Annotated in this window: 412 protein-coding genes, 8 tRNA genes, 3 rRNA genes, 3 pseudogenes and 4 riboswitches (2 of these 430 only partly in view); of the genes and pseudogenes, 259 read left to right on the top strand and 167 right to left on the bottom strand. The window is 62.0% G+C overall.

Translation table 11 applies throughout. The features are described from left to right. The 7 genes from B0G80_RS16425 to def form a co-directional block, all read right to left on the bottom strand. On the bottom strand, nucleotides 1-1054 hold the start of the coding sequence (locus tag B0G80_RS16425) for a PAS domain-containing sensor histidine kinase (RefSeq protein ID WP_106283955.1). It extends 1361 nt beyond the left edge of the window; the window shows 1054 of its 2415 coding nt (coding positions 1-1054); it begins with the start codon at nucleotides 1052-1054; its stop codon lies off the left edge, out of view. Further along, a complete protein-coding gene (locus B0G80_RS16420) occupies nucleotides 1044-1643 on the bottom strand; it encodes a DUF4390 domain-containing protein (protein WP_106283956.1) in 600 nt (199 codons plus the stop codon). Before B0G80_RS16420 ends, B0G80_RS16425 begins: the two co-directional genes overlap by 11 nt. Then, nucleotides 1640-3079 carry a 16S rRNA (cytosine(967)-C(5))-methyltransferase RsmB gene (gene rsmB / locus B0G80_RS16415; RefSeq protein ID WP_116118657.1) on the bottom strand — a complete coding sequence of 480 codons (1440 nt, stop codon included), beginning with the start codon at nucleotides 3077-3079 and terminating at the stop codon, nucleotides 1640-1642. Before rsmB ends, B0G80_RS16420 begins: the two co-directional genes overlap by 4 nt. Nucleotides 3080-3496: 417 nt before the next feature. After that, complete coding sequence (gene htpX, locus B0G80_RS16410) at nucleotides 3497-4354, bottom strand: zinc metalloprotease HtpX (protein ID WP_012431382.1); 858 nt, start codon at nucleotides 4352-4354, stop codon at nucleotides 3497-3499. Between the two features lie 103 nt (nucleotides 4355-4457). After that, nucleotides 4458-5102 carry a LysE family translocator gene (locus tag B0G80_RS16405; RefSeq protein ID WP_116118656.1) on the bottom strand — a complete coding sequence of 215 codons (645 nt, stop codon included), beginning with the start codon at nucleotides 5100-5102 and terminating at the stop codon, nucleotides 4458-4460. Between the two features lie 114 nt (nucleotides 5103-5216). Next, nucleotides 5217-6206: a methionyl-tRNA formyltransferase gene (gene fmt, locus B0G80_RS16400; RefSeq protein WP_116118655.1), complete on the bottom strand. Its 990-nt coding sequence runs from the start codon at nucleotides 6204-6206 to the stop codon at nucleotides 5217-5219. Between the two features lie 31 nt (nucleotides 6207-6237). Further along, complete coding sequence (gene def / locus B0G80_RS16395) at nucleotides 6238-6741, bottom strand: peptide deformylase (RefSeq protein ID WP_116119693.1); 504 nt, start codon at nucleotides 6739-6741, stop codon at nucleotides 6238-6240. Nucleotides 6742-6982: 241 nt separating this feature from the next. On the opposite strand from def, the gene dprA reads away from it, so the two are divergent. From dprA to B0G80_RS16380, 3 genes are all read left to right on the top strand, one after another. Continuing rightward, nucleotides 6983-8278, top strand: a complete 1296-nt coding sequence (dprA, locus tag B0G80_RS16390; RefSeq protein WP_116118654.1) for a DNA-processing protein DprA — start codon at nucleotides 6983-6985, stop codon at nucleotides 8276-8278. A gap of 68 nt (nucleotides 8279-8346) precedes the next feature. Then, on the top strand, nucleotides 8347-8724 hold the full coding sequence (locus B0G80_RS16385) for a thioredoxin family protein (protein WP_106283961.1): 378 nt from the start codon (nucleotides 8347-8349) through the stop codon (nucleotides 8722-8724). A 250-nt stretch (nucleotides 8725-8974) separates the two neighbouring features. After that, nucleotides 8975-11644: a DNA topoisomerase III gene (locus B0G80_RS16380; protein WP_106283962.1), complete on the top strand. Its 2670-nt coding sequence runs from the start codon at nucleotides 8975-8977 to the stop codon at nucleotides 11642-11644. Nucleotides 11645-11802: 158 nt separating this feature from the next. Here B0G80_RS16380 and B0G80_RS16375 read toward each other — a convergent pair whose 3' ends face one another. Further along, nucleotides 11803-12906 carry a LysR family transcriptional regulator gene (locus B0G80_RS16375; protein ID WP_106283963.1) on the bottom strand — a complete coding sequence of 368 codons (1104 nt, stop codon included), beginning with the start codon at nucleotides 12904-12906 and terminating at the stop codon, nucleotides 11803-11805. A gap of 59 nt (nucleotides 12907-12965) precedes the next feature. Between B0G80_RS16375 and B0G80_RS46395 the strand changes: the two genes are divergently transcribed. Continuing rightward, the gene (locus tag B0G80_RS46395; protein ID WP_147309866.1) at nucleotides 12966-13196 is read left to right on the top strand and encodes a hypothetical protein; all 231 of its coding nucleotides are present in this window, start codon (nucleotides 12966-12968) and stop codon (nucleotides 13194-13196) included. Nucleotides 13197-13241: 45 nt separating this feature from the next. Here B0G80_RS46395 and B0G80_RS16370 read toward each other — a convergent pair whose 3' ends face one another. Next, nucleotides 13242-15098 carry a phosphoenolpyruvate carboxykinase (GTP) gene (locus tag B0G80_RS16370; protein ID WP_116118653.1) on the bottom strand — a complete coding sequence of 619 codons (1857 nt, stop codon included), beginning with the start codon at nucleotides 15096-15098 and terminating at the stop codon, nucleotides 13242-13244. A 376-nt stretch (nucleotides 15099-15474) separates the two neighbouring features. On the opposite strand from B0G80_RS16370, the gene B0G80_RS16365 reads away from it, so the two are divergent. Then, entirely contained in the window at nucleotides 15475-16488 is a 1014-nt protein-coding gene (locus tag B0G80_RS16365) for a D-2-hydroxyacid dehydrogenase family protein (RefSeq protein ID WP_106283965.1), read from the top strand. A gap of 94 nt (nucleotides 16489-16582) precedes the next feature. On the opposite strand, the gene B0G80_RS16360 is transcribed toward B0G80_RS16365, so the two are convergent. Together B0G80_RS16360 and B0G80_RS16355 are read right to left on the bottom strand one after the other, a co-directional pair. Next, on the bottom strand, nucleotides 16583-17461 hold the full coding sequence (locus tag B0G80_RS16360) for a patatin-like phospholipase family protein (protein WP_116118652.1): 879 nt from the start codon (nucleotides 17459-17461) through the stop codon (nucleotides 16583-16585). Between the two features lie 36 nt (nucleotides 17462-17497). Beyond that, nucleotides 17498-17902 (bottom strand): PaaI family thioesterase, encoded by a 405-nt coding sequence (locus tag B0G80_RS16355; RefSeq protein WP_116118651.1) that lies wholly within the window; start codon nucleotides 17900-17902, stop codon nucleotides 17498-17500. Nucleotides 17903-18105: 203 nt separating this feature from the next. Between B0G80_RS16355 and B0G80_RS16350 the strand changes: the two genes are divergently transcribed. Further along, nucleotides 18106-18181: transfer RNA gene (locus B0G80_RS16350), tRNA-Lys, on the top strand. Between the two features lie 121 nt (nucleotides 18182-18302). Here B0G80_RS16350 and B0G80_RS16345 read toward each other — a convergent pair. From B0G80_RS16345 to cadR, 5 genes are all read right to left on the bottom strand, one after another. Further along, nucleotides 18303-19091 carry an ABC transporter substrate-binding protein gene (locus B0G80_RS16345; protein WP_116119691.1) on the bottom strand — a complete coding sequence of 263 codons (789 nt, stop codon included), beginning with the start codon at nucleotides 19089-19091 and terminating at the stop codon, nucleotides 18303-18305. A gap of 125 nt (nucleotides 19092-19216) precedes the next feature. Further along, entirely contained in the window at nucleotides 19217-20371 is a 1155-nt protein-coding gene (locus B0G80_RS16340; protein ID WP_116118650.1) for a pyridoxal phosphate-dependent aminotransferase, read from the bottom strand. 302 nt (nucleotides 20372-20673) lie between these two features. Continuing rightward, nucleotides 20674-22077: an ATP-dependent RNA helicase DbpA gene (gene dbpA, locus B0G80_RS16335; RefSeq protein ID WP_116118649.1), complete on the bottom strand. Its 1404-nt coding sequence runs from the start codon at nucleotides 22075-22077 to the stop codon at nucleotides 20674-20676. 44 nt (nucleotides 22078-22121) lie between these two features. Further along, entirely contained in the window at nucleotides 22122-22322 is a 201-nt protein-coding gene (locus B0G80_RS16330) for a hypothetical protein (protein ID WP_012431140.1), read from the bottom strand. 115 nt (nucleotides 22323-22437) lie between these two features. Next, nucleotides 22438-22869: a Cd(II)/Pb(II)-responsive transcriptional regulator gene (cadR, locus tag B0G80_RS16325; RefSeq protein ID WP_012431139.1), complete on the bottom strand. Its 432-nt coding sequence runs from the start codon at nucleotides 22867-22869 to the stop codon at nucleotides 22438-22440. 79 nt (nucleotides 22870-22948) lie between these two features. Here cadR and B0G80_RS16320 point away from each other — a divergent pair, with 79 nt between their 5' ends. After that, entirely contained in the window at nucleotides 22949-25300 is a 2352-nt protein-coding gene (locus B0G80_RS16320; RefSeq protein WP_408967706.1) for a heavy metal translocating P-type ATPase, read from the top strand. A 42-nt stretch (nucleotides 25301-25342) separates the two neighbouring features. Then, nucleotides 25343-25663 (top strand): zinc ribbon domain-containing protein, encoded by a 321-nt coding sequence (locus B0G80_RS47810; RefSeq protein WP_116118648.1) that lies wholly within the window; start codon nucleotides 25343-25345, stop codon nucleotides 25661-25663. Nucleotides 25664-25708: 45 nt separating this feature from the next. Here B0G80_RS47810 and B0G80_RS16310 read toward each other — a convergent pair whose 3' ends face one another. Beyond that, entirely contained in the window at nucleotides 25709-26743 is a 1035-nt protein-coding gene (locus B0G80_RS16310) for a helix-turn-helix domain-containing protein (RefSeq protein ID WP_116118647.1), read from the bottom strand. A gap of 334 nt (nucleotides 26744-27077) precedes the next feature. Between B0G80_RS16310 and adh the strand changes: the two genes are divergently transcribed. Further along, nucleotides 27078-28598: an aldehyde dehydrogenase gene (gene adh, locus B0G80_RS16305; protein WP_116118646.1), complete on the top strand. Its 1521-nt coding sequence runs from the start codon at nucleotides 27078-27080 to the stop codon at nucleotides 28596-28598. A gap of 64 nt (nucleotides 28599-28662) precedes the next feature. After that, complete coding sequence (locus tag B0G80_RS16300; protein ID WP_116118645.1) at nucleotides 28663-29058, top strand: DUF779 domain-containing protein; 396 nt, start codon at nucleotides 28663-28665, stop codon at nucleotides 29056-29058. A gap of 5 nt (nucleotides 29059-29063) precedes the next feature. Here the strand turns inward: B0G80_RS16300 and eutC are convergent, their stop codons facing one another. Genes eutC through eat form a run of 3 tightly spaced genes read right to left on the bottom strand, consistent with a single transcriptional unit; the run spans nucleotide 29064 to nucleotide 32699 of the window. Next, on the bottom strand, nucleotides 29064-29861 hold the full coding sequence (gene eutC / locus B0G80_RS16295) for an ethanolamine ammonia-lyase subunit EutC (protein WP_116118644.1): 798 nt from the start codon (nucleotides 29859-29861) through the stop codon (nucleotides 29064-29066). Next, a complete protein-coding gene (locus B0G80_RS16290; RefSeq protein WP_116118643.1) occupies nucleotides 29858-31252 on the bottom strand; it encodes an ethanolamine ammonia-lyase subunit EutB in 1395 nt (464 codons plus the stop codon). The genes eutC and B0G80_RS16290 overlap by 4 nt, the downstream gene beginning before the upstream one ends. A 43-nt stretch (nucleotides 31253-31295) precedes the next feature. Further along, the gene (gene eat, locus B0G80_RS16285; protein ID WP_106283980.1) at nucleotides 31296-32699 is read right to left on the bottom strand and encodes an ethanolamine permease; all 1404 of its coding nucleotides are present in this window, start codon (nucleotides 32697-32699) and stop codon (nucleotides 31296-31298) included. A gap of 307 nt (nucleotides 32700-33006) precedes the next feature. Between eat and B0G80_RS16280 the strand changes: the two genes are divergently transcribed. The 6 genes and pseudogenes from B0G80_RS16280 (at nucleotide 33007) to B0G80_RS16255 (ending at nucleotide 42427) form a co-directional block, all read left to right on the top strand. Next, nucleotides 33007-33489: a GyrI-like domain-containing protein gene (locus B0G80_RS16280; RefSeq protein ID WP_116118642.1), complete on the top strand. Its 483-nt coding sequence runs from the start codon at nucleotides 33007-33009 to the stop codon at nucleotides 33487-33489. Nucleotides 33490-34466: 977 nt separating this feature from the next. Then, entirely contained in the window at nucleotides 34467-35525 is a 1059-nt protein-coding gene (locus B0G80_RS16275) for a reverse transcriptase family protein (protein ID WP_258878894.1), read from the top strand. A 245-nt stretch (nucleotides 35526-35770) separates the two neighbouring features. Then, nucleotides 35771-37225 (top strand): DUF3375 domain-containing protein, encoded by a 1455-nt coding sequence (locus B0G80_RS16270; protein ID WP_116119687.1) that lies wholly within the window; start codon nucleotides 35771-35773, stop codon nucleotides 37223-37225. A 4-nt stretch (nucleotides 37226-37229) separates the two neighbouring features. Continuing rightward, the gene (locus B0G80_RS16265; RefSeq protein WP_116118640.1) at nucleotides 37230-37877 is read left to right on the top strand and encodes a DUF4194 domain-containing protein; all 648 of its coding nucleotides are present in this window, start codon (nucleotides 37230-37232) and stop codon (nucleotides 37875-37877) included. Next, nucleotides 37870-41246: pseudogene (locus B0G80_RS16260) on the top strand (ATP-binding protein). The gene B0G80_RS16265 and the pseudogene B0G80_RS16260 overlap by 8 nt, the downstream one beginning before the upstream one ends. Then, nucleotides 41243-42427: a Wadjet anti-phage system protein JetD domain-containing protein gene (locus B0G80_RS16255; RefSeq protein WP_116118639.1), complete on the top strand. Its 1185-nt coding sequence runs from the start codon at nucleotides 41243-41245 to the stop codon at nucleotides 42425-42427. Before B0G80_RS16260 ends, B0G80_RS16255 begins: the two are co-directional and overlap by 4 nt. Before the next feature lie 170 nt (nucleotides 42428-42597). On the opposite strand, the gene B0G80_RS16250 is transcribed toward B0G80_RS16255, so the two are convergent. Both B0G80_RS16250 and B0G80_RS16245 read right to left on the bottom strand, forming a co-directional pair. Further along, nucleotides 42598-43023: a hypothetical protein gene (locus B0G80_RS16250; RefSeq protein WP_116118638.1), complete on the bottom strand. Its 426-nt coding sequence runs from the start codon at nucleotides 43021-43023 to the stop codon at nucleotides 42598-42600. Continuing rightward, a complete protein-coding gene (locus tag B0G80_RS16245) occupies nucleotides 43007-43585 on the bottom strand; it encodes a lysozyme (RefSeq protein WP_116118637.1) in 579 nt (192 codons plus the stop codon). The genes B0G80_RS16250 and B0G80_RS16245 overlap by 17 nt, the downstream gene beginning before the upstream one ends. A 313-nt stretch (nucleotides 43586-43898) precedes the next feature. Between B0G80_RS16245 and B0G80_RS16240 the strand changes: the two genes are divergently transcribed. Further along, nucleotides 43899-45170, top strand: coding sequence for an IS256 family transposase (locus B0G80_RS16240; RefSeq protein WP_408967704.1), 1272 nt, complete (start codon nucleotides 43899-43901; stop codon nucleotides 45168-45170). A 561-nt stretch (nucleotides 45171-45731) separates the two neighbouring features. Here B0G80_RS16240 and B0G80_RS16230 read toward each other — a convergent pair. The 7 genes from B0G80_RS16230 to B0G80_RS16200 all read right to left on the bottom strand — a co-directional run bounded on the left by B0G80_RS16230 (nucleotide 45732) and on the right by B0G80_RS16200 (nucleotide 54507). After that, nucleotides 45732-46244, bottom strand: coding sequence for a hypothetical protein (locus B0G80_RS16230; RefSeq protein WP_116118635.1), 513 nt, complete (start codon nucleotides 46242-46244; stop codon nucleotides 45732-45734). Beyond that, entirely contained in the window at nucleotides 46244-46792 is a 549-nt protein-coding gene (locus B0G80_RS16225) for a lysozyme (RefSeq protein ID WP_116118634.1), read from the bottom strand. The genes B0G80_RS16230 and B0G80_RS16225 overlap by 1 nt, the downstream gene beginning before the upstream one ends. After that, nucleotides 46789-47313, bottom strand: coding sequence for a PAAR domain-containing protein (locus B0G80_RS16220; protein ID WP_181919964.1), 525 nt, complete (start codon nucleotides 47311-47313; stop codon nucleotides 46789-46791). Before B0G80_RS16220 ends, B0G80_RS16225 begins: the two co-directional genes overlap by 4 nt. 180 nt (nucleotides 47314-47493) lie before the next feature. Then, on the bottom strand, nucleotides 47494-48567 hold the full coding sequence (locus tag B0G80_RS16215) for a DUF6708 domain-containing protein (RefSeq protein ID WP_116118632.1): 1074 nt from the start codon (nucleotides 48565-48567) through the stop codon (nucleotides 47494-47496). Between the two features lie 3 nt (nucleotides 48568-48570). Then, nucleotides 48571-51126, bottom strand: coding sequence for a T6SS effector BTH_I2691 family protein (locus B0G80_RS16210; RefSeq protein ID WP_116118631.1), 2556 nt, complete (start codon nucleotides 51124-51126; stop codon nucleotides 48571-48573). 10 nt (nucleotides 51127-51136) lie between these two features. Beyond that, nucleotides 51137-52015 (bottom strand): DUF4123 domain-containing protein, encoded by an 879-nt coding sequence (locus B0G80_RS16205; protein WP_116118630.1) that lies wholly within the window; start codon nucleotides 52013-52015, stop codon nucleotides 51137-51139. A 17-nt stretch (nucleotides 52016-52032) separates the two neighbouring features. After that, nucleotides 52033-54507: a type VI secretion system Vgr family protein gene (locus tag B0G80_RS16200; protein ID WP_116118629.1), complete on the bottom strand. Its 2475-nt coding sequence runs from the start codon at nucleotides 54505-54507 to the stop codon at nucleotides 52033-52035. 338 nt (nucleotides 54508-54845) lie between these two features. On the opposite strand from B0G80_RS16200, the gene B0G80_RS16195 reads away from it, so the two are divergent. After that, nucleotides 54846-55682, top strand: a complete 837-nt coding sequence (locus B0G80_RS16195) for a hypothetical protein (protein ID WP_116118628.1) — start codon at nucleotides 54846-54848, stop codon at nucleotides 55680-55682. A gap of 686 nt (nucleotides 55683-56368) precedes the next feature. Further along, complete coding sequence (locus B0G80_RS46835) at nucleotides 56369-56488, top strand: SymE family type I addiction module toxin (RefSeq protein ID WP_309568772.1); 120 nt, start codon at nucleotides 56369-56371, stop codon at nucleotides 56486-56488. A 205-nt stretch (nucleotides 56489-56693) separates the two neighbouring features. Here B0G80_RS46835 and B0G80_RS16185 read toward each other — a convergent pair whose 3' ends face one another. The 7 genes from B0G80_RS16185 to dnaA all read right to left on the bottom strand — a co-directional run bounded on the left by B0G80_RS16185 (nucleotide 56694) and on the right by dnaA (nucleotide 64630). Next, nucleotides 56694-56963 carry a M48 family metallopeptidase gene (locus tag B0G80_RS16185; RefSeq protein ID WP_258878893.1) on the bottom strand — a complete coding sequence of 90 codons (270 nt, stop codon included), beginning with the start codon at nucleotides 56961-56963 and terminating at the stop codon, nucleotides 56694-56696. Nucleotides 56964-56970: 7 nt separating this feature from the next. Then, nucleotides 56971-57195 (bottom strand): hypothetical protein, encoded by a 225-nt coding sequence (locus tag B0G80_RS45860; protein WP_181919963.1) that lies wholly within the window; start codon nucleotides 57193-57195, stop codon nucleotides 56971-56973. Nucleotides 57196-57299: 104 nt separating this feature from the next. Then, nucleotides 57300-57821, bottom strand: a complete 522-nt coding sequence (locus B0G80_RS45855; RefSeq protein WP_181919962.1) for a hypothetical protein — start codon at nucleotides 57819-57821, stop codon at nucleotides 57300-57302. A gap of 192 nt (nucleotides 57822-58013) precedes the next feature. After that, nucleotides 58014-58889 carry a restriction endonuclease gene (locus B0G80_RS16175; protein WP_116118626.1) on the bottom strand — a complete coding sequence of 292 codons (876 nt, stop codon included), beginning with the start codon at nucleotides 58887-58889 and terminating at the stop codon, nucleotides 58014-58016. Nucleotides 58890-59080: 191 nt separating this feature from the next. Beyond that, the gene (gene gyrB, locus B0G80_RS16170) at nucleotides 59081-61552 is read right to left on the bottom strand and encodes a DNA topoisomerase (ATP-hydrolyzing) subunit B (protein ID WP_116118625.1); all 2472 of its coding nucleotides are present in this window, start codon (nucleotides 61550-61552) and stop codon (nucleotides 59081-59083) included. A gap of 114 nt (nucleotides 61553-61666) precedes the next feature. Then, nucleotides 61667-62770: a DNA polymerase III subunit beta gene (gene dnaN / locus B0G80_RS16165; protein WP_116118624.1), complete on the bottom strand. Its 1104-nt coding sequence runs from the start codon at nucleotides 62768-62770 to the stop codon at nucleotides 61667-61669. Between the two features lie 219 nt (nucleotides 62771-62989). Further along, nucleotides 62990-64630, bottom strand: coding sequence for a chromosomal replication initiator protein DnaA (dnaA, locus tag B0G80_RS16160; protein ID WP_220377459.1), 1641 nt, complete (start codon nucleotides 64628-64630; stop codon nucleotides 62990-62992). Nucleotides 64631-65022: 392 nt separating this feature from the next. Here dnaA and rpmH point away from each other — a divergent pair, with 392 nt between their 5' ends. The 4 genes from rpmH (at nucleotide 65023) to yidC (ending at nucleotide 67692) form a co-directional block, all read left to right on the top strand. Next, nucleotides 65023-65157, top strand: a complete 135-nt coding sequence (rpmH, locus tag B0G80_RS16155; protein ID WP_004198824.1) for a 50S ribosomal protein L34 — start codon at nucleotides 65023-65025, stop codon at nucleotides 65155-65157. Nucleotides 65158-65180: 23 nt separating this feature from the next. Further along, entirely contained in the window at nucleotides 65181-65666 is a 486-nt protein-coding gene (locus B0G80_RS16150; RefSeq protein WP_116118622.1) for a ribonuclease P protein component, read from the top strand. Between the two features lie 106 nt (nucleotides 65667-65772). After that, on the top strand, nucleotides 65773-66003 hold the full coding sequence (yidD, locus tag B0G80_RS16145; protein WP_007180115.1) for a membrane protein insertion efficiency factor YidD: 231 nt from the start codon (nucleotides 65773-65775) through the stop codon (nucleotides 66001-66003). A gap of 30 nt (nucleotides 66004-66033) precedes the next feature. Beyond that, nucleotides 66034-67692, top strand: coding sequence for a membrane protein insertase YidC (yidC, locus tag B0G80_RS16140; protein WP_116118621.1), 1659 nt, complete (start codon nucleotides 66034-66036; stop codon nucleotides 67690-67692). 135 nt (nucleotides 67693-67827) lie between these two features. Here the strand turns inward: yidC and B0G80_RS16135 are convergent, their stop codons facing one another. Beyond that, on the bottom strand, nucleotides 67828-68241 hold the full coding sequence (locus B0G80_RS16135; protein WP_116118620.1) for an XRE family transcriptional regulator: 414 nt from the start codon (nucleotides 68239-68241) through the stop codon (nucleotides 67828-67830). A 368-nt stretch (nucleotides 68242-68609) separates the two neighbouring features. On the opposite strand from B0G80_RS16135, the gene mnmE reads away from it, so the two are divergent. The 3 genes from mnmE to B0G80_RS45850 all read left to right on the top strand — a co-directional run bounded on the left by mnmE (nucleotide 68610) and on the right by B0G80_RS45850 (nucleotide 71789). After that, nucleotides 68610-70004, top strand: coding sequence for a tRNA uridine-5-carboxymethylaminomethyl(34) synthesis GTPase MnmE (gene mnmE / locus B0G80_RS16130; protein WP_116118619.1), 1395 nt, complete (start codon nucleotides 68610-68612; stop codon nucleotides 70002-70004). A 176-nt stretch (nucleotides 70005-70180) separates the two neighbouring features. After that, nucleotides 70181-71395 (top strand): integrase arm-type DNA-binding domain-containing protein, encoded by a 1215-nt coding sequence (locus tag B0G80_RS16125; protein ID WP_116118618.1) that lies wholly within the window; start codon nucleotides 70181-70183, stop codon nucleotides 71393-71395. A gap of 232 nt (nucleotides 71396-71627) precedes the next feature. Further along, nucleotides 71628-71789 carry a hypothetical protein gene (locus B0G80_RS45850; protein ID WP_012434883.1) on the top strand — a complete coding sequence of 54 codons (162 nt, stop codon included), beginning with the start codon at nucleotides 71628-71630 and terminating at the stop codon, nucleotides 71787-71789. Between the two features lie 88 nt (nucleotides 71790-71877). Here the strand turns inward: B0G80_RS45850 and B0G80_RS16120 are convergent, their stop codons facing one another. Then, nucleotides 71878-72204 carry an ecotin precursor gene (locus B0G80_RS16120; RefSeq protein WP_116118617.1) on the bottom strand — a complete coding sequence of 109 codons (327 nt, stop codon included), beginning with the start codon at nucleotides 72202-72204 and terminating at the stop codon, nucleotides 71878-71880. Nucleotides 72205-72501: 297 nt separating this feature from the next. On the opposite strand from B0G80_RS16120, the gene dinD reads away from it, so the two are divergent. From dinD to B0G80_RS16080, 8 genes are all read left to right on the top strand, one after another. Continuing rightward, entirely contained in the window at nucleotides 72502-73317 is an 816-nt protein-coding gene (gene dinD, locus B0G80_RS16115) for a DNA damage-inducible protein D (RefSeq protein ID WP_116118616.1), read from the top strand. Between the two features lie 200 nt (nucleotides 73318-73517). Continuing rightward, nucleotides 73518-75143 carry a methyl-accepting chemotaxis protein gene (locus B0G80_RS16110; protein ID WP_116119685.1) on the top strand — a complete coding sequence of 542 codons (1626 nt, stop codon included), beginning with the start codon at nucleotides 73518-73520 and terminating at the stop codon, nucleotides 75141-75143. A gap of 64 nt (nucleotides 75144-75207) precedes the next feature. Next, nucleotides 75208-75672 (top strand): chemotaxis protein CheW, encoded by a 465-nt coding sequence (locus B0G80_RS16105; protein ID WP_116118615.1) that lies wholly within the window; start codon nucleotides 75208-75210, stop codon nucleotides 75670-75672. Continuing rightward, nucleotides 75669-77093, top strand: coding sequence for a protein-glutamate O-methyltransferase CheR (locus B0G80_RS16100; protein WP_116118614.1), 1425 nt, complete (start codon nucleotides 75669-75671; stop codon nucleotides 77091-77093). The genes B0G80_RS16105 and B0G80_RS16100 overlap by 4 nt, the downstream gene beginning before the upstream one ends. Further along, complete coding sequence (locus tag B0G80_RS16095) at nucleotides 77086-77766, top strand: chemotaxis protein CheW (protein WP_116118613.1); 681 nt, start codon at nucleotides 77086-77088, stop codon at nucleotides 77764-77766. The genes B0G80_RS16100 and B0G80_RS16095 overlap by 8 nt, the downstream gene beginning before the upstream one ends. Beyond that, entirely contained in the window at nucleotides 77763-80255 is a 2493-nt protein-coding gene (locus B0G80_RS16090; protein WP_116118612.1) for a hybrid sensor histidine kinase/response regulator, read from the top strand. Before B0G80_RS16095 ends, B0G80_RS16090 begins: the two co-directional genes overlap by 4 nt. Nucleotides 80256-80271: 16 nt before the next feature. Next, nucleotides 80272-81288, top strand: a complete 1017-nt coding sequence (locus B0G80_RS16085) for a chemotaxis response regulator protein-glutamate methylesterase (protein ID WP_116118611.1) — start codon at nucleotides 80272-80274, stop codon at nucleotides 81286-81288. Between the two features lie 60 nt (nucleotides 81289-81348). Beyond that, entirely contained in the window at nucleotides 81349-82437 is a 1089-nt protein-coding gene (locus tag B0G80_RS16080) for a diguanylate cyclase (protein ID WP_116118610.1), read from the top strand. Between the two features lie 141 nt (nucleotides 82438-82578). On the opposite strand, the gene mdeB is transcribed toward B0G80_RS16080, so the two are convergent. After that, nucleotides 82579-85326, bottom strand: a complete 2748-nt coding sequence (gene mdeB / locus B0G80_RS16075; protein WP_116118609.1) for an alpha-ketoglutarate dehydrogenase — start codon at nucleotides 85324-85326, stop codon at nucleotides 82579-82581. A gap of 152 nt (nucleotides 85327-85478) precedes the next feature. On the opposite strand from mdeB, the gene B0G80_RS16070 reads away from it, so the two are divergent. Then, nucleotides 85479-86006, top strand: coding sequence for an Lrp/AsnC family transcriptional regulator (locus B0G80_RS16070; protein ID WP_116118608.1), 528 nt, complete (start codon nucleotides 85479-85481; stop codon nucleotides 86004-86006). A 23-nt stretch (nucleotides 86007-86029) separates the two neighbouring features. On the opposite strand, the gene B0G80_RS16065 is transcribed toward B0G80_RS16070, so the two are convergent. Then, nucleotides 86030-86866, bottom strand: coding sequence for an SDR family oxidoreductase (locus tag B0G80_RS16065; RefSeq protein WP_116118607.1), 837 nt, complete (start codon nucleotides 86864-86866; stop codon nucleotides 86030-86032). A gap of 181 nt (nucleotides 86867-87047) precedes the next feature. Here B0G80_RS16065 and B0G80_RS16060 point away from each other — a divergent pair, with 181 nt between their 5' ends. Together B0G80_RS16060 and B0G80_RS16055 are read left to right on the top strand one after the other, a co-directional pair. Then, entirely contained in the window at nucleotides 87048-87989 is a 942-nt protein-coding gene (locus B0G80_RS16060) for a GlxA family transcriptional regulator (protein WP_116118606.1), read from the top strand. A gap of 68 nt (nucleotides 87990-88057) precedes the next feature. Beyond that, complete coding sequence (locus B0G80_RS16055; protein WP_106284957.1) at nucleotides 88058-88483, top strand: HIT family protein; 426 nt, start codon at nucleotides 88058-88060, stop codon at nucleotides 88481-88483. Between the two features lie 72 nt (nucleotides 88484-88555). Here B0G80_RS16055 and B0G80_RS16050 read toward each other — a convergent pair whose 3' ends face one another. After that, nucleotides 88556-88831 carry a hypothetical protein gene (locus tag B0G80_RS16050; protein ID WP_258878892.1) on the bottom strand — a complete coding sequence of 92 codons (276 nt, stop codon included), beginning with the start codon at nucleotides 88829-88831 and terminating at the stop codon, nucleotides 88556-88558. Nucleotides 88832-88987: 156 nt separating this feature from the next. Between B0G80_RS16050 and speG the strand changes: the two genes are divergently transcribed. Together speG and sap1 are read left to right on the top strand one after the other, a co-directional pair. Then, a complete protein-coding gene (gene speG, locus B0G80_RS16045; RefSeq protein WP_116118605.1) occupies nucleotides 88988-89530 on the top strand; it encodes a spermidine N1-acetyltransferase in 543 nt (180 codons plus the stop codon). Nucleotides 89531-89983: 453 nt separating this feature from the next. Further along, nucleotides 89984-90322: a surface attachment protein Sap1 gene (sap1, locus tag B0G80_RS16040; RefSeq protein WP_012434866.1), complete on the top strand. Its 339-nt coding sequence runs from the start codon at nucleotides 89984-89986 to the stop codon at nucleotides 90320-90322. Between the two features lie 260 nt (nucleotides 90323-90582). On the opposite strand, the gene B0G80_RS16035 is transcribed toward sap1, so the two are convergent. The 5 genes and pseudogenes from B0G80_RS16035 to B0G80_RS16015 form a co-directional block, all read right to left on the bottom strand. After that, nucleotides 90583-92316, bottom strand: a complete 1734-nt coding sequence (locus tag B0G80_RS16035; RefSeq protein WP_116118604.1) for an IlvD/Edd family dehydratase — start codon at nucleotides 92314-92316, stop codon at nucleotides 90583-90585. 39 nt (nucleotides 92317-92355) lie between these two features. Continuing rightward, nucleotides 92356-93360 carry an L-arabinose ABC transporter permease AraH gene (araH, locus tag B0G80_RS16030; protein WP_106284922.1) on the bottom strand — a complete coding sequence of 335 codons (1005 nt, stop codon included), beginning with the start codon at nucleotides 93358-93360 and terminating at the stop codon, nucleotides 92356-92358. 71 nt (nucleotides 93361-93431) lie between these two features. Continuing rightward, a complete protein-coding gene (araG, locus tag B0G80_RS16025) occupies nucleotides 93432-94979 on the bottom strand; it encodes an L-arabinose ABC transporter ATP-binding protein AraG (RefSeq protein ID WP_116118603.1) in 1548 nt (515 codons plus the stop codon). A gap of 85 nt (nucleotides 94980-95064) precedes the next feature. After that, nucleotides 95065-96069, bottom strand: a complete 1005-nt coding sequence (locus B0G80_RS16020; protein ID WP_116118602.1) for an arabinose ABC transporter substrate-binding protein — start codon at nucleotides 96067-96069, stop codon at nucleotides 95065-95067. Between the two features lie 126 nt (nucleotides 96070-96195). Next, nucleotides 96196-97643: pseudogene (locus tag B0G80_RS16015) on the bottom strand (aldehyde dehydrogenase family protein). A 189-nt stretch (nucleotides 97644-97832) separates the two neighbouring features. Here B0G80_RS16015 and B0G80_RS16010 point away from each other — a divergent pair. Continuing rightward, nucleotides 97833-98810: a LysR family transcriptional regulator gene (locus B0G80_RS16010; RefSeq protein ID WP_116118601.1), complete on the top strand. Its 978-nt coding sequence runs from the start codon at nucleotides 97833-97835 to the stop codon at nucleotides 98808-98810. Nucleotides 98811-98952: 142 nt separating this feature from the next. After that, nucleotides 98953-99507 carry a YaeQ family protein gene (locus tag B0G80_RS16005; protein WP_116119683.1) on the top strand — a complete coding sequence of 185 codons (555 nt, stop codon included), beginning with the start codon at nucleotides 98953-98955 and terminating at the stop codon, nucleotides 99505-99507. A 32-nt stretch (nucleotides 99508-99539) separates the two neighbouring features. Here the strand turns inward: B0G80_RS16005 and B0G80_RS16000 are convergent, their stop codons facing one another. Next, nucleotides 99540-99965, bottom strand: a complete 426-nt coding sequence (locus B0G80_RS16000; protein ID WP_116118600.1) for a VOC family protein — start codon at nucleotides 99963-99965, stop codon at nucleotides 99540-99542. Nucleotides 99966-100359: 394 nt separating this feature from the next. On the opposite strand from B0G80_RS16000, the gene ada reads away from it, so the two are divergent. The 4 genes from ada (at nucleotide 100360) to B0G80_RS15980 (ending at nucleotide 105129) form a co-directional block, all read left to right on the top strand. Continuing rightward, nucleotides 100360-101538, top strand: a complete 1179-nt coding sequence (gene ada, locus B0G80_RS15995; protein WP_116118599.1) for a bifunctional DNA-binding transcriptional regulator/O6-methylguanine-DNA methyltransferase Ada — start codon at nucleotides 100360-100362, stop codon at nucleotides 101536-101538. After that, complete coding sequence (locus B0G80_RS15990) at nucleotides 101535-102452, top strand: DNA-3-methyladenine glycosylase (RefSeq protein WP_116118598.1); 918 nt, start codon at nucleotides 101535-101537, stop codon at nucleotides 102450-102452. The genes ada and B0G80_RS15990 overlap by 4 nt, the downstream gene beginning before the upstream one ends. A 347-nt stretch (nucleotides 102453-102799) precedes the next feature. Then, the gene (gene gshA, locus B0G80_RS15985; RefSeq protein WP_106284954.1) at nucleotides 102800-104416 is read left to right on the top strand and encodes a glutamate--cysteine ligase; all 1617 of its coding nucleotides are present in this window, start codon (nucleotides 102800-102802) and stop codon (nucleotides 104414-104416) included. A gap of 212 nt (nucleotides 104417-104628) precedes the next feature. Beyond that, the gene (locus tag B0G80_RS15980) at nucleotides 104629-105129 is read left to right on the top strand and encodes a hypothetical protein (protein ID WP_181919961.1); all 501 of its coding nucleotides are present in this window, start codon (nucleotides 104629-104631) and stop codon (nucleotides 105127-105129) included. A gap of 79 nt (nucleotides 105130-105208) precedes the next feature. Here B0G80_RS15980 and B0G80_RS15975 read toward each other — a convergent pair whose 3' ends face one another. Next, nucleotides 105209-106771 carry a DHA2 family efflux MFS transporter permease subunit gene (locus tag B0G80_RS15975; RefSeq protein ID WP_116118597.1) on the bottom strand — a complete coding sequence of 521 codons (1563 nt, stop codon included), beginning with the start codon at nucleotides 106769-106771 and terminating at the stop codon, nucleotides 105209-105211. Nucleotides 106772-106906: 135 nt separating this feature from the next. After that, entirely contained in the window at nucleotides 106907-107449 is a 543-nt protein-coding gene (locus B0G80_RS15970) for a MarR family winged helix-turn-helix transcriptional regulator (RefSeq protein WP_116118596.1), read from the bottom strand. 253 nt (nucleotides 107450-107702) lie between these two features. On the opposite strand from B0G80_RS15970, the gene B0G80_RS15965 reads away from it, so the two are divergent. After that, nucleotides 107703-108074 carry a hypothetical protein gene (locus B0G80_RS15965; RefSeq protein WP_116118595.1) on the top strand — a complete coding sequence of 124 codons (372 nt, stop codon included), beginning with the start codon at nucleotides 107703-107705 and terminating at the stop codon, nucleotides 108072-108074. A 187-nt stretch (nucleotides 108075-108261) separates the two neighbouring features. Next, on the top strand, nucleotides 108262-109833 hold the full coding sequence (locus B0G80_RS15960) for an efflux transporter outer membrane subunit (RefSeq protein ID WP_116118594.1): 1572 nt from the start codon (nucleotides 108262-108264) through the stop codon (nucleotides 109831-109833). A 210-nt stretch (nucleotides 109834-110043) separates the two neighbouring features. Here B0G80_RS15960 and B0G80_RS15955 read toward each other — a convergent pair whose 3' ends face one another. From B0G80_RS15955 to gspG, 8 genes are all read right to left on the bottom strand, one after another. Beyond that, nucleotides 110044-110823 (bottom strand): type II secretion system protein N, encoded by a 780-nt coding sequence (locus B0G80_RS15955; protein ID WP_116118593.1) that lies wholly within the window; start codon nucleotides 110821-110823, stop codon nucleotides 110044-110046. A 34-nt stretch (nucleotides 110824-110857) separates the two neighbouring features. Next, nucleotides 110858-111361, bottom strand: a complete 504-nt coding sequence (locus tag B0G80_RS15950; protein WP_116118592.1) for a type II secretion system protein M — start codon at nucleotides 111359-111361, stop codon at nucleotides 110858-110860. Next, a complete protein-coding gene (gspL, locus tag B0G80_RS15945) occupies nucleotides 111358-112785 on the bottom strand; it encodes a type II secretion system protein GspL (protein ID WP_116118591.1) in 1428 nt (475 codons plus the stop codon). Before gspL ends, B0G80_RS15950 begins: the two co-directional genes overlap by 4 nt. Before the next feature lie 28 nt (nucleotides 112786-112813). Next, nucleotides 112814-114082, bottom strand: coding sequence for a type II secretion system minor pseudopilin GspK (gspK, locus tag B0G80_RS15940; RefSeq protein WP_181919960.1), 1269 nt, complete (start codon nucleotides 114080-114082; stop codon nucleotides 112814-112816). Nucleotides 114083-114569: 487 nt separating this feature from the next. Next, nucleotides 114570-115256: a type II secretion system protein J gene (locus tag B0G80_RS15935; RefSeq protein ID WP_116118590.1), complete on the bottom strand. Its 687-nt coding sequence runs from the start codon at nucleotides 115254-115256 to the stop codon at nucleotides 114570-114572. After that, nucleotides 115234-115650 (bottom strand): type II secretion system minor pseudopilin GspI, encoded by a 417-nt coding sequence (gene gspI, locus B0G80_RS15930; RefSeq protein ID WP_106284906.1) that lies wholly within the window; start codon nucleotides 115648-115650, stop codon nucleotides 115234-115236. The genes B0G80_RS15935 and gspI overlap by 23 nt, the downstream gene beginning before the upstream one ends. Nucleotide 115651: 1 nt before the next feature. Continuing rightward, nucleotides 115652-116233, bottom strand: coding sequence for a GspH/FimT family pseudopilin (locus B0G80_RS15925; RefSeq protein WP_116118589.1), 582 nt, complete (start codon nucleotides 116231-116233; stop codon nucleotides 115652-115654). A gap of 106 nt (nucleotides 116234-116339) precedes the next feature. Further along, the gene (gene gspG, locus B0G80_RS15920; protein ID WP_106284905.1) at nucleotides 116340-116804 is read right to left on the bottom strand and encodes a type II secretion system major pseudopilin GspG; all 465 of its coding nucleotides are present in this window, start codon (nucleotides 116802-116804) and stop codon (nucleotides 116340-116342) included. 173 nt (nucleotides 116805-116977) lie between these two features. Between gspG and B0G80_RS15915 the strand changes: the two genes are divergently transcribed. After that, the gene (locus tag B0G80_RS15915) at nucleotides 116978-117391 is read left to right on the top strand and encodes a general secretion pathway protein GspC (protein WP_106284950.1); all 414 of its coding nucleotides are present in this window, start codon (nucleotides 116978-116980) and stop codon (nucleotides 117389-117391) included. A gap of 75 nt (nucleotides 117392-117466) precedes the next feature. On the opposite strand, the gene gspF is transcribed toward B0G80_RS15915, so the two are convergent. Genes gspF through gspD form a run of 3 tightly spaced genes read right to left on the bottom strand, consistent with a single transcriptional unit; the run spans nucleotide 117467 to nucleotide 122602 of the window. Further along, on the bottom strand, nucleotides 117467-118684 hold the full coding sequence (gene gspF, locus B0G80_RS15910; protein WP_106284904.1) for a type II secretion system inner membrane protein GspF: 1218 nt from the start codon (nucleotides 118682-118684) through the stop codon (nucleotides 117467-117469). Between the two features lie 4 nt (nucleotides 118685-118688). Then, nucleotides 118689-120245, bottom strand: coding sequence for a type II secretion system ATPase GspE (gene gspE, locus B0G80_RS15905; protein WP_116118588.1), 1557 nt, complete (start codon nucleotides 120243-120245; stop codon nucleotides 118689-118691). Further along, nucleotides 120242-122602 carry a type II secretion system secretin GspD gene (gene gspD / locus B0G80_RS15900; protein ID WP_116118587.1) on the bottom strand — a complete coding sequence of 787 codons (2361 nt, stop codon included), beginning with the start codon at nucleotides 122600-122602 and terminating at the stop codon, nucleotides 120242-120244. Before gspD ends, gspE begins: the two co-directional genes overlap by 4 nt. A gap of 514 nt (nucleotides 122603-123116) precedes the next feature. Here gspD and B0G80_RS15895 point away from each other — a divergent pair. Together B0G80_RS15895 and B0G80_RS15890 are read left to right on the top strand one after the other, a co-directional pair. Then, nucleotides 123117-123563, top strand: coding sequence for a lytic transglycosylase domain-containing protein (locus B0G80_RS15895; RefSeq protein ID WP_116118586.1), 447 nt, complete (start codon nucleotides 123117-123119; stop codon nucleotides 123561-123563). Nucleotides 123564-123706: 143 nt separating this feature from the next. Beyond that, nucleotides 123707-125029: a GTP-binding protein gene (locus B0G80_RS15890; RefSeq protein ID WP_116118585.1), complete on the top strand. Its 1323-nt coding sequence runs from the start codon at nucleotides 123707-123709 to the stop codon at nucleotides 125027-125029. Nucleotides 125030-125153: 124 nt separating this feature from the next. Here B0G80_RS15890 and B0G80_RS15885 read toward each other — a convergent pair whose 3' ends face one another. Beyond that, nucleotides 125154-125432, bottom strand: coding sequence for an HU family DNA-binding protein (locus B0G80_RS15885; RefSeq protein ID WP_006050811.1), 279 nt, complete (start codon nucleotides 125430-125432; stop codon nucleotides 125154-125156). 494 nt (nucleotides 125433-125926) lie between these two features. Between B0G80_RS15885 and mnmC the strand changes: the two genes are divergently transcribed. The 7 genes from mnmC to B0G80_RS15850 all read left to right on the top strand — a co-directional run bounded on the left by mnmC (nucleotide 125927) and on the right by B0G80_RS15850 (nucleotide 135137). After that, entirely contained in the window at nucleotides 125927-127897 is a 1971-nt protein-coding gene (gene mnmC, locus B0G80_RS15880) for a bifunctional tRNA (5-methylaminomethyl-2-thiouridine)(34)-methyltransferase MnmD/FAD-dependent 5-carboxymethylaminomethyl-2-thiouridine(34) oxidoreductase MnmC (protein WP_116118584.1), read from the top strand. An 847-nt stretch (nucleotides 127898-128744) separates the two neighbouring features. After that, nucleotides 128745-129947, top strand: coding sequence for a cation:proton antiporter (locus B0G80_RS15875; RefSeq protein WP_116118583.1), 1203 nt, complete (start codon nucleotides 128745-128747; stop codon nucleotides 129945-129947). A gap of 130 nt (nucleotides 129948-130077) precedes the next feature. Next, nucleotides 130078-131193, top strand: a complete 1116-nt coding sequence (locus B0G80_RS15870; RefSeq protein WP_106284897.1) for a YbdK family carboxylate-amine ligase — start codon at nucleotides 130078-130080, stop codon at nucleotides 131191-131193. Nucleotides 131194-131733: 540 nt separating this feature from the next. Further along, nucleotides 131734-132372: a MarR family winged helix-turn-helix transcriptional regulator gene (locus tag B0G80_RS15865; RefSeq protein ID WP_012434832.1), complete on the top strand. Its 639-nt coding sequence runs from the start codon at nucleotides 131734-131736 to the stop codon at nucleotides 132370-132372. Nucleotides 132373-132499: 127 nt separating this feature from the next. Beyond that, a complete protein-coding gene (locus B0G80_RS15860; RefSeq protein ID WP_116118582.1) occupies nucleotides 132500-133213 on the top strand; it encodes a glutamine amidotransferase in 714 nt (237 codons plus the stop codon). Between the two features lie 74 nt (nucleotides 133214-133287). Next, entirely contained in the window at nucleotides 133288-134400 is a 1113-nt protein-coding gene (locus tag B0G80_RS15855; protein ID WP_116118581.1) for an NADH:flavin oxidoreductase/NADH oxidase, read from the top strand. Between the two features lie 218 nt (nucleotides 134401-134618). After that, nucleotides 134619-135137 carry an SET domain-containing protein gene (locus tag B0G80_RS15850; RefSeq protein ID WP_106284893.1) on the top strand — a complete coding sequence of 173 codons (519 nt, stop codon included), beginning with the start codon at nucleotides 134619-134621 and terminating at the stop codon, nucleotides 135135-135137. A gap of 64 nt (nucleotides 135138-135201) precedes the next feature. Here the strand turns inward: B0G80_RS15850 and B0G80_RS15845 are convergent, their stop codons facing one another. Together B0G80_RS15845 and B0G80_RS15840 are read right to left on the bottom strand one after the other, a co-directional pair. Then, nucleotides 135202-136707: a sensor histidine kinase gene (locus tag B0G80_RS15845; protein WP_116119677.1), complete on the bottom strand. Its 1506-nt coding sequence runs from the start codon at nucleotides 136705-136707 to the stop codon at nucleotides 135202-135204. A 134-nt stretch (nucleotides 136708-136841) separates the two neighbouring features. Continuing rightward, on the bottom strand, nucleotides 136842-137528 hold the full coding sequence (locus tag B0G80_RS15840) for a response regulator transcription factor (protein ID WP_013590077.1): 687 nt from the start codon (nucleotides 137526-137528) through the stop codon (nucleotides 136842-136844). 239 nt (nucleotides 137529-137767) lie between these two features. Between B0G80_RS15840 and B0G80_RS15835 the strand changes: the two genes are divergently transcribed. Then, on the top strand, nucleotides 137768-137992 hold the full coding sequence (locus tag B0G80_RS15835; RefSeq protein WP_116118580.1) for a DUF3717 domain-containing protein: 225 nt from the start codon (nucleotides 137768-137770) through the stop codon (nucleotides 137990-137992). A gap of 105 nt (nucleotides 137993-138097) precedes the next feature. Here the strand turns inward: B0G80_RS15835 and B0G80_RS15830 are convergent, their stop codons facing one another. Beyond that, the gene (locus tag B0G80_RS15830; RefSeq protein WP_116118579.1) at nucleotides 138098-138388 is read right to left on the bottom strand and encodes a 4a-hydroxytetrahydrobiopterin dehydratase; all 291 of its coding nucleotides are present in this window, start codon (nucleotides 138386-138388) and stop codon (nucleotides 138098-138100) included. A gap of 93 nt (nucleotides 138389-138481) precedes the next feature. After that, nucleotides 138482-139372 (bottom strand): phenylalanine 4-monooxygenase, encoded by an 891-nt coding sequence (gene phhA / locus B0G80_RS15825; RefSeq protein WP_116118578.1) that lies wholly within the window; start codon nucleotides 139370-139372, stop codon nucleotides 138482-138484. A 145-nt stretch (nucleotides 139373-139517) separates the two neighbouring features. On the opposite strand from phhA, the gene B0G80_RS15820 reads away from it, so the two are divergent. Next, on the top strand, nucleotides 139518-140009 hold the full coding sequence (locus tag B0G80_RS15820) for an Lrp/AsnC family transcriptional regulator (protein WP_012434824.1): 492 nt from the start codon (nucleotides 139518-139520) through the stop codon (nucleotides 140007-140009). A gap of 50 nt (nucleotides 140010-140059) precedes the next feature. Here the strand turns inward: B0G80_RS15820 and B0G80_RS15815 are convergent, their stop codons facing one another. Together B0G80_RS15815 and B0G80_RS15810 are read right to left on the bottom strand one after the other, a co-directional pair. Continuing rightward, a complete protein-coding gene (locus B0G80_RS15815; protein ID WP_106284889.1) occupies nucleotides 140060-140596 on the bottom strand; it encodes a class IV adenylate cyclase in 537 nt (178 codons plus the stop codon). Between the two features lie 348 nt (nucleotides 140597-140944). Further along, a complete protein-coding gene (locus tag B0G80_RS15810; RefSeq protein ID WP_116118577.1) occupies nucleotides 140945-141844 on the bottom strand; it encodes a LysR family transcriptional regulator in 900 nt (299 codons plus the stop codon). A 145-nt stretch (nucleotides 141845-141989) separates the two neighbouring features. Here B0G80_RS15810 and B0G80_RS15805 point away from each other — a divergent pair, with 145 nt between their 5' ends. The 26 genes from B0G80_RS15805 to B0G80_RS15680 all read left to right on the top strand — a co-directional run bounded on the left by B0G80_RS15805 (nucleotide 141990) and on the right by B0G80_RS15680 (nucleotide 172623). Then, the gene (locus tag B0G80_RS15805) at nucleotides 141990-143528 is read left to right on the top strand and encodes a CoA-acylating methylmalonate-semialdehyde dehydrogenase (RefSeq protein WP_116118576.1); all 1539 of its coding nucleotides are present in this window, start codon (nucleotides 141990-141992) and stop codon (nucleotides 143526-143528) included. 132 nt (nucleotides 143529-143660) lie between these two features. Next, the gene (locus B0G80_RS15800) at nucleotides 143661-145373 is read left to right on the top strand and encodes a GMC family oxidoreductase (RefSeq protein ID WP_116118575.1); all 1713 of its coding nucleotides are present in this window, start codon (nucleotides 143661-143663) and stop codon (nucleotides 145371-145373) included. 293 nt (nucleotides 145374-145666) lie between these two features. Continuing rightward, a complete protein-coding gene (locus tag B0G80_RS15795) occupies nucleotides 145667-146446 on the top strand; it encodes an ABC transporter ATP-binding protein (protein WP_007180049.1) in 780 nt (259 codons plus the stop codon). Next, nucleotides 146443-147201: an ABC transporter ATP-binding protein gene (locus tag B0G80_RS15790; protein WP_116118574.1), complete on the top strand. Its 759-nt coding sequence runs from the start codon at nucleotides 146443-146445 to the stop codon at nucleotides 147199-147201. The genes B0G80_RS15795 and B0G80_RS15790 overlap by 4 nt, the downstream gene beginning before the upstream one ends. 51 nt (nucleotides 147202-147252) lie before the next feature. Then, nucleotides 147253-148467: an ABC transporter substrate-binding protein gene (locus tag B0G80_RS15785; protein WP_116118573.1), complete on the top strand. Its 1215-nt coding sequence runs from the start codon at nucleotides 147253-147255 to the stop codon at nucleotides 148465-148467. Nucleotides 148468-148654: 187 nt separating this feature from the next. After that, nucleotides 148655-149539, top strand: a complete 885-nt coding sequence (locus B0G80_RS15780; protein WP_106284883.1) for a branched-chain amino acid ABC transporter permease — start codon at nucleotides 148655-148657, stop codon at nucleotides 149537-149539. Beyond that, nucleotides 149539-150510, top strand: a complete 972-nt coding sequence (locus B0G80_RS15775; protein WP_166679150.1) for a branched-chain amino acid ABC transporter permease — start codon at nucleotides 149539-149541, stop codon at nucleotides 150508-150510. The genes B0G80_RS15780 and B0G80_RS15775 overlap by 1 nt, the downstream gene beginning before the upstream one ends. A gap of 517 nt (nucleotides 150511-151027) precedes the next feature. After that, nucleotides 151028-152194 (top strand): ABC transporter substrate-binding protein, encoded by a 1167-nt coding sequence (locus B0G80_RS15770; RefSeq protein ID WP_116118571.1) that lies wholly within the window; start codon nucleotides 151028-151030, stop codon nucleotides 152192-152194. A gap of 369 nt (nucleotides 152195-152563) precedes the next feature. Next, complete coding sequence (locus tag B0G80_RS15765) at nucleotides 152564-153724, top strand: ABC transporter substrate-binding protein (RefSeq protein ID WP_106284880.1); 1161 nt, start codon at nucleotides 152564-152566, stop codon at nucleotides 153722-153724. A gap of 206 nt (nucleotides 153725-153930) precedes the next feature. Next, nucleotides 153931-154986: a branched-chain amino acid ABC transporter permease gene (locus B0G80_RS15760; RefSeq protein WP_116118570.1), complete on the top strand. Its 1056-nt coding sequence runs from the start codon at nucleotides 153931-153933 to the stop codon at nucleotides 154984-154986. A 4-nt stretch (nucleotides 154987-154990) separates the two neighbouring features. Continuing rightward, nucleotides 154991-156775 (top strand): ABC transporter permease subunit, encoded by a 1785-nt coding sequence (locus B0G80_RS15755; RefSeq protein ID WP_116118569.1) that lies wholly within the window; start codon nucleotides 154991-154993, stop codon nucleotides 156773-156775. Nucleotides 156776-156786: 11 nt separating this feature from the next. Next, nucleotides 156787-157539 carry an ABC transporter ATP-binding protein gene (locus B0G80_RS15750; RefSeq protein WP_181919959.1) on the top strand — a complete coding sequence of 251 codons (753 nt, stop codon included), beginning with the start codon at nucleotides 156787-156789 and terminating at the stop codon, nucleotides 157537-157539. Between the two features lie 175 nt (nucleotides 157540-157714). Further along, nucleotides 157715-159673, top strand: a complete 1959-nt coding sequence (gene mnmG, locus B0G80_RS15745) for a tRNA uridine-5-carboxymethylaminomethyl(34) synthesis enzyme MnmG (RefSeq protein ID WP_116118567.1) — start codon at nucleotides 157715-157717, stop codon at nucleotides 159671-159673. Continuing rightward, nucleotides 159670-160353 carry a 16S rRNA (guanine(527)-N(7))-methyltransferase RsmG gene (rsmG, locus tag B0G80_RS15740; RefSeq protein WP_116118566.1) on the top strand — a complete coding sequence of 228 codons (684 nt, stop codon included), beginning with the start codon at nucleotides 159670-159672 and terminating at the stop codon, nucleotides 160351-160353. Before mnmG ends, rsmG begins: the two co-directional genes overlap by 4 nt. Nucleotides 160354-160446: 93 nt before the next feature. Beyond that, on the top strand, nucleotides 160447-161238 hold the full coding sequence (locus B0G80_RS15735; protein WP_116118565.1) for a ParA family protein: 792 nt from the start codon (nucleotides 160447-160449) through the stop codon (nucleotides 161236-161238). Nucleotides 161239-161256: 18 nt separating this feature from the next. Beyond that, nucleotides 161257-162144 (top strand): ParB/RepB/Spo0J family partition protein, encoded by an 888-nt coding sequence (locus tag B0G80_RS15730; protein WP_116118564.1) that lies wholly within the window; start codon nucleotides 161257-161259, stop codon nucleotides 162142-162144. An 829-nt stretch (nucleotides 162145-162973) separates the two neighbouring features. Next, a complete protein-coding gene (locus tag B0G80_RS15725) occupies nucleotides 162974-163519 on the top strand; it encodes an ATP synthase subunit I (protein WP_116118563.1) in 546 nt (181 codons plus the stop codon). 163 nt (nucleotides 163520-163682) lie between these two features. After that, the gene (atpB, locus tag B0G80_RS15720; RefSeq protein ID WP_106284871.1) at nucleotides 163683-164534 is read left to right on the top strand and encodes a F0F1 ATP synthase subunit A; all 852 of its coding nucleotides are present in this window, start codon (nucleotides 163683-163685) and stop codon (nucleotides 164532-164534) included. A gap of 88 nt (nucleotides 164535-164622) precedes the next feature. Continuing rightward, a complete protein-coding gene (gene atpE / locus B0G80_RS15715; RefSeq protein WP_007180033.1) occupies nucleotides 164623-164892 on the top strand; it encodes a F0F1 ATP synthase subunit C in 270 nt (89 codons plus the stop codon). 136 nt (nucleotides 164893-165028) lie between these two features. Further along, complete coding sequence (locus B0G80_RS15710; protein WP_106284870.1) at nucleotides 165029-165499, top strand: F0F1 ATP synthase subunit B; 471 nt, start codon at nucleotides 165029-165031, stop codon at nucleotides 165497-165499. 2 nt (nucleotides 165500-165501) lie between these two features. Then, on the top strand, nucleotides 165502-166041 hold the full coding sequence (locus tag B0G80_RS15705; protein WP_006050846.1) for a F0F1 ATP synthase subunit delta: 540 nt from the start codon (nucleotides 165502-165504) through the stop codon (nucleotides 166039-166041). 58 nt (nucleotides 166042-166099) lie between these two features. Then, nucleotides 166100-167641, top strand: a complete 1542-nt coding sequence (gene atpA / locus B0G80_RS15700) for a F0F1 ATP synthase subunit alpha (protein WP_116118562.1) — start codon at nucleotides 166100-166102, stop codon at nucleotides 167639-167641. 139 nt (nucleotides 167642-167780) lie between these two features. Continuing rightward, the gene (atpG, locus tag B0G80_RS15695; protein WP_106284868.1) at nucleotides 167781-168665 is read left to right on the top strand and encodes a F0F1 ATP synthase subunit gamma; all 885 of its coding nucleotides are present in this window, start codon (nucleotides 167781-167783) and stop codon (nucleotides 168663-168665) included. A 102-nt stretch (nucleotides 168666-168767) separates the two neighbouring features. Beyond that, entirely contained in the window at nucleotides 168768-170162 is a 1395-nt protein-coding gene (gene atpD, locus B0G80_RS15690; RefSeq protein ID WP_116118561.1) for a F0F1 ATP synthase subunit beta, read from the top strand. A 69-nt stretch (nucleotides 170163-170231) separates the two neighbouring features. Continuing rightward, a complete protein-coding gene (locus B0G80_RS15685; protein WP_012434800.1) occupies nucleotides 170232-170657 on the top strand; it encodes a F0F1 ATP synthase subunit epsilon in 426 nt (141 codons plus the stop codon). Nucleotides 170658-170892: 235 nt separating this feature from the next. After that, nucleotides 170893-172623 carry an AMP-binding protein gene (locus tag B0G80_RS15680; protein ID WP_116118560.1) on the top strand — a complete coding sequence of 577 codons (1731 nt, stop codon included), beginning with the start codon at nucleotides 170893-170895 and terminating at the stop codon, nucleotides 172621-172623. Nucleotides 172624-173511: 888 nt separating this feature from the next. On the opposite strand, the gene B0G80_RS15675 is transcribed toward B0G80_RS15680, so the two are convergent. Then, nucleotides 173512-174309 carry a transporter substrate-binding domain-containing protein gene (locus B0G80_RS15675; protein WP_116118559.1) on the bottom strand — a complete coding sequence of 266 codons (798 nt, stop codon included), beginning with the start codon at nucleotides 174307-174309 and terminating at the stop codon, nucleotides 173512-173514. Between the two features lie 218 nt (nucleotides 174310-174527). Between B0G80_RS15675 and hemE the strand changes: the two genes are divergently transcribed. The 4 genes from hemE (at nucleotide 174528) to B0G80_RS15655 (ending at nucleotide 180177) form a co-directional block, all read left to right on the top strand. Then, nucleotides 174528-175628, top strand: a complete 1101-nt coding sequence (hemE, locus tag B0G80_RS15670; RefSeq protein WP_116118558.1) for a uroporphyrinogen decarboxylase — start codon at nucleotides 174528-174530, stop codon at nucleotides 175626-175628. Nucleotides 175629-176093: 465 nt separating this feature from the next. Continuing rightward, nucleotides 176094-178340, top strand: coding sequence for a primosomal protein N' (locus B0G80_RS15665; protein WP_181919958.1), 2247 nt, complete (start codon nucleotides 176094-176096; stop codon nucleotides 178338-178340). Nucleotides 178341-178510: 170 nt separating this feature from the next. Next, the gene (locus tag B0G80_RS15660; RefSeq protein WP_116119673.1) at nucleotides 178511-179932 is read left to right on the top strand and encodes a YeiH family protein; all 1422 of its coding nucleotides are present in this window, start codon (nucleotides 178511-178513) and stop codon (nucleotides 179930-179932) included. Then, complete coding sequence (locus B0G80_RS15655; protein WP_258878891.1) at nucleotides 179929-180177, top strand: hypothetical protein; 249 nt, start codon at nucleotides 179929-179931, stop codon at nucleotides 180175-180177. The genes B0G80_RS15660 and B0G80_RS15655 overlap by 4 nt, the downstream gene beginning before the upstream one ends. Nucleotides 180178-180301: 124 nt before the next feature. Here the strand turns inward: B0G80_RS15655 and B0G80_RS45845 are convergent, their stop codons facing one another. Next, entirely contained in the window at nucleotides 180302-180472 is a 171-nt protein-coding gene (locus tag B0G80_RS45845; RefSeq protein ID WP_181916799.1) for a hypothetical protein, read from the bottom strand. A gap of 324 nt (nucleotides 180473-180796) precedes the next feature. Between B0G80_RS45845 and putA the strand changes: the two genes are divergently transcribed. From putA to B0G80_RS15635, 4 genes are all read left to right on the top strand, one after another. Continuing rightward, on the top strand, nucleotides 180797-184726 hold the full coding sequence (gene putA, locus B0G80_RS15650; RefSeq protein ID WP_116118556.1) for a trifunctional transcriptional regulator/proline dehydrogenase/L-glutamate gamma-semialdehyde dehydrogenase: 3930 nt from the start codon (nucleotides 180797-180799) through the stop codon (nucleotides 184724-184726). An 87-nt stretch (nucleotides 184727-184813) separates the two neighbouring features. Then, the gene (locus B0G80_RS15645) at nucleotides 184814-185962 is read left to right on the top strand and encodes a branched-chain amino acid ABC transporter substrate-binding protein (protein ID WP_116118555.1); all 1149 of its coding nucleotides are present in this window, start codon (nucleotides 184814-184816) and stop codon (nucleotides 185960-185962) included. A gap of 197 nt (nucleotides 185963-186159) precedes the next feature. Next, entirely contained in the window at nucleotides 186160-186459 is a 300-nt protein-coding gene (locus B0G80_RS15640; protein ID WP_106284861.1) for a hypothetical protein, read from the top strand. Nucleotides 186460-186467: 8 nt separating this feature from the next. Beyond that, nucleotides 186468-187088 (top strand): hypothetical protein, encoded by a 621-nt coding sequence (locus tag B0G80_RS15635; protein ID WP_116118554.1) that lies wholly within the window; start codon nucleotides 186468-186470, stop codon nucleotides 187086-187088. A 106-nt stretch (nucleotides 187089-187194) separates the two neighbouring features. On the opposite strand, the gene B0G80_RS15630 is transcribed toward B0G80_RS15635, so the two are convergent. The 8 genes from B0G80_RS15630 to B0G80_RS15595 all read right to left on the bottom strand — a co-directional run bounded on the left by B0G80_RS15630 (nucleotide 187195) and on the right by B0G80_RS15595 (nucleotide 198616). Continuing rightward, the gene (locus tag B0G80_RS15630) at nucleotides 187195-188919 is read right to left on the bottom strand and encodes a thiamine pyrophosphate-binding protein (protein WP_116118553.1); all 1725 of its coding nucleotides are present in this window, start codon (nucleotides 188917-188919) and stop codon (nucleotides 187195-187197) included. Between the two features lie 300 nt (nucleotides 188920-189219). Beyond that, nucleotides 189220-190608 carry an L-serine ammonia-lyase gene (locus B0G80_RS15625; RefSeq protein WP_116118552.1) on the bottom strand — a complete coding sequence of 463 codons (1389 nt, stop codon included), beginning with the start codon at nucleotides 190606-190608 and terminating at the stop codon, nucleotides 189220-189222. 30 nt (nucleotides 190609-190638) lie between these two features. Continuing rightward, nucleotides 190639-191769, bottom strand: coding sequence for an alginate lyase family protein (locus tag B0G80_RS15620; protein WP_116118551.1), 1131 nt, complete (start codon nucleotides 191767-191769; stop codon nucleotides 190639-190641). Between the two features lie 141 nt (nucleotides 191770-191910). Further along, a complete protein-coding gene (gene gcvP / locus B0G80_RS15615; protein ID WP_116118550.1) occupies nucleotides 191911-194847 on the bottom strand; it encodes an aminomethyl-transferring glycine dehydrogenase in 2937 nt (978 codons plus the stop codon). A gap of 79 nt (nucleotides 194848-194926) precedes the next feature. Then, nucleotides 194927-195307 carry a glycine cleavage system protein GcvH gene (gcvH, locus tag B0G80_RS15610; RefSeq protein ID WP_116118549.1) on the bottom strand — a complete coding sequence of 127 codons (381 nt, stop codon included), beginning with the start codon at nucleotides 195305-195307 and terminating at the stop codon, nucleotides 194927-194929. A gap of 63 nt (nucleotides 195308-195370) precedes the next feature. Next, complete coding sequence (gene gcvT / locus B0G80_RS15605; RefSeq protein ID WP_116118548.1) at nucleotides 195371-196489, bottom strand: glycine cleavage system aminomethyltransferase GcvT; 1119 nt, start codon at nucleotides 196487-196489, stop codon at nucleotides 195371-195373. Nucleotides 196490-196569: 80 nt separating this feature from the next. Further along, nucleotides 196570-196729: riboswitch (glycine riboswitch) on the bottom strand. A 32-nt stretch (nucleotides 196730-196761) separates the two neighbouring features. Then, nucleotides 196762-196863: riboswitch (glycine riboswitch) on the bottom strand. 154 nt (nucleotides 196864-197017) lie between these two features. After that, entirely contained in the window at nucleotides 197018-197368 is a 351-nt protein-coding gene (locus B0G80_RS15600; RefSeq protein ID WP_106284746.1) for a hypothetical protein, read from the bottom strand. A gap of 198 nt (nucleotides 197369-197566) precedes the next feature. Further along, a complete protein-coding gene (locus tag B0G80_RS15595; RefSeq protein ID WP_116118547.1) occupies nucleotides 197567-198616 on the bottom strand; it encodes an oxidoreductase in 1050 nt (349 codons plus the stop codon). Nucleotides 198617-198925: 309 nt separating this feature from the next. Here B0G80_RS15595 and B0G80_RS15590 point away from each other — a divergent pair, with 309 nt between their 5' ends. Then, nucleotides 198926-201016, top strand: a complete 2091-nt coding sequence (locus B0G80_RS15590; protein ID WP_116118546.1) for a UvrD-helicase domain-containing protein — start codon at nucleotides 198926-198928, stop codon at nucleotides 201014-201016. Between the two features lie 121 nt (nucleotides 201017-201137). On the opposite strand, the gene B0G80_RS15585 is transcribed toward B0G80_RS15590, so the two are convergent. Beyond that, nucleotides 201138-202040 carry a cytochrome c5 family protein gene (locus tag B0G80_RS15585; protein ID WP_116119671.1) on the bottom strand — a complete coding sequence of 301 codons (903 nt, stop codon included), beginning with the start codon at nucleotides 202038-202040 and terminating at the stop codon, nucleotides 201138-201140. A 274-nt stretch (nucleotides 202041-202314) separates the two neighbouring features. Here B0G80_RS15585 and B0G80_RS15580 point away from each other — a divergent pair. The 3 genes from B0G80_RS15580 to B0G80_RS15570 all read left to right on the top strand — a co-directional run bounded on the left by B0G80_RS15580 (nucleotide 202315) and on the right by B0G80_RS15570 (nucleotide 204685). Continuing rightward, nucleotides 202315-202390 (top strand) — tRNA-Arg (locus B0G80_RS15580). Nucleotides 202391-202742: 352 nt separating this feature from the next. Then, nucleotides 202743-203306, top strand: a complete 564-nt coding sequence (locus B0G80_RS15575; protein ID WP_258878890.1) for a porin family protein — start codon at nucleotides 202743-202745, stop codon at nucleotides 203304-203306. A 95-nt stretch (nucleotides 203307-203401) separates the two neighbouring features. Next, nucleotides 203402-203578: riboswitch (yybP-ykoY riboswitch) on the top strand. Nucleotides 203579-203674: 96 nt separating this feature from the next. After that, nucleotides 203675-204685: a sodium:calcium antiporter gene (locus B0G80_RS15570; protein ID WP_116118544.1), complete on the top strand. Its 1011-nt coding sequence runs from the start codon at nucleotides 203675-203677 to the stop codon at nucleotides 204683-204685. Nucleotides 204686-204754: 69 nt separating this feature from the next. Here B0G80_RS15570 and B0G80_RS15565 read toward each other — a convergent pair whose 3' ends face one another. Then, complete coding sequence (locus B0G80_RS15565; RefSeq protein WP_116118543.1) at nucleotides 204755-205822, bottom strand: HAD family phosphatase; 1068 nt, start codon at nucleotides 205820-205822, stop codon at nucleotides 204755-204757. Nucleotides 205823-206776: 954 nt separating this feature from the next. Here B0G80_RS15565 and B0G80_RS15560 point away from each other — a divergent pair. After that, nucleotides 206777-207751: a transporter gene (locus B0G80_RS15560; RefSeq protein ID WP_243856581.1), complete on the top strand. Its 975-nt coding sequence runs from the start codon at nucleotides 206777-206779 to the stop codon at nucleotides 207749-207751. Between the two features lie 168 nt (nucleotides 207752-207919). Here B0G80_RS15560 and B0G80_RS15555 read toward each other — a convergent pair whose 3' ends face one another. From B0G80_RS15555 to B0G80_RS15510, 10 genes are all read right to left on the bottom strand, one after another. Further along, on the bottom strand, nucleotides 207920-208657 hold the full coding sequence (locus B0G80_RS15555; protein ID WP_116118541.1) for a bifunctional 2-polyprenyl-6-hydroxyphenol methylase/3-demethylubiquinol 3-O-methyltransferase UbiG: 738 nt from the start codon (nucleotides 208655-208657) through the stop codon (nucleotides 207920-207922). A gap of 5 nt (nucleotides 208658-208662) precedes the next feature. Further along, nucleotides 208663-209448, bottom strand: a complete 786-nt coding sequence (locus tag B0G80_RS15550; RefSeq protein ID WP_116118540.1) for a phytanoyl-CoA dioxygenase family protein — start codon at nucleotides 209446-209448, stop codon at nucleotides 208663-208665. A 33-nt stretch (nucleotides 209449-209481) separates the two neighbouring features. Beyond that, nucleotides 209482-210006: a GNAT family N-acetyltransferase gene (locus B0G80_RS15545; protein ID WP_116118539.1), complete on the bottom strand. Its 525-nt coding sequence runs from the start codon at nucleotides 210004-210006 to the stop codon at nucleotides 209482-209484. Next, nucleotides 210003-210980, bottom strand: a complete 978-nt coding sequence (locus tag B0G80_RS15540) for a hypothetical protein (RefSeq protein WP_116118538.1) — start codon at nucleotides 210978-210980, stop codon at nucleotides 210003-210005. The genes B0G80_RS15545 and B0G80_RS15540 overlap by 4 nt, the downstream gene beginning before the upstream one ends. Beyond that, nucleotides 210977-211675 (bottom strand): WbqC family protein, encoded by a 699-nt coding sequence (locus B0G80_RS15535; RefSeq protein ID WP_116118537.1) that lies wholly within the window; start codon nucleotides 211673-211675, stop codon nucleotides 210977-210979. The genes B0G80_RS15540 and B0G80_RS15535 overlap by 4 nt, the downstream gene beginning before the upstream one ends. A gap of 5 nt (nucleotides 211676-211680) precedes the next feature. Continuing rightward, nucleotides 211681-212826, bottom strand: a complete 1146-nt coding sequence (vioA, locus tag B0G80_RS15530; protein ID WP_116118536.1) for a dTDP-4-amino-4,6-dideoxy-D-glucose aminotransferase VioA — start codon at nucleotides 212824-212826, stop codon at nucleotides 211681-211683. Further along, complete coding sequence (locus B0G80_RS15525) at nucleotides 212823-215210, bottom strand: tetratricopeptide repeat protein (RefSeq protein WP_116118535.1); 2388 nt, start codon at nucleotides 215208-215210, stop codon at nucleotides 212823-212825. Before B0G80_RS15525 ends, vioA begins: the two co-directional genes overlap by 4 nt. A 263-nt stretch (nucleotides 215211-215473) precedes the next feature. Beyond that, nucleotides 215474-215788 carry a flagellar protein FliT gene (locus tag B0G80_RS15520; RefSeq protein ID WP_116118534.1) on the bottom strand — a complete coding sequence of 105 codons (315 nt, stop codon included), beginning with the start codon at nucleotides 215786-215788 and terminating at the stop codon, nucleotides 215474-215476. A gap of 3 nt (nucleotides 215789-215791) precedes the next feature. Then, nucleotides 215792-217309, bottom strand: a complete 1518-nt coding sequence (gene fliD / locus B0G80_RS15515; protein WP_116118533.1) for a flagellar filament capping protein FliD — start codon at nucleotides 217307-217309, stop codon at nucleotides 215792-215794. A 157-nt stretch (nucleotides 217310-217466) separates the two neighbouring features. Then, nucleotides 217467-218612 carry a flagellin gene (locus B0G80_RS15510; RefSeq protein ID WP_116118532.1) on the bottom strand — a complete coding sequence of 382 codons (1146 nt, stop codon included), beginning with the start codon at nucleotides 218610-218612 and terminating at the stop codon, nucleotides 217467-217469. Between the two features lie 267 nt (nucleotides 218613-218879). Between B0G80_RS15510 and B0G80_RS15505 the strand changes: the two genes are divergently transcribed. Together B0G80_RS15505 and rpsU are read left to right on the top strand one after the other, a co-directional pair. Continuing rightward, a complete protein-coding gene (locus B0G80_RS15505) occupies nucleotides 218880-219821 on the top strand; it encodes an aldo/keto reductase (protein ID WP_116118531.1) in 942 nt (313 codons plus the stop codon). Nucleotides 219822-220182: 361 nt separating this feature from the next. Continuing rightward, nucleotides 220183-220395, top strand: coding sequence for a 30S ribosomal protein S21 (gene rpsU / locus B0G80_RS15500; protein WP_006050883.1), 213 nt, complete (start codon nucleotides 220183-220185; stop codon nucleotides 220393-220395). 210 nt (nucleotides 220396-220605) lie between these two features. Here rpsU and B0G80_RS15495 read toward each other — a convergent pair whose 3' ends face one another. Together B0G80_RS15495 and B0G80_RS15490 are read right to left on the bottom strand one after the other, a co-directional pair. Continuing rightward, the gene (locus tag B0G80_RS15495) at nucleotides 220606-221031 is read right to left on the bottom strand and encodes a hypothetical protein (RefSeq protein WP_106284769.1); all 426 of its coding nucleotides are present in this window, start codon (nucleotides 221029-221031) and stop codon (nucleotides 220606-220608) included. 402 nt (nucleotides 221032-221433) lie between these two features. After that, nucleotides 221434-222030 (bottom strand): DNA-3-methyladenine glycosylase I, encoded by a 597-nt coding sequence (locus B0G80_RS15490; protein ID WP_166679058.1) that lies wholly within the window; start codon nucleotides 222028-222030, stop codon nucleotides 221434-221436. Nucleotides 222031-222170: 140 nt separating this feature from the next. Here B0G80_RS15490 and B0G80_RS15485 point away from each other — a divergent pair, with 140 nt between their 5' ends. Beyond that, nucleotides 222171-223052, top strand: coding sequence for a BadF/BadG/BcrA/BcrD ATPase family protein (locus B0G80_RS15485; RefSeq protein WP_116118530.1), 882 nt, complete (start codon nucleotides 222171-222173; stop codon nucleotides 223050-223052). A 132-nt stretch (nucleotides 223053-223184) separates the two neighbouring features. After that, nucleotides 223185-224006 carry a Cof-type HAD-IIB family hydrolase gene (locus B0G80_RS15480; RefSeq protein WP_116118529.1) on the top strand — a complete coding sequence of 274 codons (822 nt, stop codon included), beginning with the start codon at nucleotides 223185-223187 and terminating at the stop codon, nucleotides 224004-224006. A 162-nt stretch (nucleotides 224007-224168) separates the two neighbouring features. On the opposite strand, the gene B0G80_RS15475 is transcribed toward B0G80_RS15480, so the two are convergent. From B0G80_RS15475 to aqpZ, 3 genes are all read right to left on the bottom strand, one after another. Next, nucleotides 224169-224480, bottom strand: a complete 312-nt coding sequence (locus tag B0G80_RS15475; protein ID WP_106284773.1) for a PXPV repeat protein — start codon at nucleotides 224478-224480, stop codon at nucleotides 224169-224171. A gap of 286 nt (nucleotides 224481-224766) precedes the next feature. Then, nucleotides 224767-225462 carry a histidine phosphatase family protein gene (locus tag B0G80_RS15470; protein ID WP_116118528.1) on the bottom strand — a complete coding sequence of 232 codons (696 nt, stop codon included), beginning with the start codon at nucleotides 225460-225462 and terminating at the stop codon, nucleotides 224767-224769. A gap of 152 nt (nucleotides 225463-225614) precedes the next feature. Further along, nucleotides 225615-226355 (bottom strand): aquaporin Z, encoded by a 741-nt coding sequence (gene aqpZ / locus B0G80_RS15465; protein WP_106284775.1) that lies wholly within the window; start codon nucleotides 226353-226355, stop codon nucleotides 225615-225617. A 290-nt stretch (nucleotides 226356-226645) separates the two neighbouring features. Here aqpZ and B0G80_RS15460 point away from each other — a divergent pair, with 290 nt between their 5' ends. Further along, nucleotides 226646-226948 (top strand): H-NS family nucleoid-associated regulatory protein, encoded by a 303-nt coding sequence (locus B0G80_RS15460; RefSeq protein WP_007179981.1) that lies wholly within the window; start codon nucleotides 226646-226648, stop codon nucleotides 226946-226948. A 292-nt stretch (nucleotides 226949-227240) separates the two neighbouring features. Here B0G80_RS15460 and B0G80_RS15455 read toward each other — a convergent pair whose 3' ends face one another. Further along, nucleotides 227241-228305, bottom strand: a complete 1065-nt coding sequence (locus tag B0G80_RS15455; protein ID WP_116118527.1) for a glycosyltransferase family 4 protein — start codon at nucleotides 228303-228305, stop codon at nucleotides 227241-227243. A gap of 706 nt (nucleotides 228306-229011) precedes the next feature. On the opposite strand from B0G80_RS15455, the gene flhD reads away from it, so the two are divergent. The 21 genes from flhD to B0G80_RS15345 all read left to right on the top strand — a co-directional run bounded on the left by flhD (nucleotide 229012) and on the right by B0G80_RS15345 (nucleotide 251209). After that, a complete protein-coding gene (gene flhD, locus B0G80_RS46830) occupies nucleotides 229012-229332 on the top strand; it encodes a flagellar transcriptional regulator FlhD (RefSeq protein WP_168795559.1) in 321 nt (106 codons plus the stop codon). A gap of 51 nt (nucleotides 229333-229383) precedes the next feature. After that, nucleotides 229384-229944 carry a flagellar transcriptional regulator FlhC gene (gene flhC, locus B0G80_RS15445; protein WP_106284778.1) on the top strand — a complete coding sequence of 187 codons (561 nt, stop codon included), beginning with the start codon at nucleotides 229384-229386 and terminating at the stop codon, nucleotides 229942-229944. Nucleotides 229945-230157: 213 nt separating this feature from the next. Beyond that, nucleotides 230158-231018 carry a flagellar motor stator protein MotA gene (gene motA, locus B0G80_RS15440; RefSeq protein ID WP_006050895.1) on the top strand — a complete coding sequence of 287 codons (861 nt, stop codon included), beginning with the start codon at nucleotides 230158-230160 and terminating at the stop codon, nucleotides 231016-231018. Nucleotides 231019-231039: 21 nt separating this feature from the next. Beyond that, the gene (gene motB, locus B0G80_RS15435; RefSeq protein WP_116118525.1) at nucleotides 231040-232047 is read left to right on the top strand and encodes a flagellar motor protein MotB; all 1008 of its coding nucleotides are present in this window, start codon (nucleotides 231040-231042) and stop codon (nucleotides 232045-232047) included. Between the two features lie 84 nt (nucleotides 232048-232131). Continuing rightward, on the top strand, nucleotides 232132-232509 hold the full coding sequence (locus B0G80_RS15430) for a response regulator (RefSeq protein WP_007179975.1): 378 nt from the start codon (nucleotides 232132-232134) through the stop codon (nucleotides 232507-232509). 88 nt (nucleotides 232510-232597) lie between these two features. Continuing rightward, a complete protein-coding gene (gene cheA / locus B0G80_RS15425) occupies nucleotides 232598-234892 on the top strand; it encodes a chemotaxis protein CheA (protein ID WP_116118524.1) in 2295 nt (764 codons plus the stop codon). Between the two features lie 69 nt (nucleotides 234893-234961). Then, on the top strand, nucleotides 234962-235498 hold the full coding sequence (locus B0G80_RS15420; protein ID WP_106284782.1) for a chemotaxis protein CheW: 537 nt from the start codon (nucleotides 234962-234964) through the stop codon (nucleotides 235496-235498). Nucleotides 235499-235541: 43 nt separating this feature from the next. Then, complete coding sequence (locus tag B0G80_RS15415) at nucleotides 235542-237404, top strand: methyl-accepting chemotaxis protein (protein WP_116118523.1); 1863 nt, start codon at nucleotides 235542-235544, stop codon at nucleotides 237402-237404. A gap of 16 nt (nucleotides 237405-237420) precedes the next feature. Further along, a complete protein-coding gene (locus tag B0G80_RS15410) occupies nucleotides 237421-237612 on the top strand; it encodes a hypothetical protein (RefSeq protein WP_116118522.1) in 192 nt (63 codons plus the stop codon). After that, complete coding sequence (locus tag B0G80_RS15405; protein ID WP_116118521.1) at nucleotides 237609-238565, top strand: CheR family methyltransferase; 957 nt, start codon at nucleotides 237609-237611, stop codon at nucleotides 238563-238565. Before B0G80_RS15410 ends, B0G80_RS15405 begins: the two co-directional genes overlap by 4 nt. Beyond that, entirely contained in the window at nucleotides 238562-239350 is a 789-nt protein-coding gene (gene cheD, locus B0G80_RS15400; RefSeq protein ID WP_116118520.1) for a chemoreceptor glutamine deamidase CheD, read from the top strand. The genes B0G80_RS15405 and cheD overlap by 4 nt, the downstream gene beginning before the upstream one ends. Nucleotides 239351-239355: 5 nt before the next feature. Continuing rightward, nucleotides 239356-240444, top strand: coding sequence for a chemotaxis response regulator protein-glutamate methylesterase (locus tag B0G80_RS15395; protein WP_166679057.1), 1089 nt, complete (start codon nucleotides 239356-239358; stop codon nucleotides 240442-240444). 86 nt (nucleotides 240445-240530) lie between these two features. After that, nucleotides 240531-240926, top strand: coding sequence for a chemotaxis response regulator CheY (gene cheY, locus B0G80_RS15390; protein ID WP_095417937.1), 396 nt, complete (start codon nucleotides 240531-240533; stop codon nucleotides 240924-240926). Nucleotide 240927: 1 nt separating this feature from the next. Next, complete coding sequence (gene cheZ, locus B0G80_RS15385) at nucleotides 240928-241638, top strand: protein phosphatase CheZ (protein ID WP_106284788.1); 711 nt, start codon at nucleotides 240928-240930, stop codon at nucleotides 241636-241638. Between the two features lie 287 nt (nucleotides 241639-241925). Further along, nucleotides 241926-242471, top strand: coding sequence for a DUF2844 domain-containing protein (locus B0G80_RS15380; RefSeq protein WP_116118519.1), 546 nt, complete (start codon nucleotides 241926-241928; stop codon nucleotides 242469-242471). Between the two features lie 15 nt (nucleotides 242472-242486). Continuing rightward, nucleotides 242487-243782 (top strand): DUF3443 domain-containing protein, encoded by a 1296-nt coding sequence (locus B0G80_RS15375; RefSeq protein ID WP_116118518.1) that lies wholly within the window; start codon nucleotides 242487-242489, stop codon nucleotides 243780-243782. A gap of 249 nt (nucleotides 243783-244031) precedes the next feature. Continuing rightward, nucleotides 244032-245243, top strand: a complete 1212-nt coding sequence (gene flhB, locus B0G80_RS15370; RefSeq protein ID WP_106284791.1) for a flagellar biosynthesis protein FlhB — start codon at nucleotides 244032-244034, stop codon at nucleotides 245241-245243. Then, the gene (gene flhA, locus B0G80_RS15365) at nucleotides 245240-247342 is read left to right on the top strand and encodes a flagellar biosynthesis protein FlhA (protein WP_116118517.1); all 2103 of its coding nucleotides are present in this window, start codon (nucleotides 245240-245242) and stop codon (nucleotides 247340-247342) included. The genes flhB and flhA overlap by 4 nt, the downstream gene beginning before the upstream one ends. A 328-nt stretch (nucleotides 247343-247670) precedes the next feature. Continuing rightward, entirely contained in the window at nucleotides 247671-249584 is a 1914-nt protein-coding gene (flhF, locus tag B0G80_RS15355) for a flagellar biosynthesis protein FlhF (RefSeq protein ID WP_116118515.1), read from the top strand. Next, nucleotides 249577-250446: an AAA family ATPase gene (locus B0G80_RS15350; protein ID WP_106284795.1), complete on the top strand. Its 870-nt coding sequence runs from the start codon at nucleotides 249577-249579 to the stop codon at nucleotides 250444-250446. Before flhF ends, B0G80_RS15350 begins: the two co-directional genes overlap by 8 nt. Before the next feature lie 28 nt (nucleotides 250447-250474). After that, nucleotides 250475-251209 carry an RNA polymerase sigma factor FliA gene (locus B0G80_RS15345; RefSeq protein WP_012434714.1) on the top strand — a complete coding sequence of 245 codons (735 nt, stop codon included), beginning with the start codon at nucleotides 250475-250477 and terminating at the stop codon, nucleotides 251207-251209. A 60-nt stretch (nucleotides 251210-251269) separates the two neighbouring features. Here the strand turns inward: B0G80_RS15345 and B0G80_RS15340 are convergent, their stop codons facing one another. From B0G80_RS15340 to flgA, 5 genes are all read right to left on the bottom strand, one after another. Beyond that, nucleotides 251270-251680 (bottom strand): type II toxin-antitoxin system HicB family antitoxin, encoded by a 411-nt coding sequence (locus B0G80_RS15340; protein WP_106284796.1) that lies wholly within the window; start codon nucleotides 251678-251680, stop codon nucleotides 251270-251272. Continuing rightward, on the bottom strand, nucleotides 251677-251859 hold the full coding sequence (locus B0G80_RS15335) for a type II toxin-antitoxin system HicA family toxin (protein ID WP_106284797.1): 183 nt from the start codon (nucleotides 251857-251859) through the stop codon (nucleotides 251677-251679). Before B0G80_RS15335 ends, B0G80_RS15340 begins: the two co-directional genes overlap by 4 nt. 309 nt (nucleotides 251860-252168) lie before the next feature. Continuing rightward, nucleotides 252169-252615 (bottom strand): flagella synthesis protein FlgN, encoded by a 447-nt coding sequence (locus B0G80_RS15330; RefSeq protein ID WP_106284798.1) that lies wholly within the window; start codon nucleotides 252613-252615, stop codon nucleotides 252169-252171. Between the two features lie 94 nt (nucleotides 252616-252709). Beyond that, on the bottom strand, nucleotides 252710-253063 hold the full coding sequence (flgM, locus tag B0G80_RS15325; RefSeq protein WP_116118514.1) for a flagellar biosynthesis anti-sigma factor FlgM: 354 nt from the start codon (nucleotides 253061-253063) through the stop codon (nucleotides 252710-252712). A gap of 198 nt (nucleotides 253064-253261) precedes the next feature. Next, nucleotides 253262-254782, bottom strand: a complete 1521-nt coding sequence (gene flgA, locus B0G80_RS15320; RefSeq protein WP_116118513.1) for a flagellar basal body P-ring formation chaperone FlgA — start codon at nucleotides 254780-254782, stop codon at nucleotides 253262-253264. 217 nt (nucleotides 254783-254999) lie between these two features. Here flgA and flgB point away from each other — a divergent pair, with 217 nt between their 5' ends. The 12 genes from flgB to flgL all read left to right on the top strand — a co-directional run bounded on the left by flgB (nucleotide 255000) and on the right by flgL (nucleotide 267268). Next, complete coding sequence (gene flgB / locus B0G80_RS15315) at nucleotides 255000-255494, top strand: flagellar basal body rod protein FlgB (protein ID WP_116118512.1); 495 nt, start codon at nucleotides 255000-255002, stop codon at nucleotides 255492-255494. Nucleotides 255495-255586: 92 nt separating this feature from the next. Continuing rightward, nucleotides 255587-256012: a flagellar basal body rod protein FlgC gene (gene flgC / locus B0G80_RS15310; RefSeq protein WP_012434707.1), complete on the top strand. Its 426-nt coding sequence runs from the start codon at nucleotides 255587-255589 to the stop codon at nucleotides 256010-256012. A gap of 10 nt (nucleotides 256013-256022) precedes the next feature. Continuing rightward, on the top strand, nucleotides 256023-256745 hold the full coding sequence (gene flgD / locus B0G80_RS15305; protein ID WP_106284802.1) for a flagellar hook assembly protein FlgD: 723 nt from the start codon (nucleotides 256023-256025) through the stop codon (nucleotides 256743-256745). A gap of 43 nt (nucleotides 256746-256788) precedes the next feature. Next, nucleotides 256789-258300 carry a flagellar hook protein FlgE gene (locus tag B0G80_RS15300; protein ID WP_116118511.1) on the top strand — a complete coding sequence of 504 codons (1512 nt, stop codon included), beginning with the start codon at nucleotides 256789-256791 and terminating at the stop codon, nucleotides 258298-258300. 20 nt (nucleotides 258301-258320) lie between these two features. After that, nucleotides 258321-259079 (top strand): flagellar basal-body rod protein FlgF, encoded by a 759-nt coding sequence (flgF, locus tag B0G80_RS15295; RefSeq protein WP_106284804.1) that lies wholly within the window; start codon nucleotides 258321-258323, stop codon nucleotides 259077-259079. Between the two features lie 30 nt (nucleotides 259080-259109). Then, the gene (gene flgG, locus B0G80_RS15290) at nucleotides 259110-259898 is read left to right on the top strand and encodes a flagellar basal-body rod protein FlgG (protein WP_012434703.1); all 789 of its coding nucleotides are present in this window, start codon (nucleotides 259110-259112) and stop codon (nucleotides 259896-259898) included. A 39-nt stretch (nucleotides 259899-259937) separates the two neighbouring features. After that, the gene (gene flgH, locus B0G80_RS15285; protein WP_116118510.1) at nucleotides 259938-260636 is read left to right on the top strand and encodes a flagellar basal body L-ring protein FlgH; all 699 of its coding nucleotides are present in this window, start codon (nucleotides 259938-259940) and stop codon (nucleotides 260634-260636) included. Between the two features lie 2 nt (nucleotides 260637-260638). Then, the gene (locus B0G80_RS15280; protein ID WP_106284806.1) at nucleotides 260639-261823 is read left to right on the top strand and encodes a flagellar basal body P-ring protein FlgI; all 1185 of its coding nucleotides are present in this window, start codon (nucleotides 260639-260641) and stop codon (nucleotides 261821-261823) included. Nucleotides 261824-261835: 12 nt separating this feature from the next. Continuing rightward, nucleotides 261836-262843, top strand: a complete 1008-nt coding sequence (flgJ, locus tag B0G80_RS15275; RefSeq protein ID WP_116118509.1) for a flagellar assembly peptidoglycan hydrolase FlgJ — start codon at nucleotides 261836-261838, stop codon at nucleotides 262841-262843. A 335-nt stretch (nucleotides 262844-263178) separates the two neighbouring features. Further along, nucleotides 263179-263952, top strand: coding sequence for a flagellar brake protein (locus tag B0G80_RS15270; protein WP_116118508.1), 774 nt, complete (start codon nucleotides 263179-263181; stop codon nucleotides 263950-263952). Nucleotides 263953-264060: 108 nt separating this feature from the next. Continuing rightward, entirely contained in the window at nucleotides 264061-266034 is a 1974-nt protein-coding gene (gene flgK / locus B0G80_RS15265; RefSeq protein ID WP_116118507.1) for a flagellar hook-associated protein FlgK, read from the top strand. Nucleotides 266035-266044: 10 nt separating this feature from the next. Next, a complete protein-coding gene (gene flgL / locus B0G80_RS15260) occupies nucleotides 266045-267268 on the top strand; it encodes a flagellar hook-associated protein FlgL (RefSeq protein WP_116118506.1) in 1224 nt (407 codons plus the stop codon). Nucleotides 267269-267788: 520 nt separating this feature from the next. On the opposite strand, the gene B0G80_RS15255 is transcribed toward flgL, so the two are convergent. The 15 genes from B0G80_RS15255 to fliF all read right to left on the bottom strand — a co-directional run bounded on the left by B0G80_RS15255 (nucleotide 267789) and on the right by fliF (nucleotide 281618). Then, entirely contained in the window at nucleotides 267789-268418 is a 630-nt protein-coding gene (locus tag B0G80_RS15255; RefSeq protein ID WP_116118505.1) for a type VI secretion system amidase effector protein Tae4, read from the bottom strand. Nucleotides 268419-268421: 3 nt separating this feature from the next. Then, nucleotides 268422-268967, bottom strand: coding sequence for a PAAR domain-containing protein (locus B0G80_RS15250; RefSeq protein ID WP_116118504.1), 546 nt, complete (start codon nucleotides 268965-268967; stop codon nucleotides 268422-268424). Nucleotides 268968-269454: 487 nt separating this feature from the next. After that, nucleotides 269455-270237: a flagellar biosynthetic protein FliR gene (gene fliR / locus B0G80_RS15245; RefSeq protein ID WP_116118503.1), complete on the bottom strand. Its 783-nt coding sequence runs from the start codon at nucleotides 270235-270237 to the stop codon at nucleotides 269455-269457. A gap of 46 nt (nucleotides 270238-270283) precedes the next feature. Further along, the gene (fliQ, locus tag B0G80_RS15240; RefSeq protein ID WP_116118502.1) at nucleotides 270284-270553 is read right to left on the bottom strand and encodes a flagellar biosynthesis protein FliQ; all 270 of its coding nucleotides are present in this window, start codon (nucleotides 270551-270553) and stop codon (nucleotides 270284-270286) included. Between the two features lie 49 nt (nucleotides 270554-270602). Beyond that, a complete protein-coding gene (gene fliP / locus B0G80_RS15235; protein WP_116119669.1) occupies nucleotides 270603-271391 on the bottom strand; it encodes a flagellar type III secretion system pore protein FliP in 789 nt (262 codons plus the stop codon). Between the two features lie 44 nt (nucleotides 271392-271435). After that, nucleotides 271436-272050, bottom strand: a complete 615-nt coding sequence (fliO, locus tag B0G80_RS15230; RefSeq protein ID WP_116118501.1) for a flagellar biosynthetic protein FliO — start codon at nucleotides 272048-272050, stop codon at nucleotides 271436-271438. Beyond that, a complete protein-coding gene (fliN, locus tag B0G80_RS15225) occupies nucleotides 272047-272511 on the bottom strand; it encodes a flagellar motor switch protein FliN (protein WP_106284816.1) in 465 nt (154 codons plus the stop codon). Before fliN ends, fliO begins: the two co-directional genes overlap by 4 nt. After that, nucleotides 272504-273502, bottom strand: coding sequence for a flagellar motor switch protein FliM (fliM, locus tag B0G80_RS15220; RefSeq protein WP_106284817.1), 999 nt, complete (start codon nucleotides 273500-273502; stop codon nucleotides 272504-272506). Before fliM ends, fliN begins: the two co-directional genes overlap by 8 nt. A gap of 65 nt (nucleotides 273503-273567) precedes the next feature. Then, complete coding sequence (fliL, locus tag B0G80_RS15215) at nucleotides 273568-274068, bottom strand: flagellar basal body-associated protein FliL (RefSeq protein WP_116118500.1); 501 nt, start codon at nucleotides 274066-274068, stop codon at nucleotides 273568-273570. 436 nt (nucleotides 274069-274504) lie between these two features. Then, nucleotides 274505-275995, bottom strand: a complete 1491-nt coding sequence (locus tag B0G80_RS15210; protein ID WP_116118499.1) for a flagellar hook-length control protein FliK — start codon at nucleotides 275993-275995, stop codon at nucleotides 274505-274507. Nucleotides 275996-276065: 70 nt separating this feature from the next. Further along, nucleotides 276066-276515 carry a flagellar export protein FliJ gene (fliJ, locus tag B0G80_RS15205; RefSeq protein ID WP_106284820.1) on the bottom strand — a complete coding sequence of 150 codons (450 nt, stop codon included), beginning with the start codon at nucleotides 276513-276515 and terminating at the stop codon, nucleotides 276066-276068. A 2-nt stretch (nucleotides 276516-276517) separates the two neighbouring features. Further along, nucleotides 276518-278164, bottom strand: a complete 1647-nt coding sequence (fliI, locus tag B0G80_RS15200; RefSeq protein WP_116118498.1) for a flagellar protein export ATPase FliI — start codon at nucleotides 278162-278164, stop codon at nucleotides 276518-276520. Continuing rightward, nucleotides 278158-278841, bottom strand: a complete 684-nt coding sequence (fliH, locus tag B0G80_RS15195) for a flagellar assembly protein FliH (RefSeq protein ID WP_181196671.1) — start codon at nucleotides 278839-278841, stop codon at nucleotides 278158-278160. The genes fliI and fliH overlap by 7 nt, the downstream gene beginning before the upstream one ends. Beyond that, nucleotides 278828-279823, bottom strand: a complete 996-nt coding sequence (gene fliG, locus B0G80_RS15190) for a flagellar motor switch protein FliG (protein ID WP_007179928.1) — start codon at nucleotides 279821-279823, stop codon at nucleotides 278828-278830. The genes fliH and fliG overlap by 14 nt, the downstream gene beginning before the upstream one ends. Further along, the gene (fliF, locus tag B0G80_RS15185; RefSeq protein ID WP_116118497.1) at nucleotides 279813-281618 is read right to left on the bottom strand and encodes a flagellar basal-body MS-ring/collar protein FliF; all 1806 of its coding nucleotides are present in this window, start codon (nucleotides 281616-281618) and stop codon (nucleotides 279813-279815) included. The genes fliG and fliF overlap by 11 nt, the downstream gene beginning before the upstream one ends. Before the next feature lie 235 nt (nucleotides 281619-281853). Here fliF and fliE point away from each other — a divergent pair, with 235 nt between their 5' ends. From fliE to B0G80_RS15160, 5 genes are all read left to right on the top strand, one after another. Then, a complete protein-coding gene (fliE, locus tag B0G80_RS15180; protein WP_106284823.1) occupies nucleotides 281854-282189 on the top strand; it encodes a flagellar hook-basal body complex protein FliE in 336 nt (111 codons plus the stop codon). A gap of 216 nt (nucleotides 282190-282405) precedes the next feature. Further along, nucleotides 282406-282840 (top strand): flagellar export chaperone FliS, encoded by a 435-nt coding sequence (gene fliS / locus B0G80_RS15175; RefSeq protein WP_106284824.1) that lies wholly within the window; start codon nucleotides 282406-282408, stop codon nucleotides 282838-282840. Continuing rightward, entirely contained in the window at nucleotides 282837-283163 is a 327-nt protein-coding gene (locus B0G80_RS15170) for a flagellar protein FliT (protein WP_116118496.1), read from the top strand. The genes fliS and B0G80_RS15170 overlap by 4 nt, the downstream gene beginning before the upstream one ends. 91 nt (nucleotides 283164-283254) lie before the next feature. Further along, the gene (locus tag B0G80_RS15165) at nucleotides 283255-284688 is read left to right on the top strand and encodes a flagellar hook-length control protein FliK (RefSeq protein WP_116118495.1); all 1434 of its coding nucleotides are present in this window, start codon (nucleotides 283255-283257) and stop codon (nucleotides 284686-284688) included. After that, entirely contained in the window at nucleotides 284688-285047 is a 360-nt protein-coding gene (locus B0G80_RS15160) for an EscU/YscU/HrcU family type III secretion system export apparatus switch protein (protein ID WP_116118494.1), read from the top strand. The genes B0G80_RS15165 and B0G80_RS15160 overlap by 1 nt, the downstream gene beginning before the upstream one ends. A 3-nt stretch (nucleotides 285048-285050) precedes the next feature. On the opposite strand, the gene B0G80_RS15155 is transcribed toward B0G80_RS15160, so the two are convergent. Together B0G80_RS15155 and B0G80_RS15150 are read right to left on the bottom strand one after the other, a co-directional pair. Then, nucleotides 285051-286469, bottom strand: a complete 1419-nt coding sequence (locus B0G80_RS15155; protein WP_116118493.1) for a coniferyl aldehyde dehydrogenase — start codon at nucleotides 286467-286469, stop codon at nucleotides 285051-285053. 104 nt (nucleotides 286470-286573) lie between these two features. Continuing rightward, nucleotides 286574-288259 (bottom strand): isovaleryl-CoA dehydrogenase, encoded by a 1686-nt coding sequence (locus B0G80_RS15150; RefSeq protein ID WP_116118492.1) that lies wholly within the window; start codon nucleotides 288257-288259, stop codon nucleotides 286574-286576. Nucleotides 288260-288565: 306 nt separating this feature from the next. Between B0G80_RS15150 and B0G80_RS15145 the strand changes: the two genes are divergently transcribed. Both B0G80_RS15145 and B0G80_RS15140 read left to right on the top strand, forming a co-directional pair. Beyond that, the gene (locus B0G80_RS15145; protein ID WP_116118491.1) at nucleotides 288566-290197 is read left to right on the top strand and encodes a GMC family oxidoreductase; all 1632 of its coding nucleotides are present in this window, start codon (nucleotides 288566-288568) and stop codon (nucleotides 290195-290197) included. Between the two features lie 199 nt (nucleotides 290198-290396). After that, nucleotides 290397-292151 carry an OmpA family protein gene (locus B0G80_RS15140; protein ID WP_116118490.1) on the top strand — a complete coding sequence of 585 codons (1755 nt, stop codon included), beginning with the start codon at nucleotides 290397-290399 and terminating at the stop codon, nucleotides 292149-292151. Nucleotides 292152-292210: 59 nt separating this feature from the next. On the opposite strand, the gene B0G80_RS15135 is transcribed toward B0G80_RS15140, so the two are convergent. Continuing rightward, nucleotides 292211-293173 (bottom strand): LysR family transcriptional regulator, encoded by a 963-nt coding sequence (locus tag B0G80_RS15135; protein ID WP_116118489.1) that lies wholly within the window; start codon nucleotides 293171-293173, stop codon nucleotides 292211-292213. 174 nt (nucleotides 293174-293347) lie between these two features. Between B0G80_RS15135 and B0G80_RS15130 the strand changes: the two genes are divergently transcribed. From B0G80_RS15130 to B0G80_RS15065, 13 genes are all read left to right on the top strand, one after another. After that, nucleotides 293348-294121: a glycosyltransferase family A protein gene (locus B0G80_RS15130; protein ID WP_116119667.1), complete on the top strand. Its 774-nt coding sequence runs from the start codon at nucleotides 293348-293350 to the stop codon at nucleotides 294119-294121. Between the two features lie 129 nt (nucleotides 294122-294250). Next, nucleotides 294251-294387: riboswitch (S-adenosyl-L-homocysteine riboswitch) on the top strand. Between the two features lie 32 nt (nucleotides 294388-294419). Next, nucleotides 294420-295841: an adenosylhomocysteinase gene (gene ahcY, locus B0G80_RS15125; protein ID WP_116118488.1), complete on the top strand. Its 1422-nt coding sequence runs from the start codon at nucleotides 294420-294422 to the stop codon at nucleotides 295839-295841. Between the two features lie 129 nt (nucleotides 295842-295970). Next, nucleotides 295971-296324: a phage holin family protein gene (locus B0G80_RS15120; RefSeq protein WP_106284835.1), complete on the top strand. Its 354-nt coding sequence runs from the start codon at nucleotides 295971-295973 to the stop codon at nucleotides 296322-296324. An 11-nt stretch (nucleotides 296325-296335) separates the two neighbouring features. Next, nucleotides 296336-297166, top strand: a complete 831-nt coding sequence (metF, locus tag B0G80_RS15115; RefSeq protein WP_116118487.1) for a methylenetetrahydrofolate reductase [NAD(P)H] — start codon at nucleotides 296336-296338, stop codon at nucleotides 297164-297166. 320 nt (nucleotides 297167-297486) lie between these two features. Continuing rightward, nucleotides 297487-299130: an ABC transporter substrate-binding protein gene (locus B0G80_RS15105; RefSeq protein ID WP_106284837.1), complete on the top strand. Its 1644-nt coding sequence runs from the start codon at nucleotides 297487-297489 to the stop codon at nucleotides 299128-299130. A 240-nt stretch (nucleotides 299131-299370) separates the two neighbouring features. Further along, the gene (locus B0G80_RS15100; RefSeq protein ID WP_116118485.1) at nucleotides 299371-300999 is read left to right on the top strand and encodes an ABC transporter substrate-binding protein; all 1629 of its coding nucleotides are present in this window, start codon (nucleotides 299371-299373) and stop codon (nucleotides 300997-300999) included. Between the two features lie 138 nt (nucleotides 301000-301137). After that, complete coding sequence (locus tag B0G80_RS15095; protein ID WP_091798153.1) at nucleotides 301138-302148, top strand: ABC transporter permease subunit; 1011 nt, start codon at nucleotides 301138-301140, stop codon at nucleotides 302146-302148. Nucleotides 302149-302154: 6 nt separating this feature from the next. Then, a complete protein-coding gene (locus B0G80_RS15090) occupies nucleotides 302155-303072 on the top strand; it encodes an ABC transporter permease subunit (protein ID WP_106284839.1) in 918 nt (305 codons plus the stop codon). Further along, a complete protein-coding gene (locus tag B0G80_RS15085) occupies nucleotides 303073-304077 on the top strand; it encodes an ABC transporter ATP-binding protein (RefSeq protein WP_116118484.1) in 1005 nt (334 codons plus the stop codon). Continuing rightward, entirely contained in the window at nucleotides 304074-305093 is a 1020-nt protein-coding gene (locus tag B0G80_RS15080; RefSeq protein WP_106284841.1) for a peptide ABC transporter ATP-binding protein, read from the top strand. The genes B0G80_RS15085 and B0G80_RS15080 overlap by 4 nt, the downstream gene beginning before the upstream one ends. Then, nucleotides 305086-306249, top strand: coding sequence for a TraB/GumN family protein (locus B0G80_RS15075; protein WP_116118483.1), 1164 nt, complete (start codon nucleotides 305086-305088; stop codon nucleotides 306247-306249). Before B0G80_RS15080 ends, B0G80_RS15075 begins: the two co-directional genes overlap by 8 nt. A 172-nt stretch (nucleotides 306250-306421) precedes the next feature. Next, complete coding sequence (locus B0G80_RS15070; RefSeq protein ID WP_243856579.1) at nucleotides 306422-306727, top strand: BrnT family toxin; 306 nt, start codon at nucleotides 306422-306424, stop codon at nucleotides 306725-306727. Between the two features lie 21 nt (nucleotides 306728-306748). Continuing rightward, complete coding sequence (locus tag B0G80_RS15065) at nucleotides 306749-307024, top strand: BrnA antitoxin family protein (protein ID WP_408967705.1); 276 nt, start codon at nucleotides 306749-306751, stop codon at nucleotides 307022-307024. 70 nt (nucleotides 307025-307094) lie between these two features. Here B0G80_RS15065 and B0G80_RS15060 read toward each other — a convergent pair whose 3' ends face one another. The 6 genes from B0G80_RS15060 to pxpB all read right to left on the bottom strand — a co-directional run bounded on the left by B0G80_RS15060 (nucleotide 307095) and on the right by pxpB (nucleotide 313658). Beyond that, a complete protein-coding gene (locus B0G80_RS15060) occupies nucleotides 307095-308900 on the bottom strand; it encodes a tetratricopeptide repeat protein (RefSeq protein ID WP_116118482.1) in 1806 nt (601 codons plus the stop codon). Between the two features lie 215 nt (nucleotides 308901-309115). Next, complete coding sequence (locus tag B0G80_RS15055) at nucleotides 309116-310072, bottom strand: DUF979 domain-containing protein (RefSeq protein ID WP_116118481.1); 957 nt, start codon at nucleotides 310070-310072, stop codon at nucleotides 309116-309118. Further along, nucleotides 310069-310818, bottom strand: a complete 750-nt coding sequence (locus B0G80_RS15050) for a DUF969 domain-containing protein (protein ID WP_116118480.1) — start codon at nucleotides 310816-310818, stop codon at nucleotides 310069-310071. Before B0G80_RS15050 ends, B0G80_RS15055 begins: the two co-directional genes overlap by 4 nt. Before the next feature lie 288 nt (nucleotides 310819-311106). Continuing rightward, nucleotides 311107-311859, bottom strand: coding sequence for a 5-oxoprolinase subunit PxpA (gene pxpA / locus B0G80_RS15045; RefSeq protein ID WP_116118479.1), 753 nt, complete (start codon nucleotides 311857-311859; stop codon nucleotides 311107-311109). Nucleotides 311860-311955: 96 nt separating this feature from the next. Then, on the bottom strand, nucleotides 311956-313008 hold the full coding sequence (locus B0G80_RS15040; protein WP_116118478.1) for a biotin-dependent carboxyltransferase family protein: 1053 nt from the start codon (nucleotides 313006-313008) through the stop codon (nucleotides 311956-311958). Then, the gene (pxpB, locus tag B0G80_RS15035; protein ID WP_116118477.1) at nucleotides 313005-313658 is read right to left on the bottom strand and encodes a 5-oxoprolinase subunit PxpB; all 654 of its coding nucleotides are present in this window, start codon (nucleotides 313656-313658) and stop codon (nucleotides 313005-313007) included. Before pxpB ends, B0G80_RS15040 begins: the two co-directional genes overlap by 4 nt. 208 nt (nucleotides 313659-313866) lie before the next feature. On the opposite strand from pxpB, the gene B0G80_RS15030 reads away from it, so the two are divergent. Beyond that, nucleotides 313867-314379 carry a winged helix DNA-binding protein gene (locus B0G80_RS15030; protein ID WP_106284849.1) on the top strand — a complete coding sequence of 171 codons (513 nt, stop codon included), beginning with the start codon at nucleotides 313867-313869 and terminating at the stop codon, nucleotides 314377-314379. A gap of 43 nt (nucleotides 314380-314422) precedes the next feature. Here the strand turns inward: B0G80_RS15030 and B0G80_RS15025 are convergent, their stop codons facing one another. Beyond that, nucleotides 314423-314965 carry a 5-formyltetrahydrofolate cyclo-ligase gene (locus B0G80_RS15025; RefSeq protein WP_258878889.1) on the bottom strand — a complete coding sequence of 181 codons (543 nt, stop codon included), beginning with the start codon at nucleotides 314963-314965 and terminating at the stop codon, nucleotides 314423-314425. Nucleotides 314966-315042: 77 nt separating this feature from the next. Between B0G80_RS15025 and B0G80_RS15020 the strand changes: the two genes are divergently transcribed. From B0G80_RS15020 to B0G80_RS15005, 4 genes are all read left to right on the top strand, one after another. After that, nucleotides 315043-317010, top strand: coding sequence for a lytic transglycosylase domain-containing protein (locus B0G80_RS15020; RefSeq protein WP_116118476.1), 1968 nt, complete (start codon nucleotides 315043-315045; stop codon nucleotides 317008-317010). A gap of 82 nt (nucleotides 317011-317092) precedes the next feature. Then, nucleotides 317093-318046 (top strand): complex I NDUFA9 subunit family protein, encoded by a 954-nt coding sequence (locus tag B0G80_RS15015; RefSeq protein WP_106284851.1) that lies wholly within the window; start codon nucleotides 317093-317095, stop codon nucleotides 318044-318046. Between the two features lie 26 nt (nucleotides 318047-318072). Then, complete coding sequence (locus tag B0G80_RS15010; protein WP_116118475.1) at nucleotides 318073-318726, top strand: glutathione S-transferase family protein; 654 nt, start codon at nucleotides 318073-318075, stop codon at nucleotides 318724-318726. Continuing rightward, nucleotides 318723-319955, top strand: coding sequence for a multifunctional CCA addition/repair protein (locus B0G80_RS15005; RefSeq protein WP_116118474.1), 1233 nt, complete (start codon nucleotides 318723-318725; stop codon nucleotides 319953-319955). Before B0G80_RS15010 ends, B0G80_RS15005 begins: the two co-directional genes overlap by 4 nt. Nucleotides 319956-320411: 456 nt before the next feature. On the opposite strand, the gene B0G80_RS15000 is transcribed toward B0G80_RS15005, so the two are convergent. The 4 genes from B0G80_RS15000 to B0G80_RS14985 all read right to left on the bottom strand — a co-directional run bounded on the left by B0G80_RS15000 (nucleotide 320412) and on the right by B0G80_RS14985 (nucleotide 324806). Beyond that, nucleotides 320412-321683, bottom strand: coding sequence for an IS256 family transposase (locus B0G80_RS15000; RefSeq protein WP_408967704.1), 1272 nt, complete (start codon nucleotides 321681-321683; stop codon nucleotides 320412-320414). A 262-nt stretch (nucleotides 321684-321945) separates the two neighbouring features. Then, nucleotides 321946-323142, bottom strand: coding sequence for an IS4 family transposase (locus tag B0G80_RS14995; protein ID WP_116117835.1), 1197 nt, complete (start codon nucleotides 323140-323142; stop codon nucleotides 321946-321948). 253 nt (nucleotides 323143-323395) lie between these two features. Continuing rightward, nucleotides 323396-323590 (bottom strand): DUF2905 domain-containing protein, encoded by a 195-nt coding sequence (locus tag B0G80_RS14990; RefSeq protein WP_012434650.1) that lies wholly within the window; start codon nucleotides 323588-323590, stop codon nucleotides 323396-323398. A gap of 22 nt (nucleotides 323591-323612) precedes the next feature. Continuing rightward, on the bottom strand, nucleotides 323613-324806 hold the full coding sequence (locus tag B0G80_RS14985) for a class I SAM-dependent methyltransferase (protein WP_116118473.1): 1194 nt from the start codon (nucleotides 324804-324806) through the stop codon (nucleotides 323613-323615). 13 nt (nucleotides 324807-324819) lie between these two features. Between B0G80_RS14985 and B0G80_RS14980 the strand changes: the two genes are divergently transcribed. From B0G80_RS14980 to B0G80_RS14950, 6 genes are all read left to right on the top strand, one after another. Further along, nucleotides 324820-325638 (top strand): SDR family oxidoreductase, encoded by an 819-nt coding sequence (locus B0G80_RS14980; protein WP_116118472.1) that lies wholly within the window; start codon nucleotides 324820-324822, stop codon nucleotides 325636-325638. Between the two features lie 94 nt (nucleotides 325639-325732). Beyond that, nucleotides 325733-326128, top strand: a complete 396-nt coding sequence (locus B0G80_RS14975) for a dihydroneopterin aldolase (protein ID WP_012434647.1) — start codon at nucleotides 325733-325735, stop codon at nucleotides 326126-326128. A 3-nt stretch (nucleotides 326129-326131) separates the two neighbouring features. Then, on the top strand, nucleotides 326132-327151 hold the full coding sequence (ttcA, locus tag B0G80_RS14970; protein ID WP_116118471.1) for a tRNA 2-thiocytidine(32) synthetase TtcA: 1020 nt from the start codon (nucleotides 326132-326134) through the stop codon (nucleotides 327149-327151). 126 nt (nucleotides 327152-327277) lie between these two features. Then, nucleotides 327278-328639, top strand: coding sequence for a bifunctional UDP-N-acetylglucosamine diphosphorylase/glucosamine-1-phosphate N-acetyltransferase GlmU (gene glmU, locus B0G80_RS14965; protein WP_116118470.1), 1362 nt, complete (start codon nucleotides 327278-327280; stop codon nucleotides 328637-328639). Between the two features lie 69 nt (nucleotides 328640-328708). Continuing rightward, nucleotides 328709-330526, top strand: a complete 1818-nt coding sequence (gene glmS / locus B0G80_RS14960; RefSeq protein ID WP_116118469.1) for a glutamine--fructose-6-phosphate transaminase (isomerizing) — start codon at nucleotides 328709-328711, stop codon at nucleotides 330524-330526. Between the two features lie 352 nt (nucleotides 330527-330878). Further along, on the top strand, nucleotides 330879-331256 hold the full coding sequence (locus tag B0G80_RS14950) for a two-component system response regulator (RefSeq protein WP_116119664.1): 378 nt from the start codon (nucleotides 330879-330881) through the stop codon (nucleotides 331254-331256). A gap of 3 nt (nucleotides 331257-331259) precedes the next feature. On the opposite strand, the gene B0G80_RS14945 is transcribed toward B0G80_RS14950, so the two are convergent. The 3 genes from B0G80_RS14945 to B0G80_RS14935 all read right to left on the bottom strand — a co-directional run bounded on the left by B0G80_RS14945 (nucleotide 331260) and on the right by B0G80_RS14935 (nucleotide 333009). Beyond that, nucleotides 331260-331862, bottom strand: a complete 603-nt coding sequence (locus B0G80_RS14945) for a copper-binding protein (protein WP_116118468.1) — start codon at nucleotides 331860-331862, stop codon at nucleotides 331260-331262. Nucleotides 331863-331921: 59 nt separating this feature from the next. After that, nucleotides 331922-332182, bottom strand: a complete 261-nt coding sequence (locus tag B0G80_RS14940; protein ID WP_116119662.1) for a DUF6723 family protein — start codon at nucleotides 332180-332182, stop codon at nucleotides 331922-331924. A 179-nt stretch (nucleotides 332183-332361) separates the two neighbouring features. Then, on the bottom strand, nucleotides 332362-333009 hold the full coding sequence (locus tag B0G80_RS14935) for a glutathione S-transferase family protein (RefSeq protein ID WP_116118467.1): 648 nt from the start codon (nucleotides 333007-333009) through the stop codon (nucleotides 332362-332364). Nucleotides 333010-333123: 114 nt separating this feature from the next. Between B0G80_RS14935 and B0G80_RS14930 the strand changes: the two genes are divergently transcribed. The 6 genes from B0G80_RS14930 to B0G80_RS14900 all read left to right on the top strand — a co-directional run bounded on the left by B0G80_RS14930 (nucleotide 333124) and on the right by B0G80_RS14900 (nucleotide 339386). Further along, nucleotides 333124-334107, top strand: a complete 984-nt coding sequence (locus B0G80_RS14930; protein WP_258878888.1) for a YafY family protein — start codon at nucleotides 333124-333126, stop codon at nucleotides 334105-334107. A gap of 137 nt (nucleotides 334108-334244) precedes the next feature. Next, a complete protein-coding gene (locus B0G80_RS14925) occupies nucleotides 334245-335474 on the top strand; it encodes an alkaline phosphatase family protein (protein ID WP_116118465.1) in 1230 nt (409 codons plus the stop codon). Between the two features lie 8 nt (nucleotides 335475-335482). Beyond that, on the top strand, nucleotides 335483-336736 hold the full coding sequence (locus tag B0G80_RS14920) for a cytochrome-c peroxidase (RefSeq protein WP_116118464.1): 1254 nt from the start codon (nucleotides 335483-335485) through the stop codon (nucleotides 336734-336736). 113 nt (nucleotides 336737-336849) lie between these two features. Further along, on the top strand, nucleotides 336850-337503 hold the full coding sequence (locus B0G80_RS14915) for a lytic transglycosylase domain-containing protein (RefSeq protein ID WP_116118463.1): 654 nt from the start codon (nucleotides 336850-336852) through the stop codon (nucleotides 337501-337503). A gap of 155 nt (nucleotides 337504-337658) precedes the next feature. After that, nucleotides 337659-338345, top strand: a complete 687-nt coding sequence (locus B0G80_RS14910) for a DUF2242 domain-containing protein (protein WP_116119660.1) — start codon at nucleotides 337659-337661, stop codon at nucleotides 338343-338345. 789 nt (nucleotides 338346-339134) lie between these two features. Continuing rightward, nucleotides 339135-339386 carry a hypothetical protein gene (locus B0G80_RS14900; RefSeq protein ID WP_106286061.1) on the top strand — a complete coding sequence of 84 codons (252 nt, stop codon included), beginning with the start codon at nucleotides 339135-339137 and terminating at the stop codon, nucleotides 339384-339386. A gap of 84 nt (nucleotides 339387-339470) precedes the next feature. On the opposite strand, the gene B0G80_RS14895 is transcribed toward B0G80_RS14900, so the two are convergent. Continuing rightward, nucleotides 339471-340403, bottom strand: a complete 933-nt coding sequence (locus tag B0G80_RS14895) for a DMT family transporter (protein WP_116118462.1) — start codon at nucleotides 340401-340403, stop codon at nucleotides 339471-339473. A gap of 370 nt (nucleotides 340404-340773) precedes the next feature. Here B0G80_RS14895 and B0G80_RS14890 point away from each other — a divergent pair, with 370 nt between their 5' ends. Continuing rightward, nucleotides 340774-340983 (top strand): hypothetical protein, encoded by a 210-nt coding sequence (locus B0G80_RS14890; protein WP_106286059.1) that lies wholly within the window; start codon nucleotides 340774-340776, stop codon nucleotides 340981-340983. A gap of 154 nt (nucleotides 340984-341137) precedes the next feature. Here the strand turns inward: B0G80_RS14890 and B0G80_RS14885 are convergent, their stop codons facing one another. Together B0G80_RS14885 and B0G80_RS14880 are read right to left on the bottom strand one after the other, a co-directional pair. Next, complete coding sequence (locus B0G80_RS14885; RefSeq protein WP_106286058.1) at nucleotides 341138-341416, bottom strand: hypothetical protein; 279 nt, start codon at nucleotides 341414-341416, stop codon at nucleotides 341138-341140. A gap of 135 nt (nucleotides 341417-341551) precedes the next feature. Beyond that, a complete protein-coding gene (locus tag B0G80_RS14880; protein WP_106286057.1) occupies nucleotides 341552-342307 on the bottom strand; it encodes a Mut7-C RNAse domain-containing protein in 756 nt (251 codons plus the stop codon). Between the two features lie 94 nt (nucleotides 342308-342401). Between B0G80_RS14880 and B0G80_RS14875 the strand changes: the two genes are divergently transcribed. Both B0G80_RS14875 and B0G80_RS14870 read left to right on the top strand, forming a co-directional pair. Beyond that, complete coding sequence (locus tag B0G80_RS14875; protein WP_106286056.1) at nucleotides 342402-343271, top strand: NAD(P)-dependent oxidoreductase; 870 nt, start codon at nucleotides 342402-342404, stop codon at nucleotides 343269-343271. 82 nt (nucleotides 343272-343353) lie between these two features. Continuing rightward, nucleotides 343354-343989: a LysE family translocator gene (locus tag B0G80_RS14870; RefSeq protein ID WP_116118461.1), complete on the top strand. Its 636-nt coding sequence runs from the start codon at nucleotides 343354-343356 to the stop codon at nucleotides 343987-343989. 266 nt (nucleotides 343990-344255) lie between these two features. Here the strand turns inward: B0G80_RS14870 and B0G80_RS14865 are convergent, their stop codons facing one another. The 6 genes from B0G80_RS14865 to B0G80_RS14840 form a co-directional block, all read right to left on the bottom strand. After that, a complete protein-coding gene (locus tag B0G80_RS14865) occupies nucleotides 344256-345080 on the bottom strand; it encodes an OmpW family protein (RefSeq protein ID WP_116119658.1) in 825 nt (274 codons plus the stop codon). A 172-nt stretch (nucleotides 345081-345252) separates the two neighbouring features. Then, entirely contained in the window at nucleotides 345253-346497 is a 1245-nt protein-coding gene (locus tag B0G80_RS14860) for a DUF2957 domain-containing protein (RefSeq protein ID WP_116118460.1), read from the bottom strand. 125 nt (nucleotides 346498-346622) lie between these two features. Further along, nucleotides 346623-348053 carry a DUF2957 domain-containing protein gene (locus B0G80_RS14855; protein WP_116118459.1) on the bottom strand — a complete coding sequence of 477 codons (1431 nt, stop codon included), beginning with the start codon at nucleotides 348051-348053 and terminating at the stop codon, nucleotides 346623-346625. Between the two features lie 491 nt (nucleotides 348054-348544). Next, a complete protein-coding gene (gene argC, locus B0G80_RS14850) occupies nucleotides 348545-349492 on the bottom strand; it encodes an N-acetyl-gamma-glutamyl-phosphate reductase (protein ID WP_116118458.1) in 948 nt (315 codons plus the stop codon). 185 nt (nucleotides 349493-349677) lie between these two features. Then, nucleotides 349678-350250, bottom strand: coding sequence for a flavodoxin family protein (locus B0G80_RS14845; RefSeq protein WP_116118457.1), 573 nt, complete (start codon nucleotides 350248-350250; stop codon nucleotides 349678-349680). A 203-nt stretch (nucleotides 350251-350453) separates the two neighbouring features. Further along, on the bottom strand, nucleotides 350454-351056 hold the full coding sequence (locus tag B0G80_RS14840) for a YbhB/YbcL family Raf kinase inhibitor-like protein (protein WP_116118456.1): 603 nt from the start codon (nucleotides 351054-351056) through the stop codon (nucleotides 350454-350456). Between the two features lie 266 nt (nucleotides 351057-351322). On the opposite strand from B0G80_RS14840, the gene B0G80_RS14835 reads away from it, so the two are divergent. Continuing rightward, nucleotides 351323-352012, top strand: a complete 690-nt coding sequence (locus B0G80_RS14835; protein ID WP_106286050.1) for a response regulator — start codon at nucleotides 351323-351325, stop codon at nucleotides 352010-352012. A gap of 104 nt (nucleotides 352013-352116) precedes the next feature. Further along, nucleotides 352117-353483, top strand: a protein-coding gene (locus B0G80_RS14830) for an IS3 family transposase (RefSeq protein ID WP_116119473.1) whose coding sequence is annotated in 2 segments (ribosomal slippage) — nucleotides 352117-352582 and nucleotides 352582-353483 — 1368 coding nt in all. Because the reading frame shifts where the segments join, the coding sequence is not laid out codon by codon here. 75 nt (nucleotides 353484-353558) lie between these two features. Here the strand turns inward: B0G80_RS14830 and B0G80_RS14825 are convergent. Then, nucleotides 353559-354245 carry an orotate phosphoribosyltransferase gene (locus B0G80_RS14825; RefSeq protein WP_007179868.1) on the bottom strand — a complete coding sequence of 229 codons (687 nt, stop codon included), beginning with the start codon at nucleotides 354243-354245 and terminating at the stop codon, nucleotides 353559-353561. A 375-nt stretch (nucleotides 354246-354620) separates the two neighbouring features. Here B0G80_RS14825 and B0G80_RS14820 point away from each other — a divergent pair, with 375 nt between their 5' ends. Next, the gene (locus B0G80_RS14820) at nucleotides 354621-355853 is read left to right on the top strand and encodes an MFS transporter (RefSeq protein ID WP_116118455.1); all 1233 of its coding nucleotides are present in this window, start codon (nucleotides 354621-354623) and stop codon (nucleotides 355851-355853) included. Nucleotides 355854-356166: 313 nt separating this feature from the next. After that, nucleotides 356167-358449: an NADP-dependent malic enzyme gene (locus B0G80_RS14815; RefSeq protein WP_106286048.1), complete on the top strand. Its 2283-nt coding sequence runs from the start codon at nucleotides 356167-356169 to the stop codon at nucleotides 358447-358449. 220 nt (nucleotides 358450-358669) lie between these two features. Here the strand turns inward: B0G80_RS14815 and B0G80_RS14810 are convergent, their stop codons facing one another. Continuing rightward, nucleotides 358670-362269, bottom strand: coding sequence for an indolepyruvate ferredoxin oxidoreductase family protein (locus tag B0G80_RS14810; RefSeq protein ID WP_116118454.1), 3600 nt, complete (start codon nucleotides 362267-362269; stop codon nucleotides 358670-358672). Nucleotides 362270-362627: 358 nt separating this feature from the next. On the opposite strand from B0G80_RS14810, the gene B0G80_RS14805 reads away from it, so the two are divergent. Then, nucleotides 362628-362828 carry a hypothetical protein gene (locus B0G80_RS14805; protein ID WP_106286046.1) on the top strand — a complete coding sequence of 67 codons (201 nt, stop codon included), beginning with the start codon at nucleotides 362628-362630 and terminating at the stop codon, nucleotides 362826-362828. 171 nt (nucleotides 362829-362999) lie between these two features. Here the strand turns inward: B0G80_RS14805 and hppD are convergent, their stop codons facing one another. After that, the gene (hppD, locus tag B0G80_RS14800) at nucleotides 363000-364097 is read right to left on the bottom strand and encodes a 4-hydroxyphenylpyruvate dioxygenase (RefSeq protein ID WP_116118453.1); all 1098 of its coding nucleotides are present in this window, start codon (nucleotides 364095-364097) and stop codon (nucleotides 363000-363002) included. A gap of 155 nt (nucleotides 364098-364252) precedes the next feature. On the opposite strand from hppD, the gene B0G80_RS14795 reads away from it, so the two are divergent. Further along, the gene (locus tag B0G80_RS14795; RefSeq protein ID WP_116118452.1) at nucleotides 364253-364750 is read left to right on the top strand and encodes an Lrp/AsnC family transcriptional regulator; all 498 of its coding nucleotides are present in this window, start codon (nucleotides 364253-364255) and stop codon (nucleotides 364748-364750) included. Nucleotides 364751-364839: 89 nt separating this feature from the next. Here the strand turns inward: B0G80_RS14795 and B0G80_RS14790 are convergent, their stop codons facing one another. The 8 genes from B0G80_RS14790 to paaA all read right to left on the bottom strand — a co-directional run bounded on the left by B0G80_RS14790 (nucleotide 364840) and on the right by paaA (nucleotide 371116). Next, nucleotides 364840-365508, bottom strand: a complete 669-nt coding sequence (locus B0G80_RS14790; protein ID WP_106286043.1) for a GNAT family N-acetyltransferase — start codon at nucleotides 365506-365508, stop codon at nucleotides 364840-364842. A gap of 242 nt (nucleotides 365509-365750) precedes the next feature. Next, the gene (locus B0G80_RS14785; protein ID WP_116118451.1) at nucleotides 365751-366359 is read right to left on the bottom strand and encodes a TetR/AcrR family transcriptional regulator; all 609 of its coding nucleotides are present in this window, start codon (nucleotides 366357-366359) and stop codon (nucleotides 365751-365753) included. Between the two features lie 14 nt (nucleotides 366360-366373). Next, entirely contained in the window at nucleotides 366374-367186 is an 813-nt protein-coding gene (locus B0G80_RS14780; RefSeq protein ID WP_106286041.1) for a DUF1835 domain-containing protein, read from the bottom strand. Nucleotides 367187-367333: 147 nt separating this feature from the next. Continuing rightward, nucleotides 367334-368422, bottom strand: a complete 1089-nt coding sequence (gene paaE, locus B0G80_RS14775) for a 1,2-phenylacetyl-CoA epoxidase subunit PaaE (protein ID WP_116118450.1) — start codon at nucleotides 368420-368422, stop codon at nucleotides 367334-367336. Nucleotide 368423: 1 nt separating this feature from the next. Beyond that, complete coding sequence (gene paaD, locus B0G80_RS14770; protein ID WP_116118449.1) at nucleotides 368424-368975, bottom strand: 1,2-phenylacetyl-CoA epoxidase subunit PaaD; 552 nt, start codon at nucleotides 368973-368975, stop codon at nucleotides 368424-368426. A 7-nt stretch (nucleotides 368976-368982) separates the two neighbouring features. Continuing rightward, a complete protein-coding gene (paaC, locus tag B0G80_RS14765) occupies nucleotides 368983-369786 on the bottom strand; it encodes a 1,2-phenylacetyl-CoA epoxidase subunit PaaC (protein ID WP_106286038.1) in 804 nt (267 codons plus the stop codon). Nucleotides 369787-369794: 8 nt separating this feature from the next. Then, complete coding sequence (gene paaB, locus B0G80_RS14760) at nucleotides 369795-370079, bottom strand: 1,2-phenylacetyl-CoA epoxidase subunit PaaB (protein ID WP_007179854.1); 285 nt, start codon at nucleotides 370077-370079, stop codon at nucleotides 369795-369797. A 38-nt stretch (nucleotides 370080-370117) separates the two neighbouring features. Beyond that, the gene (gene paaA / locus B0G80_RS14755; protein ID WP_116118448.1) at nucleotides 370118-371116 is read right to left on the bottom strand and encodes a 1,2-phenylacetyl-CoA epoxidase subunit PaaA; all 999 of its coding nucleotides are present in this window, start codon (nucleotides 371114-371116) and stop codon (nucleotides 370118-370120) included. Between the two features lie 216 nt (nucleotides 371117-371332). On the opposite strand from paaA, the gene B0G80_RS14750 reads away from it, so the two are divergent. The 56 genes from B0G80_RS14750 (at nucleotide 371333) to dsbD (ending at nucleotide 418184) form a co-directional block, all read left to right on the top strand. Then, entirely contained in the window at nucleotides 371333-372955 is a 1623-nt protein-coding gene (locus tag B0G80_RS14750) for an NAD(P)/FAD-dependent oxidoreductase (RefSeq protein ID WP_116118447.1), read from the top strand. 89 nt (nucleotides 372956-373044) lie between these two features. After that, nucleotides 373045-374313, top strand: a complete 1269-nt coding sequence (locus B0G80_RS14745) for an SGNH/GDSL hydrolase family protein (RefSeq protein ID WP_116118446.1) — start codon at nucleotides 373045-373047, stop codon at nucleotides 374311-374313. A 482-nt stretch (nucleotides 374314-374795) separates the two neighbouring features. Continuing rightward, nucleotides 374796-376326, top strand: a 16S ribosomal RNA gene (locus B0G80_RS14740). Nucleotides 376327-376406: 80 nt separating this feature from the next. Then, nucleotides 376407-376483: transfer RNA gene (locus B0G80_RS14735), tRNA-Ile, on the top strand. A gap of 53 nt (nucleotides 376484-376536) precedes the next feature. After that, nucleotides 376537-376612, top strand: a tRNA-Ala gene (locus B0G80_RS14730). A 318-nt stretch (nucleotides 376613-376930) separates the two neighbouring features. Beyond that, nucleotides 376931-379812 (top strand): 23S ribosomal RNA (locus B0G80_RS14725). Nucleotides 379813-380019: 207 nt separating this feature from the next. Then, nucleotides 380020-380133, top strand: a 5S ribosomal RNA gene (gene rrf / locus B0G80_RS14720). The 16S, 23S and 5S rRNA genes sit together here with 5 tRNA genes alongside, the layout of an rRNA operon. 156 nt (nucleotides 380134-380289) lie before the next feature. Then, nucleotides 380290-380375: transfer RNA gene (locus tag B0G80_RS14715), tRNA-Tyr, on the top strand. A gap of 41 nt (nucleotides 380376-380416) precedes the next feature. Next, a tRNA-Gly gene (locus tag B0G80_RS14710) sits at nucleotides 380417-380490 on the top strand. Nucleotides 380491-380506: 16 nt separating this feature from the next. Beyond that, a tRNA-Thr gene (locus B0G80_RS14705) sits at nucleotides 380507-380581 on the top strand. 63 nt (nucleotides 380582-380644) lie between these two features. Continuing rightward, nucleotides 380645-381835, top strand: a complete 1191-nt coding sequence (gene tuf, locus B0G80_RS14700) for an elongation factor Tu (RefSeq protein WP_012434572.1) — start codon at nucleotides 380645-380647, stop codon at nucleotides 381833-381835. A gap of 65 nt (nucleotides 381836-381900) precedes the next feature. Beyond that, nucleotides 381901-381976: transfer RNA gene (locus tag B0G80_RS14695), tRNA-Trp, on the top strand. Between the two features lie 36 nt (nucleotides 381977-382012). Further along, entirely contained in the window at nucleotides 382013-382393 is a 381-nt protein-coding gene (gene secE / locus B0G80_RS14690; protein ID WP_106284136.1) for a preprotein translocase subunit SecE, read from the top strand. Nucleotide 382394: 1 nt separating this feature from the next. Then, nucleotides 382395-382952, top strand: coding sequence for a transcription termination/antitermination protein NusG (gene nusG, locus B0G80_RS14685; protein WP_007180147.1), 558 nt, complete (start codon nucleotides 382395-382397; stop codon nucleotides 382950-382952). A gap of 165 nt (nucleotides 382953-383117) precedes the next feature. Continuing rightward, nucleotides 383118-383549, top strand: a complete 432-nt coding sequence (rplK, locus tag B0G80_RS14680; RefSeq protein ID WP_012434578.1) for a 50S ribosomal protein L11 — start codon at nucleotides 383118-383120, stop codon at nucleotides 383547-383549. Then, on the top strand, nucleotides 383550-384248 hold the full coding sequence (gene rplA / locus B0G80_RS14675; protein WP_007180145.1) for a 50S ribosomal protein L1: 699 nt from the start codon (nucleotides 383550-383552) through the stop codon (nucleotides 384246-384248). Nucleotides 384249-384549: 301 nt separating this feature from the next. Further along, nucleotides 384550-385053, top strand: a complete 504-nt coding sequence (rplJ, locus tag B0G80_RS14670) for a 50S ribosomal protein L10 (RefSeq protein ID WP_007180144.1) — start codon at nucleotides 384550-384552, stop codon at nucleotides 385051-385053. Nucleotides 385054-385116: 63 nt separating this feature from the next. Continuing rightward, the gene (gene rplL, locus B0G80_RS14665) at nucleotides 385117-385491 is read left to right on the top strand and encodes a 50S ribosomal protein L7/L12 (RefSeq protein WP_011490060.1); all 375 of its coding nucleotides are present in this window, start codon (nucleotides 385117-385119) and stop codon (nucleotides 385489-385491) included. 370 nt (nucleotides 385492-385861) lie between these two features. Continuing rightward, on the top strand, nucleotides 385862-389968 hold the full coding sequence (gene rpoB, locus B0G80_RS14660) for a DNA-directed RNA polymerase subunit beta (protein ID WP_106284137.1): 4107 nt from the start codon (nucleotides 385862-385864) through the stop codon (nucleotides 389966-389968). Between the two features lie 21 nt (nucleotides 389969-389989). Further along, entirely contained in the window at nucleotides 389990-394228 is a 4239-nt protein-coding gene (gene rpoC / locus B0G80_RS14655) for a DNA-directed RNA polymerase subunit beta' (protein WP_106284138.1), read from the top strand. 218 nt (nucleotides 394229-394446) lie between these two features. Beyond that, nucleotides 394447-396294 carry a DNA helicase RecQ gene (recQ, locus tag B0G80_RS14650; RefSeq protein WP_116118445.1) on the top strand — a complete coding sequence of 616 codons (1848 nt, stop codon included), beginning with the start codon at nucleotides 394447-394449 and terminating at the stop codon, nucleotides 396292-396294. Nucleotides 396295-396516: 222 nt separating this feature from the next. Further along, nucleotides 396517-396897: a 30S ribosomal protein S12 gene (gene rpsL / locus B0G80_RS14645; protein ID WP_012434574.1), complete on the top strand. Its 381-nt coding sequence runs from the start codon at nucleotides 396517-396519 to the stop codon at nucleotides 396895-396897. A 179-nt stretch (nucleotides 396898-397076) separates the two neighbouring features. After that, nucleotides 397077-397547: a 30S ribosomal protein S7 gene (gene rpsG / locus B0G80_RS14640; protein WP_006053291.1), complete on the top strand. Its 471-nt coding sequence runs from the start codon at nucleotides 397077-397079 to the stop codon at nucleotides 397545-397547. Nucleotides 397548-397681: 134 nt separating this feature from the next. Next, nucleotides 397682-399784 (top strand): elongation factor G, encoded by a 2103-nt coding sequence (gene fusA / locus B0G80_RS14635; RefSeq protein ID WP_012434573.1) that lies wholly within the window; start codon nucleotides 397682-397684, stop codon nucleotides 399782-399784. A gap of 48 nt (nucleotides 399785-399832) precedes the next feature. Further along, nucleotides 399833-401023, top strand: a complete 1191-nt coding sequence (gene tuf, locus B0G80_RS14630) for an elongation factor Tu (protein WP_012434572.1) — start codon at nucleotides 399833-399835, stop codon at nucleotides 401021-401023. Nucleotides 401024-401153: 130 nt separating this feature from the next. After that, the gene (rpsJ, locus tag B0G80_RS14625) at nucleotides 401154-401465 is read left to right on the top strand and encodes a 30S ribosomal protein S10 (protein WP_006998489.1); all 312 of its coding nucleotides are present in this window, start codon (nucleotides 401154-401156) and stop codon (nucleotides 401463-401465) included. 201 nt (nucleotides 401466-401666) lie between these two features. After that, nucleotides 401667-402326, top strand: coding sequence for a 50S ribosomal protein L3 (rplC, locus tag B0G80_RS14620; protein WP_073431863.1), 660 nt, complete (start codon nucleotides 401667-401669; stop codon nucleotides 402324-402326). Continuing rightward, entirely contained in the window at nucleotides 402326-402946 is a 621-nt protein-coding gene (rplD, locus tag B0G80_RS14615) for a 50S ribosomal protein L4 (protein WP_106284140.1), read from the top strand. Before rplC ends, rplD begins: the two co-directional genes overlap by 1 nt. After that, a complete protein-coding gene (gene rplW / locus B0G80_RS14610) occupies nucleotides 402943-403257 on the top strand; it encodes a 50S ribosomal protein L23 (RefSeq protein ID WP_007180135.1) in 315 nt (104 codons plus the stop codon). The genes rplD and rplW overlap by 4 nt, the downstream gene beginning before the upstream one ends. A 2-nt stretch (nucleotides 403258-403259) precedes the next feature. Then, entirely contained in the window at nucleotides 403260-404087 is an 828-nt protein-coding gene (rplB, locus tag B0G80_RS14605; protein WP_106284141.1) for a 50S ribosomal protein L2, read from the top strand. A gap of 10 nt (nucleotides 404088-404097) precedes the next feature. Beyond that, nucleotides 404098-404373, top strand: a complete 276-nt coding sequence (gene rpsS, locus B0G80_RS14600; RefSeq protein ID WP_004199273.1) for a 30S ribosomal protein S19 — start codon at nucleotides 404098-404100, stop codon at nucleotides 404371-404373. 7 nt (nucleotides 404374-404380) lie between these two features. Next, nucleotides 404381-404713 carry a 50S ribosomal protein L22 gene (gene rplV, locus B0G80_RS14595; protein WP_007180133.1) on the top strand — a complete coding sequence of 111 codons (333 nt, stop codon included), beginning with the start codon at nucleotides 404381-404383 and terminating at the stop codon, nucleotides 404711-404713. 11 nt (nucleotides 404714-404724) lie between these two features. Next, the gene (rpsC, locus tag B0G80_RS14590; RefSeq protein WP_007180132.1) at nucleotides 404725-405531 is read left to right on the top strand and encodes a 30S ribosomal protein S3; all 807 of its coding nucleotides are present in this window, start codon (nucleotides 404725-404727) and stop codon (nucleotides 405529-405531) included. Between the two features lie 2 nt (nucleotides 405532-405533). Further along, nucleotides 405534-405950 (top strand): 50S ribosomal protein L16, encoded by a 417-nt coding sequence (gene rplP, locus B0G80_RS14585; protein ID WP_007180131.1) that lies wholly within the window; start codon nucleotides 405534-405536, stop codon nucleotides 405948-405950. Nucleotides 405951-405960: 10 nt separating this feature from the next. Beyond that, nucleotides 405961-406155 (top strand): 50S ribosomal protein L29, encoded by a 195-nt coding sequence (gene rpmC, locus B0G80_RS14580; RefSeq protein WP_007180130.1) that lies wholly within the window; start codon nucleotides 405961-405963, stop codon nucleotides 406153-406155. Continuing rightward, entirely contained in the window at nucleotides 406152-406424 is a 273-nt protein-coding gene (gene rpsQ / locus B0G80_RS14575; RefSeq protein ID WP_007180129.1) for a 30S ribosomal protein S17, read from the top strand. The genes rpmC and rpsQ overlap by 4 nt, the downstream gene beginning before the upstream one ends. Nucleotides 406425-406714: 290 nt before the next feature. Continuing rightward, a complete protein-coding gene (rplN, locus tag B0G80_RS14570) occupies nucleotides 406715-407083 on the top strand; it encodes a 50S ribosomal protein L14 (protein ID WP_006052212.1) in 369 nt (122 codons plus the stop codon). A gap of 9 nt (nucleotides 407084-407092) precedes the next feature. Then, on the top strand, nucleotides 407093-407401 hold the full coding sequence (rplX, locus tag B0G80_RS14565; RefSeq protein ID WP_006052213.1) for a 50S ribosomal protein L24: 309 nt from the start codon (nucleotides 407093-407095) through the stop codon (nucleotides 407399-407401). Between the two features lie 17 nt (nucleotides 407402-407418). After that, the gene (gene rplE / locus B0G80_RS14560) at nucleotides 407419-407958 is read left to right on the top strand and encodes a 50S ribosomal protein L5 (RefSeq protein ID WP_006052214.1); all 540 of its coding nucleotides are present in this window, start codon (nucleotides 407419-407421) and stop codon (nucleotides 407956-407958) included. Between the two features lie 7 nt (nucleotides 407959-407965). Then, a complete protein-coding gene (gene rpsN, locus B0G80_RS14555) occupies nucleotides 407966-408271 on the top strand; it encodes a 30S ribosomal protein S14 (protein ID WP_006052215.1) in 306 nt (101 codons plus the stop codon). Between the two features lie 14 nt (nucleotides 408272-408285). Continuing rightward, nucleotides 408286-408681: a 30S ribosomal protein S8 gene (rpsH, locus tag B0G80_RS14550; protein ID WP_006052216.1), complete on the top strand. Its 396-nt coding sequence runs from the start codon at nucleotides 408286-408288 to the stop codon at nucleotides 408679-408681. Between the two features lie 18 nt (nucleotides 408682-408699). Beyond that, nucleotides 408700-409230, top strand: coding sequence for a 50S ribosomal protein L6 (gene rplF / locus B0G80_RS14545; RefSeq protein ID WP_106284143.1), 531 nt, complete (start codon nucleotides 408700-408702; stop codon nucleotides 409228-409230). Between the two features lie 12 nt (nucleotides 409231-409242). Then, nucleotides 409243-409608, top strand: coding sequence for a 50S ribosomal protein L18 (gene rplR / locus B0G80_RS14540; protein ID WP_012434568.1), 366 nt, complete (start codon nucleotides 409243-409245; stop codon nucleotides 409606-409608). 14 nt (nucleotides 409609-409622) lie between these two features. Continuing rightward, complete coding sequence (rpsE, locus tag B0G80_RS14535; RefSeq protein ID WP_007180127.1) at nucleotides 409623-410141, top strand: 30S ribosomal protein S5; 519 nt, start codon at nucleotides 409623-409625, stop codon at nucleotides 410139-410141. A gap of 10 nt (nucleotides 410142-410151) precedes the next feature. Then, nucleotides 410152-410334 (top strand): 50S ribosomal protein L30, encoded by a 183-nt coding sequence (rpmD, locus tag B0G80_RS14530; RefSeq protein ID WP_007180126.1) that lies wholly within the window; start codon nucleotides 410152-410154, stop codon nucleotides 410332-410334. A gap of 29 nt (nucleotides 410335-410363) precedes the next feature. After that, on the top strand, nucleotides 410364-410798 hold the full coding sequence (gene rplO / locus B0G80_RS14525; RefSeq protein ID WP_106284144.1) for a 50S ribosomal protein L15: 435 nt from the start codon (nucleotides 410364-410366) through the stop codon (nucleotides 410796-410798). 46 nt (nucleotides 410799-410844) lie between these two features. Continuing rightward, nucleotides 410845-412191 (top strand): preprotein translocase subunit SecY, encoded by a 1347-nt coding sequence (secY, locus tag B0G80_RS14520; RefSeq protein WP_116118444.1) that lies wholly within the window; start codon nucleotides 410845-410847, stop codon nucleotides 412189-412191. A gap of 8 nt (nucleotides 412192-412199) precedes the next feature. After that, a complete protein-coding gene (gene infA, locus B0G80_RS14515; protein WP_004521905.1) occupies nucleotides 412200-412418 on the top strand; it encodes a translation initiation factor IF-1 in 219 nt (72 codons plus the stop codon). A gap of 20 nt (nucleotides 412419-412438) precedes the next feature. Then, a complete protein-coding gene (gene rpmJ, locus B0G80_RS14510; protein WP_004199844.1) occupies nucleotides 412439-412555 on the top strand; it encodes a 50S ribosomal protein L36 in 117 nt (38 codons plus the stop codon). 40 nt (nucleotides 412556-412595) lie between these two features. Continuing rightward, a complete protein-coding gene (gene rpsM, locus B0G80_RS14505; protein WP_012434566.1) occupies nucleotides 412596-412961 on the top strand; it encodes a 30S ribosomal protein S13 in 366 nt (121 codons plus the stop codon). A 28-nt stretch (nucleotides 412962-412989) separates the two neighbouring features. Then, complete coding sequence (gene rpsK / locus B0G80_RS14500; protein ID WP_006052224.1) at nucleotides 412990-413394, top strand: 30S ribosomal protein S11; 405 nt, start codon at nucleotides 412990-412992, stop codon at nucleotides 413392-413394. A 147-nt stretch (nucleotides 413395-413541) separates the two neighbouring features. Then, the gene (gene rpsD, locus B0G80_RS14495; protein WP_106284146.1) at nucleotides 413542-414165 is read left to right on the top strand and encodes a 30S ribosomal protein S4; all 624 of its coding nucleotides are present in this window, start codon (nucleotides 413542-413544) and stop codon (nucleotides 414163-414165) included. Nucleotides 414166-414289: 124 nt separating this feature from the next. Beyond that, the gene (locus tag B0G80_RS14490) at nucleotides 414290-415267 is read left to right on the top strand and encodes a DNA-directed RNA polymerase subunit alpha (protein WP_006052226.1); all 978 of its coding nucleotides are present in this window, start codon (nucleotides 414290-414292) and stop codon (nucleotides 415265-415267) included. Between the two features lie 169 nt (nucleotides 415268-415436). Then, on the top strand, nucleotides 415437-415829 hold the full coding sequence (gene rplQ / locus B0G80_RS14485; protein ID WP_006052227.1) for a 50S ribosomal protein L17: 393 nt from the start codon (nucleotides 415437-415439) through the stop codon (nucleotides 415827-415829). A 167-nt stretch (nucleotides 415830-415996) separates the two neighbouring features. Beyond that, on the top strand, nucleotides 415997-416329 hold the full coding sequence (gene cutA, locus B0G80_RS14480; RefSeq protein WP_116118443.1) for a divalent-cation tolerance protein CutA: 333 nt from the start codon (nucleotides 415997-415999) through the stop codon (nucleotides 416327-416329). Beyond that, nucleotides 416322-418184 (top strand): protein-disulfide reductase DsbD, encoded by a 1863-nt coding sequence (gene dsbD / locus B0G80_RS14475; RefSeq protein WP_116118442.1) that lies wholly within the window; start codon nucleotides 416322-416324, stop codon nucleotides 418182-418184. The genes cutA and dsbD overlap by 8 nt, the downstream gene beginning before the upstream one ends. A gap of 307 nt (nucleotides 418185-418491) precedes the next feature. On the opposite strand, the gene hemB is transcribed toward dsbD, so the two are convergent. Together hemB and yihA are read right to left on the bottom strand one after the other, a co-directional pair. Then, complete coding sequence (hemB, locus tag B0G80_RS14470; protein WP_116118441.1) at nucleotides 418492-419490, bottom strand: porphobilinogen synthase; 999 nt, start codon at nucleotides 419488-419490, stop codon at nucleotides 418492-418494. Between the two features lie 248 nt (nucleotides 419491-419738). After that, a complete protein-coding gene (yihA, locus tag B0G80_RS14465) occupies nucleotides 419739-420392 on the bottom strand; it encodes a ribosome biogenesis GTP-binding protein YihA/YsxC (RefSeq protein WP_116118440.1) in 654 nt (217 codons plus the stop codon). 264 nt (nucleotides 420393-420656) lie between these two features. On the opposite strand from yihA, the gene B0G80_RS14460 reads away from it, so the two are divergent. The 5 genes from B0G80_RS14460 (at nucleotide 420657) to msrQ (ending at nucleotide 426767) form a co-directional block, all read left to right on the top strand. After that, nucleotides 420657-421310 carry a cytochrome c gene (locus B0G80_RS14460; protein WP_116118439.1) on the top strand — a complete coding sequence of 218 codons (654 nt, stop codon included), beginning with the start codon at nucleotides 420657-420659 and terminating at the stop codon, nucleotides 421308-421310. 123 nt (nucleotides 421311-421433) lie between these two features. Next, entirely contained in the window at nucleotides 421434-423656 is a 2223-nt protein-coding gene (locus B0G80_RS14455) for a cytochrome c biogenesis protein ResB (protein ID WP_116118438.1), read from the top strand. 4 nt (nucleotides 423657-423660) lie between these two features. After that, entirely contained in the window at nucleotides 423661-424866 is a 1206-nt protein-coding gene (gene ccsB / locus B0G80_RS14450; RefSeq protein WP_116118437.1) for a c-type cytochrome biogenesis protein CcsB, read from the top strand. Between the two features lie 189 nt (nucleotides 424867-425055). Further along, nucleotides 425056-426051, top strand: a complete 996-nt coding sequence (gene msrP, locus B0G80_RS14445) for a protein-methionine-sulfoxide reductase catalytic subunit MsrP (RefSeq protein WP_116118436.1) — start codon at nucleotides 425056-425058, stop codon at nucleotides 426049-426051. Nucleotides 426052-426062: 11 nt separating this feature from the next. Beyond that, on the top strand, nucleotides 426063-426767 hold the full coding sequence (gene msrQ / locus B0G80_RS14440) for a protein-methionine-sulfoxide reductase heme-binding subunit MsrQ (RefSeq protein ID WP_116118435.1): 705 nt from the start codon (nucleotides 426063-426065) through the stop codon (nucleotides 426765-426767). A gap of 88 nt (nucleotides 426768-426855) precedes the next feature. On the opposite strand, the gene lysA is transcribed toward msrQ, so the two are convergent. Together lysA and lptM are read right to left on the bottom strand one after the other, a co-directional pair. Further along, entirely contained in the window at nucleotides 426856-428118 is a 1263-nt protein-coding gene (gene lysA / locus B0G80_RS14435; protein WP_116118434.1) for a diaminopimelate decarboxylase, read from the bottom strand. Nucleotides 428119-428127: 9 nt separating this feature from the next. After that, nucleotides 428128-428466 (bottom strand): LPS translocon maturation chaperone LptM, encoded by a 339-nt coding sequence (lptM, locus tag B0G80_RS14430; protein ID WP_116118433.1) that lies wholly within the window; start codon nucleotides 428464-428466, stop codon nucleotides 428128-428130. Between the two features lie 35 nt (nucleotides 428467-428501). Between lptM and cyaY the strand changes: the two genes are divergently transcribed. Next, complete coding sequence (gene cyaY / locus B0G80_RS14425) at nucleotides 428502-428819, top strand: iron donor protein CyaY (protein ID WP_011490036.1); 318 nt, start codon at nucleotides 428502-428504, stop codon at nucleotides 428817-428819. Nucleotides 428820-428944: 125 nt separating this feature from the next. On the opposite strand, the gene B0G80_RS14420 is transcribed toward cyaY, so the two are convergent. Continuing rightward, nucleotides 428945-431344 (bottom strand): penicillin-binding protein 1A, encoded by a 2400-nt coding sequence (locus B0G80_RS14420; protein WP_116118432.1) that lies wholly within the window; start codon nucleotides 431342-431344, stop codon nucleotides 428945-428947. 254 nt (nucleotides 431345-431598) lie between these two features. On the opposite strand from B0G80_RS14420, the gene pilM reads away from it, so the two are divergent. The 7 genes and pseudogenes from pilM to B0G80_RS14385 all read left to right on the top strand — a co-directional run bounded on the left by pilM (nucleotide 431599) and on the right by B0G80_RS14385 (nucleotide 439113). Then, nucleotides 431599-432591: a type IV pilus biogenesis protein PilM gene (gene pilM, locus B0G80_RS14415; protein WP_116118431.1), complete on the top strand. Its 993-nt coding sequence runs from the start codon at nucleotides 431599-431601 to the stop codon at nucleotides 432589-432591. Beyond that, nucleotides 432588-433307 carry a fimbrial assembly protein gene (locus tag B0G80_RS14410; protein WP_116118430.1) on the top strand — a complete coding sequence of 240 codons (720 nt, stop codon included), beginning with the start codon at nucleotides 432588-432590 and terminating at the stop codon, nucleotides 433305-433307. The genes pilM and B0G80_RS14410 overlap by 4 nt, the downstream gene beginning before the upstream one ends. Then, on the top strand, nucleotides 433304-434239 hold the full coding sequence (locus tag B0G80_RS14405) for a hypothetical protein (protein ID WP_116118429.1): 936 nt from the start codon (nucleotides 433304-433306) through the stop codon (nucleotides 434237-434239). Before B0G80_RS14410 ends, B0G80_RS14405 begins: the two co-directional genes overlap by 4 nt. Then, nucleotides 434239-436005 (top strand): type IV pilus secretin PilQ, encoded by a 1767-nt coding sequence (locus B0G80_RS14400; protein ID WP_116118428.1) that lies wholly within the window; start codon nucleotides 434239-434241, stop codon nucleotides 436003-436005. Before B0G80_RS14405 ends, B0G80_RS14400 begins: the two co-directional genes overlap by 1 nt. A gap of 238 nt (nucleotides 436006-436243) precedes the next feature. Continuing rightward, nucleotides 436244-436751, top strand: a pseudogene (locus B0G80_RS14395) (shikimate kinase). Further along, nucleotides 436751-437836 (top strand): 3-dehydroquinate synthase, encoded by a 1086-nt coding sequence (gene aroB / locus B0G80_RS14390; protein WP_116118427.1) that lies wholly within the window; start codon nucleotides 436751-436753, stop codon nucleotides 437834-437836. Before B0G80_RS14395 ends, aroB begins: the two are co-directional and overlap by 1 nt. Nucleotides 437837-437907: 71 nt before the next feature. After that, nucleotides 437908-439113, top strand: coding sequence for a deoxyguanosinetriphosphate triphosphohydrolase (locus B0G80_RS14385; protein WP_116118426.1), 1206 nt, complete (start codon nucleotides 437908-437910; stop codon nucleotides 439111-439113). Nucleotides 439114-439281: 168 nt separating this feature from the next. Here the strand turns inward: B0G80_RS14385 and B0G80_RS14380 are convergent, their stop codons facing one another. Further along, a complete protein-coding gene (locus B0G80_RS14380) occupies nucleotides 439282-439662 on the bottom strand; it encodes a YqjD family protein (RefSeq protein WP_012434543.1) in 381 nt (126 codons plus the stop codon). 349 nt (nucleotides 439663-440011) lie between these two features. Then, nucleotides 440012-440737, bottom strand: coding sequence for an OmpW family protein (locus B0G80_RS14375; protein WP_106284164.1), 726 nt, complete (start codon nucleotides 440735-440737; stop codon nucleotides 440012-440014). A 187-nt stretch (nucleotides 440738-440924) separates the two neighbouring features. On the opposite strand from B0G80_RS14375, the gene B0G80_RS14370 reads away from it, so the two are divergent. From B0G80_RS14370 to B0G80_RS14360, 3 genes are all read left to right on the top strand, one after another. Next, on the top strand, nucleotides 440925-441632 hold the full coding sequence (locus tag B0G80_RS14370; RefSeq protein WP_012434540.1) for a transposase: 708 nt from the start codon (nucleotides 440925-440927) through the stop codon (nucleotides 441630-441632). Between the two features lie 294 nt (nucleotides 441633-441926). Next, on the top strand, nucleotides 441927-446630 hold the full coding sequence (locus B0G80_RS14365) for a glutamate synthase-related protein (protein WP_106284165.1): 4704 nt from the start codon (nucleotides 441927-441929) through the stop codon (nucleotides 446628-446630). A 121-nt stretch (nucleotides 446631-446751) separates the two neighbouring features. Then, nucleotides 446752-448221, top strand: a complete 1470-nt coding sequence (locus B0G80_RS14360) for a glutamate synthase subunit beta (RefSeq protein WP_116118425.1) — start codon at nucleotides 446752-446754, stop codon at nucleotides 448219-448221. Nucleotides 448222-448386: 165 nt separating this feature from the next. Here B0G80_RS14360 and B0G80_RS14355 read toward each other — a convergent pair whose 3' ends face one another. The 3 genes from B0G80_RS14355 to B0G80_RS46825 form a co-directional block, all read right to left on the bottom strand. Then, nucleotides 448387-449661, bottom strand: coding sequence for a D-amino acid dehydrogenase (locus B0G80_RS14355; RefSeq protein WP_116118424.1), 1275 nt, complete (start codon nucleotides 449659-449661; stop codon nucleotides 448387-448389). Between the two features lie 16 nt (nucleotides 449662-449677). Continuing rightward, nucleotides 449678-450937, bottom strand: coding sequence for an MFS transporter (locus B0G80_RS14350; protein WP_116118423.1), 1260 nt, complete (start codon nucleotides 450935-450937; stop codon nucleotides 449678-449680). A 271-nt stretch (nucleotides 450938-451208) separates the two neighbouring features. Next, on the bottom strand, nucleotides 451209-451418 hold the full coding sequence (locus tag B0G80_RS46825; protein ID WP_258878887.1) for a hypothetical protein: 210 nt from the start codon (nucleotides 451416-451418) through the stop codon (nucleotides 451209-451211). On the opposite strand from B0G80_RS46825, the gene B0G80_RS14345 reads away from it, so the two are divergent. Further along, nucleotides 451417-452223 (top strand): tyrosine-protein phosphatase, encoded by an 807-nt coding sequence (locus B0G80_RS14345; RefSeq protein ID WP_408967703.1) that lies wholly within the window; start codon nucleotides 451417-451419, stop codon nucleotides 452221-452223. The two genes, B0G80_RS46825 and B0G80_RS14345, sit on opposite strands and share 2 nt — an antisense overlap. Nucleotides 452224-452411: 188 nt before the next feature. On the opposite strand, the gene B0G80_RS14340 is transcribed toward B0G80_RS14345, so the two are convergent. Beyond that, a complete protein-coding gene (locus B0G80_RS14340; RefSeq protein WP_116118421.1) occupies nucleotides 452412-453683 on the bottom strand; it encodes an ATP-binding protein in 1272 nt (423 codons plus the stop codon). Further along, a complete protein-coding gene (locus tag B0G80_RS14335; RefSeq protein ID WP_106284171.1) occupies nucleotides 453680-454420 on the bottom strand; it encodes a response regulator in 741 nt (246 codons plus the stop codon). The genes B0G80_RS14340 and B0G80_RS14335 overlap by 4 nt, the downstream gene beginning before the upstream one ends. 419 nt (nucleotides 454421-454839) lie before the next feature. Here B0G80_RS14335 and B0G80_RS46390 point away from each other — a divergent pair, with 419 nt between their 5' ends. From B0G80_RS46390 to B0G80_RS14315, 4 genes are read left to right on the top strand one after another with little or no spacing between them, the layout of a single operon-like run. Further along, nucleotides 454840-455022, top strand: coding sequence for a hypothetical protein (locus B0G80_RS46390; protein WP_116118419.1), 183 nt, complete (start codon nucleotides 454840-454842; stop codon nucleotides 455020-455022). Between the two features lie 45 nt (nucleotides 455023-455067). Further along, on the top strand, nucleotides 455068-455235 hold the full coding sequence (locus tag B0G80_RS45270; protein WP_308706150.1) for a DUF6726 family protein: 168 nt from the start codon (nucleotides 455068-455070) through the stop codon (nucleotides 455233-455235). Nucleotides 455236-455238: 3 nt separating this feature from the next. Then, nucleotides 455239-455952, top strand: a complete 714-nt coding sequence (locus tag B0G80_RS14320; RefSeq protein WP_116118418.1) for a hypothetical protein — start codon at nucleotides 455239-455241, stop codon at nucleotides 455950-455952. Nucleotides 455953-456002: 50 nt separating this feature from the next. Further along, entirely contained in the window at nucleotides 456003-456674 is a 672-nt protein-coding gene (locus B0G80_RS14315; RefSeq protein ID WP_116118417.1) for a flagellar basal body L-ring protein FlgH, read from the top strand. 73 nt (nucleotides 456675-456747) lie between these two features. On the opposite strand, the gene B0G80_RS14310 is transcribed toward B0G80_RS14315, so the two are convergent. The 3 genes from B0G80_RS14310 to B0G80_RS14300 all read right to left on the bottom strand — a co-directional run. Beyond that, nucleotides 456748-457476, bottom strand: coding sequence for a response regulator (locus B0G80_RS14310; RefSeq protein ID WP_116118416.1), 729 nt, complete (start codon nucleotides 457474-457476; stop codon nucleotides 456748-456750). A 91-nt stretch (nucleotides 457477-457567) separates the two neighbouring features. Then, a complete protein-coding gene (locus B0G80_RS14305) occupies nucleotides 457568-458209 on the bottom strand; it encodes a hypothetical protein (RefSeq protein WP_106284177.1) in 642 nt (213 codons plus the stop codon). A gap of 78 nt (nucleotides 458210-458287) precedes the next feature. Further along, nucleotides 458288-458676: the 3' portion of a hypothetical protein gene (locus tag B0G80_RS14300; RefSeq protein ID WP_116118415.1), read on the bottom strand. The gene runs 82 nt beyond the window's last position; 389 of the gene's 471 nt are visible here — the last part of the coding sequence; its start codon lies off the right edge, out of view; the stop codon is at nucleotides 458288-458290.

The raw sequence follows: 458676 nt of genomic DNA, 5'->3' as shown, positions 1-458676 counted from the left end.
TGATTTCCTTGGTGCCTTGCGCCAGCAGGAACAATGGCCGTGCGAGCTGATTGCCGAGCGCGAGTGCGAGCATCATCGCGATGAAGGTGGCAAGGAACAGCGCGAGCGTCAGCGTGCCGATATACATCTTGCGCAGACCCGTACGGCCGAGCGCCTTCTCCTGGTACTCGCGATAGGCGCGCTGCACCGCGTCGGCATTGCGCGCGAGCGTGGGCGAAACCGGCTGCGTGAGTTGCAGGAAGCGTTCGGTGGGCTGCAACAGCGCGGCGTTCGAATCGGGGATGCGTTGCACCACCCGCAGCCGCAACACGCCCTTGCTGCCATGCGCGTGAGGATCGCCGTCCACTTCGCCTTCGATCGCCGCATAGCCACGGCCGCGCGCCTGTTCGATCATCAACGGCGTGGGCAAATCGTTCGGCACCAGCGTCGCGTAGTTGCCGGAGGCCTGCGCGACCACGTGCATGTCGGGCGTCGCGCCTGACATGCTGCGCGTAGGTTCGACGATCGTCGCATCCTGCACGCCGAACTGGTCGCGCAGACGCAGCAGCGTGAGCGTGGTGCCGGCGGCGTCCGCGCTCGCCAACTGTTCCGACATCAAGCGGCCCTTGGTTTGCAGATCGGACAGCGACGCGTCGAGCATGCCGCGCCCGAGATTCAAACCGGACGTGAGCGCTGTCTCGACATTCACATCGAACCACGACTCGATACTGCGCGACACGAACTGATACGACACGACGTAGATGATGCCGCCCGGCACCACGCCGACCAGCGCCATGAAGAACGCGAGTTTCGCCAATAGCCGCGTGCCGAACTTACCCTTTCTCAGCCGCGCGATGATGATGATGACGAGCGTCGCCACCACCAGCAAAAATATCATCGCGACCACGAGGTTGGCGGCGTAGAGCCACTGGTAATAGCGGTCGAAGAATTCGGTGTTCGCGCTGGCCGCGGCGAGCAGCACGAGCAGCAGCACGGCCGTCACGGCGACCGTCGACACCAGCACGCGCACGACGATGCTGCTGACACTGGTAGCGGAGCGCACTTTATTTAGCACGTTCGGTCACCGTGAAGGTAAAGCGCTTCCATTCGGAAGCGAGATTCCAGTCGCGGTTGTTCACCGCGTCGATCTGAAACGGCTTGGGCATCAGCGCGATGTCGAGTTGCATCCGCACCGACGCGTTATACGTCTCGCCGACACGCACTTCATTGCGTTCGATCACGTGCCACGACGTGATGTGCTTGATCACCGCGAGCGCATCCTTGAGCGTGGTGAAGCCGAGCTGCAAACCGCCGGACGACACGCTCGACACGCGGTACTCGCGCGTGAGCGGCTGGAACGACAGGCGAATGCTTTGCGACACGCTCACCGGCTGCTCGTCGAACCAGTACCAGCGCGGCCGGCTCAGTTCGAAGTCGGTCGTGAAATACAGCGGAATGCCTTTATTGACCGCGTCTTCGAGGTTGCTGTTCAGATCGAAGTCGAAGCGTGCGTCGAGATTCCAACCCGTGTTGTCGGCTTGCAGCGATGCACGCTGCACCGCGATCGAATCAGCGTGCGCCACGCCGGGCGCCGCCAGCCATACGGCCAGCGCGATCCAGAGCACGGCAGCGAGCCGAAGCGGGAAGAAGCGTTTGATGGTCACCGTTTCTGAAAGCGCGCGTAGAAGAATCCGTCGTGGTCTGAGTTCGCGCCGGCGCTGTCTTCAGCGGGTTGTCCGGCATGAGAACCGGCCGATGTGTCGGCGGGCGCGCGAGCGACTGAAGGCAACAGTTGCCCCGGCGCGTCCAATCGTACCGCATCCTGATACTTGTTTCCAAACCACTGCGCCTGCAACTCGCCTTCTTCGGGAAAGATCGAACAGGTAACGTAGAGCAACTCGCCGCCTGGTTTCACGAGCGGCCAGAGCGCGTCGAGAATGCGGCGCTGCTCGGCGACCAGCGCGGGAATGTCGGATGCGCGGCGCAGCCAGCGGATATCCGGATGACGCCGCACGATGCCCGACGCCGAACACGGCACGTCGGCCAGAATGCGATCGAACGGCGGGTCGATGTCGTCGTGCCATTTTGCGGGCGCGCCCGCGTCGCCGATCCGCACTTCCGCTTCGAGCTTGAGTCGCTGCAAATTTTCGCCGATACGGCGCGCGCGCGACGCGTCGCTTTCGAGCGCGACGAGCTGAAGGTTGGCCAGTTCGAGCAGATGGCCGGTCTTGCCGCCGGGCGCCGCGCACGCGTCGAGCACACGCATGCCGTCGCGCACGCCAAGTAGCGGCGCGGCGAGCTGCGCGCCGGCGTCCTGCACCGAGACGACGCCGTCGCTAAAGCCCGGAATGCGGTCGACCGGCATCGGCGTGGCGAGCTTGATGGCGTACTCGCCGGCCCTGCTCGCCGCAATGTGATGGTTTTGCAGCAATTGCAGATAGGCGTCGACCGTCGATTGACGCGCATTCACGCGCAGCGTCAGCGGGCCTTGTGTGTTGCCGGCGGCTAGCACCGACTGCCATGCGTCGGGCCACGCGCGCTTCACGGCATTGATCCACCATGCCGGATAGTTCCAGCGCGCGACTTCGTCGGCTTGCGCGGCGCTCAATAGCGTTTCGCGTTCGCGCAGGAAACCGCGCAGCACGGCGTTGACGAGGCCCTTCGCAAAGGCGAATTCACGGCGCGCGCCGATCGCGCTCACTGCCTGATCGACGACCGTGAACGGTGCGTACGCAGCATTCGCTTCGTCGTCGACGAGCAGCGCCAGCGAGCACGCGAGCACATGGCCGACGTGCGGCGGCGGCGCCTTTTTCACCAGCTTCGCGATCAGCCACTCGGCAATCGCGAGACGTCGCATGGTCCGGTAGGCGATGTCCTGCACCGCGCCACGCGCCGCGGCAGCGCTGGCCTCGGGGGCGGACACGAAGACGGATTGCAGCGCGGCCGGCAACGCTGCGCCGAGACGCACGGCGCCGACCGCCTGGCCCGCGCAGTCGAGCGCGAAGCCGAGCGATTCGGGCGCGAGATGCAGCATCGACAAACGTGATTCGCGCGGGCGCACCGATGAGGAAGCGGTACGCGAAGAAGGCTTTGTAGTCATCAAGAAGGCTATGGCGGGCCGCGCGGGGGCGCGCGACGCAATCAACACGCATTGTAGCGTGGCGCGCGACGCAGGCCGGCGGGCGGTCTGTGAGCGTGGTGATCGCGGATCCGAGGCGAGCGGGACGGAGTGGGACTGAAGCGCAGGTTGGATATATCGGCGCGGACGTAGCGTAACGCGGCGCACGAGTCCGCGGGCAGCCTGCGAGCGTAGCGATTGCAAATCCTCGGTGGCCACGAAGGCCGAGGGGCCGAGGCGCAGTTCAACGATGCGGTGCGGGCCCTCAGGCGCCCCGCGAACAGAGTGAATTTTCTCGTGATAACGCCGCGCATCAGCCGCTCACGCCCTTGCACCGAAATAAAAAGGCGAGCCCGCGGACTCGCCTTTTTCCTCACACCGCGCAAGGAATGCGCAGCGTTATTCGAAGCGCCCCGTGCGCGCCATTTCCATCAAACGCGCGATGCGTTCCTCGGTGGCCGGGTGCGTAGAGAACAGATTCGCGATGCCGCCGCCCGACAGCGGATTCATGATCATCATCTGCGCGGTGGCCGGATGTTGCTCGGCTGTCGGAAACGGAATTCCGCTCGCGTAACGGTGGATCTTGTCGAGCGCCGAAGCGAGCGCCTGCGGGTCGCCGGAAATCTGCGCGCCGCCGCGATCGGCTTCGAATTCACGTGCGCGCGAAATCGCCATCTGGATCAGCGCACCGGCAATCGGCGCCAGCAGCGCGACGGCGATGCCCGCGATCGGGTTCGTGGAACGGCCGTTTTCGTCGCGGCTGCCGAAGAACATCGCGAAGTTCGCCAGCGCGGAAATCGCGCCGGCCATGGTGGCCGAAATGGTCGAGATCAAAATGTCGCGATGCTTCACGTGCGAGAGTTCGTGCGCCATGACCCCGCGCATTTCGCGCTCGGACAGCACGCGCAGAATGCCGGTGGTGGCGGCGACCGCCGCATGTTCCGGATTGCGGCCGGTGGCGAACGCATTCGGCGCGTCTTCGTTGATCAGGTACACGCGCGGCATGGGCAGGCCGGCGCGTGTGGAAAGTTCGCGCACCATGCGATAGAACTGCGGCGCACTGGTTTCGTCGACTTCCTGCGCGTTGTACATGCGCAGGACCATCTTGTCCGAGAACCAGTACGAAAAGAAATTCATCCCAAGGGCGATCACGAGCGCGATCGTCATGCCGCGCGACCCGCCGATCATCCCGCCGATCACGATGAAAAGGGCCGTGATCGCGGCCATCAACATCGCGGTTTTGACCCAATTGAACATGTCTGCAACTCCTTCCCCTAACGCGGGTTCATATCTGCGCCGCGTGATCGCGGCGCCCGATTGTAAGCTAAATGTTAGATATGGGCGCGTCAGGAAAATTCAATCATCTTGACGCGGTGGCGAGCTTGATACCCAAGCCGACAAAAGCGCTGCCGACTCCGCGATCCAACCACTTCTTCACCGCCGCCCGGCCAGAGAAACGCCGCGTCACACTGCCCGCGATCCACGCGACAAAACTGTTCCAGATCATGCTCATCATGACGAACACCGCACCCAGTGTGAGGAAAGCGAGCGCTTTGTGATTGCTGCCGGTCGTCACGAATTGCGGGAAGAACGACACGAAAAACAGCACGACCTTCGGGTTCAGCACGTTAGTCCAGAAGCCTTGCAGGAAAAGCTGGCGCAGCGACCTGGGCGCGCCGGCCGCGCGCGCTTCGCCCGCAGCGTCATCGGCGGCAGCCGGTTTGGCAAAGAGCAAACGCACGCCGAGATACATCAGATAAATAGCGCCGACGAACTTGATGACCGTAAAAGCTGTGGCCGATGCAGCCAGCAACGCGGTCAAGCCGAACGCGCAGGCCAGCGAGTGAACGCAGCAGCCGGCGGAGATGCCGAGCGCCGACATGAGACCCGCGCCGCGGCCTTGAGCGACGCTGCGCCCGACGATATAAGCCGTATCGGGACCGGGCGTCACATTTAGAAGAAAGACCGCGACGACGAAAAACTCGAAATGGGTAATGCCGAACATGTGAATCCTCAAAATCCGGGGCCGTTGCATGAAGGATTCTACGCGCGGCAGGCCTGTCCTGCGGGGTCTCGAACATCGGCCGAATGGACGATGTTCAGGGCATAAGCAGCGGTGTTACTTTGCTTCGGGAAGTTGAAAGCGCTGCCCCACAGCCAGCGTCGAGCCAGCCAGAAATTCGCGCACCGGCAGGCGTTTGCCACCGGGTTTCTGCAATTGCGTGAGACGCAGCGCGCCTTCGCCACAGGCTACGACTACGCCTTCGGGGGAGACGTCGGTGATCGTGCCGGGCGCGTGGCTGGCGGCTGCGCCGTCAGTTGCAACAGCGGCCCAGATTTTGATGGACGAGCCGTCTTCAAGCGTGGCCACACCGCCAGGGAACGGATCGAACGCACGCACCTGGCGCGCGAGCACTCTCGCCGGGCGGCGCCAGTCGAGCGCGGCTTCGTGTTTGCCGATCTTTTCCGCGTAGGTCACGCCTTCCGCGGGTTGCGGCGTTGCCGCCAGTTTGCCGGTGCGCTCGAGTTCGATCAGCGCCTCGACGATCAGCTTCGCGCCGTCCTGTGCGAGACGGTCGTGCAACGTGGCCGTGGTGTCGTCGGCGGAAATCGCGGTGCGTGCTTCGGAGATCATCGCGCCCGTGTCGAGGCCGACATCCATCTGCATCAGCGTGATGCCGGTTTCGGCGTCGCCCGCTTCGATCGCGCGATGAATCGGCGCCGCGCCGCGCCAGCGCGGCAACAACGACGCATGAATGTTGATGCAGCCGAGTGGAGGAATATCGAGCACTTCCTGCGGCAGGATCAGGCCGTATGCGGCGACCACCATGACATCGTGCGGCGTAGCGCGTAGTTGGTCGATCGCGGCGGCGGCTTCAGCCGGATATTTGCCGGCGCGGCGCAGCGAAGGCGGCTGGGCGACGGCCAGTCCGTGCTCCTGCGCGTAGCGCTTGACCGGGCTTGCCTGCAACTTCATGCCGCGCCCGGCGGGCCGGTCCGGCTGGGTCAACACGAGCGGCACCTGGAACCCGGCGCGGTGAATCGCGGCCAGCGCGGCCGCGGCGAACTCCGGCGTACCGGCAAAGATGACGCGCAACGAATGACTCATGAACGGGGGCGGTAGGCGAGGTGAACGCGCATTACATGGCGTGGGCGAGCTTCTTCATCTTGCTCTTGATGCGCGTCTGCTTCAGCGACGACAGGTACTCGACGAACACGCGGCCCATCAGGTGATCCATTTCGTGCTGGATGCACACCGCAAGCAGGCCTTCACAGTCCATCTCGAAGGTTTCGCCCTTCTCGTTGAGCGCCCGCACGCGCACTTTCTCCGCGCGCTCGACGTTGTCGTAAATGCCCGGCACCGAGAGGCAGCCCTCTTCGGACAGCTTTCTTTCGTCGCTCGACCAGATGATTTCGGGGTTGATGAAGGCGAGCAGTTCGTTGTGGTCGTCCGACACGTCGATCGTGATCACGCGCTCGTGCACGTCCACCTGGGTCGCGGCAAGGCCGACGCCCGGCGCGGCGTACATGGTTTCGGCCATGTCCTTGACGAGGCGGCGGATGCGGTCGTTGACCACTTCGACCGGCTTGGCGACCTTGTGCAGCCGTTTGTCCGGGTAATTGAGGATGTTGAGTAAAGCCATGATCTTGAGTGTGATTTTCGCGCGCCGCCGACCCGTTGACGGTTCGTTGGCCTTTCGGCCAGGTTGTGAGCACGTCGCGTTGCGCAGAGGATAGATGGTGTCGAACCGGTTCGGTTCAACGCGCCACGGCGCCAGACGACGAGCCCGCGCGGGTGGGCGCGGCGCTGCGGTTATTTCGGATGATGAAAATTTTAGCATGGCGCCCGCCTGCCCGCTGGCCCTGCAGGAGGATCGACCCGCAATGCACACTTTGCCTGCAACCCATATTGAACTTGCCGCCTGGCTGCGGCTTGCGCTCGCGCCGGGTCTGAAACCCGCAGCGCTGCGCTTATTGCTCGGCGCTTTCGGGTTGCCTGAAGCGATATTCGAGCAAGCACCCGGGGCGCTCGCCGAAATTGCCGGCGAGGCCGCGGCACGCGCAGCGCTGGCGCCGACAGGCCCCGATTTCGAAGCCCAGCTGGACGCGGTCATCGCGTGGCGCGAGCAACCCGGCAATCAGGTCGTGACACTCGACGACCCGGCTTATCCGCCGGCGCTGCTGACCATGCCCGATCCGCCGCCGCTGCTATATATAAAGGGCCGGTTGAACCTGCTGCACACGCGAGCGGTCGCCCTTGTCGGGAGCCGCAGCGCGACGCCGCAGGGCGTCGAAGACGCGGAGCGATTCGCGCGCGAGCTGTCGGTGGCCGGTGTGACCGTCGTCTCCGGGCTCGCGCTCGGTATCGACGGCGCCGCGCATCGGGGTGGCTTGGAAGGCATCGGTGGCACAGTGGCCGTAATCGGTACCGGCGCGGACCTCGTGTATCCGGCCGCGCACCACGCGCTCGCGCGGCAAATCGCGGTGCAGGGCGCGATTCTCTCCGAATGGCCGCTCGGCACGCCAGCACGCGCCGCCAATTTTCCGCAGCGTAACCGTCTGATCGCCGGCCTCGTCAGCGGCGTGGTGATCGTCGAAGCGGCGATGCGGTCCGGTTCGCTGATCACGGCGCGGCTCGCCAACGAGATGGGACGCGATATCTTCGCGTTGCCGGGTTCGATTCACGCGCCGCTGTCGCGCGGGTGTCATCGGATCATCAAGCAGGGCGCGAAGCTGGTGGAAACGCCAGATGAAGTGCTGGAGGAACTGGGTTTCGCGCGGCGGGCGGCTCCGCGAGCGGCTTCGGGTGCGGGTTCGGCGCACGCCACCTTCTGGAGCCGCGCCGGCTCGGGAAACAGGCCCGCGCGCAGCGCCGCGGACGTGGATCGAGCGAACCTGGCAGCGCTTCAGCCGACAGAAGCGTCTCCGGCCGATTCAGCAGGAGCAGCATTGGCCGCCGCCCCACCCTGCCCGCCGGCCAATCCCGAAGCACAGCGCCTCCTCGCCGCGCTCGGCCATTCACCCACCACGCTTGAAATTCTCGCTACCCGTACCGAGATGGAGGACGCGGACCTGCAAACCGCCTTGCTGCAACTGGAACTCGCCGGCCAGGTGACCATGCTGCCCGGCGGCCGCTTCATGCGGGCAAGCCACGGCCAACACGGCATTGATCAGAGTTGACCACCATTCACGATCGGCCATGCTACATTCGCGCCAAAGCACCTGACAAAAGTACGCAAGGAACCCTGATGCCCGCGCTAAACCTCGACACCGACCAAGACCGGATCGCCGAGCGCGTCAACGAACCGGAAACGCTGTTCGTGGCCTGCCTCTGCGCCGAATGGTGCGGGACCTGCCGCGAGTATCAGGACGCTTTTGACAAGCTGGCCGACCGGCACCCGGACATCTGTTTCGCATGGATCGATATAGAGACGCATGCGGACCGATTCGAGGATCTGGATGTGGAGAACTTTCCGACCATCCTGATCGAAGATTCGGTTACGACGCGATTCTTCGGCACGGTTTTGCCGCAAGCGGCGATCGTGGAACGGATGTTGTCTGATCTGACGGCCGTGCCCGGCGTCAGCGGTGCGCCGAAACTGCGGCCCGCGCTGGCGGTCGCCTGATTCAGGCTGGCCAGCTTGCAAGCCCGGCGGCCCGGGCGTTGCGAGCGGTGTACAAGGCGTTGGCGGCAGCTTGCCCAATGCCTGAGCACGCAATTATGATTTCGCGCTTTTTATGGCACTTGACACGTCGGTCTCGCGCCGTGTGCTATAAAGCGGTCGTTAATGGGTCGCAAAGGTCGCAAACGAGGGTAGCGCTGACAGAAGCGCACTCACGGCCATCAACCCTGATCTACCAACCTCACATCGAGTCATGTCCAAAGCACTGATCATCGCCGAAAAGCCTTCCGTCGCGAACGACATCGCGCGCGCTTTGGGCGGATTTACCAAGCATGACGAATACTACGAGAGCGACGAGTACGTCCTTTCCTCGGCAGTCGGCCACCTGCTGGAAATTGCCGCGCCTGAAGACTACGAAGTCAAACGCGGCAAGTGGAGTTTCGCCAATCTGCCCGTCATTCCGCCGCACTTCGATCTGAACCCGATCGCCAAGAGCGAGTCGCGCCTGAAGGTGCTGACCAAACTGCTCAAGCGCAAAGACGTCGACCGTCTGATCAACGCATGTGACGCGGGGCGCGAGGGCGAGCTGATTTTCCGCCTGATCGCGCAGCACGCGAAAGCCAAGCAGCCGGTGCAGCGCCTGTGGCTGCAATCCATGACGGCGGGCTCGATCCGCGACGGCTTCGCCCGTCTGCGCAGCGACGAAGAGATGCAGCCGCTCGCCGATGCGGCGCGTTGCCGCTCGGAAGCGGACTGGCTGGTCGGCATCAACGGTACGCGGGCCATGACCGCGTTCAACAGCAAAGGCGGCGGCTTCTTCCTGACCACGGTCGGGCGGGTGCAGACGCCCACGCTGTCGATCGTGGTCGAGCGCGAAGAGAAGATTCGCCGCTTCGTGCCACGCGACTATTGGGAAGTGAAAGCGGAGTTCGTCTGCGCGGCCGGTTTCTACGAAGGCCGCTGGTTCGATCCGAAATTCAAGCGCGACGAGTTCGATCCGGAAAAACGCGATTCGCGTCTGTGGGCGTTGCCCGCGGCCGAAACGATCGTCGCCGCCTGCCGTGGCCAGATCGGCACGGTGACGGAAGAATCGAAGCCGTCCACGCAACTGTCGCCGGCGCTGTTCGACTTGACCAGCCTGCAGCGCGAGGCCAACGGCCGCTTCGGCTTCTCGGCGAAGAACACCTTGGGCCTCGCCCAGGCGCTGTACGAAAAGCACAAGGTGCTGACCTATCCCCGTACCGACGCGCGCGCGCTGCCGGAAGACTACCTGGATACGGTCAAAGAGACGCTCGGCATGCTCAAGGAGAGCAACAACTATCTGCCGTATGCCAAGCAGGTGCTCGACAAGGGCTGGGTGAAACCGAACAAGCGCATCTTCGACAACTCGAAGATCAGCGACCACTTCGCAATTATCCCGACCCTGCAGGCGCCGAAGAATCTGTCGGAGCCCGAACAGAAGCTGTACGACCTCGTCGTGAAGCGCTTCCTCGCAGTGTTTTTCCCGGCAGCAGAATACAAGGTGACGACGCGGATCACGGAAGTGGTCGGCCATCACTTCAAGACCGAAGGCAAGGTGCTGGTCGAGCCGGGCTGGCTGCAGGTCTACGGCCGCGAGATCAGCGGCGAAGACGCGAACCTCGTGCCGGTGCAGAAAGACGAAAAGGTCAAGACGGACAAGATCGCCGCCCAGCAACTGGTGACAAAACCGCCCGCCCGCTACAACGAAGCAACCTTGCTGTCGGCCATGGAAGGCGCGGGCAAGCTCGTCGAAGACGACGAACTGCGCGAAGCCATGGCGGCCAAGGGGCTCGGCACGCCGGCCACGCGCGCGGCGATCATCGAAGGTCTGCTGGGTGAGAAGTATCTGATTCGCGAAGGCCGCGATCTGATTCCGACCGCCAAGGCTTTCCAACTCATGACGCTGCTGCGCGGTCTAGGCGTGAAGGAACTGACGGCGCCCGAACTGACCGGCGAGTGGGAGTACAAGCTCTCGCAAATGGAACGCGGCAACCTGCCGCGCGACGCGTTCATGCAGGAAATCGCCCGCATGACGCAGACCATCGTCAAGCGCGCGAAAGAGTACGATTCCGACACGATCCCGGGCGATTACGCGACGTTGCAGACGCCTTGTCCGAATTGCGGCGGTCAGGTGAAGGAAAACTACCGGCGCTTTGCTTGCTCGAAATGCGAGTTCTCGATTTCGAAAATTCCGGGCGGACGTCAGTTCGAAATTCCGGAAGTCGAAGAGCTGCTGCAGAACAAGACGATCGGTCCGCTTTCGGGTTTCCGAAGCAAGATGGGGCGCCCCTTCTCGGCGATCCTGAAACTGTCGTTCGATGACGAGATCAAGAACTACAAGCTGGAATTCGACTTCGGCCAGGATGCGGGCGGCGAAGACGGCGAACCGCCTGACTTCTCCGATCAGCAACCGGTGGGCGCATGCCCGAAATGCAAGGGCCGCGTGTTCGAGCACGGCATGAGCTACGTCTGCGAAAACTCGGTCGCCAATCCGAAGACTTGCGACTTCCGTTCGGGCAAGGTGATCCTGCAGCAGGAAATCGCCCGCGAACAGATGGCCAAGCTGCTCGAAGAAGGCCGCACGGATCTGCTGACGAACTTCAAGTCGTCGCGTACCGGCCGTAACTTCAAGGCGTTCCTCGTCAAGCAGAACGACGGCAAGATCGGTTTCGAGTTCGAGAAGAAGGAACCGTCGGCGAAGACTGCCGCGAAGACCGCAGCGGCGAAGTCGGCTGCGAAGGCTGCCCCAGAAGCGGAGTCGGACGACGACGAAGTGTCGGTGGCCGTGAAGGCTGCGCCGGCAGCCAAAAAGACGGCGGCGAAAAAAGCGCCGGCGACCAAGACCGCTGCGGCCAAGAAAGCACCCGCCAAGAAAGCGGTGGCGCGCAAAACCGGCTCGTAAATCGACTGGTCGCTGGAAGGCCGGAAGAGGATTCGCTTCCGGCTCGCTTCGTTTGAATTTGCCATGAAAAAGGCGCGATCACATAACGTGACCGCGCCTTTTTGTTTGTCCGGCGAAAGCGCTTGTCAGCGGCTTTGCAGGCTTGCCTGATTCGCGACTTACAGCGGCGACAAAGCCGTGGGCCGAGTGCGAGGCGTCGTCTTGGCCAGCGTCTTGGGCAGCGGCGATAACTCGCTGTCCAGCAGGCGTGAGAGCGGCTCAGCGCCGTCGAACGCTTCCGGCGGCATGGCGTCCGCGGAATCGAGCGCCGTCGTCGTGGCGGCCCGGCCGAGGCCGTCCTCCTTGATCCACTGTTCGCCAAGCAGACTATTCGGCGTCTGGCTGAAATGCTCAACCAGATGGTCGATAAACGTACGCACCTTGGCCGGCAAGTGACGGCGGCTCGGATACGCAATGTTGATCTCGACCTGCGGCAACCGGTAATCGCCGAGCAGACGCACAAGGCGGCCACGCGTCATGTCGCGGCCGATCAGATAGCTCGGCAGGATCGCGATGCCCATGCCGAGCAACGCAAACTGACGCAGCATTTCCGTATTGTTCGCGACGATCACGTTCGCCGGACGCACGCGCACTTCGCCTTCCGGGCCAGTGAACACGCGCTCGTCGCCCCAATATTCGGACGGCAGGCTCAGGCACGGATGCTCGAGCAGATGCTCCGGACGCGTCGGCATGCCGTGCTTCTCGAGATAAGCCGGCGTGGCGCACACCGTCATGCAACCGGTGGTGAGACGCCGAGTGACGATACTTGCGCTGCGCATTTGCCGCGCGATCACCACGCCCACGTCGAAGCCTTCTTCGACCAGATCTACTTGACGGTCGACCAAGGTGACATCGGGAATGACTTTCGGATAACGCTCCGCGTACGTCTGGAGCACGGGTGCCAGATTGTGCAATCCGAACACGACCGGCGCGACGATTCGCAACGTGCCGACGGGTTCGTGATTGCGCGCCACCACCATCTGCTCGACGTCTTCCAGTTCGTCGAGAATCTGGCGCGCGCGCTCGAGATAAACCTGACCTGATTCGGTCAGAGACAAGCTGCGGGTGGTGCGATTGAGCAGCCGCGTACCTAGACGGCCTTCGAGGTCCGCAACGTGCCGGGTCGCAACTGCGTTGGAAATATCCATCGCGCTCGCAGCGCGGGCAAAACTGCCGAGATCCGCCACTCTGACGAAAACTCGCATCGACTGCAAATGATCCATAGGACAACTCCTGCCGTGTTACAGCTTCCTGACAATCGGGGAAAACCAGCGAAGCGAACTTGGAATTCTCCTACGACTCGCGGAATCGTGCAGAAGTTGCCCGCGAAAGCGGAAATATTGTCAATATTTGTGCGACTGTGCTCCCCAGTGTGGGGCACGATCACGAATTGTTCCTAAAAAGGAAACAATCTGCTGCGGTGCAGCTTGAACTGCCTTTTTTGTCCGAACAGAACGAATGGTCGTCGGCGTGGCGAAACCAGGAAGCTTCTCATGCGGACGGGCGGCAATAAAAAACCGCCCGAAGGCGGTTCCGTGCGAAGTGAACACTCACCTGATCAGGCAGCGAGCTTCTCTTCGAGCGCGCGTTTGGCCTCCGTCAGCGCGGGCGGCAGACCTTGCTGCAATGTGTCAAACAGCTCGGCGTGCAGCGCGAATTCCGCGCGCCAGGCTGCGTCGTCGACGGAAATGACCTGCTCGAACTGCTCGCGGCTAAAATTCAGCCCGCTCCAGTCGAGGTCCTCGTAGTGCGGCGACACGCCGAACGCGTGTTCCTCACCGTGAGCCGTGCCTTCGATCCGGCCGACCATCCAGCTCAGCACCCGCATGTTCTCGCCGAAGCCCGGCCATACGAACTTGCCGTCTGCGCCCTTGCGGAACCAGTTGACGCAGAAGATTTTCGGCAGCTTCGCGTTCAGTTGCTCCAGACGCTCGCCGGTTTTCAGCCAGTGACCGAAGTAGTCGCTCATGTTGTAGCCGCAGAACGGCAGCATCGCGAATGGGTCGCGGCGCACCACGCCCTGCTGACCGGCTGCGGCGGCGGTCGTTTCGGAGCCCATGGTCGCGGCCATGTAGACGCCTTCCACCCAGTTGCGCGCTTCGGTGACGAGCGGCACCGTCGTGGAGCGGCGCCCGCCGAAGATGAACGCGTCGATCGCGACGCCCGCCGGATTTTCCCAGTCGGGGTCGATGGACGGGCATTGCGAGGCCGGCGCCGTAAAGCGCGCGTTCGGATGCGCCGCCTTGCGGCCGCTTTCCTTTGCGCTGGCCGGCGTCCAGTCCTTGCCTTGCCAGTCGATCAGGTGCGCGGGCGCATCATCCGTCATGCCTTCCCACCAGACGTCGCCGTCGTCGGTGAGCGCGACGTTCGTGAAGATCACGTTTTCCTTCAACGTGGCCATGGCGTTGAAGTTGGTCTTCTCGCTCGTGCCCGGCGCCACGCCGAAGTAGCCGGCTTCCGGATTGATCGCGTACAGGCGGCCGTCCTTGCCCGGTTTGATCCAGGCGATATCGTCGCCGATCGTGGAGATTTTCCAGCCGTTCAAGCCTTCCGGCGGAATCAGCATTGCAAAGTTGGTCTTGCCGCATGCCGACGGAAACGCCGCCGCGACATGATGCTTGCGGCCTTCCGGCGAGGTCACGCCGAGAATCAGCATGTGTTCGGCGAGCCAGCCTTCGTCGCGGCCCATGGTCGAGGCGATGCGCAACGCGAAACACTTCTTGCCTAGCAGCGCGTTGCCGCCGTAGCCCGAACCATAGCTCCAGATTTCGCGCGATTCAGGGAAATGGACGATGTATTTGGTTTCGTTGCACGGCCACGGCACGTCTTTCGCGCCGGACGCGAGCGGCGCGCCGACCGAATGGACGCACGGCACGAACTCGCCGTCTTCGCCCAGCACGTCGTAGACCTTGCGGCCCATGCGCGTCATGATGCGCATGTTGGTGACCACGTACGGGCTGTCGCTCAATTCAACGCCGATGTGCGCGATCGGTGAGCCGAGCGGGCCCATCGAAAACGGGACGACATACATGGTGCGGCCGCGCATGGAACCTTCGAACAGGCCGTCGAGCGTCGAGCGCATTTCGGCCGGTGCGATCCAATTATTGGTGGGACCCGCGTCTTCGCGACGCTGCGAGCAGATGAAGGTGCGATCTTCGACACGCGCCACATCGGACGGGTCGGACCATGCCAGATAAGAATTGGGGCGTTTGGCGGGATTGAGCTTCTTGAGTGTGCCTGCTTCGACCATCTGTGCACAAAGCCGGTCGTATTCCTCCTGCGAACCGTCGCACCAGACAACCCTGTCCGGCTTGGTCCTGGCGGCAACGCGCTGGACCCAGTCGAGCAGCTTTCGGTGTTTGACCCACGCGGGCGCCTCGATAGTAGGCTGTCCTTCGAATGAGGGGTGGTTCATCGACTTGTCTCCGTTTTGAAAAACAATAGAAAAAACGGTACAAGCCCAGAGACGCTGCATGCGAGAGGCATTCAATTCTTTACGCCGGGTGCCTGCCACCCGACGCGCAATTGTGCAGATCGTTCCGGGCCACACAGCCTGTGAGCGGAGGCGCCGGCCGACGGGCTTCTGCAACCGTCTGTAAAGCGGCTTGCCTCAACACGCAACAAACTGTTAAAAACGATGTCAATCGGCCTTGCCGTGGCGCTGCCATTCTGTGCGGTAGCTACTACGGTAAGGCATTCAGCCAGACCGGCATGTGACCTAGGTCACATGGTGGGACAGTCAGCATAACACTCCGTTCCGCACCACCAAGGTGCGTCGTAAGACACATACCATGAAGATTGCCATCCTCGACGATTATCAGGACGCCGTGCGCAAGCTCGACTGCTTTCAATTGCTGGCCGACCATGAGGTCAAGGTCTTCAACAACACCGTCCGCGGTCTCGGCCAGTTGGCAAGCCGTCTTTCGGAAGTCGACGCCCTCGTCCTGATTCGCGAACGCACCCGCATCAGCTCGCAACTCCTCGATAAATTGCCGCGTTTGCGCATGATCAGTCAGACCGGCAAGGTTTCCAGCCACATCGATCTGAACGCGTGTACCGAGCGCGGCATTGCCGTGCTGGAAGGCACCGGCTCACCGTTCGCGCCTGCCGAGTTGACGTGGGCTCTCATCATGGCCGCCCAAAGGCGGATTCCGCAATACGTAGCAAACCTTAAGCAAGGAGCCTGGCAGCAGTCCGGCCTGAAGACGTCGGCGCTGCCGCCGAACTTCGGTTTGGGCCAGGTATTGCGTGGCCAGACGCTGGGAATCTGGGGTTATGGCAAGATCGGCAGGCTGGTGGCCGGTTATGGCAAGGCATTCGGCATGAACGTGCTGATCTGGGGCCGCGAGCATTCGCGCGAAGCCGCTCGCGCTGACGGTTACAGTGTCGCGGAGAGCCGCGAGGCGCTGTTCGAGCAGAGCGACGTGCTGTCGCTGCATTTGCGCATGCACGACGACACGCGCGGCATCGTCAAACAGGAAGACCTGATGCGGATGAAGCCGACCGCGCTGCTCGTGAACACGAGCCGGGCCGAGTTGCTCGACGACAACGCGCTGGTGAATGCGCTATCGCACAACCGTCCGGGCATGGTCGCGATCGACGTCTACGAAAGCGAGCCGATTCTGCAGGGCTACAGCCTGCTGCGCATGGAAAACGTGATTTGCACGCCGCACATCGGCTATGTGGAGCGCGAAAGCTACGAGCAGTATTTCACCGCCGCATTCAAGAACATTCTGGCTTTCGACGCCGGCGATACGAGCAGCGTGGCGAATCCGGAAGCCTTGCAGGGCGGCCGTCGGCGTTAAAAAACCACTGCGTTTTTTCGGGCGATAAGGGCTCCGTGCGAATTCGTGCGACGCGCTTATCGCCGTTTGGCTCGCGCCGCCGCTACCGCTCAATTCACCGTACCGCTTCGTGCGCGCCGGCTTCCAATAGATCGGGAACACGTTCGAGGAAGGTCTCGCCGTCGGCACGGCCGAGGTTGTACGCGTGGATCATCTGTGACGGACTTGTGTAATCCCAGCTCGAAATCGGCACCTTGCGCGACGGCTGTACGTAAAGCCGTTGCTGCACGCCGTGCGGCACGACGAACATCTGCGGGCGCGGATAAAGGCGGGTGACCATCACCAGCACGTTGCCCGGCGCCTCGGCGTCGAGCGCGCCGACCGGCACGTTGTCCACCATCCCGCCGTCCAGCACCGGCCGGCCGTTGCGTCGCAAAACCGGCGTGAACGGCGGCGTACTCGACGACTGCAAGATCAGATCCGCCAGATCCTCGACGCTCGCGCAATCCTGTGCGCGCACAAACTCCGGATGAAAGCCGAGCGTCTGACCGAGTGTCGGATGCAGCGTCTTGCGCACGTATTTTTCGATGTTGTACGCGATCAGGCCGGCCGCGACCGCGCTGCGCGCGCCGAGCCAGCGCGGCAGATGCGATACGCCGATGCGGATTTCCGGCGCATCGGCGAGCGTCGAAAACTTCTCGCCGTAGATGTCCAGCAGCGCCTGACGGTAGATGCGGTAATGCGGAAACACCGACTCGCCGCGCAGCAGATTGCCCCAGTAGGCGTTGCGGGTGTTGTGGCGCAGCGCCTCTTCGTAATAGCGCATGACCCAGTCGGAATCGCGCGTGTAGAGCATGCACGCAGTCGCGGCGCCGGCAGAAATACCAGTGATGACACGCGGCCGGATCCGCAGCTCCGGCTGGATCACATCCCAGAAACCCGCCTGCCACCAGCAGCGATTGCCGCCGCCAGCGAATACGACCTGATCGAACATCCTAGTTTTTCCTCTAATGCGGCTCTCTGGCCGGTTTTAGTCGAGCAGTGCGTAGGTGGTGGTGGCGTGAACGGCCATGTTGCCGGATTCGTCGAACAACTCGACTTCGCCGAACACCAGATTGCGGCCCATGCGCAGCACTCGCGCGGTGATCAACACGTCGCCCTTGCGTACCGCGCGCATGAAATTGATGTTGAGCGAGACCGTGGTCATAGGCTTGAAACCACCGAGCGCGGCCGAAATGGCGACGATCATCGCTGTGTCCGCCGCGGCCATGAACACTTGCCCGCAGATCACGCCGCCCGAATGACGCAGCCCGCCGGAAAACGGTAGGCGCAGAGTGGCAGCTTCCTCATTGACCTTGACCGGCGTCAGCGTGAGCGCACGGACCCACGGCGCGAGGATGCGGTCGAGCAATTCGCTAATCTCTTTGTCATCCATTGCAATCCCCGGTCGAAAGCCGCGCGAGGCTTCGTGCGGCAAGGTGTCCGCGACATGATACCGGGACGATGCAGGGCGCGCCTTTTTCGCGACAGCGCGGCCATCGACGAACGCCTCGGGCTCTGGGATGCAATTATTTTTAAGAAATTTGCGAAGGGGACTTGGCAAGCCCGAAAAATTTCTGCATAATTTCGCTTTTGTTGGGGGCGTTAGCTCAGTTGGTAGAGCAGCGGACTCTTAATCCGTAGGTCGAGTGTTCGAGTCACTCACGCCCCACCAAAGATTCAAAGCAAAAAGCCCGGTCCTTGCGACCGGGCTTTTTGCGTTTTGGGCCGCGCGCTCCCACCACGTCAGACTCACGAACGCCCCCACACCGGAACGCCCGCAGATACGCAAAAGACTACTTCGCCGTCACGTCGATGTTGCCGAGATATTTCGCGGCCAGCGTCTTCACCGTGCCGTCGGCCTGCACCTTCGCGATCGCCGCATTCAAGCGGTCACGCAGCGCCGTATCGCCCTTGCGAATTCCATAAGCAATGCCGCTGCCGAGGATCTTGTCATCGCGCACCGGCTCGCCGACGAAGGCATACCCTTCACCGCTCGGCTTCGACAAAAAGCCGGTTTGTCCGGCCGGCGCCAGCACGAGCGTCGCGTCCAGACGTCCCGCCACGAGGTCGGTATAAACCTGGTTCTGGTCCTGATACGGCACGACAGTCACGCCCGCCGATTCCCAGTGCGCCTTCGCGAAGGTTTCCTGAATCGACGCCTGCAACACGCCCACGCGCTTGCCCTTCAGCGAGGCCGGCGTCGGCAGCAGACCGCTGTCGCGCTTCGCGATCAACTGCGTCGGCACGCGATATACGACGGTGGTGAAATCGATCGCCTGGCGACGCGCATCGGTCGCGTTCATCGCCGAATTGATCGCGTCGAACTTGCGGCCCTGCAGCGCGGGAATCAACCCGTCGAACGAGGTCTCGACCCATTTGCACGTCATATGCGCGGCCACGCAAACGGCATTGCCGACGTCGATATCCAAGCCTTGCAACTCACCGTTCGGGCCTTTCGATTCGAACGGCGGATACTGCGCTTCGAGGCCGAAACGCAGCGTATCGGCAGCGCTTGCACCAGACGACGCCGCGAGCGACGCGAATGCACAGGCCAGCGCCAGAAGAGGCTTGAGCAATTTCATAGCAGGTCCCTTTTCCTTCGATTTTGTTGTTACGCCGCCTTGCGGCGCGCGAATGCGTACCCGCGCGACGATCATACTGCGTTCAAAAAATGCAGGCGCCGCGCGGAGCCGTGTTGTCTTTCCGATCAGATCTCGCAAAGACGCCGCGCACCTTCGATCAAAGTCGCATCGTCCTTCGAGAAGCTTAGGCGGATCAAGCCGGAGTCCGTACCATCGGTGTAAAACGCCGACAGCGGAATGGTGGCGACACGCGCATCGCGAATCAGCCGCAGCACGAAATCGCTATCGCTTTCATCGGAGAAGCCGCGAAAACGCGCCAGCATGAAGAAGCTGCCTTCGCTCGGCAACAACTCGAAGCGCGAATCGCGCAGTGCTTCCGTGAGCAGATCGCGCTTCTTCTGATAGAACGCGGACAAGCCGAGGTAGCTGTCGCGATTGGCCAATGCGTCGACGAACGCGTACTGCATCGGCGTATCGGCGGAAAACACCATGAACTGATGGACTTTGCGAATCTCATCCATCAACGCAGCGGGCGCGAGGCAGTAGCCGACGCGCCAGCCGGTCACGTGATACGACTTGCCGAACGACGAGACGATCACACTGCGTTCCGCGAGCTCGGAATGACACGCCATGCTCTGATGTTTCGCGCCGTCGAACACCACGTGTTCGTAGACCTCGTCGGCGAGAATCACGATATCGGTGTTGCGCGTAACGGCTTTCAGGCGTTCGACGTCGGCTTCACTGAACACGGTCGCGGTCGGATTGTGCGGCGTGTTGATGATGATCATGCGAGTCTTCGGCGTGATCGCGGCGGCGACTTCGTCCCAGTTCACGCGGAAGTCGTTCAGGGATAGCTTGATCGGCACGGGCGTGGCGCCTTGCAGTCGCACGATCGGCCCGTAGCTGTCGAACGAGGGCTCGAAGTAGATCACTTCGTCGCCCGGATGCACTAATGCGCTGATCGTCGAATACAGTCCTTCGCTTGCGCTGGCGATCACGGTGACTTCGCTCGCCGGGTCATAGCGCACGCCGTATAGCGTGGCGACCTTGTCGGCGAGCACTTCACGCAAGGCGGCGATGCCGGCCATCGGCGCGTACTGGTTATGACCGGCGCGCATGGCCTGGGCGACGCCATCGATCAGTTTGGCGTCCGGCGCGAAATTCGGCGCGCCTTGCGATAGATTCAGCGCGTCGTGCTGAGCGGCCAGTTGACCGATCACGGTAAAAATCGTCGTGCCTACGTCAGGCAACTTCGAGCGGGCTTGCGTGGCGCTCTGCATAAGGCTTTCTCCCTTTCTCCATCCGGCAGCGGATTCACGGAACAGCCAGCTGCGCGGCGGTCCCTTCCGGTTTGGTGATTAGGCATCAGCCAAAGAACCGTCACAATCGAAACTTTGTCATGCGCGGCATGCATTTACGTCATGCCTCACGCGAAGGCGCGCCGCCACGGGCAAAGCCGGTCGGATCGGTACTTTCGGGGAAGAAACGAGGCCGCACGAGAAGTGCGGAGAACTGCAGAGGTATGACGTAATGTGATGCGGCCGGTCTCGAGCGGAGCGCTCGCGACCGGCCTCGCCGTCTATCAGGCGTCGTCCATCAGGCGGACTTTGACTTTTTTGCCCTTTACCTTGCCGGCGCTGAGCTTGCGCAACGCTTCACGCGCGACGCTACGCTCCACCGCGACGTAGGTGGACATTTCCGTCACGTTGATCTTGCCGATCTGCGAGCCGGCGAAACCCGCCTCGCCGGTCAGCGCGCCGAGCACGTCGCCGGGACGGATCTTTTCCTTGCGGCCGCCGAGAATCTGCAGCGTCTCCATGGGCGGCAACAGCCGCTCATTGCTCGCTGCGGTGAGTTCAGACAGCTTGTGCCAATCGACCTCGCGCTTTTGGGCCTGTTCGAGACTGCCGACGCGGCCCATCTCGTTCATGCTCGCGAGACTCAGCGCCCAGCCTTCCTGATCGGCGCGGCCCGTACGGCCGATGCGGTGAACGTGCACTTCCGGGTCCGGCGTCACGTCCACGTTGATCACGGCTTCGAGCTGAGCGATGTCGAGACCGCGCGCGGCGACGTCGGTGGCTACCAGCACCGAGCAGCTGCGATTGGCGAACTGGATCAGCACCTGATCGCGTTCACGCTGGTCGAGTTCGCCATGCAGCGCGAGCGCATGAAAACCCTGCGCGCGCAACACGTCGAGCAGATCGCGGCACTGCTGCTTGGTGTTGCAGAACGCGAGCGTGCTCACCGGACGATAGTGATTCAGCAGCAGGCCGACGGCGTGCAGCCGTCCGTCTTCGGTCACTTCATAGAAGCGTTGACGAATCTTGGTGTTGTCGTGCCGTTCGGCGAGCTTCACTTCCTTCGGATTGCGCAGGAATTGCTGGCTCAGCTTGACGATGCCTTCGGGATACGTCGCCGAAAAAAGCAGCGTTTGGCGTTCTTTCGGGCATTGCTTCACGACGGTGGCGATATCGTCGAAGAAACCCATGTCGAGCATGCGGTCCGCTTCGTCGAGCACCAGCGTGTTGAGCGATTGCAGCGGCAGGCTGCCACGCTCGAGGTGATCCATGATGCGGCCGGGCGTGCCGACCACAATGTGCGCGCCGTGTTCGAGGCTGGCCGTTTGCGGACGCATCGGCGTGCCGCCGCACAGCGTCAGCACCTTGATGTTTTCTTCGGCGCGCGCGAGGCGGCGGATTTCCTGCGTGACCTGATCGGCGAGTTCGCGCGTGGGGCATAGCACCATCGCCTGCACGGCGAAGTTGCGCGCGTCGAGGCGCGCCAGCAGCGCCAGCGAAAACGCCGCGGTCTTGCCGCTGCCGGTTTTCGCCTGGGCGATCAGATCGTGGCCGGCGAGCGCGATCGGCAGGCTCGCGGCCTGGATCGGCGTCATCTCGACGTAGCCGAGCTGCGTCAGGTTGGCGAGCGTCGCGGGCGGCAGCGGTAGCTGGCTAAACGGCGCGCCGGCGGTGGTGGGACTGTTCATAGGGTGATGACTCGCAAAGCGGATAAGGCGGCTAGGGACAATAACTATTCGGCCATCGGGCCGGTGTCGGGACGGCCTTCGATCTGCTCGTACAACACGGAGCCGTCGTCCCCGTCGAAACGCTCGACGTAATTGCGCGCGCCGCACATCGGGCAACGGAACAGGAGGCCCTGCCCTTCGTTCTTGATGACGACGTCCGATTGCTCCCACTGCGCCTGGCAGGACTGGTTTCTACAGGTAAACACGTTGATTCTCCAACTGGATTCGATTGCTTGTCCGGCGAGCCGTACGGACGGCCCGGCCGTGAATGGGACGGTTGCTGCCACGGTGGCGACGGCTAATTCACGTCAACCCGGCACATCAACCGAGATGCGTATGCCGCGCGCGCGGCGCGCTCACATCCATCTCGGTGAGGCCCTGCACGATGCCGCAGTCTTCCACGGCCTGTTCGCCGTGGCACTGCTCGCGCAAGGTGGTCAATTGCACTTTCAGCTGCTTCAGTTCGTCGATGCGCATATCGACGTGCGCAATGTGCTCGTCGATCAAGGCATTGATGCCGCCACAGCCGTCCGCCGGCGCGTCGGTCAGACGCAGCAGCGCACGGATTTCGTCGTGGGTCATGTCGAGCGCGCGGCAATTACGGATGAAACGCAGCCGCTCGACGTGCTTCGCCGTGTAGCTGCGGTAATTGGCCTCGGTGCGCTCCGCTTCGGGCAACAAGCCCTCTTTTTCGTAGAAACGGATGGTTTCGGTCGTGCAATGGGCGATTTTCGCCAATTCGCCGATTTTCATGGACCCTCCGGCTGGCAGCCTTGACCTTGTAGTGGCTTCAGGGTGTTTACTAGACCACAAATTGAACCAGGAAGCCACCATGTCCCAAACCGACCACGCCGACGTCGACCGCCTCGAACAGGCGAAAGCGCATGCGGACGGGCACGAAGGGGACGCGGATGCCCCCAACTGCGGCCATCGCCATGAGGCGCACGATCACGACCATGCTCACGACGGCCCGAGCCACGCGCCCGTCCACAGTCATGCCGATGCGGCGTGTTGCAGCACAGGAGCAGCAACAACGGCAGCCGCACCGGCCGCACTGCGGCCGTCCGAGGCCATCGGCAGCAACATGCGCACCGCCATCCGCATCATGCAGATGGATTGCCCGACCGAAGAAGCGCTGATCCGCAAGAAATTCAGCCGCATGCCGCACGTGCGCAGCATGGAAGTCAACCTGATGCAGCGCGTCCTGACGGTCGTCCACGCGCCGGAAGCGCTCCATTCGATCCTCGCCGCGCTGCGTTCGCTCGACTTCACGCCCGAACTCGCGCACGCCAGTCCGGACGCCGCGGCCACGCCTGCGCCGCACGCGTCGCCCAAGCCGTGGTGGCCGCTGGCGCTCGCCGCCACGGCTGCGGCAGGCTCAGAGGCCGCTGGCTGGCTCGGCGCACCGGCCTGGCTGCCTGCGGGTCTGGCGGTCCTCGCGATCGTCTCCTGCGGCCTCACGACGTATAAGAAGGGCTGGCTCGCCATCCGCAACGGCAACCTGAACATCAACGCGCTGATGAGCATCGCGGTGACCGGCGCACTGGTTCTGCGGCAGTGGCCGGAAGCGGCGATGGTGATGGTGCTGTTCACCATCGCCGAACTGATCGAGGCGAAATCGCTCGACCGCGCCCGCAATGCGATCCAGGGTTTGATGCAACTCACGCCTGAACAGGCGAGCGTGCGGCAACTCGACGGCACCTGGCGACTAGTGGATATCAAGGGCATTGCGATCGGCGCGGTGGTTCGCGTGAAGCCGGGCGAGCGGATCGCACTCGACGGCGAAATCGTCGCAGGCCGCTCGAGCGTGGACCAGGCTCCGATCACCGGCGAAAGCCTGCCGGTCGATAAGGCCGTGGGCGACGCGGTGTTCGCCGGCACGATCAACCAGACCGGCTCGTTCGACTATCGTGTCACCGCTGCCGCCAGCAACACGACACTCGCGCGCATCATCCACGCAGTCGAGGAAGCGCAAGGCACCAAAGCGCCGACGCAGCGTTTCGTCGACCAGTTTGCCCGCGTGTATACGCCGATCGTGTTCGCCGTCGCGCTTGCCGTGGCCATCGTGCCGCCGCTGCTGTTCGACGGTTCGTGGCAGGCGTGGGTCTACAAGGCGCTGGTGCTGCTGGTGATCGCGTGCCCATGCGCGCTCGTGATCTCCACGCCGGTGACGATCGTCAGCGGTCTTGCCGCGGCGGCCCGCAAAGGCATTCTGATCAAAGGCGGCGCCTATCTCGAGCAAGGTCGCAAGCTGACGCGGCTCGCGCTCGACAAAACCGGCACGCTCACGCACGGCAAACCCGTGCAGACCGAGTTCGAAATACTCGCTGAGATGGACGCCCTCCGTTGCCGCACACTCGCGGCGAGTCTCGCGGGGCGCTCCGATCATCCTGTCTCGACGGCGATTGCGACGGCAGCCAAAGCCGACGGCCTGGCGCCCATCAGCGTCGACGCCTTCGAGGCAATCGCGGGACGCGGCGTGCGTGGCGAGATAGACGGCGTGCCGTACTGGCTCGGCAATCATCGGCTGATCGAGGAACTGGGACGCTGCTCCGCGTCGCTCGAAGCGCGGCTGGATGCGCTCGAAACTCAGGGCAAGACGGTCGTGATGCTGGTGGACGCCGAACGCGTGCTCGCGCTGTTCGCGGTCGCCGACACAGTGAAGGAAACGAGCCGCGCGGCAATCGCTGAATTGCAGCGGCTCGGCGTGAGCACCGCCATGCTCACCGGCGACAACCCGCACACCGCCGCCGCGATCGCGCAGCAGGTGGGTATCGACGAAGCGCGTGGCGACCAGTTGCCGGAAGACAAGCTGAACGCAGTCGCCCGATGGTCGGACGACGGCGCGACGGTCGGCATGGTCGGCGACGGCATCAACGACGCGCCCGCGCTGGCACGCGCCGACATCGGCTTCGCGATGGGCGCGATGGGCACCGACACCGCGATCGAAACCGCCGACGTCGCGCTGATGGACGACGACCTGCGCAAGATCCCGTCGTTCATTCGTCTGTCGAAGGCGACGCATTTGGTACTGGTGCAGAACATCGCGCTCGCGCTCGGCATCAAGAGCGTCTTCCTCGTGCTGGCCGTGACCGGTCTGGGCACGATGTGGATGGCCGTGTTCGCCGATGTGGGTGCGAGTCTGCTGGTGGTGGCGAACGGGTTGCGGCTGTTGCGCAAATAACGGTGCGGCTGTTTTTTGTGATTTGATGAAGGGAGTCGCGAAATGGGATTCTGGGAAAAAATGCTCGGCGGCCACCATAGTGGCGGTCGTCATGGAGGAGGTGACGGCGGCGGTCATGACGCCTGGGGCCGCGGCAATCGTCACGGATCATACGGCGATCAATCCGGCCACGGCATGCCGCCGTCTCCGACCAGCAGCGCGCGGGCGTCATGTCCGCAGTGCCGGACCGCCAACGCGCAAGGTGCGCGCTTCTGCCAGCAATGTGGAACCTCGCTCATGCCGGCGACGTGCGGCGCTTGCCGCGCTTCCATTGCGCCTGGAGCGAAGTTCTGTCAGCAGTGCGGGACCGCGACACAGGCTTGAAGCAAGGACGGTGACCCGGGCCTGCGTGCCACAGTTCCGTTCGGACTAATGCGCCAACGCAAGCCGGTTAACCGAGCCGATCGCGGCCTTCAACGTATCCGAAGGCCGCATGCCAAAGAGCTTCCGGTAATCGGTTGCGAACTGGCTCAAGTGCCAGAAGCCCCACGCCGCCGCCACGTCCTGCACCGAGCGTGATTCGCGCGATGCATTCGACAGATCGCGCCGCGCGCCATTCAGACGGATGGCGCGCAGATACGTGGCAGGCGCCATGCCGAACACGTCCTGAAAGCAGTATTGCAGCGTGCGCCGGCTCACATGGAGTTGCTCGCACAACTCCGGCACGCTCACTGCCCGCTCGCGATTGACCAGCACATAGTCGCGCGCTTCCGACACGATCGACCGCCGGCGTGGCCGCGCCGGCATCGCCACCGGCTCCGAGCCGGGCAACGCGCCGACGTCGAAGAGCAAAGCCAGCACCGAAGCCTGCAGATTGTTGCGCGCGACCGAAGAGAGCGGCGTGCCGCGCGCCGCGCCATCGTCGAGCAGTTGACGCAGCGTGGCGCACAACTGCTGCTTGCGAGCCATGCCGATCGGCACGACTTGCGTGTTCGGCACATGATCGGCCAGCCCGACGCGCTCCACTTCCGCCGCGTAACGGCGCAGCACTTCGCCATTGACCACCACGCCAAAAATCTCGTAACCCGCCGAGGTCAGCAATTCGAATTCGATGCCGCCCGGACGAAACGCGAGCGCGTCGCCGGCAATCACCTGAGCGTCGATGCGGCCCGAACCCGCGGGGCAAGTCGGGATACCGAACCAGTACGCGTCCTTTTGCACCTCGCAGGTTTGCCGCAGCGTGTGACTGGTCGTTTCGACGAACACCTGCATGTGATCGAGGCACAGCTCCGTCAGGCCGCCGACAAAACATCCCGCCGTCAACTGATCGTAGGTTTGGCTCCAGCCGTGGAGATTGCGCGCCTGTTCGTCGGCGTCGTGCGCGACGCAGGTCTGCACGCGGAAGCTCGGCTGCGGCGTGAGCGTCGGACTGAGCAGGGTGTCGCTGAGCGTATCAATCGTCATACCGGATCTGCCCAAATGGAATATCGAGGAGGATCGAGGGGAAAGAACAGGCAATTCCCATGCCGAACGAATCCGGTGGCTGCTCATGCGTTTGTATCGGCAGACATCAAAGCCCATGTTCAATGGATGAACAGCGCTGCACACCTTGCTCAGAAACGAAACGCTCACCTTGCGCCGGTTGAACAGCGTGACGCCTCATACCGTGCGCGAGTGCCTGCTACGCGTGCAAGGATCACCTGCGCGGTGCATTGGCACACTTCTGGCTCTAGCCGTTCGCGGCCAATCGATATATCGAGCCGAATATAGCCCATTCAAACATGTGAGGAGCACACAGATGAATCACGCAGAGATGCAATTTCTGACCACCGAATTCCCGTACAAGAAGCAGTATGCGAATTTTATCGGCGGCGAATGGGTGAAGCCCGTAGGCGGCGAGTACTTCGACAACGTGTCGCCGATCACCGGTGAAGCTTTCACGTCGATCCCACGTTCGCGCGAAGCCGACGTCGAACTCGCGCTCGATGCGGCGCATCGTGCGAAAGCCGCGTGGGGAAAAACCTCCGCCGGCGACCGCGCGAACATTCTGATGCGCATTGCCGACCGGATGGAAGCGAACCTGCAACGTCTCGCCGTGGCCGAGACGATCGACAACGGCAAGCCGCTACGCGAAACCATGGCCGCCGACATTCCGCTCGCCATCGATCACTTCCGCTATTTCGCCGGCGCCGTGCGCGCGCAGGAAGGCTCGATCTCCGAGATCGATCACGACACCGTCGCGTACCACTTTCATGAACCACTCGGCGTGGTCGGCCAGATCATTCCGTGGAATTTCCCGATCCTGATGGCCGTATGGAAGCTTGCACCCGCACTCGCCGCCGGCAACTGCGTCGTGCTCAAGCCGGCCGAGCAAACGCCCGCTTCGATTCTCGTGCTCGTCGAACTGATTCACGACCTGTTGCCCGCAGGCGTGCTGAATGTGGTGAACGGCTTTGGTCTAGAGGCCGGCAAGCCGCTCGCCTCCAGCAAGCGCATCGCCAAGATCGCGTTTACCGGCGAGACCACGACCGGTCGCCTGATCATGCAGTACGCGAGCCAGAACATCATTCCCGTAACGCTCGAACTTGGCGGCAAGAGCCCGAATATTTTCTTCGACGACGTGATGAGCGCCGACGACAGCTATTTCGACAAGGCGCTCGAAGGCTTCACGATGTTCGCGCTGAATCAGGGCGAAGTGTGCACGTGTCCGTCGCGCGTGTTGATCGATGAAAAGATCTACGATCGATTCATGGAACATGCGCTCAAGCGCGTCGCGGCGATCACGCAAGGGCATCCGCTCGACGCCAGGACGATGATCGGCGCGCAGGCCTCGCAAGAGCAGCTGGAAAAGATTCTCTCGTATGTCGACCTCGGCAAACAGGAGGGCGCCGAATGCCTGATCGGCGGCGAACGCAACGCGCTCGGTGGTGAATTGAGCAAAGGCTATTACGTGAAGCCGACCGTATTCCGCGGCCACAACAAGATGCGCATCTTCCAGGAAGAAATTTTCGGGCCGGTGGTGTCAGTCACGACGTTCAAGACCGAAGAAGAAGCGCTCGAAATCGCCAACGACACGCTCTACGGTCTCGGCGCCGGCGTGTGGACACGCGACGGCACGCGCGCCTATCGCTTCGGCCGGCAGATTCAGGCAGGCCGCGTGTGGACCAACTGCTATCACGCCTATCCGGCGCATGCGGCATTCGGCGGCTATAAGCAGTCCGGCATCGGACGTGAGAATCACAAGATGATGCTCGACCACTATCAGCAAACCAAAAACCTGCTGGTCAGCTATAGCGACAAGCCGCTCGGTTTCTTCTAAGCGTCGCGTTCCTGTTCGGGCGGGCCGCATTGCGCGGCTCGCTCTTTTTCTGCGAGGGCATGTGATGGCTGCCGAGAAAGAAGTTGCCCGCGTGATCGCAACGCCTGCGGCTGTCGACCTGATCGACAAGTTGCGCGCCGAGCATGGCGAGGTGCTGTTCCATCAATCCGGTGGATGCTGCGACGGCAGCGCACCGATGATGTTTCCTCAAGGCGAGTTCATGGTCGGCTCGTCCGATGTCAAACTCGGCACGATTGCGGGCGTGCCGTTTTACATGAGCGAATCGCAATTCGAATACTGGCAGCACACGCAGTTGATCATCGACGCAGTGCCGGGGAACGGCGGAATGTTTTCTCTGGAGCGGCCCAGTGGTTTACGGTTCCTGACGCGCTCCCGTCTTTTCGAGGATGGAGAGAATGCGTGGCTGGAAACGCATCCGGTGGAACGCGCCGATGCTTGATCGTTTTATGGTGTGCTGGATTTTGAATCGTCGCTGACGGCGGGCGCCGCTGGTGTATCGGCCAGCAGCGCATCGCTGTCGTCTTTCAGGCCGACGCCGGTCAAACCCAAACGCCTTGCATGCGTCAGCAGATAATGCAGCTTGTGCGCGGCCAGCGGAAAGTCGAGTCCTTCAGGACGCACATTCGAAATACAGTTGCGCTGGGCGTCGCTACAGCCCACTTTGGGCGCGTAGGTCAGATAGATGCCGAGGCTGTCGGGCGAACTCAAACCTGGCCGCTCACCGATCAGCATCACCACCAACTTTGCATTGAGCAACTCGCCGATCTCGTCACCCAACGCGACGCGCGCCTGACGCGCGATCACGACTGGGCCAATCTTCCAGTCCGCGAGTCGCGGAACCACGGCTTGCAGCAACGGGATCGATTGCTTCGACGCTGCGAACGCCGAAAGACCATCGCCGATCACGAAGACCACTTCGGGGGAATCGTTCGGCATCGCTGCCAGCGCCACGCGACTCTCTTCCGATAAACGCCGCCCGAGATCGGGACGCCGCAAGTAATGCTCACGATCCGGCGCGGCGCTATGCACGTCGAGCGTCTTGAAGTTTTGCGCGCGCAATTGCTCGTGCAGCACGTCGGTATCGAGCGGATGATGCACAGCGTCGCGCGCCTGCGCGTGCGACAGGTTGAACGCCAGAAGCGGCGCGGTCGGCAAGCTATTGCCCGCGCGGCCCAGCGCGATGCGCGCGTTGGTGAATTGCCGCAGGGCGTTCCAGGGATTCTTTTCGAGGAAGTCGCTCATGCGATGCCCATCCAGTCGCGCGCGCCTTCGAGCAACGGTTGCTGTGTCGATGCGCTCAGCAGCGCGCCGCGCGCATCGGTGATTTGCATCGACTCCAGCCATTCTTCGAATTCCGGTGCGCGGCGCAAACCGAGTACATCGCGCACATAAAGCGCGTCGTGGAAAGACGTGCTCTGATAATTGAGCATGACGTCGTCCGCGCCTGGAATGCCCATGATGAAGTTGATGCCCGCTACGCCAAGCAGCGTGAGCAGATTGTCCATGTCGTCCTGGTCGGCTTCAGCGTGATTCGTGTAGCAGATGTCGCAACCCATCGGCACGCCAAGCAGTTTGCCGCAGAAGTGATCCTCAAGACCGGCGCGGGTGATCTGCTTACCGTCGTACAGATATTCCGGGCCGATGAAGCCGACCACGGTATTCACCAGAAAAGGATTGAACTTGCGCGCGACCGCATAAGCGCGCACCTCGCACGTCTGCTGGTCCACGCCGAAATGTGCATCCGCCGACAAAGCGCTGCCCTGGCCGGTTTCGAAGTACATCAGGTTGTTGCCGACCGTCCCGCGCTTCAAGGAGAGTCCCGCTTCATACGCTTCCTGCAGCAGCGCGAGCGAAATGCCGAAGCCCGCGTTCGCTTTCTCCGTACCCGCAATCGATTGAAACACCAGATCGACTGGCGCGCCTTTTTCGATTGCGGCAATCGTGTTGGTAACGTGAGTCAGCACGCACGATTGCGTCGGCACCTGATAGCGTTGGCGGAAGTCGTCGATCATCAGCAGCAGTTTGGTGATCGCGGCGAGATTGTCGCTCGCCGGGTTGATGCCGATCATCGCGTCGCCGCACCCGTACATGAGGCCGTCAAGCATCGAGGCAGCGATGCCCTTGACGTCGTCGGTCGGATGATTTGGTTGCAAACGCACCGACATGTGCCCCGGTAAGCCGACCGTGTTTCGAAAGCGCGTAATCACCGGCCGTTTGCGTGCCGCCGCGATCAGATCCTGATTGCGCATCAGCTTGGACACCGCCGCGACCATCTCCGGTGTCAGGCCCGCGGTGATACGCGTGAGCGCGTCGGCATCCGTGGTGCTGCTCAGCAGCCAGTTGCGGAAGTCGCCGACCGTGAGGTGAGAGATCTCGGCGAACGCCTGCGGCGAATGATCGTCGATCACGAGACGCGTGACTTCGTCGCTTTCGTAGGGAATCAGCGCCTCGTTGAGGAAGGTGCGCAGCGGCACCTGCGCGAGCGCCATCTTGGCCGCGACGCGTTCTTCCTCGCTCGCGGCCGCCACGCCCGCGAGTTGGTCGCCGGAGCGTTGCGGGCTGGCCTTCGCCAGCAGGGTTTTCAGGTCGGCAAAGCGATAGGTGCGGCTGCCGATCGTCTCGGTGTAGCTCATCTTTACGACTCCATCGCCGCTGCTTGCGCAGCGGCTCGATCCGTCATTCCTCGAGCAAGGCGTCTGACGGCGCGGCTTCGCGTTGATGGCGCGTCATCAGGAAGTAGACGTAGCCCAGTGCGAGAAAGATTGCGAACACGATCGCCACCAGAAAATTGAAGTAGACCATCGTCGCCAGACAGATGACCGCGGCCACCAGTGCGAACGCCGGAAAGACCGGAAACAGCGGCGCACGGAACGGGCGCTCCATATTCGGTTCGGTGCGGCGCAGCTTGAACAGCGACAACATGCTGATGATATACATCACGATAGCGCCAAATACCGACATCGTCACGATGTTCGCCGTCAGCGTCTGGCCGCCGAACTGGATTAGCTCGTCGCTGTAGATCGCGGCGATGCCGACCACGCCGCCCGCAATGATCGCGCGATGCGGCGTCTTGAAACGCGGATGCACTTTCGAGAGCCACTCCGGCAGATAGCCGGCGCGAGCCAGCGCGAAAATTTGCCGGGAATAGCCGAGGATAATGCCGTGAAACGAGGCGACCAGCCCGAACAGGCCGAGCCACACGAGCATATGCATCCAGCCGCTATGTTCGCCGACGATATATTTCATCGCCTGCGGCAGCGGATCGTTGATGTTGGACAGCTTGGTCCAGTCGCCTGCCGCGCCGGCAAACACCATCACGCCGATGGCGAGCACCACGAGCGTCAGAATGCCGGCGACGTAGGCGATCGGAATCGAGCGCTTCGGATTCTTGGCTTCTTCCGCGGCCATGGCCACGCCTTCGATCGCCAGGAAAAACCAGATGGCGAACGGAATCGCCGCGAACATGCCATGAAACGAGCCCATGCTGAAGGTATCGGCACCGGACCAGCCGCCCTTGGTGAAATTCGACCACTGAAAGCCGGGCGACACGACGCCCATGAAAACCAGCAGTTCGAAGATCGCGAGCAGCGTCACGCACAATTCGAACGCCGCGGCGATCTGCACGCCCACGATATTTAGCGCCATGAAGATAAGGTAGGCGCCCATCGCCGCGTGTTTAGGCTCCAGACCCGGAAACTGCACGTGCAGATACGCGCCGATCGCAAGCGCGATGGCCGGCGGCGCAAACACGAACTCCACCAGCGTCGCCGCGCCGGCCAGATAACCGCCGGTCGGGCCGAACGCATGGCGGGCGTAGGCGAACGGACCGCCCGCATGCGGAATCGACGTGGTGAGCTCAGTGAAACTGAAAATGAACGTCGTATACATCGCGGCAATGAAAATCGCCGTGATGACAAAGCCGAGCGTGCCGGCGCTCGCCCAGCCATAGCTCCAACCGAAATATTCGCCGGAAATGACGAGGCCGACCGCGATGCCCCACAGTTGCCACGTGCCGAGCGTCTGCTTCAACTCGTGATGCGTGACTTTGCCGACGTGCTGATTCTTCGACTCTGATTTCATCGGACGCTCCCTGATAGTGCCGGCAGCCCGACGCCGCAAGGCTTTGCGGCGCACGGGCGGACAGGCTTGAGCCGATAGTAGTGAGCCATTATTCGAGGTGTTATCGAAATTCGGCAAAGTTCTGGGCGGTTCGGTGTCAGCGGGCACTTAATTGAGTATCACGTTCACCGGGCATTCGACTGAAGTTCGCAGGATTTGGTAAAGGGGCGCGTGGTACTTTCGTCCGCATTCGTTCGACAATTTTTGCGGTCATTTTGTATTCACCACCCATAGCCGGTTTCGGCCGGCACTATCAGGAGACGATCAAATGACGATGCGTGAAGTGGTGATTCGTCACGTGGAGCCGATGGAAGTTTTATCGGTCGATCACGTTGGGCCGTATATGCAGATCGGCAAGGCGTTTGATGCGCTGTTCGGTTGGCTCGCGAAACACAATTTGCTCGCGGCTGAGATGCGCATGATCGGTGTTTACTACGACGATCCCGGCGTCGTTGCAGAAAGCGAGTTGCGCTCGAAGGCCGGTGTGTTGTTGCCGCATCCGGTTCAGGCGTCCGTGACGGTGAGTCCGCCGGCTTCGGTGACACATGTGAAAGGTGGTGAGTACGCGGTGTTGCGACATCAAGGACCGTATAGCGATATGCGTGCCGCATATGAGTGGCTGTACGGAACGTGGCTCGTGCGGTCCGGGCGAGACGCGGCGGATGCGCCGGTGTTCGAGGAGTATGTGAATAGCCCGAAGGATACGGCGCCTGCGGATCTGATCACGGAGATCTGTTTACCACTGGCTTGAGCGTATACGTGCCCGGCTATGCTCGCTTGTGCAGTGTGCCGCGCGGGTACCTCTCTGGTTTTAAAGTCTTTGTATATGTATACGTAGTAATAGTTAACAAGCCTCGCATCCTGCTGTGGATAACCTGAAACTTCGTTGACGGATCAAGGCACTGCGGAATCGATAACCCTGCGGAGCGTGTTCGGACAGGAACACGGAGCCAGGGACAACTTTCGTGCGACCTGGCGACGTGGCGTTCTTATCAAGGTTCCACCCACAATGTGTCAGGTGGCTTGTACAAGAGTTGTCCAAAGGGAGCTGTGGATAACCCGGCGGACTTGGCGTCACCCAACGCATCTTGTTGACTCTGCACGAACATACGCTGTATCAGTTCCGTTCGACGACGCGACCGTCAGATTTCCGCCGTCCGAATATGGCGAAAAATCGCTTCATACGGCCAATGCGTTGACAAGCTCCGGGGGGCTCGCATATCGTCGCCACGCGGGACGGCTGGTCAAGCACGCCTGGATACAGGCCGCATCGGTTCCGGGCACTACGGGGCTACCCCGTGGATCGACACTCCTCCGCAGTTCGTCGCATGAGCCTCAGTTGCGCGTTGCGCAAGAGAGCTCACGCAGCACAAGACGCGTTGACTGGCCGCCCCGCCTTCCTTTGCTATGTCCTTATCTTCGCTGCAACACGTCACTTACGCGATTGCCGATGCCATGCTGGCCGGCCCGGCTGAGCCTGCGGGAATGGTCGAGCGGATGACGCTCGCATTAGGCGAGGCCGCCGGCTGGATGAACGGATTGGCGCGCCACGTGGCGAAGAGATTTGCTGCGCGGTGGGATCGCGTCGGGCGCAAGGAGTTGTCGACGGTCGTGGCCGGGATGCCCGGCTTCGTATCAGCGTGGCGCAGCGAGCAGCCGCCGACCGTGGTTCGCGTGCTGACGCGGCCGCCTGTTCAGCGACCGCCTCCGCTGTGGTTGCGCGACGTAATGCTGCCGCAACTGCCCACACCTGGCGATCTGGCTGCGTGGTTAAAAGTCGAACCGGACGAATTGGACTGGTTTGCCGATCGCTGGCGCGTGCCGGCACACAGCGCGGCGACGCCGCTTCATCACTATTCGTACAAGGCGATCGAGAAGTGCGACGGTCGATACCGGATCATCGAGATTCCCAAATCGCGATTGCGGGCTTTGCAACGCAAAGTGTTGTCAGGTTTGCTCGACCGTATTCCAGCTCACGAATCGGCGCATGGTTTTCGACGTGGCCGGAATATCGTGACCTTTGCCGCGCCGCATGTGGCGAAAGCGGTGGTGATGCGCTTTGATCTCACTGACTTCTTTGCGTCAGTCCATGCGGGACGCGTTTACTCCGCTTTTCACGCATTGGGCTACCCGCTCGCCGTTGCAAGGGCATTGACCGCGCTGTGTACCAATCGTGTCCCGAGCAGCCGCTTGCTCGCGCCGGATGTGCGCGACCGGATCGATTGGCAGGAACGGCAGCGTTATCGGAACCGGCATTTGCCGCAGGGCGCGCCGACGTCACCGGCGTTGGCGAACCTGTGCGCTTTTCGGCTTGATGTTCGGCTTGCGGGTCTGGCGCGTTCGGTCGGTGCGAGTTACACGCGGTATGCCGATGACCTGGCGTTTTCCGGTGACGAAAATCTTGCTCGTATGGCGGAGCGCTTAACCGTTCGTGTCGCGGCGATTGCCCTTGAAGAGGGGTTTTCGGTCAATCTGAGGAAGACTCGCGTGATGCGGCGCGGTGCGCGGCAGCATCTGGCCGGGGTGGTGGTCAATAGCCATGTGAATGTGGCGCGGCCGGAGTTCGATGCGCTGAAAGCCGTTCTCACCAATTGCGTACGGCATGGGCCGCGCTCGCAGAATCGGGATGATCATGCGGATTTTCGGGCGCATCTTGCCGGGCGGGTTGCGCATGTCGCCATGGTGAATGCGGCGAGAGGTGCAAAGCTGAGGGCTTTGCTTGAGCGGATTGAGTGGGATGAGGAGAGCGGGGTTGGGGCTAATTCTAACGGTAAGGCGAGTCGCTGAGGATTCGGTTACGCCTAAGCTCACAGGCGGTAGTCCATGCCAAATACATGGTTCTTCATCGATCCTTGGCTTGCGGAAATCATTCAAACGACGGCATCGGCAGTCGTTCCTCCTCGCAAAACCTCGTTCCATAACTGAGGACCATTCAGCGCATAGAATGCGAAGAGTAATCATGGTACTCGCTCGCGTCGAGCAGTAGGATGCGAACGACGAATCTGACCGTTTCGCTCTCCAGCTCTCGCGCCATGGACTTCGACTATTCCACGCTCGACGCGTTACGCCAGAATCATCCGGCGTGGCGCCTGCTGCGCTCAGACCACGCGCCGCTCGTGGCAAGCTTTCTGCATCGCGTTTTCACCGCGCCTAATGTGCGCGTGATATCGCAAGCAGATCTGGCCGAAGCGCTCGAGGACGAACTGTATGCGTTGCGCGAACAACTCGGTACCGCAACCTTTCCCAAAGCCGCTTCCGATTACCTCACTGACTGGAGCGCCAACGATAAAGGCTGGCTGCGCAAGTTCTATCCTCAGGATTCGGACGAACCGCATTTCGATCTCACGCCCGCTACGGAAATGGCGATTGCATGGCTTGGCACATTGACGGCCCGTAGCTTCGTCGGTACAGAATCGCGCTTGCTTACGCTGTTTGAATTGCTCAAACAGATGAGCGAGGGCAGCGAAAGTGACCCCAAGACACGGCTTGCCGAACTGCACAAGCGTCGCGCGGAGATTGACGCAGACATCGTTCGCGCAGAGGCTGGTGACATCTCCATTCTGGATGATACGGCGCTCAAAGATCGCTTTCAGCAGTTCACCGCGATCGCGCGGGAATTGCTGACCGATTTCCGTGAGGTCGAGCATAACTTTCGTGGTCTCGATCGCCGGGTGCGCGAGCGTATTGCACTGTGGGACGGCGCGAAAGGTGAATTGCTGGAAGAAATCATGGGCGAGCGCGATGCGATCGCCGACTCGGATCAGGGCCGCAGCTTCCGGGCGTTCTGGGACTTCCTGATGTCGAGCAGTCGTCAGGAAGAACTCACCGTTTTGCTCGACCGCGTGCTGGCACTCCCGCCTGTCGCGGAACTCAAACCCGATGCACGTACACGGCGGGTTCACTATGACTGGCTGGAAGCGGGCGAACATACGCAGCGCACCGTCGCATTTTTGTCGCAGCAACTGCGGCGCTTTCTCGACGATCAGGCATGGCTCGAGAATCGTCGCATCATGGATATCCTGCATGGCGTCGAAGCCAGAGCGCTGGCGCTCCGTGACGCGCCCCCTGCTGACGAAGTCATGACTATCGCCGATGTCGCGGCCAATATCGAACTACCGATGGAGCGTCCACTCTACGCCCCGAGCCTCAAACCACGCATTGCCGGCATTGCAATCGAGGCCGGCGACGACGACATCGACGCCGCGGCGTTGTACGCCCAGGTCGTCGTCGACAAAGCCAGACTGGTATGGCATATCCGTCATGTTCTGCAGGACCATTCGCAAGTGACGCTACGCGAACTTTGCGCAATCCAGCCTCTACAACAAGGTTTGGCCGAACTCGTCGCCTACCTGCAACTTGCCAGCGATGCGTTCAGCACGGTGGTGGACGAGCAGGTCAGCGAAACGATCGTCTGGGTCGGACACAATGACAACGGCGAACAGGAGACCCGACAGGCGAAGCTGTCGCGAGTCATTTTCGTGAGATAAAAACATGCACGAACAGGAACCTGCCACAACGGTTTCGACACACGATCTGTCGAGCCTTTTGATTCCGTTGCTTAAAGGCGTCATTTACCGCGAGGCGGATATGGCGCTTTGGAGCGCGCTGCTCGACTTGCAAGCGCGCGTCAGAGACTACGTCACCGTGCTGAATCTCGAGTTGGTGCTCGATGAAGCCGAAGGATATGCGTTCCTGCGCTCACGCCCCGATAGCGGCGACGAAGATTCGCCCGCGTTGCCCCGTCTTATCGCGCGACGTCCGTTGTCCTTTCCTGTCAGCCTGATGCTGGCGTTGTTGCGCAAAAAGCTCGCCGAGTCCGACGCAGGCGGCGGAGAAACGCGGCTCATCCTCACGCGCGAGCAGATTGTGGAGACAGTCCGTGTGTTTCTGCCAGCAGGCAGCAACGAGGCCAAATTAATCGATCAGATCGACACGCATGTGAACAAAATCATCGAACTCGGGTTTCTGCGCAAGCTGAAGCCGACTACGGGCACGCGTGAGACGCAAGCCATCGCTTTCGAGGTACAGCGCATTCTCAAAGCATTTGTCGACGCTCAGTGGCTGGCCGATTTCGATGCACGGCTTGCGGCTTATCAAGCGCAACTAGGTACAGCTGCATCAAGGAACGCAGATGACTGATATGCAATTGCCCGGGCTCGATTTCGTCTCCGACGACGCACTGTCCGGTTTTCGCCTGCATCAACTGGAAGTCTTTAACTGGGGGACTTTCGATCGCCGCGTCTGGACGCTGAATCCCGCCGGCAAAAACGCGCTGTTGACGGGCGACATCGGCTCCGGCAAATCGACCCTCGTCGATGCCGTGACAACATTGCTTGTACCCGCGCATCGGATCGCCTACAACAAAGCTGCGGGCGCCGACAGCAAGGAGCGGACGCTGCGCTCGTACGTACTCGGCCACTACAAGTCAGAGCGCAACGAAGCCAGCGGTTCAGCCAAGCCCGTTGCTTTACGCGACTCCAACAGTTATTCAGTGATACTCGCCCGTTTCCACAATGCGGGTTATGACCTGACCATCACGCTTGCCCAGGTGTTCTGGATGAAGGAGCCGCACGGCCAACCCGCGCGGCTGTTCATTGGTGCGGAACGGGCGCTGTCGATCGCAACAGACTTTGCCGATTTCGGACCGGACATCTCCGGTCTGCGCAAAAAGTTACGCGCGCTCGGCGCGGACGTGTTCGATAGTTTCCCCCCTTACGGTGCATGGTTCCGCCGGCGCTTCGGAATCGAGAATGAGCAGGCGCTCGAGTTATTTCATCAAACGGTATCCATGAAGTCGGTGGGCAATCTGACGGATTTCGTCCGCAGCCACATGCTCGAGCCGTTCGACGTCGCGTCGCGTATGACTGCGCTGATCGGTCACTTCGAAGACCTGAATCGCGCGCATGAAGCGGTGTTGAAAGCCAAGCGGCAGATGGAACGGCTAAGTCCACTGATCGAAGATTGCGAGCGGCATGCGCTGCTTGTAACGCAGGTGGAAGATTTGCGGGCATGCCGTGATGCGATGAGATCCTATGCCGCCGACCTCAAGCTCCGTTTGCTCGACCGCCGAATCGAAAATCTCGCAGCGGAGTGGGAGCGCCAGGACGCCCACGTCAAGCGGCTCGATGCCATGCGCTCCACGCATCGCGTCGAAGAAGGCGAACTGCGGCGCAACATCGCCGAAAATGGTGGAGACCGGCTGGAGCGGTTGGAAGCGGAGATTCAATCGAAAGATGCGGAATGCACCCGGCGGAAGCAAAAAGCACAGCGGTTCGACGATCTCGCGCAGGTGGCCGGAGAACAGGCTCCTGAGGACGAACAGTCCTTTATGGCGTTGCGCCGACGTGTGAGCGAGCGTCTCGACGCCGTGCAGTCGGACGAAGCGCGGCTGCAGAACGACCTGACCGAACACGTCGTCAGTTTCCGCGCAGGCCGACAGGAACATGACGCACTGACGGCGGAGATCGACAGTCTGAAGAGTCGCCGCAGCAACATCCCCGCGGAACAGATCGCAATGCGCGCCGCGTTGTGCAATGCTCTCGCGCTTCCTGAAGCGGATGTATGCTTTGCCGGCGAACTGTTGCAGGTACGTGACGATGAGCGCGGTTGGGAGGGCGCCGCCGAGCGTCTGCTGCGAAGTTTTGGCCTGTCGCTTCTCGTTTCGGATGAACACTACGCCGCTGTCACCGAATGGGTGGATAAAACTCACCTCAAAGGGCGGCTCGTTTATTTTCGGGTTCGGCGATCCGCCAGACGCGAACGTCCCGAAGTGCATCGCGATTCGCTTGCCCGCAAGCTGTCGGTCAAACCTGAATCGCCGTTCTACGATTGGTTGGAGTATGAAGTCGCGCAGCGCTTCAACGTCGTCTGCTGCGACACGCAGGAACAATTTCGCCGCGAGACGCGGGCCATTACACGTGCCGGTCAGATCAAGGCGCCCGGCGAGCGGCACGAGAAAGACGATCGCCATCGGCTGGACGATCGTCGGCGTTACGTGTTGGGCTGGACTAATACGGCGAAGATTCAGGCGCTTGAAGCGCAATTCAGACCAGCTGGCTGCGCAGTTGCGCGAGTTGGGCTCACTGATCGGCAAGATTGAGGCCGAGCAATCCGGACTCAGGACGCGCTTGAACGCGCTGTCGCTGCTCAACGAACATGCGGAGTACCGTGAGATCGACTGGCGCGGTGTCGCGACGGAGATCGCCGATCTCCGTGACGAGAAGACTCGTCTGGAATCCGCCTCTGACTTGTTGCATGAACTCACCCAGCGTCTGAATCAGGTCGGCGCCGCACTGGTTGACGTGGAGGCGAAACTCGATGGACACAAGGCCGAGCGCACGCGTATCGAAGAGCGGCAGCGCATAGCCGACGACTTGCATTCCCAGGCCAAAGCGGTTCTTGACGAGCCGGCCTACTCGACCCATAAGGGTTATTTCGAACGGCTCACCGAGCTATGGTCCGAATTGCTCGGCAAGCATCAATTGACCGTCGAATCCTGTGACAATCGCGAGAGCGAAATGCGCAAATGGTTGCAGGACAGTATCGACGCGGAGGACAAAAAAGTTTCGCGCCAGCGCGAGAAGATCGTGGTCGCCATGCGCGAATATTGCACAGCCTTTCCGCTCGAGACGCAGGAAGTGGATGTTGCCATTGAAGCAGCGCAAGAATATCGCGCCATGCTGGACACGTTGAAAGCAGACGATTTGCCGCGCTTCGAAGCTCGCTTCAAGGATTTGCTCAATGAGAACACCATTCGCGAAGTGGCCAACTTCCAGTCCCAACTGGCTCGCGAACGCGAGACGATAAGGGAGCGGATTGCGTTGATCAACGAGTCGCTCACGCAGATCGACTATAACGCCGGTCGTTATATCGTTCTGGAAGCGCAGTTGAGTCAGGACGCAGAGATCCGCGACTTTCAGAGCGATTTGCGTTCCTGTACCGAAGGCACGCTAACAGGCTCGGATGACGTTCAGTATTCCGAAGCCAAGTTTCTTCAAGTCAAACAGATTATCGAACGATTTCCGTGGACGTGAGGGGCTGGCCGAGCAGGATCGTCGCTGGTCGGCGAAGGTCACTGACGTGCGCAACTGGTTCGTCTTCGCCGCCAGCGAACGTTGGCGCGAGGATAACAGCGAGCACGAGCACTATTCCGACTCGGGCGGCAAGTCTGGCGGGCAAAAAGAAAAGCTTGCCTATACGATCCTGGCCGCGAGCCTCGCTTACCAGTTCGGTCTCGAGTGGGGCGCCGTGCGCTCACGCTCTTTCCGATTCGTCGTCATCGACGAAGCATTCGGGCGCGGATCCGACGAGTCCGCGCAGTACGGTCTGCGGCTTTTCGCCCAGTTGAACCTGCAATTGCTAATCGTCACTCCACTGCAGAAGATTTATATCATCGAACCATTTGTGGCCAGCGTCGGATTTGTCGACAATCAGGAGGGACGTGAATCGAGGTTGCGGAATCTTTCGATCGAAAAGTATCGCGAGGAAAAAGGCAGGAGCGAATCGTGAGCTGGACGACACCAGCAGATCTGCGCATGCAGGTAAACAGGCTCTGGGAAAGGGGTGAACTGCTTGCTGGACTCGCTACGGGAGCTACTCTGTTCCCGAAGCGTCTCGGGCTCAAAGGGCCCACATCGGCCGAAATCACGGAGCGCTTCCAAGACATTCGTCAGTGGAGTGGAAGCCTCAGGGCGGCAGCGCATTGCCGCGTCGAGATGCGTGAGTTCCGGCACCGGGTTTTCGGCGCTAATGCGTTACCGGTTGAAGTCTGGATCGACTCATTCGAGGATGCCGTCGCGTTGATTGGAAAACAACGCGATGCAGCCAGGTTCGCCTTGTTGCTGGATGTGACTCGCGCGCGCGAACCGCGCCTTGTTGCATGGTTAGCGAAAAGACCACTCAGGGCGCTTGAACTGGCGGATGTGTGGGGACGGCTGCTTGATGTGTGCATGTGGCTGGAGCGGCATCCGCGTCCCGGTGTGTATGTCAGGCAGATCGACATCGCAAATGTGCACACTAAATTTATCGAGGCTTATCGCGGTGTGCTTTCGGAATTGCTCGATAGCGTGCTTCCCGAGCCAGCCGTGGATTTCGAAAGGTCGGGTCTGGGTCAGTTCGCGGCGCGTTATGGGTTTCGGGAAAAGCCATTGCGTATCCGATTTCGCGTGCTGGATGTGAAGAAGGCGCTGTTTTATCCCGCCAGCGTTGAGCAGGACATCACGCTCGATGCCGCCAGTTTTGCTCGCCTGGAGCTCGATGTCAGCCGCGTTTTTATCACCGAGAACGAAACTAATTTTCTGGCCTTTCCGCCAGTTGAAGACAGCGCGGTTGTTTTCGGCGCGGGATATGGTTTTGAAATGCTGACTGCCGCCAAATGGCTTTTGCATCGGCGGATTCACTACTGGGGCGATATCGACACGCATGGGTTCGCGATTCTCGATCAGCTACGCTATCAGTTCGACCACGTGGAATCGTTCTTGATGGACCGGGAGACGTTGCTAGCGTTTGAATCGCAGTGGGATCGAGAGGATAAGCAGACGCTGCGGGATCTGCCGCGGTTGAATCGCGATGAGGGCGCGTTGTATGACGATCTGCGCGATAACCGTTTGCGCGCGAATCTGCGGCTGGAGCAGGAGAAGATTGGGTTTGGATGGGTGGAGGCGGCGCTTGGGAAGTTGGGTGTTGCTTGATGGCTATCGCGTACTCGTTGGGCGACGCTTTATTACAATGCTTATTGGGGGCTGCTTTCCCTGCGATCTGCCCACGCGATGCGGTGAACCAGATAAGGTAAGCCAGCACGCTGGACCAGTGAAGCGCGTGCACAGCGCGAACCATCCGGTCACAGGCAATTCAGCGTTTGTTATTGAACATTGTGCTCGTTGAGAATGGCATGAAGACGCTTGTTCTGCAATTTCCGCTGGTCGTATATGCATTCTGCGTACGCGGAGTCCCACATATTGTAGTGACCCGGTGTCGGCGACGGGAGCCAACCTGTGCCGGTCTCTTTTTCAAGTCTACAAAACCGCTCGGCGTCGTCCTGAGCTTTCATGTAGGCATCCAGTAGATTCCCGTTTTCATTTCCTTGCGGAATCGTCTTCCTGATCTCTTCATAAGTTGTTTTCGTATCCGCCATTACCTCTTTCGTGAGTGCGTCGAAGCACGCTATGTCGTAGCCAGTACCGCCGAGATGCTTTAGGCACGACGCGTCTATTTTCGCAAAGGCTGCTGTGCTCGCCAGCACGAGCACCAGCGCCAGCCCCGCCCGCTTCCTAGTGAGTTGCATCATAGACTCCCGCCTGAAACATCTTTGCCTCTGTGTATCTGCGATAAGCGAGCGTATTTTTGTGTCCCGGTCGGAATGTTTTTATAAAATCGAACATCTTTTGATATTGTCCCGTGTTGACTTTTTCCACGAGATCGTCAATACCGTGACCACCGCCGCTATTAAACGTCAAGCTGACGAGCGCATCATATTCGAACTGAAGAAGGGGCACCATAACCCTTCGATTGACGGCGCCTTCAGCCGTTGCCAGATCCCTTCGGGCTAGCTGTCGGGCGCGATCTATTGTTATGGTCTCGCCGACAGCAATGTTGTCGCTCGAAACGATCAGATGGCCCATACCGACCGTGGGGTTACCCCGATCATCCAGGTATGCCTTAAGAACGAAGCCATCTGTAACGCGTTGACTCTTAAAATTCAAGCCGTTTAGCACGCCGGATTCCCACTCACCGAAGAAGGAAAGAAGCGCGTCGGACAAGTGCCACGGTTTCGCCAACCTATTGCTGTATGCCGACACTACTGAGTTCGAGTCGGCAGTCGTGCTAGCTGTTGCAACGGGATCTGACATTACGCCTCCAGTTTGTAGGCAAGCTGAACCGGAGTAAGCCACGTGCCGCTTGTCGCGCAAGGCGCTGTGTGTTTATTTCGTTCGAGGTTGAAAGGTGTAGTGTTTCCCTCCGGAGGCTAAGAAGCGAGTCACTAAGATCGTTCCAGCACTGGCAGCGCTCGTGCTTATTTTTGGCAATGCCTATGGAAGTGAGGACGAGGAGTGCCTAAAGCACTTGAGCGGAAGCGGAAGCATGGACTCGAATTGCCTCATAGTCGGGACCTATCCGTAATTTCGTGGGCGGGGCATATCATGAGGGATCAAGATCATGGATATGCCGATGAAAAAGAAACGCACCGTCGCGTCTCAGGCAGCGGCCCGCGGGCCGCTGCCTGAACTGCCTGAAGCGCTGCTGGATGAACTGGTGAAGGGTCCGATGACGCCCGCCGAGGTTCAGGACCTGATGCTGGCGTTCAACAAGGCGCTCATCGAACGCGCGATGGGCGCCGAAATGAACATGCATCTGGGCTACCGGCCCGGCCAGCCCAAGCCTGCGGAGCAGACCAATGAACGCAACGGCGCCAGCGGCAAGACAGTCATCACCGAGCGTGGCCCGGTGCGGGTCGATCTGCCGCGCGACCGTGAAGGCAGCTTCGAGCCGATCCTGATTCCCAAGCACGAGCGCCGTTTCACGGGCTTCGACGAACGCATCATTGCCATGTACGCACGCGGCATGAGCGTGCGCGAGATCCAGTCGTTTCTGGCCGAAAGCTATGGCACCGAGGTCTCGCCCGACTTCATCAGCTCGGTCACCGATGAGGTGATGGCCGAAACGCTTGCCTGGCAAAGCCGTCCACTTGAGCCGATGTACCCGGTGGTGTTCTTCGACGCGCTGCGCGTGAAGATCCGTGGCGACGGTGTGGTGAGCAATAAGGCGGTGTATCTGGCGCTGGGCATTCAGGCCGACGGCCAGCGCGACGTGCTCGGCCTGTGGATCGAGCAGACCGAAGGTGCGAAGTTCTGGCTGAAGGTGTTCAATGAACTGAAGACCCGGGGCTGCCAGGACATCCTGATCGCGGTGGTCGACGGCCTGAAGGGGCTGGCCGAGGCGATCGGCACGGCGTACCCGCGCACGGCCGTGCAGACCTGCATCGTGCACCTGATCCGCAACAGCCTGGAATACGCCAGCTACAAGGATCGCAAAAGCGTCGCCGCAGCGCTGCGTCCGGTCTATGCCGCCGCGAACGAACAGGCCGCGCAGCAGGCCCTGGAGGCCTTTGCCGAAGGGCCATGGGGCGCGAAGTATCCGACCATCGTGCAGTCGTGGCGACGGGCGTGGGAGAACGTCACACCCTTCTTCGTGTTTCCGCCCGACATACGCCGTGTCGTCTACACCACGAATGCCATTGAGAGTCTGAACATGCAACTACGCAAGATCATCAAGACCCGCGGCCACTTCCCCAACGACGAGGCCGCCATCAAGCTACTGTGGCTGGCATTGCGCAACGTGCTGGCGAAGTCTGTACGGGCGGCATTCGACTGGTCCTCCGCCATGAACCAGTTCGCTATTCTGTTTGGAGAGCGTTTTACCAACGCACGCGGGTAACTCCGCTAACCGCCTCGCACACAAAAATGCGGACAGGTTCCATAGTCGCGGCCGCCGACATGGAAACCGCTAACGCGGCGCTCTACGCAGCAATCGCCAGATCGACTCCCAAGGGAAACTCTCCTTCTCGACTATATGCACGAGCAGGATCGGATGAAGACCTTCTGCGCGATAAACAAGTACGCTGGATCAAAGTGGAAACCAGATCTTGCCGCACCACAGATTCGCAATATCAACGATATCGCATATTTCGAGTGCATCTACGATCTTCGGAAAGCCCAGAATCGGCATCTGCAGAGTATTCTTGATCTGGTGGAGCCGATCACGAACTGATCAATACGTGTCTCGCCAACAGGTCTGGCGGGCATCTTTGTGGAGTTCCGATTCCGCTCGACCCTGCTTTAGCCTGAATGCGCAGTTCGGGCCAGAAATTGGAGGGCTGACTATGCCCGCTCGGCTCTCCCTACGCACACGATGAGAGCAGTTGTTCAGTCGCCGCCGTATGGACGTGGTCTCTTCAACGGCGAAGCTCGGCGAGTTGCGCAATTCCGAGCATTCCAACTAATTGTTGATAGCAATGATCTTGATATCGGTTTTTGGTGGGGTTGTTTTTTCTACAATCCCCGATATCCACACTTCACCGTTGCCCAGCATTATTCCCTCAGAATCGACGAAGAGGTCCTGATACTGCTGGTTCTCAATAGTGTGCTTGACCTTATCGGTAAATATCGCCTTGTACTTTTTCACGAACAGCGCGGGTCCATTCACAGATTTCCGTTTTTTATTCTCAAAATATCGCAAGGGATACCGGGCTACATTGCTGAGGTACACCTTGTCTTCCGCCTCGACGGATTTTTTTAATGATTCCAAAAAAGATTTGACGTCATCTGGCTGGAGGCCAGCGACTTCCTTCACCCTGAAATCGACATAGGCTGCTTTGTCTTGAACTGAGACCTGTTTGCGATCACATGTCGTGGAGTTCGCCTTTAGCTGATCGAGGCTGCAGCCTGGCTCAGCCGACGCCAAGCCTGAACCGACTAATAGAAGGACGGCAATGGCTATCTTTTTCATCATTAATGAACCCAGTTGTAAACTCCATTCACAAACATATCGTGTTCCCGCTGCCGTCGTAGTACAAGCCCAGCTGTCCCACCATTCGTTATGTCCAGCATTTCATCTGCCCCGGCCGCATATTGGCCTTGGTTTATTTTGTTGCGCAAATTGGGCGCATGCGCGAAGCTGCCAAGATTGAATGCTAACGAAACAAGGGCATCGTATTCCCTCTGGTAGAGAGGAACATGGATCTGCGTTTTCACAATGTTCTCGATTCGTGTCCGGTCCGTTTCGAACCAAGCGATCGCCTGATCTATACCGATAGGTGCGTTCAATTGAATGCCTAGGGCTTCACAGGTTTGATGGCCGTTGATCAGGTGACCCCATCCGGCGGTACAGTACCCTTCACTGTCGGGATAGTAAAAGGGTCGAAAATCCTCGAAGCCCTGCACGAATTGCTTTCCCTGTGAGGAAAGACTCAGCAAATGAATCGCTATGCGCGACGACTGTCCAACTGCTACAGCCCCCCCGTTAGCAGTAGTGGTGCTGGTGACAATTGGGCTGCTCACGCGTTCTCCTGTTCGGCAGGTAAATGTCCGATATGGATCTCAATTCTTTTTGGTCCATCTGTTTCGTACTGTTCGGTCATGCCTTCGTCATCGGTTATGCCATGCCGCAGTTCGTTATCCGGTAATTTTGCCGTGTAGTACGTAGCAGGCATCGGGGATCCATTCGCGTCTTTAAGCTGAAACTGCCGGGAGTGGTACACATACTCACCATGCCCTTCAATCTGATCGTCAACCTGCGGCAGCCAGTCGTAGCCCGCTGCGGATACCATGGTCGGATTGACTTCACACTTGCAGCGGACGCGGTCTCCCTCTAGGGCAACCTCCTGCCCATTGTTCCGCTTTCGGTATGGGCCACCGGCCTTGAAGATGACGCCGGTGGTCTGACAGGCGTTGCAAGAGACCTTCCCACCAATGAGCGCGGCGGGTCTACCGTCAACGCCAGTGATGTAGGCTCCGTCATGGGGCAGAGCAGCGCCCCCGGTGCTCGGTGGGTCGCCGACAAGAATGATTTTTCGTAGCATCTTCGTGAAGCCCCTTTTCTGACCGATTCGCGTGGCCCGACTGTCTTCGATTAGCGACCACATCTATCGCCAGCCCATCCTGCCGAATCGTCGCGTGACGAGTGCACCCTCGCGAAAACTCGAAAAGCTACAGGTGGTGCAAGTGAATAGCCAATTGCGCGTCAATAGCACTCTGCGCCGTTAGCCACCCGCCAAGTTCTTCGGCGGCTGATCAAGAGCCCATTGATTAGCATTTTCGACGCCGTCCTCTATGCCTGACCATCCGTCCGTTTTTCGTTGTGGTGCGTCGGGATATTCTTTGCGCTGTTGCGCCAGAACAGTCTCTGCCCAACCGACTGGGGTGCCCTTTCTCGGCTCAGCATACGCATCGTTTGGATCGATCTGACTGATCTCCTCGATTGCCTCTGGCCAGATAGGTGCCCGGGACGTGGCGATGGCAAGCATCCGCAATGGTGTAAAGATCAACACCAACGGCATGGTGATAAGTCGCCACAGGAGCGAACCTGTCAGCCCGAAACCATAGAGTGAATACAGGAACGACTCCCGCGGCGTTTCGCGTTCTGTATGGAACAACATCGGCTTGGGCAACGCTTGCGGTCCTTCATTCATGAAGGTACACCAATAGTTCCATTGTGCGAGCAGAATCTCGATCTCTGGCTTTCCGGTCCACTCGCGTCCAATAGAGAAAACGCGGGCGACTTTGCCTTCTGCGTCGAGCGCGTAGTGCCGGATGTGATAGACGGTGCCGAACTGGGTTACCTCCTTGTGCAGGCAAAACAGTTCTTCTTCGTTCCAAGGAATCTCCCAAACATGATCGCCTTGGTTCTTCGCGTCGAAGTAACGTCGTTCGCGTACGGCGAACAGCTTGCGTGCTCTTCTATGGAAGCGAATGGGCATGCGAGTCAGCGAAAACATAACGCCGCGCCCGAAGCGAATTAAAAGGTATCCGAAACCGCCGATGAAGACCGCTGGAATTGCGTATAGGAATAGCGGCGCATGAGGATTGCTCATAAACAACGCGAGAAAAAACAGGCCGCACCCAATGGCTATCAATGCAATAAGCGCAGCGCCCATCATCCATTGTTTTTCCATGAATGACTGGTCAGTCACGTCCATGTAAGCGGAATTAAAGCGAAAAATTGTTCCGCTATCCCACATGTCAGGTCCAACAAGACGATTGATCGGGAGGCGGTGTGCCATATCCCATTCCGGTACGGAAAGACCGATGCACTTTTTCATCAAACGTTCATCCATACCTTAACCTCCTGCTGCAGAGTTGAATGCGCTCAACTCTTCCTCGAGCGTCGGATATTTCTCTTCGCCCGTACCAAAATAAGACCGACTGATCCAGTCTTTCATTGCAGATGCTTTGTAATGCGCAATGGCGAGCGCGATTAGGATTGAAGCGGCCAGGACGATCCAGAAGCCGGGAATTGCGCCAGTGATGGCGAAAGCCGCGACATAGAAACCGAGAATCGAGCTTCCTGCGTACAGTGCAGTAAGGCCGAATTCTTCTTTCTTGAAGGACTCTACCGCGTTCATTACGTCGAAAACAGCTAAGGCAGCGCCGGTGATCGCGCCGAGGGCTCTACCGCCTAGCTTAAGCCCAGCCAGTTCCCTTTCGCCCAGCGACCACTGTTTCAGAATAAACGCCGATAGAGGATGGGCGGGCCCCTTTTCCACTGTCTCCGAGACGGTTTCCATCATGGCTCCGACAATGTTGATCACTGCCGCTGCAGCCTTTGTGTCTGTTTCCACACGATTGAACCGGTCGTTGCCAGCAACGTCCTCGACTGCGGCTTGGAGCGTGAAGAGCTGGAAGATGAATGTAGCCACGCCAAGATGGAATGCCTCAGGAGCCGAAGAACCGAGCCATGCCTTCACTTTGTCCGCGCCCGGCAACTTAACGGCCTTGATAGATCCAGCTTCGATCTTGCCCGCCTTTTCAAGCGCATCGACATCAAGCTCGTAGATGACCACATTGACGTCGGACTTCGGACCTGCCTTGACCGCAGTCTTTGCAGCCTTGAGCGCATCGGCACGCGTTTGCGTTCGATCCGTCTCCAGTTTGATGCCGGCCTTTTTCGCCTCGTCGATCGCCCATGCACGCAACTCGGCTTTCGATTGTGAGCTTGCTCGGATGACCGTCCCGGAATGAAGCGACAACCGGATCATGATTGGCACGAAGGCAACGCTGCGCGCGCCTTTGGTCAAGGCCTTGACGATCACGCTTCCGGTTGTCAGGACAAGCTTATCGAGAAGCCGAGCTGCTTCACCGGGCTTTACACGCGCGAGCGCTTGCTTGTAGAGGTTAAGGAAATTTTCGTATTGGATATCAGACTTGTGGATCTGCGCCTGGGCCGCGTCGATCAACTGCTTCTGGTTGAAAAGGAGTGCGCGTGCATACAGATTGCGATTGTTTGTAAGCTGCCCGGTCTCGAGCCAGTCGTTCAGGACCTTGCCGCACGCATCTGTGGCTGCCGCACTGCCGATGCTTTGAGAACACGACTCGCTATACGCGTACCCACTGCGAATATCTGCATCATCATGAACGCCGCTCATCCAGTCTGACAGAAGTTTGCAGTTGAGCCATCCGGCATGCGCCTTCACCAGCTCGTCCCATTGGGGCTTGAACTTGTCAAGCGCGTCTTTGTATTCCTTAGGGAAATTATCCAGACGCTTGCGATCGATCGAAGGCTTGCGTGCACTACCTTCTCCGGTGTGGCTTGCCTCATCCCACGCTTCGTCTGCAGCAGCTTTCTGATGTCCCGCCTGGTCGGCGCCATACGCTTTGTCCTGGGCGGCCTGCTGTGCGTTGTAATTCGAAATGCCGCCGGCCTTGATCGACCCGGTCACGAATTTCCACGCGCCAATGATATCGACGGGAGGACCTCCCGTGGAATACGACATGGGATTCTGGTTCGCCTGATTGACCATTTCCGACGTGCGATATTCGAATCCCGCTTCTTCGCTCGCCTGCGCACGAATTCCCTGCTCCGCGCGGGCGAGCAACTGTTTGGCGATTGATCCGCGATAAATGTCTGCGTTGAATCCGCTGTCGATGCTCGGAACAACAAGTTCGCCGAGATCGTTGGTTAGTCCGACTGGGTCGTTCACTGCAACGATAAATCCCTTTCTCATCGGAGAACGTGCCATGGCGGCTGCAATGCGAGGCGCTTCCGTATGCTGATGGTTCTCCATCTTGGGATCGGTATTACTGAACTTGAAGGCCGTCTTCATCGCCTTTTCGTCCATTGCAAAATGAGCGACTTTTGAATGGCTCACCTGAAATTCGCCCGTATCACTCGCACCTCCTGAAAGCATGGCAGGCACGTTGATGCATTGCATATGAAGCATCCGCCACCCTGCGTCATCGGCCTGGCCGACGAGCCGTTTGGTCCAGAGGACGTTGGACCATCCGATCCAGACATTGGTCGCAGGATCGGAGTCGCTGTGTTCAACATCGATGCAATAGCCAAGCGAAAGTTGCTGTCGGTCCATACAGGTCGTCGGAACGGCCGCTGGATTGGGAGGCATCATTCCCGGAATGAAACTCCACATCATGCCGCTCGGCAGCACCATGTACGCTTTGAGGCGTTTGCGCTTTTCCTCGTAGACGTAGAGGTAGCCAGCCCGCACGGCCCGAAGGGTGTATTTCGCGGTTCCGACCGTAGCCGGAGCCTTCGAGGAGTCAATCTTGAAGTTACCTTCTAGGGCCGGCGCCTTTGCGGCACCGTGGGGACAGGCTACGGCATAGCGCACCGGGTAAAGTAGTAGCGATTTGCGGTCACACAGGTTGCAGGATACGGGCATGGTCGGTCCTTCAGGCGATGACGGCGTGTTGATCTTTTAGTGATTCGAAATCGGCGGGCGTAAGTAGCGCGAGGGCCCCCGGCCATGTAAGTTCGCCGCGCCGGATTGCCGGCCACGCCTGCTCGAGCTTCTTGTGTTCGGTGAAAGCGCGGCCATAACGCATGTCATGGACCGCATAGTCAATAAGCGCGTCAGGGTCCGAAAGCCCAGCCTTCTTCGCATCATCGAAACTCTTGCACACCGCGCCCATCAGCCTGGATAGATCTCTGAAATCGTACTTTTGGTCACTGAGTCGGGCGAGCGCGCGGGCCGCGAGGTCGCTGTACTCAATCCGTTCCCACTGCGAAGGCGTTGGCCAGGCCGGCGTTATTCCTTCAAGGGGAGGTGCCTCACGTCCGTTACCACTAATCGTCCACCACCGTCCGACGGCCGGTAGGGTCCATGTGTCCACTGGACCGATCAATGCGGACAACTTGGCCGGCTCTAGCACGCTCGTCGCAAGCGAAATCACACGCGGATCGTAGTATCGCCATAGCACCGGGCTGCCGTTGGCGCCAGGGCCGACGAGGTAACGGGCCACGTGTTCGGCGAGTCGATTCACAGGCCAGGAACTTTGTAGCCATGCACAGATGACTGGCGGGCGATCGCCGTCAAGCTCATCACGCATGACCTCGGCGATTTCAGTCTGCCGCTCGGGGCTCAGCGCACCAACATTGACGAGGCGCGGCATCAATTCGATGCGATGCGAAAGGGCTGCCGGCGTGCACGGCACGCTGGGCAGTGTCTCAAGTGCTGCGGCGTAACCAATCGTTGCCGTTTCGACGAGAAGATAGCCGTGGCTAAAAGGCGCCTGCGGTGCCGGCACCGCACGCAATAGGGCATCCGTCATTATTTTCTCCCCTCAGCCTAAGCAAGCGGCACAGAGGCACTCCCCGCTTCGGCCGCGCTGTTGGTCATCGTCTGGCACAGGTCGGCGCCAGGGAACTGGGCTGGAATACTTTGTGGCCCCTGCGTTCCGTGGTTTGCAGCGTGAATCGTATTGCCGCCAGGTGTAAAGCCGTTGATGCCTTCAGCGCTGACCACAAACTGGCTATTGCCGGCGGTAAGGCGGATCCCCTGCTTCGCCGTGATATTGACCCAGTCGGTGGTGCTGATAATGCCGACGACTTTCTTCGCGAGTAGTTCGAGCTCGTCGTTCTGCGCCTGGATCTGTACCTTTCCGCTCGCGGCAATCAGCTTCATGCCCATGCGGTGAACGAAGATCGACAGTTTCTCGGACGCCGACGCAAAAATCGATTTGCCCGCACCAAGCGAGATATTCGAGCCGGCCGTCACGGCTGTGTGCTCGCCACTCGCGACGTGCGTCGACCCCGTGCTCGACACCGCCGTGCCGGCCGCACTTGCTACAAGCAGTTGCGGCTCGTTCAGTTCAGGAAATGAGCCGTTACCGCCGGTGGAGGAGCCTTTTAGCCCATCATTCTGGGATTGAAGCGCGTCGGCCACATCCGACTGGTCGCCGCCGCTTTCCTGCGCACTGTGCTGCTGAGCGAGCTTTCCGAGTTGCGCCTGCAGCGTCTGGGATTTACCCAGTCTTGTAGTCGCCTCATTGATATCGGAAATATGGGACTTGGCGAGTGGCCGGGCGTCCGTGCTGATCAGCATGCCCTTGCCCGACCGAATCGCGCCAACGCTGTCGGTGCGCAGTTCGAAGCCTTCTCCGCGACCGTCCTGTCGACCCGTGTTGTCCTCGACGCGCGTGATGTGTCCGAGCGAAAGCTGACTCGCCTCGTGGTCACTTCGCAGCTGCGCCTGGATCTGGTCCTTCGTGTCGTCAAACAGCAGATGGTTACTCCGCCCACTCGCCATGTTGCCGTTGGCGCCGGAGAGTTCCCGGCTCCGGAACCCCATGAGGGCGCTCTGGTCGGGCAATTGCCACGACGGCAGATTGGATTCGTTGTGAACGCGACCAGTGATGATGGGCCTGTCCGGACTCCCCTCCAGCCATTGCACGATCACTTCTGAACCCACGCGTGGTAGCGCAACAAATCCCTGGTCGCCGCCTGCCCACGCGGTCGCCACGCGAACCCATGCAGAACTGCTTTCGTCGCCCTTGGCAAGCTGATCCCAGTGAAACTGCACGCGGCAACGGCCGTATTTGTCGGCGTAAACGCTCTGTCCCGACGGTCCCACAACAGTTGCAGTCTGGGGCGCGTTGATGCGCGTATCGACACTGTTGTATCCACGCCCGGGACGCCACGGAATTTTCTTGCGGATCGCGACGACGTCGTTGTGATAGTCGGACGGCGCATCGACACCCTGCAGATAGTTGTTACTGGCGACGTGGTCCACCTCGACAACAAGGAACTGATTGTCGTCTCGAGAACCGTCGGCATGCCCGAAGTGATCGGTCAGCTCGAACCAGCGCCCAGGCATCACGTACCGGTTATTGCCTTCGCCCTCAAAGCGCTTGGCGACGGCCTCGATCTCTTCCATACGACGCTTCGACAACTCATCACCGTCCTGACTGCCCCCGAAGCCGTAGGCGCCGATGTATTCATATTGTTCGAGATTCGGTACGCCACCTTGCTGGTTTATGGTGGGCACCCCGGCAGTCGCCGGCCGCGGACTCTTGAAATCGAAGCGCGCGACCGTGTACTGCCCCGGCATGACTGACCGCACGGGGCTCCAGAGCGCCAATCCGTCTTCAACCTTGGAGCCCGAATCCCGCTGGAATGGCACGGACGCGGAATTTCCATCGATCTGCTTTGCGTTAATCGACGCATCGGAGACGATGAGCTTGTGCGATTTTGCTGTGTGCTCGTACCAGTAATAGAACCCAGCCGCTTCCCACCTACGATGCAGGTAGTTGTGATCACTCTCGCCGTATTGGACCGCCATTGTCATAACGGGGTCCGTGCCGGCCACCTTCCAGTCCCAGTCGGGAAGTACGCCGTAGTCCTGCAGCAGCGTCGTCGTCTGCGTATGCAGATCCTGGTCCTGGAACAGGCGGTTGTTCGTGCGAAGGCTCAGAAAGCGCAACCATGGGCCGATCGTAGCTTCGTAGAAGGCAACGGAACCGTCGGTTTTGACGTGTCGGAACGCAAAAATATAGCCGTTAAAATAGCGCGACGTTCCGTCCGCTCGCGCAAGTTCTACGGTAATCATCTTCCCCTGAAAATCTTTAAGGGAGAGTGACGCGTTATCTGAAAGGATTTCGACCTTGAATTCGAAATCACGCGACAGACTTTCTGTGCCTGTCAGTCGATTTGCAAGCAATGTGGAGTATGGCGCGTCGCCATGCGGAAAAGTTAAGCGCAGCAGTCTGCTTTGCTGGCGGTCCGCAAAGACTTTTTGAAAGTCTTGAGCAAGATTGGTCACCACGATTCCCTCTTATTGCTGCCCCGATCGGTGACGGAATTTTACAGAATCTCCAGACGAAAAGTGTCAAATGTAATAGATGCATTTCTCGCGCAACTTGATCGGAAATTATTTCCTATAAATAATGCAATACGCAAAATGGGTAACTATTGCTTGACACCACGATGATCACAACGTCTACGACTTGCTTGAGTTCTTGTCGGGTTTGCCGAAAAGGCGTTACTTCTGCGGCTGCATCTTTGTGCGCGTTGTTCAAGGGCAGATAACGCCACGCGACAAAGCTACGTGGTAATCCATCAGCTAGCTCCGGAAACAGAACTGATATTGAAAAGGGCATACAGATGAAAGCCGAATTATTACTTGAACAGCAGGCTCGGGAAAAGAAGAAGCGGGTGGCATACACGTTCTATGGTGTAGCTTTGGCGTGCTGCCTCCTTTCTGTGCTCGTTACGAGAAAGAATTTTCAGCCAACAACATGGAGCAACGGTTTCGCGATAATTTGTGCAGGATCATTGACGCTCGGATTTGTCATTCGTGTACAGGCCGTCGCGGCCCAAATCGGGAAGACCGTGTTCGGTAAGCTGCTGCTTGCGCTGTGCAGTGCTTTCACAGCGGTTCTCGCCAGTGTGCCGGCCAGACACGTCGTGTCCGGAGGAATGCATCTCCCCGCGGGCGATTTTCCGGCCACGTTGACATTTTGGACAATTCTTTGTTATCCGGCGGTCACGATCGGTCTCGCCACGGCAATACTATTGGTCGTCTATGTGCTTCTTTTGGTCATCGCCGCCCTGACCGTTTTCTCTACACATCCTCCCTTCGATTGGCTCATTCGGGGGGCGGCGGACTTGTTACCTTCTCGATGGGTATCACACCGGCGTCTCCTGGACGGTCGGTGGAAACTGGCAATGGTTATGTTCGCTGATGCATTCGCCGCAGCCATATTGTCGGTGGTTGCAGCATATTCATTGACTGGATGGTACAGGGCAGTTGACCAACCAAACCTTGTGCGGATCTTCGCTTACTGGGCGGACTACGAGTCACCGACTGAATATCCCGGTGTTGAGAAAGAATCGTTTCGGCTGCTGGAGAACGGAGTTGTTTCATATGCACGACCCGGAAAATGGGACGTCGATATACGCGTAGCATGTCTCAAAGGATTGTCCTGCCCGCAATCATGATCTCGCAGACCATCACTTTAAACTTCACGCGCCCCCGTGTAACCGCGCGATTTTACAAAACATTTACGCGATAAAGCAAATCGATTTATTGGAAAATGTTAAATGCTTCTTATATTGGCACTCTAGTATGCATTGGGCGTTGTTGGTGGGTTCTATTCAGGCGTGTGAGTCCGCTCTGAGTGGGAAATGAGGGACGATGCGGGACTTCGGTTCGACTTCGACATGCCTGATCTCATGCGACGCCTGCCAAGGCAAATCCGGCTCAAATTTAGTGGCGCAGTGTGCGCCCAATTTTGTTGTTCACCGAGCGTTCGACGCTGTTGCACAACCCCTGACAATGCGAGAAAATACATCGGATGCCTAACGACATAGCTGTCGATCATCACACATTGTTCTTATGAAGCATCACTGAATGATTGGCTCGTTGAAGTGTAGAAAAGGACGCGAGAGCGCTGAGCCAAGCACAAGGAGAACGAGGAAGGAGATGAAGCGCGGGACGCATGGGCTGCCACCCACACGCCCCGCTGACCGCAAACAACCCCTACTTTGAATAGGAGTTGATCATGGCTGACGCCAATCATAAAGCAGTTGCGCCTGTTACCCAACGCATCTTGACTATTTCGTCACAAAGACGCCCGCGGCCGATGAAAACGTACGCGCCGGCTCATATCTAGTTCTTTCCAGATCTGCCTCCGGCGCCTTGGATAAGGCTTTCGGGGCGGTGGCTGGAGCAGGCAGGGTTTGTGATTAGCGCGAGAATCTGCGTGAAGGTGGAAAGAGGACGACTGGTTATTACGGCGGCCTGATTGCTCAAGGAATGCGTCGTCGCAATTTCGCTGAACAAGGCGCGTTCGTAGTTTTCTGCCAAATCTTGATCGAAGACACGCCCTACGACAGCGAACGTTGTGCGCCTGAGCGAAACGGTATACTCCACGCTCTCCTAGGCTTCTTAAGCTAGGCTCGAATGTCCGGCCAGTAGATACGCGGCACGTCAGTGCCGCGTATCAGATGTCACTCGCTCCAACCTTCATGTCCCAACGGCAAAGCGTTCAACTCAGTACGTGACTCGCGCCATTGAGGCCAGTACTGGTCGATTAACGCGAAGAAGCGATCGCTGTGTTTCGGCTCTACTAGATGCAACATTTCGTGCAACACGACATACTCAACAAGATCCTTCGGCTTCTTTACCAGTTCAGTGTTGAGGCGAATGTTACCCGCGCGATGATTGCAACTCCCCCACTTGGTTTTCATGCGCTGCAGGAAGTAGCCCGAGACGTGCACCCCTAGCCTAGGCTCCCATTTCGCAATCAACTGCCGCACCAATGCATGGAGGTTTAAAAAGAGGATGTCGCTCGAACTGGCTGAACAACGTCTCAGCTTCTTGCATCGTCAGCTTGCGGCCTTGGTGAAGAGCAGCGGCGGCAAATTCGTGGGCGACACCGGTTTCATAACTGGCAATCAGGTTAAGCACCTCCGCATACATCGTCTCGCGGATGTTGTCCTTGCCAGCCAAATTCAATACCTTGCGGTACTCAGCGGCGTTTTCTTTGAAAATGCTCTGATAGATTAGATCGGTAAAACGGACGTATTTCCACTTATTCTCTACAACATGCTGGTCTAAGGCATCTGTGACTGTTTGCGGTAACTCTGTTCCTGAAACGCAGCTGTTAGGTACTGGTCATCACGCTGATTGATGTACTTGGTGTGCCCGCCTGTCCGCTCGGCTAGCACGTCCATCACAATGTCAAGCAATCTAGAGCGGATGGCCTTGGCCCGCTCGCTCTCCGTAAGGAGCATGGCCAAGTTAAGTACCGCCCGGAAGCTGAAAATTCCTAAGATTGGTGTCCTGTTACCCTCATTGGTGAGGGTAACATCGCTTAAGTATTTGAATTCTTTGAGTTTTTTCCCTCTGATGAGTTCGTAGCCATTTGCCTTAAGTTCTTCGCCATGGCTAGCGATATAACGCTCCACCGTGGCATCGCTCACCTCGAATAGCGCCGTTACCTGCTGCTTCGTAAATACCATTTCGCCTTGGTAAGCAACACCGCCCAAATCCAAGTGCTGTTCAGCCGCCTGCAGCGCATAGCGGTTGTTTAGGATATTTTGCCGCTGGTACTGAGCGGGGGTCTGATCGCTCATTCAAAGTTCTCTACGAGACTAGCAGTGTCGGGGAATCCTCGGCAGGAGTGATTGCTGAGGGGTGAGATCGCACCAATTTTAGCAAGTGCCACGACGGAGGGGGTGGCATATCAAGCGTCTATTATCAAAAACAAAATCCGTCCCCCGGGCCACTCAACGCGCTTTCCGGGAGGCCATCCGCCGATAACCTGGCTAGCTCTTGAATTCGTCAAAAAATTGCGTGTCGACGGCAAAGGTTCGTACGGGCTTCAATCCCAGTTCCAGGTGTTCCAACATGTCGACAAGCTTTTCGCCATCAATGAGCTCGATTGGAGGGACGCCGTCGCGGCCCGCCTCGCGACGGGATTCCGCCGTAAATGTGCCGGTCGTGATGATGATGCCTTTGTCGGTTCGCCCCGACATTGCTCCCCGAAAATCACGAACTTGTGACGGCGACACCGACTTCGCGTAGCGCTTGCATTGGAACAGGACTTTAAACGAGACAAGTGGGTTAACTTGCAGTGTGCCATACCCGTCTATGCCTCCATCGCCACTGCTTCCGGTTACGACCACTTGCACAAAGCCCGCCTCGCGAAGAAGTCGTTGAGACAACCGTTCAAATCCCGATGCGGGCAGATTCTTCAGTATCTGGATGAGTTCGTAGCGATAGTCACCTGTGACCGCACCGGCGGGTTCTGAACCTTCAGCTGACATAGGCTCTGCGCCGCCTGCTCTCGCTCGCCGCTCCTCTCCAAAAATGCGGTTCCACTTTGTAGCTACGCCGCGTGCCTGTTCAATCGAAAGACTCGTGTGACGCCCGGCGTCGGTGAGCGCCCAGACTCCGCGTTGGGACGAGTCAACAAGCCCTTCTCGCACAAGGTAAAGCCGTGCCCATCGCACCCGGTTGCGGAAACGTCCTTCGCCTGATGGCAAGACTTCATTTTGTGCCTCATCTGAAAGATCGAGGTCTTGCGCAATACGCTCGACGACTTCGTCTGGGGTGCCGGACCCACCGAGAGTCCTAAGTGCGTCTAACGCGGGTCCCATATAGCGAAATATTGCAGCAATATCTTTCTTTTCTTTTGCCATCTATGTGCGTATCCGAAAACTCGGAGCCCCCGGTTCATGGAGCGATCCGAGGTCAGACCAATTCGCCTCTTCGTAAATACTACTGCTTCAGCGGGACTGGGGCGGAGTCCGATCCAATGAAAAAGACCCATAAGTTTCTCAACTTAAGGGTCCTATATTCTCAACTCGTGCGTTTGTCTCAGTAACGGCCGTCAAACATCAATATTCCCCGCCCTAAGCGCATTCGACTCGATGAAAGCCCTACGCGGCTCCACATCATCCCCCATGAGCGTAGTGAAAATGCCATCAGCCGCAATAGCATCCTCAATCTGCACCCTCAGCAAACGACGCACAGTCGGATCCATCGTAGTCTCCCAAAGCTGCCCGGGGTTCATCTCACCGAGCCCCTTATAGCGCTGCTTGGAAATATTGCGTTCTGCATCAGCCAACAACCACTTCATAGCGGACTTGAAGTCAGTAACAGCCATACTCCGCTCACCACGCTTAATGACAGCACCAACCCCAATCAACCCCTTAAACGTATTAGCGGTATTGATCAGCTGTTGATAGTCAGCAGTGAGTTGAAAATCCTGATCCAACACAGAAATCTTCTGATTCCCGTGATGCGTCCGCGCAATCCGCAGCGAGCGCAATTCCCTCACCGGGTCATACATCGTCGTAACCTTAACCTCAGGCTTCAACGGATCATCCCGCAGCTTCGCTTCCAGAGCCTTAGCCGACGCATCAGCCGCTTCCTCGCTGGACAGATCGATCGCAATCCCATCCATCACAGCCTCAAGCGCCCCAGCGTCATACAACCGGCTCAACCGGTTAACAACACCCTGCGCAAGCAAATAAGCCCGAGCCAACTCCCCCAACGCATCGCCAGTAATCGGCGTAGCCCCTTCAGAAGCCAACAACTCCGACCCCTGCAGCGCCAGCTTCAGAATGTGAGCATTAACCTCGGCCTCATCCTTCAAATACCGCTCATCCTTCCCCGCCTTGATCTTGAACAGCGGCGGCTGCGCGATATAGATATACCCACGCTCGATCATCTCCGGCATCTGCCGATAGAAGAACGTCAACAACAGTGTCCGAATGTGCGCACCGTCAACGTCAGCATCGGTCATGATGATGATGCGGTGATAACGCAGCTTATCGAGGTTGTAGTCTTCCTTACCAATCCCGCAACCAAGAGCCGTAATCAGCGTGACAATCTGCTCCGAAGAAAGCAGCTTGTCATACCTTGCCTTCTCCACGTTCAGCACCTTGCCGCGCAGCGGCAAAATCGCCTGAAACTTCCGATCGCGACCCTGCTTCGCTGACCCGCCTGCCGAGTCACCCTCGACGATATAAATCTCGGACTTCGCCGGATCCTTCTCCTGGCAATCCGCCAGCTTCCCAGGCAGGCCCACGCCGTCGAGCACACCCTTGCGACGCGTCATCTCACGCGCCTTCCGGGCCGCATCCCGTGCGCGCGCGGCATCGACAATCTTGCTGCAAATAATCTTCGCGTCATTCGGCGTCTCGAGCAGAAACTCTTCGAGCGCCTTCGCGACCACATCCTCCACCGGCGCGCGCACTTCCGACGACACCAGCTTGTCCTTCGTCTGCGCGCTGAACTTCGGCTCCGGCACCTTCACCGACAACACGCACGACAACCCTTCACGCATATCGTCGCCAGAAGTCTCAACCTTCGCCTTCTTCGCGACTTCGTGATCGTTGATGTATTTGTTCAACACGCGCGTCATCGCCGCACGCAACCCGGTCAAGTGCGTCCCGCCATCACGCTGCGGAATGTTGTTCGTAAAGCACAGCACGTTTTCGTTGTAGCTGTCGTTCCACTGCATCGCCACTTCCACGCCCACGCCGTCTTTCTCGCCGCTGATGTGGAAAATGTTCGGGTGCAGCACGGACTTGTTCTTGTTGATGTACTCGACAAAGCCCTTCACGCCGCCCACGAACGCGAAATCTTCTTCCTTGCCGGTGCGCTGGTCGGTCAGCTTGATTCGCACGCCGTTATTCAGGAACGACAGTTCGCGAATCCGCTTGGCCAGAATGTCGTAGTGATATTCGATGTTGCCGAAAATCGTCTCGTCGGCGAGGAAGTGCACTTCGGTGCCGCGGTTCTCGGTCTCGCCGGTGACCTGAATCGGCGAGACAGCAACGCCGTCGATCTCTTCGATAATGCGGTTCTGCGGCACGCCACGGTGGAATTCCATGAAGTGCTTCTTGCCGTCGCGGCGAATGGTCAAACGCAGCCACGCGGACAGCGCGTTCACGCACGACACACCCACGCCGTGCAGGCCGCCGGACACCTTGTAGCTGTTCTGGTCGAACTTGCCGCCGGCGTGCAACTCGGTCATCACGATTTCAGCGGCGCTGCGCTTCGGATCGTGCTTGTCGTCCATCTTCAGACCGGTCGGCACGCCGCGGCCGTTGTCGGTGATGGAAATGGAGTTGTCCGCGTGAATGATCACCTGGATGTCGTTGCAATGCCCCGCCAACGCTTCGTCGATGGAGTTGTCCAGCACTTCGAATACGAGGTGATGCAGACCGGTCCCGTCCGATGTATCCCCGATGTACATCCCGGGCCGCTTGCGCACCGCCTCCAGACCTTCGAGGATCTGAATCGAGGATGCGCCGTAGCTGTTGTCGGGTTGCGAATTGTTCGTTTCAGTCATGGATTTTTTCCGGTTCTGCGTTGCTGCAAGGTTGCTGCTCGGGACTTTTCAAATCACCATAAAAACGCCAAAGGGGCACTGCGCCCCTTGGTGTGTTCTTTGGTGTTGGACGCGTTAGATGCGCATCGGCATGACGACGTATTTGAATTCGCCGTTCTCGGGAATCGTGATCAACGCGCTGGAGCTGGCGTCGCCCAGGCTCACCTGCAACGTGTCGACCTTCAGGTTCGCGAGCACGTCGAGCAGATACGTGACGTTGAACCCGATATCGACGCTGTCGCCGTCGTATGCGATTTCCAGTTCTTCCTGCGCCTCTTCCTGATCGGCGTTGGTCGACATGATCTTCAACTGGCCCGGCTCGATAATGCAGCGCACGCCCTTGAATTTGTCCGAGGTCAGAATCGCGGCGCGTTGCAGCGAGCGCTGCAGTTCTTCACGGCCGATCACGAACTGATTCTTGTGCGACTTCGGAATCACGCGCTGGAAGTCGGGGAATTTGCCTTCCACCAGCTTCGACACCAGTTCGACCTGGCCGAACGTAAACTTGACCTGCGTCTGCGCGATGTCGATCTTCAGCGTGTCGTCGATGTCTTCCAGCAGACGCTGGAGTTCCAGGATCGTCTTGCGCGGGATGATCACTTCCTGACGCTGGAACGAGCCTTCGATCTTCATGGACGAGAACGCCAGACGGTGGCCGTCCGTGGCGACCGCCATCAGCTGGTCGCCGTCCACCACCAGCAGCATGCCGTTCAGGTAGTAACGAATGTCCTGCTGGGCCATCGAAAAATGGACCATGCCGAGCAACTGGCGGAACGTCTTCTGGGGAACCACGAGGTTCGCGCCGTAGTCTTTAGCTTGCGCGACCGTCGGGAATTCGTCCGCGGCGAGCGTTTGCAGCGCAAAGCGGCTCTTGCCGGATTGCACGGTCAAACGCTTGTCGTTCAGCGTGAGCGTGACCTGCCCGTCGGGCATGGCGCGCAGAATGTCGAGGAGCTTTCTCGCTGCCACCGTGGTCGCCACCGAATCGCCGCCCACGCCGAAATCCGCGCGCGTGGTGATCTGCAATTCGAGGTCGGTCGACAGGAACGACACGTCAGGGCCGTTCTTGGTAATCAGCAAATTGGCGAGGATCGGCAACGTATGGCGGCGTTCGACGATGCCGCTCACAGTTTGCAGCGGCCTGAGGAGGTTATCGCGTTCGGTCTTGACCAGTTGCATAGAGTTCCTTCGTTGATATAACGGCCTGCGCGCCTTGCCAGGCAAGCTTTTCCGCGCGCAGCCACGACTCCCCGCCGGCGCCACGCAGCGCCTGTCACGGCGTGAAAGCCGCCCGCGGCCGCCGGGCGGTTAAACCTGTATTGTGCCTGAAAACGGAACCGCCTCACTAAAATGGGGGCGAGTTTGGAAATAAACAGGTCGTTTTTCCAGACAGACCGCTCAGCCCTTCAGCGTCTGCTCCAGCACGTGCAGTTCGTGGTTCAGTTGCGCGTCCTTGCTGCGCTCATCGGCAATTTTGCGCACCGCGTGCAGCACCGTGGTGTGGTCGCGTCCGCCAAACAGCTCGCCGATTTCCGGCAAGCTCTTCTGGGTCAGCTCCTTCGCCAGATACATGGCGATCTGGCGCGGCCGCGCGATGTTCGCGGGACGCTTCTTCGAATACATGTCCGCGACCTTGATGCTGTAGAAGTCAGCCGTGGTCTTCTGGATGTTTTCCACCGAAATCTGCCGGTTCTGCACCGTCAGCAGGTCTTTCAGCGCTTCTTTCGTCACTTCGATCGTGATTTCGCGGCCGTGGAACTTCGAATACGCGAGGATCTTGCGCAGCGCGCCTTCGAGTTCACGCACGTTCGAACGCAAGTGCTTCGCGACGAAGAACGCGACGTCCTCATTCAGGCTCACGAACTCGGATTGCGCCTTGCGCATCAGAATCGCGACCCGCATTTCCAGCTCGGGCGGCTCGATCGCCACGGTCAGGCCGGAGTCGAAGCGCGAGATCAGCCGGTCGTCGATACCCGAAATTTCCTTCGGATACGTGTCGCTGGTGATGATCACCTGCGCCTTGTTCGCGACGAGCGCCTCGAACGCGTAGAAGAATTCCTCTTGTGTACGCGACTTGCCTGAAAAGAATTGAATATCGTCGATCAGCAGCAGGTCGAGCGAGTGGTAGTAGCGCTTGAAATCGTCGAAGGCCTTGCGCTGGTACGCCTTCACCACGTCGGACACGTACTGTTCCGCGTGGATGTAGCGGATCCGCGCGCCGGCTTTGTCCATCAAAAGCTGGTTGCCGATTGCGTGGATCAGGTGAGTCTTGCCGAGGCCGACGCCGCCATACAGAAACAGTGGGTTGTACGAGATGCCGGGATTGTCCGCGACCTGAATCGCCGCGGCGCGCGCCAGCTGGTTGGCCTTACCGGTCACGAAGTTGTCGAAGGTCAGAACCGGGTTCAGCTTGGAACGCTCGTACATCGAGTCGTTTTCGCCGCTGTTACCGCTCGAACTCGCGCTTTGGCCCGGACGCCACGTGCGACGGGCAGCCGCGGCTTCGTTCGCATCGAGGCTGGGCAGATCGAGGTCGGCGGAATCTTCAGCGGCCGCGGCGCGCGCGTTCGCGTTGTGTTCAGCTGCGGCGCGGGCATTCGCATTGAGGTTGGCCATCGCGTTGTTCGCGCCATTCATACCAGCGGCGCGTGCCGCCTGCGCCGCTTGCACGGCGCCGACGGCTGCGTCCACCGCAGCGCCATTGCCGGCGCTACCGCCCATCGAGCTAGGCGCGGAGGCCGGACGCGCAGAAGCCGGTGCCGGCGCGGCTGCCACAGGGGCGCGCATGCCGGCTTTCGGGTCGAGCACGAATTGGACGTCGACAGGAGCGTGCCAGAAATCGCGCGCCATATCCGCGATGCGGCCGGAGAACTGGCTCTTGACCCAGTCGAGCTTGAAACGGTTCGGCGCAGCGATGCTAAGCGTGTTCGCAGCGGCGTCGAAGGCGACCGGGGCCAACGGTTTGATCCACGTCACGTACTGCTGGGGCGTAAGCTCACGCTCCAGCAAGGCGGAACAGTGTTGCCAGAAATCGTTCATCGAGTTGCTGTCGTTATGGTGTGCACGGCGGTTGCCGCTGCCCCTGTCGCGCGCACGCAACAAGGCCCTGAGCAGCGAGACTAACCAGGCGCAATGGCTCCAGGCGCTTGTGCCACAAGGGTTTGCGGGACGAGCGAGCCGGAGCGGCGTGCAGGATTTTTGGGAAGTAAGGCGAGATTCTAACGCCAAAACGGACCCGCAAGGGAGTTATCCACAGGGACGGATCACAAGGCTGGCTCCTCATGGGGCCGGGCCGAACCAGGCTAAACTATTGACGGTCAACGAAAAACCGGTTTAAATAGCGGGTTCCGCGAAAACCAATTCAGTGAACCACCGGCCATTGCGCTTTCAGCGATGATCGCGCGGTTATTTTTCGATCAAGTGAGAGCAACATGAAACGTACTTACCAACCTTCCGTTACCCGTCGCAAGCGCACCCACGGCTTCCGCGTTCGCATGAAGACCGCAGGTGGCCGCAAGGTCATCAACGCACGTCGCGCGAAGGGCCGCAAGCGCCTCGCCATCTAAGGCAGGCGTTGCACGCGACGCTTATGCCGGGTAGTGAAGCCCGCGGTAAGGCGGGAACGGCTGAAGCGCAGCAACTGGGCTCGGTTCCGTTGCGAGCGCAAGCCGCCTTCCCCAAAGCCGCAAGGCTGCTGAAAACGGATGAATTTTCATCCGTTTTTCGTTTGCGCCCGTGGCGCCGCACCGCGCACTTCGTAGTGTACGGCCGGCCCACCGGCAACGAAGCTCGCCTGGGCCTCGTGATCGGCAAGAAGTATGCGCCGCGCGCGGCCACGCGTAATCTGGTACGGCGAATCGCGCGTGAAGCCTTCCGGCTGCGTCGCGCGGAATTCGGCGGTTGGGATGTGCTGCTGCGTTTGCACACGCGCTTCGACAAGAAGGCTTTGCCGAGCGCCTCGTCGCCGCCGTTGAGGGCGCTGTGCCGCAGCGAAATCGAGGCGTTGCTCGACAAGGCAGCGCACGAAGTGACCCGTCGCGAGGCGCCGCCCGCGGAAGCGCCCAAGACGGAATGACGCTCAAGTGACCGCCCGCTTTGCAGTTCAGGCCGCTCCGGCAGCCATGCTGCGCGGGCGTCGCCCGGTACTCCACGTTGCGCGGCGCCGTCCGGCCGCACCAGCCATGCAAACGGTACTCATCGCTTTATTGCGTTTCTACAAGGTTGCCGTGAGCCCAATGCTCGGCAACCGGTGCCGTTTTTACCCTTCCTGCTCTGATTACGCGCGCGAAGCAATCCAGTATCATGGCGCCGCGCGCGGGACTTATCTCGCCGCCAGGCGTATTTGCCGCTGCCACCCGTTTTCCGCGGGCGGCATCGATCTCGTCCCGCCTCCCACTTCTGAAAAGCGCTGACGCGCCGTTCCATCGACACTGAGACAACGCATGGATATCAAACGCACCGTCCTATGGGTCATCTTTTTCATGTCAGCGGTCATGCTGTTCGACAACTGGCAACGCGACCACGGACGCCCGTCGATGTTCTTCCCGAGCGCCACGCCGACCAAGACCGTCGGTAGCGCCGCACCGGGAACCACGACGCCGGGAACCCAGCCCGCCGATCTGCCGGCCACGAACGCAGCCGCACCGGGCAACGCGCCGGCGGCCGCGCAATCGCAACTGATCAAGTTCAACACCGACGTCTATAGCGGCGAAATCGACACTCGCGGCGGCACGCTGTCGAAGCTGTCGCTCGTCAAGCAAGGCGACGGCAAGCAGCCGGATCTCGTCATCACGCTGTTCGACCGCACCGCGAACCATACGTATCTGGCGCGCACGGGCCTGCTCGGCGGCGATTTCCCGAATCACAACGACATCTACACGCCGTTGCCGAACCAGCAACACGATCTGACGGGCAACGAAAAGTCGTTCCAGCTCAGCTTCGAGTCGCCGGTGAAGGGTGGCGTGAAGGTCATCAAGACCTACACGTTCACGCGTGGCAGCTACGTGATCGGCGTCGACACGAAGATTCAGAACGTCGGCACCACGCCGGTGAGCCCGTCGGTCTATATGGAACTGGTACGTGACGATCAGCCGGTGGAAACGCCGCGCTTCTCGCACACGTTCATCGGGCCGGCTGTCTACACCGACCAGCATCACTTCCAGAAGATGACGTTCGGCGACATCGACAAGAACAAGCACGATTACGCGACCTCGGCCGACAACGGCTGGATCGCGATGGTCCAGCATTACTTCGCGTCGGCCTGGATTCCGCAGCAGGGCGTGAAGCGCGACATCTACGTCGAGAAGATCGATCCGGCGCTGTATCGCGTCGGCGTGAAGGAGCCGGTGGCGACGATTGCACCGGGCCAAACGGTCGACGTCTCCGCGCGTCTGTTCGCCGGTCCGGAAGAAGAGCGCATGCTCGAAGGCATCGCGCCGGGTCTGGAACTGGTGAAGGACTACGGCTGGGTGACGATCATCGCGAAGCCGCTGTTCTGGCTGCTCGAAAAGATCCACAGCTATGTCGGCAACTGGGGCTGGTCGATCGTGCTGCTCACGCTGCTGATCAAGGCGGTGTTCTTCCCGCTGTCGGCTGCGAGCTACAAGTCGATGGCGCGCATGAAGGCGATCACGCCGCGTATGCAAGCGCTGCGCGAACGCTTCAAGGGCGATCCGCAGAAGATGAACTCGGCGCTGATGGAGTTGTACAAGACCGAGAAGGTCAATCCGTTCGGCGGCTGTCTGCCGGTCGTGATCCAGATTCCGGTGTTCATCTCGCTGTACTGGGTGCTGCTGTCGTCGGTGGAAATGCGCGGCGCGCCGTGGATTCTGTGGATTCACGATCTGTCGCAACAGGATCCGTTCTTCATCCTGCCGGTGCTGATGGCCGTCTCGATGTTCCTGCAGACCAAGCTGAACCCGACGCCGCCGGATCCGGTTCAAGCCAAGATGATGATGTTCATGCCGATCGCGTTTTCGGTCATGTTCTTCTTCTTCCCGGCCGGTCTTGTGCTGTATTACGTCGTGAACAACGTGCTGTCGATCGCCCAGCAGTACTACATCACGCGGATGATGGGGCAGACGAAGGCAAAAGCGGCTTGATGATGTTTTGCCGGAGGCGGGCGGAAACGCCCGCCGTCGTCTAAAGCTCTGTTAGCAGCAGTAAAAAAAGCCGCCCGGTGCAAAACCGGGCGGCTTTTTTCATGCTCGCGTCAAACGCGTTACGCAATGCCGCGCTTATTCCTCGCCCGGCTCCGCGTCTTCGCCGTAAAAGCGAACGATCATCTCCTGAACCAGAAAGCGGTCTTTCGGCGTGAGCGACTCGATTTTGGAAGCGAGTTCGATCGTTTCCGGCGACGGCGGATATTTCTCGCCACGCGCCAGCGGCCTCGCATTCACGCCCGGCGACGGTCCGTAGTGCAGCCAATGCTCTTTCACGTTCAGCCATTCGGCTAACGTACGCAACTTATCGGGCTTAGGAATCGTCGTACCAGATAACCACTTATGCGCGGTTTGCGGTGTGACCTCCCGCTCGCCTCGATAGCGAAGGTTGAATTGCTCGGCGAGCTTGGTCCCGCCGCGAATCTTCAGCGGCTCCAGCAGGTCCTTCAACCGTTTGGCGAAGGCGGCTTTTTCTTTATTGGTCGGCATGGGCCGGATTGTGCAATTCAACGTTCAAACAGTTGACAACCGGGCGAGTTTAGTTTTAGCGTATTTGAGATAGTTTTAGCTTGGGAGGCGCTTCGGGCAATGGGTCTGCCGTATTTGTAAAATTTTGGCGTTTTCCTTGTCTGGCGCGCCTGTCTGTGACTTCGCCGCCCTACAACTTCTGATTTATTCTCAAGGAACGCAGTAGCAATCCTAGCTCGTTTGAGATAAATCCCAACCGTCGGAATAAGTCAGCTTCCGCCATCAACAAGAGCTCCGCGACACGGGCACCGAATGCGCTCGCGTTACAATGCCTCGCGCCGCCTGACCGGCCTCGCCCTCCCCTCCTCTCTGCTTTTGCCACGCTTTTTATGCTCACCACCGACTCCGATCCGATCGTCGCCATTGCCACCGCGCCCGGCCGGGGAGGAATCGGGGTCGTGCGGATTTCGTTCGGCCGTGAGGGCGAGGCGGCAGCCCAGCCGCTGATGCAGGCACTCACCGGTCAGACTTCGGCGCCGCGCCACGCCAGCTACGTCCCATTCCTCGACGCGAGCGGCAACGCACTCGACCGCGGCATCGCGCTTTACTTTCCGGCGCCGCATTCCTACACCGGCGAGCACGTGCTCGAATTGCAAGGCCACGGCGGTCCGGTGGTGCTGCAACTCGTGCTGCAACGTTGCATCGACGCCGGCCGCGCGTTCGGTCTGCGCCTCGCCGAACCCGGCGAATTCACGCGCCGCGCCTTCCTCAACGACAAGCTCGATCTGGCGCAGGCCGAAGCGGTCGCCGATCTGATCGAGGCCAGCACCGAAGCCGCCGCGCGTTCCGCGGGCCGCTCGCTCGACGGCGCGTTCTCGCGCGACATTCACGCGCTGGTCGAAGACGTGATCACGCTGCGCATGCTGGTCGAAGCGACGCTCGACTTCCCCGAAGAAGAGATCGACTTCCTCGAAGCCGCCGACGCCCGCGGCAAGCTCGCGCGCATACGCGAGCGTCTCGCGCACGTGCTGAGCGAAGCGCGGCAAGGCGCGTTGTTGCGCGAAGGGCTCTCGGTGGTGCTGGCCGGCCAGCCGAACGTCGGCAAATCATCGCTGCTGAATGCGCTGGCCGGCGCGGAGCTGGCGATCGTCACGCCGATCGCTGGCACGACGCGCGACAAGGTCGCGCAGACGATTCAGATCGAAGGCATCCCGCTGCACGTGATCGACACAGCCGGCCTGCGCGATACCGAGGACGAAGTCGAAAAAATCGGCATTGCACGCACGTGGAGCGAAATCGAGCGCGCCGATGTGGTGCTGCATCTGCTCGATGCGCGCACCGGCATGACGGCTGAAGACGATGCGATTGCCGGGCGCTTTCCGGGCGGTGTGCCGGTGGTGCGCGTGCTCAACAAGACGGACCTGACCGGACTCGCGCCAGCGGCACAGGCGCTCGACGCGGATCTCGAACTGAGCGAAGTGCGACTCTCGGCGAAACAGGGCGACGGCGTCGCGCTGTTGCGCGACGAACTGTTGCGGATCGCCGGATGGCAGGCGGGAGCGGAAAGCGTGTATCTGGCGCGCGAGCGGCATCTAATTGCATTGCGCGCAGCCGAGGAGCATCTGGCGACTGCGGCCGCGCACGCCGATCAAAACTCGCAGGCGCTTGATTTGTTCGCCGAGGAACTACGGCTCGCGCAGGATCAGTTGAATTCGATCACTGGTGAGTTCAGTTCGGATGACCTGCTCGGAGTAATTTTTAGCAGGTTCTGTATTGGGAAGTGAGGGGGTGTCTGCAGCATCGGCTGGCCGGTCCCATTGCAAGGGCCTTTTTGGTCACCCTAAGCGCGGATTCACGGACGCAAACGCCTCGCTCCGTTGACCCAAAAATCGCCAAATCTTTGGTACACAGCAGCCAAAAGCTTTAAAATCGCCGCTGTCCGAATACCCGCGATCCGAACATGCCCCGCCTAGCCGTCCCTCTCACCGAAGCCCACATTCGCGCTCTCGAACCGCGCGACACCCGCTATTGCGTCGCTGACGGCAACGGCCTCGTCATCGAAATCATGACGACCGGCACCAAGATCTGGCGTTTCCGTTATTCGTTGAACGGCAAACGCCAACCGCTCGCCACCATCGGCGACTACCGGATGATCTCGCTGCGCGTCGCACGCGCCAAGGCGCAGAAGTATGCGGAGATGGTCGCGCAAGGCATCTCGCCGGTCGCCACGGCGCGGCGCGACCGCGGCGCGGAAAGCAAAGCCGATGTCCTGCGCGAAGCCGCCGAGCTTTATCTCGCCACGGAAATGGCCGGCAAGTCAGAGGAATACCGTCGCACCACGCGGCGCGCGCTCGACAAGGACATCTTGCCCGCCATCGGCCACATGCGGATCAAAGCGGTGACCGCCGATGACATCGTCGCGATATGCGAGAGAATCAAGAATCGCGGTTCGCCGAAAATGGCGCTGCATACGCGCAACGTGGTGAAGCGTCTCTACGAATATCTGATCGCCCGGCAACTCGCGGCCAGCAATCCGGCCGAGGTCGTGCCGGCGCGCTCCATCGCCACTTTCGACAGCCGCACTCGCGTGCTCTCGGGCGACGAGATCGGCGCGATGTTTCGTTCGATCGACGCGTCGAGCATTCGCCGTCCTCTGAAGCTGGCGCTGCATCTGCTGGTGCTGACCATGGTGCGCAAGTCGGACCTGATCGAATCGACGTGGGCCGAATTCAATCTGGACAAGGCGATGTGGACGATACCCGCGGCACGCCTGAAAAAAGACCGCGATCAGCGCGTGCCGCTTTCGCAGCAGGCAGTCTCTATGCTGCGCGAACTCGACCACGCCAGGGCCAGCCGAAAGTTCGTATTCCCGAGCGTCCGGGGCGACGATCGGCCGATCGCCAAAAGTACGCTGAACCAGGCGGTCAAGGCGCTCGGCCTGGACGTGGAGCATTTCGTCCTGCATGACTTCCGGCGCACCGCAGCAGCGCATCTGCGCGAGATAACACAATCGTCAGACGCGCTCGACCAAAACACGGCTGCGGCGCCCGAGCGTATCGAGCAAGGTGCGAGCGCGGCCGACGCCGCCAGGCAGCGATGGCTTATGCAGCAGTGGGCGGATTTTGTGGATGCACAGATCGAAGGCGCGCGTAGAGTTGCGACCAGTACGCCTTGAAGCTACTCGTCGGGCGCCGCCCCTTCCAAACATCCAGTTTTATTGGTACACAAATCACTTCGCATCCGCCCCAACTGCCTGCTCGAAATATGAAATTCTATTTTTTACTAGGTTTCAAGGGTGAGGGCTAAGACGCCACTGAGCCGCGGCCACAATCGCATCACACGGACCTTTTCTCCCGCGTTTCATCGCCTAAACTGAAGGGTGGACGCAACTCGATACGGAGGCTCCCATGTCTGAATCGTTGATCGCTTATTTGCTGGGGCCTGCTGTCATGTTGCTGGTCGGCGTAGCTATCTGGGCCGCGTCCCACTATCACCAGAAGACAAAGCCACAGAGACTTGAGCGCTGGCTCGACACGCACTATGCGGAGTGGTTGCATCACAGGCACTGAGTCGCGCTTGAAATGGAAAGGCCGTCGCGTAACACGACGGCCTTTTTGTCTGTGGGCGCGCACGACCATGCGTGCGCTCTGCGATTGATTACCAACCCGGCTGGGGCTGCGGATAGCCGTATTGAGCCGGCGGCGGTGGCGCACCGCACGCCACATAGGCCTGTTGGTATTGGTCATAGCAGTATCCCGGCGGCGCTTGCGCATAGACCGGCGCGGGCTGATACGCCGGCTGCGCGTACACGGGCTGCTGGTAAGCCACCACCGGCGCCGGATTCAGCACGGAAGTCACCACCGCCCCGAGCACGGCCCCGCCGATCAGCGCACCGACGACATCGCCGCCATTGCCATGCGCCGATGCTTGCCCGGCCACGCTCAGACTTCCCACCATCACCAACGCCACTGCGATCTTTTTCATGTTTGACTCCTCGCCGTTCAGGCATGGAACGGATTGTGGCGGGCGCGCGCAGAAATAGATGCTGCAAGTGGTAACGGGACATTACCCGTGTAACGCGGTACATCGGTGCACGGCGGCCCACGTTGCCCACGTTGCCCTGCCAGCGTAGGAAAGCACTGCTTCAGCCGACGATAATCCTGACGCGTTGATCTCCGGTGTCTGATGGCCTAGTCGAAGCCCCGTTCATAAAATCGACGTGAGGTTGCCGGATGTCACGCATCGGCCCGGCTGTCCACGTAACGAACCAAGGGAGCCACTATGACGAATCACACTTTCGACGGCATCAAGCAATTCAGCGAACACAATGTCGAGTTCTGGTCAGCGCGAGAGCTTCAGCCGCTTCTCGAATATGCAACGTGGGACAAGTTCAGGCGCGTCATCGAGAAGGCAAGCGAGGCGTGTAAGCGCTCGGGCCACAGCGTTTCCGACCATTTTTCCCAAGTGGGAAAAATGGTCGGCCTCGGCTCCGGCGCGCAACGCACGGTCGAAGACTTCCGCCTCTCGCGATATGCGTGCTATCTCGTCGTACAGAATGGTGATCCGTCGAAGCCCGTCATCGCAAACGGCCAAACATACTTTGCGATTCAGACCAGACGTCAGGAAATCGGTGACGGCAAGGCTTTTGCCAGTATGGTGGAGGATCAGCGTCGCCTGATGCTGCGCGGTGAACTCACTCTTCACAACAAGAAACCAAGCGCAACCGCCCGCAGTGCCGGCGTCCAAACCACACTCGATTATGCAGTCTTCCAGGATCATGGCTATCGCGGCCTCTATGGTGGCTTGGGCGCAAAGGACATCCACGCGCGCAAGAGTTTGAAAAAGAGTCAGAAAATTCTCGACCACATGGGCAGCACCGAGCTAGCCGCCAATCTTTTCCGCGCGACCCAAACGGAGGAGAAATTGCGCCGCGACGGTGTGCAAGGCAAGCGGCAAGCCAATCAGACGCATTTTGAGGTAGGCGGCAAAGTCCGCGACACCATCCGTGAACTTGGTGGAACCATGCCAGAAGCGTTGCCGACACCGGAGACAAGCATCCGGCAGATCACGCGCGATACCAAGAAGTCCCAAGGCTGATTCAGCGTACGCTACATGCGTGCCCCCGGCGCGCCAGGGCGATACCCCGCTTCCCCATTCCACCGATCAATGTAAAATTCGCCGCATAACCTGTCGAATAGTTCTGACAACCCGCAAAGCTTTTCCAGCCCGTCGATAGCAGATCGGACCACATCGACAGCACGGGTCGAGACAAAGCGAAAAAAGTAAGGGGCGTGCGCGTGAAACAATGGACCATCCGGCAACGGATTCTGTGCAGCTTCGGGATCGTGCTGATCGTAATGCTGGCAATGGCAATCGTCACTTTCGAGCAGCTCGGCGGCATCGACCGGGACGCGAAGAGCCAGCAGGAAGATTCGATGCCGGGCCTCTACTACGCGACCGCGATGCGCTCGGCCTGGTTCGAGAACTACACCGTCACACAGCGCCTCATTTACGTGGACGCGGACCCCGAGTCCGTCAAGCGCGACACCGATCGCTTGCAGGAGACCGAGCAAACGCTGCAGAAGCTGTTCGGCGACTACGGCGCGACCATCTTCCGCGACACCGATCGTGAGTTCTTCAACGACTTCCGCCAGCAACACACGCAGTACCTGCCGATCCAGGCATCGCTGCTGAATGCTCTGCCGAGCTCGAAAGAGAACGCCGTGCGTGTCTTCAACACGCAACTGACGCCGATCTGGGAAGCGGGCCGCCTCTCGGCGCGCAAACTGGTCGAAAACAACAAGTCCGACGCCGACAAAGCCGCCGAAAGCATCCGTAATTCGGTCGAGGCAACCCGCGTCGTGTTGCTCGTCATGCTGTTGATCGCCGCCATCGTGGCCGTGCTGGCCGGATACTGGCTGCTGCGCGCGGTCACTACGCCAATGGCCAAAGTGCTCCGCGTCGTCGACGTGATGCGCACCGGCGACCTGACCCAGCGTCTGCAACTGAATCGCGCGGACGAAATCGGCGCGCTCGAAGCGGGCTTCAACCGCATGACCGACGAACTCACCGCGCTGGTCGGCCAGGCGCAGAAATCGGCGGTGCAGGTGACCACGTCGGTGACGGAAATCGCCGCGACCTCACGCGAACAGCAAGCCACGGCGAACGAGACTGCTGCTACCACCACGGAGATCGGCGCCACGTCGCGTGAAATCTTTGCGACCTCGCGCGACCTGCTGCGTACCATGAACGAAGTGTCCGAAGTGGCCGGCCAGTCGGCCGCGCTCGCGGGCACCGGTCACGCCGGTCTCGCACGCATGGAAGAAACCATGCGCCTCGTGATGGAAGCGGCCGGCTCGGTCAACGCGAAGCTCGCGATCCTCAACGAGAAGGCCAGCAACATCAATCAGGTCGTCGCCACCATCACCAAGGTTGCAGACCAGACTAACCTGCTCTCGCTGAACGCGGCGATCGAAGCGGAAAAAGCCGGCGAATACGGCCGCGGCTTCGCGGTCGTGGCAACCGAGATTCGCCGCCTCGCCGATCAGACCGCCGTGGCGACCTACGACATCGAACAGATGGTCAAGGAAATCCAGTCCGCGGTGGCGGCCGGCGTGATGGGTATGGACAAGTTCTCGGAAGAAGTGCGGCGCGGCATGCTCGACGTGCAGAACGTCGGCGGCCATCTCACGCAGATCATCCAGCAGGTGCAGCAACTGGCGCCGCGTTTCTCGATGGTCAACGAGGGCATGCAGACGCAGGCCACCGGCGCCGAGCAGATCACCCAGGCGCTGACGCAACTCTCGGAGGCCGCGCAGCAGACGGCGGAGTCGCTGCGCCAGTCGACCCAGGCGATCGACGATCTGACGCACGTCGCCAACAGTCTGCGCACCGGCGTGTCGCGCTTCAAGGTGACGGCCTGACGCGCCACGCGGCGCCGCCGGACACCGATACCCGCACATCCATCCATCGCTCTCGCACACGCCGATGCTCTTCATCCTCTTCACGCTCGATAGCGAACGGTACGTGATCGACGCGACGCAGGTGGAGCGTCTGATGCCGCTCACGCCGCAGTCACCGCCGAAGACGATCCCCGGCGCGCCGTCGTGGGTCGCGGGCGTGCTCGATCACGAAGGCGCGCCGCTGCCGCTGATCGATCTGCCGGCGCTTGCGCTCGGCCGTCCCGCCGCGCAACTGATGTCGACACGCGTCGTGCTGGTACGCTATCCGCATGCGGGCACGACGCGCCTGCTCGCGCTGCTGCTCGAAGGCGCGACGCGCACGATTCGACTAGACGTGACGGCGTTTCACGATGCCGGACTCGACATGCCGCACGCGCGCTATCTCGGCCCGGTCGCGAGCGAAGCGGGCGGTCTCGTGCAGTGGATTCGCGTTGAGCATCTGCTGCCGGACGACATCAAAGCGCTGCTCTTTCCCGAGGCGCACGCATGAACGCGCATCACGACAACGCACCGCTCTACGGGCGCTTCGCCGAACTGTTGCATAGGACGATCGGGCTCGATGCGGCATCGCTCGGCCATAGCGCGATTGAGCGCGCGGTCGATCAGCGCGCGGCGGCGTGGTGCGCGGATGGCCACGCCAAGGCCACGCTCAACGACTATTGGGAAGCCGCGCAAGGTTCACCTTCGATGGTGCAGGCGCTGATCGAAACAGTCGTCGTGCCGGAGACCTGGTTCTATCGCGACGCCGAAGCGTTCAAGGCACTCGCGCGACTCGCGCATGAACATCTCGTCGAGCGCGGCGATGCATTGCCGCTACGCGTTCTGAGCCTGCCTTGCTCGACCGGAGAAGAACCGTACACGATCGCGATGACGCTGCTCGACGCAGGCTTTGACGCCGCCCAGTTGCGCATCGACGCAATGGATATCAGCGACCGCTCGCTCGCCGTCGCGCAACGCGCTGTCTACGGACGCAACTCGTTTCGCGGCAATGCGTTTCCGTTTCGCGATGCGCACTTCACGCGCACTGAAGACGGCTGGCGTCTCGCACCGCGCATCGTCGAAACGGTGCGTTTCTCGCGCGCCAATCTGATGCAGCTCGGCGCGTCGTCGCTCGGTGTCTACGACTTCGTGTTCTGCCGCAACGTGCTGATTTACTTCGACCGCGACGCGCAACAAAAAGCCTTGCAGGCGCTCACCAGCGTGCTGGCCGAAAACGGCACGCTGTTCGTCGGCCCTGCGGAAACCGGGCTACTGATGCGCTACGGCATGCAGTCCGCAAAGATCCCGCTGGCCTTCGCGTTCCATCACAGCGCGCCCGAGGAAACGCCGTGTAATAGCTGGCACACCGCACCACTCGCTACAGCCGCCGCACTCGCGATGACGCATTCGCAAGTTCCCGCGCTCTCGCCGCCGCCAGTGTTTTCCGCGGAGCCTTTCGCGTGGCCCGATCCGGTTGCGCGTACGCCGTTCAGCGGTGCAACGCAGTTCACACCACGTGACAACGTCGCGACACACGCGCGCAAGACGCTGATGCCCGCCGCCACGTCGCCGGCACACAACTCGCTGTTGCCGCCAATCACCGCGCCAATCAACGCGGCACGCGACACGTTGCGAGCCGCGCACGCGCTGGCCGACGCCGGCCGCCTCGCGGAAGCCGCCACGGCGATCAACGCCTATCTGGAACACCACGCCCCGCATGCCGACGCGTTTTATCTGCTCGGCGTGCTGGCCGATGCCAACGGCGATGCGAACCTTGCGCGCAGCCAGTATCGCAAGGCGCTGTATCTCGATCCTCAGCACGCGGAAGCGCTCGCGCATCTCGCGACGTTGCTCGAACTCGAAGGCGACCGCGACGGTGCGCGCCTGTTGATGCAACGCGCGACGCGCGCTCAGGGAGCGCAACGTGGCTGATGCGCAGACGGCGAGCTTCGACGATTGCTGGAATCGCATTGGCGTGCGCGGCGACTCGTCGTGCGAGCGTCTTGTCGAGTATGTGCGCTGCCTGAATTGCCCGGTGTTCGAAACGGCCGCGGCCAAACTGCTGGAACGGCCGATTCCCTTGGTGGAGCTCTCGCAGCATGACGTGCGCGCGCGGGCACGACCGCAGCAGGATGCGCAAGGCGCGAGCGAATCGTTCCTCGTCTTTCGCATCGGCGACGAATGGCTCGCGCTGCCCACGCCGATCTTCAAACGCATCGTGCAGACGCGGCCGATTCATACGTTGCCGCATCGGCAGCATCGCGCGGTGTTGGGCGTAGTGAACGTGCAGGGCGAGTTGCTCGTGTGCCTGTCGCTCGCGCACCTGCTCGGCTTCGAAACTGGCGCCGCCGCACGCGACGATCGCACGCGTCACGATCTGCCGCGTTTCCTCGTTGTCTCGCGCGCTGAGGAACACGCCGTGTTCCCGGTGGATCAGGTCGACGGCGTGCACCGGATCGCGACGGCCAGCTTATGCGCGCCGCCCGCCACGCTCTCGCATGCCGCTGCTGCGCATACGCGCGCAGTCGCGCCGTGGCGCGGCATGAGCGTCGGCCTGCTCGACGCCGACGCGCTCTTCGACACCTTGAACCGGAGTCTCGGATGACGGACGACCCACGCCGCCCGTCGCTGATCGATTTGTTCCGCGAAGAAGCGCGGACCCAGGCGCGCGTGCTCAACGACGGCCTGCTCGCCCTCGACCGCGCGCCGCGCGATGCCGCCGCGCTCGAGGCCTGCATGCGGGCCGCGCATTCGTTGAAGGGCGCCGCGCGCATTGTCGGCGTGCAGGTTGGCGTCGAACTTGCGCATGCGATGGAGGATTGCTTCGTCGCCGCGCAGGAAGGGCGTGCGTTGCTCGACGCGGCCTGGATCGACGAGTTGCTGCGCGGGGTGGATATCGTCGCGCGCATCGGCAACGATGAAGACGAGTCGGCTCGCGACGCGGTCGGCGCGTGTGTGGCGGCATTGCAGGGACGTATGGCGAGTGTGCTGCCGCACGGCGCGGCAATGCTGCGAGACTCTACGCCGCCGGCGACCGCTGCGGTCGCCGAGCCCTCTGCCATCGCTCCCGGTGCAAACGCGGATCTGGACCCCGACACCGCGTTCAACGATTTAGCCCGCGCATTGCGCGCCGAAGGCACGCGGGCCATCCCGACCCCGCAGCCGGACCCCGACGCCGTATTCGACTTGCTAGCCGATGCACTGCGCGCTGAAGCGGCACCGTCCAACGCTACGCCCACGCCTACCCAAAACGACAATGCTGCCCTCGCACCCGCGCAGAAGCAGCACGACCCGCTCGCCGCCCCGTCCACGTCGAACAGCACAGCCATCCCACCGACCACCGAACCTGGCCGCATGTTGCGCGTGCGCGCCGACAACCTCGACCGTCTGCTCTCGCTGTCCGGCGAATCGCTGGTCGAATCGCGCTGGCTGAAACCCTTCGCGCAATCGATGCTGCGTGTCAAACGCGTCCAACGCGACGGCACTCGCGCGCTGGATCAACTGCACGAAACACTCGCCGACCTTAAGCTCGATCCGCGCGCACACGCCGCGCTCGAAGAAGTGCGCCGCCTCACCGCCGAAGCGCAGCATTTGCTGGCCGAGCGTCTCGCCGATCTTGAGAGCTTCGACCGCCGCTCGACGCATCTGTCGCAACAACTCTACGACGCCGCCCTGCAATGCCGCATGCGCCCGTTCGGCGACGGCACCAGCGGCCTCGCACGAATGGTGCGCGACGTCGCGCGTTCGCTCGGCAAGAAAGTGCGCTGGCAACTGGTCGGCGAATCGACTCAGGTGGATCGCGACATTCTCGATCTGCTCGAAGCGCCGCTCGGCCACGTGCTGCGCAACGCGCTCGACCACGGCATTGAAGCGCCCGCCGTGCGCCTCGCGCGCGGCAAGCCGGAAGAAGGCACGCTCACGCTCGACGCGCGTCACACCGCCGGCGCGCTGCTCATCACCGTTTCAGACGATGGCGCGGGCATCGATCTCGACGTCTTGCGCGCGTCGATCGTGCGCAAGAAACTCGCGAGCGAGGAAACGGTAGCGCGGCTAACCGAAGCCGAGCTGCTTGAATTCCTGCTTCTGCCCGGCTTCTCGCTGCGCGAGCAGGTAACCGAAGTCTCGGGCCGCGGGGTCGGACTCGACGCGGTGCACGACATCGTCAAACGCGTGCGCGGCTCGGTGCGAATCACGCATGAACCCGGCCTCGGCACGCGTGTGCAACTGCAGTTGCCATTGACGCTTTCGGTGATCCGCAGCCTGCTGATCGAAGTCGCGGGCGAGCCGTACGCGGTGCCGCTGGCCCATGTGAACCGCACGCTACACGTGGATCGTACGCAGATCGAATGGCTCGAAGGGCATCAGCACATCGCCTTTTCCGGCCGGCGTATCGGCGTCGTCACCGCGCATCAGATTCTCGACGCCGCGCCGCCCGCGGACGAAAGCCGCACCGTCAGCATGATCGTCATCGGCGACGGCTCGCAAACCTACGGCGTGGTGGTCGACCGCTTTCTCGGCGAGCGGATGCTCGTGGTGCAGCCGCTCGATCCGCGCCTCGGCAAGATCCGCAACGTCACCGCCGGCGCGTTGATGGAGAACGGCGATCCCGTGCTGATCGCCGACGTGGACGACTGGCTGCGCTCCGTCGAACGGCTCGTGGCGGGTGGCGATCTGAAGCACACGCAACACGGCGTCGCGCGCGCGGCTCAGCGTGCCACGCGCCGCGTACTCGTGGTCGACGATTCGCTCACCGTGCGCGAACTCGAACGCAAGCTGCTGGCCACGCGCGGTTACGACGTGACGATCGCCGTCGACGGCATGGACGGCTGGAACGCCGTGCGCGGCGAGCACTTCGACCTCGTCATCACCGACATCGACATGCCGCGCATGGACGGCATCGAACTCGTCACGCTCATCAAGCGCGATCCGCAGTTGCAGTCGTTACCGGTGATGATCGTCTCGTACAAGGATCGTGAGGAGGACCGCCGCGCCGGACTGAACGCGGGCGCGGACTACTATCTGGCGAAAGGCAGTTTTCATGACGAAGCACTGCTCGATGCGGTGCGCGATCTGATCGGCGAAGCATACGGTTAGTCCCGGGGAGAAACGGATGAAAATCGGAATCGTCAACGACATGCCGCTCGCCGTCGAGGCGCTGCGTCGCGCACTCGCGGCGCGCCACGACTATGAAGTGCTGTGGATCGCGCAGGACGGCCAGCAGGCGGTCGATTTCTGCACCGCGCAGCGGCCCGACATCGTGCTGATGGATCTGGTGATGCCGAACGTCGACGGCATCGAGGCGACGCGGCGCATCATGGCGCGCGCGCCGTGCGCGATCCTGATCGTCACCGTCGATGTGGGCGCGAACGCGTGGCGCGTCTATGAAGCGATGGGCGCGGGCGCGCTCGACGCCGTCGATACGCCTTCGCTGAGCGGTCCCGATGCGCACAAGAGTATTGCCACGCTGATCGCGAAGATCGATCGCATCGCGGCGCTCGTCAAGGAACGCAATGCGCCCGGCGCGGCGGCCGCGGCAACGCCCGCCTGCGCGACGAATCGCGACACGCCGCTGGTGGCGATCGGCGCATCGGCGGGCGGACCGGCGGCGCTTGCCACGCTGCTCGCCGGCCTGCCGAAGGATTTTGCGGCGGCTATCGTCATCGTGCAGCACGTCGACGCGGCGTTTGCCGCCGGCATGGCGGACTGGCTGAACCAGCAATCGGCGCTGCCGGTGCGGATCGCGCGCGAAGGCGACCGCCCGCAAGCGGGCGTCGCGCTGCTCGCCGCCACCGACGACCATCTGCATCTCAAACTGCCCGACATACTCGGCTACACGCGGATACCGGAAGAGACGCCTTACCGGCCTTCCGTGGACGTGTTCTTTCATAGCGTGGTGGCGCGCTGGCCGACGCGCGCCGTCGGCGTGCTGCTGACCGGCATGGGCCGCGACGGCGCGATCGGACTCAAGGCGATGCGCACCAAGGGCTATCACACGATCGCGCAGGACGAAGCGACCAGCGCCGTGTACGGCATGCCGAAAGCGGCCGCGGCGCTCGACGCCGCCGCCGCGGTCCTGCCGTTACCGCGCATTGCCGGCGCGCTCGCGACGGCCGTCAACGCGCGCTGAACACGCACTCGCCATTGATGAGCCGTTTCGATTCACTCACATTCATTCTGGCCGAACAACATGGACACTCCTAAACCGCATCAGAACGCCGCCGCGCAGGATTTCGCGTCGGACGCGGTGGACGCCCCCAATCTCGCGATCGACGACGCTCTCGCCCGCATCCTCGGTAATCCGCCCGCAGCCGAGTGCCCGATCATGGTGTTGCTGGTCGACGATCAGGCGATCATCGCCGAAGCGATCCGCCAGGCGCTGGCCGACGAACCGAGCGTCGACTTTCACTACTGCGCATCGCCCGAAGAAGCACTGCGCAGCGCCGCGGAAACGCGCGCGACGGTGATCCTTCAGGACCTCGTGATGCCTGGCACCGACGGCCTCACCCTCGTGCGCCAATACCGGCAGAATCCGGCCACGCGCGATATTCCGATCATCGTGTTGTCGACCAAGGAAGAGCCGTTCGTGAAAAGCGCGGCCTTCGCCGCCGGCGCCAACGATTATCTGGTGAAGCTGCCGGACCGCATCGAGTTGATCGCGCGTATCCGCTATCACTCGCGCTCGTATCTGAACCTGATTCAACGCGACGAGGCCTACCAGGCGCTGCGTCAATCGCAACAGCAATTGCTCGCGACGAATCTGGAATTGCAACGGCTCACGCATTCGGACGGCCTGACGGGCCTGTCGAATCGCCGTTACCTCGATCAATATCTGGCCGCCGAATGGCGTCCCAGCACACGCGACAAAACCGGCCTCGGTTTTCTGATGATCGATGTGGATAACTTCAAGGCTTACAACGATACCTACGGGCACGTTGCCGGCGACGAAGTGCTCAAGACGGTCGCGCATACCCTCGAATCGTGTCTCGGACGCTCGGCGGATCTCGCGGCGCGCTTCGGTGGCGAAGAGTTCGCGGTGGTGGTGCCGGGCACGTCGTCGGGCGGCTTGCGTCTGCTCGCGGAGAAGATCCGCATTGCAATCGAAGGGCTGGCGATTCCGCACTCGGGCTCCGCGACCGGCGTCGTGACGATCAGCATCGGCGCGGCGACGCTGGTGCCGACGGTCACCGAGCCGGTGACAAAGCTGATCGAAGCGGCGGACGTCGGTCTATATCGTGCGAAGCGGGATGGGAAGAATCAGGTTGCGGTGAGTGATTGATTGTTTGCATGCGGTTCTACCCGTGCGCAATGAAAACGCGCCCATGTGCAGGGCGCGTTTTCGTTTGCGGCAGTAGCGGTAGCAGTAGCACGACCACTAACACCAGCAGTGCGTTAAGCGGTTTCTAACGCGTGCGCTTCTTTAGCATTGCCAGGACGCATCACCGACCGGCGCGTCGCCGAGGTACTTGCCGCGTGCTTCGACAAGCACGCTCGTATCGATTGCGCCCTCGTCCACCAGCGCCTTCAACGCGGCGATCACAATCGACTTGCGGTCCACTTCGAAAAACTCACGCAACGCCTGACGTGTATCGCTGCGGCCGAAACCATCCGTGCCGAGCGTCACATAGCGACGCGGCACGTACGCGCGAATCAGTTCCGGCACGGCGCGTACGTAGTCGGTCGCGGCGATGATCGGACCTTGCGATGCATCGAGCGCTTGCGTGACATACGGCGCCGCGCTCGCTTCGCCGAGACGCGCGAGCCGTTCCGCCGCCATGCCGTCGCGTTGCAATTCGGTGAAGCTCGTTACGCTCCACACGGCGGCGTCGATCTGCCAGTCGCCTTTCAACATCTGCTGCGCCGCGATCACTTCACCGAGAATCGCGCCCGCGCCGAGCAATTGCAGCTGAGTCTGCTTGCTCTCCTGCTCCTCAGCATGCGTCACCAGCGGATAGATGCCTTTGAGAATTCCTTCGCGCAGCGCCTGCAAGTCGCCACCAGGCACTGAAGGCTGTGCGTAGTTTTCGTTCATTACCGTGACGTAATAGAACACGTCGCGCTGCTGCTCGACCATCTCGCGCATGCCTTCGTCGACGATCGCGGCAACCTCGTATGCGAACGCAGGATCGTAAGCGCGGCAATTCGGAATCGTCGACGCCACCAGATGGCTCGTACCGTCCTGATGCTGCAGGCCCTCGCCGCCGAGCGTCGTCTTGCCCGAGGTCGCGCCAATCAGGAAGCCGCGCGCACGCTGATCCGCCGCGGCCCAGATCAGGTCGCCGATGCGCTGGAAGCCGAACATCGAGTAGTAGATGTAGAACGGCAGCATCGGCAGATCGTGCACGCTGTACGACGTCGCCGCCGCGATCCATGACGACACCGCGCCCGCTTCCGAAATGCCCTCTTCCAGAATCTGGCCTTTGGTGTCCTCGCGGTAGTAAAGCATTGAGCCGAGATCTTCCGGCTCGTACAACTGCCCGAGCGGCGAATAAATGCCGACCTGGCGGAACATGTTCGCCATGCCGAAAGTGCGCGCTTCGTCAGCGACGATCGGCACCACGCGCGGACCGACGTGCCGGTCCTTGAGCAGCGCGGTCAGCATGCGGACCAGCGCCATGGTCGTGGACATCTCGCGGCCGTTCGAGTCCAGCGCAAATTGCCCCCAGGAGGACACCGGCGGGACGGTCAGCCCCTTCGATGCAACTCTCCGCCTTCTGGGCAGATAGCCTCCGAGAGCCGCCCGGCGTGCATGCAGGTATTGCATTTCCGGGCTGTCTTCCGCGGGTTTGTAAAACTTCACCTGTTCGACGTCCTCGTCGGTGAGCGGCAGGCGGAAGCGATCGCGAAACGCCTTGAGGTCGTCGAAGCCGAGCTTCTTTTGCTGATGCGTGGTCATGCGGCCCTGGCCCGAAGTGCCCATGCCGAAGCCCTTCATCGTCTTCGCGAGAATCACCGTCGGCTGGCCGCTGTGTTCGAGCGCCTTCGCGTAGGCCGCGTGCAGTTTGCGCACGTCGTGGCCACCGCGGCGCAGGCGGTCGATGTCGTCATCGCTCAGTTGCGCGGCGAGCGCGGCAAGCTCCGGATTCTGGCCGAAGAAGCGTTCGCGGTTGTACGCGCCGTCGTTGGCGGAGAAGGTCTGGAACTGGCCGTCGACGGTATGCGCGAAGGCGCGCAGCAAGGCGCCAGTGCGGTCGCGCGAGAACAGCGCGTCCCAGTCCGAGCCCCAGATCACCTTGATCACATCCCAGCCGGCGCCGATGAAGTGCGCTTCCAGTTCATCGATGATGCGGCCGTTGCTGCGCACCGGCCCGTCGAGCCGCTGCAGATTGCAGTTGATCACGAAGACGAGGTTGTCGAGCCCCTCGCGCGCGGCCAGCGAGAGCGCGCCGGTCGATTCCGGCTCGTCCATTTCGCCGTCGCCGAAAAAGCCCCACACCTTGCGGCCTTCCGTTTGCACGAGGCCGCGATTGGCGAGATAGCGCATGAAACGCGCTTGATAAATCGCATTGATCGGGCCGATGCCCATCGAGCCGGTCGGGAACTGCCAGAAGTCCGGCATCAGCCACGGATGCGGATACGAGCACAAGCCCGGCCCGCCGATCTCGCGGCGATAGTGCTGCAAATGCTGCTCGCTTAAAAACCCTTCGAGGTAAGCCCGCGCATACACACCCGGTGACGAATGCGGCTGGAAATACACGAGGTCGCCCGTGCCCTCCTCGCCACCCGGCGCCGCTGCCCGGAAGAAATGGTTGAAGCCGACCTCGAACAGATCCGCCGCCGACGCATAACTCGCAATATGACCGCCGAGTTCGCCATAAGCCTGGTTCGCGCGCACCACCATCGCCAAAGCATTCCAGCGCAGCGCGGCGGCGAGCCGTTCTTCGAGTTCGAGATTGCCCGGATAGCGCGGCTGCTGCTCGAACGGGATCGTGTTCTGGTACGGCGTGACGTTGGTTCGCGCCGATTCGACACCCAGCGACAGCGCATGGCTCGCAAGTTTGTCGAACAGGAACTGCGCGCGGTCGCGACCGACATGCGCGACGACCGCATCGAGCGCTTCCAGCCATTCGGCGGTTTCCTGCGGATCCGCATCCGCCTGCTCCGCGCTTTCAACGCGTGGTGAATTGGATAACCGCAACTGCTCGCTACCGCTGGACAAATCCGTCATGGCACCACTCCCGCATTGACGCGTTCGGCTCAAGATCGAGTGAGTCAATGGTACCCATGTGCTCACAAAATGAGCGTCTCATTTGCTTGTGATCCCGTGCTGCGATAGGCTATTTATTCCGAATTTCCCGGCAACCACAGAATATTTTATCTATGACCACGCCACCCCGACGGCTGGACCGCATCGACATCGGCATCCTGAGCCAGTTGCAGCAGAACGCGCGCATCACCAATGCGGATCTGGCGCGCTCGGTGAACCTGTCGCCCACGCCGTGCTTCAACCGCGTGCGGGCGCTCGAAAAGCTCGGTCTGTTCAAGCAGCAGGTCACGTTGCTGAACCCGGAGCCGCTAGGGCTGCGCATCAACGTGTTCATTCAGGTGAGTCTGGAAAAGCAGGTGGAAGACGCGCTGCTGCGTTTCGAGCAGGCGATTTCGGAGCGCCCCGAGGTGATGGAGTGCTATCTGATGACGGGCGACGCCGACTATCTGCTGCGCGTGGTGATGCCGGATATGCAAACGCTGGAGCGCTTCATCGTCGATCATCTGACCAAGATTCCGGGCATTTCCAATATCCGCTCGAGCTTTGCGCTCAAACAGGTGCGTTACAAGACGGCCCTGCCCTTGCCGTCGTCGGGATTGACCTTGATCGATCCCGACGACGTGTCGACCGACTGGCGCTGAAGGCGCTTACAGTCCGCCTGGCTTTACGCGGAAGCAGCGCCGCGCGTGTAGCGTGCGGCCGGCACCTTATGCGACAGATTCGGCTGCAGGTGCTGGCGCGCGCTGTTGAAGCGCTCCCAATCCGCCACGTCCGGCAACGACGGAATCGTCACCAGCTCGCCCTGGTCGAGGCCGGCCAGCGCGGCGTCCACCATGTCTTCGGCGGTCATTACGATCTGCTGCGGCAGATGTTCGACCGCGAGACCCGCACGGTCCCAGAACGCCGTGCTGGTGGCGCCCGGCAACACCGCCTGCAACTGCACGCCTTTGCCGCCCACTTCGTGATGCAGCGATTGCGTCAGGTTGAGTACGTAGGCCTTGGTGCCGCTGTACGTGCCGTTCAACAGTTCCGGCGATAGCGCGACGATCGACGCAATATTGATCACGATGCCGTTGCCCCGCTCTACCAGACCCGGCACGACCGCCGCCGTCAGGCGCGTGAGCGCGGTCACGTTCAGGTCGATCATTTTTTCGAGCTCGTCCACGTCCGAAGCGATCAGCGGGGCGGTCGCGCCGACGCCCGCGTTATTGACCAGCATCGTGATGCCACGGTCCGTGCGCAGCCGTTCTTCGATGCGGCGCACGTCGGCTTTGACGGTCAAGTCCGCGCCGATCGTCTCGACGTGGCGGCCGGTTTGCGATGTCAGACGTTCGGCCAGACCGTTCAGCCGCTGCACGTCGCGCGCCACCAGAATCAGGTCGTAGCCGCGCCGCGCGAGGCGATCCGCATACACAGCGCCGATACCCGACGATGCGCCCGTCACCAATGCCGTTCCTTTGCCTGATTGCGTTGCCGTTTGCGTTGCCGTTTGCGTTGCCATTTGAATCTCTCCTTGCGGGCGTGGCGCGTCGCGCCTGTGCCCTGTCCGATAAGTGAATGGGGAAACCGGAAAACTCCGTCGCCGCGCCGTTGTTGCGCGGCATTGCGGTGTTGACGAGGCAAGTTTAGGCGCGTAGCCTTGTGTCTCAAATGTCGTATTTACCTCGTTTTAGGACATTACGATGAGACATGTCGGCGTGGTGGTTTTTCCCGGCTTCCAGATTCTCGATATGGTGGCGGTCTCGATCTTCGAACTGGCCAACCTGGAGGCCGGCCAACCTGAGTACGAGGTGGAGATCATTTCCGAGCATGGCGGCATGGTGCGCAGCTCGGCGGGCGTGGAGATCGCCACCCGGCCGTTCGGCGACCCGGCATACGACACCGTAGTGGTTACCGGCGCGATGGAGATCGCGCCGTCGTCGCCGGGATTGCTGGCGTTTCTGCACGAGGTGCTCGGCGCGGCGCGGCGCACCACGAGCATTTGCACGGGCGCGTTCGTGCTGGCCGAGGCCGGGATTCTCGACGGCCGCCACGCGACCACCCACTGGTTTCACGCCCGCGATCTGCAACAACGCTTTCCGCAGACGCGCGTGGATGAAGACCGCATCTTTATCGTCGACGGTTCGGTATGGACGTCAGCCGGCATGACCGCGTGCATCGATCTGTGTCTGGCGCTCGTTGAAAACGATCTCGGCGCGGAAGTGTCACGCGCGATCGCCAAAAAGCTCGTTGTGTACCATCGCCGTACCGGCGGCCAGTCCCAGTTTTCGGCCATGCTGGACCTGGAGCCGAAATCCGACCGCATTCAGAACGCGCTCTCGTACGCTAAAAGCCATCTGCGAGAACCATTGACGGTCGAGCAACTCGCCGACGTCGCGAATCTCAGCCCACGCCAGTTCAGCCGCGCGTTTCGCGAAGAAACCCGCCAATCGCCGGCCAAAGCCATCGGGGCATTGCGCGTCGAGGCCGCGCGCGCCATGCTGGAAGCGGGCCGCCATTCCATGGAGGCGGTAGCGGCGGAGACGGGTTTCGTCGATACCGAACGGATGCGGCGCGCCTTTCTGCGCGCCTTTGGCCAACCGCCGCAGGCGATCAAACGCGCGGCGCGTGTGGGCGTGCTGTAACACAGGCGAGGGACAATACCGGCGATGGCGCTTTAACCGATATGACCTTCCACGATAAGAGGAACGCGATGAACTACGACGACAGCAATCCCTTCGCAAGGATTCTGCGCGGCGAACTACCCTGCATCAAGGTGGCCGAAACCGATGCCGCCCTCGCCTTCATGGACTTGATGCCGCAAGCCGACGGCCATCTGCTGGTGGTGCCGAAGGAAGCCGCCGCGGAGATTTTCGAGTTGTCGGATGCCTCGACGGTCGCGTGCATGCGCATGACGCAGAAGCTCGCGATAGCGGTTCGCGCGGCGTTGCGGCCGGACGGCGTGTTCATCGGACAATTCAATGGCGCAGCTGCGGGACAAACGGTGCCGCATGTCCACTTTCATGTGATCCCGCGCTGGGAAGGTCAGCCGCTGCGAATGCACGCGCGCGATGTAGCCGACGCGGACACGCTCGAAGCGCTCGCCAAACGCATCCGCTCGCACTGGCGTGCAGACTGAGGGAGACTCGCCTCGTCGTCCGCACGGTTAGCTTATGCGCCGTAACATGGGTAAAAGCGGCCGAAACCGCCGTTACAGACGATCCCGCGAGCGGCGCAGCGGATGCCGCCAGTCGATGCGGCGCGGCCTCACATGCATGGGCCGCATCTCGTGCAGATGGCGGTGTTCTTGCCACAGCTCGTCGGAGAAAAGAAAAGCGACGATGAGCAGCGGAATGACCAGAAAAACGCCCAATATCAAGTGCTCGATCACGGTGGCCTCCGATCGCAGGAGCATGATTTCATTGTAGAGCACCGCGCGTACCTGTACCGTGCCGCGCCTCATAATCGTCGCGATCGAACCGGACACCGGACCTGCGACACCGCGACGCCGTGGTCTCGCCGGATCCACTTGACGCCTGACTTACCGAAAAAGTGTCGACGGCGTGCGAGCGCGTGTAAGAACTCCCTGCCCCCTGGTCCTGACTAACCGGAAAGCAAACCAATAATTCTCAAGGGGAATCCAATGACGACTGAACGCAGCAGCGACCTCACCTTGCGCCCGCTCGAGCGCACCGATCTGCGCTTCGTCCACGAAGTGAACAACAACGCGAAAATCATGCGTTACTGGTTCGAGGAGCCGTACGAAACCTTTTCCGAACTGACCCAACTTTACGACCAGCACGTGCACGACTTGCGCGAACGGCGCTTTGTGGCGATCGACAACGAGGGGCAGTCCGTCGGCGTGGTCGAGCTGATCGAGCTGGACTACATTCATCGACGCGGCGAGTTTCAGATCATCATCGCGCCGCATGCGCAGGGCCGCGGCTACGCCACGCTTGCCACCCAGCTCGCCACGGACTATGCGTTTTCCGTGCTAAATCTGCGCAAGGTCTACTTAATCGTCGACAAGTCGAATACCGCGGCGATCCACGTCTACGAAAAGTGCGGCTTCAGGCACGAGGCCGAACTGATCGAGGAATTTTTTGGCAACGGCACCTATCACAACGCCTTGCGTATGTGCATGTTCCAGTCCGAGTTTTTCGAGGCCAATCGGCGCGTCGAGTGACGTTGCGACCGCGCAGCGCCGCCGAATAACGCAGGCGCCGCGCGCCCTGCTTTCTCGCCTGGCACCGTTTATCTTCTGCAAATACACCGTTATTTTGTAATTTCCGTTTAGTCGGTTGAATGACTTTGTGTGCAATGCACCAAGTCTTTTGACTAACTTTCGCAAATCATTTAAATGCGGCTGCTCGTTTACGCGAATACGTGCCGCAAAGCGTTACTGGTGAAAGCGGCGTGCCCTGCCAGGCGTTTAGTTATCCATCGTAATCAACGCTATTTAGGCCGGTGCTCAACGATCAGGCAGGCACCAGAGAAGGTGCGACAATTCGCCGCTGTTGCGACCGCACACGAGATGTGCTTGTCGTTCTCTCGCGTTCTCCTAAAGTGCAAGATGCGGGTTCAAAGTTAAAGTTAAATACATAGCTAACCTGAGTATCCACCCGCACCGGAGGAAAATATGAAAATGCGAATCGCCGTTGTTTTCGCCATTGCGGGATTGGCCGCCGCTACCGTTCAGGCGCAAGACGTCATGATCAAGCCGCAGCAGACTATCCAGTTCAAGGCCAACGCATATGGCTGCCTGTCGAAGGATAAACTCGACGCCGCCGACCAGCATGCGCAAGCTGGTGAACAGCAAAAGATGCAGGAATTTTTCTCCGGATACCAGTGTGTTTCGACACCGGAAAACTCGAGTTTCCGCGTCGTCCGCGTAGTTGGCCACGACATCGAATTCGTGAATTCGGGTAATAGCGATACGCAAGGCCTATGGGCAAACGATCGGTTCATCAAGCAATAGGCTGAGCGCGTTCATTCCGGCGATATGCCGGAATGTGATTTTGCACGCGTGCGCCTCCGTCCTCTGACTCGATAAGCCGGAGGTGGTGAACCTGTGAGTTAAAAATCGGCTGGGCATTAATGCCCGGCCGATTTTATTTGCACGCTTTATCCCCGCTTTCGAATGGACAGAAAAAAGCCGATGCGGATCGTCTGAATCCGCATCGGCAGTACGCCTTCTCGCAAAGCGCAGGGAACAACCGTCAGCTCATAACGCGCCGGTCAATGTGAATCGCGTGGCACCGGCGCGCCGCTCGATCCGACCAGGAAGTCGAGATCCGCGCCCTGATCCGCTTGCAGCACGTGTTCGACGTAGAGCTTGTAATAGCCGCGTTTGGGCGCCTCGGGCGCCTTCCATGCGGCGCGGCGGCGCGCGAGCTCTTCGTCGGTGACGTCGAGATGCAAGCGGCGTGCTTCGACGTCCAGTTCGATCATGTCGCCGGTCTGCACGAACGCGAGCGGGCCGCCCGCCGCCGCTTCCGGCGACACATGCAGCACCACCGAGCCGTATGCCGTACCGCTCATGCGGCCGTCCGAGATGCGGACCATGTCGGTGATGCCCTTTTGCAGCACCTTTTTCGGCAGCGGCATATTGCCGACTTCCGCAAAGCCCGGGTAACCCTTCGGGCCCGCGCCTTTTAGAACCATGATGCAATGCTCGTCGATGTCGAGCGACTCGTCATCGATCTTCGCGTGCAATTCCTCGATGTTCTCGAACACCACTGCGCGCCCGCGATGCTTGAGCAACGCCGCAGTGGCCGCCGACGGCTTGATCACAGCGCCATTCGGCGCAAGGTTGCCCTTGAGCACCGCGATGCCGGCCTTCGGCTTGAACGGTTCGGCGAACATCGTGATGACTTTCTCGTCGTGATTCGGCGCGTTGCGCACGTTGTCCCAGATGGTCTTGCCGTTCACGGTCAGCGCATCGCGATGCAGCAGGCCTTGTTCGCCGAGTTGCTTCAACACCGCCGGCAAACCGCCCGCGTAGTAAAAGTCCTCCATCAGATATTCGCCGGACGGTTGCAGGTTCACGAGACACGGCACATTCGAACCCAGCTCCCAGTCTTCAAGCGACAACTCCACGCCAATGCGCTTGGCCAGCGCGATCAGATGGACGACCGCATTGGTCGAGCCGCCGATCGCCGCATTCGTGCGGATCGCGTTTTCAAAGGCCTGGCGCGTGAGGATCTTGTCCATGGTCAGATCCTCGCGGACCATGTCGACGATGCGTCGGCCCGCGAGATGTGCGAGAACCTGGCGGCGCGCATCGACCGCGGGAATCGCCGCGTTGTGCGGCAAGCCCATGCCGAGCGATTCGACCATCGAGGCCATGGTCGACGCCGTGCCCATGGTCATGCAGTGGCCGCGCGAGCGGTTCATGCACGACTCGGCTTCGGTGAATTCTTCCTGCGTCATCGTGCCGGCGCGCACTTCCTCGGACATCTGCCAGACGCCCGTGCCGGAGCCGATGTTCTTGCCGCGAAACCGGCCATTGAGCATCGGGCCGCCGGAAACGGCCAGCGCGGGCAGATTGCACGACGCCGCGCCCATCAGCAACGCGGGCGTGGTCTTGTCGCAGCCAACCAGCAGAATCACGCCGTCCATGGGATTGCCGCGAATCGACTCCTCGACGTCCATGGAGGCGAGGTTGCGAAACAGCATCGCGGTAGGCCGCAAATTGGTCTCGCCAAGCGACATCACCGGAAACTCGAGCGGCAAACCGCCCGCTTCGTGCACGCCTTTTTTCACGTACTCCGCGAGTTCGCGAAAATGCGCGTTGCACGGCGTCAGTTCCGACCACGTATTGCAAATGCCGATCACCGGGCGCCCGTCGAATTCGTCGTGCGGGATGCCCTGGTTTTTCATCCACGAGCGATGTAGAAAACCGTCGCGGTCCTTGAGGCCAAACCACGCCTGGCTGCGTAGCGGCTTTTTAGTCTGGTTCGAATCAGCCATGAAATCTCCTGTTGGCAAACGTGGGGGGCGGGGCGCGCGTCAGTGCACGCGCTTGCTGCGGCGGAACTGATCGAACAGCACCGCGAGCAGCAGAATCCCGCCGCGAATCAGGTATTGGTAAAAGGTCGGCACGTTGAGCAGGCTCATGGCGTCCTGCACCGAGCCCATGATCAGCACGCCGACCAGCACGCCGGAAATCGTCGCGACGCCGCCCGTGAGCGAGACGCCGCCGAGCACGCACGCGGAAATCACGCCGAGTTCGAGACCGACAGACGTCTTCGGATCTCCCAGACTCATACGCGACGCAAGCATCACGCCTGCAAATCCGGTGACGAGGCCCTGCAATACGAACACTGTGATCTTGATCCGCGTCACCGGCAAGCCCGCCAGCAACGCTGCCTCGCTATTGCCGCCGACGGCCAGCACGTTCTTGCCGAACACGGTTTTCTTCAGCAAAAAGCCGAACAGCACGAAGCCGACGATGTTGCTCCAGATCGGATACGAAATGCCGAGGAACGCGCCGCCGCCGAGGTCGAAGAAACGCTCTTCGGAAATCATCACGGCGTCGCCATTCGAGGTGATGTAGGCGAGGCCGCGCACGACCTCCATCATGGCCAGCGTGACGATCAGCGAGTTGATCTTGTAGCGCGCAACCAGCACGCCGTTGACGAGTCCGACCGCGCCGCCCGCGAGCACGCCGGCCGCGACGCCGAGCATCACGCTATGGGTCGCGGTGATCAAGGTGGACGCCACCACGCCCGCGAACGCGACGATCGACGCCACCGACAGATCGACTTCGCCGAGCGCAAGCACGAACATCATCGTCACGGAGATCGAGCCGATCAGCGTGACGGAGAGCAGCAAGCCCTGGATGTTTCGCGAGCTTAGAAAATCCGGCACGGTGAACGACAAAGCCGCGAACAGAATCACGAACACCATCACGATGCCGGACTTGTTGATCAGGTCCCAGGTGCGCGCGGCTCGCGCGCTCAGGCCCGCTGAGGCGACGGCTGGGGTCGAGGAATCGGTTGAGGGTGTCTGCATGGTGTTTATTCCGTTTCTATGACGCGATTCGATTCAGTTGGCTTCGTGTTCTCGTGCGTATGCGGCTAAGGTCAGCGGGGCAGGGCGAGCTTGATGAGCGCATCCGGCGTGGCCTGCGCCTTAGGCAGATCGCCAACGATGCGGCCTTCCTTCATCACGATCACGCGGTCCGCCACGCCGATCACTTCGGCGAGATCGCTCGACACGACGATCACCGTGCGGCCCGCTTCGGCGAGCCCATACAGCAGCCCATAAATCTCGCTGCGCGCGCCGACGTCGATGCCGCGCGTGGGTTCGTCCATCAGGAACACGTCGATGTCTTCGGCGAGCCAGCGCGACAGAATCACCTTCTGCTGATTGCCGCCGGAGAGCGTGCCGATCGGCGTGTCGCCATTACGCGTTTTGATCGCAAGCTTGCCGATGAACTCTTTGGCGGTCTGCGCTTCCTTGCGCCCGTTGAGCACGTTGAAGCGGCTGAAATGGCGTCGGCAGCTGATGTTGAGGTTGTCCGATACCGACGCGATCGAAACGATGCCTTCCTGCTTGCGATCTTCCGGACAGAGCGCGACGCCCGCGCGCACGGCGTCGCGCGGCGTGGCAAAACGCACGCGCTTGCCTTTGAGCGTGATCTCGCCGGCTGCGGGTTTGACCGCGCCGTAGATGAGCTTCATCAACTCTGACCGCCCCGCGCCTACGAGTCCGAAAAAGCCGACGATTTCGCCTTTGCGTGCCGTGAAAGATGCCGGTTCACGCAGGCCGCGTCCCATCAATTCCTTGACGTCGAGTTGCACGTCGCCGAGGTCGCGCGAGCGATAGCCGTACACGTCGGCGATCGAACGGCCCACCATGCAGCTGATCAGGCGATCACGGTCCAGTCCTTCGCCCGCTTCGAACGTATCGATGCGGCGGCCATCGCGAAACACCGTCACGCGATCGCACAGTTCGTAGACTTCATCCATCCGATGCGTGACGTAGATGATCGCGCGGCCTTCGGCCTTCAATGCACGGATGATCCGGAACAGTTGCGTCGTCTCACGCGAGGACAGCGAACTGGTCGGTTCGTCGAACGCGATCACGCGCGCGTCGCGCATCAGCGCCTTGCCGATTTCGATCATTTGCCGCTGGCCGATCGAGAGATTCTTCACTTGCTGCGACGGATCGATCTTTTCGCCGAGCCGTTCCAGCTCGCGGACAGCGCGCGCCACCAGCGCTTTTTCTTCCAGTACCCCGAAACGATTGGGCAGGGCGCCGAGCATCAGGTTTTCCGCAACCGTCAGTTCCGGCACGAGATGCAGTTCCTGATAGATGATTGCCACGCCCGCGGCAATCGCGGCCTTGGTCGTGATGAATTGCTGTTCGACGCCATCGAGCGACAAGGTGCCCGCCGCCGGCTGATTCACGCCGGACAACACCTTGAGCAGCGTCGATTTGCCGGCGCCGTTCTCGCCCATCAAGCCATGCACTTCGCCGCGCCGCACGTCGAGCGACACCTGGTCGAGCGCGAGCACGCCGGGAAAGCGCACGGTGATCCCGTCGAGCCGCAGATACGGCTCGGTGGACGCGAGCGCGGGCGAGGGCGCCGCTTCGGCGGTGTGGGGATCGATGTATGGGGACGTCATCAAAAAACCTCAAGCTGGTGAACAACCTATGCGGGCCGCTCTCGCGTGAGCGAGATGGCCCGCAGCGTGCAAACTCGAATCCCGCTTAAATACCGAGTTCTTTGCGCACGTCCTGCCAGTTGCTGCGCACCATCAGCTTGCCGGTGGTCTGCGTATCGGCGGGCGGCTGCTTACCGTCCTTGATCCACTCGACGAGGTTCTCCGTGCTTTCCTTGCCGTGCATCGTCGAGCTCACGGCGATCGTGCCGTAAAAGCCCGTCGGTTCCTTCTTCTGGAATTCGGCGAACGCTTCGCCCGCGCCGTTGATGCCGACGCCGATCACGTCCGCAGCCGGAATATGCAACTGCTCGGTCGCGCGTACGCCGCCCAGCACGCTTTCCTCATTGAGCGCGAAGATCACCCACTTCTTGATGTTCGGATGCTGCGCGAGCACCGGCGACGACGCGTTGAAGCCGCCTTCGTCATCGGTCGTCTTTTGCGGGGCGTCGAAGATGTTTTCCTTCTTGAAGCCGCCGGCGATAAGCGATTGTGTCGCGCCGTCGGTACGCAGTTTCGCGGTCGGCAATTCGTAGTTCGTGATGCGCAGCGCGCCGACTTCTTCCGGCTTCCAGCCGCGGCGCTTCATCTCTTCGGCAATAGCGGTGCCGACCTGATTGCCGATCTTGAACGCGGACATGCCCAGATGCGGCACGTTCGCCAGCGGCTTGCCGGTCGAGTCGACCAGTTGATCGTCGACGGTGACGAACTTCATGTTGTAGCGCTTGGCGCGCGCCTGGATTGCCGGTCCGAGACGCACGTCGGGTGCGCAGATCACGAAGCCTTTGGCGCCTTGCGCGCCGAGGTTGTCGATCGCGGCCAGCACTTTTTCACCGTCCGGCGTGCCGATGTTCACCACCGAGAAGCCGTCCTTCTGGCCGAGCGCGCTAGCGGCTTTCTGTTCGTTGATGAACCATGCCTGTTCCGGCATCTTCACGAGGAAGCCGACTTTGAGCGGCGCGTCCGCGTGTGCGGAAAGCTGCATGGCAAAAGGCGCGGCGAGGGCGGCGGCAGCCATTGCGGTTAGCGTCAAACGGCGAAGCTTGCTGGTCATATCTGTCTCCTGAAGTTGAAAAAGCTGCGTTGATTTATTTGATTGCAGCGGTTGATACACGGCGGCGTCAGCGGGGACGCGGATGGACGTTGGAATGCATGGTGACGTGAAGCGATCGCATGACCATCAGCCCGCCACGTACGCCGTTTTCACGGCGCTCCAGAAGGCCGCGTCCGTTGCGCCATAAGCGGACGCTTTGCGGCCGCCGCCGGGCGCGTGACGCTCGACGGCCTTGTCGGCAGATTGATCGTGACAAGGCCGCTATGCACATGACGGCGGAAATGCCGCGCGCGATTGAGCGAGCGCGTGCAAATGCCGGCGCACAGACCGTAAGCGGTGTCGTTCGCGAGATGCAGCGCGTGATCGTAGTCGTCCGCGCGCAGCACGACGGCGACGGGGCCGAAGATTTCCTCCCGCGCGACACGATGTTCCGGTTCGCCGATGAAGAGCGCCGGTTCGAAAAAATAGCCGCGTGTCGCGCGCTCCAGTCGGCGGCCACCGTGCAGCAATTGCGCGCCTTCCTGCTGGCCGATGCGCACATAGTCGAGATTGCGCTCCAACTGCGCGGCGTTGGCCACGGGACCGATGTCCGTGCCGTGCTTCAGGGCATGATCGATCGAGAGTCTCGCGAGCTTCGCCTGCAATGCGTCCACGAACGGTTCAAACACCGCGCCTTCGACAATCAGCCGCGCCGCCGCGGTGCTGCGCTGGCCCGTCGAGCCATAGGCGCCGCTCAAGGCGGCTTCGACGGCACCTTCCAGATCGGCGTCGGCCAATACGACGAAGGGATTCTTGCCGCCCATCTCAAGTTGCACGCGCGCCTGCCGGGCGACGGCGGCTTGCAGCACGCGCGTGCCGGTTTCCGCCGAACCGGTGAAGCTAACGGCCGCCGTCAGCGGATGCGCGGCAATCCGCGCGCCGACCTGACGGCCGCTGCCCATCACGAGGTTGAACACGCCCGCGGGCAAGCCGGCGCGGCTGATGATCGAGGCCAGCGCCGCCGCGCAAGCCGGTGTCGATTCGGCCGGTTTGAAGACGACGCAATTGCCATGAGCGAGCGCGGCGCCGATCTTCGCCGCGGCAATCGCCAGCGGCGCGCTCCATGGAGCGATGACGCCGACCACGCCGAGCGGTTCGCGCGTTACGTCGATCTCGACGCCGGCACGCGTCGACGCGACGGGTTCGGCGAAGACACGCAAGGCTTCCGCCGCGCAGAGTTTGAAGGTCTGCCCGGCACGCGTCGCCTCGACCAAAGCGTCGGGCAGCGTTTTGCCGACTTCACGCGCCAGCAGCCGGCCCAGTTCGTCGCGGCGCGCGAGCATCTCGCTGCCGATGGCGTCGAGCGCATCCGCGCGACGCTGCGCCGAACCAAGCGACCATTCGCCGAAGGCTGCATGCGCGGCCTCGATGGCCATATCGGTTTGTCGCACGTCGGCTCGCACATATTCGCCGACCGGATCGTCCAGGTCCGACGGATTGAGCGAGACGCCCGTGGTCGCGCCCGTCTCCCATCCGCCATTGATGTAGTGGCGAAACGGGCTTGCAACGAGTGGGACGAGCGGATCGCGGTTCATCGACGGGGAAGGCGCCAGATAGGAAGCTCAGAAAGTCCACGAATGGTATGAGCCGTCCCAATAACTTTCCAATCCCTTTTTAGGCTATCCCGATATCAATTCCGGTATGGCATGATGGAGCCTTGCCTTGGCGGAGCTCGCGGTTCGTGGTTTCGAGCCGCCTCATCGGAAACAGGCTGGAGACAGACCATGACGCGTAGCTACTCGAACTGGTTCGTGCGGGCGCGGCTCAAAACGCGGCAACTACTATTGCTCGCGGCAATGGAAGAGGAAGGCAACGTCCGGCGCGCCGCCGACGTGCTCGGCATGACCCAGCCCGCGGCGTCGCGACTGCTCAAAGAGCTCGAGGACATGCTGGAAGTGAGCCTGTTCGACCGCACGCCGCACGGCATGCATGCCACGCTGTACGGCGAGGTGATGATCCGTCATGCGCGCATGGTGCTGTCGAACCTGAGCCATGCGCACGACGAAATCTCGGCGTTGCGCGCGGGGCTGGCGGGGCAAGTGCGGATCGGCGTGATCGCGGCGGCCGCGGCGACCATGGTGCCGCGGGCGATTGCCAGTGTGAAGGAACGCTATCCGCAACTGCAAATCTGGGCAGAGGTCGAAACTTCGGATGTGATGCTGCCGCGACTGGCGGAAGGCGAACTGGACATCATGATCGGCCGCGTACTGGAGCGGCAGAATCAGTTCAAGACTGAAGTTCGCTACGAACCGCTCGCCGACGAGCCGCTTTGCGTGGTGGCGCGTCCCGGCCATCATCTCGAAAATGAGACAGGTTTGACACTGCGCGGAATCGTCAATGCCAGCTGGGTTTTACATCCTCCGGGCAGCGTTTTGCGCCATCGATTTGATCTGATGTTTTCGCAAATCGGGTTGAATCCGCCGCAAAACGTGGTCAATACCAACAATTTTCTAGCGATTTCGAGCCTGCTGCTCCAAAGCGACATGTTGGCTGTTTTACCCGACGAAGTGGCGCGTCAGTACCAACAGTATGGCGTTCTGAAGCGGATACCGATCGATTTACCGTGCAGGATGGATACATTCGGTATCATCACGCGCCAGTCACACCTGCTTTCGCCGGCGGCCTCGGTTGTGCTGGAAGCCTTGCGGGAAGCCGCTGGCGAGGTGTATGGCACCGCTTTCGAGCCAACAGTGGCGCGATAAATGCTTCTCCCGTGGTCACGACAGCCGGCTGGCGGCGCGGGAGGGACAGAAGATGTACAACAAACACGGAAAACGGCAACGCGCCGTCGACGACTCTTTTTCAGTTCGCTCCGGCGGAGCGAGCGCCTGGTTTAGCAACGGCATGGCTCTCAAATCGACGATTTACAAGGCGGAACTGCAGATCGCCAACATGGACCGGCATTACTACGCCGACCATTCGCTGACGATCGCCCGCCATCCCTCGGAAACCGACGAACGGATGATGGTTCGGGTCGCCGCGTTCGCGCTGTTCGCGCAGGAACGGCTTGAATTCTGCAAAGGTTTATCGGATGTGGACGAGCCGGATCTGTGGGAAAAAGATCTGACCGGCGCAATCGACACCTGGATCGAAGTCGGCCAGCCGGATGAACGGCGTATCGCCAAGGCGAGCGGCCGCTCGAACGCGGTGATCGTGATCGCCTACGGCGGCCGCGCGTCGGACATCTGGTGGCAGGGCGTGCGCAACAAGGTTGAGCGCATGCGCAACGTGACGGTTTGGACGCTCGGCGAAGACGTCGCCACTGCCCTCGGCTCGCTAGCCGAACGGACCATGCGGCTGCAATGCACCGTGCAGGACGGCGAAGCATGGCTTGGCAGCGCCGATGCCGATGCGGTGAAAATCGAATGGACGGTGCTTAAGGCGCCCGCCAACGCTTGACGCTTCGAAGCCTTTACGAGCTTGCCGATAACTTATAGCGACGTCACGTGCGCCGCTTCCGGCGGGCCTTTCAGTTCGACCATGTTGCCTTCCGGGTCGAACAGATACAGCGACTGCCCATAGCCGTCCGCGCCATAGCGCTGCGCCAGTTCACCCAGCCGCGCGCCGTGTTCGACCAGATGCGCCTTGAGCGCTTCAGCGTCGAACGGATCGATGCGCAAGCACACGTGATCCATATTCCGCCCAGTGCCCGGCACGCCGTTTTCGGCGTGATCGAGTTTGGCGCCCACCTGCAACAGATCGATCAGCGAACGGCCCGCGCGTAACTGCGTCAGGCCCAGATCGCGCTGCTCCTTCTCGACGCTACAGCCGAGCACGTCGCAATAGAAACGCGCCATGGCCTCGACGTTCGTCGCCCGAATGACAACGTGGTCGATCTCGCGAATGTGGATTTTCATGTGGAACGCCCCTTGGCTGGTTCGCAGAACGCGTGAATTGCCAGTGTAGAAGAAAGGGCGGCGCTGCGAGCGCAGGTCGTGAAGTCCGCCTTAAGGGCGGGATCAGGACCGTATGGACGAAAAAAAGCCCGCTCTATGTGGAGCGGGCTGAATCCATATCAGGAGGAGACATGGAGGAGACAAGTACTAATATACACATCGGCCTGGTGCGACGCAATAACTTTTTAAGGGAAAACCCGATATCGTGCCAAATTGTCGCAGTTTTCCGTTAAACGGACGCCCGGCGGGGCTTTGGGTCTACGAAGAAGCGCAATGACAGAGCAAGAACCGGAGCGTAGTGTGTCGGCATGCGGCCTACATTGGTGAGCATCGACACCGTCTCTTCGGGACCATCATGAACCGCAAATCTACCGATACCGCCTCCAGCGTCAGCCACTGGACTTCCGACGACGCGCGCTGGCAAGCCGTCACCCACCGCGAATCGCGAGCCGATGGCGCGTTCTTCTACGCCGTCAAAACGACCGGCGTGTTCTGCCGTCCGTCGTGCGCGTCGCGCCTGCCGCGCCGTGAGAACGTTGCTTTCTTCACCGATGCCGCCGCCGCGCGCGCCGCGGGCTTTCGCGATTGCAAGCGCTGCCAGCCCGGCGGCCTGCCGCGCGAGCTGGAAATCGTGAATCGCGCGTGCGCCGCGCTGGACGCCGACCCGCAGGAGCGCCTCACGCTCGCGCAACTGAGCGACGCCGTGCACGTCAGTCCGTTTCATCTACAGCGTCTTTTCAAGCGGGTGGTGGGCGTGTCGCCGCGTCAATATCAGGCCGCGCAGCGGGGAGCCGCGCTGCGCGACGCCCTCCAGAGCGGCTCGGACGTCACTCGCGCCACGCTCGACGCGGGCTTCGGCTCGCCGTCGCGGATGTACGACAGTGCGTCGGCGGAACTGGGCATGGCGCCGTCCGCGTATCGCCGCAAGGGTGCCGGACTGACCGTTCGCTACGCCAGCGCGCCGACCTCGCTCGGTTATGTGCTGGTCGCGGCGACGGAGAAGGGCATCTGCAAGATCGCTTTCGGCGACGACAAAGCCGTACTCGCCAGCGACCTGCGCGGCGAATTCGCCAACGCCGACGTGTTGGAAGATACCGAACACCTGGCGCCGTTCATCGCGCAGATCGACGCCTATTTGCGCGGCACCCGTCAGGACTTCGATCTGCCGCTGGATATCGCCGCGACGGCATTCCGCCAGCGCGTGTGGGACGCGTTGCGGCGCATCCCGTACGGTGAGACGCGCAGCTATTCGCAGATTGCCGAAACGGTCGGCGCGCCTCGCGCCGTGCGCGCTGTAGCGAGCGCCTGCGCGACGAACCCGGTGGCACTGGCGATTCCTTGTCATCGCGTGGTGGCCAAGGGCGGAGCGCTGGCGGGCTATCGCTGGGGTTTGCCGCGCAAGGCCGCGCTGCTGGACAACGAGGCGCAACACGCCGGCGACTTCCCGCACGGCCAGACCGAGCGCAACCAGCGCGTCCATGCCGACGCCGACATCGACACCGAAACCACCACCAAACTGGACCACGCCGCGTGAGTACGCTCGACGAAGTCGCTACCCTTGAATTGCCGTTCAAATCACCCTTCGACTGGCCGCGCCTGCTGCGTTTCTTCGGCGGACGCGCGACGCCCGGCGTCGAAGCGGTCGAAGACGGCGCGTACCACCGCGCGATCGATTGGGCCGGCGACAGCGGCACGTTGAGCGTGCGTTTGCATCCGCGCAAGCGTTGCCTCGTCGCCAGCATGGAAGGGCCGGTAAGCCGTCACGCCGACGCGCTCGCCGCGCCGATTGCGAAGATGTTCGACCTGCATGCCGATCCGAAAAAGATCGGCGCAGAACTCGCCGCTGATCCGTGGCTCGCGCCGCTGGTCGAAGCCGTGCCTGGCTTGCGTGTGCCGGGCGCGTGGTCGGGGTTCGAGCTTGTGGTGCGCGCAATCGTCGGGCAGCAGGTCAGCGTGAAGGCGGCGACCACCATCATCGGCAGACTGGTGCAGCGCGCCGGCGAGCGTATCGAGGGGCATCCGCATGAGGACACCGCCTGGCGTTTCCCAACGCCCGCTGCGCTGGCTGCTGTGGATCTCGCGCAAATCGGCATGCCGGGTAAACGTGTAGCGGCATTGCAGGGTTTCGCGCACGCGGTCGCCACCGGCGACGTGCCGCTCGACAGCAACACGGCCGACACCGGCAGCCTGCGCGCCGCGCTGCTCGCGCTGCCCGGCATCGGTCCGTGGACCGTCGAGTACGTCGCCATGCGCGCATGGCGCGATGCCGACGCATGGCCCGCATGGGACCTCGTGCTGATGCAGTCGATCTGCGCGCGCGATCCGTCGCTCGTACGGCCCACGCAGCAGCGCGCCCGCACCGACACATGGCGGCCGTGGCGTGCGTACGCGGCGATGCATCTGTGGAATGAAGTGGCGGACCGCGCGGGCGCCGCACGTGGCGGCTGAAACGGCGCGTCACGCCCGGCGTTGAAGCGGTGCATCGCTCCCGGCGGTTGACGTGGTGCGTCGCCGACGGCGGCCGACGCATCGCGCGGTTTGGGGAGAAGAAATGCGGATCGCGCGCGAGGCGCGTGACGGATAGAGTGACGTCGGGCAAAGCCAACGGACTGGCGCAAAAAGCAGTGAAATTGGCCCAAAAAAGAAGCGGTCGGAAGTGCTCCGGCGACCCGCCGAAGCGGCCTCAAGCAGCCGTTCTGGCGAGATGTTAAAGTGCCCGCTACCGAAAATTCCGCCGAACGTTGTCAACCGCAGTGCTGCGGCACATGGCGGCCGACAACGCCCGACTCGCATCAATGCCAAACACGACACCTTCCCGCACGACCGACGCGCTCTCGCACCGCCTGTCCGTGCTGACCTCAGGCCCGCAGCGCGACGCGCTGATACGCGGCCTGCGCGGCATCGAAAAGGAAAGCCTACGCGTGACGCACGAGGGCAAGCTCGCCTTGACGCCGCATCCGCGCGCGCTCGGTTCGGCGCTCACGCATCCGTCGCTCACCACGGATTATTCCGAAGCGCTGCTCGAACTGATCACGCCGGCTGAGCACGACGTCGCGCTCACGCTCGAAAAGCTCGATACGCTCCACCGTTTTGTCTATGCACAACTCGGCGACGAGATCCTGTGGAACAACTCCATGCCGGGCCTCTTGCCCGACACCGACGACGGCATTCCGATCGCGAACTATGGCAGTTCAAACATCGGCAAGCTGAAGTACGTGTACCGCATCGGCCTCGCGCTCCGCTACGGCCGCACGATGCAGTGCATTGCGGGCATTCACTACAACTATTCGCTGAACGAAGAAGTGTGGCGGCGGCTGCATGCGGACCAGCAATCCACCGCGAGCGCGGTCGATTTCCAGTCCGATCGCTATCTCGCGTTGATCCGCAATTTCCGCCGCACCAACTGGCTGCTGATGTATCTGTTCGGCGCATCGCCGGCGCTGGATCGGCGTTTCCTCCGCGATCGCAAACACACGCTCGACACGTTCGACGCCGACACGCTCTATCGTCCGTACGCAACCAGTTTGCGCATGAGCGACCTCGGCTATTCGAACACCGCGGCGCAAGCCGAATTGCGCGCCGATTACGACACGCTGCCGGGCTACCTCGACGCGCTCGCGAAAGCCGTCAGCCAGCCGTACCCCGCGTACGAGGCAATCGGCACGCAACGCGACGGCGAGTGGGTGCAGATCAACACGAACGTGCTGCAGATCGAAAACGAGTTTTACTCGACGATCCGTCCGAAGCGCATCACGCATCCAGGCGAGCGTCCGCTGCACGCACTTGCGGCACGCGGCGTGCAATACGTGGAAGTGCGTTGCATGGACATCGACCCGTTCGAGCCGACCGGCATTTCGCTCGAAACGTCGCGCTTTCTCGACGCTTACCTGCTGGTCTGCGCGCTCGACGATAGCGCGCTGTTACCGCCAGATGCTTATGCCGAAGCCAATCAGAATTTCGGCCGCGTAACGATGGAAGGGCGTAAGCCGGGCCTTGAACTGGCGCGCGACGGCCAACCGGTTGCGATGACGGACTGGGCGAACGAACTGCTCATCAAGATCGACGCGGCCGCCGCCGCGCTCGACACGTTGCATGGCGGCGATGCGCATGCCCGCGCCGTCGCGGTTCAACGCGCGAAGCTGGCGGACGCGTCGCTGACGCCGTCGGCGCGCGTGCTGCAGACCATGCGCGAGAAGCAGCAGAGCTTCCTCGCATTCGGTCTCGAACAAAGCGAAGCGCACGCCGCGTATTTCCGCTCACGTCCGCTGGATGCGGAGCAGACCCAGGCCTTCGCCGATCTCGCCGCGCAATCGCTTGCCGAGCAAGCCAAACTCGAACGGGAAGAAGTCGGTTCGTTCGACGCGTTCGTCGCTGCATATCGGGCGTATACGCTAAACCGGTTCAGCGTCTGAATCACGCTTGCAGGCGACATGACGAAAGAGCGGCCCACACGGCCGCTTTTTTTATTCCGCGCCGGTAACGTCTACGCAAAGTGCGGTGCGTTTCGAACGTCATCGGCAAATACTCCACGCGTTCTAACGATTCTCTGATCCAGATGAAACACCGTCCCCGCGCCGTAGTCCAAACTGACATGACGCGCACCACAGAGGGAGGATTCAACGTGATGAAGAAAAGTCTGTTGGCCATGCTGTGCGTAGCGGCAGCGGGATGTTCAACGCAAGGGCAGGTCGATCCGGACGTCATGCAGATCGCGACCACGCCGCTAACGTGTTCGAACAAAACGGAATGCGATGTCTGGTGGCAACGCGCGCAAGCGTGGGTGGCGAGCCATTCGACATACAAGATCGATGCCTCGACCGACGCGTTGATTCAGACCGCCGGCCCGGATGGCGGCAAGCGCGCGCTGGCGTATCAGATCACACGCGCCGCGAATCCGGACGGCACGGCAACGATCGGCTTCGCCGCGCATTGCGACGGCTCGATGGGCTGCAAGCCGAACCCGTGGGAAGCCGGCGCCGACTTCAAGCAATACGTGCGGGGCACTGCGGCCGGCGCGCCGCAGAGTGGCGCTAAACCCCCGCAAGCCACGCCGACAGCGCCGCATCCGGATGCCCTGCAGGGTCAATCGATCCCGGCGACGAACGGCGAAGCCCTCACGCAATAAACGCTGAAGACGCGCGCGAAAAGTTGCCGGAACAATATCGTTTCTCTCGGCGCGCGTCCGCTCGAGGCAGCGTCAGACCTCAATGCCCCATCGACGGGCCTACGCCCTTGCGTGGCTTGGTAATCCACACCAGCACGGCGAGCACGAGAAACCCCGCGCAGGAAATGCGGAAGAAATCGTTGGTGGCCATCATATAAGCCTGCGCCGTCACCACCTGATTCAACTGCGCGGTGATGCCGTCCCCGGAGAGCCCGATACCGGCCAGCGCATTGGTATAAGCATTGGTGTTCGCGGCGTAGACGTTGACCGAATCGGTCAGCATCGCGTGATGGCGGATCGTGTCGTTCTCCCAGTACGTCGTGCTAATCGCCGTGCCGATCGCACCCGACAAGGTCCGGAAAAAATTGGACAGCCCGGAAGCACTCGCCAGGCGTTCATCCGGCACGCTGGAGAGCGTGATGGTGGTCATCGGCACGAAGAAGCAGGCGACGCCGATGCCTTGCACGAGCCGTGGCCAGATCACATGATTGAACGGCACGTCGAGCGTGAACGTGGAGTTCCAGAACGAGACGAACGCGAACACGATGAACGCAAAACTCGCCACCACGCGCAGATTCAGACGGTGCATGTTCTTGCCGATCATCGGCGACAAAAACAGCGCGAGCAGACCAACCGGCGCGGTCGCCAGACCAGCCAGGCCGGCGGTGTAACCCATCACCGTTTGCAACCAGAGCGGGAAAATCACTACCGAGCCGAAGAAGGCCATAAAGCCGAACGACACGATTATCACGCCAAGCGCGAAGTTGCGATCCTTGAATAGCGAGAGATCCACTACCGGCTCTTTCTCGGTCATCTCCCACACCAGCATGAAGGCGAGCGACACAACCGCGATCACCGCCAGCGTCACGATAAACGTCGAGTTGAACCAGTCGCGATCCTTGCCGAGGTCGAGCACCATCTGCAGGCACGACACGCCGATCACGAGCAGCGCGAGGCCGACCGCGTCGATGCGCTGTTTCGCGGTCTTCGTCTCACGGCCGCGCAGCAGCAGGAACGCGCATACCGCCGAGAACAGACCGATCGGCACGTTGATATAGAAGATCCACGGCCACGTGTAGTTGTCGGTAATGTAGCCGCCCATCACGGGCCCGAAGATGGGCGCGCAGATCACCGTCATCGCCCATAGACCCAGCGCAAGTCCGCGCTTTTCCGGTGGATACGAGCGCATCAGGATGGTCTGCGAGAGCGGCACCATCGGCCCGGAAACGAGCCCCTGCACCAGCCGGAACGCGATCAGCGATTCAAAGTTCTGCGCGAAACCGCACAGCGCCGAAGCAATCGTGAAAAGCAACACGGACAGCGTGAACAGTCTCACTTCGCCGACGCGCCGGGCGAGCCAGCCTGTCAGCGGCACCGCGATCGCCGAGGCGACCGAATACGACGAGATCACCCAGGTGCCCTGACTGGTCGCTACGCCGAGGCTGCCGGAAATGGTCGGCACCGCGACGTTCGCAATCGACGTGTCGAGCACTTCCATAAACGTGCCGAGTGCGAGCCCGACCGTTAGCAGAGCCAAAGCGCCGCCCTTGAGCGGGGCGGGTTCAGCGGCGGGTAGGGCGGCGGCGGAAGCCGTGGCATTCATCATTCTTCTCCTCAACTGGAAAGCTTGTCGCGGCAGCCTTATCGACCACACCAGTTAGCGTGTTTACATGCCGGATCACTCTCTGCCCAGACAGACATTTTCCGACGACGACGCTCTCGAAAATGCGCGTCCGGGTTAGTGTTCGCGGTGTTCCCGCAGCGACGCTTCGGGGGATTCGTCCAGCGTTTCCTCTTGCGGCCCCAATCCACATCCCGCGCTCGCGCCCGCGTCGATGCCGTTCGCGATGAAACGGCCGAGCAGGTCGATCAACGTGGCGTGGTCGGCGGCCGAAAATCCGCGCAGTTGCTCGTTCAGTACCGCCGCGCCCAGAGCGGGCAATTGCCGCGCGGCGTCGTGACCTTGCGGCGTCAACTCCAGCTTCACCATGCGCCGATCGGTCTCGCTGCGCGAACGCGCGATAAAGCCTTTCTTTTCAAGGCGATCGAGCAGACGCGTCATCGATCCGCTGTCGTAGGACATGGCGCGCGACAGCTCGAACGGTGTGCTCGCGCGCCGCGACGACAGCATGAGGATCACGCCGATCTGCTGCGTGGTCAGTCCCAATGGCTTGACCGCACGATCCGTCCGCTCGACCAGCACGTTTCGAGCTTTCGTCAGGTAGTAGCCAAGACTCGATTCGAGGTGAATCTCGTCCGCCTTGTAGGGGCCATCAGTCATCGTGTATCCGGGGACGTCTCGAGCAGAACGAATTTTAGCTGCCTAAGCAGACAAGTCAAACTCGATTTCACATAGCGCGAACGACAGGAAAACAACACAGCCGACATTCGCGGAGGGAAGTATCTTGAAATTTAATTGCATAGTCAATATTATTATAGGCAACGAGTTACGCGCGACCCGCGCCACCCGAAACATGTTCTGACCGATTTGTCTGCCCGTCGCGACGGCGACGCGCGAAAAAGGATTTCCCCCGATGCTGTACCTCAAAAACACGCTTGGCGGCCTGAGCCGCTCCCTGACCGATTCCGCGCTCAGCACCTTTCAAGGGCCGCACCGCTGGTGGAAACTCGCGCTGTTCGCCGTCCTGTTCGTCTTGCCTGGCGGGTCGGTCGGCGTCGCGGTGCTGGCGTGGTTCGAGCATCGGCGGGGACAGAAAGGCGCCAAGGCAGGGAAAATCCAGTTGGTGGCGGCCGCCGTGCCTACGGCGAACGCCGCTGTCGCTCCTGCCAGCGCGGAAAAGCACGTCGGTCCCGCCGGCGCCTGCCAGGCACGCGGCGACGCGCCGTGCCGGGCCGCCGCGGGTAAGCTGGCCCGCCGGGCCAAATCGACGGAATCGCGGGTTTAACGCCTCGCCGGTAACAGCGCGTAACCTTCGCGGTACCCTCCGTAACACACCTGCCTCCTTCCTCGCATTACCCTTTCAGTTTCCCGCGCCCAGCGGGCTCATACGCTAACATTCCGGCGACCAAGATCTCGCCCGGCCGGCGGTGCCGCCATTGGCCGCGCCGCGGCGTCCAGAAGGAATTCATTGCATGCAGTCTGATCGAATCTCGCGCGCGCGGATGCTTGCGCCTCGCGCCCTGACTATTGCGGTGGCCGCGGCCTTCGCCAGCCTGCTGGCGGCTTGCGCGGTCGGCCCCGACTACAAGCGGCCTGCCGCCGAGATCCCGGCGTCGTACAAGGAAGCCGCGCCCGGCTGGAAAGTCGCGCAACCGGCCGATCAGCAGGATCGCGGCGACTGGTGGAGCATTTACGAAAATCCTCAGCTCAACGCACTCGAGGAGCGCCTGAACACCGCCAACCAGACCGTCGCCCAGTTTGCTGCCGCCTATCGGCAGGCGCGCGCGCTGGTCGGCGAGGCGCGTGCGGCATATTTCCCAACCATCGGCGCGTCGGCGGGTGCCACGCGTTCCGGCAACGGGAAGTCCTCCGGCGGCAACTCGACCACCGCGACGAGCCGCTCCGGCGTCGGCAACAGTTTCAACGTGCAACTCGACGCAAGCTGGGAGCCGGATCTGTGGGGTTCGGTCACCCGCTCGGTGAACGCGCAGAAAGCCGGCCAGCAAAGCGCCGCCGCGGACCTCGCCAACGCGCGGCTATCTGCCCAGGCCACGCTCGCCCAGACCTACTTCTCGCTGCGTGCGCTCGATTCGACCCAAAAGCTGCTCGACGACACCGTCGCGGCCTATCAACGCTCGCTGCAGCTCACGCAAAACCAGTACGCAGCCGGCGTTGCCGCGCGCTCCGACGTGATTCAGGCGCAGACACAATTGCAATCGGCGCAGGCGTCCGCGATCGACAACGGCGTTCAGCGCGCCCAGGACGAGCACGCAATCGCCGTCCTCGTGGGCGAACCGGCCTCGACCTTCTCGATTCCGCCGATGCCGCTCACCGCCACGCCGCCCACCGTGCCGGCGCAGATGCCCTCCGCGCTGCTCGAGCGGCGTCCGGATATTGCCTCGGCGGAACGCAAGGCCGCGGCGGCGAACGAACAGATCGGCGTCGCTATCGCCGCGTTCTTCCCCTCGCTGACGCTGTCGGCGACCGGCGGCTTCGAAAATTCGGTGTTCTCGCAGTTGCTGACCGCGCCGTCGCGCTTCTGGACGCTCGGACCGCAGCTCGCGGCGACGCTGTTCGACGCCGGCCTGCGCCAGGCTCAGACCGACGCCGCGCGCGCTGCCTACGACGGCGACGTGGCGACCTACCGTCAAACGGTGCTGGCCGCGTTCCAGGACGTCGAGGACAACCTCGCGTCGCAGCGCATCCTCGCCCAGGAAATTGTCGTGCAGCAGCAAGCGGTGGATTCGGCGCGCCAGGCGCTCACCATCGTCACGAACGAATACAAGGCCGGCACGGTCGGCTACGTCAACGTGCTGACAGCGCAGACCACGGCCTTCACGGCCGAGCAGAAGCTGGAGAACATCGCCGGGCAGCGGATGGTGTCGTCGGTCGGTCTGGTGAAGGCGCTGGGCGGCGGCTGGGACGTGTCGCAGATGAATCGCGAAACCGGCGACGTGGCGGCGCCGGTGTCGCTGCCAGCGTCATCGGCTGCGCCTGTCGCGCAAAGCGGGGCGACGCCGCTGTCGCGAATGCATACAGAGTAAAAGCGCCGGCCGTCGAGGCAAGGCAAAAGAGGCATCGCCGCATTCCACGGCCATGCCTCTTTTTTATCGCGCCGACGCCCGGCGCCACAACGGATCCGGCAGCCCCACGCGGTTATCGCGCTCCTACGCCGCAGCGCTGGCCACCGCACACAACGAAGCCGATGCCCCGCCTCAAGCAACAACGTGCGCCGAAATGCCGGACCGCGCGCCTCAGTGCACGAACGTCAACGCGACCGTGTCTGGCCCGCTCGGCCGCCCCAACAGGTTCAACAGTCCCGCGAGATTGTCGCGCGCCTCGGGCGCGGCGCTGGCCGTGCCATGAAACGACGTCGACGCCGCCGACACCGTGCCATTGCCGGTCAGCATCAACGGACCCTTGGTGGTGGTCAGGTCGAGCGTGGATGATTCACCCTGCGCCTGGAACAGCACCCGGTACGAGCCAAGCGGCTTGACCAGCGAGACGCGCGAACTGACGTCGGTCAACGTGACGGTGAGTTGCCCGAACGCTTCCCGATTGAAGCTGCGCCAGTCCGACCAGGACAGTTGCACATTGCCCTGCAGATCGAGCGTGTTAAAGGGCGCGCCAAGACCGCTCAGCAGCGAAGCCGGCACGGCGATCGCGCCGGCCGTAACAGTCGCGGTGCGTGGCGTGGCATCCACGGTGATCGGCTCCGGCATTGCTTCGCTGTGCCGCATGATCATGCGCACACGGCCGGTAAACAGCGGCCAGAACGCCGTGTGCCATTCGATCCGCCCGGGCAGCAGCGTCGCCGCGCTCATGTCCGAGCCGGCGGCCAGCATCAGCGTGGCCGAGCCGTGCCACAGCGAACCGGCCGGGTCGACGAGATTGACGTGGCCACCCGTCTGCTTGGCGAACTGCGGGGTGATCCAGGCGGCCGGCAGCATCGTCAGCATCACGGCCGCGGCGGACAGCACCGCGATCACCAGCCAAGGCAGCGCGACGCGCAAGCGCCGCATCCAGTAATTCATGCGAGATCCTGTGACGGCGCGGTCGCGGTTATTGTCATTTCGCGGTAGACGGCTGCAACGACGCCGTCAGGTCCACCTGGCCGTCTTCCTTGAGCGCCGTGGCGTGCGCCTCCGAGACTTGCACCTTGAACTGCTTGCGCACGTCGTCGACCCAGGCGGTCCATGCCGGGAACGACGCGTTCTTCAACTGGATCTGGACAGCATTGCCGATCACCTGAACCTGCGTCGCCGCGAGGCCGTGATCGTTGAGCGAAGCGGTCAGGGCGTCCTTCAGCGCGGCGCCGGTCGGCGCGACGCCTTGAGCCGCCGCCGATAGTTGACGCGCTTCGTTCGCCTGCGCGGTCATCTGCGCCAACTGACGCTGCATGGCGGGCAGCGATTCACGCAGATGCGAGCGGCCTTCCTGCGCCGGCGCCCACAGCACCGACCACGCGATCACCACGGCGAGAACGCCGCCGCCCCACGTCAGGAGGGCTTTTTCGCGCTCGGTGCGCTGCTCCCAGAATCCGGCCCATGTTTGAGCGAGTTCAGCTTTCATTGTCCGTTCCTGATGGTCCACTTGCCGGTATTGCTGTCGATCGCGCCGCTCAGGCCGTTGCGCGCGAGGCGCTTGGCGAAATCGGGATCGAGCTTGACCTCCGGCTTGAAGTTCACGTCGAGCCGGCGGTCGTGATAGTCGAGCGCGGCAATGCCGTTGACCGGCACCGGCGCCAGCGAACGCGCGAGGCCGTCGGCGAGCGGCAGGAAGTCATCCGGCGACAGCTCGCCCGCCGCCACGCGCAACTGCTGTAACTGACGCGCCATCTGGTCGGGCGCGTCGAGCACGACGGTCGTTTTGGGGAAGGTATTGAGCAGCAATTCGGTCATCTGCGTGTTGATCGCATCGCGTTGGCGCGCGAGCATCAGCCACTGCACGTTTGCACCGATGATGGCGATCAGCAGCGCGCCGACCGCGAGCACCACGGGCAGACGCAGACGCCGCAGCGTCGCGCGGTCGAGCCGCCACGGCTGCGAAGCAAACTCGAACTGGCACAGGTCGAAGCGGCACTCCAGCGCGCGGCGCGCGAGCTGCTCGAACGGCAGCGGACTGGCGCCGTGGATGTGCGCAGCCAGCCGCGCCGGGCTATTCGGCGCGAGACTCGGCTCGTTGCCGGGCACCTCAGTGAGCATGTGCAGCGAGACCGGCGCCGCCCCGGCGAGCGCGCCGAGCGTCGCGTTCACGGCATTGGCGGGCACTGCCAGCCCTTCGCCCTGCACGCCGCGCGCAATCGCCAGTTCGACGCGCGGCACGCCTCGATCGCCTGCGCTGTTTGCCACGCCTTCGAGCAGCAGGGCGGGCGCGGTCTGCACTACGGCGCCGAGCACGGCGGCCACCATCGGCACCGCAGCCGCGACGCCGGGCGCAAGCAGCGGTGCGACGTCCGGCGACGACGAGGCCCCGCCTGCAGCGCCCGCCATGGCCGGCTCACCGGCATTTACCGTTTCGGCGACTTCGGCGGGCACATCGGCATCGAGCGCGGCCGCCTGCGGCAGGCAGCGCGTGACCGGCACCGCGCGCAAACTGCGATGCCCGGCGTTGGCGAACGATTCGCAGATATACCGGAACCAGCCGCGATCGATGATCGCCAGCAACTGCCGGCCGCCCGCGAGCGGTTTTGGGTCGACGGCGATGTGACAGGTCTGCGGGTCCTGGATCAGTTGATCTTCGACGATATTGGGCAGCGCCTGGCGCAGCCGCGGGCCACGCAGCGGCGGCAGTGTGGCGGGCATCATCAGCAGATCGCGCGCGGCGACCATCAGCACCGTGGTGGACGCGCGCGGCAGCAGCGCGAGCGCCGACCGGCCGGCGCGCTGGGCGCGGCCCGACTTGTCGAGCAGCACGAACGGCAGCTCCGGCAGTTGCCATTCCTGCGATGGCACCGCCGGATCACGCGGCGGCAATAGAACGATCAGCGTGCTCAAAGGCCACTCTCTCTGGGAAAAGCGTTATTCATAGTTGGTCTTCTACTCGCACGATACGCGTAGTGTGAGTCAATGCGTCGCGATAGACGAGGGTCGTGCGGTCCACTTCGGCGCGTTCGTGCTGCACGCGGCCATGGATGAGGAAGTAATTCGAGTTGACGTCGAGTTCGCTCGGGTCGATCGAGACCGATTGCACGCCAGCGCCGCGCAACGCGAGCTGTATGTCGCCGACATTGCGGAAAAACACCGTTTGCCGGCGCGCGACGAAGGCTTGCGCCGTCGACAGGCTCATTCCTTGTACGACCGCCGCGATGACTTCGGCCGAAGCCGTGTTCACGTTGACCGCCGAGACGGTCGGTAGCACGGTGACGAAGGGACGCAGGCGCGCGACCATTTCGGGCGTGTAGCCGGGGATATCGAGCAGCGAGTCGACGCTGGTCATCTGGATCGGCGCGTTCGCGGAGCTGTCGTCGCTGTCTTCGATACCCGGTTTGTTGGTGAAGCTGCCGCCGGTGGCGCCGCCCTGGATCGGCGGCGGGGTCGCGGTGGTGCCGTTCGTCGAAGTGATGGTCTGGAAACGGGTTGCCGATTGTGCGAGGCTCGCGCGGACCTGGATTGCCGTGGTTTTTGCCAGCTGGCTGTTTGCGCCGAGCGATGCCAATAGGCGCTGGTAGGCGCCGATCTGGTCCATGTCCAGTTGCATCACGCCTGGGGCTGGGCTTTCGACCAGGTTTCTCAGGTTGAATTTTGCCTGGGCGTCTTCGATTGATCCCGACAGGTAGGTTTCCGCGCCTTGTTGTGCTCTTACTTCGCCTATTTGGCCCAGGAAATCGGATAGGCGGGTTTTGGCTATTGGGACGCCCCATAGGCCGCCAAGGTATGTGATGCCGGCTGATGTGTCGCCTTCTGAGCGGAGGATCAGGCGTGTCCAGTCTAGCGCGCCGCGGGCTACCCATTGGGCCTGGGACAGGAGGCGCTGGTTTTCTATCCTTCGGATCTGGACTTGCTGGCGCCAGAGCATGCCCGACACCAGGATCGCTGATAGTGCGACTACTAGTAATGCGCTGATTATGGCTACGCCCGTTTGCGTTTTGTTGGCCTTTCCTTGAATTCTTTGTGGTCTATTAGCGTTGCCCCTGTGCGGGGCGGCACCTACTTTCTTTGCCGCGGCAAAGAAAGTAGGCAAAGAAAGCCGCTTCACACCGCCAATGCTAAGCGGATCCCCCGCACAGCCTCGGTAGTGGACCATCTGGAATCTGTCTCCTCGCACATTCAACCCCGGTGACAAGGCCGTCATACCTCCCGCCTCGCACTCCGTGCTCGCCGGAAGGGTAGAGCGCGGTGCCTGCGTTTTGGCGGAGCGGGGGCCGTCGGCTTCGCCTCGGCGGGGCGTCGATGTAGGTGCGGGTGCATGCGCGGACGGTGAAGCAGCCCGGATATGCAAAGCGCAGTCAGGAATTGTCAGGGACCACTGGTTTGATTGCTTGCCGCTCGGCGCGCGCAGCGCCGCCGGAGCGGATGACTCCCTGGTCACTGCCGTTGGCTGTGCGAGGGATTGTGAGTTGATCGCGCCACAAAAGTGACTGTGCGGGGGACCCGCTTGTACGTTAGCGGTGTGAAGCCGCTTTCTTTGCTTACTTTCTTTGCGGCGGCAAAGAAAGTAAGTGCCGCCCCGCACAGGGGCAACGCTAATAGACCACAAAGAATTCAAGGAAAGGCCAACACGCAAAAACCCCAAAGCCCCCAAACGCCCCCGTCGGAAAGACAAAACCGAGAACCTCATATCACTCTCCGACGAGAAAAACGCGAGTAACAGGCCGCGCCAAAGACTTAGCCCCAACACTCACCTGCAACCCCGTCACCGACCGCGGCAGCGGCGCACTCCCCAACTGGGGCACCTTAAGATTATTGTCCGCCTCCGTAATGGCACTCTGCACCTCACCCATCTGCGTAGTCCACCCCACCTTAGGCACATAAACCTGAGCAGAAATAGACCCAACACCGCCCATCAACGGCACCCCACTCCATCCTTCACCTTCACCGTCGCGCAAAGCCCGCTGCAACTCCCCCATATTCGCCAACGGCGGCGACGCATATCGAATCACGCGTCCATCGGACACCCGATACCGCACCACCTGCAACCGCGGCGCCGCGCCCGGCAACCGGAATTCCCGCACGATCTGCAACACGCTGCCGGACACCGACACCGCCGCCTGCCCAGCCTCATCATCCGACGCGGCCTGCCGCGCATCGATCCGCATCTGGTCGAACAGCTGCGCAAAAACACGCTCGTCCTCCATCGCGCTCGTGATGGTCTGCCGGCCACGAATGATCTGGTCGAGACCGCGCCACGACAACACGGCGATCACCGCCAGAATCGCAATCGCCACCAGCAATTCGATTAGCGTGAAACCACGCGCGCCCTTCGCCCTCAACGGGCGGCGGCGCTCAGAGCGAACGGTTGTTTTCATTCGCGACCACCGTCACCATCTGAGCCAGATTGCCGGAACCGCCCGGCATCGTCACCATCACTTCCACCCGACGAAACACCGGGTTCGGCGTGGCCGTCACCTGCTCCGTACAGACCAGCTGCAAATTGCCCTGCGAACAGTCGAAGCTCGTCGAGCCGACGTTCGGCCAGGCATGCGTCAAATGCAGTTGCGCCAAGGTATTGTCCGCGCTCCAGCCGGCCAGCAAACGGCGGTGCAGATCGGCCTCGCCGCTCGCGAGACTGCCCACCGCGCGCAACGATGCGGCCAACGCCACCGCGATGATCGCCAGCGCCACCAGCACTTCGATCATCGTGAAACCGCGCTGCGCGCCGTGAACCTTCTCGCGAGCCGTCATGCTCCTGCAACGACGCATCTCAGTGCACCTCGTAGCGGCCATTGCCGGTGCCGACTATCGTCGCACTCCCGGCTGCCGAAAACAGCGTGATCTGCACGGGCACGTCGATCGCCTCGGTGCCGAATACGATACGGCTGGGCTGCGAATCCGAACCCGGATAGCTGATGCTCACGCCGGTCACGCCACCCTCCCAGCGACGCGGTCCCAGCAGATCGTCACGCAGCGGACGCCAGCCGTCTTCGGTGCGCAGGTCGAAACGAAAGCCGCCATCGAGCGGTTGCCAGGCGATCGGCCGCGCGCGCACCTGCGCTTCGTCGCCGGCCGATTCGAACAGCAGCGCGAGACGCTGTGCTTCCTCGTTCAGATCGGTGCGCGGATTGCGTGTCATCGTCAACGCGGTCAAGGACACCAGCAAGCCCGCAATCACCAGCACCACCAGCATTTCCAGCAGCGTAAAACCCGCCGCGCGTTTGCCGCCGCCGGGCCGGCGCGCCTCACGCGGGCGATGCACGCCTCGCGGGCGCGCGCCGGCCCACGCCGCGTGCGGCAACGAAGCCGTACGGGGCGTGTCCACACGGGACTTGCAAGGGGACAATCGCATAGTGCCGGCCACGAACAATCAACTCAAAATCAAACGACGATGCATCGACAGGAACGTGCGAGGTTCAGTCCCACAGCACGTATGAAAACACCAGCTCCTCCAGCGCTTACTGCCACGAGCCGACGTCGGCGTCGTTGCCTTCGCCGCCCGCTTTGCCGTCAGCGCCGTAGCTGAACACGTCGATCTCGCCGTGCACGCCCGGATTCAGATACTGGTAAGCGTTACCCCACGGATCGTTCGGCAGACGCTCCAGGTAACCGCCGTCTTTCCAGTTGCTCGGCACCGGGTCCGTGGCCGGTTTTTCGATCAGCGCGCGCAAGCCCTGCTCCTGCGTCGGATAACGGCCGTTGTCCAGACGATAGAGTTTTAGCGCCTGCATCATCGTGCCGATGTCCTGCTTGGCGGCGACACGGCGCGCTTCGTCGGGACGGCTCATGATCTTCGGCACGATCAACGCGGCCAGAATGCCCAGAATCGCGATCACGACCATGATTTCGATCAGCGTGAACCCGCGTTGACGACGGCTGCGCGGACCCGCGATGTCATGACGGCGAGTGGTCGACAGTTGCATAGCTTGCTACCTCTTTTCAGGTGAAATTTTTGACTCGGCGGAATTCGCGTTTTGGCAATCAGGGTGCCATTGAACACGCCCGGCCGGTCATTTTAATGTCATGCAGTTGAAGGGTCGTGAGAAGGCGCTTTCAGCCCAACGCAATTTTCACAATAGTCCGTACAATGATGCGCATGAACGCCATCCAAATCCGCCTTCTGTCGCTCGCGCTGTTCGCCGTGTTCTGCGCGACGCTCACCTACTGGGTCATCACGCTCAGCACGTTGTCCGGTGCGCCGTTGCCCGCAGCCGCCGCGCACGCGCAGATCTCGACCGAGCAGGCTGCCACGCTATTCGGCGGCCAGCTCACGCGCAACGCCAACCAGGACGTGCGGCTGTTCGGCATCCTCGCTTTGCGGGAAGGCGCCGCCGCCATCGTCAGCGTGGGCGGCGAACCGCCGCATGCGGTGTCGCTCGGCAGCGCGCTGATGAAAGGCACCAAACTCTCCGAAGTCCGCGCCCGCTCGATCATCATCGACCGCAATGGCGCGCATTCCGAAGTGTTCCTGCCGGCCAATCCCGCAGGCCCGACGATCTACGTGCGCTGAAGCTCAGGCGCTGAACAGCAGCGTCGCTTCAATCGATTGCGCGGTGACCCTTAGCGGTAATCGCGCAATCCACTCCTACTGCACCAGGTTGTTCAATTCGATGATCGGCAGCATCACCGCCAGCACGATCACCAGCACCACGCCCCCCATCGCCAGAATCAGCAACGGCTCCAGCAGACTCGTCAGGAACATCGTGCGACGTTCGAGTTCGCGCGCTTCACCGTCGGCCGCGCGGTCGAGCATCGTGGTCACATCGCCGGTCGCTTCGCCCGAACGGATCAGGTGAACCAGCACGGGCGGAAAAGTCTTCGTATTGCCGAGCGCGCGCGACAGCGACGTGCCTTCGCGCACCCGCACGATCGCATCGTCGATGTTCTCGCGCATCGCGTTGTTGCTGAGCGTTTCGGCGGCGGCTTGCAACGCTCGCAGAATCGGCACGCCCGCCGCGGTGAGAATGCCGAGCGTGCTGGCAAAGCGCACCGTGTTATAGCCGCGTACGAGTTTGCCGAGCAGCGGTGCGGTGAGCAGCCAACGGTCGAACGCGAGGCGCGGACCGGGCTGCCTCAGAACGGAGCGCACCAGATACACCAGCACGGCCACGCCGATCAGCATCGCCCACCACCAGTTCCGCACGAATCCGGAGAGCGCCATCATCATGATGGTGAGGAAGGGCAGTTGCTGCTTGGTGCTGGCGAACACGTTCACCACCTGCGGCACGACGTAGCTCAACAGAAACGTGACGATGCCGAAAGCGATGATCGTGACGATGGTCGGGTACGTGAACGCGAGCACGATCTTCTGCTTCAGCGCGTTGCGTTGCTCGATGTAGTCGGCGAGCCGCGACAGCACGAGACCGAGCTTGCCGGTATGTTCGCCCGCCGCGACCAGCGCGCGATAAATCTCGGGGAAGTCTTTCGGATGCTGCGTCAGTGCATTGGCCAGCGAATGGCCGCCGAGCACTTCCGCGCGAATCGACGCCATCAGCTCGCGAATGTAGTCGCGCTCCGATTGCTCCGTCAGCACCGCGAGCGCTTCGTCGAGCGGCAGGCCCGCGATCAGCAGGCTGGCGAGCTGGCGCGTCAGGATCGCCTGCTCGCGTTGCGACAGACGCCGCCCGAGCGACAGCCGCTGATTACGCTCGCCGCGCGTGCGCGTGGCCGCCGGTTCCACGACGAGCGGCGTCAGTCCTTGCGAGCGCAGATTGGTCCGCGCGCCGCGCGCGCTGTCCGCGTCGAGCACGCCTTTTTGCGCCTTGCCCGCCGCGTCGATCGCTTCGAAACGAAATGCCGGCATGCGCTTATGCTCCGCCCGTGACGCGGATCACTTCTTCGAGCGATGTCAGCCCGGAGGCGAGCCAGCGGTCCGCATCTTCGCGCAGCGTGCGCATGCCTTGTGCACGGCCGGCCGCGAGAATCTCGGCGTCGGCTGCGTTGCGGTGAACCAGCGTGCGGATGTCGTCGTCGATCAGCAGCAATTCGTAGACGCCGCGGCGTCCCGCATAACCGGAATGGCCGCACCGGTCGCAACCGACCGGGTGGTAGCGCACGCTGCCGTCTTCCTCGACACGCTCTTCGCGGCATATCGGGCACAGGCGCCGCACCAGCCGCTGCGCCAGCACGCCGAGCAGCGACGACGCCAGCAGATACGGTTCGACACCCATGTCGGTCAGACGCGTCACGGCGGATGCCGCGTCGTTCGTGTGCAGCGTGGCCAGCACGAGGTGGCCCGTCAACGACGCCTGCACCGCAATCTGCGCGGTTTCGAGGTCGCGGATTTCACCGATCATGATGACGTCCGGATCCTGCCGCAAAATCGAGCGTAACGCCCGCGCGAAGGTCATGCCGATCCGTTCGTTGACCTGCGTCTGGCCGATGCCGGACAGGTCGTATTCGATCGGATCCTCGACCGTCATGATGTTCGTGGTCGCGGTTTCGAGCCGTGACATGGCCGCATACAGCGTGGTCGTTTTACCGGAACCGGTCGGGCCGGTCACCAGCACGATGCCGTGCGGCCTGCCGATCAGCTTGTCGAACTTGCCGAGCGTATCTGCCGCCATGCCGAGCGCTTCGAGGTTCAGGCGCGACGCGTCTTTTTCCAGCAGACGCAGCACCGCGCGTTCGCCGTGGCCGGTCGGCAGCGTGGAGACGCGCACGTCGACCGGACGGCCGCCCACGCGCAGCGTGATACGGCCGTCCTGCGGCAAACGCTTTTCGGCGATATCGAGCTGCGCCATGATCTTGATCCGCGAGATCAGCGCGCCGTGCAGCGCTTTCTTCGGCCGCACGACGTCGCGCAACGTACCGTCGACGCGAAAGCGCACGACGGAAGAAGTCTCGAACGGCTCGATATGAATATCCGACGCCTGCTCCCGCGCGGCTTGCGTGAGCAGCGCATTGATCATGCGGATGATCGGAGCGTCGTCTTCCGACTCCAGCAGATCCTCCACTTCGGGAATGTCCTGCATCAGGCGCGAGAGATCGACTTCGCCTTCCACTTCGCCGACCACCTGCGCAGCGCTGCCGTCCTGGCGCGCATACGCCTGGTTGATCGCCTGCGTGAGCTCATCGGCGGGCAGCCGTACGATCGACACTGCGCCGAAGTTACGCGCTACTTCGGACAGCGCGGCGTCGCTCGTGCGTTCGCTGATCCAGACCTCGAGGCTGTCCGCATGCTGATGCGCGACCAGAATCTGGCCGGCACGGGCAAAGCCGTACGGCACGAGCCGCGCGGCGATGGCGGAAGGCGCCTCGCGCCCGGCATGCTCCGTCGCGCCGGCGGGCGGTAGTGTTGCGGCACCGGCTCGCGTTGCGGCTGGCGCAGCAGACGCTGACGGCGGCGTGGACGGCGTGCTCACGGCCGCACTCCAGGCGACGCCGTGGACGGCGTCACGGTCCCGGGGCTGCTCTGTATGGCAGGCCCGACGGTGGTCGGACTGCTCTGCACGGCGTTACCGTTGGTAGCGGCGCCGCCATTCGTGGGCGCTCCGCCGTTGGCCGGCGGCGGCGCCAACTGTTGACGGCGCATCTTGTCGAGATCGAACAGATTCATCGCGGGCGAACCACCCTGGCTCGGACCGATCGGCATCGGCGGAACCACCGGATCGTCGTTGTCCTTCATCAGGTTGTTGTCCTGCTTGTACGCGCCCTGCACGCCCTGGATGTAGTCGTAGCGGTTCGACGTCACGGCCTGAGCCGTACCGCGATCGCTGATGATCACAGGGCGCAGGAACACCATCAGGTTGGTCTTGTTGCGGGTCTTCTGTTCCGAGCGGAACAGCTGGCCGATCCACGGAATATCGCCGAGCAGCGGCACCTTGCTGTTGCTGACCTGGTAGTTGTCCTGCATCAAACCGCCCAGCACGATGATCTCGCCGTTATCGGCGAGCACCGTCGACTGGATCGAACGCTTGGTGAATTCGGGGCCGGCCGGGTTGGTCACCGCGTTGTTCGTGCCAGTGACGATCGCCGAGTCTTCCGTGTAGAGCTGCAGCTTGAGAATGCCGCCGTCCGTGATTTGCGGCTTCACGTGCAGCGTCAGACCGACGTCGACGCGGTCGTAGGTATTGAACGCCGAAGTCGCCGTCGCGCTCGTCAGATTCGAATATGAACCCGTCTGGATCGGCACGTTCGTACCGACAACGATCTTCGCTTCCTCGTTGTCGAGCGTAATGAGATTAGGCGTGGACAGCACGTTCGCGTCGGCGGTCTGCGACAGCGCCTGCAGCAGCGCGCCGAGTCCTTGCACACCGAAGATGTTGTGAATCCAGCCGACGTTAAGGCCCTGCTGCAAAGCCCCGTTGCCGAGCGCGGTGGCAAGCCCGCCGGTGGTGCCGGCCGCTGCGGCGGCCGCCGTCAGGTTGATGATGCTGTTGCTCGATCCGGTCTGCAGGTTCGTGCCGGCGAAGATCGAATTGTTCGCCACCTGCCACTGAATGCCGAGGTTGCCGCTCGTGTTCGAGTTCAACTCGACGATCAACGCCTCGAGATAGACCTGCGCGCGACGTGCGTCGAGCTGGTCGATCACCGCGCGCAGATTGCGGTACACCGGCTCGGCCGCCGTGATGATCAGCGAGTTGGTCGCGGAATCCGCCTGGATCATGCCGCCTGGCTGATTGTCGTCGCTCTTGTCCTTCTCGTTGCCGAACCCGCCGTTATTGGAGCCGCCCGCGCCGTATCCGCCGCCGCTGCCGCTGCCGCCCATCGGCGAAGCCAGAGAGCTGCTGCCGAGTCCGCCCGACGGCAGCGGCGGCGTACCCGACGAGCCCGTCGAATTGTTGCCGCCTATGCCCCCGGTGTTGTTCTGGTTGAACGAATTCGCATCGTTCGAGTTGCTCGACGAGCCGGTCTCGCCGCCTTTGCCGAACATGCCGCGCAAGGTCTTCGCGAGCTTCGTCGCGTCCGCGTTGCGCAGCGGCACGACGTGAATGTTGCCGGGCATGGTGGTCGGCGTATCGAGTTCTTTCGCCAGAGTCCTCGCGGCCGCGAGGCGCGCGCCGTTCGACGCGCGGATCAGCAGCGAGTTGGTGCGCGGGTCGGCGGTGACCGATACCTTCAGCGTCGCGTCGGTACTGCCGATCGAACCCGGGTCGAGCATCTTGTTGAGTTGCGTGGCGATGTCGATCGCATTCGCGTTCTTCAGTTGCACCACGGATACCGACTGGCCCGCCGCGGAATCCACGCCCTGGATGATCTGGGCAATACGCCGCACGTTGTCGGCGTAGTCAGTGACTACAATCGTGTTGTTGGCTGGGTAGGCCGCGACGGTATTGTTCGGCGAGATGAGCGGACGCAGCACCGGCAGCAGATTGTTGGCCGATTCGTTCTTCAGAACGAATACCTGCGTGACAACCTGGTCGCCGCGAGCCGTAGGCGTATTGCCGACATAGGTCGGCACGCCTTGCAGCTTTGCGTCGGCCTCGGGCACGACTTTCAGTACGCCGTGGTCCTGCACGAGCGCGAAGCCCTGCATGCGCAAGGCGGACTGCAAGGTTTTCAGTGCCTGATCTTCAGGCACCGCGTTCTCCGACACGAGATTCAACTGACCTTTCACACGCGGGTCGACGATGATCGTTTTGCCGGTTGCCGCGCCAATCGCCTTGGCCACCTGGTCGATGTCCGCGTTGACGAAGTTCAGTGTCACCTGTGCCTGTGCTGTCTGCGCGGTGATCAAGCCAGCCACCAGCAGCGCCGTTGCGACGCGACGCAAAGCCATACGATTTCTTCTCATGGAATAAGGTTTCGATGCCGACAGCCGTAGCTGCCGACGGTCATGCAGTGCGGACATGCGAGCAGGCCGCCGTTCTGACGGTCTGCCGGCCAGCCTCGCGGACGATTTTCGCCCTCGTCGGCGGCCGTCCGATGTCCGAAAAAAATGAACAGTAACAGTTTTTCATGTCTGATTTGTCACAAAACGAACTGTCTTGCGCGATTTCTCTAGAAATCGCCGCCTGTTGTCAAACAATTGAAAGCCAACGGAAAGTCAGACGATTGGGCGCAAAAACGCTTCGTTTTCTGCTCCCTTATGTCGGTTAGCCAACTTGACGAGGGTCCGCCTGCCGGTATGATACGAGCCGTTCGAGTCCCTGGTTGCGAGTTGCCGACGCGGGTTTTCCCCGATGTCCGACAAACCTCAGGCCTGTGGCCCGGCGACCGTCAGCGGCTGAAGTATGGCCGATACGATGCCTTACCGAACCTTACTCTTGCGCTTTGCTTAGTGCTCTTGACTGATGAAACGAAGCTTCGTCACCGCCGCCGTGGGACTTGCCCTGCTGATAGCAGCAGGGTCCGCACGCGCCGATTGTTTTGACGAAGCAGCGAAGTATCAGAAGGTCAACCCCTTGATTCTGCGCGCAATTGCGTGGCAAGAGTCGCACAATCGTCCCGACGCAACGCATAAAAATGCAAATGGCTCGACCGACTACGGCGTGATGCAGATCAATTCGATCCATCTGCCCGTGCTCGCCCAGTATGGCATCTCGCAAGGCACGCTAATGGAGCCGTGCAAAAACGTCTATATAGCGGCGTGGCATCTGCGCCGTCAGATGAACAAGTACGGCAACACTTGGCAGGCCATCGGCGCCTACCACTCCGAAACGCCGGCGCTGCGCGACAAGTACGCGCAGCAGATCGCCGCGATCCTGCGCAAGTGGAATCTGATGCCGGCTGCGCGCTGATCCGGCCACATCACGCGAACTCCGCCCGTTTTGATGCACAATGCGGCTTCGTGCCGCCGCCGAGGCTCGACCTCGTTGCGGTCCGCAGTCATGCGGCGCCGCGCCCGGCGTGCCTTCCAATCCCCTAGCTTCTCCGTACTGCGATGAACCAGCCGCTACTGCCCGTCACCGTGCTCTCCGGTTTTCTGGGCGCCGGCAAGACCACGCTCCTGAATCACATCCTCGCGAATCGCGCGGGTTTGCGCGTGGCCGTGATCGTCAACGATCTGGCCGCCGTCAATATCGACGCGACCCTCGTGCGCGACGCCGCCGCGCTTTCTCACGTCGAGGAGCAACTCGTCGAATTGTCGAACGGCTGCATCTGCTGCACGCTGCGCGACGACCTGCGGGTCGAGATCAAGCGGCTGGCCGGCGAGCAGCGTTTCGACGCGATCCTGATCGAATCGACCGGCGTGGCCGAGCCGATGCCGATCGCCGAGACCTTCGCGTACGTCGACGATGAAGGCGCGTCGCTCGCCGACGTCGCGCGGCTCGACACAATGGTGACCGTGGTCGATGCGTTCAACTTCCTGCGCGACTACGGCTCGGCCGACGCGCTCGCCGAGCGCGGCATCGCCGCGACCGAGGAAGACGACCGCACGCTGGTCGAGTTGCTGATCGAGCAGATCGAATTCTGCGACGTGCTGGTGGTCAACAAGACCGATCTGGTGAGCGCGGACGAACTCACGCGCCTGCAGCGCATTCTCGGCCGGATCAACCCGCGTGCGGTGCAAGTGGTCGCACGTTTTGGCGACGTGCCGCTTGAGCAGGTGCTAAACACCGGCCGCTTCGATTTCGACGAGGCGGCGGGCGCGCCGGGCTGGCTAACATCGCTCAATCATGAACATGACCACGAACACGGTCATGCTCATCACGGCGAGGCGGACGAATTCGGCATCGGCAATTTCATTTACCGGGCGCGCCGGCCGTTTCATCCGGAACGCCTGTGGGCGCTGCTGCATCAGGAGTGGAAGGGTGTATTGCGCAGCAAGGGTTTCTTCTGGCTCGCCACGCGTAACGATATCGCCGGTTCGCTCTCGCAGGCGGGCGGTGCTTGCCGGCACGGTCCGGCGGGCATGTGGTGGGCCGCTCAGGATCGCAGCGAGTGGCCGGAAGGCGACGACGAGTTGGCCGCCGAAATCGCCGCGGACTGGTACGGCGATCCGGACGATCTGAGCATCGGCGACCGTCGCCAGGAACTGGTGATGATCGGCGTCGGCATCGACGCCGCGGTCTGGAAAGCGAAGTTCGACGCGTGCCTGCTGACCGACGATGAATACGCGCAGGGACCGCAAGCGTGGGAGCAGTTCGCCGATCCGTTCCCGGCCTGGGACTTCGACGAAGACGACCACGATCATCATGACCACGATCACGATCACGATCACGACGGTCATGGCCACGGCGAGATCGTGCATCGTCACGACTGAACTGAACGGTCTTCGCCGCTCGGCCCAATCGCGCCGCGACGCCCGTCGCGGCTTTCGCATCCACATTGCGCGGGCGAAAAAAAACCCGCCGTTGGCGGGTGTCAACTGCCTGGCAGTAATCTGCTTAGCGCTTGTTGACTGCATCCTTGAACGCCTTACCAGCCGTGAACTTGACGGTCTTGGCGGCCGGGATCTTGATAGTTTCGCCGGTCTTGGGGTTACGCCCCGTACGCGCTGCGCGCTTGCCCGAACCGAAGCTGCCGAAGCCGATCAACTGGACCGCATCACCCTTCGACACAGACTTCTTGATCACTTCAAGCAACGTGTCCAGCGTTTCACCGGTTTGAGCCTTGCTGGCGCCCGTCTGTCCTGCGACAGCGTCGATCAGTTCCTGTTTGTTCATTAAGGTTCCTTTCTGAGTTTAGGTTGACACGAACAGCGCGAACGCGCCGATTATACGTGCGCGGGCCGCGCCGTCGAGCAGCGCCGGCTCCGGATCCCCTCCGGACCAATAGCGCCGGACAGATGACTGCCCGTCGGCCGTGCTGCCGCTCCCGTCGCGGCGCTTGCTATGATAGCGCAGCGCAAACCCAATCAGGACAAGGGTTTCGAAGATTTACGCGGTTCCGGGGTCGATATCGCAAGGAAATCGCAATTTTTGCGCTCGGCAACCTTCAACCGAGGCCTGAAACCTAGTATGGACGGGGCTTGGCGTTGGTTTTTGCCAACGTTCGGCGGGTCTTTTTCGCCGTCCGGCGAGCTGTGCGCGCGGAAGGCAAGCTTCGACCGCGTGTCCGAAGACGCCGGCTTGCCCCAAGTTTTCTCATCTCCCTCGCGGGGCCTGGCGCGAAGCGACAGGTGCGGGGGCATTTTTCCGAGCGTCATTTTCCGTCGCGCATGACCGATCCGCTGATCCCTGCCGGCCTCGCTTTTCGCGACAACGGCACACCTTTTTCGCCGCTTTACGACGACATTTATCACAGCGCCGTAGGCGGTCTCGAACAGGCTCGATACGTATTCCTGCACGGCAATTCGCTGCCCGATCGGTGGCAGGGCCGTCGCATTTTCACCGTGCTGGAGACCGGCTTCGGCATGGGCATCAATTTTCTGATGACCTGGGCCGCGTGGCGCACCGACCCGTCGCGGTGCGAGCGGCTGCATTTCGTGTCGACCGAAAAGCATCCCTTTACAGTCGGCGATTTGCGCAAGGTGATTGCGGCGACGATTTCCGACCCGGAGATTGCCTCTCTCGCGCAAGCGCTCGCGAACGCCTGGCCGATGCTCGTTCCCGGCACGCATCGGCTCGAATTCGATGAAGGGCGCGTGGTGCTCACGCTCGTCTTCGGCGACGCGCAGGAGCGCCTGCCGGCCTTGAGGCTACGCGCCGATGCGTTTTATCTCGACGGCTTCGCGCCCGCCAGGAATCCCGAACTCTGGACTCCGATAATCTTCAAGGCGCTCGCGCGGCTGGCAGGCGAGGGCGCCACGTTCGCCACTTACAGTAGCGCTGGCGACATCAAGCGCGCGTTGACGCAATGCGGCTTCGAGTACCGCAAGGTGGACGGCTTTGGCTGGAAACGGGCGATGCTGGTCGGCCATTTCGCGCCGCGCTGGCGCGTGCGCCGTCATGAGCCGCCGACGCCGCTCGCGGTCGACGAAAGGCATGCGGTGGTGATCGGCGCGGGGCTGGCCGGCTGCGCCGTGATCGAGCGGCTCGCCGCGCGCGGCTGGCGCATCACGTCGCTGGAGCGGCACGCTTCGGTCGCGCAGGAGGCGTCGGGCAATCCGGCCGGCGTGTTCCATCCCATGATTTCGCGCGACGACAGCGTCGCCTCGCGCGTCACGCGTGCCGGCTTTCTGTATGCGCTCAGGCGTTGGGCCGCGCTCGAGCGGCTCGGCCACGCGCCGTTGCGCGGCGGCCTGGGCCTATTGCAGATCGCCGCGGACGAAGACGAAGCCCGTTCGATCAGCGAAGCGATCGCTGCATTCGGCTATCCGTCCGACTACGTCAGGCCGGTCTCTTCAGATGAAGCGCAGCGGCTCGCCGGCATGCCGCTCGCGCGCGGCGGATGGTTCTTTCCACACGGTGGCTGGATCGACCCGGCGTCGCTATGCGCCGCGCAGTGTGCCGCGGCGGGTTCACTACTGGAGCGCCGCTTCGGTGTGGACGTCGCGCGAATCGAGCGGTCCGATGGTCAATGGACCGTATTCGATACATCGGGCGAGGCCATCGTGCGTGCGCCGGTGGTCATCGTCGCCACCGCACACGATGCCGCGCGCATCGCCGGTTCACAGCATGCGCCGACTCGCAGCATTCGCGGTCAACTCACTTTGCTGCCGGCAGGCACCGTGCTGCCGCCGCTTCAGATACCCGTAATCGGCGAAGGCTACGCGGTGCCGCTGGCGGACGGTGGCACGTTGACCGGCGCCACGTATGAACTCGACGACCCCGACACATCGTTGCGCGCGGACGGCCACAAGGAAAACCTTGAGCGCGTCGCGCAGATGCTGCCGGCGTTCGGGGATGTCGTCGAACGGGCTAAATCGGCGGACTTCGCGGGACGCGTCGCGTTCCGCTGCGTCACCAGCGATCGCATGCCGATGATCGGCCAGCTCGCCGACGAAGCGCAGGCTGCGCTTGACGCGCCGCGTCTGCGTGGCGCGTGGCCACTTGATCTGCCGCGGACGGATGGCCTCTACGGCGCCTTTGCGTACGGTTCACGAGGCCTCGTATGGGCGGCGCTCGGCGCGGAACTCATCGCTTCGCAACTCGAAGGCGAACCTTGGCCGCTTGAACGGGATCTGGCTGAAGACATCGACCCGGCGCGCTTCCTGTTGCGCGCATTGCGTCAGGGAACGGTGAGTTAACCGCAGGCCCCGCCCAGCCGGTTCGCCAGATGAGTTATCCACTGAAAGTTGTGGATAACCGCTTGGTTTACCGGCGCAACAGGTGTGGAACCGTTGTGGACGTAAACGGGGTAACTTGGCCGTCGCAGAAACTCGCCAAAAGTTACCCTTGTATACGCGCCGCTCCCGCACATGCTGTGCATCCGGTTATGCCGTCGACAAAGCGATGATTCGTTTCGGTAAACAGGAGTTATCCACAGAAACCGAGGCACCTTGTTAACTGTTACTACGTATACATACGGTAAACCTGTAAACAGAAAGACCGTGGCGGGTGCAGAGCTTAGCGGCGTAGCTCGGACCGCTTCTGAACCCGTGCAAAACTTCCACCGCGATGTCCCGAAAAGCACATTTGCCGCGATCAAACTAGCCGTTTTGACCGGCAGGATTCGCGCTGAAAACGGTCGGTTTTTCCTCACGCCAGCGAGATAACGTACGTTTTTACCGTTTTGCCAGCATGTTCGCGCCTTTTCGGTCAAGGCTGAAAAAGCTATGGCACAATCGCCGTTCTTTTCCGCGTCGTGCCCTGTCTCTACAGCGGCACACGCAGCAAACGGAACGGTGCCGCTCAATCAGAATCTGATTCAAAGTCGACGGCGCTCTATCACCGTGCCGGTTGCTACGGCCGCACCCCGAATGCGCCAGGTTCCTTACTGCTGCCGGGCATTCAGATCATCCGATCGTTGAAAAACTCGCAACGCTGGCCACGCGAAGCGATCGCGACAGTGAGCGCTTCATGTGCCCACCCCGCTCGCCGGTGTTCGTGCCGGTTCGTGTCGCCTGCCGTTGCTGCTAAGGAGAACCCATTACGATGAATTCGGCGTTTTCATTTTTTCCAGCCTGGCCGCTTTCACCCGACGCCATTTTTTGGGCTGGTCTCGCATTGCTCGCCGCCGGCCTGTGCGGTGAGCTGTGCTATCGCGCGTGGCGTTTACCGCGCATTTCCGGTTATGCGGTGATTGGTCTGATCGCCGGTGCGGCCGGATCGGGCGTGATCGATGCGGATTCCGCGAGCGCCGCGCGGCCGCTGCTCGATGTCGCGCTCGGTTTGTTGCTGTTCGAACTCGGCAGCCGGCTCGATTTGCGCTGGATCCGTCGGAATCCGTGGCTGATTCTGTCGAGCGTCGCCGAAGCCACGCTGACTTTCGCGCTCGTGTTGCCGGTTTTGCTGTTCCTCAACGTGCCGCTGATGGTGGCAACCGTGCTCGCCGCGATCGCCATGGCAACGTCGCCGGCCATGGTGATTCAGCTGAAAACGGAATTGCGCGCGGAAGGCCAGGTGACCCAGCGTCTGTTGACCCTGACCGCGCTGAACAGCATGTATGCCGTGGTGATCGAAAAGCTCGTATCGAGCTGGCTGCATCAGGAGATGTACGGCAACGTTTTCGCGACCATCCTGCAACCGCTTTATCTGCTGGTCGGCTCGCTCGTGCTCGCGTATCTGCTCGCGCGTACCTGCACATTCTTCTATCGACGGTTGAACATGCAGGACGAGCACTCGTTCGTCGCGCTGTTCGGCTTGGTGCTGCTGGCTATCGCGGTCGCGCATCTGTTCAAGCTGTCGACCATTCTTGCGTTGCTGGCCGCGGGCATCATCGTGAAGAATCATGAAGCGCGTCCGCAGTTGTGGCCGGAGCACTTCGGCACGGCCGGCTGGTTGTTGACCGTGATTCTGTTCGTGCTGACGCTGACTTCGTTCGAATGGAAAGACATCGCGCTCGGCGGCGTCGCGGCGCTGGGTCTGATTGTTGCGCGCCTCGTGGCGAAACTGGTGGGCGTGCTGGCGTTCGCCAAGCCGAGCGGCTTGAACTGGAAGCAGGGGATGGCGCTCGGTCTATCCTTATCGCCGATGTCGGCGCTTGCGTATCTGCTGGTCGACGACACCTACAACCTGTATCCGAACTTCGATCCGCAACTGCGCGCGATCGTGATGTGTTCCATTTTCGTGCTGCAAATTCTCGGGCCGTGGCTCGTCTATCGCAGCGTGGCGCTGGTCGCTGAGCGGCGCGAATAGTCGGCGCGAGGCAAAGAGCGCGTTGTGCTGCTCGAAGCTCGATCTTCGACACGCTTTTTGCAACTTATATTCGATTCAAAAACGGCCGGGCATGTGACCCACGCCCGGCCGACCTGACTCAGGGGACGCCATGTCACTCGAACCCTTCATCGATTCGAAACCGTTCACCTTCGGTGTCGAACTCGAGATGCAGATCGTCAATACGCATGACTATGATCTGACCAAAGCCGGCTCGGATCTGCTGCGCCTCATCAAGGACGAAAAGATCCCCGGCAACATCACGCCGGAAATCACCGAAAGCATGATCGAGTTGTCGACCGGCATTTGCACGACGCACGAGCAGGCCGTCGCCGACTTGCGCAAGATTCGCGACACGCTGGTTTCCGCCGCGGATCATCTGAACGTCGGTTTGTGCGGCGGCGGCACGCATGCGTTCCAGCAATGGAGCGAGCGGCAGATCGTCGATACGCCGCGTTTTCAGTATCTCTCCGAGTTGTACGGCTATCTTGCCAAGCAATTCACGGTGTTCGGCCAGCACGTGCATATCGGCTGCCCGGATCCGAACAGCGCGCTCTATCTGCTGCATTCCATGTCGCGCTTCATTCCGCATTTCATTGCGTTGTCCGCGTCGTCGCCGTTCGTGCAGGGTGTCGACACCGGTTTTCATTCGGCACGACTGAATTCCGTGTTCGCGTTCCCGCTGTCGGGCCGCGCGCCGTTCGTCCTGACGTGGGACAGTTTCGAGGAATATTTCTCGAAGATGGTCCACACCGGCGTCGTCAACAGCATGAAAGATTTCTACTGGGACATCCGACCGAAGCCGGGTTTCGGCACGATCGAAGTTCGTGTGATGGACACGCCGTTGTCCGTGGATCGCGCGGCGGCGATTGCCTGCTACATCCAGACGCTCGCGCGGCATCTGCTGCTCGACAAACCGATCACGCCGCAAGAAGACGATTACCTCGTCTACACGTTCAATCGTTTCGAAGCATGCCGCTTCGGCCTGGCCGGTACCTGCATCAATCCGCAAACGGGCGAGCGCAAGACGATTTCCGAAGACATCCTCGAAACATTGGATCTGATTGCTCCGCACGCCGAAGCGTTGGGTTCGGGCAATGCGCTTGCCGAGATCGGCGCGATCGCTCGCGGTCAGGTGAATGATGCAACCTGGTTACGCGGTGTCGTCGAACGGGAAAAGTCTCTGCATGAAGCCGTCAGGCAGCAGTGTTTGCAGTGGCGGGCCTAACCGCGGGCTTGATGGCCTGCGTGAAATCGTAAGGAAACCCGCCTCGAGCGGGTTTTTTTTCAATAAATTAATTTTCCAGCTCGGCGTGCCTTAGGTTTTTATACCGTTAATGTATACAAACGTAGTAGTAGTTAACAAGCATTGCATCTGCCTGTGGACAACTGAATAATTCCCTGCAAAGTCAACGTGCTGCGTAAACCATAACTGCGCTGATCGAGGGTGCATCGGCGCCGGTATACGAGGACAACTTTGTGACACGCGGATCAGGCTTGGGTGCTTATCAAGAATCGGCGCACAAGCCATCCCTGAGTTTTCCCGTGGTTATCCACAACTTGTGTTGGATAACTTAGCTGTACGATTCGCCGCTCTCGCATAGAATGTCGTTTCCGCTGCTTTGCCTTGCAAGGCGGTAAATTTTTGAGATAGTAGAAAACCGTCTTGTCCGCAGTTGGGCGAGGCTACCCCACACAGGCTACGGGCGCGGTCGGCAAGCAGTTCGCCGGCGTCGTACGAAAGCTGTAAATAAACCAATCGAAGATTATGAGCGAAGGCGTATACGGAGAACAGGCGACCGGGCGGGTGACCCACAGCCTATTGCGATTGAGCACGGCGATGCGGAGCCAGGCTTGGGAATGGGCGGAGGGCGCTGGCCTGACACCCACCCAGGGCGAAATTCTGGTCTTGCTGATGCAGCGCAAAGGCCCGATGCGTCTCGGCGAAATTGCCCGCGAAACGGCGCTCACCGCCGCGACGACAAGTGATGCAGTCAGCACGCTCGAAACCAAAGGGCTGGTCGAAAAGCGCCGTGCCCTGGACGACGGCCGTGCCCTCGCGGTCCGCCTGACGGCCCGTGGCCGTACGGCTGCGAAGCGCGCGGCGCAATGGCCGGACTTTTTGGCCAAGGCGGTCGGCACGCTGCGTGACGACGAGCAGGCTGTGTTCTATCGCACGCTGCTGAAGACCGTTCATCAACTGGAAGCGCAAGGCACGATTCCGCCGCACCGCATGTGTCTGAGCTGCACGCATTTCGAGCCGAGCAAGAACCCGAAGAAGACGCCGCATCATTGCGCGTTGCTCGATCTGAACATGTCGGATACGGATCTGCGCCTCGACTGCTCGGTGTATGAGATGGCCGACGTCGCCACCCAGAAGAAGACCTGGAAGATCTTCGCCCAATAAGGCGGCTTCTTCCGGGACAATCCGCTACACTGCCAAGCCGGCTTCAGCGGGCGGCGTTTGCCGCCCGTCAGCCGACTGGTGCCGCGTGGCGGCGAGTCTTTAGTCAACCTGAAGGTGGGACAGGCCGATGAATCGCGAAGTTCTGGCCATTCGCCACGTGCACTTCGAGGATCTGGGCAGTCTTGAGCTGGTGCTCGGCGAGCGCGGGCGCCCGGTCCGCTATCTCGACGTGGGCTTTGCCCGCATCGAAGCGCCGAACCCGGTTTCCGCGTCGCTGATGGTGGTGCTCGGCGGCCCGATCAGCGCAACCGACGACGCGCTTTATCCGACGCTCGTGCCGTTGCTGTCCATGATCGAGAAACGCATCGCTGCGGGTTTGCCGACTCTCGGCATCTGTCTCGGTGCTCAATTAATCGCGCGTGCTCTTGGCGCTCGCGTCTATCCCGCGGGTCAAACCGAACTCGGCTGGTCGCCGCTTACGCTGACGGACGCCGGCCGTGCTTCTCCTGTCCGTCATCTGGACGGCGCGCAGACCTCCATGCTGCATTGGCACGGCGATACCTTCGATCTGCCTGACAAGGCAACGCGGCTTGCATCGACGCCGGCTTGCGAAAACCAGGCGTTCGCCTGGGGCAATCATGTGCTGGGCCTGCAGTGTCATCCGGAGATTCGGACGGATCGCTTCGAGCCCTGGCTGATCGGCAACGCGGGCGAACTGGTTGGCCACGGCATCGACGCACGCCAATTGCGGGCCGAGACCGCGAAGTTCGGTCCCGCGCTCGAAGCCGCCGCGTGCCGGATGTTCGGCGAGTGGCTCGATCAGGTCGAGGCGAAACCCTGAATGGCTATGGGCCAGCACTAAATCACTTGCGGTGCTATGCTCGATCGCTCTCGGGTTTCTACTGGGCGTAATCCATGAGCGCGCTTTTTTCTCCGCTCACGCTGCGTAGCGTGACGCTTCCCAATCGTATCGTCGTGTCCCCGATGTGCCAGTATTCCGCCGACCGTGGCGAGGCAACCGCGTGGCACATGATCCATCTCGGCAGCATGGCGTTATCCGGTGCCGGCATGCTGTGCATCGAGGCAACCTCGGTCGAGCCGGACGGCCGCATCACACCAGGCGATCTCGGCCTGTGGGACGACGTCACCGAAGCCGCGCTCGTGCCCGTGCTGGCCGCGATCCGCAAGCATTCGCACATCAAGGTCACGATGCAGTTGTCGCACGCCGGGCGCAAGGCGTCGAGCCACGCGCCGTGGGAAGGCGGCCAGCTGATTCCAGTGTCGCAAGGCGGATGGCTGCCGCTCGCGCCGTCCGCGTTGCCGCACAAGGCCGGCGAAGAACCGCCGCTGGCGCTCGACACGCCTGCGCTGAACCGCATCCGCGAAGCATTCGCGGCCTCGGCTCGGCGTGCCGCGCGGCTCGGTGTCGATGGACTGGAAGTGCACGCGGCGCACGGCTATCTGCTGCATCAGTTCCTCTCGCCGATCGCCAATCAGCGCGACGACGACTACGGCGGCTCGCTGGAAAACCGCATGCGCTTTCCGCTTGAAATCTTCGATATCGTGCGCGCTGCCTTTCCCGCCGACAAACCGGTCGGCGTGCGTGTCTCCGCGACGGACTGGGTCGAAGGCGGCTGGACGCTGGAAGACACCATCGCGTTCGCACAGGAGCTGAAAAAGCGCGGCTGCGACTGGATCGACGTGTCCTCCGGCGGCGTCTCGCCGTTGCAGAAGATTCCGCTTGAACCGGGTTATCAGATCCCCTTTGCCAAGGCGGTTAAGAAAGCAACCGGCCTCACGACCATCGGCGTGGGCCTCATCACCGACCCGTTGCATGCCGAACAACTGATCGAAGACGGCGACGCCGACCTGATCGCGATGGCCCGTGCGTTGCTGTACAACCCGCGTTGGCCGTGGCACGCCGCGGCGCAGCTCGGCGCGACGGTCGAAGCGCCGCCGCAGTACTGGCGTTCGCAACCGCGCGAGCAAAAGGCATTGTTCGGCGACATTTCGTTCGGACAACGGTGAAGTTGGCCAGCCGTCAACGGCGCGCGTCTTTTTGACGGTTGAACGAAGCCGTCTTCAGCGTGTAGGATGCCGGTTGTGGCGCACGTGCGTCGCAGGTCGACGCGGCGCTCGCAAGGCGCCGCGTTTGCTATCCGCGGCAGAAAAAAGCAGCGCGCGAGACGCGGGCATTTTCGACGGCTGCCAAACTTCACCCCCAGTTCTTCACAAGGATTCATTCAATGAGTTCACGCAGGATCGCCGTGCGCCGTTCGGGTGTGCACGGCAAAGGCGTGTTTGCCCTCGAACCGATTGCGGCCGGCGAGCGCCTGATCGAATACAAAGGCGAGCGGATCTCCTGGAAAGAAGCGCTGCGCCGTCATCCGCATAATCCGGCCGAACCGAATCACACGTTCTATTTCGCACTCGACAGCGGCAAGGTCATCGACGGCAAAGTGAACGGCAATAGCGCGCGCTGGATCAACCATTCCTGCGCGCCGAACTGCGAAGCCGAAGAAATCGACGGTCACGTATACGTGCATGCATTGCGCGATATCGCGGAAGGCGAGGAGGTCTTTTACGATTACGGCCTCGTGATCGACGCGCGTCAGACCAAGAAGCTCAAGAAGGAATACGAATGCCGTTGCGGCGCGCGCAAGTGCCGCGGCACGATGCTGGCGGCGCCGGAGAAGGAGAAGGGCAAGTCCGGGAAGTCGGCGGCCAAGGGCAAAACGTCGGCGAAGAAAGCGAAGAAGAAATGATGTTTGGGCTGTCTGATCGATCACGTTGGCGATTGATTCAGACGCCCGTCGAGCTTGCAGACAGTCAAATATCCAACGGCGCCGAGTGCGCCGATTTTTTTGCCTGGCGTCTCGGTTCAACCACCTCCACATCGCTCTGAACAGTGACCGGCACGAGCGGAATGCGCACGATGAAACGTGCGCCGCCTTCCGGGGCATCCTCGTAATGCACGCTGCCGTGATGCAGCACCATGATGTCGTGGACGATCGCGAGGCCCAGACCGGCGCCGCCATCCACGCCGGCGTCGGTCTGACCGTCGCCGCGGAAGAACCGCTTGAATAGATCGGCCTGCTGGTTGCGCGGCACGCCCGGCCCGTTGTCTTCGACGATGATCTCCGCCATGCGCGATTCGTCGATCACCGTTTGCGACACCGTTACCGTGATGCGGCCGCCATCGAAGCGCGACGGCGGCACGTATTTGAGCGCGTTATCCAGCAGATTGGCGAGTACTTCGTGCAGCAGCACGGGATTGCCGCGCGCCATCAACGGATGGCCGTTGCTGGGGTCGTCCAGACGCTGGAAACCGAGGTCGACGTGGAACGTCAACGCACGCGGCACCCACTCGGCGCCCGTGTCGAACGCGAGCGCGGCCATGTCCACGTTGACGAAGCGAGCCGCCTGTTCGCCCGGCTCGGCACGCGCGAGCGAGAGCAGTTGATTGGATAGCCGCACGGCACGATCAGCCGCGGCGCGCAGTTCACGCACGGCGGCCAGGGTTTGCTGCGGATCGCGCGCGATGGCCGCCTGCTCCGCATGCAATTTGACGGCGGTCAGCGGCGTGCGGAGTTGATGCGCGGCGTCGGCGATGAACTTGCGCTGACCGTCGAGTGCCGTTTTCAGGCGGCCGAGCAACGCATTCAACGCGCCGGTCAACGGGCGAATTTCGACCGGCACATAGGTTTCATCGACCGGTTCGAGCGACGTGTGAGTTTGCCGGTTCAGCGAATCGGCAAGATCGGTAAGCGGATTGAGCTGCTGATTGACCACGCGCCATACGATCACCCAGCCCGCCAGCAGCAGCAACAGCAGCGGCATCATGATCGCGACCAGAAATTCGGCGGCAATGCGAAACCGGTGATGCACCGGCTGACCGACTTCGACGACGATCGGATTACCCGTCGGCTGATCGACCCGGACCTGCGCCACTCGCACCGTCACGCCTTGATGCTGCGTTTCGAATACATACGCGTAATGCATGCGCCGCACGCTCGTGCCTTGCAGCGGAAGATTGTGATCGCCGGCAATTTCCGTTTCGCCGGTGCTGATGCGGTAGACGAGGTGCTCGACCGGGTCCGAGAACATGGCCTGTGCGAGCGGCGGCACCGTGATGCGTGCATCCGGGCCGGCAATCTGGATCTGTTTGGAGATCGCCGTGGCAAGATCGGCGAGCGAACGGTCGACCACGTGCTGCGTGTACTGCCACGCCAGCCAGTAGGCGATCAGGCCGCTCATAAGCGCGAGCAGCGAAAGGGGAGCAGCGAGGCGCCGCAGCAGCGTGCGGCGCAGACTATTGGCGGCCGGCTGGGGCATGATCGAACGCGCGGGAAAGTAGCAACGGCGCAAGCACCGCGAAATATCGCCGGATGCCGGCGAGGTGCGCACCGAGTGCGCGGCGCCGGTCTGGCGTCGTCAGGCCGCAACGTAGCGTGCGGCCTTCACGACGATTATGCGGCCTGACGGATTTCCTGCAACAGATAACCGAAGCCGCGTACCGTGACGATCTCGACACGGCAGTTTTCGAGCTTTTTACGAACCCGGTGCACATAGACCTCGATCGCCGTGTCGCCGAGATCGCCGCCGAAATGCGTCAGATGGTCTTGCAGCTGTGCCTTGCTGACCACGCGGCCATGACGCAGCAGCAGCATTTCGAGCACCGCGAATTCGCGCGGCGAGAGTTCGAGCGGCTTGTCGTCGTTGAAAATGCGGCGATCGACGCCCGACAGGCGCACACCGCCCAGCGACACTTCCGGACGCGGCATATCGCCGTGCGGACCACTGCGGCGCATGACCGCGCGGATGCGCGCTTCGAGCTCGGTGGGCTCGAACGGCTTCAGCATGTAGTCGTCGGCGCCGGAATTCAGGCCTTGCACGCGGTCGTTCAGTTCATCGCGCGCGGTGAGGATGATCACCGGTGTATGGCGATTGCTCTGACGGAAGCGCGAGAGCAGCGTCATGCCGTCGATGCCGGGCAGACCCAGATCGAGGATCACCAGCTCATGGCGATTTTGCGTGAGGGCCTGTTCGGCGAAAATGCCGTCGTGGACCATGTCGACGGTGAAGCCGGCTTGTTCGAGACTGCTTTGGATGCCGCGTGCGATGGGGCGGTCATCTTCGATCAGAAGGAGTCGCATGGGTTTCGCTCAAGTACAATGGGTTAGGCGTTTGGGCAAGCGGTTCGCCGGGGCGCCTGCTGCACAGACAGCGTGCGGCGTGGCCGTACCGAACTGGCACGAAGCGGCCACGAAGCAGGCATCGAGCGGCCTCGAAACGCCAACCGGGCGCTTCTCAACCTGTCACATCGCACCAGTCTCCCGAAGGGCCAGGATAACTTCGGACAACCCGGCGTTTTCCTGAAAGCGATCACGAAGTCATGTCCGAGATAAGCATTCACGAACTGGAAGCCGCAATCAACTTCTGGCGTGCCCGCTCACCTTCGAGCGGCGACGAACTCGTTCTGTGCAAGGAGGCAAGCGCGCTCTCCAAGCCGTATGCGCTGCTGATTGTACAGCGTCAGCACTCGCTATCACTGGATCGTTTAGACGGCATTGCCAGGCAAGCGTGGGATTCTTACGTGCACCTTAAGAATAGCCTGTAGAACTGAAGGTTTGGGCAAGGGATTACCTGCAATGCCCTTTCATTGCTGCCAAATTGCTCGATGGTCGGCGCATAAACACGCCTGAGACGCACCAGCTTTTTTGTATTACGCCGTAATACTGTCGATAAACGTCGCCAGTTTGATGTCGCGCTCGGTCAAGCCGCCGGCCTCATGCGTGGACAGCGTGATCTCCACCTTGTTGTAGACATTGAACCATTCCGGATGGTGATCCATTTCCTGCGCCTTGATCGCCACGCGCGTCATGAAGCCGAATGCTTCGTTGAAGTCGGCGAATTTGAACTGGCGCTGGATCGCGTCGCGGTCCGCCACCGCTTGCCAGCCCTGCAAGCCGGCGAGCTGCGTGGCGCGTTCTTCGGAAGTCAGTTTCTGAATCATGGTGCTACCTCATTGGATACGAACGGGCACGCCGGTGAGCGTGCGCATCCCTATTTTTTCACGGATGACGTCTGCCCGCAGCCGGCGCGCTTTTCAAATATCACCGTCGGCCAGCCAGCCTTCCTGCGAGCCGCGCGTAATGACGCGGTCGTGCTGGAGGACGTCGCCGGCCGCGAAGGCCGGTTCGGCGGCAAGCCTTGCCAGCAGCGGCGCGAAATCGGTTTGCGCGATGTTGAGCAACTGCGCGAAGTCGTCGATCACAAAGTAGGTTTTCTGGAACGTGTCGATGCGGTAGCGCGTGCGCATCACCCGTTCGAGATCGAAGCCGAGGCGGTTCGGCGCTGCGCTTTGCTGGCTGTAGAGCGTCTCGCCCTTGCTCGACACGATGCCCGCGCCGTAGATCTTCACGCCGTTCGGACTGGCCGCGTCGCGGATCAGCCCGAACTCCACTGTGTACCAATAGAGACGGGCGAGGAGCGGCAGGGCGCCGGCGTCATGGGCGGCGACTGCGGCACGACCGTACGCGTGCATGTAGTCCGCGAAAACGGGATTGATCAGCAGCGGCACGTGGCCGAACAGATCGTGAAAACAGTCCGGCTCCTGCAGATAATCGAGCTGGTCCGGCCGGCGCATCCACCAGGTCACGGGAAAGCGGCGATTCGCCAGATGCTCGAAGAACACCTGGTCCGGTACGAGGCCGGGCACGGCGACGATCTGCCAGCCGGTGGCGAGCGTGAGCTTCGCGTTGATTTCGTCGAATGAGGGCACGCGGTCGGTGGGCATGCCGATGGTGTCGACGCCCGCCAGGAACTCGTCGCAGACGCGCCCTTTGAGCAGCGCCGTCTGCCGCGCATAAAGCTGTTGCCATACCGCATGGTCGACCGCGCCGTAGCGCCCGGTCGGTTGGTCGATGGTGAAATCGGCGCGGGTTTCGAGGCCGGCGTCGAATTGCTCTTTCAGTTTGGCGGTATTGGCGGTGGACATGACGCTGCGCTCTACGGTGACGGCTTATATATGGATGATGCAAGTGTAGAGCGGCGGCAGTGCGGAATGGGCGCAATGATGGCGGCGTATGGGCTGATCATGCAATAATCATGCATGAATAAGCCATTTAATGCGGATATTCAACATGTTAGAACTCGATCACTTCGATCTTGCGCTGCTGGACGTGCTTCAGCGCTTCGGCCGTGCAACGCATCAGCAACTGGCGGAGCAGGTGCCGCTGTCGCCGTCGCAGATTGGACGGCGTCTGCAGCGGCTGGAGCAGGTGGGCGTGGTGGATGGCTATCGCGTCGTGCTGCGGCCCGAAAAGCTCGGGCTTGGCGTCACCGCGTTTACCAGTCTGAAGTTGAAGCACCACGGCGATTCGATCATCGAGCAGTTTCAACAGCAGATTGATGTGCTGCCTGAAGTGCTGGAATGTCATGCCGTGGTGGGCGACGCCGACTATCTCCTGCGCATTGTCGCGCCCGATCTGAATTATCTGTCGACGTTCGTGATGAAGAAGCTGATGCGTGTGCCAGGCGTCGACAGCGTGCGCTCGAATATCGTGCTCACCACGTTCAAACGCAATGGCCCGTTGCCGCTGGGCCATCTGTCGCCGGGGACGGCCGCACCTTGATGCGGCGCCGGCCGCGCTGACTCCGCCTGCAGCCCTGGGTTGCCACAGGCTTATGCCGCTTGCTTCGGCGCGCTGTCCGGGCTCAGCAAATCGACGTAGGCCACCGCCACCAGATCCGATTCCGGCACGCCGAGTGTGGCGAACATCGCATGCGCTTCGGCGTGGCCGCCTTCTTCATCGTCGTCCTGGGCGAGCACCACTTCCAGTTCGACGAAGTCGCCCAGACCGTCGACGCGGTCCAGATGGATCCGCGTGCGCCCGGTCAGATACACATGCCGTTCCTTGGTGACGATGCCGCGCGTGGTCAGCGCGGTGGCGAGCAGCGCGTGCATGGCCTCCGGATTGGTCACCGGGCTGCGCGTGTAATACGACGCCTTCGGACCGTCGCGGTCGTCGCGCTGGTAGAAGATCAGCTCGGCCGGCGTGCCGTCGTCGAACTGGCGCAGCTTCAGGCGGCCGCGCGGCACGTCGTAGAAAAAGTCCTGCTGGCGGAAGATCAGCGGTGCGTCCGGCGCGAGCTGCGCCGCGCGTTCGCGGAGTTGCTCGAAATGCTGGGCGCGGGCTTTGATTTCAATGTTGCGTGCCATGTCAGGTTCCTGTTGAAGGATGGATTGGTCGGCGGCTTCCGGTGTTGCAGAGGCGAAGCTGCCGGGAAGGACAAATCAGGTGGAACGGAAAAGGATGGCGAGCAGGCGCGTGAGCGCGAACCCTCAATCTAACAAAAACTGCGTGACGGTGTGGTTTCAGGCGCGGGGCAAGTGGTCGCTGCGGGCGAGCGGGTTGCTGAACCCTCACGCAGGCGGCCGCTGCGTGAGGAGATAGCGCCGGTTATCTATGGCGATAGGACCAGACGGCTTGCAGCTGTCATGAGAGCGGCTCATATCGCACATTCGCTGGCGCTCTCATGCCCGTCACGCAAGCGCCATTCGCGATCCTCAAGTCGCCCATTGCTGCTCGATTAGCTTCAATGCCGCGGCGATCGCCGGTTCCTCCTTGCGCTGCGCGAGCGTGATAAAGCTGAGCTGGGTCGGCACGGTAACACCTTCGACGATGGTCAACGCGTGCGCATGCGCCTCGGCGATCGCGGTGGCGTCGCGTGCGAGCGTGAGACCGACGCCTGATTTAACCAGATCGAGCATCGACGGCTCCTGGTCCACTTCCGCCACCTTGACCGGCTTCACACCGGCTTCGTCGAAGCAGCGCGTCAACAGCCGGTTATGCGCCGACGCGGGCGGCGTCCAGATCCACGGCAGCGCCGCCAGCGCACGCCAGTCGCGCGCGCCCTTGACGCGGTCTTTCCAGCCGGCCGGCGCGAGCACGCGGTATTGGAAGGCAGTCAGCGTGACCGCATGAAAAGCGGGGCCGTCGCGCGGTTCGTCTTCGGACGGCAGGCCGATGTAGTAGCCGACATCCAGCTCGCCCGCGCGAACCTGCTCCAGCACCCAGCCCGACATGCCGTGGCGCAAGGCCGTCTCGATGTGCGGCCAGCTTTCCACGAGCTGCTTGAGAAAGCCGCCCAGGCGCAGAAACGCCGGGTCGAGGATCGTGCCGATCCGCAATCGTCCGCGCACCTCGTGACGCAGCGATTGCGCCGCCCGCTGCACGTCGTTCGCCGCGCCGAGCGCGCGTTCGGCGTGCGGCAGCAGCGCTTGTCCGTCGCGCGTGAGCGAGAGCCCGTGCGAGGTCCGCGTGAACAGCGTGACGCCGAGCGTCTCCTGCAAATGCTTGATTTGCAGGCTGACGGCAGGTTGGGTCAGGTGCAGTTGCACGGCGGCACGCGTGAGGTTGCCCTCGCGCGCCACGGTGACGAACGCCCGGAGCAGAGTCAGATCCATAGCCTGATATTAACGCGCCTTATAGCGCAGTTGAGCATTACTCATTGGATTTCCCGGCCCGAAGCGCCGTACGCTTCACTTTCAGCACGGCTTTATCACGCCCCGGGCACGCCGGGGCGGAAGACTTCACACGAAAGAGGACATCATGAGCGAGACATATCAGGACGAAACCCAGCGTAGCGCGACTAGCGCCCGTGCGCTGACCCACTTCATCAACGGCAAGACGTTTGAGGGAACGAGCGGCCGTTTCGGCGACGTCTTCAATCCTGCGCAAGGCAGTGTGAGCGCGCGCGTGCCGCTGGCGAGCGTCGCCGAAGTGGATGCCGCCGTCGCTGCCGCCAAGGCCGCGTTTCCCGCGTGGAGTGAAACCGCGCCGATCAAGCGCGCGCGTGTCCTGTTCAAGTTCAAGGAACTGCTCGACCGTCACCACGACGAACTCGCGGAACTGATCACGCGCGAGCACGGCAAGGTGTTTTCGGATGCAAAGGGCGAGGTGATGCGCGGCATCGAGATCGTCGAGTTCGCGTGCGGCATTCCGAACCTGTTGAAGACCGACTTCACCGATCAGATCGGCGGCGGCATCGACAACTGGAATCTGCGTCAACCACTCGGCGTGGTCGCCGGCATCACGCCATTCAATTTCCCGATGATGGTGCCGTGCTGGATGTTCCCCGTGGCGATTGCGTGCGGCAACACGTTTGTGTTGAAGCCGTCCGAGCGCGATCCGTCCTGTTCGAGCCGTCTCGCGGAATTGCTGAAGGAAGCCGGCTTGCCGGACGGCGTGTTCAACGTGGTGCATGGCGATAAGGTCGCTGTCGATGCGTTGCTGGTGCATCCGGAAGTCAGCGCATTGTCGTTTGTCGGTTCGACGCCGATTGCCGAATACATCTACACGGAAGGCACGAGGCACGGCAAGCGTGTGCAAGCTTTGGGCGGAGCGAAGAATCATCTGGTGGTGATGCCGGACGCGGATCTCGACCAGGCCGTCGATGCCTTGATCGGGGCGGCATACGGTTCCGCGGGCGAGCGTTGCATGGCGATCTCGGTGGCCGTCGCGGTCGGACATATCGCCGATGAACTGGTCGAGCGGCTCACACCGCGCGTGAAGAGTTTGAAGATTCTCAACGGCATGGAATCGGATGCCGAGATGGGACCGTTGGTGACGTCGGTGCATCGCGAGAAAGTGGTCGGCTATATCGACTCGGGCATCGAAGCGGGCGCGAAGCTGGTGGTCGACGGACGCGGCCATCAGGTCAGCGGTCATGAGAAGGGTTTCTTTCTGGGCGGCACTCTGTTCGACAATGTTTCGACCGACATGAAGATCTATCGCGAAGAGATATTCGGACCCGTGCTCTGTGTAGTGCGCGTGCCGGATTTTGCTTCCGCGGTGGAACTGATCAACGCCAACGAGTTTGCTAACGGCGTGTCGTTGTTTACGTCCGATGGCGGCGTCGCTCGCGCTTTCTCGCGGCAGATCCAGATCGGCATGGTGGGCATCAATGTGCCGATTCCGGTGCCGATGGCGTGGCATTCGTTTGGTGGCTGGAAGAAGTCGCTGTTCGGCGATCATCATGCGTATGGTGAAGAAGGTGTCCGGTTTTATACGCGCTACAAGAGCATCATGCAGCGCTGGCCCGACAGTATTGCCAAGGGTGCAGAGTTCACGATGCCGGTGGCTAAGTAGTGTGAGACGATTGCGTTCGGCAGGCTGCGCTTCTGGCGGCATGTCGAAGGCAGAAAACAAAAATAGAGCCTAGGCCGCAGTCGCATGACAACCATGCGACTTGCCGGCAAAAAAAGCTTAGGAGACTGAACAATGAGCCATACCGATCCGACGTCCGCGGCCCGGCGTCTCGAAGGCGAATTCGACTACATCATCGTGGGTGCGGGCACAGCGGGTTGTGTGCTGGCCAATCGCTTGACCCAGGATCCCGACGTGCAAGTGCTTCTGCTCGAAGCCGGCGGAAAAGACGACTATCACTGGATTCACGTGCCGGTCGGCTACCTCTATTGCATCGGCAATCCGCGCACGGACTGGCTCTATAAAACGCAGGCGGAAGCGGGCCTCAATGGCCGCGCGCTGTCATATCCGCGAGGACGCGTGTTGGGCGGCAGTTCTTCCATCAACGGCATGATCTACATGCGTGGTCAGCGCGAAGATTACGATGAATGGGCGCGCGTCACGAACGACGCATCCTGGTCATGGAACTCGGTGTTGCCGGTCTTCAAACGCAGCGAGGATCACCATGCCGGCGCCAGCGAATCGCATGGCGCGGGCGGACCTTGGCGGGTCGAAAAACAGCGGTTGAAATGGAAAATTCTCGAAGAGTTTTCGCGCGCCGCGCAAGAGGCCGGCATTCCCGCCACCGACGACTTCAACCGTGGCGACAACACAGGTGTCGGCTACTTCGACGTGAATCAGAAACGCGGCATTCGCTGGAATGCATCAAAGGCGTTTTTGCGTCCCGCACTCAAGCGGCCGAATCTCACCGTGATCACCGGCGCGCACACGCAACGCGTCGTATTCGAAGGACGCCGTTGCACAGGCGTCAAATATCGCGGCGACAACACGGACTATTTGGCCAAGGCACGCTGCGAAGTGATCCTCAGTTCAGGTGCGGTGAATTCACCGCAGTTGCTTGAACTCTCCGGTATCGGCAATGGCGCGCGTCTGCAGAATCTCGGTATCGAGGTCGTCAACGATATGCGCGGGGTGGGCGAGAATCTGCAGGATCATTTGCAATTGCGCATGGCCTATAAAGTCGACGGCGTGCGTACGCTCAACACGGCATCCGCGCACTGGTGGGGCAAGTTGCTGATCGGCATGCAGTACGCGTTTTTTCAAAGCGGCCCGATGTCGATGTCGCCGTCGCAACTCGGCGCGTTCGCCAAATCCGATCCAGGCGATCGCACGCTCACGCGGCCCGACCTCGAATATCACGTCCAGCCGCTTTCGCTCGATCGCTTCGGCGAGCCGCTGCATCGGTTCAATGCGTTCACGGCGTCGGTGTGCCAGTTGCGGCCCACTTCGCGCGGCAGCATTCACATCGAATCCGCCGATGCTTCAGCGCCGCCCCTGATCGCGCCGAACTATCTCTCCACCGACTACGACCGGCACGTTGCCGCCAACGCGTTGCGTCTCACGCGCCGCATCGCGGCGGCGCCCGCGCTCGCACGCTACCGGCCGCAGGAGATTTTGCCCGGCATTCAGTACCAGACCGAAGAGGAGTTACAACAGGCGGCCGGCGCGGTCGGCACGACCATTTTCCATCCAGTCGGCACCTGCCGCATGGGGACGACCGACGACCCCGGCGCGGTGGTCGACAACCGGCTACGGGTTATCGGTGTTGACGGGCTGCGCGTGGTCGATGCATCTGTCATGCCGACCATCACCTCGGGCAACACCAATTCGCCCACGCTGATGATCGCCGAGCGCGCCAGCGACATGATCCGCGAAGATCGCCGTGCGAACGTGGGCGGCAGTTTCGCGGCACAAGCTAGCGGAACGCCTTCCATGTCCGCAGTGTGACAGCTAGCGCACGAGCCGCATGAGATGCCCGTCCGACCTGCGCGGCGGGCATTTCGCACGCATGCGCCCTGTTCGGGGCGGGCGTCATCCTCTTCCACTAAGTGCAAATCCCAATGAATGCGCTGCATCATTGGCGCGACAATGGCAGCCATGCTGCGTGCCGCCCCATGGATTACCGTCCGGATTGGTGCAGCACGCCAACGAGCGGCACGGGGTGCCGCCGTCATAAAAAGTCGCGCAGCGGTTCGCGCGGAAGATCGTAGTGCTTCGCCTTACTCCGTATGGAAGGGAACATGATTCTCGGCGATACGATTCTCGAAACGCGCGGCCTCACTCGTGAGTTCAAAGGCTTCATCGCCGTGAACGGTGTCAACCTGCGCGTGCGTCGTGGCTCGATCCATGCGTTGATCGGCCCGAACGGGGCAGGCAAGACCACCTGCTTCAATCTGCTCACCAAGTTTCTGGAACCCACTGCGGGCCAGATCGTTTTCAACGGCATCGACATCACCGGCGAACGCCCGGCGCAGATTGCGCGGCGCGGCATTATTCGTTCGTTCCAGATTTCCGCGGTGTTTCCGCATCTGACAGCATTGCAGAATGTGCGCATCGGTTTGCAGCGCCAGCTCGGCACGGCATTTCATTTCTGGAAGAGCGAGCGCACGCTGCGCCAACTCGATGACCGCGCAATGGATCTGCTCACCCAGGTCGGACTGACCGATTTCGCCGATGTGTTGACGGTCGAACTTTCCTATGGCCGCAAACGCGCGCTGGAAATTGCCACCACGCTCGCCATGGAACCCGAACTCATGTTGCTCGACGAACCGACGCAGGGCATGGGCCATGAAGACGTCGATCGCGTGACGGCGTTGATCAAAAAAGTATCGAGCGGCCGCACCATCCTGATGGTCGAGCACAACATGAATGTGATCGCCGGCATTTCCGACACGATTACGGTGCTGCAACGAGGCGAAGTGCTCGCCGAAGGCAGCTACGCCGAAGTGTCGAAAAATCCGCTCGTGATGCAAGCCTATATGGGCAGCGCCGACGCGGCGCTTGCCGGAGCTCACGCATGAATACGATTGCCGAGCGAGAAAGCCTCGACATAAGCGGGACGGATAACGCCGTTCCCGCGCTGGACATCAAGGGTTTGCAGGCGTGGTACGGGGAATCCCATATTCTGCATGGCGTCGATCTGACGGTGAACCGCGGCGAAGTCGTCACGCTGCTGGGCCGCAACGGCGCGGGCCGGACCACTACGCTGCGCGCCATCATGGGCTTGACCGGACGGCGCACCGGTTCGATCCGCATTGGCGGACGCGAAACCATTAGTCTGCCCACGCATCGCATCGCGCATTGCGGCGTGGGTTACTGTCCGGAAGAACGGGGTATTTTTTCGAGCCTCTCGTGCGAGGAAAACCTGCTGTTGCCGCCGCCCACCGGCGACAAGGCACACATGATGTCGCTCGAAGAAATCTATTCGATGTTCCCGAATCTGCAGGAACGCCGCGCCAGCCAAGGCACGCGGCTATCCGGCGGCGAACAGCAGATGCTGGCGGTGGCGCGTATTCTGCGCACCGGCGCGAGCCTGCTGCTGCTCGACGAAATCTCGGAAGGGCTCGCGCCTGTCATCGTGCAGGCGCTGGCGCGCATGATCATGACACTCAAGGCGCGGGGCTACACCGTCGTGATGGTCGAACAGAACTTTCGTTTTGCCGCGCCGCTGGCGGACCGCTTCTATGTGATGGAGCACGGCGCGATTGTCGAGCACTTCGGGGCAAGTGAGCTTGAAAGCAAGATGCCGGTCCTGCACGATCTACTGGGCGTATAAAAGCGCCCGATTGCCTCTGATAACCACAAGCGAAGAAACCAGGAGACAGGAATGAAAAAGAACCCACTCGCGCGGCTTGCCACACTCTGTTTCGCGGTCGCCGCCGGCGCCGCCTTGACGATGAGCAGCGCGCAAGCGGCTGACGACGCGGTGAAGGTCGGTTTCATCACCGACATGTCCGGTCTGTATGCGGACATCGACGGGCAAGGTGGACTCGAAGCGATTCGCATGGCGGTGGCGGATTTCGGCGGCAAGGTCAACGGCAAGCCGATCACCGTGGTGTATGCGGACCACCAGAACAAGGCGGACATCGCGGCGTCGCGCGCGCGTGAATGGTTCGACCGCGACGGCGTCGATCTGCTGATCGGCGGCACGAATTCGGCAACCGGTCTGTCGATGAACACCGTGGCCGGAGAAAAGAAGAAGGTGTACATCAGCATCGGCGCGGGCGCGGACACGCTGACCAATGAGCAATGCACGCCGTACACGATCCATTACGCGTACGACACCACGGCGCTGGCCAAGGGCACGGGTTCGGCGGTGACGAAGCAGGGCGGCAAGACGTGGTACTTCCTGACGGCCGACTATGCATTCGGCAAGGCGCTGGAGAAGAACACGTCGGACGTGGTGAAAGCGAACGGCGGCCAGGTGCTGGGCACGGTGCGCCATCCGCTGTCGGCGTCGGACTTCTCGTCGTTCCTGTTGCAGGCGCAAGCGTCGAAGGCGCAGATCCTCGGCCTCGCCAACGCGGGCGGCGACACGATCAACTCGATCAAGGCGGCCAAGGAGTTCGGCATTACCAAGACGATGAAACTCGCCGCGCTGCTGATGTTCATCGACGACGTGCACAGCCTGGGTCTCGAAACCACGCAAGGGCTGGTACTGACGGACAGTTGGTACTGGAACAAGGACGCCACCACCCGCAAGTGGGCGCAACGCTACTTCGACAAGATGAGGAAGATGCCGTCGAGCCTGCAGGCTGCCGACTACTCGGCGACCATGACCTATCTGAACGCAGTGAAGGCGGTGGGTTCGACCGACTCCGACAAGGTGATGGCACAACTGAAAAAGACCAAGATCGACGATTTCTATGCGAAGGGCTACATCCGTCAGGACGGCAGCATGATCCACGACATGTACCTGATGCAGGTCAAGACGCCGGCCGAATCCAAAGAGCCGTGGGACTACTACAAGATCACGGCGACGATCCCCGGGGAGCAGGCGTTCACGACCAAGGCCGAAACGCGCTGCGCGCTGTGGAAGTAATCGCTGGTTCATAACCGGATGGCCGTCTGCCTGGTCGTCCTGACGGGCGATGCGTGCTGCCGTGATGGTACACAGGCAGACGGCGAAGCGTTTCACATGCCGCGCGCGATCGGCGTCGTTGCCGCCGATTGCGCGCCGGCCGGATCGTGCGTGACCGATCTCACCTTGGCGATGGGTTAAGGCTTCAATGGAAATCTTTGGCGTTCCGCTACCGGCGATGCTGAGCCAGCTGTTGCTGGGGCTCGTGAACGGCTCGTTCTACGCAATATTGAGCCTCGGGCTAGCGGTGATCTTCGGCTTGCTCAACGTGATCAATTTCGCTCACGGCGCGTTGTTCATGCTGGGCGCCATGCTCGCGTGGATGGGCTTTTCGTATTTCGGCCTGCCGTACTGGCTGATGCTGGTGCTGGCACCGCTGATCGTCGGGTTGTTTGGCATCGTGATCGAGCGCTCCATGCTGCGCTGGCTCTACAAGCTGGATCATCTGTACGGGCTCTTGCTGACATTCGGGCTCACGCTCGTGGTGGAAGGCGTGTTCCGCTCCATCTACGGTTCGTCCGGTCAGCCGTACGACGTGCCATCGGCGCTTTCCGGCGCAACCAATCTCGGCTTCATGTTCCTGCCGAACTATCGCGCGTGGGTCGTGGTGGCTTCGTTGGCGGTGTGCTTCGCGACATGGTTCGTGATCGAGAAGACGCGTCTCGGCGCCTATCTGCGCGCCGGTACGGAAAACCCGAAATTGGTCGAAGCGTTCGGCATCAACGTACCGCTGATGATCACGCTTACCTACGGCTTCGGCGTCGCGCTGGCGGCGTTTGCGGGCGTGCTCGCCGCACCGGTGATTCAGGTCTCGCCGCTGATGGGCCAGCCGATGATCATCACCGTGTTCGCGGTGGTCGTGATCGGCGGCATGGGTTCGATCATGGGCTCGATTCTGACCGGTTTGCTGCTCGGCGTGATCGAAGGGCTGACGCGCGTGTTTTACCCGGAAGCGTCGGCGACCGTCGTCTTCGTGATCATGGCGCTGGTGTTGCTGGTGCGCCCGGCGGGTCTCTTCGGCAAGGAAAAATGATGCAGAGAAAAGTGCTCTACGGTCTGCTGCTGGTCGTGCTGCTCGCGGTGCCCGTGCTCGGCATCTATCCGCTCTTCGTAATGAAGGTGCTGTGCTTCGCGCTGTTCGCGGCGGCGTTCAATTTGCTGATCGGCTACACCGGGTTGCTGTCGTTCGGCCACGCGATGTTTCTCGCTTCGGCTGGCTATGTGACGGGCTATGCGATCCAGTCGCTCGGCTTCTCGCCGGAACTCGGTGTGCTGGCCGGCACGGCGGCGGCAACCTTGCTCGGCCTGATCGTGGGTCTCTTCGCAATTCGCCGCCAGGGCATCTACTTCGCGATGGTCACGCTGGCGCTCGCGCAGATGGTCTACTTCGTATTCCTGCAGGCGCCGTTCACACATGGCGAGGATGGTCTGCAAGGCGTGCCGCGCGGCAAGCTGTTCGGCGTGCTGGATCTGTCGTCCGACATGGCGCTGTATTTCGTCGTGCTCGCCGTGATGGTGCTGGCCTTCCTGCTGATCGTGCGGATCGTGCATTCGCCGTTCGGGCAGGTGCTGGTGGCCATCAAGGAGAACGAGCCGCGCGCGGTGTCGCTCGGCTACGATACGGATCGCTTCAAGCTGCTCGCGTTCATTCTGTCGGCGGGAATTGCGGGTCTCGCGGGTTCGCTCAAGGTGTTGGTGCAAGGCTTCGAGACGTTGAGCGACGCGTATTGGACCATGTCCGGCCTCGTGATTCTGATGACCCTCGTCGGCGGCATGGGTACGTTGTTCGGGCCGCTGCTCGGCGCGGCGCTGATCGTCGCGCTCGAGGATCGGCTCGGCGATATCGGCGGGGCACTGGCGACGACCACGGGCGTCGAGTGGTTCCGCTCGCTGGGCGAGTCGGTGACCATCGTTACCGGCGTGATTTTCATTGCGTGCGTGCTGGCGTTCCGGCGTGGCATCGTCGGCGAAATCATCGCGCGAGTGCGGCCGCTGCGAGCCTGACGCTCAGTGAAATGCGCGATTGCTTCGGCATCCGATATAATCCAACCGTCGCGGTGTGGCAGGTTGAAGAGGGTGGCAATCGAGTCGAAATGCATACACGGTATGGCCCCCGCAACGTGCCCCAATTCGGTGCCGCAGTGCACCACTAGGGTAATTGCTAGTTGTAGTATGCGGAGTGCTCGTTTAATCTTCATGCAGTTCTGATGCACCACGAATTTTGCAGGTGGAGAACGAGGAGACAATGAGGCACTCAGTGCCCAGACGAAAGCGCTGTTGGATTGATATCCAACAGCGCTTTTTATTTGTATTTCCGGTTATTCGCCATTCTAATTCCCCGCTAATTCGGTGACCCTTTTTCATTCACCGAACATGTCTCTATTTCACACGTCTCAACCCTGCAAAACGCTTGCCGCGCGTGGCTTTCGTCCGCTAAACTCGCTATTCACCGACCGCGTGGTCGGGATTTAAATCTGTGCATTTAAATTCGAATGAATAACGGGGTTGATAGAGGAGCGGGATGAAGTCGGCATTGCGTTGGATCAGCGCGGCATTGGTCGCCACCGGAGTGAGCGCAGCATGGAGCGGCCATGCATTCGCGGACGTGAAAATCGGCGTGACCGTGTCGGCAACCGGCCCGGCCGCGTCGCTCGGCATTCCGGAAAAGAACACGATCGCACTGCTGCCTAAAGAGGTGGCAGGTCAGAAGATTGATTACATTGTCCTCGACGACGCCACGGATTCCACGCAGGCCGTCAAGAACGCACGCAAGCTCACGAGCGAAGATCATGTGGATGCGCTGATCGGCTCGACCGTCGTACCGAACTCGCTGGCCATGATCGACGTCGCCGCCGAAAACACCACGCCCATGATCTCCATGGCGGCCGCGGCGAGCATCGTCGAGCCGATGGACGCGAAGCGCGCGTGGGTCTTTAAGACGCCGCAGAACGACATCCTCATGGCCACAGCCATCGCGCAGCACATGTCGAACCACGGTGTGAAGACGGTGGCCTTTATTGGTTTCTCCGACGCCTACGGCGAGAGCTGGTTCAAGGAATTCGGCAAGGCTGCCGATCTCGCGAAGATCAAGGTCGTCGCGAGCGAACGCTTTGCACGCAACGACGCATCGGTGACCGGACAGGTGCTGAAGATCATGTCGCAGAATCCAGACGCGGTGCTGATTGCGGGTGCCGGCACACCGGCCGCGCTGCCGCAGAAAACGCTCAAGGAGCGTGGCTATAAAGGCAAGTACTATCAGACGCACGGCGTCGCCAATAACGACGTCCTGCGCGTCTGCGGCAAGGATTGCGAAGGCACCTATCTGCCGGCGGGTCCGTTGCTCGTTGCCGAGCAACTGCCTGATTCGAATCCGGTGAAGAAGAGTGCGCTCGCCTATAAGCGCGCGTACGAAACCGCTTACGGCGCCGGCTCGGTGTCGACCTTCGGCGGCCATGCGTGGGACGCGGGCCTGCTGCTCCAACGCGCGATTCCGCTGGCGTTGAAGAAGGGTCAACCGGGCACGCCTGCATTCCGCGAAGCATTGCGGGCCGCACTGGAAAGCACCAAAGACATGCCCGCGTCGCACGGCATCTTCAATATGAGCGCGAACGACCATGCTGGTCTCGACCAACGGGCACGCGTGATGGTAGAGATTGTCGGCGGCAAGTGGAAGTTGTCCGGCGACTAAGCGAAGGCAAAGCGATATGGACCTTCAATAAACAAAAGACGCGTGCAGTTGACGCGTCTTTTTTATTGTCCGCATCGCGTGGAAAAGTGTGGTTCCGCCGCTTCAGGACAAACCCGCATTTGGGTTGCAGTCTATTGACCGTCAATCATGCAGAACGCAATACTACTAACATGTTAGTGTTTTGTTCACAGGATATCGCAGCAGTTTGCAGTCGTGGTATGCGCAGTGAAGTAGCAGCAAAGCGGCGACGGTATTCGCGCTGAGCAGGGAAAACCATGCTTGGCATGCCAGAACCCTATAACTAGATTCAGACACCCGGCCCACGAGTCGGATTTCAGATACGCGCTTCAAAGCGTTTGGAGACTTGCAATGAAAAAGACAAAGCAATGGGTACGCACCGGCATTGCCATGGCGTTGATGTGCAGTGCGGGCGCGGCGTTCGCTCAGGTGAAAATCGGCGTGACGCTTTCCACCACGGGGCCGGCCGCATCGCTCGGGATTCCTGAAAAGAACACGATTGCACTGTTGCCTAAAGAGATCGGCGGCAAGACCGTGCAGTACATCATTCTCGACGACGGGTCCGATACCGGCAAAGCCGTGCAGAACACGCGCAAGCTGATCGATGAAGACCACGTCGACGCGATCATCGGCTCGACCGTCACGCCGAATTCGCTCGCCATGCTCGACGCCGCTGCCGAAGGCAAGACGCCGGTGATCTCGCTGGCGGCATCGGCGGCGATCATTTCGCCGATGGACGCGAAGCGCGCCTGGGCCTTCAAGCCGCCGCAAAACGACAGCCTGATGGCCGACGCCATCGCCGATTACATGGAGCATCACGGCGTAAAGACGGTGGGCTTCATCGGCTTCGCGGATGCCTATGGCGACGGCTGGAACAACGTCTTCACCGCGGCGGCCGCTGCACACAATCTGAAGATCGTCTCGAACGAGCGCTTTAACCGCACCGATGCATCGGTGACGGGCCAGGTGCTGAAGACGATGGGCGCGAATCCCGATGCGGTGCTGATCGCGGGCGCGGGCACGCCGTCGGCGTTGCCGGCCAAGACGCTCAAGGAGCGCGGCTACAAGGGCAAGGTCTATCAGACTCACGGCGTCGCCAACAACGACTTCCTGCGCGTGTGCGGCAAGGACTGCGAAGGCGAATTCCTGCCGGCCGGACCGATCCTCGTGGCGGATCAACTGCCTGACTCGAACCCGGTGAAGAAGTCGTCGCTGGCTTATAAGTCGGCGTATGAGAAAGCGTATGGCGCGGGTTCGGTGGCGACGTTCGGCGGGCACGCATGGGACGCCGGTCAGATGCTGCAAGCAGCGATTCCGGTCGCGCTGAAGACCGCTCAGCCGGGCACGGAACAGTTCCGCGTGGCACTGCGTGGGGCGCTTGAGAACATCAAGGAACTGCCGGTCTCGCACGGCATCATGAACACCACGACGACCGACCACAACGGCCTCGACAAGCGCGCACGCGTGATCGTGCAGATCGTCGACGGCAAGTGGAAGCTGCAGAACGACTAACGACAAAAGCGGTACGCGCCTCTCGCGCAACGTGCGGCATGTGACGCCGCATTGCCATTCTGTTCGATGACAATGGCATCGACCGCCGCGCCGTGTACCGGCGCGGCGGTCGCCTTTTCAGGGCATAGCGGGTCGATGGACGGCCACGAGTTCTGCCGCCACGACGGTTTCCCAGTTTCGATTTCGACGCTTCAGGACGAGGAAGTATGGATCTATCAATTGCGGCGATCCTCGCGCAGGACGGCATCACCACGGGCGCGATCTACGCGCTGCTAGCGCTCGCGCTGGTGCTGGTGTTCTCCGTGACGCGGGTGATCTTCATCCCGCAGGGGGAGTTTGTTTCGTACGGCGCGTTGACGCTCGCCGCACTGCAGACGCAGAAATTTCCCGCCACCTGCTGGTTGCTGATGGCGATGGGCGCGGCCTGCTTCGTCGTCGAGATAGCGGGGCTGGTGCGGCATCCCGAACGGCGCCGGCATGCGGCGCGCACGCTGATCATGCTGGTCGGCAAATATCTGCTGCTTCCGATCGCGGTCTATGCGCTGACACAAAGCGTTTTCATGCATACGCTGCCGATGATCGCGCAGATCGCGTTGACGCTGCTGATCGTGATTCCGATGGGTCCTTATGTGTACCGGCTCGCGTATGAGCCGATCGCCGAGGCAAGCACGCTGCTGCTGTTGATCGTGGCGGTGGCAGTGCACTTCGCGATGGTCGGCCTGGGTCTCGTGATGTTCGGCGCGGAAGGTTCACGCACTACAGCGTTTTCCGATGCGACCTTCAACATCGGCACACTGACGATTTCCGGGCAAAGCCTGTGGGTGGTCGGCACGGCGGTGGTGTTGATCGGCGCGCTGTATCTTTACTTCGATCGCTCGATCTCGGGCAAGGCGTTGCGCGCGACGTCGGTGAACCGGCTCGGTGCGCGGCTCGTCGGCATCGGCACGACGCAAGCGGGGCGCCTCGCATTCACGCTGGCGGCGGGCCTCGGCGCGCTGTGCGGCATCCTCGTCGCACCCTTGACCACCATCTACTACGACTCGGGCTTCCTGATCGGTTTGAAGGGCTTTGTGGGGGCGATTATCGGCGGGCTCGTCAGCTATCCGCTGGCGGCCGCGGGCTCGATCCTGGTCGGTCTGCTGGAGTCGTATTCGTCGTTCTGGGCGAGCGCTTATAAGGAAGTGATCGTGTTCACGCTGATCATCCCCGTGTTGCTCTGGCGAAGTCTCGCCAGTCCGCACGCCGAAGAGGAAGAGGAGTGACGCGATGAAACGGATCATGCAAAACAAGTTCTTCTGGTTGTTCCTCGTGGTGCTGTTCGCGCTGCCAGTGTTGCCGCAACCGATTCACGTGCCTGAGTACTGGGTGACGCTGCTCAACTACATCGGTCTGTATTCGATCGTCGCGATCGGTCTTGTGCTGCTGACCGGAATCGGCGGGATGACGAGCTTCGGGCAAGCCGCGTTTGTCGGCATCGGCGCTTATGCGACCGCGTATCTGACGACGCGGTATGGCGTTTCGCCGTGGCTGGCGTTGATTGCAGGTGTGGTAGTGACGGCGTTGATCGCGCTGATGCTCGGTTTGGTGACGATGCGGTTGTCGGGACACTTTCTGCCTCTCGGCACGATTGCCTGGGGACTCGCGCTGTTCTACCTGTTCGGCAATCTTGAAATGCTGGGCAAGTACGACGGCATCAACGGGATTCCGGTGCTGAATGTGTTTGGCATCAACCTCGAATCCGGCCGGCATATCTATTACCTGATCTGGCTGGTTGTGCTCAGCGCGGTGATTTCTGTTCAGAATCTGCTTAATAGTCGTCCGGGGCGGGCGATCCGCGCGTTACGTGGTGGCGGCATGATGGCCGAGGCGATGGGCGTCAACACCGGGTGGATGCGCGTGGTGATCTTCGTGTACGCGGCGGTGCTGGCCTCGGTCTCGGGTTTCCTCTACGCCCATCTGCAGCGCGCGGTGAACCCGACGCCTTTCGGTCTGAATCACGGCATCGAATTTCTGTTCATGGCCGTCGTGGGCGGCGTCTCGCACGTCTGGGGCGCGGTGCTCGGCGCGGCGATCCTGACGGTGTTGCAAGATTATTTGCAAACCCTGCTGCCGAAGCTGCTCGGCGAGAACGGCAACTTTGAAGTGATCGTGTTCGGCATCTTGATGGTGCTGCTGCTGCAATACGCGCGGCAGGGCGTTTGGCCGTTCGTCGCGCGATTTTTCCCGAAGGGCCCGCGCGCTCACGTCGCCGATCACGCCGAGCCGTTGCCGCAGCGCAGCAAGCCGGCGGCCGGTGAAGACCTGCTGACGGTGAATAAAGCGCGCAAGCAATTCGGCGGTCTGGTCGCGGTGAATGATGTGAGCTTCGAGGTGAAGGCGGGGCAGATCATCGGCCTGATCGGTCCGAATGGTGCGGGCAAGTCGACGACCTTCAATCTGGTGACCGGCGTGTTGCAGGCGACCAGCGGAGAGATCACGTTCCGCGGCGAGCGCATCGATTCGCTGAGTTCACGTGAAATCGTCAAACGCGGAATCGGCCGCACGTTCCAGCACGTCAAGCTGCTGCCGGGGATGACGGTGCTTGAGAACGTCGCGATTGGCGCGCATCTGCGCGGGCAAGCCGGCGTCTGGCGCAGCGTCGTGCGCCTGAACAGCGCGGAAGAAGCGCGCTTGATGGCCGAGGCGGCTCGTCAGATTCGCCGCGTCGGCCTCGAGCAGCACATGTACGACGAAGCCGGGAGCCTCGCGCTGGGACAGCAACGGATTCTCGAAATCGCTCGCGCGCTGTGCGGCGATCCGACGCTGCTGCTGCTGGATGAACCGGCCGCTGGTCTGCGCTATCAGGAAAAGCTGCAACTGGCCGACCTGCTGCGTCGCCTGAAGGCTGAAGGCATGAGCGTGCTGCTGGTGGAGCACGATATGGACTTCGTGATGAATCTCACCGATCGGCTGGTGGTCATGGAGTTCGGAACTCGTATCGCCGAAGGTCTGCCGCAGGAGGTACAACAAGACCCGGCGGTGCTGGAAGCTTATCTGGGCGGGGTGGAGTGATGGAGAACACGATGAATGCTGCCGGCCCGATTCTCGACGTGGACGGTTTGTCAGTCCGCTATGGCAAGGTGGAGGCGCTGCACGGCGCGGCGATCAAGGTGCGGGCCGGCCAGATTGTCTCGGTAATCGGCCCGAACGGTGCGGGCAAGTCCACGCTGTTGAACGCGATCATGGGCGCGTTGCCGGCCACGGGGCATGCGAAAGGCGCCGTCCTGTACCAGGGCGAAGACGTCAGCGCCGTGCCGGTCGAGAAGCGTGTGTCGCGCGGTATGTGCCTGGTGCCGGAGAAGCGCGAACTGTTTGCGTCGATGACAGTGGAAGACAACCTGGTTCTGGGTGCCTATCGGCGCAAACGGGCAGGGGAGCGCAACTTCCTGGATCAGCTCGAACCGGTCTTTACCCTGTTCCCGCGGCTGAAAGAACGGCGCAAGCAGGCTGCCGGGACTTTGTCCGGTGGCGAACGGCAGATGCTCGCAGTGGGCCGGGCGCTCATGGGCAAGCCGGACCTGCTGATGCTAGACGAGCCGAGTCTCGGTCTCGCACCGTTGATCGTGAAAGAAATCTTCCACATCATCAGCGCGCTGCGGCAGACCGGCGTTGCGACATTGCTGATCGAACAGAATGCGCGCGCCGCGTTGCAAATCTCCGATTACGGCTATGTACTGGAAACAGGTGAATTGGCGCTCGAAGGGCCGGCGGCGGACTTGGCGCAGAATCCGCGCGTGATCGAAACCTATCTTGGGTTGGCGAAGAAAGTGGCTTAGCGTTTAAGTTTGCTTCTGTTTCCGGCTTGTTCGAAGCGGCGTGTTTCACGTGAAACACGCCGCTTTTTTGTAGGTTGGCCATTCGGACGAAATTCGGGCCTAAACCGAACCCGTTATAATTCGCCCATACTTTCCTTTTGAAGGCTCACGCGATGATCTGGCGTGAGATCTCGCGATGCTCTTTCCCACAGAATTTGACGTACTCGTCGTCGGCGGTGGTCATGCCGGCACCGAAGCTGCTTTAGCTTCGGCGCGCATGGGTAATGCGACGCTCCTGTTGACCCACAATATCGAAACCCTCGGCCAGATGAGCTGCAATCCGTCGATCGGCGGCATTGGCAAGGGCCATCTCGTGAAGGAGGTCGATGCGCTCGGCGGTGCAATGGCGGCCGCGACGGACGAGGGCGGCATCCAGTTCCGCATCCTGAATTCGTCGAAGGGTCCGGCCGTCCGTGCGACGCGCGCCCAGGCTGACCGTCTGCTGTATAAGCAGGCTATCCGGCATCGGCTGGAGAATCAGCCGAATCTGTGGCTTTTCCAGCAAGCAGTTGATGATCTGATGGTGGAGGGCGATCGCGTCGTTGGTGCCGTTACGCAGGTGGGAATTCGTTTTCGGGCGCGCGCGGTGGTCCTGACGGCCGGGACGTTCCTTGACGGCAAGATTCACGTGGGTTTGAACAACTACACCGGCGGCCGCGCAGGCGATCCCGCTGCGGTGTCATTGTCCGCGCGTCTGAAGGAATTAAAGCTGCCACAAGGTCGCCTCAAGACGGGGACGCCGCCGCGAATCGACGGTCGCACGATCGATTTTTCCCAACTCGAGGAGCAGCCGGGCGATCTGGATCCGGTGCCTGTCTTCTCGTTTCTTGGGCGCGTTGAGCAGCATCCGCGGCAAGTGCCGTGCTGGGTCACGCACACCAACGAGCGTACACACGACATCATCCGCGGCGGTCTCGACCGTTCGCCGATGTACACCGGCGTGATCGAAGGGGTGGGGCCACGCTACTGCCCGTCGATCGAAGACAAGATTCACCGATTCGCGTCGAAGGAATCGCATCAGATCTTCCTCGAACCGGAAGGCCTGACGACCAATGAGTTCTATCCCAATGGAATTTCCACAAGCCTGCCGTTCGATGTGCAACTGGAACTTGTGCGTTCGATGCGCGGCTTGGAGCACGCACACATCCTGCGGCCGGGTTATGCGATCGAGTATGACTACTTCGACCCGCGCGGGCTGAAGGCGTCGCTGGAAACCAAGGTGATCCATGGGCTATTCTTCGCCGGTCAGATTAACGGTACAACCGGCTATGAAGAGGCGGCTGCGCAGGGTCTGCTGGCGGGCATCAATGCAGGTCTGTTTGTGCAAGACAAGGCAGCGTGGTGCCCGCGCCGCGATGAGGCTTATCTCGGTGTGCTCGTCGACGATCTGGTGACGCGTGGCGTGTCCGAGCCGTACCGCATGTTTACAAGCCGCGCAGAATATCGCTTGAGCTTGCGCGAGGACAATGCGGATATGCGCCTGACGGAGATTGGTCGTGAACTCGGTGTCGTTGACGACATCCGCTGGGACGCATTCAGCCGCAAGCGCGATGCTGTTTCACGTGAAACAGAGCGTCTTCGCACGACGTGGGTTAATCCTAAGACCTTACCGGCTGACGAAGCGACTGCCTTGCTCGGCAAGCCGATCGACCATGAGTACAGCCTGGCGGACCTGCTGCGTCGACCGGGCGTGTCCTACGGCGGGGTTTGCGGCTTGCGCGCCGGCGCCTGTGCCGCGCCGGAGACCTTGGCCGACGACGATGTTCTGCTCGCCCAGATCAAGGAGCAGATCGAAATCGGCATTAAATATCAGGGCTATATCGAGCGGCAGGCCGGCGAAATCGAGCGAAACGAGGCGCACGAGAGCACGCGCTTGCCTGACGGGCTGGACTATGCGGAAGTTCGCGGGTTGTCATTTGAAGCGCGCCAGAAGCTAACGCAATTCCGCCCTGAGACCATTGGGCAGGCGTCGCGTATTTCGGGCATCACGCCGGCGGCGATTTCCTTGCTGATGGTCCATCTGAAGCGCGGGCTGGGCCGTCGTCCGACGAAACCTGCCGAACCTGGCACAGACAGCACGCCGGTGACGCAATGACGGCGAGTCAGCAGGGGAGTGGCCGGGAAGCGTTGGCGCCGTTGCTTGAGGCCGGGGTTCGCGAACTCGGGCTCAAGTTGAGTGACGCGCAATTCGGCAAACTGCTCGACTATGTCGCATTGTTGTCGAAGTGGAACGCCGTCTATAACCTCACGGCGATCCGCGATCCGCGCCAGATGCTGGTTCAGCACATTCTGGATTCGCTTTCGATCGTGCCGCACCTCGCGCCGCTTGGCCCGTCATCGGTACTCGATGTTGGCTCGGGTGGCGGTCTGCCGGGCATCGTGCTGGCGATTGTCCTGCCGGAATGGACCGTGACCGTGAACGACATCGTTCATAAAAAGACGGCGTTCCAGGCGCAGGCCAAGGCCGAACTCGGTCTTGCGAATCTCTCCGTGGTAACTGGCCGGGTCGAGACTTTGCAGCCAGGCGCCGAAGTACCGGCAAAGTTCGACGTAATTGTCTCGCGCGCATTCGCAGAGCTCGCAGATTTCGTTACACTGGCCCGTCATCTGGTTGCGGAGCAGGGCGCGATCTGGGCCATGAAAGGGGTGCGCCCGGACGGCGAGATCGAACGCTTGCCGGCGGGCGCCCACGTGGAACAGGTTATCCGGCTGAACGTGCCGTCGCTCGATGCCGAGCGGCATCTGATCAAAGTTTTGGTGGACGTCGCCAGCTAGCAGACTAGCGGCTGGCACGTACCGGCCTCTTAGCCGCACCGGCATCACCCACGATTTTTACTTCATCCAAGCTGCAAAAGGGACACTCCAACGATGGCAAAAATCTTCTGCGTTGCGAACCAGAAGGGCGGCGTCGGCAAAACGACGACCACAGTCAATCTGGCCGCGAGTTTGGCAGCGCAGGGACAGCGAGTCCTACTCATCGACCTGGACCCGCAGGGCAACGCCACGATGGGCAGCGGCATCGATAAGGCTGCGTGCGCAAACACCGTCTACGAAGTGCTGGTGGACGGCGTTGCGGTTGCCGATGCGCGAGTGCGCCCGGAGGCTGTCGATTACGACGTGCTGCCCGCGAACCGCGAACTCGCCGGCGCCGAAGTCGAATTGGTCAGTGTGCAGAACCGTGAGCGGCAATTGAAGATTGCACTAGCGGCAGTTGAAAACGAATATGATTTCGTGCTGATCGACTGCCCGCCGGCTTTGTCGCTGCTGACGCTCAATGGCCTGTGCGCCGCGCACGGCGTCGTGATCCCGATGCAGTGCGAGTACTTCGCACTCGAAGGTCTGTCCGATCTGGTCAACACCATCAAGCAGGTGCACGCCAACCTCAACCGCGACCTGAAGGTGATCGGTCTGTTGCGCGTGATGTTCGACCCGCGCATCACACTGCAGCAGCAAGTCTCGGATCAGCTGAAAGAGCATTTCGGCGACAAGGTGTTCGACGTGGTGATCCCGCGCAACGTGCGTCTCGCCGAGGCACCGAGCTACGGTTTGCCGGGCGTGGTGTTCGACAGGGCATCGCGAGGTGCGCAGGCGTATGTGCAGTTCGGCGCGGAAATGATTGAGCGGGTGCGCGCATTGAATGACGCGCCCCAGGCATCCTAAGCGGATCGAGGAAGCACGATGAACGCAGTAGCGAGAAAGAAGGGATTGGGCCGCGGTCTGGAAGCATTGCTGGGCGGTACGGCAGACATTACCGAGGCAGTAACGATTGAAGGTGCGCCGAATGTGCTGCCGCTTAGCAAGATGCAAGCGGGCAAATATCAGCCACGTACGCGCATGGACGAGGGCGCATTGCAAGAACTGGCGGCCAGCATCCGTGCGCAAGGGGTGATGCAGCCGATTCTCGTGCGTCCTATCTCGGCGGACAAGTACGAGATCATCGCCGGCGAACGGCGGTTTCGCGCGGCGCGTCTCGCGGGCCTCGAAGAAGTGCCGGTGCTGGTGAAGAACGTGCCGGACCAGGCCGCCGCCGCGATGGCGCTGATCGAGAACATTCAGCGTGAAGATCTGAATCCGCTGGAAGAAGCGCAGGGGATCCAGCGCTTGCTCGACGAGTTCAATTTCACGCACGAACAGGCAGCGGAGTCGGTTGGCCGCTCGCGCAGCGCGGTATCGAATCTGCTGCGTCTGCTTAACCTGGCATCGCCCGTACAGACGATGCTGCTGGCCGGCGATCTCGACATGGGCCACGCCCGCGCACTGCTGGCCGTCGACGCCGCGACGCAAATCACGTTGGCCAACCAGGTGGTTAACAAGCGCATGTCGGTGCGCGAAACCGAAAAGCTTGTGACGGCGACTACAAAGGCCGCGCCGGCGGTGAAGGCGCGTGCGAATGGCGATGGCGGCCGCGATACTCGCCGGCTGGAAGAAGAGCTGTCGGACTTGCTGGCGGCGACGGTCAAGATCAAACTCGGCCGACGCGGGCGCGGCCAGGTGCTGGTGGACTTCGGCGATCTGGATGCGTTGGAGGGCATTCTGGTCCGCTTGCGTGGTAACGCCACCGCCTGATTGACGAGTTGACCGGCAAGGGCACCTGATAGCTTGCGATAAGGCCTGTTGCCGATCGCAAGCTGTGGGATTTACCGTGGATCATTTGACGCGGCGGCTTTGCAAAAGGCGCATGGTTTCTTTGATCGGATTTTGCGACCTACCAGTGATCCATATCAACGTCCGACGGATTCCTAAATAAAGTGGTGTGGGATAATCAGGATTACTCATATATCCGGTCATTTCACGGACGCTTGCTGGCCGCGAGGATTGGGGCCGTCGGCGCGTGACGGCTACGTCGGCGTCGCGATACGGGGCATTTGAGCCCAACTGGTGTCAGGAGCCGCGAAGCGGCCAGGCCGCAATCTCCACGGGACAAGTTTGGCGAGGAGGGCGTGTCCGAAGCAAAGGCTGAAACTTGACCGCCTCCTCGCCGGCACATTGAATCGGCGCAAACGAGGGGATACTTCTCGACAACGCTTTCTCGTGGATATTCCCATTGCGCCTACCCGGCAGTGCCCGCAATGTCCATATGCTTAGGCAAAAATCGGCGTTTGTTGCATTTTCGAGACGTCGGCCACGGCGTTTAAACGAGCCATCAGCGAGGACAAATTCTTCCGTCTTAGGCAGCGTGTTTTGGCACTGCCCGACAGCCTTACATTTGACGTGTTTCGCCCGGCGAAACAGCCGCTCCCGCATGGTGAGGAGCCTTTTCACGCGGGTTATTGAACGGCCTAAAGTCTTGAATTGCCTGCAACTATCGCTTACAATCGCCCGGATTTAATTGCACGGGAACCCCGTAAGCGCAGCGTAAGCTCGCGGGCTGGAACAAGACTTTCGGAACACTGCGATGGCGGTCAAAACGTCGAATCAAGCGCCGAAGAATGGGCACGACGAACACCGCGCTGAACGCAAGGATTCCGTTGCGTCCACCGGTCAGCAAGCAGCATCTGTCGAAACGTGGGATGTCGAGCAGCAAGATAATAATATCGTTCCGCTCACGCGGGCCGAAGCTGAAAAGCTATTTGGTCCTACCGTGAGCCGTCCATCGCGCGTCACGCCTTTCAAGGTCGTGGCAGCGCAAATGGTTTTGTCCCTGGGTGCTACGCTGGTGTGGTGGCTGTTCTACAAGCCACCGGGCGCTGCTGCGTTGTCCGCGTTCCTGGGAGGAGCGATCTGCTGGGTGCCGAGCGCGTTGTTCGCGGCACGACTGAGAACGCTGAGCGGCGCCGAAACAGCAATGAGCTGGATGATCGGCGAAGCGCTCAAGATGGGGACAACGATCGCGATGTTTGTAGCCATCGCCTTCTGGTATCACGACGTACGCTGGGTTCCGCTGCTCGTGACCTACCTCATCGCGCTCAAGACGTACTGGATCGCCTTAGCCTGGCGCTAAGGTAGCAGTAACGAAAGTAGCAGCAATAAATTCAGGCTGGCGCGCAGCGCCGGCATCAGGAGTGCGGATATGACACGATCCGCACCCGGCGTGTTCCCGCAATACAGCATTGCTGCGGGAACGGCCTAAGACGATTTTCGACAATTTGGGTGGCATTAACGATATGGCAGCTAGCGAAGGCACGCGCGCTCTGGATCCGTCCGAGTACATCGCGCACCACTTGCAGAACTTTTCCACCGCACACCAGACGTCGATTTTCGACATTCACGTCTGGAATCTGGACACCCTTTTCTGGTCGATCGTTTGCGGTCTGGCCACGATCCTGATTCTGCATCTCGCTGCCCGCAAGGCAACGTCCGGCGTGCCGGGCCGTTTCCAGTGCGCGATCGAAATGCTGGTTGAAATGGTCGAGGATCAATCGAAGTCGATGATCCACGGCACGCGCACCTTCATCGCGCCGCTGGCGTTGACCGTGTTCGTCTGGGTTGCCCTCATGAACTCGCTCGACTTCATCCCCGTCGATCTGCCGGGCCGCGTGATCGGTTGGCTGGGTCTGTCGGAAGTCATCCCCCATCACCGCATCGTGCCGACCGCCGACCTGAACGGCACGCTCGGCATCGCACTCGGCGTGTTCGCGCTGATGATTTACTACAACTTCAAGATCAAGGGCGCAGGCGGCTTCGTACATGAATTGCTGTCCGCTCCGTTCGGTGCGCATCCGCTCCTGTGGATCCCGAACCTTGCATTGAACATCATCGAGTTCGTCGCAAAGACGGTCTCGCTCGGCATGCGGCTGTTCGGCAACATGTACGCGGGCGAACTGTTGTTCCTGCTGATTGCCCTGCTCGGCAGCATGTGGGGTTTCGGCGCGGACGCGTCAGTGCTCGGCTTCATCGGCCACGTCATCGCTGGCACGGTTTGGGCGATCTTCCACATCCTGATCGTTCTGCTGCAAGCATTTATTTTCATGATGCTGACGCTGGTGTACATCGGCCAGGCACACGACAGCCACTAATCGCGGCTTGTCGAACGACGTTTTAGTTTTGTTTCATTTAAATCCCAGTTCCAACCAGTTCTAAAAGACTTTTCACAAAGGAGTGATCATGCAAGCTTTCATCGCCAACATCCAGGGTCTGACCGCCATCGGTATCGGCATCATCATCGGCCTGGGTGCAATCGGCGCCTGTATCGGTATCGGCCTGATGGGCGGCAAGTACATCGAAGCATGTGCACGTCAGCCGGAACTGATGAACCCGCTGCAAACCAAGATGTTCCTGCTGGCTGGTCTGATCGATGCGGCGTTCCTGATTGGCGTTGGTGTGGCAATGCTGTTTGCGTTCGCGAACCCGCTGCTGTCGAAGCTGGCAGGCTGAGGTTCCTCGGAAGTTTGCGCCTGAGCTATAACTAGTGAGGGCGCAGGGCGGAACGGGCACTCGGGCGCTGATCGAACAGAATCGATGAGCGCCTTGCCGTTTCACTTTCCGAACTAGCAACGTTTAAGGAAACACCGTGAATCTCAACGCAACCCTGTTTGCGCAAATGGTCGTGTTCCTGATCCTCGCGTGGTTCACGATGAAGTTCGTGTGGCCGCCGCTGATCAACGCCCTCGACGAGCGCTCGAAGAAGATTGCTGACGGTTTGTCGGCTGCTGAAAAGGGCAAGGCAGAACTCGAAGCCGCTCACAAGCGCGTCGACCAGGAACTCGCTCAGGCACGCAACGACGGTCAGCAACGTATTGCTGACGCAGAAAAGCGCGCTGTGGCAGTCGCTGACGAAATCAAGGCTCAAGCACAGGCTGAAGCCGCTCGCATCATCGCGCAAGCGAAGGCCGACGCGGACCAGCAAGTCGTGAAGGCGCGCGAAACGCTGCGCGGTGAAGTCGCCGCACTCGCTGTGAAGGGCGCTGAACAGATCCTGAAGCGCGAAGTCGACCAGGCAGCTCACGCTGACCTGCTGAATCAACTGAAAGCCGAGCTCTGATCATGGCCGAACTTGCAACCATCGCCCGTCCGTACGCAGAAGCGCTGTTTGGCGTGGCCGAAGCTGGTGACATCGCCGCCTGGTCCACGCTCGTGCAGGAGCTGGCACAGGTTGCGCGTCTGCCCGAAGTGCTGTCGATCGCCTCGAGCCCGAAAGTAAGCCGCGCCCAGGTCAGCGAACTGCTGCTGGCCGCGGTCAAGTCGCCGCTCAAGGACAACGCGCAAGCGAAGAATCTGGTGCAAATGCTGGTGGACAACCATCGTCTGCAATTGCTGCCGGAAATTGCTGTGCAGTTCGAAGAGTTGAAGAACGCCCGCGAAGGGGCGGCCGATGTGCTGATCGTCAGCGCATTCCCGCTCGAAGGCGCGCAGTTGAACGACCTCGTCGCAAGTCTCGAACGCAAGTTCAAACGCAAGCTGAAGCCGACGGTCGAGATCGACTCGTCGTTGATCGGCGGCGTGCGCGTGACGGTCGGCGATGAAGTGCTCGATACCTCGGTCCGCGCGCGGCTTGCCAGCATGCAAACGGCTCTGACGGCCTGAAGCGCCTTATGCGCTGAAGCGGCTGGCACGCAACAGAATTGACTATCAGGAGCGAATAATGCAACTCAATCCCTCTGAGATCAGCGAGCTGATCAAGAGCCGGATCCAGGGCCTTGAAGCGAGCGCAGACGTTCGCAACCAGGGCACTGTGATCTCCGTGACCGACGGTATCGTGCGTATTCACGGCCTGTCGGAAGTGATGCAGGGCGAAATGCTCGAATTCCCGGGCAACACCTTCGGTCTCGCACTGAACCTCGAGCGCGACTCGGTCGGCGCCGTGATTCTGGGTGAGTACGAACATATTTCGGAAGGCGACATCGTCAAGACGACGGGCCGCATTCTCGAAGTGCCGGTGGGTCCGGAACTGCTCGGCCGCGTGGTCGACGCACTCGGCAACCCGATCGACGGCAAGGGCCCGATCAACGCGAAAAAGACCGACGCAATCGAAAAGATTGCTCCGGGCGTGATCTGGCGTAAGTCGGTTTCGGAACCGGTCCAAACCGGTCTGAAGTCGATCGACGCGATGGTGCCGGTTGGCCGTGGCCAGCGCGAGCTGATCATCGGCGACCGCCAGTGCGGCAAGACCGCAGTCGCAGTCGACGCGATCATCAACCAGAAGGGCAAGAACCTCTTCTGTATCTACGTCGCGATCGGCCAGAAGGCTTCGTCGATCATGAACGTGGTGCGCAAGCTGGAAGAAACCGGCGCGCTGGAATACACGATCGTCGTGGCCGCTTCGGCTTCGGAATCGGCTGCCATGCAATATCTGGCACCGTACGCCGGCTGCACGATGGGTGAATACTTCCGCGACCGCGGTCAAGACGCGCTGATCGTTTATGACGATTTGACCAAGCAAGCTTGGGCATATCGCCAGATTTCGCTGCTGCTGCGCCGTCCGCCGGGCCGTGAAGCGTATCCGGGCGACGTGTTCTATCTGCACTCGCGTCTGCTGGAGCGTGCTGCTCGCGTGTCGGAAGACTACGTCGAGAAGTTCACCAACGGCGAAGTGAAGGGCAAGAGCGGTTCGCTGACGGCACTGCCGGTCATTGAAACGCAAGCCGGCGACGTGACCGCATTCGTTCCGACGAACGTGATCTCGATTACCGACGGCCAGATCTTCCTGGAAACCGACCTCTTCAACGCAGGTATCCGCCCGGCAATTAACGCCGGCGTGTCGGTGTCGCGCGTTGGTGGTGCGGCTCAGACGAAGGTCGTGAAGAAGCTGTCGGGCGGTATCCGTACCGACCTCGCGCAGTACCGTGAACTGGCTGCGTTCGCGCAGTTCGCATCGGACCTCGACGAAGCCACCCGCAAGCAACTGGAGCGCGGCCGCCGCGTGACGGAACTGCTGAAGCAGCCGCAATATCAGCCGCTGCAAGTGTGGGAACTGGCTGTCGCGCTGTTCGCAGCGAACAACGGCTACCTCGACGATCTGGAAGTTGCGCAAGTGCTGCCGTTCGAAAAGGGCCTGCGCGACTACCTGAAGACGAAGCACGCTGACCTGATCAAGCGCGTCGAAGACACCAAGGAACTCTCGAAGGACGACGAAGCCCTGCTGCACACGGCTCTCAAAGACTTCAAGAAGTCCGGCGCTTATTGATCCGCGAGTGACCCGCAAGGCATAAACGGACCTTGAAGCGGCGCGGGCCGCAGGCAACTGAACCCGCGCTGCTTCGATCGCTTTGCATGGGACCCGAGTAAGCGCTGAAGCGCTAACTCGGGCCGACAAGGAGCAAGCAATGGCTGGAATGAAGGAAATTCGCGGCAAGATCAAGAGCGTGCAAAACACGCGCAAGATCACGAAAGCGATGGAGATGGTGGCCGCATCGAAGATGCGCCGCGCTCAGGAGCGCATGCGCGCTGCTCGCCCGTACGCCGACAAGGTCCGCGATATCGCTGCGCACATGAGCCGTGCGAACCCGGAGTATCGTCACCCGTTCATGGTGTCGAACGAAGGCGCGAAGGCGGCCGGCATCATCCTCGTCACGACTGATAAAGGTCTGTGCGGCGGTATGAACACCAACGTGCTGCGCGCGTCGCTGCAGAAGTTCAAGGAACTGGAAGGCCAGGGCAAGACGATCGAAGCAACTGCGATCGGCACCAAGGGTCTGGGTTTCCTGAACCGTTTGCGCGCCAAGGTAGTGTCGAATGTCGTGCATCTGGGCGACACGCCGCATCTGGAAAAGCTGATTGGCGCGGTGAAGGTGCAGCTCGACCTGTACTCCGAAGGCAAGGTTTCGGCGGTGTACCTCGCGTACACGCGCTTCGTCAATACGATGAAGCAGGAGCCGGTGATCGAGCAACTGCTGCCGCTGTCGGCAGACCAGTTCGAGCGCAAGGAAGAAGACGGCACGACGCCGAGCACGCAGTGGGACTACATCTACGAGCCGGATGCGCAGGCAGTGGTGGACGAACTGCTGGTGCGTTATGTCGAAGCGCTGGTCTATCAGGCCGTCGCGGAAAACATGGCATCGGAACAGTCGGCACGCATGGTCGCGATGAAGGCCGCTTCGGACAACGCGAAGACGGTCATCAACGAACTGCAGCTCGTGTACAACAAAAGCCGTCAGGCCGCGATCACGAAAGAACTGTCGGAAATCGTCGGTGGCGCGGCGGCAGTCTGACCTTGACGGTCAGGCACGCCGCTTCGTGTGCGCCTTCGCGGCGCACCCCATCGAAACTGCGCCTTTGCGCGAGTGAAGAATTGAGTATCTAAAGGAAAAGCGATGAGTACTACTGCTTTGGTAGAAGGCAAGATCGTACAGTGCATCGGCGCGGTGATCGACGTGGAATTCCCGCGTGACCACATGCCGAAGATTTACGACGCGCTCATTCTCGACGGTTCGGAACTGACCCTCGAAGTCCAGCAACAGCTGGGCGACGGCGTCGTCCGTACCATCTGTCTGGGTGCATCGGACGGTCTGCGCCGCGGTACGACGGTGAAGAACACTGGCAAGCCGATCAGCGTGCCGGTCGGCTTGCCGACCCTCGGCCGGATCATGGACGTGCTGGGTCGTCCGATCGACGAAGCCGGCCCGATCAACTCGGACGTGGTTCGCGGTATTCACCAGAAGGCTCCGGCGTTCGACGAGCTGTCGCCGTCGACGGAACTGCTCGAAACCGGCATCAAGGTTATCGACCTGATCTGCCCGTTCGCCAAGGGCGGTAAGGTGGGCCTGTTCGGTGGCGCCGGCGTCGGCAAGACCGTGAACATGATGGAACTGATCAACAACATCGCTAAAGAACACGGTGGTTATTCCGTGTTCGCCGGTGTTGGCGAGCGTACCCGTGAAGGGAACGACTTCTATCACGAAATGAAGGACTCGAACGTTCTCGACAAGGTCGCGCTGGTGTACGGCCAGATGAACGAGCCGCCGGGCAACCGTCTGCGCGTCGCGCTGACCGGTCTGACGATGGCTGAGCACTTCCGTGACGAAGGTCTCGACGTGCTGTTCTTCGTGGACAACATCTACCGTTTCACGCTGGCAGGCACGGAAGTGTCGGCGCTGCTCGGCCGTATGCCGTCGGCAGTGGGCTATCAGCCTACTCTGGCTGAAGAAATGGGTAAGCTGCAAGAGCGTATTACGTCGACCAAGACCGGTTCGATCACGTCGGTTCAGGCCGTGTACGTCCCTGCGGATGACTTGACCGACCCGTCGCCGGCTACGACTTTCGGCCACCTGGACGCAACGGTTGTGTTGTCGCGTGACATCGCTTCGCTGGGTATCTACCCGGCAGTCGACCCGCTCGATTCGACCTCGCGTCAGATCGACCCGAACGTGATCGGTGAAGAGCACTACTCGATCACGCGCGGCGTGCAGCAAACGCTGCAGCGCTACAAGGAACTGCGCGACATTATCGCGATTCTGGGCATGGACGAACTGGCGCCGGAAGACAAGCTCGCCGTGGCGCGCGCTCGTAAGATCCAGCGTTTCCTGTCGCAGCCGTTCCACGTCGCTGAAGTGTTCACGGGCTCGCCGGGCAAGTACGTGCCGCTGAAGGAAACGATCCGTGGTTTCAAGATGATCGTTGACGGCGAGTGCGACCACCTGCCGGAACAAGCGTTCTACATGGTCGGCACGATCGACGAAGCCTTCGAAAAGGCCAAGAAGATCCAGTAAAGGTCGGGTGTATAGAAGCGGGCGCCGGCCAATGTCGGTGCCCTCGAGTTACGCTCACCAGGAGTCGATATGGCAACCATTAAAGTAGACGTCGTCAGCGCGGAAGAGCAGATCTTCTCGGGCCAGGCGAAGTTCGTCGCGCTGCCGGGCGAAGCAGGTGAACTCGGTATTTTGCCGGGCCACACGCCGCTCATCACGCGGATTCGTCCGGGTGCGGTGCGCATCGAAGCTGAAAACGGTGAAGAAGAGTTTGTCTTCGTCGCCGGCGGCATCCTCGAAATCCAGCCGGGCGCTGTGACGGTTCTCGCCGACACGGCTATTCGCGGCAAGGATCTCGACGAAGCCAAGGCTGAAGATGCACGCAAGCGTGCGGAAGAAGCGCTGCAGAACACGGGTTCGAACCTCGAATACGCGACCGCGCAAGCGGAACTGGCGTACGCGACGGCTCAGCTCGCTGCGATCCAGCGCCTGCGCAAGCTGCGCGGTCAGAACTAAGCATTACGTATCAGAGAGAAAGCAGCCTTCGTGGCTGCTTTTTTTTTGACCTCGACTTGACGTTAACGGAAAGGTAAGCAAAATTGTGTTTTCGTGGCAATCGTCGCCACGCCCGGGCGGTTCGGCAATGCGGTGCGGGTAACACTTGATGCCGGACCGACACACGCCGGTGGCACAATCGATTTCAAATTCATTTCAACAGACGAGCTTCCGCTGAGCTCACGGAGACAACACCATGGCAACGCATGTGTCAGGCGAAGGTGCACTGATCGAACCCAAAGACGGGCTGTCATATGTCCGCGGGTCGACCGACATTCCGCTGAGCGAAGCGACGGTCGGCCGGTTTCTGCGCGATACCGCGGCACGCTTTCCGGATCGTCCGGCCGTGGTGTTTCGCGAGCAGCGGATTCGGTGGACCTGGAGGGAGTTCGCTGACGAAGTCGACATTTTGGCGGCAGGGCTGCTCACACTCGGTATTGCGAAGGGTGACCGTGTGGGCATCTGGTCGCCGAATCGCGTGGAGTGGCTGCTGACCCAGTTTGCGACCGCGCGAATCGGCGCCGTACTGGTCAACATCAATCCAGCCTATCGGCTCGCGGAGCTCGAGTACGCGCTGAATAAGGTTGGCTGCAAGGCGATCATCGCCGCCGAGCGCTTCAAGGCGTCTATGTACCTGGAGATGCTGCAGGAGCTCGCGCCCGAACTGGCCACGCAGGCGCCCGGTGAACTTCACGCGGCAAGGTTGCCCGAGTTGCGCTACATGATTCGCATGTGCGACACGGAAACGCCCGGCATGCTGACCTTTTCCGACGTGATCGAGCAGGGACGCGCGTCGCTCGACGTGGCCAGGCTCGACGCGATCGGCGCGACGCTCTCGTGCCATGAGCCGATCAATATCCAGTTCACCAGCGGCACGACAGGCAATCCGAAGGGCGCAACGCTGACCCACAGCAACGTGGTGAACAACGCGCGCTACATTGCCATGGCAATGCGGCTGAGCGAGCAGGACGGCTTATGCATTCCGGTGCCGCTGTACCACTGCTTCGGCATGGTGCTGGCGGTGCTGGCGTGCGTGTCGGTCGGCGCCAATATGGTATTTCCAGGCGAAGGCTTTGACCCGGCCGCGACGCTGGCCGCGGTCGCGGAAGAGAAGTGCACTGCGTTGCATGGTGTGCCGACCATGTTCATCGCCGAACTCGATCATCCGAACTTCGCCACCTACGACTTCTCGCGCCTACGCACCGGCATCATGGCGGGCTCGCCTTGCCCGATCGAGACCATGAAGAAGGTCGTTTCCAGAATGCATCTGAGCGAAATCACCATCGCCTATGGCATGACGGAAACCAGTCCGGTCTCGTTCCAAAGCTCGACGACCGACCCGCTCGACAAGCGCACGACAACGGTCGGCCGCATCCAGCCGCATCTCGAAGTGAAAATCGTCGATCCTCTCGGCGAGATCGTGCCGGTGGGCGAAACCGGTGAGCTTTGCACGCGCGGGTATTCAGTGATGCAGGGGTATTGGGGCGACGAGGCGAAGACGCGCGAAAGCATTGTCGATGGCTGGATGCATACGGGCGACTTGGCGACGCTCGACGCCGAAGGTTACTGCAACATCGTCGGCCGTCTGAAGGACATGCTGATTCGCGGCGGCGAGAACATCTATCCGCGCGAAATCGAGGAGTTTCTGTTCCGCCACCCGAAGATCCAGAGCGTGCAGGTGTTCGGCGTGCCCGACACAAAGTACGGCGAAGAGGTGTGTGCGTGGGTCGTATTGCGCGCTGGCGAGCAGGCGACAGCCGAAGAGATCCAGCAGTTCTGTCAGGGACAGATTGCGCACTATAAGGTGCCCAAATACATCCGTTTCGTCGACGAACTGCCCATGACGGTGACCGGCAAGGTGCAGAAGTTCATCATGCGCGAGCGGATGATCAGCGAATTGAAGCTGCAGGAAGACAAGACGGCGTGAAACTCAACGGCTGGTCCGCGCGGCAACGTCATTGCGCGACCCGGCTCAGCCGATAGGGCATGAGGGACAAACCAAGTGGAACCAATCGTTTGCCGTACAAGTCGCTAAAAGCCGCGAACGTGCCCGAAACGGCGCGCTACCGCACCGCGCAAACGTTTGGCCAGACGAAAAAAAAGCGGGCCTGGAGCCCGCTAAAAACCACACGCTACGGGGTTAGCGCGAGGAGACCAAAGAAGGAACCGACTGAGACGACGACCCTACGTCGACTACGGCCCCAGCAGGGATGCCCCTTCACAGGGCTTCGGCATAGGCCGACCGGCAAGTGCATCGTATCCGCTCACACCACGCACACAGCCACATCCGTGTTGAAACCGTTGAGGGCATTGTGGGCGAATTAATCTACGAGCGCGGTAACAAAGTGTTTCAGGTTGTAACGCCCGCCAGATAAGGCGCTGCAGGACATATTGCCAAAAAGCGACGATTTAAACGCAATTTTTACCGATGACTCAGTCGCAATTTCATACGCATGATTGATGCTATTCGCGAAGCATAATGCGGCGTAATCCGTTAAGTCGATGCCGCATGAAATGGTTGCACGTTCATCTTTTGGACGAATGACTCCCGGTCTTGCCGGTGCTGGCCAGCAGTCACAAACTTCTGCTATCCAACGTACGCAGTCGCATTGCGTTGCAGCATCCGTACGGACACGCAATTAGGGCGCAAAGAATGCGTTCGCAGCGAGCTGCGATGGCGCTATTTTTTAGGTTTTACTTAAAAGCGCCCCGTAAGTTACATGATTGGCGCGCGAGCGTGATCATTTGGCGTTTCTCGACCGCCGCTGTCTTACAGTGAAAAAAGAGAACGAGGGCGGCCAAGAAATGCTTCAGGCTACTTCAACCACTTGTCCGAAATGGCTTGATACTCGCCCGTCGCTCGCGCAAGGTGCAACCACTGGTTGACGTATTGCTGAAACGACACATCGCCACGCGGCAGCAGCCAAGCCTTTTCACCATACTGGAAGGGTTTGTCCGGGTGAACCGAGCAAAGGCCGGGGTTTAGCTTCTGCTGTAGCAGGGTCTCCGACGCGTCCGTCACCATCACGTCCGCTTTGCCGGCGAGGATCTGCTTGAAGATCGTCACGTTATCCGGATAGACGGTCAAGTTCGCACGCGAAAAGTACTGTTTCGCGAAGCGCTCGTTGGTACCGCCGGGATTGACGATCACGCGTGTCGCCGGTTGGTCGATCTGGGCGACGGTTTGATATTTGTTGACGTCGTCGCACCGAACGATCGGCGTCTTGCCGTCGACCATGTAGGCCTCCGTGAAAAACGCGCGCTTCTGCCGCTCGAGGGTCGGCGACACACCGCCGACGCCCACGTCGCACTTGGCGACAAAGTCGTTCATCAGATTCGGCCAAGACGTCTTGACGTACTCCGTCTTGACGCCGAGCGACTTGGCGAGCGACTCGGTCATGTCGATGTCGATGCCTTCAAACTGCCCGTCCGCCTTGTAAAACGAGTACGGTTTGTAGTCACCCGTCGTGCACGCGCGCAGCGTACCGCGCGCGAGAATTTCGTCGAGTCGCGAGGGCGTTGCGGGTGTGGCGCTGGTCTGTGCCCCGGCCACGCCTGCGTGCATCAAAACGCCGGCCAGTGCGCCGAGCAGTGCGAGTGCTACCTTGTTCATCGAGTCTCCTTGGTTGTATGTAATTGTCTGGTAAGTCCGTTGGATGATAGCCCGGCAATTCGCGCTTGAACATTGGCCGTTCAGCCAGGTCACGACGCCGCGGCCAGCCCGCGGAAAACCGGCCGCGAGCGGCGCGTCCAACAGTTATTGGCCGGATCAAGCACGATGCGGCGAGCCGGCTCCGGTAAAATGCCCCTTTGCCCTCAGTCGTACGCAACGTGGCCCATAAACTCCTGAACGACACTTTCCTGCGCGCGCTGCTGCGCCAGCCGACCGACTACACGCCGATCTGGCTGATGCGGCAAGCTGGCCGCTACCTGCCGGAATACAACGCCACGCGTGGTCGCGCGGGCAGTTTCCTCGGTTTGGCGAAGAACCCGTCGTTCGCGACAGAAGTCACGTTGCAGCCGCTCGAGCGTTATCCGCTCGACGCCGCGATCTTGTTCTCGGACATCCTCACTGTGCCCGACGCCATGGGCCTCGGCCTCGAGTTCGTGACCGGCGAGGGTCCCAAGTTTGTTCGCCCGGTTCGCACGGAAGACGACGTCGCACGGCTCGCCGTGCCGGACATCGACGCCACGCTGCGCTACGTGACCGACGCCGTGCGCGAAATTCGCACGGCGCTGACCGACGCGCAAGGCCGTCAACGCGTACCGCTGATCGGCTTTTCGGGCAGTCCGTGGACGCTCGCGTGCTACATGGTCGAAGGCGGCGGGTCGGCGGATTTCCGCACGGTCAAGTCGATGCTTTACGCCCGTCCGGACCTGATGCACCGCATTCTCGACATCAACGCGCGCTCAGTCGCGGCGTATCTGAACGCGCAGATCGAAGCCGGCGCACAAGCCGTGATGATTTTCGACACGTGGGGCGGGGCGCTGGCAGACGGTGTGTATCAACGTTTCTCGCTGCACTACATCCAGCAGGTGGTAAGTCAGCTGAAGCGCGAGCATGACGGCGAGAAAGTCCCGGTCATTACCTTCACGAAGGGTGGTGGCCTGTGGCTCGACGAGATCGCCGAAACCGGCGTGGATGCGGTCGGCCTCGACTGGACGGTCAACCTGAGCAAGGCACGCGAACGCGTAGGCGGGAAGGTGGCGCTACAGGGCAATATCGATCCCTCGGTGTTGTTCGCGCCACCGGCTTCGATCCGCATGGAAGCTCGTGCGGTGCTCGACAGCTTCGGGAACCATCCCGGCCACGTGTTCAATCTCGGCCACGGTATTTCGCAATTCACGCCGCCGGAGAATGTCGCTGAGCTGGTGGACGAAGTGCATCGTCATAGCCGGGCGATCCGCAGCGGCGCTCATGCACCGGCCTGAAGCCGTAATCGTTACCATTTTTTGTTGCATTGCAGCGAACTGGGCTCTCGGTCTAAGGGCAAATTTGCAGCTAACAGGCCGTCAGATGGCGGTCTTGCGAAAGTCAAGACTTGACTTATGCACATTCATCACGCTGCGGCGCGGTAGAAGCTTTAGTCGTGTCCTGGCCCTTGCACTTTGCAGGCGCATTTGATCTAAGCCTTGTCTGGCAAGGGTTTCCCGGGTTCGTGACAGACTGTGCGGAATCCCACAGAAGGCCGCTGCGGCGCGGTTCCCGGGCCGTCCGGGCAAAGTTCTCAACAAAGTTATCCACAGGCACGCGGACCGATTGCAATTGTTCAGCCGAATCCAAAACTTAGCGCCGAAATTGAAGTTTTACTTTAACTTCTACGGATTCGCCGTCTGCTCGATGGACCTCGCGATGTGGCATCGTGTCGCGCTCGTTCCTCCGACCGCTGCTGACGCGTGAGCGACGTGTTCGTCCGCGTCGCGCTCGACCATCCGCTGCCGACTCTGTTCGACTACCGCTGCGACACGCCTGAGCCTGTCGCGCTGGGAAGGCTGGTCAGCGTGCCGTTCGGGAAACGCCACGTCGTGGGGCTCGTCTGCGAAGTGACCGCTCACAGCGACGTGCCGGCCGATCGTCTTCGCTCGGTGAGTGGCGTGTGCACAGCTTGCCCGCCGGTGTCGTCGGAATGGCTGAAGCTGGCCGCGTTCGCCGCCGACTACTACCAGCGTGGTCTCGGCGAGGTCGCATTGCCCGCATTGCCGCAGGCGCTGCGCGATGCGTCGCGCTGGTCGCGTCTGTTCGCGCCGGAAGAGCGCTACAGTCTCACGCCCGCAGGCCGCGCCGCATTGCCCGATGCCCTGCCGGCGCGGGCGAGCGCGCTGCGGAAACTGGCGCAGGCGTTGGCCGGGACCGAGTTTGTGCTTGCCGCCGATGCTCGCGCGCTGCACCCCAAAGCAATGGCAACGCTCGACGCGTGGCAGGCGGAAGGCTGGATCACGCTGAACATCGTCGAGGCCGCGGCGGCGTTGGTCACGGTCGCTTTGCCTGGCGCGCCCGCGCCCACGCTACCCACGCTCACGGACGAGCAGGCGGCCGCCGTCGAGGCCATCCGCGATGCCGACGGTTTTGCGCCGTTCCTGCTGCACGGCGTGACGGGCAGCGGCAAGACAGAGGTCTATTTGCGCGCGCTCGCGGAGATTCTGGCCGCAAAGCCCGACGCTCAGGCGCTCGTCCTCGTCCCTGAAATCAATCTGACGCCGCAGTTCGAAGCGGCCTTCCGCGCGCGTTTCGCCGCGCTCGAGGGCACGTCAATCGTCACGCTGCACAGCGGCCTCGCGGAAGGCGAGCGCGCCCGCAACTGGTTCGCCGCGCACACCGGCCGCGCGCGGATCGTGCTCGGCACGCGGCTGGCGGTGCTGGCCTCGCTGCCGAAGCTCGCGATCATTGTCGTCGACGAGGAGCACGATCCGGCCTACAAGCAGCAGGAAGGGCTGCGCTATTCGGCACGCGACCTGGCGATCTATCGCGCCAAGCAACTCGGCTTGCCGGTCGTGCTGGGTTCGGCCACGCCGTCGCTGGAGAGCTGGTGGCAGGCCGACCAGGGCCGCTACAAGCGGCTCACGTTGTCGCGCCGTGCCGTCGCCGAGGCCGTATTGCCGACCGTCAAACTGATCGATCTGGAAGAGGAGCGGCGGCGCGGGCGGGCATCGGTGGAAGGTTTGTCGGGGCCGCTGATCGCAGCGTTAAAGGCACGGCTCGAACGCGGCGAGCAAAGCCTCGTGTTCCTGAACCGCCGCGGTTATGCGCCGCAGCTTGCCTGCGATGCCTGCGGTTGGGTCGCCGGTTGTCCACGTTGCAGCGCGTATGTCGTGCTGCATAAGCCCGAGCGCGCGCTGCGCTGTCACCACTGCGGCTGGGAAGCGCGCATTCCGCGTTCGTGCCCGGAGTGCGGCAACGTCGATATCGCGCCGATGGGCCGTGGCACGCAGCGCGTCGAAGAGACGCTGGCGGGCGCGGTGCCCGGCGCTCGCATCTTGCGCATCGACGCCGACAGCACGCGCCGTAAAGGCAGCGCGCAGGCGCTGTTCTCCGACGTCCACGCGGGCGAAGTCGACATCCTCGTCGGCACGCAGATGATCGCCAAAGGCCACGACTTTCAGCGCGTGTCGCTGGTCGGCGTGCTGAACGCCGATACCGCGTTGTTTTCCCACGACTTCCGCGCGAGCGAACGGCTTTTCGCGCAACTGATGCAAGTGAGCGGCCGCGCAGGCCGCGCGGGTTTGCCGGGCGAAGTGCTGGTGCAGACGCGCTATCCGCGCCACGCGCTTTATCACGCGTTGGGCCGCCACGACTACGTCGGCTTCGCCAACTCCACGCTGGCCGAACGACGCGACGCCCATTTGCCGCCGTTCGTCTATCAGGCCTTGCTGCGGGCGGAAGGCCGCACGCTCGAAGCCGCGCTCGCCTTCCTGCAACAGGCGGCGGCCGAGTTGACCGGCATTGCGGCTGCCGATCGTGTGACCGTCTACGACGCCGTGCCGCTCACCATCGTCAAGGTGATGCACGTGCACCGCGCGCAATTGCTGATCGAGAGCGCGTCGCGGGCCGCCTTGCAGGCCACCTTGCGTGCGTGGCAGCCGCTGCTGCGCGGCCTGAAAGGCGTGCTGCGCTGGAATCTGGAAGTCGATCCGCTCGACATCTAAGGCGCATCGCCGGGGCGACGCCGCCGTTACTTCTTTCGGTCATATTCTTAGAGCGAATGGTCGTTTCGTTTTGCGACGCCGCTCGCCTATATTTCGCCGAATCGGCGCACTTTCGGGCAAAACTCCAACACTCCGGCGCCGAGGCACCTCAACTTCCTCGGGGCATGGCGATGAGCGATACGAATCCAGCACTACAACCCGCCGCGGCGCCGACGAACCGGCCTGGCACGCACGGGGGCGGGCTTTTTTCCACTGAAGACTGGTGGGCGGTGTGGGTCGGCCTGCTGGTGATCGTGGTCGCCTGGGCGCTGTTCGCGTCGGGCAGCAGCATCAAGTGGCTGGCGGTGGCGCCGGCCAAATGGTCGAGCGTGGCGCAGGCCGCGCAGGACGTCGGCAAGCATTTGCCGAACTATGCCGCGCTGTTTATAGCGTTCGCGCTGCTCTTCGGCGTAAGCCTGGCGGCGCTCAAACAGCGGGTCGGCGCCTTCCTGGCGTCGTTCCTGATTCTGTTCATCGCGTCGGCGCTGATTTTCACGCTCGGCGCGTGGGTGAACGCGTCGAAGTACAACCTCGAGCCGCCGCTCGTCGCGCTGGCGCTGGGCCTGCTGATCTCGAACGTGTTCACGCTGCCTGAATGGTTTTCGGCCGGCTTGCGCGTCGAGTTTTATATCAAGGTCGGCATCGTGCTGCTCGGTGCGACGTTGCCGTTCACGTTGCTGGTCTGGGCGGGACCGGTTGCGGTCGGGCAGGCCACCATCGTCTCGCTCGTCACGTTCTTCGTGATCTTCTTTGCCGCGAAAGCGTTCGGCCTCGACCGGCGTTTTGCCGCTGTGCTCGGCGTCGGCGGCGCGGTGTGCGGCGTCTCGGCGGCCATCGCGATTGCTGGCGCAGTGCGCGCCAAGCGCGAGCAGGCGTCGGTGGCGATCACGCTGGTGGTGCTTTGGGCGATCGTGATGATCTTCGTATTGCCGTTCGCATCCCGCTCGCTCGGCCTGTCGACTGCAGTCGCCGGCGCGTGGATCGGGACGTCTGAATTCGCCGACGCCGCCGGCATCGCGGCCGCTCAAGCGTACGGCGACTTTGCGAAACACGCGGGCGGCGCGATTGCCGGCGCGCCGGAGGCGTCGTTGCAGGCGTTCACGCTGATGAAAGTGGTCGGCCGCGATATCTGGATCGGCATCTGGGCGTTCGTGCTGGCGATCGTCGCGACGACGCGATGGGAATCGCAGGATAGCGGCGTCAAAGCCAAGGCCAACGCCGGCGAGATCTGGGCGCGCTTCCCGAAGTTCGTGATCGGTTTCGTGATCGCGTCGGCGCAGTTGACGTGGATCGCCAGCCACTATTCGCTGGCCGATTACCGCAAAGTCGTGACGCCCGACTTCGTCGCGCCGATCACGGCGTTGCGCACGTGGGCGTTCACTTTCTGCTTCCTGAGCATCGGGCTGACCACGCGCTTGCGCTCGCTCACTGCAACCGGCCTGAAGCCGTTCCTCGCATTCACGGTGGGCGTGGTGGTCAATATCGCCATCGGTTACGCGCTGTCCGCGCACGTGTTCGCGCCGTACTGGAATAGCTTGGGGCAGGGCTCATGATGGGGCGCACGGTCCGCGTCGACAGCACAGCGCTGGCGCGCGATGAAACGCACGCGCCGTGCTGCGCGGGCTGCCGGCATCGCGCTGAGAATCGGGACTCGTTGGAGCAGGGCATTCCGGGTCTCGCCGTGTTCGGTTCCGCATTCGGCGCGAGCGTGGCGAACAGCCGGCTCTGCCGGTTGCACGACCAACTCGTCTCGCCCGGCGACAGTTGCGCGCGGTTCGAACCGGTTCGTCAACATTGACGCGCGCCTAAGCCAGCCGCGGCGTCGAGCCCGGCGGTGCCAGCGTTCCGCCAGCGCGTCAGCCGAAGATAGTCCTCGCTCTGTCCGGCACGGAACGCCGGACGCGCCCATTCACTTGTTCAGTTCACTCGTTTAACGCCGTCCGCGCGTCGCCCACCGATGCGCGCGACGCCGCGGGCACGTGTTCCTCGTCGGGCTCGCGCCTGCCTGGGCCACTCGTCGCGCCGCGCATGAACAACACCGCGCAAGTCGCGCACATCGCCCAGATGCCCAGTATTACCAGCCACTTTTCCATTTCACCTGTCCTCGCCTGTCTTTCTAAAACCCCGTACCGTTTTTTTGTGCGTGCCCGGAGGCCGCGTGCCGCTATGTTCCGTATAACGGCGCGCCGACCCGTTCTGATAAGGGTAAATGCAAAAAGAATCACGCCAGGGAAAGTACTAAGCGCAACCACTGCGCCAGCGGCCAGCGCCATCTGGCGCAAACCCTCGCCGCACAAGGCTCTCAGTAGGGTGCAACCATGCGCCGAACATGGTTGCACCTTTTTATTGGGAGGCGTACGATTCGCCCAACTTTTAGTCTTTCCCAGCGCATTCGTTTGGTATCCGAAGAAGGAAACATGGCTAGCACCACCCTTGGCGTCAAGGTCGACGACCTCCTGCGTTCACGGCTGAAAGATGCCGCTACCCGTCTTGAACGCACTCCGCACTGGCTCATCAAGCAGGCCATCTTCGCGTACCTCGAAAAGATCGAGCACGGTCAGTTGCCGCCCGAACTGTCGGGCGTGACGGGCTCGGCGGATCTCGCCGACGGCGTCACGGTCGAGCAGGAAGAAGACGGCGCATCGCACCCGTTCCTCGAGTTCGCACAAAACGTGCAACCGCAATCGGTGCTGCGCGCGGCGATCACGGCCGCTTACCGTCGTCCCGAGCCGGAATGCTTGCCGTTCTTGGTCGGTCAGGCTCGCTTGCCGGCCAACCTCGCGGGCGATGTCCAGACAATGGCCGGCAAGCTCGTCGAAACGCTGCGCACCAAGAGCAAGGGCGGTGGCGTCGAAGGTCTGATCCACGAGTTCTCGCTGTCGAGCCAGGAAGGCGTGGCGCTGATGTGCCTCGCCGAAGCGCTGCTGCGCATTCCCGATCGCGCCACGCGCGACGCGCTGATCCGCGACAAGATCAGCAAGGGCGACTGGAAATCGCACATGGGCCAGGCGCCCTCGATGTTCGTCAACGCGGCGACCTGGGGCTTGATGATCACCGGCAAGCTGGTGACGACCAATAGCGAAACGAGCCTCTCGTCGGCGCTGACGCGTTTGATCGGCAAGGGCGGCGAGCCGCTGATCCGCAAGGGCGTCGATATGGCGATGCGCCTGATGGGCGAGCAGTTCGTGACGGGCGAGAACATCTCCGAGGCGCTGGCCAACAGCCGCAAATACGAAGCGCGCGGCTTCCGCTACTCGTACGACATGCTCGGCGAAGCGGCCACCACCGAAGCCGACGCGCAGCGCTACTACGCGTCGTACGAGCAGGCGATTCACGCGATCGGCAAGGCTGCCGGCGGCCGTGGCATCTACGAAGGCCCGGGCATTTCGATCAAGCTCTCCGCGCTGCACGCACGCTACTCGCGTTCGCAGCAGGAACGCGCGATGAGCGAACTCCTGCCGCGCGTGCGCTCGCTCGCGATTCTCGCGCGCCGCTACGACATCGGCCTGAACATCGACGCCGAAGAAGCCGACCGCCTCGAAATCTCGCTCGATCTGCTCGAGGCGCTATGCTTCGATCCAGACTTGGCCGGCTGGAACGGCATCGGCTTCGTGGTGCAGGCATATCAGAAGCGTTGCCCGTTCGTGATCGACTACATCATCGATCTGGCGCGCCGCAGCCGTCACCGCATCATGGTGCGCCTCGTGAAGGGCGCGTACTGGGACACCGAAATCAAGCGCGCGCAAGTGGACGGCCTCGAAGGCTATCCGGTGTACACGCGCAAGATCTATACGGACGTCTCATACATCGCTTGTGCGAAGAAACTGCTGAGCGCGCCCGACGCGGTCTATCCGCAGTTCGCCACGCACAACGCGCACACGCTCTCGGCGATCTATCACCTCGCGGGCAACAACTACTACCCCGGCCAGTACGAGTTCCAGTGCCTGCACGGCATGGGCGAGCCGCTGTACGAGGAAGTCACCGGCCGCGACAAGCTGAACCGTCCGTGCCGCGTGTACGCGCCGGTCGGCACGCATGAAACGCTGCTCGCGTACCTCGTGCGCCGTCTGCTGGAAAACGGCGCGAACACGTCGTTCGTGAATCGCATTGCCGATGAAAGCGTCGCGATCAAGGACCTGATCGCCGATCCGGTCGACGAAGCCTCGAAGATCGTGCCGCTCGGCGCGCCGCACGCGAAGATTCCGCTGCCGCGCAATCTGTACGGCGCCGAGCGTCTCAATTCGATGGGCCTCGATCTGTCGAACGAGCATCGGCTGGCGTCGTTGTCGTCGGCGTTGCTGGCGAGCGCGCACCATCCGTGGCGCGCCGCGCCGATGCTCGAGGACAACGAGATCGCCGTGGGCGTGGCGCGCGATGTGCGCAATCCGGCGGATCATCGTGACCTCGTCGGCACGGTCGTTGAAGCGACCCCGGAACATGTGAGCGCCGCGTTGGCGCATGCCGTCGCCGCGGCGCCGATCTGGCAAGCCACGCCGGTCGAAGCGCGCGCCGATTGCCTCGCGCGTGCCGCCGATCTGCTCGAAGCGCAGATGCATACGCTGATGGGTCTGGTGGTGCGTGAAGCCGGCAAGTCGCTGGCCAACGCCGTCGCGGAAATCCGCGAAGCGATCGACTTCCTGCGCTACTACTCCACGCAGATTCGCGACGAGTTCTCCAACGACACGCATCGCCCGCTCGGTCCGGTGGTCTGTATCAGCCCGTGGAATTTCCCGCTGGCGATTTTCATGGGCCAGGTGGCCGCGGCACTCGCTGCCGGCAACACCGTGCTCGCGAAGCCGGCCGAACAGACGCCGCTGATCGCCGCGCAAGCCGTGCGCATTCTGCGCGAAGCCGGCGTCCCGGCGGGCGCAGTGCAACTGCTGCCGGGCAATGGCGAAACGGTCGGCGCTGCGTTGGTGGCCGATCCGCGCACTCGCGCGGTGATGTTCACCGGCTCGACTGAAGTGGCGCGTCTGATCAACAAGACGCTCTCGAGCCGCCTCGATCCGGACGGCAAGCCGATTCCGCTGATCGCGGAAACCGGCGGCCAGAACGCGATGATCGTCGACTCGTCGGCGCTCGCTGAGCAGGTGGTCGCGGACGTGCTGCAATCGTCTTTCGACTCCGCCGGTCAACGCTGTTCCGCGCTGCGCGTTCTTTGTCTGCAAGACGATGTCGCCGACCGCACGCTGGAGATGCTAACGGGTGCGATGCGCGAACTGGCAATGGGCAATCCGGACCGCCTGTCGATCGATGTCGGCCCGGTGATCGACCTCGACGCGAAACGCAGTATCGACGCGCACGTCGCGACGATGCGCGAGAAAGGCCGCAAAGTCGAGCAATTGCCGATGCCCGACGGTTGCGCGCAAGGCACCTTCGTTCCGCCGACGCTGATCGAACTGGACAGCATCGACGAACTGAAGCGCGAAGTGTTCGGTCCGGTGCTGCATGTGGTGCGTTACCGCCGCAGCCAGCTCGACAAGCTGCTCGAACAGATTCGCACGACGGGCTACGGCCTCACGCTCGGCATCCATACGCGGATCGATGAAACCATCGCTCACGTGATCAGCCGCGCGCACGTCGGCAACATTTATGTGAACCGCAATGTGATCGGCGCGGTGGTGGGTGTGCAGCCGTTCGGCGGCGAAGGTTTGTCGGGCACGGGTCCGAAAGCGGGCGGCGCGCTGTATTTGCAGCGCTTGCTGGCGACGCGTCCGGCCGGTTTGCCGAAGTCGCTCGCGCAGGCATTGGTCGTGGATGTACCGAAGGCAGCCGAAAACAGCGACAATCCGTCCGCTGCATTGACGGCCTATCGCGATTGGTTGATCGCCGAACAACAGCCGGTGCTGGCCGCGCGCTGTGACGGCTATCTGTCGCATGTGCCGGCGGGCGCCACCGCGGTACTGTCGGGACCGACTGGCGAGCGCAACACGTACACGCTGGGCGCGCGCGGCACGGTGCTGTGTATTGCGTCGACGGCGAGCGGCGCGCGCGTGCAGTTTGCCGCGGCACTGGCTACCGGAAATCGCGCGTTGTTCGAAGGCGCGGCGGGTGAACAACTGGTGGCGCAGTTGCCCGCGTCGCTGAAGTCACATGCGAGCGTGAAGAAGAGCGCCGATACACCGTTCGACGCCGTGCTGTTCGAAGGCGATAGCGACGAGTTGCTGGCGCTGGTGAAGGAAGTCGCGAAGCGTCCGGGCCCGATCGTGTCGGTGCAAGGCGTTGCGGCAGGCGCGCTGGAAAGCGGCGACGAGGATTACGCGCTCGAGCGTCTGTTGACGGAACGCTCGGTCAGCGTGAATACGGCAGCAGCAGGCGGTAATGCGAATTTGATGACGATCGGTTGAGCGAACCTCATTGATCTTTTCAAAAAGAAGGAAGCGGTACGGCGACCCCGAAACCGCTCCATCCACACCTGGTACCAAGGAGAAGCTATGCAACACAAGATGAAACAGCTGGCAGGCGCTGCACTGGTTGCAGCGATGTCGCTGGCGGGGACGGCCAATGCTCAATCGACGGAAGATGTGAAGGTCGGCTTTGCCGGCCCGATGACAGGCGCGCAGGCGCACTACGGCAAGGACTTCCAGAACGGCATTACGCTGGCAGTGGAAGACATGAACGCGACCAAGCCGGTGATCGGCGGCAAGCAAGTCCGCTTCGTGCTGGACTCGGCCGACGACCAGGCCGACCCGCGCACCGGTACGACGGTTGCACAGAAGCTGGTGGATGACGGCATCAAGGGCATGCTCGGCCACTTCAACTCGGGCACCACGATTCCGGCTTCGCGCATTTACGCGAACGCGGGCATCCCCGAAATCGCCATGGCGACGGCGCCGGAATACACGCAACAAGGTTTCAAGACCACGTTCCGCATGATGACGTCCGACACGCAGCAAGGTTCGGTCGCCGGCACGTTCGCGGTGAAGACCTTGGGCATGAAGAAGATCGTGATCGTCGACGACCGCACGGCTTATGGCCAGGGTCTGGCTGATCAGTTCGAAAAGGCGGCGAAGGCAGCGGGCGGACAGATCGTCGATCGTGAATACACGAACGACAAAGCAGTCGACTTCAAGTCGATCCTGACCAAGCTGAAGGCTGCTCAACCGGATCTGATCTACTACGGCGGCGCGGATTCGCAAGCGGCACCGATGGTCAAGCAGATGAAGGCACTGGGCATCAAGGCGCCGCTGATGGGCGGCGAAATGGTCCACACGCCGACGTTCATCCAGATCGCGGGTGACGCGGCGAACGGCACGGTGGCATCGCTCGCCGGCCTGCCGCTGGAAGAAATGCCGGGCGGCAAGGACTACGTCGCGAAGTACAAGAAGCGTTTCAACGAAGACGTGCAAACGTACTCGCCGTACGCTTACGACGGCGCAATGGCCATGTTCGACGCCATGAAGAAGGCGAACTCGACCGATCCGGCCAAGTACCTGCCGGTGCTCGCGAAGACCTCGATGCCGGCGGTGACGTCCGCGAATCTCGCGTACGACAGCAAGGGCGACTTGAAGAACGGTGGTATTACGCTGTATAAGGTCGTCGATGGTAAGTGGACGACGTTGCAGAGCGTGGGTGGGAAGTAAGAGATTTGCCTGCTTTGACGTTGTGAAGGAAACCCCGCTTCGGCGGGGTTTTTTGTTGTAAGTTGCCGTTCATCCAGCTTGCGGATTTTGGTCTACCGGACCTTCTCCCAAAAAAAATTAATCGACAATTTCTCGAGATGGTGAGCGCTCTCCACCAAGGATTTATTACGAGAGTTGTCGTATAATGGGAGGTGCGGTTGTCGATTCCGAGCAAGTACAAGGAGGTGAAGCGGACGGTTATTGCCGCGCTTCGATCCGGCCAGTTCCAGCACGAAGCGCGCTCCGGCATTAACGTAAAGAACCTTCTGGCGACGGGGCGAGTGACCGCCGAATTCGTCGAGGTGCTCGTTGCCAGAAGCAACGGCACGCAGTACAGCTCGTCACCGCACCACAGCGTTGCGTCGATCGATGTGCATGTCATCGAATCAGGCGGCTGGTACGTGAAGTTTTACTTTGTGAGCGATCCAGACACCGTGTTTATCAGCGTGCATCAGTGAGTGAAGCCATGAAGATGAAACTGTATGAGGACGGTGAGAAAAGTAAGGCGGTTTGTCACCATTGCAAACAACTCGTAAGCACAACTTTTGCGCGGCGCGACGTACCGTTTAGCGACGGCAAAGGTGAGGTGAAGAATATCCTCGCGGCGGTGTGCGACGTGTGCGGAAACGTGGTGGCTGTCCCGGCGCAATCCACACCGGCCGTGCGGGAAGCGCGACGCAAGGAAGTCCGGCCGATCGAGGCGCAATTGCCGGCCATTTATCTGGATGTGCTCGACCTAGCTGCTTATATTGTCGACAGCACCAGTTCAACCGAATTCCGAAAGGTCCTGATGATCCTTTATCTGCATCGGTTTGCTTCTGGCGAGTTCCCGCGAGCCCTGCTGATCAAGGCCCATCGCGCCACGTCGGAACGCTTCAAGGAGCGCCGCGGTGAGGCTCGCCGCCGGCTTTCCATGAAGGTGACGCCACGTATCGTGGAAGACCTGAAGACGCTGATGCACGACACGACTTTGAGTCAGACGGAGGTCATCAAGTCGGTGATTTATCAGATTCATGCGGACGTCATTGAGTCGCGCAAACCTGAGCTGATGAGAGAACTCGGCGCGTTGTCGGTGGTTTATGCATAGCTGCCGTGCGCCCGAAACGCGACAAAGCCCGCGAATTACTTGTCGGGTGCCCGAAAAGGTTGGACATGCACCCAACCTTTCCGGGTGAATCTCTTAAGCAACTAGCTTATGTTGACTCCCCGCGCATCTTCCTCCCCTGCTCCCTAACCTGCTCCAACGTCGCACCCGGCGTGCTCGCTTCCTGCGGCATGCGAATCTCGATCACCGCCGCACACTTCGCCTCCATTGAACGCTTGAGCGCAGGCAGAAAATCCTCAGTCCGCTCCACCGTCTCGCCATGCGCGCCGAACGATCGCGCGAACGCCGCGAAATCCGGATTCGTGAGCCCGGTGCCATGCACCCGCCCAGGATAGTGCCGCTCCTGATGCATACGAATCGTGCCGAAGTGACCGTTATTCACCACGATGAAAAGCACGTGCAGGTCGTACTGCATCGCCGTCGCAAGTTCTTGCGCGGCCATCATGAAGCAGCCGTCGCCGGCCAGCGCCACAACCGCGCGTTGCGGATACATCGATTTCGCCGCGATCGCCGCCGGCACGCCGTAGCCCATCGCGCCACTCGTCGGCGCAAGCTGCGAACGGTAATGCCGATACGAGAAGTGCCGATGCAGCCACGTCGCGTAATTGCCCGCGCCGTTGGTGAGAATCGCGTCGTCCGGCAGATGCGCGCGCAACTGCTGAATCACTTCGCCCATCTGCACGTCACCGGGAATCTGACGCGGTTTGCGCCAGTCGAGATACGCCTGATGCGCCTCGCTCGCTGCGCCCGACCACGCGAGTTGCTCGGACGATGGCTCCAACTCCGCAAGCATTGCGGCCAACTCCGGCATGCCAGAGACGATCGGCAGATCGGCCGCATACACGCGACCCAATTCCTCCGCGCCCTGATGCACGTGCACGAGCGTCTGCTTCGTTTTCGGAATGTCGAGCAACGTATAGCCGTTCGTCGTCGCTTCGCCCAAACGCGGTCCGATCGCGAGTAGCACGTCGGCGTCGCGAATGCGTCGTGCGAGCGCGGGATTGATGCCGAGGCCTACGTCGCCGGCATAGTTCGGATGCTCGTTGTCGAGCGTGTCCTGAAAGCGGAACGCGAGGCCGACCGGCAATTGCCAGTTCTCGACGAAGCGTCGAAAGTCCGCGCACGCAGCCGGCGTCCAACCGCTGCCGCCTGCGATCACCATCGGCCGTTGCGCCCCGTCGAGCAATCCGCGCAACTTCTCGATCTGCGCCGCCGACGGTGACGCCGCCACGCGCTGATAAGCCGGCGCGCCGGCCACGGCATCGCATGCGTCGCTCAACACGTCTTCGGGCAACGACAAGACCACCGGCCCGGGTCGCCCCGAAGTCGCCGTGTGAAACGCATGGCTCAGATACTCGGGAATACGCTTCGGATCGTCGATTTGCGCGACCCACTTCGCCATCTGCCCGAACATGCGCCGATAGTCGATTTCCTGAAACGCCTCGCGGTCGAGATGCTCACGCGCGCATTGGCCGATCAGCAGAATCATCGGCGTGGAATCCTGAAACGCGGTGTGCACGCCGATCGATGCATGCGTGGCGCCCGGCCCGCGCGTGACGAGCGCGACGCCAGGGCGCCCCGTCAATTTACCGACGGCCTCCGCCATATTCGCCGCGGCCGCTTCGTGACGGCAAACAATGGTCTGGATGCGTTCGGTTTCGTCGTGCAGCGCATCCAGCACAGCGAGAAAACTCTCGCCGGGCACACAGAAAACACGTTCGACACCGTGCGTGAGTAAAGCATCGACGACGAGACGCGCGCCGGTGGTTTGAGCGGCGGCGGGACCGGCAACGGGAGTATTCGGCTGCGACATTGCGATGAAGTCTCCAGGCAGTGCGTAAGTGCGGTATGAGATTGCCGAATCAACCTGAACATCAGCCGATCGGCGCTCCGACAGCTTACGCCGAGCGCGCCGCCGCTGTCACGGTGCCGCGCTACGGGATCGCTCGCGGCCGCGCGCAGGTAAGAAGCGCACGCGCCTTCTCCCGCTTCGGCGACAGTCCGTAGCACAGGCGTCCGCACGTGATGTACGAACGCGAAGAAGCGACGCGCAAATAAAAACGCGGGCCATAGCCCGCGTCGTCATCCGCATCGAGGCAAGGAAGCGCCGCCCTCAACACTCGACGATATTCACCGCCAACCCGCCCCGCGACGTTTCCTTGTATTTGGTTTTCATATCCGCGCCGGTCTCGCGCATGGTCTTGATCACCGAATCGAGCGACACGTAGTGACTGCCGTCGCCGCGCAAGGCCATGCGCGCGGCATTGACCGCTTTCACCGATGCCATCGCGTTGCGCTCGATACACGGAATCTGCACCATGCCGCCGACCGGATCGCACGTCAGCCCGAGGTTGTGCTCCATGCCGATTTCCGCGGCGTTTTCGACCTGCTTCGGGGTGCCACCCATGACTGCCGCGAGCGCGCCCGCCGCCATCGAGCAGGCGACGCCCACTTCGCCCTGACAGCCCACTTCGGCGCCCGAAATCGACGCGTTCAGCTTGTACAGAATGCCGATCGCCGCGGCGGTCATCAGGAAGTCGATCACGCCTTGCTGATTCGAACCCGGCATGAAGCGCGTGTAGTAATGCAGCACGGCCGGAATGATGCCGGCTGCGCCGTTGGTCGGCGCCGTCACCACACGTCCGCCGGCGGCATTTTCTTCGTTGACGGCGATCGCGTAGAGATTGATCCAGTCGATCATCGACAGTGGATCGCGTAACGCCAGCTCCGGATTGCCCGACAGCGCGCGATACAGTTGCGGCGCGCGCCGTTTCACCTGGAATGGACCGGGCAGGTTACCGTCGGCATCCGGATTGTTGATGCCGCAACCGCGCGATACACACGATTGCATCACGTCCCAGATCTTCAGCAGGCCTGCGCGCGTCTCTTCTTCCGTATGCCAGACGCGCTCGTTTTCCCACATCAACTGGGCAATGCTCTTACCGGTCGATTCGCACAGCGCGAGCAACTCGTTGCCGCTGCGAAACGAGTACGGCAGTTGATCGACCGCGGCCAGGACTTTCGTATTCGGAGCGCCGGCCGTCACCACGAAACCGCCGCCCACCGACAGATAGGTCGACTCGCGCAATGTCTCGCCTTGCGCGTCGAGCGCACGAAACTTCAGACCATTCGGATGCTCGGGCAGCGCCTGACGATAAAACGAAATGTGATCCTTCTGCACGAACGGCACCTCGTGCGTGCCGAGCAGCGCCAGCTTGCGGGACACGCGCACTGCCTCGAGCCGCTGCGCTATCGTGTCCGGGTCCACGGTATCGGGCGCATCGCCCATCAGGCCGAGCATGACGCCGCGATCGGTACCGTGCCCTTTGCCCGTCGCGCCGAGCGAGCCGTACAACTCCACTTTCACCGAGGCGGTCGCAGCGAGCAGCCCATCGCGTTCGAGCCCTTGAGCGAACATCAGCGCCGCGCGCATCGGCCCGACCGTATGCGAACTGGACGGACCAATGCCGATTTTGAAGAGGTCGAAGACGCTGACTGCCATTTACTGCTCCCTGCTATGGATAAAGTTGATTTACCGCGCCGGCAGCGGCAAACACACGGCGAGCCACGCGGGCGGCGTCGGTGCGAGCTGTAGCGCGATCGGCGTATAGCGCCCGTCGAGGCGCGCCGCCAGGTGAAACAGTTCCGTCGCGTTCTTCGGATCCCACTGACCCGAATAGCCGGGCAAGCCGGCCTCGCGACGTTTTGCATCGAACGGAACGCTCGAATGCACGAATTCTTCATGCGTCTTGCTGCCGGCCGCATACGGCGCCAGCCAGTTGAGCGCGGCTTGCAACGACGCGCCGTCCGCGCCCTTCTCCGGCAACCAGTTGCGATTATGGCGACGCGCGGCGAGCGCGGCTGTCACGAGCGGCTGCAAGTCGTAGGTGACGTAATGCAGCGCGTCGCGTTCGTTGAAATCAACTGTCGAACCATCCGGCTCGATGTTGTCGCCAATATGCTCGACGAACAGACGCTGGGCCGCGTTGATCATCTTGCGGTTGTCGAGCGTGAACGCGGCCATGGCAATCAGTTTGATCCGATGGCTCTGCCAGTTGTTCCTGAACGTTCCTTTGAGCGGGCGCGGCTGCGCGTCGATTTGCCCGATGTAGCCGTTCGCGAGTTTCGTCAGGAACGCCATCGACGCATTGCGCGTTTTCACCGGCAACGCGCTCGCCGTCATGTCGTACGCGAGAATCAGTCCTTCGAAACGGGTTTCGTCGATGGGATTGAAGCTCGGTTGATAGGTCGTGACCCAGGCATACAGCAAGCGGTCGACGAGCTTGAGATAGCGGTCGTCGCTGGTGGCGCGCCAGGCGAGCGCGGCGTCGCGCAACAGATCGAGATCTTTCTCCGCCTCGACGCTCTGGTCGTAAATGCCCTCGTGCGGCAGCGTGCCTTCGGTATGCAGTTTCGCCAGCGCATGCGGCTGGTCGTTCAGATGGGCCTGCACGTTGCTCACCAGCGCTTTCACACCGGGATCGGCGTTCGTGCGTTCGCTGGTTTGCAGCGCGGGCGCCGCGCAAAAATTCATCGCGGCCTGCGCTTGCCGCAGCGGCAGCAGCACGGCTGCGCCAGCCAACAGCAGCGTGCAGGCTTGCCGCCAATTCGGCGCTCGCGTTGCTTCGGTCCGGCTTTGCATCAATCGCACCTTTCGCGCCATGCGAAACTCCTCGTTAGGCTGATTCGGTGTGTGATGTTAGCCGTTTGCGGCCACGAACGACAGAGAACCTCAGAGCGGAACCACGGATCGCCTCGCCGCCTCTTTTTCGAGACGACGGGCGATGCGCATTGGCAATCCCGCTTACTCGTAGTCGGCGATCGGCACGCAGGAGCAGAACAGGTTGCGGTCGCCGTACACGTTGTCCGCGCGGCCGACCGGCGGCCAGTACTTCTTCGCGATCAGCGTGGGCAGCGGATACGCCGCGGTTTCGCGCGCATACGCGTGCTTCCAGTCATTCGCGATAACCACCGCTGCCGTGTGCGGCGCATGCTTCAGCGGGTTGTCCTCGCGATCCGAGCGGCCTTCTTCGACAGCACGGATTTCCTCGCGGATCGCAATCATCGCTTCGATGAAACGGTCGAGTTCTTCCTTCGATTCCGATTCGGTCGGCTCGACCATCAGCGTGCCCGGCACCGGGAAGCTCATGGTCGGCGCGTGGAAGCCGTAGTCGGCGAGACGCTTGGCGACGTCGTCGACGGTGATGCCGCTGGTTTCCTTGATCGGACGCAGATCGAGAATGCACTCGTGCGCGACCAGGCCGCCCGGGCCCGAATACAGCACCGGATAGTGCGGCGCGAGTTTCTTCGCCACGTAGTTCGCGTTGAGGATCGCGGTTTCGGTCGCGGCGGTGAGGTTCTTCGCGCCCATCATTGCGATATACATCCACGAGATCGGCAAGATCGACGCCGAGCCGTACGGAGCGCCGGATACCGCGCCAATGCCGTTCGGCGCGCGCTCATAACCCGACGAAATCTGGTTCGGCAGGAACTGCGCGAGATGCGCACCGACCGCAACCGGACCGACGCCCGGTCCGCCGCCGCCGTGCGGAATGCAGAAGGTCTTGTGCAGATTCAGGTGCGACACGTCGCCGCCGAACTGGCCCGGTGCAGTCAATCCGACCATGGCGTTCATGTTCGCGCCGTCCACATACACCTGACCGCCGTGCGCGTGCACGATCTCGCAGATTTCACGCACGTTCTGCTCGAACACGCCGTGCGTGGACGGATACGTGATCATGATCGCCGCGAGTTTGTCGGCGTGCTGATCGGCTTTCTTCTTCAGGTCTTCGATATCGACGTTGCCTTGCGCGTCGCAGGCCACCACGACCACCTGCATGCCGGCCATCTGCGCCGACGCCGGATTCGTGCCGTGCGCCGATGCGGGAATCAGGCAGACGTTACGATGCGCTTCGCCGCGCGACGCGTGATACGCGTGGATGATCAGCAGGCCCGCGTATTCGCCTTGCGAGCCGGCGTTCGGTTGCAGCGACACAGCAGCGTAGCCGGTGGCCGCGACCAGCATCTCTTCGAGCTGATCGATCATTTCGCGGTAGCCGACGGTTTGCTCAGCCGGTGCGAACGGATGGATCTGGCCGAATTCGGGCCATGTAACCGGCAGCATTTCCGAGGTGGCGTTCAGCTTCATCGTGCACGAACCGAGCGGGATCATCGAGCGGTCGAGCGCGAGGTCCTTGTCCGACAAGCTGCGCAAATAGCGCAGCATTTCCGTTTCCGAATGATGACGGTTGAACACGTGGTGCGTGAGGTACGCGCTCGTGCGCTCAAGCGCGGCCGGCACCGATGCGGTATTCGACGCAGCCATTGCCGAGTCGAGCGTGTCGACTTGCGGGACGTCTTTCGCGCCGGCGGCTTGCGCGAATACTTCGAGCAGATCCGCCAGATCGCGGCGCGTAGTGGTTTCGTCGATCGACAGGCCGACTTGCGTATCGCTCACGCGGCGCAGGTTGATGCGTTTCGCTTGCGCGGCTTCGTGCAGCGCTTGCGTGCGTGCGCCGGATTCGAAGGTTAGCGTGTCGAAGAACGTTTCGTTGGCGAGCGTGTAGCCGAGTTGCTTCGCGCCTTCCGCCAGCAACGCGGCGATGCGGTTCACGCGCAATGCGATCGTCTTCAAACCGTGCGGGCCGTGATAAACGGCGTACATGCTGGCCATGATCGCGAGCAGCGCTTGCGCGGTACACACGTTCGAAGTGGCCTTCTCGCGGCGAATATGTTGTTCGCGCGTTTGCAGCGCGAGACGCAGCGCGGGGTTGCCTTGCGCGTCGACGGTCACGCCGACGAGGCGGCCCGGCATCTGGCGCTTGAATTCGTCGCGCACGGCGAGGTAAGCCGCATGCGGGCCACCGAAGCCGACCGGTACGCCGAAACGCTGCGTATTGCCGACCGCCACGTCCGCGCCCCATTCGCCCGGCGGCGTGAGAACAGTCAGCGCGAGCAGGTCGGCGGCGACCACCACGTGGCCGCCCGCTGCGTGGATCGCTTCCGTGAGCGCGCGGTAGTCGCGCACGTCGCCGTTCACGCCCGGATATTGCAGCAGCACGCCGAACGCATTTGCATCCGCGGCTTCCGCAGCCGGGCCCACTTTCACTTCGATGCCGACCGGCGTGGCGCGCGTCTTTACCACTTCGATGGTTTGCGGCAGCACGTCGTCGGCCACGTAGAACACGTTCGACTTCGGCTTGCCGATGCGTTGCAGCAGCGTCATCGCTTCAGCCGCAGCCGTGGCTTCGTCGAGCAGCGACGCGTTCGAGATCGCCAGACCCGTCAGGTCGACGATCATCTGCTGGAAGTTCAGCAGCGCCTCCAGACGGCCTTGTGAAATTTCCGGCTGATACGGCGTGTACGCGGTGTACCACGCCGGATTTTCCAGCACGTTACGCAGGATCACCGTCGGCGTGTGCGCGTTGTAATAGCCCTGCCCGATGTATGAGCGGAACACCTGGTTCTTGTCCGCGAGTTCGCGCAGCGCGGCGAGCGCTTCGGCTTCGCTCTTCGGTTGCGCGAAGGGGCCGAGCGGCAGCGTTTCGGTGCGGCGGATCGTCTTCGGAATGACGGCGTCGATCAGCGCGGCGCGCGATGCGAAGCCGAGGGCTTCGAGCATCGCGTGCTGGTCGGCCGCGTCCGGGCCGATATGCCGTTCGGCGAAGGCGTCATGCACTTCGAGCGCGGCGAGCGAGAGAGGAGTGCGGTTCATCAGACGATCCGGGTGTTCGAGCTTCATGGGTGTTCCTGGCGGTGCGGTGTCCTTCGGCATTCGAAAAAGGACGCGCCGCACCTGTCGGGTTAAACGTAAAGGTGAATCAGGCGCCGATCGACTTGCTGTACGCGTCGGCGTCGATCAGACGGTCTTGCGTCGCGTCCGCAGCCGGCTTGATCTTGAAGAGCCAGCTTTCGTACGGCGTGGAGTTGACCGAATCAGGCGTGTTGGCCACGGCGGTGTTCGCTTCGACGATCTCGCCCGAAACCGGCGCGTAGATATCGGAAGCGGCTTTCACCGATTCGATGACGGCGACGGTGTCGCCGGCCGTGACCGTCTTGCCCAGTTCCTGGACTTCGAAGAAGACGATGTCGCCGAGCGCTTCCTGCGCGTGGTCGGTGATGCCGACCGTCAGCGTGCCGTCCGCCTCGGTGCGGACCCACTCGTGCGATTCGGTGTATTTCAGATCGGCCGGGATGCTCATCGGATGCTCCTATGCGGTGTGATTCGGTTGTAACGTGGGAAGTAGACGCACGCGCAGGTTTGCTTAAACCGCGAGCACTTTGCCATTGCGCACGAACGGCAGTTTTACCACGCTTGCAGGTACGTTCTTGTCACGAATCTGAACGTGAACGGTGTCGCCCGGCTGCACGCCTTTCGGCACGCGCGCAAAGGCGATGGATTCCTGCATGGTCGGGGAAAACGTACCGCTGGTGATTTCGCCTTCGCCCTGCGGCGTGACGACTTTTTGATGAGCACGCAGCACGCCCGCCGCCTTGCCGTTTTCCTTCAGCAGAATCAAGCCGACGAACGCAGCCTGCGAACCGTCCGCTTCCAGCTTGCCCTTGCCGACGAAGTCGCGCGGCGAGGTGAGGTCGACGGTCCAGGCGAGGCCGGCGTCGAGCGGCGAGACGTTGTCGTCCATGTCCTGGCCGTACAGGTTCATGCCGGCTTCGAGCCGCAGCGTGTCGCGCGCGCCGAGACCGGCCGGGCGCACGCCTTGGGCGTGCAGCGCATTCCACAGCGCTTCGACGTGATCTGCGGGGACAATGATTTCGAAGCCGTCTTCGCCGGTGTAGCCGGTGCGGGCAACGGTCAACTCGCCGAACGGCGTGTCTTCGATGCGGGCGGCGTTGAAGGGCTTGAGCGCTTCGGTGGCGGCGCGTGCCGTCGGCACGGTTTGCCACACTTTTTCGCGGGCGTTGGGGCCTTGCACGGCGACGATCGCGTAATCGCGGCGCGGCGTGATGGTCAGGCCGAAGCTGCCTTCAGCGTTGAGTTGGCCGAACCAGGCGATGTCTTTGTCGGCGGTGCCGGCATTGACGACCACGCGGAAATGATCTTCGCCGAAGTAATAGACGATCAGATCGTCGATCACGCCGCCGTTCGGGTTCAGCAGGCAGGAGTACAGCGCGCGGCCCGGCGTTTGCAGCTTGGCGACGTTGTTCGCCAGCGCATACTCGAAGAAAGCGCGCACGCGCTCGCCGGTGAAATCGACGACACACATGTGCGAGACGTCGAACATGCCGGCGTCGGTGCGCACGGCGCGGTGTTCGTCGATCTGCGAGCCGTAGTTGACAGGCATGTCCCAGCCGCCGAAATCGACCATGCGGGCATTGAGCGCACGGTGGGTGGCGTTGAGCGGGGTGTGTTTGAGTTCGGTCATGGGGCCTCAGGCGTCTCGCGAAACAAAAAAGGCCATGCGGCGCTACGCCTCGCGGCCTTTTAGCTGCGAGCGATGCGTTGCATGGCCCCTCTGTCCTCGATACCTGAGAGATTGCGTTGCCGTGGTCACGTTGACGTGTCACGGTGAAACGCGCGCCCCTTCGGTGGGCAGCTTGCCAGATTCGCTCGCACTTACGACGCGCGATGCGCACGGCTACTGCCGCTCTCCAGAGTGCGAAAAACCGGTGCTCGATGTTGCCTGAGAGCGGGTTCTTCGACGCGGTCGGTCCTTTTGCCTGAGAGTTTGCGGGTGTGCCCCTTCGGCGGCGCGGCCTGCGGTTTTCTGCGGCCAGCACGCTCTCCCGACGCGTGCGGCGAATGTACGCGAGGGCCGGGGGCTTGTCAAATAAAGGCCCGAGAACCGCGCGGCGGTTGACGGAGCGTCTGCGCACTTGTCAAAAAAAGCGCGGGACGTGATGCCCGCGCTCGTGCTGCTTCGGCGTTGAAGCCGAAATTGATTCTGGCGCGATTACTCGCCGATAGCGTGTGCCGCGTTGTCCAGTTCCTGATTCAAGACGCGCTGTTCGTCGCCCGACAGGCCGCCGCCGTGTTGCGCGGCCATGTCGTGCGCTTCCTGACGGATCACGTCGAGGCGATGGTGCAGCGCTGCGCCTTGGGGCGGCGGGTAATAGCCCTGATTCACGCGGTTGTCGATCCGGCGGCTGAGGTTGTCGATGCGGCCTTCGACCTGATGCAGGCGCTGATCCGCGATCTGTTGCGGGTTGGGGCGAGGCGCCGGCTGGGGTTGAGGCGCCACCACACAGGCGGCGAGGGAACTGAGCAAGGCGCAAGCGGCGAGCGCGCGGATAGTACGGGGCATGGACACTCCGGAAGTCATTGTCGTTTTGTGGTGCTACCCTGGTAGCAACGGATGACTACCGGGCCGCGCTGACCTGCCGCGCGGCCTGATTTGTAACGTTATGTTCCTTTCGGGCTTGTCAGGGTTCTGGGCCCGCGCCGTGTGCACGGCCAGTACTGTTTTAGGTACACAAGCCGTTTCGCCGCGCGGACCAAGCCGTCAGCGAATCCTCTCGAACGGCAGCCGGGCGCCTTCTTCCGAGCTTCGGCCGGCGAGCTCGATAACCGTCATAACGTCGACGGCGTCCTGTGCGCTCACCGGGAATTTCACGCCGTTCTGGATCGCGTCGGCCACCGCGACATAAAACCCGGCGTAATCGCCATTGCGCGTCGGCCACTCCCGCTCGACTTCCTGATCGCCTTCCACGACGCGCACTACACCCGGGGCGTTGCCGGCGCCGAAGCCGTCGTCGCCCGGACGCAGGCCCGCCTTCAACTGATCTTCCTGCGTGTCGAGCCCGTATTTCATATAGCTGCCGCGTGTGCCGTGGAGGGTGAAGCGCGGCGCGACCAGCGCCGTCAGCGCGCTCGCGTGCAGCACCACTTCGAATTCACCGTAGCCGAGCTGGATGTGCACGTAGTCGGGCGCGCCGGCGTCGTCACGATGTGCGCGCACCGTTGCCGACACGGTTTGCGGCGTGCCGAACAGCGCCAGCGCCTGGTCGATCAGATGCGGTCCGAGGTCCAGCAGCAAGCCGCCGCCTCGCGACGCTTCCTCGCGCCAGCGCTGGCGCACCTCCGGCCGGAAACGGTCGAAGTGCGATTCGTATTGCGTGATCCGTCCCAACTCGCCGCTCGCCAGCAGATCGCGCACGGTCAGAAAATCGCCGTCCCAGCGACGGTTGTGAAACGGCATGAAGAGTTTGCCTCGGGCGAGCGCGATGTTGGCCAGCGTGTGCGCGTCGGCGGCGTTCAACGTGACCGGTTTGTCCACCACCACGTGCTTGCCCGCTTCCAGCGTGCGGCGTGCCAGGTCGAAGTGCGTGTCGTTCGGCGTGGCGATCACGATGCAGTCGAGTTCATCCAGCGCCAGCAGCGCGTCGAGGTCGGCCACCACCTTCGTGTGCGGATAGTCGGCGAGCGCGCACTCGGGCTGGCTCGTGGCAATGGCCGCGACGCTCGCGCGGCCGCAGTGCTCGATCACCGGCGCATGAAAGGTCGCGCCGGCGAAACCGTAACCCATCAATCCAATCTTCAGCGATGCGGACATGCGTGTCTTCCTGCAAAAACGGCGCGCCGCTTTGCCACCGCGGCGACGGCGCGCAACACCGCAATTGTGGCATGTCCTGGAGGTGGACCGTCAGCGTCGTCGTGAGCGTTTGTCGCCGCTATCCGTCAACACAATCGTGTTAACATCGCTCCTCTCGCGCGAACCGCAGCGGGCCGGAATACCGGCGCACCGCGCGGGGCGCCCGTTCCAGCTGCCGGGGCTGCGCAGCATGCCCCCGGGCCTCCGGCCGGCGAATATGCTGCCACGCCCTCAACCGCTGCTTTCAACCGCAACACCCATCCACTGACGATGTCCGCAGGCCTGAACCCCGCTCAAAATGAAGCGGTCCGTTATCTCGACGGTCCGTGTCTCGTGCTCGCCGGCGCAGGTAGCGGCAAAACGCGCGTGATCACGCAGAAGATCGCGCACCTGATCGAGGCCAAGGGCTTCGAGCCGCGCCACATCGCCGCCGTCACGTTCACGAACAAGGCCGCGCTGGAAATGCGCGAGCGCGTGGGCAAGCTGCTCGAAGGCAAGACGCTGACCACGCCCGGCAAGGAAGGCCGCAAAGTGCCCGTCAACCAGTTGACGGTCTGCACCTTCCACTCGCTCGGCGTGCAGATTCTGCGGCAGGAAGCGGAGCACGTCGGCCTGAAGCCACAGTTCTCGATCATGGATTCCGACGACTGCTTCGGCATGATCCAGGAGCAGGTCGGCTCAACGGACAAGGGCTTCATCCGCAAGATCCAGTCGATCATTTCGTTGTGGAAGAACGGCATGATCATGCCGGAGCAGGCGATCGCGATCGCCGCCAACGAGGATGAACATCAGGCCGCGATCGTCTACCGCAATTACGTGGCGACGCTGCACGCGTATCAGGCAGTCGATTTCGACGACCTCATCCGTCTGCCAGCCGAACTCTTCGAAAAGAACGAGCAGGTGCGTGACCGCTGGCAGAACAAGCTGCGCTATCTGCTGATCGACGAGTATCAGGACACCAACGCCTGCCAGTACGAACTGGTGAAGCTGCTGGCCGGCAAGCGCGCGGCGTTCACGGCAGTGGGCGACGACGATCAGGCGATCTACGGCTGGCGCGGCGCGACGCTCGAAAATCTCGGCCAGCTGAGCAAGGATTTTCCGAAGCTGCATCTCATCAAGCTGGAGCAGAACTACCGCTCGACGGTCCGCATTCTGACCGCCGCGAACAACGTGATCGCGAACAATCCGAAGCTGTTCGAAAAGAAGTTATGGTCCGAACACGGCATGGGCGACACGATCACCGTCACGCCATGCAACGACGAAGAGCACGAGGCCGAGTCCGTGGTGTTCCGCCTGTCGGCGCACAAGTTCGAGCGGCGCGCGAATTTCCGCGACTACGCGATCCTGTATCGCGGCAATTTTCAGGCGCGCATTTTCGAGCAGGTGTTGCGGCGCGAGCGGATTCCGTACGTGTTGTCCGGTGGCCAATCTTTCTTCGACAAGGCCGAGATCAAGGACATCTGCGCGTATCTGCGTCTGATCGCCAACGCGAACGACGACCCTGCGTTCATCCGCGCGATCACGACGCCGCGACGCGGCGTCGGCAATACGACGCTCGAGGCGCTTGGCTCGTTTGCGGGCCAAGCCAAAGTGTCGCTGTTCGAGGCGGTGTACATGGGCGGCATCGAGGCGCGTCTGTCGCCGCGGCAGATCGAACCGATGCGCGTGTTCTGCGATTTCATGCAGCGTCTCACCGATCGCGCCGAGAAGGACGCCGCCGGCACGCTGCTCGACGAACTGATGGACGCGATCCACTACGAGGCCTATCTGTACGATGCGTTCGACGAACGTCAGGCGCAGTCCAAGTGGCAAAACGTGCTGGAGTTCATGGAATGGCTCAAGCGCAAGGGCACCAAGGCCGAGCCCGCGGGCGCCGCGGCCGATGAAGCCACCGGCTACGACACCGCCGACGGTCTCGGCGACACCGGCAAGAGCCTGCTCGGGCTGATCCAGACGGTCGCGCTGATGTCGATGCTCGAAGGCCGCGAGGAAGATCCCGATGCGGTGCGTTTGTCTACGGTGCATGCGTCGAAGGGCCTGGAGTATCCGCACGTGTTTCTGGTCGGCGTCGAGGAAGGCATCATGCCGCATCGCGGCGGTGCGGACGACGAGCCGATCGACGACGCGCGCATCGAAGAAGAGCGCCGACTGATGTACGTGGCGATCACGCGTGCGCAGCGCAGTCTGCATCTGAACTGGTGCAAGAAGCGCAAGCGCGCGCGAGAGACGGTGGTGTGCGAGCCGTCGCGCTTCATTCCCGAAATGCTGCTCGACGACGCCCCGCCGCCGACGCCCGAAGAAGCGCCGATGTCGCCGAAAGACCGGCTCGCGAGTTTGAAGGCGCTGTTGCAGAAGCCTTGAGTGGCGCTGAGAACCTTGAGTTCGCGTAGGCCCGTTTGCCGGCCGAGATATAAAAAAATCCCTGCAACGCGGCGACGCGGTGCAGGGATTTTTTAGTGCTGCGGCAAACGCCGCGAGCGTTTTACTTCACCGCGCTGACCATGTAGTCGACGGCGGCCTTCACATCCGCGTCGGAAGCTGTCGAGCCGCCCTTCGGCGGCATCGCGCCCTTGCCGTGCAGCGCGTAGTTATAGACCGTGTCCATCGGCTCTTTCAGCCGGGGTGCCCAGGCATCTTTGTCGCCGAACTTCGGTGCGTTCAACACGCCGGCCGCATGACAGGCCTGGCAAACCTGCTGATACAACGCCTTGCCTGCTTGTGACGCGTCGGCGCTTTGCGCGCCGCCCGCTGCCGGCGCGGCCGCTTGCGGCACGCTCGCCATGGCGGCCATCGCTGCGGCGGCCTGAGCCGCACCCGCGTCGGAAGCGCCGGCGGGCGCCACTGCCGCCGCACCGGATGCCGCAGCTGCTGCTGCGCCCGCTGCCGGCTGAGCCGGTTCAGGGAAACTGCCGCCGGAATTGTTGGCCATGTAGGCGACCGCGCGGGCGATTTCGAAATCGCTGTAGTCGTCCGGACTGGTGCCGCCGCGCGGGGGCATCGCGCCTTTGCCGGAGAGCGCCGTGTGCAAAAGCGTGTCGAAGCCCTGCGCGATGCGCGGTGCCCAGTCGGCGGTATTGGTGAATTTCGGCGCGCCTGCGGCACCCGACGCGTGACACGCGGAGCACACCGCCTTGTAGACTTCCTCGCCGGACTTGTAGACGCGCGGCGCGTTGGCGTCGCGAATGTCGACCTGGGCGAACGGCTTGATGCGGGCGGTGACCTCGGCTTCGGAGAGGGAGTCGGTGCCGGCGCCGGTGCGCGTCGAATTGTCGACGTAGATCACTAGCAGAACGATGATGACGATCGGTACCGCAAAACTGGCGATGATTGCGGCGACGAGCTGCCCGGGGGTTTTGATCGGGGCTCCGTGTGGTGCTTCGCTCATGCTTGTCTCGTCTCCGTGGGTATGTGAGCGGTACAGCGTGACGGCAACTTCTTGTTCTTTAATCAGGCACGGACGATTATAGACGGAACATTTCGGCGGCGGCGAGGGGCGCGGCGCGGTGTTCAGCAGGCGTTTACCCGCATCGCGCGGGTTGTGCGAAAGACTGCGGAGACCGCCATTCAGGCCGTCCGGTGGACGGTACGGCGGAAACCGGGTATCCTTTCGGTCTCGCTTTGGCGTCGCATCCGTTCTGGTGCCGCGCATTCGTGTTGAAGCGCCCGTAGCTCAATGGATAGAGTACTGCCCTCCGAAGGCAGGGGTTGCTGGTTCGATCCCAGCCGGGCGCACCAAAAAGAGTCGATCTCGCTCAAGGGCTTACGCAATATGCGCTAAGCCCTTTTGTTTTTTACGGTCATGTCGTGTTCAGACGACTGCCGCCTAAGCTCCCACATTCCTGCAAATAATCGTCCCTCGACGCACTGCGTACGCTCGCATGCGCTTTGCAGAACGCTTTGCAGAATTATCCTAGAAACGTCCGCTTTGTCTGTATTGAAACTAAGAATCGGACGTTTGAACGTCTTCATGCGGAAATTTCCCATTGCCCCACCCTATCCTCTTAATTAGCATGTTTTGTTCATGCAAATTGCATCGCGTGAATATCCCCGAAGCGGCATTTCGACATCGCTTCACTGATTAATAAAGGTGTCGCGATCTATCCGCGCGCCGATCGTTTTATTGCAGGTCATGTACAAAATAACCCGGCTGATTTTAACCGCATCGATCATGATGCTATCCAATCTCGTCCACGCGCAATCGGCGGCGCCTCAAACAGGTGCAAGCGAGTTTGCCGGTCCCTATGTGGGTTTCAAGTTGGGTGTGAACACTTCCGATGCTTCAGGCGTTCACAGTAAAGCATCGCACACCACGGTTTTTCCCGGTTTCATGGCGGGATATAACTTCGATGTCGACCGTTTCGTCGCAGGCGCCGAAGTTTTTGCCGATCTGCATCATGGCTCGACAACCTATAAAGACGGCGGAATCGATGCGAAATTCGGCATGCCGTTCAATCAGTTCATGCCATATGTCCGTATTGGATTGACAACGGATTGGCCGAACATCCGCCCTCACTGGGGTTTAGGCGTCGAATATAAATTCGCTAAACACGTGAGCGCGGTGGGCGAATGGACAACCGACACCAGCAACCACGACGGCACCCGAAGAACGAATAACAGCTTCACCATCGGTGTGCAATATCACTTCAACTAACGTGCTGGATTCGCAACTGCGCGACTAACCGATCGGACTCGAACAACCGCCTTCCCCGCAACAAGGTTGTTGAAAGCGCCCGCTGCCGTTAGAATCCCCCGGTCACTGGGGAGTAGCCTTCCTTCATGCCTTTGAAGGAGAGCGCGTCAACATACTTGGCCTGCGGGTCATGGCGCGTTCGACCGGGTCGGTTTGGCGAGACCATTGACGCACTGCCTCGTTCTGGTCGGACGGGCGGCGGTGCGTCATTGGTTTGTCATCTACGTCCGACCGCGGAGTTGCCCTGTGAAAAATCGTCGCATCCAGCAAGTCTCCCCTCTCGTCCGTCCGCCGCGCCTCTGCTTCTGCCTGTCCGCGGAGCGCCGCGCATGACCGGTCTCCTGTTCGAACTTGCCATCATGCTGGTCGTCATTCTGGTGGCGGCCGAGCTCTTCACCAATGCACTCGAGCATCTGGGCGAACGCCTCAAGATTTCCGAAGGCGTGACGGGTTCACTATTCGCCGCCGTCGGCACGGCGTTGCCCGAGACGCTCGTACCGCTGCTCGCGATCGCCGGCGGCACGACCGATAACGTGGTCAACCAGGAAATCGGCGTCGGCGCGATTCTCGGTGCGCCGCTGATGCTCTCCACCCTCTCCACCTTCCTCATGACGCTCGCGATTGTCGGCTCGCGCGGCGCGCGCGGCTGGGTCGCGCCGGAGCGTACGGGTTTCACGCGCGACCTCAACTATTTCCTGTGTGCGTTCTTGCTGGCCGCCGCGGCGATGTACGTGCCGCATGAGCAAATGATCGTACGCGCGCTCTTCAGCGTGGCGCTGGTCGGCGTGTACGTCACCTATGTGGTGATGACCTTCCGTGCATCGAATGATCTGGTCGATGCCGGCCACGGCACTGAAGCGCCGGGCAAGATGCTGATCTCGCGCCTCGGCGTGCCGACCAACCTCGCGACCATCGTGGTGCAACTGGCGCTCGCCGTCGCGTTGCTGGTGTGGGGCGCGGAAGGCTTCATCCATGGTGTGCGCGGCGTCTCGCAGGCGCTCGGCGTGTCGCCGTTGCTGCTCTCTCTGCTGATCATTCCGATCGCGACCGAGCTGCCCGAGAAGGTCAACAGCATTCTCTGGATTCGCCGCGGCAAGGACACGCTGGCCTTCGGCAACATCACCGGTGCGATGGTGTTTCAGGGCACCTTGCTGCCTGCGATCGGTATCCTGCTGACGCCGTGGGTGCCGCGTATCGAAGTGGTGACCGGCATCGTGATCACGCTCGCCGCCGCTGCGTGGCTGCGGATCAATGTGCGTGAGCGCGGCGTGCCGGTGTGGGCGTTACTGGTTTGCGGCGTGCTCTATGCCACGTATCTGGCGATCACGCTGAGCCGCTAGACGAGCCGCCGGCGACAGGTGAATCAGTCGCAGAAGGCCGCTCGCCCGACGGCCTTCTGAGTTTCAGGTTCAGTTCGGCCGGGCCGTTGTCGGCGCTGCGGTCGCTGGCGCGCCGTCCGGCTTGAACACGACTCTCCAGTCATCTTTCATATCGACGACAAGCCAGCCTTTCGCGCCGGCGTCGTCCAGACCTTTGTCGAGTTTGCCGCTCTTCGCCGTGCGATCGTATGCGTATTCGCGTTCCGCGTCCGTGTGATGCACGAGCGCGGCGAGGCGCGGGCCATCGCCTGCCGAGGTCCATTCGAGCATTGGCCCGTCGCCATCCGCGTTACCGAACGCGATCACCGGACGTCTGCCGATCACGCGCTCGATGGCGAGCGGTTTGGCCGAGCCGTCGACCAGCGTGTCGACTTGTGCGAGGCGCGTCAGCGAGACCGCACCGTTGCTCTGGCCATACCGATACTTAACGGTGCTGCCGATCAGCTGCTCGGGCGGAATGCCGTACATGCGTTGGGCGACGTCGCGGGCGAACTCGGCGTCGCCGCCCGTCACCAGATAGGTCTTGAAGCCGTTGGCGCGCAGATAGGCGAGCAACTCGAGCATGGGCTGATATGCGAGATCGGCGTAGGGCCGGTTGAAGTGCGGGTCAGCCGCGGAATCGAACCATTCGCGCACGAGTGCGGCGAACTGATCGCCCGTCATGCCGGCGTGGGCCGCCGCCAACACCCGCATCGAGCCGCTGTCGCCGCTTGCCGCCACACTCCTGAGATTGCCTTTGAGGATCGAGCGAAACGGCTCCTGACGCTTCCATTCCGGATGCCGTCCGGCCACCGTCTTCACACGTTGCAGCGCGAACACCAATTGCACCGAAGCGGGCTGCTCGGGCCACAGTGTGCCGTCGTTATCGAATACGGCGATCCGGTCGGCACGCGGGATGAAGTCCTTGGACTCGGGCGTAGTCACGAGCGTCACGAAGTCGACAATCGAGCGTTTGGTCTTCGTGTCATTCCATGACGCCAACGCGGCGGCCGTCGATGCGCCGGCCTGCGACACCCCGTCCTGTCGCGGCGTCACGGCACAGGCAGAAAGAAGGACAACGGTGAAGGCGATGCAGTACCGGTGCAGCGTGCGAATCATGAAAGCCTCATCGAAAGCGGTGGGACGAACTCAAGCGAGCGCCAGTCTAATGGGCCAAAGGGTTTATTGCAGCCGTTGTGGGATTTTTTCGACATTGAGGCTTGAGCCTGCCTCGGCAAAACACAATGCCGATTGAATAAGCGGACAAGCCGGTCGCGACCGACCTGGCTTCTGGCCGTGTTACAAATTTATCTCCGTGATTTCAGAAATCGTTGCTAGTATTCCTAACGATGTCAGCGTGGTGAATCTTCTCCTTTCCGCATGCTTCGTTTGATGCGGCGTCTCTCGTTTGAAGGACCGCTCATGCAAGCCCCGTACTCAGCTGCGCCACCTTTCCAGACTGTTCAAATGATATAACGCGCTTCATTTGCGCGATGTGGCGTCCGGCCGCGCGTAGTTGCCCGAATTCGCAAACACGCGCGAAATCAATTGGACTTGAATCGCTCACCCGAACGCCATTCCTTTGAAATGATTTTTCGTCGGGGAAAGGCGGGTGCACGCCTGGAAGAAATACCCATAAAACAAGGCTCGATAATGGGTTACCGTTGCGCGTTTCGGATGAGGACGTTAAACGCCGCTGCGTTCGCGCGGTCGCGGGTCTTGGCTCAGGCATCCGCCGCCGACATCAATAAAGATAATCACTCGCTCAATCTCGCCGTCCCATTCAACATCCGTAACCACTACACGCCGAACGTGTTCGACACCGTGCTCGACCACAGCTGGATGTTCCCACACGGCAGAGCGCTGAGGCGCGCATGGACGACCTGGACATCGACATGCACAGGAAGGCGGCGACATGGGTGACGATGGCCGTGCTGGCGTCGGTCGCGCCGCCAATTGTGCGCGAAGCCTGATGCCTGCGCACACGCGCGCGGTGTGGCTTGCGGACGCAGGCTGCTCAGATGCGGTGCCGGAAGAGTGAGAATGCCGAACATCCATTCGATGAGGACGATTATGAGTCAACCTAACTGTTTGTTCGCAGCCGGTCGGCTCGTTGCCGGATTGTGCAAAGGCGCGCTTCTGACCACCGTCGGCGTGAGCCTCTCCCAGACGGCGTGGGCGACGGAAGGCGGCATAGGCCGTCCGATCACCGGCCAGCAGGTGACGCCGTACGGCGGCATCGTGCCGCCCACCAGCGACTGGATCGTGTCTGCCGCCACGATCTATTACGAAGGCTCGCTAAGCGCGAGCAAGTCGATTCCGATCGCCGGACAGGTCACGCAAGGCGTCAATGCGAAGGCCGAATACACGATCCTCGCCGCAGTCAAGACGTGGGGGATTACCGTGGGCGGCTGGAACTTCGCGTCGTCGTTCGGGGTGCCGGTTCAGTACACCAACATCTCGTCGTTTCATGGTCGCTTGCCGAACGACCACGGCACCCAGTTCGCCGATTTCTTCTTTACGCCAGTCATTGCCGGCTATCACCTGACCAAGACCGACCACGTCGCGTTGAGCGTGCAGATCTACGCGCCGACCGGTGCGTACAACTCGAACCGGCTTGCCAATGCCGGACAGAACACGTGGACCTTCACGCCGACAATCGCCTATACGAAATTGCTGCCGAAGGAGAACATCGAACTGTCGTTGAATTACGGCCTCGAGTTCTATACGCCCAATAAGGACACCCACTATCACAACGCACCAGTCAGCGTGCTCGATCTGCTCGTGCTCAAGCGCTTCAGCAGCGGCTGGGGCGTCGGCGTGGTGGGCGGCTATATCCAGCAGATCGGCCATGACAGCGGCGGCATTGCGGATATTGTCGGTGGCGACCAGGGTCATTCCGTGGGCCTCGGGCCGATGATCACGTGGTCGGGCAAGGTGCAGAAAACCCCCATTTCGGCTGCGCTGCGCTGGGTCAACGAATTCAACACCAGCAATCGGCCGAAGGGTAACGCGGTGCAATTGTCGGTTAATGCGACGTTTCAGTAACGTCGCGGCATGCGAGGTGTGAGGCGCTTACTTCCAGGCGAGCAAGAAGCGGGTTCGCGCGGCATTGCGGCTAACAAGGACACTGGGCGCGCCGGCGCGCGGAACAACGGCAACGCAAGGATGCGGAGGGACATCCGCGGGGCGCCTTCGCAGCTGGACCGAAATCGATCAGCCGCCCGTGCCGCGCTCGCAGATCGCATATACGCTCGAGCACAAGTCGGGATAGACACGCCCGAGCTCAAAACAGCCGTCCAGATACTCTCTGGATATGATGCCGGCCTGCAATGCCGCATCGATCTGGAAGTTGGCGAGGCCCTTGAAAAAGACCCCGCCTTCGGTGACCGGGCGAAGCTTTGCCGCACGCAGATCGGCTCGCAGCGTGTCGATTGAATACGTCACGCGATGACCGTGTGCGGCTTCGGCCGCCGTCACGGCCGCGTGATGGTCGATCAGCCCCATGTTGACTGCGATCTGCCGCGATCCGGCGCGCGCATTTGGCGCGGCCACGAACAGGCGGCCGCCTTTCGATAGCCAGTTGCCGATCCGGCTCAGGACTTCGACCGGATGATCGAGGTGTTCGAGCGTATGAATCAGGAAGATGTTGTCGTAGCGTCGCGCGGGTTCGAAAGTCTCGAACGTCGAGTGATGGAATTTGACGGTGCCTTTCGTCTTGTCCGACGCAACGGCAATGCAGTCTGCCGATGCCTCGACGACTTCCAGTGAATCGAAGCGCTGTGCCAGGAGTCGCGTGAAGTTACCTTCGAAGCATCCGAGTTCGAGCGCGTTGCCGCCGACGACGAACGGTGCGAATGTCCGAAGCATGTATTCGTGCATCAGATAATCGAAGTCGTAAGCGTAGCGATGTTCGGGATGATCTTTCGCTTCCGCGTCGTAGTCTCTGTTCATGGTCGTCAATCCTGTCCACGTTGATAGAACCGCTGCTCAACCGGCACATAAAACTCGTCGAGCGACTCCGGCACCCGGGCGTTGAAGCCGAGCACCTGGCGCATCCATGCGTTGCAGCGGTCGAGATTGCGGTATCCGAATAGCCGCGCGTAGTCGAGCTGCGGCTTGAAGAAGGGGCTGGTGAACGTCAGTGTCAGCGCACGGCGCGGCGCATCGGTGGTATTGCGGCCGGTGGCGTGCCACATGCGGGAATCGAACAGCAGAACCGAACCGCGCTTTCCGGTCGCCCGCGCAGCCTGCGCGTAGAAATGCTCGTCGGTGGGCTGCTGCTGGAGATTTTGCGAGTGCGAAAGAATATGCGTCGCGCCATTGGCCAGCGTGAAATCGTCGAGCATCACCAATGCGTTCACCATGAAGCGCCGCGAGTCGGAGCCGAAACGGATATCGCGGTGCACGTTCTGCACGTAAGAGCGCGAGTCGCGCTCGTTGATCACGCCGCCGTACGAATTCAGAACGAAGTTGCCTTCGAAGTATTCTTTGAAAAGCGGCTCGAGCGCTGAGAATTGCGCCAGCAATTCGACGTAGCTCGGGTCATCCATCAGCAGATGATGCAAAGTGCCGGCGCTGTTTTCCAGCACGCCGTTGCGTCGCCTGATCTGGTCGCGCAACGCGAGCGAAGGACCGAGCGCCTTCACCAGCGAATCGAGCAATTCGGTGTGAATCAGTCCGGGGAGCACCGTCCATCCCGCTGTGGCGAGTTCGGTGTGGTGTCGAGCGTCAATCGTGTTCATGAATGGAGCGAGGTAACGGCAAAAGCAAAAGGCTCAGTGTCGATCGGCGGCCAGAATGGCCATCGGCATGACGTCGAGATAGCGGTCGCCTTTGAAGACGGCCTGGCGTAAAAGACCTTCGGCGCGAAAGCCCACTTTCTCGTAGAGCGCGATGGCGCGCGCATTTGACGCGAGCACGGTCAGCGAAATACGGTGGAGGTTGAGGTCGCCAAATGCGTGCTCGAGCGTCTGGCGCGTGGCGGCCTCGCCAATGCCTCGGCCGCGAGCCGTCTCGGCGCCGACCTGAATCGAGAACTCCGCGCAGCGGCTCACCCAGTCGATGCCTAGCAGATACGTCACGCCGACAACTTCCTCTGTAGACGCGAGGCACACGGCGAGACGCACGTTATTCGTCCGGGAGCCGAGATAGCTATCGAACCATTTATTGTCGATCTCGGTGCCCACGTATCGGAAGGCGCCGCCCAAATGACTGACTAGTGCCTTGTCGGCGCGCCATGTGTTGATGGTCGACAGGTCGCCTCGTTCGATCTCGCGCAGGAATATCGTGTTGTCGCTCATGCGAGTCGGTCCAGTAGGTGTTGCACCATCGGCGCCAGATCGCTGTGCGTCAGCCGCTGATCGCAAGGAAGGCACAAGGTCGATTCGGGAAGCCTGCGTTCGAAGTCCGGTGCGCCTGCAGCGGTTGCGATATCCGGCCAGTAAGTGGGCGTATAGATGCGTTGCGCTCGAAGAACCTCGCGCATGCCGGGCGGCGCGCCGAAAAACGGGTAGCAGAGCGGCGCCGCATCTTCGTCGTAACGAAACGTGAAGCGGTTATAGCGCTGCAATTTATCGTGCAGATAGGCGAAATTTTCGGCTCGCCGTGCGCGGACGCTTTCGTAGTCGACGCCGGCGAGCAGCCGTTGCGTCAGTGCCGACATGCGCAACGGTTCCTGGTGCTTGAGGCTTGCTTCGGCCGCGGCGTAGTCGGAGTAACCTGCTTCCGCATCTTTCGCGAGCCTCGTCAGCAGATAGCCGCTGCGCAGCAACGAGGCATCGTCGGCAGCTTCCGGCATCGCGATCGGCTGCCGTGTAACGAGGTATCCGCCATCCGGCACGCCAAGGAATTTGCGCGGCGAGTACAGCGTGGCGAGGCAATCCGCGGACCGCGCGAACAACGCCTGCGCATTGTCGATCACGACGCGTTCGCGTGGGAACCGGCTGAGCACATCGTCGACCTGTTGAGCGCACAAGCCGAAATAGTTGACGTAAACTAGCCACTCACCTTGTGCGATATCGACAGGCTGCACGCGCAATTCGGCGTCGAGCCGATAGCGTTTGAACGGCGTGCCGGTCATGCGCAGTGGCTCGATCATCGCGTCGCAAATGTACCAGGGCATCCAGACGGCAGTCGGCCGCACTGCCCGAAGCAGCGCAAGAAACGCCGCGCGCGACGACTGGAAACGCAACGCGTCGTCGTGAAGCGTCGCTCCTGCTCGTGGAAGTTCCAGTTCGAAATATCCGCCGATTGCGCGCGGCTCGCGCGGGATCATGCGTTCACCTCGACGCACAGCATATCTCTGACGCTGTTTTTGCTGTTGAACATCAGGACGTCGAGAATCGATAAGGCGGGGTGAAAAGTATCGTCGAACTGCGTATAGGGACACAGGTTCGGTTCAACGAAGGCGAGCTCCACGCCGCGCGTCAAGAATGCCGCACTATCGTAAAGTGCGCGGCCACCCGGCAGATTCACATAGGTGCTCGCGTGCTCTCTCGCGCAGATATCGATGACCCGCTCGGCACCTTTGAGTTGCGCATTGCCGTACCTCGTCGAAGACGGGACGAATTCTGTATCGATCTCGAGGTACTTGCAAATTTCCATGACAGTGTGCGACGCGAGCTGCGAAACAGGTGCGAGAGGCTCTGCCAGAATCCGCCCGACCAGCGCGCTGACCTGCGCGTAGTGAGGCGCTTTGGCATACGCATGCCGAATCGATTCCAGCAGCTTGCGCAGCCAGCGCTCGCGCGGTTCGACCAGTACCTCGTTGATCTTTAACGATGGACTCGCACCGCGGAGCGGCACGGTGAGATAACGCACCTGGTCGCCCAGCAACATCCGGTTGCGGTTGATCCAGCCATTCTTGATGAAGTTCACGTCGTCGTAAAAGACGAACTTGTCGACTGCCGCCGCCAGCTGGAAATATCCGATGTACGGAAACAGGTAGGGCTGCATGATCGCGAGCTTCATGACGTTCAGCTACCCGCGATGATCCCGACGATGCGGTCGAGCATGTCGTCCGTCAGTGCCGGGAAGATCGGCAGACACAGTATCTTCTGTGAAGCGGCGTGCGCGACCGGCAGGTTTTCCGGGCGTGCGGAAGGCAGGCCGCGATAAATCGGAAAGTCCGAGATCAGCGGATAGAAATAGCGGCGCGCGTAAATGTTCGCGTCGCGGAACTTCTGATACAGCGCGTCGCGGCTGATTGGGTACTCCGGGCCGACGAGAATCGGAAAGTACGAGTGGTTCGCCACTTTCTCGCCCGCCTTCGGCACGCAGCTGATACCGCGTACATCGCGCAGCCGTTCGCGGTAGAGCGCATCGATCCGCGCGCGCCGTGCCAGCGCTTCATCGATGTGCTGCAGTTGCAGCAAGCCGAATGCCGCGTTGATCTCGCTCATCTTGCCGTTGATGCCGGACGCAACCACGGTCACTTCGTCGACGAAACCGAAGTTCTTCAGGTGGTCGATGCGCTGCTTTGTCTTGGCGTCCTGACAGATGATCGCGCCGCCTTCGAACGTGTTGAAGACCTTGGTCGCGTGGAAGCTCAGAACGGCGAGGTCGCCGTGCTCGAGCACGCTGCCGGTTTCGGTCTGCACGCCGAAAGCATGGGCCGCGTCGTAGATCACCTTCAGATTGTAGTTGTCGGCGATCTTCTGGATCGCGTCGACGTCGCACGGCTTGCCGTAGCAATGCACGGGCATGATCGCGGTGGTCTGCGGCGTGATCGCTGCCTCGATCTTCGCAGGGTCGAGATTCAGCGTGTGCGGATCGACGTCGACGAATACCGGCTTGATACCGTTCCAGACCAGCGAGTGCGCGGTGGCAACGAACGAATAGGGCGTGGTGATCACTTCGCCGGTCACGCGCAACGCCTGCAGCGCGGTGAGCAGCGCCAGCGTGCCGTTGGTGAACAGCGCAAGATGCTTGACGCCGAGATACTTGCACAGCGCCGCTTCGAACTGCTGGTGAAACGGGCCGGCATTGGTCAGGATCTTGCTGTCCCAGATCTGTTGAAGATAGGGAATGAAGTCTTCGAGCGGCGGGAGATGCGGCTGGGTAACGTAAATGCGCTCGTCGATCTGCGGCGCGACGGCCCCAAGCGGTAAGGCTGCATTCATTTGTTTTCCTCTGATCTGGACGGAGCGGCGGTGTCGACCGTGGCGGCAACGGCTTCTTCCGCCGTGACTTCGAATGCGACGGGCGGCTGATCGTCACACCAGCGTTGCCACATGATTCTCAACGCGCGCGACAAACCGGCAGCGACCACTTCAGGCCGGAATGCCGCCGACGCCATGCAGCGCTCGCGCAAGCCCGTACGCAGCGCGGCGAGCGTGGCGATATCGGAGGACAACGCGACGCCCTTGGTGACGAAATCCGCCTTGTCCGTGGCGAGAAACTGCTCCAGCCCGACGTGCGACATCCAGGTGGTGCCGGCGCGGCTGGGCAACGTGTCGCCTGCAATCGTCAAGGTCGGCACGCCCATCCACAATGAGTTCAGCACAGTGGTCGAGCCCGTGTACGGGAACGTGTCGAGGCAGATGTCGACGTGAAAATGCTGTTGCAAGTAGACCGGAATACTCGAACGGCGGCGGAACATCAGGCGCTCGCGCGAGATGCCTGCGTCGGCAAACCAGTCGATCAGAAGCTGCTCATCCTCGTCGGTTGCAATCGCGCCCAGCAACATTCGCGACGACGGTTGTGCGTGCAGCAATTGCGCCCAGAGAGCGATCACATCGGGGCGCAATTTGTTGAGGCGGTTGAAGCTGCCGAATGTCACATAGCCGTTGTGCATGGCCGGCAGAATATTGACCGGCGGCGCGCTTTCTTCCGGCAGGAAGGGCGCATTCGCCGGCAAATGCACGATCTTTTCGGAGAACATTTGCTCCGCCGGGCCGAACGGCACGCCGAACCGGTCCACGAGGTAATAGTCCATCGCACTTAGCCCGGTCGTCGCAGGATAGCCGAGCCAGCTGACCTGGATCGGCGCGGGCCTGCGCGCGAACGTGAGAAGGCGGTTGCGGCCCGTATGGCCGGACAGGTCGAACAGAATGTCGATTCTGTCTTCGCGAATCCGGTTCGCCAACTGCGCGTCCGGCATGCCGGTGACCTGGTGCCACTCATGGGCGCATTTGCGCAGCAGATGGGTGTAGTCGTCTACCGCAATGTGGTTGTTGTACACATGCAGTGAGACACCGGGATCGGTCGCGAGGCGCTCCATGATCGGCAGCAGATAAGAGGCAACCGCGTGACGGAACAAGTCGCCGGAAACGAGGCCGATTTTCAGCTTGCGATTCGGCGTGCGCTTGTTCACATGACGCGGCCATTGCGCGCGCACTGGCGCTTCGTGCTGTTGAGCGAATTTGAGGTGTTCGGCGAACAGCGTGTCCTGCTTGACTGCGGGATTGTGAGTGAGCGAAAACAGATAATTGTCCGCTGCGATCGCATCTTTCGGGTCCTTCTCCAGCGCGACGCGAAAGCTTTTTTCAGCCTCGCTCACCATGCCCAGATCGAGCAGCAGCACGCCCAGCGTGTTGTGCATGCCGGACGTGTCCGGCGCCAGTTCGATTGCGCGCCGCGCGGCTGCCAGACCCTCGGCTACGCGTCCCTGGTGAACCAGCGACATGCCGTAGATTCGTTGCGCTTCGGCGTACGCCGGATTGATCGCGATGATCGCGCGGCAGACTTCTTCGGCATCCTTGTGCAGGCCTTTCAGGCGCAGCGTATCCGCGAGTACAGTGCGGCTTTCCAGTTCCTCCGGCAGCAGTTCGGCAGCTTTGCGCAAGGGAATGAGCGCGTCGTCGTACCGGCCTAGACGATGCAGTGCAATGCCGAGCCAGCGCCACGCGTTACCGTCGGCGGGAAACCGCTGGGTGAACGTTCGTGCCAGTTTGACGGCGTCGGCGATTTGGCCTTTGTTGTACAGCGACGTGAATCGCGTCGTTTCCTGTTGGCTCACGCGCCGTCCGGCCGCGATCGTGGATTTGCCGGTTTCGGCCGCTGTATTTGCCGCGCCGGTATCTGTCTCGACAGCGGCGCTGCCGCCGGCCAGCGAGTTCTGCACTGCCACAGGCTGCGTCGCGATGACCTTGCCGGGATTGGCCATTCGTACGATCAGGCCGTCTACCGCCGGACCCTTCAGACCCTGCTTCTGGCCCATTTCCAGTGCAAGCCACGCAGCGGCGCTTTCACCGGCGTCGATCAACGCACTGATATATGCCGCCCAATACTGGCCGTTATGCGGCTGTTGGCCCAGCGCTAACTCGAACACAGGCACGGCGTTTTCTGGGCGGCCGGTTTGACCGAGCAACACTCCCAGGTCATACAGGGCATCCGCGTGCTGCGGCTTTGCATCGAGGATCGCCCGGTAGAGCGCTTCGGCGTCCTCGAATTCGCCCTTGTGGTGATGGTCGAGCGCCGTTTGCAACACAAGCGCAATGTCCTGCTCGAGTTGTTGTTCGGGCGTCAGGGGTTCAGCAGGCGGCTGCTCGTACAGGAGAGTCATGGTCTCGGCGCAAAATGTTCTATGGAGGAAATTGTGCGACGAGGCCGGTCTTTCCGATGCGCGGAGATGACGGTAAAAAAGCCGCCTGTTTAGCGTATGGAGGAAGGGGCCGGAAAGCCGGAAGGCAAGAAAAAAGCCCGCACGAGGCGGGCCGAGGGAACGAGCGCGCCTCACTTCGGCACGTAGTTCTTATTATTGGGTCGGCCGGCTGAACCGGCTGTCTGGGAACGGATGCCGCCTTGCGCAGATCCGCTCCGGGTTTTTTACAGGCGGGCCATCCGCTGATATTCACCGGCGGCCTTGGTGCGTCCGATCGCCGCTTCGAACTCGAAATGCAGTTCGTTCTGGGTCACTGCCGCGTCCGCGAGGAGCGCCGCGTCGATCGCCTGGATCTGGCGGATCATGTCCAGCGCCGCCGGTTCCTGATCCGCGGTGAGCGACGTCAGCAGCGGCGAACGCATTTCGGTCAGGCGGGCGGCTTCCGGCCAGTCTGCCAGCGAGGCAGCCTGCTCGATTTGCCGCGTGATCGAAAGCACACGTTCGACCAATTCCATCTGGTTCAGGTTGTGCGCGGTCATGGCTTAGCCCTTGTTCGTGGCCAGCGCGCCTGCGCTGTTGGTGCCGCCGAACAGCGCGGTCAGGTATTGCGAATTGTTGTTCATGGTCGCCATCAACGTGTTCAGGGCGGTGAACTGCGCCTGATACTGGTTCGTCAATTGTGTCGTGTAGTCGGCTAGCGCGGTTTGTTGCGTGGTGATGCTCTTCAGGTCGGCGTTCAGCGCGCTGTTGCGCGTATCAATGATGCCGCCGGTCTGCGTGAAGGTGGTGATGCTGGCGTTCAACTGCTCGGCGATGCCGTTGGTCGAGTTGAAGAGCGATGCGACCGTGGCCGGGCTGCTGGTCAGCGCCGTGTTCAGCGCATTGTTGTCGACCACCATCGTGCCGTCGGCCGGATCGTCCTTCAGCGTGATGCCGATCGCCGCCAGCGTGGTGCCGGTGCTGCCCGAGCCGACCGCGCCGCCGATGATGTTGGCCAGCGTGTTCTTGATGGTCTGCAGCGTGGAGTCGCCCAGCAGCGGGCCTTGCGACGTCGAGCCGGCGCTGAACGAAGTGAGCGTGGACATCGTCGTGACGACGGTGTTGTACAGGCTCACGAAATTGTTGATCGCGGTGTTCTGCGCGGTGGTGTCCTGCGCGATGGTCAGCGTCTGCGGGGTGCCAGCCGGCGTGCCGACCGCCGCCGCCGTCAGGTTGATCGTCACGCCTGAAATGGCGCCCGTCACCGCGTTGCTCGCGCTGCTGCCCGCGATTCCGCCGATGGTGTACTCCGCGTCTTGCGCGTAGCCGCTCTGCGTCCACGCGCTGCTCGAATTAGCCGACGTAATGGTCGATTGGCCGCCCGTGGTGCTTGCCGTCGACGTCACGCCGAGGCTCGACAGGCCGGTGTCGCTCGTGATGTTGCTGGTCGAGACGTTGATGACATTGGCCGCCCCCGTGTTCGCCGCGCGCAGCACGAGGTGGGCGCCGTCCGTGCCGGTGACGATGGTTGCCGTGACGCCAGGGTTGCTGCTGCTCGCGTTGATCGCCGACGCGATGCCCGAGAGCGTGTTGTTGCTGCTGTCGACGTTGATATCCATCGACTTGCCGTTCATCGAAATCGACAGCGTGCCGGTGCCCAGTTGCGTCGTGGAGCCGAAGGCCGCCGACGACAAGGCTTGCGAGCTGGCGATCTGCGTGACGGCGATCGAATAACTGCCGGCCACGGCGCCGACGCCGGCTGTCGCGGTCAGCCCGGTGCCGCTCGCGGTTGCCGCGAACGTCGCCAGCGTGTTGCCATTGGCGAGATTCGTGATGCCCGACTGCAATGCGCTGAGCGCGGAGCTTAGCGCACCGTACGCCGACAGCGTGGTGCTGTCGGTGGTTTGTCGTGCCGCCAGAGCCGAAGTTTGCCCGGCGACCTTCGCGTTCACGAGTGCCGTGACGAGCGTCGACACGTCCATCGACGAATTGCCCGTCGAGCCGCTGATGATCGATTGAGCAGCCGACTGCAGCGCGGCGTTGGCGCTAGCTGTAGAAGACGAGGTTGAGATCGAGGACATGCAGAGGCTCCGGGCGTCTGGAAATCTGTATTAGGTGGTGCGCGATGCTACATCACTACGTGATGGAAATGCACAGCGGGAGGCATGCCTCCCGTCGTTTCAAACCCGGCGATGCGTCCCGCTTACGCGCGACGCATCGCCGTTACCGCGTCAGCTCTTACTGCAGGAGCTTCAGAACTTGCTGCGGGTTCGAGTTAGCTTGCGCCAACACGGAGATACCAGCTTGTTGCAGCACTTGCGCCTTGCTCAGGTTCGCCGTTTCTTGTGCGAAGTTGGCGTCCGTGATTTGCGATTGTGCCGACGACAGGTCGGTCGATTCAGCTTGCTGCGACGTCGCGATTGCGGTGAAGCGGTTTTGCGCGGCGCCCAGTGCGGCTTGCAACGTGTTGACCGTCTGCAATGCGTTGTCGATCGAGACCATCGCTTCGTTCGCGCCCGTGACCGTGCTGATGTCGAGGCCCGAAACCGTCGGCGGCGCGTTGATCGCGTTGATCTGATTGACTGCGGCGATGGCGGCACCGGAAGCTGCGCCGGTCGTCGGCAGAGCTGCCGTGCTGATGGCGAGGCTGGTGATGGCCGTGCCGGAGCCCGCGCCCGTGCCTGCGCTGAAGATTGCGTTTGCAACGCCCGACGTGATGGCGGTGTTGTTCTGGTCCGTGAAGGTATAGCCGCCCTTGCCGTCCGACAGAACGTTGACCGACGTGATCGTTGCACCGGTGCTCGTGTATGCGCCCGTGGCGCTCAGGCTGACCGCGATCGTGCCGACCGTTTGACCCGTTTGCACCAGACCGCCACCGATCTTCGCTGCCGACATCGATTGGCTCAGGTCCAGGCTGATCGTCTGACCGACGTTCGCGCCGACCTGGAACGACACGTTGCCTGCCGAGCCGTCCAGAATGTTCGTGCCGTTGTACGTCGTTTGCGACGCGATACGGTTCACTTCAGCGATCTGCGCCGAAACTTCCTTCTGCAGCGCGGCCTGGTCGCTCGACGACAGCGAACCGGTCGATGCTTGCACCGCCAGCTGACGGATACGTTGCAGGCTGGAGGTCAGCGAGGACAGTGCGCTCGATGCGGTTTGAATCATCGACACGCCGTCATTCGCATTCGACACGCCCTGGTTCAGGCCGTTGATCTGCGTTTGCATACGCGTCGAGATTGCCAGACCTGCTGCATCGTCAGCCGCGCTGTTGATGCGCTTGCCCGACGACAGGCGGGTGATGGCTTGCGAAAGGGCGCTTTGCGAGCCATTAAGGTTTTGCTGTGCAACCAGCGAGTTGATGTTGCTATTGATTCCGAGCATGGAAAATCTCCTAAATAAGCCTTGAGCCCAATACGCCACGTTGGCATCGGCGGAAGCACTCGTTCATTGCTGGCCGCCTCAGTGAAGGTTGACGGCCCCACTAAAAAAAACTTGAGGGACTTATGCAATGACGTACCTGACGCTTTCCACGCCGGGCATATTGCAATGTGGCTGAAAGCCCCTTGCAGCCTTATTCGGCAGATGCACTGCAGGTATTGAAAAGACGGCGTATTCTCGTTTTCTCTTGTGACAAACCCTGGAGACATCATGCAAAAGCGCAGGATTGGGCGTTCGGAATTACAGGTCGCGCCGCTTATGTTCGGCGGCAATGTTTTCGGCTGGACCGCCGATGAAGCCACCTCGTTTTCGATTCTGGATGCGTTTGTCGACGCCGGTCTCGACTTTATCGATACCGCGGATGTCTATTCCGCATGGGTGCCCGGCAACCAGGGCGGCGAATCGGAAACGATCATCGGCAAGTGGTTCCGTCGGAGCGGCAAGCGCGACAAGATCGTGATCGCCACCAAGGTCTCGAAGCATCCGCAGCGCAAAGGACTGTCGGCGGCCAACATTCAGGCGGCTGTCGAGGATTCGCTGCGGCGCTTGCAGACCGACTACATCGACGTCTACTTTTCTCACGACGACGACACCGAAACGCCGCTCGCCGAAACACTGGGCGCGTATCAGAAGCTGATCGAGGCGGGCAAGGTGCGGGTGATCGGCGCGTCGAACTACAGCGGCGCGCGGGTCGAGGAAGCGCTGGCCGTATCCCGGCAGCACGGCCTGCCCGAATACCAGGTGCTGCAACCGGAGTACAACCTGTATGATCGCGCCGAATATGAGCGCGACATCGAACCGGTGGCGCTCGCCAATCAGCTCGGCGTGGTGGTGTACTACAGTCTGGCGAGCGGCTTTCTGTCCGGGAAGTACCGTTCGCAGGCGGATCTGGCCAATAAGGCGCGCGGCAGCCGGGTCGAAAAGTATCTGAATGATCGCGGTTTGCGAATTCTCGACGCGCTAGATCGGGTCGCGGACGCTCATGGCAGCACGCCGGCCACCGTCGCTTTGGCCTGGTTGATCGCGCGACCCAGTGTTACGGCCCCGATTGCCAGCGCTACTTCTGTCGAGCAACTCGAAAGCCTAGTGGCGGCCGTGCATCTGATGCTGACGGGCGCCGATATCCGTGAACTGGACGAGGCGAGCGCCTGAGCATGCAATAGGCGACTTGGCGCAATCCCTAAACCCCTGGTAGGATGGAGAGTTTCCTGATATCATCGGGAGTGAATTGAGATCTTTGCCTGTTTCGTCAATGCTTTTTTATTGATGAAAGGTTGGCGAAACAGCAGCAGACGCGGCTTTTGCATTATGTCTGTCCGCGTTCCGCGGTGAACTCCCCACCTCTCTTTTCCGGCCTCCGTGGCCGCTTTGCCTCCGTTTCATTCGTGGTTTGGCCGGGTTCTGCCCGCGTTTGCCTGTTACTGGCCATGAACTGAAACGACCGGAGGGCCGGCGCGTGAGCGGTATGCCGCCACGCAATTTACCCCTATCAAGTGATTGAGTTAGGAATTAAATGACGACGATTCTTCTGAAAGAAAACGAGCCGTTCGAAGTGGCGATTCGCCGCTTTCGTCGCGCAATCGAAAAGAATGGCCTGATCGCTGAACTGCGTGAGCGTCAATCGTACGAAAAGCCGACCACGGCACGTAAGCGCAAGAAGGCTGCTGCTGTGAAGCGCCTGCACAAGCGCCTGCGCAGCCAGATGCTGCCGAAAAAGCTGCACTAAGCACGCGTTTTCCGCACGGCCGAACGGCGGTGTGAGCTTCGAAAGAAGCCACATCGCCGTTTTGCTTTTTGGACGTCAGATGGAGCGCTCGGCCTGGAAAGGGCGAATGCGGCTTCCGTGACTCGGGAGCGCGGGTTAGTGGAACCGCTGGCGGTGCGCCGCGACGCCGCAGTGTGGCGCCGCCGCGGCATCCAGGCGGGTCTTTTCCTGCTACGCCGCGCTTTTCAGCCGGTCAGCGGACAAGCCGAACTGACGGGCGATCGAGGCCAGGCGCTCCAGCCATTCCCAAGTGCCGAAAACGTCGTGCACGTTTTGCAGGCAACTGAGCAGGTCGACGGTGGCCGCGTCGTACACGTTGATGCGCGAGCGCAGCAGCGCCTTCTTCAGTGCGGACACGCCGACGTCCATATATGCAGGCATCTCCGCGGGCGTTTTGCCGATGAAGCGCACCGGAATGCCTTCCATCGCGGTCATGTAGTCGCGCGGTTTGATGAAGCTGCCAACCGGGCAGCCGCCACAGTAGCCGCGATAAGCGCCGCCACCTCGCGGCAGTAGCGCGGCGCGCTTCTGGCCCAACAAATGATCCACGGCCTGGTCGAAAATCTCCTGATGCGTCAGGAAGCTAAGAGTTTTCATGGTTGGTCTCCCACGCGTTACGCAGCGGTTATTCGTTGTTCGAGCGCATGACTAGCAGTATCGAGCGTGCTCCATTCGGCGAACGCCGGACTAGCGTGACGAAAAGGCGCCAATTCCCGGTTTGGCTCGTATTCCGCAATGCACTCCATGCCGCAGTTTCGCCGACTGCCGCAGCCGCAACTCATAACCGTATAACGACCGACATGTCCCGGAAGCGCAGCAGGGCTTTACCGGATGGGCGCATTGCGCCAAACCCGGCGTCGTGAGGCGTCGTGTTCACGTCCTCCAGGCCTTGCGCCGCGAGGTGCCGGCCGGGCGCGCGCCATGGCGCCTGGGAGTTTCCCTGAGGCGCCGTCCTTTGTTAGAACAGCGGCACTAAGCGTGGGCGAATGCCGGGCCGCCTCAGCCCGCTTTACGATTACGTCCTTTCTTGCCAAGCGCCGCGCATCGCGCGCGACACATGCAACTCGCCTCGTGGTCGTTCACCATGCCGACTGCTTGCATGAACGCGTAACAGATCGTCGAGCCGACGAACTTGCAGCCATAGCGCTTCAGCCCCTTGCTCAGCGCGTCCGAAATGTCGGTCGACGCAGGCGCCTGCTTGTAAGAAGTCCAATCGTTCTGGATGGGCGTTTGATCGACGAACGACCACACGAAGTTGGCGAGCGAGCCGTGTTCGCTCTGAATCTGCTGGACGGCACGCGCGTTGGTAATGGCCGCTTCGATCTTGCCGCGGTGGCGCACGATACTTTCGTCTACCACCAGCGCATCCACGTGCTTCGGCGTAAACCGCGCGACCTTTGCGATGTCGAAGTCCGCAAACGCGCGGCGATAGCCGGCCCGTTTGTTGAGAATCGTCGACCACGACAAGCCGGCCTGAGCGCCTTCCAGCACGAGCATCTCGAACAGATGCTGGTCGTCGCGCGAGGGGACGCCCCATTCGGCGTCGTGATACTGTGCGAGCGCTTCGCTCGATACCCAGTTGCATCGCTGTGTCACTGTCGCGCTCCTGCGTTGTGATGTCGCCCGCCAGCATAGCCGAAGCCGAGCGCACTGCAAGCTGGCCATTCGGCCGATTGCCGGATTGAAACTGACCTGCCACGCTATGCGTTATTCATCCACGGAACTCACTGGTTTCCATGAACAAAGACTTCTTTCTGATCGGCATTGACGGCGGCGGCAGCGGCACCCGGGTCGTGCTGGGCGACGCGCAAGGCCGCGAGTTGGCGCAGGCGGCAAGCGGGCCATCGGGCTTGGGGCTCGGCGTCGAACGTGCGTGGCAGGCTATCGCGGCCGGCTGCGGCGAAGCATTTGCGAGCGCCGGCAAGGCGCTGGACTGGTCGCGCTGCGTGCTCGGCTGCGGATTGGCAGGCGTCAACAATCGCGACTGGCTGGCGGCGTTTCGCGCACAAGCGCCCGCGCTAGCGGGACTCGCCGTGGAAAGCGACGCCTACACCACCTTGCTCGGCGCACACGGCGGCGCGCGCGGCGTGATCGTCGCGCTCGGCACCGGTAGCGTGGCGGCCGTGCTGGACGGCGAGGGCGAATGCCGCCAGGTCAGCGGCTACGGCTTTCCATCGGGCGACGAAGCAAGCGGCGCGTGGCTTGGACTGCGGGCCATCGTGCATGCCCAGCATGCGCTGGACGGCCGCGGTCCCATCGACGAATTTGCGCGGGCCCTGGTCGCGCACACCGGCGCGCACGACCGCGACAGCCTCGTCGTCTGGCTCTGCGAAGCCAACCAGACGGCTTATGCGAGGCTCGCGCCGATTGTCATTGCACACCGCGCGCATCCGTTCGCGGCGCGCCTGCTCGGCGAGGCCGGCATCCAGGTGGGCAAGATGATTGCCGCGCTGGACCCGTCGGCGAGCCTGCCGGTCGCGTTGTGCGGCGGCCTCGGCGCGCCGCTGCGCGAGTACGTGCCGCAGGTCTATCAAGCGCGTTTGCGCGAACCGCTGGCCGACTCGGCGCACGGTGGATTGCAGTTGGCGCGACGTGAAGCAGCCCGCATTGGCGGCTGAAAACGGTGAACCGCGGCGCGCGTGAGTCATACGCTTGCGGCTGAGGATCGTCGCGCACGGCGAACGCGTTCCGTCGAATGCGGCTGGCAACGGTAAAATACGCAGCTTCGACGCTGCCCGGCTGCTCAAACTATGTACAAAGTCATCGCCACGGATCTCGACGGCACGCTGCTCAACGCGGATCACCAGGTGGACCCGTTCACGATCGCCACCGTGCGCAAGCTTGAAAGCGACGGGTTGCGATTCGTGATTGCAACCGGCCGCCACTATTGCGACGTCGCCGGCATCCGCGACGTGCTGGGCATCAATCCGTATCTGATTACATCCAATGGCGCGCGCATCCACGCGCCGGACAACACGGTGATCCACGCCGACGACCTGCCTCCGGCTATCGTGCAACGACTGGTACAGCCGGAAGTCGCCGGCGCGCATGGCCGCGTGATCGTCAACCTGTTCGCCGATCAGGCGTGGCTGATCGACCGCGACGCGCCGGATCTGCTGAAGTTTCACCAGGACTCGGGCTTCACCTACGAGGTGACCGACCTGCCGAAACACGACGGCGTCGACATCGCGAAGGCCCTCTACATCGGCGATCCGGCGGATCTCGCGCAAGTCGCGGCCAATCTCTCGCGCGAATTCGGCGATGCCTTATACGTGACCTATTCGCTGCCGGACTGTCTGGAAGTAATGACGGCGAACGTCTCGAAAGGCCGCGCGCTGCGGATCGTACTCGAGCGCCTTGGCGTGGACACCTCGCAATGCGTCGCTTTCGGCGACAACATGAACGATATCGATCTGCTGGAAACGGCCGGTCATCCGTTCATGATGAACAACGCCAATCCCGACCTCATCACGCGTCTGCCGAACGTGCCGCGCATCGGCAACAACTTCGAAGCGGGCGTCGCGCACCATCTGCGCAAGCTTTTCTCGCTCGACGACGAACTGATGTCCTGAGCGGAAATGGAAACGGCCCGCATCCAGTTTCATGGATGCAGGCCGCTTCTTTCACGTGGGCGCGCCGGTCGGTTCAGGCTGCGAGTCACGGCGTTGCGCGACTAAAGGCCCATCAAGGTCGGCAAACTGTCTCACCGGCCAGTGGCAGGCGCAGCCGGAAGATTACCCGTGCCATCCGCCACGGCGGTTGTCATGGTCGCCCCGGTTGTCGTGGCCCCAGCCGCGATCATTGTGGTGCCAGTCGCGATCATATCGATGGTCGCCACGGTAGTAGTCGCCGCGATCGTAGCGGTGGTCCCACCCACCGTTGCCGTAGTAGACGGGCTGCGGCGCGACATAGACCGGAGCCGGACGGGTATAAACCGGTGCGCCGAGCGACAGGCCGATGTTCAGATCCGTATGCGCTTGCGCGACACCGCATGCGCCCGCCGCGAGTCCTGCAGCAACCAGCAAGTGAGTGACGATGCGTTTCATGTTTGTTCTCCTGTGAGGCGACGTATGTTTGTCGCACAGGATCAATCTACGCATTCCGGTCGATGGGTACTGCGACGAGATGTTACGGACTGCAAGCATCGTCGCAGGATTTGAAAGGTGTGAGGAGCCCTGCATAGGTACACGGCGCGCCGAGTGCCGCTCGGTCAAAGCCCCGTCAGATAGGGCTTCGCGGCTCCTTGAGCCGCGCCGGATCGCGCTCGCCGCCTCGCTGTACTCAAATCAAATGGCCGCTTGCGTAATTGCGGCTTACATCTGTATTACCCGATTAATCTGCCGCACTCGAAGAAGCCGCCGACGCAGCCGCCGCCGACGTCCCTTGCAACTGCGCGCAAGGGCAATCGGTCGCGCGCCCGTCCAGCCCCTGTCGATCGTGTTTGAAGCTGGCGCGCGCGGTGCCGTTATCCCAGTCGAGGCGAACAATATAAATACTGTCGAAGTCGTCGCTTTTCCAGTTCGGGACATCGGCGGCATTGCCGCCATGCGCGCTCATCATCTCGCGCAATAGCTTCACGATTAGCTTGTGTTCCCACGCGACGACGATGAGCTTGTTGCGATTGGCCGGGTTGACGAGCGCGGTGCCGAGCTGGTCGATCTGAGCGAAACCATACGGCGTTTGCACCGGCATCTGGAACTGGATGGCGGTCGGCTCGATCGTCGCAAGCGGCCGGATGTAGTAGTAGGGCTTGCCGCCGTCGTCTTTCTGCTGGCCGGGATCGGGTGCGTAGATCGCATCCGGTTTGCCGAACTTGGCCGCGATCACGGCCGGCAAGGCCAGCGCGCGGTTGAGTCCCTGGCAGTTCAGCTGCCCATAGCCTTGGGCGGGTTTCTCGCCGTGCCGCACGAACACGAGCGTTTCCGTCTGGCCGTCGGCCGCATGCGCCGTGGGTAGCGCCAGCACACCCGAGCACAAGCCGCCAATGGCAAGCGCCACGCCATGCAGGAATCCGCGGAACCGCTTCATAGGGAGCACCTGTGCGAGCTTGGGAAGTCGCACGATTCTAGCAGCGGGCGCGAGTGCTTCATCGCGACGATATCGAGACCCCGGCGCCATCGGCCGCAAAACAAAGCGGGCGCCGAGGCGCCCGCTTTATTGCCGACATGACTGCGCGCGAATTAGTCGAGCGCCAGCTTCTGCGAATTGCCGCTGCGGCTTTCAGCGATGACCGGGTACAACACGCCCGCGATCACTGCGCCGAGGATCGGCGCAACCCAGAACAGCCACAATTGATCCATCGCCGCACCGCCGACGAACAGCGCCGGCCCCGTGGAACGTGCCGGATTGACCGACGTGTTGGTGACGGGAATCGAGATCAGGTGAATCAGCGTGAGGCACAGGCCGATGGCGATGGGCGCGAAGCCGGCCGGCGCGCGCTTGTCGGTCGAGCCGAGAATGACAAAGAGGAAGAAGCCGGTCATCACCACTTCGCAAATGAATGCCGCGGTGAGCGAGTAATGGCCCGGCGAGCGTTCGCCATAGCCGTTGCTGGCAAAGCCGCTGGCAACGAGGTCGAAGCCGGGTTTGCCCGACGCGATGAGCGACAGCACCAGCGCACCCAGCACCGCGCCGATCAACTGGGCGACGATGTACGGCAGCAGATCGCGCGCCGGAAAGCGGCCCGCGACGGTCAGGCCGACGCTCACTGCCGGATTCAGATGGCAGCCGGAGATGTGGCCGATCGCGTAAGCCATAGTCAGGACGGTCAGGCCGAACGCGAGCGACACACCCACGAAGCCGATGCCCAGACCGTGAACCGGGCCGGCGAAATTGGCGGCGAGGACAGCGCTGCCGCAGCCCCCGAGCACGAGCCAGAAAGTGCCGAACAACTCGGCAGCGAGGCGCTTTGACAACTGCATGATTGGTAATCCTAAAAAGATGGGGCCTTCCGCTAGCACGCGCGACTAAATCCGTCTGCATGCCTTGAGCGGGCAATTCTAGGGAAAGGCCGCCAAATCAGGTGTCAAGAATTGTCAATGTGGTGTCGCCTTTACCTTTTTATTGCGAGATAAAGATGGCGTTTTACAATTGGCCGGTCTTAATAATTATCAGAGGATATCTTGCTAAATCGGTATTCTTGTCCATTGCGAATTTTTATAATTGCAGTTAGTCTGCGAGCCAATGAGTTCTAGAAAAAGGGAGAACCGGAATGTCTCAATATGCAGACCTCAAGGCGCAGATCGCTAAATTGCAGGCACAGGCAGAAGAAGCGCGGCGCACTGAAATCGACAATGTGGTCGCCGACATCCGCCAAAAGATCGCTGAATACGGTCTGACGGCTCAAGACCTCGGCTTCGCGGTCGCCGCCAAGCGTGGCCGCCCGCCCAAGAAGGCGCCGTTGCCGGCGAAATACCAGGATCCGAAGTCGGGCAATACGTGGAGCGGGCGTGGCAAACCGCCCAAGTGGATCGTCGGTAAGAATCGCGAGCGTTTTCTGATTGGCGCGGCTTAAGCCGGTCGCCGGGCGGGGCGAAAGCCAACTGAAGGTTTATTGGCACTCGGTTTTTATTCGTTGAGTGCTAATCTGCGATGGAAGCGCATCCATACCCGTATTAAAAAGCCGCCCTCAAGGGGCGGCTTTTTTGGACAAAGAAGCGGGATAATCTGGGTTTGCCGATCGCGCAAACGATTCACACGACAAATCCGCTGGTTATCGGTCGGCAAATCGGAAACGACGCCGTAAGCGGCGACTTTCGACATTCAAGCGGCCGAGCGAGAACTGCCCGGCCGCTTGAACGCGGCGTTTAGCCCACCGCGACTTGACGCAATACCGGGCGGCGCGTGGCGTCGATCAGTGCCGAATAGCCATCCACGTAATTCTGGGCCATCGTCTTCGAGCTGAAGCGGCGTTCGAACTGCGCGCGGATTTCGGTGCGCGACAATTCGTCCAGGCGTTGCAGCGCCGCGACCGCGCCTTGCACGTCCTCGACGATGTAACCCGTCACGCCGTGGTCGATCACTTCCGGCACCGAACCGCGGTTGAACGCGATCACCGGCGTGCCGCACGCCATCGACTCGATCATCACGAGGCCGAACGGTTCCGACCAATCGATCGGGAACAGCAGCGCCTTGGCGCCGGACAGGAATTCCGGCTTCTGCGCTTCGTTAATCTCGCCCACGAATTCCACATGCGCCAACGACAGCAGCGGCTCGATTTCGCGCTTGAAGTATTCCTGGTCGGCCTTGTCCACCTTGGCGGCGATCTTGAGCGGCAAACCGCTTTGTGCAGCGATCTTGATAGCTGTATCGACACGCTTCTCCGGACAAATACGGCCGAGGAACGCCAGGTACTCCGGCTTCTTATGGGTTTGCGGCGTGAGCAGTTGCTCCGGCAGACCGTGGTAAATCGTGTTGAGCCAGTTCGCTTGCGGCAGCGGCGCGCGCTGCGAATCCGAAATCGAAACCACCGGCACGTCGGAAAACGCATCGAACACCGGTTGCAGTTCCGGCAAGTCGAGGCGACCGTGCAGCGTCGTCACGAACGGCGTGTCCATTGTCGTGAAGAGCGGGAACGGCATGTAGTCGAGGTGGAAGTGAAGCACGTCGAACTCATGCGCGACCTTGCGGACCTTCTCCATCATCAGGACGTGCGGAGCCAGCGCATCGCGGATCGTCGGGTCCAGACGCAGTGCACGAGGCCAGCAGGCGTCGAGATTCGCCGAGGTGACCGAGTCGCCGCTCGCAAACAGCGTGACGTCGTGGCCCAGATCGACCAGCGCTTCAGTCAGATACGACACGACGCGTTCCGTGCCACCGTAAAGTTTCGGCGGAACAGCTTCATACAAGGGCGCAATTTGTGCGATTCGCATTCGTTTTCTCCTAATCAGAACGGCATCGCACAGCGGCGCTCGAGTAGAGCGAGGAGCGAATGCCTGACGGACGGTTGGGCGCGGTAAGCCGCCGCCCGGGGTGTTCCGAACCTGCATCGGGTAATCCCTTAGCTTCATTATCGGGATCGGCCGCGCTAATTCGAGCTATTTTTCAAACGCTTAATGTTGTTACAGCGCGAAACATGGCGCGTTACAGGTCGTCCGGCCGCGCAGTTCCCTGATTAGCAAGCGCCGCCGGATGATTATTCGAACGCCGAAAGGCCACCAGCAAGGCGTGGGCCTGAAACGTGGAACGCGGCGCCTACACGGCGCGCATTGCAGGGAAGTGAAAACGTCTTATAATTCTCGCTCACCGCTGTAACAGTGCGGGCCATGAGTCGATCAAACTCACCGTTTGGTTCACATCAGAGAAGGCAGCGTGTTTAGGGCGCATGGAAATTTTCGCATCGCGCGCCTTTACTCCTTCCCATGCCGCTCCCCGACTTGTCTTTGTAGGAAAAATTCCTACATGAATGACGGATTTATCCGTCAACAAGGCTGGGTGTCTGTCCGATTTTCGTCCGCTCCCCCTTTCGACACAATGCTCGCAAGACCAGAAACGAGCCGATTCGTGCGGTTTAAGTGCGCGCGTCCGAGCAAACGTTTCCGTAACGGCCTGACCAGCCAGATACACCCCGGGGGAATCATGAGCGCGACAAGCGAAATGCTCAATGAGATCAGAGAAGTCAACCTGTCTTATCTCCTGCTCGCCCAGCGACTGCTGCGCGAAGACAAGCCAATGGGCATGTTTCGCATGGGGATTTCGGACCAGTTAGCCGATGTGCTCGCCAATCTGTCGTTGGCGCAGACCGTCAAGCTGGCGGCGTCCAATCAGGTGTTGTGCCGTTTCCGTTTCGACGACCATGCCGTGCTGTCCGCTCTCGCGGACAAAGGCAAATCCAGCGCCGTGGCCCAGGCGCATTCCGCGATCCTGATGGCAAGCCAGCCAGTCGAGCACCTCGGCTGATGGCACGTTGTAATTCAAACAAAGCGATCAGGACGGGGGAAACGCAAACGGATGGCCTATAAAAGTGTTGTGCTCGAAGTCAGGGAAATCACCCTGGCGATCGAACTGATCGAGCTCGGCGCGCGTTTGCAATTGCTGGAAGCGGAAACCAGCCTGTCGCGCGACCGGCTCATCAAGCTCTACAAGGAACTGAAAGGGGTCTCGCCGCCCAAGGGCATGCTGCCGTTTTCGACCGACTGGTTCATGACCTGGCAGCCGAACTTTCACTCCTCGCTGTTCTACAACATCTACCGGTTCATGGCCGGCCACGGCGGCTGCCTGACAATCCAGTCGATCGTGAAGAGCTACCGGCTCTACCTGGAACACGTCCAGTTGCACGACGACGAGCCTGTGCTCAGCCTCACGCGCGCCTGGACTCTGGTGCGCTTTTTCAGTTCCGGAATGCTGCAAATGACAGCCTGCTGCCGCTGCGGCGGGCATTTTGTCGCGCATGCGCACGATCCGCAGCATGCGTTCGTCTGCGGCCTGTGCCAGCCGCCCTCACGCGCCGGTAAGACAAAGAAATTCGCCGACGCCCGGGTCCGCGAGAGCCTCGCCGCTCTCGAAGCCTGACCCACAGGGCGGCCGCCGTCGCGCGAGCCGCCTTCCATCTCCCGTGTGGCGGGCCTTCCAGGCCGTCCGCGAGACGCCCGGTCCAGCCGGACCGGCGCATCCGCCTCTGGTTTACACCGGAGCGACGAGCCGCTTTTCCGCCAAAGTTTTTCGCTTCGTTGCCGTAAACCAGATTAACGACGGTCACCGTCGCTTCTTTGTGAGGGCTCGGCAGTGCTGATTTTCGTGGGAACACTCGTGACGCTTTTGTCCGTTTTCGGCGGTTACGCGCTGGAAGGCGGCCATCTCGGCGCGCTGCTGCAGCCCGTTGAAGTGCTGATGATCGTCGGCGCCGGTGTCGGCGCATTCATTCTGGGTAACGGAATGAAGACGATCAAGGCCACGCTGCGCGTCATTCCAACCCTGTTCAAGGGCGCGAAGTACAACAAGGACGTCTATATGGAGCTGATGGCGCTCCTCTACGTCCTGCTGGCCAAGGCGCGCAAGGAAGGCACGCTGACGCTGGAAGCGGACATCGACGATCCGTCGAAGAGTCCGATCTTCACCCAGTATCCAAAGATTCTCGCGGACCATCACATCATCGAATTCCTGACCGACTACCTGCGCTTGATGGTGGGCGGCAACATGAATGCATTCGAGATCGAAAGCCTGATGGACGAGGAGATCGAGACGCATCACCAGGAAGGCGAAGCGCCCGCTCACGCGCTGAACAAGGTCGGCGACGCCATGCCGGCGTTCGGTATCGTGGCCGCGGTGATGGGCGTGGTGCACACCATGGCCTCCGCGGACAAGCCGCCCGCGGTGCTCGGCGAGATGATCGCCCAGGCGCTGGTCGGCACCTTCCTCGGGATTCTGCTTTCGTACGGGCTGATCGGGCCGCTCGCGAGCGTCGCCGAACAGCGCGTGACCGAGTCGACCAAGATGTTCCAGTGCATCAAGGTGACGATTCTGGCCAGCCTGAACGGTTACGCGCCGGCGATTGCCGTCGAGTTCGGCCGCAAGGTGCTCTTCTCGACCGAACGCCCGTCGTTCGCCGAGCTGGAAGAGCACGTGCGCCGCGTCAAGGCCAAATAAAGGGCGCCGGGAACCGAACCGATGAGCAAGGACAAAGACCGCGCCATTGTCGTCAAGCGCTCCGCGCCGAAGAAAGCCGGCCACCACGGCGGCGCGTGGAAGCTCGCGTATGCGGACTTCATGACCGCGATGATGGCGTTCTTCCTGCTGATGTGGCTGCTGAGTTCGGCGTCCACGGTGCAGCTGAGAGGCATTGCCGATTACTTCAACCAGCCGTTGAAGATCACGCTGTGGGGCGGCGACCGCAGCGCCGAGGACTCGAGCATTCTGAAGGGCGGCGGCCGCGATATCTCGACCGACGCGCAAGGCGTGACGCGTTCCAGCGAAGGCTCGAACAACCGCGCCGAGCATAGCGTCGCGCACGGCAGCGAAGAGTCGGTGAAGCAGTTGCAGGGCGAACTGGAGCGTCGCGAGCAAGTCCGCCTGCACGATCTGCAGGTCAAGCTGATGGCTGCGATCGAAGCGAATCCGGTGCTGCGCCAGTTCAAGCAGCAGATCCGTATTGACTCGACGCTGACCGGCTTGCGCATCGAGATTGTCGACTCACAGAAGCGGCCCATGTTCGCGACCGCGAAAGATCAGGTCGAGCCGTATATGCGCGACATCCTGCGCGAAATCGGCCACACGCTGAACGACGTGCCGAACCGCATCATCGTGCAAGGCCACACCGACGCCGCGCAGTACGCCGGCGGCGAGAAGGGCTACAGCAACTGGGAACTGTCCGCGGACCGCGCCAATGCGTCGCGCCGCGAGCTGATCGGCGGCGGCATGGACGAAGCGAAGGTGATGCGCGTGCTCGGCCTCGCGTCGACGCAGAACCTGAACAAGGCGGACCCGATGGATCCGGAGAACCGCCGCATCAGCATCATCGTGCTGAACAGGAAGTCGGAGGAGGCGCTGAATCATGACGACTCCACCACGACCACCTTGTCGGACGACGCAGCCGGCTCCAAGCCGTTGCTGCAAAAGCTTGCGCAGCCGGTAACGGTTGCACCGAAGTTGCCGGCGGCAGTGCCGTCGGCCCAGTAACAGACAGCGGTTGCCCCGCCGCTTCACGCGCCCTGCCGGCGCGGACGGCGGGACGAACCATAGCGTACGTGCAGCGAGGTTTTCATGATCAGGCACATCCTGGCAATCGACGATTCGGCATCGATGCGGCAGATTCTCGCCGCCACGCTGACGACGGCAGGCTACGAGGTGACGCTCGCGGCGGACGGCAACGAAGGGCTCGAAAACGCGCTCGCCATGTCGTTCGACCTCGTGCTCACCGATCAGTACATGCCAGGCAAGACCGGCCTCGATCTGATCGCCGCGCTGCGCAACAACCCGGCTTACCAGGCCACGCCCATCCTCGTCCTCACGACGGAATCGGGCGAGCCGTTCAAGGAAGCGGCACGGGCCGCGGGCGCGACCGGCTGGATCGAAAAGCCGCTCGACCCGGACATGCTGACCGAACTGGTGGCGGCGCTAGCCGAGCCAGACCACGCGTAAGCGCCACACATAGACCCAGTTATAGAAGCTCTCGACGCGGCGGCACGGCAGCCCAAGCCAAGACAGGAACTCTCGCGGTGACCCAGGCATGACACTCGACATCACTCAGTTCTATCAAACGTTCTTCGACGAAGCCGACGAACTGCTCGCGCAGATGGAGCAGTTGCTGCTCAATCTGGATATCGCTCACCCGGACCCCGAAGACCTCGCGGCCATTTTCCGCGCGGCGCATTCGATCAAGGGTGGCGCGGCGACGTTCGGTTTTACCGCGCTGACGGAAACGACGCACATTCTCGAATCGCTGCTCGATCGCGCGCGCAATAACGAACTCGTGCTGCGCAAGGACATGATCGACACGTTCCTCGAAACCAAGGACGTGTTGTCCGGCCAGCTCGCCGATTACCGCGCGAGCGCCGAGCCGGACGCGGCTACTGCGAAGGCGATTTGCGCGAAGCTCGAACGCCTGAACGCGGAAAGCCGTGACGGCGTGGCACCGGCTGCGCCCGCGCCCGTTGCCGCGAGCGTGGCGCCCGTTGAAACACAAGCAGTTGAAGGCGGCACCCCGCCGGAGCACGTCGTCGAACAGGCGGTGCAGGCGGCGGGTGAATGGATTGACGGCGAACCGGCACAGACCGGGCAAGCCACGGGAGACGGCGCAGAAACCGGTCCCCATCTGAAAATTACGCTACGGGGCGTTGGTGAGAAGGACCAGGAACTGCTGGCCGAAGAGCTCGGCAACCTGGGCAACATCGTCGGGCAGGTCAAGAGCGGCGGCGATCTGACGCTGTGGCTCGCGACCGATGTGACCTCCGACGACATCATCGCCGTGTGCTGTTTCGTGATCGACGAAAGTCAAATCGTGATCGGCCGCGGTACCGCACCGGCGGACGACACGCAGCAAGGCGAACCTGGAACGCCCGACGCTGCCGATTCGTCCCCGGCGCAAGCAGCACAGGCAACTCAGGCGGACCCTGCAGCATCGCCGGCACCGGCTGCCGGCACCGCTGCGCCCGCATCAACGGCCACGCATGGCATGTTCGACGCACCGGCCGCGGCCGCGCCGGCTGTGGCTCAATCGGCGGCGCAACCCGCGGCAGCGGCAAGCGCAGCGGCGCCGGCCAGCGCAGCGAGCGCAGCCACGCCCGCCGAGCAGGATCGCAAAGCAGCACGTCCGGCTGCGGCAGCCGGCGGCGCGGAAGGCAGCTCGATTCGCGTCGGCGTCGAAAAGGTCGATCAGTTGATCAACCTGGTCGGCGAACTGGTGATCACGCAAGCCATGCTCGCGGAAACCACCAGCACGTTCGACCCGGCTCTGCACGATCGCCTTTTCAACGGCATGGCGCAACTCGAGCGCAATGCACGCGATCTGCAGGAAGCGGTGATGTCGATCCGCATGATGCCGATGGATTACGTGTTCAGCCGCTTCCCGCGTCTGGTGCGCGATCTGGCGGCGAAACTCGGCAAGGAAGTGGAACTCGTCACCTTCGGGCAAGCGACCGAACTCGACAAGAGCCTTATCGAACGGATTATCGATCCGTTGACTCACCTCGTGCGCAACAGTCTCGACCACGGCATCGAAACCGTGGAAGCACGGCGCGCGGCGGGCAAGGATTCGACCGGTCAGCTGGTGCTGTCGGCGGCGCATCACGGCGGCAACATCGTCATCGAAGTGAGCGACGACGGCGCGGGCTTGCGCCGCGACAAGATTCTCGCGAAAGCGGCCAAGCAGGGCATGCAGGTCAGCGAGACCATGAGCGACGAAGAAGTCTGGAACCTGATCTTCCTGCCGGGCTTCTCGACGGCGGAGCAGGTCACCGATGTGTCGGGCCGCGGCGTGGGTATGGACGTGGTGAAGCGGAACATCCAGTCGATGGGTGGTCACGTGGAAATCACCTCGCACGCCGGCAAGGGCAGCACCACACGCATCGTGTTGCCGCTCACCTTGGCGATTCTCGACGGCATGTCGGTCAAGGTCGGTAACGAGATATTCATTCTGCCGCTGAACTTCGTGATGGAGTCGCTGCAGCCGCAAGCCGAAGACATTTATACGGTGGCCAACGGCGAACGCGTGGTGCGGGTGCGCGGTGAATATCTGCCGCTCGTGGCGTTGCACGAAGTGTTCAACGTCGACGGGGCGAAGCAGGAACCGACGCAAGGCATCGTCACTATCATGCAAACCGAGGGGCGCCGCTTTGCGATGCTCATCGACGAACTGGTGGGCCAGCAGCAGGTGGTCGTGAAGAACCTGGAAACGAATTACCGCAAGGTGCACGGCATTTCCGCCGCGACCATTCTCGGCGACGGCAGCGTCGCGCTGATCGTGGACGTGGCGGCGCTGAACCGCGAAACACGCCACGCGCATGGCGCGATGAGCCTCGCATGATGTCCGTCACATTCGCCGCAACAGTAACACTTACTCAACTCATTTCATCCCAACCGTTTGGGGGCTAACGTGGCAGAAGTCCAATCCATCAATTCGAGCGTCGCGAACGCAAGCGGTGCCAATAGCCGCCGCGACGCGCAGCAGGCAGACGCCGGCGGTCAGGAATTCCTCGTCTTCACGCTCGGCGCCGAAGAGTACGGCATCGACATTCTCAAGGTGCAGGAAATCCGCGGCTACGACAACGTGACGCGGATCGCCAATGCGCCCGAGTTCATCAAGGGCGTGATCAATCTGCGCGGCATCATCGTGCCGATCGTCGACATGCGCATCAAGTTCCACCTGGGCCGCGTCGAGTACGACCACCAGACGGTGGTGATCATCCTGAACGTCGCGCACCGCGTGGTCGGGATGGTGGTGGACGGCGTGTCGGACGTGCTGACGCTCGCCACCGACCAGATCATGCCGGCGCCGGAATTCGGCGCCACGCTGACGACCGAGTACCTCACGGGTCTGGGCACTGTCGACGGCCGCATGCTGATCCTGATGGACATCGAGAAGCTCATGACCAGCCGCGAAATGGCGCTGATCGAAACGCTCGGCGCCTGACAGCGGCAGCCTTCACGAAACGATTGGGATAGGGAGCATTGAAATGTTGAGCAGGTGGTCGATTCGCACGTCGCTGACGATGATGGGGATCATTCTGGTCGCGCTGACCGTGGTGGTCGGCGTACTTGGGCTGAGCGCGCTGAATCGCGCGAGCCAATCGCTCGATCGCATTGCGCGCGGCGATCTGGTCGCCATTCACGCGCTCGACGATGCTTCCGCGTATCTGCTGCGCTCGCGCGTGTCGCTGGACCGCTTCAATGCATTGAGCGCGGCGGGCGACACGGAGCAGGCGAAGAAGGTGCTCGATCGTGCGGAGGAGTTGTACGGCAAGGGCAATCAGAGCTGGCAGACGTATCTCGACGCGCCCAAAAACGGCGTGGCGCAGGCGCAGCTCGACGAACTGCTGGCGCGCCGTACGGTGGTGATGCGCGAAGGCCTCGAGCCGGAGTTCGCCGCGCTGCGCGCGAACGATCTGGCCGCCTATCACGCGATTGCGGATACGAAGATCAGCCCGATGTTCGTGTCCTACGACATCGCGGCCTCGGCGGTCATCAAGAGCTTGCAGCAGCAGGCCGTGGATCAGCAGGCGAGCGCGCAATCGAACATCTCGCTGATGACGACGCTGATCATCGCCGTCACCGTGCTCGCGCTGCTGCTGGTGGTAGGCGTCCGCTTCGCACTGCGCGGCCTGATCGTGCAGCCGCTCGCCGACGCGACGGCGTGCTTCGAGCGCATCGCCGCGGGCGACCTGTCCGAATCGATCAACGTCTTCAGCCGCAATGAAATCGGGCGGCTGTTCGCCGGCATCAAGCGCATGCAGGACAGCATGTCGACAATGGTGAGGGCGGTTCACAGCAGCACGGAATCTATCGACACCGGCGCGCGCGAAATCGCGATGGGCAACACCGACCTGTCCCAGCGCACCGAACAGCAGGCCGCCTCGCTGCAGGAAACCGCATCGAGCATGGAGCAGTTGACCGGCACCGTGCGGCAGAACGCCGAGAACGCGCGTCAGGCGAGCCAACTGGCCGTCAACGCATCCGACATCGCCACGCGCGGCGGCGACGTGGTGAGCCAGGTCGTCACGACCATGCAGGACATCGCGACCAGTTCGAACAAGGTCGTGGACATTATCGGCGTGATCGAAGGCATCGCCTTCCAGACCAATATTCTCGCGCTGAACGCGGCGGTCGAAGCCGCGCGCGCCGGCGAACAGGGCCGCGGCTTCGCCGTGGTGGCGGGCGAAGTTCGCAGTCTCGCGCAGCGCAGCGCGAGCGCCGCGAAGGAAATCAAGGAACTGATCGGCGACTCGGTCGACAAGGTGCAAAGCGGCTCGACTTTGGTCGGCCGTGCCGGCACGACGATGGACGAGATCGTGCAGGCCGTGCGCCGCGTGACCGACATCATGGGCGAAATCAGCGCGGCGTCCGAAGAGCAGTCGGGCGGCATCGAACAGGTGAACCGCGCGGTCGTGCAGATGGACGAAGTCACGCAGCAGAACGCCGCGCTAGTCGAACAGGCGGCGGCCGCGGCGGCCTCGCTCGAAGATCAGACGCGCCAGTTGCAGGCCGTGGTGAATGGCTGGAAAGTGGCCGGCGGCGCGGCACACGGCAGCGCGGCGGCAACCCGTCCGCAACCGGCCGCATCCCGCGTGACGAGCAGCAAGAGCAAGCCGGCTGCCAAGCTTGCGCAGCATGCAGCCGTGAACGGCGGCGCAGCGCATCCGGCGACAGGCGCAGCCGCAACGAGCAACCCATCGGCGTCGGGCAATCACGGCGCAGGCACCGCGCGCGTCGAACCGGCACTCAGGCCGAAGACGGCCCGCGCGGCATCCGAATCCGCAGCACGTCCGGCCGCGGTCAGCGCAGCCACGGCGGGCTCGGATGCGGACTGGGAAACATTCTAGGAAGTGGCGCAAAGACATGCGGTCATTCGGCATCTCGCTCCATGAGGAGCGAATCATCGAAGCACGCTTTATCGGCGTGTCGCGGGCCGACTGCATGGTGGCGGAACTCGCGGGCGGGCGCGACCCCGCGAACACAATCCCTTCTTCTCAAGGCGAGTTCCTGGGCGGAATGCGGGATGGCTCGTATCGCAGGCAGGAATATTCATGATGGCAACGCGCGCACAGCAACGTCCCGAACGTCCGGACCCGGTTAGATCCGGCGAACAGTCGCGGGATTTCGAATTCACGTTGGCGGACTTCGCTCGCATTCGCGAACTGATTCACCGCAGCGCGGGCATTTCGCTGTCGGATCACAAGCGCGACATGGCGTACAGCCGTCTGGCGCGCCGTCTGCGCACCCGCGGTCTCGACACCTTCAAGCAGTATCTCGATCTGCTCGAAGCGGAAAACGATCCGGCCGAGTGGGAAGCGTTCACCAATGCGCTGACCACCAACCTGACGGCGTTTTTCCGCGAGGCGCATCACTTTCCGATCCTCGCCGATTTCGTGCCGCGCCGCGCGCAGCCGGTTTCGGTGTGGTGCTCGGCGGCTTCGACCGGAGAAGAGCCGTACTCGATCGCGATGACGCTGATCGAAGCGCTCGGCGACAGCGGCGCGCGTCAGGCCTCGGTGCTCGCCACCGACATCGACACCCAGGTGCTGGCCAAGGCCGAAGCCGGCATGTATCAGTTCGATCAGGTTAAGCATCTCTCGCCCGAGCGGCTCAAGCGCTTCTTCCTGAAGGGCACTGGCGCGCACGCGGGCATGGTCAAGGTGCGCCCGGAAGTGCGTGCGCTGGTGCGCTTCGAGCAACTCAATCTCACCGACCGCGATTACCAGTTGCGTTCGCAGTTCGACGCGATCTTCTGCCGCAACGTGATGATCTATTTCGACAAGCCGACGCAAGCGCAAGTGCTCGCCCGTTTCGAGCCGCTGATGAAGGCGGGCGGCCTGCTGTTCGCCGGCCACTCGGAGAACTTCACGTACGTCACGCAGGCATTCAAGCTGCGCGGCCAGACCGTGTATGAATTGACGCGTGATGCAAGCGGCGCGCGTACGCCGACGGCGACCCGCGGCTCGGCGCCGGCATCGCATCAAGCGGCGAGCGGGGTGACGGTATGAGCAGCGGCCTGCCGATCGCCACCAATCTGTATTTCGACAACCACTTCCAGCGCCCCGGCGTGAAGTTGTTGCCGAACGAGTTTTACACCACGCACGAAGACATGGTGCTGGTCACCGTGCTCGGATCCTGCGTCGCGGCCTGCATCCAGGATCGCACGGCCGGCATCGGCGGCATGAATCACTTCATGTTGCCCGACGACGGCGCGGACGTCGCGCAGGCTGCATCCGATTCGATGCGCTACGGCGCCTACGCGATGGAAGTGCTGATCAACGAACTGATCAAGGCCGGCGGCCGGCGCGAGCGCTTCGAAGCGAAGGTGTTCGGCGGCGGCGCGGTGCTCGCCGGCATGACGACGATGAACATCGGCGATCGCAATTCGGAGTTCGTGCGCCGCTATCTCGCGGTGGAGAAGATCCGCATCGTCGCCGAGGACTTGCAGGGCTCGCATCCGCGCAAGGTGGCGTTCATGCCGCGCACCGGCCAGGTGATGGTGAAGAAGTTGCGCTTGCAGCAGGAAGCGGGCGTGGCCGAGCGCGAACAGGCGCTGATGCGGCGGAGCGCCGAAGCACGCGCCGAGCGGCTCGCCGCGGCGCGCAAGCGGGTGGAACTGTTCTCGGCGCCGGCCGCGTCGAGAGCCAAGGTCGAACTGTTCGGCGCGCCGGCCGGCGGAGCAACGGGAACAGCAGCAAGCAGTGCGGGCGCGGGGGCAGCAAAGCCGCGCATCGAACTGTTCGGCACGCGCCCGATTAATTCAAACAACGCCAGAACCACAGAGGAGGCGTGAGCGCTGTGCAAAAGATCAAAGTACTGTGCGTCGACGATTCGGCGCTGATCCGCAGCCTGATGACGGAAATCATCAACGGCCAGCCGGATATGACGGTGGTGGCGACCGCACCCGACCCGCTGGTCGCGCGCGATCTCATCAAGCAGCATAACCCCGACGTGCTGACGCTCGACGTCGAAATGCCGCGCATGGATGGCCTCGATTTCCTCGAGAAGCTGATGCGCCTGCGGCCCATGCCCGTCGTGATGGTCTCGTCGCTGACCGAACGCGGCAATGAAATCACGCTGCGCGCGCTGGAACTCGGTGCGGTCGACTTCGTCACCAAACCGAAGGTCGGCATTCGCGACGGCATGCTCGATTACTCGGAAAAGCTCGCCGACAAGATTCGCGCCGCCGCGCGCGCACGCGTGCGCCAGGCCGCGCCGGTGCAGCACGCGGCTGCACATGCCGCGCAGGCGACGGTCGGCGCGGCACCGCTGTTCAACAATCCGCTGCTTAGTACCGAGAAGCTGATCATCGTCGGCGCGTCGACGGGCGGCACGGAAGCGATCCGCGAAGTGCTGGTGCCGCTGCCGCCGGATGCGCCCGCGGTGCTGATCGCGCAGCATATGCCACCGGGCTTCACAAAATCTTTTGCACAACGCCTCAATGGTTTGTGCCGGATTACCGTTAAAGAGGCAGAGCACGGCGAACGCGTGCTGCCGGGACATGCTTACATTGCGCCCGGCCATGCCCATCTGTTGCTTGCGCGTAGCGGCGCGAACTATATTGCTCACCTGTCGGACGAGCCGCCGGTCAACCGGCATCGTCCGTCGGTGGATGTGCTGTTCCGTTCGGCCGCGCAGCATGCGGGCAAGAACGCGGTCGGCGTGATTCTGACCGGGATGGGGCGCGACGGCGCCGCCGGACTGCTGGACATGAAAAAGGCAGGGGCGTACACCCTTGCGCAGGACGAGGCGAGCTGTATTGTGTTCGGCATGCCGCGCGAAGCGATCGCACTTGGCGCGGCGGACGAGATCGCCGCGTTGCCGGAAATGAGCCGACGTGTGATGGCGCGTCTCTCGGCAATGGGCGACCGCGTTCAGCGGGTATGATGCGGGCCGGTAGGATTTGAGGCGCTGGTTTGAGGCGCGAGTTGAGCGGTGAGGCGCCGCACCATGGATCAAGCAAAGGGAATGAAATGGATAAGGGAATGAAGATTCTGGTTGTTGACGACTTTCCGACGATGCGCCGGATCGTCCGCAACCTCCTCAAGGAACTCGGCTATTCGAACGTCGACGAGGCGGAAGACGGCCAGGCCGGTCTCGCGCGTTTGCGTGGCGGCACGTACGACTTCGTGATCTCCGACTGGAACATGCCGAACCTCGACGGTCTGGCCATGCTCAAGGAGATCCGCGCCGACGCCAACCTCACGCACCTGCCGGTGCTGATGGTGACGGCCGAATCGAAGAAGGAAAACATCATCGCGGCGGCGCAGGCCGGCGCGAGCGGTTATGTCGTCAAGCCGTTCACGGCCGCGACGCTCGACGAGAAGCTCAACAAGATTCTCGAGAAGATGGCCAAGACCGGGAGCTGATGTGAATCTGCCGACCAACGCGCAAGGCGCCGACGCGGGCAACGAGAGCGGCGACTTCGCGTCCGACCGTATCCTGGCTCGCATTGGACAACTGACGCGCACGCTGCGCGACTCGATGCGCGAGCTCGGGCTCGACAAGCATGTCGAACGTGCGGCCGAAGCCGTGCCCGATGCCCGCGACCGCCTGAAGTACATTGCGGATATGACGGAGCAGGCCGCTGAGCGCGTCCTGTCCGCTATCGACATCGCCAAGCCGATCCAGGAGCAGCTGCAGAAAGACGCGGGCGAACTCGACGCGCGTTGGGAGCAGTGGTACGCGGCGCCGATCGAACGCGAGGAAGTGCGCGCGTTGATGAACGACACGCGGACCTTCCTGCGCGGCGTGCCCGAGGCGACCAGCGGGACCAACTCGCAGCTCATGGAGATCATGCTGGCGCAGGACTTCCAGGATCTGACCGGCCAGGTCATCAAGAAGATCACGGATGTCGTGTATCTGATCGAGCAGCAGTTGCTCGGCGTGCTGGTCGAGAACATCGCGCTCGAACGGCGCGAGCAGTTCGCGGCGAACGCGGCGGCACTGGCGGCCGAAGTCTCGTCGACCGGCAGCCCCGAGCATCTGCTGAACGGTCCGCAAATCAATCCGGAAGGCAAAACGGACGTGGTGCAGGACCAGTCGCAAGTGGACGATCTTCTGGCCAGCCTCGGCTTCTGACCCACCGGCGCGACGCCACGTCGCGCCCGCCCACTAAAGGCGCGGGGTCCAACCGGGACCCATAGCAAGCCACGCCCCCGCGTGTGCTTGCTGTCTGCCGACACAAACCACAGGCATACTACGGGCTCAAGCAGCGGCACGGCGCTCCGGCGAAGACACATGCCGGTCGGTGGCACGATGGGGAGAAACCCTCCACGGTGCGATCGCAGCGGTGCCGTATGATCTGCGTACATGCAGCCGGTTTGCATCACGTGCGAACCGAGCGGCCGCTCGGGAGGAGCCTTGTTATGTGGAGTCGTGTACGCCGCGCCGGGATCGTTACGGCGCTTGCCTTACCCTGTTCGCTAATCGTCGTGCAGTCCGCTCATGCTGGACTGGGCGGCGCCCCCATGACACCGCCCACGGGCGCGTCAGTCTCGTCGCGCACCGTTCAGCCCGGCAGCAGCGCCGTCAACGCGGCGCAGAGCGTGATGCGTTCCGCGTCCAACGCCGGGTCGTCCGGTACAGCTTCCACCTCTTACACCGTGCGTGAGACGGCGCTCGGCAACGGCACCGTGGTCCGCGAATATCTCGCCTCGGACGGCTCCGTGTTCGGCATCGCCTGGCGCGGCCCGCAAATGCCGGATCTGAACGATCTGCTCGGCAGCTATTTCCCGCAGTACGTGGCCGGCGTCAAGACGGTGCGCGCGGCGCGCGGCGGCGGCCGCGGCCCGGTCGCGGTCGACCAGAGCGGCCTCGTGGTGCGCTCCGGTGGCCACATGGGCTCGTTCAGTGGCCAGGCGTGGTTGCCTCCTGCGCTGCCCGCCGGCGTCAGCGGTTCAGACATCCAGTAATAGCGAGGACGAGACATGCGAACCAAGCATATTGCTGTGAAGCTCAAGGGCTGGATGCAGGCCGTCGTCGCCGTGGCGTTGGTGTCCGCGCTCGTCGCGTGCGGCGGCGGTGGCGGCTCCAATAACGATTCGTCGACCTCGCTGAACGGCGGCTCGCTGCCGGCCAGTCCGACCCAGCAGCCCATTGCCGCCACTGCGGCGAATACAGTGCCCATCACCGTCGGCCGAGGCGTGAACGGCGTCATCAATATCCCGGCGGTCAGCGTGAGAATATGCGCGCCCGGTTCGACCACGAATTGTCAGACCATTGACAATATCCAGGTCGATACCGGTTCCTACGGGCTGCGCGTGGTCAGCTCGGTCCTGAACGCCTCGCTGCTCAATGCGTTGCCGGTCAGCACCATCAGCGGCAGCGGCGCCCAGCTCGCCGAGTGCGCGACCTTCGCGGACGGCTTCACGTGGGGCACGGTGCGCACCGCGACCATCGCGATCGGCGGCGAGACGACGACGGCGGCGGTTCCGATGCAGATCATCGGCGACAAGGATTCGAGCACGGTGCCCACGCCCGGCTGCGGCAGCGGCCAGGCCGAAAACAAGGTTGACGATCTCGGCGCCAACGGTATTCTCGGCATCGGCACGTCGCCCACCGATTGCGGTACGACCTGCTCGGACCCGGCACAGGCGGCCAAATTCAGCAATTACTTCGCCTGTCCGGGCGGCGTGTCGTGCGCCCGCACGGCGGTACCGCTCGCGCAGCAGGTGGCCAATCCAGTCCCGTTTTTCCCGGTCGACAATAACGGCGTGATCGTGCAGATGCCGCCGGTGTCCAACACCGGCGCGTCCTCCGCCACCGGCACACTGGTGTTCGGCGTCGGCACGCAGGCGAACAACGCGCTCACCGGGGTCCAGCTTTTCACCACCGACGCTTTCGGTGACATGGACAACAGTGTGTTCAACGGCGCGCAGGTACAAGCCTTCCTCGATTCGGGCTCGAACGCCTACTTCTTCGGCGATAGCTCCCTTGCGCAGTGCGGTAGCAACTTCGCGGGCTTTTACTGCCCGTCGTCGGCGCAAACGCGGACGCTGACGCTGGTCGGGCTGAACAAAACGCAGGCGAACGCCAGCATCGGCATCCTGAGTGCGGCGACGCTGTTCAGCAACGGCAACAACTACGCGTTCAACGACCTGGCGGGGCAGATCGGCGGCAACAGCAGCTTCGATCTCGGATTACCGTTCTTCTACGGCCGCCATGTGTATTACGGCATCGATCAGACCGCAAATGGCGGTCAAACGCCTTTCGTGGCGTTCTGATCGAAGCGCCACACTGAAGCCTGAGGGCTGAAGCCGAACCGGCGCTCGCGCGAAACACGCGGGTGTCCGGCCCGGCCGCGAGTTGTCGTTTCGCGTCAGCAGGGCCGGCCGGCGGGCTTCCTGGCCGTCTCCATCCGTCGAAATACCCCCCTTTCTCCGCCTTTATCCGCCGATCGGTGCTTGCGTCGAGCGGGAATAATCGCTCTCACTGGAAAGAGGCGCCGTGCCTCAGCCGACCGGAGAGCGTTTGTGGCAGAGGACAGCGACCTCGAAAAAACCGAATCAGCCACTCCCCGGCGCCTGCAGAAGGCGCGCGAGGAAGGGCAGATCGTGCGTTCGCGCGAGCTGTCCACGTTTGCGCTGCTGGCGGCGGGGTTCTTCGGCGTGTGGGGGATGTCCGGCAGCATCGGCGAACATTTGCAGGGCATGCTGCGCGCGGCCTTCACGTTCGATCACGCCGGCGCGTTCGAGACCCGCCGCATGATGATCGGCGCGGGCGTGGCGAGCCGCGAAGGGCTCTACGCGCTGCTGCCGATTCTCGCCTTCACCGGCGTCGCCGCCTTGTTCGCGCCGATGGCGCTGGGCGGCTGGCAGTTGTCGGCGAAAGGCCTCGAGCCGAAGTTCGACCGCCTCAATCCGATCGCCGGCCTCGGCAAGATGTTTTCGATCAACGGACCGATCCAGCTCGGCATGTCGCTCGCGAAGACGCTGGTGGTGGGCGTGATCGGCGGCACGGCGATCTGGAATCGCCGCGAAGAGATTCTCGCGCTGGCGACCCAGCCGCTGCATCTCGCGCTCGCCAACACCGTGCATCTGATCGCCGTGTGCTGCGGCATGACGGTCGCGGGCATGTTCGTCGTCGCCGCGATGGATGTGCCGTATCAACTGTGGCAATTCCACAAGAAGCTGCGCATGACGAAGGAAGAAGTGAAGCGCGAACACCGCGAAAGCGAAGGCGATCCGCACGTCAAAGGCCGGATTCGCCAGCAGCAGCGTGCGATTGCCCGCCGCCGCATGATGACCAACGTGCCGAAGGCCGACGTGGTGGTGACCAACCCGACGCACTTCGCCGTGGCGCTGCAATACACCGACGGCGAGATGCGGGCACCGAAGGTCGTCGCCAAGGGCGTCAACCTGGTGGCGGCGCGGATTCGCGAAATTGCCGCCGAGAACAATGTGCCGCTGCTGGAAGCGCCGCCGCTCGCGCGGGCGCTGTACCACAACGTCGAACTCAACCGCGAGATTCCGGGCCCGCTATACGGCGCGGTCGCCGAAGTGCTCGCGTGGGTGTACCAGTTGCGGCGCTTCAAGGCCGAGGGCGGCGACGTGCCGCTCGCGCCGACCGAACTCGACGTGCCCGCGGAACTCGACAAGGGCGGTGTATCGGACGACGAAGCCGATCAGGAAGCCGCCGACACGCTCAACCCAGATAACGAAGACGCTTCAGGAGCCTCCGCATGAACGCTCGCGCCGGTTTCCTCGCCCGACGGCCAGACGCCTTGAGCAGCACCAATTTGCGCGCCCTCGCCGGGCCGGTGCTGATCTGCATGATCCTCGGCATGATGATTTTGCCGTTGCCGCCGTTCCTGCTGGATCTGCTGTTCACCTTCAACATCGCGCTGTCCGTGATGGTGCTGCTCGTCAGCATGTACACGATGAAGCCGCTCGATTTCGCGGCATTCCCGAGCGTGCTGCTGTTCTCGACCTTGCTGCGCCTTTCGCTGAACGTGGCGTCCACGCGGGTCGTGCTCCTCGAAGGCCATACCGGCCCCGACGCGGCCGGCCAGGTGATCGAATCGTTCGGCCACTTCCTCGTGGGCGGCAACTTCGCGGTCGGTATCGTCGTCTTCATCATCCTGATGGTGATCAACTTCATGGTGATCACCAAGGGCGCGGGGCGGATCGCGGAAGTGTCCGCGCGCTTCACGCTCGACGCGATGCCCGGCAAGCAGATGGCGATCGATGCCGACCTGAATGCCGGCCTCATCAACGAAGAACAGGCCCGCAAGCGCCGCTCGGAAGTCTCGCAGGAAGCCGAGTTCTACGGTTCGATGGACGGCGCGAGCAAGTTCGTGCGCGGCGATGCGATCGCCGGTTTGCTGATCATGGTGATCAACATCATCGGCGGACTGATCGTCGGTATCGTGCAGCACGACATGAGCTTCGCGGCGGCGGGCAAGAACTACACGCTGCTCACCATCGGTGACGGCCTCGTCGCGCAAATTCCGTCGCTGGTGATTTCGACCGCCGCCGGTGTGATCGTCTCGCGTGTGGCGACCAACGAAGATATCGGCACGCAGCTCACCGGCCAGTTGTTCACCAATCCGCGCGTGCTGGTGATCACCGGCTGCATTCTCGTGCTGATGGGCCTGATTCCGGGCATGCCGCACTTCGCGTTTCTGATTCTCGGCGGCGGTCTGATCCAGCTCGGCCGCACGATGAAAAAGCGCGCCGAGGAGCGCAAGAACACGACGGCGCTCGTCGATGTCGCACCGGCCGCGCTGGCGCCGGTCGAAAACACCGAGGCGAGCTGGGACGACGTGACGATGATCGACACGCTCGGCCTCGAAGTCGGCTACCGGCTGATTCCGCTCGTCGACAAGAACTCGGACGGCGAACTGCTCAAGCGGATCAAGAGCATCCGCAAGAAGTTCGCGCAGGAAATCGGCTTTCTGCCGCCGGTCATTCATATCCGCGACAACCTCGAATTGCGGCCGAACGGCTATCGCATCGCGCTGAAGGGCGTCGAGGTGGGCGTCGGCGAAGCGTATCCGGGCCAGTGGCTGGCGATCAACCCGGGCCAGGTGTCCGCCGCGCTGCCGGGCACGCCGACCCAAGATCCCGCCTTCGGCTTGCCGGCCATCTGGATCGATACGAACCTGCGTGAGCAGGCGCAGGTGTACGGCTACACGGTGGTCGATTCGAGCACGGTGGTGGCGACGCACCTGAATCACCTCGTGGTCACGCATGCGTCGGAATTGCTCGGCCGCCGGGAAGTGCAGGCGTTGCTCGAACGGATGCAGAAGGACACGCCGTCGCTGGTCGACGATCTGGTGCCGAAGGCGCTGCCGCTCACCACGCTGCAAAAGGTGCTGCAAAATCTGCTGGAAGAAGGCGTGCCGATTCGCGACATGCGCACGATTCTCGAAGCGCTCTCCGAACACACGCCGAAGATCACCGACGCCCACGATCTCACCGCCGCCGTGCGCCTCGCGCTCGGTCGCGCGATTACGCAGCAGTGGTTCCCGGGTGTCGGCGATATGCAGGTGATGGGCCTCGATTCGAATCTCGAACGTGTGCTCTCGCAGGCGCTCTCGACCGGCTCCAATCCGGGTCTCGAGCCGGGCCTCGCGCACACGCTGCTGAACGAAACCCAGAAGGCGATGACGCGTCAGCAGAACCTCGGGCTTGCGCCTGTGCTGCTGGTGCAGCATGCGTTGCGGCCGATGCTCGCGCGCTTCCTGCGCCGCAGCCTGCCGCAGCTGAAGGTGCTGTCGTATGCGGAAGTGCCCGACACGCGCAATATCAAGGTGGTGAATCTGATCGGCGCGCACGGTTAGCGCGTATCGCTTACTGAGGCCAGTTTGTGGCCGATGTCTTTTGCCGGCGCTCATGGAGCGCCGGTTCTCATTCTGGCGCCTGACTTTTCATGTCGCAAGCGGACGGCGAAGTACACGCCGCGTCCGCGAAAGCGCCGTCCGACGCCGCCGCCAGGCGTGTTTCAAACCGGCGTGCGTGTGAATCAAAGCACGTTTCCATCGTCCGAATTGCCCACGTTTAACGGTCTTTATCCATCGATCATGCCTCGGCGGGTTTCGCAATAATGATCTCAATGGGAAGCGGTATGTTGCCGGTCCGTTAGTCCGTTTACCTCATCGGGGGTCCAGCTTGAACATTCGTAAATTCGTCGGTGCTACCAGTCGTGATGCGCTGCGTCTCGTGCGCGAAGCGTTGGGCGCGGACGCGGTCGTACTGTCCAATCGCACGATGGACGACGGCAGCGTCGAGATCGTCGCGCTGGCCGACAGCGACCTCGCCGCCCTCTCGCCGAAAGTCCCGCGCGCAGGCGCCGGTGCACCGCAGGCTGGATCGATGAATGCGATGGCTGGACGGCCCGCGCTGGCCGCACCGCGCGCCATGCCGGCGGCAGCGCCGATGCAGGCGAACCCGTATGCGAGCGGCATGCCCGATGTGTTCTCGTCGGTGTTCGGCGCGAGCCCGGAAGCCGGCGCGGAGAATCTCGGCAACGGCGTTGGCAACCACGTCTCATACTCCGAGCACATTGACGACGACGCGAGCGACGCACCGACCGCCGCCCCCGTCAAGGCAGCCGCCCCGATCAAGGTAGCCGCGGAAGTGCCGTCGAAACCGACCAGTCCCGAGCAACCGAGTGCCCGCGCCGCGGCCTCGCGCCTCTCCGAAGACATCCGCGCCGATCTGCTCAAAGCGGCCGGCGCGCCGGCTGCGTCCACCGCACCGGGCGCCGACGTGCAAACGCCGCGCACGATGGCCGAATCGAATCCCTGGCTGATCGACCACGCTCGCCGCATCGCCGCCGAACAGCAACAGGAAGGCGCATACAGCGCGCGTCCCGCTGCGATGACGCCAGCTGCCGCGATGGCCAAGGGCCTCGGTGCCGCCGTCGAACCGGCCAAGGCTGCGGCGCCCCAAGGCGGCGACACGCCCGACTGGGCGCGTGAAGGCGCGCAAGCCGCCGCACGCCGCGCCGCGCAGAAAAACGCACCGGCGCAGTCCTCGAACGACGACGCCCGCACGCCCGCTTCGGTCGCCGAAGCGATCAAGGCGCGTATGGAGCAAGTGGTCAACGACACCGTGATGAGCGAACTGTCGTCGATGCGCGGAATGATGGAAGAGCACTTCGCCGGCCTGCTGTGGGGTGAGCGTCAGCGCCGCAACCCGGTGCGCGCCTCGCTCACCAAGCATCTGTTCGCGGCCGGTTTCTCCGCGCAGCTCGTACAGATGATGGTCGACAACCTGCCGGCCGACGTCGAGAACATGGACGGCGGCATGGACTGGGTCCGCTCGGTGCTCGATTCGAACCTGCCGGTGATGGAAGACGAAGACGCACTGATGGAGCGCGGCGGCGTATTCGCGCTGATGGGCCCGACGGGCGTCGGCAAGACGACGACCACCGCCAAGCTCGCCGCGCGTTGCGTGATGCGGTTCGGCGCCAGCAAGGTCGCGTTGCTCACGACCGACAGCTACCGGATCGGCGGCCACGAACAACTGCGCATCTTCGGCAAGATTCTCGGCGTCTCGGTGCATGCGGTAAAGGACGGCGCCGACCTGCAACTCGCGCTCTCCGAATTGCGCAACAAGCACATCGTGCTGATCGACACGATCGGCATGAGCCAGCGCGACCGCCTCGTCTCCGATCAGATCGCGATGCTGTGCCACGCCGGTCAGCCGGTGCAACGCCTGCTGCTGCTCAATGCCACCAGTCATGGCGACACGCTCAACGAAGTCGTGCAGGCCTATCAGCGCGCGCCGGATCAACAGCCGCTCGCCGGCTGCATCCTGACCAAGCTCGACGAAGCCACCAATCTCGGCGGCGTGCTCGATACGGTGATCCGTTACAAGCTGCCGGTGCACTACGTGTCGACCGGTCAGAAGGTGCCGGAGAACCTGTACGTCGCGACGAAGAAATTCCTGATCAAGAGCACCTTCTGCATACCGCGCGATAACTCGCCATTCGTGCCGCACGACGACGACATTCCTGCGTTGCTGTCCGCATTGTCCGCACGTTCCACGGCCGAATTGCACGAGGTCCGCTTTGGATAAGGTCATCTCCGATCAGGCAGAAGGACTGCGGCGGATGTTGGCCCGCAGCGGCTCGCGTGTGATTGCGGTGACGAGCGGCTCGGCCGGCGTCGGCTCGACGACGACGGTGGTGAACCTCGCCGCCGCGCTCGCGCAGCAGGGCAAGGACGTGCTCGTGATCGACGAATGCCTCGGCGAGAAGTCGGTGAGCACGATGCTCGGTGGCGTGCGTGGCGCGGGCAATTTCGCCGCCGTGATGCGTGGCGAGATGACGCTCGACGACGCCGCTGCAAGGCACGCACTCGGCTTCTCCGTACTGGCCGCCTCGCGTCCGAACCGGGAAGGTCATACGGCCGCGGAGTTCGGCGTGGTGTTGCGCGGTTCCGCCGACGTCGTGCTGATCGACGCGGAACTCGATGCGCAAGGTCATCTCTCGGCGCTCGCGAGGCAAGCGCACGACGTGATGATCGTCACGCGCATGGCCGCGCACGCGATCACCGACGCGTACGCATGCATGAAGCGCCTGCACTACGCGCACGCCATCGCGCAGTTCCGCGTGCTGGTGAACCACGTGCAGAGCGTGAACGACGCGCATACCGCGTTTGCAAACCTGGCCGGCGTGGCCGGGCGCTACCTGACGGTGGCGCTGGAAGACGCCGGTTGTATTGCCGCCGATGCGCGGATGGCGCGAGCCCTGGAGTTGTCGCGTTGTGTCGTCGATGCGTTTCCGTCGACACCGGCTGCGCGCGACTTCCGGCATCTCGCCGCCGAATTGCAGTACTGGCCGATGCGGCCAGCGATGTCGTCGCAAACGCCGTGGATGGCGCCTGCGGCAGTTACAGCGGCGCAACACGCCGACCAACCGTCTGCGCAGCACGCCTGAGTGGCGGCACAAGGACAAGGGGAGCACGATGTATAACGCTCAGGGAAAGATTTCCCAAGCCGAAGTTCTGACGAAGTACGCACCGCTGGTGCGTCGCCTCGGCTTGCAGCTCGTCGCCAAGATGCCGGCGAGCGTCGATCTCGACGATCTGATCCAGGCCGGCATGATCGGACTGCTGGACGCGGCAGGTCGCTACAAGGAAGACCAGGGCGCGCAGTTCGAGACTTACGCGAGCCAGCGGATTCGCGGCGCGATGCTCGACGAATTGCGCAGCAACGACTGGTTGCCGCGCAGCTTGCGGCGCACCTCGCGTGAAGTGGAAACGGCGGTGCACAAGGTGGAGCAGAATCTGGGCCGCTCGGCGAGCGAAACGGAGATTGCCGAGCACCTGCAAATGCCGCTCGACGAGTATCAGTCGATGCTGCAGGATCTGCACGGCAGCCAGCTGATCTATTACGAAGACTTCGACCGTTCGGCAGACGACGAGCCGTTCCTCGACCGCTACTGCGTCGATCACTCGGACCCGCTGTCGGCGCTGCTCGACGACAGCCTGCGCTCGGCGCTGGTGGAGGCGATCGACCGCCTGCCGGACCGCGAGAAGCTGCTGATGTCGCTGTACTACGAACGCGGCATGAACCTGCGCGAAATCGGCGCGGTGATGGAAGTCAGCGAATCGCGAGTCTGCCAGTTGCACAGCCAGGCCGTGGCCCGTTTGCGTACGCGCTTGCGCGAGATGGCCTGGGCGAACGCCGAGGCGACCTGAAGTTCGGGTATTCGGTAATGTAAATGAGCGGTGAGCGGTGTGTCGCGCCTCCGCTTGACCTCATGCCTCGGCCATTTCATGTTCCGCGGCCAGTGCCAGAAAGGCCGAGCGCGACATGCCACGCGCCTGGGCATAAGTGTCGATCTCCTGGACCAGCGCTTCGGGCAGCGAGATATTGATCCGTACCGCCTTCTTCAAGGCGGGAATATTCCGGGTGGCGACAAGTCCCCACGTGAAATCCGCATAGTCGGGATTGCGGCGGTGCTCTTGCAGCGTGCGCCGCGCGGGAATCGGCAAGCCCTCGTCGAGCAGCACTTCCAGATGCGCCTCGATAGCCTCCTTGGCGTTCGCGTAGGCTTCTTCCAGCGTATCGCCCGCCGCAAAACAGCCCGGAATGTCGGGCACGACGACGCCGAACGCGTGATCCGCGCTACCCGGTTCAATCGCGATAGGGAAAGTCAGGTTTTTCATTTCAGGCCCGCCTGTTTCAGGATGCTGTTCAATGTGCCGGGCGGAAGATCTTTCTTCGGATGCGGGATGGTCACGAGACCGGCTCTTGCCGCGTGACGAAAATGATGGTGGCTGCCCGATGTGCGGACCAGCTGCCAACCCGCCGCCTGAATGAGTTTCACGACCTCGGCACTTTTCATACTGCACTCCTCGAATCATACACACCATTACACAACCTCGCTAGTGGTTAGCACTCCGTTGATGCACGTCCGGATAGCCTTGAAAAAAGCGCGGGACGGCGGACCAACTCAGTAAGAGGGAAGTCGTGATTTTCAACGCGGCTGGCGATTTCGCGCCACCTGGCCGGATGGCTAACGTGTGCGGGAAGGAGTGGGGCGCGCTCGAAGCGGGGTGCCTGAAAAGCAAAAAGGGCTCATCGAAAGACGAGCCCTTTTCAATCCATCTGTTTCAGCCAGACCCGAGCGTCAGGCCGTGCTGATCCAGCTACATTACACGGCGGGACGCGCCGGAATCCGGCCATCCGGACCATAGAAGCCGGCCTTCTGCGGCGCGGCTACCTGAAGCGCCGTCAGCGCCCTCTGGTTGTAGTCCATCCGCACGCGGATCAGTTCGCCGTTGCTGGTATTGCAGCGTCGCGCGCGTTCGGCGGCTTTCTGCAGCAACGACCACTGCTCGGCCACGCGCGTGTCGGTGCTGGCCGCGAGTTCCATGCCGGGCCAGCCTGCGGGAAAGCCCATCTCGGCGAGCAGCCCGTCACGGGTGGCTTCGAGCTTGGCGAGCGCGCCGATCAGTTCGGTTTTCTTCTCGACGATCGGCGGCAGCAATTCCAGCGGCGACAAGGCAGTGAGCGCCTTGGTCTCGAGCGTCAGAATCGAGGCAAACGCCTCGACGGCCGAATATTCTTCGATGAGGGTGGCAAGCAGGGCGTCTTTCATCTCAACAACTCGCTGAACACGACGGCTCGCGCATGATCCGCGAGCCGGGTTTGTCGAACGCCGCCCGGCACTTCACCGTACTTCGATGCGTCGATCAGTTGCCGGTCGACGAGGTTTTGCTTTGCAACAGTTCGCGCGCGGTGTTCAGCACGCCCTCGGCGATCTTGCCGGAATCGATCTTCAGCGAGCCGTCCTTGATGGCCTGCTTGATCGACTCGACGTGCGCCGTGTCGATATCGGCCGAACCGGACGCCGCGAGACTGCGCAGATGCTGCGACAAACCCGACAGGCTGACACTGGCGTCGCCCGAACCGCTGGTGGTGGTCTGCGAGGCCGTGCCCGCATTCTGCGCGTTGCTGTTCGCGGTCGTCGCGTCGCCTGCTTGCGAGCGGGACAGGGCGTCTTTCAACGTCGGCAGATTCGAATTGTTTGTGGAATCGACTTTCACGATTGGCTTCCTGAACGATTTGATCCTTATAACGGCTACCGCTGATCAAAACTTTAGCGCAATCGATCAAGGCGTTACCTTTCCTTACATCTCCGCTCGGCCCTTTGGCCGAGCTCATTTCGGCGCTGGCCGCACTGCTCGCGACGGCCAGAACGGGCGCGGCGCGGGAGTTCGTCATGGCGTGGGCGCCGCAACGGTTCACAGCTGAATCTCCACGGTCGAGCCGTCTTTCACGATGCCGGAAATGATCTGGCCGTTGGCCGTCTTGACCCGCACCTGCTGGCCCGGCGACGCGTTGTTCATCGCGCTGCCTTCCGCCGAAATCGCGAAACCTTCGCCGGCCGCCACGACCCGCACCGTCTGTCCGATCGATACCGCCGACGCGCTTTTCAGCATGTCGCGGCGCAACGGCATGCCGCCGGCGACTCGCGTGAGCGTGACCGAGCCGACCGCCTGCGACGGGTCCGTGACGATGGCTTGCGGCAAGCCGGTGAGATCGCCGTCACGCGCGACGAGGTCGGCGGCGGTGAGCACTTCGCCGGGCGCCATGGCGCGGGCGGCCAGATAGTACGTGGCATGCAGCGAGATGCGCGCCTGCAGATAAATGGTCCACGGACGCTCGCCCGCACAGCGCACGCCGACGGTCATGCGGCCCCACAGGCGCGCGCCGCTCGGCATGAACGGTTCGAGCATCGTGCAGTCTGCGAGACCGCGCGGAAACGCCGGCGCCACGGTGATGTCAACCTTGCCGGGCAAGCCGGCGGACTGCTGCTGCAGGAATGCGAGCGCGGCGCTGCGGATCGCTTCCGGATCCTGCTGGCCAGGCAGCGGCGCGGCTGGCGCGAGTGTCGCGGGGCGCAGATTCTGTTGCGCGAGAGCCGGTGCGACTTGCCGCACAGCCGGCGTGCGGGCGATGGTGCCCGGCGCGGCCGAAGGCGCAGCCGTTGCAACCGGCGCCACGGCGGCGCGGGTCGCGAGCGGCTTGCCATTCGCGCCCAACTGCGGCGGCTCGCCGCGCGACGCCAAACTATCGAAACCTGCCGCCGCGGATTCCCCAGCGGCTGCATTGAGCGGCGCATTGGCGGCAACCGGCTGAACGCCTGCCGCTTGCCGAGCGCCGTTGGCCTGCGGCGAGGGCGTCACCACGACCGGAACCACCTGACGCGAACCCGGCACGACATTGACCCGTGCGACGCCGTCCATGGCGGCGGCATTGGCGCTGCCCGGCGCGGGAATCGTCACGACGCCGTTGGCGTCGGGCCTGAAGCTGGTGCGGATCATTTGCGGCGCGGCGGGCGGTTCGCCCGCGCCCGCAATGACGATCGAGCCGCTTGCGTTGGCGGCGCGCGTGAATGAATCGGCGTTGCGAGCCGCGGAATTTGGCGTCAGCGACTGCGCGGTGGCAGCGGCCAGTGTGGCGGCGGAGCCGGTGCGTTTCGCCGGCGCGGCTTGCATGTGCTCGGCCAGATCGGCGAGCGCGGCGGGGTTCTTTTCTCCCGGACCGGGAATCACGATCGGGCCGCCGGCTTCCTCGGCCTGCGTCGTAGCGGGCAGCAGCACAATGCCGCCGGCGACCCACACCGCCAGGTTCACGACGAGGCGCGTCAGGAGACGTGAGGCCGGACGCGCAACACGCCGTGCGACGCCGGCACCCGCACCCACGCGATGCGCCGCCGCGCAATTCGCGCGGTGCGTCGGATCGAAAGCGGGCTGGTCCATCGTGTTTCTCCATCGAATGCATCGGTACGCCTTGCATTCTAGTGAGCGCCCCCTTTGCGCAAACGTTGAATAGAAGCCCCCTTTCCCGGTTATTCGTCCGATTGCCGCTTGCGTTCGGCCCATAAGATGCACCTCATGCAAAAAGGTCTTCCCGCCTGGTGCAGTCCTCACGCGAGGCATGCATGGGAAGCCTCGGGAACGTTCTCCGGAGATTCTTATGCTGGACAAACTCGATGCCGAATTCGCCTTTGGCCGTCAAGCGCTCGATGTGCGCGCCTATCGGCAGGAGCTGTTGTCGTCGAATATCGCCAACGCCGATACCCCTGGGTACAAGGCGCGCGACGTCGACTTCGCCTCGTCGCTCGCCGGCGCGCTGAAGAAGGGCGGCAGCGCCACCGGCACTGCCGCGTCGAACAACGCGACGCTGGCGATGACGCAACCCGCTGGTGTAACGAGCGGCATGTCGATGGTGTCGACCGCGCCGGGCCACATGCCCGGCAAGTCGACATTGACGCCGACCGGCGGCCCGTCCGACGACTACGGCAATCTGCAATACCGCGTGCCGACCCAACCCGCGCTCGACGGCAACACGGTCGACATCGATACCGAGCGGGTGCAGTTCGCGGACAACACGCTGCATTTCGAATCGGGCATGACGGTGTTGTCCAGCCAGATCAAAACGATGCTGTCGGCGATCCAGTCGGGCTCGTAAGAAGCCACGCCGACAGACTCAGCAGTACGCAAGAACAATCGCTACGGGATTAAGTTGGAAGCCGGCTCTACCGGCAGGAGAGGTCAGGAAACATGCCATCCCTGATGAACATTTTTGGTGTTGCAGGCTCCGCGATGTCCGCGCAGTCGCAACGGCTCAACGTGACGGCGTCGAATCTCGCCAACGCGGACAGCACGACCGGCCCGGACGGCCAGCCGTATAAGGCCAAGCAGGTCGTGTTCGCGGTCAGCCCGCTCGGCGGCGCGCGCACGGCGTCCGGCCAGCAGGTCGGCGGCGTGCAGGTCACCGGCGTGGTCGACGACCCGACGCCGATGAAGACCGCCTACGACCCCGGCAATCCGGCCGCGAATTCGGACGGCTACGTCACGTTGCCGAACGTCGATCCGGTGCAGGAGATGGTCAACATGATCTCGGCCTCGCGCTCGTACCAGGCCAACGTCGAGACCCTGAACACCGCCAAGACACTGATGCTGAAAACGCTCACGATCGGAACCTGAGGAGAGCTCCTTGACCACCAACACCACCATCGGCGGCAGCGGCACGACTGTGTCGCAAACGCTGCTCGATACGATGAACGGCACGAACAGTGCCTCGAGTTCCTCGAGTTCGACGGGCAGCACGTCCGGCACCTCGGCGACCGATCTGCAGAACACCTTCCTGTCGCTGCTCGTCGCGCAGCTGAAGAACCAGGATCCGACCAACCCGATGGACAGCTCGCAGATGACGTCGCAGCTGGCGCAGATCAACACGGTTTCGGGCATCAGCCAGTTGAACACGACGCTCAGCTCGCTCGCCACGCAGATGTCGGCGGGCCAGCAGTCGCAGGCCGCATTGCTGATTGGCTCGACCGTGCTCGCGCCCGGCAGCTCGGTGGCGGTCGCGAGCGGCAAGGCCGGCGCGTTCGGCGTGCAGCTCGCCAACTCGGTGAACGACCTGCAAGTGGTCGTGAAGAACTCGGCGGGCCAGATCGTCAACACGATCGACCTCGGCAAGCAGTCGGCCGGCACGATTCCGGTGGGCTGGACACCGACCGACACAGCGGGCAATGCGCTGCCGGACGGCAACTACACGATCAGCGCGGTCGGCACGATCAACGGTCAGCAGGCCACGGCCACCACGCTCACGGGCGCCACGGTGCAAAGCGTCGTCATGCAGAACAACGGTACGCCGGGCCTCGTGCTCTCGAACGGCTCGACGGTCGGCCTGACCAGCGTCGCCGCCATCCTCTGATTCAGATTCTGTCAGTTACGACTTTCCAGATACGGAGACCGTCATGGGTTACCAACAAGGTTTGAGTGGTTTGTCGGCATCGTCGAGCGATCTCGACGTGATCGGCAACAACATCGCCAACGCGAATACGGTTGGCTTCAAGAGCGGCGCCGCGCAATTCGCCGACATGTACGCCAATTCCGTGGCGACGGCGGTGGGCAACCAGGTCGGCATCGGCACCAAGCTCTCCGAAGTGCAGCAGCAGTTCTCGCAAGGCACGATTACGAGCACCAACCAGGCGCTCGACGTCGCGATCAACGGCAACGGCTTCTTCCAGCTGTCGAATAACGGTTCGCTGGTGTACTCGCGCAACGGTGTGTTCCAGCTCGACAAGAACGGCTTCATCACCAACGCGCAAGGCCTGCAACTGATGGGCTACGCCGCGAACAGTTCGGGCATCATCAACACCGCGCAGACCGTGCCGCTCACCGTGCCGACCGCGAACATCGCGCCGCAGGCGACCACCAAGATCACCGCCGGTCTGAACCTGAACGCGCAGGACCCGCTGATGCTCGGCACGCCGACCGTGACGCCGACGCTCGCGGGCGGCAGCACGCTCACGACGCCGGGCGCGACCATCACGAACACCGCTTCGGGCACGAACAACGACAGCTACACCGTCAACTTCACGAGCCCGACGACCTACACCGTCACCGATACCACGCTCGGCACGACGTCCGCCGCCGCGACGTATACGGCGGGCACGGCGGTCGCGCTCGGCAATGGCCAGACCATCACGTTCAACGGCACGCCGGCGACCGGCGACAGCGTCGCGATCGCGCCGACCCCGGTGGCGTTCAACCAGAACAGCTCGTCGACGTACAACTACTCGACCAGCACGACGGTCTACGACTCGCTCGGCGGCTCGCAGACGGTCAACATGTACTTCGCCAAGACGTCGGCCGGCACGTGGAACGTGTACGCGGGCACCTCGACCGGCACGGCGAGCCTGGTCGGCCACGCGAACTTCAACTCGTCGGGCACGCTGCTCGGCACGACGGACGCAGCCGGCGTTGCGACCACCACGCCGTTCGCCTACAACTTCTCGATCCCGACCACCGACGGTTCGTCGACGCCGCAGAAGCTGACGCTGAACATCGCGGGCACGACGCAGTACGGCGGCAAGGACGGCGTGAATTCGCTGCAGCCCGACGGCTACGCCGCCGGCACGCTGACGAGCTTCACGATCGGTGCCGACGGCACGCTGACCGGCAACTATTCGAACCAGCAAACCGCCGCGCTCGGCCAGATCGTGCTGGCGAACTTCTCGAATCAGAACGGCCTGGTGAACCTCGGCAACAACGAGTTCCAGCAGACCTCGCAATCGGGCGTCGCGCAGATTTCGGCGCCGGGCTCGACCAACCACGGCGTGCTGCAAGGCGGCGCGGTGGAAAACTCGAACGTCGATCTGACGAGCGAACTGGTGAACCTGATCACCGCGCAACGCAACTATCAAGCGAACGCGCAGACGATCAAGACCCAGCAGACCGTCGACCAGACCCTGATCAACCTGTAAGCGACCGGGACTAACCCATCATGGATCGGCTGATCTATACCGCGATGTCGGGCAGCACGCAGGCGCTCGAACAGCAGGCTATCGTCGCGAACAACCTCGCCAACGCATCGACCACCGGTTTTCGCGCGCAACTGGCCACTTTCCGCGCCGTGCCGATGTCGTTCGGCGACGGCAGTTCGATCAACGACAACACCACGCGCACCTTCGTGCTGTCGTCGACGCCGGGCGCGGACTACACGCCCGGGCCGATCCAGCAGACGGGCAACCCGCTCGACGTGGCGATTCAGGGTCCGGGCTGGCTGGCGGTGCAAACCGCCGACGGCGGCGAGGCTTATACGCGCGCCGGCAACCTGCATGTCGATGAAAACGGCCAGCTGGTGAACGCCACCAATCAGGTGGTGCTGGGCAACGGCGGCCCGGTGTCGGTGCCGCCGGGCGCGGAAATCACCATCGGCAAGGACGGCACGGTGTCCGCGCTGACGCCGGGCGATCCGCCGACAGCTGTCGTGACGGTCGATCAACTGAAGCTGGTGAATCCGGATCCGCAAACCATGACGCGCGGCGACGACGGTCTGTTTCGCACCGCCGACGGCAATGCCGCCGACGCCGATCCGACCGTCACGCTGGCGCCGGCCTCGCTCGAAGGCAGCAACGTGAATCCGGTCAGCGCGATGGTCTCGATGATCACCAATGCACGCCAGTTCCAGATGCAGACGAAGTTGCTGGAAAGCGCCGACAAGAACGATCAGTCGGCCAACCAGTTGCTCAGCTTTAGCTAACGGGTCGCTTAGGCACCCAGGAGAAGAACCATGAATCGCTCACTCTACATCGCCGCGACCGGCATGAATGCGCAACAGGCGCAGATGGACGTGATCTCGAACAACCTCGCGAACGTCAGCACCAACGGCTTCAAGGGCTCGCGCGCGGTGTTCGAGGATCTGCTGTATCAAACCGTCCGCCAGCCGGGCGCGAACTCGACACAGAACACCGAACTGCCGTCCGGCATCCAGCTCGGCACAGGCGTGCAGCAGGTCGCCACCGAGCGTCTGTACACGCAGGGCAACCTGCAACAGACCGGCAACTCGAAAGACGTCGCCATCAACGGCCAGGGCTTTTTCCAGGTGCAGATGCCCGACGGCACGACCGCCTATACCCGCGACGGCTCGTTCCAGACCAACGCACAAGGTCAGCTCGTGACGTCGAGCGGCTACCAGGTGATCCCGGCGATCACGATCCCGAATAACGCGACTTCGCTCACCATCGGCAGCGACGGCGTGGTGTCGATCACCGTGGCCGGCTCGACCAACAGCCAGCAACTCGGCTCGATGCAGATCGCCACGTTCATCAACCCGGCCGGTCTCGATGCGAAGGGTGAAAACCTGTTCGCGGAAACCGCTTCGTCGGGCGCGCCGAACGTCGCGCAACCGGGCCTGAACGGCGCCGGCACGCTGAATCAGGGCTACGTGGAAGCATCGAACGTGAACGTGGTGCAGGAACTGGTGAACATGATCCAGACGCAACGCGCTTACGAAATCAACAGCAAGGCCGTGACCACGTCCGACCAGATGCTGCAGACCCTGAGCCAGATGCAGGTTTAAGGCTCAAGGGACTGGGAATCAAAAAGGCGGTAAATCAAGATGTCGCACTTCACTCGTAATCCGGTTCATTCGCGCACCGCTCAGGCGCTCGTGCAGCTCACGCTGCTCGCGGCCCTGGGTGGCTGCGGCCTCGTGCCGAAGCAGCCGATCACGCAGCAGCCGATGACGGCGCTGCCGCCGATGCCGCCGTCGGCGCAGTCGCCCGGCTCGATCTTCAACCCGGGTTACGCGGGCCGTCCGTTGTTCGAAGACCAGCGGCCGCGCAATGTCGGCGACATTCTGACGATCGTGATCCAGGAAAACGTCAATGCGACCAAGTCCTCGGGCGCGGGCGTCAACCGCAGCGGCAACACCAACTTCGACGTGCCGACCGCCGGCTTTCTCGGCGGCCTTTTCGGCAAAGTCAACCTGAGTGCGAACGGCGCCAACAAGTTCGCCGCGACGGGCGGTGCAAATGCGTCGAACACGTTCAGCGGCGTGATCACCGTCACGGTGACGGGCGTGCTGCCGAACGGCAACCTGATGGTCAGCGGCGAGAAGCAGATGCTGATCAACCAGGGCAATGAATTCGTGCGCTTTTCCGGTGTGGTGAATCCCAATACGATCTCAAACCTGAACGCCGTGTACTCGACCCAGGTGGCCGACGCGAAGATCGAATATTCCGCGAAGGGCTATATCGACGAATCCCAGAACATGGGCTTCCTGCAGCGCTTCTTCCTCAACGTGTCGCCGTGGTGATCATGCGTACCGTTTTCTCCCGCACCCGCCTTGCGCGATTCGCCGGTTTCGGCCGCGCGCTCGCCTTCGTCGCGCTCGCCTGCGCGGCGCTGCCGGCGGTCACGCCTGCTCATGCCGAACGTTTGAAGGACCTCGTGCAGATCCAGGGCGTGCGCGACAATCCGCTGATCGGCTACGGCCTCGTCGTCGGCCTCGACGGTACGGGCGACCAGACCACGCAGACGCCGTTCACCACGCAGACGCTCGCCAACATGCTGGCGAACCTCGGCATCTCGATCAACAACCAGGCGGCGGGTTCGAGCAATTCGCAGTCGTCGCTGTCGAACATCCAGTTGAAGAACGTCGCCGCGGTGATGGTGACGGCGGTGCTGCCGCCGTTCGCGCGTCCGGGCGAAGCGATCGACGTGACCGTGTCGTCGCTCGGCAATGCCAAGAGCCTGCGCGGCGGCACGCTGCTGCTCACGCCGCTGAAGGGCGCCGACGGCCAGGTGTATGCGCTCGGCCAGGGCAATCTCGCGGTCGGCGGCGCCGGCGCGAGCGCCAACGGCAGCAAGGTGCAGGTGAATACGCTTGCCGCGGGCCGCATCGCCGGCGGCGCGATCGTCGAACGTGCGGTGCCGACGTCGGTCTCGCAAGCGGGCACCATGCAGCTCGACCTGAACGACATGGACTACGACACCACGCAGCGCGTCGTGGCCGCGGTGAACAACGCGTTCGGCGGCGGCACGGCCACCGCGCTCGACGGCCGCACGATCCAGTTGCGCGCACCGAGCGATCCGGAGCAGCAGGTCGCCTTCATGGCGCAACTGCAGAATCTCGACGTCAAGCCGGCGCAAGCCGCCGCAAAGGTGATCCTGAACGCGCGCACCGGCTCGATCGTGATGAATCAGATGGTCACGCTGCAGAACTGCGCGGTGGCGCACGGCAACCTCTCGGTCGTGATCAATACACAGCCGGTAGTGAGCCAGCCTGGCGCCTTCTCGAACGGCCAGACGGTGGTGGCCAAGCAGTCGCAGATTCAGATGAAGCAGGACAACGGCGCACTGAAGCTGGTGACCGCCGGCGCCAATCTCGCCGAAGTGGTGAAGGCGCTCAACGCATTGGGTGCGACGCCCGCGGATCTGATGTCGATCCTGCAGGCGATGAAAGCGGCGGGCGCTCTGCGCGCCGACCTGGAAATCATCTAAGGAAGACACAGGATGAATTCGGATACGACCAATTCCGCCGGCGCGGCGAACGACCTGAGCAACCGCTTTGCCCTCGACGTGCAGGGGTTCGCAAAGCTGAGCGCGCAGGCCAAGGCATCGCCGCAAGCCGGCATGAAGATGGCCGCGCAGCAGTTCGACGCGGTCTTCACGCAGATGATGTTGAAGAGCATGCGCGACGCGACGCCACAGGACAGCCCGTTCGATTCGCACGACAGCGCCACCTTCACGTCGATGATGGACCAGCAGTTGTCGCAACAGATGTCGCAAAAGGGCATTGGCGTGGCTGACGCCATGCTCAAGCAGTTGATGCGCAATCAGGGCATGCAGGTGGGCGGCGGTGCGGGCGGCGCAGGCGCCGCCGGTGGCCTGGCCGGCATGGCCAACGCGTTGGGCGGCGGCAGCGGTGGCGATGAAGGTCAGACCGCGGCGCTGAACGCGCTCGCCAAAGCGTATGGCAATGCGCAAGCCAACGGCCAGCTGGCGATGGGCAAGGGCTACTCGGCCAACAGCGCTTTGACTCCGCCATTGAAAGGCGACGGCAGCTCGCCGAAGGTCGACGCTTTCGTCGACAAGCTCGCCCAACCGGCGCAGGCGGCCAGCGCGGCGACCGGCATTCCGGCGCGCTTCATCATCGGCCAGGCGGCGCTCGAATCCGGCTGGGGCAAGAGCGAGATCAAGAAGACGGACGGCTCGACCAGCCACAACGTGTTCGGCATCAAAGCGACCAGGGACTGGACCGGCAAGACCGTGTCGACGGTCACCACCGAATACATAAACGGCAAGCCGCAGCGCGTGGTCGAAAAATTCCGCGCGTACGACTCGTATCAGGAAGCCATGACCGACTACGCGAGCCTGCTCAAGGGCAATCCGCGTTACGCGCAGGTGATCAATTCGGCGCATGACGTGAACGGTTTTGCCAACGGCATGCAGCGCGCCGGTTACGCGACCGACCCGCATTACGCAAAAAAACTGATGTCGATCATGCAGAAGATGGGCTGATCTGCCGTGACCGCGGTTCGAGTCACCTGATCGTTAATCGAATCAAAACGATGCACGCGACGGGGCCAGGTGCATAACAAGACGGACAAGGCCGGTCGCCCACGGGCGGCCGGCCCAACCGCGAAGGGATGACGCGTTTTAACGTTTGCGGCAAATAATTCATGACAGGCCCCTAAATTTTGACCGGGCGCTGCCGCTAATCAGTTAGACCCAATACCGGAAAGCGCTGTAATGTCTGGTTGGGATGCGCGTGCTGCGGCTTCGATGAAGACCGCGCGAAAGCCCCGGCAGGAGCTCTGGCACGCGCCCGCAAGAACAAGCATACCGGCAAGCCCATGGATACTACCCAGTCGAACGGCCAGACCGACACACACGGCCAGCTGCACGCTGCGACAGACGAAGGCGGCAACGACTTCGGCCGTCGCAATCCGCTGGAGATCGGCGTTCAGTTGCGCAATCTCGTCAATCGCGGCGATTTCCTCACGGTTCAATACGCAGGCGGACAGCTCGTTACACGGCTACTCGACGTCGACGTGCGCGGCCGCACCTTCACGTTCGATTGGGGCGCCTTGTCCGATCAGAACAGAGGCTTGCTGGGCGCACCGCACTGCCAGTTCCACGCGCAGCCGGACGGCGTGCGCGTCGAATTCGCGACGAGCACGCCGCGCGAGACCCGTTTCGAAGGACTGCCCGCATTCGAGGCCGATTTCCCCGAGGTGCTGTTCTACGTGCAGCGCCGCGAGTACTTCCGTGTCGATGCGCCGATTCTCGATCCGTACATGTGCTCTGGCCGTTTGCCCGAAGGCGACACGTTTCGCTTCGAGGTGCACGACCTGTCGCTCGGCGGCGTCGGCATGCGCACTTCAGACGAACGCGTGGCCGAATTGCCGATGGGCACGCGCCTGCTCGATTGCGAGCTGGCGCTCGGCGGGCTCGGCCGGCTCTCGCTCGATCTGCAGCTCGTGTCGCATCGCTCCACCGCGCTGCCCAACGGCACGCAACGTTTCCAGCTCGGCTTCCGCTTCCTGACGCTGCCGGGCAGCGCGGAAAACACGCTGCAACGCCTGATCACGCAGCTCGAGATGAAGCGTCGTTCGCTGGTCCGCTGATGCCCGACGCGCGTCGGAATGACCTCAATTTTTCCTTGTTGAGGCCGTTAAACAGGATGTTCAAGTAACGCGGCGGCACGTGTACGGTGTCGCCCTTCAGGATGACGCATGTCCAATCTCATCAATCTCGGCCTCAGTGGACTGAACGCAGCCCAGTGGGGACTCACGACGACCGGCCAGAACATCAGCAACGCGTCGACGCCCGGCTACACCATCGAAACACCGGTGTATGCGGAAAGCGGCGGCCAGTACACGGGCTCGGGGTATCTGCCGCAAGGCGTCTCGACCACGACCGTGACGCGCCAGTACAGCCAGTATCTGACCACTGAGCTGAACAACGCGCAGAGCTCGGGCAGCTCGCTGTCGACGTACAACACGTTGATCTCGCAACTGAACAATCTGATCGGCAGCCCGACCGCCGGGATTGCGAGCGCGATCACCAGCTACTTCACCGGCTTGCAGAACGTCTCGAACAATGCGTCCAGCCTGGCCACGCGTCAGACCGCGATGAGCGGCGCGCAGACGCTGGCGAACCAGATCAACGCCGCGGGTCAGCAATACGACGCCTTGCGCCAGAGTGTCAACACGCAGCTCACCAACACCGTTTCGCAGATCAACAGCTACACGCAGCAGATCGCGCAGTTGAACGGTCAGATCACTCAGGCCAGTACGCAAGGTCAGCCGCCGAATCAGCTGTTGGATCAGCGCGATCTCGCCGTGTCGAATCTGTCGCAACTGATCGGCGTGAACGTGGTGAACAGCAACGGCAGCTACAGCGTCTTCATGAGCAACGGCCAGCCGCTGGTGTCCTCCAACAACAGCTACAACCTGGGCACGGCGCCTTCGACCGGCGACACCAGCGAATTGTCCGTTCAGTATCTCGGCCAGGCGGGTGCGAATCCGGCAGCAGCGCCGCAGAATCTGCCCGACAGCAAGATCGACGGCGGCACGCTCGGCGGTCTGCTCGCGTTCCGCAGCCAGACGCTCGATCCGGGCGAGGCACAACTCGGCGCGATCGCCGTGAGCTTCTCCGCGCAGGTCAACGCGCAAAACGGGCTGGGCATCACGCTCGCCGGCGCCAAAGGTGGCGCGCTGTTCTCGGTGGGCGGCCCGACCGTCTATGCGAATACGCAGAACACCGGCAATGCGTCGCTGAACGTGTCGTTCGCGAACGCCGCGCAACCGACCACCGGCGACTACACGCTGGCCTACAACGGGACCACCTACACGCTGACCGACAATTCGACGGGCAGCGTGGTCGGTTCGGCGACCAATCTGAGCCAGCCGATCAACGGCCTGAATTTCTCGACCACCGGCACGATGAACGCCGGCGACTCGTTCACGGTCGAGCCGACCCGCGGCGCGCTGAACAGCTTCGCGACCGCCACCACCGACGCATCGGCGATCGCCGCCGCCGCGCCCGTGCTGGGCGCCGCCGCGTCGAGCAACACCGGCACCGGCGCGATCACGCAGGGCACGGTAACGGCCGGCTACACCATGCCGAATTCGACCACCACGCTCTCGTACGACGGCACGGGGCTGTCCGGCTTCCCGGTCGGTTCGACGGTGACGGTGGCCGGTTCCCCCGCCACCACGTACACGATCGCCAGCGCGGCGACCGTGGTGCCGTATTCGTCGGCCACCGGCGCCTCGCTGACGATCAACAACGCGACCGCCGGCCAGATGAACAACGTCTCGGTGACGATCAGTGGCGCGCCGGCTGCCGGCGACAAGTTCACCATCGGCCCGAACACCGGCGCGACCAACGACGGCCGCAACGCGCTCGCGCTGTCGAACCTGTCCAACGCGAAAGCGCTGTCGGGTGGCACGGTCACGCTGACGGGCGCGTATGCGAACTACGTCAACAATATCGGCAACCAGACCAACCAGATTCAGACGTCGAGCACGGCGCAAAGCTCGCTGGTGACGCAGATCACCACCGCGCAGCAGTCGGTGTCGGGCGTGAATATCAACGAAGAAGCAGCCAACCTGCTTCAGTATCAGCAGCTGTATCAGGCCAACAGCAAGGTCATCCAGACCGCGCAGACCCTGTTCCAGACGATACTCGGCATCTTCCAGTGAGGCGTTGACAATGCGCATCTCCAGCACGCAGTACTTCAACATGAACGTCGCGACGATGAGCGATCAGCAAGCTCAGTTGTCGCAGTTGTATGCCGAGATTTCGAGCGGCGTGAGCCTTTCCACGCCGTCGGACAATCCGCTCGGCGCGGCGCAGGCCGTGCAGTTGAGCTCCACGGCGACGACCTTGTCGCAATACACGACCAATCAGGGCACCGCGCTCGCTTCGCTGCAACAGGAAGACACCACGCTCGGCAGCGTCAATACCGTGTTGCAAACCATTCATACGCTGGTGCTGCGCGCCGGCGACGGTTCGCTGAACGACGGCGACCGCGGTTCGATCGCGACGCAACTGCAAAGCTTGCGCAGCCAGTTGATGACGCTCGCGAATTCGACCGATCCGCAAGGCAACTACCTGTTCGCCGGTTATCAAAGCAGCGCGCAGCCGTACACCACGAATTCGGCCGGCGTTGTGACCTATTCGGGCGACACCGGCACGCCGGGCGTGCAGGTTACGGATTCGCACGTGGTGCAGACCGGCGACAACGGCATTGCGATCTTCGGCAGCGTTGCGCCGATCGGCACCAGCGCCGTGCCGGCCGCGACGACCGGCAACACCGGCACGGGCGTGATCAGTCAGGTGAGCCTGACCAATCCGACCAATCCGACCAACGCCGACAAGTTTTCGATCAACTTCTCGTCGGCGACCACCTATACCGTGAGCCAGACCGATCCGGCTACCGGCGCGGTGACCACGAGCGCGCCGCAGGCGTTCACGGCCGGGTCGGCGATCACGCTCGGCGGCCAGTCGGTGTCGATCACCGGCGCGCCGAACGCGGGCGACAGCTTCACGGTGACGCCGGCCACGCAAGGCAGCATGGACGTGTTCGCCAACCTGAGCCAGTTGATCACCACGCTGCAAACGCCGGTGTCGGGCGGCGCGTCGACGGCGAGCTTCCAGAGCGCGCTGACCACCAGCATGACCCAGCTCGAGAACACGATGAACAACGTCGTGACGGCGCAGGCGGCCGTGGGCGGCCGCGAGCAGGAAGTGCAGGCACTGCAGACGGTCACGCAGACCAACACGCTGCAGACGTCGAGCAACCTCGCGGATCTGACGCAGACCGACATGGTCAAGACGATCGGCAAGTACACGATGACGCAGGCCGCATTGCAGGCGGCGCAGCAGGCGTTCGCGAAGATTCAGAACATCTCGCTGTTCCAGTACCTGAACTGATAGCACGAGCAGACTGAAACGGAGAAGGGCGGAAGCCGGTGTGAGCCGGTTCCGCCCTTCTTCTTTTTGCGTGCGCAGCCGCCACTACGCCATACCGAACGCAGAAGCGATGTGCTATCGCGTAAACATCTTCGGCAACATACTGCGCCTCAGGCTGAGTCGATCAGGCTTGCGCCGGCTCAAGCTATGAAAAGAGGTTAAAAGGCCGCCGAGCTGTAATCGGTCGCATATAGCGCGACCGTCAAGATTGATATGCCAATAAACCAGCCGGCCCATTTCAAGGCGGACCAGCGCTTCCATGCGACTGCAGTGACAAGACCCAGGAGCACTGCCGGCCCCAACAGGTATGCGAGAAGAAGCACCGTGTCCCGCCACGAGACAGCACATTTACCAAGTTCGTGGCATCCAGCTATGGACTCATTGGAACGATGTAACCATTGAGTGTGACTGAGCGCATATAAACATGCCCATGTCAGGAACAGACCGCAAAAAGAACCGATCAAGGCGACACCAAAGCGCTTCACTTAATCTCCCAGAACAGGATTGATTTTGAGCCCCGTAGATCGGAGTAACTCAGCTCCGAGGCTACGGTTGCCCGCTGCCGAAATGACTGAATACCCGCGTAACGCCCAATAGTCGCTACGCCGTCGAAAAAGCCGCTGATCGTCAGTCGTGAACCGTTCCATAAATCAATGTGCCCACCGCTCGCGTTGCCTGCGCTTTCGCCGTTGCGCGTCCAGTATCGCGAAAATTGGATGATGCCGGTGCGGCCCTTGACCTTTGATTCCCAATTGGCACCCGTTATATCTTCCGCCCTCGGAAGTCCTGCAAACGGACGTAGTTGCAACCACTCGCCCAATTCGTCGGCCCGCGTCGCGGTGGCTCTGCCATCAAGCATTATCCGGCCAATGGATGACTGCCCGGAGAGCGGCTTAACCAATTTCTGTGAGAATGACTTCATATCGATGCCGATCCGATGAAATGTCACACTCATCCGAATAGCGCATTGGTCGCGATAGGCCGGGTTATCGTAAGGCTCGCCCGATGGATAGTTATCCCATAACTCCTGAAAAGTCAGTGCCTTCAGTTGCACTTCCATGACCGAATTCGGCGTCGAATTGGTTTTTACCACGGTCATTTTATTCGGCATTGTTCAGACTCCTTCCTGTCTCGCAAGGGCATCGTCGCCCCAATACACTTTGTAGTGGGCGGCTGCATCGGTGTGGACACGTGGCAGGAGGCCGTCTTCACCAAGTCGCCCTGAAAAAGTCCGGCCCTCAGCCGACTCGATGAAGTACGGATAGCCTTCGAGGTTCGCCACCGTCGTTGCGCCGCACACCTGTTCGTCATAGATGCCTGTCCCCCGCGACGCATTGTCGATAGTGGATGCGACAGCGCTCGCCGCTGCAGCGATGTCGTCGGTCCAGTAGAAACAGCCCGGATTAAGGCCGGCCATCACATAGTTGAGTCCACATGGACACAACACCGCGTCGCCTTCGACAACGCCGGGCTGTCCTCTGTAGCACCGGCGCGTAGCCGTGCCGACTATCCTGAACACGCCTTCGCACTTGCCGCACGTTGCTTCGTCGCCGTCTAGCGCGAACGGCTTGCCGTGGTCCGTCATGTGAGTGGCCGAACCGCCAATGACAAGACCGCCTGTGGTTGTCGGGCTGCCTTGCACCACGAGAGCCTTACGCATGGATCTCGTCTCCGTCGATGCAAGCGCGCCCGTACCCTGGCTCACTGATGTTTGCAAAAAGATACGTCGTTTTGTTCTTCTCGTGTGCCGGCATTCTCAATGTCTCCCGTATGGAATGAGCAACATGTACGGAATTGTGTGCCGAGGCTGAGCACACCTATTCCGGAATCCATTTCGGCGAATAGCAGAGAGATTAGGTATCCGACAAGTCCGAAAAGATGGACATTCTTGTAATGATTTGTCGATGTCTGATGTGGGCCAGACAGGCGTCGTAGACAGTCGATTTTTGCCGGAGGCGTGGAAGTCGCGACCTGAGGCGGCTACCTATACCGCTAGTGCGGGCGCGAATGCAGTACCACGCGCAAAGCGAGTCACTTCGCTTCGGATTGCGCGCGAAGAAATGCCGGCTCGGGGCGGCCATAAAGATTCACCACTCGCTGGAATGTATCGACGCAAACGCCACGTAGCGTCCATAGCCAATACCTGGCTACCTGAACCCCGCCGCCACCCGCCCCATCTGATCCAGGCCGACGTCGAAGAGCCGTACGAAGAACGGAATCATGTTCGGGACCATCAGTTGCAGCAGCAGCATGCCGATCAGCATGGTCAGCGGGAAGCCGATCTGGAACACGCCGATCTGCGGCGCGGCGCGATTCAGAATGCCGAGCGAGAGGTTGGTGATGAGGAGCGCGGCGACCACAGGCAGCGACAACAGCAGCCCCGCTGAAAACACCGTACTGCCGAAGTTCGCCAGTGTGCGCCAGCCTGGCGCGCCGAGTATGTTCGCCGACACCGGCACCGACTGGAACGTGGCGAGCAGCGCGCTGATCATCTGCAAATGGCCGTCGATCACCAGAAACACCAGCATGGCGATGGTGTTCATGTAGCTCGACAGCACCTGGCTCGAACTGGCCGCCTGCGAATCGAAGAAGGTCGCAAAGCCGAGTCCCATGCCGAGGCCGACAAAGTCGCCCGTCGCGCTGATCGCCTGAAACACGATCTGCATGGTCATGCCGAGCGCGATGCCGATCAGGAACTGGTTGACGATGATCCACACGCCCTCGGCGGAAAACACCGTGACCTGCGGCAGCGCGCCGAGCGTGGGCGCGACGATGATCGTGATGAACGCCGCGAGGCCGATCTTCACGCGGATCGGCAGCGAGCGGTTGCCGAGCACCGGCGCGGTGGCGACCAGCGCGAGGATGCGCACGAACGGCCACAGGAACGCGGTGAGCCAGGCGTTCAGTTGCGCGTAGGTGACGGAAAACATCGCGAGCCGGAAGGGAAGGTGAGAGGAAGGTGAAAACCCGCGCCGCTCAGTTGACGAGCGTCGGAATGTTGGTGAGCGTCTGGCGCAGATAGTCGAGCATGGTCGTCAGCATCCACGGACCGGCGATCACCATCGTGACGGCGATCGCGAGCAGTTTCGGAATGAACGACAGCGTGCTTTCGTTGATCTGCGTGGCGGCCTGGAACAGGCTCACCACCAGACCGACCACCAGCGCGACCAGCAGCAACGGCGCGGCGAGCAGCAGGCCGATATACATGGCCTGGTGCGCGAGCGTCATGACGGATTCTTGATTCATGGCGTTGGGACCGGAAGCGTGAAGGGCATGGGCGCGGTTAGAGCGCGCGCTAAACGAAGCTCTGTGCAAGCGAGCCGAGCAGCAACTGCCAGCCATCCACCAGCACGAACAACATCAATTTGAACGGCAGCGAGATGGTCGCGGGCGACACCATCATCATACCCATCGACATCAGCACGCTCGCCACCACCATGTCGATGATGAGGAACGGGATAAAAATCGTGAAGCCGATCTGGAAGCCGGTTTTCAGTTCGCTCGTCACGAACGAGGGCACCAGCAGCGACAGGGGCACGTCTTCCGGACCTTGCATCGGCGCGGCGTGCGAGATGCGGGCGAACAGCGCGAGATCGCTTTCGCGGGTCTGGCGCAGCATGAATGTCTTGAACGGAGCGAGGCCGCGGTTGACGGCGGTCTCCATCGGCATCGTGCCATCGGAGAACGGTTTGTAGCCGTCGGTATAGGCCTTGTCGAGCACGGGCGACATCACGAACAACGTGAGGAACAGCGCGAGTCCGACCAGCACCTGGTTAGGCGGCGTCGTGCTCGTGCCGAGCGCCTGGCGCAGCAGCGAGAGCACGATGATGATGCGCGTGAAGCTGGTCATCATCAGCACCATGGCCGGCAGGAACGACAGCATCGTGAGCAGCAGCATCGTCTGCACGCTCAGCGAGTAGGTCGTGCCGCCGTTCGGGCCAGGGCTCGTGTTGAAGGCCGGCAAGCCGGCGGTCTGCGCGAACGACAGGGTCGGCAGCGCGAGCATCAGCGCCGCTAGTGCGATCGGGGCGACAGGCGCCGCGCGGCGCGCAGCCGAAATCACTTTCGAAGTGGTGCTGGACATGCGAGCGGATTGCGCGTGACGCGCGGAAGAAAGACTGAACTGCATTACCGAACCCCGCCGCCTTGCCCGTTGAAACGTTTGCCCACTTCGCCTTTCAAAGCGTCGCGAAACCGTTGGCCGAAGGTGCCCGGCAGTGCCATGCCCGGCGCCGGTGTGCCTGCCGGAGCGGGGTGCGTGGCGCCGAGCGGATCGAGGGCAGCCGTACCTGCCGGCATCGTGTGAAGCAGACGGACGTTGCCGGGCGCCGTGCCGAGTACGAGCCACGTATCGCCGATCTCGACCACCGCGACCCGCTCCTTGCCGCCGAGCGAAGCGCCGCCGATAGTCTTCACGAGACCGCCGCGGTTTGCCGGCTGCAAGCCGAAGCGGCGAGCGAGCCATGCACAACCGAACACCAGCCCGATCACGACCAGCAGCCCGACGATGGTTTGCAGCACCGCACCGACGCCGAGCGCCGGAACAGCAGAACCCGCACCGACGCCCGAGGCGATCTTCGCGGCGTTGTTGACCGCATTCATGTCTGCTGCCTGAGCAACGGGCGTTGCGAGCAGCGCGACCAGCGAAGCTGACGCCCATGAGGCGGCAGCCGCGACGTTCGCCACCCGTGCAGCGCGCTTCAGAACAGTGCGCGACACGGCGCGGCCGGCGACGCATTTCATCGATTCAACTTCCGGATACGTTCGGACGGCGTGATGATGTCGGTCAGACGGATGCCGAACTTGTCGTTCACCACTACCACTTCGCCCTGTGCGATCAGGCAGCCGTTCACCAGCACGTCCATCGGTTCGCCGGCCATGCCGTCCAGTTCCACCACCGAACCCTGCGCGAGCTGCAGCAGGTTGCGGATCGCGATCTTGGTGCGGCCGAGCTCGACGGTCATCTGAACAGGAATGTCCAGGATCATGTCGATGTCGTTGCGCGTCGTGGTCGGCTCGACTTTCGACAGCGGCTGGAACACGCCCGCTGTCGTCGCGCTGACTTCGGAGTTGTCGTTCTGCTCGGCCAGTGCGCTGGCCCAGTCCGCCATCGCCGCTTCGTCTTCGGCAGCGGCTGCGTCGGCCGCGACTTGCGGCGCGGCAGCGGCCAGTTCGGCCTCAGTCTTTGCGTTCAGGTCACTCATATCCACCTTCCTTCATCGTTTCGGCTGCGCTGATCATCTTCTGGACCCGCAACGCATACTGACCATTGAAAATTCCGTAGCCGCATTCCATCACCGGCACACCATCGACTTTCGCCGTGATGTGTTCGGGAATGTTGATCGGCAGAACATCGCCTTTGCGCATGTTCAGGATCTGTTCGAACGTGATCGGCACCTGCGCGAGGTCGGCCGTCAGTTCCACTTCTGCTGCCTGCACCTGCTGCGACAGCACGCGGACCCAGCGGCGGTCGACTTCGAGCGCCTCGCCCTGGATCGGCGACGAGAGAATGTCGCGGATCGGTTCGATCATCGAGTACGGCATGCAAATATGCAGCGTGCCGCCCGTCGAGCCGAACTCGATCGAGAACTGCGTGACGATGACGATTTCGTTCGGCGTCGCCACGTTGGCGAACTGCGTGTGCATTTCCGAGCGCACGTATTCGAACTGCAGCGGACGCACGCTTTTCCACGACGCCGCGTAGTTGTCGAACACCAGATTCAGCAGCTTGTTGATGATGCGCTGCTCGGTCTGCGTGAAGTCGCGCCCTTCGACGCGGGTATGGAAACGCCCGTCGCCGCCGAACAGGTTGTCGACCACGAAGAACACCAGGTTCGGATCGAACACGAACAGCGAGGTGCCACGCAACGGCTTCACGTGGACCAGGTTCAGGTTGGTCGGGATCGGCAGGTTGCGCGTAAATTCGCTGTACTTCTGCACCTTCACCGGGCCGACGGAGATTTCCGCCGAGCGCCGCATGAAGTTGAAAATACCCACACGCAAGAGGCGCGCGAAGCGGTCGTTGATGATTTCCAGGCCGGGCATCCGGCCGCGGACGATGCGTTCCTGCGTCGCGATGTTGTATGAGCGAACGCCCACACGATCGGTCTGCTCGGCTTCCGAATCGGACTCGCCGGTTACGCCCTTGAGGAGGGCATCGACCTCCTCCTGGGACATGAACTCTTCGTGGCCCATTCCTTATTCCTCGTGCGTCCCGTGGCGGTTGATGATGGCAGCGCTGATTAACGTCACGACCGGCGTCACTGCACGACGAATTCGGTGAACAGCACGTCCTGGACATGGATCGGCGCGGCGCCCTTGTCGGTCGGTTGCTCGATCAGCGTGCGCAGTTCCGTGGCGAGGGCGCGCTTGCCTTCGAGCGGCGCGAGTTCGTCAGGGTGCTTGTTCGAGAGTGCGAGCAGGATGCGGCTGCGCACTTCCGGCATGTGGTCGGTCAGTTCTTGCTGGGTTTTTGCGTCGGCGAGTTTTAGTGTCAGGCCGATGCGCAGGAAATGTTGCTGGCCGTCGTCTGATTGCAGGTTCACGGTCATTGATTCCAGCGGGAAGAATAGCGGTGCTGGAGCCGGTGGCGGTGCTGCTTCAGCCGACGCTGATGTCGGGGCGCGCTTCGACATGAAGAACCAGACGCCCGCGCCTGCTGCGCCCGCGGCAATGATCGCAATCAGCACGATCAGGATGATGCGCTTCATCGGGCCGGGGGATGCCGGCGCGGCTTGTTGAGGTGCGGTCGTGGTTGCCATGAGGTTTGCTTTTCCTGCCTTTAGTGCTGGTGATAGGGATTGTTGTTGATTTGCCTGCGGCGCGATGGGTCGAAAAGAAGGGGGATTGCGGGTTATCTCTTGTTTTTGCTTTCTTGGCCTTTCCTTGAATTCTTTGTGGTCTATTAGCGTTGCCCCTGTGCGGGGCGGCACCTACTTTCTTTGCCGCGGCAAAGAAAGTAGGCAAAGAAAGCCGCTTCACACCGCTAGCTCATAAGCGGGACCCTCGCGCAGTCGCGCTTGTGGTGCATCTGGAATCCGTGCTCTCGCGCACTCGACGTGAGTGACAAGGCAGTCATTCTTCCGGCGGCGCTTCGCGCGCCGTCGCGGTATTTGCCCGCCGCTAGACGCAAATCGGCGCCCTTTGGAGGGCGCCGATCTCATGTCCTACAGATCACGGTGCGGCTTTTGCCCGGCATCACGCGAATGTGTCTACCAGGCCTACCGTGCGACGCACCGGAACGCTGACCGTCGTGCCGATCGCGTCCGTGCTGCCGCCGCCACCGAATGTTCCGCTCGCGCCGCTCGAGCGGCCACCGGAACGGCCGGTGTCGGCGTTCTGCTGCTGGCCGCTCTGGCGCGCAAAGCCGTCGCTGACGCTCGCGCTTCCCAAGCCAATGCCGTTGGATTCCATCGCCTCGCGTAACTTCGGCAGCGCGGCTTCGACAGCTTCGCGCACGGACTGGTGCTGCGATACGAACAACGCATGTGCATGGTTATCGGCAACCTGCAAGACAACCTGTAGCGGCCCCAGATCCTTCGGGTTCAACGTCAGCTCGGCACTCTGTGAATGCGCATTCGATAAGAACACCACCTTCTGACTCAACGCGTCTTCCCAGTCGGTCGTGCCGACCTGCGGTGACAATGTATTCGCCGCTTCCGCCGCGCCGGCGTTGCCCGTGGTCTGGACGGCCGCCGTCGTGCTCGCTGCGCTCGCCGCGGCTTGCGAGGCGGCTAGCGCCGCTGTTGCGGCATCCGTCGCGCTCTTGAAGGACGCCAGATCGCCGGCTTGCGTGCCTCCGGCTGCCGTTGCCGTCAATGTGTCGACCGCCGCTTTTGCCGCAGCGGATGGGTCGGCTACGGTTGTCGCCGTCGTCATGGCAGTTTTTGATGCGGTCGAGCCCTTGCCGTCGCCGAACAGCCCGGCCGCCAAAGTCTTGCCGTCGGCGGTTTCCTTCAGCCCTGCGTTCGTGCCGGCCAAGCCGTTTGCCGAGGTCGCGGCGTTCGCGGCCGCGCCGCTCGCCAATGCTTGCGCGGGAACGCCCTGGCCGTTCGCCAACGCGGCCAGCGCCGCCTGCAACGCGTCTTGCAATGACTTTGGATCGGTGGCGGCGGTTTTCTTGCCCGGCGTGCCGCCGGTCGTGGCGTCGGTGGTCGTGCCAGGCTGCGCGGTCGCAGCATCGGTCGGGGCCGTAGCCGGGTCGGTTATGGACGGCGTATTGGCATTGTTCGCGTCGGCCTGAGCTTGGGCCTGTGCCTGAGCCTGGGCTTGAGCGGCAGCCGCTGCCGCCGCGGTGCCCGCGTCGGTCTGGCTCGTCGTGTTGCCGGTTTTCGTCGGCGTGGCGTTCGTCTTGTCGGTCGAAGCCTGTTGCGTGTTGTCCGACGAAGCCGCGGACGATGCCGAGTTCGTCGGCTTGCCGGTGTCCTTGCTGCTTGCGTCGTCCGCGCTCTTCGGCGCGGGGTCGGCCGGCGGCGGCGCGTCGTGTACGCTCGACGAAGACGATCCAGAAGGCGCCGCGGCCTGCTGCTGCTGGCTTGCGCTCAGCGCAGCCGCGCTGTTCTGCTGGTCGATGCTCTGCTGCAAGGTTTGGGAGAACGGTTTGGCATTCGCCGCAGCGGCCATGGCCGCGCTGGTCGATGTGCTGCTGGCGGAGCCGAGCAGCGAGCCAATCTGTGAAAGAAGCGACATAGGGAATCCTGTCAATCGGTCAAACGAGGTGTTCAGTCAATCGAGACGGCGCCCGTGCGCCTGATGCACGTCACGCGCCTTCGGCGCGCATCCTCAGAATCCGGGCGGCGTGTTCGTCGGCGTCGCGCTGATCGCGCCGCGCCGTGGTTTTGGCTTCGGCTGCTTCGCCGCGCGCCTGCAGCACTTCGTACGAGCCGAGCTTCTGCTTCTGACGCTGCCAGTCGGGCTTGGCGGCCTCGACGCGCGCATTGGCCGTCACCAGCAGGTTGCGCTGCTGCTCGATGGCGGCGTCGAGCGTGTCGATGAATGCCTGGAAATTGCGCATGTTGCCCGCAGGCATGCCGGTCTGGGCAGTCGCGGTGAAACGCGCGTGATATTCGTCGCGGTACTGGACGAGGGCGTCGAGCTGCGACTGCACGTCGTTGCGCTCGCGCTGCGCGCGACCCAGACGTTGCGCGGCGGCATCCACATCGTCCTGCGCAAGGCCGATAAGTGTCTTGATCGGAAAGTGTTTCGCCATCGTCAGCCTCCTTGGGCAAACAGCGCGTCCAGCATCTCGAGACTCGGTTCAAAGTTCGCGCACTCGCGAAAACCTTGCTGCAAAAATGCTTCCATCCGCGGATACAGCGCGATGGCGCGGTCGAGCAGCGCGTCGCGCCCGCTCGAATACGCGCCGACGTTGATCAGATCGCGGTTGCGCTGGTAGCGCGACAGCATCTGCTTGAACATACGCGTCTTGTCCAGATGGTTATCGTCGATCAGCGCGGTCATTGCCCGGCTAATCGACGCTTCGATGTCGATGGCCGGATAGTGACCCGCTTCAGCCAGCGAGCGCGACAGCACGATGTGGCCGTCCAGAATCGCCCGCGCCGAATCGGCGATCGGGTCTTGCTGGTCGTCGCCTTCAGTCAGCACCGTATAGAACGCGGTGATCGAGCCGCCGCCCGCCGGACCGTTGCCGGTGCGCTCGACGAGCGCCGGCAGCTTGGCGAACACCGAAGGCGGATAACCCTTAGTGGCCGGCGGCTCGCCCACGGCGAGCGCGATCTCGCGCTGCGCCATCGCGTAACGGGTCAGCGAGTCCATCAGCAGCAGCACGTGCTTGCCCTGGTCGCGGAAATATTCGGCGAGCGAGGTCGAATACGATGCGGCCTGCATGCGCAGCAGCGGCGAGACGTCGGCCGGCGCGGCGATCACCACGGAGCGCGCCAGGCCTTCCTCGCCGAGAATCTGTTCGATGAATTCCTTCACTTCGCGGCCGCGTTCGCCGATCAGGCCGATCACGATCACTTCGGCGCTGGTGTAGCGCGCCATGGTGCCGAGCAGGACCGATTTACCGACGCCCGAACCGGCGAACAGCCCCATGCGCTGGCCACGGCCCACGGTCAGCAACGCGTTGATCGCGCGCACGCCGACGTCGAGCACCTTGTGAATCGGTTCGCGGTTCAGCGGATTGATGACCGGCGCGGACAGCGGGGCGTCGGCGTGCGCGCCGAGCGGGCCGAGTCCGTCGAGCGGACGGCCGGACGCATCCAGCACACGGCCGAGCAATTCCCAACCGACCGGCAGACGTTTGGCGCCCGCCATCGGATCGGCGATCGGCGCGCTTTCCAGCGGAAAAACGCGCGCGCCGGGGAGAAGGCCGATCACTTCGGTGGTCGGCATCAGAAACAGTTTGTCGCCGGAGAAGCCGACCACTTCGGCTTCGGCCATGGGCAGCGAGCTGCCTTGCGGCAGTTCGATCATCACTTCGGCGCCCACGGAGAGGCGCAGGCCTACTGCTTCGAGCACGAGGCCGGCGGCGCGCGTCAGACGTCCGCAGGCGCGCATCGGCTTGGCGATCGCGTTGCGTGCGCGCAGTGCGTCGAGGCGGCCGCGCCAGGCTTGCATGTGCGGATTGCTGTCGAGCGCGGGATCGTAAGGCGGGTGAGCGATAGCGGCGGAAGCGGGGCTCGCGGCGGCGGCAACGCGGCTCGCTGCGCCGACCGTCGCCGGATGGGCATGCGCCGGATCGCGCAAGGCGGCTTCGATTGCCGCGACCGCAGCGGCGGCGGGCGTCACCGCCGGTTCTTCCGCGAGCGCTTCAGCGCCGAACGACGCCAGCGCCAGTTCACGTTCGAGCGGCGTCAGGTCGCTGGCGCGGATTTCTTCGAGCGTCGGCTTCACCATGTGCTCACCTTGCCGAGGGCGGCAGCCACCCGCTCCCAGCGCGTGTCGATGCCGGCGTCCACTTCGCCGGTGTTGGCTTGCGCGCGGCAGCCGCCGCGCTCGACCGCCGGGTCGGTACGCACGGTCCAGCCGCGCGTTTGCAGTTCTTCCATCAGATAGGCTTCGACCACCGGCAGATCGGCGGGACTCACGATCAAAGCCGGCGCGCCGACCAGCGTAGGCTCGGCGGAGAGCACCTCACGCGCGGCGGCGATCAGTGCGGTCGGATCGTGCTGTACATGCTGGCGCACCACCTGTTGCGCGATGTCGAGTGCGAGCGCGACCAGCGTCTCCGAAATCGCACCTTGAGCGCCGTCGAGCGCTGCCTTGAAGGTTTCGGCCAGCGCCGCGAGCCGTGCGGCTTCTTCGCGCGCTTCGCTCTGGCCTTGCTCGAAACCTTGCGCGTGACCTTGCTCGTAACCGGCCTGATAGCCGAGTGCCTGACCGGCCACGTGGCCGGATGCGATGCCTTGCGCATGCGCGGCGTCGCGCAGACGTTCGAGTTCGGCTTCGAACGCGCCGTCGTCGACTTCGGGTTCGGGCGGTGCCGGCGGCACCGGATCGAACGAGGCCATCTCCCAGCGCTGGTAGGCCGAGAGGCGTTCCTTCGCTGCGGAGTTCTGATCAGACATATGCATCTTCGGCCTTGCCGCCTAGAACGATCTGGCCGCCTTCGGCCAGGTTGCGCACAATCTGCAGGATGCGGCGTTGCTGCGTCTCGACTTCGGAGACGCGCACCGGACCGCGCGCGTCGAGGTCTTCGGCGAGCAGTTCGGCAGCACGCTGCGACATGTTCGACAGGAACTTCTGGCGCAGCGCGGGCGGCGCGCCCTTCAGCGAGATGATCAACGCCTCGGACTCGACTTCCTTCAGCAACAGCTGGATCGCGCGGTCTTCCAGATCGAGCAGGTTCTCGAACACAAACATCTGATCAATGATCTTCTGCGCAAGTTCCGCGTCGTACTGACGAACGTTCTCGATAACGCCTTCTTCATGGTTGCTCGACATGAAGTTGAGAATTTCCGCCGCCGTGCGAATGCCGCCCATCGGGCTGCGCTTGAGGTTGTCGCTGCCGGACAGGAGGCCCGTCAGCACGTCGTCGAGTTCGCGCAGCGCGGCCGGCTGGATGCCGTCGAGCGTCGCGATCCGCAGCAGCACGTCATTGCGCAGCCGTTCCGTGAAGCAGGCGACGATTTCCGACGCCTGATCGCGGTCCAGGTGAACGAGAATCGTCGCGATGATCTGCGGATGCTCGTTCTTGATGAGTTCGGCGACCGCCGCGGAATCCATCCACTTCAGGCCTTCGATACCGCTGGTATCGCTGCCTTGCAGAATGCGGTCGATGATCGCGCCGGCCTTGTCGTCGCCGAGCGCCTTGGTCAGCACCGAACGGATGTACTCGTTCGAATCCAGCGACATGCCGGTGTGCTGCTCGGCCTCGCGCACGAACTCCTGCAGGACTTCGTCGACCTGCTCGCGGGTCACGCTCTTCAGTGCGGCCATCGCGACGCCGATCTTCTGGACTTCACGCGGCCCGAGGAACTTGAACACCTGCGCGGCTTCTTCCTCGCCGATCGACATCAGCAGGAGCGCGCTCTTCATTACGCCTTCAGCGCTCATCGGACACCCAATTTTTCACGACGGTTGCAACGATCTTCGGATCCTGGCGCGCGATGCTGCGCGCGAATTCCAGGTTCCGCTCATATTTGTGCTTGGCGCTTTCGAGCGCGAGCAGTTCGCTGTCGGTTTCCAGTTCGGCGACCGAGCTGCCAATCGCGCCCGCGCGCTCGGCGGCGGGAATGCCATCCAGCAGGATTGGTTCGTCCGGCGACGCCAGCGCCGCGGCGGCAACCGGCTCCGGCGGCGGGAAAGCGCGGCGCAGCGCCGGCTTCACCATCACGAAGTAAAGGAACAGGGCGACCGCGCCGATGCCGAGATACGTGGCGATCTGCTTGGCGAGCGCGATCATGTCCGGGGTGCGCCACCACGGCAGGTCGGCGTTCGGGTCGAGTTCGGTGCTGAACGGGCTGTTGACCACGTTGACCGAGTCGCCGCGCGCCTGGTCGAAGCCCATCGCGTCCTTCACGAGCTGATTGACCTGCGCGAGCTTGTCGGCGGTGACCGGCTGCATGGTGGCGTGGCCCTTGCCGTCGAGCACGCGCAGATAGTTCACCACCACCGCCACCGACAGACGCTTGATGCCGCCCATCGGTTGTTCGAGGTGGCGCACCGTCTTGTCGAGTTCGTAGTTGGTGGTCGAGTCCTTGCGATCGCTGACCGGCGTGGTCGTCACGCCGCTCGCGCCGTTGGGCGCGTTGATCGGCGCCGACGCGGGCTGCGGCGGCTGGTTCGACAGCGCGCCCGGCACGCCCGAGGCCGCGCCTTGCGACATTTCCGTGGCGGTGCTCGATTGCTGGCTGCGGATCGCCGCCTGTTGCGGGTTGCCGTTCGGGCCGTAGTTTTCCGAGGTCTGCTCGCTGTGCGAGAAATCGATATCGGCGCTGACCTGTGAATGCGCGTTGCCCGAGCCGAACAGGGGCGCGAGAATCGCGTCGATGCGCTGCTGGGTGCTGCGCTCGATCTGCTGGCGATACTTCAGTTGCGAGGCGTCGAGCCCGCTGCCGGTGGACGGTTGCGTCAACAGGTTGCCGTCCTGATCGAGGATGGTCACGCCCTTCACCGGCATATCCGGCACCGCCGACGACACCATGTGCGTGATCGCCATCACCTGGCCTTCGTCGAGCGCGCGGCCAGGGTAGAGGTTCACCAGCACGGAGGCGGACGGCGCTTCCTTGTCGCGCACGAACACGGAAGGTTTCGGAATCGCCAGATGCACGCGCGCCGACTTCACCGACGAAATCGACTCGATCGTGCGCTCCAGTTCGCCTTCCAGCGCGCGCTGATAGTTGATCTGTTCGGCGAACTGGCTGATGCCGAACTTCTGGTTGTCCATCAGTTCGAAGCCGACCGAGCCGCTCTTGGGCAAGCCTTGCGAGGCCAGACGCAGACGCATTTCATGCACCTGTTCGGCCGGCACGAGGATCGCACCGCCGGCGTCGGAGAACTTGTATGGGATGTTGGCGGCCTGCAGCGCCGTGATGATGGCGCCGCCGTCGCGGTCCGACAGGTTGCTGTAGAGCACCTTGTAGTCCGGCGCCCGCGACCACAGGAACAGCCCCGCCACCACGGCGACCAGCAGCGCCACCGCGAATATCAGCGGAGCGCGCGGGTTGCCGCGCATTTGCGCGAGGCCTGACAGGCGCTGACCGAAGTTGCCGCCGAGGTTGCTCCCCAGCCCGCCAAGGTCCGCTGCGCCGCCGGCCTGGCCGGCACCGGCCGCGCCGGCGCCAGGCTGCGCGCCGGCGAGGCCCATGCGGGCGTCGGGGTTGATCAAAGAGTTGGCTGACGAATCCATGCGTCGGGTTTCTCCGGGATGCCTTTTGCGTTCTGCCCGCTGCCGCGCCGAGGGTCGGCGGGCGCACGGACAGAGACTTTCACCCTTGAAATTATCCGCAGCGCGGCCCAACCCGATTGCTTGAATAGAGCCGGGTTTCCCCCCTAGTTTCGGGGCTTTCCCGTATGGCCCGCTGCTATGCTTTCATCCAGATCGGTACGGTTTGGCATGCCGGTCTTCCTTCCCTGGAGAAAACATGACTTTCCCCGTGAACGCGCTTTCGTCGGCGCTGCAACAGATGCAGTCGATGGCGGCGCAAGCGGCCGGCGGCAGCAATTCGGTCGCTGACACGTCGGGCGCGGCGACGCCCACCGGCTTTGCGTCGGCACTGAAAGCCTCGCTGGATAAGATCAGCGGCGATCAGACCAAGGCGGTCGGCGAATCGCAGGCGTTCGAGCTCGGCTCGTCGAACGTGTCGCTAAACGACGTGATGGTCGACATGCAAAAGGCCAACGTGGGCTTCCAGTTCGGCCTGCAGGTGCGCAACAAGCTGGTGTCCGCCTATAACGACATCATGCAGATGTCGGTGTGAGCGCGACTCGGGCGGCAACGCTGATCCGGCCGCCCGAACGCGTGCGAACCGTGTGCCCGGCGCGGGCTGCGGCATTTGGCTCCTTAATCCTCCTTGCACTGGCCTAAAGCTTTCCCGCTGCCTATCCGATAACCAGGTACAGGCAAAAATCGGGTGCCGCAACGTGCCCGGATGGGGTGCCACGACCAACCGCAGTGCAAGACAGGAGGAGCGCCGATGTTTTCCCCAGGACACTCTGGAGCCAATGCGTACGCACGCGTCGGCGTCGAGACAGGGGTGATGGGCGCGAGTCCGCATCGTCTGATCGTGATGTTGTATCAGGGCGCAAGGCAAGCGATCGCGCAGGCGCGCATGCATTTGCAGCAGGGCAATGTGTCGGCGCGCGGAGAGGCGGTCGGCAAGGCGATTCAGATCGTCGAAAGCGGGCTGCAGCAATCGCTCAACCTGGAGGCGGGCGGTGAGATTGCGGAGCGGTTGAACGCGCTGTATAGCTATATGTCGCGGCGGCTGCTCGAAGCCAATATAAAACAAAGCGAGGCGATGCTGGTCGAGGTGGATGGTCTTCTGGCCACACTCGAAGAGGCATGGATCGGGATTGCCCCGGAGATCGCGCGGATGGCAGCCCAGCCCGCCGCGGAAAGCATGAGATGACATCGAACGCAGAATACTTCGCCCGTTACGAGGCGATTGCAGCGATTTCCTGCCGCATGCTGATAGCTGCCCGGCGCGCGCTGTGGAACGATCTGGTCCACCTGCAGGAGGAATACCGCCATCTGGTCGAGGCGTTGAGCGACGCGGAAACGGGCGTGAAGCTCGACGAAGCGGAGCGTCTGCGCAAATACGCGCTGATCCGTCAGATACTCGCCGACGACGCCGCGATCCGCGATCTGGCGAATCCGCGCATGGTCAATCTGTCCGCGCTGTTCGCCGGACGGCCGACACGCGTGCTCAAGGAACTGTACGGCGCGCGCTGAGTTGCGCCGCGCGCGTTCAGAGGCGCCTCTATTTATCCGGCTGACTGACTTTATTTGAGCGCGACGCCGCCAATGTGACCAAGGAATCGGCATGAACGGGATCGACACGACTGTCGCTTCGGTGCTCGCGAGCCGGATCGATAGTCTGCTCAATATCGCGCCAGGCAGTGCGGCCGCTTCGCAGGCCGGCACGGCGGGCGTCGAAACCGCGCCGACCATGCCGGCGCTCATTGAGACGCCCGCGCCGCAGCCCTCCGCCCAAACCGCGCTGTCCGCCGTCGCGCTCACGCTCAATGCGATCGTGCGCTCGGGCGGCGAGGCGACGCCCGCCGTGATCGGCCAGACGCCGATCTGGCCGGCCGCGCCCGCGCTCGATGTGGAAATAGGCGCGTCGCCGCTGTTCGCTACGTCCTCTGCTGCGACGGCTGCCACCGCATCCGCCGACAATCCCAATGCCGCTGCCACCGCGGCCAGCGCCAATGTCGCGGCGGCCCAGGTGCCGGTCGCGGCGCTCGCGGCCGCGCTCGAACAGACCGTCGGCGATAGCGGACTCTTTTATGAAGCGCATCTCGCGCAATGGCTGGCGGGCCAGCGTTCGCCCGCTTCGCTCGCCGGCGAGGCGCAAAACAAACTCGTCGCGGCTGCCGCGCAACTGCCGCTCGATTGGGTGAACGACAGCGGCGAAACGTCGCCCGCTAATCCGTCCGCCCGGCAGGGCATGGGTGCGGCGCCGAAAGGGTTCTCGAACGGTGGCGCGCAAGACGCGGGCGCCGCCGCTCGCGGGATGCCTTCGATCCCCAACGCGCAAACCGCGCGTTTTGTGGCCGGCGAGGTGCTGGCCAGTTCCCTGTCCGATCTGAACGGCCAGCCCGCGCATGCGAGCCTGCACGGCGCGACGGCGCAAACCGTCGACGGTGGCGCCTCGCAGAATGCTCAGTCGATGGCCGCCGCGGTTCATCCCGCGACGGTGCCGTTGGTGCGTCAGCAGCTCGATCTGCTCGCGACCGGGCAGTTTCGCTGGACCGGCGAAGCATGGCCGGGCGCCAAGCTCGACTGGACCATCGAACAGGAAGGCGACGAATGGGACCGCAGCGGCGGCGGCACCGCGAGCGAGGACGACCAGCCGTGGCGCACGCGCCTGACGCTATCGCTGCCGACGCTCGGTACCGTCGATGCGGAATTGACGCTGACTGGCACGCGGCTCGTCGCGCGCGTGCAGGCGAGTCCCGGCGGCGCCGCGCGTCTTGCGATGCAGGGCGAGAGCTTCCGCCAGCGGCTCGCGGCGGCGGGCATCCAGTTGAATGGCTTGACGATTCGCGAGATCGGCGGCGGCGCGCCCGCTACCGCAGCGAATGGCGCGGGCCCGGCGGCCGCTCAGGCTGCGGCGTCGGCGTATGCGCGGTCGGCTTCGGCGGGCAGTTCGGCGGAGGCGGGCGGTGCGGCCGGCTCGGCAACGAACCGGACAGCGGGCGTGCGCCGTCGCACCGCGGCCACGCCGCTCGACGATTTCGATTGGGACATGTGATGAGCCGCAAACATCGCCGCAGCGCGGCCGCGCTCGTCTACGACGCCCAAGGCAGTGATCCCGCGCCGCGTGTGATCGCCAAAGGCTACGGGGTGCTGGCCGAGATGATCGTGCAGCGGGCCAAGGAAGCCGGCCTGTATGTGCACGAAGCGCCCGAAATGGTCTCGCTATTGATGCAGGTGGATCTCGACGCGCGCATTCCGCCGCAGCTTTATCAGGCGGTGGCGGAAATGCTTGCGTGGCTGCATCGGCTGGAAAGCGGCGCCGAGAATGAGCCGCCGGCAGCCGCGAGCACCGACGCGCCGGATGTCATCGACGTGGTGGCCACCGAAATCGAAGGCGGCCCGGCGACGCGCTGAGCGTCAGAACCGCATCATCAGTTTCAGCAGCGCGTTGACCCGTTTGCCGTACGGCGGCGAAATCCATCCGCGGGCGTTCAGACGCGCCTGCGTCAGCACCGGCTTCATCTTCGAGAACGTCACGAAGCCTTCGTAGCCGTGATATGCGCCCATGCCGCTCGCGCCGACCCCGCCGAACGGCAGACTCTCGCACGCAAGATGCATCAGCGTCTCGTTGATCGCCATGCCGCCGGCGATGGTTTCGTGCGTCACGCGTTCGATGGTGGCGGCGTCGTCGGCATACAGATATAGCGCGAGCGGACGCGGCCGGGCGTTGATCCACGCGATCGCGTCGTCGAGCGTGTCGTAGGGCACGATAGGCAGCAGCGGCCCGAAGATTTCCTCCTGCATCAGCGCGGATTCGTCCGGCGCGTTGGTGACGGCGATCAGCGGGAAGCGGCGGCTCGTTGCATCGGGCGAACTGTCGGTGAGCGAGTGCAGCTGCGCGCCGGCGGCCTGGGCTTCGTCGGCGAGACGCTCCAGCCGCGCGAAGTGGCGCGCCGAAATGATCGACGTGTAATCCGGATTGCCAGCGAAGTTCGGGTACATCTTCGCCATCCGCGCGCGTGCTCGTTCGACGAACGCCTGCTCCTTGCCGCGCGGCACCAGCACGTAGTCCGGCGCGATACAGGTTTGCCCCGCGTTGAGCGTCTTGCCGGCGACGAGGTTGTCCACCGCGTTGTCGAAACGCGCATGCGCGCCGATGATGGCGGGCGACTTGCCGCCCAGTTCGAGCGTGACCGGCGTCAGATGCTCGGCGGCGGCGCGCATCACCTCGTGACCGACCTTGGTCGAGCCGGTGAACAGCAGGTGGTCGAAGGGCTGCGCGCTGAACGCGGCGGCGAGCGCGGCGTCGCCGTTCACCACCGCGACGTGATCGCGCGCGAAGGTTTGTCCGATCAACTGTTCGAACAGCGCCGAGGTGCGAGGCGTCAGTTCGGACATCTTGATGATCGCGCGATTGCCGGCAGTCAGCGCGCTGACAAGCGGTCCCACGGCGAGCAGCACCGGATAATTCCACGGCACGATGATGCCGATCACGCCCAGCGGCTGCGGCACGACCTTCGCTCGCGCGGGCAGCAGCCATTTGTTGGTGCTGCGTCGTTGCGCTTTCATCCAGCGCTTGCCGTGTCTAAGCGCGCCGTCGATTTCCTCCTTCACCAGCAAGAATTCCGCGAGCAACACTTCCTGTTTCGAGCGATTGCCGAAGTCGGCGTTCATCGCTTCGGCGAGCGCGTCGCGATTGTCGAGCATGACTTTGCGCAGCGTTTTAAGATGCGCGGCGCGCGTCTCCCACGACGGATACGGCGCGCGCAGATAAGCGTGGCGCTGGTCGCGCAGCAGCGCTTCGAGCGCGGCGACCTCCGGCAGATCATTTTTCATGTGTGTCCACTCCCTGATGGATTTGCGCGTCGAATCGCGCTTTTATTGGATGTGCTTCCGCAGCCTCTGCTTCGCAGTCTGTTTGCAAGCGTGCGTGTTTAGCGTCAGGCAGGAAATGCCCGTTCGACGATCGCCGCGTGATCGAACGTGGCCGGCAGCGTGCCATACACGCGGCCGCTTTCGCCGCAGCCATCGGCGAGGCGCGTGGCAATAAACGCCTCGGCCACTTCGCCAGGTGCGTGTTTGAGCAGCAAGGCGGCCTGCGCGATCAGCACGACTTGCTGCGCGATCCGCCTTGCTGAAGCTTCGCGATGCTCGGCCGGTCCATTGAGCGTGGCGGCCAGCTTGCCGAGCGCGGCGCTCAACGCCGGATGCGCTTGCGCGTCCGCCTGCCAGGCGGAGAGCAACGCCTGCGCCGCTTCCGGCTCGCGCTCCATCGCGCGCAGCACGTCGAGGCACATTACGTTGCCGGAGCCTTCCCAGATCGAGTTCACTGGCGCTTCACGATAGAAGCGCGCCATCGGACCGGTTTCGACGTAGCCATTGCCGCCCCAGACTTCCATCGCCTCGCCGGTGAATTCCAGCGCGCGCTTGCAGACCCAGTACTTTGCTGCGGGCGTGACGATACGGCGCCACGCGCGCTCGCCAAGCGAAGTGGAAGCGGCGTCGGTGGACTCTTCGAACGCGCGCGCGAGGCGCATGAACAGCACCGTCGCCGCTTCCGATTCCAGAGCCAGATCGGCGAGCACGTTGCGCATCAGCGGCTGATCGGCGAGATGGCAGCCGAACGCGCTGCGATGACGCGCATGGTGAATCGCCTGCACGAGCGCCGCGCGCATCAGCGCCGCACTGCCGATCACGCAATCGAGCCGTGTGTAATTCGCCATTTCGATGATGGTCGGCACGCCGCGTCCCTCGTCGCCGATCATGATGCCGAACGCGTCGAGGAATTCGACTTCGCTGCTCGCATTCGAGCGATTGCCGAGCTTGTCTTTCAGACGCTGGATCTGCACGTTGTTCTTGCGGCCGTCGGGCGCAAAGCGTGGCACGTAGAAGCACGACAGGCCTTCGTGTTCGTCGGTGCGGCCGAGTACCAGATGCGCATCGCACTGCGGCGCGGAGAAGAACCATTTGTGCCCGACGAGCCGGTAGGCGGCCCCACGGCCGCTGCCGGCGGTGGCGTAGGCGCGTGTCTGATTGCTGCGCACATCCGACCCGCCCTGTTTTTCGGTCATGCCCATGCCGATCATCGCGGAGGTTTTCTGCTTGAGCGGCAGATCGCGCGAATCGTGCTCGCGCGCGTAGAGCTTGTCGCGCAGCGTCGCGAATAGCGCGGGTTCGCGTTGCAACACGGGGATGCTCGCGAAGGTCATCGTCAGCGGGCAGAGCGAACCGGATTCAATCTGCGCATGCAGGAAGTAACCGGCGCAGCGCGCCACCATCGCACCGCGTTGCGGATCGGAAAATGGCAGCGCGTGCAGGCCTTCACGGCGCAGCAGCGAGAGCAGCGTGTGCCACGAAGGATGAAACTCCAGCGCGTCGATGCGCTCGCCGCGCGGACTATGCGTGAAAAGCTCGGGCTCGTGACGGTTGGCCAGTTCGGCGAGCGCCAGCGTCTCGGGCGTGGTGAGCGCCGCGCCGTGCTGCAGCAATGCACCGCGATGCCAACCGGCGCCGTCACGTTCGAGGGCGGCGGACAACGCGGCGTCGCTGGAAAAGAGGTTGTAGTCCGCCAGCGGCGCGACCTGATTGGTCACCTCGTGAGTCTGGCCGAAGCTGTGCTTTTCCATCTGCTGTCTCCGTTCAACGCATGCTCGCCGACGTGGGCCGGCAGCGCGCTGTTTGATCGCCGCGTGTCATGCCGCACGCTAAGAGGACGGCGCGTGCCACGCCGCGTTTGAATGCTGGGCGCAGCCGCCCGGCGGGCGTTAGCGCGTCTTTCATCATAGGGCGCGGCGGCCCTTCCGTTTAGAGGAATCGCTCTGCCGTAGAGGCGCCGCACCGTCCGAAGGCTCCCTACAATGCCGATGAAACACACGTAGACAAGTGTGCACGAGACAGGGCGTGCGAGCAACGCGGCCCATCAGGAGGAGCGGATGCAATACGACTACATCATCGTCGGTGCGGGCTCGGGCGGTTGCGCGCTGGCGAGCCGTCTCGCGGACAGCTGCCCGGACGCGACGATCGCGCTGATCGAAGCCGGACTGCACACGGACCGCAATCTGTTGGTCAGTATGCCGGTCGGCGTGGCGGCGGTGGTGCCGCATAAACTCAAGACCAATTATGGTTATCTGACCACGCCGCAACCGGGGCTTGGCGGACGGCAAGGGTATCAGCCGCGCGGGCGCGGCTTCGGCGGATCGAGTGCGATCAACGCGATGATTTACACGCGCGGCCATCAGCTCGATTACGACGAATGGGCGGAACTGGGCTGCGAAGGCTGGTCGTGGGCGGAGGTGCTGCCGTATTTCCGCCGCGCCGAAGGCAACCAGCGCGGCGCCGATGCATGGCACGGCGACAGCGGCCCGCTGACCGTCTCCGATCTGCGCTATCAGAATCCGTTTTCGCGGCGCTTCGTGCAGGCAGCGATGGAAGCCGGCTACAAGCCGAATGCCGACTTCAACGGTGCGGATCAGGAAGGGATCGGTTTCTATCAGGTGACGCAGCGCGACGGACGCCGCTGCAGCGTGGCGCGCGCCTATATCTACGACCGCGCCCGTCCCAACCTGAATACGATCGCCGACGCGACGGTGCTGCGCGTCGCCTTCAACGGCAAGCGCGCGAGCGGCGTGGAGATCGTGCGCGGCGGCCGCACGGAAACGCTCCAGGCACGCGGGGAAGTAGTGCTTGCCACAGGCGCATTCAATTCGCCGCAATTGCTGATGTGCTCGGGTATCGGACCGGCTGCGCATCTGCAGTCGCTTGGCATTTCGGTGCTGCACGACGCGCCGGAGGTCGGCCAGAATCTGATCGACCACGTCGATTTCACCATCAACAAACGGATTTCGTCGATCGAGCCGACCGGCTTTTCGATTCGCGGCATCGCGCGAATGCTGCCGCAGTTCGTCACGTTCATGCGCCACGGGCGCGGCATGCTGTCGAGCAATGTCGCCGAGGCGGGCGGTTTTCTGAAGAGCAAGCCGACGCTCGACCGGCCGGATCTGCAAATGCATTTCTGCGCGGCCATCGTCGACGATCACAACCGTCACAAGCATTGGGGTCACGGTTATTCGCTGCACGTGTGCGTGCTGCGGCCGCACAGCCGCGGCACCGTGACGCTTGCGAGCGCCGATGCGCGCACCGCGCCGGTGATCGACCCGCGTTTCTTCAGCGATTCGCGCGATCTCGATTTATTGGTGGACGGCGCGCGGATGGCGCGGCGTATTCTCGACGCGCCCTCGCTTGCGCTGCACGGCGGCAGCGAGTTGTACACGCATCCTGGCCAGTCGGACGAGGAGTTGCGTGGCACGATCGCCGAGCATGCCGACACGATCTATCACCCCGTTGCCACGTGCCGGATGGGCGGCGACGCGCGCTCGGTGGTCGATCCGCAGTTGCGGGTGCGCGGCGTCACGGGACTGCGGATCGTCGACGCTTCGGTGATGCCAACGTTGATCGGCGGCAACACCAATGCGCCGACGGTGATGATCGGCGAGCGCGCGGCGGATCTGATCGCGGCGGCCCGTCGCGAGCCGCAAGCGGAGCTGCAGATGGCGTCGATCAGTTGAGCCGGCATGGCGGCGAATGCCGCCTGCGCGCTCGGTGATATGTCAGATTTTGCCGCCAAATATAAGACAACTTGAGCGAACGTCTGCCAATTCGTCATAAATTGTGCCGTTTCGTTTATGAGATTTCCCGAAACCTATAATCGCGCCGCAAAAAGGAGCGCGTCAGGTGACGCGTTCGGGAACTCAAGGAAGCGAAGCGATGAGCATCAACGCAATTCAATTGATTCAGTCCGCCATGACGGACGGTGTGGTGCGGCAGCTAGCGGGGCGCCTGGGGCTACCGGCGGACGCGACCCAGAAGGTGCTGTCCGTCGCGGCGCCGACGCTTGTCGCCGGTCTGATGCAAAAGGGTGCGACGCTCGACGGTGCGCGTTCGCTGTTCGCCACGATCCTCTCGCCGGAAGTGAACGGCCATATCGCCGAACAACTGCCGCATCTGATCGACAGCACGAATGGCTTGAGCCGACTGGAAATGGCCGGGCGGCAGTTGCTCGAACGAACACTGGACCGCCGCGTCGACGCGCTGAGCGACGAAGTCGCCTCGCAAACCGGCGTACCGGCGCACGCCACGCATGCCATGACGGGCATCGTCGGGGCAACGCTGCTTGGCTTGCTGAAGCGGCATTGTCTCGAAGGTCAGGGCAACGCCGGACAACTGCCCACGCTGCTGGGCCATCAACTGCCGGTCATCGCGCCTTATCTGAACGACCGCCTGATGGCCGCGCTCGGTCTGGGCGGCGTCGGCGCGTTTGCCGGCAACATTCTGGCGCAACTGAAGGCTGTTTCGTCGCACATCGATCATCCGACGCCCGCGGCGAAGCCGGTCGCCGACGCCTTGTCGACCATTCACGTGCCCGCAGGCGCCGTGGTGCGCGAAAAGCGCCGTTCGCACACGTGGCTGTGGTGGCTGCTCGCGGCAATCGCGGCGGTGCTGGCGTTTCTGTTTTTGCGTGGCTGCCAGAGTGAGCAGAACGCCAGCCGCGCTGCAGGGCACAACAGTTCCGAAGCAGCGGTTAGCGTGCAGCCGGCTTCGGCGCCTGTTCAGGCGTCGGCCGTTGCGGTGGCCGCCAGCGACGCGGCGGCGTCGGCTCCCGCCGCCAGCGCCGCAGCGCCCGCCAGTTCGGCGAGCGACGCGCAGCAACCCGCCGCCGCACTCGCGCCGACTCAGGACAGCCAGCTCAGCTTCACCGTCGACTCAGCCGGCAAACCCACGCTGACCGCCACGGTCGGCAGCGAAGCTGAAAAGACGCTACTGATGGATCAGCTGACGAAGCGCCTCGGTCAATACAACTTCGTGCCCAACATCACGGTCGATCCGGCCACGAAACCGGCCGACTGGCTGGCGCATTTCGACAGTCTGTTGCCGTTGCTTTCGCTGCCCGGCGCGGAAGTGAAAGTGGTCGGCACGCACATCGAACTGAGCGGCGCTGCCGCGGACAAGAAGCTCGGCTGGCTCGACAAGCTGAAGTCGCTGTTCGGCACGTCGTATCAGATCGGTTCGTTCGACGTTGCGCACGCCGTCGCCGATGCCAACGATAACTTCCGCAGCGCGATCAAGAACCTGCTCACGCCGGATAGCTCGTGCGCCGCAGCGGATGTGGTCAAGGTGCTGAACCTGCAGGTGATCAACTTCGCGAGCGCCAGCGCGCATGTACCGGCTTCGGCGGTGGATGATCTGAAGCAATCGGCGCGCGTGCTGAACGCCTGCGCCAGCAACGGCAAGACCGCGCGTCTTGAAGTGGCGGGCTATTCGGACAACGTCGGCGGCGAAGGCGCGAATCTGCAATTGTCGAAGCAACGTGCCGAAGCGGTGCGCGCCTACCTCGTCAAGACAGGCGTGCCGGCTGATTCGCTGTTGGCGCAAGGCTATGGCCAGGCGCGTCCGGTGGCGAGCAACGACACGGCGAGCGGCCGCTTTGCCAATCGCCGCATCGAGTTCGTCGCGCAGCAGTGATTGCGGGCTGAATCCATCCCTTAAGACATGCCGCCCGGTTTGCGCCGGGCGGCACTGCCTCACTCGGCGGGCCGTGCGGGAAACGGTGTCGTGATACCGGTCACGCCGATACCCGGCCCGAGCATGAAATCGTCGGCGGCCTGGCCGGGCAGCGCTTCCCGCGCGACTTCGAGCCACGCGCGCGCGGCGTGCGACAGATAGCCATCGCGACGCCAGCCGATCGCCATTTCCCATGGAATCTCCGGTTCCACCACCGGTCGGCAGGTGAACTGCGCGGGGTCGAGACGCCGGCAGTAGGGCGCCGGCAACAGCGCAATGCCGACACCGGCCAGCACCAGCGCCGCCATGAAATCCCAATGCCCGCTGCGTCCGACAATGGTCGGCGCAAAACCGGCGGTGCGGCATGCGTTCAGGACGACATCGTTGAGAGCCAGGCTTTCGCCGTAGAACACGAACGGCTCGTTGGCCAGTTGCGCGAGCGGCACCTCGTGCAGGTCGTCCCAGCTCGAGCCCGTGCGTGCGACGAGCCACAGCAACTGACGCGTCATGGGCAGCACGTCGATATTTTCCGGGTCGACCGGCTGCAGCACGCCGCCTAATTCCAGTTCGCCGTTGATCAGCGCGGTTTCAATGGCGCGCGAGCCCTGTTCGAACAGCTTGAGTTCGATTTTCGGATAGCGCTGACGAAACATGGCGATGGCCGGCGTGAAGAGCGAGCCGCCCATGGGCGGAATGCCGATGGTGAGTTGACCGCGGCCGAGCGTGTCGAGATCGTTCAGTTCAGCCTGCAGCTGCGCGTGGGCGGCCAGCACGTCCTGGCCGCGCTGATAGACGATCCGGCCGGCATCGGTCAGCACCATCTGGCGCCCGTCGCGCAGCAGCAGCGGCGAGCCGATTTCATCTTCCAGCGACTTGACCATTTTGCTGATGGTCGGCTGCGTCACGAACATCTGCTCGGCCGCGACAGTGAAACTCTGCTGACGCACCACTTCGACGAAATACCGCAGCGCACGTAGTTCCACGATCTCAAACTCCAGAATTCCAAATTGGAATGATCCGGCTGATTGTAAGTCAATATATTTATATTGCAGAGTGCCGATCCGGCGACGCCGCAGCCAATTCAAGATACGCCCGGCGCCAAGCGGAATAACATCAATGGATTTTCAACCGCCGACCCGCCCATCACCCGGCTCATCATGACGCCTATTTCGATCATCATTCCCTGCTATAACGGCGCGGCGACGCTGGCGCGTGCTCTGCAAAGTTGCCAGACCCAGCCTGAGACCACGCAGATAATCGTGGTGGATGACGGCTCGGCCGACGCCTCCACGGACATCGTGGCGCAATGCGGCCGCGTCGACGCGCGCGTGGGGCTGTTGCGGATGCCGTACAACGGCGGCCCGGCCCGAGCGCGCAACTGGGGCGCGATGCATGCGTCGCACGACCTGATTGCGTTCCTCGATGCCGATGACGAATACCTGCCCGGCGCCCTCGCCGCGGCGAGCGCATTCCTCGCGGAAAATCCCACGCAAGTGTCCGTGCGGCTCGACGTCGAGTACGCGGATTTTCCGCGCGACCTCACGGCTCACCCTGACTTCGCCGCGCATGCTGCGACGCTTAGCAATACGGTGCCCAGCGGCCTGTTCATTCGCCGGGCGGCTTATCTCGCGCTCGGCGGCTTTCCAATGGACGATGCGTTTCGCCGGATCGGTGGCGAAGACGGCGCGTTTTCGTGGGCGTTGCGCGATATATTCGGCAACCCACGGTTGAGCGGCGCGAAGCGCGTGCGCATGCATTACCACGCGGGCATTCACGCCGAACGTTACTTTCGCGTCGCGCTCGGATTGCAGATTCCGGATCCCGCCGATGTCGCCGAAGCGTTCCGCGTTTCCAGGCAGTTTCTCGAGACCGCGCGCGCCGGCATCGCGCAATTGCGCGCGGCGAACGTGACGACCGGGGCCGCCGCCTGACAGGCCGCGCGACGTCTGCGAGGCGTCCATAACGGTGCTCGCGCACACGCTCGAAGCGCGAGAAACCCGCGTCGCCTGAAAACCCGATCCACGCCCCGAAGCCATCTCGTTTTGCTACAATCGCCGTTCGTCTTCGAGGAGCGTTGCGACGGGTACCGCGAATCAGCCTATTCGCCGGCCGCCCGCCAGGCTCGGAGACTTCAATCGGAGGGCTCGGATGCGCATTGCGCTTTCCTCGCCACCGCATCGAACCGCGCTCACGTCAAATTTCTAGTCACTACTTAGAAAGGAGGGCGTGATGAACGCCGCTGTTATCGATTCCAAAAATTCCCAGGACTTCGTTGTTGCCGACATGTCGCTTGCCGACTGGGGCCGCAAGGAACTCAACATCGCCGAGACGGAAATGCCCGGCCTCGTGCAAACGCGCGAAGAGTACAAGGCGCAGCAGCCGCTGAAGGGCGCGCGCATTGCGGGTTCGCTGCACATGACGATCCAGACCGGTGTGCTGATCGAGACGCTGACCGCGCTTGGCGCCGACGTGCGCTGGGCCTCATGCAACATCTTCTCGACGCAGGATCACGCCGCCGCGGCAATCGCCAAGGCCGGCACGCCGGTGTTCGCATTCAAGGGCGAATCGCTCGACGAGTACTGGGAATTCTCGCACCGCATTTTCGAATGGCCGAACGGCGAATTCGCCAACATGATCCTCGACGACGGCGGCGACGCCACGTTGCTGCTGATCCTGGGCTCGAAAGCGGAAAAAGACCGCTCGGTGATCTCGAAGCCGACGAATGAAGAAGAAGTCGCGCTGTACAAATCGATCGCTTCGCACCTCGACGCTGACCCGACGTGGTACTCCACGCGCCTCGCGCACATTCAGGGCGTGACGGAAGAAACCACGACTGGCGTGCACCGTCTGTATCAGATGGAAAAGGAAGGCCGTCTGCCGTTCCCGGCGATCAACGTCAACGACTCGGTCACCAAGTCGAAGTTCGACAACCTTTACGGCTGCCGTGAGTCGCTGGTCGACGGCATCAAGCGCGCAACCGATGTGATGATCGCGGGCAAGATTGCCGTGGTCGCAGGTTACGGTGACGTGGGCAAGGGCTGCGCGCAATCGCTGCGCGGTCTGGGCGCAACCGTGTGGGTCACCGAAATCGACCCGATCTGCGCGCTGCAGGCGGCAATGGAAGGCTACCGTGTCGTGACGATGGAATACGCGGCGGACAAGGCCGACATCTTCGTGACGGCAACCGGCAACTACCATGTGATCGGCCACGACCATATGAAGGCGATGCGTCACAACGCGATCGTCTGCAACATCGGTCACTTCGATTCGGAAATCGACGTGGCGTCGACCCGTCAGTACGAGTGGGACAACATCAAGCCGCAAGTCGACCACATCATTTTCCCGGACGGCAAGCGCGTGATCCTGCTGGCTGAAGGCCGCCTCGTGAACCTGGGTTGTGCGACGGGCCACCCGTCGTTCGTGATGTCGAACTCGTTCACGAACCAGACGCTTGCGCAGATTGAACTGTTCACGCAAGGCGAGAAGTACGAGAACAAGGTGTACGTGCTGCCGAAGCATCTGGACGAGAAGGTCGCACGCCTGCATCTGGCGCGCATCGGCGCGAACCTGACCGTGCTGTCCGACGATCAGGCCGGCTACATCGGCGTCGACAAGAATGGTCCGTTCAAGCCGAACCACTACCGCTATTAAGCGCGTCGCGGCGGTTTGACCGCATGACAGCTTGACGACATGGCGGCGCATGATGCGCCGCTTTGTCCGCCATGCCTGCCGCTTTGCGCGCTTTTTTCGTTATCGGACATCCTGCCAAAGGAGCTCTACATGACCTTGCTGCTGACCTGGCTGATCAACGCGCTTGCGCTCCTGATCATCACCTACCTCGTTCCGTCGATTCATATCCGCAGTTTCGGCACCGCATTGATCGTCGCGGTGGTGCTCGGGTTGATCAACACGATCCTGCGGCCGGTTCTGATCCTGCTGACGCTGCCCGTCACGATTCTCACGCTCGGACTCTTCATTCTGGTGGTCAATGCGCTGTGCTTCTGGCTGTGCGCGTCGCTGCTGAAGGGCTTCGAAGTGTCGGGTTTCTGGTCGGCGTTCATCGGCTCGATTCTGTACAGCATCGTTTCCTGGCTGCTGTCCGCGCTTATTTTCGGCAACCGCAGTCTCGGTTGACCCACTGAATCATGAACCCGATCGAACTATCATTCGAATTCTTCCCGCCGAAAACGCAGGAAGGCGTCGACAAGCTGCGCGCCACGCGCGCCCAGCTCATCACGCTCAAGCCCAAGTTCGTGTCCGTCACGTTCGGCGCCGGCGGCTCGACGCAACAGGGCACGCTCGATACCGTCGTCGAAATGGCGAAGGAAGGGCTCGAAGCGGCGCCGCACGTGTCGTGCATTGGCTCGTCGAAAGAGAGCCTGCGTGCCATTCTCAACGAATACCGCGCGCATGGCATCCGCCATATCGTCGCGCTGCGCGGCGATCTGCCGTCCGGCATGGGCGAAGTGGGCGAGTTGCGTTACGCGTCGGAACTGGTGAGCTTTATCCGCGCCGAGTTTGGCGACTGGTTCTGGATCGAGGTGGCCGGCTATCCGGAATACCATCCGCAGTCGCGCTCGCCGCGTCACGATCTGGACAACTTCGCCCGCAAGGTGAAGGCCGGCGCCAATTCGGCGATCACGCAGTACTTCTTCAACGCGGACGCGTATTTCCGTTTCGTCGACGACGCAAGGAAGCTCGGCGTGGATGTGCCGATCGTGCCGGGCATCATGCCGATCACGAACTTCTCGCAACTGATGCGTTTCTCGGAGATGTGCGGCGCTGAAGTGCCGCGCTGGATCGCGCGACGGCTGGAAAGTTTCGGCGACGACCGCGAGTCGATTCGCGCATTCGGGCTGGATGTGGTGACGGACCTGTGCGGGCGTCTCATCGACGCGAAAGTGCCGGGTCTGCACTTCTACACGCTGAACGGCGCCGCTGCGACCAAGGCGATCTGCGAACGCCTGGGCGCTTAAGCACCCATCACGTTTTGAAACGAAACCGCGCGGCTCATTGAGTCGCGCGGTTTTTTTTCGCGCGGCGAATAGGCGCCACGAACGGCGCGGAAGGGGCGCTGGGGCTTGCGCGCGAATACTGTGCAGCGCTGCTGCCGGCGGCCGCTGGCGAATGAAGCAGGAACGACAATTCCGACGCGCAAATTCGGCCGCAACGACTGCTGCGTCGCAACAAGCGCGCCAGCCCGAGTCAACCTTGCGGCGTAAGCCCGCATTGAACCCGATTTTTGTGCTGTCTATGATCAAAGCGCAGCTAACGTGGCTGCTGTGCGGAGAACATGATGACGGTACCCAAGTTGCTGTTTGCAGTTCGCCAAACCTGCCTTCCGGCGCTCGCCGCCTGTGCGGTCCTGAGTGCCGGCCTGACACCCGCCGCCGCTGAGGCGGCCAAGCTGCCCGACAAGACGCTCGTGTTCTGCTCCGAAGGCAGTCCGGCGGGCTTCGACAGTGCCCAGTACACCACCAGCGTCGAGTTTAGCGCGGGGTCGTACACGGTCTACAACCGGCTGATCGAGTTCGCGCACGGCAGCACGGACATCGAACCGGGGCTCGCCGAAAAATGGGACGTTTCGCCGGATGGGCTGACCTATACGTTTCATCTGCGCCACGGCGTGAAGTTCCAGACCACGGCGTTCTTCAAGCCGACGCGCGAATTCAATGCGGACGATGTCGTCTTCACGTACCAACGCATGCTCGACCCCGAGCAGCCGTTCCGCAAGGCGTACTCGGTGCCGTTCCCGTATTTCACCGATCTGGGCCTCGCCAAGAACATCGCGAAGGTCGAAGCGGTCGATCCGTACACGGTTAAATTCACGCTGAAGGAAGTGGACGCGCCTTTTTTACAACAGATTGCGATGCCGTTCGCGTCGATTCTTTCGGCGGAATATGGCGATCAGTTATTGAAAGCGGGTAAAGCGTCGGATATCAATCAATATCCGGTCGGCACCGGTCCGTTCATTTTCCGCAGCTATACGAAAGACGACACGATTCGCTTCGACGGCAATCCCGATTACTGGAAACCGGGCGTCGTCAAAGTCGGCAAGCTGATCTTCGCGATTACCGTCGATCCGGCCGTGCGCCTGCAGAAACTGAAACGCGGCGAATGCCAGGTGATGGCGTATCCTCGTCCCGCCGATATTCCGACGGTGAAAACCGATGCGTCTCTCGTTATGCCCAATGAGGTGGGTTTCAACCTCGGCTATATCGCCTACAACACCACCAAGAAACCGCTCGATAACGTGCTGGTGCGCCGCGCGCTCGATATGTCGATCAATAAGAAAGCGATTATCGAGTCGGTGTATCAGGGCGCGGGCCAGACGGCGACCAACCCCATGCCGCCGACCCAGTGGGGCTACGACAAGAATCTGAAGGACGCCCCGTACGATACGGAAAAAGCCAAGGCGCTGCTGAAGCAGGCAGGCTATCCGGACGGCTTCGATTTGACGCTTTGGGCCATGCCGGTTCAACGGCCTTATAACCCGAACGCGCGCCTGATGGCGGAAATGCTGCAATCCGATTGGGCGAAGATCGGCGTCAAGGTGAAGATCGCGACGTACGAATGGGGTGAATATATTCGCCGCGCCCATGCAGGCGAGCATGAAGCGATGTTGATTGGCTGGACGGGCGATTATGGCGATCCGGATAACTGGCTTGGGGTATTACTGGGTTGCGACGCAGTCAACGGCAGTAATTTTTCCAAATGGTGCTACAAACCTTATGACGATCTGATCAAAAAGGGCCGCAGTACGACCGATCTGGCACAGCGCACCAGTGCCTATACTCAAGCCCAGGAGATTTTCAAGGATCAGGTTCCGTTCACGCCCATCGCCCACTCCACGGTCTATCAGCCGATCAGCAAGAACGTCACCGGCTTCAAGATCGACCCGTTCGGCCCGACGCAATTCATGAACGTAGGTCTGAAATAACGCCGGCGAGTCGTATTTTGCTGAAGCGACCTTCTAAAGCCGCACGTTCCGGCCAGCGCCGGCGTGCGGCTGGTCTTATGCCCAAATGGTTTCCGATTGTCCGTGCTGCGTGGGATCGGGGTAACCGCTAAAGCGGTAACTCCGATCAACGGAGGGAATTTCCTCCGCTTGGTGCTGTGAGCCAAGCTCAAGTAATATCGCGCTACGCCGGCGGGAGCCGGCCACGAACCTGGAGGAAACATGAAGCAAAACAATCTGTTGCGCGCCGCGCGTGTTACGACGCTCGTCGCAGCTGCAGCGGCATCGATGGTGGGCGCAAGTGTCGCGCGCGCCGAGATCCCGAACAAAACCCTGGTCTACTGCTCAGAAGGCAGCCCCGCGGGTTTCGATCCTGCCCAATACACCACGGGCACCGATTTCACGGCAAACACGTTCACCGTCTACAACCGTCTCGTCGAATTCGAACGCGGCGGCACCAAGGTGGAACCGGGCCTCGCCGAAAAGTGGGATGTCTCCGCGGACGGCAAGACCTATACGTTCCATCTGCGTCATGGCGTGAAGTTCCAGACCACGTCGTTCTTCAAGCCGACGCGCGAATTCAATGCGGACGACGTCGTGTTCACGTTCCAGCGCATGCTGGACCCGAACTCGGCCTTTCATAAGGCTTACCCGGTCCAGTTCCCGTACTTCACGGACATGGGCCTCGACAAGCTGATCACCAGCGTCGAAAAGGTCGATCCGTACACGGTCAAGTTCACGCTGAAGGAAGTCAACGCGCCGTTCATCCAGAATCTGGCAATGGAATACGCGTCGATTCTCTCGGGTGAATACGGCGACCAGTTGATGAAAGCCGGCAAGGCCGCCGACATCAACCAGTTCCCAGTCGGCACGGGCCCGTTCATCTTCCGCAGCTACACGAAAGACGCGACGATCCGCTTCGACGGCAATCCGGATTACTGGAAGCCGAACACGGTGAAGATCTCGAAGCTGATTTTCTCGATCACGCCGGACGCCGGCGTGCGCGTGCAGAAGATCAAGCGCGACGAATGCCAGGTGATGAGCTATCCGCGTCCGGCCGACATCGCGCCGCTGAAGGCAGAAGCGAACATCGCGATGCCGTCGCAACCGGGCTTCAACCTCGGCTACCTCGCGTACAACGTGACGCACAAGCCGGTCGACAAGGTCGAAGTGCGTCAGGCGCTCGACATGGCGATCAACAAGAAGGCGATCATCGACTCCGTTTACCAAGGCGCGGGCCAAGCCGCCACGAACCCGATGCCGCCGACCCAATGGTCGTACGACAAGAACCTGAAGAGCGCGTCCTACGACACGGACAAAGCTAAGGCCCTGTTGGCCAAGGCCGGCTATCCGAACGGCTTCGACATCACCTTGTGGGCGATGCCGGTGCAGCGCGCGTACAACCCGAACGCCCGCCTGATGGCGGAAATGATCCAGGCCGACTGGGCCAAGATCGGTGTGAAGGCGAAGATCGTCACCTATGAGTGGGGCGAGTACATCAAGCGCGCTCACGCAGGTGAGGACGACACGATGCTGATCGGCTGGACCGGCGACAACGGCGATCCGGACAACTGGCTCGGCACGCTGCTCGGCTGCGAAGCGGTGAACGGCAACAACTTCTCGAAGTGGTGCTACAAGCCGTTCGACGACCTGATCCAGAAGGGTCGCGTCACGTCCGATCAGGGCGCGCGCACGACGGCTTACATGCAGGCTCAGCAGATCTTCGCGCAGCAACTGCCGTTCTCGCCGATCGCTCACTCCACGGTGTACCAGCCTGTCAGCAAGAAGGTCGTGGATATGCGTATCGAACCGCTCGGCTATGCGCGTTTCGACGGCGTCAGCATCAAGTAATTCGTCGAGCTAGTCGTAAAATTTGCGCAGTACGCTTTTCGCACGGTTAGAAAACTGGTCGAAATGGTCCGGCGACCGGGGTCACGAGCCCTCGTCGCCGGTTGCGTTTTTTCTTCACCAAGACCATAGGGACGAACCATGTTCCGCTTTGTTTTGCGCCGCATCGGTATGGTGATTCCGACTTTCATCGGCATCACGATCCTCGCGTTCGCGCTGATTCACCTGATACCGGGCGACCCCATCGAAGTGATGATGGGCGAGCGCGGCGTCGATCCCGCCATGCACGCCGCGGCGATGCACCGCCTCGGGCTCGACGAATCCCTGCCGATGCAGTACGTCCACTACATCGGGCGCGCGCTGCACGGCGACCTCGGCACCTCGATCATCACCAACACCAGCGTGATGGGCGAATTCCTCGCACGCTTTCCCGCTACCGTCGAACTGTCGATCTGCGCGATGCTGTTCGCGCTGATCGTCGGCTTGCCGGCGGGCGTGTTCGCGGCCTTGCGGCGCGGCACGGTGGTCGATCACGGCGTGATGGGCACGGCGCTGACCGGCTACTCGATGCCGATCTTCTGGTGGGGCTTGATCCTCATCATGGTGTTCTCCGTGAAGCTCGGCTGGACGCCGGTGTCCGGCCGCATCGCGGTTGAATACGACATTCCGCACGTGACCGGCTTCATGCTGATCGACGCGATGATGTCCACCGACGAAGGCGCGTTCAAATCCGCGCTCAGCCATCTGATCCTGCCGGCCATCGTGCTCGGCACGATTCCGCTGGCGGTCGTCGCGCGCATGACGCGTTCGTCGATGCTCGAAGTGCTGCGCGAGGACTACATCCGCACGGCGCGCGCGAAGGGCTTGTCGCCGGGACGCGTGATCGTCGTGCATGCGTTGCGCAATGCGCTGATTCCGGTGGTGACGGTGATCGGCTTGCAGGTCGGCACGCTGCTCGCGGGCGCGGTGCTGACCGAGACGCTGTTTTCATGGCCGGGTATCGGCAAGTGGCTGATCGACGCGATCGGCCGGCGCGACTATCCGGTCGTGCAGGGCGGTATCCTGATGATCGCCACGCTGGTGATCGTCGTGAACCTCGTCGTCGATTTGTTGTACGGCGTGCTGAATCCGCGCATCCGCCATACGAGGTAAACCGAAATGGCAGACATTCAAAATACAGTCCCCCAGTCGGTCACGCCACCCAGTGGCCGCGCTATCGCCGCCCGTGAATTCTGGGCGAATTTCTCGCGTAACCGTGGCGCTGTCAGCGCCGGCGTCATTGTGCTCGTGCTGATCTTCATCGCGATCTTCGCGCCGTTGATCGCACCGCACAGTCCGATCGAGCAATACCGCGACTTCGTGAAGATTCCGCCCGCATGGCTCGAGGGCGGCAACTGGAAGTTCATTCTTGGCACCGACGAAGCGGGCCGCGACATCCTCTCGCGTCTGATGTATGGCGCGCGGCTGTCGTTCTGGATCGGCTTCGTCTCAGTGGTGCTCGCGCTGATTCCGGGCGTCGTGCTCGGTCTGATTGCGGCATTCTTCGAGAAGTGGGCCGACACGCCGATCATGCGCATCATGGACGTGCTGCTCGCGCTGCCGTCGCTGCTGCTCGCGGTAGCGGTGGTGGCGATCATCGGTCCGGGTCTCGTCAATACGATGCTCGCGATCGCGATCGTCGCCTTGCCGGGCTATGTGCGTTTGACGCGCGCGTCGGCGCAGGGCGAGTTGCAGAAGGAGTACGTGACGGCTTCGCGCGTGGCGGGCGCCGGCACTTTGCGTTTGATGTTTTCGCAAGTGCTGCCGAACTGCACCGCGCCGCTGATCGTGCAGGCTACGTTAGGCTTTTCGTCGGCGATTCTCGATGCCGCGGCGCTCGGTTTTCTCGGCCTCGGCGTGCAACCGCCGTCGGCGGAGTGGGGCGCGATGCTGGCCTCGGCGCGCGATTACATCGACAGCGCCTGGTGGATCGTCACCATGCCGGGTCTGTCCATCCTGATCTCGGTGCTCGCGATCAATCTGCTCGGCGACGGGCTGCGCGACGCACTCGATCCCAAACTGAAAAGGATGGCCTAAATGTCTAGCTTATTGACCATCCGCAATCTCGCGGTGAATTTCAACGGCTTGCCGGCAGTCGACCGGATCAACCTCGATGTCGCGCCGGGCGAAGTGGTCGGCGTGGTCGGCGAATCGGGTTCGGGCAAGAGCGTGACGATGATGGCGCTGATGGGCCTGATCGACGCGCCGGGCAAAGTCACCGCTGACGAAATCACCTTCAACGGCAAGAATCTGCTGAAGGCATCGGCGAAGGAACGCCGCAAGATCATCGGCAAAGATATCGCGATGGTGTTCCAGGACGCGCTCACCAGTCTGAATCCGAGCTATACCGTCGGCTATCAGATCAAGGAAGTACTGAAGCTGCACGAAGGCTTGCGCGGCAGCGCCCTGGACAAACGCGCTCTGGAACTGCTGGACCAGGTCGGCATTCCCGACCCGAAAGGCCGTATCGGCTCGTTTCCGCATCAGATGTCGGGCGGCATGAACCAGCGCGTGATGATCGCCATGGCGATTGCCTGCAACCCGAAACTGCTGATCGCCGACGAACCGACCACCGCGCTCGACGTGACGATCCAGGCGCAGATCATGGAGTTGTTGATCAAGCTGCAGAAGGAACGCGGCATGGCGCTCGTGCTGATCTCGCACGATCTGGCCGTGGTGTCCGAAGTCGCGCAACGCGTCGCGGTCATGTACGCTGGCGAAGTGATCGAGACGAACAAGGTGCCGGACATCTTCGCCGCGCCGCATCATCCGTACACGGAAGCGTTGCTGGCGGCAATCCCCGAGCACAATGTCGGCGCCGTGCGGCTCGCCGCGTTGCCGGGCATGGTGCCGGGCCGCGACGACCGTCCCAAAGGCTGTCTGTTCGCGCCGCGCTGCAAGTATGTCGTCGACGACTGCCTGAAGGCGCGGCCCGCGCTTGCGCCGATGCCAGGTCACGCTGAAGTGGCGCGCGTGCGCTGCATCAAACCTTTGAACCTGAGCGGCGACGCCAACGTTCACACCCATGGAGGCGCACGATGAACGCAGTACTCGAAACGCGGCGCCAGTCCGACCATGCGGGCGACCACGTGCTGGTCGCGGAACAGCTGGCGCGTTATTACACGGTCAAGCGCGGCATGTTCGCGTCGGGCACGGTGAAGGCGCTCAACGGCGTCTCGTTCGCGCTCGAACGCGGCAAGACTTTGGCGGTGGTCGGCGAATCCGGCTGCGGCAAATCGACGCTCGCCCGGCAATTGACCATGATCGAGGCGCCTAGCGCCGGCCGTCTGCTGATCGACGGCGAAGACGTGGCCGGTGCCGATCACGCGAAGATCGCGGCGCTGCGGCGGCGCGTGCAGATGGTGTTCCAGAATCCGTTCGCCTCGCTGAATCCGCGCAAGACCGTCGAGCAAACGTTGGGCGAGCCGCTCGCGATCAACTCGCAGCTGAGCGCGACCGAGCGCGCCGAACGGATCGCGCAGATGATGCGCACCGTCGGCCTGCGTCCGGAACATGCGAAGCGTTATCCGCATATGTTCTCCGGCGGTCAGCGGCAGCGCGTGGCGATTGCGCGCGCGATGATTCTCGACCCGCAGATCGTGGTCGCCGACGAACCGGTCTCGGCGCTCGACGTGTCGATCCAGGCGCAGATTCTGAATCTGTTCATGGATTTGCAGGAACAGTTCAAGACCAGCTACGTGTTCATCTCGCACAATCTCTCGGTGGTGGAGCATATCGCCGACGATGTGATGGTGATGTACTTCGGCGGCGTGGCGGAACTCGGCGACAAGAAGCGGATCTTCTCGAACCCGCGTCATCCGTACACGCGCGCGTTGATGTCGGCCACGCCTTCGATCTTCGAGGCGGATCGCACGATCAAGATCAAGCTGCAAGGCGAAATGCCGTCGCCGCTGAATCCGCCGTCGGGTTGCACGTTTCATCAGCGCTGCCCGTACGTGATCGACCGCTGCCGCAGCGAAGAACCGAAGCTGCGTGAAGTGGATGGCCGCCAGGTGTCGTGTCACCGCGCCGAGGAGGTGGGGGACGTGGATGCCTGATGGGTTGGCGGCGCGTCGTCTTGCGCGCCGCTTGCGTGACGGCGGCTTGAACGCCGCTTCAACGCGGCGCTGGAGGGCGCGTGCACTGGCGGGTGCCGCGCTCTTTGTCGTTTGTTCTGTATTTCATCTGGGCATGGACTCGTTCGGTGTCGCGCATGCCGCCGGCGCGGCTGCCAATGCGCCCGCGCAGGCCGGGCGCCCGGCGCTGCCGGTGCCTAACATGCCGGCTCCGCCGCGCGCCCGTGTGCCGGGCTCCAATCCGCCGCCCGCTTCGCCGCCTGCCTTGCCGGGTACCACCGCGAGCGGCCCGGTGCGGGCGCAACCGGCGCGCATGCCGTTCTATGTCGCGACACGCGGCACGACCACCATTTACGTGCTGGGCACGCTGCATGTCGGCGATCCCGCCGACTACCCTGCCGATCAGCCCTTCCGTGCCCCGATCCTCGGCGCGCTCGCCGCCTCGCCGACGCTGGCACTCGAACTGTCACCCGACGAACTGCTGGTTTCGCAAGACGACGTCTCGAAGTACGGCGTCTGCAAACGCGACTGTCTGCCGGGACTGCTGCCTGATCCCTTGTGGCACAAGCTCGCCGTCCGGCTGCACGGCAACCCGGCGGCACTTGACGCCATCAAGAAGATGCGGCCGTGGCTCGCTTCGTTACTGGTCGAAACCTACGATTCGTTGAGTGCCGGCCTGCAGACCGAGTACGGGTCGGAAGCGCAACTGCAGAACGTGTATCTGCGCACACGCGGCAAGATTGTCGGTCTCGAGACTTTATCGCAGCAGATGCGCGCCTTCACAGGGCTGACGCTCGCGCAGCAGCGCGAGATGCTGGCGCAGGATCTGGTACAGACGCCGGCGGAAAATGTCGCGGACGTGCGGACCTTGCATCGTCTCTGGCGTGTCGGCGATGCGGATGCGATCGCCGCCTGGCAGGCCGCGAAATCCGAAAAGCTGGCCCGCGACAAACGCATCTCCGATTCGATCGACAACAAGATCGTCTATGACCGCAACCGCCGCTTCGTCTCGAAGATGCTGTTGATCGCCGCCCCGAACAAGCCGGTGTTCGTGGCGATCGGCGCGTTGCATCTTGGAGGCCGCAAGGGCGTCCTGCAGCTTTTGCGGCAGCACGGATTCGTGGTCGAGGCGGGGTGAGGTTCATCGGAGCCGAGCACGAAACGTACGTAACGACTCAACCGTCCTAAACCGGGTCGGCCGTTCGGCCATCATAGGAACCGGTCTCTGAAGCACCCAGTCCGACGTACACGTATGCCGCAAAATGCTCGCGGCACACGCAGCCATAGCGGCCCTTTGCATGCTATGATGTATGTACAAACGTCAATACAGGTGGCGCGTGCTGTTTGAATGGGACGAAATCAAAAATCAGATCAACATTCGCAAACACGGCATCGATTTTCAGGATGCTATCGACGTGTTCAATCACCCGTTACTCACGGCGTTGGACCAGCGGGAAGACTACGGCGAAGACCGTTGGTTCGCGATGGGCTGGATCGCAAACATTGTGGGCGTTGTGGTTTATGTCGAACGGGTTGAGGACGTGATCCGGATCATTTCGGCACGCAAGGCCTCGCGGCATGAGGTCAAGCACTACAAGCAGCGTGTCTGGCATTGACAGGCACTGTGGCAGTCAAGCATGAGCAGAGGTGAAATAATGGTTAAGGCATCGGGAACAGACTGGAAGCGACTCGCCAAAACAGGTGACGCACAAATTGACACGAGCGACGTGCCCGAACTCGGCGACGATTTTTTTCAACGCGCCGAGTTGCACGTTCCGCCCAAGCAGGCCGTGACAATGCGTCTGGATGCGGACGTGCTGAACTGGTTCAAGGAGCAGGGGCAGGGTTATCAGACGCGCATCAACAAATTGCTGCGCGCCTATATGCTGGCGCAGCAGCGGCGGCGTCCGTAGGCCGCACTTCGTTGATGCCCGGTGTCAGAGATGCCGCGCGCAGGCCCCGGGCCTCAGCGCGGTGTGGCCATTAGAAACCGCCGTGGCGCAGTGCGCCGGTCACTTCTTCGACCAGCGGCGCCCAATTCCCCAGCATCGGTTGACGGAACAACCTCATCCCCGGATACCACGGTGAGTCGCTGCGTGCTTCCAGCCAGCGCCAGTCAGAATTGGCGGGCAACATCAACCACACCGGCTTGCCCAACGCTCCCGCCAGATGCGCGACGCCAGTGTCCACGGCGATCACCAGATCGAGGTTCATGATCAAGGCGGCCGTGTCTTCGAAACTGTGCAGGTCGGCGGTGAAATCGTGCGCGCGGAATGCCGGCGGCGCGTCGGCCAGTTGCCCATGCGCCGGGCCTTTTTGCAGCGCGTACCAGGCAATGTCCTCCAATTCGCTGAGCGCGCTCAGGTCGGTTAGCTGCATCGACCGGTAGCGGTCGTTGCCGAATGTGGGACTGCCGGCCCAGACCAGTCCCACTTTGCGCTTCGACTTGTCGGTCGCGCCGAGCCGTTTGCGCCATGCCTTGATCTTCGCTTTGTCGGCGAAAAGGTAGGGCACCTCTGCGGGAATGTCGGCGACATCCATGCCGATACACGACGGCACGCTCATCATGGGTACCCAGAAATCGTATTCACCGTTGGGTTTGCCGCTGAATGCGCGATGCACGCCCGCGATGCGTCCGACCAAAGGCAGCAGCGGCTCGCGCACGCACAGGTCGACCGTCGCACCGCGCTGGGCCAACACGCTCGCAAAGCGCAGGAACTGGAAGTGGTCGCCGAAACCCTGCTCGCCAACCAGCAGCAGACGACGCCCCTCGAGCGGCTCGCCACGCCATTCAGCGACGCCCGGCACCGCGATCGCGTCATAGTCGCTCTTGCGCCAACGCAGCGCGAATTCAGCCCAGCCTTGTCGATAGTCGCCGCGCTTGAGCAATAGCCACGCGAGATTCTGATGCGCGTCCGCGTAGTGCGGGTCGAGTGCGAGCGCCCGGCGATAGAAGCCTTCTTCTTCGTCCAGCCGGCCTTGCGCACCGAGCGATCCACCCAGACAGACGAGGTGAGTCGGAATCGGTTTGAGTGCGACCGCGCGCCGGTAATGCGCTTCAGCACCCGCGTAGTCGCCGAGCTTGCCGATCAGGCTGCCCAGATTAATGTGCGCCTCCACGTAATTCGCGCGCAGCGAGAGGGCTCGCTCGAAGCTGGCGATTGCCGCGCCGTGATCGCCTCGTGCTTTGTGCGCATTGCCCACGTTGAAGTGCGCTTCCGCCGACGTCGGGTCGAGCGACAAGACCTCGTGATAGCACACCAGGGCTTCGTCGAAACGCGCGAGCTTGCTGAGCGCCGTGCCAAGGTTCAGACGCGCGTCGAGCAGCGTGGGGTTCGAGGCCAGCGCCAACCGGTACTGTTCGATCGCTTCGATGAAGTCACCTTGCGCTTGCAGTGCGACGCCGAGGTTGTTGCGCGCATCGGCGAAATCCGGCTGGAGTTGCAGCGCCTGGTCGTAGCAGATCATTGCTTCGTCGAGATGACCGAGCGCGGCGGCCACGAGTCCCCGGTTGCTCCAGCAGGCGGCGTCGTGACGGTCGAGTTTGAGCGCGCGGCTCATCAAGCTGGCAGCAGTGTCATGATCGCCGCGCTGGAATTGCAGCACGCCGAAGTAGTGGAGCGCGCCCGTATGGGCGGGATCGAGCGTGAGGGCTTCGCGATAGAGGGATTCGGCGGCGTCGAGCCGGCCGGCTTGATGCGCTTCGAGCGCGGCGTCGATCAATGAGGCGAGGTAAGCGGTGTGCGGCGGTTCGGTCCGCGCGCGATCAGGCTGGGATCGATGTTCCATGGAAACCTGCGGGAGAGCGACGGCGGTGCGCGCTGCGCGCGCCGCCGCGTGTGGATGGGAGGGCGTCCAGCATCGTATGGTCGCCCCCCATTTCCCGACGATCGGACGCATCCTAATTCGATCGCATCCAGGCGTTCCAGTGACTCCATTTCACCGACGTATCGCAGAGCTGTCCGACGATACGTCGGCGTTTCTCGACTTCAGTGGCAAGAGTCCTACAGAAACATCAGGAAATTCAGCAGCAAGATATTCACGATCAGCAAGGTCAGCGCAGTCGGAATCTGCACCTTGATCACCGCGTTCTTGTCCGGCAGTTCCAGCAGCGCGGCCGGCACCATGTTGAAGTTCGCGGCCATCGGCGTCATCAGCGTGCCGCAGTAGCCGGAGAACATGCCGATCGCGACCATCACGGCCGGGTTGCCGTGAAACACGCCCACCAGAATCGGCACGCCCACGCCGCCCGTCATCACCGGGAACGCGGCGAAGCCGTTGCCCATCACCATGGTGAAGAGCGCCATGCCGATGCAGTACACGGCCACCGCAATGAAGCGGTAGTCGAGGCTGATGTACGCCGTGGTCACATGCGCGACGGCCTTGCCGACGCCCGCATCCGAGAACACGAGACCGAGCATGCCGAGCATCTGCGGCAGCACGGCGGCCCACGACAGCGCGTCGACCAGGCGGCGCGCTTCCTTCATCGACTGGCCGACGGTGTCGCGCGTCATCACGCAGGCAATTGCCAGCGCGATGACGCAGCCGATGCCGAAGCCGATCAGCGTGACGTTCGCCTTCTCGATCAGCGGCATGCCGCCGAACACCAGATGGCTCGCCGACAGCGTGATGATCACGGTGACGACCGGAATGGTCAGCGCGGGCACGAACAGCTTGTTACGCAGACGCGCGGCGCTCGCCTTGCGCGCTTCGAGCGACAGGACCCTGGGCTTGCCCGCGGTCACGCCGCCGAAGCCGGCAATCAGCGCCATGACGATCACGAGCACGCCGACCACGGCGGGCGGCAGCTTATCGCCGATCAGGAAGATCAGCGCGTAGAGAATCCAGAAGCCGCCGGCCGTTAAACGGCGCGGATGGTCCTTGTCCGTGACGATCATGCCGCCGACCACCAGCAGCACGACGCCCAGCAGCCAGAAAAGATAGGTGATCGTGAATGTCATGCTTTGTCTCCTGCTGCGGATTGCGTCGGCGAACCGGCGGCGTTGCTCGCCGTGGCATTGCCGCGCAGTTCGCGTTCGAGCCTGCGATCGAGCAGATACAGGCGGAAGCCGTGAATGAGAAACGCGCAAATGGCGGTCGGAATGCCCCACACGGCCACGTGAATCGGTTCGACGATGATTCCCGCTTCCTTGAGGAAGGTGGTCATCAGCACGATCGCGCCGAACGCGACGAAGATGTCCTCGCCGAAGAAGAGGCCTACGTTGTCGGTCGCCGCGGAGAACGCGCGCAGTTTGAAACGCACCGCGTCGCTGATCTTGCCGAAGCGGGTTTCGGTCGCGCCTTCGGCCATCGGCGCGATCAACGGACGCACCATCTGCGGATGGCCGCCGAGCCCGGTCAGGCCGACCGCCGCGGTTAGCTCGCGCACCAGCAGATAGACGATCAGAAGTCGCCCCGCGGTCGCGGCCTTGATGCTGCCGATCCAAGTTTGCGCCCGTTCACGCAGGCCGTGCCGTTCAAGCAAGCCGATCACGGCGAGCGGCAGAAGAATGATCAGCGGGATATTGCGGGTCTTGATGAAGCCGGTGCCGACCTCGGCGAGAATCTTTTCAGGCGGGAAGTGCGCGGCCAGGCCCGTGATGATCGCGGCGACCGCCACGATCAACATCGGATTGAACCGTAATAAAAAGCCGACGATGATGACGGCCACGCCAATGAGCGGCCATAGACTGACTGTTGTCTGCATCTGGATCTCCAAACAGGGTTTCAACCTCGCCGCTTGTGACGGCTAACGTGGGACGGCGGCTGGTGGTCCAGACGCCGTCTTGTTGCCACGGCTCTTGACGGCCGCGTTTGCTTCGAACTACACCTGCATCTACACCTGCGCCTGCTGATCGACTGCGGGTACTGCAATGTGTTCTGTACCTGGCAAACGCCCCGCTTGAAGCGGGGCGTTGCAAGGTGCACGAGGTTTGAATCGCGCTGTCCGGCTGGCGCTTCTGGCGACGCTTCGGGCGACGCTTCGGCCGACGCTTCAGGCGCGCGCCGCACCGGCCGCGTGGACCTCGATGCCCGCGTCCTGCAACGCGCCGCGAATGCGCCGCGCGAACGCCAGCGCATGCGGCCCGTCGCCGTGCAGGCAGATGGTCTGCGCGTTCAGCGACACCCATTGACCATCCACGGCCTGCACGCGTTGCTCGCGAATCATTGCGAGCGTGCGCGTCAGTACTTCGTCTTCGTCGTCGAGCAGCGCGCCGGGCTCTTTGCGCGGCACCAGCGAACCGTCCGCGCGATAGCCGCGATCGGCGAAGACTTCTTCGACGGCAACCAGGCCCGCGTTGCGCGCGGCCGTCACGAGTCCGCTGTTGGCCAGCGCGAACACGGCCACCGACGGATCGAAATCGTGCACCGCCGAGACGATCGCGTCGGCAATCTTGTTGTCACGCGCGGCCTGGTTATACAGCGCGCCGTGAGGCTTGACGTGCGCGATGCGCCCGCCTTCAGCCTGGGCAATCGCCGACAGCGCGCCAAGCTGATACAGCACGCCCGCGTAGATGTCGTTGGCCGGCAGATCCATTTCCTTGCGGCCGAAATTTTCCGGATCGTTGAAGCTCGGATGCGCGCCGATCGACACGCCTTTCTCCACCGCCCAACGCGCGCAGTCGCGCATCGCGTTGGCGCCGCCCGCGTGCCAGCCGCACGCGATGTTGGCCGAGCTGACCAGGTCGAGCAGTGCCTCGTCGGACCCGCAGCCTTCGCCGAGATCGGCGTTCAAATCGATTTCCATGGTGTTCCTCTGCTTTTCAACAAAACGCCGGGGTGCCGCAGTTTTTCTGGGTCCCTCGGCGGCCGGCGCAAAGCGCCGGCTTGGAGACGCTCATCGTTACAGTGCCGCGACGGCCGCTTGCCGTGCGCAGCGTTCTTCATGCATTGCGATTGCGGCGTCGATCTGCCGCAAATAGGTACGTTCGTCCAGTAAAGCCTGGCGCGCCTCGTAGGGCGTCGTCGGGATGAAGCGGACCGCGGCGTTCAGGCGGACTTGCGCGAGCTTCCACAGATCCGCCTGGATCACCGCGCCGATCTTGGGATAGCCGCCGGTGGTTTGCGCGTCGCTCATCAGCACGATCGGCTGGCCGTTCGGCGGCACCTGGATCGTGCCGGGCAGCACAGCGTGCGAAAGCAGATCGGCCTTGCGCGTGCGCTTGAGTTCGGTGCCCGCGAGGCGGTAGCCCATGCGATTACTGTTCGGCGTGACGAGCCATTCATCGGACCAGAACGACTCGTGGGCTTCATCGGTGAAGCTCTCGTATTCCGGCCCGCGCAGTACGCGGATCGGCACCGCCCACGGCACCCCCGACGGATGACGGCCGCGCCGCAGCGGCTCATGGACCAGCACGAACTTGCACCAGGCGGGCGCCTTCACGCCAAATTCCGGCGCCTCGGAGGTAAAGCCGAGATGGCCGCGCTGCGGCGGCGCGCCGACCGGCAGGCGGTCGCCGTCGCGCAGCGCGCGGCCGCCGAGTCCGCCGAAATGGCCGGCCAGATCGGTGCTGCGCGAGCCGAGCATCGGCAGGACGTCGACGCCGCCCGCCACGCACACATAGCCGCGCATGCCTCGCTTCGCCGCATTGAGCACCAGCTCCTGGCCGGCCTGCACCGGCAGGCTCCACCATGAGTAGACCGGCTTGCCGTCGAGCGTTGCGCCGAATTCGGTGCCGGTGATAGCGACCCGCGTGGCGCGCAGAAAGCGCAGCACGGTCGGGCCGAAGGTGATTTCCAGACCCGCCGCATCGGGCCGGTTGCCGACCAGCCGGTTGCCGACTTCGAGCGACAGACGATCGAGCGCACCACCCATCGCGACGCCGAGATGCCGGTAGCCGTGACGGCCGAGATCCTGAATCGTGGTCAACAGACCCGCGCGAATCACATCGATCATGCGTGTATCCCTGCGATCGTGAAGCGCACCCGGTCGCCCGGCTGCAACAGCGTGGGCGGCCGGCGCGCCGGGTCGAACAGCGGCAGCTCGGTGCGGCCGATCAACTGCCAGCCGCCGGGCGAAGTGGCCGGATAAATCCCGGTCTGTTCGCCACCGATGCCGACTGAGCCGGCCGGCACTTCGAGCCGCGGCGACGCGCGACGCGGCGTATGCAGCGCGGCTTCGAGCCCGCCCATATAGGCGAAGCCCGGCTGGAAGCCGAGAAAGAACACCACGTACTCACCCTGCGAATGACGTTCGACGACCTCGCGCACGCTCAAGCCCGTGTGATTGGCGACCGTTTGCAGATCGGGGCCGAACTCGCCACCGTACTGCACCGGAATCTCGACTTCGCGGCCCGGCGCGGGCGCGTCGCTCAGCGCATCCCATGCCGCTTGAAGATGACTCACCAGCGCGTCGCGGTCAGCTTCGAGCGGGTCGAAGACGAGCGTGAGGTTGTTCATGCCCGGCACCACCTCCAGCACATGCGGCCAGTCGCGCGCGGCCTCGGCGGCCGCCCACACGCGCCGCTGGCATTCCAGCGTGGCGGGCGGCGGCGCCTCGCAGACTAGCGCGGCATCGCCGAGCGGAAAAATTCTAGGTTGGCTCATGGATCAAGGGCCCAGGTCGAGTCGGAGGATTCGGGCACGGCACGCCCTCTGATCGGTTATCGACATCGGGCAGGCGACGGTTGAAGGGTACATTATCAATAAAATATCAACAATTTCTCAATAAGCGTTTGTGCCAGGCTCCCGGGGAGCGGACGCGCGTCGTACACTCCCGACACCTTCCCCAACCTGTTTGCCGAGAATCGTCACCATGTCGCGCCATCCCACCAAGATCGTCTCCTCGGAACATCTCGTGTCCGAGACCAGCGCGGAACTGTCCGAACTCGAGTACGCGCTCATCATGGCGGGCAATGCATTCAACCGATGGATGGTGCGCTGCATGTCGGCGGCAGGCGAAAAGGACATGACCGCGATCGAGGTCTCGCTGCTGCACCACGTCAGCCATCGCGAGCGACGCAAGAAGCTGGCGGATATCTGCTTCGTGCTGAATATCGAGGACACGCACGTCGCCACCTACGCGTTGAAGAAGCTCGTAGCTAGAGGGTATGTAAAAAGCGAAAAGACCGGCAAGGAAGTGTTTTTCTCGGCGACCGATGCAGGCCGCGAGCTCTGTCTGAAATATCGCGAGGTGCGCGAGAGCTGTCTGATTTCGACGCTGAAGGAAAGCGGTCTCACCAACGAGCAGATCGGCGAAGCGGCGCAACTGATGCGCAACGCGTCAGGTCTTTACGACACGGCGGCGCGGGCGGCGGCGTCTTTATAACGCAGGGCTGTCTGTTTGCCGCAGCGCGGCGCTTGCCGGATGCTCAGTCCACCGGGCGCGGATAGAGTGCAGCCTCGGTGACGATCAGGTCGAGCGGAATGTCGTGGACTTCGCGTAGAAATGCCTGCGTGCGGCATGCTTCATACGCGATGCCGACCGTGATCGGCCGAGTCTCTCCGGGCCACGCAGCCAGCGTGCGATCGTAATAGCCGCCGCCGTAGCCGAGCCGGTAGCCGTGTGAATCGAAGCCCACGCACGGCACGAACAGCAGTTGCGGAATCACAATGCGCCCGGACGTGGGCTCGCCGATCTTGTGATGGCCTATCCTCATCGGCGTGGTGGGGGTCCATGCGTGAAATTCAAGCGGGGCGCTACGTTCCTTGACGACCGGCAGACTCGCCTCGCGTTGCGCATTTGCCGCGAGCCAGACCGAGATAGCGGGGCGCGCGTCGAACTCGCCGGCGAGCGGCCAGTAAAATCCCACGCTGTGCACGCCGTACTGCTTCAATGCATCGAGCAGGTGCCGCGCGAGCGCGGTATTGTGCGCCGGCTCGGAAGCGGCTTGCAGCCTTGCTTCCAATAGCATTTTCCGCAGCGCCTTTTTCGATTCCGCGGCAGGGTTGCATGCTATGCTTGGGTTCAATTCGCGCTCCAGAAACAACGATGTCAAAACGCCTTTACCGAGTATATCGCGCGGCCGGTCTGGCGCTTGCCGCTGCGGCACTCGTCGCGTGCAGCACGGCCTCCGCCGTCAAGCCCCTTCCCCTTTCGCAACTCACGAACGACGACCAGATCTTCGTCCAACTGCGCGAAGCCGCCCGCAGTAATGACGCAGGGCGCGCCGCGCAACTGGCTGCCATGATCCCGAGCTACCCGGCGCCTTCGTATCTGGAGTACTTCCAGATCAAGCCGCAGTTGTTCGATTCGGGCGGCCACGCGCGCATCGACGCGCCGGATGCGCCCGTGCTGGCGTTCCTGCAGAAGTACGACGGCCAGGCGATCGCCGACCGCATGCGCAACGACTACCTCACGGTGCTCGGCGCGCGGCACGACTGGCGCAACTTCGATCAGCAATACGCCCGCTTCGTGCTGAACGACGACACGCAGGTGAAGTGCTACGCGCTCGAGTCGCGTGCCTCGCGCGGCGAGAATGTGGCCGACGCGGCGCGCGCGCTACTGGTCGATCCGAAGTGGTACGGCGACGGCTGCGTCGATCTGATCACCTCGCTGTCCATCAACCAGCAGTTCAGTTCTGCGGACGTGTGGCAACAGATTCGCCTCGCCTACGAACAGAACTACACCAACACGGGCGCGAAGCTCGTCGACGCGCTCAGCAACCAGCCGCCCGATCCGGTGCTGTTCAATCAGGCCACCACTACGCCGCCGTTGCTGCTGGCGCGTGGTGTCGGTCCGGATACGCAGTCGCATCAACTGGCGCTGCTGGCCATCACGCGCATGGCACGCAACGACCCGGCCATGGCCGCGGCCACGTTCGCGTCGGTGGCGCCGTCGCTGAGCTCGCCCGAACGCGCCATCGGCTGGGGCACGATTGCCTATCAGGCGGCCGCTAAACAGATGCCGAGCGCGGTGGACTGGTATCGCCTGTCGGTGAATGCGCCGCTGTCGAATCCCGCCTATGAATGGCGCACCCGCACCGCCTTGCTCGCGGGCGACTGGACGATGGTGCGCTGGTCGATCGAGCAGATGCCTGCTGCGCTGCGCAATCAGCCGTCGTGGGTGTATTGGCATGCCCGCGCGCTCAAGCAGGCCGGCGACACGACCACGGCCAACCAGGAATTCGAGTCGATCTCGCAGGGCTATAACTTCTACGGCCAACTGGCGGCGGAAGAGTTGGGCCAGAAGATCACTGTTCCGCCGAAGACCACGGTGAGCGACGCCGAAGTGCAGCAGGCCGGAAATACGCCCGGTTTCGATCTGGCGCAGCGTTTCTACGCGCTGAATCTGCGGCTCGAAGGCAATCGCGAATGGAACTGGCCGCTGCGCACCATGAGCGACCGGCAACTAATCGCGGCCGCCGAATACGCACGCCGTATCGAACTGTATGACCGCACCGTCAATACCGCGGACCGCACGAAGAGCGAGCATGATTTCTCGCTGCGGTATCTGTCGCCGTTCAAGGATATCGTCGAGCGCGATTCGCAGTCGAATGGCCTGGATGTGGAATGGGCCTACGGCCTGATTCGCCAGGAGTCGCGCTTCATCATGAACGCGCGCTCGGAAGTCGGCGCGAGCGGATTGATGCAGTTGATGCCGGGTACCGCGCAACTGGTCGCAAAGAAGATCGGCCTCGGTCCGATCTCGCGCGAGCAGATGAACGACATCAACACCAACATCCTGCTCGGCACGAACTATCTGTCGATGATCTACAATCAATTCGATGGATCGGCCGTGTTAGCCACCGCGGGCTATAACGCCGGCCCCGGCCGTCCGCGTAACTGGCGGCAGTCGTTGCAGCATCCGGTGGAAGGCGCGATCTTCGCCGAGGCGATTCCGTTCCAGGAAACGCGCGACTACGTTAAGAATGTGTTGTCCAACACGGTCTACTACGCGGCATTGTTCGAAGGCCGTCCGCAATCGCTGAAGGCGCGTCTGGGTTATATCGCGCCGTAAAGCGCCGTGCCGCCGCCGCTTCATTCAGAGGCGGCGGCGCGCCACGCCAGCCGTTGCCGCGGCTTCCACCAGGGAGTCGAAAATGCGACATAAAGCCATTGCGATCATTGGAGGCTCCGGTTTTATCGGCAGCCATCTCGTCAACGCCCTCGTCGAAATGGGCAAAGACGTGCGCATCGCCACCCGGCGGCGCTACAACGCCCGCCATCTCACCCTCTTGCCCATCGACGTGATCGAAGCGGACGTGTTCGATCCGGTTCAGCTCGCGCGCTTCGTCGAAGGCGCGGATTGCGTGATCAATCTGGTGGCCACGCTGCACGGCAAACGCGGCACGCCGTACGGTCCGGAATTCGCGCGGATGCATGTGGAATTGCCGACCAAAATCGTCGCCGCATGCGAAGGCAAGGGCGTGCACCGGCTGCTTCATATCAGTGCGCTTGGCGCCGACCCGAACGGGCCGAGCATGTACACACGCTCGAAGGGCGACGGCGAGAAGGCCGTGCACGCCGCGAATCTGGCGTGGACGATTTTCCGGCCCTCCGTGGTGTTCGGCCCGGAAGATCAATTCCTCAACAAGTTCGCCATGTTGCAACGGATGTTTCCGGTGATTCCGCTTGCCATGCCGGATGCGAAATTTCAGCCAGTCTATGTCGGCGATGTGGCGAAGGCGATCGTCAATGTGCTCGATCTCGATGCCGCCGGCGGACGCACCTATGAACTGGGCGGCCCGACCGTTTACTCGCTCGAAGATCTCGTCAAATATTGCGGCGATGTGATCGGCAAGCATGCACGCATCATCCGCCTGCCGGAAGCGTTCGCGCGGCTGCAGGCGCTGACCTTCGAAATGGCGCCCGGCGAACCGGTGATCTCGCGCGACAATCTCGATTCGATGAAAGTCGACAACGTGTTGAGCGGACCGCTTGCGCCCGAACTCGGCATCGAGCCGGCCAGCATCGAAACGATCGCGCCGATCTATCTGACCGGCGCGTCGACGCGTTCACGTTTCGACACATTCCGCGCCAGCGCGGGACGTTAAATTTCCTCTCATTCCTTGTACAAAGCATGAAGCTGCTTTTTGGTGATAAGAACTACTCGTCATGGTCGATGCGGCCGTGGCTGCTATTCAAACATTTCGGCATTCCGTTCGAGGAAGTGTTGATTCATCTGAATCAACCGGACACCAACGCGAAAGTGCTCGCGCTTGCGCCGTCGGGTCCAGGGAAGATCCCATGCATGGTCAACGACGACGGTTCAGCCACGTGGGATTCGCTGGCGATCGCCGAAACGCTGGCCGAGCGCTTTCCCCAACATGCGCTGTGGCCGCGCGACGCGGCGGCGCGCAGCCGCGCGCGTAGCGTGAGCGCGGAAATGCATTCGGGCTTCGGGGAATTGCGCTCGGACATGTGGATGAACATACGCGCGTCGTTTCCGGGCAAGAATGCAACACCGGGCGCGTTGGCAAATATCGCGCGAATCGAGGTGATCTGGCGCGACTGTCTCGACGCTTACGGCGGCCCGTTTTTATTCGGCGAGTTCAGCATTGCCGACGCAATGTACGCGCCGGTCGTGATGCGCTTCAACACGTGGCAACCCGCGTTGTCGGAAGTCTCCAAAGCTTATATGCGGCGCGTGACCGAACTGCCGGCGGTGAAAGCGTGGATCGACGACGCGTTGAGCGAAACGCACGCGGTTGCCTACCTCGACGTATGCCCATGAACATCTACGCTGTAGGCGGTGCCATTCGCGACGAGTTGCTGGGCGTTCCGGTGCAGGACCGCGATTACGTGGTGGTCGGCGCGACGCCGGAGCAGATGGTGGCGCAAGGCTACCGGCCGGTGGGCAAGGATTTTCCGGTGTTCCTGCATCCGCAGACGCACGAGGAGTACGCGCTCGCCCGCACGGAGCGCAAGACGGCGGCAGGCTATCACGGCTTCCAGTTTTTCTATGCGCCGGACGTGACGCTCGAGGAAGACCTGGCGCGCCGCGACCTGACCATCAACGCCATGGCGCGCGAGGTGCGTCCGGACGGCGAGTTGACCGGCCCGGTGATCGATCCGTTCAACGGCCGGGGCGACTTGCAGGCGCGCCTGTTTCGTCACGTCAGCGACGCGTTTCTCGAAGACCCCGTGCGGATTTTGCGGATCGCGCGGTTTGCGGCGCGTTTTGTGGATTTCACGGTCGCGCCGGAGACGTTGACGCTCATGCGCAAGATGGTCGCTGACGGCGAAGTGGATGCGCTGGTGGCCGAGCGCGTGTGGCAGGAAGTGTCACGCGGCTTGATGGAGAAGAAACCGTCGCGGATGTTCGAGGTGCTGCGCGAGTCTGGGGCGTTGGCGCGGATTCTGCCCGAGATTGACGCGCTGTTTGGCGTGCCGCAGCGTGCCGACTATCACCCTGAGGTGGATACGGGTGTGCACGTGATGATGGTGGTCGATCATGCCGCGCAGCAGGGCTACGCGCTACCGGTTCGATTTGCCGCGCTGGCGCATGATCTCGGCAAAGCGACCACACCGGAAGACGTGTTGCCGCGGCATATCGGCCACGAGGCGCGCAGTGTAGATCTGTTGAAGCCGTTATGCGAGCGGTTGCGGGTGCCGAACGATTGCCGCGATCTTGCGGTGCTGGTCGCACGGGAGCATGGCAATATTCATCGCGTGATGGAGATGGGCGCTGCCGCGCTGGTGAGGTTGCTTGAGCGTAGTGACGCGATTCGGAAACCTGCGCGGTTTGCTGAGGCCTTGCAGGCGTGTGAGGCGGATGCTCGCGGGCGGTTGGGGTTTGAGATGCGGGAGTATCCGCAGGCTGAGAGGTTGAGAGTCGCTCTTGTCGCTGCGCGTGGCGTCGATGCAGGTGCTGTGGCTAAGCGGCTTGCTGATGCGCCTGCTGGGATTAAGGATGCTGTGCATCAGGAGCGGGTTCGGGCTGTGGAGTTGGCTATTGTGTGAGGGGTGGGGCGGCACGGTTGTTGGGTTTCGTTGTGCTTGGGGTGTTGGCCTTTTCTTGAATTTTTAGTGGTCTATTAGCGTTGCCCCTGTGCGGGGCGGCACTTACTTCTCTTTGCCGGCCGCAAAGAGAAGTAAGCAAGAGAAAGCGGCTCACACCGCCAATTCTTAAGCGGGTCCCTCGCGCAGTCGCGTTAGTGGTGCATCTGGAATCAGTGTTTTCGCACACTCCGCGCCAGTGACCAAGGGCTCATCAGCTCCCGCTTCGCACTGCGTGCGTCGCGGACGGGTATGCCTGGGAAACCTAAGGTTTGGTGAACGCAGCGCGTCAAACAGCGGCAGCAAAAGTGTCGTGGGCACTGACGATTTGAACGTACAGAGCGGCGTTATGAACGCCGCTTCGGCGCGCGCAGCGCCGCGAACCTGTCCGCATTTTTGTGTGCGAGGCGGTTAGCGGAGTTACCCGCGTGCGTTGGTAAAACGCTCTCCAAACAGAATAGCGAACTGGTTCATGGCGGAGGACCAGTCGAATGCCGCCCGTACAGACTTCGCCAGCACGTTGCGCAATGCCAGCCACAGTAGCTTGATGGCGGCCTCGTCGTTGGGGAAGTGGCCGCGGGTCTTGATGATCTTGCGTAGTTGCATGTTCAGACTCTCAATGGCATTCGTGGTGTAGACGACACGGCGTATGTCGGGCGGAAACACGAAGAAGGGTGTGACGTTCTCCCACGCCCGTCGCCACGACTGCACGATGGTCGGATACTTCGCGCCCCATGGCCCTTCGGCAAAGGCCTCCAGGGCCTGCTGCGCGGCCTGTTCGTTCGCGGCGGCATAGACCGGACGCAGCGCTGCGGCGACGCTTTTGCGATCCTTGTAGCTGGCGTATTCCAGGCTGTTGCGGATCAGGTGCACGATGCAGGTCTGCACGGCCGTGCGCGGGTACGCCGTGCCGATCGCCTCGGCCAGCCCCTTCAGGCCGTCGACCACCGCGATCAGGATGTCCTGGCAGCCCCGGGTCTTCAGTTCATTGAACACCTTCAGCCAGAACTTCGCACCTTCGGTCTGCTCGATCCACAGGCCGAGCACGTCGCGCTGGCCGTCGGCCTGAATGCCCAGCGCCAGATACACCGCCTTATTGCTCACCACACCGTCGCCACGGATCTTCACGCGCAGCGCGTCGAAGAACACCACCGGGTACATCGGCTCAAGTGGACGGCTTTGCCAGGCAAGCGTTTCGGCCATCACCTCATCGGTGACCGAGCTGATGAAGTCGGGCGAGACCTCGGTGCCATAGCTTTCGGCCAGAAACGACTGGATCTCGCGCACGCTCATGCCGCGTGCGTACATGGCAATGATGCGTTCGTCGAAGCCCGTGAAACGGCGCTCGTGCTTGGGAATCAGGATCGGCTCGAAGCTGCCTTCACGGTCGCGCGGCAGATCGACCCGCACCGGGCCACGCTCGGTGATGACTGTCTTGCCGCTGGCGCCGTTGCGTTCATTGGTCTGCTCCGCAGGCTTGGGCTGGCCGGGCCGGTAGCCCAGATGCATGTTCATTTCGGCGCCCATCGCGCGTTCGATGAGCGCCTTGTTGAACGCCAGCATCAGGTCCTGAACCTCGGCGGGCGTCATCGGACCCTTCACCAGTTCATCCAGCAGCGCTTCAGGCAGTTCAGGCAGCGGCCCGCGGGCCGCTGCCTGAGACGCGACGGTGCGTTTCTTTTTCATCGGCATATCCATGACCTTGAACCCTCATGATATGCCCCGCCCACGAAATTACGGATAGGTCCTGCGCCGCCGGATGTATGACTGCTTTGTCACTCGCGCGGAATGTGCGAGAGCACAGATTCCAGATGTGCCACTACCGCGGCTGCGCGAGGGGCCCGCTTAAGAATTAGCGGTGTGAGCCGCTTTCTCTTGCTTACTTCTCTTTGCGGCGGCAAAGAAAGGGAGTGCCGCCCCGCACAGCAATGCTCTCAACTTAAGCTCCGCTGGATCATGCGAGTTTGTACGCGAGATGGAAGTGGGGCTTGGCTTTTCTGGGTGGTCTTGTATAGGAGCGTGAGGGCTGTATCCGGCATCGGGTCTGGCGGATCAGTTCCAGCACACCGGCGAGGCCGTCCAGACATCGCTGGATGCGCAGAAGACACGCGCCGAGGATGGGCTTGAGTGCGCCCAGTGCATACACCCGGTTAGGACGGCTGGCATGTCTGTCGTCGTGCGGCGCATCGAGATCGCTGAGCAGGGTGAACAGGTTGTCGGCGAGGATTTTTGCGCCGAAGTCCTGCTGTAACGCCAGGTAATCGAGGCCTGTGACGGCTTCCAGCCGCAGCCGGTGCTTGAGTCGTTTGAACGCTTCCTCGACCCGCCAGCGCTGGTGATAGAGCGCGCCGAACGATGCCGCCGGATAACGCCCGCCATCGAGCAGCGAGGTCATCAGCACCCGCACGCGACCGCCCGGCGTGACGTCGCGGATCAGGCGAACAGTGGTGGGCGTACGCGCCAGTTCATAGTCGCGGGCATCCAGTTCGCTGGGCGCGTCCAGTGTCACCACACGCTCGGCTTTACCGCTGCGGGCAAAGGCGCTGACGCATTTCCAGTTACGCGCATCGACGCGCATGCAGAACGGGATTTCGCGCTGTGCGAGCGCCGCCACCATCGCGTTGCCGATATAGCCGCGATCGAGCAGCAGCAGGTCGGTATGCGGTTGCAGCACATCGAGGGCTTCGAACAGCATCTGCCGCTCGCCGCCGTCGGCGGGATGAAGTGCAGCGTGCAGGGTCAGTTCGGAACCCGGCAGGAATAGCGCAAACGCGTAGTGATCGGCGCGCAGTTCATGGCCGCGACGCGTGCCCACACGCAGGCGGCTGCCATCAGCGGCGACCAGCCTCAGGCCGTGCCAGCGCATCGAATCGATATGGGGTTGGGCCAGCGAGATCAGGCGGGCGCGGGCCAGCTCGAACAGTTCGGCAGACACTCCCCGTCGCGCCTTGCTGAAGGCCTGTGCGCTCACAGCGCGGGTGCGCCCGCCGCGGCTTCCCAGTGCGCCGAATAGCGCGTCAAGTTCGGCCTGCACACTGGCGCACATGCCCGACATCATCAGCGCGGCCATGCGCGGCAAGGTCAGTGTGCGATTGCGGGTAAAGGCGGTGGGAGAACGACGCACGCGATCGGCGAGCGCCGGATCGAACAGGAATTCGGAGAACTCAGCCAGAAGCCTTGAGGACGCTGGTATTTGAGTTCATATCGTTGATTTATCAGTGAGTTATGCGATGAAGCTTACAGGGCTAACGCCCTGTATACAAGCCCTTCGAGGCTTAAGTTGAGAGCATTGCCCCGCACAGGGGCAACGCTAATAGACCACTAAAAATTCAAGAAAAGGCCAACGCCCCAAGGCAATCAGAAAAAAGAAAGCACTCTCACCGCCAAAGGCAAAAAACGCCACCCTACAAAACCCTGGCAACAATCGACAACACCATAGAAAGCACCAACGTCGACATAAACGGAAACGGATACTCCCGCCCAAAAATCCGCAATGTCACATCACCGGGCAAGCGCCCAATGCCAATCTTCCTAAGCCACGGCCAGCAGGACGACAACACCGCCACCGCAATAAACGTAGTCAACAGCCAGCGAATCATGGCCAGCTCCTGAAGCAAAAATTCACAACGTATGCGACCGGTCGCCGCTGGAAAACGCTTGCAGCGTGTCATCCAGTCCGCGCGAAAACGCGATCACCTTGAACAGTTCGCCCATCTCCGCCTCCGACAACAACTTCTGCACCGCATTCGCCGCAGGCAAATATCTCGCCGTATCCGCAGGATCGATTTCAGATAACACGTCGGTAATCCCGGCATTCAGCAAAAACCGCGCTTGCGACGTAAAGCCCAGCAAATCCGCGCCCGTCTCGACGCCCGCTTCGGCAATGCCGGTAAATTCCACGTGCGCCGTGATGTCCTGCAAACCCGGATAGAGGAACGGATCGCCATGCGCCCGATGCCGGTAGTGACACATCAACGTGCCCTGCGCGCGCTGCGCATGGTAATACTCGTGACGCGGAAAACCATAGTCGATGAAGAAGGCCGCACCGCGCGCAAGCATCGTGCAGATGGTGCGTGTGAATGCGCTCGCCGCGTCGTGCGTCTCGGTCACGTAGTCTTCGCCGGCGGTTTCGATTTCCGACAGCAGCGCGAGGTCCGCCGCGGCGGACACAGGCCGGTCGTCGAATGCGAGCGCCTCGTTGCGCCACACCACACCGCGCTCGAGCCAGGCCCCGCCGTTGAATGCAAACAACCGCACCGGCATCGCGTCCAACACCTCGTTGCCGATCACCACGCCCTCGAACCGCTCCGGCAAAGCATCCAGCCAGCGCACTTTTTTGGCAGCGAGCGTGGGCGCGGCGGCTTCGATCGTTTCCCGTTGGCGTTCGCGAAGTTCGCCGGACAGATCCACGATCGAGTAGCTGTCGAATTCCGCATCCAATGCGTCGAGCGCGTTCAGCACGCCGGCGGCGAGCTTGCCCGTGCCGGCGCCGAATTCCATCACGTCGCGCGTGCCGCTCGCTTGCAAGGCCTCGGCCACCGGGCGCGCCAGCGTCGCGGCGAACAGCGGCGACAGCTCCGGGGCGGTAACGAAGTCGCTGCCGTCGTCGCCGCGCAGCCCGAATTTGCGGGCGCCGCCGCTGTAATAGCCGAGTCCCGGCGCGTACAGCGCACGTTCCATGTAGCGGTCGAACGGCAACCAGCCGCCGGCGGCGTCGAGCTCCGTACGGATCTGCGCGACCAGCGCTTCGGACTGCGCAAGCGCGCTCGGGCCGGGAGCAGGTAAACTATCGGGTTGGTGAGCTTTGGGATTCATCCTCGCATTGTAAATGACCGCCTCTCTGGACACCGCCGCCCCCCGCGCGCCCGACACGCCGCGCGTCGTGCTGATTACTGGCGCCGCCCGCCGTATCGGGCGCGCGCTCGCGCTCGGCTTTGCCGCGCGTGGCTGGGACGTGGCCGTCCATTACGGCGCTTCGCGCGAGGAAGCGGGCGAACTGGTCGCTGAAATCACCGCCTTGGGCCGCCGGGCTGTCGCCTTGCAGGCCGAATTGGGCGATGAGGCACAGGTCGAACGCCTTTTGCCGGCTTGTATCGACGCCTTGGGCCGGCCGTCGTGTATCGTCAACAATGCGTCGCGCTTCGAGGAAGACACGGCGCAGACCGTCGGCTACGACCTGCTGCTGAAGCTGACCGCGATGAACGTCGCCGCGCCACTGGTGCTGGCGCGCAGGCTGTTCGAGGCGACGCCGGAAGCCGCACGCACCGACGAAAGCCTGCGCGGCGTCGTCATCAACGTGCTGGATCAGAAGCTGTACAACATGAACCCGGACTATCTGTCGTACACGCTGACCAAGGCGGCGTTGCAGACGGCCACGGTCGCGCTGGCTCAGGCGCTGGCGCCGAAAGTGCGCGTGGTCGGGCTCGCGCCCGGTCTGACGATGCAATCCGGCGATCAAACGCCGGACGGTTTCGCCGCCGCTCACCGTACTACGCCTTTGGGCCGCGCGTCGCGGGCCGAGGATATTGTCGCCGCCGCGCTGTATCTCGCGGATGCAGCGGGCGTCACCGGAACGACGCTGGTGGTCGACGGCGGGCAGCATCTCGTGCCCCTGCCGCGCGACGTTATGTTTTTGACGGGCGCCTGAAGCGCGCGCGGCTGGCCGGCCGTATTAGCGGCCGCCGCTGCGTTGTGAAGCGTCCCTTTGCGTGCTCCGCACGCCTTTTTCGACTGGAACGAACATGTTTGCCGCTCTTTCGCATCCCCGGCTCGCCGATTGCCGCCGGCTCTTTCTGCGCAATTACGAAGTGCATATCAACATCGGCGTGCACGACTTCGAAAAGCGCGGCGAACAGCGCGTCGTGATCAACGTCGAACTGTTCGTGCCGCTCGCACTGTCCACGCCGGTTCAGGACAAGCTGAACGAAGTCGTCGACTACGACTTCATGCGCTCCACCATCTCGCGCCGGGTCGAGCAAGGTCACATCCACTTGCAGGAAACGCTTTGCGACGACCTCGTCAAGACCATGCTCGAGCATCCGCAAGTGCGGGCCGCGCGCGTGTCGACGGAAAAGCCGGACGTTTATCCTGATTGCGACGCGGTGGGCGTCGAAGTCTTCCGTATCAAAGAGGATTGAGCCATGAATGCTCCGGAAATTCTGAACGGCGCCGCGACCGTGGCCACCGCCTCGACTGCCGATGCAAACGGGGCCGGGCAAGCCGCCGCGCGCGCCAAGACGCCGCTCACGCGCCGTGAGCAGAAGGAAGCGTACGAGAACAACAAGCTCTTCAAGCGGCTTGCGCGCCAGGTCGGCGAGGCAATCGTCGACTTCAACATGATCGAGAACGGCGACAAGGTCATGGTGTGCCTGTCGGGCGGCAAGGACAGCTACGCGATGCTCGAAATTCTGATGCGGCTGCGCGAGCGCGCGCCGATCAACTTCGATATCGTCGCGGTGAACCTCGACCAGAAGCAGCCAGGCTTTCCCGAGCACGTGCTGCCGGAGTACCTGAAGCGGCTCGACATTCCGTTTCATATCGAGAATCAGGACACGTACAGCATCGTCAAGCGGCTGGTGCCCGAGGGCAAGACTACCTGCTCGCTGTGCTCGCGGCTGCGGCGCGGCATTCTTTACCGCGTGGCCGGCGAACTCGGCGCGACCAAGATCGCGCTCGGTCATCATCGCGACGACATTTTGCAAACGCTGCTGCTGAACATGTTTTACGGCGGCAAGCTGAAGGGCATGCCGCCCAAGCTGCAATCGGACGACGGCAAGAATATCGTGATTCGCCCGCTCGCCTACGTGAAGGAAACCGATCTGGAGAAGTACGCCGAGCTGCGTGAATTCCCGATCATTCCGTGCAACCTGTGCGGCAGCCAGCCGAATCTGAAGCGCGCGGAAATGAAGGCGCTCGTGCGCGATTGGGAGAAGCGCTTCCCGGGACGCATCGAAAATATGTTCAATGCCTTGTCCAACGTCGTGCCCTCGCATTTGATGGACCACAAGCTGTTCCCGTTCGCGGGCCTGCGAGCGACCGGCGAGGCCGATCCGCAAGGCGATATCGCCTTCGACGAAGAGCCGTGTTCGACCGATGCCGGAGAAAGCGCAATGCCCGGCGCAACAAAGTCGATATCCATCGTCCAGTTCGACGATCTTTGACAAAAAACGCCCGTGCTATGGGCGTTTCCGCACATTGCAGTACGCATCGAGGCCGCCACAGCGGCCCTTTTCGCTAGAGGGTGCGTGTTAGAATCGTCGCCTCCAAACTCGTCTATTTGCCGTGCCATGAACATTGTGATTTTGGCGGCAGGCACCGGCAAGCGCATGCGGTCCGCGCTTCCCAAGGTGCTTCATCCCCTGGCTGGCCGGCCGCTCCTCGCTCACGTCATCGACACGGCTCGCACGCTCAAGCCCACGCATCTCGTCGTGGTGATCGGCCATGGCGCCGAAGCCGTGCGCAAAGCGGTTGCCGCTCCTGACGTGCAGTTCGCCGTGCAGGAACAGCAGCTCGGCACGGGGCACGCGGTGCAGCAGGCGTTGCCGCTGCTCGATCCGTCCGCCCCCACGCTGGTGCTTTACGGCGACGTGCCGCTCACGCGCGCCGGCACACTGCAGGCGCTGACCGAGCGTGCGGGGCAGGGCGGTTACGGCGTGCTTACCGTCACGCTCGCGGACCCGAGCGGCTACGGCCGCATCGTGCGTGACGCGCAAGGCAAGGTAGCGCGCATCGTCGAGCAGAAAGACGCCACGCCCGAGCAGCTCGAGATTGCCGAGATCAACACCGGCATCATCGTCGCGCCGACGCAGCGTTTGGGCGGCTGGCTTGCCGCGCTGAAGAACGACAATGCGCAAGGCGAGTTCTATCTGACCGACGCGGTCGAGATGGCAATCGAAGCCGGGCTCGAAGTCGTGACCACGCAGCCGGAAGACGAGTGGGAAACGCTCGGCGTGAACAGCAAGCAGCAGCTTGCCGAACTCGAGCGCATTCATCAGCACAACGTGGCGGACGCGCTGCTGGTCGCGGGCGTAACGCTCGCCGATCCGGCTCGGCTTGATGTGCGCGGCACGCTCGAATGCGGCCGCGATGTCTCGATCGACGTGAACTGCGTGTTCGAAGGCCGCGTGACGCTGGCTGACAACGTCACCATCGGACCGAACTGCGTGATCCGCGATGCGAGCATCGGCGCCGGCACGCGCGTCGACGCGTTCACGCACATCGAGGGCGCCGAAGTCGGCGCGAATGCCGTGCTCGGACCGTATGCGCGCTTGCGCCCCGGTGCGTCGCTGCACGACGAATCGCATGTCGGCAACTTTGTCGAGGTGAAGAACGCGGTGCTCGGCCGCGGTTCGAAAGCGAACCACCTCACGTATATCGGCGACGCGGATATCGGCGCGCGCGTGAACATCGGCGCAGGCACCATCACCTGCAATTACGACGGCGCGAACAAATTCCGCACGATCATCGAAGACGACGTGTTCGTCGGTTCCGATACGCAACTGGTTGCGCCGGTTCGCGTGAAGCGCGGCGCGACCATCGCGGCGGGCACCACGGTCTGGAAGGACGTCGAAGCCGACGCGCTGGCCCTGAACGATAAGACGCAAACGAGCAAAATGGGCTACGTGCGTCCGACCAAAAAGAAGAGCTGATAGGCATGATGCGCGTAACAGGCGCGCTCATTGAAATCCAGCACCTAGAGCACTGAAAAGGAATGAGCCATGTGTGGCATTGTCGGCGCGGTAGCGCAACGTAACATCGTTCCCGTCCTGATCGAAGGACTGCGTCGCCTCGAATATCGCGGCTACGATTCGTGCGGCGTGGCCGTGCTCGGCGAAGACGGTCCGCGTCGCGCGCGCAGCGTGGCGCGCGTGGCCGATCTCGACGAGCAGGTTCGCGAGAGCCACCTCGAAGGCATCACGGGCATCGCCCACACGCGCTGGGCGACGCACGGCGCACCGGTCACGGACAACGCACACCCGATCTTCTCGAAAGATACTCTGGCGTTGGTACACAACGGCATCATCGAGAACTACGAATCGCTGCGTGAAATGCTGCGTGGCAAGGGCTATACGTTTGTCTCGCAAACCGACACCGAGGTTATCGCGCATCTGATTCATAGCATGTATCGCGGCGATCTGTTCGCGGCGGTGCGTGAAACCGTCGGGCAATTGCACGGCGCTTATGCGATCGCTGTGTTGCATAAGGACCAGCCGCATACCGTGGTGGGCGCGCGGCAGGGTTCGCCGCTGGTGGTCGGGCTCGGCCAGGGCGAGAACTTCCTCGCCTCGGACGCGTTGGCGCTTGCGGGCAGCACCGAACGGTTCATCTTCCTCGAAGAAGGCGACGTGTGCGAATTGTCGCTCGAGGGCGTGCGAATCGCCGATCGCGACGGCAATGAAACGCCGCGCGAAGTGCGTGAGGTAGCGGCATATGGCGGCGCGGTCGAACTCGGTCCGTATCGCCACTTCATGCAGAAAGAAATTTTCGAGCAGCCGCGCGCGATCACGGACACGATTCCGCAAGCGGATTCGTTCGATGCATCGCTGTTCGGCGAGGGCGCGGGCAAAGTGTTCGCGGAGATCGACAGCCTGTTGATCCTGGCGTGCGGCACGAGCTACTACTCGGGGCTGACGGCGAAGTACTGGCTCGAATCGATCGCGAAGATTCCGACTCAGGTGGAAATTGCCAGCGAGTATCGCTACCGTGAGTCGGTGGCGAACCCGAAGCAGCTGGTGGTGGTGATTTCCCAATCGGGCGAAACGGCGGACACGCTCGCCGCGCTCAAGCATGCGCAGGGACTCGGTCACAAGCATACGCTGGCGGTCTGCAACGTCGGTACGAGCGCGATGGTGCGCCAGACGGAATTCTCGTTCCTGACGCACGCGGGCCGCGAAATCGGCGTGGCGTCGACCAAGGCGTTCACCACGCAACTCGTTGCGCTATTCGTGCTGGCGGCGACGCTGGGCAAGATGCGCGGTCGTGTGAATGAAGAGCAGGAAGCGGAATACCTGAAGCAGCTGCGCCACTTGCCTGCGGCGTTGAATAGCGTGCTGGCGCTGGAGCCGCAGATCATCGCGTGGTCGGAAGAGTTTTCGCGCAAGGAACATGCGCTGTTCCTCGGGCGTGGCCTGCATTATCCGATCGCACTCGAAGGCGCGCTGAAGCTCAAGGAGATCTCGTATATTCACGCCGAGGCTTATCCGGCCGGTGAGTTGAAGCATGGCCCCCTCGCGCTCGTGACGGAAGCGATGCCGGTGGTGACGGTGGCGCCGAACGACGCGCTGCTGGAAAAGTTGAAGTCGAATATTCAGGAAGTGCGCGCGCGCGGCGGCGAGCTGTATGTGTTCGCGGATGCGGATACGAAGATCGTCAATGACGAAGGTCTGCATGTGATCCGGATGCCGGAGCACTATGGTTTGTTGTCGCCGATCTTGCATGTGGTGCCGCTGCAGTTGCTGGCGTATCACACGGCATGCGCGCGGGGCACGGATGTGGACAAGCCGCGGAATCTGGCGAAGTCGGTGACGGTGGAGTGATTGCGGGGCTGGGTCGCTGACGGTTGTTGTTAGGATGTAATCGAAGCGCTTCTACCTCACGGGTAGAAGCGCTTCGCGCTTTACGGCATCTTATTCGTTGCAGATGGCCTTTGAGCGGGTACGACGATGAATTCGCCGAGTTCATCGCCATACGTCACGACATTCCCTTCTTGCAAGAAATGGGCAGTCAACGCGCCTAGCGCCGCATCCACTTCGTCGATCGATCTTAGCGAAGCTGTTTCACTCAGTATCTTTTACTGCATTCGAGGTGATTGAGATGAGCCTGAACGGCCGTGTGAACTTTGGCCGTCATCGAGTTGCCAAATGAATATGGCGACTCGGACGAATGGGTATGGCAAGCGTGCTGCTGGTAGACGATGACGAGGAGGCATTGGCCGCATGGAGCGCCATTTGTGCCGGTGATGGATTTGAAGTAAGGTGCGCCGGCGACGGCCGGTCGGCCTTGGCCATGTTCATTGAAGCCCCGGTCGATATCGTGGTTGCGGACTGGCGGATGCCGGTCATGTCGGGCAGCGAGTTCTGCCATCGGTTGCGAACACTTCCCGGATTAGCAGACTTCGCTTTCATTCTGGTTTCCGGAGAGCCTAGTCCACCTGCTTTCGTCAGCTACGATGGGTTTCTTCGTAAGCCGGTGGAGGGGCCAATTTTATTGGCCACGATGCATCGGCTGCTGGCCGACCACGTTACGCATCGGCAACGGCAGCGATAGTCGCTACTCCCTCACCAGTTCCACCGCCGCCGCCGAAACGAATTCCGCGCGCACGCTATCGCCGACTTTCAACCCATCGAGCGAAATACCCTTCGCGGCCCTGAGCACCTGCTGATGCTTCGGGCCACGCAGCGTCACCATGCGGCTCTTGCGATCGATCTTCATCACCGTCGCGACAACCGTCACGCTGTGCGCCGACGACGCATAACCTGCCGACGCCGGTATTGCCGCGGTCGTCTCCACGCGCTCGCGCACACCTTGGGTCGCGAGCCTGTCGATGTTCAGCAGCAGCGCTTGCTGGTAAGCAACGTTGAGCTTGTCGCCGACTCTGAGCCGGCCGACATCGGCCAGGGAAGGATTGACGTCGACGTCGGCGAGATTGCCGCGCGGACCACGCAGCGTGACGCTATTCGTGGCGGTATTGATGGCAACGACGCGAACCTGTGCGTGAATCACCTCGGCGCGTCCGAGCGCCTGCTGTCCGGCGGGAACGCCCGCGTCCTGCGCGAAACTGAATTGACAGAGCACGGCGCCGAGCACGCTCACGAGAGAGGCCGCCCGCCACACGACTGCGGCCGATGATCCGACTTTGCGCGCACAGATCATTTGCTGCTCCCGAAGTGATCACTGCCAACGGCCAACCCGACACCGGCCACGCACTCGCGCTACAACTCCGGCCGCGCCAGATCGCTGGTGACAATATGTTCGCCATACACCTGCGCCGCGGCGACGGCTTCGAGCTTGGTCGCGTACGGCCCGAGTTCGGGCGCGCCGTCGAACGGAAACAGCACGCGGCCGTCGGTGGTTCGAACCACTTTCAACACGCCAAAGAAACGCCGGTAGCCGGCCAGCTTCGAGGTGGCCAAAATTTCAAAGTCGTCTTCCGACGTTGCGGGGACGCTGGGAATGAATGCGGTCTTGCTCATACCTGAAAACATCTCTTGTTCGATGGGCCGGCAGCGGCACGAAACGCCAAGCCTACACCCGGTTGTCCGGGGAGGATATTCGCCGGCGGGCTTCATTGTCTCAAAGCCGGGCGGATTCAACCGGCGAGCCGGTTAGCGCACCGGGCGACGGTTGGCGGCGAAGCCGCCCGCGGGTCTGGTCAGGCGTCTTTGACTGCCGCCGCGTGCTCGGCCGCCAGCGCCGCGTCCCGCTCGCTCACGCGCACGAAGCTCGGTCGCGAGCAGATGCGCTCGACATACTCGAGCAGGACCGGCGTGTCGGGCACGAGCTTGAACATCATCCCCCAATGCAAGGCGATGCCCCACAAGATATCCGCCGCCGACATCGTGTCCCCAAGCAGATAGGGCGCGGCTTGCAACTGGCTCGTCACGGTTCCGATCATCGAGTCGAAATCGCCGTAGGGCGACGTGGCGGGCGGGGCCGGGTCGCGCTTCATCGCCTTGTCGACTAGCGCTGGTTCGTAGCACGCCGCGTAGTACACCAGCCAGCGCAGATACGGTCCGCGCGACGGATCGTCGAGCGCCGGCGCGAGTCCGGCTTCAGGAAACAAATCGGCCAGATAGATGAAGATGGCGACCTGTTCGGTGATCAACGCGTCGCCGTGAAGAATCGCCGGCACTTTACCGAGCGGATTGATGGCGAGATAGGGCGCTTTACGCTGCTCGCCGGCTTTCATGTTCAGTACCTTCAACTGATAAGGCGCACCAAGCTCTTCGAGCAGCGTGAGCGCGCTGACGGAGCGGCATTGCGGCGAGTGGAACAGTGTGATCGTGCGATCCGTGGTCATGGTTTGAGCTTTCCCGAATGAGCGTGGTGGACGAAAAAACCGGGCTTGAGGGCCCGACAAGGCGCCGGAGATGCGTTCATCCTAAGCGTCCGTACCTGTCAGTTTGTGTCAGGTATGACTACACTTGTCCGCATGAGAGCGAGCCGCCTTCTTTCCATCCTGATGACGCTGCAGGCGCGTGGCCGGGTCACCGCGCAGTTCCTCGCCGATGAATGCGCGGTGTCGTTGCGCACCATCTATCGCGACATCGACGCCCTGAGCGCCGCGGGCGTCCCCGTGCATAGCGAGCGCGGAGCGGAAGGCGGCTACCGCCTGCTCGACGGCTACCGGACGCGGCTGAACGGCCTGTCCTCACAGGAAGCGGAGTCGCTGTTCCTCGGCGGCCTGCCCGGCCCGATGCAGGCGCTCGGCCTGGGTGCGGTGATGGCCGGTGCGCAGACCAAGTTGCTGGCCGCTCTGCCCGTCGAATTGCGCTCGACCGCGGAGCGCATGCGCTCGCGTTTTCATCTCGACGCCCCCGCGTGGTTTTCGGACGCGGACGAGCCCGCCCATCTGCCGTCGATCGCGCGTGCGGTGTGGGAGCAGCACCCGCTGGAGATTCGCTATCAGAGCTGGAAAGCCGAGAAGTTTCGCCGGATCGAACCGCTCGGCATCGTGCTGAAAAGCGGCGCGTGGTACGTGGTCGGGCGCGTCGGGCAAGATGTGCGCATCTACCGCATTTCGCGCATTCTCGAATTGAACCTGCTGGACGAGACGTTCGAGCGGCCGCCCACGTTCGATCTTGCCGCTTACTGGCAGGACAGCACGCAGCGTCTCTCCGAAGAAATGCACGCGAGCGAAGCGACGCTGCGTCTGTCGCCTTGGGGCATGCAGATGCTTGACGTTTTCACGTCCCCATTCGCGCGTTCGGCGGCGATCATCGGCGAGCCCGATCCCACGGATGGTTGGCGCACCGTGACGCTGCCCGTCGGTTCGGTGAGGCAGGCGTGCGCGGAGTTGCTGCGCTTCGGCACCGAGGCAGAGGTGCTGGCGCCGCCGGAGTTGCGCGCGCAGATGTCGGAAGTTGCGGCGGCGCTGCATCGCCGTTACACGCAATGACGGCATCGTTCGCACACGCGTCATACGGCGTGCGAGATGGCCGGCATACGGCAACAATGCGACTGCATTCACGGTTACGTCATACACGCTGCATACAGTTTGCCCGCGAACAAACTCCAATCCCAAGGGCAAAAAACATGTCACAACGCGGCGGGGTGCGCGCAGTTCTCATGGTCGTTTGCGCGGCCTTGATCGGCTTGATCGTTGCGGCGTGCGGATCGTCGTCTTCGTCGCTGAAATTGAGCGGGCAGCAGCAGATCCGGCACGTTTTCGTGATCACGCTCGAGAACGAAAACTACGCGACCACCTTTGGCGCGAACAGCAAGGCGCCGTATCTCTCGCAGACCCTCGCCTCGCAGGGCGCGATGGTGCAGCAGTACTACGGCACGGGGCACGTGAACCTCGACAACTACATTTCGATGCTCAGCGGTCAGGCGCCGACGCCGGAAACGGATAACGATTGCATCACCTTCCAGGACTACAAACTCACGGGCGTGACCGCCGACGGCCAGGCGGTCGGGTCGGGCTGCGTCTATCCGGCGAGCATCAAGACGCTGCCGGACCAGTTGAAGGCCGCGGGCTACACGTGGAAGGGCTATGAAGGCGACATGGGCAACGACCCGGCGCGGGAAGCCGCGACCTGCGGCCACCCGACGCTCAACACGACCGACCTGACGCAGTCCGCGGAAGCGCCGAGCGCGGCCGTGCCGCTGGGCGACCAGTACGCGACGCGTCACAACCCGTTCATGTACTTCCACTCGATCATCGATTCGCCGGACTGCGGGCAGAACGTGGTCAACCTGAACAGGCTGACGACCGATCTGCAGTCGATCGCGACCACCGCCAACTTCAACCTGATCACCCCGAACCTGTGCGACGACGGCCACGACGCGCCGTGCGTGAACGGCCAGCCGGGCGGCCTGACGAGCGCCAACACGTTCCTGCAGAAGTGGGTGCCGATTATCACAGCTTCGCCCGCGTTCCAGCAGGACGGCCTGCTGATCATCAACTTCGACGAAAGCAGCTACGCGACGGTGACGCAGTCCGGCACGAGCGAGAACCTGATATTTTCTGGCGCGACCTGCTGTAGCCAGCAGCCGGGTCCGAATCTGCCGGCGTTCCCGCAGACGTCGTCGCTGACTTACAAGGGTTTGACGATCAACCTGACCAAGCAGAGCTTCGGCGGCGACCAGACCGGCGCGGTCATGATCTCGAAGTTCATCAAGCCGGGCACGGTCTCGACGGTGCAGTACAACCATTATTCGATGCTCAAGAGCATCGAAGACATCTTCCAGCTGGACCACCTCGGTTATGCGGGACAGGCCGGCCTCGTCGGGTTCGGCGGCGACATCTTCACGAACCTGTAAGCGATTCGATGCTGTTTTCTGCAATGCGATTGACGGAGCGCTTCGGCGCGCCATGGGCGGGGCTCGCTGCTCTGCTTGTTGCAACGCTGCTGCCCGCTGCCGCCGCGGCCGACACAAAGCCTGTCTACAGCGATGCCGCCGCGCTCGGCAAGCTGATCTTCTTCGATGCCACGTTGTCCGCCTCGGGCAAGATGTCGTGCGCGAGCTGCCATAGCCCGTCGCATGCGTATGGGCCGCCCAACGGGCTCGCGGCGCAGTTGGGTGGGGCGGACATGCACTCGCAAGGCACGCGCGCTGTGCCGAGCCTGCGCTACGTGTTGAACCGTACGCCGATGTGGAGCCACGCGCAGGCTGCGAGCCTCTCCGAGCGTCTGAGCGAAATGGACAATGCGCCGGTGGGCGGTTTCGGTTGGGATGGGCGCTTCAACCGTCTGCACGATCAGGCGAGCTTCCCCCTGTTCAATCCGAACGAGATGGCCAACAAGGATCCGGCGGCCGTGCTCGCGAAACTGGAGCAGGCGCCGTACGCCGCGCGCTTCAAGGAAGTGTTCGGCCAGAACATCTTCGTCGACCGCGCCAAGGCGTTCGCCCAAGCCATGTATGCGATCGAGCGCTTCGAACTCGAGGACCCGAGTTTTCATCCGTACACCAGCAAGTTCGACTACTATCTGGACGGAAAATTGCAACTAACGGCGCAAGAGTTGAGAGGCAAGAAACTGTTCAACAATCCGGCGGGCGGCAATTGCGCTTCCTGCCATATCGATCAGGTGGGCGTCGACGGCTCACATCCGCTGTTCACCGACTTCAATTTCCAGGCGCTCGGCGTGCCGCGCAATCCGGAGTTGCGGGCGAATGCCGATCCGAAGTACTTCGACATGGGCTTGTGCGGTCCGTTGCGAACTGATCAGTCGAGCGACAGCAGCAATTGCGGGCTCTTCAAATCGGTGTCGCTGCGCAATACGGCGACGCGTCAGGTGTTCTTCCACAACGGCCGGTTCCACACGCTGAAGGACGCATTGCGCTTCTACGTGCAGCGCGATACCAGTCCGGCGAAGTGGTATCCAAAAGACTTGCACGGCAAGATCGACAAGTTCAACGACTTGCCCGTCGCGCTGCGCGTGAACGTCGATACGACCGACGAGCCGCTCACACGCAAAGCCGGCGACCGCCCTGTCTGGTCGGAGCGCGATATCGACGACGTCGCCGCTTTCCTGGCGACGCTGAACGACGGCTACGTGCTGAAGCCCAAGCTCTCGCACTGAACCTGAACCATGAAGAGCCGCCCGCAATTCCTAAGACGAATTTTGGTTCTTTCTAGGGCTGATTTAGGGGCAGAGCTATAATGGCCGGATCCCCTTTTTTCCCGTCCACCGTTATGAGCCGGTTACTTTGCCTGATCGTGCTTTCGCTCGGCCTGATGCAGACCGCGGCGGCCGACGAAAACACAGACCGCATGTCCGCGTATCTGACGCAAAAATTCGGTCTGGCAAAGGAAAAGGCTCAAAAGATTTCCGACGCGGTGCAAGCCGCCGCCTCGAAATATTCCCTCCCGCCGGCGCTCCTGCTGGCGATCATATCGATCGAATCCCGCTTCAAGGAAAAGGCCAAGGGCGCCAACGGCGCGACTGGGCTCATGCAGGTCGTGCCTGGCGCGCATCGCGGACTGTTGAGGAACGTCAAGGACCTCACCGAGCCGACCGCGAACATCGAAGTGGGCTCGGCGATTCTGTACGGCTATATGCGCTCGGCCAACGGCGACATGAACGCCGCGCTCAAGAGCTACGGCGGATCGCAAGCGTACGCGCAGAAAGTGAGCTTGCGCGTCGAAGACTTTGCGGCGGTCGCCCCGTCGCAAGACGGTGCGCAGCAATCGGACGCGCAGGCAGGAATGTGCGCGGCACGACCCACGTCTGACCGTTGCGCGGAGCCGGGCAACTGGGCCAACGCGTTTACCGTTCCGGCCGTCAATGCCGCCGGGTTGAACGGCACGGCAACCTCGGCGACTGGACTTCATACGACGTCGCGCTAAGCGACATTCGTCTCTTTTCATACCGCGGCGTCGCAGCTGCCGCGATGCTTTGTCACGTCCGGAAAGACACCCGTTGCGCGCTTTTTACGCACAGTTCGGAACCGCTCTACAATGCATTCCCATTCGCGCTGACGCAGCGCCTCTTCCGATCGACCATGTTGACCTCGCTTTCCAGACTCACAGCCGCCGCGTGTTTCGGCATGCTGACCCTTGCCGCCTGTAGCAGCACGCCGCAGCCGAAATTCCAGCAGGAATTGTTCGAAACAGGCGCGAGCCCGTATGCGCGCAATTTCAATTCGAGCACGACGGATAGCTGCGAGGCGGCGCGCCGGGCGCTCCTGAGCCAAGGCTATCTGACGACGATGACGCGCAACGACACCGTCGACGGCACCAAGAACTTCCAGCCGACGGGCGACACCCACGTGGTCGTCGAATTTCATGTGGTCTGCACGCCGGGCGAAGAGGCGAGCGACACCAGCATCGTCTACGTCAATGCCGTGCAAAACGGCTTTGCGCTGAAGAAAAGCGATACCTCGGCGAGCGTCGGGCTGAGCGTGCTGGGTTCCTTGTCGCTACCGATCCGCTCGAACAGCGATGCGATGGTCAAGATTTCCAGCGAGACCATTCCGTCAGGCAAGTTCTACGACCATTTCTTCGGGCTCGTCGACCACTATCTGCAGACGGTGGTGCGCACTCAGCCGGTCGTCAGTAATCGCATCGAGACCCATCTCCTGCCGGTGCCGGTGGAGACAACGGCGCCGTTGCCCGTGCCCGAGATGCCCGATGCGATCGGCAAGGCGGCGTCCGTGCAACCGGCGAGCGGAGCCGGCGTAGCGCCCTGATTCTGCCCTGATTCGTCCGCGGAATTCGCGGTGTCGAGGCTGGTCAAGACCCGATCAGCCTTCAATCACATCGCGATCGATCACTTATCCTATGTCTTTTACTTCATACGTATACATATATAGTAATAGTTAACAAGGGTTAACCCCTTCTGTGGATAACTCCTATTTGTTCCGTCGCATCAATGTCATGCGAACTCCATAACCCTGCGGATCACGCCTGTAGAAAAACTACCAAACCGGGATAACTCTGATGGGGCTTGCCTCGCGAGCCGTCTTATCAAGATTCCGCACACAGGCTGTTCCATGCACTATCCCGAAGTTATTCAGAGGGAAATGTGGATAACTCGCGTTTGAAGTCGTTTTTCCAATAGATGCCGGGCAAGTTTTTCAACCTGTCCAAGCGCTCGCCAGCGTACAGACCGCCCCCCGCCGCACGCGCACATTGAAGACGGACGGTACAAAGATTGCGTCTCTCTTTTTGCAAGCGCAACTGTTGCTATTTAGTCAAAACCATTTCGGCAACGCCCGATCCAGGCATAGAGTTAAAGTGTTTTCTGAGGTTATTGGTGCAGTGCGGGGGTGTGTAATGAAACGCAGAACAGCACGACAGCTTGTCCGTCTTCTGTCGGATATCCGACACGCCACCCATTGCAGCACGTTGCGGGCGGCAGCCACCAACCGGGCCATCGCGCTCGCCTCCTCTGAACACGAAGCTGAGGTCGCCGACACCGACGACAGCACTGACGCCACGCGTGACCCGCATCAGGACAAGCCCGCCCGGAGCAGATCATGAGAACGGCGAGCGAACGATCGCTGCGGTTCCTCGTCGAGAAGTGGCTTGCGCCGGAGCCTTCGGCGCCAGTTCATGTCACCGAATTCAGCCGCACCCGCCTGGGAGGCCGGCGTTATGTGCGCGTCGCGACTTCGCTTCAGGCGGGCTCGCGCGGGCTGTTCTTCTTTCGTCACGACGACGGCTGCTGGTGTGTATTTCCGCCGACCGCCGATACGCCGGCTTTGCTTGCGCATCCGCGGGCGGCCTGAGCGCGGCGAGCAAGCCGGCGACACCGACCGCCGGCGCAAATACCTTGTGCGCGTCGCTTTCCAATGCGGCGACTGCCGCCGTCCTCAAGACGACGCGCCAGGTACGCGTTCTCGCCCGCGTCGCCACGCCGGCATCACCTGACACACGATCAAACCCGCGAGCATCAGCGCACATCCGAACAGTGCGCGTGCCGACAGTGTTTCGCCGAGCACGACCCACGCCGCAAGCGCGGCGAACACGCCCTCCATGCTGAAAATCACCGCCGCGTGCGCCGGCGCAGCATGCTTTTGCGCGACGACCTGAATCGTATAGGCGACGCCGACCGACAGCGCCCCGCCGTATAGGATGGTCGGCGCGGCGCGCACGATCACCGCGAGGCTGATGGGTTCAATGGCGAGACCGACGACGAGGCATGCAAGCCCGCACGTCACGAACTGAACGAGCGCAAGCATCAGCGTGTCGTGGCGCAGCGCGAAACGTCCGACCAGCATCATCTGAATGGAGATCACGAGCGCGCCCGCAAGCTGATACCAGTCGCCGTACAGCATCGAGAAATGTTCGTTGACGCTCAGAAAATACATGCCCGCGGCCGCGAGCCCCGCACCGAGCCACGTGCCGATTCCCGTGCGATGCCTGAACAGCACGCCGAGAAGCGGCACGATCACTACGTACAGCGAACTGATGAAACCCGCGTTGGCGACCTTCGTGTATTGCAGGCCGATCTGCTGCAATGAAATCGAGGCGGCCAGCACCGCGCCGAGCAGCACGCCCGCGCCGAGTAGCTCACGTGCGCCACCGGGTTCGCGCTTCCACAGTTCGGCGAGTGCCGGGCGCCGCACGCAAACGATCAGCGTGAGCACGACGAGCGCGCCGAGCAGGAAGCGCAGTCCGGTGAAGAGAAACGGGCCGATCGCATCGAGACTCAGGCGTTGCGCGACGAACGCGGAACCCCAGATTGTCGCGGCGATCAGCATCAGGACATTGGCACGCAGGTGTCGGCGGGTTTCGGCTTTCACGGTGGTCTTTGTAATTCGGTTGTCGTGACGGGCAGGCGTCGATTTTATCCATGTGCGCGGAAAAGCCCGATATGGCCGCACACCGCTACATCACGTGTTTGCCGACCCTTTTGGAGAACGCTAGCTTGCCGCGTAACCTCGTTCCAGGCGGTCTAGGTGAATCCCCTGGTACGAGCCGCTTAATGAATGAAAGCCGGTCGAAAGCAAGCTGTCTCCCGGAAAATACATATGGAGTTTTGGGCATGACAAACCGCCTACACTGGGTAATACTCTCCCGCGGGGAGCGGGAAGGCGCCTCAAGCCCTGTCTGCTTCACCGTGCAGCTTATTCATTCACATTGACTCAGTCGTCCAGGTTTGGGGAACAACACATGAAAAAAGTTATCGTCTCGCTCGCAGCCGCTTCGATCGCGCTGGTTTCTGTTCAAGCTTTCGCACAAGCGTCGGACGCAGCACCGGCTGCTGCAGCAAGCGCGCCGAAGAAGCATCACGTCAAGAAGCTGAACACGCACGGCAAGCGCGCTCCGGTTTCGGCAGCCGCTTCGGCAGCTGGCACGAACGACAAGGGCACGCAAAACTAAGCTGCTGCCCGATTCTTCGGGCCAGCTTCGCCGGTCGATCGCACGGCGCCGCATGCTGGCGAGTGCAGCACGACCGGATGCAGATGTCGCAAGCAAAAAGGCCAGAGCACGAGCTCTGGCCTTTTTGCATTTGAGGCAGCTTTTGTTGCGGCGATTAGCCGGCAAGGCCGCGTTTGATGACTTCGTTCAGCAAACCGGTCATGCCTTCGGGGTGCGTCGCGGCGCGCTCTTTCAGCTCGGTCACCAGATCGCCGTTCAGCTTGCACGCAAACGCGACGAGGCCCTGCGCCTGATCGAGCTTGCGCTGTTCGCGGCGATCGAGCTTCGGTTCGGCCGCGGCGGCCTTGCCGAAACGGTCGGCGGTCGACAGCTTCAGTGCGTTGTTCAGCTTGAGTGCCTTGTTCTTTTCAAGGTCGGTTTTTTTCATCGCCATTCGGAAGGCCTCTGCCAGATAAGTAATCCCGCATTGTACGCACCGCGCCGGACCTCGGGCGAGCGCGCGGCGTTCGGGTTCCGCGCGCACGGCTTGGCACGCCTGTTCAGAACCGGCATGAACCTCGTTGCAGGTTCAAACGGACTGGCCCGGCGCGGCAGCCACGCTGTCCATCAGCGCGCGCATTCTTTGCCAATGCGTGCCTTCCCAGAACACTCGACGGCACACGTCGCAGGTAACGAATTGCGCGTGCCGTTCCAGCACGCCGTCGGGCGCACGCGTGCCGACTTCTTCCTTGGGGATGCGCCGCAGCGGCACATTGCACATCAGGCATAGGCGGAACGGCTGCGCGCTACCGGCCAGATCGAGCCGTTCAAACACTTCGCGCAGTTGTTCGCGCGGCCTGAGCGTGCGGACGTAGCAGCCATGCGTGATACTGCGGCGTTTCAATAACTCGCGATCGCGTGTCAGGACGATGCGCTGCTGCGCGGCGGCGAGCGCCTCGATGTCGGCGTCGGGATAGTGGTTGTCGTACAGCGTGTCGAAGCCGGCGAGCCGCAGGAGCGGCGCGAGGCCGCCCAGATGCGCGTCGGCGATGAAACGCACCACGCGCAGCGGACGTTCGCGCACGCGCAGGAGCGGCTGGATATCGAGCGCTTCAAACTTCGGATAAACGGCTATGCGATCGCCGTCCGCGAGAGGATGATTGAAACCGACCGACTCGCCGTTGACCAGAATCAGTTCGACCTCCGTGTGCGGCACGCCGAGCGCTTCGATCATGTGCTTCGCGGTGGCGCCCGGCGCGCAGGCGTAGCTGAACGCGCGCCGGCGCAACGGCCGGGCGAGAAAATCGTTCAGCTCCTCGTAGAAGCGGAATGTCGCGGTCACCATCACCGCAGTATCGCACCGCGTTTCTTTGCGCGCTGTCCTGCACGCGTCGCATGGGTGTGTTTTACTTCCAGTTCTTTAGAAGACGGAGCGACAGATGGACATCGGTTTTATCGGTCTCGGCGAGATGGGCGCCGCGATGGTTGCAAACATGTTGAAAGCCGGGCATCAGGTGCGCGTCTGGAACCGCTCACCGGAGCGCGCGCAGCCGCTCGCCGACGCAGGCGCGCGCGTCGTTGCGACGCCGGCCGAAGCGTTTGCGGGCGACGCCGTGTTCTCCATGCTCGCCGACGATAGCGCCTTGCGCGAGGTCATCACCGCTTCGTTGCTGGAACACGCTCCGCGCGGGCTGATCCACGTGAACATGGCGACGATCTCGGTGGCGCTGGCCGAGGAACTGGCGACGGCGCACGCGTCGCGCGGTGTCAACTACGTCGCCGCGCCGGTGTTGGGCCGGCCCGATGTCGCGGCGGCGGGCAAGCTGACCATCGTGGCGGGCGGACCGGCCGAATCGATCGACCGCGTTCAGCCGATTTTCGACGTGATCGGCCAGAAGACCTGGCGCATCGGTTCGCTGCCGCAGCAGGCGAACGTCATGAAGCTCGCCGCCAACTTCATGCTCGGCGCGGCGGTCGAGACACTCGGCGAAGCGGCTACGCTGGTGACCGGGCACGGCGTCGCCATGCAGGATTTCCTCGACGTCATCACGGGCGGCCTGTTTCCGGGGCCGGTCTATTCCGGCTACGGCAAACTGATCGCGGAGCAGCGCTACGAGCCGGCGCTGTTCAAGGCGCGTCTCGGCCTGAAGGACATTCGTCTCGCGCTGGCCGCTGCCGACGCCGTGACGACGCCGCTGCCGATCGCCAGCGTGGTGCGCGACAGCTTGATCGAAGCCGTGGCTCACGGCGACGGCGAGAAGGATTTCGCGGTGCTGGGCCAGGTCGCCGCGCGGCGAGCCGGGCGCTAAGAGCTAAAAGCAACTGACAGGCGGCAGTGACGGGCGCGGGCGGGCATAATAGCCGCCCGTTCCCCTATCTGCCGTGCTTCCCATGAGTCTCCATACTTGGTGGCTATTCGTCGCCACTGTCTTCGTCGTTTCAGCGATTCCCGGTCCGAACATGTTGCTCGTGATGACGCACGGCGCCCAGCACGGCTTGCGCCGTTCCAGCGCGACCATGGCCGGTTGCCTGTCGGCGCTGGTGTCGATGCTGGCGGTGTCGGCGGCGGGTCTCGGTGTTTTCCTCGCGGCGTGGCCAGCCATGTTCAACGCGCTGCGGATGATCGGCGCCGCTTACCTCGTGTATCTCGGCATCAAGGCGTGGCGCGCGCCGGCTGACGAAGCCGCCGCCGACAATGCCGACGAACTCGCGGCGAAGCCCGCGCGCTCGCGCTTCGCGCTGTTTCGCAACGGCTTTCTGGTCGCAGGCAGCAATCCCAAGGCGATTTTGTTCGCTGCGGCGCTGCTGCCGCAATTCATCGACGCCGCGCAGCCGAAACTGCCGCAGTTTGGCGTACTCGTCGCCACATTCGCCGTGATCGAGGTGAGCTGGTATCTGGTGTACGCGGGATTCGGCACACGCATCGGCGCGAAATTGAAGAGCCGCAGCGTCGCCCGCATGTTCAATCGGCTGACGGGCGGCGTGTTCGTCGGCTTCGGCGCGATGATGGCGCTGGTGCGCCACTGAGCGCGAGGCGCAGCGCCGCGGAGACGACGGGACATTTGGCGAGGTGTTGTGTATTTGCAACGTCGAGGGTCTACCCTAATTAGTATGTTGCGCCGCACCAAGCCGTTTGCTATAGTTTGTCTTGTCTCCTCCATGTCTCCTCTGATATGGATTCAGCCCGCCAACTTAGGCGGGCTTTTTTTTGCCTCGAATTTCCCGTTCCCAGAAAGGACAAAGCCGGCTGACCCTTGCGCAGGGCCGCCGGCTTTCTTGCGTCAGGACCGAACTTAGAACTTGTACGAGACGGCGAGGAACGAAATGATCGGGTCGGCCTTCAGTTCCGCTTTCGACACACCCAGTTCCGTGCCGTCCGCCGCTTTGATGATGACCGACGAGGTCGTCTTCAGCGGAATATAGGTGACCGATGCCACGAGGCCCCAGTGATCGGTGATGTTGTACGCGAGGCCCGCGTTGAACACCGGCGCCCATGACGACGACGCTTTCGCCGATACCTGCGTCTGCCCCGGCTTGCCCGCGCCGGCAGCCAGCACCGCGCCGAGGTTGTTCTGCGTCGACTGGATGAAGTTCTGGCTCAGCTGAACGTCGGAGAACCAGTTATAGGACACGCCGATGCCGACAAATGGCCGAAAATGCGCCGTCGGGGCATTGAAGTAGTACTGGAACAGTAGCGCTGGGCTCCATTGGCGCACGCTCTTGACGATCGGGTTGGCCTGCGGATCGCCCAGATCCTGCTGGCCGAGCGCACCGGCCGGTCCCGGCGGTTTGATGGTGCCGTGCCCGTAGATCTTGAAGACCGGCGGCACGCCCGCCACCGTCGTCACGGCGATGTGATCGGTAAGGTAGTGGCTGAACACCAGGCCGACGGTGTCGGCGCTGTTGGTCGACAAACTCGTGCCGGGCGACGTGAAAGAACTCGGCAGACGCAGCGGCGTGTTGATCGGCGTCGGCGCGACGGTGGTGGTGAGCGGCGAGCTCGAATCCTGTGGCATCACGTGAAACCAGCCGAGCACGGCGACGTTGTCGCCCGCATGCTGGGCGTGCGCGCTGGCGGACAGGCAGGCGGCCAGTAACGCGAAATAGATTTTTTTCATCTTGTTCCTCCTGAGGCGCGGCTCAAGCTCATCGCGCGCGGCAAGCGGCGGCGGGTTCGCAACCACGCCGGCGCGCTGCATATTCGTTTGGTGCCGGCTGCCGCGCGGTCACGCTGCGCGGCAGCCGGGACGCGAACGCCACGTTGCGGATTGGCGGCGCGTGCTGCGTCCGTTACTGGACGAAGGCGCCGATCGTGAAGTACGGCGAGGCCGCGTTGGTCAGATCGAGGTAGCCGAACACACCACCCGTGAAGATCATCTTTCCGGTCGGCGTGGTGCCGGTGGAAGCGCCCACTCGCGTCGTCGTCACCACGCCCGGCACGGCTTGCGTGAAGTCCAGATTCAGCGCCGTCGCGAGCGATGCCTGCGAGGCGTTGAACGGATCGAGCAGCGTGGCCTGGGTGCCTTCGAGCGCCGTGGTGCGGTAGTCGAACTGGCTATCCACGCCGATGTACTCCCCGTTCTGCGAGTTCACCGTGATCGCGCTTTGCGGCGACAGAATCGAGATACCCGATTCGTCGTCGGCGTACGGGCCGAGCGCGCCGTTTTGCGGCACCGTCACCGATGAGTTCGCCGCGCCCGCTCGCACCAGGATCGGCACAAGCTGGTTGCGCAGCTTGCCGACGATCATGTAGCCGCGTGCTTCCGGGGTCGCCGCGAGGGTCGGTTTAGCCTGGCCGAGGAAGTTGTTGGTCTGGAACGCGCCGCTGCCGTCCACCGCCGGCGCGAAGTTGCTGCCCGGCTGCTGACACTTGCCCGCGTTGACGCCGGAGTTGTCGCACTCGGTCCACGTGCCGTCCGCGTTGATCGTGATCTTCGAATCGACCGCGACCGGCGCGAAGTTTTGCGATGGCACCTGGTGATAGCCGAGCTGGTTGTACGTGCCGGCCACGTTCGCGAGATTCGTTTCAATCGACGAGAAGCCGATGAACGGGTAGTACGGGAACTTGGTATCAGGCACGGCGCCCACGCCAAGAATCCCGCCGAACGAAATCTCCGCGCCCGGAATCGTGCCGCCCGCCACGCCTTCGCCGACGAAAATCCGCGCCGGACGATTCGGATCGAGACTCGCGCCGTTCAGGCGGAACGCGCACTGGTTGAGCTTGTTGGTCGGCAGCAGGGTTTCCTGAGTCAGTGTGCCGCTGGCGGTCTGGCCCGCGCGCGTCGGGACGACCGTACCGGTGGTCGCCGGGATCGGCGACTCGATGTAGTTGACCTGCCAGGTCATCTTGGTCGTATCGAGTTGCAGCTTGACCAGTTCGCCGTCACCGCCGCCGCCCGTGAACACCGTGCTGTAGTCCAGCGACGCCGGACACAGACGGACTTCCGTCACCGGGCCGTCGCCTCCGCCGCCGCCGCCGCACGCCCCCAACAACGGTGCTGCAAGAGCGAGCACCGAAAGGATTCTCCAATTCATACCGCCTCCAGAATTTTTTCGTTGTGTGTGGCCGGCTCCCAGTCCCGCCACCTTTTTGCTATTTGTCTCTCATGCCGCCCACTGCCGGTCCGCTATGGCTTACCTGCGCGGCTCACTCGCCTGATTTACTTGCTGATTTGCGCTCCGATGCCGAAGTAAGGCGCGCTCGACGCCGTGCTGCTGAGCTGCGACGTCGGCGCTACGCCGCCATTGACGGTCCCCTGGATCTCGATCGCATACAGGCCGCCCGATGAGATCGCGAGGCCTTTTTGACCGTTGGCCTGCTGGACGCCGACCAGTCCCGGACTCGGCAAACCGTAGCCGAGGCCGAAGCCGTCTTCCCCAGCGGAAGTCGACGGATTGATGAAGGTGCCGACGCCGCCCTGGATCAACGCCGCGGTGTACTTGAAGTTGGAGTCGGCGCCGACATAGCCGCCGTCGAAGCCGCCGGAGGCAAGCGGCGTGGCGGCGGCGAGCATCGCGATACCGGATTCGTCGTCGACCTTGGCGTCAAGGTGCAGCGGGGCGGTGCCGAGATTCACGGAGCCCGTGCGGATCACGAGCGGCACCGTGGCGCCCATCACCTGGCCGAGAATCATGTGCGCCGACGCGGACACGCCGCTCGGCTGATTCAGCGGCGGCAGCTTGAGCTGCGTGCCGATCTGTGGCGCATTCTGGCTGTCGAAGTAGCCGCTGTTATTGGCGGTCCAAGCCGTGCCGGTCGTCAGGCAGCCGCTCGAACTCGGCGTAAAGGCTGCGTTCGCCGGATTCGATCCCGTGCAGTTGCCGGCCGCGTCGAAGGTCTCGACCGTGTTGGTGGCCGTTGCCGCGTACGAGCCCGACGGCACCAGGTGATACAGCAGACCGTTGTAGGTGCCGGCCAGCTTGGTGACGTCGTTCGTCGTGCTGGCGAAGCCGAGGAACGGATAGAAATCGAAGTGCCGGTTCGGGACTGCGCCGACGTGATCGATGATGCCAGGAATGATGGTCAGTCCGTCGTACTCGACGGTCGCGCCCGGAATGCCGCCGCCAGCCACGCCCTGGCCCACCAGGATCATCGGCGGGTTGGGGTTGTTGACGAAGTCGGGCGTCGTGTAGGTCGTGCCGTTGGCAGGCGCGGTGCCAGTGCCTTTGCCGAGAATGAATGCGCAACGCGTTTGCTCCGCGGTCGGCAGCATGCCCGTTGGCGGATGAATTACCGCACCGGTAATCTGAGTGCCTTCGCGCGTGATCGTGACATCGGCGCTGGTTAGCGGGATCGGCGACTTGAGCCACTTCAGCGTGTACGTCATCGCCGTCGCATCGATGTTCAGCTGCACCACTTCGCCGCTGCCCGCGCCACCCAGGAAGGTGCTCTTGACGATGTCGGCCGTGGCCGGGCACAACGCCGCCGCGCCGGCGCCCGACGCTGGCGGACCTTGCACGCCGCAACTCGCGCCCGAACATTGCGGTGCGTTGATCGGACCTGGATTGTCGGCCTTGCCGCCGCCGCAAGCGATCAGGAATGGGGCCGTGGCAATGGCCAGCGCGAGGCCTCGAGTAATGGCATGCGACATGCAGCTGTCTCCCTTCATGTAATTGTGCGAACTAATTTCGCCGCGCGGATAATGGCTGTCAATTGAATGAGCCGTCTAAAAAGACCGATTCAAACAGCGCAATTTTTGGCGCACGCGCACCGCGTGGACGTCTGCGGGTCTTTTAAACGAAAAAGGATTTTTGGCCTCAATGGCGGCAACGTTGTTTCGTCGCACTCCCTTTCCAGGTAAGGCTTCGGGCAAAATGGCTCTATCATCTGCGAACGACCGTTCGCGAAAAAATCCGGAGTTTCCCTAGGCGGAAAACTATGCGCCCTGCGTCGATATCCGGAATGAATTACCGGCGGTTTGCTGGATAGTCCGATTTTTATTTTTTAAGAAATACGGGCTACTACTGATAAATCACGGAAAGGGAATTTGAATGGTGCGTATTTAAAACAAAAAGGCCGGTCTGTTGCAGACCGGCCTTTCAATTGATTGACGGCGAATTACCGTCCGCAATTGCAAACTGATTAGCGTTTCAAGCCGCTTTCCTCAGCGGTGCCGATCGCGAGGTTCATGCACTGGATCGCCGCGCCCGACGCGCCCTTGCCCAGATTGTCCAGACGCGCGACGGTCACGAAGCGTTCTTCATTGCCGAATACGAACAGGTCGACCCGGTTCGTATCGTTGTTCGCCTGCACGTCGAAGAAGCCGCTATCCAGATTCGCTTCTGCGTCGAACGGTGCGACATGCACGAACGCCTCGCCCGCGTAGTACTCGGCGAACAGCGCCTGCACGTCCTGCGGCGTGGCTTTCTTCGCCAACTGGTTCGGCGAGAAGAAGGTAGTGACCGCGAGACCCTTATAGAAATCTCCGACGATCGGCGTAAAGATCGGCGCCGACTTCAGGCCGGTATGCGCGGCCATTTCCGGCAGATGCTTGTGCGTGAGACCGAGCGCGTACGGACGCGGGCTCTTGAGCTTGTCGTTGCCGCCGGCTTCGTAGTCGGCAATCATTTTCTTGCCGCCGCCGCTGTAGCCGGTGATCGAGTAAGCGTGCGCAGCGAACTCGGGCGCCACCACGCCAGCCTCGACCAACGGACGCATGGCGAGCACGAAGGCCGAAGCGTGGCAGCCCGGCACGGCAATGCGTTTCGCCGTGCGCAGGCGCTCGCGTTGCGAGCGGGCCAGTTCGGGCAAGCCGTAAGCCCAGTCGGCGGACGTGCGGAACGCGGTGCTGGCATCGATCAGCACGGTGCGGTCGTTCTGGACCAGCGAAGCGGATTCGCGCGAGGCGACATCCGGCAGACACAGGAACGTGACGTCCGACGCGTTGATGAGACGACGGCGCTCTTCGAGGTCCTTGCGCTTCGCTTCTTCGATACGCAGGATCTCTACGTTGGCGCGTTGCGACAGGTATTCAAAGATCTTCAGTCCGGTCGTGCCTTCCTGTCCGTCGACAAAAACTTTCGTGCTCATCTCGCTCTCACTGGCTTGCTGGAAACGGGGCGCGACACCGCGCCGGAACGTCATTTTATGACGTGATGGCGCCGGACGCGCAAAAGGGGTGAAAAAAACGACGATGCACGCCGAACATGACATCGGCGTGACCTGTTACGCGGTAGATGCCAGCCGATGCCGGCCGGATCGCGGCAGTCCGCGCCTCAGTGGGCCGCGGCGATCCAGCGCGCCGTGACCGCGGCTACGCGTGCGCCGAACATCCGCGCTGTTTCGAGATCGCCGGCTGGCGGCGCTTCTTCTGACGAAGCGTCGGCCGGTGACTGGGTAAGCAGGCCGGTCGAGCCGCCCACATAGTTGAGGTCGTCGCGCGTCGCCGCCTTGGTGTTGGACGGCATCATGCCGGTGCCTGCCCAGATCATGCCGTGCTGCATGGCCAGCGTGACGAAGTACTGGATCGTCGAGAACTTGTCTCCGTTCATGGTCGCGGAGTTGGTGAAGCCGGCCGCGATCTTGTCCTTCCACGCCTGCTCGAGCCACGGCTTCGAGCTTGCATCGGCGAATTTTTTGAAGTCGGCGGACGGGCCGCCCATGTAGGTCGGCGCACCGAAGATGATGGCGTCGGCGGCGGCCAGTTCGGCCCACGCTGCATCGTCGATCTCGCCGACCGGCAACAGTTTCGCGTCCGCGCCGGCTTCGAGGGCGCCAGCCAGCACGGACTCGGCGGCTTTCTTCGTGTGGCCGTAGCCGCTGTGATAAACGATGACGATCTTCGACATGAGACGCTCCAGCAAAGTGAAAGAGGATGGGTCGAGCACGGCAGTGGTGCGCACCCGCGGCGGTGAGCACGCCGCACCCTGCCAGGCCGCACCTTAGCGTGCGCCGATGACAGAATTCCCGCGCGGGCGGCAATACGACGCAAGCCGTACGCCAGCCGCGGCGGCGCGGCTTTCATGCGACCGGCTGTGCCGCGAGCGCGCAATCAGCGCCCGTAATTGACCACCATCCGCGCAAAGCCGAGTGTGGCGGTGCCGATCTCATGATCGAACATCAGCGCGGGACGGCCTTGGGCAAGGCGCAGGTCGACGGTGCTGAGCGCATAAACCGTGATGATGTAGCGATGCGGCTTGCCCGGCGGCGGACAGGGACCGCCGTAGCCGTCGGTCTCGAAGTCGTTGCGTGCTTCGACCGCGCCGAGTTTGCTGAGGAAGCCGGAAGAACTGGCGTTTTCCGGCAAGCTGCTGACCGTGGCGGGAATGCCCGCCACCGACCAGTGCCACCAGCCGCGGCCCGGCGCATCCTGATCGAACATGGTGACCGCGAAGCCGCGCGTGCCGGGCGGCGCGTCGTGCCACGAAAGCTGCGGTGAGCGGTTGCCGCCTTTGCAGTCGTCCTGATTGAAAACTTGGGCGTCCGCCACGGTGCCGCCCGCGCGGAAGCTGGCGCTGGTCAGCGCGAACGCGCCTTCGGCAAGAGCATGAGGCCCATGCGCGGCCAGAAGCGCGAGGCCCAGCATGGCGCAGGGGAACGACGGCAGACGGCGGAACGGCGAAGCAATCGAAACAACCAGGCAACGCGAGCGCATGTGCCGGTTCTCCTGTGAGGGCGCGAGGCGGTTATCCTCGCGATGGTTATTGTCCCTATTTTGTGCCTCAAGGTCGATCCAAGTCTAACATTAGCTCTACGACGCATCATTGTTGCCGTCTGACGGGATTTGCAGACCAGAATTCGGCTATAGTCGGAGGAATTTTCCGCGCGGAGGCAGCCCGCGCCCTTACCCGTTTCAGCATCTAGAATACATAAGACATGTCGGAAGTTTTGCAGAGTGGTACATCTGTCGAGGGGAGGGCAATGCAAGATCCAGTCAGGGTTGTGGTCGCTGACGACCATCCGGTTATTTTGTTCGGCGCCGAACAGGCTTTGCTCAAGTTTCCCGGTCTACAGGTCGTCGCGCGTGCGCGGCAGTCAACCGAGTTGATCAAGGTGCTGCAGACCATTGCCTGTGACGTGCTCGTCACGGATCTGGCAATGCCTGGCGGTCAATACGGCGACGGTTTGCCGCTGATCGGCTATCTGCGCCGCAATTTCCCCAAGCTTCCCATCGTCGTCCTGACGATGCTCGAGAACGCTGCGTTGCTCAAGCGGCTGAGCGAACTCGGTGTCACATCCGTCGTCAACAAGTCGGACGATCTCAGCCACATTGGGCTCGCGGTGCAGCACGTCAGCCGCAACCTGGAATATATGAGCCCGTCGGTGAAAGCCTCGCTCGATACATTGCGCATGAATGCGGGTGGCAAGAACGACGAAGTGATGTTGTCGAAACGAGAGTTGGAAGTGGTGCGCCTGTTCGTGTCGGGCATGACGATCAAGGAGATCTCGGAGCACCTCAACCGCAGCATCAAGACGATCAGTACGCAGAAGAACACCGCCATGCGCAAGCTCGGCATCGAACGGGATTCCGAACTGTTCCAGTACGCGCAGAGCAATGGCTTGCTGAACCTGTCGTCGCATTCCACCGAAGACAACAGCGGAGCGTCTTAAGGTCGCACGCGAGGCCTAAGGCAAAAATAGAAAAGGGCGCCTGTCGATAAGACTGAACTGCACCCCAAAAGTTGGACATCGATCCAACCTTTGGGGTGTTTTTCATGACGAAGCACAGTGAGCAGCTAAAAGTAAAAATGGTGAAGCAGTACCTGGCCGGGGTTGCTGGGACCGGGGTGCTGGCACAACGATATGGAGTGGGTCGTTCTGTGTTGCGTCGCTGGATAGCGGCCTATGAGCAACACGGACGTGAGGGATTGCGCAAGAAGTTCAGTCATTACGATGCGCGGTTCAGGATGTCGGTTCTTGCTCACATGTGGAAGAAGGATTTGTCACATGAGCAGGTGGCAGCGGTGTTCGACATTCGCAGTCCGGCTTGCATAGCGAGGTGGGAACGCCAGTATCATATTGGCGGTATTGACGCATTGGCACCCCGCCCCCGAGGGCGACGCCCCAAGGTAATGACCCAACCCGATCACGACAAGCCGACCGAAGATGGTGCGCCGGATGAGCGCACGCGCGAGCAGTTGCTCAAGGAAAACGAATACCTGCGCGCGGAGGTGGCGTACCTAAAAAAGCTCGATGCCCTGCTTCAGGCGAAGAAGCAGGCCGCGCAAAAGAAAAAACGCAAATAGTGCAGGCACTTCGGCAGCACCACCCGGTGGCCGCCCTGCTCAAGGCCGCGGGTCTGGCGCGCAGCACGTTCTACTACCAATTGAACGTGCTGACTGCTGGCGACCGGCACGCAGATCTCAAGACCCGGATCAAGGCCGTGTATGAAAGTCATAAGGGTCGCTATGGCTACCGACGCATCACGGCATCGATCCGGCAAACCGGTCAGCGCGTGAACCACAAGACCGTGCAACGTCTGATGGGACAGCTGAAACTGAAATCGCTGGTGCGGGCGAAGAAATACCGCTCCTGGCGCGGCGAAGTCGGGCGTATTGCACCGAACCTGCTGAACCGCGAGTTCAGCGCGCAACAGCCGAACCAGAAGTGGGTCACGGATGTGACGGAGTTCAACGTGCTGGGACAGAAGTTGTATCTGTCGCCGGTCATGGATCTGTATAACGGCGAGATCGTCGCTTACCAGATGAGCGAGCGTCCAGTCTTTGAACTGGTGAGCAGCATGCTCAAAAAGGCGCTGGCAAAGCTGGGCAGGCAGGACGCACCGCTACTCCATTCAGATCAGGGCTGGCAGTATCAGATGTCTGCCTATCGAAGGTTGTTGCATCAACGCGGCCTGACCCAGAGCATGTCACGGCGGGCAAACTGTTATGACAATGCGGCAATGGAAAGCTTCTTTGGCACTCTCAAGTCGGAGTTCTTCCGGCTGAACAGATTTGAGAGCGTCGACGCACTGAAGGCCGGCATCAAACAGTACATTCATTACTACAACCACAAACGCATCAGGCTGAAGTTAAACGGCCTGAGTCCTGTGATGTACAGGACTCAGGCCTCCGCAACCTAGCCGCAAACTGTCCAACTTTGCGGGGTCAGTTCAGACAGGCGCCCTTTTTATTCGATCCGCGCGAGGCGGCGAAGCTTACTGCGGCGTCGAGGTTGCGCCGCCGTGCGCAGCCGACCACTCGGCCGGCGCGTGCAGGAATTTTTCCACTTCGTCGAGCGTCTTGGTGTCGAAGTACTTGTTTTCCTTCGCGACGCGCAACACGTCCCACCACGTGGCAAGCGCGTGCAGATCGACGTCGATGTCTTTCAGCACCGACACGCTTTCCTTGAAGATGTTGTAGTGGAACAGCACGAAGCAGTGGTTCACCGTGGCGCCGGCGGTGCGCAGCGCGTTGATGAAATTGATCTTGCTGCGGCTGTCCGTGGTCAGGTCTTCGACCAGCAGCACGCGTTGACCTTCGGTCAGCAGGCCTTCGATCTGCGCGTTACGGCCGAAACCCTTCGGCTTCTTGCGCACGTATTGCATGGGCACCATCAGGCGATCGGACAGCCATGCCGCGAACGGGATGCCCGCGGTTTCGCCACCGGCGACCGCGTCGATCTGCTCATAGCCGACGTCGCGCAGGATCGTGGTCTCGGCCATTTCCATCAGGCCGCGGCGCACGCGCGGATACGAGATCAGCTTGCGGCAATCGATATAAACCGGGCTCGCCCAGCCGGACGTGAAAATGTACGGTTTCTCCGCGTTGAAGTGCACGGCTTGCACTTCGAGCAGCATTTTGGCGGTCGTGTCGGAGATCGTCTGGCGATCGAAGCCTGTCATGGGCGGATCCTTGGGTGTGAGCGGGGAGAAGCGGGCGCGGGGCCCGGTGGCGCAGCAAGCGTGGTATTCCGCGCCATGCTGGGCGGAATACGCGGCCGGTCAGTGGAGTGCAGGCCGGTTTTTGCTGCGCGCGTAGGCCGACATTTTACCCGAAACAGGCCCTTCCGAGGAGCCTCTCGTGCGTGGCGACGGCGAATGACGATCATAACGGACGCCTCCAGCGAGCTTGCCGAGGACCGAAGGGCCGCGCTGGGTGCTCGCCTCGACGAGTGCTTTTTGGTTCGCTTGTGGGCCGTTGGGGGCGCCTTTACACTCACGCGAATTTCTTGGGCGCATGCCGCCGTTGCCGCCCATTCGACCTACGGAATGCTTTCAATGAACCTCGCTCCCTCCGCCACCGAACCCCGCGCATCCGTGAGAAGTGGCTATGCCGGCCGGGCGTTGATCGCTTCGGTGCTCGGCTACGCGATGGACGGCTTCGATCTGCTGATCCTCGGCTTCATGCTGCCGGTGATTGCCGCCGATCTGCATCTGAGCTCGGCGCAGGCCGGCTCGCTCGTCACCTGGACGCTGATCGGCGCGGTGGCGGGCGGGTTGATCTTCGGCGTGCTGAGCGACTATTTCGGCCGTGTGCGCATGCTGACTTGGACGATTCTGATCTTCGCTGTGTTCACCGGCTTGTGCGCGGTGGCGCAAGGCTATGCCGATCTGCTGGCCTACCGGACCATTGCCGGAATCGGGCTCGGCGGCGAGTTCGGCATCGGTATGACGCTGGTGGCCGAAGCGTGGCCGGCGTCGCAGCGGGCGCGCGTGTCGTCGTATGTCGGCTTGGGGTGGCAACTAGGCGTGTTGGCGGCGGCATTGCTCACGCCGATGCTGTTGCCGGTGATCGGCTGGCGCGGCATGTTCGCGCTCGGCCTGTTGCCGGCGGTGGTGTCGTTCTTCGTGCGGCGGCGCGTCGAAGAACCGGCGCTCTTTACCGAGCGCGTGGCGCGCGGCATGCGCAAGCTGCCGTTGAAGTTGCTGGTGGCGGACCGCCGCACCGCGCGCGCGAGCATTGGCGTGGCAATTCTCTGTTCGGTCCAGAACTTTGGCTACTACGGTCTGATGATCTGGCTGCCGAGCTATCTGTCCAAAACCTTCGGCTATTCGCTGACCAAATCCGGACTGTGGACCGCCGCGACGATTCTCGGCATGGCGTGCGGCATCTGGCTGTTCGGCATCGCCGCCGACCGCTTCGGCCGCAAGCCGACATTTCTGTTCTATCAGGCGGGCGCGATGGTGATGGTGTTCGTCTACGCTCACCTGAGCACGCCGATGGCGTTACTGATAGGCGGGGCGGCGATGGGCGTGTTCGTCAACGGCATGATCGGTGGTTACGGTGCGCTGATCTCCGAGCTTTATCCGACCGATGCGCGCGCCACTGCGCAGAACGTGCTGTTCAATGCCGGCCGCGCGGTGGGCGGTTTCGGACCGGTGGTGGTGGGCGCCTTGGCCGCGCGCTATTCGTTCGGCGCGGCGCTCGCTTTGCTCGCTTCGATTTACCTGCTCGACATCTTCGCGACACTCTTCCTGATTCCCGAACGACGCGGCGCCGAACTCGAGTGAATGCGAACGGCCTGTCCATGACCTGCGAATGACAAGCCGCAACGAAGCCGCCGAATGCGGCGCCGCAGCAATGCGCACGCGCTGTTTCGCCGATGGTGAGCATGGTTAACCGGTCAGTGCATCGTCTCGTTCGGGGTGTACACTAACCGACCCGCGAAGCACTCCGCATCGTCCTGTCCTCCGGCGAGGTTCGACGCGGCGCCCAACCGGCGCAAGCGAAAACCGCCTCAATCGATTATCCATTCGATAGATGCACGCGACGCTGACGGTGCGGTGTGCCGGGCCCAATTACTTACGTCTCGCAGGCCAAAAAATGGACGAACAACTTAAGCAAAGCGCTCTCGCATACCACCAGAATCCGAAGCCCGGCAAAATTTCGGTCACCCCCACCAAGCCGTTGTCGAACCAGCTCGACTTGTCGCTGGCGTACTCGCCGGGCGTCGCCGCGGCCTGTATGGCGATCTACGACGAGCCGCTCGACGCGCAGAAGTACACCTCGCGCGGCAACCTGGTCGGCGTGATCACGAATGGCACCGCCGTGCTCGGTCTCGGCAACATCGGCCCGCTCGCCGCGAAGCCGGTGATGGAAGGCAAGGGCTGTCTCTTCAAGAAGTTCGCGGGCATCGACGTGTTCGACATCGAACTCGCCGAGTCCGATCCGGACAAGCTGGTCGAAGCCATCGCGATGCTGGAGCCCACGCTCGGCGGCATCAACCTCGAAGACATCAAGGCGCCCGAATGCTTCTACATCGAGAAGAAGCTGCGTGAGCGTATGAAGATTCCGGTCTTCCACGACGATCAGCACGGCACCGCGATCATCGCTTCGGCGGCGATCCTGAACGGCCTGAAAGTGGTCGGCAAGAAGCTCGACGAAGTGAAGCTGGTGTGTTCGGGCGCGGGTGCGGCCGCGATTGCGTGTCTGGACCTGCTGGTGAATCTGGGCCTGTCGAAGAAGAACGTTCTGGTCACCGACTCCAAGGGCGTGATCTACGAAGGCCGCGGCAACCTCGATCCTTCGAAGGAACGTTACGCGGCGAACACCGAAGCACGCACGCTGGCTGACGCGATTCGCGGCGCCGATGTGTTCCTCGGCTGCTCGAGCGCCGGCGTGCTGAAGCCGGAGATGGTCGCCGAAATGGGCACGCAGCCGCTGATTCTCGCGCTGGCCAATCCGGAACCGGAAATCCGTCCGGAAGACGCCAAGAAGGTTCGCCCGGACTGCATCATCGCGACCGGCCGTTCGGACTATCCGAACCAGGTCAATAACGTGTTGTGCTTCCCATTCATCTTCCGCGGCGCGCTGGATGTCGGCGCCACCACGATCACGGAAGAAATGAAGCTCGCCTGCGTGCGCGCGATCGCCGAACTGGCCGAAGAAACCGATCAGGGCGACGAAGTCGCGAAGGCTTATGAAGGCCACTCGCTGGAATTCGGCCCCGAGTATCTGATTCCGAAGCCGTTCGATCCGCGCCTGATCATCAAGATCGCGCCGGCTGTCGCGCAAGCGGCCATGGATTCGGGCGTCGCGACCCGTCCGATCAAGGACATGGACGCGTATCGCGAAGAACTCGGCACGACGGTGTATCGCACGGGCATGGTGATGCGCCCGGTGTTCGCGGCCGCCAAGTCGGAACCGGCGCGCATCGTGTTCGCCGAAGGTGAAGACGAGCGCGTGCTGCGCGCCGCGCAATTCGTGCTGCTGGAAAAGATCGCCAAGCCGATTCTGGTCGGCCGTCCGTCGGTGATCGAGATGCGTCTGAAGAAGATGGGCTCGAAGCTCAAGTGCGGCGACGACTTCGAAATCGTCGATCCGGAAGACGATCCGCGCTATCAGAAATCCTGGCAGGCTTATCACGAACTTGGCGCGCGCGAAGGCGTGACGCCGGACGTGGCGAAGGCCGCAATGCGCAAGTTCAACACGCTGATCGGCGCGATCCTCGTGCGCCTTGGCGAAGCGGACGGCATGATCTGCGGCATGATCGGCCAGTACCACGCGCATCTGAAGTTCATCGAGCAGGTTCTGGGCAAGGCGGACAACGTGCAGAACTTCGCCGCGATGAATCTGCTCATGCTGCCGGGCCGCAATCTCTTCATCTGCGATACGTATGTGAACGAAACGCCGACCGCCGAGCAACTCGCGGATATGACAATGCTGGCCGCGGGTGAGATGGAGAAGTTCGGTATCACGCCGAAGGTGGCGCTGCTGTCGAACTCGAACTTCGGCAGCGCACCGTCGTCGTCGTCGCAACGCATGGCGGCGGCTCGCAAGCTGATTACCGAACGCGCGCCCTCGCTCGAGATCGACGGTGAGATGCATGGCGATGCGGCACTGTCGGAAGCGGTGCGCAAGGCAGCGTTCCCGGGCACGACGCTGACCGGCGAAGCCAACCTGTTGATCATGCCGAATGTGGAAGCGGCGAACATCACGTACAACCTGCTGAAGATGATCGGCGGCGAAGGCGTGACGGTCGGCCCGTTCCTGCTGGGCGCGGAAAAGCCAGTGCACATCCTGACGCCGGCTGCGACCGTGCGCCGGATCATCAACATGACGGCAGTGGCTTCGGCCAACGCACGCAAGGCGGTGAACGCGAAGTAATGCGGATGCTTTGAGAATCGGAGCGGCGCCTCTCGTCGAGGCGTGCGCGACGAATCTGCGAGAAAGCCACGGATGTCGTTTCCGTGGCTTTTTTATTGGCGCTGTCGTTGCACCAGCTTCACGCGTCTCGTTTCACAGCACAGCACATAAAAAAGGCGACTGTGCGCGAGGACAGCCGCCTTTCTGTTTTCAGACCAGCGAGCCGGTCAAGCCATTCTGATCACGCCGCGTGTTGCGTCGTGCCTGCCTCAGGCGAACGCCACCGCGCGAGCAACTCGTTCCATTTGACGCGCACGCCCTTCAGGTTGTTTTCCTTCACGTGACCATAGCCGCGGATGCCGTCCGGCAGATTCGCCAGTTCGATGGCCAACTCGCGATTCTGCGTAGTCAGGCCTGCGATCAGTTCGCGTACCAGCGTCTCATACTCGCCGATCAACGCACGTTCGGTACGACGCTCTTCCGTCTTGCCGAACACATCGAGCGCGGTGCCGCGCAGGAACTTGAAGCGGGCCAGCACGTGCATCGCGCTGAAAACCCACGGGCCGTACTTCTTCTTCACCAGATGACCCTTGGCATCTTTCTTCGAGAACGTCGGCGGCGCGAGGTGAATGTGCAGCTTCCAGTCGCCTTCGAAATTCGCCTTCAACTTTTGGATGAACGCCGGATCGCTGTACAAACGCGCGACTTCGTACTCGTCCTTGTAGGCCATCAGCTTGTGCAGGTTCTTCGCGACTGCCTCGGTCAACGGCAATTGGCCGTCGATCGAATCGAGCGCCGACTCCGCTGCACGCACTTGCGACACCAGCGCGCGATAACGGTCGGCATACGCGCTGTTCTGCCACGCAGTCAGATACTCAGCGCGTTTGTCGATCAGCGTGTCGAGCGCCTTCGGCGTGTGCAGCGAGATGATCTTGCTGCTCGTCGTTTCCGCTGCCGCACCACGTCCTTGCGATTGAGCGAGCTTGCGCACGCCGGCCAGATCGTGCGCGGCACGGCGGCCCCATTCGAACGCCGCGCGGTTCTTCTCGACCTGCACGTTGTTCAACTCGATGGCGCGCATCAGCGACTGATACGTGAGCGGCACCCAGCCGCGTTGCCATGCGTAGCCGAGCACGAACGGGTTCGTATAGATCGCGTCGCCGAGCAGCGCGACCGCGAAGTGATTCGCGTCGACCGTATCGACACCGTCGTCGCCCGCAGCGGCGCGCACGTCGGCTTCCGTGCTGCTGCCCGGGAAGCACCAGTTCGGGTTCTTGATGAGTTCGGCGGTCGGCGTATGCGCGCTGTTCAACACGACACGCGTGCGGCCGGCCTGCATGCGCGACACGCATTCGTCGCTGGCTGTGACGATCGCATCGCAGCCGATCACGAGACTCGCTTCGCCCATGGCGATACGGGTTGCGTGGATGTCGGCCGGATTCTTCGCGATCTGCACGTGGCTCATCACGGCGCCGCCTTTCTGCGCGAGCCCGGTGACGTCGAGCACGGTGACGCCCTTGTTCTCCAGATGCGCGGCCATGCCGAGCAGCGCGCCGATCGTCACGACACCCGTGCCGCCGACGCCCGTCACCAGCACGCCGTACGGCCGCTCCATGGACGGCAATTCGGGTTCCGGCACCGGCGGCATCGCGTCGCCCGCGACACCGGAAGCGGCCTTCGGCTTGCGCAACTGACCGCCTTCAACTGAGACGAAGCTCGGGCAGAAACCGTTCACGCACGAGAAGTCCTTGTTGCAGGTGGACTGATTGATCTGGCGCTTCGTGCCGTACTCGGTATCGAGCGGCTCCACCGACAGGCAATTCGACTTCACCGAGCAATCGCCGCAGCCCTCGCAGACGGCCTCGTTGATCACGACGCGGCGTGCCGGGTCCGGATACGTGCCGCGTTTCCTGCGGCGGCGTTTCTCCGTCGCGCAAGTCTGGTCGTAGATCAGGATCGTCGTGCCGGACACTTCGCGCAGTTGGCGCTGTACTTCGTCGAGCTTGTCGCGGTGATGAATGTCGATGCCCGGCGCGAGGCCGACGTTCGCCGAGTACTTCTCCGGCTCGTCGGTGACGATCACGATTTTCGTCGCGCCTTCGGCGGCGAGTTGGTGCGTGATCTGCGGCACGGTCAGCACGCCGTCGACCGGCTGGCCGCCGGTCATGGCGACCGCGTCGTTATAGAGAATCTTGTAGGTGATGTTGGCCTTCGACGCGATCGCCGCGCGAATCGCCAGCAGGCCGGAGTGGAAGTAGGTGCCGTCGCCCAGATTGGCGAACACGTGCTTGTCGTTGCTGAACGGCGCCTGCCCGATCCACGCGACGCCTTCGCCGCCCATCTGGCTGAACGTGCTGGTGCTGCGGTCCATCCACACCGTCATGTAATGACAGCCGATGCCGGCCATCGCGCGCGAGCCTTCCGGCACGTTGGTCGACGTGTTGTGCGGACAGCCCGAGCAGAACCACGGCTTGCGTTCGGCTTCGACGCGCGGGCGCGCTAGCGCTTTTTCCTTCGCTTCGATCACCGCGATACGCATGGCGATGCGAGCGCGCACATCGGACGGCAAGTCGAACTTGTCGAGCCGCGTGGCGATCGCCTTGGCGATGATCGCCGGCGAAAGTTCGTAGTGCGCCGGCAGCAGCCAGTTGCCCATCGGCACCGACCATTCGCCGCCGGCACCGTCTTTCTCGTCGAACTTGCCGAACACGCGCGGACGCTGCGCATCGGGCCAGTTGTACAGTTCTTCCTTGATCGCGTATTCGAGAATCTGGCGCTTTTCTTCGACCACCAGAATTTCGTCGAGGCCGCGCGCGAACGCCTGCGCGCCTTGCGCTTCGAGCGGCCACACGCAGCCGACCTTGTACAGACGGATGCCGATGCGCGAACAGGTTTCGTCGTCGAGGCCGAGGTCGGTCAGCGCCTGACGCACGTCGAGATACGCCTTGCCGCCGGTCATGATGCCGAAGCGCGCATGCGGCGAATCGATTTCGACGCGGTCGAGTTTGTTGGCCCGCACGTAGGCGAGCGCTGCGTACCACTTGTAATCGAGCAGACGCGCTTCCTGCACGAGCGGCGGATCCGGCCAGCGGATATTCAAGCCGCCCTCGGGCATCGCGAAGTCTTCCGGCAGGATGATCTTGGTGCGATGTGGATCGATGTCGACCGATGCCGACGACTCGACCACATCGGTCACGCATTTCATGGCGACCCACAGGCCGGAGTAGCGGCTCATTGCCCAGCCGTGCAGACCGAAGTCGAGATATTCCTGCACGTTCGACGGGAACAGAACCGGCAGGCCGCATGCCTTGAAAATGTGTTCGGACTGGTGCGCGAGCGTGGACGATTTTGCGGCGTGGTCGTCGCCGGCAAGGACGAGAACGCCGCCGTTGCGCGCCGAACCGGCCGAGTTGCCATGCTTGAAGACGTCGCCGGAACGGTCGACGCCAGGGCCTTTGCCGTACCACATCGAGAACACGCCGTCGTATTTCGCGCTCGGGTACAGATTGACCTGCTGTGAACCCCAAACGGCGGTGGCCGCGAGGTCTTCGTTGACGCCTGGCTGGAACACGACCTGATGCGCGGCGAGATGCTGTTTCGCCTTCCACAGGGATTGGTCAAGTCCGCCGAGTGGCGATCCACGGTAACCGGAGATGAAGCCGGCGGTGTTGAGCCCGGCGGCCCGGTCGCGTTCCTGCTGCAACATCGGCAGACGCACCAGCGCCTGGATGCCGCTCATGTACGCGCGGCCGCGTTCGAGGGTGTATTTGTCGTCGAGCGTGACGGAAGATAGCGCGGCTTCGAGCGAGGCTCGCTGACCTGCGTCTAGCGGGGCGTTCATTATGTGTACTCCTCCAACCAGTTTGGGATCACCAAAACTTTTTTGGGCCGCGGCATCTTGTGAATGCGTAGGGCCGGGGCCGTCATATTGACGTGTTTTAAGTGATGGTAGCACTGGTGAAAACCCGCCGCAGCCTAGGAAGAACGAGGCTTCCGCTTTTGTCGCGAATGTCGGCGCGCGGGCTGGCTGTTCGCTCGCGCACCGCTCTCGCGACTGCCTGTAACAAGCTGTAAAAACTACAAATCTGCGGAACCGTGCTCGAAATGTCTGTCTAACCCCCACCTGTGAGCAATGTCCGCGCAACGCTCCGCATTCGGTGGAGCTTCACGACAACAGGGCAGTCAGAAAAGGAGTACGCATGAACACGAGAAACATCCAGACCTTCCTGATGGTTTCGGCAGCATTTTTCGCCATGAGCGCACCGGTGCGCTCGAATTCGGGCAGTGCAGGGGCGCTGTCGAACGCGGTAACCCGTACGGCGCAGGTCGCGCCCGCACGTATTGCCATGAGCAGCGTCACGCGATCCATCGAGTCCGACGGGGAAGACAAGAATTCGTGATACGCCGCGCATGCGGTGTGTCGGTTGAGTAACCCGCCGTTGTTGCGTCAAGCCATAAAGGTTTCGCTTTAGACAACGGCGCCAACGAAAAGGGCGAAGATCTCACGATCTTCGCCCTTTTCATTTGGGTCTACGCATCACGCATCCGCTCTGGTAAAGCGGCGCACGCTGTCAGACTTTGTCCTGCACCACACCACGGCGAATCTGATCCAGTTCGATCGATTCGAACAGTGCCTTGAAGTTGCCCTCGCCGAAACCCTGATTCCCCTTGCGCTGAATGATCTCGAAGAAGATCGGGCCGATCTGATTTTCGGTGAAAATCTGCAGCAGCAGATCTTCGGGCGCGCCGTCGATCAGGATCTTGCGCTTGCGCAACTCGTCGAGCGGCTCGCCATGATTCGGCACGCGGCGATCGACCAGCTCGTAGTACGTGTCGATCGTGTCGAGCAGCGAGATGTTCGATGCGCGCAAGCCGTCCACCGTGCGGTAAATGTCGTTGCTGCCGAGGGCAATGTGCTGAATGCCTTCGCCGTGATACGCGTCGAGATATTCCTGAATCTGGCCGGCGGTTTCCGAACCTTCTTCGTTGATCGGGATGCGTATCTTGCCGCACGGCGAGGTCATCGCCTTCGACTTCACGCCCGTCACCTTGCCTTCGATGTCGAAATAACGCACTTCGCGGAAGTTGAACAGACGCTCGTAGAACTCCGCCCATTCCTGCATGCGGCCGCGATGCACGTTGTGTGTCAGGTGGTCGATGTAGGTCAGGCCGTGGCCGACCGGATTCGGGTTCGCGCCCGCAATGGGTTCGAAGTCGACGTCGTAAATGTCGATGTTGCCGATACTGTTCGGTTCTGCGCCGTTCTTGCCGCGCCAGCGGTCGACGAAATAGATCAGCGAGTCGCCAATGCCTTTGATCGCCGGAATGTTCAATTCCATCGGGCCGGTCTTGTTGTCGAAGCCCCAGGCGCCTTTTTCCAGCGCTTGCTTGTACGCCTTGGCGGCGTCCTGAACCCGGAAAGCAATCGCGCAGATCGAAGGGCCGTGCAAACGCGTGAAGCGTTGTGCGAACGAATCCGGCTCGCCGTTGACAATGAAGTTGATTTCCCCTTGGCGATACAGCGTCACATCTTTATGGCGATGCCGCGCAACGGCGGTGAAGCCCAACTGCTCGAAGAGCTTGCCGAGCGCCTTCGGATCCGGCGCGGTGTATTCGATGAACTCGAAGCCGTCGGTGCCGAGCGGATTTTCCCAGGTTGAAACTTGCATTGTCTGTCTCCTGATGAGCGCGAGCCGAATGAGCCATTGCGCGACTGAATGACGCAAGTGTAAAGGCCTGTCTGCGGCGAAAACTTGCGAACTTAATCGCGCGTCGATACGCTGACGCTAGTTTCTAGCTCAACAGTTCGAATGGACGGCAGAAAATGGCCAATACAGAGATAGACGCCATCGACAGGCGCATTCTGGCGATTCTTCAGGAGAATGGCCGACTGTCGAATCAGGAGATCGCCGAGCGCATCAATCTTTCGCCGAGTCCGTGTCTTCGGCGTATCCGCCGGCTGGAAGAAAGCGGCGTGATACGCGGCTATGTGGCGCTGCTCGACGCACAGCAGCTTGGGCTCGATTTGCTTGCCTATGTGAATGTGCGACTGGAAAAGCGCGGCGGTCCGGCGCTCAGTTCGCGCGGTGACGCCACTCATGCGGATCTGTTTCGCGCGGCGGTGCAGACGTGGCCTGAAGTGGTGGCATGTCACGCAATGACCGGCGACATGGACTATTTGCTGCGCGTCCAGGTGAAGGACATGGCGCACTTTTCACGCTTCGTGCAGGATCAGTTGCTGCACCATCCGTCGGTAATCGACGTGAAATCGAGCTTCTCGCTGGAAAAGTTTAAGGAGACGACCGCGCTGCCGATCTTGTGAGGTAAGCGTCCCGCGCGAGGCGGCGGGCGAGTGCAAACGAAAAGGGCGGCCACGTGGCCGCCCTCTGTTCTTGCTGAAGCTTGGTGTTCTCAGGCTGCGACAGCCGTCGGCATGAACGACTCGAACAGCTTCGACGTGCGACACGCTTGCCGCTTGAGCGCGTAGTCGAACACGGCGGCCTGTTCCTGCAGCATTTCCGTAATGATGCTCGATTGATCCGCCGGCGACAGCGTGAGGTACGCGTCCGCCTCACCGTAGGCATATTCGATCTTCATGCCTGCCTTCTTCGCAATATGCATCATGGTCGAATTGCGCGACAGGCAGTGCATGTACAGCATGCCGACGTGCGTATTGCGGCTGCGAATGGCGGCGCGCTCGAACAGCTTCGAGCCGATGCCCTGGCCGCGGACGCTTTCCAGCACGGACACGCCGAACTCGGCCGTGCGCTTGTCGCCTTCGGCCGGCAGATAAGCCAGGTGGCCGACGCCGGTCAACTCCAATTGATTGTTGAAGACGCCGAAGACGGTGTCGCGCTTGAAGTCGATCGCACGAACATAGTTTTCGATGACGTGGTCCGGCACGATCTGGCCGAAGCGCAGGAGCCGGTCGTCTTCGTCGAGCGCGAGGAAGTGGGTGAGCAGGCGTTCGCGGTCGACTGCGGTGAGTTCGCGGACCAGAGCAGGCGCACGACCGGCTGGCTGCATCAAACGATCATGCGCAACGATCGGCTCAGCAGCGCGGGGTGTAGTCAAGTTCATGGTCGGGTTCTCCTTTTGGTCGAGCGGCGTGGTGCACCGCAAAAGCAATTTTAGCGGAGATACACACTGTGCACTAGGGAAAACCCGTATCAATATTTGAAGGGAGTGCCTAAAAAGTTTGCGCCCTATTTTTATGCTTTTGATTTTAAAGAATAAATAAATGATACGAGCGTTCGTGACACGATGTCGCACATCGATCACACCGGCACGTTATTTCGTCTGCATATTGCTGCAGTGCGGAATCAGGCCTGATTTGAACTCAAGCCGTGGTCCACCATGCCGACCACCTGTTCGGCGAATTCACGGTAGCCCATCCGGCCGTCCGGCTTCAGCCAGGTGAAGGTCCAGTTGATCATGCCGAACACCATCATGGTGAGCGCGGTCTGGTTGTCGCGCGTGGCGCGCTCCGGATAGGCGCGCGCCAACTGCCGCGCAAAAGCCGCCACCACGTCACGCTGGCGGTTCAGGATCACTTCGCGCTGGGTATCGACCAGATACTTCACGTCGTTCAACAGCGCGACGTGCCGGCTATGCGACGTCTCATACTCCGACAGAAATGCCCGGATCAGCTCGGCGAAGGTTTCCCGCTCCGACAAACCGCGCCGCTGACTCGCGCCTTCCACTTCCGCGATGATCAGCATGAGCCGCTTGGTATAGCGGTCCAGCAGATCGAACAGGATCGCTTCCTTGCTCGCGTAGTAGTGGTAGAGGCGCGCTTTCGAAGTGCCGCTCGCGGCGGCGAGGTCGGCCATCGAGGTGCTGGGGTAGCTGGTCTGGGCGAACTTCGCCGCGGCGAGTTCAAGAATCTGCTCGCGCTGAGTTTCGTGGTCGGGCGCTCGGGTGCGGGCCATAGTCGTCTGTTCTATTAGTGTGGACAGGGTGCGAACGCTGCGCACAATTCGAGCGTGCGCCAGCCGCTCGCGTCGCCGCGCAGCTTGATGCGCCGGGTTGCAGCCAGTTCCCGGAAGCGCCACAGCGCAATGCTGTCGCTGACCAGAAAGCCGAGTTCGGCCGTCATCAATTCGGCGGCAACGCGCGCGGCGGGCTGCCAGTCTTCAGTGACGTGCTCGAAAATCAGCGCGTCCAGCTCCGCGAAGCTGCCGCTCGTGAACGTATTGTCGCGCCAGCGCCGCGTTTCGCCGTTCGCGTGTTTGACTTCCTGCCATTCGAGCGCGAGTCGGCTGATGCGCAGCACCGAGATCGGCGCGGCGTCCGCCAGACGGGATTGCAGCACGGGCGGCGCAAACATGCCGACCGACGTCGCGCGATCTTTGCGGCTATGCGCCCACGCGCCCGGATCGGTGAGATCGCGAATCGACAGACGCACTTCGTTCAGGCGCTGCGGGTTGTTGCGCAGGTGGTAGCAGACGCGGCGCAGCATCAATTGATCCGATGCGCTTTCGCCGTGCCAGACCACCAGATTCGCTTCGCCGCGCGCGATATTCTCCAGCGCCGCGGCCTGCTCACGGAATTCCCGAAGGAAATCGCGCTTGGTGTCGGCGCTCACGCGATCCCAGAAGTCCGCGCGCACGTCGGGCGCGTCGTCGACGCCGCGCAGCGGGCCGACCGCGAGATCGTCGCGCAATGCGTGCACGCGCTCGTCGCGGCCCGCATCCCGCAACGCGGTGCGCAGTGACTCGGCGGCGACATCGCCATTGGTGAGGTGGATCGTGCTCATCGGCAGTGGTGTGGGGCGGTTAACAACACTAGGGGCCGCTCATCGACCGGAACAGGTGTCCGGTCGCGAGCGGCCCCTAGTGTAAGCGGATCGCGGACCTGCTCAAAGCGCGACGGACGTCCATCAGGTTCGTCCGCCGCATTCGGCTCAACGTTCGTCGTAGCTCACCACCACCCGGCCGCTGATCGGATGACATTGGCACGTCAGCACGAAACCGTCGCGGATTTCGTGTTCTTCGAGCGTGTAGTTCTTTTCCATCTTCACTTCGCCTTCCAGCACCTTCGCGCGGCAGGTGCAGCAGACGCCGCCCTTGCACGCATAAGGCAGTGCGAGACCGGCGCGCAGGCCGACGTCGAGCACGCTTACGCCCTGATACGGCAGGCGCAGTTTGCGGCGTTTGCCGTCGAGTACGATTTCCAGGTCGGCAGCAGGCGTGTCTTCGGTGATTTCGACCGGCGGCACGCCCGCTTGCGGCAGCGGCGAACCGAAGCGCTCCACGTGCACCTTTTCCGATGGCACGCCGGCGGCTTTCAGCGCGGCTTCGGCGGCGTCCATCATCGGAGCGGGGCCGCAAATGAAGGCTTCGTCGATCGCCTCGGCCGGCAGCAGATTCTCGATAAAGGCCGCGCACTTATCCTGATCGAGCACGCCGTTGAATAGCTCGACGTCCTGCAGATCGTCGGACAGCACGTGATAGAGCACGAAGCGGTTCATGAAGCGGTTCTTCAGATCCTCGAGCTCTTCCGCGAACATGATCTGATCGACGCTACGGTTGCCGTACACCAGCGTGAAGGTGCTGCGCGGTTCGACTTCGAGCGTCGTCTTGATGATGGCCAGCACCGGCGTAATGCCCGAACCGCCGGAGAACGCAAGGTATTGCTGACCCTGATCGGCGTTCAGATGGGTGAAGAAGCGCCCGTCCGGTGTCATCACGTCGATTGTGTGGCCGGGCTGCAGCGTGTCGAAGGCAAAGTTCGAGAAACGCCCGCCGCGTACGCGCTTGATGCCGATGCGCAGTTCGCCGTCGCGGTCGTAATCGGTGACGCCGACGCAGATCGAATACGAACGGCGCGTTTCCTCACCGTCGATATGCGTCTTCAGCGTGACGAACTGGCCTTGCGTGAAGCGATAGTGGTCGCGCAGTTCGGCGGGGACTTCGAAGGCGACCGAAACCGAATCGGCGGTTTCGGGCCGCACTTCGCGGATACGCAGCGGGTGAAATTGCGGAGTGGCCATATCAGTATGGTTTGAAGTAGTCGAAGGGCTCGCGGCAGTCGAGGCAGCGATACAAGGCCTTGCAGGCGGTCGAGCCGAATTGCGCGAGACGCTCGGTGTGCGCCGAGCCGCAACGCGGGCAGGACGGCGCGGGCAGCGCGCGGGGCACGAAGCGCATCACTTTTTCCTGTACGGGGACGGGCGAACCGCAATTGCCAGTGGGCGGCGCGATGCCGTAGGCGCGCAATTTTTCGCGCGCGTCGGCGGTCATCCAGTCGGTCGTCCAGGCCGGCGCGAGCACCGTGGCAATCCGATAAGGCTTGAGTTCCGCCACGTCGAGCGCATGCGCGACGTCCTCGGCGATCTGCGACATGGCCGGGCAACCGGAGTAGGTCGGCGTGATCACGACTTCGAGCGTGCCGTCGGCGGCGCGCCGCACGTCGCGCAAAATGCCGAGTTCGCGAATCGACACCACCGGAATCTCCGGATCGGGCACCGTTTCGAGCACGGCCCACGCGCGTTCAAGTGTGGCGTCGGTCATGTCGGTCGTGCGGAGGGCCGTCGAAGTCGTCATCGTTGGATTACCAGGTGGCGCCGGGATGCTGACGCGCGAGGCTCTGCATTTCGGCCAGCACGAAACCCATGTGCTCGGAATGCTCGCCGTGCTTGCCGGTCGTGATGTGCTTGACCGGTTCGGGCAGTGTCAAGGTGGCTTCGTCGAGCGTGGCGCGCACGTCGTCGAGCCACGCTGCTTCGAGGTCCGACGTCAGCGGGCCGATGCCGGCTGCCGCAATGCCTTCCTCGACGGCGTCCGTGCTGAAGAACTCCCGCGTGTACGGCACCAGATAGTCCAGCGCGGCTTGCGCGCGGCGATGCGATTCCTCGGTGCCGTCGCCGAAACGGATCAACCACTCGCGTGCGTGGTGCACGTGATAGCTGGTTTCCTTGATCGACTTCGATGCGATCGCCGCCAGTTGCTCGTCGGTGGACGCTGTGAGCGCCGTCCAGAGATGCGCCATCAGCGTCGAGTAGAGAAAGTTGCGCACGATCGTGACCGCGTAATCCTTTTCGGTTTTCGCGGTGGCCGACAGCGGGCCGACATGCGGCAACTCGGCGAGCGTATAGTTGGCAAACTCGCGCTCGGCGCGAAAGTACGCGTAGTCGTCTTCCGTGCGGTTTTTGCCGGTGAGCTGCTGTTCGAGCGACGCCGCGTGTGTGTACAGCAGCCGCGCCTGGCCGATCAGGTCGAGGCTCATGTTCGACAGCGCGATATCCTCTTCGAGGATCGGGCCGTGGCCGCACCATTCGGTATTGCGCTGACCGAGGATCAGCGCGGTATCCGCGAGGCGCAGCACGTACTGAAGATGTTGGGGCGTGATGGTCATGGCCGCGCTTACATGTGGTTGACTTCGTCGGGGAGCGTATAGAACGTCGGGTGGCGGTAGATCTTGTCGCCAGCCGGTTCGAACAGCTCCGCCTTGTCTTCCGGCGCGGACGCCGTAATCGCCGACGACGGCACCACCCAGATGCTCACGCCTTCCTGGCGGCGCGTGTAGACGTCGCGCGCCATGCGCAGCGCCATCGGCGCGTCGGCGGCGTGCAGGCTGCCGCAGTGTTTGTGGTCGAGTCCCTGCTTGCTGCGCACGAAGACTTCCCAAATCGGCCATTCCTTGTTCATTGCAGATCTCCTGATTCTTTGTCCGGCACACCGCGCGGTCAGGCGGCGTGCTGTTGTGCGCGCTGGCGCTGTTTTTCGGCGTGGGCGAGGGCGGCTTCGCGGACCCAGACACCGTCGTCGTGGGCCTTGACGCGGGTGGCGAGACGCTCGCGGTTACACGGGCCGTCGCCGTTCACCACGCGCCAGAATTCTTCCCAGTCGATGTCGCCGTAGTCGTGATGGCCGCGCGCTTCGTTCCATTTCAGGTCCGGATCGGGCAGCGTGACGCCGAGCACCTTGGCCTGGTCGACGGTGGCGTCGACGAATTTCTGACGTAGATCGTCATTCGAAATGCGCTTGATGCCCCATTTCGACGATTGGTTGCTGTGGATCGAATCCTTGTCGCTCGGGCCGAACATCATCAGCACCGGCCACCACCAGCGGTTCACCGCCTGCTGGACCAGTTCGCGCTGTGCTTCGGTGCCGGCCATCATCGACATGAGGGCGTCGAAGCCTTGGCGTTGATGAAACGACTCTTCCTTGCAGATGCGGATCATGGCGCGCGCGTACGGGCCATACGTGCAACGGCACAGCGGAATCTGGTTCATGATCGCCGCGCCGTCCACCAGCCAGCCGATCACGCCGACGTCCGCCCATGTGGGTGTCGGGTAATTGAAAATGCTCGAATATTTGGCTTTGCCCGAGTGCAGCGCAGCGATCAGCTGATCGCGCGACACACCGAGCGTTTCCGCCGCGCTATATAGATAGAGGCCGTGGCCGGCCTCGTCCTGCACTTTGGCAAGCAGAATCGCCTTGCGTTTCAGGCTGGGCGCGCGCGTGATCCAGTTGCCTTCCGGCAGCATGCCGACGATTTCCGAATGCGCGTGCTGCGAGATTTGCCGAACCAGCGTCTTGCGGTAGGCCTCAGGCATCCAGTCCTGAGCTTCGATCTTGCCGTCGGCGGCCATGACCGCGTCGAACCGCATCTGCTCGGACGAGTCTGCGCCCGCATCGAGCGGGGCGACATTGCCGGGAATATCCAGGGATTGCGTGTACATGGGGACGCTCTCTGCGGAAGTTGTCTGTGTGCGCACAGTATAAGCCAACCGACCGGTCGGTTAATAAATTTTTTGAGATGGGTCGATCGGGCCGATGGGGGCGGGACGAGATTCGTTAGCAAGGCGTTTCGTCTGCGCCGGCGCCCCGCCCCCACACTAAACCTATAAAATTGCGAATTGGCCGCGATTTGCGGCCTTCTGCATCCCCCGGTACTCATGTTACGTTTAAGCGAAATCAAACTCCCGCTCGATCATCCCGAGAGCGCCCTCGAAGCCGCCGTGCGTGCGCGCCTCGCGGAACTCGGCGTGGCCGTGGACGGGCTCATCCGATACACCGTGTTTCGTCGCGCGCACGATGCGCGCAAGCGCGCCGACATCAAGCTCACCTACATCGTCGATGCCGAGGTGACGGATGAAGCGGCGGCGCTCAAGCGGCTCGCCGACGTGCCACATTGCGGCGTGACGCCAGATATGGCCTACCGGTTCGTCGCCAAAGCGCCGGCGCAGATGACCGCGCTGCGCCCGGTCGTGATCGGCATGGGGCCGTGCGGCCTGTTTGCCGGGTTGATCCTGGCGCAAATGGGTTTCCGGCCAATCATCCTCGAGCGCGGCAAGGCCGTGCGCGAGCGCACCAAGGACACCTTTGGCTTGTGGCGTAAGTCGGTACTCAATCCCGAATCGAATGTGCAATTCGGCGAAGGCGGCGCGGGCACTTTCTCGGACGGCAAGCTGTACAGCCAGATCAAGGATCCGAAGCACTACGGCCGCAAGGTGCTCGACGAATTCGTGCGGGCTGGCGCGCCGGAAGACATTCTGTTTCTGAGCCGGCCGCATATCGGCACGTTCCGGCTGGTGAGCATGGTCGAAAAAATGCGTGCGACCATCCACGAGTTGGGCGGCGAGGTGCGTTTCGAAACCCGCGTCGACGATATCGAGATCGATCAGGGCAAGGTGCGGGCGCTGAAACTGTCGACCGGCGAAACGCTGCGCTGCGATCATGTGGTGCTGGCGGTCGGGCATAGCGCGCGCGACACCTTCCAGATGTTGAATGACCGCGGCGTCTACATTGAGGCGAAGCCGTTTTCACTCGGTTTCCGCATTGAACATCCGCAGGGTTTGATCGACCGCAGCCGTTTCGGCAAGTTTGCCGGTCACAAGCAGCTTGGTGCCGCCGACTATAAGGTGGTGCATCACTGCAGCAACGGGCGCGCCGTCTACAGTTTCTGCATGTGCCCGGGCGGCACCGTAGTGGCGGCGACCTCCGAACCGGGCCGCGTGGTGACCAACGGCATGAGCCAGTATTCGCGGGCGGAGCGGAATGCCAACGCGGGGATCGTGGTTGGCATCACGCCGGACGACTATCCGGGCGGCCCGCTCGCCGGGATCGCTTTTCAGCGCAAATGGGAAGAGCGGGCTTTCGAGCTGGGTGGCGGCAACTATATGGCGCCGGGCCAGCTGGTCGGCGACTTTATCGCCGGCCGGCCGTCCACGTCGCTGGGTTCGGTGGTGCCGTCCTACAAGCCCGGCGTGCATCCGACCGATCTCAGCACGGCGCTTCCCGACTATGTGATCGAGGCCATTCGCGAAGCCTTGCCGGAGATGGACAAGAAGATCGCCGGGTTCGCGATGCACGACGCCGTGCTGACGGGCGTCGAGACGAGAACGTCGTCGCCGATTCGCGTGCGGCGGCGGGACGACTATCAGAGCATGAACGTCGAGGGCCTGTATCCGGCCGGCGAAGGAGCGGGCTATGCCGGCGGGATCTACTCGGCTGCCATCGACGGGATCGAAGTCGCCGAAGCGCTCGCGTTGAAGATGGCCGGAGCGCAGACGGCCTGAGTCGGCCGCGCGGGAATGCCGTCGCGGAGACCCGCGACGGCTGGAGCGATCGGGCACAATGCACGTTTCGCCTTCAACCGACCACCCGAATGACCATTCGCACCCTGGCCGCCGCGTGCAGCGCGGCGTTGTTTGCCCAATTTGCCGTTTCCCCGACCGTTTTCGCAGCCGACGCCCCGGCACATTGGGTCACCGCATGGGCGACTGCGTTGCAACCTATTCCTCAGCGGGCGGACTTGCCGCCGTTGTATCGCGCACCCGAAGTAGCCGGGCGCACTGTGCGTCAGATCGTTTATCCGACGCTGTCCGGAAAGTCCGCGCGGGTTCATCTCAGCAATCGGTACGGTAAAACTCCACTCGTCATCGAAGACCTGCGCATCGCACGTTCTGCGGGCGGCGCGGCGGCTGGTAATGGTGAGGCGCGCGTGACGTTCAGCGGCAAGAGTGCGGTCTCGGTTCCGCCGGGTGGCGAGTTGGACAGTGACCCCGTCGCGATCGATATCGCCGAAGGTGCGCCTTATGCCGTCAGCGCATTTATGGGGGCCGAGCAGCGTATCGTGGCGTGGCATCGTGTGTCGAACCAGGTGAACTATGTTTCGGCGCCGGGTAATCACACGGCGGATGCTTCTGCCGAGGCGTTTCGCGGTAGGTTCACCCAATATGTGTGGGTAACCGGATTGTCGGTGGATGCGGCACCTGCATCCGCTGCCGTTGCCGCGATCGGCGATTCGATCACAGACGGCATGCGCTCCAGCCTGAACCAGAATCGCCGCTGGCCGGACGCGTTGGCGCGCCGGTTTGCCGCTAGCGGCGACCGGTCGACCGCGATTGTCAATCTGGGGATCAGCGGCAACCGCCTGCTGAGCGACTCCCCTTGCTACGGCGACGCGCTCGCGACGCGCTTCGAGCACGACGTGGTCGGGCGCCCGGGCGTCAAGACGGCGATTCTGCTGATCGGCATCAATGACATCAACTTCGCGGCCATGCCGCCGCGTAATGGGCTCGATTGCGATTTTCCGCACACGTCGGTGACGGCCGCCGATCTGATTGCCGGATACCAACGGCTGATCACCACAGCCCGGCACGCTGGTGTGAAGTTGTTCGGCGGGACGCTGACGCCGGCGTCGCTTCCGCCGCAGCGAGAAAGCATGCGGCTCGCCATCAACCAGTGGATTCGGACGAGCCATGCCTTTGACGGCGTGGTGGACTTCGACGCCGCGCTGCGTGATCCGGCCCAGCCGGATCGTCTGCGGCGCAACTTCGACAGTGGCGATCACATCCATCCCAGCGACGCCGGCTACGCAGCGATGGCCGACGTGGTTCCGATCGACGCGGTGGTGAATTCAACCCACAAATGAGCCGCCAAAAAAAGATTTCGGTCAAACCCTTGTTATATGGCCGATGTTCACCTAAGATTCGCCTCCTCGTTGCAGAACGAGGGCCGCGGCAGAAACCAGCGGCCGTAGCGTCAACAGGGTTTTAAGCGAAAGCGAAAAAATGTTGTTGACGAAACGAAAAAGAGCCTTCATAATCTCGTTTCTCTGCTGCTGATGCAGCGACGCAGAACGAAGCGGTGCCGGGCGGTTGTGATGTTGGCGACCTGCGGTGCGGATTCGGTGGTGAATGCGTAATCGATCTTTAAAAATTAACAGCCGATAAGTGTGGGCGCTTGATGCGCGACGCGCCGGCGGGCCCTTCGGGATCTGCCGGATGAAGCGAAAGTATCAAGTCTCACACAGTAATGAAAGGAAGGTTTTTCCATTGAAGATGGAGAGATCATTCGTCAGTACGTTGAGTGAGCGACCGGTTCTTAACTGAACCGAAAAACAGTAACAGGTTTGAACTGAAGAGTTTGATCCTGGCTCAGATTGAACGCTGGCGGCATGCCTTACACATGCAAGTCGAACGGCAGCACGGGAGCAATCCTGGTGGCGAGTGGCGAACGGGTGAGTAATACATCGGAACGTGTCCTGTAGTGGGGGATAGCCCGGCGAAAGCCGGATTAATACCGCATACGATCTGTGGATGAAAGCGGGGGATCTTAGGACCTCGCGCTACAGGGGCGGCCGATGGCAGATTAGCTAGTTGGTGGGGTAAAGGCCTACCAAGGCGACGATCTGTAGCTGGTCTGAGAGGACGACCAGCCACACTGGGACTGAGACACGGCCCAGACTCCTACGGGAGGCAGCAGTGGGGAATTTTGGACAATGGGCGCAAGCCTGATCCAGCAATGCCGCGTGTGTGAAGAAGGCCTTCGGGTTGTAAAGCACTTTTGTCCGGAAAGAAAACCTCTGCCCTAATACGGTGGGGGGATGACGGTACCGGAAGAATAAGCACCGGCTAACTACGTGCCAGCAGCCGCGGTAATACGTAGGGTGCAAGCGTTAATCGGAATTACTGGGCGTAAAGCGTGCGCAGGCGGTCCGCTAAGACAGATGTGAAATCCCCGGGCTTAACCTGGGAACTGCATTTGTGACTGGCGGGCTAGAGTATGGCAGAGGGGGGTAGAATTCCACGTGTAGCAGTGAAATGCGTAGAGATGTGGAGGAATACCGATGGCGAAGGCAGCCCCCTGGGCCAATACTGACGCTCATGCACGAAAGCGTGGGGAGCAAACAGGATTAGATACCCTGGTAGTCCACGCCCTAAACGATGTCAACTAGTTGTCGGGTCTTCATTGACTTGGTAACGTAGCTAACGCGTGAAGTTGACCGCCTGGGGAGTACGGTCGCAAGATTAAAACTCAAAGGAATTGACGGGGACCCGCACAAGCGGTGGATGATGTGGATTAATTCGATGCAACGCGAAAAACCTTACCTACCCTTGACATGTATGGAATCCTGCTGAGAGGTGGGAGTGCCCGAAAGGGAGCCATAACACAGGTGCTGCATGGCTGTCGTCAGCTCGTGTCGTGAGATGTTGGGTTAAGTCCCGCAACGAGCGCAACCCTTGTCCCTAGTTGCTACGCAAGAGCACTCTAGGGAGACTGCCGGTGACAAACCGGAGGAAGGTGGGGATGACGTCAAGTCCTCATGGCCCTTATGGGTAGGGCTTCACACGTCATACAATGGTCGGAACAGAGGGTCGCCAACCCGCGAGGGGGAGCCAATCCCAGAAAACCGATCGTAGTCCGGATCGCACTCTGCAACTCGAGTGCGTGAAGCTGGAATCGCTAGTAATCGCGGATCAGCATGCCGCGGTGAATACGTTCCCGGGTCTTGTACACACCGCCCGTCACACCATGGGAGTGGGTTTTACCAGAAGTGGCTAGTCTAACCGCAAGGAGGACGGTCACCACGGTAGGATTCATGACTGGGGTGAAGTCGTAACAAGGTAGCCGTATCGGAAGGTGCGGCTGGATCACCTCCTTTCTCGAGCGAACGTGTCAGTTGCGTAAAAGCAATGCGTTGAGCGCTCACGCTTATCGGCTGTGAAATCAGGACAGACTCAGGGGTCTGTAGCTCAGTCGGTTAGAGCACCGTCTTGATAAGGCGGGGGTCGATGGTTCGAATCCATCCAGACCCACCAAAGTCTTGTCTGGTGTGCTGATCGTCTGAAACCTCTGGGGTAGCTGCATGACTGGGGGATTAGCTCAGCTGGGAGAGCACCTGCTTTGCAAGCAGGGGGTCGTCGGTTCGATCCCGTCATCCTCCACCAATCCTCAATGCGTAGCGTTCTGTGCAAGAAGCAGAGCGTTGTGCATTGGCGATTGAGCCAGTCAGAGTGATATGAAGCAGAGCTTTATATCGGCTGTCGTTCTTTAACAATCAGGAAGAAGTAGTAAAGAGATTCACGAAAGCATACTTAGAGATGGGTGTGCGAGTAGGTGAATCAGGGTTGTGATTGTATCAATGTATGAAAAGAGAGATCGAAAGATCGCTTTTGGAATACGGCGCAACACGAATACTCAACCTGTAGCGAGCGTGGCGAGCGTGTGATTCCCAGTGGATCATGCAGGAGACACACCCGTTATAGGGTCAAGCGAACAAGTGCATGTGGTGGATGCCTTGGCGATCACAGGCGATGAAGGACGCGGTAGCCTGCGAAAAGCGGTGGGGAGCTGGCAAACGAGCTTTGATCCACCGATATCCGAATGGGGAAACCCGGCCCGTATGGGTCATCCGTAGCTGAATACATAGGCTACGTGAAGCGAACGCGGTGAACTGAAACATCTAAGTAACCGCAGGAAAAGAAATCAACCGAGATTCCCAGAGTAGTGGCGAGCGAAATGGGACCAGCCTGCATTCTTTATCTGAACTGTTAGCCAAACGCTCTGGAAAGTGCGGCCATAGCGGGTGATAGCCCCGTAGGCGAAAACAGATTGGAAGAACTAGGTATGCGACAAGTAGGGCGGGACACGTGAAATCCTGTCTGAAGATGGGGGGACCATCCTCCAAGGCTAAATACTCGTGATCGACCGATAGTGAACCAGTACCGTGAGGGAAAGGCGAAAAGAACCCCGGGAGGGGAGTGAAACAGATCCTGAAACCGCATGCATACAAACAGTCGGAGCCTTTGAAAGAGGGTGACGGCGTACCTTTTGTATAATGGGTCAGCGACTTACATTCAGTGGCAAGCTTAACCGATTAGGGCAGGCGTAGCGAAAGCGAGTCCGAACAGGGCGATTCAGTCGCTGGGTGTAGACCCGAAACCAGGTGATCTATCCATGGCCAGGATGAAGGTGCGGTAACACGTACTGGAGGTCCGAACCCACTAACGTTGAAAAGTTAGGGGATGAGCTGTGGATAGGGGTGAAAGGCTAAACAAACCTGGAAATAGCTGGTTCTCTCCGAAAACTATTTAGGTAGTGCCTCGTGTATCACCTTCGGGGGTAGAGCACTGTCATGGTTGTGGGGTCCATTGCGGATTACTACGCCATAGCAAACTCCGAATACCGAAGAGTGCAATCACGGGAGACAGACATCGGGTGCTAACGTCCGGTGTCAAGAGGGAAACAACCCAGACCGCCAGCTAAGGTCCCCAAATATTGCTAAGTGGGAAACGAAGTGGGAAGGCTAAAACAGTCAGGAGGTTGGCTTAGAAGCAGCCATCCTTTAAAGAAAGCGTAATAGCTCACTGATCGAGTCGTCCTGCGCGGAAGATGTAACGGGGCTAAGCAATATACCGAAGCTGCGGATGCACATTTATGTGCATGGTAGGAGAGCGTTCCGTAAGCCTGCGAAGGTGCACTGGAAAGTGTGCTGGAGGTATCGGAAGTGCGAATGCTGACATGAGTAGCGATAAAGGGGGTGAAAAGCCCCCTCGCCGTAAGCCCAAGGTTTCCTACGCAACGTTCATCGGCGTAGGGTGAGTCGGCCCCTAAGGCGAGGCAGAAATGCGTAGCTGATGGGAAGCAGGTTAATATTCCTGCACCATTGTTAAATGCGATGGGGGGACGGATCGCGGAAGGTTGTCCGGGTGTTGGAAGTCCCGGTCCTTGCATTGGAGAAGGCGCTTTGGCAAATCCGGGCGCGGAATTCAAGGGTGCGAGGCCATTCACTTCGGTGAAGAAGCAATCGGAAGTGGTTCCAAGAAAAGCCTCTAAGCTTCAGTTTAACAAGACCGTACCGCAAACCGACACAGGTGGGCGAGATGAGTATTCTAAGGCGCTTGAGAGAACTCGGGAGAAGGAACTCGGCAAATTGGTACCGTAACTTCGGGATAAGGTACGCCCCTGTAGCCTGACTGGCCTGCGCCAGAAGGGTGAAGGGGTTGCAATAAACTGGTGGCTGCGACTGTTTAATAAAAACACAGCACTCTGCAAACACGAAAGTGGACGTATAGGGTGTGACGCCTGCCCGGTGCCGGAAGATTAAATGATGGGGTGCAAGCTCTTGATTGAAGTCCCGGTAAACGGCGGCCGTAACTATAACGGTCCTAAGGTAGCGAAATTCCTTGTCGGGTAAGTTCCGACCTGCACGAATGGCGTAACGATGGCCACACTGTCTCCTCCCGAGACTCAGCGAAGTTGAAGTGTTTGTGATGATGCAATCTCCCCGCGGCTAGACGGAAAGACCCCATGAACCTTTACTGTAGCTTTGCATTGGACTTTGAACCGGTCTGTGTAGGATAGGTGGGAGGCTTTGAAGCGTGGACGCCAGTCTGCGTGGAGCCGACCTTGAAATACCACCCTGGTTTGTTTGAGGTTCTAACCTTGGTCCGTAATCCGGATCGGGGACAGTGCATGGTAGGCAGTTTGACTGGGGCGGTCTCCTCCCAAAGTGTAACGGAGGAGTACGAAGGTACGCTAGGTACGGTCGGAAATCGTGCTGATAGTGCAATGGCATAAGCGTGCTTAACTGCGAGACCGACAAGTCGAGCAGGTGCGAAAGCAGGTCATAGTGATCCGGTGGTTCTGTATGGAAGGGCCATCGCTCAACGGATAAAAGGTACTCTGGGGATAACAGGCTGATACCGCCCAAGAGTTCATATCGACGGCGGTGTTTGGCACCTCGATGTCGGCTCATCTCATCCTGGGGCTGTAGCCGGTCCCAAGGGTATGGCTGTTCGCCATTTAAAGAGGTACGTGAGCTGGGTTTAAAACGTCGTGAGACAGTTTGGTCCCTATCTGCCGTGGGCGCTGGATATTTGAAGGGGGCTGCTCCTAGTACGAGAGGACCGGAGTGGACGAACCTCTGGTGTACCGGTTGTCACGCCAGTGGCATCGCCGGGTAGCTATGTTCGGAAGAGATAACCGCTGAAAGCATCTAAGCGGGAAACTCGCCTTAAGATGAGATATCCCCGGGGCTTCGAGCCCCTTGAAGGGTCGTTCAAGACCAGGACGTTGATAGGTCAGGTGTGGAAGCGCAGTAATGCGTTAAGCTAACTGATACTAATTGCCCGTAAGGCTTGATCCTATAACAGGTGTGTTTTGCGATGATCGTCAGTGCTTCAGCACTGACGGGCATCCCACCCCCGAAGGGGGCAAGGACACCCAGGTTAAGTGATCGTGTTGTGCCAGAAACAACACAACCCCAACAGCTTTACCCCTGGTGAGCATCACCAGAAACTACTTCTTCCAGATTGGCTGCATTGCTCCACGAGCAGTGCAGCAACAAGTCATGCCTGATGACCATAGCGAGTCGGTCCCACCCCTTCCCATCCCGAACAGGACCGTGAAACGACTCCACGCCGATGATAGTGCGGATTACCCGTGTGAAAGTAGGTAATCGTCAGGCTCCCCAGCAGCAGACAGAAACCCCACCCCGAAAAGGTGGGGTTTCTGCGTTTACGGCAGCGCTGAAATCACTATATAAGTGAGAGCCTTGGGTTTGGAACGGTCAAGCAAGTCTTGACAACAAGCGGTTGTTCCCCCATAATCATCAGTTCTCTGCGGAGGGGTGCCCGAGTGGCTAAAGGGGGCAGACTGTAAATCTGTTGGCTTACGCCTACGTTGGTTCGAATCCAACCTCCTCCACCAGAATGCAAGTTGTAGCAGTTGTTGGGAATCCATGGATCCTTGCGGGTGTAGCTCAATGGTAGAGCAGAAGCCTTCCAAGCTTACGACGAGGGTTCGATTCCCTTCACCCGCTCCAGCAATACAGAAGTAGCGCCCATGTGGCTCAGTGGTAGAGCACTCCCTTGGTAAGGGAGAGGTCGGCAGTTCGATCCTGCCCATGGGCACCAGACGTACTCGGTGATTGTTTGCGCCCGGCGCAACGTACGGAAAAATCCTCTTAGGAGTCGAAAATGGCCAAGGGTAAGTTTGAGCGGACCAAGCCGCACGTGAACGTCGGCACGATCGGTCACGTTGACCACGGCAAGACCACGCTGACGGCAGCGATCACGACGGTTCTGACGCAGAAGTTTGGCGGCGAAGCGAAGGCATACGACCAGATCGACGCGGCGCCGGAAGAAAAGGCGCGTGGCATCACGATCAACACGGCACACGTCGAGTACGAAACGGCAAACCGCCACTACGCACACGTCGACTGCCCGGGCCACGCTGACTATGTGAAGAACATGATCACGGGCGCAGCGCAGATGGACGGCGCGATCCTGGTGTGTTCGGCCGCTGACGGCCCGATGCCGCAAACGCGTGAGCACATCCTGCTGGCGCGTCAGGTTGGCGTGCCGTACATCATCGTGTTCCTGAACAAGTGCGACATGGTGGACGACGCTGAGCTGCTGGAGCTGGTCGAGATGGAAGTTCGCGAACTTCTGTCGAAGTACGACTTCCCGGGCGACGACACGCCGATCATCAAGGGTTCGGCCAAACTGGCGCTGGAAGGCGACAAGGGCGAGCTGGGCGAAGTGGCGATCATGAATCTGGCCGACGCGCTGGACACGTATATCCCGACGCCGGAGCGCGCAGTTGACGGTGCGTTCCTGATGCCGGTGGAAGACGTGTTCTCGATCTCGGGTCGCGGCACGGTGGTGACGGGTCGCGTTGAGCGCGGCGTCGTGAAGGTCGGCGAGGAAATCGAAATTGTCGGTATCAAGCCGACGGTGAAGACGACCTGCACGGGCGTGGAAATGTTCCGCAAGCTGCTCGACCAGGGTCAGGCAGGCGACAACGTGGGTATCCTGCTGCGCGGCACGAAGCGTGAAGACGTGGAGCGTGGCCAGGTGCTGGCCAAGCCGGGTTCGATCAACCCGCACACGCATTTCACGGCTGAAGTGTACGTGCTGAGCAAGGACGAAGGTGGCCGTCACACGCCGTTCTTCAACAACTATCGTCCGCAGTTCTACTTCCGTACGACGGACGTGACGGGCTCGATCGAGTTGCCGAAGGACAAGGAAATGGTCATGCCGGGCGACAACGTGTCGATCACGGTGAAGCTGATCAACCCGATCGCGATGGAAGAAGGTCTGCGTTTCGCTATCCGCGAAGGCGGCCGTACGGTCGGCGCAGGTGTGGTTGCCAAGATTCTCGAGTAACGCCAGAAAGTTCTCGTTAATCGGTAGTTTCGGGGTTGGCGGTGCCGTCAACCCCAAAATGGTTTAGGGGTATAGCTCAACTGGCAGAGCGTCGGTCTCCAAAACCGAAGGTTGGGGGTTCGATTCCCTCTGCCCCTGCCAACTCTCGCGCCATACGTGGCGCTTCGTTAAGGTGTTATGGCGAATCCTTCCGTCGAAACTGTAAATACATCCGGCGACAAGCTGATGCTCGTCGCGGGCGTATTGTTGGTCTTGGCCGGGTTCGTGGGGTTCTTCTGGCTCAGCGGCCAGGAATGGTACGTCCGCGGAGCCGCCTTGGCTGTTGGTGCGATCGCGGGTATTGCAGTCGGTCTTCTCTCCGCGCCTGGCAAGGGTTTCATCGCTTTCGCCAAAGATTCGTACAAGGAAGTCCGCAAGGTTGTTTGGCCGACTCGCAAAGAGGCTACCCAGACGACGCTCGTGGTGTTCGGCTTCGTGTTCGTCATGGCGATCCTTCTTTGGGTTAGTGATAAATCCATCGAATGGGCGATTTTCTCGGTGATTCTGGGTTGGAAATGATATGAGCGATACTCCGGCATCCCCGAGCGGCAAACGTTGGTACGTGGTGCACGCCTACTCCGGCATGGAGAAGAGCGTGCAACGTGCGCTTCAGGAGCGCATTGAACGTGCTGGCATGCAAGACCAGTTTGGTCAAATCCTCGTTCCGACTGAAGAAGTCGTCGAGGTGAAGGGCGGTCACAAATCGGTGACCGAGCGTCGTTTCTTTCCGGGCTATGTGCTCGTCGAAATGGAAATGACTGACGAGACGTGGCACCTCGTGAAAAACACGGCAAAGGTGACGGGTTTCGTAGGCGGTGCGCGTAATCGTCCCAGTCCGATTTCCCCGCGGGAAGTCGAGAAGATCATGTCGCAAATGCAGGAAGGCGTGGAAAAGCCGCGTCCAAAGACCCTGTTCGAAGTCGGCGAGATGGTGCGGGTGAAGGACGGTCCGTTCACGGATTTCAACGGCAGCGTCGAAGAAGTGAACTACGAAAAGTCGCGTGTCCGTGTTTCCGTTACAATCTTCGGCCGCGCAACGCCGGTCGAACTGGAATTCGGCCAGGTCGAAAAGCTGTAGTCCAGAATTCTGCGGAGCGCACCAGTCGGTGCGTTCCGTATTTCGCGCTTACGGTCCGCGTAATGACCGTTGAGGAGCGTAAGTAGCCGATTTTTTGGCGAACGCGCGCTACTACTCACTGAACGTCCGCATGTACCCGTGCGGTGTTCCAAAGAGGTTTTCAACATGGCAAAGAAAATTATCGGCTTTATCAAGCTGCAGATTCCTGCAGGTAAAGCCAATCCGTCGCCGCCGGTCGGCCCGGCACTGGGTCAACGCGGCCTGAACATCATGGAGTTCTGCAAGGCGTTCAACGCGCAGACTCAAGCACTGGAACCAGGTCTGCCGACTCCGGTTGTGATCACCGCGTTCGCGGACAAGAGCTTCACGTTCGTTCTGAAGACGCCGCCGGCAACAGTTCTGATCAAGAAGGCAGCAAAGATCGATAAGGGTTCGAGCAAGCCGCATACCGATAAGGTCGGCAAGATCACCCGCGCTCAGGCGGAAGATATCGCCAAGACCAAGATGCCCGATCTGACGGCAGCTGATCTTGATGCAGCGGTTCGTACGATCGCTGGTAGCGCCCGCTCGATGGGCATCACCGTGGAGGGCGTGTAAATGGCTAAGCTTTCAAAGCGTCTGCAAGCATTTGCAGCCAAGGTTGATCGTCAAAAGCTGTACGCAATCGACGAAGCTCTGTCGCTCGTGAAGGAATGTGCAAGCGCGAAGTTCGACGAGTCGATCGACGTCGCAGTGCAACTCGGCATCGACGCGAAGAAGTCGGACCAAGTGGTTCGTGGCTCGGTCGTGCTGCCGGCTGGTACGGGTAAGTCGGTTCGCGTCGCAGTGTTCGCACAGGGCGAAAAGGCTGAGCAAGCTCGTGCAGCCGGCGCAGAAGTGGTCGGTATGGAAGACCTGGCTGAACAAGTCAAGGCTGGTAAGTTGGACTTCGACATTGTGATCGCTTCGCCGGACACGATGCGCGTTGTCGGTACGCTCGGTCAGATCCTCGGCCCGCGCGGCTTGATGCCGAATCCGAAGGTCGGCACGGTCACGCCGGACGTCGCAACTGCCGTCAAGAACGCTAAGGCTGGTCAGGTGCAATTCCGCGTCGACAAGGCCGGTATCATCCACGCTACTATCGGCCGTGCTTCCTTCGAGCCGACAGCTCTGCGTAGCAACCTGAACGCTCTCGTCGACGCGCTGCAAAAGGCGAAGCCGGCAACGAGCAAGGGTGTCTACCTGCGTAAGGTTGCGCTGTCGAGCACGATGGGCGTCGGCGTTCGCGTCGACCAGGCATCGATCGCAGCACAGTAATCGATTTCATCGCCTCGGCGTGAGTCGGGGCGGTTTTATGGGCTTTGGGCGGTCGTAAGGTGGCAGTCTGCATCGAGCGACCGGTTGTCAAAGACCGTTGGCGGGCGCGCAGCTGGTAGGCGCGTCCTTAATGTAAAGCCAACGCAGATGGCGAACCCGAAAAGGTTTTGTAGTGATGAAGCCGGTTGATATCCGCAGCAATGCGGGCTTAGGCGGTCGAAATACTCCTGACTGGTCGGACGCCGTTATTGAACGCGGTACACAAGGCGCACGCTGCGTGTATCGAATCTGGAGGTTAACCGTGCCACTTAACAAAGAAAGCAAGCAGGCCGTCGTCGCTGAGGTTGCCGCGCAAGTCGCGAAAGCCCAGACCGTGGTTCTGGCTGAGTATCGTGGAATCGCGGTTGGCGATCTGACCAAGCTGCGCGCGAAAGCGCGTGAGCAACAGGTTTACCTTCGTGTGTTGAAAAACACGTTGGCGCGTCGCGCTGTCGAAGGTACCCCGTTTGCTCCGCTGGCAGAGCAGATGACTGGTCCGCTGATCTACGGCATCTCGGAAGATGCAATTGCTGCTGCTAAGGTCGTCAACGACTTCGGCAAAACCAATGACAAGTTGATCATCAAGGCCGGTTCCTACGAAGGCAAGGTGATGGACAAGGCTGGCGTGCAAGCGCTGGCAAACATCCCGAGCCGCGAAGAACTGCTCTCCAAGCTGTTGTACGTTATGCAGGCACCTGTTTCTGGCTTTGCGCGCGCTCTGGCCGCGCTGGCAGAAAAGAAACAAGGCGAAGAAACCGCTGCGTAATGTACTTCAGTCGAGCGTGATTGATCGCTGGCTGTATCCGAATTCAATTTAGGAGTATTTCAAATGGCAATCGCAAAAGAAGACATCCTCGAGGCAGTAAGCTCGATGTCGGTTCTGGAACTGAACGAGCTGGTCAAGGCGTTCGAAGAAAAGTTTGGCGTGTCGGCAGCTGCTGTTGCAGTGGCAGGCCCGGCAGGCGGCGGCGCTGCTGCTGCTGCTGAAGAGCAAACCGAATTCACGGTCAACCTGACGGAAGTCGGCGCGAACAAGGTTTCGGTCATTAAGGCTGTTCGCGAACTGACGGGTCTCGGCCTGAAGGAAGCGAAGGACCTGGTCGACGGCGCACCGAAGCCTGTTAAGGAATCGGTACCGAAGGCTGCTGCTGAAGAAGCCAAGAAGAAGCTGGAAGAAGCCGGCGCGAAAGCTGAAATCAAGTAAGTTTCAGCGCGCTGTGCGAAGGCTGGCGGTTTTCCACCGCCGGCCTTTTTGTGCTTTGTGGGGACAACGTTTTTGCCTGTTAGTTTCGGCAAGAACCGGCGCCCCAGAAGCCAAAGAAAATCGCCATTCGGCAACATTGACCGGCGCTTCTCTTTGTCTTCTGAAGCGACTGCAGAAGGCAAGTTTGGTCGGGTAGCGGGCAACATAGGCATCCGCTGCCGTCAGCCAGCGGTTGGTAGCGGCCAACCACCAAGCTTCTAGGCTCGTTCAAGCCATCGGACGGCCATCGGGTCTCAGTCGGTGAACACTCGGGTTGTCTCATCAAGGTATCCTGCCTCGACAACAATGCCCGCCGTGATTCGGAGATCGTATGCAATATTCCTTCACCGAGAAGAAGCGTATTCGCAAGAGTTTTGCGAAGCGCCCCATCGTTCACCAAGTACCTTTCCTGCTGGCTACCCAGCTTGAATCATTCAGCACGTTTCTGCAAGCAGACACGTCGTCCACGCAACGCAAGCCGGAAGGCCTGCAGGCTGCGTTTACCTCCGTTTTTCCGATTGTTTCGCATAACGGGTTCGCTCGTCTGGAGTTCGTCAGCTACATGCTGTCGCCGCCGGCATTCAACATCAAGGAATGTCAGCAGCGCGGTTTGACGTACTGTTCGGCCCTGCGCGCGAAAGTGCGCCTGGTGCTGCTCGACAAGGAATCGCCGAGCAAGCCGGTCGTCAAGGAAGTGAAGGAACAGGAAGTGTACATGGGCGAAATTCCGCTCATGACGCCGACGGGTTCCTTCGTCATCAACGGCACGGAACGTGTGATCGTTTCGCAGCTGCACCGTTCGCCGGGCGTGTTTTTCGAACACGACAAGGGCAAGACGCACAGCTCGGGCAAGCTCCTATTCTCGGCGCGTATCATTCCTTACCGCGGTTCGTGGCTCGATTTCGAGTTCGACCCGAAGGACGTGCTGTACTTCCGCGTCGACCGTCGCCGCAAGATGCCGGTCACGATCCTGCTGAAGGCAATCGGCCTCACGCCGGAACAGATCCTCGCAAACTTCTTCGTGTTCGACAATTTCACGCTGATGCCGGAAGGCGCGCAGATGGAATTCGTGCCCGAGCGTCTGCGTGGTGAAGTCGCGCGTTTCGACATCACGGACCGTGATGGCAACGTGATCGTCCAGAAGGACAAGCGGATCAACGCGAAGCACATTCGCGATCTCGACAACGCCAAGACCAAGTTCATCTCGGTTCCGGAAGACTATTTGCTCGGCCGCGTGCTGGCAAAGAACGTCGTCGACGGCGACACGGGTGAAGTCATCGCTAACGCGAACGACGAAATCACGGAAACCGTGCTCGAGAAGCTGCGCGAGTCGAAGATCAAAGACATCCAGACGCTCTACACGAACGATCTGGATCAAGGTCCGTACATCTCGTCGACGCTGCGTATCGACGAAACCGCGGACAAGATGGCCGCGCGCATCGCGATCTACCGCATGATGCGTCCTGGCGAACCGCCGACCGAAGAAGCGGTCGAGGCGCTGTTCAACCGTCTGTTCTACAGCGAAGACGCATACGACCTCTCGAAGGTGGGTCGTATGAAGTTCAATCGCCGCGTCGGCCGCGACGAAATTGTCGGTCCGATGACGTTGCAAGACGACGACATCCTCGCCACGATCAAGATCCTGGTCGAACTGCGTAACGGCAAGGGCGAAGTGGACGACATCGACCACTTGGGCAATCGTCGTGTGCGTTGCGTCGGCGAACTGGCGGAAAACCAGTTCCGTGCAGGTCTCGTGCGTGTCGAACGTGCTGTGAAGGAACGCCTCGGCCAGGCCGAAAGCGAAAACCTGATGCCGCACGACCTGATCAACTCGAAGCCGATTTCGTCGGCGATTCGTGAGTTCTTCGGTTCGTCGCAGCTGTCGCAGTTCATGGACCAAACGAACCCGCTGTCGGAAATCACCCACAAGCGCCGTGTTTCGGCTCTTGGCCCGGGCGGTTTGACGCGTGAACGCGCTGGCTTTGAAGTCCGCGACGTGCATCCGACTCACTACGGTCGCGTGTGCCCGATTGAAACGCCGGAAGGTCCGAACATCGGCCTGATCAACTCGCTCGCTTTGTACGCTCACCTGAACGAATACGGCTTCCTCGAAACCCCGTATCGCAAGGTTGTGGACAGCAAGGTGACCGATCAGATCGACTATCTGTCGGCGATCGAAGAAGGCCGTTACGTGATCGCTCAGGCGAACGCGGCCGTGGCCGAAGACGGCTCGCTGACCGACGAACTGGTGTCGTCGCGTGAAGCTGGCGAAACGCTGATGGTTACGCCGGACCGCATCCAGTACATGGACGTGGCGCCGTCGCAGATCGTGTCGGTGGCAGCATCGTTGATTCCGTTCCTCGAGCACGATGACGCGAACCGCGCATTGATGGGTTCGAACATGCAGCGTCAGGCTGTGCCGTGTCTGCGTCCTGAAAAGGCCGTGGTCGGTACGGGTATCGAGCGCACGGTGGCAGTCGACTCGGGTACGACGGTTCAGGCATTCCGCGGCGGTGTGGTCGATTACGTCGACGCAGGCCGTATGGTGATCCGCGTGAACGATGACGAAGCCGTCGCAGGCGACGTCGGCGTGGACATCTACAACCTGATCAAGTACACGCGTTCGAACCAGAACACGAACATCAACCAGCGCCCGATCGTGAAGGTCGGCGACATCGTGTCGCGTGGCGACGTGCTGGCTGACGGCGCATCGACCGACCTCGGCGAGCTGGCTCTCGGCCAGAACATGCTGGTCGCGTTCATGCCGTGGAACGGCTACAACTTCGAAGATTCGATTTTGATCTCGGAGAAGGTGGTTGCTGACGACCGTTACACGTCGATCCACATCGAAGAACTGAACGTCGTAGCTCGCGATACGAAGCTCGGACCGGAAGAAATCACGCGCGACATTTCGAACCTGGCTGAAGTGCAACTCGGCCGTCTCGATGAATCGGGCATCGTCTACATCGGCGCTGAAGTCGAAGCCGGCGACGTGCTGGTCGGTAAAGTCACGCCGAAGGGCGAAACCCAACTGACGCCGGAAGAAAAGCTGCTGCGCGCGATCTTCGGTGAAAAGGCTTCGGACGTGAAAGACACGTCGCTGCGCGTGCCGTCGGGCATGAGCGGCACGGTGATCGACGTTCAAGTGTTCACGCGTGAAGGCATTCAGCGCGACAAGCGCGCGCAACAGATCATCGACGATGAACTGAAGCGCTATCGCCTCGACCTGAACGACCAGTTGCGTATCGTGGAAGGCGACGCGTTCCAGCGTCTCGCACGTATGCTCGACGGCAAGGTCGCGAACGGCGGTCCGAAGAAACTGGCCAAGGGCACGAAGATCGAACAGGCTTACCTGCAAGATCTGGATCACTACCACTGGTTCGACATCCGCCTCGCGGACGAAGAAGCAGCGGCACAGCTCGAAGCGATCAAGGACTCGATCGAACAGAAGCGTCACCAGTTCGATCTGGCGTTCGAAGAAAAGCGCAAGAAGCTCACGCAAGGCGACGAACTGCCGCCGGGCGTGTTGAAGATGGTCAAGGTGTATCTGGCAGTCAAGCGCCGCCTGCAGCCTGGCGACAAGATGGCCGGCCGTCACGGTAACAAGGGTGTCGTGTCGAAGATCGTTCCGATCGAAGACATGCCGTACATGGCCGACGGCCGTCCGGCTGACGTCGTTCTGAACCCGCTCGGCGTGCCGTCGCGGATGAACGTGGGTCAGGTTCTCGAAGTGCATCTGGGTTGGGCCGCGAAGGGTCTCGGCTGGCGTATCGGCGAAATGCTGCAGCGTCAGGCGAAGATCGCTGAACTGCGCGAATTCCTGACCAAGATCTACAACGAGTCGGGCCGCGCTGAAGAGCTGGACAGCTTCACGGACGACGAGATCGTCGAACTGGCGAAGAACCTGCGCGAAGGCGTGCCGTTCGCTACGCCGGTGTTCGACGGCGCGACGGAAGAAGAAATGTCGCGCGCGCTGGATCTGGCATTCCCGGACGACATCGCGAAGAACCTCGGCATGACGCCGTCGAAGAATCAGGTGCGTCTGTACGACGGCCGCACGGGCGAAATGTTCGAACGTACGGTGACGGTCGGCTACATGCATTACCTGAAGCTGCACCACTTGGTCGACGACAAGATGCACGCACGTTCCACGGGCCCGTACTCGCTCGTGACGCAGCAGCCGTTGGGCGGTAAGGCGCAATTCGGTGGCCAGCGTTTCGGTGAAATGGAAGTGTGGGCGCTCGAAGCGTACGGCGCATCGTACGTGCTGCAGGAAATGCTGACGGTGAAGTCGGACGACGTGACAGGCCGGACCAAGGTTTATGAAAACCTGGTCAAGGGCGATCACGTGATCGACGCCGGCATGCCGGAATCCTTCAACGTGTTGGTGAAGGAAATCCGCTCGCTCGGTATCGATATCGACCTCGACCGCAACTAATCGGACTACGGAGAGAAAGCAATGAAAGCTCTGCTCGATCTATTCAAGCAAGTCCAACAGCCTGAAGTTTTTGACGCGATCAAGATCGGTCTGGCTTCGCCGGACAAGATCCGTTCGTGGTCGTTCGGTGAAGTGAAGAAGCCGGAAACCATCAACTACCGGACGTTCAAGCCGGAACGCGATGGTTTGTTCTGCGCGAAGATCTTCGGGCCGATCAAAGACTACGAATGCCTTTGCGGCAAGTACAAGCGCCTGAAGCACCGTGGCGTGATCTGCGAGAAGTGCGGCGTCGAAGTGACGCTGGCGAAGGTGCGTCGCGAACGGATGGGCCACATCGAACTGGCCTCGCCGGTTGCGCACATCTGGTTTTTGAAGTCGCTGCCGTCGCGTCTGGGCATGGTGCTCGACATGACGCTGCGCGACATCGAACGCGTGCTGTACTTCGAAGCATATGTGGTGATCGATCCGGGCATGACGCCGCTGAAAGCGCGGCAGATCATGACCGAAGAGGATTACTACAACAAGGTCGAAGAATACGGTGACGAATTCCGTGCCGAGATGGGCGCGGAAGGCGTGCGCGAGTTGCTGCGCGCGATCAACATCGACGAACAGGTCGAGATGCTGCGCACCGAACTCAAGAACACGGGTTCGGAAGCGAAGATCAAGAAGTACGCGAAGCGCCTGAAGGTGCTCGAGGCTTTCCAGCGTTCGGGCATCAAGCCTGACTGGATGGTGCTCGAAGTGCTGCCGGTGCTGCCGCCGGAACTGCGTCCGCTGGTGCCGCTGGATGGCGGCCGGTTCGCGACGTCGGACCTGAACGACCTGTATCGCCGCGTGATCAACCGTAACAACCGGTTGAAGCGTCTGCTCGAACTGAAGGCGCCTGAAATCATCGTCCGCAACGAAAAGCGGATGCTGCAGGAAGCCGTCGATTCGCTGCTCGACAACGGTCGTCGCGGTAAGGCCATGACCGGCGCGAACAAGCGTCCGCTGAAGTCGCTCGCTGACATGATCAAGGGTAAGGGCGGTCGTTTCCGTCAGAACTTGCTCGGTAAGCGCGTTGACTACTCGGGCCGTTCGGTGATCGTGGTCGGCCCGACGCTCAAGCTGCATCAGTGCGGTCTGCCGAAGCTGATGGCGCTCGAACTGTTCAAGCCGTTCATCTTCAACAAGCTCGAAGTGATGGGTGTTGCTACCACCATCAAGGCTGCGAAGAAGGAAGTCGAGAACCAGACGCCGGTGGTGTGGGACATTCTCGAAGAAGTCATTCGCGAACATCCGGTCATGCTGAACCGTGCGCCGACGCTTCACCGTCTTGGCATTCAGGCTTTCGAGCCGGTGCTGATCGAAGGTAAGGCAATCCAGCTGCATCCGCTCGTTTGCGCGGCGTTCAACGCCGACTTCGACGGTGACCAGATGGCTGTTCACGTGCCGCTGTCGCTGGAAGCGCAGATGGAAGCGCGCACGCTGATGCTGGCGTCGAACAACGTCCTGTTCCCGGCCAACGGCGATCCGTCGATCGTGCCGTCGCAGGATATCGTGCTCGGTCTGTACTACGCGACCCGTGAAGCAGTGAACGCCAAGGGCGAAGGCCTGACGTTCACCGGCGTTTCGGAAGCGCTGCGTGCTTACGAGAACAAGGAAGTCGAGCTCGCCTCGCGCGTCAACGTGCGGATCACCGAAATGGTCCACAACGAAGACAAGTCGGAAGGTGCGCCGGCGTTCGTGCCGAAGATCACGCTGTACCCGACCACCGTCGGCCGTGCAATCCTGTCGGAGATCCTTCCGCCGGGCCTGCCGTTCTCGGTGCTCAACAAGCCGCTGAAGAAGAAGGAAATCTCGCGCCTCATCAACACCGCATTCCGCAAGTGCGGTCTGCGTGAAACGGTGATTTTCGCCGACCAGTTGATGCAGTCGGGTTTCCGTCTGGCAACGCGCGCCGGTATCTCCATCTGCGTCGACGACATGCTCGTGCCGCCGCAGAAGGAAACCATCGTCGGCGACGCCGCGAAGAAGGTGAAGGAATACGACCGTCAGTACATGTCGGGTCTCGTCACGTCGCAAGAGCGCTACAACAACGTGGTCGACATCTGGTCTGCAACGTCGGAAGCGGTCGGCAAGGCGATGATGGAACAGCTGTCGACGGAACCGGTCACGGATCGCGACGGCAACGAAACGCGTCAGGAATCGTTCAACTCGATTTACATGATGGCGGACTCGGGCGCTCGTGGTTCCGCGGTTCAGATTCGTCAGCTGGCCGGTATGCGTGGCCTGATGGCGAAGCCGGACGGCTCGATCATCGAGACGCCGATTACGGCGAACTTCCGTGAAGGCCTGAACGTGTTGCAGTACTTCATCTCGACCCACGGCGCACGTAAGGGTCTGGCTGATACGGCACTGAAGACGGCTAACTCGGGTTACCTGACGCGTCGTCTGGTCGACGTGACGCAGGATCTGGTGGTGGTCGAGGACGATTGCGGTACGTCCAACGGCGTCGCCATGAAGGCGTTGGTCGAAGGCGGTGAAGTCGTCGAAGCGCTGCGTGACCGTATTCTAGGTCGCGTGACGGTGGCTGACGTCGTCAATCCGGAATCGCAGGAAACGCTGTACGAAACGGGCACGTTGCTCGACGAAGATGCGGTCGAAGAAATCGAACGCCTCGGCATCGACGAAGTGCGCGTACGTACGCCGCTGACTTGCGAAACGCGTTACGGTCTGTGCGCAGCCTGCTATGGCCGCGACCTGGGTCGTGGCTCGTCGGTCAACGTCGGTGAAGCAGTGGGCGTGATCGCTGCTCAGTCGATCGGTGAACCGGGCACGCAGCTCACGATGCGTACGTTCCACATCGGTGGTGCGGCGTCGCGTGCGGCAGTGGCTTCGTCGGTTGAAGCGAAGTCGAACGGCACGGTGCGTTTCACGGCAACGATGCGTTACGTCACCAACGCGAAGGGCGAGCAGATCGTCATCTCGCGTTCGGGCGAAGCGATGATCACCGACGACCACGGTCGCGAGCGCGAACGCCACAAGGTGCCGTACGGCGCAACGCTGTTGCAACTGGACGGCGCGCAGATCAAGGCCGGCACGCAACTGGCGACGTGGGATCCGTTGACGCGTCCGATCATCACCGAGTGGGGCGGTACGGTGAAGTTCGAAAACGTCGAAGAAGGCGTGACCGTTGCAAAGCAGATCGACGATGTGACGGGTCTGTCCACGCTGGTCGTGATCGACGTGAAGCGTCGTGGTTCGCAAGCGTCGAAGACGGTGCGTCCGCAGGTCAAGCTGCTCGACGCGAACGGCGAAGAAGTCAAGATCCCGAACACCGAGCACTCGGTGCAGATCGGCTTCCAGGTCGGCGCTCTGATCACCGTGAAGGACGGTCAGCAAGTGCAGGTCGGTGAAGTGCTGGCACGTATCCCGGTTGAATCGCAGAAAACGCGTGACATTACTGGTGGTCTGCCGCGTGTGGCCGAGCTGTTCGAAGCGCGTTCGCCGAAGGACGCAGGTATCCTGGCGGAAGTCACGGGTACGACGTCGTTCGGTAAGGACACGAAGGGCAAGCAGCGTCTCGTTATCACGGACCTCGACGGCAATCAGCACGAGTTCCTGATCGCGAAGGAAAAGCAGGTTCTGGTGCACGATGGTCAGGTCGTCAACAAGGGCGAAATGATTGTCGACGGTCCTGCCGATCCGCACGACATCTTGCGTCTGCAAGGTATCGAAGCGCTGTCGCGTTACATCGTGGACGAAGTGCAGGACGTGTACCGTCTGCAAGGCGTGAAGATCAACGACAAGCACATTGAAGTGATTGTTCGTCAGATGCTGCGCCGCGTGCAGATTACGGACAACGGCGATACGCGTTTCATCCCGGGCGAACAGGTCGAGCGGTCGGATATGCTCGACGAGAACGACCGTATGATCGCGGAAGACAAACGTCCGGCAACGTACGAAAACGTCTTGCTCGGTATCACGAAGGCCTCGTTGTCGACCGATTCGTTCATCTCGGCGGCGTCGTTCCAGGAAACGACCCGCGTGCTGACCGAAGCGGCGATCATGGGCAAGCGCGACGACCTGCGTGGTCTGAAGGAAAACGTGATCGTCGGCCGTCTGATTCCGGCTGGTACGGGTCTCGCGTTCCACAAGGCGCGCAAGACCAAGGAGCTGTCGGACCGCGAGCGTTTCGATCAGATCGCAGCGGAAGAGTCGTTCGAATTCGGTACGCCGGAAACCCCGGCCGCCGAACAGCAGCACTCAGGCGAGTGAGCTCAGGTTAGTCAGTCCAGGCAGTGCAAGCCGCTTGGGCTCACCAGCCAGCGAAGCCGCTCAGTTTCGACTGAGCGGCTTTTTTTATGCGTTCTTCTTTCTTGCATTTTTTTGCGGATCAGTCGGCCAAACGGCTAACGCTGCATCAAAGCGCGGGCGCAGCACGAATGCGTTGGTAAAATTCGTGTCACCGGCATCACGCTGCTTCTCTCAAATTCATGTCCCGTCCGCTCGAAATCCTCAACGAAGTCTTCGGTTACCCCGCGTTCAGAGGGCAGCAGGGCGAAATTGTCGAGCACGTCGCCGGCGGCGGCGACTGCCTCGTGTTGATGCCGACGGGCGGGGGCAAGTCCCTCTGCTATCAGATTCCGTCGCTGGTGCGCCGCGAAGGCGGCTTCGGCGCCGGCATCGTCGTTTCTCCGCTGATCGCGCTGATGCAGGATCAGGTGGCCGCGCTCACCGAAGTGGGCGTGCGCGCGGCGTATCTGAATTCGACGCTCTCGAGCGCGGAGGCGATGGCGACCGAGCGCGCATTGCGCGAAGGCGAAATCGATCTGCTCTACGTAGCGCCAGAGCGTTTGATGACGCCCCGGTTCCAGGAACTGCTGGAACGCACCCGTATCGGATTGTTCGCCATCGACGAAGCGCATTGCGTGTCGCAGTGGGGGCACGATTTCCGGCCGGAATACATTCAGTTGTCGGTGCTGCACGAGCGATTCCCGAACGTGCCGCGGATCGCGCTGACGGCGACCGCTGACGCAATCACGCGCGACGAGATCATCCATCGCCTCGCGTTGGATGACGCGCGCATTTTCGTGTCGAGCTTCGACCGACCGAACATTCGTTACCGCATCGTCGAAAAAGACAATGCGCGTACGCAGTTGCTGGACTTCATTCGCGCGGAGCATTCGAAGCCGGACGGCACGACCGACGCCGGCGTGGTCTATTGCCTGTCGCGCCGCAAGGTCGAAGAGACGGCGGAATGGTTGAAGGAAAAAGGCATGCGAGCGCTGCCGTATCACGCCGGCATGGAATTCGAAATCCGCCAGAAGCATCAGGAGATGTTTCAGCGCGAGGAAGGGATTGTGATGTGCGCGACCATCGCCTTCGGCATGGGCATCGACAAACCGGACGTGCGTTTCGTCGCTCACCTCGACTTGCCGAAGAGCGTCGAAGGTTACTACCAGGAAACGGGGCGCGCGGGCCGCGACGGCATGCCGGCGAACGCCTGGATGGCCTACGGTCTCGGCGACGTCGTGCAGCAGCGCAAGATGATCGACGAATCCGACGCCGACGACGCGCACAAACGCGTACAGACCGGCAAGCTGGACGCGCTGCTCGGACTATGCGAAGCGGCGACCTGCCGGCGAGTGCGACTGCTCGCTTATTTCGGTGAATCGAGCAAGCCTTGCGGCAATTGCGATAACTGCCTTGAACCGCCGGACACATGGGATGCGACGCGCGAGGCGCGGATGGCGCTGTCGTGCGTGTTCCGCGCGCAGCGGGCGAGCGGCTTTCATTTCGGCGCCGGCCATTTGATCGACATTCTGCGCGGGAACAGTAACGAGAAAATTCTGCAGCGTGGTCACGAGAAGCTGACCACGTTCGGCATCGGCTCGGCGCTGGGCGAACCGGAGTGGCGAGCTGTGTTCCGTCAGTTGGTCGCGTTCGGCTATCTGACGGTCGACCACGAGGGATTTGGCTCGCTGGTCCTGACCGAGGCAAGCAAGCCAGTGCTCAAAGGTGAGCAAAACGTCACCATGCGCCGCTATGTGAAGCCTACGCGCACGCGGCAATCGTCCGGCCGCACCAGTGAGCGCGCCGACCCGACGATCGGCATGGGCCCGCGCGAACGCGCGCGCTGGGAGCGGCTTCGCGCATGGCGCACCGAAACCGCGAAGAGCGACGGCGTGCCGGCCTACGTGATCTTCCACGACGCGACCCTGGCGGAAATCGCCCGCAACGGCCCCGACTCGATTGAGGATTTGCGCGGCATTCCGGGTATGGGCGCGCGCAAACTCGACCGTTTCGGCGACGAATTGCTGGAAGTCGTCGCCGCCGACTAAGCGCTCGGCGAGCGCTTGAGCAGGTTGACAGGGGTGCGAAACGTCGCAACCTGTTGACTCCCTTAGTATTTTCGGAATATTATGCTAGGTTCCGGTTCTTGAAATGCCCGCGCGCGTAGTTAACTCGTGCGTCGGCACTTGGGTCCGGAAGTTCGATGCGCAATCGTTTCTGCTTTGCCCGGAAACAGATGCGTCGATTTTGTTCAATTTCAGGAATAAACAATGCCAACCATCAATCAACTGGTTCGCAAAGGCCGCCAGTCGGAAACGACTAAGAGCAAGAGCCCGGCCTTGCAGGACTGCCCCCAGCGTCGCGGCGTGTGCACCCGTGTGTACACCACGACGCCTAAGAAGCCTAACTCGGCACTGCGTAAGGTTGCCAAGGTTCGTCTGACGAACGGCTTCGAAGTCATTTCGTACATCGGTGGTGAAGGCCACAACCTGCAGGAACACTCGGTCGTGCTGATTCGCGGCGGCCGTGTGAAGGACTTGCCGGGTGTGCGTTACCACATGGTTCGCGGCTCGCTGGATACCCAGGGCGTCAAGGATCGTAAGCAGGCTCGCTCGAAGTACGGTGCGAAGCGTGCCAAGGCTGGCAAGTAATTAGCCGGTCAGCAGTTTCAGGTCGCCTGTAAAGGCGGTAATAGCGGTGGTGCCGGAATCGCCGGTGCTGTCGAGTAAGTGGTCACCCGACCAGGCTGGTAAGTCGTTAGAGATGAATCGGGTTAGTTGGTGACCGTGGGGCTCAAAGTAGCTCCAACTGAAAAGTTAAAGGAAGAAACATGCCGCGTCGTCGCGAAGTCCCCAAGCGGGAAGTGTTGCCGGATCCGAAGTTCGGTAACGTTGATGTAGCTAAGTTCATGAACGTGCTGATGCTCTCAGGCAAGAAGTCGGTTGCCGAGCGTATCGTGTACGGCGCTTTCGAACAGATCCAGACCAAGGGTGGCAAGGACCCGCTGGAAGTGTTCACGGTAGCGCTCAACAACGTCAAGCCGGTGGTCGAAGTTAAGAGCCGCCGCGTTGGTGGTGCGAACTATCAGGTTCCGGTCGAAGTGCGCCCGTCGCGTCGTATGGCATTGGCGATGCGTTGGCTGCGTGAAGCCGCGAAGAAGCGCAGCGAGAAGTCGATGGCCCTGCGTCTGGCAGGTGAACTTTCCGAAGCGGCCGAAGGCCGTGGCGGCGCAATGAAGAAGCGCGACGAAGTTCACCGGATGGCAGAAGCCAACAAGGCGTTCTCGCACTTCCGTTTCTAAGCTTCCCGAACCCGGGTTTAGCAGAAAAAACGGAAAGAAATTCCGGGCGGGTGCGCTTACAAAGCGCCTCGCCCGTTTGTGTTACAGCGCGATGGGTATTTTCTCGCATCGCGTCATCCCAATAGAGGATCAAAGTGGCTCGCAAGACACCTATCGAGCGCTACCGTAACATCGGTATTAGCGCTCACATCGACGCCGGCAAAACGACGACGACCGAGCGCATCTTGTTCTACACCGGCGTGAACCACAAGATTGGTGAAGTTCACGACGGCGCTGCCACCATGGACTGGATGGAGCAGGAACAGGAACGCGGCATCACGATCACGTCCGCTGCTACCACGGCGTTCTGGAAAGGCATGGCCGGCGACCGCGCTGAGCACCGCATCAACATCATCGACACCCCGGGCCACGTCGACTTCACGATTGAAGTCGAGCGCTCGATGCGCGTGCTCGACGGCGCGTGCATGGTGTACTGCGCTGTGGGCGGCGTTCAGCCCCAGTCGGAAACCGTGTGGCGTCAGGCAAACAAGTACAAGGTTCCCCGTCTCGCGTTCATCAACAAGATGGACCGTACCGGTGCGAACTTCTTCAAGGTTTACGACCAGCTCAAGCTGCGTCTGAAGGCGAACCCGGTTCCGGTCGTGGTGCCTATCGGCGCGGAAGAAAACTTCACGGGCGTCGTCGATCTGCTGAAGATGAAAGCGATCATTTGGGACGAAGCGTCCCAAGGCACGAAGTTCTCGTACGAAGAAATCCCGGCAGAATTGGCTGACTCTTGCAACGAGTGGCGCGAGAAGATGATCGAAGCGGCTGCCGAGTCGAGCGAAGAGCTGATGAACAAGTACCTGGAAGAGGGCGAGCTCTCTGAAGCGGAAATCATCAAGGGTCTGCGCGACCGTACGATCGCTTGCGAAATCCAGCCGATGCTGTGCGGCACCGCGTTTAAGAACAAGGGCGTGCAACGCATGCTGGACGCCGTGCTCGACTTCCTGCCGTCGCCGATCGACATCCCGCCGGTGACCGGCGAGCTGGAAAACGGTGAAAAGGGCGAGCGCCGCGCTGCCGACGACGAAAAGTTCTCGGCACTGGCATTCAAGATCATGACCGACCCGTTCGTCGGCCAGCTGATCTTCTTCCGTGTGTACTCGGGCGTTGTGAATTCGGGCGACACCGTGCTGAACGCGACCAAAGACAAGAAGGAACGTCTGGGTCGTATTCTGCAGATGCACGCGAACCAGCGCGAAGAAATCAAGGAAGTCCGCGCAGGCGACATCGCTGCTGCAGTCGGCCTGAAAGACGCGACGACCGGCGACACGCTGTGCGATCCGCAAAGCCCGATCGTGCTCGAACGCATGATTTTCCCGGAGCCGGTGATTTCGCAGGCTGTTGAGCCGAAGACGAAGCCCGACCAGGAAAAGATGGGTCTGGCGCTGAACCGTCTGGCACAGGAAGATCCGTCGTTCCGCGTTCAAACGGACGAAGAATCGGGCCAAACCATTATTTCGGGCATGGGCGAGCTCCACCTGGAAATTCTGGTTGACCGTATGAAGCGCGAATTCGGCGTGGAAGCGACCGTCGGCAAGCCGCAGGTTGCGTACCGCGAAACGATTCGCGGCAAGGCGGAAGACGTTGACGGCAAGTTCGTCAAGCAGTCGGGTGGTCGCGGCCAGTACGGTCACGCGGTCATCACGCTCGAGCCGAATGAGCAAGGCAAGGGCTACGAGTTCCTCGACGAGATCAAGGGCGGTGTGATTCCGCGCGAATACATCCCGGCGGTGGACAAGGGTATCCAGGAAACGCTGAAGGCAGGCGTGCTGGCAGGCTTCCCGGTCGTCGACGTCAAGGTTCACCTGACGTTCGGTTCGTACCACGACGTTGACTCGAACGAAAATGCGTTCCGCATGGCCGGCTCGATGGCGTTCAAGGAAGCAATGCGCAAGGCTCAACCGGTCATCCTCGAACCGATGATGGCTGTGGAAGTCGAAACGCCTGAAGATTACATGGGCAACGTGATGGGTGACCTGTCGGGTCGTCGCGGTATCGTTCAGGGCATGGACGACATGGTTGGCGGAGGCAAGATCGTTCGCGCCGAAGTGCCGCTGTCGGAAATGTTCGGCTACTCGACGTCGCTGCGTTCGCTGACCCAAGGTCGTGCAACGTACACGATGGAGTTCAAGCACTACTCCGAAGCACCGCGTAACGTGTCGGAAGCGATCATCAACGCCAAGTCGAAGTAATCGCGCGGCAAAGTCATTCAACGATTAACTTTTTGAAAGAAGAGAAACATGGCTAAAGGTAAATTCGAACGGACCAAGCCGCACGTGAACGTCGGCACGATCGGTCACGTTGACCACGGCAAGACCACGCTGACGGCAGCGATCACGACGGTTCTGACGCAGAAGTTTGGCGGCGAAGCGAAGGCATACGACCAGATCGACGCGGCGCCGGAAGAAAAGGCACGTGGTATCACGATCAACACGGCACACGTCGAGTACGAAACGGCAAACCGCCACTACGCACACGTCGACTGCCCGGGCCACGCTGACTATGTGAAGAACATGATCACGGGCGCAGCACAGATGGACGGCGCGATCTTGGTGTGTTCGGCCGCTGACGGCCCGATGCCGCAAACGCGTGAGCACATCCTGCTGGCGCGTCAGGTTGGCGTGCCGTACATCATCGTGTTCCTGAACAAGTGCGACATGGTGGACGACGCTGAGCTGCTGGAGCTGGTCGAGATGGAAGTTCGCGAACTTCTGTCGAAGTACGACTTCCCGGGCGACGACACGCCGATCATCAAGGGTTCGGCCAAGCTGGCGCTGGAAGGCGACAAGGGCGAGCTGGGCGAAGTGGCGATCATGAATCTGGCCGACGCGCTGGACACGTATATCCCGACGCCGGAGCGCGCAGTTGACGGTGCGTTCCTGATGCCGGTGGAAGACGTGTTCTCGATCTCGGGTCGCGGCACGGTGGTGACGGGTCGCGTTGAGCGCGGCGTCGTGAAGGTCGGCGAGGAAATCGAAATTGTCGGTATCAAGCCGACGGTGAAGACGACCTGCACGGGCGTGGAAATGTTCCGCAAGCTGCTCGACCAGGGTCAGGCAGGCGACAACGTGGGTATCCTGCTGCGCGGCACGAAGCGTGAAGACGTGGAGCGTGGCCAGGTGCTGGCCAAGCCGGGTTCGATCAACCCGCACACGCATTTCACGGCTGAAGTGTACGTGCTGAGCAAGGACGAAGGTGGCCGTCACACGCCGTTCTTCAACAACTATCGTCCGCAGTTCTACTTCCGTACGACGGACGTGACGGGCTCGATCGAGTTGCCGAAGGACAAGGAAATGGTCATGCCGGGCGACAACGTGTCGATCACGGTGAAGCTGATCAACCCGATCGCGATGGAAGAAGGTCTGCGTTTCGCTATCCGCGAAGGCGGCCGTACGGTCGGCGCAGGTGTCGTTGCCAAGATTCTCGAGTAAAATCGCGGATTGACGTATTTGCTGTAAGTGGTGCCCGGAGCCGGGCGCCGGCCCTCCGCGGGCGTCCGGCTCTACGTTCTTTTATTGTCTGGCGGTGCAATACCGCCTCGCTCTTTTCCAAGGAATTGTCATGCAGAACCAGAAAATCCGCATTCGCCTGAAGGCTTTCGACTATCGCCTGATCGATCAATCGGCAGCTGAAATCGTCGACACGGCAAAGCGGACTGGCGCAATCGTTCGTGGTCCGGTGCCCCTGCCGACCCGCATTCAACGCTTCGACATCCTGCGCTCGCCGCACGTCAACAAGACGTCGCGCGATCAGCTCGAAATCCGTACGCACCAACGCCTGATGGACATCGTCGATCCGACGGACAAGACCGTTGACGCACTGATGAAGCTGGACCTGCCGGCTGGCGTGGACGTGGAAATCAAGCTGCAATAAAGCTTCAAAGTGTTGCCTGGCGTGCCAGACAGCGCTAAGTCATTGATTGCTTGTGGAAAACGAAAAGCCTCGCTATAATAGTGGGCTTTTCGCGCATTTGCGCAAAAAAGTCGGTGTGCTGCAGCGTGATTTCACGCCCGAAACGGCACCGGCATTTTGTAAATTAGCCCCGACCAATCGCAGTCGGGAATGGAGAAAACGATGAGCCTTGGACTCGTAGGTCGCAAGGTTGGCATGACCCGTATCTTCACGGCAGAAGGGGATTCGATTCCCGTTACCGTGCTGGACGTGTCCGACAACCGCGTGACGCAGATCAAGACTGTTGAAACCGACGGCTACACGGCCGTGCAGGTTGCATTCGGTACGCGCCGTGCATCGCGCGTGACGAAGCCGTTGGCCGGTCATCTCGCCAAAGCCGGTGTTCAAGCCGGTGAAATCCTCAAAGAATTCCAGATCGATGCTGCCAAGGCTGCCGAGTTGTCGAACGGCGCCGTGGTCGGTCCAGACCTGTTCGAAGTAGGCCAGAAGGTCGACGTGCAAGGCGTGTCGATCGGTAAGGGCTACGCCGGTACCATCAAGCGTTACAACTTCGCATCCGGCCGTGCATCGCACGGTAACTCGCGCTCGCACAACGTGCCGGGCTCGATCGGTATGGCGCAGGATCCGGGTCGTGTTTTCCCGGGTAAGCGCATGACCGGTCACATGGGTGACGATACGGTAACCGTGCAAAACCTCGAAATCGCTCGTATCGACGCTGACCGCAAGCTGTTGCTGGTCAAGGGCGCCGTTCCGGGTGCGAAGGGTGGCAAGGTATTCGTTACGCCGGCCGTGAAGACGCGTGCCGTGAAAGGAGCGAAATAATGGAACTTAAGCTCCTGAATGCCAATGGTCAGGAAGGTGCAGGCGTTAGCGCGTCGGACGTCGTGTTCGGCCGCGATTACAACGAAGCCCTGATTCACCAGGTGGTAGTGGCGTATCAAGCGAATGCCCGCAGCGGCAACCGCGCGCAGAAGGACCGTGAGCAAGTTAAGCACACGACCAAGAAGCCGTGGCGCCAAAAGGGTACGGGCCGCGCCCGTGCCGGTATGTCGTCGAGCCCGTTGTGGCGCGGCGGCGGCCGTATCTTCCCGAATTCGCCGGAAGAAAACTTTTCGCACAAGGTCAACAAGAAGATGCATCGCGCAGGTCTCTGCTCGATCTTCTCGCAGCTGGCTCGCGAAGGCCGCATCTCGGTGGTCGACGAGCTGACGCTCGAAGCGCCGAAGACGAAGCTGCTGGCCGAAAAATTCAAGGCGATGGGTCTCGAATCCGTGCTGGTGATTACCGACACGGTTGACGAAAACCTGTACCTCGCGTCGCGCAACCTGGCCCATGTGGCAGTTGTCGAGCCGCGTTACGCCGACCCGCTGTCGCTGATCTACTTCAAGAAGATCCTGATCACGAAGGCTGCGGTCGCCCAGATCGAGGAGTTGCTGTCATGAGCGAGATTCGCAAGAACGATCATCGTTTGATGCAGGTCCTGCTCGCGCCGGTGATCTCCGAAAAGGCGACGCTGGTGGCCGACAAGAACGAACAAGTTGTGTTCGAAGTCGCGCCCGATGCCACGAAGCAGGAAGTGAAAGCTGCAGTCGAGCTGCTGTTCAAGGTGGAAGTCAATTCCGTCAACGTGCTGGTCTCGAAGGGCAAAGCCAAGCGCTTTGGCCGCTTCATGGGCAAGCGCAAGGACGTGAAGAAGGCGTACGTCTGCCTGAAGCCCGGCCAGGAAATCAACTTTGAAGCGGAGGCCAAGTAATCATGGCAATCGTTAAAGTTAAGCCGACTTCGCCGGGTCGCCGTGCGATGGTCAAGGTGGTCAACAAGGATCTGCATAAGGGCAAGCCGTACGCACCGCTGCTCGACTCGCAATCCTCGACCGCCGGCCGTAATAACAACGGTCACATCACTACCCGTCATAAGGGTGGTGGTCACAAGCATCACTATCGCGTCGTCGATTTCCGCCGCAACAAGGACGGTATTGCAGCGAAGGTCGAACGTCTTGAGTACGATCCGAACCGTAGCGCGAACATCGCGCTGGTTCTGTACGCAGACGGCGAGCGCAAGTACATCATCGCTCCGAAGGGTGTGACGGTTGGCCAGCAACTGATGTCGGGTTCGGAAGCTCCGATCCGCGCAGGTAACACGCTGCCGATCCGCAACATTCCGGTCGGTACGACGATTCACTGCATCGAAATGCTGCCGGGCAAGGGCGCGCAAATGGCGCGTTCGGCTGGTACGTCGGCGATGCTGCTGGCTCGTGAAGGCATCTACGCACAGGTCCGCCTGCGCTCGGGTGAAATCCGCCGCGTTCACGTTGAGTGCCGCGCGACGATTGGTGAAGTTGGCAACGAAGAGCATAGCCTCCGTCAAATCGGTAAGGCTGGCGCAAACCGCTGGCGCGGTATCCGCCCGACGGTGCGTGGCGTTGCAATGAACCCGGTCGATCACCCGCACGGTGGTGGTGAAGGCAAGACGGCTGCAGGTCGCGATCCGGTGAGCCCGTGGGGCACGCCTGCTAAGGGTTATCGCACCCGCAGCAATAAGCGCACGACGAGCATGATCGTCCAGCGCCGTCACAAGCGTTAAGGAGTAGGCAATGGCACGTTCTGTAAAAAAAGGTCCGTTCTGCGACGCCCATTTGCTGAAGAAAGTTGAGGCGGCAGCAGCTTCGCGGGATAAGAAGCCGATCAAAACTTGGTCGCGCCGTTCGACGATCCTCCCGGATTTCATCGGTCTGACGATCGCCGTTCACAACGGCCGTCAACACGTTCCGGTGTACATCTCGGAAAACATGGTCGGCCACAAGCTTGGCGAGTTTGCATTGACCCGTACGTTCAAGGGTCACGCAGCCGACAAGAAGGCTAAGAAATAAGGGGCTCATGATGGAAGTGAAAGCAATTCATCGCGGTGCCCGCATCTCGGCGCAGAAAACGCGCCTTGTGGCTGACCAGATCCGCGGTTTGCCGGTCGACAAGGCGCTGAACGTTCTGACGTTCTCGCCGAAGAAGGCTGCGGGAATCGTGAAAAAGGTCGTGCTGTCGGCGATCGCGAATGCGGAGCATAACGAAGGCGCCGATATCGATGAGCTCAAGATCACGAGCATCTACATCGACAAGGCTGCGTCGCTCAAGCGTTTCACCGCGCGCGCTAAAGGCCGCGGTAACCGCATCGAGAAGCAATCCTGTCACATCACTGTGACGGTCGGGAATTAAGGGGTCATACGATGGGACAGAAAATTCATCCGACTGGCTTCCGTTTGGCCGTCAGCCGCAATTGGGCGTCGCGTTGGTACGCGAACAACAACAATTTCGCGGCGATGTTGCAGGAAGACATCGGTGTTCGTGAATACCTGAAGAAGAAGCTGAAGAACGCGTCCGTCGGCCGCGTTGTGATCGAGCGTCCTGCAAAGAACGCCCGCATCACGATTTTCAGCTCGCGTCCGGGTGTCGTGATCGGTAAGAAGGGTGAAGACATTGAACTGCTGAAGTCCGAGCTGCAAAAGCGTATGGGCGTTCCGGTTCACGTCAACATCGAAGAAATCCGCAAGCCGGAAACCGATGCGCAACTGATCGCGGATTCGATCACGCAACAGCTCGAGCGCCGGATTATGTTCCGCCGCGCGATGAAGCGTGCGATGCAAAACGCAATGCGTCTGGGTGCTCAAGGCATCAAGATCATGAGCGCTGGCCGCCTGAACGGTATCGAAATCGCTCGTACGGAATGGTATCGCGAAGGTCGCGTGCCGCTTCATACGCTGCGTGCTGATATCGACTACGCAACTTCGGAAGCGAAGACGACGTACGGCATCATCGGCGTGAAGGTGTGGGTCTACAAGGGCGACACGCTCGGCCGCAACGACGCACCGGTGGTTGAAGAAGTCGCCGAAGAAAAGCGTCCGCGCCGCAACGCACGTCCGGGTGGCGATCGCCGTCCGCGTCGTGATGGTGAAGGTGGTGGCCCGGCAGGTGCACGCCGTGGCGCTCCTCGTCGTGCTGGCGGTGCCGGCGACGGCGGGAAGACTGGAGAATAACGATGCTGCAACCGAAACGCAGAAAGTATCGCAAAGAGCAGAAGGGTCGTAACACCGGTATCGCTACCCGCGGCAACGCGGTGTCGTTCGGTGAATTCGGCCTGAAGGCTATCGGTCGTGGTCGCTTGACCGCGCGCCAGATTGAAGCGGCACGTCGTGCAATGACGCGTCACATCAAGCGTGGTGGCCGCATCTGGATTCGCATCTTCCCGGACAAGCCGATCTCGCACAAGCCGGCTGAAGTACGTATGGGTAACGGTAAAGGTAACCCTGAGTACTACGTCGCAGAGATTCAACCGGGCAAGATGCTGTACGAAATGGACGGCGTAACCGAAGAGCTGGCACGCGAAGCGTTCCGTCTGGCTGCAGCTAAGCTGCCGCTCAAGACGACGTTTATCGTGCGTCAGCTCGGCGCCTAAGGAGCAAATGATGAAGGCATCCGAACTTCACCAGAAAGATCAGGCCGCGCTCAACAAGGAGCTGTCGGACCTGTTGAAGGCGCAATTCGGCCTGCGCATGCAACTCGCGACCCAGCAGCTCACGAACACGAGCCAGCTGAAGAAGGTTCGTCGCGACATCGCACGTGTGCGGACCGTCCTGACTGAGAAGGCGAACCAGAAATGAACGATAGCGTAAAAACCTCGCTCAAGCGGACGCTGGTCGGCAAGGTCGTCAGCAACAAGATGGACAAGACGGTCACCGTGCTGGTTGAGCACCGCGTGAAGCACCCGATCTACGGCAAGTACGTTGTGCGTTCGAAGAAGTACCACGCGCACGACGACGCGAACACGTACAACGAGGGCGACCTCGTTGAAATCCAGGAAACGCGTCCGATTTCGAAGACGAAAGCTTGGGTTGTGGCTCGCCTGGTCGAGGCTGCTCGCGTCATCTGACGCCGCGAAGTAGTAGAAGTTGTTGAAATCGCAGTAGATTTCGCTTGCAAGACCGAGATTATTTGTTATACTCTCGGTCTTCCCTCTTTATGGGAGCCCCGTCGCGGGCGAAGTTGGTGGGGGAAGCGGATCGGGCGCCAAGTCTGTTCCGTAGGATTCACCGGATTGCGATGGCGGGTTTCGTTTGCCGTCGCTGCTGTTCATACCCAAGCAGCCGATTGGCTGACGGGACCAAGACTGACCGGGTACGCCATGGTGGTGTGACCGGATTAAGTTGGGAAAGATAAACCATGATCCAGACCGAAACTCGGCTTGAAGTGGCCGACAACACGGGTGCGCGTGAAGTCATGTGCATCAAGGTGCTCGGCGGCTCGAAGCGTCGTTATGCCAGCATTGGCGACATCATCAAGGTGACCGTCAAAGAAGCAACGCCGCGCGGGCGCGTGAAGAAAGGCGAAATTTACAACGCCGTGGTGGTTCGCACCGCCAAGGGCGTGCGCCGTCAGGACGGCTCGCTGATCAAGTTCGATGGCAACGCCGCTGTGTTGTTGAATGCCAAGCTCGAACCTATTGGCACCCGTATTTTCGGGCCTGTCACGCGCGAGTTGCGCAGCGAACGATTCATGAAGATCGTTTCGTTGGCACCTGAAGTGCTGTAAGGAGTCGCGATGAACAAGATTCGCAAAGGTGACGAAGTTATCGTCATCACCGGCAAAGATAAAGGCAAGCGCGGCGTCGTGCTGTCCGTTGGCGAGGGCAAAGTGATTGTCGAGGGTATCAACCTCGTCAAGAAACACGTCAAGCCGAACCCGATGAAGGGTACGACGGGCGGTGTTGAAGCCAAGACGATGCCGCTGCAAATTTCGAACGTCGCATTGGTCGACGCGAATGGCAAGGCGTCGCGTGTAGGCATCAAGGTCGAAGGAGACAAGAAAGTCCGTTTCCTTAAAACGACCGGTGCCGAGCTGAGCGCCTGACGCTGCGGAGTAAAAAAATGGCTCGTTTGCAAGAGTTTTACAAAGAGAAGGTTGTACCCGGCCTCATCGAGAAGTTCGGTTACAAGTCCGTGATGGAAGTGCCGCGCATCACCAAGATCACCCTGAACATGGGCCTTGGCGAAGCGGTTGCTGACAAGAAGATCATCGAAAACGCCGTTGGCGACCTGACGAAGATCGCAGGCCAGAAGCCGGTGATCACGAAGGCACGCAAGGCAATCGCTGGCTTCAAGATCCGTCAGGGCTATCCGATCGGTGCAATGGTCACGTTGCGTGGTCAGGCAATGTACGAATTTCTGGACCGTTTCGTGACGGTCGCGCTCCCCCGTGTGCGTGACTTCCGTGGTGTGTCGGGTCGTGCGTTCGATGGTCGCGGCAACTACAACATCGGTGTGAAAGAGCAGATCATTTTCCCCGAAATCGACTACGACAAGATCGACGCACTGCGTGGGCTGAACATCAGCATCACGACGACTGCGAAGACCGACGACGAAGCAAAGGCTCTGCTCGCCAGCTTCAAGTTCCCGTTCAGAAACTGAGGTTACCGTGGCTAAACTGGCACTGATCGAACGTGAAAAGAAGCGTGCTCGCCTGGCTGCTAAGTACGCTCCCAAGCGTGCTGAGCTGAAAGCGATCATCGGCGATATGAGCAAGTCGGACGAAGAGCATTACGCAGCACGTCTGGAACTGCAACAATTGCCGCGCAACTCTAACCCGACCCGTAAGCGCAATCGTTGCGCAATTACCGGTCGCCCGCGTGGCACGTTCCGTAAATTCGGGCTGGCGCGTAACAAGATTCGCGAAATCGCGTTCCGCGGCGAGATCCCTGGCCTGACCAAGGCGAGCTGGTAATAGGAGAAACGTAAATGAGCATGAGTGATCCTATCGCCGATATGCTGACTCGCATCCGCAATGCGCAGATGGTTGAGAAAGTCTCGGTGACAATGCCCTCGTCGAAAGTCAAGGTTGCGATTGCGCAGGTCCTGAAGGACGAAGGCTATATCGATGATTTCGCAGTGAAGTCCGAAGGTGCGAAGTCTGAATTGAACATCGTGTTGAAGTACTACGCCGGCCGTCCGGTTATCGAGCGCATTGAACGCGTCTCGAAGCCTGGTCTGCGTGTGTACCGCGGCCGTAACGACATCCCCGTGGTCATGAATGGCCTCGGCGTGGCAATCGTGTCGACGCCGAAGGGCGTGATGACGGACCGCAAGGCGCGTGCAACGGGCGTTGGCGGCGAAGTCATCTGCTACGTCGCTTAAGGCCGAAAGGAGAGAAACATGTCTCGAGTAGGTAAAAGCCCGGTCGCGCTGCAAGGCGCAGAAGTGGCCCTGAGCGACGATCGCATCACCGTCAAGGGCCCGCTGGGTACGATTACGCAGGCGGCAAACCGCCTCGTGAAAGTGGTGAACGACAACGGCACGCTGAATTTCGAGCCGGTTGACGCAAGCCGCGAAGCGAATGCGATGTCGGGCACGATGCGCGCACTGGTTGCGAACATGGTGAACGGCGTGACGAAGGGTTTCGAGCGCAAGCTGACGCTGGTTGGCGTCGGTTACCGCGCGCAGGCGCAAGGCGACAAGTTGAACCTGTCGCTGGGTTTCTCGCACCCTGTGGTGCACCAGATGCCGGAAGGCGTCAAGGCTGAAACCCCGACGCAAACCGAAATCGTGATCAAGGGGATCAATAAGCAACAAGTTGGCCAGGTCGCGGCAGAAGTGCGCGGCTATCGCCCGCCGGAGCCCTATAAGGGCAAGGGTGTGCGTTACGCCAATGAGGTTGTGATCCTCAAAGAAACGAAGAAGAAGTAAGGGTGCGCAATCATGGATAAGACTCAATCTCGCCTGCGCCGCGCTCGTCAGACGCGTATCAAGATCGCTGAGCTGCAGGTCGCGCGTCTCGCCGTGCATCGCACGAACACGCACATCTATGCGCAAGTGTTCTCGCCCTGCGGCACCAAGGTGCTCGCCAGCGCGTCGACGCTCGAGGCCGAAGTGCGTGCGCAACTGGCTGATCAAACGGGCAAGGGCGGCAACGTCAATGCTGCGACCTTGATCGGTAAGCGCATCGCAGAAAAGGCTAAGGCTGCCGGCATCGAATCCGTCGCCTTCGACCGTTCGGGTTTCCGTTACCACGGCCGCGTGAAAGCGCTGGCTGATGCGGCGCGCGAAGCCGGACTCAAGTTCTAAGGGAAGAATTCGTCATGGCAAAGATGCAAGCGAAAGTTCAGGCTGACGAACGCGACGACGGCCTGCGCGAAAAGATGATTTCGGTCAACCGCGTGACCAAGGTTGTGAAGGGCGGCCGGATTCTCGGTTTTGCCGCACTGACCGTGGTTGGCGACGGCGATGGCCGCATCGGCATGGGCAAGGGCAAAGCGAAGGAAGTTCCGGTTGCTGTTCAAAAGGCAATGGAACAAGCTCGCCGCAACATGTTCAAGGTGCCGCTGAAGAACGGTACGTTGCAACACGAAGTGCACGGTAAGCACGGCGCATCCGCCGTCCTCCTCGCTCCGGCGAAGGATGGTACGGGCGTGATCGCTGGTGGTCCAATGCGCGCAGTGTTCGACGTGATGGGCGTGCAAAACGTGGTTGCTAAGAGCCACGGTTCGACGAACCCGTACAACCTCGTTCGTGCAACGCTCGACGGTCTGCGCAAGCAGTCGACGCCGGGCGACATCGCGGCGAAGCGCGGCAAGTCCGTCGAAGATATTCTGGGCTAAGGTGGACACCATGTCTGATAAAACTGTCAAGGTCCAGCTCGTCAAGAGCCTGATCGGCACCCGTGAAACGCACCGTGCAACGGTGCGTGGCTTGGGTCTGCGCCGACTCAACTCGGTTAGCGAGTTGCAGGACACGCCGGCCGTGCGCGGCATGATCAACAAGGTTTCGTACCTCGTTAAGGTCATCAGCTAAGCGGCTGACCAGGACTCAAGGAGTTGATAATGGAATTGAATAACCTGAAGCCGGCTGAAGGTTCGAAGCACGCTAAGCGTCGCGTCGGCCGTGGCATCGGCTCCGGTCTGGGCAAGACGGCTGGCCGCGGTCACAAGGGTCAGAAGTCGCGTTCGGGCGGCTTTCACAAGGTTGGCTTCGAAGGCGGTCAAATGCCGCTGCAACGTCGCCTGCCGAAGCGTGGCTTCACCTCGCTGACGAAGGAATTCGTTGGTGAAGTGCGTCTCTCGGATCTGGAAAAGCTGCCGGTCGACGAGATCGATCTGTTGGCTCTGAAACAAGCCGGCCTGATTGGCGAGATGATCACGAGTGCCAAGATCATCAAGACCGGCGAGTTGAAGCGCAAGATTGTCGTGAAAGGTCTGGGTGCGACGAAGGGTGCGCGCGCTGCTGTCGAAGCAGCTGGTGGCTCATTCGCCGAGTAACGCGCAAGTTATTTGCCGTCACTAGCATTTGCATCGGAGAAGGTACTTGGCTAACAGCCCGAGTCTCGCAAAACCCGGTCGCAGCGCGGCGAAGTTTGGCGATCTGCGTCGGCGGGCAGTGTTCCTGCTGCTGGCGCTGATCGTCTACCGTATCGGCGCGCATATTCCGGTGCCGGGTATTGACCCGGACCAACTGGCAAAGTTGTTCCAAAGTCAGTCGGGCGGCATCCTTGGCATGTTCAACATGTTCTCGGGTGGCGCGCTATCGCGGTTCACGATTTTTGCGCTGGGGATCATGCCGTACATTTCGGCGTCGATCATCATGCAGCTGTTGGCAATCGTCTCGCCACAACTCGAAGCGCTGAAAAAGGAAGGGCAAGCGGGTCAACGGAAGATTACGCAGTACACGCGTGTCTTTACGGTCCTGCTGGCGACGTTCCAGGCGTTCGGCATTGCCGTCGCGTTGGAAAATCAGCCGGGCCTGGTGATCGATCCGGGGATGGTTTTTCGGTTGACGACGGTCGTGACGCTGGTGACCGGCACGATGTTCCTGATGTGGCTGGGTGAGCAGATCACGGAGCGCGGGCTTGGCAACGGCATCTCGATCATTATTTTCGGCGGGATTGCAGCGGGTTTCCCGAATGCGATCGGTGGTCTCGTTTCACTGGTGCAAACCGGTTCGATGAGCCCGATATCCGCGATTATCGTCGTCGCGCTGATTGCTGCTGTTACGTATCTGGTGGTGTTCATCGAACGCGGCCAGCGCAAGATTCTTGTGAATTACGCGAAGCGGCAAGTCGGCAACAAGATTTACGGCGGACAGTCTTCGCATCTGCCGCTGAAGTTGAATATGTCGGGCGTGATTCCGCCGATCTTTGCATCGTCGATCATTCTCTTCCCGGCAACTATCCTGAACTGGTTCAGTTCGGGGTCGCGTACCAGCTGGTTCGCAGACACGTTGCACAACGTGGCAGAGGCCCTCAAGCCCGGTCAACCTGTGTACGTGTTGCTGTACGCGTTGGCGATCGTTTTCTTCTGTTTTTTCTACACCGCATTGGTGTTCAACAGCAGAGAGACGGCCGACAACCTGAAAAAGAGTGGCGCTTTCGTCCCAGGCATCCGCCCGGGCGATCAAACAGCGCGATACATCGACCGCATCTTGACGCGTCTGACGCTGGCCGGTGCGATCTACATCGTGTTTGTTTGTCTGCTGCCCGAGTTTCTGGTGCTGCGCTGGAACGTGCCGTTTTATTTTGGTGGAACGTCGCTGCTGATCATTGTCGTCGTCACAATGGATTTCATGGCGCAGGTGCAGTCGTACGTTATGTCGCAACAGTATGAATCGCTGCTGAAGAAAGCTAATTTCAAAGGCGGCGGCGTCCCGATGCGTTGAAAGGACTTATGGCCAAAGACGATGTTATCCAGATGCAGGGTGAAGTCATCGAAAACCTGCCTAACGCTACCTTCAGGGTGAAGCTGGAAAACGGCCATGTCGTATTGGGACACATATCCGGCAAGATGCGGATGCACTACATCCGAATCTTGCCTGGCGACAAGGTGACGGTTGAATTGACGCCTTACGATCTGTCGCGTGCGCGGATCGTGTTCCGGGCGAAGTGATTTGAAAAAAGGGTAATATCATGAAAGTGATGGCATCGGTTAAGCGCATTTGCCGCAATTGCAAGATCATCAAGCGCAAAGGCGTTGTGCGCGTGATTTGCAGCTCTGATCCGCGCCACAAACAGCGTCAAGGCTGAACGCCGCGCTTTTTGCTGCGCTTTTTGTTGAGGAAAAACAATGGCTCGTATCGCAGGGGTTAACATCCCGAATCACCAGCATACCGAAATCGGCCTGACGGCTATTTACGGTGTCGGCCGCACGCGCTCGCGCGACATCTGCGTCGCTGCTGGTGTGGCATTTTCGAAGAAGGTCAAAGACCTGAACGACGCAGACCTCGAAAAGCTGCGTGAAGAAGTCGGCAAGTTCATCGTTGAAGGCGATCTGCGCCGTGAAACGACGATGAACATCAAGCGCCTGATGGATCTCGGCTGCTACCGTGGCGTTCGGCATCGTAAGGGCTTGCCCCTGCGCGGCCAACGTACGCGTACGAATGCCCGTACGCGCAAGGGTCCGCGTCGTGCAGCGCAATCGCTGAAGAAGTAAGCGGAACTGACAGTTACAGGAAAACGTAATGGCTAAGGCTTCGAACAACTCCGCGGCGCAACGCGTTCGCAAGAAGGTCAAGAAGAACGTCGCCGAGGGCGTGGTTCACGTTCACGCGTCGTTCAACAACACCATCATCACGATCACCGATCGTCAAGGCAATGCACTTGCTTGGGCAACGTCGGGTGGTCAAGGCTTCAAGGGTTCGCGCAAATCGACCCCGTTTGCAGCCCAGGTGGCGGCCGAATCGGCTGGCCGCGTGGCGATGGAATACGGCGTGAAGAACCTCGAAGTGCGGATCAAGGGCCCCGGTCCTGGCCGTGAGTCGGCGGTGCGCGCGTTGCATGGTCTTGGTATCAAGATCACGGCGATCTCCGACGTGACCCCGGTCCCGCACAACGGCTGCCGTCCGCCGAAGCGTCGTCGTATCTAAGACGCCGATTTTGCTAGCGCCTGTTGCCGCCTTGGGCGGCGGCAGGCTGCTTGCGTTATTGAATTGACTAAGCCCACCGTTCGACCCAAAGGGTTCGGACTAGCGCGAATGCATGCATCCGCGTGATCAATCAACAAAGGAATCAACGTGGCACGTTATATCGGCCCTAAGGCCAAGCTGTCCCGCCGTGAAGGCACTGACCTCTTCCTGAAGAGCGCCCGTCGTTCGCTCGCTGACAAGTGCAAACTTGACAGCAAGCCCGGCCAACACGGCCGCACCTCGGGCGCACGCACGTCCGACTACGGCACGCAGCTGCGCGAAAAGCAAAAAGTGAAGCGCATCTACGGTGTCCTCGAGCGTCAATTCCGTCGTTACTTCGCTGAAGCCGACCGCCTGAAGGGCAACACGGGTGAAAACCTGCTGCAATTGCTCGAATCGCGTCTGGACAACGTCGTGTACCGCATGGGCTTCGGCTCGACGCGCGCTGAAGCGCGTCAGCTCGTGAGCCACAAGGCGATCGTCGTGAACGGCGTGGTGTCGAACATTCCGTCGATGCAAGTGAAGGCTGGCGACGTCGTCGCAGTGCGCGAAACGAAGAAGAAGCAGGCGCGTATTCTCGAAGCGCTGTCGCTGGCTGAGCAAGGCGGTCTGCCGAGCTGGGTCGCCGTCGATTCGAAGAAGTTCGAAGGCACGTTCAAGCAAAAGCCGGAACGCAGCGACATCGCTGGCGATATCAACGAAAGCCTGATCGTCGAATTGTATTCGCGGTAATCGGATTAACGGCCGGGGTACCCTGATTGCGCTGAGCAAGGGGGCGCCTCGGCTGTTTATTTTCAGGTTGTTACCGGTCAGCCTTATCGGTGTAACGAGCCGAGGGTATTGAAAAGGAAAACCTATGCAAACCAGTTTGTTGAAGCCCAAGATCATCGCTGTTGAATCGCTTGGTGAGAGCCATGCGAAAGTGGTCATGGAACCGTTTGAACGCGGTTACGGCCACACCTTGGGTAACGCGCTCCGGCGCGTGCTGCTGTCGTCGATGATCGGCTACGCGCCGACCGAAGTGACGATCGCAGGCGTCGTACATGAGTATTCGACGCTCGACGGTGTGCAAGAGGATGTGGTCAACCTGTTGTTGAACCTGAAGGGCGTGGTCTTCAAGCTGCACAACCGTGATGAAGTGACGGTTACGCTGCGCAAGGAAGGCGAAGGCGTTGTCACTGCTGGCGACATCGAACTCGCGCACGATTGCGAAGTGATCAACCCGGATCACGTGATCGCGCATCTGTCGAAGGGCGGCAAGCTCGACGTGCAGATCAAGGTCGAAAAGGGCCGCGGCTATGTGCCGGGCAATGTGCGTCGTTATGGCGAAGAGTCGGCCAAGATCATCGGTCGTATCGTGCTGGACGCGTCGTTCTCGCCGGTTCGCCGCGTGAGCTACGCCGTTGAAAGCGCTCGCGTCGAACAGCGTACCGACCTCGACAAGCTCGTGATGAACATCGAAACCAACGGTGTGATTTCGCCGGAAGAAGCGATCCGTCAATCGGCGCGCATTCTGGTCGATCAACTGTCGGTATTCGCTGCACTGGAAGGCACCGAAGCAACGGCTGAAGCGCCGTCGCGCGCGCCGCAGATCGATCCGATCCTGCTGCGTCCGGTGGATGATCTCGAATTGACGGTTCGTTCCGCGAACTGCCTGAAGGCCGAGAACATTTACTACATCGGCGACCTGATCCAGCGCACGGAAAATGAGTTGCTGAAGACGCCGAATCTGGGCCGCAAGTCGCTGAACGAAATCAAGGAAGTACTGGCGTCGCGTGGTTTGACGCTCGGCATGAAACTTGAAAACTGGCCGCCGGCTGGTCTGGACAAGTAATCCCGGGACAGAACCCGCCGCTGCACTGGCAAAGACGCGGATTTTCCTTTAAAATCCGCGTCTTGTCTTTTTTCACTACCGGCCCGTGCACTCGCTACCGTTGGGAAACCGCAGGTAGTTCGAGCGCGATAGAAGAGCTGGACCAAAACTTTGAATCGAAGGAATTAACATGCGTCACCGTCATGGTTTGCGGAAACTGAACCGCACGAGCAGCCACCGTCTGGCTATGCTCCGTAATATGTCCAACTCGCTGATCGAGCACGAAGTCATCAAGACCACGCTGCCGAAAGCAAAAGAACTCCGTAAGGTTGTCGAGCCGCTGATCACGCTCGGCAAGAAGCCGTCGCTGGCAAATCGTCGTCTGGCGTTCAACCGCCTGCGCGATCGTGACTCGGTCACGAAGCTGTTCGAAGTTCTGGGCCCGCGTTACGCTACCCGTCCGGGCGGCTACCTGCGCGTCCTGAAGTTCGGCTTCCGCGTCGGCGACAACGCTCCGATGGCACTGGTCGAATTGCTCGACCGTCCGGAAGTTGAAGAAGTCGAAGTGCAAGAAGCTGAATAAGCTTCCGAGCATCTTAAAAAGCCAGGCGCCAAGCCTGGCTTTTTTGTTTGTAGCGTCAGGCGTTGGCAGCGGCCATCCGCCGCGTGGCCGCTGCGGAGCGGTCTGCGGGCAGGCAAGGCCAGGTGATACGATATCGGCACCTGAATCGTGCCTTGCCGGAGCCATCTGTGAGCGTGAATGTGACCTTGATTCTGACGACGGTGCCGGATGCCGCCGTGGCCCAGAAGCTTGCTGCGGATGCTCTGGCCATGCGGCTATGCGCCTGTGTCACGCAATTAGACTCCGTGCAGTCCACCTATCACTGGCAGGGCGCGGTTGAAACCGCGCAGGAGGTCCAGTTGCTGTTCAAGACCAGCGCGGCACGCGTGCTTGAACTCGAGCAGTACATTCAGGCTCACCATCCCTACGACACGCCGGAAATCCTCTCATGGCAAGCGACGGCGTCGGCCGCGTACGGCCAGTGGATCATTGCTGAAACCCAACGTCCTCTCCATGTTTAACGGCCTCGACCGGCGCGCGCGCAATGCGCTGCGCACCGCATTCTTTCTGCTCGGCTGCCTGATCTTCGCGCAGTTCGGCACGCTCGCCCGCGCGGCGGACGATTTCCTGGATCCTGCGGTCGCGTTCAAATTCAGCGCGTCGGAGAAGGCCGGCGAAGTCGACGTGACCTACAAAATCGCGGACGGCTACTACATGTACAGCGAGCGCTTCGCGTTCGCGACGCGCGACGGCACGACCACGATCGGCGAGCCGCAATTGCCGGCCGGCCACATCAAGTTCGATCAGACCTTTAACAAGAACGTCGAGACGTATCGGAACGAACTGACCATCCGGATTCCGGTTAAACAGGCGGCTGGACCGTTCGATCTGGCGGTGACGTCGCAAGGCTGTGCCGATGCGGGCATCTGCTATCCGCCGATGGAGCGCGTGTATCACGTAACCGGCGCAGCACTTCAACCGGCCGGCAGCGCGGCCGCGCCGGCAGCCGCCGTCCCCGCGGGCACCTCATGGTACGACCGCGCTACCAGCGCCGATTACGCGCAGTCGCTGCTGCAAGGCGGCGGCTTCTTCGCGATCGTCGGGCTCTTTTTCGTCGCCGGCGCCGTGCTCAGCCTGCTCCCCTGTTCGTATCCGATGATTCCGATTCTCTCGGCGATCATCATCGGCGAAGGCGCGCGCGTGACGCGTGCCCGCGGATTCGCGCTGTCGCTGGCCTATGTCATCGGCATGGCGCTCGTGTATACGGCGCTCGGTATCGCCGCCGCGTTGGTCGGGCAGAGTCTCGGCGCATGGCTGCAGAATCCGTGGGTACTTGGCGCATTCGGCGTACTTTTGACCATTTTTGCGCTGACCTTGATTGCGGGTGTCGACATCGCGCTGCCGCAACGTTGGCAGGACGGCGTTTCACACGCGTCGTCCAGACGCTCCGGGGGCAAGTTTGCGGCTGTTGCCGTGATGGGCGCGCTGTCGGCGCTGGTGGTCGGCGCGTGCATGACCGCACCGCTCTTTGCAGTGCTGGCGTTCATTGCGCATACGGGCGACGCGGTGCTCGGTGGCGCGGCGCTGTTCTCGATGGGTCTGGGTCTAGGCGTGCCGCTGCTGATCCTCGGTTTTGGCGCGGGCACGCTGCTGCCGCGTGCCGGCGCATGGATGGACGGCGTCAAGGTTTTCTTCGGCGTCGTGCTGCTTGCGGCCGCGCTATGGATCGTTTGGCCCGTGCTCGGCGCGACAGCCACGATGCTGCTGAGCGCGCTCTGGTTGCTGGTCGCCTCGGCCTCTCTCGGCATATTTTCGGCACCGGCTGCGGAGGCTTCCGTGTGGCGCAGGCTTGGCCGAGGCGTGGGCGCTGCGCTCGCTATCTGGGCTGCAGTCCTGCTGGTTGGTCTGGCGGCGGGCTCCTCCGATCCGCTGCGCCCACTTGCCGTGCTGGCGGCGCGTAGCGGGGAAGCGGGTGTCGCGAGCACGTCGAACAAGTCGAATAGCGCGCCGCAGGGCGATCTGACGTTCGCGCCGGTTCGCTCATCGAATGAACTCGACCAGGCCGTCAAAATGGCTGCACAGCCCGCCATGCTCGATTTTTACGCGGACTGGTGCGTCAGCTGCAAGGAAATGGAGAAATTCACCTTCAGCGACCCGCGCGTTCAGGCGAAATTGAAGCAGATGAACCTGCTGCGCGCCGATGTGACCGCGAACAACACCGACGATCAAATGCTGCTCAAGCGCTTCAGCCTGTTTGGTCCGCCGGGGATCATCTTTTTCGATCAGCGTGGCAAGGAAGTGCTGCGCGTCGTGGGATACGAGTCCGCGGATAAATTCTTGCGCAGTCTGGATCGGGCGAATGCGCCCGGCGCGTAACGGATAGCGGCCGGTCGGTCGCGGCGACTGCGGCGGCCGGTGTGCGGTGTCCGGCCGCGACGATCGACTGCCAGTCTAGCGCCGCAATCTCGCTCAGTCAGATCACGAAACTGATGCGTTGTCTGGCGACAACCTCTACGAAGCTGGGAGCCGCGCGCGAACCGCAGAGTTCGAAGCAGAATGTCGAGCGCCAGGCAATCGTGCTCGAAGCAGACTGACCGCGAAAGCTTGAAAAAAAGGAGGCACGACACAAAGTCGTCCTCCGTTCATTGCAACGCTCGAACGCCCCGCAAGGCGTCTCGTCAGGTCACTTCTGCGAACGCAAAATCCGCGCGGCATCCAGCGCGAAATAGGTCAGCACCCCGTCCGCGCCCGCCCGCTTGAACGCCAGCAGCGATTCCATCATAGCCTTGTCGTGATCGAGCCAGCCGTTCTGCGCGGCTGCTTTCAGCATCGCGTATTCGCCGCTCACCTGATACACGTAGGTCGGGAACTGGAACTCATCCTTCACGCGGCGCACGATATCCAGATACGGCATGCCGGGCTTGACCATCACCATGTCCGCGCCTTCGTCGATGTCCGCTTGCACTTCGCGCAGCGCCTCATTCGAATTGGCTGGGTCCATCTGGTAAGTCATCTTGTTGCTTTTACCGAGGTTCGTCGCGGAACCGACGGCGTCGCGAAACGGGCCGTAAAACGCCGACGCGAACTTGGCCGCATAAGCCATGATGCGCGTGTGGACAAGACCCTCGCTCTCGAACATTTCGCGGATCGCGCCGATGCGGCCGTCCATCATGTCCGACGGCGCGACGATATCGACGCCCGCTTCAGCCTGCGCACGCGCCTGTTCGACCAGAATCTCGACGGTCTCGTCGTTGATGACATAGCCGGCTTCGTCGAGCACGCCGTCCTGACCGTGGCTCGTGTACGGATCGAGCGCCACGTCGGTGAGCACGCCCAGTTCGGGGAAATTTTTCTTCAGTTCGCGAACCGCGCGCGGGATCAAACCCGCCGGGTTGGTCGCTTCGCGCCCATCGGGCGTTTTCAGCGACGGCTCGATCGCCGGAAACAGCGACAGCACAGGCACGCCAAGTTCGACGCATTGTTCAGCCACACCCATCAGCAGATCGACCGACACGCGTTCGACGCCAAGCATCGATGGCACGGCTTGCCGCACATTGGTGCCTTCGACGATGAAGACCGGATAAATCAGATCGTTGGTGGTGAGGATGTTTTCCCGCATCAGACGGCGCGAGAAGTCGTCGCGGCGCATGCGGCGCGGACGATGGTGCGGATAGAAGCTCATAGCGAATCGAGGAAACGTGGATGTGTGGAGTGGGCAAGTAACGCCTGCCTCCGCTCCCGGAAACTTTTCGAGACAATGGTATATCATACCGATCGAGCAAGGCGCCTTGCGCTGACCTCCCCGCTTCTCCTCCCTGAGCGGGTGCCTGTCGTTTTTCGATTAGGCTGTTTGACCCGCCGTTAAAGCGGCGGGTTTTTTTATGGGCGGCCGGAATAGCGCTTTTGTCCTCGCCCGAGACGCCAACTCGCTTACTGAGCGGCGTCCGTTTCGCCCTTGTCGTCGGGGATCAGCCAGCTCTCGATCAGCTCGTGCGCTTCGTCGATGCCGACGCGTTTGAGCGCGGAGAACAGCTGGGCGGTCAGTTCGCCCTGGTAGCCGGCGGTGCGGTACTCGGCCAGACCTTTCTGCGTCGCGCGCAACGCGTTTATGCTTTCCTGGCGCGTCAATTTGTCGCACTTGGTGAGAAGCGTGTGGATCGGCTTGCCGGTCGGGGCGAACCACTCGATCATGCGGCGATCCAGATCCGTCAGCGGGCGGCGCGAGTCCATCATCAGGATCATGCCGCGCAGTTGCGAGCGCGATTGCAGATAGGTGGACAGCAGCGCTTCCCAATGCGCCTTGGCGGCGCCCGGCACTTCCGCGTAGCCATAGCCAGGCAGATCGACCAGATGCGCGGTCGGCTCGTCCGCCTTGCCTACCGAAAAGTAATTGATATGCTGCGTGCGTCCCGGCGTTTTACTGGCGAAGGCCAGCCGCTTCTGGTTGCACAGAATATTGATAGCTGTCGACTTGCCCGCGTTCGAGCGCCCCGCAAAGCAGATTTCGGGTTGCGAAGTGGCCGGCAGATCACGCAAGTGATTGACGGTCGTGAAAAAGCGGGATTGGTGGAGCAGGAAGGACATGATCAGGCCAAGATTCGAGACGCCGGGGAACCCGGAGTGGGGACGGGTCAAGCCCGACTGGCGTCTTAGCGATTAGCGAGTTATTGTACAATACGATGGTTTACTGAAAACCTGAGGGGGCCAGCCCACGTGCCTTGGCGGCTCCTGGCGGTCACTCGGTCGCCGTCGTGTTTTGCAAAACCTTCAAGAAAACGCCGGGCCTGGCGCGCAGCGACAGGTTTAGGGGCTCTCTAAAAATCCCACAAGACGAGACAGGGTGTGCGAATGAATCGACTGAGCAAGACTCTGATGGTGCTTCATGTAGCGGCAGGTCTTTCAGGTTTGGCAATTCAGGCACGAGCAGCAGAACCGGCAAAGCCGGACGTCAATCGGGGGCAGGCAATCGCGGTGCAGGTATGCGCGTCATGTCACGGGGCAGACGGCAACAGCGCGGGCGGCGCATATCCGAAGCTGGCGGGCCAGCACCCTGAGTATCTCGTCAAACAACTCAAGGACTTCAAGACCCAGCCGGGCGCCAAGCAGCCAGCGCGCAACAATGCGATCATGGCGGGCATGGCGGCGGCGCTGTCCGATCAGGATATGGTCAACGTCGCGGCCTATTTCGCGGCGCAGACCCCGAAGCCAGGCTACGCGCATAACAAAGACACCGTTCCGCTCGGGCAGAAGATTTATCGCGGCGGGATCGCCGACAAGGGCGTGCCGGCGTGCGCAAGCTGTCACGGGCCGACCGGTCAGGGGATTCCGTCGCAGTATCCGAGGTTGTCGGGGCAGTGGGCGGAATACACGGTGGCGCAGTTGCTGGCGTTCACGCAAGGTCCAGGCGCACGTAACAACAACGAGCCGATGCATGCGATCGCAACGCGTCTGTCGGATAGCGAGATCAAGGCAGTGGCCGATTACATCGCGGGCTTGCACTAGGATAGAGTGCCCCCGCACGCAAGTGCAACCGGCCCGGCGAGGTCGGTACAAAACAAGAAAAGGGTGAGGGCGTCGTGTCTACGACAGCCCTTCACCCTTTTTTGCTGTTCAGTCGGAGTATGAATGAGCGTCACCACGTCGGGTTTGCAGTCCAAGTCGGGCAATCGCGTCATGCGCAGCGTCGTCGAAGTCTTGAGTTCGATGCGTTTTGCCATCTCGTTGCTCGTGATTCTGTCGATCGCCAGCATCATCGGCACCGTCCTCACGCAGGACGATCCGTATCCCAATTACGTCAATCAGTTCGGCCCGTTCTGGGCGGACATCTTCCGTTCGCTGAGCCTGTACACGGTGTACAGCTCGTGGTGGTTCATGCTGATTCTCGGCTTCCTGATGGTGTCGGTGTCGCTGTGCGTGATCCGCAATGCGCCAAAAATGGTCGCCGACGTAAAGAGCTGGAAGGACAAGGTCCGCGAAGGCAGCCTGCGCGCGTTCCATCACAAGGGCGAATTCGCGGTGCACGCAACTCGCGCGCAGACCGCGGCGTTGCTCGCGAGGCTCTCGGCGAAGCTCGGCTACAAGTTCGTGACCCGTGAGTCCGACGGCGCGACCCTGATCGCCGCCAAACGCGGCGCGCTGACCAAGTTCGGCTACATCTCTGCTCACCTCGCGATCGTGGTGATCTGCCTCGGCGGTCTGCTCGACAGCAATCTGCCGATCAAGCTGCAAATGTGGCTGTTCGACAAGTCGCCGATCCGCGCCAACACGGTGATCAACGACATCACGCCGGATCATCGTCTGTCGCAGTCCAATCCGACGTTCCGCGGCTACGCATGGGTGCCGGAAGGCCAGCACGTGTCCACGGCGATTCTCAACCAGCCCGACGGCTCGCTGATCCAGGACCTGCCGTTTTCGATCGAGCTGAACAAGTTCATCGTCGATTACTACTCGACGGGCATGCCGAAGCTGTTCGCGAGCGACATCGTCGTGGTCGACCACAAGACGGGCGCGCGCGTGCCGGCGCGCGTCGAAGTGAACAAGCCGTTCACCTACGACGGCGTGTCGATCTACCAGTCGAGCTTCCAGGACGGCGGCTCGCAGATGCAGATGACGGCCTACCCGATGAGCGGCGCGAGCGCTAAGACCGCGCCGTTCGGCGGCACGATCGGCGGCAACGCGCCATTGAGCACGGCCACGCCGCTCGCCGACGGCCAAACGGTCGAATTCACCGATTTCCGCGCGATCAACGTCGAGAACATCCAGAACGGCAGCGGCCAGACCGACGCTCGCGGCGTCGCGGCGCACCGCACGCTGAAAGAAGCGTTCGACGAGCGCCTCGGCTCCGGCGCGAAGACCTCGAAGCCGCTCGACCTGCACAACGTCGGCCCGTCGGTGCAATACAAGGTGCGTGACAAGGACGGCCAGGCGCGCGAGTACAACAACTACATGCTGCCGGTCGACGTGTCCGGCGAAAAGATGTTCCTGGCCGGCATGCGCGTGAACCCGGACGATCCGTTCCGCTACCTGCGCATTCCCGCCGACAGCGGCGGCACCGTGAAGGACTGGATGAACCTGCGCGCCACACTCGAGGATCCGGCCATGCGCGCTGCGGCGGCGCACAGTTTCGCGCTGCGCTCGGTGCCAGGCTCGAATGCCGAACTGCAACAGCATCTGGAAGAAAGCGCGCTGCGCGTGCTGACCCTTTTTGCCGGCGCGGATAACAGCATCAAGATGCCGAATGGCCAGACGGTCGGCGGCTTCCAGGCGATCGCCGGGTTTATCGACCATTCGGTGCCCAAGGGTGAGCAGGAAAAGGCCGCCGGCCTGCTGCTGCGCATGCTGGAAGGCTCGACTTGGGACCTGTATCAGCTGTCCCGCCAGCAACTCGGCGAGCCGGAGGCGACGGCCAATGCGGACGCCAGCCGCTTCATCCAAAGCTCCATCAACGCGATATCCGACAGCTTTTTGTATGGATCGCCGGTCTATTTACAACTTGACTCATTCAAGCAGGTGCAAGCTTCGGTATTTCAGTTGACGCGCGCACCGGGTAAAAAAGTCGTGTATCTTGGCAGCCTGCTCCTCGTGTTGGGCATCTTTTCGATGTTCTACGTTCGCGAACGGCGCCTCTGGTTCTGGCTCAAAGACACTGCGCACGGCACGAATGTCGTGATGGCAATGTCGAGCGCACGCAAGACGCTCGACTTCGAGAAAGAGTTCGTTCAGACGCGCGACGCGGTGGGCGCGGCGCTGGGCGCCAAACTCGTTGAAGCACCCGACGACGCCGGCGCCTCCGCTCAATCCGGCAACGCCGGCGCGCCGTCCGCAAGCTCACAAGATTCGACCCGGTAAGATCATGGACTTGACTCAGGTTTCCCAATCTCCCTCCTCGCGGCCCCACAAGGCGCTGGCAGGCGAGTCACTCAACGTCGGCGAGTACGACGAACGGCCGTTCCTGAAACGGCTTGGCATCGTCGACTGGCTGTTTGCCCTCGCCATGGTCGCGGGCGCCGGGTTCGCGCTGTCGCGCTATCACCCGTTCATGAACTACTACGACAAGCTGGTGCTCTGCTGCGCCGTGCCGGTTTTCGTGGTGCTCGGCTGGCGCTGGAAACCGGTGCGTCCGCTGATGGTGGGCATCGCCGCGCTGTCGCTGCTGGCCATCCAGATCTACCACGGTGATCTGAGCCGCGCGGACAACGCCTTCTTCCTCAAGTATTTCCTGTCGAGCCAGTCCGCGATTCTGTGGATGAGCGCACTCTTCGTGTTCGCCACGGTGTTCTACTGGATCGGCCTGCTGTCGCGCTCGCCGACCGGCGCCGCGATCGGCTCGAAAATGACGTGGGCGGCGGTGGTGATGGGCTTTGTCGGCCTGATGGTGCGCTGGTACGAGTCGTACCTGATCGGCGCGGACGTCGGCCATATTCCTATCTCGAACCTGTACGAAGTGTTCGTGCTGTTCAGCCTGATCACCGCGCTGTTCTATCTGTACTACGAGCAGCACTACAACACCCGCGCACTCGGCGCGTTCGTGCTGCTGGTGATCAGCGCCGCAGTCGGCTTCCTGATGTGGTACTCGGTAGCGCGCGACGCGCAGCAGATCCAGCCGCTGGTTCCCGCGCTGCAAAGCTGGTGGATGAAGATTCACGTGCCGGCGAACTTCATCGGTTATGGCAGCTTCGCGCTGTCGGCCATGGTGGGTGTCGCGTATCTGGCGAAAGAGCGCGGCATTCTGGCCGACCGCCTGCCGGCGCTCGAAGTGCTCGACGACGTGATGTACAAATCGATCGCCGTCGGTTTCGCGTTCTTCACGATCGCCACGATTCTCGGCGCGCTGTGGGCCGCTGAAGCCTGGGGCGGCTACTGGAGCTGGGACCCGAAGGAAACGTGGGCGCTGATCGTCTGGCTGAACTATGCGGCCTGGCTGCATATGCGCCTGATGAAGGGTCTGCGCGGCGCGGTCGCGGCATGGTGGGCGCTGACCGGCCTGCTGGTGACGACCTTCGCGTTCCTTGGCGTCAACATGTTCCTGTCGGGTCTGCATAGCTACGGCAAGCTGTAAGATCTGCCGCGCTGAAACGACTAAAGACCGCCGCGTGCTTCGCACCGGCGGTTTTTTTATGGCCGATGGAATATCGGCTGCATCCAAAGTGTTCGCCCTCAGAGTACCTACAGATGGCTGGACAGACGACCGATCATCAATATGGCCCCTTAAGATGTACAGACCGACGGGCCCGCAAGGAGCAGCACGATGTGGATCAAGCGTAGCGACAGAATTCAATTGAATGGCGACGACATCGCGCGCAGCGAAATCACGCCGCAGCACGTCTTTCAGAACCGGCGGCGCGTGTTGCAGGCGGCCGGCGCGGTGGCGCTCGGCAGTCTGATCGGAGTGAACGGCGAGGCGCTGGCGGCTTACACGTCGCCGGACCTGAAGGCGCAGAAGCTGGCGGCTAAGACCAACGCCAAATTCGTCGCGCTCGACAAAATCACACCGTTCAAGGACATCACCACCTACAACAACTTCTACGAGTTCGGCACCGACAAGGCCGATCCCGCGCACAACGCCGGGACGCTGCGGCCGCATCCATGGAAGGTGAGCGTCGAGGGCGAGATCAAGAATCCGAAGGTCTACGACATCGACGAGTTACTCAAGCTCGCGCCGCTCGAGGAGCGCGTGTACAGAATGCGCTGCGTCGAAGGATGGTCGATGGTGATTCCGTGGATCGGCGTGCCGCTCGCGGAATTGATCAAGCGCGTTCAGCCGACGGGCAACGCTAAATACGTGCAATTCATCACGCTCGCCGATCCGTCGCAAATGCCCGGACTGTCGACGCCCGTGCTCGATTGGCCGTACTCCGAAGGGCTGCGCATGGACGAAGCGATGAATCCGCTGACGTTGCTGACGATGGGCCTCTACGGCCAGGTGCTGCCCAATCAGAACGGCGCGCCGGTGCGCGTCGTGGTGCCTTGGAAATATGGCTTCAAGAGCGCGAAGTCGCTGGTGAAGATCCGCTTCCTCGACAAGCAGCCGCCGACCAGCTGGAACACGTATGCATCGAGCGAATATGGGTTTTACTCGAACGTGAATCCGAACGTCGATCATCCGCGCTGGAGTCAGGCGACCGAGCGGCGCATCGGCGAAGACGGTTTTTTCACGCCCAAGCGCAAGACGTTGATGTTCAACGGCTACGGCGATCAGGTCGCGTCGCTGTATCAGGGCATGGACCTGAAGAAGAATTTCTGAGCGGCGCGAACATGGCTTCCTCTGAGACGCAATCCGCCACGCAGACCGAACGCAAAGCGCCGCGCGCGCAGGTGTCAGCCACAACAACGACGGCAAAGCGGCCCGCAACCGGCGCGCGCTGGATCGTGCCGGCCAAGATCGCGGTATTCATCGCCGCGTGGTATCCGCTCGCGCGCATCGTGCTGTTCGGCGTGACTGACCGGCTAGGCGCGAATCCGATCGAGTTCATCACGCGCTCTACCGGTCTCTGGACGCTCGTCTTCCTCTGCATCACGCTGGCCGTGACGCCGTTGCGCAGACTCACCGGCATTGCCGCGTTCGTGCGCTTTCGCCGCATGCTCGGGCTCTATGCGTTCTTCTACGCGACGCTGCATTTCACCACTTACCTCTGGTTCGACAAGTGGTTCGACGTCGCCGCGATCATCAAGGACATCGGCAAGCGGCCGTTCATCACGGTGGGCTTCGCGGCATTCGTGTTGCTGATCGCGTTGGCCGTAACGTCGCCGCGTGCGATGGTGCGCAAGCTCGGACGTCGCTGGCAAATGCTGCATCGTTCCATCTATGCGATCGGCGCACTCGCGATCCTGCACTTCTGGTGGATGAAGGCCGGCAAACACGATCTGATCCTGCCGAAGATTTACGGCGCGATCATGGTGGCGTTGCTCGGCTGGCGCTTGATCGTGTGGCTGCGTGATAGAAAGTTGAAGACGCGCTGACGAGCGTTGGTGGGCCTCGCGTCGTAAACAGAAAAAGGCGATGCCACGCGGCATCGCCTTTTTTCGATATTGGCGTAGCTATTGAAGGTTATGCCGGAAGAATGCTTTCGCCCGCAAACAGCTGCTTCACTTCTTCGCGTGCGCGGACCACATGCACCTGTGTACCATCCACCATCACTTCGGCCGCGCGCGGACGTGTGTTGTAGTTCGAGCTCATCACGAAACCGTACGCGCCGGCCGAACGAATCGCGACCAGATCGCCGGGTTCAACCGACAGCAGACGCTCACGTCCGAGCCAGTCGCCGCTCTCGCAAACCGGACCGACCACGTCATACACGTGCGCCGGCACGTCGCGCTTCACGACCGGGTCGATCGCGTGATACGCCTCGTACATGGCGGGGCGTGCGAGATCGGTCATAGCCGCGTCGACGATAGCGAAATTCTTTTCCGCGCCCGGCTTCAGAAACTCGACGCGCGTAAGCAGCACGCCCGCATTGCCGACCAGCGAACGGCCCGGCTCGAAATACACTTCACGATGACCGTGACCACGCGCTTCGATGCGATCCAGCACGGTGCGCACGAACTCGCCGATTTCCGGCGGCGTTTCATCGTCGTACGTGATGCCGAGACCACCGCCCACGTCGATGTGACGAATCTTCACGCCGTCTTGTTCAATCTGCTCGACCAGTTCCAGCATTTTGTCGACCGCGTCGAGATACGGCGCGACTTCGGTGATCTGCGAGCCGATATGGCAGTCGATGCCGACCACCTCGAGATTCGCCATGGCCGCGGCCGCCTGATACGTGGCGCGCGCGTCTTCGAACGCGACGCCGAACTTGTTCGACTTCAGGCCGGTGGAAATATACGGATGCGTCTTTGCGTCGACGTCCGGATTCACGCGCAGCGAGACAGGCGCCTTCTTGCCCATTGCCGCGGCAACCGCATTCAGACGGTCGAGTTCGGGAATCGATTCGACGTTGAAGCATTTCACCCCCGCCGCTAGCGCATCGCGCATTTCGTCCGCATTCTTGCCGACGCCGGAAAACACGGTGTTTTCCGCTTTGCCGCCGGCGGCCAGCACACGCGCCAGTTCACCGCCCGACACGATATCGAAGCCGGCGCCGAGGCGCGCGAACACGTTCAACACCGCGAGATTGCTATTGGCCTTGACGGCGACATGCACGCTCGCGCGACGGCCTGCGCAAGCGCCCGCGTAAGCGTTCCACGCCTCGGTGAGCGCGTCGCGCGAGTACACATACAGCGGCGTGCCGAACTGCTCGGCGAGGGAGACGGCGGACACGCCTTCGGCGTGCAGCACGCCGTCGACGTAGTCAAATGCGGATCGAGTCATGCGAAAGTCTTATTGAACGGGTGTGGCGGCGGAAGCAGGCAGCGGAGCCGCCGTGGCGGATGCAGCGGAGGCGGGCGGCGCGGCGAGTTCGTTTTCCGGCGCCAACGAAAGCGGTGTGCCGGAGGTATCCGGAACAGTGCTCATGTCGGTGGAGGTAGTCGACGCGGGTTGCGCGACGTCCGGGGTTTGCGTGCGGTCGGTCGGCTTGGCCGGTAGCGGCGGCACGTGGGGCAAATAGAGCGAACCGCGTTGTCCGCAGCCGGCAAGTGCACAACCTGCGAGAATGGCTAAAACCGCTACAATCGCGCGGCCGGGCGCCGCCGCGCGCATCCGAGATACGACTCGCATGACTGTCCCTGAATAAATAATCGATGGAGTTTAGCATGTCCGATAGTGAATACCTGACCCGCGCGGAAGCCGCGCTAGCCGCCATCGAACGCGCGCTCGACGACACGGATGCCGACATCGAACTGGAGCGCAGCGGCAACGTCCTGACCCTCGAATTCGAGAACCGTTCGAAGATTATCGTCAACCTTCAGCCGCCCATGAGCGAGATCTGGATCGCGGCGAAAGCGGGCGGTTTCCACTTCCGTTTCGTCGACGGCGAGTGGCGCGACACGCGCAGCGGCACGGAGTTTTTCGCCGCGCTGTCCGAGTACGCGACGCAGCAGGCCGGCGAGCCGGTTCATTTCGAAGCGTAAGTTCCGCCGATCGGGCGAGTGCCGCCAAAGCGGCCGAATCGATTCGCCCTGATCGCACAAAGCAAAATGGCCACGCATTGAGCGCGGCCATTTTGCTTTTCTGCTGGACTGTGTAAGCGGGTGCGTCAGTGACCGCGGAACAGATTCATGATGTCCTGCTTCTCCTGCTCGCCGACCTGCTCAGGTGCCGCCGCCGACGCAGCACTCGACTGTGCATCCAGTGTCGCCTGACTGACGCCGACCGTGGCAACGAAACCATTTCCCGGCGTGAACTCGTCGAAATAAAGCTCCGAGCCGATTTCCGTGACGTCGTCGGGCTTGGGCATCTTGTACTCCGGCACGCCCTTCAGCGCGCGACCCATGTATTCGACCCACACGGGCAACGCGAGGCCGCCACCGGTTTCCTTGTCGCCAAGACTGCGCGGATTGTCGTAGCCGATCCACGCAATCGCGGTGAGCGTGTGCTGATAGCCGGCGAACCACGCGTCGCGCGAATCGTTGGTCGTGCCCGTCTTGCCGGCGAGATCAGTGCGCTTCAACACGTTGGTCTTGGCGCCGGTGCCGCGTTGCGCGACGCTTTGCAGCAGGCTGTTCATCACGTATGCATTGCGCGGCTCGATCGCGTGCGGCGCGCTTTGCGCGGCGACCAGCGGTTGCGCATGCGCGACCACCATGCCGCGCTGATCCGTGACTTCGGCGATCAGATACGGATTGATCCGATAGCCCCCGTTTGCGAACACCGAGAACGCACCCGCCATCTGCAACGGCGTGACGAGACCGGCGCCTAGCGCCATCGGCAGATAAGCCGGGTGGCGATCCGCGTCGAAGCCGAAACGCGTGATGTACTGCTGCGCGTACTTCGTGCCGATCTGGTTCAGGATACGAATCGACACCAGGTTCTTCGAGCGCTGCAGCGCGGTGCGCATGGTCATCGGGCCGTCGAAGCCGCCGCCGTAGTTCTTGGGCTCCCACGCCTGGCCGCCGGTCTCGGCCGCGCTGAAGAAGAGCGGCGCGTCGTTGATCACGGTTGCCGGTCCGAGCCCTTTTTCGAGCGACGCCGAATAGATGAACGGCTTGAAGCTCGACCCCGGCTGGCGCCACGCCTGCGTGACGTGATTGAACTTGTTCTTGTTGAAGTCGAAGCCGCCGACCAGCGCGCGGATCGCGCCATCTTGAGGGATCACCGAAACGAACGCGCCTTCCACTTGTGGCAGTTGCGTGATCGACCAGTTGCCGTCGTCGTTCTTGACGAGCCTGATGACCGCGCCGGGCCGCACACGTTGATTCGGCTGCGCCCGCGGACCGAGCGCGAACTGCGCGAAGCGCAGCCCGTCGCCCTGGATCGTCGCGACATTGCCGTCGATGAAAGCAGCCTGCACCTGCTTCGGACTCGCCGCGGTGACGACCGCGGCAATGATCTCGCCGTTGTCCGGATGTTCGAGCAAGGCGTCGTCGATGGCCTGTTCGCGGTCGTCGGCGTCAGCCGGCAGATCGATGAACGCTTCCGGACCGCGATAGCCGTGACGCCGTTCGTAGTCCATCAGACCTTTGCGCAGCGCGCGGTACGCGACGTCCTGATCGGCGGAATCGATCGTCGTCACCACGTTCAGGCCGCGCGTGTAGGCTTCCTCGCGATACTGCGCGTACATCATCTGACGCACCATTTCCGCGACGTACTCCGCATGCACGCTGAACTCCTTGCCCGCGCCCTTGACCACGAGCGGCTGCTTGCTCGCCTGGTCGTATTGTTCCTGAGTGATGTAGTGCAGTTCGTACATGCGCTGCAGGATGTACTCCTGACGCACCTTCGCACGCTTCGGATTGACCACCGGGTTATACGCGGACGGCGCCTTCGGCAAGCCCGCCAGCATGGCCGATTCCGCCAATGTCAGATCCTTCAGGTCCTTGCCGAAGTACACGCGCGCCGCGCTCGCAAAGCCGTAGGCGCGTTGGCCGAGATAGATCTGATTCATGTACACCTCGAGAATCTGATCCTTGGACAGCTTCGACTCGATCTTGTACGCCAGCAGCATCTCGTAGATCTTGCGCGTGTAGGTCTTTTCGCTCGAGAGAAAGAAGTTGCGCGCCACCTGCATGGTGATCGTGCTTGCGCCCTGGGTGGCGTGGCCATTCGTCAGCGCGACGAAGCCCGCGCGCGCAATGCCCGTGAGGTCGACGCCGCCGTGATCGTAGAAGCGCGCGTCCTCGATGGCGAGGATCGCCTTCTTCAAACTATCGGGCACATCCTGAATATGGACGATGTCGCGCCGTTCCTCGCCGAATTCGCCGATCAGCACATGGTCGGCCGTATAGATGCGCAGCGGCACCTTCGGGCGGTAGTCGGTCAACGCATCGAGCGAGGGCAGATTGGGCGTGGCGACGACGAGCGCATAGCCGAGCACTAGCAGCCCGCACAGAATGCCTGCGACGATCAGACCCACGAAGCCCAGGATGAGCTTCAGCCACAACGGGCGTTTGCGCTTTTTGGGCGCGGGCGGCGGGGACGTAGAAGACGTGGATTGCATGTAGGCACCAAAAAAACAGTCCCGCGATTATAGCCGTCTCGCTTTTCAGCTTTCGGCATGCTTACTGACACTTCTTGACAAGTCTGCGCGCCGCGCGGGAATGACTTCACTGTAGTCGCTTTGATCGCGTACAGGTCGTGCGTTGCTTAACGTTAGCCGTTTGGCTGAGTGTCGCGCGGCGGCGCGGCTACGCACAATTCTTCCTCATCACTTGCGTTCGAATGGTTCGTCGCGTGAGTTAGAGGGAGGGCGTGATGGCGTTGAAAAGATCTTGGCTTCAGGCAGTGCAACCCGGCGCGCAGCGTTTTGCCGCGGGCATCGATGTCGGCTCGCAGACTGTGCGTCTGATCGTGCTGAGTCAGCGCGTGCGCTCACCGGGCGCGCTGCATATCGAATACGCGAGCACGGTCCCACTTGTTGCCGGTGCAATGGCCGGCAGCGAGATCGCGGACCGGCACGCGGTGGCGCGTGCGTTGCGCGACGCGTTCGCGGGTCTGCCGCACGCCTGCGCGACCCACGCCCTGAGGTGCGCGATGGCGCTGCCCGCGTCGGCCACCATGACCACCACGGTGCCGCTCACGCGGCTTGCCGCGCAGAGCGGTTGTTCGGAAGACGGCGGGCATCAACTGGCTGAACTGGAGCCGGCGGTGATGAGCGAAGTCGAGCGCATTGCGGGCCTCGAGCGACATGCTCTCGCCGTCGACTGGTATCTCGACGAAGCGTATGCGCCGGTCCGCTCCGTGACCATTGCCGCCACCGCGCGGCAACATCTCGAAGCGCGAATCGAGTGCGCGGCGATTGCGGGCATCTCGCTCACTGCCATCGACGGTGAGCCACATGCGGCGTTGCGCGCCATGCGCTTCACGGCGAGTTACGAGCTCGATCCGCACGAGCCGTATGTCGCGTTGTGGATCGGCACGGACGGCGTGTACGGCTGGCGCATCGTGGACGACATCGTCGCCAGCGAAATGCGCTACCCGGCGCCCGAACACACCGATCTCGCCGATGCATTGCGCGATATGGCGCACGGCCCGGAACTCGACTGCGCGCTGGTAAGCGGTGAGGTCGATCTGCTCGGCGGCGTGGGTTTCTCGACTGCCGATATCGCTGACGTCCTGGGCTGCACGGTGCTTCCGTTCGAGTGTGCGCCGCTCGGCGGCCTTGTTCGACCGTTGGACGGTTCGCTGTTGCACGAACCGTCCGGCGCGGTCGCATTCGGACTCGCGCTGCGCGGGGTGCTCGAATGACCGGGCGCATGTTGTACGCCGCGGCCTCCGACACGCGAGCGCCGGAACGCCGCATGCGCTTCGCGCGATCCAAGCTTGGTGGTTTCAATCTGCTGCCTTATCGGCAGCGCAATGCGCGGCTTGCGCGTCGACGGCGCGTGCTCGAATGGATTGCCGCGGTCTGCGCCGGTTTTGCCGCCGTCTTCGTGCTGGTCGCCTGGCAGGCGATCGGGAGGGGGCAACTCGAGGCACAGCGCGCGTCGGTCGAACACACGCTCACGCATCTATCTGCGCCGCTCGCCGAGCATGCCACGTTGCTGCGCAGGCGAGACGAACAGCGGCAGAACGTCGCCCGCGCAAAAAGCCTTTCTGATCCGCTCACACATCTGCGCGATCTGCTCGACGCGTTGAGTTTCGACCCGGGCGATGGCGTGGTGTTGCAGCAGTTGCGTCAGCGTGAAGACGAGACCGAGTTGCTGGCCACGTCGCGCGGGCATCTCGCTTCGGCCGAGTGGCTTAAGCGCTTGAGTGCGATCCGGGGCGTGAAGGGTGCGGAAGTGAGCGACCTGCATCGTTCTGTTCCGCGCGGCGGTGCGCTCGCGCAAGCGAGCGTGGCCGGTCCGATCGAATTCGGCGCGCATCTGCGTTGGAACGAGCCCGCGCAAAAAACGGCTCGCCCGGCTGGGTCCACCACGCAGCGTCCTATGAAGTCTGAACAATCAAGAGGTGCGAAATGAGTACGATCTTTGTCGAGTTCGGCGGCGCGGCGAATGCGCGGCTTGTTCTTTCCCATTGGATGAAACGCGTGCGCGTGCCGTTTGATGCATGGAGCCGGCGCCGGCGCTGGCTGGTCGCGTTGATGATTGCCATCGTGGTGTTCGGCTTGGGCGCGCATGGCTGGGTGGTGGCCGATCTCGGCGGCGTCGAAGCGAGCCGGGTGGCGTTGGAGGCCAGTCGCTTGCGTCTCGCGAACGCGCGGCATGCGCTTGCGCAATTGCCCGCGCTGCGCCGCGAAGCTGCCGCCATGCCGGTTGCCGCTTCGGCGGCGCGTTCATCAGGGCCGTGGAGTTCCGCCGACGACCTCCGCATCGTCTCCGAACTGGCTGCGCAAAATAGCGTCGCGTTGCTGGCGGTCGAGCACGGAGCGGTGAGCGGCGCGGGCGTTGAGCGTATGCGTCCGCTGCAACTGACCGCGCGCACGGACTTCGTTCACCTGATGGCCTTCCTGCGCGGACTGTCCGATCTGCCGGTGCTGATCGTGCCCGTCGACGTGACCGTCAAGCGGGAAGCCGCGGCGTCGTTGTCGGTGAGCGCCACGTTGCGCGTGTTCGACGCGCTGCGGCCGGCGTCGTCGGCAAACTCGGTGGAGGCACTCGATGACGACAGCCTCGAATCGGACGACGATGAAGAGATTGTCTTCTTCGATCCGTTTTCGCAGCCGCAAATGCAGGCTGCGGGCGATCTGTCCGATGGCTCGCCACTGCGTCTGGTCGGATTGCTGAGCGATCGCACGCGTGGCTTGGCCGTGCTCGAAACACCGGATGGCGTGACCAACGTCGAGTCCGGAGAGCGGATCGGCGCCGAGCGTGTCACGAAGCTGGACGCGTCCGGCATTACGCTCGCGAGGGACGGCGCGACACGCACGCTAGCGCTGGCGGAGGCTTCCTGATGAGATTGCCGAAACCATTTCCTTTTGCCTTGTCGGATGCCGATACGCGTGCGTCGCCTCGCTTCAAGACGTGTCTCGGCCTGTATCTCAGCGCGGCGCTGGGCGCCGGCGTCGCACAGGCGTCGACTCCACCGCTACCGCCGCTGCCCGCCCACATGCCGTTCGACGACGCGGTATCGCCACGCGATGCTTCGTACAACGGCACACCGCCGCTACCACGTATCGTTTCCACCGAGGTGCCCAATCCGTTTCGTCAGGATTTCGCAGACGACGCGGACGCACCGAGTATGAGCGCGACATCGGCCCATACTCGTACGGGGGAGCCTGCTGCCGCCGACGCCGCCGAGGGCTTGGTGTCTCCGTCGTCGCGAAGCCAATCCGCCGCTTCGACGCCCGACGATGCGGACGCCGATTCCGACGGCTCCGTGCCGCTGCGAAGACAGTCCGCCGTCCCAACTCGCGCCGATGCCACCGGCACCGCCGCGCTCGAGGGTCCGCCGGTGCCGCTGCCGCCGCTCGCACGGCTGAGCAACGCGCCACGCAGCGCCGCCGACGCGGCCCTCGCGCCCGACGACAAACCGATCTCGCTGAATTTCCAGCGTGCCGAACTCGGCGCTGTGCTGAATGCGTTCGCCCGATTCACCGGGCTGAACATCGTCGCGAGCGAGAGAGTGCGCGGCGCCGTCTCGTTGCGGCTCGACAAAGTGCCGTGGCGTACCGCGTTCGACACGCTGCTCGACGTCAACGGGCTCGCGATGGAGCGCCACGGCAACGTGGTCTGGGTCGCGCCGATGGCGGATCTCGCCGCGCGTGAGCGGCAGCGCTTCGAGGCCCACGCCCGGGCCGCCGATCTCGAACCGCTCGCGAGTCGCACTTTCGAGCTGCACTACGCGCACGCCGAAGATGTCAGGCGTCTGCTGACCGGTTCGGGCGCTCAGCGCGTGCTGTCCAAACGCGGTGCCGCGACTGCCGATCCGCGCACCAATCTGCTGTTCGTGACCGATCTCGAAGGGCGCGTCGCGCAGATTGCCGCGCTGCTAGCCTCCGTCGACCGGCCGACGCGCCAGGTGTTGATCGAAGCGCGTATCGTCGAGGGCGAACATGGGTTTTCGCGCAATCTCGGCGTGAAGCTTTCCATGGCGGCCGCGAACGCCGACGGCACCGCGAAAGGCTTGACCGACGCCGGCTATGATCTGTCGGCCCGCCCGATTTCCGGCTTCGACGTCGCGACCGCCGGCCTGACTTTGTTCGCCGCCGGCGCGACGCGGCTGCTGAACATCGAACTGAGCGCGCTCGAAGCGCAGGGGCGCGGCGAAATCGTCTCGAGCCCGCGCGTGGTCACGGCCGACCGGATGAAAGCGGTTGTCGAGCAGGGCACCGAGCTGCCGTATCAGGCAAAAGTGGGGCAGGGCGTGTCGGGCGTGCAGTTTCGCCGCGCCACGCTCAAACTGGAGGTCGAGCCGCAAATCATGCCGGACGGCCGGGTGGTGCTGGACCTTGACGTCGCCAAAGACAGCGTCGGCGAGCAGACCGACGCCGGACCCGCGATCAACACCAAGCACGTGCAAACGCGCGTCGAGGTCGAGGATGGTGGTACGGTGTCGATCGGCGGAATTTATGCGACCGACGACCGGGACGATGTGACGCGGGTCCCGGTCCTGGGCAAAATACCGGTTTTGGGTGCGCTTTTCCGCCATCGGGCTCATCGCGATCAGCGCAGCGAACTGGCAGTTTTCATCACGCCGCGCGTCGTTCAGACAAATTAGGGGCACGCTGTCGCCGCTTGCGAGAGAGCACCGGAACGCCGCGGCTTTTGCGCTGCGCCGGAAGCACTATCAAGCGGCCTGGCGCGAAGCGACAGGGCTGAAGGCGCTCTCAAGCGTGGCGCAGGCTCGACAAGGCAGCCGCTTTGCCAGTAAGCTGCGGCACGAACCAAACCGGATTAGCCAGAGGACACCGTTGCAAGCGCGGGACGCACACGCCAATGTATTTTTCGTAGGGCTCATGGGGGCAGGGAAAACCACCGTGGGCCGGGCCATTGCGCGCCGTCTCGATCGCCCATTCTTCGATTCCGACCATGAAATCGAGGCGCGCACGGGCGCGCGCATCCCGGTGATCTTCGAGCTGGAGGGCGAAGCGGGCTTCCGCGAGCGCGAAGCCAGCGTGATTTCCGACCTGACCGGGCGTGACAATATCGTCCTCGCCACCGGCGGTGGCGCGATACTGCGGCCGGACAACCGCGAAGCTTTGCAGAATCGCGGCGTGGTGATCTATCTGCGCGCCAATCCGCACGACCTGTGGCTGCGCACCCGGCGCGACAAGAATCGGCCCCTGTTGCAGACCGAAGACCCCAAAGCCCGTCTCGAAGCACTCTACGAAGTGCGCGACCCGTTTATACCGGGAATGCGCGCATTTCGTGATCGAGACCGGCCGGCCTTCGGTCAACGGACTCGTCAACATGGTTCTGATGCAGCTCGAGATGGCCGGCGTCGCCAAACATCCTGCGTCATAATGGACCGTATGAATACCGTCAACGTCGAACTGGGCGAGCGCGCCTACCCCATCCATATCGGTGCCGACCTGATCGGCCAGACAGCGCTGTTCGCGCCGCATATCGCCGGCAGCTCCGTCACCATCGTCACCAATACCACCGTCGATCCGCTATACGGCGACAAGCTGCGCGCCGTGCTGGCGCCGCTCGGCAAGCAGGTGTCCACGGTCGTCTTGCCGGACGGCGAAGCGTACAAGAACCTCGAAACGCTGAACCTGATTTTCGACGCGCTGCTCGGCGGCGGCGCCGATCGCAAGACCACGCTGATCGCCTTGGGCGGCGGCGTGATCGGCGACATGACCGGGTTTGCGGCCGCCTGCTATATGCGCGGCGTGCCGTTCATTCAGGTGCCGACCACGTTGCTGTCGCAGGTCGATTCGTCGGTGGGCGGCAAGACGGGCATCAATCACCCGCTTGGCAAGAATATGATCGGCGCGTTCTATCAGCCGCAGGCCGTGATCGCCGACATCGGCGTGCTGCGCACGCTGCCGCCGCGTGAACTGGCGGCGGGCATCGCCGAAGTGATCAAGACCGGCGCCATCGCCGACGCGGGTTTCTTTCGCTGGATCGAAGCCAATATCGAGGCACTGAATCGCTGCGAATCCGAGGCGCTGGCCGAGGCGGTCAAGCGGTCATGTGAAATCAAGGCGTCGGTGGTCGCCCAGGACGAGCGCGAAGGCGGACTGCGCGCCATCCTCAATTTCGGCCACACGTTCGGCCATGCGATCGAAGCGGGCCTCGGCTACGGCGAATGGCTGCATGGTGAAGCAGTGGGCTGCGGGATGGTGATGGCGGCGGATCTGTCCGTGCGTCTCGGCTATCTCGACGAGGCCGCCCGCAAGCGTCTGGTCGACGTGATCGTCGCCGCGCATTTGCCGACCCGGGCACCCGCGCTCGGCGAGTCGCGCTATGTCGAACTCATGCGGGTCGACAAGAAGGCGGAAGCCGGCGCGATCAAATTCATTCTGCTGAAGCGTTTCGGTGAGACGCTGATCACCCAGGCGCCCGACGCCGAGGTGCACGCCACGTTGGCCGCCGCCGTCTGAGTCTCGCGGGGCATCCAGCAACGCAGCGCGCACTCGCGTCACGAGGCGCCGCCCATGTTTCGGAGAACCCGGTGACTGACAGGCGCAGCGATGATGTAAAGCATGAACCGGCGGCAGGCACGGCGGCGATCAGCGTGCCTTCGCAGGAAGCACTTGAAGCGCACCTCGCGCCGTACGCGGCGCGTTCCGCGCAATCTCGCGGCCGCCGCTATCCGGAAGCCGCCCCCAGCGCGCGCACCGAATTCCAGCGCGACCGTGACCGTATCGTCCATTCGACGGCATTCCGCCGGCTCGAGTACAAAACCCAGGTGTTCGTGAATCACGAGGGCGACCTGTTTCGCACGCGTCTGACTCACAGCTTGGAAGTCGCGCAGATCGCGCGGTCGGTCGCACGCAATCTGCGGGTGAACGAAGATCTGGTCGAAGCCATTTCCCTCGCCCACGACCTGGGTCATACACCGTTCGGCCATGCCGGACAGGACGCGCTCAACGAATGCATGCGCGAGCACGGCGGCTTCGAGCACAATCTGCAGAGCCTGGCGGTCGTCGACGATCTGGAGGAGCACTACGGCGCGTTCAACGGCCTGAACCTCTGTTTCGAAACGCGTGAGGGAATTCTGAAACACTGCTCGCGCGAGAATGCGCGGCGGCTCGGCGCATTGGGCGAGCGCTTTCTGGAAGGGCGGCAACCGTCCATCGAGGCGCAGATCGCGAACGTTGCCGACGAGATCGCCTACAACAACCACGACGTCGACGACGGCTTGCGCTCGGGCTTGCTCACCGTCGAGCAACTCGCCGAAGTGGAGTTGTGGCAGGTGCACTACGAGGCGGCGCGTAGCGACTTTCCGCAGATCGAAGGGCGGCGTCTCATTCACGAAACGGTGCGCCGCATCATCAATACGCTGATTGTCGATCTGATCGATACGACCAGGTCGAATCTGGACAGGCACGCGCCCGCGTCGCTTGAGGCGGTGCGCTTATCGCCCCCGCTTGTCGCGCACAGTGACGAGATTGCCACGCAGGCTGCGGCGCTCAAGCGCTTTCTGTTCAAAAACCTGTATCGCCATTACCGCGTGATGCGCATGGCCAACAAGGCACGCCGCGTCGTCGCCGGTTTGTTCGACGCGTTCACGGACGACCCGCGACTGCTGCCGCCAAGCTACCAGTCAACCGACGCGACGCAGCAACCACGTCTGATCGCCCACTACATCGCGGGTATGACGGATCGGTACGCGGTCAAGGAATATCAGCGGCTGTTCGTGATCGACGACAACTGAGCAGCGCGGCACGAACTAGCGCCGGCCGCGACGACTTGCAAGCCGGCGCCAGTGCAATGCACTGGTTCAGATCACTTGCAGGAGGCCACCGCCCAACCGGCGGCGGCAGCCTCGCGCGGTAAGCAGGCCACCGCCCAGCCGGCGGCAGCAGCCCCGCGCGGCAGCGCCTTAGCGCAGCCGCGACGCGAACAACGCGCCCGCAATCAGCGCAACGCCCCCGACGATCGCAATCGTCTGCCACGGATTCTCATGCACGTAATCGTCGGCGTCGGCCACCGCCACCTGGGCGCGTTCGCGTACGGCGTCGCGCGTGTCGTTCAGGCGCGCGCGCGCGACGTCGAGCTGTTTGCGAAGTTTGCCGCGCAACGCTACCGCGTCGGCCTGGGTGCCGTCCGCCAGCGTGGATTCGAGTTCCGACATTAGCGTGCGCAGTTCGCCTGCGATATCTTCGGCCGCGTGGCGGCTATGGCGAGCGATACGCCGCGCACGGCGGCTGGTGCTGGTCCAGGATTCGCCGAGGGCGTCTCGCGTATTCGGAAGTGCAGTCATGGTCGCTCCGTCGATGAGGTGAAAAAGGGTCCCGCGCGTTGTCACGAAGACGCAGTTTCACGTCGGGACGCGGGAAACACCATGCGAACGCAACTTCGGTGCCAAACCCCGCAGGCCCTAGCCACCGTGGTCCGCACGCAGATTCGTCGGCAGGTATTGCACTGGCTGGCGCGATTCCGGGTCAAATTTACAAACGCCGACAGCGGGTCGGCGCGCGGCTTCCATGAGCGCCCAACCCGCCTCCATGATGCGCGCGCAAATGAAAACGCCGTCATTGGATGTATGACGGCGTTGTCCAAGCCACGAAAATTCGACTACCCTACCTCAACGGCCCTAATTTTTTGAAGCGTTAGAAACGGTAACCGATGTTGACGTAGGAAACGATCGGGTTCAGTTTGATCTTGGTTTGCGACTGCACGTTCAGTGTGCCGACCGGCGTGTTCGCCGCGGTGTTCAGCTTGGCGGTCGTGCTGAGCGGCAGGTACGAGATCGAGACACCCGCGAACCAGTGCTGGTTGAACGCATAAGTGAAGCCGGCATTAAACACCGGCTCCCACGAACTATCCGTAGTGACGGTGGTCGGACCATGCAGAACGTTTGCCTCGAACGCGCTGTTGGTGATCTTTTCGTCGGTGAACCAGATGCGGCTCACACCAACGCCGAGATACGGGCGGAACGTGGCGGTCGGGGCATTGAAGTAGTACTTGAACAGCAGAGTCGGGCTCCACTGTTTTGCCTGGCCCAGCTTGCCGAACTGGGCGAGACTGCCCGAACCTTCCAGGTCGAACGAAGGCGGCACGCCAATGGCGAACTCGGCTGCGATGTGATCGGTAACGAAGTAGCCGGCAGTGAAACCGATGGTGTCGGCTGAGCCGAGTGTTGCACCGGTGTTGGCTTCGGTGATGTTGGTCGGGCTGCCGCCGATGCTCGTCACTTTCAACGGTTGGCTGCTCGATTGAGGCGCTAGATGGAACCAGCCCGATGTGACGTAAAAGCTACCGGCCGATTGCGCATGCGCTGCCGTTGTCATGCAGGCTAGCGCCGCGATCCCCGTTACGGCCTGTTTTAATTTCATATGTGCTCCTCCAAAAAAGGCCCGCTCATTATGACTACAACGTTTGAAACAAACCATACGCGGCGGTTAGAGCTTTCTCCCTAAGCACCGCGTGGTATCTGGCTCTGCCGCATGGCGCCGAAGCTTGAGCGCATGCGGTTCTTCGGACCTTCGGGTATGTACCAACGCGACTATCGGATACTCCAGCATGGCACGGCTTGCACGTCTCTATGTCCCTGACCAGCCGCAGCACGTCATCCTCCGCGGGCTCGATCAGCAGCCCGCTTTCGTCGACGACCAGGACTACGAGCTCTTCATCGATTGTTTGAAAGCGGCTTCGCGCGATCATCACCTGTCCATCCACGCGTATGCGCTAATGCCGGGCGCGGTGCAACTGCTCGTCACGCCGACCGAGGAGTCCAGCCTGCCGAAGGCGATGCAGGCGGTCGGGCGCCGTTACGTGGCGCACTTTAACAGGCGCTACGCGCGCCGTGGCACGTTGTGGGAAGGGCGCTACAGAGCCACGGTCATCGAAGGCGAGCGCTACTTTCTGCTGGCGAGCCGCGTCGTCGAAATGTGTCCGGTGCGCGCGGGACTCGTAAGCGCGCCGGAAGACTACCGTTGGTCGAGCTACCGCCATCACATCGGCCTGACGCTCGACAGCCTGATTACCGACCATCCGCTGTACTGGTCGCTGGGCAATACGCCGTTCGAACGCCAGCGCGCCTACCGCGAACTGTGCGAGCAGCCGCTGGATGAACGCGAGGCCAGCCAGCTTCAGCAGGCCACCCTGAAGGGCTGGGTTTTGGGCAGCGAGACCTACCGCGAGTGGGCGGCGCGAGCCGCCAATCGGCGTGTATCGCCATTGCCACGCGGGCGGCCGCGCAAGGTGCGCGAGACGCCGCAGCAGCAATAAAGCGTGTCGGATCAATGGGCTGCAGCGAAACGGCATCTTTGCATGCCGTTTTCTTTTGCCCCAATTTGATGTGGAACCAATAAAATTTCACCGCAATGCACCAACTTGATAATTGGGGTTCAATGACAACGTTTTATTTGCTATTCCATTGATTCGTCGCGTATATTCCGAATTCCGGTGCTTTTTGACGCGCGTAGCATCAAGCGTTGAGCGCGCCGTCGCGGTTGTGAATCGCACTGCGGCAATAGAAAAACGGTTTAACGGCCTGTCCGGCCCCTCACAGACGGTGTCCCCATGAACGACCACCAGCAACCGACTCACCCGGTTCCCGCCGCGCAAGGTCTGTATGACCCGCAAAACGAGCACGACGCCTGCGGCGTCGGCTTCGTCGCTCACATCAAGGGCAAGAAAAGCCACGAGATCATCGAGCAGGGCCTGAAGATTCTCGAGAACCTCGACCACCGGGGCGCCGTCGGCGCCGACCCGCTGATGGGCGACGGCGCGGGCATCCTGATCCAGATTCCGGACGGCTTCTATCGCGAGGAAATGGCCAAGCAGGGCGTGGTGCTGCCGCCGCACGGCGAATACGGCGTCGGCATGGTCTTCCTGCCGAAGGAACACGCGTCCCGTCTGGCCTGTGAACAGGAACTGGAACGCACGGTGAAGGCCGAAGGCCAGGTCGTGCTGGGCTGGCGCGACGTGCCGGTCGATCACACCATGCCGATATCGCCCACCGTGAAGGCGAGCGAGCCGCTGATCCGCCAGATTTTCATCGGCCGCGGCAAGGACATCATGGTGACGGACGCACTCGAGCGGAAGCTGTACATCATCCGCAAGACCGCGAGCCACCGCATTCAGGCGCTCAAGCTCAAGCACGGCAAGGAATACTTCGTGCCGTCGTGCTCGGCGCGCACGGTCGTCTACAAGGGCCTGCTGCTGGCCGGCCAGGTCGGTGTGTATTACCGCGACCTGCAGGACGAGCGCACGGTGTCGGCGCTGGCGCTGGTGCACCAACGCTTCTCGACCAACACGTTCCCGGCGTGGGAACTGGCTCACCCGTACCGCATGATCGCCCACAACGGCGAAATCAACACGGTCAAGGGCAACGTCAACTGGCTGAACGCCCGCACCGGCGCGATCGCGTCGCACGTGCTCGGCGACGATCTGCCGAAGCTCTGGCCGCTGATCTATCCGGGCCAATCGGACACCGCCTCGTTCGACAACTGTCTCGAACTGCTGGTTATGGCCGGCTACCCGCTCGTCCACGCCATGATGATGATGATCCCGGAAGCCTGGGAACAGCACACGCTGATGGACGACAACCGCCGCGCGTTCTACGAATACCACGCCGCGATGATGGAGCCGTGGGACGGCCCCGCCGCGATCGCCTTCACCGACGGCCGTCAGATCGGCGCGACGCTCGACCGTAACGGCCTGCGCCCGGCGCGCTACATCGTCACGGACGACGATCTCGTCATCATGGCGTCGGAAGCGGGCACGCTGCCTATACCCGAGTCGAAGATCGTCAAGAAGTGGCGTTTGCAGCCGGGCAAGATGTTCCTGATCGACATGGAGCACGGCCGCATCATCGACGACAAGGAACTGAAGGACAATCTCGCGAACGCCAAGCCGTACAAGAGCTGGATCGACGCCGTGCGCATCAAGCTCGACGAGATCGAGGCGAAGGCCGAAGACGTCGCCACGGAACGCCGCGAAGCCGCTGCGTTGCTGGATCGCCAGCAGGCGTTCGGCTACACGCAGGAAGACCTCAAGTTCCTGATGGCGCCAATGGCGCAAGCCGGCGAAGAAGCGGTCGGCTCGATGGGCAACGACTCGCCGCTCGCGGTCATGTCCAACAAGAACAAGACGCTGTATCACTACTTCAAGCAGCTGTTCGCGCAAGTCACGAACCCGCCGATCGACCCGATCCGCGAAAACATGGTGATGTCGCTGGTGTCGTTCGTCGGTCCGAAGCCGAACCTGCTGGACACGAACAACATCAACCCGCCGATGCGTCTCGAAGTGTCGCAGCCGGTGCTCGACTTCAAGGACATTGCCAAGATCCGCGCGATCGATCAGTACACGGGCGGCAAGTTCAGCTCGTACGAACTGAACATCTGCTATCCGGTGGCGTGGGGCAAGGAAGGCATCGAAGCGCGCCTCGCCTCGCTGTGCGCGGAAGCCGTGGATGCGGTCAAGTCCGGCTACAACATGCTGATCGTGTCGGACCGCAAGACCGACCGCGACAACGTCGCGATTCCGGCGCTGCTGGCTACTGCCGCGATCCACACGCACCTCGTGCAGCACGGTCTGCGCACGAGCGCGGGCCTGGTCGTCGAAACCGGCTCGGCGCGGGAAACGCACCACTTCGCCCTGCTCGCGGGCTATGGCGCGGAAGCCGTGCACCCGTACCTCGCCATGGAAACGCTGAGCCAGCTCGCGGCCGGCCTGAAGGGCGACCTGTCGGCGGAGAAGGCGGTCTACAACTTCACCAAGGCAGTCGGCAAGGGCCTGATGAAGGTCATGTCGAAGATGGGCATTTCGACCTACATGTCGTACACCGGCGCGCAGATTTTCGAAGCGGTCGGTCTGGCTGAAGACCTGGTGGTGAAGTACTTCAAGGGCACGTCGTCGAAGGTCGGCGGTATTGGCCTGTTCGACGTCGCGGAAGAAGCGATCCGTCTGCACCGCGACGCGTTCGGCGACAACCCGGTCCTCGCGAACATGCTCGACGCGGGCGGCGAATACGCGTACCGCGTGCGCGGCGAAGAACACATGTGGACGCCGGATGCGATCGCCAAGCTGCAGCACTCGGCGCGCAGCAACTCGTATCAGACGTACAAGGAATACGCGCATCTGATCAACGATCAGACCAAGCGCCACATGACGTTCCGCGGCCTGTTCGAATTCAAGTTCGATCCGACCAAGGCCATTCCGCTCGACGAAGTCGAATCGGCGAAGGAAATCGTCAAGCGGTTCGCGACCGGCGCGATGTCGCTGGGCTCGATCTCGACTGAAGCACATGCCACGCTGGCGGTCGCGATGAACCGCATCGGCGGCAAGTCGAACACGGGCGAAGGCGGCGAGGACGTGAACCGTTATCGCAACGAACTGCGCGGCATTCCGATCAAGAACGGCGACACCATGAAGTCGGTGATCGGCGACGAAGTGATCGTCGACATTCCGCTAAAGGAAGGCGACTCGCTGCGCTCGAAGATCAAGCAGGTGGCGTCGGGCCGTTTCGGCGTGACCGCGGAATACCTCGCGTCCGCTGATCAGATCCAGATCAAGATGGCGCAAGGCGCGAAGCCGGGCGAAGGCGGCCAGTTGCCGGGCCACAAGGTGTCGGACTACATCGGCAAGCTGCGTTACTCGGTGCCGGGCGTCGGACTGATTTCGCCGCCGCCGCACCACGACATCTACTCGATCGAAGATCTGGCGCAGTTGATTCACGATCTGAAGAACGCCAACTCGGCGGCCAGCATCTCGGTGAAGCTGGTGTCGGAATCGGGCGTGGGTACGGTTGCCGCCGGTGTCGCCAAGGCCAAGGCCGATCACGTCGTGATCGCCGGCCATGACGGCGGCACGGGCGCGTCGCCGTTGTCGTCGGTGAAGCATGCCGGCACGCCGTGGGAACTGGGCCTTGCCGAAACGCAGCAAACCCTCGTGCTGAACCAGTTGCGCGGCCGTATCCGCGTGCAGGCCGACGGTCAGATGAAGACCGGCCGCGACGTCGTGATCGGCGCGCTGCTCGGCGCCGACGAGTTCGGTTTCGCGACGGCGCCGCTCGTCGTCGAAGGCTGCATCATGATGCGCAAGTGCCACTTGAACACCTGCCCGGTCGGCGTTGCGACGCAAGATCCGGTGCTGCGTGCGAAGTTCCAGGGCCAGCCGGAACACGTCGTGAACTTCTTCTTCTTCGTTGCGGAAGAAGCGCGCGAAATCATGGCGCAACTGGGCATCCGCAAGTTCGACGACCTGATCGGCCACGCCGAACTGCTCGACATGAAGAAGGGCATCGAGCACTGGAAGGCCAAGGGTCTGGACTTCTCGCGCGTGTTCTATCTGCCGCAAGTGTCGGCTGAAGTCGCGCGCAAGCATGTCGACATGCAGGACCACGGTCTGGACAAGGCGCTCGACCACACTCTGATCGAGAAGGCGAAGGCGGCGATCGAGAAGGGCGAGCACGTCTCGTTCATTCAGCCGGTGCGCAACGTGAACCGTACCGTCGGCGCGATGCTGTCCGGCACGATCGCGAAGAAGTATGGTCACGACGGCTTGCCCGACGACTCCATTCACATCCAGTTGAAGGGCACGGCCGGCCAGAGCTTCGGCGCGTTCCTCGCCAAGGGCATCACACTGGATCTCGTCGGTGACGGTAACGACTACGTCGGCAAGGGTCTGTCTGGCGGCCGCATCATCATCCGACCGACCAACGATTTCCGCGGCAAGTCGGAAGAGAACATCATCTGCGGCAACACGGTGATGTACGGCGCGATCGAAGGTGAAGCGTTCTTCCGCGGCGTCGCCGGCGAGCGCTTCTGCGTGCGTAACTCGGGCGCGACGGCGGTTGTCGAAGGCACGGGCGACCACGGTTGCGAATACATGACGGGCGGCACGGTGGTCGTGCTCGGCGAAACGGGCCGCAACTTCGCGGCCGGCATGTCGGGCGGCATCGCCTACGTGTATGACCCGGACAACTCGTTCGCGGGCAAGTGCAACAAGTCGATGGTCGCGCTCGATCCGGTTCTGCAAACGGCCGAACAGGAACGCACGGTCGACAAGGGCCTGTGGCACGCCGGCGCAACCGACGAGGCGCTGCTCAAGGGACTCATCGAGCGTCACTTCCAGTTCACGGGTTCGCCGCGCGCCAAGGCGCTGCTCGAAAACTGGGACGCGTCGCGCCGTCAATTCGTGAAGGTGTTCCCGACCGAATACAAGCGCGCGCTGGGCGAAATGGCCGCGAAGAAGGCGAACAAGGAAGTGCTCGCCGCCTGATCCGCAACTGGCCTCAAGCCAAAGACGTCACATACAAGCCGTACCCGCCGCGCCCCGCCGTTCAACGGTGCACGCGGCGGGTGTAGATCACCCCACCTGATTAGATAGAGAAGAGAACCACATGGGCAAGGCAACCGGTTTTCTCGAGTTCGAACGCCGCCACGAGGCGTACGAAGCTCCGCTCACGCGTGTGAAGCACTACAAGGAATTCGTCGCCGCGCTGACCGACGACGAAGCGAAGATTCAAGGCGCACGTTGCATGGACTGCGGCATTCCGTTCTGCAACAACGGCTGCCCGGTGAACAACATCATCCCGGACTTCAACGACCTGGTGTTCCATCAGGACTGGAAGAACGCGATCGAAGTGCTGCACTCGACGAACAACTTCCCCGAGTTCACGGGCCGCATCTGCCCGGCACCGTGCGAAGCGGCCTGCACGCTCGGCATCAACGACGACCCGGTCGGCATCAAGTCGATCGAGCACGCGATCATCGACAAAGCCTGGGCCGAAGGCTGGGTTGCGCCGCAGCCGCCGAAGCACAAGACCGGCAAGAAGGTCGCCGTGGTCGGTTCCGGCCCCGCTGGTTTGGCCGTCGCGCAGCAACTCGCGCGCGCGGGGCACGATGTCACCGTGTTCGAAAAGAACGACCGCATTGGTGGTTTGCTGCGTTATGGCATTCCCGACTTCAAGCTCGAGAAGTGGCTGATCGATCGCCGCATGCGTCAGATGGAAGCCGAAGGCGTGACGTTCCGCGCGGGCGTGTTCATCGGCAAGGCGGATTCGCTGCCGGCGCATATCGGCAACACGGCGAAGGAAACCATCACGCCGGAGCAACTGAAGGAAGAGTTCGACGCCGTGGTGATCGCTGGCGGTTCGGAAACGCCGCGCGATCTGCCGGTGCCGGGTCGCGAGCTGGAAGGCATCCACTACGCGATGGAATTTCTGCCGCAACAGAACAAGGTCAATGCCGGCGACAAGGTCGCGAACCAGTTGCTCGCGAAGGGCAAGCATGTGGTCGTGATCGGCGGCGGCGATACGGGTTCGGACTGCGTGGGCACGTCGAATCGCCATGGCGCGAAGAGCGTCACGCAATTCGAATTGCTGCCGCAGCCGCCGGAAGAAGAGAACAAGCCGCTCGTGTGGCCGTACTGGCCGATCAAGCTGCGCACGTCGTCGTCGCATGACGAAGGCTGCTCGCGTGATTGGGCAGTCGCGACCAAGCGCCTCGAAGGCAAGAACGGCAAGGTCGAGAAGCTGATCGCGGCGCGCGTCGAATGGAAGGACGGCAAGATGCAGGAAGTGCCGGGCTCCGAATTCGAAATGAAGGCCGATCTGGTGCTGCTCGCCATGGGCTTCACGCAGCCGGTGTCGCCGGTGCTCGAGGCGTTCGGCGTCGACAGGGATAATCGCGGCAACGTGCGTGCTTCGACCGAAGGCGAGAAGGCGTACTACACGTCGGTGGACAAGGTATTCACCGCCGGCGATATGCGCCGTGGTCAGTCGCTGGTGGTGTGGGCGATTCGTGAAGGCCGTCAGTGCGCGCGTTCGGTCGACGCGTTCCTGATGGGGCATTCGGAACTGCCGCGCTAAACGTCTCCCGTCCGGTTTTCGTGCTGAGGCATGGGAGCCGGCTACTGCTTGCAGGAAGAGGTGGAGACGACAATGTGCTGCGTCAGCGGTGCATCAAGCGGTGAAAAAACAAAGCCGGGCACCTGAGAGGGTGACCCGGCTTTTTAACTTCAGCGTGCAGCGGCGCTATGTACGTGATTTACCGTACCGCTCCAACGTCAGCCCATCAAGATCGATCTCCGGCTTGCGGTGTGTAATCAAATCCGCGACCACACGTCCCGAACCCATCGACATCGCCCAACCCGTCGAGCCGTGCCCGAGGTTCAACCACAGTTTCTCCACGCCGGAAGGACCGAGCAGCGGCGCGCCGTCGGGTGTCATGGGACGGCGGCCGACCCAAAAATGCGCGGACGTGGGATTGGCCGCGTGCGGGAACCAGTCGCTCAGCACTTTCATGAGCGTTTGCAAGGCCTGTTCGCGCAAGGTGGTCTGCCGATTACCGAGTTCCGCAGTGCCTGCCACCCGCAGGTTGTTGCCAAAACGCGTGATTGCCGTCTTCAGCGATTCGTCCATCAACGCGCCGCGCGGGGCTTTTTCTTCATCAGTGACGGGCAGCGTCGCGGAATAGCCTTTCACCGGATAAAGCGGCACCTTCACGCCGAGCCGCGCGAGCAACCCCGCACTGTCGACGCCCAGCGCCACCACCACGGCATCCGCGTACAGCATCTCCGCGCCGCGCTCGCTCTCGATACGCACTGCGCGCACCGCCCCGCCTTGCACATCGAGCGACGTCACCCGCGTGTCGAAACGGAAGCGCACGTCATTGCGTTCACAAATGGCGCGCAGTTCGCGCGTGAAGCGTGCGCAATCGCCGGCTTCGTCGTCGGGCAGATAGAGCCCCGAGAGCGGCGCCTGACGCGCCCAGCTCAAACCCGGCTCGATCTCAATACACTGCGCCGCGCTCACTTCCCGATGCGCGATACCCGCGTCGCGTAACACGGCGAGCGCCGGCTGCGCGAGTTCGACGTCGTACTCGCTGCGGAACAACTGCAGATAGCCTTGGCTGCGGGCGTAGTCGAACGGATAGCAAGCGCGGAATTCGTGCAGACAGTCGCGGCTGTAGTAAGCAATGCGCTGCATGCGCTGCTTGTTGACGCGAAACCGTTCGAGGTCGCATTCATACAGCCAGCGTGCGATCCAACGCCATTGGGCCGGATCGAAGGTCGGGCGGAAGATCAGCGGCGAGGCCGGTTTGAACAGATATTTGAGGATCTTCGCCGGCATGCCGGGCGCGGCCCAGGGCGTTACGTAGCCCGGCGCGATCACGCCCGCGTTGCCGAAACTGGTGGAGAGCGCGACGTCCGGTTCGCGCTCGATCACGGTGACTTCGCAGCCCTGCTGGCGCAGGTAAAAAGCGGTGGCGACGCCAATCACGCCGCCGCCCAGAACAATCGTTTTCATGTGTGTGACTGCGGGTTCAGGCGGCAGGCTGGGTCGCGCCGAGCACCTTGCCCTTGGTTTCGGGCAGACACAACGCGGCGACGATCACAAGCAGATAGCCCGAGCCGGCCACGATGCCCATCGCTTTCACCAGCGTCATGGTTTGCGACAGTGTACCGACCAGAATCGGAAAGAACGAACCGAGGCCGCGCCCGAGGTTATAGCAGAATCCTTGTCCCGAACCGCGTATCGCATTCGGATAAAGCTCGGACAGGTAAGCGCCCACGCCCGCGAAAATCCCTTGCACCACGATGCCGAGCGGAAAACCGAGCGCGAGCATCATGCCGTCGGTGATCGGCAGCATGGTGTAGAACATGCCGAGCACGAACGAGCCGATCGCGAACAGCACGAACGACGCGCGCCGGCCGATCTTGTCGCACAGAATCGCGCCGACGATATACCCCGTGAATGAACCGACGATCAGCACGATCAGATAACCGCTCGTGTTGAACACAGACAGATGCCGCACGGTCTTCAGATAGGTCGGCAACCACGTGGTGATCGCGTAATAGCCGCCGAGCATGCCGGTGCACAGCACGCTACCGAGCAGGGTGGTTTTGAGGTGAGCGCCCGAGAAGATCTGCAGGAAATGTGACGTATCGAAACCGCTATCACGAGCCCGGCGTGTTTCGAGAAAGATCTCCGGATCGCTCACATTGCGACGAATGTAGATGATCCATGCAGCGGGCAGCAGACCGATCCAGAAGCAGGCGCGCCATGCGTACTGCTCAGGCAGCAACGCAAAGAACGCCCAGTAAATGATCGCCGCAGCCGCCCAGCCGAACGACCAGCTGCTTTGCACGGTGCCGACCGCTTTCGCGCGATGCTGAGGCGAGCGAATGGTCTCCGCCATCATGATTGTCACGACCGACCATTCGCCGCCGAAGCCGATGCCTTGCAGTGTGCGCGTGGTGAGCAACTGCCAGAACGAGTGCGTGAAGCCGGACAGAAAGGTGAACAGCGCGAAGGTGGCGATGGTCCACTGCAGCACGCGGATGCGGCCGTAGCGGTCGGCGAGAATGCCGGCGAGCCAGCCGCCCACCGCCGACGAGATCAGCGAACTGGTGGCGATCATGCCGGCTTCGCTTTTGGTCATGCCCCACGTCGCGATCAGCGTCGGAATGAGGAAGGAGTAAATCATGAAGTCGAAGGCATCGACCGCGTAGCCTCCGAAGCCGGCGTACAGCGTGCGGCGTTCGCGTTGGGTCAGTTCGGTGAACCATTGGAGAGAAGGCATGTTTTGTTGTGGTCTCCAGGGCTTGTTGGCCTGCCGTCGGCGTGAATGTGGGGTGTTTGTATTCTACGGGGATGGGGCGTCGTGCGGCCAGTTGTGGTCAAAAATGGCAGGTAACGGTAAGAAACCGATAAGAGATGAAAAGCCGAAGAAATCGGCGCGAGGGAAAGGCAATGTCGCGGCCTGGCTGACGATCGCGCTGTCCGGCCGATGCACGCGAGCCGCTTTTTCCTTACCAACTACTACCGTGTAACCCAAACGATATCGAGCATGGTTAAACTGCGCTCGCAGCGCCGATGCTGCGACTTATCCACTCACGCCCGCGCCAGCCACGCCGAATGCCCGCTCCCGCAAAAAACTGCTCGCCATTCCGACGCTCCGCGAGCACTTTCCCGCGGACGAGCCAACTGTCGGACGAGGCGCCGCCGGCCTCGCGCCGGACTTTCCTGAAGCGCTCAGCCAGCGTGCTGCTGATCTCCGGCATGGGCAGCTCGTTGCTGTCCGCGTGCGGCGGCGGCAACCTCGACGCTGATCAGCCCGCCACGCCGCGTCTTGCGTCGGTCGACAACTTCCGCGATCTGGCGGGAGCGGCCGCTGGGTATCCGACCGTCGACGGCAAACAGATGCGCCGGGGCGCGTTCTACCGCGCGAACGCCTTGACGCTCGACACCACCGACCAGGCCACCATCGACCGGCTCGGCATTGCCTCAGTCTACGATCTGCGCACGCCCGGTGAAATTGCGCGTACCGCCGATATCCTGCCGAGCGGCGCGACCACCCAGACGCTCAACGTGCTCGGCATCACTGACTTCGTCACGCCGAACGTCGAGACGGCGGCCGCCGCCGTCGCGTTCATGGAATCGCAGGCGCGCGGCTACGTCACCGGCGCCGCGCAGCGCGCCGCATACGGGGCGCTGCTGACGAGTCTCGCCGAAGGGCCGGGTGCGCAACTCTTTCATTCCAACGCGGGCAAGGACCGCGCCGGTTGGGTCGCGGCGCTCCTGCTCAGCATTGCGAACGTTCCGCTCGACGTCATCATGCAGGACTATCTGCTGAGCAACGCCTATCTGGCGCCGTCGATCGAGACGCAAACAGGCAGGCTGCGCGCGCAGGACGGCGACGCCATCGCTTCCGCCGAGGCGCCGCTGATGAATGTTCAGGAAAATTATCTGCAGGCCGGATTCGACCAGGTGCAGGCGATCTACGGCACGATGGTGAGCTATCTGACGCAAGGTCTCGGCGTCTCGCAGACGACCATCGATACCTTGCACAGTCGCCTCGTGGTTTGAGGCGCCACAGCCGCGAGCTACGCGTTCAGCACGAAAAAAGCGGGCCAAAAAAAAGTCCGCCCTAAATGACGGGGCGGACAGAGAAGGGCGGCATCGAGGTTGCCGGGAGCGACTATAAAGCCCCCGCGCCTGCGATGGTTCATCCAGTAAGGGTGCGTAAGCGCCGCCCAACCTCTTTCACCTCTCTGTCACGTCAACACCGGCACCGCCGGCAATTCGATCCGCACTTCCAGACCGCCCCGCGCGTGATTACGCACGTGACAGCGTCCGCCGCGATCGTGCGCGAGGCGTGCGACGATCGCGAGGCCGAGGCCGCAATGGCCTTCGCCGCCACGCGCCGCGTCGAGCCGGACAAACGGCTTCATGGCTGCGGCGATGCGGTCGTCGGGAATGCCGGCGCCGTGGTCGCGCACGCTGATTACCCAATGGCCGTCGGTGCGGGCGGTGGCGATATCCACCGGCGGCGCGCCGTGTTCGAGCGCGTTGTCGACGAGGTTCGTGACCAGCCGGTCCAGCAGCGTGCGCGGCAGCCTGAACGCCGAGCCGGCGCGCAGATCGAGTGTGAAGAGCGGTGCTTCGGTGCTGTCGCTGGCGGAGAACTGTTCCTGCAGGAAGTCGTCGACTTCGACCGGCGGCCCGGCGTCGGCGGACTGTCCCGCGAATTCGAGAAACTGCTGAACGATGTTGGTGAGCGAGTCGACGTCGCGGATCAGACCGGCGCGTTCGTTTTCCGCCACCAGCACGCTCGCGCGCAGCTTCAGGCGCGTGAGCGGCGCCTTCAGGTCGTGCGCGACGCCGGCCAGCATCACGGCCTGGTCGTCGCCCGCTTCATTCAGGCGCCGCATCATGTCGTTGAACGAACCGATCAGATCGCGCAACTCGCGCGGGCCTTGCACTGTCACCGGCTCCGGACGGCCGCCCGAGCCGAACGCACGCGCGGCATCGGCGACGCGCGAAAGCGGCCGCTGCATCTGCCAGACCGCCAACAGCGAGAGGATTAGCGCGGCGAGCAGCATTGAGATCGACTCGATCAGAAAGCGCGGGCGCGGCGGCACATCGACCGGCACCACGACCCAGTTCGGCTTGCCGGGAAACAGCACCCATAGCTGCGGCGGGCGTAGGTCGTCGACGGCGATCTGCGTGCCGGGCGGCAGATTCTCGCGCAAGTGCCGGCTCAGGTCTTCGAGCGGACGCTGCGTGGGCGGGTGTAGATGCACGCTCGCCGGCATGTTCCAGGTGGGTACGAGATGGACGCGCATGGCGGGCGCGAGCGCGGCGCCTTTCATCGGCTCGCCGTTGACGGCTTGCAGCACCAGCAGGATGCCGCGCGCGAAGCCGTCGATTTCGTGGCGCGGCGGCTGCATCACCACCAGCACGAACCAGCCGGCCTGAATTGCGAACAACACCGCCGCCGAGAGTAACGCCATTCTGCCGAACAGCGTGTTCAGCGGGTTTTTCATGCGCTTGAGGCGGCCTCGTCGGCGAAGGGCGTGCCGTCGGCGTCGGGCACGAAAACGTAGCCTTTGCCGCGCACCGTCTGCACGTAGCAGGGATTCGACGGGTCGTCTTCGATCACGCGGCGCAGGCGCCAGATCGGCACGTCGAGGCTGCGGTCGCGGAAGGCGAGGTTGTCGCGATGCACGAGATCGTGAATCAGCACGCGCGACAGCACCTTGTACGGATTGTTGACGAAGATCTTCAGGAGCGCGAACTCACTGTCGCGCAGCGCCAGCTTCGAATTGTCGCGGCATAGCGAACGGGTGGCGAAGTCGAGCTCGAACGGGCCGAAGCGATACGGTTTGCGGGCTTCCGGCGCGCTCGTGGTGGACGGCCCGCGCCGCCGCAACACCGTGTGGATGCGGGCGAGCAATTCGCGCGGATCGAACGGCTTGGTCAGGTAGTCGTCCGCGCCGAGCGAGAGCCCGACAATGCGGTCGGCCACCGTGCCGCGCGCCGTCACGAAGATCACCGGAATGTCGTCGCCGGCGGCGCGCAGCGCGGTGAGCGCGCGCAAGCCGTCGGTGTTCGGCATCATGATGTCGAGCACGACGACGGACGGCCGTTCGCGTTCGAGGCGGCGCTGGAGATGTGTGCCGTCGTGGAGCACGGACGCGTCGAAGCCGTTCGACTGCAGAAACTTGCAAAGCAGATCGCGTACGACCGGATCGTCGTCGACGATAAGGACCTGTGGATTCATGCTGAAATTTTAAGCTGACGCGCGCGGCGCGCGGCCGACTGTTTTCTTACCAACGCTTACGGCAGGCCGCGCCGCTTCGGCCGGCTCGCTTTCAGGCCCGCTTGTCAGGCCCGCTACGCAAGGCTCGCGGGATATTTCAGCCGCGCCATCTTTGGCAGCGCACGCGGCGGCGCCGAATTCGTTTCGCATCGCCAACATTCCTCGCAGGAAAGAATTTGCACGTATCTGGAACCGGTCGAAACAGGTCGGAACGGGTCGTAAGAACCGCGGGAAAGCGCGCTTTGCTTCGTGCATCGGCATTGCGTGGCCGCGAGATGATTCGTCGTGCAGCACGTTGCGCCGCATGCTGAATCAGCCTAACGCCTTGGGCCCACGGCAGGCGGCGTGAAATCGAAACCTAGCGCCACGCGAGGCTCATCATGACCGTTCCCAGCAATCTCTCTTCAACCCGCTTTTCTTCTCTGGCGCCGACGCCGCCGGCCGAAAGACCCGCAGCCGCCAACAACCCGGGCACCGCCACGCCGACCCGAGAGTCTGGCGCTCAGACACCGCCGTCGCTGCCCACCGGGCTGGTCGGGCACCACGTCAATACGACAGCCTGACGTACCGAGGCCCACGTGTCGACTCCGAGAATTCTTCACCGCTTGATGCGTGTCGTTGCGTGGTTGACGCTCGGCGCGGCGCTGCTGCCACTGGGTGGCTGCGCCGTCGCCGCGCTGCCGTGCCGGCTGACTTCGGCCACGCTGAAAATCATCCCGGTCGTCGGCCATGCCGCGGCCTCGCCGTTCGACATGTGTTCATCCGCCATCGACTGAATCATGACACTCAAACGGATTGCCTGGGCGCTGGCGTTGCTGGGCGGCGTGCTGTCGTCGAGCGTGCAAGCGCGGCCGCCAGCGCGCGACGCAAGTGCTGCGGGCCCCGCATCGAAAGATCCTTCCGCCGATGCGCGGCATCGCTCGCAAGACGCGCCATTCGCGTTTCGTGGCGTTGCGCTCGGCATCACGCTCGACGAATTCCGCGCGGGCTCGAGCGTGCGGGCGACGCCGCTCGGCAGCGTGCCGGTCTGCGAGACGGACGTGCAGGCCGGCGCGCTCGGCATGCGGCTCAAGTCGCACGACAGTCTGACGGTGGCCTGCCGCTGGGCGCATCGCGCGGACAACGGCTGGGCGGTGTCGCAAGCGGTGGTCGACGGCGCGCCGGCGCTGGAGCACGTGCTGCGTTTCGCGCGTGTGGACGGCCAAAGCGCGCTGCATCTGTACGAGATTTCTTTCGTGATCGACGAGATCACCGCCGAAGATTTGCGCGACGCGCTCGCGGACCGCTACGGGCCGCCGCGTCTCGCGACGCAGAACGTGTCGGCGACGGGCGCGATGCCCATGTACGTGTGGGAAAACGCGGTGAGTTCGATCACGTTGTGCTTTCTGCCGGGCACGCGCAACGGCACGCTCACCTATCTGCTGAAGGGCTCGGATGCGTGGGTGAAGTCGGTGGTGCGGCAATGGCAGGCGAGCGGCGCGGAGGCGGGTTGATGAGCGCCGATGAGTGCGGCCGTGAGGCCCGTTTTCAACAAGGAGCATGCATGACTGCGCTACGTCTGGCTGTCGCGCTAGCTGCGGCGGCTTGCCTTGCGGCTTGCGCGGGCCACCAGCAAAGCTCGATCGTCGATACGCCGATGGCGCCGCCGCTCGCCTCGGCGCCGCTGAACGTCAACACGCAAGGCGCGATCTATCAGGCGGGCACGCCGCTGCTGCTATACGAAACACCGCGCGCCCAGCATATCGGCGACGTGCTGACCATCCGCCTTGCGGAATCGTACAGCGGCAACAACAGCGCGACCGCCGCGGCGAGCCGCTCGAGCAGCATCACCGCCGACGCCGCCGATCATTCCACCAACGCCGCCGCGCGGCTCGCGCGACTGTTCAACATCGGCTCGGCGAGCACCGAATACAAAGGGCAGGGCAGTCTTACGGACGTCAGCGGCATGAACGGCACGCTCGCTGTCACCGTGATCGGCACCATGTCGACCGGCAATCTCGTGGTGTCGGGCGAGAAGGTGATCGCGATGAGCGGCAACCGCGACCGGCTGCGCCTGTCGGGCATCGTCAATCCTAAGGATATCGAAGCGGGCAATTACGTGGCGTCGAGCAAGGTAGCGAACGCGCGCATCGAACAGGCCGGCGTGGGCATGGTATCCGACGCCACGACGATGGGCTGGCTGCAGAGAATGTTCATGAGCGTGCTGACGTTCTGAGCCGTTGGCGCGCTACAGATCTGGGACGCAAGCGACACATGAAGTGGACAGTCCATCGCACTTCACGCACCCGTCAGGCGCTGCGTTCAGCCGCGCCCATTTCACCGTCCGGGACGAATACGTAGCCGCGTCCCCACACGGTTTGCACATAGCGCGGCTCGGAAGGGTCCACTTCGATCAGCCGGCGCAAACGCCAGATCGACACGTCCAGGCTGCGATTGCGATGCACCTCGCTATTGCCGTGCAGTTTCTCCAGCAACTGCGCGCGCGTCAGGACGGTCATCGCGTGGCTGACGAATACCTTCAGCATGGCGAATTCGCTCGAACGCAGCGTGATGCGCTCGCCGTCCCGGCGTAACTCGCGCGCCGGAAAATTCACTTCGAAACGGCCGAAGCGGTACGGCGCGCGCTGCTCCGGCGCACTCGGCGCAATCGTGCCGCGACGGCGCAGCACAGTGCGAATCCGCGCCACCAGTTCGCTCGGTTCGAAGGGTTTGCCGAGATAGTCGTCCGCGCCGAGTTCGAGGCCAATCACGCGGTCGATCGGATCGGAGCGCGCGGTCAGCAGAATCACGGGGATGTCGTCGCCGGCCACGCGCAAGGCGCGCAGCGCGCTGATGCCGTCGAGCTCCGGCATCATGATGTCGAGCACGATCAAGGCGGGCCGTTCGTCCTGCAAACGACGCTGCAGCGCCAGGCCGTTCTGGAGCGTGTCGACTTTGAAGCCGCGCCCTTCCAGATAGCCGCTGACGAGCTCACGTACGACGGGGTCGTCGTCGACGACGAGAATGGATTGGTTCATTCAGGTCATCTTAGAGAAGCACGCGCGCGGAGCAAAGCGCGTAACGCTTTCGAATCCTTTCCCGTGTAAGAGATGGCAAGAGCCCGCTTGGCTAGTTCGCCTGCGAGGTCTGGATGGTCTGCAGCGGCTGCCGCGCGAAGTCGGTTCGATCGACCACCATTCGCTCGATCAGCCCGTTGAGCTTGGTCGACGCCGAAGAGAAGCGATCGGTGTTCAGGCCGCCGGTCTGATAGCGGGCGGTGACGAGAATGCGGCCGTTCTGGATCAGCGTCAGGTCGATGATCGACAGATACTGGATCGTCTCGTCGCTGAACGAGCGGCGACCATAATCGATTGCGGCGTTGTAGACGAGGCGCGCCTCGCAGCCGGCGGGCGAGGTGCCCGGATTGTAGACGTCCGAACGAATGCCGCGCCGGTCGAGTGCGAGTTGCAACGCCGGCACGAAATCGCCCACCGACACGTTCTGATTGACTTCGATGCAGACGTTGCTGACCTCGGCCGGCCTGCCGTTGACGAAGGTCGGCGACGAATAGTTCGCCGCGATCGCGTAGCCCGCCTGAATGACGGAGCCGGTGGCGTCGGCGGCCTGGATCAATGTCCAGGCGCAGCCGTTCAGGCCGACCGCCAGCGTGGCGGATACGGTGAGCCACGCGCAGGGACGCCGCAACGTAACCCACGCGGCCCGTGGGGCTCGCGTGAAAGCATAAGCGCGCATGCTCGGCACGAAGGTCATGAGGCGGCGCCAGGTGGCGGTTGGTGGAGGCGGTGAGTCACGGCGAATCACCTCGGGTAACTGCAATCAGGATCACGCTCAGCGCGTGACGCGCAGACGCAGTTCGTTTTGCCCCTGCACATTCGCCGTGACGCTGACGCGACGCTCGGCGGTGGTGACGATGAAATGCTGGCGCGTCGGCGTGTTGACGTCATGCACGACGTTCGGGAAGCAGGCGGCGATATCGGCGCCGAATTCCTCGAGCGGATCGGTGACGACGCCGTCGGCTTGCCAGTGCGCGCGCCAGTGGCAATCGTAGGCGTGCGTGTTGGCGCGGCAGTCGTCGGCGCTCGACGTGCCCGGCAATTGCGCGGCGGCCTGGGTTTGCAACTGCCGGAAATCAGCGGCATCGACGATATGTTTGAGCGCGGGGCAAACGTCGGCCGGTTCGTTGGCCAGATTGGCCTGAGTCGCCTGGGCTGCGTGCG

It is taken from the genome of Paraburkholderia sp. BL6669N2 (assembly GCF_003387275.1).
GTDB lineage: Bacteria > Pseudomonadota > Gammaproteobacteria > Burkholderiales > Burkholderiaceae > Paraburkholderia.
Note: the sequence above shows the minus strand (reverse complement) of the source record. Positions and strands in the feature narration are given on the sequence as shown.

What these genes read in the sequence shown, in the direction of transcription:
- rsmB (WP_116118657.1), bottom strand. Translation starts at nt 3,079, where the DNA reads ATGACTACAAAGCCTTCTTCGCGTACCGCTTCCTCATCGGTGCGCCCG.
- htpX (WP_012431382.1), bottom strand. Translation starts at nt 4,354, where the DNA reads ATGTTCAATTGGGTCAAAACCGCGATGTTGATGGCCGCGATCACGGCC.
- B0G80_RS16405 (WP_116118656.1), bottom strand. Translation starts at nt 5,102, where the DNA reads ATGTTCGGCATTACCCATTTCGAGTTTTTCGTCGTCGCGGTCTTTCTT.
- fmt (WP_116118655.1), bottom strand. Translation starts at nt 6,206, where the DNA reads ATGAGTCATTCGTTGCGCGTCATCTTTGCCGGTACGCCGGAGTTCGCC.
- def (WP_116119693.1), bottom strand. Translation starts at nt 6,741, where the DNA reads ATGGCTTTACTCAACATCCTCAATTACCCGGACAAACGGCTGCACAAG.
- dprA (WP_116118654.1), top strand. Translation starts at nt 6,983, where the DNA reads ATGCACACTTTGCCTGCAACCCATATTGAACTTGCCGCCTGGCTGCGG.
- B0G80_RS16385 (WP_106283961.1), top strand. Translation starts at nt 8,347, where the DNA reads ATGCCCGCGCTAAACCTCGACACCGACCAAGACCGGATCGCCGAGCGC.
- B0G80_RS16380 (WP_106283962.1), top strand. Translation starts at nt 8,975, where the DNA reads ATGTCCAAAGCACTGATCATCGCCGAAAAGCCTTCCGTCGCGAACGAC.
- B0G80_RS16375 (WP_106283963.1), bottom strand. Translation starts at nt 12,906, where the DNA reads ATGGATCATTTGCAGTCGATGCGAGTTTTCGTCAGAGTGGCGGATCTC.
- B0G80_RS16370 (WP_116118653.1), bottom strand. Translation starts at nt 15,098, where the DNA reads ATGAACCACCCCTCATTCGAAGGACAGCCTACTATCGAGGCGCCCGCG.
- B0G80_RS16365 (WP_106283965.1), top strand. Translation starts at nt 15,475, where the DNA reads ATGAAGATTGCCATCCTCGACGATTATCAGGACGCCGTGCGCAAGCTC.
- B0G80_RS16360 (WP_116118652.1), bottom strand. Translation starts at nt 17,461, where the DNA reads ATGTTCGATCAGGTCGTATTCGCTGGCGGCGGCAATCGCTGCTGGTGG.
- B0G80_RS16355 (WP_116118651.1), bottom strand. Translation starts at nt 17,902, where the DNA reads ATGGATGACAAAGAGATTAGCGAATTGCTCGACCGCATCCTCGCGCCG.
- B0G80_RS16345 (WP_116119691.1), bottom strand. Translation starts at nt 19,091, where the DNA reads ATGAAATTGCTCAAGCCTCTTCTGGCGCTGGCCTGTGCATTCGCGTCG.
- B0G80_RS16340 (WP_116118650.1), bottom strand. Translation starts at nt 20,371, where the DNA reads ATGCAGAGCGCCACGCAAGCCCGCTCGAAGTTGCCTGACGTAGGCACG.
- dbpA (WP_116118649.1), bottom strand. Translation starts at nt 22,077, where the DNA reads ATGAACAGTCCCACCACCGCCGGCGCGCCGTTTAGCCAGCTACCGCTG.
- cadR (WP_012431139.1), bottom strand. Translation starts at nt 22,869, where the DNA reads ATGAAAATCGGCGAATTGGCGAAAATCGCCCATTGCACGACCGAAACC.
- B0G80_RS16320 (WP_408967706.1), top strand. Translation starts at nt 22,949, where the DNA reads ATGTCCCAAACCGACCACGCCGACGTCGACCGCCTCGAACAGGCGAAA.
- B0G80_RS47810 (WP_116118648.1), top strand. Translation starts at nt 25,343, where the DNA reads ATGGGATTCTGGGAAAAAATGCTCGGCGGCCACCATAGTGGCGGTCGT.
- B0G80_RS16310 (WP_116118647.1), bottom strand. Translation starts at nt 26,743, where the DNA reads ATGACGATTGATACGCTCAGCGACACCCTGCTCAGTCCGACGCTCACG.
- adh (WP_116118646.1), top strand. Translation starts at nt 27,078, where the DNA reads ATGAATCACGCAGAGATGCAATTTCTGACCACCGAATTCCCGTACAAG.
- B0G80_RS16300 (WP_116118645.1), top strand. Translation starts at nt 28,663, where the DNA reads ATGGCTGCCGAGAAAGAAGTTGCCCGCGTGATCGCAACGCCTGCGGCT.
- eutC (WP_116118644.1), bottom strand. Translation starts at nt 29,861, where the DNA reads ATGAGCGACTTCCTCGAAAAGAATCCCTGGAACGCCCTGCGGCAATTC.
- B0G80_RS16290 (WP_116118643.1), bottom strand. Translation starts at nt 31,252, where the DNA reads ATGAGCTACACCGAGACGATCGGCAGCCGCACCTATCGCTTTGCCGAC.
- eat (WP_106283980.1), bottom strand. Translation starts at nt 32,699, where the DNA reads ATGAAATCAGAGTCGAAGAATCAGCACGTCGGCAAAGTCACGCATCAC.
- B0G80_RS16280 (WP_116118642.1), top strand. Translation starts at nt 33,007, where the DNA reads ATGACGATGCGTGAAGTGGTGATTCGTCACGTGGAGCCGATGGAAGTT.
- B0G80_RS16275 (WP_258878894.1), top strand. Translation starts at nt 34,467, where the DNA reads ATGCTGCCGCAACTGCCCACACCTGGCGATCTGGCTGCGTGGTTAAAA.
- B0G80_RS16270 (WP_116119687.1), top strand. Translation starts at nt 35,771, where the DNA reads ATGGACTTCGACTATTCCACGCTCGACGCGTTACGCCAGAATCATCCG.
- B0G80_RS16265 (WP_116118640.1), top strand. Translation starts at nt 37,230, where the DNA reads ATGCACGAACAGGAACCTGCCACAACGGTTTCGACACACGATCTGTCG.
- B0G80_RS16250 (WP_116118638.1), bottom strand. Translation starts at nt 43,023, where the DNA reads ATGATGCAACTCACTAGGAAGCGGGCGGGGCTGGCGCTGGTGCTCGTG.
- B0G80_RS16245 (WP_116118637.1), bottom strand. Translation starts at nt 43,585, where the DNA reads ATGTCAGATCCCGTTGCAACAGCTAGCACGACTGCCGACTCGAACTCA.
- B0G80_RS16240 (WP_408967704.1), top strand. Translation starts at nt 43,899, where the DNA reads ATGCCGATGAAAAAGAAACGCACCGTCGCGTCTCAGGCAGCGGCCCGC.
- B0G80_RS16230 (WP_116118635.1), bottom strand. Translation starts at nt 46,244, where the DNA reads ATGATGAAAAAGATAGCCATTGCCGTCCTTCTATTAGTCGGTTCAGGC.
- B0G80_RS16220 (WP_181919964.1), bottom strand. Translation starts at nt 47,313, where the DNA reads ATGCTACGAAAAATCATTCTTGTCGGCGACCCACCGAGCACCGGGGGC.
- B0G80_RS16215 (WP_116118632.1), bottom strand. Translation starts at nt 48,567, where the DNA reads ATGGATGAACGTTTGATGAAAAAGTGCATCGGTCTTTCCGTACCGGAA.
- B0G80_RS16210 (WP_116118631.1), bottom strand. Translation starts at nt 51,126, where the DNA reads ATGCCCGTATCCTGCAACCTGTGTGACCGCAAATCGCTACTACTTTAC.
- B0G80_RS16205 (WP_116118630.1), bottom strand. Translation starts at nt 52,015, where the DNA reads ATGACGGATGCCCTATTGCGTGCGGTGCCGGCACCGCAGGCGCCTTTT.
- B0G80_RS16195 (WP_116118628.1), top strand. Translation starts at nt 54,846, where the DNA reads ATGAAAGCCGAATTATTACTTGAACAGCAGGCTCGGGAAAAGAAGAAG.
- B0G80_RS45855 (WP_181919962.1), bottom strand. Translation starts at nt 57,821, where the DNA reads ATGAGCGATCAGACCCCCGCTCAGTACCAGCGGCAAAATATCCTAAAC.
- B0G80_RS16175 (WP_116118626.1), bottom strand. Translation starts at nt 58,889, where the DNA reads ATGGCAAAAGAAAAGAAAGATATTGCTGCAATATTTCGCTATATGGGA.
- gyrB (WP_116118625.1), bottom strand. Translation starts at nt 61,552, where the DNA reads ATGACTGAAACGAACAATTCGCAACCCGACAACAGCTACGGCGCATCC.
- dnaN (WP_116118624.1), bottom strand. Translation starts at nt 62,770, where the DNA reads ATGCAACTGGTCAAGACCGAACGCGATAACCTCCTCAGGCCGCTGCAA.
- dnaA (WP_220377459.1), bottom strand. Translation starts at nt 64,630, where the DNA reads ATGAACGATTTCTGGCAACACTGTTCCGCCTTGCTGGAGCGTGAGCTT.
- rpmH (WP_004198824.1), top strand. Translation starts at nt 65,023, where the DNA reads ATGAAACGTACTTACCAACCTTCCGTTACCCGTCGCAAGCGCACCCAC.
- B0G80_RS16150 (WP_116118622.1), top strand. Translation starts at nt 65,181, where the DNA reads ATGCCGGGTAGTGAAGCCCGCGGTAAGGCGGGAACGGCTGAAGCGCAG.
- yidD (WP_007180115.1), top strand. Translation starts at nt 65,773, where the DNA reads ATGCAAACGGTACTCATCGCTTTATTGCGTTTCTACAAGGTTGCCGTG.
- yidC (WP_116118621.1), top strand. Translation starts at nt 66,034, where the DNA reads ATGGATATCAAACGCACCGTCCTATGGGTCATCTTTTTCATGTCAGCG.
- B0G80_RS16135 (WP_116118620.1), bottom strand. Translation starts at nt 68,241, where the DNA reads ATGCCGACCAATAAAGAAAAAGCCGCCTTCGCCAAACGGTTGAAGGAC.
- mnmE (WP_116118619.1), top strand. Translation starts at nt 68,610, where the DNA reads ATGCTCACCACCGACTCCGATCCGATCGTCGCCATTGCCACCGCGCCC.
- B0G80_RS16125 (WP_116118618.1), top strand. Translation starts at nt 70,181, where the DNA reads ATGCCCCGCCTAGCCGTCCCTCTCACCGAAGCCCACATTCGCGCTCTC.
- B0G80_RS45850 (WP_012434883.1), top strand. Translation starts at nt 71,628, where the DNA reads ATGTCTGAATCGTTGATCGCTTATTTGCTGGGGCCTGCTGTCATGTTG.
- B0G80_RS16120 (WP_116118617.1), bottom strand. Translation starts at nt 72,204, where the DNA reads ATGAAAAAGATCGCAGTGGCGTTGGTGATGGTGGGAAGTCTGAGCGTG.
- dinD (WP_116118616.1), top strand. Translation starts at nt 72,502, where the DNA reads ATGACGAATCACACTTTCGACGGCATCAAGCAATTCAGCGAACACAAT.
- B0G80_RS16105 (WP_116118615.1), top strand. Translation starts at nt 75,208, where the DNA reads ATGCTCTTCATCCTCTTCACGCTCGATAGCGAACGGTACGTGATCGAC.
- B0G80_RS16100 (WP_116118614.1), top strand. Translation starts at nt 75,669, where the DNA reads ATGAACGCGCATCACGACAACGCACCGCTCTACGGGCGCTTCGCCGAA.
- B0G80_RS16090 (WP_116118612.1), top strand. Translation starts at nt 77,763, where the DNA reads ATGACGGACGACCCACGCCGCCCGTCGCTGATCGATTTGTTCCGCGAA.
- B0G80_RS16085 (WP_116118611.1), top strand. Translation starts at nt 80,272, where the DNA reads ATGAAAATCGGAATCGTCAACGACATGCCGCTCGCCGTCGAGGCGCTG.
- B0G80_RS16080 (WP_116118610.1), top strand. Translation starts at nt 81,349, where the DNA reads ATGGACACTCCTAAACCGCATCAGAACGCCGCCGCGCAGGATTTCGCG.
- mdeB (WP_116118609.1), bottom strand. Translation starts at nt 85,326, where the DNA reads ATGACGGATTTGTCCAGCGGTAGCGAGCAGTTGCGGTTATCCAATTCA.
- B0G80_RS16070 (WP_116118608.1), top strand. Translation starts at nt 85,479, where the DNA reads ATGACCACGCCACCCCGACGGCTGGACCGCATCGACATCGGCATCCTG.
- B0G80_RS16065 (WP_116118607.1), bottom strand. Translation starts at nt 86,866, where the DNA reads ATGGCAACGCAAACGGCAACGCAAACGGCAACGCAATCAGGCAAAGGA.
- B0G80_RS16060 (WP_116118606.1), top strand. Translation starts at nt 87,048, where the DNA reads ATGAGACATGTCGGCGTGGTGGTTTTTCCCGGCTTCCAGATTCTCGAT.
- B0G80_RS16055 (WP_106284957.1), top strand. Translation starts at nt 88,058, where the DNA reads ATGAACTACGACGACAGCAATCCCTTCGCAAGGATTCTGCGCGGCGAA.
- speG (WP_116118605.1), top strand. Translation starts at nt 88,988, where the DNA reads ATGACGACTGAACGCAGCAGCGACCTCACCTTGCGCCCGCTCGAGCGC.
- sap1 (WP_012434866.1), top strand. Translation starts at nt 89,984, where the DNA reads ATGAAAATGCGAATCGCCGTTGTTTTCGCCATTGCGGGATTGGCCGCC.
- B0G80_RS16035 (WP_116118604.1), bottom strand. Translation starts at nt 92,316, where the DNA reads ATGGCTGATTCGAACCAGACTAAAAAGCCGCTACGCAGCCAGGCGTGG.
- araH (WP_106284922.1), bottom strand. Translation starts at nt 93,360, where the DNA reads ATGCAGACACCCTCAACCGATTCCTCGACCCCAGCCGTCGCCTCAGCG.
- araG (WP_116118603.1), bottom strand. Translation starts at nt 94,979, where the DNA reads ATGACGTCCCCATACATCGATCCCCACACCGCCGAAGCGGCGCCCTCG.
- B0G80_RS16020 (WP_116118602.1), bottom strand. Translation starts at nt 96,069, where the DNA reads ATGACCAGCAAGCTTCGCCGTTTGACGCTAACCGCAATGGCTGCCGCC.
- B0G80_RS16010 (WP_116118601.1), top strand. Translation starts at nt 97,833, where the DNA reads ATGACGCGTAGCTACTCGAACTGGTTCGTGCGGGCGCGGCTCAAAACG.
- B0G80_RS16005 (WP_116119683.1), top strand. Translation starts at nt 98,953, where the DNA reads ATGGCTCTCAAATCGACGATTTACAAGGCGGAACTGCAGATCGCCAAC.
- B0G80_RS16000 (WP_116118600.1), bottom strand. Translation starts at nt 99,965, where the DNA reads ATGAAAATCCACATTCGCGAGATCGACCACGTTGTCATTCGGGCGACG.
- ada (WP_116118599.1), top strand. Translation starts at nt 100,360, where the DNA reads ATGAACCGCAAATCTACCGATACCGCCTCCAGCGTCAGCCACTGGACT.
- gshA (WP_106284954.1), top strand. Translation starts at nt 102,800, where the DNA reads ATGCCAAACACGACACCTTCCCGCACGACCGACGCGCTCTCGCACCGC.
- B0G80_RS15980 (WP_181919961.1), top strand. Translation starts at nt 104,629, where the DNA reads ATGAAGAAAAGTCTGTTGGCCATGCTGTGCGTAGCGGCAGCGGGATGT.
- B0G80_RS15975 (WP_116118597.1), bottom strand. Translation starts at nt 106,771, where the DNA reads ATGAATGCCACGGCTTCCGCCGCCGCCCTACCCGCCGCTGAACCCGCC.
- B0G80_RS15970 (WP_116118596.1), bottom strand. Translation starts at nt 107,449, where the DNA reads ATGACTGATGGCCCCTACAAGGCGGACGAGATTCACCTCGAATCGAGT.
- B0G80_RS15965 (WP_116118595.1), top strand. Translation starts at nt 107,703, where the DNA reads ATGCTGTACCTCAAAAACACGCTTGGCGGCCTGAGCCGCTCCCTGACC.
- B0G80_RS15960 (WP_116118594.1), top strand. Translation starts at nt 108,262, where the DNA reads ATGCAGTCTGATCGAATCTCGCGCGCGCGGATGCTTGCGCCTCGCGCC.
- B0G80_RS15955 (WP_116118593.1), bottom strand. Translation starts at nt 110,823, where the DNA reads ATGAATTACTGGATGCGGCGCTTGCGCGTCGCGCTGCCTTGGCTGGTG.
- B0G80_RS15950 (WP_116118592.1), bottom strand. Translation starts at nt 111,361, where the DNA reads ATGAAAGCTGAACTCGCTCAAACATGGGCCGGATTCTGGGAGCAGCGC.
- gspK (WP_181919960.1), bottom strand. Translation starts at nt 114,082, where the DNA reads ATGACGGCCTTGTCACCGGGGTTGAATGTGCGAGGAGACAGATTCCAG.
- B0G80_RS15935 (WP_116118590.1), bottom strand. Translation starts at nt 115,256, where the DNA reads ATGAAAACAACCGTTCGCTCTGAGCGCCGCCGCCCGTTGAGGGCGAAG.
- gspI (WP_106284906.1), bottom strand. Translation starts at nt 115,650, where the DNA reads ATGCGTCGTTGCAGGAGCATGACGGCTCGCGAGAAGGTTCACGGCGCG.
- B0G80_RS15925 (WP_116118589.1), bottom strand. Translation starts at nt 116,233, where the DNA reads ATGCGATTGTCCCCTTGCAAGTCCCGTGTGGACACGCCCCGTACGGCT.
- gspG (WP_106284905.1), bottom strand. Translation starts at nt 116,804, where the DNA reads ATGCAACTGTCGACCACTCGCCGTCATGACATCGCGGGTCCGCGCAGC.
- B0G80_RS15915 (WP_106284950.1), top strand. Translation starts at nt 116,978, where the DNA reads ATGAACGCCATCCAAATCCGCCTTCTGTCGCTCGCGCTGTTCGCCGTG.
- gspF (WP_106284904.1), bottom strand. Translation starts at nt 118,684, where the DNA reads ATGCCGGCATTTCGTTTCGAAGCGATCGACGCGGCGGGCAAGGCGCAA.
- gspD (WP_116118587.1), bottom strand. Translation starts at nt 122,602, where the DNA reads ATGGCTTTGCGTCGCGTCGCAACGGCGCTGCTGGTGGCTGGCTTGATC.
- B0G80_RS15895 (WP_116118586.1), top strand. Translation starts at nt 123,117, where the DNA reads ATGAAACGAAGCTTCGTCACCGCCGCCGTGGGACTTGCCCTGCTGATA.
- B0G80_RS15890 (WP_116118585.1), top strand. Translation starts at nt 123,707, where the DNA reads ATGAACCAGCCGCTACTGCCCGTCACCGTGCTCTCCGGTTTTCTGGGC.
- B0G80_RS15885 (WP_006050811.1), bottom strand. Translation starts at nt 125,432, where the DNA reads ATGAACAAACAGGAACTGATCGACGCTGTCGCAGGACAGACGGGCGCC.
- mnmC (WP_116118584.1), top strand. Translation starts at nt 125,927, where the DNA reads ATGACCGATCCGCTGATCCCTGCCGGCCTCGCTTTTCGCGACAACGGC.
- B0G80_RS15875 (WP_116118583.1), top strand. Translation starts at nt 128,745, where the DNA reads ATGAATTCGGCGTTTTCATTTTTTCCAGCCTGGCCGCTTTCACCCGAC.
- B0G80_RS15870 (WP_106284897.1), top strand. Translation starts at nt 130,078, where the DNA reads ATGTCACTCGAACCCTTCATCGATTCGAAACCGTTCACCTTCGGTGTC.
- B0G80_RS15865 (WP_012434832.1), top strand. Translation starts at nt 131,734, where the DNA reads ATGAGCGAAGGCGTATACGGAGAACAGGCGACCGGGCGGGTGACCCAC.
- B0G80_RS15860 (WP_116118582.1), top strand. Translation starts at nt 132,500, where the DNA reads ATGAATCGCGAAGTTCTGGCCATTCGCCACGTGCACTTCGAGGATCTG.
- B0G80_RS15855 (WP_116118581.1), top strand. Translation starts at nt 133,288, where the DNA reads ATGAGCGCGCTTTTTTCTCCGCTCACGCTGCGTAGCGTGACGCTTCCC.
- B0G80_RS15850 (WP_106284893.1), top strand. Translation starts at nt 134,619, where the DNA reads ATGAGTTCACGCAGGATCGCCGTGCGCCGTTCGGGTGTGCACGGCAAA.
- B0G80_RS15845 (WP_116119677.1), bottom strand. Translation starts at nt 136,707, where the DNA reads ATGCCCCAGCCGGCCGCCAATAGTCTGCGCCGCACGCTGCTGCGGCGC.
- B0G80_RS15840 (WP_013590077.1), bottom strand. Translation starts at nt 137,528, where the DNA reads ATGCGACTCCTTCTGATCGAAGATGACCGCCCCATCGCACGCGGCATC.
- B0G80_RS15835 (WP_116118580.1), top strand. Translation starts at nt 137,768, where the DNA reads ATGTCCGAGATAAGCATTCACGAACTGGAAGCCGCAATCAACTTCTGG.
- B0G80_RS15830 (WP_116118579.1), bottom strand. Translation starts at nt 138,388, where the DNA reads ATGATTCAGAAACTGACTTCCGAAGAACGCGCCACGCAGCTCGCCGGC.
- phhA (WP_116118578.1), bottom strand. Translation starts at nt 139,372, where the DNA reads ATGTCCACCGCCAATACCGCCAAACTGAAAGAGCAATTCGACGCCGGC.
- B0G80_RS15820 (WP_012434824.1), top strand. Translation starts at nt 139,518, where the DNA reads ATGTTAGAACTCGATCACTTCGATCTTGCGCTGCTGGACGTGCTTCAG.
- B0G80_RS15815 (WP_106284889.1), bottom strand. Translation starts at nt 140,596, where the DNA reads ATGGCACGCAACATTGAAATCAAAGCCCGCGCCCAGCATTTCGAGCAA.
- B0G80_RS15810 (WP_116118577.1), bottom strand. Translation starts at nt 141,844, where the DNA reads ATGGATCTGACTCTGCTCCGGGCGTTCGTCACCGTGGCGCGCGAGGGC.
- B0G80_RS15805 (WP_116118576.1), top strand. Translation starts at nt 141,990, where the DNA reads ATGAGCGAGACATATCAGGACGAAACCCAGCGTAGCGCGACTAGCGCC.
- B0G80_RS15800 (WP_116118575.1), top strand. Translation starts at nt 143,661, where the DNA reads ATGAGCCATACCGATCCGACGTCCGCGGCCCGGCGTCTCGAAGGCGAA.
- B0G80_RS15795 (WP_007180049.1), top strand. Translation starts at nt 145,667, where the DNA reads ATGATTCTCGGCGATACGATTCTCGAAACGCGCGGCCTCACTCGTGAG.
- B0G80_RS15790 (WP_116118574.1), top strand. Translation starts at nt 146,443, where the DNA reads ATGAATACGATTGCCGAGCGAGAAAGCCTCGACATAAGCGGGACGGAT.
- B0G80_RS15785 (WP_116118573.1), top strand. Translation starts at nt 147,253, where the DNA reads ATGAAAAAGAACCCACTCGCGCGGCTTGCCACACTCTGTTTCGCGGTC.
- B0G80_RS15780 (WP_106284883.1), top strand. Translation starts at nt 148,655, where the DNA reads ATGGAAATCTTTGGCGTTCCGCTACCGGCGATGCTGAGCCAGCTGTTG.
- B0G80_RS15775 (WP_166679150.1), top strand. Translation starts at nt 149,539, where the DNA reads ATGCAGAGAAAAGTGCTCTACGGTCTGCTGCTGGTCGTGCTGCTCGCG.
- B0G80_RS15770 (WP_116118571.1), top strand. Translation starts at nt 151,028, where the DNA reads ATGAAGTCGGCATTGCGTTGGATCAGCGCGGCATTGGTCGCCACCGGA.
- B0G80_RS15765 (WP_106284880.1), top strand. Translation starts at nt 152,564, where the DNA reads ATGAAAAAGACAAAGCAATGGGTACGCACCGGCATTGCCATGGCGTTG.
- B0G80_RS15760 (WP_116118570.1), top strand. Translation starts at nt 153,931, where the DNA reads ATGGATCTATCAATTGCGGCGATCCTCGCGCAGGACGGCATCACCACG.
- B0G80_RS15755 (WP_116118569.1), top strand. Translation starts at nt 154,991, where the DNA reads ATGAAACGGATCATGCAAAACAAGTTCTTCTGGTTGTTCCTCGTGGTG.
- B0G80_RS15750 (WP_181919959.1), top strand. Translation starts at nt 156,787, where the DNA reads ATGAATGCTGCCGGCCCGATTCTCGACGTGGACGGTTTGTCAGTCCGC.
- mnmG (WP_116118567.1), top strand. Translation starts at nt 157,715, where the DNA reads ATGCTCTTTCCCACAGAATTTGACGTACTCGTCGTCGGCGGTGGTCAT.
- rsmG (WP_116118566.1), top strand. Translation starts at nt 159,670, where the DNA reads ATGACGGCGAGTCAGCAGGGGAGTGGCCGGGAAGCGTTGGCGCCGTTG.
- B0G80_RS15735 (WP_116118565.1), top strand. Translation starts at nt 160,447, where the DNA reads ATGGCAAAAATCTTCTGCGTTGCGAACCAGAAGGGCGGCGTCGGCAAA.
- B0G80_RS15730 (WP_116118564.1), top strand. Translation starts at nt 161,257, where the DNA reads ATGAACGCAGTAGCGAGAAAGAAGGGATTGGGCCGCGGTCTGGAAGCA.
- B0G80_RS15725 (WP_116118563.1), top strand. Translation starts at nt 162,974, where the DNA reads ATGGCGGTCAAAACGTCGAATCAAGCGCCGAAGAATGGGCACGACGAA.
- atpB (WP_106284871.1), top strand. Translation starts at nt 163,683, where the DNA reads ATGGCAGCTAGCGAAGGCACGCGCGCTCTGGATCCGTCCGAGTACATC.
- atpE (WP_007180033.1), top strand. Translation starts at nt 164,623, where the DNA reads ATGCAAGCTTTCATCGCCAACATCCAGGGTCTGACCGCCATCGGTATC.
- B0G80_RS15705 (WP_006050846.1), top strand. Translation starts at nt 165,502, where the DNA reads ATGGCCGAACTTGCAACCATCGCCCGTCCGTACGCAGAAGCGCTGTTT.
- atpA (WP_116118562.1), top strand. Translation starts at nt 166,100, where the DNA reads ATGCAACTCAATCCCTCTGAGATCAGCGAGCTGATCAAGAGCCGGATC.
- atpG (WP_106284868.1), top strand. Translation starts at nt 167,781, where the DNA reads ATGGCTGGAATGAAGGAAATTCGCGGCAAGATCAAGAGCGTGCAAAAC.
- atpD (WP_116118561.1), top strand. Translation starts at nt 168,768, where the DNA reads ATGAGTACTACTGCTTTGGTAGAAGGCAAGATCGTACAGTGCATCGGC.
- B0G80_RS15685 (WP_012434800.1), top strand. Translation starts at nt 170,232, where the DNA reads ATGGCAACCATTAAAGTAGACGTCGTCAGCGCGGAAGAGCAGATCTTC.
- B0G80_RS15680 (WP_116118560.1), top strand. Translation starts at nt 170,893, where the DNA reads ATGGCAACGCATGTGTCAGGCGAAGGTGCACTGATCGAACCCAAAGAC.
- B0G80_RS15675 (WP_116118559.1), bottom strand. Translation starts at nt 174,309, where the DNA reads ATGAACAAGGTAGCACTCGCACTGCTCGGCGCACTGGCCGGCGTTTTG.
- B0G80_RS15660 (WP_116119673.1), top strand. Translation starts at nt 178,511, where the DNA reads ATGAGCGATACGAATCCAGCACTACAACCCGCCGCGGCGCCGACGAAC.
- B0G80_RS15655 (WP_258878891.1), top strand. Translation starts at nt 179,929, where the DNA reads ATGATGGGGCGCACGGTCCGCGTCGACAGCACAGCGCTGGCGCGCGAT.
- B0G80_RS45845 (WP_181916799.1), bottom strand. Translation starts at nt 180,472, where the DNA reads ATGGAAAAGTGGCTGGTAATACTGGGCATCTGGGCGATGTGCGCGACT.
- putA (WP_116118556.1), top strand. Translation starts at nt 180,797, where the DNA reads ATGGCTAGCACCACCCTTGGCGTCAAGGTCGACGACCTCCTGCGTTCA.
- B0G80_RS15645 (WP_116118555.1), top strand. Translation starts at nt 184,814, where the DNA reads ATGCAACACAAGATGAAACAGCTGGCAGGCGCTGCACTGGTTGCAGCG.
- B0G80_RS15635 (WP_116118554.1), top strand. Translation starts at nt 186,468, where the DNA reads ATGAAGATGAAACTGTATGAGGACGGTGAGAAAAGTAAGGCGGTTTGT.
- B0G80_RS15630 (WP_116118553.1), bottom strand. Translation starts at nt 188,919, where the DNA reads ATGTCGCAGCCGAATACTCCCGTTGCCGGTCCCGCCGCCGCTCAAACC.
- B0G80_RS15625 (WP_116118552.1), bottom strand. Translation starts at nt 190,608, where the DNA reads ATGGCAGTCAGCGTCTTCGACCTCTTCAAAATCGGCATTGGTCCGTCC.
- B0G80_RS15620 (WP_116118551.1), bottom strand. Translation starts at nt 191,769, where the DNA reads ATGGCGCGAAAGGTGCGATTGATGCAAAGCCGGACCGAAGCAACGCGA.
- gcvP (WP_116118550.1), bottom strand. Translation starts at nt 194,847, where the DNA reads ATGAAGCTCGAACACCCGGATCGTCTGATGAACCGCACTCCTCTCTCG.
- gcvH (WP_116118549.1), bottom strand. Translation starts at nt 195,307, where the DNA reads ATGAGCATCCCGGCCGATCTGAAATACACCGAATCGCACGAGTGGGTC.
- gcvT (WP_116118548.1), bottom strand. Translation starts at nt 196,489, where the DNA reads ATGACCGAACTCAAACACACCCCGCTCAACGCCACCCACCGTGCGCTC.
- B0G80_RS15600 (WP_106284746.1), bottom strand. Translation starts at nt 197,368, where the DNA reads ATGCCCCGTACTATCCGCGCGCTCGCCGCTTGCGCCTTGCTCAGTTCC.
- B0G80_RS15595 (WP_116118547.1), bottom strand. Translation starts at nt 198,616, where the DNA reads ATGTCCGCATCGCTGAAGATTGGATTGATGGGTTACGGTTTCGCCGGC.
- B0G80_RS15590 (WP_116118546.1), top strand. Translation starts at nt 198,926, where the DNA reads ATGTCCGCAGGCCTGAACCCCGCTCAAAATGAAGCGGTCCGTTATCTC.
- B0G80_RS15585 (WP_116119671.1), bottom strand. Translation starts at nt 202,040, where the DNA reads ATGAGCGAAGCACCACACGGAGCCCCGATCAAAACCCCCGGGCAGCTC.
- B0G80_RS15570 (WP_116118544.1), top strand. Translation starts at nt 203,675, where the DNA reads ATGACCGGTCTCCTGTTCGAACTTGCCATCATGCTGGTCGTCATTCTG.
- B0G80_RS15565 (WP_116118543.1), bottom strand. Translation starts at nt 205,822, where the DNA reads ATGATTCGCACGCTGCACCGGTACTGCATCGCCTTCACCGTTGTCCTT.
- B0G80_RS15560 (WP_243856581.1), top strand. Translation starts at nt 206,777, where the DNA reads ATGAGTCAACCTAACTGTTTGTTCGCAGCCGGTCGGCTCGTTGCCGGA.
- B0G80_RS15555 (WP_116118541.1), bottom strand. Translation starts at nt 208,657, where the DNA reads ATGAACAGAGACTACGACGCGGAAGCGAAAGATCATCCCGAACATCGC.
- B0G80_RS15550 (WP_116118540.1), bottom strand. Translation starts at nt 209,448, where the DNA reads ATGAACACGATTGACGCTCGACACCACACCGAACTCGCCACAGCGGGA.
- B0G80_RS15545 (WP_116118539.1), bottom strand. Translation starts at nt 210,006, where the DNA reads ATGAGCGACAACACGATATTCCTGCGCGAGATCGAACGAGGCGACCTG.
- B0G80_RS15540 (WP_116118538.1), bottom strand. Translation starts at nt 210,980, where the DNA reads ATGATCCCGCGCGAGCCGCGCGCAATCGGCGGATATTTCGAACTGGAA.
- B0G80_RS15535 (WP_116118537.1), bottom strand. Translation starts at nt 211,675, where the DNA reads ATGAAGCTCGCGATCATGCAGCCCTACCTGTTTCCGTACATCGGATAT.
- vioA (WP_116118536.1), bottom strand. Translation starts at nt 212,826, where the DNA reads ATGAATGCAGCCTTACCGCTTGGGGCCGTCGCGCCGCAGATCGACGAG.
- B0G80_RS15525 (WP_116118535.1), bottom strand. Translation starts at nt 215,210, where the DNA reads ATGACTCTCCTGTACGAGCAGCCGCCTGCTGAACCCCTGACGCCCGAA.
- B0G80_RS15520 (WP_116118534.1), bottom strand. Translation starts at nt 215,788, where the DNA reads ATGACCGCGCACAACCTGAACCAGATGGAATTGGTCGAACGTGTGCTT.
- fliD (WP_116118533.1), bottom strand. Translation starts at nt 217,309, where the DNA reads ATGTCCTCGATCTCAACCTCGTCTTCTACAGCTAGCGCCAACGCCGCG.
- B0G80_RS15510 (WP_116118532.1), bottom strand. Translation starts at nt 218,612, where the DNA reads ATGCTCGGAATCAATAGCAACATCAACTCGCTGGTTGCACAGCAAAAC.
- B0G80_RS15505 (WP_116118531.1), top strand. Translation starts at nt 218,880, where the DNA reads ATGCAAAAGCGCAGGATTGGGCGTTCGGAATTACAGGTCGCGCCGCTT.
- rpsU (WP_006050883.1), top strand. Translation starts at nt 220,183, where the DNA reads ATGACGACGATTCTTCTGAAAGAAAACGAGCCGTTCGAAGTGGCGATT.
- B0G80_RS15495 (WP_106284769.1), bottom strand. Translation starts at nt 221,031, where the DNA reads ATGAAAACTCTTAGCTTCCTGACGCATCAGGAGATTTTCGACCAGGCC.
- B0G80_RS15485 (WP_116118530.1), top strand. Translation starts at nt 222,171, where the DNA reads ATGAACAAAGACTTCTTTCTGATCGGCATTGACGGCGGCGGCAGCGGC.
- B0G80_RS15480 (WP_116118529.1), top strand. Translation starts at nt 223,185, where the DNA reads ATGTACAAAGTCATCGCCACGGATCTCGACGGCACGCTGCTCAACGCG.
- B0G80_RS15475 (WP_106284773.1), bottom strand. Translation starts at nt 224,480, where the DNA reads ATGAAACGCATCGTCACTCACTTGCTGGTTGCTGCAGGACTCGCGGCG.
- B0G80_RS15470 (WP_116118528.1), bottom strand. Translation starts at nt 225,462, where the DNA reads ATGAAGCGGTTCCGCGGATTCCTGCATGGCGTGGCGCTTGCCATTGGC.
- aqpZ (WP_106284775.1), bottom strand. Translation starts at nt 226,355, where the DNA reads ATGCAGTTGTCAAAGCGCCTCGCTGCCGAGTTGTTCGGCACTTTCTGG.
- B0G80_RS15460 (WP_007179981.1), top strand. Translation starts at nt 226,646, where the DNA reads ATGTCTCAATATGCAGACCTCAAGGCGCAGATCGCTAAATTGCAGGCA.
- B0G80_RS15455 (WP_116118527.1), bottom strand. Translation starts at nt 228,305, where the DNA reads ATGCGAATCGCACAAATTGCGCCCTTGTATGAAGCTGTTCCGCCGAAA.
- flhD (WP_168795559.1), top strand. Translation starts at nt 229,012, where the DNA reads ATGAGCGCGACAAGCGAAATGCTCAATGAGATCAGAGAAGTCAACCTG.
- flhC (WP_106284778.1), top strand. Translation starts at nt 229,384, where the DNA reads ATGGCCTATAAAAGTGTTGTGCTCGAAGTCAGGGAAATCACCCTGGCG.
- motB (WP_116118525.1), top strand. Translation starts at nt 231,040, where the DNA reads ATGAGCAAGGACAAAGACCGCGCCATTGTCGTCAAGCGCTCCGCGCCG.
- B0G80_RS15430 (WP_007179975.1), top strand. Translation starts at nt 232,132, where the DNA reads ATGATCAGGCACATCCTGGCAATCGACGATTCGGCATCGATGCGGCAG.
- cheA (WP_116118524.1), top strand. Translation starts at nt 232,598, where the DNA reads ATGACACTCGACATCACTCAGTTCTATCAAACGTTCTTCGACGAAGCC.
- B0G80_RS15415 (WP_116118523.1), top strand. Translation starts at nt 235,542, where the DNA reads ATGTTGAGCAGGTGGTCGATTCGCACGTCGCTGACGATGATGGGGATC.
- B0G80_RS15410 (WP_116118522.1), top strand. Translation starts at nt 237,421, where the DNA reads ATGCGGTCATTCGGCATCTCGCTCCATGAGGAGCGAATCATCGAAGCA.
- B0G80_RS15405 (WP_116118521.1), top strand. Translation starts at nt 237,609, where the DNA reads ATGATGGCAACGCGCGCACAGCAACGTCCCGAACGTCCGGACCCGGTT.
- cheD (WP_116118520.1), top strand. Translation starts at nt 238,562, where the DNA reads ATGAGCAGCGGCCTGCCGATCGCCACCAATCTGTATTTCGACAACCAC.
- cheY (WP_095417937.1), top strand. Translation starts at nt 240,531, where the DNA reads ATGGATAAGGGAATGAAGATTCTGGTTGTTGACGACTTTCCGACGATG.
- B0G80_RS15380 (WP_116118519.1), top strand. Translation starts at nt 241,926, where the DNA reads ATGTGGAGTCGTGTACGCCGCGCCGGGATCGTTACGGCGCTTGCCTTA.
- B0G80_RS15375 (WP_116118518.1), top strand. Translation starts at nt 242,487, where the DNA reads ATGCGAACCAAGCATATTGCTGTGAAGCTCAAGGGCTGGATGCAGGCC.
- flhA (WP_116118517.1), top strand. Translation starts at nt 245,240, where the DNA reads ATGAACGCTCGCGCCGGTTTCCTCGCCCGACGGCCAGACGCCTTGAGC.
- B0G80_RS15345 (WP_012434714.1), top strand. Translation starts at nt 250,475, where the DNA reads ATGTATAACGCTCAGGGAAAGATTTCCCAAGCCGAAGTTCTGACGAAG.
- B0G80_RS15340 (WP_106284796.1), bottom strand. Translation starts at nt 251,680, where the DNA reads ATGAAAAACCTGACTTTCCCTATCGCGATTGAACCGGGTAGCGCGGAT.
- B0G80_RS15335 (WP_106284797.1), bottom strand. Translation starts at nt 251,859, where the DNA reads ATGAAAAGTGCCGAGGTCGTGAAACTCATTCAGGCGGCGGGTTGGCAG.
- B0G80_RS15330 (WP_106284798.1), bottom strand. Translation starts at nt 252,615, where the DNA reads ATGAAAGACGCCCTGCTTGCCACCCTCATCGAAGAATATTCGGCCGTC.
- flgA (WP_116118513.1), bottom strand. Translation starts at nt 254,782, where the DNA reads ATGGACCAGCCCGCTTTCGATCCGACGCACCGCGCGAATTGCGCGGCG.
- flgB (WP_116118512.1), top strand. Translation starts at nt 255,000, where the DNA reads ATGCTGGACAAACTCGATGCCGAATTCGCCTTTGGCCGTCAAGCGCTC.
- flgC (WP_012434707.1), top strand. Translation starts at nt 255,587, where the DNA reads ATGCCATCCCTGATGAACATTTTTGGTGTTGCAGGCTCCGCGATGTCC.
- B0G80_RS15300 (WP_116118511.1), top strand. Translation starts at nt 256,789, where the DNA reads ATGGGTTACCAACAAGGTTTGAGTGGTTTGTCGGCATCGTCGAGCGAT.
- flgF (WP_106284804.1), top strand. Translation starts at nt 258,321, where the DNA reads ATGGATCGGCTGATCTATACCGCGATGTCGGGCAGCACGCAGGCGCTC.
- flgG (WP_012434703.1), top strand. Translation starts at nt 259,110, where the DNA reads ATGAATCGCTCACTCTACATCGCCGCGACCGGCATGAATGCGCAACAG.
- flgH (WP_116118510.1), top strand. Translation starts at nt 259,938, where the DNA reads ATGTCGCACTTCACTCGTAATCCGGTTCATTCGCGCACCGCTCAGGCG.
- B0G80_RS15280 (WP_106284806.1), top strand. Translation starts at nt 260,639, where the DNA reads ATGCGTACCGTTTTCTCCCGCACCCGCCTTGCGCGATTCGCCGGTTTC.
- flgJ (WP_116118509.1), top strand. Translation starts at nt 261,836, where the DNA reads ATGAATTCGGATACGACCAATTCCGCCGGCGCGGCGAACGACCTGAGC.
- B0G80_RS15270 (WP_116118508.1), top strand. Translation starts at nt 263,179, where the DNA reads ATGGATACTACCCAGTCGAACGGCCAGACCGACACACACGGCCAGCTG.
- flgK (WP_116118507.1), top strand. Translation starts at nt 264,061, where the DNA reads ATGTCCAATCTCATCAATCTCGGCCTCAGTGGACTGAACGCAGCCCAG.
- flgL (WP_116118506.1), top strand. Translation starts at nt 266,045, where the DNA reads ATGCGCATCTCCAGCACGCAGTACTTCAACATGAACGTCGCGACGATG.
- B0G80_RS15255 (WP_116118505.1), bottom strand. Translation starts at nt 268,418, where the DNA reads ATGCCGAATAAAATGACCGTGGTAAAAACCAATTCGACGCCGAATTCG.
- B0G80_RS15250 (WP_116118504.1), bottom strand. Translation starts at nt 268,967, where the DNA reads ATGCGTAAGGCTCTCGTGGTGCAAGGCAGCCCGACAACCACAGGCGGT.
- fliR (WP_116118503.1), bottom strand. Translation starts at nt 270,237, where the DNA reads ATGTTTTCCGTCACCTACGCGCAACTGAACGCCTGGCTCACCGCGTTC.
- fliQ (WP_116118502.1), bottom strand. Translation starts at nt 270,553, where the DNA reads ATGAATCAAGAATCCGTCATGACGCTCGCGCACCAGGCCATGTATATC.
- fliP (WP_116119669.1), bottom strand. Translation starts at nt 271,391, where the DNA reads ATGTCCAGCACCACTTCGAAAGTGATTTCGGCTGCGCGCCGCGCGGCG.
- fliO (WP_116118501.1), bottom strand. Translation starts at nt 272,050, where the DNA reads ATGAAATGCGTCGCCGGCCGCGCCGTGTCGCGCACTGTTCTGAAGCGC.
- fliN (WP_106284816.1), bottom strand. Translation starts at nt 272,511, where the DNA reads ATGAGTGACCTGAACGCAAAGACTGAGGCCGAACTGGCCGCTGCCGCG.
- fliM (WP_106284817.1), bottom strand. Translation starts at nt 273,502, where the DNA reads ATGGGCCACGAAGAGTTCATGTCCCAGGAGGAGGTCGATGCCCTCCTC.
- fliL (WP_116118500.1), bottom strand. Translation starts at nt 274,068, where the DNA reads ATGGCAACCACGACCGCACCTCAACAAGCCGCGCCGGCATCCCCCGGC.
- B0G80_RS15210 (WP_116118499.1), bottom strand. Translation starts at nt 275,995, where the DNA reads ATGTCGCTTCTTTCACAGATTGGCTCGCTGCTCGGCTCCGCCAGCAGC.
- fliJ (WP_106284820.1), bottom strand. Translation starts at nt 276,515, where the DNA reads ATGGCGAAACACTTTCCGATCAAGACACTTATCGGCCTTGCGCAGGAC.
- fliI (WP_116118498.1), bottom strand. Translation starts at nt 278,164, where the DNA reads ATGGTGAAGCCGACGCTCGAAGAAATCCGCGCCAGCGACCTGACGCCG.
- fliH (WP_181196671.1), bottom strand. Translation starts at nt 278,841, where the DNA reads ATGCATATGTCTGATCAGAACTCCGCAGCGAAGGAACGCCTCTCGGCC.
- fliG (WP_007179928.1), bottom strand. Translation starts at nt 279,823, where the DNA reads ATGAGCGCTGAAGGCGTAATGAAGAGCGCGCTCCTGCTGATGTCGATC.
- fliF (WP_116118497.1), bottom strand. Translation starts at nt 281,618, where the DNA reads ATGGATTCGTCAGCCAACTCTTTGATCAACCCCGACGCCCGCATGGGC.
- fliE (WP_106284823.1), top strand. Translation starts at nt 281,854, where the DNA reads ATGACTTTCCCCGTGAACGCGCTTTCGTCGGCGCTGCAACAGATGCAG.
- fliS (WP_106284824.1), top strand. Translation starts at nt 282,406, where the DNA reads ATGTTTTCCCCAGGACACTCTGGAGCCAATGCGTACGCACGCGTCGGC.
- B0G80_RS15170 (WP_116118496.1), top strand. Translation starts at nt 282,837, where the DNA reads ATGACATCGAACGCAGAATACTTCGCCCGTTACGAGGCGATTGCAGCG.
- B0G80_RS15165 (WP_116118495.1), top strand. Translation starts at nt 283,255, where the DNA reads ATGAACGGGATCGACACGACTGTCGCTTCGGTGCTCGCGAGCCGGATC.
- B0G80_RS15160 (WP_116118494.1), top strand. Translation starts at nt 284,688, where the DNA reads ATGAGCCGCAAACATCGCCGCAGCGCGGCCGCGCTCGTCTACGACGCC.
- B0G80_RS15155 (WP_116118493.1), bottom strand. Translation starts at nt 286,469, where the DNA reads ATGAAAAATGATCTGCCGGAGGTCGCCGCGCTCGAAGCGCTGCTGCGC.
- B0G80_RS15150 (WP_116118492.1), bottom strand. Translation starts at nt 288,259, where the DNA reads ATGGAAAAGCACAGCTTCGGCCAGACTCACGAGGTGACCAATCAGGTC.
- B0G80_RS15145 (WP_116118491.1), top strand. Translation starts at nt 288,566, where the DNA reads ATGCAATACGACTACATCATCGTCGGTGCGGGCTCGGGCGGTTGCGCG.
- B0G80_RS15140 (WP_116118490.1), top strand. Translation starts at nt 290,397, where the DNA reads ATGAGCATCAACGCAATTCAATTGATTCAGTCCGCCATGACGGACGGT.
- B0G80_RS15130 (WP_116119667.1), top strand. Translation starts at nt 293,348, where the DNA reads ATGACGCCTATTTCGATCATCATTCCCTGCTATAACGGCGCGGCGACG.
- ahcY (WP_116118488.1), top strand. Translation starts at nt 294,420, where the DNA reads ATGAACGCCGCTGTTATCGATTCCAAAAATTCCCAGGACTTCGTTGTT.
- B0G80_RS15120 (WP_106284835.1), top strand. Translation starts at nt 295,971, where the DNA reads ATGACCTTGCTGCTGACCTGGCTGATCAACGCGCTTGCGCTCCTGATC.
- metF (WP_116118487.1), top strand. Translation starts at nt 296,336, where the DNA reads ATGAACCCGATCGAACTATCATTCGAATTCTTCCCGCCGAAAACGCAG.
- B0G80_RS15105 (WP_106284837.1), top strand. Translation starts at nt 297,487, where the DNA reads ATGACGGTACCCAAGTTGCTGTTTGCAGTTCGCCAAACCTGCCTTCCG.
- B0G80_RS15100 (WP_116118485.1), top strand. Translation starts at nt 299,371, where the DNA reads ATGAAGCAAAACAATCTGTTGCGCGCCGCGCGTGTTACGACGCTCGTC.
- B0G80_RS15095 (WP_091798153.1), top strand. Translation starts at nt 301,138, where the DNA reads ATGTTCCGCTTTGTTTTGCGCCGCATCGGTATGGTGATTCCGACTTTC.
- B0G80_RS15090 (WP_106284839.1), top strand. Translation starts at nt 302,155, where the DNA reads ATGGCAGACATTCAAAATACAGTCCCCCAGTCGGTCACGCCACCCAGT.
- B0G80_RS15085 (WP_116118484.1), top strand. Translation starts at nt 303,073, where the DNA reads ATGTCTAGCTTATTGACCATCCGCAATCTCGCGGTGAATTTCAACGGC.
- B0G80_RS15080 (WP_106284841.1), top strand. Translation starts at nt 304,074, where the DNA reads ATGAACGCAGTACTCGAAACGCGGCGCCAGTCCGACCATGCGGGCGAC.
- B0G80_RS15075 (WP_116118483.1), top strand. Translation starts at nt 305,086, where the DNA reads ATGCCTGATGGGTTGGCGGCGCGTCGTCTTGCGCGCCGCTTGCGTGAC.
- B0G80_RS15070 (WP_243856579.1), top strand. Translation starts at nt 306,422, where the DNA reads ATGTACAAACGTCAATACAGGTGGCGCGTGCTGTTTGAATGGGACGAA.
- B0G80_RS15065 (WP_408967705.1), top strand. Translation starts at nt 306,749, where the DNA reads ATGAGCAGAGGTGAAATAATGGTTAAGGCATCGGGAACAGACTGGAAG.
- B0G80_RS15060 (WP_116118482.1), bottom strand. Translation starts at nt 308,900, where the DNA reads ATGGAACATCGATCCCAGCCTGATCGCGCGCGGACCGAACCGCCGCAC.
- B0G80_RS15055 (WP_116118481.1), bottom strand. Translation starts at nt 310,072, where the DNA reads ATGACATTCACGATCACCTATCTTTTCTGGCTGCTGGGCGTCGTGCTG.
- B0G80_RS15050 (WP_116118480.1), bottom strand. Translation starts at nt 310,818, where the DNA reads ATGCAGACAACAGTCAGTCTATGGCCGCTCATTGGCGTGGCCGTCATC.
- pxpA (WP_116118479.1), bottom strand. Translation starts at nt 311,859, where the DNA reads ATGGAAATCGATTTGAACGCCGATCTCGGCGAAGGCTGCGGGTCCGAC.
- B0G80_RS15040 (WP_116118478.1), bottom strand. Translation starts at nt 313,008, where the DNA reads ATGATCGATGTGATTCGCGCGGGTCTGTTGACCACGATTCAGGATCTC.
- pxpB (WP_116118477.1), bottom strand. Translation starts at nt 313,658, where the DNA reads ATGAGCCAACCTAGAATTTTTCCGCTCGGCGATGCCGCGCTAGTCTGC.
- B0G80_RS15030 (WP_106284849.1), top strand. Translation starts at nt 313,867, where the DNA reads ATGTCGCGCCATCCCACCAAGATCGTCTCCTCGGAACATCTCGTGTCC.
- B0G80_RS15025 (WP_258878889.1), bottom strand. Translation starts at nt 314,965, where the DNA reads ATGCTATTGGAAGCAAGGCTGCAAGCCGCTTCCGAGCCGGCGCACAAT.
- B0G80_RS15020 (WP_116118476.1), top strand. Translation starts at nt 315,043, where the DNA reads ATGTCAAAACGCCTTTACCGAGTATATCGCGCGGCCGGTCTGGCGCTT.
- B0G80_RS15015 (WP_106284851.1), top strand. Translation starts at nt 317,093, where the DNA reads ATGCGACATAAAGCCATTGCGATCATTGGAGGCTCCGGTTTTATCGGC.
- B0G80_RS15010 (WP_116118475.1), top strand. Translation starts at nt 318,073, where the DNA reads ATGAAGCTGCTTTTTGGTGATAAGAACTACTCGTCATGGTCGATGCGG.
- B0G80_RS15005 (WP_116118474.1), top strand. Translation starts at nt 318,723, where the DNA reads ATGAACATCTACGCTGTAGGCGGTGCCATTCGCGACGAGTTGCTGGGC.
- B0G80_RS15000 (WP_408967704.1), bottom strand. Translation starts at nt 321,683, where the DNA reads ATGCCGATGAAAAAGAAACGCACCGTCGCGTCTCAGGCAGCGGCCCGC.
- B0G80_RS14990 (WP_012434650.1), bottom strand. Translation starts at nt 323,590, where the DNA reads ATGATTCGCTGGCTGTTGACTACGTTTATTGCGGTGGCGGTGTTGTCG.
- B0G80_RS14985 (WP_116118473.1), bottom strand. Translation starts at nt 324,806, where the DNA reads ATGAATCCCAAAGCTCACCAACCCGATAGTTTACCTGCTCCCGGCCCG.
- B0G80_RS14980 (WP_116118472.1), top strand. Translation starts at nt 324,820, where the DNA reads ATGACCGCCTCTCTGGACACCGCCGCCCCCCGCGCGCCCGACACGCCG.
- B0G80_RS14975 (WP_012434647.1), top strand. Translation starts at nt 325,733, where the DNA reads ATGTTTGCCGCTCTTTCGCATCCCCGGCTCGCCGATTGCCGCCGGCTC.
- ttcA (WP_116118471.1), top strand. Translation starts at nt 326,132, where the DNA reads ATGAATGCTCCGGAAATTCTGAACGGCGCCGCGACCGTGGCCACCGCC.
- glmU (WP_116118470.1), top strand. Translation starts at nt 327,278, where the DNA reads ATGAACATTGTGATTTTGGCGGCAGGCACCGGCAAGCGCATGCGGTCC.
- glmS (WP_116118469.1), top strand. Translation starts at nt 328,709, where the DNA reads ATGTGTGGCATTGTCGGCGCGGTAGCGCAACGTAACATCGTTCCCGTC.
- B0G80_RS14950 (WP_116119664.1), top strand. Translation starts at nt 330,879, where the DNA reads ATGGCAAGCGTGCTGCTGGTAGACGATGACGAGGAGGCATTGGCCGCA.
- B0G80_RS14945 (WP_116118468.1), bottom strand. Translation starts at nt 331,862, where the DNA reads ATGATCTGTGCGCGCAAAGTCGGATCATCGGCCGCAGTCGTGTGGCGG.
- B0G80_RS14940 (WP_116119662.1), bottom strand. Translation starts at nt 332,182, where the DNA reads ATGAGCAAGACCGCATTCATTCCCAGCGTCCCCGCAACGTCGGAAGAC.
- B0G80_RS14935 (WP_116118467.1), bottom strand. Translation starts at nt 333,009, where the DNA reads ATGACCACGGATCGCACGATCACACTGTTCCACTCGCCGCAATGCCGC.
- B0G80_RS14930 (WP_258878888.1), top strand. Translation starts at nt 333,124, where the DNA reads ATGACTACACTTGTCCGCATGAGAGCGAGCCGCCTTCTTTCCATCCTG.
- B0G80_RS14925 (WP_116118465.1), top strand. Translation starts at nt 334,245, where the DNA reads ATGTCACAACGCGGCGGGGTGCGCGCAGTTCTCATGGTCGTTTGCGCG.
- B0G80_RS14920 (WP_116118464.1), top strand. Translation starts at nt 335,483, where the DNA reads ATGCTGTTTTCTGCAATGCGATTGACGGAGCGCTTCGGCGCGCCATGG.
- B0G80_RS14915 (WP_116118463.1), top strand. Translation starts at nt 336,850, where the DNA reads ATGAGCCGGTTACTTTGCCTGATCGTGCTTTCGCTCGGCCTGATGCAG.
- B0G80_RS14910 (WP_116119660.1), top strand. Translation starts at nt 337,659, where the DNA reads ATGTTGACCTCGCTTTCCAGACTCACAGCCGCCGCGTGTTTCGGCATG.
- B0G80_RS14900 (WP_106286061.1), top strand. Translation starts at nt 339,135, where the DNA reads ATGAGAACGGCGAGCGAACGATCGCTGCGGTTCCTCGTCGAGAAGTGG.
- B0G80_RS14890 (WP_106286059.1), top strand. Translation starts at nt 340,774, where the DNA reads ATGAAAAAAGTTATCGTCTCGCTCGCAGCCGCTTCGATCGCGCTGGTT.
- B0G80_RS14885 (WP_106286058.1), bottom strand. Translation starts at nt 341,416, where the DNA reads ATGGCGATGAAAAAAACCGACCTTGAAAAGAACAAGGCACTCAAGCTG.
- B0G80_RS14880 (WP_106286057.1), bottom strand. Translation starts at nt 342,307, where the DNA reads ATGGTGACCGCGACATTCCGCTTCTACGAGGAGCTGAACGATTTTCTC.
- B0G80_RS14875 (WP_106286056.1), top strand. Translation starts at nt 342,402, where the DNA reads ATGGACATCGGTTTTATCGGTCTCGGCGAGATGGGCGCCGCGATGGTT.
- B0G80_RS14870 (WP_116118461.1), top strand. Translation starts at nt 343,354, where the DNA reads ATGAGTCTCCATACTTGGTGGCTATTCGTCGCCACTGTCTTCGTCGTT.
- B0G80_RS14865 (WP_116119658.1), bottom strand. Translation starts at nt 345,080, where the DNA reads ATGAAAAAAATCTATTTCGCGTTACTGGCCGCCTGCCTGTCCGCCAGC.
- B0G80_RS14860 (WP_116118460.1), bottom strand. Translation starts at nt 346,497, where the DNA reads ATGAATTGGAGAATCCTTTCGGTGCTCGCTCTTGCAGCACCGTTGTTG.
- B0G80_RS14855 (WP_116118459.1), bottom strand. Translation starts at nt 348,053, where the DNA reads ATGTCGCATGCCATTACTCGAGGCCTCGCGCTGGCCATTGCCACGGCC.
- argC (WP_116118458.1), bottom strand. Translation starts at nt 349,492, where the DNA reads ATGAGCACGAAAGTTTTTGTCGACGGACAGGAAGGCACGACCGGACTG.
- B0G80_RS14845 (WP_116118457.1), bottom strand. Translation starts at nt 350,250, where the DNA reads ATGTCGAAGATCGTCATCGTTTATCACAGCGGCTACGGCCACACGAAG.
- B0G80_RS14840 (WP_116118456.1), bottom strand. Translation starts at nt 351,056, where the DNA reads ATGCGCTCGCGTTGCCTGGTTGTTTCGATTGCTTCGCCGTTCCGCCGT.
- B0G80_RS14835 (WP_106286050.1), top strand. Translation starts at nt 351,323, where the DNA reads ATGCAAGATCCAGTCAGGGTTGTGGTCGCTGACGACCATCCGGTTATT.
- B0G80_RS14825 (WP_007179868.1), bottom strand. Translation starts at nt 354,245, where the DNA reads ATGACAGGCTTCGATCGCCAGACGATCTCCGACACGACCGCCAAAATG.
- B0G80_RS14820 (WP_116118455.1), top strand. Translation starts at nt 354,621, where the DNA reads ATGAACCTCGCTCCCTCCGCCACCGAACCCCGCGCATCCGTGAGAAGT.
- B0G80_RS14815 (WP_106286048.1), top strand. Translation starts at nt 356,167, where the DNA reads ATGGACGAACAACTTAAGCAAAGCGCTCTCGCATACCACCAGAATCCG.
- B0G80_RS14810 (WP_116118454.1), bottom strand. Translation starts at nt 362,269, where the DNA reads ATGAACGCCCCGCTAGACGCAGGTCAGCGAGCCTCGCTCGAAGCCGCG.
- B0G80_RS14805 (WP_106286046.1), top strand. Translation starts at nt 362,628, where the DNA reads ATGAACACGAGAAACATCCAGACCTTCCTGATGGTTTCGGCAGCATTT.
- hppD (WP_116118453.1), bottom strand. Translation starts at nt 364,097, where the DNA reads ATGCAAGTTTCAACCTGGGAAAATCCGCTCGGCACCGACGGCTTCGAG.
- B0G80_RS14795 (WP_116118452.1), top strand. Translation starts at nt 364,253, where the DNA reads ATGGCCAATACAGAGATAGACGCCATCGACAGGCGCATTCTGGCGATT.
- B0G80_RS14790 (WP_106286043.1), bottom strand. Translation starts at nt 365,508, where the DNA reads ATGAACTTGACTACACCCCGCGCTGCTGAGCCGATCGTTGCGCATGAT.
- B0G80_RS14785 (WP_116118451.1), bottom strand. Translation starts at nt 366,359, where the DNA reads ATGGCCCGCACCCGAGCGCCCGACCACGAAACTCAGCGCGAGCAGATT.
- B0G80_RS14780 (WP_106286041.1), bottom strand. Translation starts at nt 367,186, where the DNA reads ATGAGCACGATCCACCTCACCAATGGCGATGTCGCCGCCGAGTCACTG.
- paaE (WP_116118450.1), bottom strand. Translation starts at nt 368,422, where the DNA reads ATGGCCACTCCGCAATTTCACCCGCTGCGTATCCGCGAAGTGCGGCCC.
- paaD (WP_116118449.1), bottom strand. Translation starts at nt 368,975, where the DNA reads ATGACGACTTCGACGGCCCTCCGCACGACCGACATGACCGACGCCACA.
- paaC (WP_106286038.1), bottom strand. Translation starts at nt 369,786, where the DNA reads ATGACCATCACGCCCCAACATCTTCAGTACGTGCTGCGCCTCGCGGAT.
- paaB (WP_007179854.1), bottom strand. Translation starts at nt 370,079, where the DNA reads ATGAACAAGGAATGGCCGATTTGGGAAGTCTTCGTGCGCAGCAAGCAG.
- paaA (WP_116118448.1), bottom strand. Translation starts at nt 371,116, where the DNA reads ATGTACACGCAATCCCTGGATATTCCCGGCAATGTCGCCCCGCTCGAT.
- B0G80_RS14750 (WP_116118447.1), top strand. Translation starts at nt 371,333, where the DNA reads ATGTTACGTTTAAGCGAAATCAAACTCCCGCTCGATCATCCCGAGAGC.
- B0G80_RS14745 (WP_116118446.1), top strand. Translation starts at nt 373,045, where the DNA reads ATGACCATTCGCACCCTGGCCGCCGCGTGCAGCGCGGCGTTGTTTGCC.
- tuf (WP_012434572.1), top strand. Translation starts at nt 380,645, where the DNA reads ATGGCCAAGGGTAAGTTTGAGCGGACCAAGCCGCACGTGAACGTCGGC.
- secE (WP_106284136.1), top strand. Translation starts at nt 382,013, where the DNA reads ATGGCGAATCCTTCCGTCGAAACTGTAAATACATCCGGCGACAAGCTG.
- nusG (WP_007180147.1), top strand. Translation starts at nt 382,395, where the DNA reads ATGAGCGATACTCCGGCATCCCCGAGCGGCAAACGTTGGTACGTGGTG.
- rplK (WP_012434578.1), top strand. Translation starts at nt 383,118, where the DNA reads ATGGCAAAGAAAATTATCGGCTTTATCAAGCTGCAGATTCCTGCAGGT.
- rplA (WP_007180145.1), top strand. Translation starts at nt 383,550, where the DNA reads ATGGCTAAGCTTTCAAAGCGTCTGCAAGCATTTGCAGCCAAGGTTGAT.
- rplL (WP_011490060.1), top strand. Translation starts at nt 385,117, where the DNA reads ATGGCAATCGCAAAAGAAGACATCCTCGAGGCAGTAAGCTCGATGTCG.
- rpoB (WP_106284137.1), top strand. Translation starts at nt 385,862, where the DNA reads ATGCAATATTCCTTCACCGAGAAGAAGCGTATTCGCAAGAGTTTTGCG.
- rpoC (WP_106284138.1), top strand. Translation starts at nt 389,990, where the DNA reads ATGAAAGCTCTGCTCGATCTATTCAAGCAAGTCCAACAGCCTGAAGTT.
- recQ (WP_116118445.1), top strand. Translation starts at nt 394,447, where the DNA reads ATGTCCCGTCCGCTCGAAATCCTCAACGAAGTCTTCGGTTACCCCGCG.
- rpsL (WP_012434574.1), top strand. Translation starts at nt 396,517, where the DNA reads ATGCCAACCATCAATCAACTGGTTCGCAAAGGCCGCCAGTCGGAAACG.
- rpsG (WP_006053291.1), top strand. Translation starts at nt 397,077, where the DNA reads ATGCCGCGTCGTCGCGAAGTCCCCAAGCGGGAAGTGTTGCCGGATCCG.
- tuf (WP_012434572.1), top strand. Translation starts at nt 399,833, where the DNA reads ATGGCTAAAGGTAAATTCGAACGGACCAAGCCGCACGTGAACGTCGGC.
- rpsJ (WP_006998489.1), top strand. Translation starts at nt 401,154, where the DNA reads ATGCAGAACCAGAAAATCCGCATTCGCCTGAAGGCTTTCGACTATCGC.
- rplC (WP_073431863.1), top strand. Translation starts at nt 401,667, where the DNA reads ATGAGCCTTGGACTCGTAGGTCGCAAGGTTGGCATGACCCGTATCTTC.
- rplD (WP_106284140.1), top strand. Translation starts at nt 402,326, where the DNA reads ATGGAACTTAAGCTCCTGAATGCCAATGGTCAGGAAGGTGCAGGCGTT.
- rplW (WP_007180135.1), top strand. Translation starts at nt 402,943, where the DNA reads ATGAGCGAGATTCGCAAGAACGATCATCGTTTGATGCAGGTCCTGCTC.
- rplB (WP_106284141.1), top strand. Translation starts at nt 403,260, where the DNA reads ATGGCAATCGTTAAAGTTAAGCCGACTTCGCCGGGTCGCCGTGCGATG.
- rpsS (WP_004199273.1), top strand. Translation starts at nt 404,098, where the DNA reads ATGGCACGTTCTGTAAAAAAAGGTCCGTTCTGCGACGCCCATTTGCTG.
- rplV (WP_007180133.1), top strand. Translation starts at nt 404,381, where the DNA reads ATGATGGAAGTGAAAGCAATTCATCGCGGTGCCCGCATCTCGGCGCAG.
- rpsC (WP_007180132.1), top strand. Translation starts at nt 404,725, where the DNA reads ATGGGACAGAAAATTCATCCGACTGGCTTCCGTTTGGCCGTCAGCCGC.
- rplP (WP_007180131.1), top strand. Translation starts at nt 405,534, where the DNA reads ATGCTGCAACCGAAACGCAGAAAGTATCGCAAAGAGCAGAAGGGTCGT.
- rpmC (WP_007180130.1), top strand. Translation starts at nt 405,961, where the DNA reads ATGAAGGCATCCGAACTTCACCAGAAAGATCAGGCCGCGCTCAACAAG.
- rpsQ (WP_007180129.1), top strand. Translation starts at nt 406,152, where the DNA reads ATGAACGATAGCGTAAAAACCTCGCTCAAGCGGACGCTGGTCGGCAAG.
- rplN (WP_006052212.1), top strand. Translation starts at nt 406,715, where the DNA reads ATGATCCAGACCGAAACTCGGCTTGAAGTGGCCGACAACACGGGTGCG.
- rplX (WP_006052213.1), top strand. Translation starts at nt 407,093, where the DNA reads ATGAACAAGATTCGCAAAGGTGACGAAGTTATCGTCATCACCGGCAAA.
- rplE (WP_006052214.1), top strand. Translation starts at nt 407,419, where the DNA reads ATGGCTCGTTTGCAAGAGTTTTACAAAGAGAAGGTTGTACCCGGCCTC.
- rpsH (WP_006052216.1), top strand. Translation starts at nt 408,286, where the DNA reads ATGAGCATGAGTGATCCTATCGCCGATATGCTGACTCGCATCCGCAAT.
- rplF (WP_106284143.1), top strand. Translation starts at nt 408,700, where the DNA reads ATGTCTCGAGTAGGTAAAAGCCCGGTCGCGCTGCAAGGCGCAGAAGTG.
- rplR (WP_012434568.1), top strand. Translation starts at nt 409,243, where the DNA reads ATGGATAAGACTCAATCTCGCCTGCGCCGCGCTCGTCAGACGCGTATC.
- rpsE (WP_007180127.1), top strand. Translation starts at nt 409,623, where the DNA reads ATGGCAAAGATGCAAGCGAAAGTTCAGGCTGACGAACGCGACGACGGC.
- rpmD (WP_007180126.1), top strand. Translation starts at nt 410,152, where the DNA reads ATGTCTGATAAAACTGTCAAGGTCCAGCTCGTCAAGAGCCTGATCGGC.
- rplO (WP_106284144.1), top strand. Translation starts at nt 410,364, where the DNA reads ATGGAATTGAATAACCTGAAGCCGGCTGAAGGTTCGAAGCACGCTAAG.
- infA (WP_004521905.1), top strand. Translation starts at nt 412,200, where the DNA reads ATGGCCAAAGACGATGTTATCCAGATGCAGGGTGAAGTCATCGAAAAC.
- rpmJ (WP_004199844.1), top strand. Translation starts at nt 412,439, where the DNA reads ATGAAAGTGATGGCATCGGTTAAGCGCATTTGCCGCAATTGCAAGATC.
- rpsM (WP_012434566.1), top strand. Translation starts at nt 412,596, where the DNA reads ATGGCTCGTATCGCAGGGGTTAACATCCCGAATCACCAGCATACCGAA.
- rpsK (WP_006052224.1), top strand. Translation starts at nt 412,990, where the DNA reads ATGGCTAAGGCTTCGAACAACTCCGCGGCGCAACGCGTTCGCAAGAAG.
- B0G80_RS14490 (WP_006052226.1), top strand. Translation starts at nt 414,290, where the DNA reads ATGCAAACCAGTTTGTTGAAGCCCAAGATCATCGCTGTTGAATCGCTT.
- rplQ (WP_006052227.1), top strand. Translation starts at nt 415,437, where the DNA reads ATGCGTCACCGTCATGGTTTGCGGAAACTGAACCGCACGAGCAGCCAC.
- dsbD (WP_116118442.1), top strand. Translation starts at nt 416,322, where the DNA reads ATGTTTAACGGCCTCGACCGGCGCGCGCGCAATGCGCTGCGCACCGCA.
- hemB (WP_116118441.1), bottom strand. Translation starts at nt 419,490, where the DNA reads ATGAGCTTCTATCCGCACCATCGTCCGCGCCGCATGCGCCGCGACGAC.
- yihA (WP_116118440.1), bottom strand. Translation starts at nt 420,392, where the DNA reads ATGTCCTTCCTGCTCCACCAATCCCGCTTTTTCACGACCGTCAATCAC.
- B0G80_RS14460 (WP_116118439.1), top strand. Translation starts at nt 420,657, where the DNA reads ATGAATCGACTGAGCAAGACTCTGATGGTGCTTCATGTAGCGGCAGGT.
- B0G80_RS14455 (WP_116118438.1), top strand. Translation starts at nt 421,434, where the DNA reads ATGAGCGTCACCACGTCGGGTTTGCAGTCCAAGTCGGGCAATCGCGTC.
- ccsB (WP_116118437.1), top strand. Translation starts at nt 423,661, where the DNA reads ATGGACTTGACTCAGGTTTCCCAATCTCCCTCCTCGCGGCCCCACAAG.
- msrP (WP_116118436.1), top strand. Translation starts at nt 425,056, where the DNA reads ATGTGGATCAAGCGTAGCGACAGAATTCAATTGAATGGCGACGACATC.
- msrQ (WP_116118435.1), top strand. Translation starts at nt 426,063, where the DNA reads ATGGCTTCCTCTGAGACGCAATCCGCCACGCAGACCGAACGCAAAGCG.
- lysA (WP_116118434.1), bottom strand. Translation starts at nt 428,118, where the DNA reads ATGACTCGATCCGCATTTGACTACGTCGACGGCGTGCTGCACGCCGAA.
- lptM (WP_116118433.1), bottom strand. Translation starts at nt 428,466, where the DNA reads ATGCGAGTCGTATCTCGGATGCGCGCGGCGGCGCCCGGCCGCGCGATT.
- cyaY (WP_011490036.1), top strand. Translation starts at nt 428,502, where the DNA reads ATGTCCGATAGTGAATACCTGACCCGCGCGGAAGCCGCGCTAGCCGCC.
- B0G80_RS14420 (WP_116118432.1), bottom strand. Translation starts at nt 431,344, where the DNA reads ATGCAATCCACGTCTTCTACGTCCCCGCCGCCCGCGCCCAAAAAGCGC.
- pilM (WP_116118431.1), top strand. Translation starts at nt 431,599, where the DNA reads ATGGCGTTGAAAAGATCTTGGCTTCAGGCAGTGCAACCCGGCGCGCAG.
- B0G80_RS14410 (WP_116118430.1), top strand. Translation starts at nt 432,588, where the DNA reads ATGACCGGGCGCATGTTGTACGCCGCGGCCTCCGACACGCGAGCGCCG.
- B0G80_RS14405 (WP_116118429.1), top strand. Translation starts at nt 433,304, where the DNA reads ATGAGTACGATCTTTGTCGAGTTCGGCGGCGCGGCGAATGCGCGGCTT.
- B0G80_RS14400 (WP_116118428.1), top strand. Translation starts at nt 434,239, where the DNA reads ATGAGATTGCCGAAACCATTTCCTTTTGCCTTGTCGGATGCCGATACG.
- aroB (WP_116118427.1), top strand. Translation starts at nt 436,751, where the DNA reads ATGGACCGTATGAATACCGTCAACGTCGAACTGGGCGAGCGCGCCTAC.
- B0G80_RS14380 (WP_012434543.1), bottom strand. Translation starts at nt 439,662, where the DNA reads ATGACTGCACTTCCGAATACGCGAGACGCCCTCGGCGAATCCTGGACC.
- B0G80_RS14375 (WP_106284164.1), bottom strand. Translation starts at nt 440,737, where the DNA reads ATGAAATTAAAACAGGCCGTAACGGGGATCGCGGCGCTAGCCTGCATG.
- B0G80_RS14370 (WP_012434540.1), top strand. Translation starts at nt 440,925, where the DNA reads ATGGCACGGCTTGCACGTCTCTATGTCCCTGACCAGCCGCAGCACGTC.
- B0G80_RS14365 (WP_106284165.1), top strand. Translation starts at nt 441,927, where the DNA reads ATGAACGACCACCAGCAACCGACTCACCCGGTTCCCGCCGCGCAAGGT.
- B0G80_RS14360 (WP_116118425.1), top strand. Translation starts at nt 446,752, where the DNA reads ATGGGCAAGGCAACCGGTTTTCTCGAGTTCGAACGCCGCCACGAGGCG.
- B0G80_RS14355 (WP_116118424.1), bottom strand. Translation starts at nt 449,661, where the DNA reads ATGAAAACGATTGTTCTGGGCGGCGGCGTGATTGGCGTCGCCACCGCT.
- B0G80_RS14350 (WP_116118423.1), bottom strand. Translation starts at nt 450,937, where the DNA reads ATGCCTTCTCTCCAATGGTTCACCGAACTGACCCAACGCGAACGCCGC.
- B0G80_RS14345 (WP_408967703.1), top strand. Translation starts at nt 451,417, where the DNA reads ATGGGCAGCTCGTTGCTGTCCGCGTGCGGCGGCGGCAACCTCGACGCT.
- B0G80_RS46825 (WP_258878887.1), bottom strand. Translation starts at nt 451,418, where the DNA reads ATGCCGGAGATCAGCAGCACGCTGGCTGAGCGCTTCAGGAAAGTCCGG.
- B0G80_RS14340 (WP_116118421.1), bottom strand. Translation starts at nt 453,683, where the DNA reads ATGAAAAACCCGCTGAACACGCTGTTCGGCAGAATGGCGTTACTCTCG.
- B0G80_RS14335 (WP_106284171.1), bottom strand. Translation starts at nt 454,420, where the DNA reads ATGAATCCACAGGTCCTTATCGTCGACGACGATCCGGTCGTACGCGAT.
- B0G80_RS46390 (WP_116118419.1), top strand. Translation starts at nt 454,840, where the DNA reads ATGACCGTTCCCAGCAATCTCTCTTCAACCCGCTTTTCTTCTCTGGCG.
- B0G80_RS45270 (WP_308706150.1), top strand. Translation starts at nt 455,068, where the DNA reads ATGCGTGTCGTTGCGTGGTTGACGCTCGGCGCGGCGCTGCTGCCACTG.
- B0G80_RS14320 (WP_116118418.1), top strand. Translation starts at nt 455,239, where the DNA reads ATGACACTCAAACGGATTGCCTGGGCGCTGGCGTTGCTGGGCGGCGTG.
- B0G80_RS14315 (WP_116118417.1), top strand. Translation starts at nt 456,003, where the DNA reads ATGACTGCGCTACGTCTGGCTGTCGCGCTAGCTGCGGCGGCTTGCCTT.
- B0G80_RS14310 (WP_116118416.1), bottom strand. Translation starts at nt 457,476, where the DNA reads ATGAACCAATCCATTCTCGTCGTCGACGACGACCCCGTCGTACGTGAG.
- B0G80_RS14305 (WP_106284177.1), bottom strand. Translation starts at nt 458,209, where the DNA reads ATGACCTTCGTGCCGAGCATGCGCGCTTATGCTTTCACGCGAGCCCCA.